The sequence below is a fragment of the Chitinophaga rhizophila genome (assembly GCF_019492185.1).
Taxonomy (GTDB): domain Bacteria; phylum Bacteroidota; class Bacteroidia; order Chitinophagales; family Chitinophagaceae; genus Chitinophaga; species Chitinophaga rhizophila.
The window spans coordinates 346,030-807,402 of sequence record NZ_JAICCF010000003.1; the positions used below are offsets into that span (position 1 = coordinate 346,030).

Genomic DNA, 461,373 nt, shown 5'->3' on the forward strand with positions numbered 1-461,373 from the left:
CAGCGGACTAGCACTGGATAACAACGGTAATCTCTGGGTCGCAGTTTATGGGGCAATCAATAACCTGCTGATGAAAAAGCCAGACGATTCCTGGGTACCATTCCGCAGCCCTATTGCCATGGGTGGAAATGCTATTGCACAATTACTGGTTGATGACGAAGGATTGGTATATATGGTTTCTCCGAAAGGGAATGGCTTGTATGTACTCAACCCTAATCATACGCCTGATAATAAAGCAGATGATCAGTGGCGGCAATACCGTTTGGGGGCCGCACAGGGCAATCTGCCTTCAAATGATGTGTACTGCCTCGCTAAAGACAGAAATGGCAGTGTATGGGTAGGTACAGCCAGGGGAATAGCCATTATTAACTGCCCCGGACAGGCGGCCGCTGAAGGTTGCAATGCTATACTACCTATCATCCGGCAGGACAACTTCTCAGGTTATCTTTTCCAGGATGAACAGGTGATGACCATTGCCACAGATGGCGCTAACCGCAAATGGGTAGGTACGTACAACGGTGCATGGCTGGTTAGTGAAGATGGAGAAAACATACTGGAACACTTCAATACCAGCAACAGCGCACTTCCTGATAATCATATCCATCGGATTACAATCGACCCTGAGACCGGGGAAATCTATTTCGCTACTGCCAAAGGCCTGGTATCATGGCACGGTACGGCTACAGCGCCCACCCCTGACATGCAACGGAACGCTGTACTGGTATTCCCTAACCCGGTAAAACCTGACTATATAGGTCCTATTGCTATCCGGGGCCTGGTGGAAAATACCCGGGTAAAGATTACTGATATCAGCGGAAGGATGGTATTCCAGACAAGAGCTTTCGGCGGACAAGCAATATGGAACGGCCTCGATTATACCGGCCATCGTCCACAATCAGGGGTATACCTTGTATTCGCAACAAGCGAAACAGGAGGGGAGCATGTAGTTACCAGGATTGTATTCATTAATTAACGCGGGCTAATCGTACATTTGATGGAAGCAGCTGCTGTAGTTTATGTTACATAAAACCCGAGGGATAGTACTAAAAACGGTCAAATACGGCGATACCAGCGCCGTAGTCAATATATTAACTGAACTCTTCGGCGTACAGGCCTATATGGTGAATGGGGTTCGCTCTTCCAAACCGAAGGCAAAAGGCAACCTTTTCCAGCCCGGCAATATACTTGACCTGGTGGTGTATCACTATGAACAGAAGAGTATACAACGTATCTCTGAGTTCAAGCTCGGGTACATCTATACCTCCCTGCATTTCAATATTGTGAAGAATACTGTAGCGCTCTATATGATAGAGCTGTTGCAGAAAAGCCTGCGTGAACCGGAGCAACAACACAATCTGTATTATTTTTCCGAACAGGCATTGCAGGCGCTGGATGCGGCCCCCCTGATAGTGGCTGCTAATATCCCTCTGTACTTTACCCTTAAGCTGGCAGAACACCTGGGTTTCCGCCTCAATGGCCGTTACTCAGAATATGCCCACTACCTTGACCTGCAGGAAGGGTCATTTACCGATCTGCCACCCCACCATACGCATTACCTTGATGCTGCCAATAGTGAAATCACCGACCGGCTGTTCCAGTGCAAAAGCTGGGAGGAATTAGGTGAGATCAATATGAATAAAGATAAGCGCAGGAAGCTGCTGTACGCATATCTGGATTTCTTCAGATTGCATATGCCCGATTTCCAGGAGCTAAATTCTCCACCTATCCTGCACGAAATACTGGATTAGTTATTTACCGTCGTAAACAAGTGTTGTTTTAGTACCGTCATATACGGCATAAGTGAAGTAGTGCAGCCAATCTCCCAGGTTAATATACCGGCTGTCAGGGCCAACCTGGAGGTCTAAAGGAAGATGCCGGTGTCCATATATAAAATAGTCGAAATGCGCCTGCTGCAATATTTCTTTACTATATATTGCCAGCCATTCATTCTCTTCGCCTAAGAATTTTTCCAGTTCCCCGCCGGTAGCTGCACGGCTTTTACGGCTGAAATAGTTGGCTAGTCCGATGCCCCAGGATGGATGAATCAGGGAGAACAGCCAACGGCAAACAGGGTTCCGGAATACCTTTTTCAACATCTTATATCCATGATCGCCTGGTCCGAGCCCATCTCCGTGACCGATATAGAATCTTTTTCCCCCTATTTCATAGGTCTTGGGCTCATAATGCACAGGGATATCCAGTTCATCCTCAAAATACCCGTCCATCCACATGTCATGGTTCCCGATAAAGGCAGTTATGCCAATGCCCCTGTCCCGCAACTCTGCCAGTTTGCCAAGCAGGCGGGTATAACCTTTTGGAATAACCTCCCGGTATTCAAACCAGAAGTCGAAAATATCACCTACCAGGAAGATGTGTCCAGCATCCTGTGCACAGGCATCCAGCCATTTCACAATACGTTTCTCTCTTTCCCGGCTTGCAGCAGGATTAGGAGTGCCCAGGTGAAAGTCTGATGCGAAATATACACGTTTGCCTTCCGGAAGAGGAATGGAATAGTCCACTGTGGACAGTCCATGCGTCATAGATAATGATATTTTCGGGCCTGTGCCTTACAGACAACAGACCGCTGATGAAGAAGCGGTTTGCACCGCGAAGTAATAGATAAGTCTTTAACAAAACAACCCTGCGGGAAAAGAGTCGCGTTACTTTTGTATACCGGCCTCTGTATAAGCGGCCTCTATATCGGTCAGGTCTGCCTTTACAGGGTCAGAGAACCCATTGTACAAAAAGATTTCCCAGGCATATTTGTGATGGTTCAGACTGATATAAAGCACCTCTCCGTTAGGCCGTACAAATTGCAGCTGTGTGGCGTTGGTTGAGATAATTTTAACACCCTTACCTGCCAGAAAGGTACTGTCTTCTTTCAGGATGTTATTGTTAATAGCCAGGAGGGAAGGAAAGTTCTTTTCCCCAAGTTCCGATTTCAGATAGCGCAGCTTATCACCAGCCGGCCGGAATATAATAGCAGCAGGCTCTTTTACTATCAAGGTATTGATGGTATCGACAGCAGCCTTACCCTGGTCTGAAGATTGTGCACATGACGTCAGCAGCACAGCGGAAAACAATAAAAGGAATAACCTGGTCATAGCGGGCCCGTATAACATGATCATTTAAAAGAACAGCGCATGATGGGATCACGCGCTGTTCAAATATGCTTTAGTATTTACAAATCTATTCGTCCAACAGGAACACATATACCTCTCGCGGGCCATGTATTCCGACTACCAATGTCTTTTCGATATCGGCCGTACGACTGGGACCGGATGCAAAGGAGATAGAAGATGGCAGGTCGCCATGATACTTTTCCTTCAGCCGGGCAATTGCATCTTTCAGATCGAATACCAGCTGATGCGTGTATGCGATGACAATATGCACCGGAGTATAAACCGGTAATGCCCTTCCGGAGGGTTGAGCCGCACTCAGCACCATAGTACCGGTACGTGCTACCAGCATCTCGCAATCTGTAATTGCAGCATCTGCGGTATGCATGTCTCCTCTGTTCATAAAAGGAAACTGCTTCAACTGGAACTCCGTCATCAGGGAAGGAGTCTGGCAATGTACATCAGTCCACTCTTTGGATTGAATCAAAGCCGCCAGGTTATCCAGCAGTTCAGTTTTACTGGTGCAGAATATGAACTTCCCCTGTAACCGGGCAAATTCTTCTGCAAACTTCATTTCCAGTCCGTCGTGCTCCTTTACAAAAACGGAACTGTTGCCCTCCGAATTAGGGAAGGGCAACTGTACCGATTGACTTAATGCATTTCGTACTCTTTTGAGAATATTTTCCTTGGCAGGAGATATCTTCATATCAGCTTACGCATTAGCAGGTGTAGGCGAAGGATTGATGATATCGGTAGGATGTACGCCATCAGTGGTCATACCTTCCTTGTTAGCGATATGCTCGCGGTGAACATCCCATGGACGTTTACCGATCAGCCTTTCCAGATCTGCCTGGTATAATACTTCTTTCTTTAATAATTCTTCTGCCAACACTTTCACATTGTCCAATCTCTCTGTCAGCAGGTTTTTGGTACGCTGATAAGCCTTTTCGATCAGCAGACGAACTTCTTCGTCGATCATTTTGGCCGTTTCTTCAGAGTAAGGTTTGGTGAATGACTGATCACTGTTAGGATCGTAGAATGATACATTACCGACCTTATCATTCATACCGTATACCGTTACCATTGCATATGCCATACGGGTGATAACCTGCAGGTCATTTTGTGCGCCGGTAGATACTTTACCAAACACGATGTCTTCTACCGCACGGCCGCCGAGGGTCATACAGATATCGTCCAGCAGCTGTTCAGTATTATAGAGGTACTGTTCTTTTGGCAGATACTGCGCATAGCCTAAAGCTGCCACTCCACGGGGAACAATGGTTACTTTCACCAGCGGATTAGCGTGCTCAAGGTACCAGCCACAAATAGCGTGGCCAGCCTCGTGGTATGCGATCACTTCTTTCTCTTCAGGAGAAATGATCTTATTTTTCTTTTCCAGACCACCAATTACTCTATCCACTGCATCATTGAAATCTTCCATCTCTACCTGCGTCTTCCCTTTACGGGCAGCGATCAGAGCCGCTTCGTTACATACGTTAGCGATGTCGGCACCGGCAAAGCCAGGTGTCATAGATGCCAGTTTCTTGATATCAAGGTTTGGAGAAGTTTTAATTGGCTTCAGATGAACATCGAAGATATGCTCACGACCATTCAGGTCTGGCTTATCGATAGAAATCTGACGGTCAAAACGTCCCGGACGCAGCAGCGCACTGTCCAACACATCCGGACGGTTAGTTGCTGCAAGGATAATGATACCGCTATCAGTGCCGAAACCATCCATTTCTACCAGTAACTGGTTCAGGGTGTTTTCACGCTCGTCATTGCTCATCATTACGTTTTTACCTCTTGCACGGCCAATAGCGTCGATCTCATCGATGAAGATGATACAAGGCGCTTTCTCACGAGCCTGTTTGAACAGGTCACGCACACGGCTTGCACCCACACCAACGAACAGTTCAACGAAATCAGAACCGGACATGGAGAAGAATGGTACTTGTGCTTCGCCTGCCATTGCTTTCGCCAGCAGGGTTTTACCAGTACCCGGAGGGCCTACCAGTAGGGCTCCTTTAGGAATCTTACCTCCTAATGAGGTATATTTTTTCGGATTCTTCAGGAAATCAACGATTTCCATCACTTCCACTTTCGCTTCGTCCAAACCAGCTACATCACTGAAAGTAATGTTTACGCGGGTACCTTTGTCAAAGAGGGTTGCTTTAGATTTACCGATGTTGAAGATGCCTCCGGGACCACCACTACCACCGGCAGGGCCACCCATTTTACGCATCAGCAATACCCACAGTCCAATCAGCAGCACCAATGGCAGGAGTAACTGAATAAATGGTTCAAACCAGCTCTGCCTGTCCTCATAGGTCACTTTCACCTGGTCTTCAAGAGGAATATTAGCCTGCGCCTTGTCAAGGTCGGCTTTAAAACTCTCTTCACTACCAATTGTGAAACGGAAATGAGGGCCATTATTCTGAGCGCCCAGACGGTTCTTGGATACTTTATCGAATTTAGACTCATTCAGCCTGTCCTTCTTAATGTAAACCTCTACCGATTTCTTATTCACCACAACCAGCCTGTCTACATCACCTGGTTTCAGGTAATTGAGCTGGAACTCCTGGAAACTTAGCTCTTTGGGCCCGGCGCCGAAGTTAGCAAAGTTCATTGCCAGCAAGGCTACCCCGATAAACGCATACACCCAGTATATGTTGAACTTTGGTCCTTTCTTTGGCGATTTGTCTCCCTTGTTGAAGTTGTTGCCTCTTTCCATAATCTTACGATCCTTTTTAAGGATGTCGGTAATAGTTAAAAGTTATTAGTTAGTTTCATTATGCTCCATTCGTCCTGCATCACTCCACATGTCCTCCAGGCTATAGAACTGCCTGGTTTCAGGTTGGAATACATGCACCACAACATTCACATAATCCACCAGTATCCATTGTTGCGCGGTAAATCCCTCGTGCTTATAAGGCTCTTCGCCGATATGTTTCGACACCTGGTCTTCCACGAAATCAGCTATAGCCCTAACCTGTGTAGTGGAGTTAGCTTCACATATAACAAAGAAATCAGCCACAGCTTCAGGAATCTGGCGCAGATCCAGAGAAACAATATTTTCTCCCTTTTTCTCCTGGATGGCCTTGATGATGGTGGAAAAAATCTCGCTTTCTCTACTCAAGCGCGTCAACGCTTTCTTTCTCGTACTCAGAACGGTTAAGGGTGCCAATAAAATCTCTTTTGGTTAAAAATAAACTTTAATTGTCAAAATTACTAAAGAAGGAGCAAATAAACGCCGGAATATGATATTGTTACAAACTGTAATAATCCATGATGTACAGGACTTTAAAGCCTAGAAATCATACACTTGTCTAATACCCTTGCTCTGTTGCCGGCCACTGCCCGATTGTTAAGAAAATGGTAAAATGAGTTACTTTGCTTTTTCAAAATAAATCACCAAAGAATTTTTAAGTGATCGGACAGCCTTTGTACATTTTAGATACAGTAGACAGCACCAATAACTATGCCATGGAGCAGGTAAATATAGGCCATGTGACACATGGTACAGCCTGGTTTGCAATGGATCAAACTGCCGGAAAAGGGCAACGTGGTAAACAATGGTTATCGCCTCCAGGAGAAAATATTATCCTTACCATCGCCCTGCAACCCGGCATGCTGCCCCTTTCCAGACAATTCATGCTCAGTGCAGCCATTGCCCTGAGCACTGCTGACTGGTTTAGTCGCTATGCCGGTGATGAAACTGCTATCAAGTGGAGTAATGATCTTTACTGGCGTGACAGAAAGGCAGGTGGCATACTCATCGAAAATGTACTTCGTGGCAATACATGGCAATATGCCATCATCGGCATAGGCGTCAACCTCAACCAAACCACCTTCTCCCCTCATCTGCCTAATCCGGTATCTCTAAAACAAATAACCGGCAAAACCTGGGATCCTATTGAACTTACCCGCTCATTGTTCACTTGTATCGAAGAACGGTTAAAACAGCTGCATCCCGCCCAGTATGATGCTCTTATGGACGATTACAAGCGCAAGCTCTTCCGCTTTGGACAACCGGCCACTTACCGGATAAATGGTGAATACTTTGAGGGCATTATACAGGATGTACTACCTGACGGCAAATTATGCCTCGAAAAGGATGGAGAGATCTTACAACTGAATTTCGGAGAAGTAGAGTTTGTTCTGGTCAAATAACTACTTCCAGGCCCGGAACGCTTGCTGCTTTTCCAGTTGCCACTGCCTCAACTTATCAGCAAAAACCGGCGAAATACCTGTCAGCAGATAAACACCGGTACGGTATTCCCGCGCCAGCACATCCGTAACCTGACCGGTTTTGATATGCCCGGACGCATATTGCCGGACATATTCCTGCAGTTCATCGCCTACAACGATGACATAACGCAGACTGTCAGTAGCCGGAAACCAGTTCATATAATCCGCATTGAAGGTAACCGCCGGAGTTACCTCCTTCTTTGCATAGAAGTTAATGGCGCCAGCCTGGCCGTAGTTCTCACAAAGAATCAATAAATGCCTCCGCTCATCTAAGGGCGCCTGCCGGAAAGTATTGGCTACAAGTCCTGCCAGTTCCCGCCATCCACGCATGTCAGCAAAATCCTGTGGCAGATCGTGCAATTGGCCGTCTTCCCACCGACATAACAATTCCCGCATGCCTGGCTTAATCATGCTATGCAATTGCTCAGGAGGTAACACAGGAAAAACAAAACGGTATAACATCACCATAGGCAAAGCTATCAGTACAAGCCATACCGGACGGGTATACCTGAGCCAGCCATTGGAAAAGAGCCGTTCCCAATATACGCTTCCATATGCCAGCATCACCGGGTAGAGACCCAGGGCATAATAGCCTTTTGCCTTCAGGTAAATGAACAGGGCCATGACCAGCAAGAAGCTCCATCCAAAAAACCTGTAAGCACAGAAAGGCTTATACCAGAACAAGCTAATCAGGCCGGTGACCCAGATACATGTTCCGAACATAAAGAACAGCAGCTGCTCTACCACAAAGCCCATTCTGTCTACATTGACCAGCTGAGTATCTGCCAGCTCTTTCATATGATGTAGTACCGGCATGCCCTGCCGGAGCTGCCAGATAATATTGGGGGCTGCGACAATCAGAGCAATCATAATGCCCACATACAGGTACTTCTCCGCAAATATCCTCCATTGCCTGGCCAGCAGTAAGGCGGGCACAACTCCGGCAATCACGAACAATACATTATACTTATTAAGAAATGCCAGTCCGGCCACCAGCCCCAGCCAAAGGAGTAATGGTGACTTGCGGTTGTTAACGTATGCAATCAGCAGATATAACAGCAGTGTCCAGGCTAATATATCGGCGCTGTTAGGCTGGTAAAGAATATTGACCCTGGACACTGCCGAAAAGAGAAATGCTGTAGCAGCCACAGTCTGTGCATACCATCCGCCTTTCAATAAGGAAATAGTTTTCCAGATAAGCAGCATTGTCAGCGTGCCAAACAGGGCAGGGAAGAAGCGTACCCAAAATACCCCTCCGCCAAGCACATGAATCACAAAAGAAACAAAAGCGGTAAACGGCGGTACAGACAAATAACCTGCAGCAAGATGATTGCCCTGGTCCAAGTGCAGGTATTCATCGCGATGAAGATCGTAAGCGTCGTTAACAATAAAGAGGTGAAGTAGTAGCTTGGCAGCAACAAATAAGAGTAAGAGTATTTTAGAGCGATGGCCCATTAGAATAAATCCTGGGTTTAGAAAGGGCTACATGTCATCATTACTACAGCTCATAGGTAAGGAAGTGATAACATGTAGCCCGATATAAATATCTTGTCATACTGCAACAGATAGTCGGTTCAAATAGGCAGTTCATCAAAAAGACCAGTTGATGAAAACAAGATTTTGGTTGATAAAGGTTGATCCGAAGTTGTGAAATATTTGTTAATTTATCAAAAGAAAATTTGCAACAATGATACAAAGGAGAAATCTTTATCATGTCCGGTGACCATCCACCCGGCTATTCCCCCGTACATCCCGTCGGGCTCCGGCACTAATTTATTCGGGTACCAGAGAGAATTTGCTTTTAACTAACTTTACGATATGTCCTCCGTAAATAGTAAGAATCGTAGAACAGTGCATCGCAAAGAGCTGCAACTTAGCGACGACTTTTCGAGTGTAAGCCTTGACAAGGAATGCTTACCGCAGGTGCCGGCAAAGAGTAATTTCACCATTCACTCACGTTCGACCAATCCCTGCCGGGAATACATTTCCGCCAGCAGACGAGACTATTACAAAATAACATTGATGACAAAGGGCGGCGGTATCATGACACTGGGCCAGCGCAGTTATGTGATCAAAGCACCGGCTATTGTGTTTATCAATCAGCTGGAGCCGAAAACCTGGCAACCGGAAGGGGAGCAGGATGGTTATTACTGCCGGTTTACGGAAAATCTGTTTGAGATGCACCGGCATTCCCGGGAAGAATTGTTGCACCACCCGCTTTTCCAAACAGGTGCTAATCCGGTATTAAGCCTGACAGAGCAGCAACGCGATTATATGCTGCAGCTCTTTGGACACCTGCTCAAGGAAAATAAGGATTGTAACCCTTATCGCCAGGAAGCCATACTGATCTACCTGCAGTTATTACTGTTAGAAGCAAAGAGGATTGGTGCTCCGGAGGTCATACCGCATCGGTCTCTTACGACAGCCCAGCTGCTGGCAGAGCGGTTTACTGATACCCTGGAGAAGCAATTTCCTATTACATCAGAACTGGAGCAGATTCAGCTTAAAACTGCCGGCGATTTCGCACAGGTATTAAATGTTCATCCCAATCACCTCAATGCCACGGTCAAGCGCGTAACAGGCCGTACTACCAGCGAGCATATCCGCCAGCGCATGCTGCTGGAAGCCCGTCTGCTTCTGCTGCATACAGACTGGCCCATTGCCGCTATCGCCCACAGCCTCGGATTCGAGGAACCAGCTAATTTCTCTCACTTCTTCAAAAGTCAGACGGGTCATACACCGCATACTTTCAGAATGCTCTGATGCTATAACACATCAGGCAATAGCAGTCATTTACGCAGCGCTCCTACATCTGCTTCCAGGAAGCAGTAAAAGGAACTAATTACGATCATGGGAATGATGCACGTTTGATATTTATACAAAACCAGGAGGCAAAGAATTAAACCAGGCATTAAGCCTCATACGCGGATCTGAAAATTATATAGTACAGATATGGTGGCAAACGGCGGAGACGAAGAAGGAATGAATAAGCGACGGACTTGAATACTACTAGCGACGAACAAGCGACGAACAAGGGACGAACAAGGGACGAACAAGAGGTGGACTTGAATACTATTAGCGGTGACCTGACCGCACAAAAGTATTAGACTACGATAATTATCTCCACATGCGATGAACTATCTTATTTAACCTCCTAATTATCCGCAAAATAAGTATGCTCACTGCGAACAGCAGTAAGTATTCTTCAATCTGATAATTACCACCTGCATTATCAGTAGTAACATTCCGTCAAATCCACCCAACGGTTTTATCCACACACCATAGCCTAATACGCCAAATCAAGCCTCATAACAAGGAACGTCAAAGAAGTGCAGTCAGCGAGGCTATACTGGCGTTGCCGGCAGAAAACTAACATCCCGCTTGGGTAAAAAGATATTCACCGGATGTACGATCAATGGATTTTGCTATTAAGAAGATTAACCGAGCCTTCTCAGTGAGAGTATTCCGCAGTAACGTAGAGCCGCCCTGACAGGCAGGGAACAAACACCAGCAATAAAAAAAGGCCGTCCAATAAATGAACAGCCTTTAAAAAATTTACTTGGCTTTATACCCCCAATCCTGCAACCATTTCAACACTTTATCTTTATAGTCGCCCTGTATAAGGATCTGACCGTCTTTCGCACTTCCGCCCGTGCCACATTTGGTCTTCAATTCCTTTCCGAGTTTCTCCAGGTCTTCGTCTTTCCCTACGAAGCCATTGACTAATGTCACGACTTTCCCTGCGCGTTGTTTTGTATCCAGTTTTACACGCAACTGTTGCTGTGCCGGCGCAAGCGTTTCTACCTGTTCCGGTTCATCATTCTCCGGCCTGAAATCAGGATTGGTTGAATAGACTATCCCACCTGTATTAAGCTTCTTCTTTGACATAACAATTAGTTTAAGATCGGTTAACTATTACCTGCAGCGCACCGGGGTGTACGCGGAATGCTACTTTACCGTTTTCTTTCAACGGCACAGCATCGCCATCCACCTGCAGATGCGCCAGCTCATTACTTGTAACAACGATAGTTTCCCCTGTATAGTGTTGCATATAACGGGTCTTGTCAATATTTCCCATGAGTGAATGATAACCTACCGGTATCAATCCATAGAGTTTGATGGGAGGTACGACACATAGGTCTAGTTTCCCGTCAAATACATTGGCTCCGGGTGCGAGTTTAAATTCGTAGCCAAACTGGTTGCCGTTTGCGACGGTCAGCAGAAAAGCGCGTTGCTGCAAGGTCTTTCCGTCAACACTGATCTGATAGGAGGGGCCTTTATAGCTGCTGAAGCTCTGGAATACGAGTTTAGCATACCCCCATAGACCACGTTTTGTTTTATGCCTGAACTGATCAGCGACAAGTGCGTCAAAGCCGACGCCGGCGTTACTGAGAAACAGGTGTTCGTTGGCATATCCTACATCGATGGCTTTACGTTTACCGTCTGCAATAACTTCCAGTGCGCGTGCAACCTTGAGGGGTATTTTTAATGCTCTGGCGAGGCCGTTACCGCTACCTAGCGGGATAATGGCTAGTGCAGTGGTGGTACCAACCAGGCCCTGGGCTATTTCATTGATGGAACCATCACCACCTACAGCGACTACTGTATCTGTTCCATTTGCAACCGCAGCTCTGGCCAGGTCAGTGCCGTGACCGAGATATTCCAGGTGAGTTATTTCGACTGAGAAGGCTTTCGGCGTTAAATATTTCCTGATAATGCCTTCCAGGCGTTTCTCCCTGTCAGTACCGGCTTTGCGGTTTATGATGAATAAAATCTTTCTCAACGTTAGGGATATTATATTGCTTTTAAACTAAGATCAAGGCTGACTGCGTGATGGATGACAGCACCAGCTGACACATAATCAACGCCTGTCTTTGCATAGGCTTCGAGTGTATTGAGGTTGATGCCTCCTGAGGCTTCAGTTTCATAGCGGCCGTTGATCAGGGCCAGGGCTTCTGTGATCTGAGCGGGAGAGAAGTTATCCAGCATGATACGATGGATCTGGCCTACTGACAGCACTTCTTTTACATCTTCCAGGTTGCGTGTTTCCACCTCTATTTTCAGGGGTAGATTGTGCTGTTGGAGGTAAGCAACTGTTTTAGTAACAGCCGCTGTGATGCCACCTGCAAAATCAATATGATTATCTTTCAGCATTACCATGTCATACAGGCCCATACGGTGATTCACACCGCCACCGATACGTACAGCTTCTTTTTCCAGTAAGCGGAAGTTAGGCGTTGTTTTACGGGTATCCAGCAGCTGGGTATGATATCCTTTCAGTACATCTACATAACTGCGTGTGAGGGTGGCAATACCGCTCATTCGCTGCATACAGTTCAGCACAAGGCGTTCTCCCATCAGCAGGGTATGTGTGGATGCCTCGACTTCAAAAGCTATTTCGCCGGCTTTCATGGTATCGCCATCCTTTTTGAATGGCTTAAAAATGGAATCTTTATCCAGGATCCGGAAAATAACGGCTGCTACTTCCATCCCTGCTAATATGCCATCTTCTTTTATTTTCAGCCTTGCGCCGCCTCTGGCGTCAGCCGGTATACATGCCAAGGTAGAGTGGTCTCCATCCCCAATATCTTCAGCCAGTGCGCTGCGAATAAGCTCTGTTAATGCTGGTTCCTGTAACATACTATCGGTTTGAAAGAACGAAAGTAAGCCAAATTAAGAAAGGAGCTGAGTTGTTATACTGCTGGAATGTAAAAAAGTCCGGACGGAGCCGGACTTTTCAATATCAATCTTAACAATTCTATACTTATTTGCTTTCAAAGCGCAGTTCATTCAGTACCATGGATCCGCCTTTCATCTGGAGAAAGAAGGATGTCCGGAAAGTACCACCTGAAGTACCAACATTAGCGATACCTACGCGGGAGCCGCCTTTGCTTTCTACCTGGTGTATTAATTCAAATGATTTAACCTGATTTTTTCCGAAGAAATCTTTGAGAATGATTTCTGCCTGTGCTTTGCTGTAAGAGTTAGATTTACCAGCCATGCTGATTTCTACAGTGTTATCAAGGTAGCGGGATAGAGCGCTTGCGTCGCCTTGTTTAATCGCAGACACTACGTCTTCAAAAGGGCCTGCTGCAGTAGATTTCAAGTTAGCGGCTGACAAGGTAAATGCAGTGATAATGACGCCAAACAACACAACTCCAAGCACATACATTAACTTTTTCATCGTCAGTATTTTATTAAGTAGTAAAGTTTTCATCATTAGGTTGAAAAGGGCTAAAACTATGCCAATTTGCAGGATGCCTTTTAAAATACAATCATCGTTGTATTGTACAATGATTAATTAATGCGAAGATATTAATATATATTTTTAGAATAAAACCAAAGTATAGCAAACTTCAGGGCCACCTGTATGAATTTTGAAGGCATTTCAATAAGTTTGATGCCGTTTCGAGGATGCTTCATAACTTTAGCCTCCTTAACTGAACAAGAAAAATACAACCGGAAATATGGAAAAGAAAAGAGCCATTCTCGTTATTATGGATGGATGGGGGCAAGGACAGGTTCCTGCCGCAGATGCTATCGCGCATTCAAATACGCCATTTGTAAGCAGCCTGTATACAAAGTACCCGCATAGTACATTGATTACCTGCGGAGAGGATGTTGGCCTGCCTGAAGGACAGATGGGAAACTCCGAAGTAGGACACCTTAACCTCGGAGCCGGACGTGTTGTATACCAGGAATTACAGCGTATCAATGTTGCTATCCGTACCGGTGAATTAGCCGGCAACCAGGTGCTTCAGGATACGTTTAACTACGCCAAGAATAACGATAAAGCACTTCACCTGATCGGTCTTGTAAGTGATGGTGGCGTACACTCGCACATCAATCACCTCAAAGCACTGACCCAGATTGCGAAAGATAGAGGACTGACCAAAGTATATATCCACGCCTTCACCGACGGCCGTGATACAGATCCTAAGGGTGGTCTTGAATACATGGAAGACCTGGTAGCTCACCTGAAGACAACTGTAGGTCAGGTAGCCAGCATCACAGGCCGCTACTATGCGATGGACCGCGATAAGCGCTGGGAACGCGTGAAACTGGCATATGACGCACTGGTACATGGTACCGGTACGCCTACGCAGGATGTGGTGAATGCAATCAGAACTTCCTACGCAGAAGGTGTAACAGATGAATTTATCAAGCCAATCATCACTACAGATGCGCAGCTGAATCCGATTGCTACCATCCAGCCAGGCGATGCAGTACTCTGCTTCAACTTCCGTACTGACCGTTGCCGTGAAATTACGCAGGTACTTACCCAGCAGCCATTCCCTGACTTTGGTATGCAACCGTTACCGCTGCATTATACTACCATGACCGAGTATGACAAAACCTATAAAGGAGTGCATGTTATATTCGATAATGATAATCTGCAGAATACTATCGGCGAAGTGCTGGAAGCCAATAACCGCAGCCAGATACGTATTGCAGAAACAGAGAAGTATCCGCACGTATCCTTCTTCTTCTCTGGCGGACGAGAAAGAGAGTTTCAGGGAGAACGCCGTCTGATAGTAGCTTCTCCGAAAGTTGCTACTTATGACATGAAACCTGAGATGAGCGCTTATGAAGTAACAGATACTATCGTTCCGGAGATAGAAGGTAAAACTGCTGATTTTATTTGCCTCAACTTCGCTAATGCTGATATGGTAGGCCATACCGGTATATGGCCAGCTGCTATCAAAGCAGTTGAAACCGTTGATGCCTGTGTGGAAAGAGTAGTAACCGCAGCACTGAAGAACGATTATACAGTATTCCTTACGGCAGACCACGGTAATGCTGATTACATGATCAATAGCGATGGTACTCCGAATACGGCTCATACGACTAACCTGGTACCTTATTTCATCATCAGCAATGATTTTAAAGGTGAGGTGAAACCAGGCAAACTCGGTGACGTAGCACCTACCATCCTTACCCTGATGGATCTTCCGATTCCGGTTGAAATGACTGGTAACATACTGGTATAAGTATTATAAACGTAGATATACAAAGCTGTCCCGTCTAAGATGGGACAGCTTTTTTTTTATATTATTTCTATCCTGTAACTATTCGTCGAGATGATACGTTTTACGTTTTTTAGTGCTCTCGACAGATTTGCTCATGCATCAGATGCGCCGTCTTTACGGCGCATTAACTTTTTTATATCATTTGCAGTCAGACAGATGCGCGGTGCATTAAAGCATCTTCCCTACATTTGCACCATGGATCATCGTTTTTCATGGATACTGGTGATTGTTGCCGTTTGCCTGGCATCCTGCAGCAATACTAACGGAGAACAGCAAGACAAAACATTGGCTTACAGGGATCTTAAAGGATACTTTCAGGAAGAACTGCATACTATGTCCGGCATTAAACCCGCCCTGCAGAAGACTATCGTTATGAACGGACAACGGGATAGCCTGACCATTACATCCCCCGACTCTGTCCAGCTAAGACACCTGCTTGCACCGTTTCTCGACGTAGACCTGAATAAACCGTCCCTTAGAGGCGCGTACGATACCATATTGCTGGCTGACCAGTTCTCCGGTAAACATTCCCTCATGTACAAAGCCAGAAACCCGGCTACCGTACCACAGGAAGTGATTATGGATATTGATAACCAGCAGCATATCACCAATGTGCAGATGAATAAGCATGTAGAAAACCTGGTATACGAATACCAGCAAAACCTGGTGTATCAGCAAAACAAACATATCCGCATCGTGACCTGGCAGAAGATCGCCTTCCTGCCTGCACGGGAACTGGATGTGAAAGTGCTGCTCAGACACCCCTAACAGATTTTCTCAGAACATGACAGCAGCGGAGTTTCAACAGATATCACATACCATACCCCTTCAGCCCGGTATTTATAAGTATTACAGCGAGGCAGGTGAACTGCTTTATGTAGGAAAAGCTAAAAGCCTGCGTAAAAGGGTCAGTTCTTATTTTGTTAAATACCACGATAACTACAAGACCCGTAAACTTGTAGAGACCATCCATCATATTGAATTTACCATCGTAGGCTCCGAACAGGATGCTTTCCTGCTGGAAAACTCACTTATTAAACAGTTCCAGCCTAAATTCAATATCAATCTGAAGGATGACAAAACATACCCTTACCTCGTGATTAAACATGAGGCGTTTCCCCGTGTGTTCCTCACCCGCAATGTCATCAAAGACGGCTCGGAATACCTGGGTCCGTTCACATCTGTAGGCCGCGTACGCGAACTGCTTGAAGTGGTACGGTACAATATACCCCTACGTACCTGTAATCTTAACCTTTCCCCGCAGAACGTGGCTAAAGGCAAGTATAAAGTTTGTCTGGAATATCATCTAGGCAACTGCAAGGGGCCGTGTGAAGGACTCCAGACAGAAGAAGACTACCGCGAAGGATTGCAGCAGGTGAAAAACATCATGAAAGGCAATCTTAGTCCGGTGTTACAGATGTTCCGCACACAGATGCAGGAACACGCGATGAACATGGAGTTTGAAAAAGCGGAGATCATCAGGAAGAAGATAGAGAGTTTGCAGGCCTATCAGTCCAAATCAACGATTGTCAATACGAGAGTCGGTAATGTGGACGTATTCTCGATTATCAGCGAGGGTAATTATGCCTATGTTAACTATCTGCGCGTACTCAATGGCACTATTGCAGATACCAAAACAGTTACCTTAGAAAAGAAGCTGGAAGAGGATGATACAGAGGTGCTGACGTATGCAGTAGGCTATCTGCGCGATGCATTTCAGAGCCTTGCCCGGGAAATCATCGTACCTATTGAGATCGAGTATCCGGAAGAGCATATCACTATATCAGTACCTAAAGGCGGAGATAAAAAGAAGCTGCTGGAACTATCAGAGAAGAACGTCAATTACTTCAAGGAAGAGCTTTACCGGAAGAAAATTCTGCACCTGGAAGGCAAAAGCGATATGGAAAAGAAGAAAGTGCTATATCAGCTGCAGGCCGATCTGGAGCTACAGGAGCTTCCGTTGCATATCGAGTGTTTCGATAACTCCAATTTCCAGGGCGCCTACCCAGTATCGGCTTGTGTGGTATTCAAAGACGGTGTAGCTTCTAAAAAAGATTATCGTCACTTCAATATTAAAACCGTTCAGGGTATTAATGACTTTGCCTCAATGAAGGAGGTAGTATATCGTCGTTACAGTCGCTTGCTGGCGGAAGAGCAACCTTTGCCCCAGCTGGTAATCATAGATGGTGGTAAAGGACAGTTGGGTTCAGCCATGGAAAGCATCCGCGAGCTGGACCTGATAGGTAGTATGACCGTAGTGGGCCTCGCTAAAAATGAGGAGGAAATTTTCTTTCCAGGGGATAAAGACAGTATCAAGCTGCCTTATGACAGCGAGAGCCTGAAACTTATCAGAAGAGTACGTGACGAGGTACACAGATTCGGTATCACCTTTCACCGGCAGAAGCGCAGTAAAGGTACTTTTAAGAACGAATTAGAAGGTATCAAGGGTATTGGCGAGAATACAGCTACCCAGCTACTGAAAACCTTCCGTTCAGTCGCTAAAATCAAATTGTTATCAGAGCAAGACCTGATAAATGAAATTGGTGTAGCAAAAGCCCGGCTGGTATATAACTATTTCCATCCTGCTACAGGAGAGGCAGGTACCGCCAGTACGCCCGGCAGCGAAAGCTGATATTAGGGACGCTTAACCTTTAGCTCTTAAGGCCTGTGCAATATGGCGCTGTTCATGTGCAATCACGAACCGGAAGGTGTCCCCCAGTGAAAATCTCAGCCACGCACCCAGCGTAGTTGAAATCTTTATCTTTTGCAGATTTACCAGTTTGGCCCTGTCAAGCAATGCTTTGGTTTGCTGTTGCCATTCCAGGAACTCCTGTACGGTATGCTTTGCGTTCAGATCTGCCATGGGGCGGTAAGCCTTTGGTGCCTGCATTTTCATACCGGGAAGTCCGTCAGCCTTCGGCTTCATCATATTTGTGAAATAGTTGCCCAGCCAGCCGCTCTTGAAGGTGGCAGATGGAGTAGGGGGCAGACTACCCGATAATTTGCCTTGTATAGCTTTCTCCATAGCCGGCACGTAGAACCTGGAGTAAGCATTCAGGTGATCCAGGCATTGGGCTACGCTCCATTTTCCTGGAGAGGGCTGCAGTAAAAGAAACTGTTCCGGTACGCCAACGAAGTTATTGTTGACAGTCTGTACCAGGTCGTCCACCTGGCGTTGCAGTGAGTTAAGTAGTTCGGGGGTATCAAATGTCAGGGACATAATCGTGGAGATTAGTATGCTACAAAGCTAGAATAAGGTGTTGAGGGAACAAATGAGATTAGTCATGTAATGAGTGTCAGGTAGTACTTTTTCACGCAAGACAAGACTATATTATATAAACAAAAAGGGAGTCTTTTTACAGACTCCCTTTTCAGTTCTTTTATCTGCGAGCAGATTAATACTGCCACATATCCTGTTCTTTATTAAAGATTTTATCCTTGATCGCCTGACCTTCCAGGAGACGCATGGTGCCATCTTTAATGTACTCTTTAATCTCGCGGTTGTAAGTATTGTTTTCCTTGATAATGAAGCTGGAGAAGAAACGCATTTCAAAAAGGTCTTCCCAACTCATGGTAGCCGCATCGTTATTCTGGTTGTAAACATCAAATTTAGCCAGGATAGGACGCAGATCAGGATAATATACCCAGAACAGCGGGATAGCTGCGCGGAATGAACCGTCTTCGTTCATACGGGACACCATTGGAGCGATACCCAGGATACGAACTTTCAGAGCAGATGCTTCTTTATCGAACACCCAGATTTCTTTGATCTTGTACTGAACTACAGTACGAGGGTCAAATTCGTCACGGGTAGTTACCATTTTCTCCTCACCGGTTACCGGGTCAATGCTACGCACTGTCTTTTCTTCGCCACTCAGTTTGTTCTGAATTTCGGAGTAAGGAATAATGGTAGTGAACCTGTCATCGATAGGGCTGAAAGCTTCCACTTCTCCGGCTTTTACCGCGTTAAGCAGAATGTTTATGAACAGCTGGTTAGTACCGGATTCATCCTCAACATTGTATTGGAAAGGAAGGTTCATCTTTTCACGCGTGTCGATTACCTGCCATATCTTCTTTTCCCAGAACTCATCATCTGAGCGGATATGGTCATATGGAATAGGCACACGGTCTTTGATAAAGTTCTTTTCAGAAATGCCATCCGTACGCAGGGATTTGCGTGGAGTATCTACAACAGGTACTCCGACACCGTCCTGACGAAGAGATGCTGGTTCAGCAGCTTGAGTCGGTGCAGGTGCTGTTACACTGTTACCGGTAGCGGGATTGACAACAGAACCATCGGCTGGCGTATTCTGCTCAGCTGGAGTTGACTCCGTACGACGTGTCGTACGGCGGCGTCCTCCGCCCTGGGCGTTTGCCTCTGCTGCCACGAATACCAGCAGGAGTGCACACAAACCAATTCTGTTAAGGATGACTGCTCGCATAGAAAAATAATATTAGTTAATCTTGAAATTGACGTTACTCATATCTCTTACCCTTCCATCCGGACCTTTTACGCGGATGTTATCGAAGTATACGATATCGCCAGCTCTCAGGGAGCGGATAACCGGCATCACACTGTTAGGGAAGTAAGCAGAGTTAGCTTCGCCTTCTGCATAGTCCTTACCTTTTGCATCGATACCGATACGATAGCTAACAACTTCGTATTTAACACCCTCGAACAGGAAGTCTTCCAGGTCAGCACGCAGACCGCCCTGTACTTTGAACTCAGCAGCCTTCATGAAAGGGCCTTTGCTCATACCTACCTTCAGCACTGGATCAGGGATGTATTTGATACGGAATTCTTTACCAGCCATGCTCTTACCGTTAGCAACTACGCCAATGGTAGCAGTACCTGGTTTTGTAACTGTTACTGAGAATTTACCTGCACCAGTTTTGGTAATAGAACCATTGTTGATGGATGCAGATACCTGCTCAGCAGGAACACCAGCAGCAGAAATTGAAATTGGGTTCTGCAGACCGATGTACAGTACGTTCATTTTATCAGCAGAGATAGATGTGGTAGAAGCACCTACAGTATAAGCTTCACTGAAAGGGAATGCTTCAACTTCACCATTTGGTCTTCTGAGTGTTACAGTACCTGTTAAGGTTTTCTCTCCAAGACCGCTGACATTCATTTTATAACTACCTAAACCGTCAGTTGCAGTAACTGTAGCACCGTTTACAACGATTTCAGGATTTACAGTGCTGCTATAAGCACCAACTGCTACCTGGGCTACCAGTTCCTGACCTTCCATCAGGTTTTTAGAGTTCAGTGATACGAATGGTTTAATTCTGTCGAATTTAAATTCATTCGCTCCGATTTGACTAAACAGGTAATCTACCAGTCTAGCTTCAGAGTTTTTTACGTCATTCTGGAATTTACTCAGAATGGTTACAGCTGCGATAGTCGGAACCATGTTGAAGTGGTAAGAAGTCCAGGTCGCGTTTTTAGGACCGTGGCTACCACCATGTGATTTACCGATTTCTATGCGAAGTGGAAGACTCTGTTCAAATTCTGCTTTCACTTTCGGATCAACGAATCCGATCAGTTTACTGCGTAATTCGTTAAGTTTCTGTTCCAGTTCAGGACCTTTTTTATAGTTCTCCATTACACGTGTAGGAGCATCCTGGTCGCTTTTACCTTTTATTTCGCCGTGCTCGTCCAGACCACCAGATTCTCTGATGATGGTAGCTTTCAGGGTATCCAGGTAAACATACATCTCAGCAGACAGTGCCTTTACTTTTTCAGCTTTTTCTTTGAAAGGAGCAGCCTTTGCAGGATCTCCGGTCTTGTCAAACTGACTATAAGTAAGCGTATTCTTAGCTGTGATGGAAGTATTCGAAGTTTCTATTGAATCGTTAACTATATTAAATGCGTTCAATATCTCAGCAGAGACGTTCAATGCCAGCATGGCCGTCAAGACCAGGTACATGATATTGACCATCTTCTGCCTGGGATCTTTAGGTAGTGCCATAGTTTGTTCTCAGGTTTGAATGATTGTCTGTTGTTAAATCAAAAACTATAAGCGTTACCTTATCTCGCATTCTGCATAGCGCTGAGCATATTGCCATAAACATTGTTCAGGCTAGTCAGGTTATGTGCCAGTTTAGAGATCTGATCCTGTGTTTTGCGCGCATCGTCTACGCTGCTGGTCATTGCCTGAGAAACATTCAGCAGATTGCTATAGAAGTTATTCATAGCTTTCAGGTGATTGTTAGTATCCTGCAGTTCCAGTTCATAGATAGCATTCAGGGAAGCCAGGTTTTTGGTCATACCCTGCATCTGCTCGTGGAAGCTTCTTGTAGATTCAGAAGCACTGTTGAAAGAAGATACAGCTGAAGCAGCAGTGGTATAAGCGTGAGCTACGTTACCAATAGCGCTGGCAGCTTCTCTTGTTTTTTGTGTGTAATCGCCTGTAGCGGCAACTACATCACTGATATCCCGCATCTTATCTACTGTGGAACCTAATTTCTGGAAGTTTTCGCTCAGACGCTGTAAGCTTACCGGAGTAATATCAGCTTCTTCAAGCATTTTATCCAGACCAGCCAGTGCAGGACTGCCACCAGCAACAACTGCTACCTGAGCAGGAGCTGCATCGTGACCACCACTATCTGGTACGAATGCATAAACGAAGAAGATCAGCGCTTCAGTAGTCAAACCAACGATCAGGGCGATATCCGCACCTGGCCAGTGTTGAATTTTAAAGAGCGCTCCGATAATTACTACAGACGCCGCGACACAAACAAAGAAATTAAGCCATTTCGATGTAGTAGGATTCATAGCCATAGGTCAAAATTTACTGGTTAAAGTGTTAAAGGTTAAATTGTTATGGAATAGTTGTTGCTCAACGATGATTTGCGGTTTCCCATTGTACGTCATACGGTCTCTCATATCAACATGTTTTAGTTTGATTTTCACACACATGCCCGTCCCAAAGGCACACAGGATCTTTCCTGCCTCTTCGATACTGCCTGTTCTCATGCTCATCTATCCGTAATGGCTATTACTATAATTGTTACCTGTGACCAAAATCGTTTTTAGAACGGCTCAGGAATGCAATCGTACATCTGAATCCAATGTAAGATTTAGCACTATCCTGATACTCGTAAGAACGTGTACCTGTCTGGAGGAAGTATCCGATATCTTTCCAGGAACCGCCTCTTACAGCTTTACGTTTCATTTTCGGAACTGCATTATCTGGAACATCCATACGCAGATATGGGTTCATATCAGACGTGAAGGAATATGCATTCTCATAATAAATGTCCTGTGTCCATTCTGCAACGTTACCGGACATGTTATACAAACCATAATCGTTCGGCCAGTAAGCATCTGCTCTTACAGTGTAGAAACCACCATCTTCTGGATAGTTACCACGGCCTGGTTTAAAGTTAGCCAGCAAACAACCTTTCTTGTTACGGATGTAGTATCCACCCCAAGGGTATGGCGTTTGTTCTCTACCACCTCTTGCAGCATACTCCCATTGTGCTTCGGAAGGCAGCTGGAATTTATCCTCAGTAAATAATTTCTTAGAAATACGATAGTCCTCCCAGAACTTACTACGCCATTCAGCGAATGCGTTAGCCTGATGCCAGGTTACGCCAACAACAGGATAGTTGTCAAACGCAGGGTGCCAGAAGTACATCCTCGTCATTGGCTCATTGTAAGCGTAAGAGAAGTCACGGATCCAGCACAGTGTGTCAGGATAGATCGCAACATCCTTCTTTACAATGAACTTAGAACGGGATACATTAGCGTTCTCACGCTTCTTAGCCTGTTCCCAGTTGAAAGTCTCCGCATGATATACCAGCTTACGTACGTCGAACTCTCTGCGACCATAAAGACGGTCTTCAGGAGCATACATCATACCGTCCAGCTGATCAATAGTAGACTTATCACGGTAATTGATTTTCTTCTTCCAGTCGATGTAATCCTCGCCGCCGTCATTTTTCACATAACCCATCATCACGTGCGCGATAGAGTCAGTCACCCACTGTACGAACTGCCTGTATTCGTTGTTGGTAATCTCCGTAGCATCCATGTAGAAGCCGGAAATTGAAATAGACTTGTTACGTGCTGTATAAGCATAGTTCAAGTCCTCATCGCTCGGACCCATGTGAAAGGTTCCTGATGGTACATATACCATTCCATAGGGTACAGGCGGGAAATACTTAGGTCTAGGACTTACGCCGATCAGCTGTCCTTGCGCGTTTTTGGGGGTCTTACTACCACCGCAGCTGGCGAGCAGGCTTACCAGCAATACTGCTAACAGACCACTAGAAAAATTAAGCTTCATAAGGGTAGCTTTCATTGAAAATCATTTATTTCGTAGGCGACGCAGTGCAAATTGGCCAAAATGCTACTGAGGATGTCGCTAAGTTCTGAAACATGGCCTTGGATCATGCCGGTCTCTCCGGACAGATCGTTTACCAACGAGCCCCTCACACTTAATGACCCTAAAGTTGTTAAGGGCAACTTCAGAAATTTCGCGGTTGTTATACTTGTTGGTTTCACTTTTTTGAATTCATTCCCGTTGGAAACATATTATCTCTTCAAAGTCAGCACTTACCCTTCTGATAGTCTATACCACACTCTTAAGCAAGATAACAAATGTAACGATTAATTTTAATCCGTAGTTAGTTTTCACCCAACTTTTTCATACCTATTCAGGGAAGCGTGACAATTAAAATAAACGTACTTTTTAACATTTTATTATATCTTATCAAAATCATTTTTCCGTGTGCTTTTTACACAGATATGGTCATGCAAGATACATAAATATTATTTTAAATTAATTATTTCCTCTATATAATTAACTGGCTTAATACAATGATAATGCTCACAGACGTATATAAGTGTCTCCCCTGGCCGTTCCCGCTGTTCAAGCAGTGGAATACCTGGTTGATCGGTTACTGCTCCTAACAATACTTTAAACGGAATATAATGCCTGTTAGTATCCTGCATCCTTGATTTATATTCACTACCCACCACAGCAATCTCCCTCACACCCTTTACTGACTGCAATAAGATGCCTGCCCATACCCCAAACGAAGTGGAATACCTGACCGCTGTCTGCGCCTGTCCCGCCAGCATAGCTATACCACGGTCAGACCAATCCTTCCTGTCATATACAACTGATAAATAAAGCAGGTTAGCCGCCATTACAGCATTACCACTCGGCGTGGCACCATCATATACTTCCTTCTTACGTACGATAACATCCGTTTGACCGGCTTGCGTATAATAAAAATAAATATCCCCTTCGTCTGAAAAATTTGCTACTACATACGACGTCAAAGCTTTAGCATGATCCAGCCATTCAGCATCCCCGGTTACTTCCTGTAATGCGATCAAAGCACGTACCAGCCATGCATAGTCGTCAAGAAATGCAGGATATTTCGCAATTCCCCCTTTAAATGTATGAAAAAAAGACTGTTTATCAACGTTTTGTAGATTCCTTAGGCAAAATTTCATGGCATTTATTCCCATATCTCTATAGCGTTCTACACCCAATGCCGCGTACGCCCTACAGCAAGCGTGTACCATCAGCGCATTCCATCCCAGAATGATCTTGTCATCCAGCCCAGGACGTATACGCTTAGACCTCACAGCCATCAGCTTCTCCCTACTTGTTACTAACATTTGCTCCAGCGCTTCTGGGGGTAAGCCATGGGCTTCTGCCACCACTGCCAAAGGTTTCGTAACCCATAGTATATTCGTTTCCTCCCAATTGCCCTCCTCTGACACATCATAATATGCACAGAATAATGCTGCGTCTTCTCCGAGAATCTCCTCAATCTCCTCTTTACTCCAGGTATAGAACTTCCCTTCCACACCCTCGGAATCTGCATCAAGCGCACTATAAAAACCGCCGCCCGCATCTGTCATCTCTCTCTCCACAAATCCCAGGGTATCTGCAATGGTCTTCGCATACAGCTCATTTCCTGTCAGCTGATAAGCTTCGCTCATTACATCTACCAGCAACGCATTATCATACAACATCTTCTCAAAGTGTGGGGCCAGCCACTTCGCGTCTGTACTATATCTGGCAAAACCGCCACCCAGCTGATCATAAATACCCCCCTGGATCATCTTGTCAAGTGATAGTAAAGCCTGGTTTAATGCCTTCGGTTCGTTGAAACTATGATGATATCTTAACAGGTATTGAATGTTGAAGGTTCCAGGGAACTTTGGCGCACTGCCAAAACCACCCCATATCTTGTCACTCTGTTGCATTATATTATTGTAGATCGTATCGCACTGAGCCCGGGTAAATAACTCTTCCCGCGGCACAAGATCCAGATCAACTGCCTGCGTCCCAAAACCAGATGCCTGCACCAGGTGATCCCGCATATTCTGCGCCTGTGTCTCCAAATCTTCCCGGCGCTCTTGAAACGCCTGAGCCAATGCAAGTAAAACATCCGTCCATGACGCACGGTTAAATGCCTTAACAGGGGGGAAGTAGGTCCCACCATAAAAAGGCAGTTTATCAGGTGTCAGGAAAACGTTCAACGGCCATCCGCCAGAACCTGTCATGGCCTGTACCGCATCCATATAGATGTGGTCAAGATCCGGACGTTCCTCTCTGTCTATCTTGATATTAATGAAATGCTCATTCATAATACGGGCGGTCGCTTCGTTCTCGAAACTCTCCCGCTCCATAACATGACACCAGTGGCAGGCGGCGTATCCAATGCTGACTAATATAGGTTTGTCTTCGGCTTTAGCCTTCTGCAATGCCTCTTCCCCCCAGGGGTACCAATCTACCGGATTGTGAGCATGCTGCAGCAGGTAAGGACTGGTTTCTTTAGCTAATCTGTTCACAGTTATGGTTATTCTGTTAATTACCTACACTTTTTTGGTCCACTCTAATGCTAACGGTAATTCTTCGCTACCCCAAATATAAGAAGGGACAGCTTTCGCCGTCCCTTTCTTTGGAATTATTTACCGTAATTTTCGTGTTATTTTTTGTTGGTAGCCGCAAGATACTGTTCCAGCGCCGCCACCATCGAAGGGGCCTGTGGCGCAGGAGCCTTTACATCAAGGCGTAAACCCGCTTCTTCTACTGCTGCTGAGGTAGTTGGACCGAAAGCTCCTATACGTGTACCGTTCTGCTCGAACTTAGGTACATTCTCAAACAGCGACTTCACTCCGTAAGGGCTGAAGAAAACAATCATGTCATAATCAGTCCCGGTCAGCAGCTCCTTTACATCATTGGATACTGTCTTGTACAGGGTAGCTGTTGCATATTCACACTTATTCGCCTTCAACCATTCCTCGATATCTTTACGCTGGCTATCAGAACTCGGGAACAGGAATTTCTCATTATCCCTGTGCTTGTTCATCACTTCCAACAGACTCTTAGTAGAACCATCAGCACCATAGAACACTTTGCGCTTCCTGTAAAGGATAAATTTCTGCAGGTACAAGGCAATCGCTTCCGTTATACAGAAGTACTTACAGTCCTGAGAGACTTTAATTTTCATTTCCTCACAGATCCTGAAAAAGTGATCCACAGCGTTACGACTTGTAAAAATCACAGCCGTAAAATTCTGAATGTCAATTTTCTGCTTCCTGAAGTCTTTCGCGGACAGTCCCTCCACCCTTATAAACGGATAAAAATCCAATTTGACGTTGAATTTTTTAGCTAGTTCAAAGTAAGGTGATTTTTCTGTTTCAGGCTTAGGTTGGGAAATTAGAATTGTCTGAATGTGCTTAGCTTGCAAATCTTTTTTTGGCCCGCCTTTAATCATACGTTTTTTTGCTCTTGTGTTAACAATAGGCAGTTATAATAATCACAGACCACCAGTTAACGCGACCAGCAACACCTTAGTTATTATTAGAACCGGCGCTACTTCGAATGCGCAAAGGTAAAGAAAAAAATGCAATCTGCTGAAAGATAAATATTGTTTTACCACTGAGTATGACCGGATATACCGATACGCCACAAGCAAAACAATAAAAGCGATCGACATATACATAAAGGCTTTTGCCAATGCGGGTGTACTGAATGCTAAAATGACCAGAAACGGTACCAGTAAAATACCCAGTACCTTGTTGATCAGATACAACACGAATATATAAGCATCCGCCAGTTCCGCACTACCAAATAACCAACCACAGAAACGCAACATCACATACTTCACACCATACACCAATGCCACAAGTAATATCAGCCCCGGGATAGCCATCCACGCCGTATTACCTGGTATATACTGCTGACGGTACATCAACAGATAAAGGTATAACGCCAGACTAATCACAAAAAAACTGTTCAACAGAAAGTTAGGGAACGGTGATTGTGACAACTGGTCCTTTAACTGCCGCTGACTCAATGTCGGATTCATAAACGCCCGAAAGAGGTCAGAAAAATACTTCAGATAACTGAGCCTGATAATACCCAGCAACAATACAACTCCTGCCATCACATACACCAGCCAGTCGAGATCTTCATACGCCCTTAGAATATTCACGTCTGGCCGGGTAGGCTTATCATTCTTCAGAAATATATTAGTCGCCTGCAGCTTTTTCAGGTACAGATCATACGTCGTTTCCTGATGTAAAGGTACGACACGCCGCTGCAATGTCGTATCAGTTGGTAAGGCTGTAATCACAGCAGATGCAGTAGTACCGGCTGCTGGTGTGGTAGCAGTTGGTGCAGGTGTAACTGCCGTTGCCGGAGGGGTATTACCTGCTGCTGGTGAGGTGGCAACTGGTGAAGACGTTACCGGCTTAGCTGCCGGTGCAGGAGTCGTGGCCGGAGCTGCCGGCTTTACAACTGGCACCTGAATGACCCGCCCTGCACTATCCCGCCTGATAACCGGCGTCTTTTTCTTCACAGGCTTTGCAGCCGTATCTCCCGGAGCACCCTGCGGCCTGGCAGGAGTAGTTTGCACAGCAGGAGCCGGTCTTACAGAAGTATCCGTCTGAGCCGCCAAACGTAAACAGGGTATAATGAATAGAAACAATAACCAACGTCGCACCAGGAATATTTTTTAATGCAGTAATTTTGTCGTTTGCAAAGATATAAAAATAGTCCATGGCCAATAGTTGATATACTATAGTTACCATATACTTATTTAAGCTAGACTCAATTTATTCTTACACCCTACCGGTCTGTACCAGGGGTATTACTATTTCAATGGCAGGTATTTATCTACATATTCCGTTTTGTAAGCAGGCTTGTTACTACTGCAACTTTCATTTCTCAACGTCTCTCGCACAGCAACCGGCAATGGTGCAGCAGATACTAAGGGAAATAACATTACAGCGTGACTACCTCTCGGGCGCTCCCGTATCCAGCATTTACTTTGGTGGGGGTACCCCCAGCATGCTACCGCAAACCGATATCGAAATACTGCTGCAAACACTCCGGGATACATTCCCTGTTCAACCAGATGCGGAAATCACCCTGGAAGCTAATCCGGATGACCTGTCTCCCGAAAAACTCCAGGCACTCTTTGCGGCAGGCATTAATCGCCTGAGTATTGGTATACAATCCTTCTATGAAGCCGACCTCCGCTGGATGAACCGTGCCCATAACAGCCAGCAGGCATTACAATGTATCATCAATGCAAAGGCCGCCGGTTTCAATAACCTGACCATCGACCTTATATACGGCGGACCAACGCTCACCGATGAGGCCTGGGCTTCTAACGTCCAGCAGGCAATTGACCTGGGGGTACAACACCTGTCATGCTATGCACTTACTGTAGAACCAGGTACGGCTCTGGACCAGTTTATCCGGAAAAAGAAAGTGGCTGCTGTTGATACCGACAAAGCCGCCCGTCACTTTGAGCAACTAATGCAATGGACGGCAAAAGCCGGATACGAACATTACGAGATCTCTAACTTTGCACTCCCGGGCTGGCACTCCAGGCACAATAGCAGCTACTGGCAAGGGCAACCTTACCTGGGTTTAGGCCCCTCTGCTCATTCTTTCAACGGCCACTCCCGCCAATGGAACATTGCCAATAACAGCCTCTATATCAAAAGTATGCAGCAAGACAAAGTCCCCTTCGAGCTGGAAGAACTTACGCCTGTTATGATGATAAATGAGTATATCATGACTACTCTCCGTACTTCTCAGGGTTGTATACTGCCTGTTGTGGAAGAACGTTTCGGCCGGCAAAAACGGGAAACGCTGGAACAGCTATCCCGCCAATTCATCAGTAAAGGCTGGATGATACGGCACAATGATACCCTGATACTTACGCCAGAAGGCCGACTGTTTGCCGATGGTATCGCATCAGATCTATTCTTCTGATATCCTGACGGGTATTTCGGCAATTATCTCACTTAAACCCCGCTGCTATTGGTAGAACATATACCGGTAGGTACTTTCCGGATGGCGGATAGTAGAAAGCCAGTTGTGGCAAAAAACTGGCAACTAACGCGTCATCCTGATCGGGGAGGGGCACAAAAAAGGGCGTGCCCACAAGAACACGCCCCAAACAAATATGGTATCAATACTACTTACTGCTTCACTCCAAATTTATACACACAGGTTGAAGTGTATGTATCTCCCGGTTTCAGCACCACTGAAGGGAATGACGGCTGATTAGGTGAATCTGGGAAATGCTGCGTTTCCAGACAGAATGCACCACGATGTACGTAGGTTTTACCCTCTTTACCCTTGTCAGTGCCATCCAGGAAGTTACCGCCGTAAAACTGTACACCCGGTTCAGTAGTCCATACTTCCAGCGTACGACCGCTTGTAGGTTCCAGTACGGTGGCTGCCAGAGACAGTTCTTTACCTTTTTTATTCAGCACATAGTTATGGTCATAACCCTTACCATAAGCCAGCTGCTCAAAGTCTGCATCTACTCTTTCACCAATCTTCGTAGGTGTAGTGAAATCCATAGGTGTACCCTTTACTGATTCGAGCTTTCCTTTTGGAATCAAAGTACTGTCTACAGGAGTATATTTATCTGCATTGATGTACATGATATGATCATTGATATCACCATTGCCGGCACCATGCAGGTTAAAGAATGAGTGGTTGGTAAGGTTTACTACAGTTGCCTTATCCGTTGTAGCGCTGTAATCAATCTTTACCTCGTTGCTGTCTGTCAGCTCGTAAGTAAGGGTGATGTCCAGGTTACCAGGATAGCCTTCTTCCCCGTCTTTTGACAGGTAATGCAGTTTCAGGGTATGGTCATTAGGCTGTTCAGCATCCCATACCACATCATTGAAGCCTTTTTTACCACCATGCAGGTGATTCTGACCATTATTTACAGCCAGGGTATACTCCTTTCCGTCTACTTTGAACTTCCCTTTTGCAATACGGTTGCCGTAACGACCAACAATACCGCCGTAATATCTTTCCTTGGTGTCAACATAACGGTCAATGTTATCATAGCCAAGTTCTACATCTGCCAGCTGACCTTGTTTATCCGGTGCCAGCAGGCTTACGATCTTTGCGCCATAGTTGGTGATGGCTACCTGAATATTTCCTTTTCCTTTCAGATGGTACAGCTTCACCTGTTTGCCATCAATAGTTTTATCAAATGCGGCATCTGATAACTGTCCCTGAGAAAGACTGTCTTGCGTGGTACTCATACTATCTGTTGAATTATTTTCGGTTTTTGTACCAGACTGGCAGGCACTTAAGCTAACTGCGGCTGCCACTGTTAGTAGTGGAAAAATGTTTTTCATAATTGGAAGTTATAAGGGTACAATATACGCTTTTCATCTTAAAAGTCATACGTCCTTTTAAAACGTAAAACGCTGATCACCACAAAAAAATGCAGTGATCAGCGTTAGCCTTTACGTCAGCCCTCCAGGGCCTCAGTGCTTACCAGCCCAGCAGGTAAGCAAATATCAACGGAGCTACGATAGTAGCGTCAGATTCAACGATGAATTTAGGGGTGTTGATATCCAGTTTACCCCACGTAATCTTCTCATTAGGTACTGCACCTGAGTAAGAACCATAAGAGGTAGTTGAATCAGAGATCTGGCAGAAATAGCCCCAGAAAGGTACATCATGCCACTCCAGATCCTGGTACATCATAGGTACTACGCAGATCGGGAAGTCACCGGCAATACCACCACCTATCTGGAAGAAGCCAACGCCCTTACCACCAGAGTTATTACGGTACCAGTCAGCCAGCCACACCATATACTCGATACCGCTCTTCATAGTGGAAGCTTTCAGTTCGCCTTTGATGATGTAAGAAGCGAAGATATTACCCATGGTGCTATCTTCCCATCCTGGTACTACGATAGGAATATTACGCTCAGCTGCAGCAATCATCCAGCTGTTCTTTGGGTCGATCTCGTAATGTTCTTTCATTACGCCGCTCAGCAGCAACTTGTACATGTACTCATGCGGGAAGTAACGCTCACCTTTATCATCAGCGTCTTTCCAGATTTTATGAATATGTTCCTGAATACGACGGAAGGCTTCTTCCTCCGGAATACAGGTATCAGTCACCCTGTTGAAACCATCCTGCAGGAGGTCCCATTCTTCCTGAGGACTCAGGTCACGGTAATGAGGAACCCTTTTGTAGTGAGTGTGAGCTACCAGGTTCATGATATCTTCCTCCAGGTTAGCCCCGGTACAGGAAATGATATCCACCTTACCCTGGCGGATCATTTCCGCGAAGGAGATGCCCAACTCGGCAGTACTCATAGCACCGGCGAGGGATACCAGCATTTTACCGCCTTCCAGCAAATGTGTTTCATATCCCTTAGCAGCATCCACCAATGCAGCCGCGTTAAAGTGACGGTAGTGGTGCTGGATAAATTGAGAAATAGGCCCTTTATTCATGTCCGTTTAAATAATTTAAAATGCAAAAGAGAACGGCAAAGGTAAGGAATAAAAAAAAATAGCCCACAATAGCTGTCGCTACCGTGGACTATACTGACTATGGACTATCAACTGATGAACTGACGTCTAAACTTTCTTCAGATGCTGGTGTACACTCATGTCACCACCTGCACTTGTTTTAATCACTTTCCAGGTCTTTTCTCCTTCCAGGGTTACATAATACACAGTGGTACCTTCTGTTTCAAATTCTACTACCCAACGCACCTTCTCAGTCGGATAACGTTTTGCCAGCTTGTTAGTAATATTCATCGGCAGATGCTCTTCTGCGATGTAACGACGTGTTGCCAGCAAATTTCCATCCTCATCAAAATACGCTGTAACATTGAGTGCTTTCATGGTAAATCTGGCCATAAAAGTTTTATTGTCTTCGCTGTACCATTTTACGTCTGCCGCTCCGGCAAACTCTTTACTCAGTGCATCTTTTAACTTAGTGGATGCCTCGGTTTCCTTGGCACCCGCAAATGCGAATTGTGTTGTAAAAAGAAGTGCGGCAACAAATAAAAGCAGCATTCTTCTAATACGGCCTGCAAACAGGCGGGTAGTACCATTAGGTACATTGAGGTTAATTGATTTGATCGGTTTCATGGCGGAAACTTTTTAGTGGTTTGGTTTGATGATGTAAAGGTACTCGCAGAAAGGGCAGGAGGTCAAATGCTTTGTTACAAATGGATACGCTAGATTACTTGGTAATGCACATTTACAGCGGACTTTGCCCCAACTTGCCATGTCATGTCATATAGTTCCTTTCCTATACACATGTTGCGCTGAAACGCCGAATGTTGCAAGCTGTTACGTTAAGCTTTTGTTAAACTGGCTTTTAGCAGATGAGCGGTAAGTATCACTGATGCAATTCAGCTTACACCCCTGTAAACGGTGGTAGCTGCAAAGTTTATTCTACCTTCATTGCATGAATTATCTGGCCCACGCATATCTCTCTTTCAATGATCAGTCCCTGACAGTGGGCAATATGATAGCCGATTATGTGAAAGGCAAACACTGGCAGGAATATGCCCCTGGCATACAACAGGGTATACAACTGCATAGAGCAATTGATTCATTCACTGATACTCACCCTGTTACACTCGCTGCAAGAGACTACTTCCAGCCTTCCTGCGGCAGGTACAGTGCCGTGTTTATCGACATTGTATATGATCATTTCCTGGCTACTGATACCACTATCTTCACTGATCAGACACTGGCAACATTTTCTCAACAGACCTATGCAACCATTGCCAGGCATCATGGCATATTACCTCCTGTATTTCAACAGGTATTCCATTATATGCGTCAGCACGACTGGCTGTATAACTACCGGCTGATGGATGGTATATATAAGAGCTTCAGTGGCATCGTACACCGGGCTAAATACCTGGAAGCCCAGACTGATGCCCCTTTTGGTGTACTCGAAAAGCATTACGAACAACTCGCTGCACACTACAGAACATTCTTTCCTGAATTGGTTGCATACGTTAAAACATACCCACATTAATCGTAGGTTTGCAAATATTTTGTAACAATCAGAATTGATAGCCAACAATGAAAAATGTACTTCGCTTATTGCTGCTTACCATTATAGCAGGTCTTACCAGTCTTACAGGTTATGCCCAGGACAAAAAAATGCCCCCGCTTGATTCCAGCCCTATGGACATGGCCTATTATCCGGTAATGTATCCCTATGTAGTAAAAGTAAAAGGCGAACCAGGCAACCTCGTTGCCCGCGTTATATATAGCCGCCCCCAGAAAAAAGGAAGAAAGATCTTCGGTGAACTCGAAGCTTATGGCGAAATCTATCGGCTGGGTGCTAACGAAGCCACTGAAATAGAGTTTTTCCGCCCCGTTATCATTGGTGGTAAAACCGTTCCAAAAGGACGCTATACTTTATATGCAATCCTTTCAGAACAGAAATGGACTTTCATTGTAAACCGTGAGACAGATATCTGGGGTGCATTTAAATATGACCAGAAAAAAGACGTGGCTAGAACAGATGTACCCGTAGTAAAACTGACTACCCCGGTAGAACCATTCTCTATGATGTTTGAAAAAGCTGATAATGGCGCTAACCTGGTTGTTGCCTGGGATACTACCAGTGTAAGCCTGCCTATTAAATGGTCTGACAAACCACCTGTTGCCAGTAAAAAGAAATAGTTAACGTTACCAGCATTATATAAAAAGAGCGGAAGTATCACTACTTCCGCTCTTTTACTTTTTAGAAAAAAGATAGGCGGTAAGATTACCGCCCACGAATTTTAACCATATCCTATGAAAAACCTTTTCAAATGTAGTCCGAATAACTGCGCGGAAACTACGTTTTCGGCTGAATGAGTCATTTTTGTTCGTGAATGTGGCGATTTCATCCGTAAAGGCATTCCGGATAGCCAGATCGGACAAAACCCGCCACCACAGGGCGTATTTCTACTTTTTGACAGTGCTGCGTAAAAGTACTTATTTGTTATTTTGATTATCTGAACTGATAAAGAAGAGGTTGTCTGCCAATGGTAACTGATACGGAAATAAGACTGTCTGAAACAATACCCGATCCCTGTAGTAATACGGAACAGTAGCCAGCTTCATATTCAGCCCCAACAGCAACTAAACCCACCACCTGTTCCTGATGTTGCTGCCCTCATGTCAATCATCTGCTGCTGAAATGCCGGAATTAGTACCTTTGGAACTTTCAGATGAACAAAATCGTATCATACTAAAATATTTCAGGCATGAAGCTGGGAACTAAACTCATACACGCAGGCGTTACCCCTGATCCTTCTACAGGGGCTATTATGACGCCTATTTTTCAGACATCCACGTATGTGCAAAATGCACCGGGCGACCATAAAGGATACGAATATGCCCGCACCCAAAACCCGACCCGCGACGCCCTACAGGCTGCGCTGGCTGCAATTGAAAATGGTACTCACGGCATCTCATTCGGTAGTGGCCTGGCTGCTACTGACGCCGTAATGAAACTACTCAATCCTGGTGATGAAGTGATTGCATCTAATGACTTGTATGGTGGCACTTATCGCATCTTTACCAAGATATTTGAGCGTTATGGCATCAAGTTCCATTTTATCGGGATGCAGGATGCTGAAAACATCCGCCAGCATATTAACGCAAACACTAAGCTGATCTGGATAGAAACACCTACCAATCCGCTGCTTAATATCATCGACATCGCTGCCAGCGCAAAGATCGCTAAGGAACATAACCTGCTGCTGTGCGTTGATAATACCTTTGCTTCTCCCTATCTCCAGAATCCGCTGGACCTGGGCGCACATATCGTTGTACACAGCGCCACCAAATACCTGGGCGGTCACAGCGACGTGGTACATGGGGCTATCATAGTAAAAGACGAAGCACTGGCCAAACAGCTCTATTTCATACAGAATAGCTGTGGTGCAGTGCCCGGTCCGCAGGATTGCTTCCTGGTACTCCGCGGACTAAAAACGCTGCATGTACGTATGCAACGTCATTGTGAAAACGGCGCTGCTGTAGCCAACTTCCTCCGCCAGCACCCGAAAGTGGCAAAAGTATACTGGTGTGGTTTTGAAGATCATCCTAACCACCATATTGCCAAACAGCAGATGAGAGACTTTGGTGGTATGATATCTTTCACACTGAAAGATGACAGCCAGGAAGCTGCTTTCAAAGTATTAAGCGGTACACACCTCTTCTCCCTGGCAGAATCGCTGGGCGGCGTAGAATCCCTGATAGGACATCCGGCCAGCATGACCCATGCCTCCATCCCACGGGAAGACAGGGTCGCCAACGGACTTGTCGATTCACTTATCCGCCTCAGCGTAGGTATTGAAGATGCAGAAGACCTGATCGCCGATCTCCAGAAGGCAATCGGATAACTACAACAGGTCATCTATCATAAATGAATGCAGGAATTGCCCATAGCATTAGCTATCCCGGCAATTCCTGCATTCATTTTAACAGCCAGCTATACCAGTCACTGCTCTGTAAACAGTTGTATATTAGTTGTACTTTTCAACACAATACCCCCCGGCAGTGTATAATTAACATGCACATACTACAAAAAACCAATGGCTCCGGAATCCCAAAGTACCGGCACTCTATCATCCTAATACTCACAATTATTCATTTTCAATTGACTATAATAGGTAATATATTATCTATATAATTTGTTATAGTATGAACATCTTTCAGTATTTTTCGGCTTCCCGAGTAATGCATTCCCGACAACAGACTAAACCGAGTAGAACTATATGAAATTTGACCAACTGAAGACCTTTCTGGACACAAAAGCGGTACAGTATAATACGCCTGACTTTATTCCGGGCGATCCTATCTCTATACCGCACCGGTTTACACAACTACAGGACATCGAAATCTCTGGCCTGTTTGCCGCTATACTGGCCTGGGGCAATCGTACCACCATTATCAACAAGTGCACAGAACTGCTGCAGCTGATGGATAATGCACCTTATGACTTTATCAAAAACCATAAGCCAAAGGAGAGGATGAAACTACTCCAGTTCTGCCACCGTACCTTCAATGGTGTAGACCTGATGTACTTTGTGGAGTTCCTGCAAGGCTACTACAATGACCTGACCTCACTCGAATTTGCCTTCAGCGGCCATATTACCGCCGAAGACGATACGGTAGAGAAGGCCTTGAAGGGCTTCCACCATATGTTCTTCCTGCCAGAACATCCTGAACGTACCCGAAAACATATTTCAACTCCGGCGAGAAATTCCGCCTGTAAAAGATTGAATATGTACCTTCGCTGGATGGTCAGGAAAGATGAAAATGGCGTGGATTTTGGACTATGGGACCACATTCAGCCTTCTCAGCTGGTTTGCCCTGTGGATGTACATGTAGGCAGAGTGGCCACCAGACTAGGTTTAATACCTGCTGCCAAATCAGATTGGAAAACAGCAATTGCCCTTACCGAGCAGCTCAGACAGCTGGACCCATTAGACCCGGCTAAATACGACTTTGCATTGTTCGGGCTGGGAGTAATTGAAAAGTATGTTTAATAAATATAGCGCAATGATGAAGCGATTTTTGGTGACAATGGCAATGGGCGCCGTGCTGGCATTACCGGCAACAGCCCAGTATCAGGAAGAAAAAAGAGACTACGTAGACCTAAGCTACAATTTTCAGAAAGGACAACAGTTTGAACTGAAACAGGAGAGTCGCAGCGAAACATATACTACCGTAAATGATATCATGCAACGCGTGACCCGCGATTTCAATAACACCATCGCTATTGAAGTCGAAGACGCCGCCGCCAATCATTTCTATCTGACATTCCGGTATAAAGAACTCAAATTCAACTTTAACGCCCGGAATCAGAACATCCTTGTTGATGCTGCCGTACCTAATGATAAAGAACCTTTCCAGGCTGCCCTGAAAAGCATTCTCGACCATCCCTTCACTGTTGATATCACCGGTTCCGGCTTTATCAATAAGATTACCGGACTAGATGAACTACTGGATAAAGCAAGTGCCACTTTTTCCAAACTGAAGGAAGACGAACAGGAAGCATATAAGAAACTCATGAAAGACCAGTTTGGCACTGCTGCCTTCCGCTCCTGGCTGGAACAACTCCTGGTTATCTACCCGGTGCGTAGCATCAAAACCGGTACCCGCTGGGAAGAAACGGTGCCTATCCGTACAGGACTCGTAGGCGATATAGACCTGTACTGGAACCTGCAAACCTGGGATGCCAGAACAGCAAAAATAGCCGGTACCGGAAAGGTGCATACCAATAAAGTCGAAACCTTTACTATCGAAGACGGTATCACTGCTACCGCAGAAATTGACGGCGATATTATGGCTAACTACCTCATAGACCGCAATACAGGCTTACCAAGCATCTGCGCACAGAATACCGAAATGAATGGTACCTACACCTACAAAGCCAATAAGGCCAAACGTATCAAGAAAGATATTAAGGTGCCGGTGAAGATAGTGACCAACTCCTCTTACAAGATCAAACAAATGAAATAACATACAAAAGGTCTCGTCTTAGACGAGACCTTTCTATTCTGAGTAATATGATACAATTACTTCCGGAAACCACATTGCAATTATCAACAGATGCCGGATTACCATTAACTACCGGCGTTACCTATGACCAGTTCGAGGCTGCCCTCGCAGAAAAACTGGAACAACTTATCAGTAACGACTTCCAGCAGTTTGTACTATTGCTGTATAAAGTAGACGTCTCTGAACATGCCATCCGGCAAGTACTGGAAGCCGACCTCTCACCCGAAATATACCGGAAAATTGCCGCCCTGCTGATTGAAAGACAACAGGAAAAGATCCTTTCCCGTAAGCAATACAGCCAACCCCCGCCTGACGACGGAGAAGAGAAATGGTAGCCGCTTACGGCTTGTTGAACATCAGCTCTCTCACTTTCTCTTTGTCCTCTTTCTCTTTTTCCAGATCAAAACTTGTTCTGAAAATATAATCCCACATACTGGAACTTACACCAAAACCCTTTTCATCTCCCTTGTAATGATGCAAATGGTGATTACGCCATAAAGGCTTCAGGAATTTTGCCGGTGGATTCCATGCGTGAATCGCATAGTGCATGCTTCCATAGATCAGATAACCCAGAATAAAGCCCGGGAAGAACATGAAAGTATACTCTCTCAGGAATATATATTGTACACTGAAAATAATAGAAGCTAAAATGAGACTGGGCACCGGTGGCATGAATAAACGCTGCTTGTCACGAGGATACTCATGATGGTTGCCGTGCATAACGTAAATGAATCTTCTGACCTTGGGGTTCTCGCTGCTAAAATGGAAAAGATAGCGATGCATCAAGTACTCAAATAACGTCCAGATAAACATTGCTCCGAAAAAAACAGTTGTAACACGTGTAATGCTAAAACCTAATGTAGTATTGCTGTAATACAACATGTAACTGATGATGGGGACATATAACGCCCAGATGACCAGGGGGTGTGTCTTGGTGAGCATCTCCAAATACCTGCTTTCAAATAATCTCGCCTGTCCCTTGTTCTTAATCTTATCAAACTTCATAACTCCTGTGTTTAATGCGAATGAGTGCTTGTACGAATGATACGTTGGTTTCCTCTTTACAACCTTGATTTAGCCAAAAAACTGGTCCCGCCAATATTATGCCGATCTTAAGCATATGGGGGCGATGTGAATATCTATTTTCAGTTACCGCACTGGCAACCAAATAACTATATTATTAACTATCAACTAATTGGGATGAGCCAAATGCGGCTATTCTATTGATTATTACTTGATAAAATATTATCACTTTACCACGATATATGCTATAAAACACCCGAAAATAGGCTAACTACCCGTAAATGCGTCGTCCTCACCTCGCTATTTGCAAAACACCTGGTCTGTCATTATGTTCAGTCAGACACCGCTGCAAATGACACCTACCATACTAACACGCAGCACATTACACGCCGCCAGCTATTTCTTTTATCTGACGGTGAAACCACCGCCTACCCCTAACAAGTCACATGACAATCGGGGAGAATTTATCCCATCCCTAACCGGAACGCTGATATACCTCCCCGGAGATTAGCGCTACACTGTTTCTTAATAACGCATTTCCCTATATTTACAGGATCATACAACCAGAACCAACTACTTTATGAAACTTGTAAGTTATCTACGGGATGAAGCTGACCACCTGGCTATATTAATAGGCGACCAATTGTACAACACACAGGATCTGCACCCCAACCTGCCAGGCAATATGCAGATGTTCCTGCTCTCCTGGGAAGAAGTGATCGACCTGGCCCTGGAAATAGACGCACAGCTGAAAGCCGGAAAACATATCGGCGCAGCCAAACCGATCCCTTACCACTCAGTAGAGGTAATTGCACCGGTGCCATCTCCTACATCCTGCCGTGACGGTTATGCTTTCAGACAACACGTGGCCGCTGCAAGACGTAACCGCCGCGTAGACATGATCCCAGAGTTTGACGAGTATCCAATCTTCTACTTCACCAATCACAATGCAATACAAGGCCCCGGCGATGTATTGTGCATGCCCGACCATTTCGACAAACTGGACTTCGAATTGGAAGCTGCTATTGTGATCTGTAAATTCGGACGTAACATTCCCGCTGCTGAAGCAGATAAGTATATCGGCGGCTTTATGATCATGAATGATATGAGCGCCCGCACTCTCCAGATGGAAGAAATGAAGCTTAACCTCGGACCTGCAAAAGGAAAAGACTTCAGCACCGTGATCGGGCCTATGCTCGTTACCCCTGATGAACTGGAACATTTGCTTATACCTGCCAAACCAGGGCATACCGGCAAGAACTATAATCTGAAAATGACCTGCCGTGTCAATGGCATACAGGTAAGCGAAGGTAACATGGGCGATATGGACTGGACATTTGCAGAGATCATTGAACGCTGTGCTTACGGTGCCAATATATATCCCGGAGATGTAATAGGCAGCGGTACGGTAGGTACCGGATGTTTCCTCGAACTGAACGGAACCGGCAAACGCGAAAACCCGGATTACCAGGAACAATGGCTGCAACCCGGCGATGTAGTGGAAATGGAAATAGACGGCCTGGGTACGCTTACAAATACCATCGTAGCAGAAGAATCTGACTTCTCCATCCTGCGATTGAAAAAATAGTATACAACATGCAGATTATACCAGGACAGATAAAAACAGCTGCATTGCAAGGATATCTACAGGGCGCGGTAGCTCCCAGACCTATCTGCTTTGCCAGCACGGTTGATAAAGACGGTACGCCTAATCTGTCTCCCTTCAGCTTTTTCAACATATTCGGCAGCAACCCGGTAACACTGATATTCTCGCCTGCCCGCAGGGTACGTGATAATACTACCAAACACACACTCGAAAACATCCTCGAAACAAAAGAGGTAGTGATCAATGTGGTAAATTATGCCATGGTGCAACAGGCATCATTGTCCAGTTGCGAGTATCCTAAAGGTGTGAACGAATTTGAAAAATCCGGATTTACGCCGGTGGCAGCCGAAAAGGTAAAGCCCTTCCGCGTAAAAGAAAGTCCGGTACAGTTTGAATGTGTAGTAAAAGAAGTACTCGAGCAGGGAACAGAAGGAGGCGCAGGAAACCTCATCATCTGTGAAGCTGTCATGATCCACATTAATGATAACATCCTTAACGAAGCAGGCAACATCGATCCACATAAGATCGACCTGGTAGCCCGTATGGGAGGCGATTACTACTGCCGGGCATCCGGTGGTGCCGTATTTGAGGTGGCAAAGCCCAATACATCCCTGGGGATAGGAATAGACGCATTACCATCATCCATCAGGCAAAGCCGCATCCTCACAGGCAATAACCTGGGTCAGCTGGCTAATGTACACGAACAACCTGTCATTGATCCTGCTTTTGAAGATGAACACCTGAAAAACATCTTCCAGTACTATAGTATTACGCCCGACGAAATGGAAAAAGAACTGCACCTTCATGCGCAGCAGTTACTGGAAAACGGGAAAGTACAGGAAGCATGGCAGGTATTGCTTGCCGGTGCGCAATAACAAATCATACCTTCTTACATAAGAAAAGCCTCGTATCAGTGATACGAGGCTTTTTATAATCAGTTCATCAGCGACTATTTGCTGCTGCCAGCAGTGCTGCTGCCAAATACTTTCTTCAGCAGGTCAGTAGTTCTTGCAGCAGGATTAGCACGGATGTTAGCTTCTTCTTTTGCAATCTGGTCAAACAGTGCATTCACCGCCATTCCCGTTACATAGTCCTGCAAGTCAGGATTAGCCTTGTTGAATGTAGTAGGCAGTTTGTTATACGCTGTTACAATATCACCATAATATTTAGTAGCGCTGGTGCTATCCAGTGATCCCTTAATTACCGGAGAAAACGCAGTTTTCAACTTGTCTGTCGTCTTTCCTTTGAAATACTCAGTAGCAGAATTATTACCGCCGGAGAGCAGCTTCAGGGCGTCAGTAATACTCATTTCCTTAATCGCATCTACAAAGATAGGAGCCGCAGAACCTACCGCTTTTTCCGCAGCACGGTTGATAGAAAGAATGGCTTTGTCCACCTGGCTGCCCAGTCCTACTGAACGCAGAGTGTTGCCTATTTTTACCGCATCTGGAGGTAATAACAGTTTATAGAGATCATTTCCAAAGAAACCATCAGTTTTGTTCAGGTTAGCAATACCATTCGCTACGCCTTTTGCCAGCGCTTCTTTGATGCCGTTACCAGCTTCAGATTGGGTTACATTGGAAGTACCACCTTTAGAGGCTACAGTATTGGCAGCTTCGCCTAATTTCTTTAGCAATTGCGCCTGAGTAGCGGGCACAAACGCTATTCCGGATAATAACAGCAGACATAGTTTCTTGTACATAGACTGGATTGTTGTGGTTTTATATGCAAAATAGCAACAATATTTAATAAGCGCTACTATAAAGTTAGAACAAAAACCTACCCGGAAGTTTAAAGACGGACAAAAGCTTTTTTATTCATGTATCGCCAGCAGCGGAATATGTGTATGGAATGCCAGCTGAGCCGTACGACTACGTTTGAAGATGCTTTCAAATAAACCATGCTTACGGGGAATAGTCAGTATCAGATCAGCCTTTTCCCTATCGGCAAACTCCATAATACCTTCTACTACGTTGGAATGATCGATGAAATGATATTTCGGATGATATCCTTCCAGCAATGTATCCAGCAACAGGCTGGCCTCTGGCGTCTCTGTACTCAGCCCTTTTCCGTCTTTGTCAATGTTCAGCACATGCAGTTCCGCCTGGAATACGCTTAGCAGGCGCTTCAGTGGGTACACCGGCGTGCTGGTACCTACCTTTTTGAAGTCACAGGCAAATACGATCTTCCTGACCGGCCGGAAGGTAACTTCTGCTGGTATAATCAGCACAGGGCAGGAGGTGTGCTTTACTACATCAATAGTATTTGAACCTATCAGGATCTCCTCCAGCTGACTACCACCAGTAGTTCCCATGATGATCACATCAGCATGTTCCTCCTTACTGAGCGTGTCAATATTGGCAGCCAGCAGATTGTTATCTGCCCGGTACTCCAATACTACTCCCGGCGGCAAAGCCGGCAACAAATCCTGTTTCATACGTTCCAGCCCTTCCAGGCTGGCCGCTTTTAACTCGTTAGGATCAACCATGGGTATGGAAGATGGCACATCCGGAACCGGCACTATCAGCTCATAGGCATGATAAAGCAGTATACGGGTGGTGCCCATCTGTTCAGCCAGTCCCAGCGCATAGCGGGCGGCATTATAAGCAGTAGCAGAAAAGTCTGTAGGTACTATGATGGTTTTCATCGTGTTAGTTTTTTAAAAGCTGATGAATCCCGGTTGAGGGGGCTCATATGTAATGAAAATTTGGTGCCAAACCCACGTTTCGCTCATTTCCCCCTTAAATCAATTATTTTTGCACTCCATTATTGTAATCAGTAAGTCATGACAACATTATCCGAGCAAGAGATTATACGCAGAAATAAACTGCAGGAACTGGAAAAACTGGGCATCAACCCTTATCCGGCAGAGAAATATCCGGTAAGCATTACAGCTGCCAAACTGAGGACCCTGTATTCAGAGGAATCCAAAGACCAGTTCCAGGATATCTGTCTGGCTGGCCGTATCATGCATGTGCGTGATATGGGTAAGGCTTGTTTTGTAGAAATGCACGACCATACGGGCAAAATGCAGCTGTACATCCGTCGTGATGATATCTGCACCGGCGAAGACAAGACCTTATATGACGTTGTGTTCAAGAAACTCATGGATCATGGGGATATCATTGGTGTAAAAGGTTATGCCTTCATTACCAAAACCGGCGAACTGTCTGTCCATGTCAAAACCCTGGACCTGCTTGCTAAATCCATCCGCCCGTTACCAGTAGTGCGTGAGAAGGAAGGAGAGATCTTCGACGAAGTAACCGATCCTGAGTTCAAATATCGTCAGCGTTACGTAGACCTGATTGTGAATCCGCAGGTAAAGGACGTTTTCATCAAACGTACCCGCATCATGCAGACCATCCGCGACTTCTATAATGACCTGGGCTACCTGGAAGTTGAAACGCCGATCCTGCAGCCTATCCCTGGCGGTGCAGCAGCGCGTCCGTTCAAAACGCATCACAATGCACTGGACATGCCTTTGTATCTGCGCATTGCTAACGAATTATACCTGAAGCGCCTCATCGTGGGTGGCTTTGAAGGTGTATACGAATTTGCGAAAGACTTCCGTAATGAGGGTATGGACCGTACCCACAACCCGGAATTTACCGTAATGGAAATGTACGCTGCTTACAAAGACTACGAGTGGATGATGGATACTACTGAAACACTGCTGGAAAAGATCGCAATAGCCCTTCATGGTACTACCGAAGTAACAGTAGGAGACAGGGTGATCAACTTCAAAGCACCTTTCCGCAGAGTAAGCATGTATGAAGCGATCCTGGAACATACCGGTATCGACGTTACACATATGGATGAAGAGCAGCTGCGTGCTACCTGTAACCAGCTGGGCATCTACGTGAAGCCAAGTATGGGTAAAGGAAAACTGATAGATGAGATCTTCGGAGAGAAGTGCGAACATCACTATGTGCAGCCAACCTTCATCATCGACTATCCGGTGGAAATGAGTCCGCTGACCAAAAAGCACCGTAGCAAAGAAGGTCTGGTAGAACGTTTTGAGCTGATGGTAAATGGTAAAGAGCTGGCCAATGCCTACAGTGAGTTGAACGATCCTATCGATCAGCGTGCACGCTTTGAAGATCAGGTAAAACTGATGGAGCGTGGTGATGATGAAGCGATGTACATTGACTATGACTTCCTGCGTGCACTGGAATACGGTATGCCGCCTACCTCTGGTATCGGTATTGGTATTGACCGTCTGACCATGATCATGACCAACCAGCCATCTATCCAGGATGTATTGTTCTTCCCTCAGATGAAAGCTGAAAGAACAGTGTAGTCTTTCCCATGATTTTTAATGACCGCTATCCGGTCTGCAAACAATATACAGGAGGCAGTTTCCCATCCGGGAGGCTGCCTCTTTTTCATTCAACCCGCTACTGCCATCGCAATGGCTGGTACCGGAAAATTGAACTTTACTCCGCCCATCCGTAAATAGCGCCGGATCATTTCCTTAATTAACTATTTTAGCTGCACTTATAACAACAGCTAAACTATGCATACAACACGTTACAGGTCAGTCTGTTTTACAGCACTAAGCCTGCTCGGTCTCAGTCTGCAGGCTCAGGAAAAGAAAGACCTCACTTTCCGGCAGATATTTAAGGGAGAAGCAACCGGCCTTTATCAACCACTGCCCAACATCAGGGGATGGGCAGATGCTACCCACTACATCCAGTACCGTACAGAAGGAGGAGCATCCAAAGCATACAAAGTAGATGCAGCCACCGGCAAGTCAGAACCTTATGTTACCCCTCCGGAAGGAGCTACCGTAACAGTGCGTAACAATGACATCGTCTATACATCTCCGACCGGTACAACTACACAGTTAACCAGCGACACTGCCCAGGAGCGTAACCCGACATTATCCCCCGATGGCAGATATGTTGCTTTCACGCGTAACAATGACCTGTATGCAGTGGAAGTAGCCACTAAAAAAGAGATTCGTTATACTACGGATGGTTCTGACGTCATCTATAATGGTTGGGCATCCTGGGTGTATTATGAGGAGATCCTCGGTAGGGCATCCAAATATCGCGCTTTCTGGTGGAGTCCTGATAGCCGTTATATTGCCTACATGCGTTTTGATGATGCAAAGGTACCTGTATTCCCTATCTATAGTGAGAAAGGACAACATGGTTATCTTGAAAACACCCGGTATCCTAAAGCCGGCGATACCAACCCTGCTGTAAAAATAGGTACCGTACCTGTTGGGGGAGGAGCTACACTATGGGCTGACTTCAATGAAAACGAAGACCAGTATTTCGGTGCGCCATTCTTCACACCTGAAGGACATCTATGGGTACAATGGATGCCACGCGGACAAGACAATCTGAAAATTTATGAGATTAATCCGGATAATGGCAGAAAAAAGGAGATTTACAGTGAGCAGCAAAAGACCTGGGTTGACTGGTATGAGGACATTCCATTCCTGGCAAACAATAAGGGCTTTATCATCAGAAGTGATAAATCTGGCTGGGCACACCTGTACTGGCACAATATGGACGGCTCTCTTAACAAGCAGCTAACCAGTGGCAGCTGGACGGTAAAAGATATCCGCGCTATTGACAACAAGCAGCAAGTGATCTATTTCACTGCGCGTAAAGAGGCTGCTCCGCGTACAGACCTGTACCAGGTAAGCCTGAAAACCGGCGCAATTACCCGCCTTACCTTCGGAGACTACCTGCACAATGTAGATGTAAGTCCAAACGGCAACTACTTTGTTACCACCTACTCCAACCTGTCTACACCGCCACGTATGGCATTACTGAACAGTAAAGGAAAGGTAGTACGTGAACTGGGAGATGCGAAGGGCAGTCAGTTTGACCAATATAACCTTGCAACCACCAAAATGCAGTATTATAAGACCCGTGACGGCCTGGAATTGCCTATGACCATTACAATGCCATTGCATATGCAGCCAGGCAAAAAATACCCTGTTCTGATCAGTATATATGGCGGTCCTGATGCAGGATCAGTATATGACTCCTGGAAAATGCCGCTGACATCGCAATGGTGGGCAAAAGAAGGGGTAATACAGGTAGCGATAGACAATCGGAGTTCCGGTCAGCTGGGCAAAATGGGCATGAATTACATCCACCGGCAGTTGGGCAAATATGAGACAGAAGATTACATGGATGCGGCTATCTGGCTGAGATCACAGCCATGGACAGATTCTTCAAAAATATGTATTACAGGCGGCAGCTTTGGCGGATATATGACCTGTATGGCCCTGACATATGGAGCTGACGTATTTACACATGGCATGGCAAACTTTGCAGTAACTGACTGGCGGTTGTATGACAGCCATTATTCAGAACGCTATATGGACACGCCGCAGGAGAATGAAGAGGGGTATCGTATTACGTCGCCAATGACCTATGCAGACCGTTATAAGGGGCTGATCCGTATAGTTCATGGTACTATGGATGACAACGTACATATGCAAAACAGTATTCAGTTGGTAGATAAGCTGGAGAACCTGAATAAACACTTCGAGTTTATGGTATACCCTGGTGAGCGCCATGGCTGGAGAAGTATCAAGTCATTGCATAGTGATAATGAGACGTACCGTTTCATCTACCTCAATTTGCTGGATCGACCTTTTCCGAAGGAATTTGGTCAATAGGCACTTACACTTTGAATAATTAAGACAGCTGGTTGGGCAATACCTAACCAGCTGTTTTTTATTGTACAGTCTGGTATAGAGCATGACGCGTTGGTCTGTTGGATCGGGATGTATTGTTTTCGGCAAATAAGTGGCTTTATTTTTCATTGAACGCCGCTTTAGTATTCAAACCATATAGGCTCCAAGCGGGCACTAAGAGGGTACCAAAAGGGCACTTCAATATCCCCGGGATATTCAGGTGACCTTGAGATGAGCTTAAGGTGAAGGAATAGTATGAAACATAAAGCGAAACCAAACGCTTATGCATGATCACACTTACAGCTGGTGAATGGTGGTGGTTAGAGGTATTTGCTGGCAGATGTGGGCACTATAGCCGCCGGCAGAAGGGCCGGAACTGGCAGAATGGTCGAACGTGGATTATTTTCCGGTGAACGTATCGATTTTCCGGGTGAACGTTTTAGGAAAATCCAAGGGAAATCCGGCTAAGCAGTTCAAGGTAGCGTTACTGTGGTACAGTCAGGGTGAATAAGGTAGATGTGAGAAAGGGGGTGAAAAGTGGTATAAGGCGGGGGTTTCAGGATTTCGGGAAAAAGAAACGGGGCTGCAAGACTACAGCCCCGAAAAATTTTAACCATATCTTTATTGAAAAACCTGAACCAAAGGTGCGCGTATTTTCCATACAGGCAATCTCCATTCTAGTGAATGCTATATTTTAGTTGGGGAACGTAACGAAAGAGAAGGTGAACGTATAGTGATAACTATGGAAAAAATTACCCAGTTTTGGGAGGTGCCAGAAGGGCTTTATCTGATTATCATGTAGTTAGTGAAAATGGGGCCAAAATGAGGCTGGAAGGGCTTTAAAAAATAGAAGGGCGGTAAGAATACCGCCCTTGTAATAATTTTAACCATATCCTATGAAAAACCTGAACCAAAGATATAGCAGGCTCACATGCACTGATCTCCTATTTCCGTGAACGTTATATTCTAGTTCGTAAAATGGTCATTTTGGATAGGTCAGCCAACATATACCAAATATTATCATATTAAATTAAAAACGAATTGTAGTATACCTACATATAATAGACAATATACTATCAAGGAGTTAGCGTTTTAGCCTATTTTCAGGCCATTTGCTACTGGTTTGTCTGGCTGCAGTAGAATAATGTCTTTCCCGGTTCCGTAGATACCCAAAACCAGGCATTCGGAGAAAAAGTTTGCAATCTGCTTTACGGGGAAATTAACAACGGCAATAACTTGTTTGCCTACCAGCTCCTCCTGTTGGTATAGTGTGGTAATTTGCGCGGAGGAGTTTTTAATACCTAATGCTGGTCCGAAATCGATTTTCAGCTGGTAAGAGGGATTCCTTGCTTTGGGAAAATCGGCAACCGAAATAATGGTACCTACCCTGATATCTATCTTTTCAAAATCTGGCCAATTGATCATCTCCATATTTAAAACTATGAAGATTAAGGGAATAAAAAAAGGGCAGGTAAGACTACCGCCCAATAATTTAAACCATATCCTATGAAAAACCTGCACGAATATAGTTTGCTACCAGATACCACGAAAGTATCATTTCGTGAATGCACCTATTTTGGCGTGTGAATGCTATAAATGGCAGCATTTGTACAACAAATAGAATTATGTTATTATATCATAAAAAAAGTTTCTATTTAGACATACTTAGTGGCATGGTTCTTGCGTTTTTATAGAGACAAAATTTTAGGTTAAAAATAGGTTAAAGCGAAACGGCCCGACATTGTATCATACAATGTCGGGCCGTTGTCGTAAAGGCTTTTCAAAGCCTTCAGTATCATGTTATTGTTGTGTCATTGTGCTATCCTGAATAACGAAAGGACCACTTGGATGCAGGATGGTATAGTCACTGAAATCCTGGTTTGACTCCAGCCCTGTACCATACAGGGTGTCTGTCACGGTACTGATACGCACTGGTTTGCTGGAGAGGAACTTTTGTACTTTAGAGTCCCAGTTTAATTCCTCACAATCCAGGCGTTCTCCCTTTTTATTGATTACCACTACATGATCTCTCAGGAAGACATTGGCATCATTTTCAAAATATTTACCGTAGCGGGCGGTCAGTGTACTTTCCACGCCCAGTGAGTCGTTGTAAAAAAGCACCTTCAGTCCGGTATTAAATTCAACATATACCGGAGGTTTCAGATGCCTGATCATGGTAGGTGCAGTCAGCTTGGCTTTTACGCGGCCTGTCTGACTGTACATGGATTCTATATCTTTTCCCTCCTCAACGGCAGTAACCTTTTTGTCGAGGTTCATAATAGCGTTGATATCATTTTCGCAGGATACCATTGCCAGCAGGGAAAGAAACAACGCGATATGCGCTATAGTCTTGTTCATAATACTGATTGATAAAAGCCCCTATGAGCATTTCTGGCCCCAAATGTAGACAATCCCAGGCAAAACAGGAACGTCGCCGGAGTTACCGGTTTATGCCTCGCCTGTTGTCAGATTTCTGAAATGCCCATTGAGTTTTACCCTGTCTTTCAGCCGTTCCATTTCTGCCATCAGCGGAATTACCTTCAGCAGGTGTCGCTTCAGGTATTCCAGGCGCTGCAATTCCTGGAACAGGTACAGTAGCTCATACTCCTCGGCAAGGGATAGCCCTACGTGATGCGCTATATCGTAAGACTGCAGGTCTTCATCCGTCTTTGTGAATTGTTTACTGATCTGTAGTATATGATGTAATTCCCGCATTGCATGCAATACCTGAGCATGCACGCGGCTGTTGCCGGTGGTAGTATTACCCGGATAGGTAACGATAGCGCCGGCAAACAACTTATCCGGGATACTCTTAATTACTTCCAATACTCTGAAAACCTTAATACCTCGGGTCACTACGTCCAGTTCGCCATTGTCATACGTCTTTTCTACACGCACTATTTCTACCAGTGTACCGTACTCCGCCACCCGCTTATCAATGACTGTTGGAATGCCGAATGGTTTGTTTTCAGCAATACATTCTTTTATAAGCTGTTTATACCTTGGCTCGAAGATGTGCAGGTTCAGCTGCTCATCGGGGTACACTACGATGCCAAGGGGGAATATGGGAATGAAATTGGTCATAACCTAAATTATAGAATTAGTTGTTACCAATGAAATATATAAGGATGTTATCTATATTTGCCCGATTGCTGAAAAACCGGGTATCAACCGGTGTCTAAAGTGTTCAGCGTCCAACTAAATATCTTCCATGCATCACATCTTGTTTGATTGCGAGACAATGAAATATGCCAATACAGGACTTTACGAGTACTGTAAACAATTTGGGCATGCGCTTCTTCGCCAGAAAGCAGCGGACGAGAAAGTTACTTACTATGTTCCTCCGGGACTGAAAGGCTTTTTTGGAGACGAACATCAGTATGTTACTATCAGCAAGCTGCACCGGCTTATTATGCCATCATTCTCTTACCTGGATGTGTGGCATACTTCTTTTCAGTCAACGCATTTCAGACCATCCAACAAGGATATCGGTCACGTGCTGACGATACATGATCTGAACTTCATTCATGAGAAGAAGAACCCTAAGAAGGTAGCCTCTTTTCTCAAAAAGGTACAGCGTAATATTGACCGTGCAGATCACGTTGTAACTATTTCCAAATTTGTGCTGGAAGATGTCAAACATCATCTTGATCTGCGCAACAAACCTGCCAGTGTAATATACAATGGCGGTGTGCTGGAAACCTTCCCTGAGTTTGACTCGCCGGAGTATCGCCCGCAACGTCCGTTTATTTTTAATATTGGTAGTATAGATGCGAAAAAGAATGCGCATGTATTGCCGGCATTGCTGCAGAACAATGACTACGAACTGGTCATTGCAGGGCCTGTATTTGATGAGGAATATAAAAACAAGATCCTGACCACCGCCCAGCAGTATGGTGTGTCTGATCGTGTAAAGATACTTGGTAGCATTTCCAATAAAAGCAGATACTGGTATTACCATCACTGCACCGCATTTGCTTTCCCATCACTGGCAGAAGGTTTCGGACTACCTGTTGTGGAAGCGCTGAGTGAAGGGAAACCCTGCTTCCTTTCTGACAAGACCAGTTTACCAGAAGTAGGCGGACCATTATGTTACTACTTCCATGAGTTTACAGATACAGTGATGCAAAAGGTTTTTGCAGAAGGAATGGCACATTTCAATGCAACCAAACCTATTGAAGCAATGAAAGCACATGCTGCTACACTGAATCTGGACAATACCGCTAAACATTACCTGCAGATATACCGTAGTCTGTATTAACATATTGCATATGCATCGCATTGGCTTAGACTTAGAAAAACTTAAATATCCTCATAACGGTCTGTACACTTTTTGTGTACAGTTAGGACAACGGTTGCTGCAGTTAAAGCAAGAAGATGAGCAACTGCTGTACTATCTGCCACCTGCATTTAATGGTTACCAGGGAAGCTATCAGCAGATACCTTACAAGTGGTATGACCGATATGCTTTTAATCCGCCACAAATGGACATCTGGCATGCTGTACACCAGTCAGGTAATGTATGGCCAAGGAAGAAAGCTAAAAAGACCATCCTCACTATTCACGATCTGAACTTTTTGTTTGAACCGAATAAGAGTGAACGTGAGAAGAAGCGCTCACTGGACGTAATACAAAAGCAGGTGGATGAAACAGATCGTATCGTTGCTATTTCTGAATTTACTTTAAAGACGATAAATGCGCATCTGCGCATTCCTGAAAACAAGTGCAGCATTATTTATCAGGGTTCCGAAATAAAGGAGTATCCTGGATTTGATGCACCTCAATACCGGCCTGCAGTTCCGTTCCTGTTCTCTATCGGGATGATATTACCGAAGAAGAATTTCCATGTTCTACCACGATTGCTGGAGCATAATAATTTTGAACTGCTGATAGCAGGTAAAACACAGGGCGAGTATTACAAAAAGATTGAAGAAGAAGCTGCCAAACTGGGAGTAAGTGCGCGTGTAAAAATGCTGGGAAGTATTACTGATGAAGAGAAGTACTGGTATTATAAAAACTGTGCTGCGTTTATGTTTCCCTCAGTAGCTGAAGGCTTTGGTGCACCTGTGGTTGAGGCGATGCATTTTGGTAAGCCGGTTTTTCTTTCTGACAAGACGAGTTTGCCTGAAATAGGAGGAGCGGCTGCTTACTACTTTAAATCTTTTGAGAACGATCATATGCGTGATGTATTTGAAAAAGGGATGCATCATTATGAAACAAATCAACCAGCAGATAAGATCAGGCAACATGCAGTAAAATTCAGCTGGGATACTAACGCTCAAAAATATATGGACCTGTATAGAAGTCTGTATTGATATAAACAATCAACCGGCAACATCAGTGAGTTGACTACTGCTGTTGCCGGTTGGAACTTAGATTATTTTGTAGTTTCTATAGTCGAATAAACGCTTCCCTGTTCTCTTCTCTATCCAATACAGGAGGCTGTCCTTAAAAGAAAATTTCTTCCTGCTGATATCGTGTGAGAACTGCCAGTTCCTTTGCTGAATGCGTTCGTGCATCACTTGTGGATGTGTACCTTTGAAGATAGCCAGCGAATCTACTTCACCGTAATCAAATGCAGCAATAGGAACCCTGTTGTTAATATGTTCTTCATTAGCGCCATGATAAAGTTCAAAGGAGCTATTCAGTTTCTGCGCCTGGGTTTGGGGATCTTTCACCCAGCCATAATGATACATTCTTGCATCGACCGGTTTGACATGCAGTTTACGTCCTTCTTTTCTGAAACCCTGGGCGTCGCGATAAGAAGATATGCGTTTATCATTACGGATAACACGGATTTCATGCTGATACCAGGTTCTTGAATCGCCGATGTAATCATAACTGCCAAAGAAGTGGGTATATCTGAATAGTAGTCCTTCTACTTTGGCATCGTCACGATACTTTGTCATTGCCGCACGGATAGCGTTGTAGTCTTGTTCATGCACTACTTCGTCTGCCTGTATATAGAAAGCCCAATCAGCGTCAGGGCTTACATGAGCGTATGCTTTATCCGTTTCAACAGCGAGAATACGTCCGCCTTCCTTGAGAGAGTCATCCCATACAGAATGAAAGATCTTTATCTTTGGAGAGCCTATTGACCTGATGAGTTCCAGCGTACCGTCTTCACAGTCTCCGACACTGACAATTACCTCGTCACACAGTGGCAGAATTGACTGAATAGATGCCACTACGGGGTAATCATATTTAACGGCATTGCGCACAAAAGTGAACCCGGATACTTTCATATTGACAGATATATATTGTTTGCGAAGATATATAATCATTGCGAATTGTTTAATTTCGGCACATGCATCAGCAACTGCTTACAGCTTTACAGAAAGGGGATATTAAATCTCTTGCAAGAAGCATTTCGCTTATCGAAAACGAAGCCACCGGCTATGAGCGGTTGCTGGAAGATATTCCTGCCGGCAGTCCCACCCGTGTGATAGGTATTACTGGTCCGCCGGGAGCAGGCAAAAGTACACTTGTCAATTCGCTGATAACGTTCTTACTGCAACAGGGTAAGCGTATTGCGATCATTGCAGTTGACCCATCATCTCCTTTTAACTATGGAGCGTTGCTCGGTGATCGTATCAGGATGGCGCAGCACTTTGGTAATAACGATGTGTATATACGCTCAATGGCGAGCAGGGGAGCGCTTGGCGGATTGAGCCCGAAGATTGTTGAAGTTGCTGATATTATCAAAGCAGCCCGTTTTGACTACCTGTTTATAGAGACAGTAGGTGTAGGGCAGAGCGAAGTAGAGATTGCCGGTATCGCTGATACTACAGTGGTAGTAGTAGTGCCTGAAGCCGGCGACGAGATACAGACCATGAAAGCCGGGCTGATGGAAATAGCAGATGTATTTGTGGTTAACAAAGCTGACAGGGACAATGCAGCTGAGTTTGTAAAGAATCTTCGTTTGCTGGCACATACCAGGCAAAAGGAAAACTGGGAGATACCAGTATTAAAAACCGTTGCAACGAAAGACGAGGGATTAGCGGAATTGGTAACTGCGATTGACGCACATCAACAGCAGGTGACCGGTAATAATGCACATCATGCGCTATTACTGGCAGAGAAAGCCTATCAGTTATTACAGCACCGCAGGATGCGGGATGTTAGCCGGCGAGACTTACAACAACAGATTACCACCGCACTGGCCAGTGGTCAATTTAACCTTTATAGGTTTATTAATACGCTATAGTCAGTTAAGAAAACATCATTGGATATGTCAGGATACATTTTCTACGAATGTTGATTGTACAGCAGTCTTCCTTTTTGTTAATAAATACACGACAGTGTATGCTGCTGTGCATGCACATATGACCGGTAGTAGTGCATTTAGAGCATGTGTGGTTTCTATGGCAAAGAGGATGGCTGATAGTAATACCCTGTTTCCAGCAGAAAACATTGCAGACATGCCTACCAACGCTGCTACAGCAACATGCAGATGTACACCGGGAAAGGCAAATTGAAGGAGGAATGTAATAAAGATACCAGCTGCCCCACCAGCTACAATTAAAGGTGCCATCGTTCCCCCCGGGATGCCACTGGCTATAACGATTGCCATCAGCACTAGCTTACCTATCATCATGATCACAAGGAACTGTAAAGTAATCTGGCCGTTGAGCATTGCTTCAATATGGTCGTAGCCTGCGCCAAAGGTTTCAGGCAAATAGTAACCAGTTATTCCGACAATGCCTGCAGCAAGTACCGGCCACCACAGTTTATTTAGTGGTAGTCGCTGAAAGAGTGCGTTTGTAAGGCTCATCAGCTTGCCTGTTGGCAGTACCAGCAAGCCTGCCAGTACGCCTGCTACTATGTATCCTAATAACATGTGAATATTTGCAGATGGCACGTCAGGCATAGACCAGATGGCGGTTTCTCCGATTAACATATAGCGAAGTAAGAACCCTGTTCCACCACCGGCAATTGCAGCAATAATACCTAACCAGGTTAGCTCCACTATGAGCAGTTCAATACTAAGAGCAACAGCCATTAATGGTGCTCCGAATAAAAAGGCTAGTCCGGCAGTCATACATGCCACTGACAATATATGTATGCGTCTGGAATTACTTGTAGAGATAGAGAAAGGCATATCTGTGAGGGGGCCTTCCAGTCCTAAAGGAATGCCTGAACAGATCATGAGAATACTTTGAATCGGCCTTATTTTTTTGGCAGAGAGGTTACCTGTATAGTGCAATAAGCAACTTATAATCAGTGCGGTGATGACTGGTACTATAAGTATTAGTATATCCTGTTCCTGCAGGTAACGGGATTCACCGGGCAATCCGCTATATACGGGTATGGCATTCATCAGGGTAAGGAGTCCGTACAGCAGGAGAGAGGTAGCGGCGGCGAGTGCTACACTACAGACTAGCATTAACAATGCGCGCATACCGCTAATACGTTGATCGGGAGTAGGTATTTCTTTTCCAGCTACTTCCGAAAAAGGGATACGATTCTTCATTAGTGCCAGGAAATTGGCTTTCATGCAGCTGAGTTTTAAAAGTTCAATATACGTAGAACAATGGATTACTGCATGCTATGTTTAGTATGGCAGTGTTTTAGGACTGTATTGTAAATAGCTGCGTCCTTCAGCAGCGATTATAATTTGTGTATAAAGCATGTTAATAGGATGTTAACATATCCTGGATCTCAAAACATTTGGACGATAAGATTAATCTGTTATCCGATGATAAGAATTGATTTAATATAATACCTACTCATATTAGTTATCCATTTTAGTGGTGGTAAATAAGATGTTAAATATTTGACCAGTTTTTAACCGTTTCTATATTTGTGGCCTACCGTTGATCCAACATCTTGTTACTATATTCTATGACCTTAAAAGTGTAGACATTCATGGACGTTGCTATCTTTGACACCTACGTAAAGCGCCGGGAAGGCGGCTATATGCACTTCGACATAATCGTATCTGCTGATACAAACTATGAGAATGTGCTAACCTTCGGAAACGCATATCTCAAATCAAAATCAATTGAAAAACAATCTGTCTCCTCCAGGGACTGTCGGTTCTGTCATGTACAGGAGATGATCCCGACCTGGGAGCAGGACATTCGTAAGCATGGCTATCATATTTACGAAATGGAGGGTTGCAGATAGGACATATTCTTATACTAAACCGTATCCTAACAAAGCGAAAAAAGGAGGTCTGGCTCACTGCCGGACCTCCTTCATTTTATAAAGAGTTTATTTACCTATGCTCCGCGGTGATTCCTCCAGTACCTGAATCCCATTATCCCGATAATTACTAGTGGCGTCGCTGCCAGCATCAGGATACCGTTATTCAACCCTTTCGCCGGACCTTCACCCAGCTGTTGAGCTGTTTTTGTACAAAGAGAGCACTGCGCCATTACCTGGGCACTGAAGCATAAAATGATCGCTAAAATCTGCGCTGTCTTTTTCATACAGTAAAATTAAGCATTATTACCATTATGGCTTTACCATTTGTCAATAGTATGGAGATATCATCACGTATACTATTACACCGGTTACAGCTACATAGAACCAGATTGGCCAGGTGATTCGGGCAATCTTCTTGTGTTTAACGAAGTCTGACTGGAAACCACGCAGTAATGTAAACAATACCAAAGGTACTATGATAGCAGCCAGTACAATATGTGTCAGCAATATGAAATAATATATAGCGGCAGTACTACTGATAGCCGCCTTTTCAGTTGCATCTACTATATGGTCGTGGTTAAGATCACCATACTTGGTACTTTCAGTGAAGAAGTGGTAAGTCACATATGATACCAGGAAGACCAGCGACAAAGCAACTGCAATCAGGTTAGTAATCTTATGTGCTTTGATCTGCCCGTTTCTGATGAAGAACAAACTACCTAACAATAACACTGCCGTTGCCGAGTTCAGCACAGCATGAAACAGTGGTAATATGCTCACATTAAATCCAGCTTCAACATTTGGTCTTGGCAGATAGAAGAGGATGGCTACAACTACCGGTATAACGATTGAGATAATCGCGATCGGCAGGTTTAGATTTTTACTTTTGAGATCCATTGCAGTGTCTGATTTTACTTAAATGTAAAAAGTGAAATGTGAGCGCGTATCAGGGCGTATCACATTTCACTTTTCACATTTACATTTCATCTTTATGTATTTGGAATATACTTACGTATGTCCTGGTCATTCCGTTGTGGAAAACAGTCTTTTTAACAATCCTGGTCTGTGTTTGTCCTTTTCAAGATGTAATACAGCGATGTCATTTGCACATTTGCGTACTGCATTTGAATCCAGCCCATCATAGTAACCTCGGATATTATGATTTTTATCCAGTAGCACCAGCTTCTCTGTATGGATGAAATCGTCTGGTCCACCGTCGCCCTGTACTACACTGACAAACACTTCATTTCTTGCCCAGTCATAGATATCCTTCTTTGCACCGGTCAGCAACCACCAGTTATCCGGGTTGATATGGTGTTTTACTCCGTACATGCGCAATACTTCAGATGAATCTCTTTCCGGATCTACGGTCAGTGATACCATCTGTAAGAGCGTATCATTTTTGATATATGCCTGCTGGATCTTTTCGAGATTTGCCATCATGCGTGGGCATATGCTTGGGCAGGAGGTAAAGAAGAAGTTGACCAGTATTACTTTGTTAGGAAGGTCTTTGAGACTTACCTGGCGTCCCATCTGGTTAGTGAGTGTAATATCATTCACCACATGGAATGTGGTATCATATATTGTCTCTCCGCCTTTTACTACTGTATCTACTTTTTCAGGAATGTAGTAGCGGGGGATAGGCACTACATTTTTACTGTAATGATCTACAATCAGGTATCCCGTCAATGGCACCAGTACTGCCAGCATCAATCCTATAAGTCCTCTCTTGGTAATGGCCTGAAGTTTTAAATTGTCAGATAAAAGTTACGCTTTACAAATCCTGACGTAAAGATACGTCAGGACCTGTAAAGCGTAGTATACTAAGTTCGATTAGTGATGTGCCGGCTCGTTGGTAATGTGTGTAGCTGGAGCTACAGGAGTACCAGGAGCAAGGTCTTTACGCATGTTCTTCCAGGATTCGCCGTCAGCCAGGAAAGCGATGATGAACCAAACGAACAGCAGTAAAGGAATCAGGATAGTCATCACCAGGTTTCTGATCTCATGACGTAAGTGCATAAATTCAGCAACGATGAAGAATGCTTTCACCAGCGTCAGACAGATGAAAATACCATTAAGCATCCATCTTGCCATGAAGTCAAATTCCAGATAAAGGAATGCCAGACCCACTTCAAAAACAGTGATTGCTAACAATATCCAGAACGTTTTCCAGATACCTTTGGTAGATGAATCATGTGTATGACCTTCGTGCGCCACTCCTGTATGTGTATGTTCCATTAGTTATTTCTTTTAAAATTCCAGATTACAAATACTTACCGACTGACTATTAGAGCAGGTAGAAACAGGTGAATACGAATACCCAAACCAGATCTACAAAGTGCCAGTACAGACCTACTTTTTCAACCATTTCATAATGACCTCTCTGCTCGTAAGTACCTTTCAGCGTGTTAGCCAGGATTACGATGTTCAGAACCACACCGGAAGTTACGTGCAAACCGTGGAAACCAGTGATAGTGAAGAAGAAGTTAGTAAAGTTGGTAGACGCAAGTGTTCCGTCAACGTTCAGGAAAGGGTTACGACCCCACCATGCACCGGATTCATACAGGTGTGTCCATTCCCATGCCTGACAGCCCAGGAAAGCAGCACCACCGATAATAGTCCAGGTCATCCATTTAATAACTGCCTTGCGGTCTCTCATGTGACCTGCATGTACAGCCAATACCATTGTTACAGAACTCATGATCAGGATGAATGTCATCACACTCACAAATACCAGCGGGAGATCAGCATGTCCCATACCTGGGAATGAGTGAAACACCACGTTAGGATCAGGCCAGGATGGGCTCATGAAGCGGATCGTACCATATGCTATCAGCAATGCTCCAAAAGTAAAGGCATCTGACATCAGGAAGTACCACATCATCAACTTTCCGTAGCTAACATTAAAAGGAGAATGTCCCCCGGACCACCATTTTTTCTTCGCTGTAACTGCTGTATCCATTGTTTGTTTTGTAATTAATTTTTAGAAAGTTTATCTGGCAATACTCAGAAATATCAACAGGTAAATCCATAACGCGTCCACAAAATGCCAATATGTGGCGGCTACTTCTATAGGTACTGAACTGTAAGTACGTACTCTGGTACGGAATGCTCTGCCAAACATGATCAGCAGTGCAACTACGCCACCCAGCACGTGCAAAAGGTGTACACTTACGATTACATAAATGAATGATACGGAAGCGGGACCGTTAAGTCTCAGCCCGGTATCGTTCATCTGTTTGAAACCTATCCATTGGCACACTGCAAAAGCTACACCTAATACGGCGGTCAGCGTAATCAGCTGTTTATACCGCTGCATGTTCCTGTTACGGAACTCCTTTACCGCCATCTGGATGGTTGCGCTGCTAGTAAGTATAACAAACGTCGAGATCCAGAATATAACCGGTAAATCAAAGGTGAACCAGTTTGCCTGCGCGCGCTTCACTACATATGCACTTGTAAACCCGATGAACATCATGGTAATGCTACCCATGGCTATCCATAGTGAATATTTATGCGGATGTATTTTCTTTCGTTGTAAGCTCATTGCGTCCATCACTCCTTGATTTCAAAAATTAGATTATCCGATCTTATCAAAAAGCAGTGCAAACTGCATGATCATCAGATAAATATATGAACCAAACATCAACTTGCGTGCTGCGGGTACATCTGCCTTTCTGTAGAGGTTTACCGCTCTATACAGGAAGAACAATGTAACCAGCAATATTACAATAGCAGAAGTCGGGCCACTGATATGCAGGTAATATGGGAATAATCCTGCGGGGATCAGCAGCAACGTATACAATACTGCCTGTAATGCGATCAGCTTGTTAGGTTCCCCTCCGGCAGGTAATAGTTTGAATCCTGCTCTTGTGTAGTCCTTGTGTCCAATCCAGGCGATAGCCCAGAAATGGGGGAACTGCCACAGGAACTGAATAGCAAACAAAGCCCATCCGCCTTCACCAATTGCATTAGCACCACCAGCCCATCCGATGAGCAGCGGCATTGCTCCTGGAACAGCGCCCACCAGCACAGCCAGTGAGTTCCACTTTTTCCATGGTGTATACACAAAACCGTACAGCACCAGTGAAATCAGACTCAGTCCAGCACAAAGCAGGTTGAAACCGAGCCCCAGGATAACCAGACCAGACACTCCTGTAACGATAGCCAGTATAGTAGCTTCTGTTTCAGACATCCGGCCGGATGGTAAAGGGCGTACTGCTGTACGCGCCATTAGTTTATCCGTTTCCTTTTCCAGTAACTGATTGATCGTGTTGGCGGAGCCAGACACCAGCAATCCACCGGCAAATAAAGTAAGAACTTTTACGAGATTGAACTCAATACCCGGCACCAGCAGATACCCAACCGCACTTGAAAACACCACCATGATGGTCAGATTAAACTTCATTAACTGAGAATAATCCCTCACCTTACTGGCTACTGCATACGATGTCGACAATTTTATCGAGTTTTCTCTTATCATTTTCTTCAGCCCATACTAACGGACGTTACTCCGTAGTTTGCCCAAAAATTCAAATAATTAGTGACCTTCTTTTTCTTCCTCTGGAGACAATGGTACAGTCTGCGGAACGAAATCTTTACCGTTCTTGCTGTAATCATATGGCCAGCGATATACTTCAGGAATCTCACCAGGCCAGTTACCGTGACCAGGATTGATAGGAGTAGTCCACTCAAGTGTAGTTGCACTCCATGGGTTAGTGGACTGTACTTTTCTACCTTTAAAGATGCTGTAGAAGAAGTTGAACACGAACAGGAGCTGAGCAGCAAATACTGCGATTACTACAATACTGATGAAGAAGTTCAGATCATTGAACTGTTTGAAAGACTCCCAGCTTGAGTAGTCGTAATACCTTCTTGGCATACCTGCAATACCTTCATAGTGCATAGGCCAGAAGATCAGGTAAGCACCGATCAGCGTAGCCCAGAAGTGAATGTAAGACAGTGTATTGTTCATATAACGACCGAACATCTTAGGGAACCAATGGTATACACCAGCGAACGTACCAAAGAATGCAGACACACCCATTACAATGTGGAAGTGCGCAATTACGAAGTATGTATCGTGCAGGTGAATATCAATAGAAGAGTTACCTAACCAGATACCTGTCAGACCACCGGAGATGAATGTGCTCACAAAACCGATAGAGAACAGCATACCAGTCGTAAAGCGCAGGTTACCTCTCCAGATAGTTGTGATCCAGTTAAACACCTTGATAGCTGATGGTACGGCGATCAACAATGTTAACAGTACGAAGAATGCACCCAGGAATGGATTCAAACCAGTAACGAACATATGGTGCGCCCATACCAGGAACGCCAGGATAACGATAGCAAACATAGAACCCACCATCGCAAGGTAACCGAAGATTGGCTTGCGGGAGTTAACCGCCAGGATCTCAGATACCATGCCCATCGCAGGGAGGATGATGATATATACCTCAGGGTGACCGAGGAACCAGAACAAGTGTTGGTACAGGATAGCACTACCACCTTCGTTAGAGAGTGCTTTACCGGCAACGAACAGATCGCTCAGGTAGAAGCTGGTACCTGCGTGACGATCAAACAGCAGCAGGATGAAACCAGACAATAATACAGGGAAGGAGAGTACACCCAGGATAGCTGTGAAGAAGAAGCTCCAGATAGTCAGCGGCATCTTGGTCATAGTCATACCTTTAGTACGCATATTCAGGATAGTGGAGATGTAGTTCAGACCACCCAGCAGCTGCGAAACAACGAACAGCGCCATAGAGATCAACCACAGGTCCATACCTATTTTAGAACCGATTGAAGCGTCTCCCAGAGCACTCAGTGGAGGATAAGCAGTCCAACCACCAGATGCAGGACCAGTCTGTACGAACAAGGAAGACATCATGACAACACTTGCCAGGAAGAATGCCCAATAGCTCATACAGTTCATCAGCGGAGAAGCCATATCGCGGGCACCCACCTGCAGAGGAATCAGCAGGTTAGAGAATGTACCGCTCAAACCGGCTGTTAATACGAAGAATACAAGGATAGTACCGTGCATGGTTACCAGTGCGTAGTACGCTTCAGGCGTAATACGGCCACCTTTCGCCCAGTGACCCAGGATGCTTTCCAACCAAGGGAAAGTAGCATCAGGGAAACCCAGCTGTAAACGGAACAGTACAGAGAAAAAAGCACCTATGATAGCCCAGATAATACCGGTAATCAGAAACTGCTTGGCAATAGTTTTGTGGTCCAGACTGAAAACGTACTTCGATATGAAGCCGCCTTCGTGATGCTCATGATCATCATGCCCGTGGCCGTGGTCGTGCGCATGCGCTGCGCCATGAATTACCTCCTGACTGTGCAATGTTGCTTCGTTACTCATAATCGGTTCTATTTATATAAAACTGTCATCGGGGAGTACCGCTACCAGTTTATCTTATAATTTTAAAAATTCCTGCGTCAATTAATTATATCTCTTCTGCTAAGGCAAAATTACTATTTCGCCAAATTAGATGCCACTACTTTCGTAGAATCAGCTGCAGGAGACGCGGCCGGCGCTTCTGCAGGATGAGCAACTGTGTACTGTGCTACCTGTTTAGCAGACCATTCGTCATATTCTGCCTGTGTTTCTACAACGATATTCGCCTTCATAGAATAGTGACCTGAACCACACATCTGATCACAGGAAATCTCATACACGAAATCTGGATTACCGGTTTTTTCCTTCATCTCAGCTGTAGTGTACTTAGGAGTAAACCACAGTGTTGTAGGAATACCAGGCACAGCATCCATCTTCAGACGGAAATGAGCAAGACCTACGTCATGGATAACGTCACGGGCATTGATAATCAGTTTTACAGGTTTACCAACTACCAGGTGCATTTCTGTAGCCATGTAGTCGTCCTTGTTCAGCTGATCATCCCAATCCTGACCAACAGGATTGTTTGCATCGTTGATGTTTTTGAAGAATTTACGGCCCAGCTGACCATCTTTACCAGGGTAGCGGATCAGCCAGTTAAACTGCTTACCGGTGATTTCAACAACTGCTGCGTCTTTAGGCGCTTCAGAAGTGAGACGGAACCAGTGTCTTAAACCGATAGCCACCAGGATAGTGAGCGCAATAGCTGGAATAACGGTCCATATTAACTCCAGTTTATTGTTATGAGGGAAATAAAAGGCTTGTTGACCTTCTTTCTCCTGATACTTAAATGAAAACCAGAATAATAAGATCTGGGTTACGATGAATACTATACCTGTGATAGCGAGGGTCCACACGATCATGTTATCGATCCCTTCACCCTGAACAGAGGCAGATTCAAAAAAGATCTTTCCCTTCAGCGCATTGTGGCAGTAGTACACACCTATCAGGCCCAGTACCAGGAAGATGATCAACAGGAAACCGTTCACACGGTTGGATTGCTGACGTGCTTTCTTTTCTCCCTTCAATATGGACACATACTCGCTGGCCTTCGCAATCTGGAAGATGACTACGAATATGAGCACAACAACTAAGACTGCTAAATATCCTGACATTGCTATTTGAAATAATTAAGTTATCTAATGCTTTTCGTTATTACCTATCACTTCCGGCTCTGCACCGGAATCTCCGTTACTTGCTCGATGATCAGGTATGGTGTATAATACTTTCTTTCAGATAAGGATGATTCTTTGGAACCAGCGCAGCCTTGCTCAGCTGACCTGATACTATAAAGATAATCAGACCTACGAAACCAGCACCCAGACCTGCTTCAAACCATGGGAATACCAGGTGTTTATAAGTACCAGGACCTACCATCTGCCAGAAATCTATCCAGTGACCAACCAGAATCACCACAGAGATGAACACCATGGAAGAGTAGTTACGTTTTGTATCACGTTTCATCAGGTACAATAACGGAGCGATGAAGTTGATCAGCAGGTTAAGGAAGAAGATTGGTCTCCACTCACCCCAAACACGTGGTTTGAAGTAAACGATCTCTTCAGGGATGTTTGCATACCAGATCAGCATGTACTGGGAGAACCACAGGTACGTCCAGAAAATACTGAAACCGAAAGCAAATTTACCCAGGTCATGCAGGTGCTCTTCATTCACCATTGGCAGATAACCATTACGTTTCAGGTAAACCAGGAACAGAATGATCAGTGCGATACCAGATACCCAGCTGCTAACGAATGTATACCAGCTATACATGGTAGAATACCAGTGTGCATCGATACTCATCAACCAGATCCATGGGGTGGTAGAACCCACAGTCAGGGCATATACAACGATAAATCCACCACACCATACTGTATTTCTCCAGATGATACGACGACCGGTAGCTGCAGTCAGATCCCAGCCATCTTCTTCGATGGACATGTTACGTAATTTCATTACAAAGAAGATCCACGCGCCAATAGTAATAACTGTGAACGCTGTGAACATTCCTTTATTCAGGAAAGCTGATTTCCAGCTTAAAATATGATCATGTTCAACATGCTCTGCATTTACCCAGTGATAAATGTGTTCCTGACCGGTAAATACAATTAACAATACTATTGCCAGCAGGATAACTCCCAGGGCAGGTACTGCCATTGAAATAGCTTCCGGTACGCGACGGAATGCAATCTGCCATCCGCCATGTGCCAGGGTAGTAGCACCAATAAAGAAGGCGCTGGCTAATGTTACCAACAAAAAGAATGAACTGTTCTGGAGGAGGCCAGCCCAGAAACGTGTAGAGCCATGCTCGCCATGAAATGCAAAAAATCCGATCAACAAAGTCAACACGCCAATCCCCATTAACACGAAGCTGGTCGTTTTTAATCTTGCCGGTACTACAAATTTGTCCTTCATTACTGTATATTAAAATACTTGATTGAATGCTAGTTTATCTTAGTGAGATGCTGCTGTTGAATCATTAGCCGGAGCTGCCGCTGCTGATGCCGCCGGAGCCGATTGTGTTGAATCACTAGCAACAGCTGACGCGTTTGCACCGTCGTTCTGTACGCTGCGGATATATGCAGCAACTTTCCAACGCTGTTCTTTATCCAGCTGACTGGCGTAACTACCCATCGCATTATAACCGAAGGTCATTACGTGGAACAGGCGTCCTTCTGTGTAACCGGCCTTAGGACCGCTCACCAGATTAGCCGGAGCAGCTACATAAGGACCATTACCACCATTGTACAGCGGACCATTACCGTCCAGCTTGGAACCATGGCAGATACCACAGTAGATATTGAATAAACGTTTTCCTTCCTCCAGATCCGCTTTTGTGAGAGTCAGCGGATTTTTTACTGCATTAGACTGAGCGGTATCTACCGCTTTCAGATGGTAAGGCAGCAGCTCTCCTCTTTTAACTGTTCCATCTACTGGCTTCAGTGTAGAAAGACGCTCACTGTAGAACTCATACGCACGGGATTCACCCATGTCCGGCATATAATGCTTGCCGGGTTTCCTGTTGTCTTTTCCGCATGCCGATAACATAGCTCCACTTACCACAGCAGCCGCGATCAATATGTTGGAAGTCCTTTTCATCTGTTTATTATAATTCAAGCTTATGTTCTGTGTGCACCCCCGATGATTCTTCACCGAAAGTTTTAAATTCTGTGTTTATGCATTAACAGCTTCTACACCTTTGTTTTCAAACAGGCGGTCTTCGCGGTCAAAACGACCAAACCACCAACCTGCTTCAACACGCTGTTCATTGATCTGCTGTCCACCGATGCTGGCCAGGAATGTTTTCAGTTCCTCCGCATTGGTCTTCGCAGTTACTTCAATCGCCATTACAAACAAATCGTCTGTCTGACGAGGATTGAAGATATGTTTCTTTACGAAAGGAGCCAGCTGACACAGGTAGCAGAATGTGAGCACCATACCTACTGCAGAGAACAATACCGTCAACTCAAAAGTGATAGGTATGAACGCTGGCAATGGGAAGTGTGGCTTACCACCTATATTCATAGGCCAGTCAGAGTTAAATATCCAGCTCATGCAGGATAATGCCGTAGTAGTACCGGTGATACCATATATAAAGCCGGCAGTGTGCAGGCTGGTTTCGCGCAGACCCATTGCATGATCCAAACCATGCACTGGAAAAGGTGTGTACACATCGTGAATCTTGTAACCCGCAGTTCTTACTTTTTTCACTGCCGGAAACAATACCGCCTCATCACTAAAACTTGCTACAACAAAATTTTTAACCGCCATATGTTTAAAAAATTCTTAGTCTAAAAAACGAAATCCGATTCTTTACTAGCCGGTATGACCCGGTCATAGATTAGTTATGATGAGCGTGAGCTACTGCACCGTGTGCATCGTGATGATGATCATCATGGTGTAAACCAGCTTCAAACTCTTCAGCAGACTGCTGCTCATACTGCTCCATGTCTTTCTTATAGTTTTCGCCTGAAGTTTTCAGTACGCTCTTGATCTCAGCAACCGCAATTACCGGGAAATACTTAGCGAACAGGAAGAAGCAGGTAAAGAACAGACCGAATGTACCCATATAGAAACCAACTTCTGGCCAGGATGGACGATAGTAGCTCCAGCTGGATGGCAGATAGTCACGATACAGGGAAGTACAGATGATCACGAAACGCTCGAACCACATACCGATGTTTACGATGATAGACATCACAAAGGTTACGGCTACGTTTCTTCTCATTTTGCTGAACCAGAATACCTGCGGAGAAATTACGTTACAGGTCATCATGATCCAGTAAGACCAACCCAGAGGACCCGCTGCGCGGTATTTATAGAAAGTATCAAATTCATAAGGAACTGCTGCGTACCATGCCATGAATAACTCAGTCAGGTAAGCACAACCTACTACAGAACCAGTCAGTACAATCACCTTGTTCATAGCCTCCATGTGGCCAACAGTGATGTAATCTTCCAGGCTCAGTATCTTACGTACAATGATCAGCAGGGTCTGTACCATCGCAAATCCGGAGAAGATCGCACCCGCCACAAAGTATGGAGGGAAGATGGTAGTATGCCAACCAGGTATTACGGAAGTAGCAAAGTCAAAGGATACAATGGTGTGTACTGACAGTACCAGTGGGGTAGACAGACCAGCCAGTACCAGCGACAGTGCCTCGTGACGCTGCCAGTGCTTGGTAGAACCTGTCCAGCCGAAAGAAGCTACACCATATAATAACTTACGCAGTTTGGTTTTAGCTCTGTCACGTACTGTTGCAAAGTCAGGAATCAGACCAGAATACCAGAACAGGAGAGATACTGTGAAGTAAGTAGAGATCGCGAACACGTCCCATAAGAGGGGAGAGTTGAAGTTCACCCACAGCGGACCACGGGTATTTGGATAAGGCAATACAAAGAAGGCCATCCATACACGACCCATGTGGAAGATCGGGAACTGACCGGCGCACATTACCGCGAAGATAGTCATCGCTTCTGCCGCACGGTTCACCCCTGTACGCCATCCCTGGCGGAACAACAGGAGGATCGCAGAGATCAGTGTACCGGCGTGACCGATACCTACCCACCATACGAAGTTGGTAATATCCCATCCCCAACCGATTGTTTTATTCAGGTTCCACACACCCGTACCGTAGTAAACTTCCCAGGTTACGGAGAAGGCACCAAATGCCAGCAGCATTAGGGAAATGAAAAAGCCCACATACCACAATTTACCAGGCTTTGCCTCAATCGGGCTGATGATATCTTCTGTTACCTGGTGGTAATCTTTCACCCCATCAACTAATGGTTCTCTTAGTGTGGATTCGTACTTTAAATGCATAATTCTTTAAGCTTTAACCCCTAACCTACACCTGGATGCAGAATAAGGAGCTTTAATTGTTCTAAACTTAAAACTTTATCTCTCTGTTAATCTTTCAATCTAATCAGCTCAACCGGCTTACGCTTAGTGTTTTGCTGCTGCTTCATGATGAGCTGCCTCTTCATGATGTCCCTTCGCCTTTGGCTCAGCATCTTTGTTTCTGATCTTAGCCAGGTAGTTGATGGAAGGTAATGTATGGATCTGCTCCAGTACATAATACATCCTGTTAGTCTGCTCTTCATTACGCAGTTTAGCAATGCGGCTTTCTTTGTCGTTTACGTTACCGAAAACGATCGCATCAGCAGCACATGCTACCTGACATGCAGTCTTAGCTTCACCATCTTTCATCGGACGGCCAGCTTTTTTAGCTGTCAGTTTAGCATCCTGTAAACGCTGTACGCAGAAAGAACATTTCTCCATTACACCACGGCTACGAACCACTACATCCGGGTTCAATACCATACGTGTCAGATCATCATTCATACCTGCTACGTCATACAGGTTATTTTCAAAGCTGTCAGCACCATTCCAGTCTCTCCAGTTGAAGCGACGAACTTTATACGGACAGTTGTTAGCGCAGTAACGGGTACCAATACAACGGTTGTAAGCCATCTGGTTGATACCTTCAGAGCTGTGGTTGGTTGCAGCTACCGGACAAACGTTCTCACACGGAGCGTTATCACAGTGTTGACACAGCATAGGCTGGAACACTACCTCAGGGTTGTTTTCATCACCTGCGAAGTAGCGGTCAATACGCAGCCAGTGCATTTCATGTGCCTTGATTACCTGCTCTTTACCAACAACAGATACGTTGTTTTCAGCCTGACATGCAATAGTACAAGCTCCACAACCGAAACAGGTGTTCAGGTCAATTGACATACCCCATTTGATACCCTGGTACTGATGAACATCAGGATACAGTGTACCATCTTTACGGAAGTCAGGACCAAACTGCTCCAGTTCTTTGCGGTCTTCATTCACCTCATGAGGGTTCTTCAGGAACTCTTCAAGAGTAGTTTCTTTTACAATCGGACGACCTTCATAGCTGTTATGCGTCTGAGTCACCCCTATCTGTGCTGTTTCGCCTGTCTTCTCAACAGTTGCGTCAGCAGCGAAATAATCGAAAGTCTGACCGTTAAAGGTTACAAAAGGATAGGCGTTTTTACCTACTCCTGCTGCTGCTTTACCAGCGTTGTTGTTACGACCGTAACCTACTGCGATAGCCACAACTTCAGGATGTATACCAGGCAGGATCAACAGTGGCAGAGAGATTTCCTTGCCATTAGCTTTGATCTTCAGTACAGTTCTGTCATTGTTGATTTCGTAGTCATCACCCAGCTCAGTGTTGAAGGTTTTAGCAAGGGTGTTAGAGATTACAGCGTAGTTGTCCCATGTAGAACGGGTGATCGGGTCAGGCATCTCCTGTAACCATGGGTTGTTGGCTTCTTTACCATTACCGATAGCTACTTTCTGATACAGTACCAGTTCCAGCTTACCGCCTTTCTTAGCACTATTGATTTTGGATGCTGCACCAGCAACGTCGCCACTGAATGAAGCACCACCTAAAGCAGCTGGCTGTGCAGGCTCAATAATACCTTCCTGCAGCGCTTTATCCCATGCTTCCTGGCTACCCAGTTTTGTGATCCACTCGTTTTTCAGGAAATCTTCCCAGGATGTAGCGTTTCCGCTCCATGCCAGCAGGGTAGATTCAAATGCACGTGTCTTGAACAGTGGTGCAATTGTTGGCTGTATGAAACTGAAGTATCCGGTACGGCCTTCTGCATCTCCCCAGCTTTCCAGGAAGTGATGAGCAGGAGCTGCGTATTTGAATATTTCAGAAGTTTCGTCTTTACGATCGTTAAATGTAACGGTCAGTTTAGTCTGCTTAACACCGGAAACGAATTTCGCAGCATCATAATAGTCATAAGCAGGATTCACACCGTATACGAATAAAGCACCAATGCTACCAGCGTTCAGCTCACTTACCAGGCTGGTCATGTCGCTGTCAATACCCTGACGGTAGCTAACAGTTGATGCCCAGTCAATAGTGTTACCATTCGCGCCGATCTGGTTGTTGATAGCGTTAACGATGATCTGTACGTTCACATCGTTAGAACCGCTCACTACCAGTGCTTTACCCTGGCTTGCCACCAGTGCTTTAGCAGCTTTTTCGATACCTTCTGCCAGACGCTTGTCAGCGATAGCCGGTTTGCTAACCGCACCACCTACTGCACTCAGCAGCGCCAGTGCAACTGCACCAGCTTCAGAAGGTTTATGAGTATATCTTTCATCAGCATTTGCACCAGTAACACTCATCATGCTCTCAAAGTGGAAATGTTTGCTCATTTCCGGCTTGCGCTGATCAATCTTACGGTTTGCACCATAACCTCTTGAATATTCTACAGGATTCAGCCAGGTACCCAGGAAATCTGCATCCAGACTTACAATAGTCTTTGCATTTTCAAAATGGTAAACAGGCAGGGCTCTCTTTCCGTAAGAAGCTTCGTTAGCCTGCAGCATACCGGAGTAGGATACTGCATCATATGTTACATGACGGAACCCAGGATATTTAGCCTGGAAACCAGCAATAACTTTTTTAGTAGACGGACTGATAATAGTGGAGGTCAGTAACACGATAGGAGCACCACCCAGGCCTGCCAGTGCGGCTCCAACCTGTTTGTCCAGCTCTGCCCATGTAGTTTCCGCACCATTGATAGTAGGGAAACGCAGACGTGCTGCATCATACAGGCTCAGTACTGAACCCTGTACTCTTGCAGAAGAAGCTGTACCTGTGATGGAAGATAAATCGTTACCATCAACTTTTATCGGACGGCCTTCACGGGTTTTAACAACGATAGGCAGGTATTCACCATCTACCGCGTATGTGGAAGCGTAATAGTTAGGTACACCAGGAGTAATGTCTTCTGGCTTATTTACGTATGGTATTGCTTTTTTAACAGGCGTTTCGCAACTAGCCGCAATTGTAGCAGCTGCGGTAGTGAACCCCAGGTATTTCAGGAAATCCCTGCGGGGTGTAGTAGCATTCAACAGGCTTTCACTCTCCTCAAAAGGCAGATCCTCTCTAAATTCGTTATTCACAATCTCCTGATGTTCCTTGGTATTGTGCAACTCCTCCAAGCCTTTCCAATACTTTTTTTGCTCCATGTTATTTATACTAACGAGTTACGGATATATGTTTTAGAAAACTATGAAGTCAGACGTTGAAGTATGGCATGCCGGCATAACGGTTTAACACTCGCTAATTCCCCCCAGCTTCCTCCATCCGATTTACTTCATCTATATATTAATAGTGACATTTCTGACATTCAGTACCACCGACCATCTCAACTGTTACGCTGTCGATCTTACCATCTTTCACCTGCTGGTGGAACTGTTCAAAAATGCTGTAGTATTTGTTATCTGCGAACTGTACTTTGGTTGTACGGTGACAGTTTACACACCAGCCCATTGACAGCTCAGCAAACTGATGAACTTCATCCATCTCAGTAATCGCACCATGACAGGTCTGACACTGCTGCTTCCCAGCTACTATGTGTTGAGAGTGGTTGAAGTAAACGTGATCCGGCAGGTTATGGATCTTAGTCCACTGGATAGGTTTGCCAGGTTTAGTGTAAGCCTGTGCTGTCTTATCCCAACCTACGTGATCATATAATTTCTGAATCTCCGCAGTACCATTCACTTTCTTACCCTCTGCAGTGTACAGGTCAGCACCACTATACTCGCTAATGGTCTTGTGACAGTTCATACAGATATTCTCGGAAGGAATCATGGCATGCTTGCTCTTCTCAGCACCAGCGTGGCAATACAGACAGTTGATCTGGTTAACACCCGCGTGAACTTTGTGAGAATAGAAGATCGGTTGCTCAGGCATGTAGTCTTTCTGACGACCCAGACCAATCGCACCATTGATTGTATAGTAACCACCTACAATGAACAGCAGCAGAATCGCCAGAGCGATGTAAGCCTTATTCTTGTAGAAAGGAACCGGTTCACCAGTAGGTACACCATCTTTGTCAGCAGCAAGCTTGTTCAGGTTACTGTTGATCTGCATCAGAATCAGCGCAACAACCGCCAGAATCAAAGTGATGATACCAAACAGCAGACTGTTGTTACCGCTATCTTGACTTGCAGCACTAGCACCTGCAGGACCAGCTGTTTTCCCAGCATTCGGATCTTTAACTTCCTCCTGTGCAATAAACGCCAGGATGTCATCAATATCCGCATCAGAGAAAGAAGGGAAACCAGGCATCACCTGCTTGTTAAAATCATTGAAGATCTTAACAGCATAGGGGTCGCCAGAGGCCACCACTGAAGATGAATTTTTAATCCATTGGTGCAATAATTTCTTATCAGACCAACGTCCCTCTACACCCTTCAGTGCAGGACCAGTAACTTGTTTGTGAACATTATGGCAGCTGGCGCAATTCTGCTGAAACAATGTTTTACCCTTGCCTGGATCTGCAGCCCTTACAGATAAGGAGGCGATCATTGCAACGCATAGGACAAGAACACTCACAAAATGCTTGCGCATAAGAATGGAAACACGACGATACACAGCCTATTTAGTTTAGATTTGACCTTAAGTTTCTTTAAAAGTGCTCACAAAAATAAGACACAATGTTGACAATTTATCAACAATTATAAAAAAATCTTACTTGCTTCACTGATTCCTTTTCCCTATATACAATGCGGCGAACCGCATATCGGTCAATGCTTTTCGCATGAGAAAAAACATGATAAAAGTCATGATTTACGACGGACTCTTGCAACTCTTATGGTTCTCCTTATATATAATATGGTATGCCTTTGAGATGGTATTATTTTTGTCCAGAGTTGTTGTTTTCTTAACTTCCTTTGCCCCTTCAGGTTTCCTTTATAACCCCGCCCATACCCCTAATGTTCAAACCCGCATATAAATAACCGCAATTAATTACTTTTGCGCCGTCTTATAATTTAACACACACACTTTGAAAAATATAGCCATCTTCGCCTCAGGAACAGGTAGTAATGCACAAAAAATTATCGATCACTTCCGGAACTCGTCCGTCGCCAAAGTATCCATGATACTTTGTAATAAGCCTGAAGCCGGTGTGCTGAAGATTGCCGAAACGGAAGGCATCCCCTCCGTGCTGATCGAAAAAGAACTCTTCTTCCGCACAGATCATTATATTAAATTACTGCAGAACGCCGCTACCGACCTGGTCGTATTAGCCGGTTTCCTTTGGAAAGTACCTGCCAACCTCGTCCAGGCTTTTCCAGACCGTATTATTAATATACATCCTGCACTGTTGCCCAAATATGGTGGTAAAGGAATGTACGGCCACTTTGTACACGAAGCTGTCATCCTGGCTAAAGAACCGGAAAGCGGTATCACCATCCACTATGTCAACGAGAAATACGATGATGGCGCTACTATCCTCCAGGAACGTTGCACCATCACCCCCGACGATACCCCCGATACACTGGCAGCCAAAATTCACCTGCTGGAACATCAATGGTATCCGGTAATTGTGGAACGATTATTGACCTCATAATCACGGGCTTTCAGCTCAGCTGTAGGCTCCCTTTCTGAACCTACAATTGCTGACGGCCAACGTCAAATGCAGACTAATATATGAAACAACCACTGCTTGTTATTTGCCTGTTATGCCTGATAGGGATGCCCCTGGCTGCCCAGGACAAAACTCCCTTTCGCCGGTCTACCTATTTCAAGGTCAATCCCGGACGCCTGATTAATCAACTAGAGTTTTCCATCGAACAGGAACTATCTGAAAAAATCAGTATCGAACTCGGTGTGTCCGGTATTTATACTGATTACCCTGATTATATATTAGCCAGAAAAATAGACATCGGGCAGAAGAAGCCAAATATTAGTACCGAACAATTTGTTGATGGGAGAGGACTTGGCTTCAGTGCCAGCCTCCGCTGGTACCTTATTACCCGTAAAGACGACCTGGCCCGGGCACAAGGCACCTACTTCCAGCCTGTCATATTATATAAGAAAGTATTCTACCCCAACGAAAAGACTACTATCGCCGGCCGTGAATATGAAAACTCCGCCGATAAAGACGTCTATGCACTCCAATTCCTCCTCGGCCGCCAGATCAACAAAGACAGATTCGTCATTGATCCCTACATCGGCTTAGGGGTGCGCGCCAAAGTTTACGACTATAATAACTATTTCGATAATAACGGTGTAGCCGACTCAAGAGACGGACGCCTTATCAGCGTACTGCCCAGCCTGCACCTAGGTATCAAGATAGGTCTGCGCATATAACCCGCTACTAGCCATATTTAACAGTCTCCTCCCCGCGCTTCTCCGCCATCCGCCTGCCGGCAGGATGCTTAGGCATATTTAGCTAATTGTGTGCTACCTTTGTAGTGTAAAACGACTGGCTTTATGTCTAAAAAGAATGTGTTCTATGTGATATTTTTTGTCCTGCTATCTATTGCCTTCCTCGGCTACTCAGGCTATGTGATCAAAGGCGAAAAGGGCAGCTTCTTCGGAGAAGAGAAATTACCAATACTAGGTACTAATGGCCATACTGTAGGCGGCTTCTCTTTTATTAACCAGGAAGGAAAGACTATCACCAGCAAAGACGTAGAAGGGAAAGTATACGTTGCAGAATTTTTCTTTACCACCTGCACCAACATCTGTCCAAAGATGAACGCCAACATGACCAAGGTGTACGCGGTATATAAAGAGGATCCACGCTTCCGCATATTATCCCATACCGTAGATCCTGAAACCGATAGTATACCGGTACTGAAAAAGTACGCGGAAGAACATGGAGCCGATCCATCAAACTGGTGGTTCCTCACCGGTTCCAAAAGAGAATTATATAAACTGGCCAGAACCGGCTATCAGGTAGATAACGGTACGTTCACAGGAGATGAAGACTTTGTACATACACAGTGGTTCGCGCTGGTTGATGGTGAAGGCCGCCTCAGAGGTCTCTATGAAGGAACAAAAAGTACTGACATTGACAAATTAATTACGGACACAGACCGTCTGCTAAAGGAAAAATAATAACTCATCATAATCATGAGCAACAAGAACAAAGTAAGTATTACGGAACTGCTCCGGGCCAGTAAGCTCAGCATAACTGATACCCGTGTGAAGATACTGGAACTGTTCATGAACAGTAATGGCGCACTTGAACATAGCAGTTTTGAGAAACTGGCCGGGCAAAGTTTTGACCGCGTAACAGTCTACCGCACCCTGCAAACCTTTCTTGACAAAGGTATTATTCACAGTATTCCCACTACAGATACCTCCATCCGCTATGCACTATGCAAGTCTGAGTGCTCGGAACATGATCACCATGACCATCATGTGCACTTCAAATGCGAAGAATGTGGTACTACTACCTGCCTGGACACAGACGTGCCGGCTATCCATCTACCAAAAGGATATGCTGCCCATAATGTGGACGTTGTAGTTAGCGGTGTGTGCAAAGAATGCAAGTAAAAAAATACTGCCCTGAATATTCGGTATAAAGAGAGAGGCGCTTCACTGGTGAAGCGCCTCTCTCTTTATTTATTATGTACCAGTACCTGCAAAGGATGTCAGGCACATCGTTTAATGATTACCCCGGATGGCCTCAATTTCTGACTGAACAAATGCCGCCAGCTCCTTCACATAAGCAGGAGAGAAATCAAACTTAATGCCGGCTGCCTTATATAACTCTGGCAACGTACGCGTGCTGCCGAGGCTCAATGCCTTCACATAGTTATTAAGCGCCTGCTCTTTGTTTTCCTTAAATTGTTTCCACATAGCAATAGCGCCCAACTGTGCGATACCATATTCTATATAATAGAATGGCACTTCAAACAGGTGCAGCTGTCTTTGCCAGCCTATTTCCCGGTAAGCTTCCCAACCACTCCAGTCGGCAACGCCGGTAGAGAACTCGTCCTGAATACGCGTCCATGCAGCGGTACGCTCTTCAACAGTGTGCTGCGGATGTTCATATACCCAATGCTGGAACTTGTCTATAATAGCGATCCATGGGAAGATCACAATAGCTCTTTCCAGCTGCTGTAATTTGGCTCGGCGCAACTCTTCAGGATCGCTGAAGAAGATATTCCAGTAGTCCATAGTAAATAATTCCATACTCATACTGGCTACTTCGGCAATTTCCATCGGATATTCCTTGAAAGCACTTAGGGACAAATTATGACTCAGGAACGAATGGACAGCATGTCCGCCCTCGTGTACCATGGTGGTCAGGTCTTTCATCTGTCCGGCTGCATTCATGAATATGAATGGAACACCCGTTTCGGCCAGCGGACAGTTATACCCACCCGGTGCTTTGCCCTTACGACTTTCCAGATCCAGGCGGTTCATCTTACGCATCACCCGCAGGCAGTTCCCAAAGAATGGCCCCAGCTGATCAAAACATTCAATCGTTTTATCCACCAGTTCTTCGCCTGTATGGAATGGTTCCAGCGGTTTAATACCAGCAGGCTCTGCTTCCGTATCCCATGGTTTCAGCACATCCAACCCTAATTTGGTACGCTGCTGCTCCTGCAAACCTTTTACCAGCGGCAGAATATGTTCTTTTACAGCGGCGTGAAACTGGAAACAGTCCTCTTTGGTATAATCGAATCGGCCTAGTTCCTCAAATTTGTAGTCGCGGTAATTCTCAAATCCTGCATTTTTTGCCACCTGGTCACGTTTTACAACAAGATTGGTGTATAACTGATCAAAAGTGTCTTTGTCTTCCAGGCGACGGTTAGCTGTTTTGGAGAAAACCTCTTCTCTCAAATTACGGTCGCTGCCTTCCAGGAAGCGGGCCGCCTGTTGCAAGGTATATTCCTGGCCATTAACGGTGATCGTCATTTTACCAGCGATAGCGCCATACTGCTGAGACTGTACACTGAGTTCTGCCTGGAGTGGTACATTCTCCTCGCGGAATAGCTTAACTTGTTTGCGCACATTGCGCAGGTAGGTAGCATATAAATCCTGATCCAGCTCTTTCACTAACTCACTGGCAAGCAGCTTCTTATTCAATGCATCTGCATATGGCTGTAGTTTGGGCTGTATTTCCATACAGAAGTAGGCAAAAGCCTCTTCCAACGACTTGTCGGTAGTATCGCATGTCATGCGGATCTGACGCCAGCAGGCGTCTTCACTTATAACAGCCTCTAATTCACTGATGTCTTCCAGCCATTGCTCCAATGCAGCTACGCTATCCAGCGGACGCTGCTGCAACTCCTCAAAATATGGCTGTAGTGCCTCCCACGTAGTTACCGTGAAGTTTTCTGGTAACAGTTTACGTGGCTGTTTCTCAATATTTGCGTCTAAAGTCTTCATTTTACTAAAATAAGAAATTCTGCGCCACCGACCTTCATCGTACACCTGTTCCGATCTGATAGTTTTTGCCTTCATATGTACAGGTTCATGGTTAATATTTTGTTGGTCAGACGCCGTTTGATGTTTCATATTATAATGCTACCATAAGGTCATCAAAAGGGCACTTCAATATCCCCCGATATTGAAGTGCCCTTTTGATGACGTAAATAGGACTGGTTGGTATGAAGATTAAAGCGGAAACCGGCCATATTTTAAAGGAGTGCCGTGGAAAGGCTGAAATAAATGAGATAGCTGGCGGCGGACAAGGGGAGGCGGCCACCAAAGGCGGTGTTCTTTTTTATCGATATCTTCTCAGAGGGGGGGTATAATGTCAGAAACAGTAAGGCGTCAGGCTATGCGATCGGGGAGTACCAGGAGAGGTAATGAGGGGTAAATACATAAAAAGCCAGACGCTGCGTGTTACGCACACACAGCGTCTGGCATTAGAATTAATCAGTTATCTGAGACTACTCTTCAGCTTTCTTTTTCTTTGGAGCAGCTTTCTTTTTAGGTGCTTCTTCACCTTCAGCAGCAGGAGCATCTTCTTTCTTAGCTCTTGCTTTTTTAGGTTTTTCAGCCGGTGCTTCTTCACCTGCTACCTCTTCAGCGCCGTCTTTAGCAGCAGCTTTTTTAGGTTTAGCAGCTTTTTTAGCTGGCTTTTCAGCGGCTTCTGTTTCACCAGCAGCAGCTTCTACAGCGGCAGTTTCATCGGCAGCTTCTTCAGCAACTTCCTCGAATCTCAGCAGGTCGTTGCTCTTGAGGATGGCATACCATTTAACCATCTTCTTCATATCGCTAACGTACACCCTTTCTTCATCGAAAGTAGGAAACACGCTTTTGAAATAAGACTTGATAGCATTGTTGTCAGCTTTAGCACCAACTGGCGCTGTTTTAGCTTCCTGATCAAGCATTGCTTTGAATACTTCAGCCAGGTTCACATTTTCTCCTGTTGTAAACACCTCGATGCTTTCCAGTGGAGTAAAATTGTGGATGCGGGAGCTCACAAATTTTGTGCTCTTGTCTTCCAGAGATCTTACGATAGCGCCATCCTGTTTGCTGGCAATTAATTGAAACAGACCACTCAAACCGGTTACTGCAACTATTTCTCTATACTGCATGTTCAAATTTTTAAGAAGCGCAAATATAAAAAATCGTTTCTATCCGACAAATTGGAGAGGCTGTTCATTTAATTATTCTCTATAATTGACCGAATCAACCTTTCTTATTGACGACATCAACCATTTAACTTTTTTCCTAATACTACAGGCAATTTCCACTGCCGGACATCCCCTGTAGGGCTCACCGCCTCGGCAAAGATGATATAAATACCTGTAGTCAGTTCGCGTTGCTGATCTCCCCGGCCGTCCCAGATCAGATGTCCGGACTGGGGAAGGGCTATATTTTTCTCCAACGTCCTGATTAGCCGCCCTTCAGCATCAAAAACCATGACATTCATGACACAACCTGGTAGCGGAAATCGGTAGGAGAGTACTGCTACGTCAGACTGCCCGTCATTATCAGGAGAAAAAATGCCTGGATGTACGGTAAGCGCTCCGTCGAGCCGGGAAACAGGTAGTTGCTGGGAATTGGTCCTTCCAGGGGTACCATATTTCACTGTAACGGCAGCAGAATGCCAGTTGTGCCGGTCACGGGTAGGACTATCAGGGTGCAGCCGCTCCAGCGATACTCCCCGGGTATTGCCGGCAAGTGCCTGATGCATCTTATCTGAGTAATACAACTCATCAACAATATTCCCGGAAGCATTAAGTAACACCACACCACCTTCTGCATTGATCAGTGCAGGAAGGTTAAACTGCTGGACGGTGGATGAGGTGGGGCAATCATATTGCCGGCATAATGCTTCAGGCGCTGTTGTGAAGGCCATGTATGCCCCGGGAGCAAGTAACCTGGGTGTTGATGTCAATGGTACAGCATCTTCTGGTTCGCCGCCGGCCTTTATCCTGGCAAAGAACAGGCGCGAAAGGTCTATTGCCCTGGTACCGCGGTTATATAGTTCTATAAACTCAGGCGTACCTGGCGCAGGATCATACAATATTTCATTAAAGATCACCTCTGCACTATCTGCGCCGGTCATGCGGGCAATGGTAAGTCCTTCAGCAACAGTTACAGGCTGCCCGGAACAGTCATTTACGCCAGCTATACGGATACTATGCAACTGATCAGGAGCAAGCGGCGTAGTAAGTTGTACCGAAACCTGATGATAGAGGGGAGGTTTTGCAGTTATGCTGGATATAGGGATGGCAGGGTCGAATATATAGTGAGTGGCAGTACTCACCGCCAGACTATCCATCATAGCTGAAAAGAAAAGATGTATAGTCATACTGTCCTGTACATATGCATGCACAAGCGTTGCCGATGGAGGTGGTTGTCCGGGGCCGGCAGCAGTATTAGGCATACCGGGTGTACCGCCGGCTGTGGCATTGGAAGGCCGCCAGTTTGAGCTACCTGCGCAGGGCCATTGAGGGGAAATCATTTCAAGACTCCAGCCACCTTTGGCTTTTACCGGATTATTGTACCATTGACGATCATAGGCAATAGCATGTACAAGCAGGCCGCTATCATTTCGAAGCGTGATGTAGTCGCTATCACCAGGTGCGGGAAAACTGCTTAGACCCAATAGGGGCAAACCGGCAGGGAATGATTCTACTGCCTGTTTATCGCAAAGCACGACATAATCTCCTGGTAGCAGCAGCCAGGAAGGCAGCGTTATTTCCCTGCTGCTGTTTCCTATACGCCAGCCTTTCAGCTGAAGGGCGAACGGGCTGTTGTTAAGTAACTCTATGAACCGGGCGGGTAACAGGCCGGCGGACGGGAGTGCTTTGGGAAGAAATTCATGGATCAGTACATCATAACCGCTACTTAGATAATACAGGAAAGTGGCCGTCAGCACCGGGGCAGCATTACCATTCGTGTCATTTACACCTTTAATATATATACTGCAGCTATCGCCATTGGGAAAGGGATTTCTGAATACAATGTTGATACAGGCCGGTGTATGGCTATCCTGCCAGATACGCACCGGGGCGTTTGCAGTATCAGACAGGGAGATATGGTGAAAGTTACTGATAATAGCGCTGTCGGGTATTTCGCTGAAGCAACAGCTGAGCGTACGGTCGTTCATCAGTTGTACCCCTAGCAGAGAGGGCGGCGTAGTATCTGCAGTAAAGGGATGGACGGAGATATTGTCAAAGTAGTGCTTACGGAAGAAAGAAGCAGTGGACTGGCGAATAGTTATACCCATGAACTTTGACGTGTTATACCGGTTGTCTCTGGCTATGCCTTCCCTGGTATAGGCAGTACCATTGGCCTTTTCATCGGTCCATAGTTCCCAGCTATCTTCTTTTCTGATCACTTTTATTTTCAGCGTGGAGGAAGTGTGATCGGTAATACCATCCCGGCCGTCGATAAGCAGAACCGGCGTGCTTGCGCCATCTTTGCGGTACAGGCAGATATCATCTTTTGTATTACCGATACGTACAAAATATCCTTTAAGAGCGGGAGCTAACAGGTTAGCGCTATCAGCAGTGAGAAAGACGTCGGTATAATTGAGAGACGAGGTATTGAAGTCCAGCTGCAGCCACCATTCCCATATTACATCTTGAGCGAGCAGTGATGGCGTTGAGATATAGAAAGCGGTGCTGGCTTGTTGCAGATGGCTTTTCAGGCGTCCCTGCTGGATGGACCATGCCGTATCAGAGCCTTTCCAGGCGACAAGGTCTCTAATAGACTGATAATCAAAAGACTCATTGACCTGAGCAAATGAGAAGGATACCTGCAGGAGCAGGTATGCACAAACAATGGACATACGCATATTTAAATAAATTGGGTTGGTTTGGGCAGAAAATTAGTGAATTTCAATGATTCCGGATCCGACATTGAAAACCGCAATGCTTGTGTTAAATTTGCATTTCCAAAAATTTAAAATGTAAAAACAATGAAAGTTGCCGTAGTAGGAGCTACCGGACTGGTAGGCTCAAAAATGTTACAAGTATTGACCGAGAGAAATTTTCCGGTTACAGAACTGATTCCCGTGGCTTCAGAGAAGTCAGTTGGTAAGGAAGTAACATTTAAGGGCAAGCCTTATAAGGTGGTCAATGCGGATACGGCAATTTCCATGAAGCCGGATGTGGCATTGTTTTCAGCGGGTGGCAGTACCTCTCTGGAATGGGCACCTAAGTTTGCAGCAGCAGGTATTACTGTGATTGACAACTCTTCTGCATGGAGAATGGATCCTACCAAAAAGCTGGTAGTACCGGAGATCAATGGTAAGACCTTAACACCTGAAGATAAGATCATTGCTAATCCGAATTGTTCTACTATTCAGATGGTATTGGTGTTAAACCCATTACATGAGAAGTACAAAATTAACCGTGTGGTAGTATCGACTTATCAGTCAGTGACTGGTACGGGGGTAAAAGCGGTTGATCAGCTGATGAACGAGCGTAATGGCGTTGAAGGTGAGAAGGCTTATGCGCATCGTATTGACCTGAATGTGATTCCACAGATCGATGTATTCCTGGATAATGGTTACACGAAGGAGGAGATGAAGATGGTGAAAGAAACGGTGAAGATCATGGGAGATGATAACATTCGTGTAACGGCTACTACGGTACGTATACCGGTAATAGGCGGTCATAGTGAGTCTGTGAATATTGCTTTTGACAACGAATATGAGCTGGCAGAGGTACGCAGTATACTGGAGAATACACCGGGCGTTATAGTGGTAGATGAGCCTACAAAGGGCCTTTATCCGATGCCGAAGGATGCACATGAGAAAGATGAGGTGTTTGTAGGTCGTATTCGTCGTGATGAGACGCAGGAAAAAACATTGAATATGTGGATTGTGGCAGACAACCTGCGTAAAGGAGCAGCGACAAATGCTGTTCAGATAGCAGAATATTTACATGCACAGAAATGGATTTAGTCGATTTCGGGAAGCGGAATTTATACTTAACCGTGAGAATTTCGCCAACGTATAAACGTTTTATTTAAAGTGATGAGGGCAAGTGTGTTAGCACTTGCCCTTTTAGTATCGATTTGATGTGAATTAACTATCAGTTTAACAAAAATTACACAGAAGTAGTATTGCTTTGTGGAAGATAAAATCCAATTTTGGTATCATAATCCTATGCCGACTGAGTTATTTCAAAAAAGTAACTTTGTAAAAAAGTAAGGAGTCGAAGAACTAAACATTCTCAAATCCGTAAATACCCTTAAGTCCTATGAAAACCAACGCCAATCGTGAGCTTTTACTGATGCACAAATTTACTGAAGAGTGGAGTACTAATTTTTCTTCACAGGTTTCCCGCATCATGAACATTGTGGATCAACATGATACACTGGACGGCATTATCCCGATTATTGAGGTTGCCAACGTGTATAATCAACGTTTTGCGCATACGAAGACTGACAAGGAGAACCTGTTAAAAAATCGTAAGGCAAGACCTTTTGAATTTTTGATCCACAAGAACTAACCCGTTGAAAATTATTGTGCTGTAGTCATCTGCCGGCCGGTATATGTGCATACGGTCGAATATTATATCCGGCAGATGGACATGCGGCTTCACGTTAGAAACGGAGTTGTTCCCTAAGAAAAATCATGGTGCATTGTGGCCTACCCATCTGTGGCAACAGACAGTGACCAATGATATTATTTTCACCCCGGGATCCTAACTGAATTATTCCTGATCGAGAGCCCTGTCCATAAATTTGACGAAGGGTTGCATAACGGAAAATATTTTAAGAATTTCCCTCACCAATGCAGGCTGCAATGCGGCTTCGTCGGATATGTGGTGCCATACAGTAAAACTTTTCAGTTTGAGATATGCGATGGCAGGATTATCCGGGAAGTAGCCCTGTGGAGCTGTTTTGAGTGATTCGCCTTCAATTTTACCGAAGTAGCGGATAAATTCTTTATTGGATATGATCTGTTGGAACTCTTCAAAGTTGTAGTCTATTTCCTGTCTTACTTTTTTAAGTACAGCAGCTTCCGGCATCCATAATCCGCCGCCGGCAAAGCTGTTACCGCCGGGTTCCAGATGGAAGTAATAGCCAGGACGGGGCGTTTTGCGGCCACCCGGAGCAAACGAAGCGCCCATATTGGTTTTATAGGGCGTTTTATCTTTGGAGAAACGCACATCTTTGTAAATACGGAAGGTACAATCCTTTACCTGGAGACCGACGAGTGCCGGTTCCAGTTTATACAGCCCATCGAGGATCTGCTGCACTACACTTTCGTAATCTGCCTTTGCATGCTGATAATCTGATTTATGTTCATCAAACCAGACCTTGTTATTATTTTTATTTAATGACTTGAGAAATTTCAACGTGGGGGGCTGTAACATGTAATCAGTTTTGTACACAAAATATAAAATTTATTTTCCTCTATATAGTAATCTGCATATGCACTAAGCCCTTCATCCCTGGCCGGAAAGCCAGAGACGAAGAGCGCAGGCAAAAGACTTTATATACTAGAAGTGGTATGTAGCTGCCAGGAGGGCACTGGGAGAGGTGCCTATAGGAGCACCTGACTTCTTATTAAAGATATCAACGGAAGATTTGTCCAGTCTAAATTCCGGAACAATGGTAAGATTACCTACCTTGTAAATGACAGACAGCGTACCAGCAAGGATGTTGCCGCCATTTGTACCAGCAAGGGTTTTCAGACCATCCTGGTCATCAAAGTATTCACCACGTAAGGTCAGACCCAGCTTGTCAGAGAAATCAACATTGATATACACAGCCGATCCCCACCACTGTCTGGCAGTTTCGCCGGGTTCCTTTTTACGGGTATTGTTATAGGTGCTGACAGTACCATTATATCCCAATCCGAATACAGTATTTATCTGATAGGTAGCGACGAAATCGATCTGATGATTTTGTACACCCAGCGTATCTTTTCCTTCCAGGTAGTTAAGATAGAGTTTGAGTGGCACAGCGGTAGAGGAATAGCCTAATTGCGCGCCTACATACTTGTTGTTGGTCCAGGAGGCAGATTTAAAGTCGGTAGGATTGAAGATACCGATCATGGCTGTCCAGGCGCGGCTGATAGTAATGTCAGCCTTTACACCGGTACTGAAAAACGGTCCGTTACTGAACATGTAGCTCATACTGTAGTTCCTGTTCAGATAAGCATCGAGCAACTCGTAACCTACGTGCGTACCGAAGCTACCCATGCTGACTTTTAATCTGTCCATCACCTGGTATCCTACATATAACTGTTTGATAACCACTTCAGCATTTCTGGTCTTATCAGTCGTTTCGTTATAGGAAAATTCAGCTGCTCTTTTACCAAAGCCGACATCTGCCACAATACTGCCTTTCTTAAATTCATGTTCGGCTTTCAGAGAGATCATACCAAGTTCAAAACTGTTGTGGGAGTTAGTGAAACTGGTTTTGTTGTCAGTGTTATTGCCATTGAAATCATACCGATAGTATACATCCGCAGAACCGGAGATCTTCACGAGTGGAGATTGAGTAGTATCAGCAGCAGTCTGGGAATGGGCAATAAATCCCTGGCAGGCAGCATATGCTACCAATAGAACTTTTTTCATGCAATGAAATTTGGTTGATAAATGGAGTGCGTGTGTTGTTTAGTCGTAGTTTCTTTGCTCGCTCTGTCCTATAGCCGGAAATGAAGGGAAAAGAATAGCTAATAATTATCCTGGAGGAAAATTTTTACAGGGAATATTAGAAATTGGTTGATAAAAAATACTGGTTGATAAAATGCTATACAGTCTACGATATCAAATCCAGGTATAATTATTAGCTATTCGATCTTTGGGGTATCAAACTATGTAAATCTCTTTTAGTGTGGCTTATTAGTGTATCATCTGTTCTTCTTTCAGTGTACCATTAGTATGTACACTTAGCATAGCAGGGTGATACTGTTCGTTATGCTGAGTAGCATCCAGCCCCAGTTCTTCTTCTACATCGCTTACACGCAACGGATGGATCAGATCAATCAGTTTGAAGATACCGTATGATACGGAGAAGCTATATACTACAACGATCACCAGACCAATTACCTGATTTTTGAACAGTTCAAAACCACCGTAGAACAGACCATCGCTGATTGCGCCATTTACATTTTTGCTGGCAAATACACCGGTCAGCAACATACCTACCATACCACCTATACCATGGCAAGGGAATACATCCAGGGTATCGTCAATAGCGGTTTTGGATTTATAATGTGCTACAAGGTTAGATACGATTGCAGACAGGAAGCCGATCATAATACTCTGCGGAATACCTACGAAACCTGCGGCCGGAGTGATAGCAACGAGGCCAACCACAGCACCGATACAGAAACCGAGAGCAGAAGGTTTACGTCCGCGGATTACATCAAAGAAGATCCAGGACAAACCAGCGGCAGCAGCGGCGGTATTAGTAGTAGCGAAAGCAGAAGCAGCAAGGCCATTCGCGCCCAGGGCAGAACCAGCATTAAAGCCGAACCAGCCGAACCATAAGAGGCCTGTACCTAATAATACGAAAGGAATATTTGCAGGCTGCAGTTCTTTCTTATCTATATGATCTTTACGGCGTTTCAGTACCAGTACACCAGCAAGCGCAGCGCAACCGGCAGAGATGTGTACAACAGTACCACCTGCAAAGTCGAGTACACCAAGTTTGAACAGGATACCTTCAGGATGCCAGGTCCAGTGTGCAATTGGCGCATACACCAGCAGACTGAATAACACCATGAATAATACGTAGGAAGTAAAACGGATTCTTTCTGCTACAGCACCTACTACCAGTGCCGGAGTAATTACAGCAAACTTCATTTGGAAGAGTGCGAATAACAGGATAGGAATTGAACCTGCAAGAGACCATGGTTCACCGGAAGGCACACCTTTAAAAAACAGGAAAGTTGAAGGATCACCGATCAGACCATTTATTGATTTGCCGAAGGATAAGCTAAATCCGACAGCAACCCACATGATGCTTACTACACCGGTAGCAATGAAGCTCTGTACCAGTGTTGAAATCACATTTTTACGATTCACCATACCACCGTAAAAGAATGACAAACCAGGAGTCATTAGAAATACGAGGCATGATGCCACCAGAATCCAGGCAATGTCGCCGTAATTATACTTACCCTCAGGATCAGCAAAAGGTAGCTCCCCTGGAATAAAAAGTGCAATTACCGCGACTACAGCCAGCACAATGAAGGGCAAATAGTCTTGAAATGATGTTTTCTTCATAGCAATTGATTTTTAAATTTCTTTAATAAATGTATAAAGGATATTCAATTCATCAAATAGAAAAGGCAAAAAATAGAAATGATTGAAGAAAAATATGGTATAGAGGGGTAAATATTAACTATATTACATTTAAATATAATATAAATATTAGTTTTTGTAATTTGAAGGCATAAAAACAGAGGCTATTAATGCTCTTATATCATTTATAATCAGCACTTTATTAGGAACAAACTGAGGCGTTTAACAATTTTCTAACATGGAGAAGTCAGTTGCTACTGCAAATATGTCTTAAGACATATAATAAAAAGAAAATCAGCCTATTAAATATTAGGCTGATTTTACTGAATGACTTTAAAAAGCCAAAAAGGAATATTATATTACAAATAAAACAATGTGAGTTTTATGATCCAGGACATATTTTTAGCACCTTAGCGGATCCTATTGCTTCATACTTTCTAATTCACGTTGCATTGCAAACATCTGGTCACGTAGACGGGCAGCTTCCATAAAGTCTAAGTCTTTAGCTGCTTTCTCCATATCCTTCTTCACTTTACCTATTGCTTTTTCCATCTGAGGAATGGTTTTGGCTGATACGGCTTCCTGTTTCGCATATCCCATAGCGTCTTCTGCTACTAATGTTACTTCATCATGTACAGCATATGGCGAGTGTTCGTCGAACTGCTTGATTTCCAATACGGCTGTTTGTCCCATGATCTGTTCCTTACTTTTCAGCACCGTTCTTGGAGTGATATTATGCAGTTTATTATAGGCAACCTGCTTTTCGCGGCGTCGGTCAGTTTCATCAATTGTACGCTGCATACTATCTGTGATCTTATCTGCGTAAAATATAACCAGCCCCTCAGCGTTTCTAGCCGCACGGCCTGCAGTCTGAGTAAGGGAACGCTCATCACGGAGAAAACCCTCCTTATCGGCATCCAGGATGGCTACTAATGTCACCTCTGGCAGATCAAGACCTTCACGTAACAGGTTCACCCCTACAAGTACATCAATATTACCAAGTCTTAGGTCTCTGAGTATCTCGATCCTTTCCAATGTATCCACTTCCGAGTGGATATAGCGTGACTTTACATTAATACGATGCAGGTATTTGTCCATTTCTTCTGCCATCCTCTTGGTCAGCGTTGTTACCAGCACACGGCCACCATTCAGTACCCGTTTATCTATCTCATCCAGCAGGTCGTCTACCTGGTTAACGCTCGGCCTTATCTCTATAGGAGGTTCTAGTAAGCCCGTTGGCCTTACCACCTGCTCTACAACAACACCTTCTGTTTGCCTCAATTCATATTCTCCTGGCGTTGCACTCACAAAAATCACTTGATTTACAAGGTTTTCAAATTCATAGAAGTTAAGCGGCCGGTTGTCCATGGCAGATGGTAAACGGAAGCCAAAGTCTACAAGTGTGAGCTTCCTGGATCTGTCACCTCCATACATACCACCAATCTGAGGAATAGTTACGTGACTTTCGTCTATAACCAGTAGATAGTCTTTAGGGAAGTAGTCCAGCAGACAGAATGGCCTGGTACCCGGCGCGCGTCTGTCAAGAAAGCGTGAATAGTTTTCGATACCGCTGCAATAGCCAAGTTCACGAATCATTTCCAGATCATAGTTCACCCTCTCTGAGAGGCGCTGTGCTTCCAGATGTTTACCGATGGAACGGAAGTATTCTACCTGTGCCATCAGCTCATCCTGGATCTCAAAAGTTATCTGTGCCATCATATCCTTTGGAGCCATATACAGGTTAGCCGGGAAGATAGCTGCATTATCCATAGTACCGATGCGCTTGCCGTTCTGCACATCAAAGCTTTCTATTTCTTCTACCTCATCGCCAAAGAAGGTGATACGGTAGCCATAGTCCACATATGGCAGGTTGATGTCTACAGTATCTCCCTGTACCCGGAAGTTACCACGGTTGAAGTCGCCGGTTGTACGGCTATATAAGGAGTTAACCAATCCGTGTAATACAGTATTACGGGCAATGGTTTGTCCTTTATGCAGGCGGATGATCCCATTCTCATAATCCGTTGGATTACCCATACCATATATACAAGAGACGCTGGCTACAACAATGATATCGCGGCGGCCGGATAACAAACTGGTTGTAGCGCGGAGGCGTAATTTATCCAGCTCCTCATTGATAGAGAGGTCTTTTTCAATATAGGTATCACTTACCGGCATATAAGCTTCCGGTTGGTAGTAATCGTAGTAGGATACGAAGTACTCAACTGCATTGTCTGGAAAGAATTGTCTGAACTCTCCGTACAGCTGAGCTACCAGGGTTTTATTATGTGTCAATACCAGCGTTGGGCGCTGTACCTGCTGAATAACATTGGCTACAGTGAAAGTTTTACCGGAGCCTGTTACTCCCAGTAAGGTCTGGGCAGGGGATCCATCCTGTAGTCCTTCCACCAGCTGACGAATAGCTGTTGGCTGATCACCTGCAGGAGCGTATGGTGCGTTTATTTTAAAGGGCATATTGTAAATTATGGCGTTATCAAATGTACAAATTATAGAGAGTGCTTTTTCAATTCAAAAAACTGGCTCACCTTTATACACTTGTAAGACTTAATCTTTCGTGTTCTATGCTAAAAAAATTGTACCATGTTTTACTAGGTGTCATATTGCCATTGATACCTATGTCTGGTTTTGCCTGGGGTGTAACGGGCCATCGTGTAGTGGCTGAGATTGCCAGCAATCATCTTACGCCGAAAGCTCGCAAAGCAATTGCGGCACTGCTTGGTCCGCAGAGTATGGCGTTGGTTGCTAACTGGCCTGATTTTATCAAATCAGATACTACCCATAAATATGATCATACATCAAAGTGGCATTACCTGGACTTTCCTGCTAATAGTACCCGTGTACAATTTGACGAAGTGATAAAATCACACGCCACAGGAGACAATCTGTATGCACAGACCGAAGCGCTGATCAAACAGTTAAAAGATCCTGCAGTATCTAAAGAGGACAAAGTATTCGCATTAACATTCCTTATTCACCTGGTGGGAGATATGCATCAGCCCTTACATATAGGCCGCGACGAGGATCAGGGCGGTAATAAAATACAGGTAATGTGGTTTGACAAACAGAGTAACCTGCACAGGGTATGGGACGAGCAGCTGATTGAATTTCAGCAGTTAAGCTATACGGAATATACCAGGGCACTGGATACGGCAAATGCCGCAGAAATCCGTAAATTACAGCGTGGCAGTATTGCTGACTGGATGTTTGAATCCAATCAGTTATCGAATAAAGTATATGCATTAACACACAACAATGACAAGTTGAGTTATCGCTATAATTATTGGTTTATTGCTGACCTGAATAGTCAGCTGTTAAAAGGAGGCTTGCGACTAGCGGCGATCCTGAATCAGATCTACAAGTAATGGGTTACAAGTATAAAAGAGAAAAAGCATTCCTGATGGGAATGCTTTTTCTCTTTTATAAGTTTGCTGATACTAGATCAGGTCAATATCAAAGTTTACGAGTTGTACGAATTGGTCAAGGCGTGCACTGATATCATCCTGAGAGATTTCACGCAGGCGGCCTACACCGAAGCGTTCAACGCAGAAGGAAGCCATAGCTGAACCTACAATGATTGCCGTTTTCATATTCTCAAAAGAGATGTCTTTGGTTTTAGCCAGGTGGCCGATAAAGCCGCCAGCGAAAGTATCTCCGGCACCGGTTGGATCAAAAACTTCTTCGAGCGGCAGTGCAGGAGCAAAGAATACATGATTTTCGTGGAACAGCAAAGCGCCGTGCTCACCTTTCTTAATAATCAGGTATTTTGGTCCCATAGTGGTGAGGATAGTGCGGGCAGCTTTTACCAGGGATACTTCACCAGTCAGCTGACGAGCTTCTCCATCGTTCACCAGGAGTACGTCTACTTCTTTCAGTACCTTCTTCAGATCGTCCATTGCAACTTCCATCCAGAAGTTCATGGTATCCATGACGATCAGCTTAGGCCTTGTTTTCATCTGCTTGATTACACTTAACTGTACCTGAGGGGTCAGATTACCCAGGATCAGAAATTCGCTACCCTGATAGCTGTCAGGTATTACTGGCTGAAATTCGCCCAGTACATTCAGCTCAGTGGCTAAAGTATCGCGGGTATTCATATCCATATGATATCTTCCGGCCCAGTAGAAAGATTTTTCATCTTTCTTTACCTGTACTCCATCCAACGCAACACCTTTGGCACTCAACGCATTCAGTTCATCCTGGGGGAAATCTCCTCCGATTACCGATACCTGATTAATTGGCTTAACAAAATTTGAAGCAGCCCAGGCGATATAAGTGGCGGAACCACCAATAATTCGTCCGGATTTACCAAAGGGCGTCTCAATATCATCAAACGCCATCGTACCTACAACAGTTAGCGACATGCTTAATCTTTTTTATTTGGTTTAGTTAGTGTAAAAATAAACAGCGCAAATGTAACTAAACTTTTACCCGCTTCCACCATCCTTTCCTGAATATAAATATAGCTGCTACCGCCACGCAGGACTCCGCAATAGCAATAGCCCAGAAGACACCGGCCGGCCCCATATGATAGTTCACTGCCAGCATCCAGGCCATTGGTACCTGCAACATCCAGAAGCCGACGAGGTTAATCAGCGTAGGCGTACGTGTATCACCGGCACCATTGAAGGACTGTGTCAGTACCATTCCATAAGCATAAAAGATATATCCCACACTGACCAGCTGCAGGCATTGCGCCGCATAGAAGATGATTCCGCTGTCCTGAGTGAAAAGCATGACAATGGGTCTGGCGGCCAATAGGAAGGACACGGATACCAGTCCCAGGAACAGCATATTAAAAAATGCAGCTCGCCAGACGGATGTCTCGGCTCTTTCCGGCTGTCCTGCACCAAGGTTCTGGCCGACAAGCGCAGCCGCAGCATTGGCCATACCCGAGGCAGGCAGCAGGGTAAAGATGATCACCCTTATGGCTATAGTATAACCAGCTACAGCGTCTTCGCCAAAGCGGGCAATGAGCCTGACCAGGAAAATCCAGCTGGCAGTATTGATTAATAGCTGGGCAGTACCTCCCGCAGCTATTTTAAACAAACGTAGTATGACGTCTTTGTCGGGCAAAAGATGACGACGGGCAATTTTAATCAGTCCCCTACCGCCAAATAAGTGGTAAAGCTGATAACAGACGCCGGTTCCCCGGCCTATAGTGGTAGCCCAAGCAGCACCTTTAAGCCCTAAGGCAGGTATAGGACCAAATCCATTGATCAATAAAGGGCAAAGGATTATGTTCAGCATATTCGCGATCCATAGGGAGCGCATTGCAACAGCAGCATCACCCGCACCGCGGAATATACCATTGATCAGGAAGATCAGGATGACAATAAGATTGCTGCCCAGCATAATGCGCGTATATATATAGCCGTGTGCAATCACTTCCTGGGAAGCGCCCATCAGCGACAATATTTCACGGGCGAAGACAACGCCTGTAACAGCAATCAGTATAGATAGCGCCAGCGCCACATACAAGGATTGTACGGCAGTATGAGCAGCTGCATCACTATCCTTCTCACCTGTACGGCGGGCTACTACGGCGGTAGCCGCCATACTCAGACCGAATGCCGCAGTATACACCAACGTCATCATGGATTCTGTTAGTCCGACGGTGGTAATAGCATGTTTACCCAGTTTACTGACAAAAAATATATCTACAACCGCAAACAGTGATTCCATCACCATCTCCAGTATCATTGGAACAGATAATAAAAAGATTGCACGGTTAATATTGCCACTGGTAAACTCTTTTTCCTTACCTGACACGGCAATAACAAACAGCCGCAATATGCTGCCCGGCCGGGAACTGGCCTTTGTATTTTGCATAGTTAAAAAATTATTAAAGCAATTAAAAGGGGATAGGCAGGCACTGTATAAAGTGCGTGCATAAGAAATTGGCGTGGGGTATCCTGGTTAAACCAGGAGTTACATGATGATTTCCATGGTGCTTAAATTGTAGGCTACAAAGCTAAAAATGTTTTTTTAAAACGGCCAGCTTTTTTCATATGATGTGACAACATGCATCACTTTCTAAACATTTTTTTATTGGCCCAAATTCAGCACAGGTAAGCAATTCATTGCATGAAGAAAACACATTAAATAATTTTTTTACAGTGGTTGTAACTTTTCTTTAACGTCCTCGTTTAACTATAGCATCAGCGCTGAGAAACCATTATTGTACTTAAAATAAGGAAACCTAAGTTCTAATAAATTTAAATTAAACGGAAACCATGCTTACGATTAAAAAACATGCTCTTAAAATGGGAGCAATAGCCCTTGCTATGGGTTTTACTTTTGCAGCTTGCAGCGATGATGATGATAATCCTACACCTGCCACACGTACAAAGGAATACAAATTGTCTAAAAGTGCAACTGATGCAACTCAGGTAGGTTCTATCATCTTAACTGAAAATGCTGATAGCAGCGTGAACCTGGCTATCACACTGAAAGCATCTGCTAAAGATATCAAACATCCGTTCTTCCTGATCAGCGGTAACGTTGCTTCACCGAAAACAGATACTCTGGTTAGAGATAGTATTGCTGGTAATGGTGCAGCAGCTACTAAAGTTATCTGGAACAAAGTTGATTCAGTTATGGTAAATGGCAGCAAACGCAAATTCACTTTTGACAGCGCTGTACAGATCAATGCATTCTCTAAAGTTTACTACAAAGCTGGTAAAGACAGCGTAATTGCTATCGGTAACATTCTGAAAAGCGTTGCGCAGTAATTACTGACAGTCTTAAATATTTGATGTAAGAAATTCAGAGACTCACTGGTTCAACTAAAAGTAATAATGGCCGGAATTATCCGGCCATTATTATGATGGTCTTCACTCGTAATTAGGATATGGCTCCAATCCTGAGATCGGAAAAACCGACTTTATAAAGAGGTTGCTGCTACTGCGATAACTGCGTTACGCGCAACACTTTAAATTCAGTTCTACGGTTCAATTGTCTGCCTTCCGGATTGTCCTTTCCATCACTCATTGTATTAGGCGCAATTGGTCTCGTTTCTCCATAACCCTTGGCAATCATGCGATCGCTGGAGATGCCTTTGCTAATGAGGTAATCTACGCAGGATTGTGCCCGTTTCTGAGACAATTTCATGTTATAATCATCTTTTCCTTTACTATCTGTATGTGCACTCATTTCAATGATGATATTCGGATTATCCTGCATTATGGATACAACAGTATCCAGTACAATCAATGACTGAGAACGTAGCGTAGCCTTGTCAAAGTCATAATAAATATCTTTCAGAATAATAGGCTTCCCTATTTCATAACGTTTCAGACATATAGTTGGACTACCCAAAGAGTCAATACTTGTAAGATTGTCTGTATTTACATAAATGGCTTTAGAGAAATAATTTTCCTTCTCAGCAAGAATCTTATAGTGTTTCAATGGCTCCACATCAAACCGATAACGCCCTGTCTCATCAAGCGTCACCTGCTTCAATACACGATGTAATACGGTATCCAGCAAAGTAATCTTTGCACCAGTAAGGGGCAGGTTGCCATCACAATCCAGTACAAGGCCATTAACCGTTTTAGATATCTTCTTAATTGTAAAGACTTCAAGACAACATACAGATTCCCTGTCAGAACTGATATAACCGCCAAGCATTGGATGTGCATTATCCACCGGAGAAAAGTAAATATCATCCTTAGGCGAGTTCAGTGGCAGTCCCATGTTCTTAGGAGTTCCCCAATTACTGAAATCACCATCGCTCATAAAGAAATCCAGTCCACCAAGACCTACTCGGCCATCAGTACTGAAAACAAGCGCACGCTTTTCTCCGTCATAATAAGGAGCTTGTTCTTCATCACGGGTATTAATATTGATTCCCATATTCTTGGCCGGACCAGTAGCGCCATTCTCAATCGAGCAATACCAAAGGTCGTTTTTACCCATACCACCAGGCCTGTTGGAAGCGAACAACATATATTTACCGTCGGCAGTTACAAATGGCTGCATCGAGCTATAACCATCTACATTCACATTTGGTCCCAGGACTTTTGGTTCATCCCAACTGTTGCCATTACGTGCACTGCTATAGATAGCGGCAGCTTTTACACCATTTTTGGTAGTCCACCGGGTCAGATAGATAGTATTACCGTCAGGACTTACAGTAGCGACGCCTTGGTCTATACCCTTTGCTTCGGGGATTTTAACCGGCTGACTGTTACTAAAGTCGCTACCATCTCCAGTTGCTACGAAAAGATTATTAACGTATGGGTTTACTTTCTTTGATTTTTTCTCTTTCTCAAGATCACTGCTATCAGGACGGGAAGATGTATACAGCAACAGGTTTTTGCCGAGTACAGCAGGAGCATAGTTAGCGCCGCCTGCATTGACATCTCCTGATAGTTTGCTGATGGTATAGCCAGGAAGACGGTTAGTTTCAGATATTGCAAATTCACAGCTGGCTATTTCCAACGTAGCTCTTGCACTAATATCGTCTACCTTTGTATATTCCTGTTTAAACTTTGTGAATTGCTCCAGTGCAGGAGTATATTTACCATTAGCACGAAGGCAAACGCCATACCAGAAGCGGGCCAGAGGGAATAGTGTATTATTATTAAATCCTACCGCCTGTTCATAATATTTTTCAGCATTGCCAAAGTCATTGTAATTCCTGTAAGACTCTGCCAGCCTATATATGACTGTTTCATAATCCTTCAGTTTTCCAGACTCCTTGCCGCGCAGGTCTACTGTATATGGTAATATCTGTTCAGGCTTGATCTTAAAAGTTCCAAGAGCTCTGTTGTAATATTGAGCAGCGGAGTAGTAATCTTTTGCTTCAAAATAGATATCAGCGGTCCGTTTATAATCGTATACATACTGCGCTTTTCCGATACTAACAATCCCTAATAGTGCGATAACCAGCCAATAGCGTACATGTTTTTTCATCCGTGTATTTTTTGTTTTTACAAGCGCGGGCAAAAGAAATTCTCTTCAGAATAAACTCTTTTTTTCCGGCTTATGAAGGATAAGGATAGCTCAAAGCTGTTACTACCATTTACCAGTCTTTTTAGATTAGAGGTATTGACATCATAACTCAGCCCGAGCACAAAACTCTTAAAGTGGAAGCCTGCAAAAGGGATAGCCGAATCATTGATGCGGTAGTTTGCACCCAGCAGGAAGTCAAATTCGTCATTTAGGAAGGCCTGTCCGTAGAGACCTACCACTGCTTCATGTGAATTACCTTGTCTCATATACAAACCATGGGGTGTGATGCTGAAAATATTGTTCAATTTGATTCGCGTACCACCATGCGCCAGGTACCTTACCGGCAAACGTTTGTTACTGCCTGACACAAACGGATCCTGCGGTTGAGTCAGATGACCTGCAGAAAACCCTGCAAATGGATTGAACTGATGATTAGGATTTCCATCAAAAAACATCACACCAGCCGCTGCATCAAACACATTAGAGGAGGTAGTATTAATGTTCTCTCCGCTAGGTTTGGAAGGATCAAATCCCATTACAGGGTCATATTGACTACCCAATTGCCATTTAGCAGGGTCGATCTTACGATTGATCATACCTGCCTGTATACCAAAAACCAACTGACTTGTTCCCGTTTCGCCAAAGCGTACACCCCGGTAGGATACACTTGCCATGGCATTGAGATAGTTGTACCCGGCATCACCTGCGGACATGTTTGTTACATTAATCCCCACACCAATGTTATTAGGAGCGGCAGCATCAAATGAAACGCCTGTAGTTGAAAAGGGTTTCCCAATGTTCACCCATTGGTTACGATAATTTGCACTGACACGGTAATCGCCATCAACAATACCGGTCAGCGCAGGATTCAACCACATCGGATAAGCATAATACTGGGAGAAGTGAGGATCTACCTGGGCTTTTACCCAACCTGGCAGCAATGCCATCAACACTATCCCGACAACTAAGTGTATATTCTTATTCTTCATAGGAAGATGTTTAACGTTTTGAGAAATACCGGGATAGTTTCCTATCCCGGCTTATGTATTTTCAAATCTTTAGCGAACAATAGTCACAGTGCCCTTCATGTTAACAACAGAGCCATCCTGGAGCGTAGCACGCAGTACCCAGATATAAACACCTACCGGTTGCTGACGGCCACTCATTGTACCATCCCATCCGGCACGCTGGTCTTTAGACTCAAAGATCTGTTGACCGAACTGGTTATAATATCTGATAACTACATTGGCGATCGTAGTACCAAATACATAGTGCACATCATTGAAACCATCTCCGTTTGGCGTGAAGACATTCGGTACGAATATCCTGTTGCCCTGCGGATTCTCTGCTGTAGCAGTTACTGCGGCAGACAAAGCGCTGGTTTCACAATCAGCATCACCTAGTGCTCTTACACGTATGGTCACTGCCTGACCAGGAGTAAGACTATATATAGAATGCGTCAATCCTCCGGCACCGGAGCTAGGCAGGATGTAAGTCGTACCGTTATCCAGAGTTACCTCATATGATGATGCACCCGGAACAGCAGCCCATTGGAACGTTACCTGAGTAGGTTGGGTTTCTCCGACAGTTACAACCGGAGCAGCCAGCGCTTGCAGAATATTTACTTCAACAGCTACTCGGCTGGTGCTGGTACAACCACCGGCACTTACTACCTCTACATAATAGGTAGTATTGTCATTCAGTGCCGGAGTAGTAAACGCAGCTGTATTCGCTACCGGCGTACCGCCTGTTTCTGTAGTGTACCAGCGGAAACCTGCACCTGTAGTTGTAGAAGTAGCAGTAAGTGTTGCCGTCTCACCAGGACAGATACCTGATTCATTACCAGTTACAGTAGCGTTATTCGCTGAAGCACCCACATTTACATTTACTGTAGTACGTGTAGCACTTGCACAGCCTGAAGCATTGAGTGCTTCTACATAGTAGGTAGTATTTGCTGTTATAGCAGGAGTAGTAAAGCTATTTCCAGTACCAGCCGGCGTACCACCAGTAGGAGAAGTGTACCAACGATAGGTAAACGCAGGATTCGGATTCAGTATACTCAGGCTTGCCGTCTCACCCTGACAAGCAGTTACCGTTGCATTGGCCACTACTGGCGATGCAGGCGTAGTGTTCACAGTTACCTGTACTATTGTACGGCTCTGACTTACACAGCCACCGGAAGAAGCTTCTACATAATAGGTCATATTAGTATTCAGCTGCGGCGTAGTAAATTCTGCGCCTGTAAAGCCGGCAGTTCCGCCTGTTGCAGTTGAGTACCATCTATAAGTAATGCCGGCCTGTGGATTAGTTATAGCAAGCAATGCGGAGGTACCTGCGCAGATAGTAGCGCCATTAGCCAACGGAGCACTGATAGTATTAACCACTGTCACAGTTACTCCTTTTCTGGCCTGACTGATACAACCCGAGCCATTCAATGCTTCCACATAGTAGGTAGTATTGCTGTTCAGCGCAGCCGTAGTATACTCCGGACCTGTCGCCAGCAGTGTACCATTAGCAGGAGCATCATACCAGCGATAGGTTAGTGCCGCATCCGGATTCAGTACATTGAATGTTGCAGTACCACCTGTACAGGTTACTACATTAGTTGCAGTCACATCAGGAGTTGGAGCAGCTGCATCAACTACTATATTCGCCGTAGCACGGGAGGTGCTTACACAGGTGGTTCCAGTAGCAGCCTGCACATAGTAGGTTGTATTTGCAGTAACAGCTGTCGCTGTGAATGACGGACCTGTAAAGACAAGCATACCTCCATTGGCAGCGTCAAACCACTGATAGTCTATACCAGACTGTGGATTCTGCACGGTAAATGTTGCATCCTCACCAGCACAGATCCTTACACTACCAGCAGCAAGTACAGGTACATCAGGAGACTGTCCTACCGTTACAGTAGCAGCCACCCTTGTACTGGTGCCGGCGCATTGACTATTGTTACTTACAGCTTCCACGTAGTAAGTAGTGCTTGCATTAAGATTTGGCGTTACAAACTCAGGGCCGGTAAATACTGAAGTACCGCCTGTTGCAGTTGTATACCAGTTATAGATCACACCAGTTGTAGTAGAGATAACACGCAGTCTTGCAGTACCTCCTGTACAGGTGGTTACATTATTGGATTCAAGCGTCGGAACTGGTGCAGCTGTCGATAATGTTATACTTACCGCAGCCCTTGTTGCGCTAGTACAGTTATCATTTGTAGCTTCGACATAGTAAGTAGTTGCTGCATTGACTACCGGAGTGGTAAATGTACTGCCGGTACCTGCAAGCGTACCACCAGTAGCTGTAGTATACCAGTTATATGTCAGCGCAGGATTCGGATTCTGTACAGAAAGATTAACCGTTGTGCCAGGACAGGCCGTAACATTCGCAGCAGTAACAGGTACAGCCGGAGCAGTAGTAACATTTACAGTCACCCCAACCCTTGCACCTGCATTAGCACAGCCATTTGAATTAACTGCCTGCACATAGTATGTAACATTGCTTGTAACACCATTGACAACAAACGCAGGTCCTGTGAATACCAGCGTACCGCCAGTAGGAGCATCATACCACTGGTAGGAAATATCATCCTGCGGATTCTGAATGAACAGAACTGTATTCTGACCTGCACATACTTCTACACTATTGCTAACTAACACTGGAGCACCTGGTCTTGGTACCACGGTTACAGTAGCTGCTACTCTTGTACCGCTGCCGCCACAACCGGAAGCTGCATTGACTGCTTCTACATAGTAAACAGCGGTAGCCGTCAGCTGCGGAGTTGTATACTCAGAGCCTGTAAATACCGGCGTACCACCAGTTGCCGCAGTATACCAGTTATAGGTAATTCCCGTATTCTGAGATGTTACCCGGAGTACGGCAGCAGCACCTGTACATACATTAACATTGGCTGCTTCAAGTGTTGGCGTTGGAGCCGGATCACTTACCAGTACGCTGACCCTTGCTCTTACTGCACTGCTGCAGTTGCCGCCGGTAGCTTCGACATAGAAATCTGTATTTACAGTAAGCTCAGGTGTGGTAAAGCTTGGACCTGTACCGACTGCTGTTCCGCCTGTTGGCGTAGTATACCAGCGATAAGTAAAGTTGCCGCTTGTCTGTACCGCCAGCACAGCTGTATTACCACGACACACATTTACTACGTTTGATACAACCGCAGGAGTACCAGGAGCAGGTGTAACTACAACACTTGCTCTTGTACGAACGCCCGTACTGATACAGCCATTACTATTTACTGCCTGCACGTAGTAATCTGCACTTGCATTAGCTGCCCTTATTACGAATGTGGGACCTGATTGTACCAGTGTGCCACCAGTAGCCGCATCATACCACTGATAAGTTAAGCCTGCCTGTGGGTTAAGTACTGCAAGAGTTGCATCCTGACCGGCACATACAGATATACTTGCACTCTGTACTGCTGGTGCACCTGGATTAAGCGCAACGCTGGCTGTCGCTGCTACTCTTGTACCAGCACTACCACATTGGGACGCGTCATTTATTGCTTCTACATAGTAAACAGTGGTTGTGGAAATAGCCGGCGTAGTAAAGGTTGGTCCAGTAGCAACCTGTGTACCACCCGTCAGGGCCGTGAACCATCTATAGGTAACGCCTGCTGCCGGAGTTGTTACTCTGAAAGAAGCAGTTCCTCCTGCGCAGATATCCACATTGGGCGTTTCCAGTACCGGTACAGGAGCTCCTGCGCCAACACTTACCGTTGCCCTGACTCTTGAAGCAAGGGTACATGATCCATTACCGGTTTCTATATAAAATGCAGTATCTGCATTCAATGCATTCGTAACATAAGTAGTACCTGTAAAGAGGAGAGTACCACCCGTAGGAGCATTGTACCAGCGGGTCTGGATATTCTGTCCGGTCACGTTAGCTGTCAGTGTAGCCTGCTGACCTGCACAAATAGTTGCATTAGTTACAGCTGGCGCGACGAGTGCCGGCACTACACTTACTGTTACTGATACCCTGTTCGGATTAGCGCAATTATTGGCAGTACGTTTACTCTGTACATAATATGTTGTAGTAGCTGTCAGCTGAGGGGTGGTAAAGCTAGTACCTTCACCAAGCTTCTGACCTCCTACTGGCGCACTATACCATTCCAGTGTGGATACAGCGCTACCGGTTGCCGACAGCGTAGCTGTATTACCGCTACAAATAGTTAGATTTCTTACCGCCACTGATGGTGCCGACACCTGTCTCGTAGCGTAGTAAACATTTGCTCTTACCAGCGCTGAGACAATACCGCCTCTTAAACGTATCTGTACTCTGTCATAAATAGCACCCGGAGCAAAAGCTACGGTAAATTTGCTGGTACCAGTTAGTAAGCGTACGCTTACTGTATTACTATTGAGCAATACTGCATCGCTATTTGCGGTAGCGCCATTGAAGCTGGATATCTCCAGTGAACTGAGCAAACTAGCGTCTACTACCTGCGCTGGCAGTTCCATCACAATGCGAACGCTATCCCCGGCAGCTGCTGCATCAGGGAAGATCAGACTTTGCTGTACGCTACCACTTCCTGCCGCAAGCGGTACTGACAGTATAGAGAAGTTATTAATATCTGCATCTGTTGTATTAGCAGCATCCTGTACTGAGCAAAGTACACATACAGCAGTTGTACTATTGGTCTGTGCATTTGCAAAGTCGCACACCGTATTTGGCGCTACAGTGACTGTCAGCGGTACTGCTGTACGCTGACTTGGACAGCTGCCGGCTCCTGCAACTGCTTCAACGTAGTAGGTAATATTGCTTGTCAGTGCCGGAGTAATGAATGTTACACCTGTGGCAACAGAACTACCGCCTGTAGCTACCGTATACCAAGCGTAGTTCACACCTGGTGTTACAGAGTTGGCAGTTAATGTAGCTGTCTGACCGGATATTACCTGGCCATTTGCAGGTACTGTAGTAACAGTAGGGGCGGCTGGTACTGTATTAACTGTTACAGTAGCTGCTGTTCTGCCAGCACTTGCACATGTGCCTGTCACAGCCTCTACATAATAAGTAGTTGTTGCTGTCAGTACCGGCGTTTGGAAAGAAGCGCCTTCAAATACCGGCGTACCACCTGTAGCGGCTGCATACCAGCGGAAGGTTACGCCAGGTGTGGTAGATGTTGCTACCAGCTGGGTACTGTTATTAGCACAAATAGTTGCACTGGTTGGTGTTACCACCGGCACTACCGGCTGAGTGATTACATTAGCTGTAACTCTTGTACGTGTTGTATTCGCACATCCGGTTGCATTGGCTGCTTCTATGTAGTAAACAGTTGTTGCGTTTAATGCCGGACTTGTATATGAAGTACCCGTAAAGAATGCAGTACCTCCTGTCAGCGAGGTATACCAGCGGTAGGTAATACCTGCAACCGGAGTTACATTGAAGGTAGCTGTACTGCCACTGCAGATGGTCAGTGCAGTTGTATCCAGTACAGGAACATCTGGTACTGGATCAACGATGGCAGTAACAGGTACACGCTGCAGGTTCGGACAGTTCAGACTTGTCTTCACTGCTTCCACATAATAAGTAGTGTTGGCCGTCAGCGCAGGCGTCTGATAGCTTGTACCTGTGAATATGGACGATCCGCCCGTGGCAGTTGTATACCAGCGGAAAGAGACATTGGCCGGTCCGGCAGCAGTAAGCGATGCACGGTTGCCTGCGCAGATAGTATCTCCCTTAACCACAGGCAGACCTACCACACGGCTGGCAAAATGTATATTGACTGCGCTCAGGGCTGTTGCAACACCAGAATTGAGACGTACTACAATCCTGTCGAAGAGGGCTTTAGGTTTGAAGCCTACAAGCGCCTGTTGATTACCGCTCAGCAGAGATACTTTCACCAGCGGATTATTAAGAGCAACAAAGTCATTATTAGAAGCTGCACCGTTAAATGAGCCTATTTCAATTGTAGATAATAGTCCTACATCTGCCAGCGAACCATCAAAAGACAGCGCAATAACAGTACTGTCATTAAGTTCACTGATCTGTGGAAACACAAGCGACTGTTGTACATATCCGTTCAGCAGACCCAATGCTACACGTAATGTGGACCTGGTTGAGGTACTATTATCTACTGCAAGAGCTGGATTTTCCACATAACATCCAACGCAGATACCATTAGCAGTGTTTTGCTGACTGTTAGCAGCGTCACAAGGAATGTCATTATTACCGGGAACTACGGTAGCGGTTACAATAACACGCGGGCCGTTTTTACAACCGCCTGCTGTTACTGCCTCAGCGGAGAAGCTGGTAGTAGCTGTAAGCGGACCTGTATTAAATACAGCGCCTGTGAATATAGAATCACCAGCGGCATTGTACCACTTGTAGGTTATGTTGGTACCAGATGCATATGCAGTAAAGATAGCGCCCTGACCACTGCTTACAGTAGTTGTCAGTGGCGTTACTGTCAGTGTGCCTGGCGCAGGACTAACCGTAACAGGAACCCGGGTTCTTGTTGTACTTCTGCAACCGTTATTATCTGACTCTACATAGAATGCGGTATCTGCTGTCAGTGCATTGGTTGTATAGCTGGCAGTTGAAGCCAGTAAGGTACCACCTGTAGGAGCGGTATACCAGCGGAAGGTAGCGCCAGCCGGTGCTGTAGCCAGCAGAGTAGCAGGGCTACCTGTACATATTGCTCTTCCGGCAGCTACAGGAACTGCAGGCGTAGCGCCTACATTAACCCTTACAGGTATCCTGGTTGGATTCGCACAACCAAACCGGCCTGCTTCCACATAATAAGTGGCTGAAGCTGTAAGCGGACCGGTAGTATAGCTTGCACCAATCTGTACCGGCGTACCACCAACAGCCACGGTATACCATGCCAGATCAGCTCCATTAGCGGTGGAGGCATTGAGAGTAGCCGTATTGCCACTGCAGACGTCTACATTAGCAACAGTTGCCTGCGGACGAGGAGTCACAACTGCTGCAAAGTACACCTTAACACTTGTCAGCGCTGCCAGCACGCCGTTAATGCTGACCATTACACCATTGAAGGCCTTGGATACAGGTATTGTTACCCGGAACTTATTACCCGTATTCAGTAAGGTAAGATGTACAAGGGTATTATTCAGGAAAACGGCATCTGCGTTTGGCGTACTTCCATTGTATGTCTCCAGTCTGATACCTCCCAACAGGGCAGCATCTGCCAGCTGGCCAGGTATTTCCAGATCCAGCGTAACACTATCGCCGGCAGGGTATGTATTTTCAAAACGCAATAGCTGGCCAACATAGCCCAGCGCATTTACTGTGGCCGTAATTGTAGATGCTGAATTAGAGTTTTCGTCCACTGCCAGTCCCGGATCAGACACTGCACACAAGAGACATACACCAGATATTACAGGACTTACCTGCTGCTTGGCGTAGCTACATGGTGTCGGTTCTGTCGGTAGATTTATGTCTACCTGTACTCTTGTACGGACAGGGCTGGTACAATTATTTGCAGGATCACGTACCTCGACATAGTATACCGCCGCCGCAGAAAGCGCAGGAGTAGTGAAAGTAGGAGCGTTACTCTGCACCACATTGCCACCGGCAGGGGCATCATACCAGTTGTACTGATAAGCAGGATTAGGACTGGCTACAGCAAAAGTAACTGTCTGACCTGCATTGATAGTCCTAACTGCTGGTGTAACAACAGGTTGTGGTAAGCCCACAATGACATATACCGGCTTTCTAGCTGGATTCACACAGCCGGAGGAAGAAACAGACTCAACATAGTAAATAGCATTCGTAACGTCGCTTACCTGGAATGTTGCACCGGTACCCAAAACAGTACCACCAGCAGGCTGATTGTACCAGCGGAAGGTAGCTCCTGGTCCGGTAGCGCGTAATGTACCCGTGGCCCCCTGACAAATATAGACTGTATCTCGTTCCACTGTCGGAGTACCCGCAAAGATCTGCGCAGAATATACCTTGAGAGCAGTAAGTGCAGTGGCCAGGCCATTTAGTTTAATATTTACCCGGTCAAATGCAGCACCTGGTGCAAATGAATATATCAGATCTCTGTTACCGTTTAATAACTGCAGATTTAATATGCCAGGAGTCAGGGTTACTTCATCGTTATTCAATGTACCCGCATTGGAAGACGAAATCTGTATACCTGATAATACGCTCAGATCAGCCAGGCCGGTTGTAAAACCAAGTTTGATGCGAACACTGTCTCCTCTCACACCTGGTGCCGGGAAGATCAGTGATTGCTGTATGTTGGCACCAACACCCAGTATTGTATGGATAACAGAGGCTGTTCTTGAACTATTGTCTACAGCGGAGTCAGGTTTCTCAACATAACATCCTACACAGATGCCGCTTGTTGCAGTTTGCTGACTGGTTGCTCCTCCGCAATCTATATCCCCTGGATCAGCCGGACCACCATCACCATTCAATGTAACAGATACCGGAGTACGCAGACTACGACAACCAGTATTCCCCTGGAGTACAGCTTCCGCATAATACGTTACATTACCGGTAACTGGAGGAGCAGTAAACTGTGTACCTACAAATACAGGCGTACCACCTGTTGGTCCACTATACCAATTATACTGGTATCCTGCATTTGGAGATACGACATTAAATGTTGGTGTAGTACCTTCTTCTACAGAAGCTGATGACGGTGTGACAGTCACACCTGGCAGGCCTGTTTTTACCTGAACAGGTGTACGTCTTTCACTGCCACAGCTATCAGCGCCGGCAGCTTCCACGAAATAGGTAGTGTCTTTGGTGATAGCAGGCGAGATAAAGGTAGCGCCATATCCGACAGGCGTGCCTCCTGTATAAGAGGTGTACCAGCGATAGGTATAACCGGCTGGTGCAATAGCACTGAGTGTAGCCGGACTACCTGTACAAACATAAGCTGTAGCTACAGCCGGTTGCACCACAGGCGTAACCACCTGGGCATAATACACATTAAGTGAAGAAAGTGCACCGACAACCGCATTCAGCCTTATTTCTATTCTGTCAAATTCTTTATTGGCGACAAAGGTATAAGCCGTCTGCTGAACACCATTAAGTAAACGCAGTGTTAGCAGGGAACTGTTAATACCTGCCATTTCAGCATCAGCTGGACGTGCACCGTTACCAAGACCAATACCGATACCGCTGATCAACCCCAGATCCAGCAAGCCAGTAGTAGTACCCAGCCCCAGACGTATAGAGTCTCCAGCTTTGCCTTTTGCAGCAAATACCAGATCCTGATAAGCATAACCCAGCGCTCCCACGCCTAAACGTATAGTGGAAGCTGTAAGCGGATCATCATCTGTTGCAAAGGTCGGGTCAGTTGTACCGCACAGCAAACAGGCCAGACCACCTGTTCCGCTGTTCTGCGTCTTAGCTCCACTACAGCTTAAAGGTCCATTGCCGGTAGCACCATTTACATCTACTTCTACAGCCGTCCTACGAATACTGATCAATCCATCAGTTGGAGAAACTGCTTCAACATAATAAGTCTTATCCTGAAACAATGGAGGCGTTGTTAGACTATTACCAGTATGAACGGGAGACCCTCCTTCCAGCGTCTCATACCAGTTAAAGATAACACCTGGTACTGAAGGCAGCGTGGCGTTGAGCGTAGCAGTTTGTCCGACGGTAATGGTAGCCGGAGCCGGTGTTACTACTACAGGCGTCATGGCAATTGCCTCGTATATATATAAGGTGTTATCTAATGCCAGCAGACTACTAATATCAACTTGCGCAGCGTCAAAATTACGAGACACCGGTATGGCGACACGGAACTTATTAATTTCTGCCTGAGTCTGTAATAAATTCACCCTTAATAGTGGGTTATTTAATGTCTGCGGATCATTATTGCTGACATTATTTAAAGAAGTTGTCACTCTTATACTACCCAGTACTGATGCATCTGCAAGGAAATCAGCTTTGCTTCCCAGTATCAGAATAATGCTATCTCCACTACGGTAATTACCAGGGAAGTTGATTTTTTGCCCGAGGGTTGATGCTACCCCTAATGGAAGCACAAGCCTGGAAGCGGTAGTAGAATCCCCATCGGCAGCAAATGCAGGATCTGTAATCGTGCACAATGCGCAGGCTATACCACCCGTAATAGGACCATTCTGACTGGTTCCATATGTCCATAGCGGGCCTGTACCACCACCAATGGTAACAGGTACCGCAGTTCTTACCAGACTATTAGTACCGGCAGGATCCTTAGCCTCAACATAGTAGGTCGTATTACGGATCAATGCAGGCGTTGTAAATGCTCCTGAACCTGTAAATACCGGTGAGCCGCCTGTTGGAGCAGTATACCAGGTAAAAACTGGATTATTGGTACGGATAGAAGGAGTTAGCGTGACTCCGGTATTATATGGTGTTCTGGCAGGACTGGGCAAAACTGCTACAGGAATCATGGCAGCTACCTCGTATAGTTTCAGTGCACCGGATACGCCTACAAGTCCACCGAAATCTACCCGTACACCGTCAAAGGTTTTAGTTGCGGGAATAGTTACGCGGAACTTCCTGGCATTATTCAGTCCTATTCCCAACACCTGCAACTTTACAGTAGCGGCATCCAGCCGGATCTGGTCATTATTTGATACGGCCGGACCAGCAATGCTGTTGTTGAAAGTAGTTACGTTTACTCTGGGTAGTACAACTGCAGCAAGATTTTCGGTAGGCGCTTCCAGGAACAGTACAATGCTGTCTCCAGCCTGGTATACACCCGGCAATTTCACCAGTTGTCCTACACTGGCTGCAATACCTAAGGGCACAGTGAGGGTAGAGGCTGTGGCTGTATCGCCATCCGCAGCTGCTGCCGGTGTACCTACAGTACATGCCGCGCAGGCAACACCCGTCGTAAACGGACTTTCCTGCTCCTGGCCATAACTCCAGATAGTACCAGGACCACCCGCTACTTTTACTGTCACAGGTGTACGTACATAGCTGCTTAGGTTATCTGCAGCGCTAAATGCTTCAACATAATATGTCGTAGTACGATTTAGCAGGGGGGTAGGGAAGCTATTTCCTGTTGCAACAGGTGTACCGTCTGTAGGACTTGTATACCATCTGTATACGGGAGCCGATACCCGTGCATCCGTAGTTGCCGCAAGTGTCACACTACTACCGGCAGTAATCAGCGGAGCAGCAGGTGTAATATTTACTGGAATAACAGCAGCTGCCTCATAAATACGAAGGGACCCGAAGGCGGTAAATGCAGTAGTAAGACTTACCTGGGCCGCATCAAAATCTTTAGTGACAGGGATTGTTACGCGGAATTTTGGTGTACTACCTAGCCCAAGGCCAAGCGCATCAACACGTATAGTTCCTATGCCGAGATTAACCGCGTCATTATTTGCAACGTTATTATTGAACGTTTGAAATTGAATAGCTGATAGTGCACCGGCAGACAATAACTGACCTGGAATTTCAAGATCCAGGACAATTCTGTCACCAGCTTTATAGTCACCTGGAAATCTGAGAAGTTGTCCGACAGACGTTATTGCACCTACCGGCAGTTGTAACATAGAAGCCGTAGTCGTATCTGCATCAACAGCGGCCGCCGGATTATCCACATAACACAAGGCACATGCGATACCGCCGGTAACAGGACTTACCTGCTGGTCTGCATAGGACCAGATCGGCCCGGTACCACCATTTACACGTACAGTCACAGGCGTACGCACTGGACTTACCAGTCCATCTAAAGGATTGGTAGCTGATACATAATAAGTTGTAGTACGTTTTAAGGCAGGAGTGGTAAAACCGGCACCGCTAAAAACAGGTGTGCCTCCTTCAGGAGTAGTATACCATTGATAGGTAGCCCCCGGAATCCTGATAGAAGGAGAGAAGGTAACAGTTCCACCAATGGGGATAGCGGGTGTGGCCGGGCTGATAGTAACTGGTATAAACGCTGCAGCCTCGTACACGCGTAATGTAGAGAATGTAGTAACAAGCGCTGAGAAACTGATCTGCACTTCGTCAAAAGCGCGAGCAATAGTTGCAGTTACGCGGAATTTTGGTGTTGAACCCAGACCCAACCCTAATAGATCGAGACGGATCTGCGAGCTATTAAGGGGTGTTGCGTCGTTATTAGAGATACCACCGTTAAAAGAGGATACGGACAGCGCGGCCAGTAATTGCTGAGAATAGATCTGATCAGGGATTTCCAGATCTAAAGCTACCTGATCTCCTGCTTGATAAGTTCCTGAAAATTTCAACTTTAGTCCGACGCCACCAAGTGCACCTGCAGGCAGTACTAATGTGGCCGCTGTGTTAGGATTGGCATCAATAGCATTAGCGCCGTTATCGACACGGCATAATGCACAGGCTACACCAAATGTAACAAACGACTGACTGGCAGCGTAGCTCCATAAGGGGCCATCGGCAGCGGCGCTGACAGCACGCCAGGCGTTCGGACGTAGAGGTGCATAGGGATGGTAATACAGGTAATTGTCCAGCCAGGCAGTAGATGTGTTTGTCACAATTGACTTGGTTACAGGGAGCTTCCTGAAGGAAGCCTTGCCCACCGGTAACCCAACCAGCCAGACCAGACAAAAGAAAATAAGAATAAAAGCTCTTAACGGGCCTTTAGGAGTAGCTTTCAGATACATAGCAATCAATTGGTTCGGGTTATAAAGCGTGTATGTTTTTCACAGTTTGTAATACAGTAATTGAACCCAGGATACTGGTTTGTACTCTTATAGGCAGGCTATGAAGCTTAGGATAAGGATAAGGGGGATCTACAAGGCTGATCTTCAGGATGCACTGAACGCGTAGGTCGTCCTTACGCAATTGTTTGTTAAAAAAATGTTGAGACAACGTAGCGAATGTATGGTGGGCAGGTGATTTCTAAGGAGTTCTTTTTATTCACTATTGGATCATCCGTTCATTTCATTCATTCGACGAATTAGCCCTGGTCATTTTGTTCAACTCGCTGTTTTGAACGTAGAATTACTTATTATTTAGGTAGCCATCTGAACCACAGTAATAGCTATAATTGGTGGATTATGAGTAGCGGGCATGACTACTCATAATTTTTATACCGGTAGTCCTACCTATTCAAACGCACTTTACCGTAAGCACTGCTAATTATATAGAGGAAGATGCCCATTCGATATATACACCTTAATCGAGCAGCAAACTGTGCCAAAAATACCTAATATTCAATTAGTTGTTTGTAAATCAGCAAATCGTACATGTTGTTCATTCTAATTTATTCTGTTCATTTCATCCATTTTTTATTCAAATAAAACTGAACTGAAAATGGATACGTATGTTTACTTTTGAGAACCGAAATCCATTTACTCAAAATCCATTTTTCTTGTCCCCATATGATAGATCTCTCCTATGACTTTATCATAACATTGCAGAATGAAGTATCCAGAAAGTTCGGCGCTGAGACAATCACACCAAGTGATTGCAAGCGGCTTTCAGATCTTATCAGGGATGAAACTACTAAAGCCGTTAGTGAGACAACCCTTAAAAGGGTATTTGGCTTCGCGACGACCAAGCACAGCTTTTCACGTTACACACTGAATACCTTAGCTCAATATTGTAATTATAAGGACTGGGATGACTTCCAGGCCCAACACTATATACAGACAGATGGTAATGAACTCAATGACAGCAAATGGCTCGATCTGAAAAATAAAGCGGTCACCGTGTCTCATTATACCATCCTCACACTTAAAAACAGATCAGGCGTTCCCTTTGCGCTGACCGTTCCCAGACCTTCCTGCTTTGCTCATATTGAACGCTTCTTGGAGAGCGATTATGCAGCTACAGCGCTGATTGCTCCATCAGGTTGGGGTAAATCAGTGACGCTGGTACATATGGCAGAGCATTTCTGGTTTAGTAAAGACGCAAAGTATAAAAAAGATATATGCTGGTTCATTCATGCACATGCTGCAGGCAGTCTCTTACTAAGGGGCTTCTCTCTGGCTACATGGCTGGATAATCAACTAAACCTGGGTGCAGGAGAAAACTTCCGTGAATACTTCGCCAACCACTTCGATAAGATCAGAGGCAGACTTATCCTGATCATCGACGGATTTGATGAGATCACCGTTGCAGGTGATAAGCTGAAACTGCTTTATACTAAACTAGAAGAGTTTGTTTATTCCAACGATCTCTTCCCATGGGTGAAAGTTATCTTGTCCATCCGCAGCAGTACCTGGTCCGACATATTCCAACATTCCCTACAATACCCGGCCTTCCGGAGATACTGGTACCTGGGGCCTGAAATGGATGAAGAAACCAGTATCAATCTTCCTTACCTAACCGAACAGGAGGTAAAGTCGGTATTATATAATCACCGTATCGATCCTGCAACAGTACGGACGTTCAGCGAAAGCTTCCTTCAGAAGCTACGCTACCCTTATTACCTGCAGCTATTCTGCCAGCTGAATACCGGTCCCGGACAAACATTCATCAATGAGCATCTTAGTCTATTTGAGATGATTTCCAAGTTTGTCCAGATTAAGGTATTTAACTCGCCAACCAATACTTTTAAGGTGAGAATAATCGAGAAGCTATTATGGCTGCTCGACCTCGGTAAGTCAGGACAATACACCGATAAAAACCTGCTGCTTAATAAAAACGCTGATCTGTTTCCGGCCTATAAAGAACTATTGGCGGATAATATATTGGTAGAAGAAAACCTTAGTCAGGAGGTAATGTTCCTGGTTAAAGTACGGTTCGCTCATCAGTTTCTCCTAGAGTATTTTGCGGCCATGCACTATATCAAACATGCTAATGATACTATTTCAGACAGTATGCTTGAAAAGATCACGCTTCAGTTGCCCGCCTCGTCATACAGAGTAGGCGTATTTAAATGGCTGGTCAGATATGCCATCAATAATGAACAACTGGAAGGTATACATAAGATTTTCTACCTGCCGCTGAGCACCATGGAAAAGTCCTACCTGCTTGAATACCTGGCCGTTCATTACCAGCACGAAGGCGAAAAGCAGATGCAGCTAAGTGCTGTATTCCCACAAGGATATTTCCGCAAAAATCCGCTCAGCCGTATTATCAATGATAACTTCCTCCATTTCGGAAAGAAAAGGGTATTGAGCGCCTTGCTTGACCTGTCAGAGGTACCAGAAGACAAGATGAAGATCCGTAGTATACTCTTTACCATGTCTCTGCTGCAGCTCGATGCGGAACACTGCGAGATTGAACTGAACAGTATTAAGAAACTGATTCCACGCGATACAATTGATGAGGAAGTATGGGTATCTCCTTATGACCTATACCTGTTCCTATATGAATACCTCAAGTTTGGGATCATCAATGAAAGTATAAAAGACAAAATATACAATTATCCGCGCTACCTGACCGGAAGTACCCGTCATGCACCCTCGGTTGCACAGGAAATGGTATTCCGGCTAAGCGGCCTTGCTTTTGCCATGCTGGCAGATTATACTCACATGCTTAACTATACTAAACGAATATTTGAATGTTATCCGTCGCTGATTCATCAGCGCACAAATCCGTTAAGATTGTCATTATTATGCTGGCAGGCCTTTGGGCATTTAGGTCTTAACAACCTAACACTGGCAGGCAAAATCTGCCGGCATACAGATAAGCTAATACGTACCTACTCTTTTAATTTCACCAATGGCCGTCATATAGAAGTACTGCAAAAACTGATTACCTCAGAAATCTATTATCATGAGAATGAGTTGAACAGGGCTATCCGCACAGCAGAAACCGCCATCGAAGTATCCCAGAAAATGGACTTCAAACTATTGATGCTTATCGGGTATAAATTGCTTAGTAAAATGTATCCACAGGCACGTTTTGAGAAACAGTTCAATCTGGCGCAACAACAAATATCGCTTATTAATAAAAGTACCTCCTTCCGGCACTTTGACAGACTACTATCAAGTGCCCTGAAAGCAAATTAGCTGCAAATCAACCACTTGATACAACAATTGTTAGTAAAAAATGGCTGGAAATGCCTGTGTCTGTAACTTTTTGTTACTCATCTGGCATAATTTTGCGTTATTGCATATCATAATGGCTATTGATGAAAGCAAATACACTACATTCCAGCGATTTTTGCTCAATGTACTGAGCCTCCTGACTATTATACCATTAGCGCCGTATCTGAACCGCTATATCCCTCATTTAGTCCTGAATGGCTGGCATATGGACATGGTTGTAGCTGTATTGGCTACTTTCCTGTTTACACGCTTACTGTTATGGATATTCAGACCGCTGATTGTCCCGGCATTTATCCTTATTTGCACCATATTTGGCATTAATTACTTTAATGACAATTACTCCTTCATTAATGTACTGAACGACTACAAGGGTATGGTACAGGGAAACTGGGGAGCGAAAAACAATAAACAATTCGACATCCTCAGTCTTTATCCCAGAAAGGTTGAAACCTACCGGGATAAAACTGTACGAGGTATCCGTGATAAGGTAAACTACAAAGACTCGCTTGTAAGAAACTTCTCTGTTGCACACTCACTCAAGGAATTTGACGAATATTTCCCTAAATATGGGAAGATCTCCCGGTACCTGGCCTTGTTCCACTACCTGAACAGGAACTTCAAATATGTTCCTGATACACATCGTGACGAATACTTCGCAACTCCCATGGAAACCATTCAGAATGGGCTTGGTGGAGACTGTGATGACCATTCTATCCTGATGGCTTCCTGCATGCAATCTATAGGAGCACGCTGCCGTATTGTTCTGATACAGGGTCATGCCTACCCAGAACTCTATTGCGGCAGTAAAGAAGACTTCGAGATCATGAAGCAAGCCATTGTAACGCTGTTTCCCAATCCACCGGTTAAAGAGATCCACTACCACGAAATGAAAGGCGAATACTGGATAAACCTTGACTATACGGCTCGTCATCCTGGTGGCAAGTACATGAACGACAAGGTGTATGCACTGATTGAATTATGATACAAAGAAAGCATTTGCCATGAGCCAATTCAAGACGATCAAACAATATCACTCATTTTTCAAGTTTAAACGGGATTTTGAGCGTTACAGCTTACGCAAAGTAAGAAGCTATGAAATTATTATACACTGGCTGCACAAAGTATTAAGCAGAAGCCAATTCCTTATACTCTCTGGTATTATTGTAGGTCTGGTAGCCGGTATGGCTGGTGTAGTACTGAAAGTGCTGGTACACTATATTCATTACTTTATTACTCATAAGGTACATTTCAGTACACAGCTTATATTCTACGCGCTATTCCCCTTCCTGGGTATTGTGCTTACTGCAATACTGGTGATATGGTTTTTCAAAGGACAGTCAAGAAAAGGGATAGGGCTCATTCTACATGAAATTGCCCAAAATTCCAGCCTGATCCCCCCGGTAAAAATGTACTCTCAGATTATGCAGAGTGCTATTACGGTAGGCTTAGGCGGTTCTGCTGGTCTTGAAAGCCCTATTGCTGTAACCGGAGCGGCCATTGGCAGCAACTATGCGCACAATTACCACCTGGGATACAAGGAAAGAACACTTTTGCTAGCTGCCGGCGCTACTGCTGGTATTGCTGCTGCATTCAATGCACCAATAGCAGGTGTTATGTTTGCTTTTGAAATACTACTTACCGGAGTTGTATTTTCAGACTTCATGCCCCTTATTCTGGCGGCAGTATGTGGTAGCCTGCTTTCCAAGATAATTTTACAGGAAGAGGTACTGTTTCACTTTGAAACCAGACAGGCCTTTAACTACTACAACGTTCCTTTCTATATAGGCCTGGGATTACTCAGCGCACTTTACGCCCGCTACTTTATCGTGGTGTCGCAGCGCATTGAACATTTTATGGCCAGTTTGAAATGGTCGGCTTTGCAGAAGGCCATTATGGGCGGACTGGTAGTATCCTGCCTTTGCGTATTAATGCCGCCACTATTTGGCGAGGGGTATACCAGTGTCAAACAGCTGGCCGGCGGCTTTTCTGAGGAAATTATCAAAAACAGCTTTTTTCGATACTTCCCTTCCCAGAGCTGGATGCTGCTTGTATTTACAGGATTTACCTGCCTGCTGAAAGTATTTGCTACTGCCTTCACTATTCATAGCGGTGGTAATGGCGGTAACTTTGCTCCTTCTCTGTTTGCGGGTGGATTTCTGGGATACTTTTTTGCCCTGTTATGCACACACCTCGGCTTTGAGGATGTTCCATTTACCAACCTGGTTATTGTCGGTATGGCAGGGGTGATGAGTGGTGTGATGTACGCCCCGCTGACTGCTATATTTCTCATCGCAGAGTCCAGCTCAGGATATGATCTGTTCATACCGCTGATGATCGTATCCACCACTTCATTCCTGCTGGCAAAATGGTTTTCGCCCATATCTCCCGAGCTCAAACACCTTGCTGACAAGGGCAAGATATTTACCAAAGCTCATGACAAAAATATCCTGTCACTATTAAAACTGGATACCCTGGTAGAAAAAGATGTACAGACTATTTCTCCTGAAAAAACACTGAGGGAGCTGATCGAATTAGTAAAACAAGGGCACCGGAATATGATAGGCGTACTGAATGCCGAAGGCCGGCTGGAAGGGGTGATCACCCTTGACGATATCCGGCCGATCATGTTCAATGCAGCCCGGTATGACACCACTACTGTAAGGCAATTAATGAAACCTCCGTTAGCGATCATTGACCTTCAGGAGAATGTCGCTGATGTAATCAGCAAGTTCGATGAGGTAAATGCCTGGAACCTGCCAGTTGTAAACGACAATAAACTCGTCGGCTTTGTTTCAAAATCAGGCATTCTGAACCAGTACAGACTACTATTACAGGAGTATTCCTGATCCCTGACTATCAATCTAATCCGGTCTATGGCCAAAATTCTAATATTATTCGCGCATCCTGCCTTGGAAAAGTCGAGGGTGCATGCTCAATTAATTGCTGCTATACGCGGTATGCAAGGCATTACACTACATGATCTTTATGAAGTATATCCAGACTTTAATATTGATGTAAGGCAGGAACAATCACTGCTATTACAACATGATATTATTTTGTTTCAGCATCCGTTTTACTGGTACAGCGCTCCAGCTATTATTAAGCAATGGATGGACCTTGTACTGGAACATGGCTGGGCTTATGGCCATACCGGCACTGCCCTGAGAGGTAAATTTGCCGGAAATATAGTCACTGCCGGTGCCCAGGAAGCTGCTTATCAGAAAGACGGATGGCATCACCATACTATCAGGGATTTCCTGCTTCCATTTCAACAGACTGCGGCCCTGTGCAACATGCAGTACCTGGATCCGTATGTTATCTACGGTACCCACAGACTTACTCACGACAGCATCGTCGAGCAGGCTATTTCTTATAAACATATGCTGGAGCAACTCCGGGATGGACAACTAAAAATTCAATGACATGGAGCACTCTTATTTCTTTATAGCAATGATCTATCTGGCAGCAGCAGTGATATTTATTCCTATTGCCAGAAAACTCGGATTAGGCTCCGTGCTCGGTTACCTGCTTGCTGGTGTGGTGATTGGCCCTTCCCTGATGGGCTTTATCGGGCAGGAAGGCCAGGATATTATGCACTTTGCCGAATTTGGTGTAGTCATGATGCTCTTCCTGATCGGTATTGAACTGGAGCCTGCCTTGCTTTGGAATATGCGGGCTCCTATACTCGGACTAGGCGGCCTACAAGTGCTGATTACCACTGCACTGGCTACAGGACTGGCCCTGCTGCTGGGACAACCACTAAACGTATCACTGGCGCTGGGCATGATCCTTTCACTGTCTTCTACGGCTATTGTGCTCCAAAGTCTCAAGGAAAAAGGACAGTTGTCATCATCCGCTGGCCAAAGCGCCTTTTCTGTACTCTTATTCCAGGATATCGCTGTTATCCCAATGCTGGCAATCTTTCCATTACTGGCAGGAACAGCGTCTGGCGATACGGCATCGCACGAACATACCTTACGCGACGATCTTCCGGCGTGGGCGCAGACATTGGTAGTATTAGGCGCTGTAACCGTTATTATTGTTGCCGGCAGATACCTGGTACGCCCCTTACTGCGGGTGGTTGCCAGGGCACGGGTAAGAGAACTGTTTACCGCCTTTGCACTATTGCTGGTAGTGTCAATATCAGTACTTATGAGCCTTGTAGGCTTAAGCCCGGCACTGGGCGCTTTTCTGGGAGGTGTAGTACTAGCCAACAGTGAATACCGCCATGAGCTGGAGAGCGACATTGAACCATTTAAAGGACTGCTCCTGGGCCTGTTTTTCATGGCGGTAGGCGCGTCGATAGACTTCAAACTGGTATTGTCTATGCCCTGGGTGATCCTCGGACTAGTAATATCTATCATGGTTATTAAGGCCGTTACCCTGATTATATTAGGAAAGACATTCCGGATAAGTATAGAACAAAATCTGCTGTTTGGAATGGCCCTTTCCCAGGTTGGTGAATTTGCCTTCGTATTACTTTCATTTACTCAGCAAAACAATATCCTTTCCACTGATACGGTCAGTATAATGACTGCAGTGGTGGCATTGAGCATGGCTTTCACGCCCTTGCTATTGCTGCTCCACGAGCGTCTGATACAACCACGGTTTAACAGGAAAGAAACAACTGATACCCGCGAAGCAGACGAGATCCATGAAAAGCACCCGGTGATCATTGCCGGATTCGGCCGCTTTGGCAATATCGTAGGCCGTTTCCTGCGTGTAAACGGGGTACAGGCTACCATACTCGATCTTGATTCAGACAGGGTAGATGCGCTGCATAATCTCGGTGTAAAGGTATATTACGGAGATGCATCCCGGCAGGACCTGCTGGCCGCTGCGGGAGCCGCAGAAGCCAAAGTGATCATCATTGCTATGGATACTGTAGAACAGACGCTGGAGGTCGTAAAAATCGTCAGAAAACACTTCCCTCACCTGCAGATGCTGGTAAAAGCAGAGAATATTCCGGATACATATGAACTGATGGACCTTGGTGTGTTACATATCTATAGGGAAACATTGGATACATCCTTGAGAATGGGGGCGGATGCCTTGCAAATGCTGGGTATAAGGGCCTATCATGCCCAAAGAAGCGCAAACACCTTCAGGAAACAGGATGACAAAGCACTGAAAGGATTGTCAGCTATTCGTAATGATAAAAAGCTCTATATCAATACAGTAAAAGAAAGGATTGAGGAACTGGAAAAGCTGATGTCCAGTGACAGAGTAACCAGGTGGAACCCGACTGCACAAGGCTGGGATGAACAATCGATGATAGATGAAGCCAACCAGGACTAAACGTCCAGGGCTTCTTCTATCTTATGTGCGATTTCCTGTAGCAACTGCGGATCAATCTTACCACCTGCCTGCGCATTCGCATCGGCGATGGCTCTGTATTGTCCTTCATCGTCTTTTTCAAAGGTAATTTCATGCTGCTCTACCGTTACCTTAAAGGCAACTTTATACTGCTGTACCCACGGGCGTACCTCCAGGATATGCGGCTTTCCTTTATATTCAAACTTTAGTATAAACGGGTCATCAAATCCTTCCATAATTCGTCTGTTATCAGGTAAAGATATATATAATACTTTTAGAAGCTTTTATTGCGGATACGTATTTTCTCTTCTCTTGACAGCTGGTGAATAAACAGCAAGGAGAAATAAGCAGCAGCACTGATGATCAGTATATAACCAACAAACCCTAGTGTATGGAATAACCAGAAGAGTGTCCAGTCATTCATCAGGGAGTACTGACCTAATACTGCCAGTATAGTTCCAATTAGCGCGAAGGCGAAAGCAATTCTTCTCATAAAGGGTACTTTTTTGGGATCCGTTTAATTTCCTCGAATTAATTAATCATTACTATTGTCCGTCGTTCTTTTGGTAATTGTCCATATGTCTCGGGGCAAACAAAATGCCATGGCGGCAATACAGCAAAGTTACTATCAGCATAGGTTTTCACGTAGATATTTTTCCACATTTGCGGGAAACTTGGAAATGTGCATAACTCACGTCCCACATACCCACATTTTCAGAGAATTGAAAGGAAGTGTATCATACTGATAATTTTTACATAACCGTATCTTTTGTAATCATTTTTGCTATATTTTTATTGCACTTAATGATTATACCACTGTTTAAATCCTCCACAGGTATTGAAATTATAGCAAGTGTGATGTGAATAAATATCCAACATCATAATGCGATGATCTTGTCCCGGCAATTCGGGCAAGCCTGCCGGTACGATCTGCGACTAGTGACTACCGGTACGGGATTAATTTGAGGGAAAGTAGTACCCGGGGGGCTTGTCCAGGCCTTGGGTTTTTATATCCAACATATAACGCTGCGTTACTCTCACGCTGCAACCACATGCATTTCCATCCATAAAAGTGTAATAATAAAAAAAGCCGGAATAAGATTATTCCGGCTCATTACCTAAACCTACAACTGTTACACTGTTAGTAACATATCTTAAATATCTTTAGTGCATTGCACTTGCGTCTACTTTACCACCTTTCTTACTTCCTTTCACCATCAGCACAAACGGCACACACACCAGGAACAGTAAGCCTAAATAGAGGAATACATCCATATAAGACAGTACAGTCGCCTGCCTCATCACACTCAACTCCAGGGATTGATAAGCACTTCCCGCCGCTTTTTTCAGGTCCATGCCTTTTTGGACAAAGCTGGCCATTGTTGCATTCACCCTGTTTATGACAGCAGGGTTGTTGCTATCCAATTTACTTACCAAATCCATTCTGTGCAGCTCGTTACGGCGGGATACAAATGTAGTAATCAATGCTACGCCAAAAGATCCGCCTAACTGCCTCATCATACCCGTAAATGCTGCACCTTCACCAATCTGTTTACCTTGCAGCGTAGAAAGAGACAGGGTCGTAATTGGAATAAACAACATACCCATACCAATACCACGTACAATCAGCATCCAGAAGAAAGCTTCAGAACCCGTATCCGGTGTAATGATTTTATATCCCCACAGACAGAATACGAAGAACAGGAACATACCTGCTGCTACAAGATACTGCTGCGGTACACCTTTTTCCAGCAGCTTACCGATGATAGGCATCATGAACGCAGTGGTCAGTGCCGCCGGTATCATCAACATACCAGATTGTGTAGCTGTCCATCCAAGCAGGCTCTGTGTATACAGCGGAATGATAAAGGTTGAACCATACAATCCGAAGCCCATCAGAAAGGATAATAATGTACCTACCCGCAGGTTCCCATTCGATAATACCCTGATATTCACTATCGGATTCTTATATACCAGTTCCCGCCATATAAAGAAGAAGAAGCCCAGTACCGCCGCTATTCCCAAAATCAGTATTGTCGTATCATTAAACCAGTCATCTTCCTGTCCGCGCTCTAACACATACTGGAGTGAACCAACTGCCAGTGCCAGGAAACCAATTCCCAGCCAGTCAATTTCACTGGCCGCTTTCTTCTCACCATACTGCGGACTTCTCACGAATTGCAGTGTAAGCAGGGTTGCAACTACACCGATAGGAATGTTGATATAAAATATATAAGGCCATGTAAAGTTATCTACTATATAACCACCCAGTGGCGGACCTAACGTTGGTCCGATAATCACACCCAGACCGTAGATGGCCTGCGCCATCCCTCTTTTTTCAGGAGGATAACTTTCAGTAATGATGGTCTGTGAGGTTACCAGCAATGCGCCACCACCTAAACCCTGGATAAAGCGGAATAGCACCAGCTCCCACATGGTTTCTGCGTTACCGCAAAGGAAAGAGGATATAGTAAATATAATGATGGAAACAGCAAAATAGTTACGGCGTCCAAACTGTTGTGACAACCAACTTGTCATCGGTACGATAATTACGTTACCGATCGCATAAGCTGTGATCACCCAGCCAATCTCACTTAGTGTAGCACCCATGTTACCACGCATCTCATTCAATGCCACGTTCACAATGGTGGTATCTACGATCTCCAGCAAGGCACAAAGTATGGCAGTAATTGTAATGATCACCCTACGGGCACCATACTCTACCAATGATTCCTGTTGTATCACGTTATTAATTTTTTATATGATGATCAGTTCCCGAATGTTCCCGCCAGGTGATACGAAATATGCAGTAGTGTATATGCCTGTCCGTAAATAATACCTGTTTAGTTCTCCGCCGTACCACACCAGCGGGATCATTCGTTACTGACATTAGTCAAGATGTACGTCCACCTCTGCGTTCATACCAGGACGCAGCTGTTTCACTTCTGCCTGATTCAGATCATTAAATTCGATCTTTACGGGAAGACGCTGTACCACCTTTACAAAGTTACCGGAAGCGTTGTCTGGAGGCAGCAATGCAAAACGGGCACCGGTAGCAGGGGAGAAGGAGGTTACTTTACCTTCAATAGATTTTCCAGGGAATGCATCAATATGCACACTTACTTTCTGTCCCAGTTTCATTTTGTTAAGCTGGGTTTCTTTAAAGTTGGCCACAACCCACACATCATTGGAAAGTACTACGCTGAACAGCGACTGACCTGCCTGTACCAGCTGTCCTGGCTGCACAAATATCTTTGACACTTCACCATCTGCCTGCGCTGTAATTACTGAGTAGCTCAGTACCAGGTTGGCATTATCCAGTTCTGCCTGACGCTCTTTAATGATTGCTTTCGCTGCATTAATCTGTTCAGCAGTCGCATCACTTTGTGTAGATACTGCGTTCGATTGGCGGGAAGCTACTTTCTTCTGTTCCTGTAGCACGTTCAGCTGACGTTCAGCAGTTTGCTTTGCAGCCAGTGCCTGCTCATATTGCTGCTGTGTGATAGAGTGATCTTTAATCAGGTTGGCATAACGATCGTAGTCCTGACTAGCACGCCATACGTTTACTTTCGCTGCTTCGATCTGTGCATCTACGGCAGAGATATTAGCCTGCGAAGAAGATATATTAGAACGGGCCGCATTGGTACTGGCCACTGCCACCTGAACATTTACTTCAGCAGCAGCCAGCCCTGCCTGGGCCTGCGCCACTTTGATCTGCAGATCTCTGTCATCCAGTATCACCAGGGTATCGCCTTTCTTTACCCGCTGGTTATCTTTTACCCTCACTTCCTTTACATATCCTGTGATACGGGGTATTACAGGACTCACGTTTGCTTCTACCTGCGCGTTATCTGTTTCTTCATGGTGAAGGGAGTGTATATATTTAGTGACACCAAATGCACCACCACCGATCACCAGCACAGCCAAGACGATGATGAAACGGTAGTTTCTCTTCTTGGGAGCCTCCTGCATATTGTTGGCGCCTTTATTAGTAGTTGTAGCTGATTGCGTTTCCATATAGCGTATATATGATTATTACTTTTTAAAATTCTTTAATGAGATAGAAAATTACCTGATAGCTTCTGCGCCTGTTTCTGTAAGCACTCCCGCCGTCTCCAGCAGTTTGGTATATGATACCACTGCATCAGCTTTTGCGAAAGCGTAGTTCAGTTTTGCCTGGATATTGGCAACGTCTGCTTCCAGCAGGTCTGTTGTTGTTGCGAGATTGTTTTCCTGCTTATTCTTCACTATCTTATAATTCTCACTCGCCTGATCAATTGCTTTCTGATAAGCCTCGATTTTCTTCTGGTTGACCAGGTAATTCTGGTAAGCCCTGTTAATAGTCAGATGTATGTTATCGGCCAGCAGCTCTTCATTTACCTGTACTTCCTGTAATCTTACCTTTGCTTCATTCACCTTTGAACCTGATTTCCAGAATGAAGACGGAGAATATTTCACACCGACACCCAGGTTAAGCGCGTTGGTTACAGTCAATGCATTAGGCACATGAATAGCGGCATAACCACCAGTCAGGCCTATAGAAGGATAATATTCACCTTTGGCAGCCTTGATACCCGCATTAGCAGCCTTCTCCCGGATAGTCAGGGCAGCAGCATCTTTACGATTTTGCAAAGCAATCTGTTCCCACTCGGTAACCGCCTTTGAAGCAGCAGGAGCCGATTGTTCAAAAGTGTTCACATCAGCTACCAGTTCCGTCGTATCAGGTAAACCTATCAGCAGGTTCATAGCGATACTTGCCAGCTTCAGGTTACTTTCAGCTTCCATTAGTGAAACTTCCACATTAGATTGTTGTAGCTGTACTTTTAATAAGTCGTTTCGGGCTATAATACCGTTCTTTTCCAGGTTGGTAAAGTCGGTTACGCGCTGCTGCTGCTGCTTCAGATTTTCACGCACCAGTTCCACTGCCTGCTGAGATTTGTACAGATTGCTGTAAGCGTTGATTGTATTCTGTATCACCGCCTCACGATCTTTATCCGCGTCCAGCTTTGCAGCTTCTGCCAAGTACCGCGCTGATTCTTTCTGGCTTTGGATAATAAAACCGGAAAAAACAGGCACTGATACAGTTGCCATGGCATAAGCCAGGGAATTTACTTTAGGAGAAGAGCCCCCGCCTGAACCTGTACTATCGCCACCTAGTTTGAGTTTCAGATCGACATTTGGTTCGTTTATTCTGAGATAGGAGCCTGACACACTTACATCAGGTAATTGCGCATTGTTAGCTGTCTTAACGGTGGCCAGCGCAGCGTCGATCTTCGTTTTGCTGAGTTTAAGTTCTTTACTGTTCTGTATACTAAGCGATATGGCTTCTTTCAAAGACAGGCTCTTCTTGTCCTGCGCAAAACTGGTATAAGGTATAGCCAGTATAGCGCAAACTGCCAGAGACCATAGCCGCCTGTATGTCGTATTAAGCTTCATGGAGGAGAATGGCTTTAAACAAATTTTTCAAATGATTGCTTGTATGAATAATTAAATATTCCTGTAGTTCACTATCTGTGAGGTGTTCCAGATTACTCATGCGCTGAAAGTGATGCCTTGTTGACATGATATGATTCGTTGTACCCGTCAGGGTCGTTACCATCATCAAAACGTCTACATTCTTCTTGAAATGCCCTTTTTCCTGTCCTTCGGAAATGAATGCGCGGATAACCTCGTACGCTTCTTTCTTATTCTCGTGAATTAGTTCGTTGACGGCAATATCTGCCTGGATCTGTGCACGCATCATCATCAGGTTAAAGCACGGATTGCTCATTATCCTTCTTACAAACCTTTCTACCAGTGATTCCAGTCTTTCAACATAGCTTTTTGAAGTATCAGCTAAGGTTTCAGTTAATGTTGCTTTCCAGGTGATGATCCTTTTCAGGAAAATAGACTCAATCAATTTCTCTTTTGAGCCGAAATAATAAGAGATCATTGCGATGTTCACACCAGCCTCATGAGCAATATCCCTCACTGATGTTGCATGAAAACCATGCAACGCGAATAGCTTTTCTGCTGATTCCAGGATAGATAATTGCTTTTGATTGTATTCCATGTGTTAAATCCAATTGTTGACACAAAATTAAACAAACATTTAATTAAATCAAACGACCGTTTAAATTTCACCCTGTTATAATATATTTTTAAGCAGATTTTAAGGTACTTGTAAAGTTTAAGGAGAAATTACTAACAGCAGGCGGAGCGGTATTCACAAAATCTTCATCCGATGGCTGGGCTTTTAAGGCTGATAATTACAGAATGAACAGTCAGATTCTGATAAGGGGCAAATGAACATAATGACCTCAGCAATTACTATTTTTTCATTCTACTTTTGATCCGTTGATTTGAAAATCGAACACAACAAATACAGATTGATCGCAAGGAAACTGTATCATATTGAAGAGAAGCAGAACGACCTGCTGTTAACCAAACCATTCATCTTTATTATGCTAAAAACTACTTTTTAAATGAAACACGTCAGTAACAACTGTTTGTCCATATCCATTATCTGAAAAACCAGTATCGGATAAAAACGTAGTCAATCCGGCTTTCTATTCACCATTATTAAACCTGTCTGACCGCATTGGATTTCAATGCGAGAGGACACATCCATTGCTTGTATCTAAGGCATTATAAGTTATCTGTAATGCCCTGAGGCTACGTTTTACGGTCTTCCGATTACATCCAAGGTTGATAACGAGGTACCCCGGGGCGCTTTCCAGCGCACCGGTCCTTTATAGCTGTCATCATCCATTATTTAAGCGCAAATACATTGACAATGACTGCCTTCCTGAAATTTCGATGCCTCAATTTGAGCAGGAAAGACTATTATTATATCATCAACATCTTATTACTGAGCACAAACACATCAATTATGACACAATATCAAGTAGCCTGTTTTGGAGAAGTGCTCTGGGATATTTTGCCTGATAAGGCCTTACCCGGAGGAGCTCCAATGAATGTGGCCTATCACCTTCAGAAATTGTCTGTTCCTGTAGCAATGATATCCAGTGTAGGAAATGACGAACAAGGACAATCCCTGCTGGAGATAATGAAAAAGTATCAGCTTACGACAGACTTTATACAAAAAGACCCGGCTCACGAAACCGGGAAGGTATATGCCCAGGCATCTCCGGATAATCCGCTGGAGATGAAGTATGATATCGTCAGGCCCGTTGCCTGGGACTATATCGACTTCACCCCGGCATTGAAAGAACTGGCCCAGCAACCCAACGATACCTACCTCGTATTCGGTAGCCTTGCGGCCCGCAATACTACAAGCAGGCAAACATTGCAATCATTGCTGGAAGGGAATCGCACCTTTATCCTCGATATCAATCTGCGCCCCCCGCATTTTGAGAAAGAATTACTTGTCTGGTTACTCCACCAATGCCATGTTCTTAAACTGAACGAATCTGAACTGGCAATGATCGGTGGCTGGCATCAATGGCCTGATACAATAGAAGGACAGGTAAAAGCACTAAGCTCTCAATATAGTATCCAGACTATAATCGTAACACTGGGCGAAAACGGTGCTGCCCTGTTTTCAGATGGAAAATTCTACCGGCATCCGGGCTACAAAGTAAAAGTGGCTGATACCATTGGCAGCGGCGACGCTTTCCTGGCAGGCTTCATATATAGCACCATCAAAGGATATACACCTGCAGATACGCTCTCATTTGCCTGCGCAATCGGAGCGCTTGTCGCCTCCTATTCCGGTGGCTGTCCCGATTATAAACGAGAAGAAATTACAACATTAATGGCCGCCCATTAATTGCTGGCAACAACACCTATAAGAGCATAGTCTAAGATTGTGCTCTTTTTTTACATTTTAATCATCCGATAAGACCATTCATTGAAAAAAATATAAAAATAGCAGGCAGCTTTCCTATATTTAACTCATGTCTCAACTTATTCGTCATGTGATCACAGGAATGGGAATGGTATGCCTGTACCTACCATCCTTCGCACAACAAAAACAGGCCTATGTGCCACCCAGGCAATACAATACCTATCAAACCACTGCTCCCATTAACATCGACGGCCTGGCCAATGAAGAAGCCTGGTCAAAAGCTGTCTGGAGTGATGACTTCACCGATATCGAGGGTGATAAACAACCTGCTCCTGCCATGCGCACCCGCATGAAAATGCTGTGGGACCAGCAATACCTGTACATATTCGCAGAAATGGAAGACCCACATGTATGGGCAACACTGCACCAGCATGATACTATCATCTTCCAGGACAACGATTTTGAAGTATTTGTAGATCCTGATGGAGACGGAGAAAGATACTTTGAGATTGAAATCAATGCCCATAACACCATCATGGACCTGTTCATGTCAAAAGCCTACCGCGTAGGCGGCGATGCCTTAATGACCTGGGATACCAGAGGACTTAAAACGGCAGTTCAGATTGATGGCACCTTAAACAACCCGACAGACAAAGACAGAAAATGGACGGTTGAAATGGCCATTCCCTTTTCTGCCTTCGCATTTTTTAACGAAGGACTCACCCCTAAAGACGGTGCCAGCTGGAGAATCAACTTTTCAAGGGTAGAGTGGGATACGGACATCGTAAACGGACAATACGTGAAACGTAAAAATCCGCAAACCGGCAAACCACTGCCTGAACATAACTGGGTGTGGTCACCGCAGGGTATTATCAACATGCACGCACCTGAAAAATGGGGATACCTGCACTTTATCAGCAAACCGGCAGGCAGTACTCCGGTTACTGTCAAGCTACCTGCCATTGAAGCCGCCAAGGAACATCTTTGGGAGGTATATGCCAAACAACAGCAATATCGTAGAAAAAACGGCCGCTATGCAGCTACCTTGCAAACGCTGGGTATTACCAATACAAACATTAAAGAACAAGGTGTAACTTATACCTTACAAATGGAAGGCATTACAAACCAGTTCACGGCAACACTACTCGACAAAAACTCCAGACAACGCTGTTCTATTAACCAGGAAGGTAAAATATCTCAAAACGCATCACATGAATAAACGCAATTTCCTGAAATCCGTAGGTCTTGGCAGCCTCGCTATAATACAGCCGGGCATCCCATCTTTGTCTGCCACGGCAGCTAAGACACCGTCTCAACCGGCTAAAAAGGTAAGACACCGCGTCTGGATTAATCCGGATGAGAACGACACGGCAGCTGATCTGCAAAAGCGCTATGCTGCTTACAAAAAAGCTGGCATTGGCGACATCTTTTTCGAGGCAGACAGTGAAAAACACTTCAGAGCAGCGAAACAGCATGGCATCATGGCCCACAGATGGATCTGGACGATGAACCGCGGTGAGAAAGAACTACTGGCCAGTCATCCGGAATGGTATGCCAAGAACAGGAAAGGCGAATCCTGTGCAACAAATCCTCCCTATGTAGATTACTACCGCTGGTTATGCCCAAGCAAACCGGAAGTTATTAACTACCTGAAAGAACAGGCAAAAGCGGTACTGTCTAAAGACTATGTAGACGGTCTGCATCTTGACTACGTACGCTATTGTGATGTGGTATTACCTGTCAACCTCTGGAGCAACTATGGCATTGATCAGTCCAAAGAACTACCTGAATACGATTTCTGTTACTGCGAAACCTGTAGAGAAAAATATAAAGAAGAGAAAGGAGTAGACCCACTTGAAATGGAACATCCTGACCAGATTCCATCATGGAGAAGATTCAGGTACAACCGCATTACTAATGTGGTAAACAATCTTGCAGCCGTTGCTAAACAATACAAAAAGCCAATTACCGCTGCCGTATTCCCGACACCGGATATTGCTAAACGTATTGTACGCCAGGACTGGGTTAACTGGCCGCTCGATTCTGTCAATCCTATGATCTACCATGGCTTCTACAAAGAAGATGTCAGCTGGATAGGAGAAGCTGTAACAGAAGGTGTCAGCGCGCTACATGGTAAGTTCCCGCTGTATGCAGGTTTATATCTTCCTGACTTCAATGGTAACATGGCCGATCTTGAAAAAGGTATACGACTGGCTATCCAGCACGGCGCTGCCGGTGTATCATTATTTGGCGGTGTCACGGATGAAGTACTGCAGACTTTACAAAAAGCAAGTGTCTAAGCAAACCATGTCAGCTATAAATGACCGGCTATCTTGAAGAGCTATGCTGCAAAGACCCGACGGTCTTACCTCGCGCAACAAAAGATACCGTCTCAGCAAAGATTGAAAACTATCCGGGGATCAGGAATGATCCCCGGTTTCAGCTTTGACTTAACCCTGTGTTTCTAAAATGACTTATACCTTGAAAAACCTGCTCGTTACACTCAACCAATAGTCCCTATAAAAACCCAGCTCAGTTGCTGTGATATTCTTATTTTATCCCTCTTCTGTGCCTGATCCATACCTGATCCACACCTGATCTCTGCCTGATCCATACCTGATCTGTACCTCTTCTCTGCCTCTTCTGTGCCTGACCTACACCTCGCTGATGCTTTATCTATAGCTCTTCTATAACTTCTTCATACCTGATCTCTGCCTGATCCATACCTCTTCTCTGCCTCTTCTGCGCCTGACCTACACCTCGCTGATGCTTTATCTATACCTCTTCTATAACTTCTTCATACCTGATCTCTGCCTGATCCATACCTCTTCTCTGCCTCTTCTGCCTCCTACCTGTTCTGCATCCATTTCATCCCTGTTTCCTGTTATAAAATTTACCTATCTGCGCAACACAAAATATTTCCAGACACCAGGAATAGTATCCGGGATTAACGTGATAACCTACTATCATGCGGATTGAGTAAATCTTTACTGATTATCTTGACATCGAATTATACTATGAGAATATCCGGGTGCCAGAAATAGCACCCGGGTGCTTCAATGGATTCTCTAACTATAATTGCGACTCCCAAAAGTGTCTAAATGATTACAGCCATTCCCACTACATGCTACGCCACTTACACCTGCTACGCTAAATACCATTCTCCCGCACTTACACAACAGTATGTACCGGCTACACATGTATGCCTGAATTACGCCGCACAAAATTTTTGGAATTGGTGCCTGACCTGTAATTGTTGCTCATTTGCAACCGTTGACCTCATCCCAATAACATTTCTTATCTGTCAGAATGACAAAAAAGCACCCTCTATAGCAGGGACGAAGCCGGGTAGAACAAGCTTCGAACTAGCGACGAATTAGCGACGAACAAGCGACGGTATCTTCCCTGCAAACACACCGCCTTCAACCTGCCAAACAGGCATATAACACCTACCACATTACCTACCACCTCTCCATCACACCACAATTCCGCATTTGAACTTCAGCCTGCCTTACAGCAATTTCCCACACAAGAAATAATAAACCAGGTACCAGGATTAGTGCCCGGGAATGATCTTGTGTTTGTTGTGTTAAACCCTCATTAACATCAAACATTCTTCTCTGATTGAAATGCTATACCCGTTATTTAGCTAACAATTCTTTATTAGAAACAAAGGTTTTAGAATCCAGGTATCAGGACTGACACCCGGGTACACATCGTTTGTTTAACCCCTAAATAAATAACCATGTAAACAAAGCAACATAGCTACCCCAATAGCCCTATGTCAATTTCCGGATTCCCCAGTGTATGAAGAAACAGTGTCTTTATCATTGTATATGAAGTGTAAGTTTGCATCTCTTTCATCAGATAAATATGCTGCTGCATTAGCATGCAGATATGGTTAACTAAAAAGCTGTTATTATTCTGCCATTCACAGTAACATGATAGAACAAATGTAAACCGGTGTTTTTAATTAACCTTACATCATTACATTCATTCAAATAACAGCATTCATTTCATTCAGTTGGCGTGTGCATAGAGAGTTTGAAGTGAAAAATGTGTAGTAGTTGGAAGTGAAGCGGTAGCAGCTAAAAATAGCCATTCGTCATGATAATGTGAGGTTTCATCGGTATTTTGAGGGATATTTTTCGTTCAGTATTGAGATGTGCCCTGAACAACTATTAATCAACTACACCCGTTTACGTTATAAAACATCAAATGCCTATTCCCGGTGGAGGTAACCAATCTCTACCCCCAACCGGGTAATAAGCTGCATCAAAATTCCACCACATTTCCACGCTGCACTATCTTTATGCCCGCTCAGGCTTCATCCCGCCCGCAGCAACATTCCCCCCGCCACCATCTATCCCACTCCTCACAAATGCTTAGAACATACAGTATCCGTGTGTGATGAAAGTTTTAATGCATATAACTATACTATTAAGAATACAACTATTCTACGCTATCCTGTATACGCGCAGCATCGGCCCTGAATAACTATACGATATAGCCATTATCATAACCTGACCTGTACCAAAAATCAGGAGAGACTGCACTATACAGCCTCTCCTGATAAATTATTAATAACCTTCATTCTGTTGCAGATTCCTGTTAACGGCCAGATCCCTGGTAGGAATAGGGAACAACAGGTTCTTAGGATCGTCATTCGGTTTCAGCTGCCATGGCTGCAGAAACTTACCAAAACGGATCAGGTCCTGCCTGCGCCATCCTTCCCAATACAACTCACGGCCTCTTTCATCTATCAGCTTATCCAGGTCAACAGCTGCCCAGCTACTGGCTTTCCTGTGCGTACGAATAGTGTTCACTATCGTAAGTGCATCGCCAGCCCTATTAGTACGCAATAACGCTTCTGCCTTCATCAACAACACATCAGCATAACGCAGAAACACATAGTCATTATTGGCATTATTACTACTCTTGGTCTCGTTGTTCGTCATATCCGGCGGATATTTCACCACCCTTATACCGGTCACTTCCAATGTATTCGGATCTGTTTCCTGCAATTTCAACTCTCTGGTGAAGATCAACGGATTACCTTTTCTGTCTTTCAACGCTGTACCACTTGCATTTACCTGCTGACCAACAAGGAAACCTACTTTAAGTCCGCTTCTGTCTGTCACGCCCGGATAATCACCTCCGCGACGTACATCTGTCGCCTCAAATTTGTCATAAAAGTCAGAGATCGTTGCGTAACCGTTCCATCCACTTGGATCCTGATTATAGTGCAGGGTAGGAGCCCAATGGCAGAAAGCAGCATTACCACTGCGCACAGTACTATAACCTGGTCCGTTACGCTGAGTGAAAATGTTCTCCTTCGAGATAGCATCGTTGTTAAAGGCAAAATTGTCGAAATAGTTAGTCAGGCTATACCTGCCACTGGCCGTAATATCATCCGCCAGCTCTATCACTTTCTGCATATCTGCCGGGTCGAATGTCGGAGCCTGTCTGTTGGCAAATGCACCTTTATTCAGGTAACATTTCATCAGCAGGGCACGGGCTGCATTTTTATTTGCGGTGAAAGCAGGCACGTTCTCGTCCAATGCATCAATGATTTCGGTAAGTTCCCCGATTATATAAGTAGTCGCCTCTGTGCTCGTCATTACTCTGGGTGCATTCAGCAGGGTATCTCCCGGATTGCGGAAAGGTACCTGTCCCCAGCCATCCAGAACGGTAAACATAGCAAACGCACGAAGGAAACGGGCTTCTGCTGCCTGACGTGCAGAAGGCTTAAAGCTCAATACATTCGTAGCAAGGAACTGTAATTGCAGAATGTTAGTGAACGTATTGCTGATATACGTATGATCTGGCGTCCAGTTATGCAGCTTCAACGCTCTCCATACACCGTTATCATCCCAGTCGCCACCACGGGTAGGCGCTACCGCTTCATCTGCGGTCATCTCCTGCAGTGCCCAGAAGTTGGATTGATCCTGATAGGGTAACTGTAAACCATTATAAGCAGCCTCTAGCAAAGCCGGAACCTTGATAACTGAATCTGCCTGTGCACGCGTTACGGTAGAACCAAGTTCCTCATCAAGTGAACAAGAGGCCAATCCGAATCCTGATGCAGTAATTAATATGATGAATAATTTACTAAGTCGCATATTAAAATGTTTTAAATCAGTGAATTACAACGAGAAGTTAATACCTGCGAGGAAGTTCCTGGCAGTAGGATAAGGTGAATACTCAATACCAAAAGACGTTACGCCATTGATACTTTTATCTGTGTTCACTTCTGGGTCAAAACCGGAGTACTTCGTGATAATGAAGAGGTTTTGTCCGGTGATATACACAGACGCATTTTTGATCACCTTACCTATATTCCCGATACTATAACTGATAGTGGCATTATCCATTTTCATGAAATCGCCCTTTTCCAGGTAGCGGCTGGATACTGAAATGGGGTTAGAAAGACTTTCCTTCGTGCCTACCAGATCAGCTGCTATGTTTCTGGATCCGAGGTTGTTGATTGGCAATACGGTATTAGCAGTGTTATTATAAACATCAAACCCGTAAGCGCCATGCATACTGATATTCAACGCCCACTTCTTATAGTTTACAGCACTGATGATACCAAGCATAGTCTTAGGGTTTGGATCTCCTCTGTAAAACAATGTGTTACCGCCATCTGTATATACACCCTGGCCATTGTCGTCAAAACCTTCAAATCTTCTGAGATAGAAAGTATTTAACGGCTCATTATTTACCAGGCGTTGTGCATAAGCATCAGATACGCCCTGACCACTGATAGAACCGGTCAGTACCGGCGGACCATCATAATTCTGCAGTTTGTTTGTCAGGAAAGTTGCATTTACACCAAGGTTCCAGTTGAAGTTTTTGTTGGATATAATGTCTCCGCGTAATGCCAGTTCTATACCCTTGTTGATAACATTTGCCGGCAGATTGATCCAGTAGTTGGATGCAGGCGCTGGCTGAATGGCCGGAAAGTTGAACAGCAGATCTGATGTATTCTTATAGAAGTAATCAACGCTACCATACAACCTGTTACCGAAGAATGCATAATCGATACCCGCATTCAACTGTTTGGAACTTTCCCACTTCAGGTTAGGGTTGGCCACGTTACTTAAATTAGCAGTACCGTTTGAATTAAGGACATATTGCTCCTGTGAAGCACCCGCAGGGAACTCCTGGTTACCGGTAATACCCCAGCCAACACGTAAGGCCAGCTGATTGATCGTCTTGTTGTCTTTCAGGAATGCCTCATTGCTGATGTTCCATTTTGCAGCGAATGAAGGGAAATAACCATACCTTTTATTTTCACCAAACTTGCTGGAACCATCAGAACGAAGGGTAGCGGTTAAGAGGTATTTGTCCAGGAAGTTGAGGTTCACCCTGCCAAAGTACGACTGCAGCTGTGACTTTGGATTGCGGAATGACCTGATGAAAGTATTGGTCTGAGAAGGGTTCTGCAGAATATCAGTGTACTTCAGCTCATCAGTGGTAAAGCCTAGTCCGCCGAGATTCCTTCCTTTATAATCAAATTTCTGGCGTTCATAACCTACTACTGCACTCAGGAACAGGGCAGTAGACAGTTGCTTGTTGAAGCTCAGGGTATGTGTCATTAACTGCGAAGTCAGGGTAGTGGTACCATAATATGCCTGGCCGTTGCTGAATATCTGCGGCAGGTTGATAAAGGATGCTAACTGCGTTTCGCGTTCACCTACCTGGTGATTGATACTATACACAAAACGATATTCGAGTTCATCAGTCAGTTTGATATTAGGAGAAATGTTAGCCAGGATACTGTTGATGTTTACCTTATCATCATAAGCAGCCGACATGGCCTCCGGGTTAATGGCAGAACCTACCCCCAGTGTGTTGAAAGACCCGTCAGGCTTCTTCAGTGCGAGCGTAGGGTTCCATTGCAATGCCTGTCCGATAAGACTACCTGTAAATCCGGCATTGTTGGTAATCGGAGCAATCTGCTCGGTGGTATGTGCAGCCTGGATGAAGTAGTCAACACCTAACTTTTTACTTTCCAGCAGTTTATATTGTCCGTTCAGATTGGCAGTATATTTCTTCAAACCGGTTTTATTAACAATACCCTGTTGGTCCAGCATACCGAAAGAGGCTCTGTATACACCAGATTCACTGCCGCCACTTATACCAACGTTAACATTGTGCGTGGTACCGGTACGCAGTATACTTTCCATTGGGTCAACACTGGCACCTTCATCACCGCCGGTCAGGCCATATTGTTTTAATGCACTGCGGTAACCCGCAGCATCCAGCACATCCAGCTTTTTGAGGATCTGGCTCATACCGGCTGAGTAGTTAATATCCAGCTTCGGCTCGCCTGGAATACCTTTTTTGGTGGTGATAATCACAACGCCGTTAGCGCCTCTTGCACCGTAGATGGCGGTAGCAGATGCGTCTTTCAGAACGTCCATGGATTGGATGTCGAAGGAGTTGATGAAGTTCAGCGGGTTAGCGTCTGGCGTCTGGCCAAGACCACTTGCATCTACAGATGGTTTGGCGGTACGGCCATCCAGGGGCATCCCGTCAATTACGTACAGCGGCTGGTTACCGGTTCTGACAGAAGAGTTACCCCTGATCCTTACCGTGGTAGCTCCACCCGGAGCGCCACTGTTGGCAATCACCATGAGACCAGCTACTTTACCCTGGATCAGTTGATCAGGAGCGGTGACGATACCGCGGTTAAAGTCGGCTGATTTAATAGAGACTACCGAACCAGTGAGGTCTTTCTTACGGGTGGTACCGTAACCTACTACTACAACGTCTGTGAGGGTAGTACTGGTAGGCGCTAATGAAATGGAGAATTGAGACTGGCCACCGATAGTTACTTCCTGTTGTACATACCCGACAAATGAGACAACAAGCGTGGTTGCAGTTGCAGGTACATTGAGTTTAAAAGTACCATCTGCACTGGTAGCCGTACCTGTGGAGGTGCCTTTCACCTGCACCGTAGCTCCGGGAACGGCATTACCATTTTCATCCGTGATCTTGCCGGTCACGGGTTTGGTCTGAGCGCTGGCTACACCTGCAATCAGCAGTAATAACGAGCATAACAGACGCACCTTGCGAAATAGAAGATTGGTCATTAGATCAGTTTTTATTGGTTTGTGGAATAATGATGCCTGCATGAATGAGTCCGGTAGGCCTGGCGGCCTGCCAAACGTGGAATGAATCTCTGCGCAGATGGCAAATCATCAACGTGGATAATGTCACGCGAAGGCCCTGACTAAATCGAATTAGGGCTTGGCAGTAATTGTTTCATAACGGATATTGCTGACATTGATCTAACGTGGTCTCACTGGTTGCTACATCACCGATTGATTCTGGCTGCGGTTGATTGGGTCAAAGTAAGCCTGCATGAAACAGGTTAACAATTTATATGATCAATATATAGAAAATATTGGCTGAAAAGATGGATACATAAGTTTTAATTTACTGATTAACAATTCATTGTATTCACATTATCATTATACATATATAACGATAATACCCGGGTTTTCTTATCATTTTCACCCCCGTTTCAGAGGGCTTTGATGTCCATTAGTCGTTCCTCAAACTCTTCTTTTGGAATGATGGCCTTGTTCTTAATCTTCGTTTTATATGTGTAAATAGTGTTAACTGAGTATTCAAGGATCTGTGCAATTTTCACATTATCGCTGATGCCTATTCTGATCAAAGCAAAGATCCGGAGGTCTGTATTAAGTAATTCGTTGTCTTTTAACCGGATCCTGTCTTCCTCTTTAAAGAAGGAATTGAAGACAGTTACAAAGTTGGGAAATATTTTCAGGAAGATGCGGTCGAAGTTTCTGAATAACTCATCTCTTTCTTCTTTCAGGTCAATATTATTGACCAGGTATCTGACTTCCGCATATTTATTATCCGTTAGTTTCTGATCAGCCAGCTTTTTGAACTTCTTAATCTTGTCCAGGTAGGAGGAATTGATCTGAAAACAGTAACCGATATATTCTTCCTTGATCTTATTGGCTTCCATCAACTTATCATTGATTTCCTGCTGCAATGCGTGTGCCGAAGTAATAACCTGCTGAGCCGCCTGCAGCTTTTTATACTGCCGGGATATAATGATAGCAAGCCATATAAGGGCCAGGAGCAGGAGGGTAGCAATGGCAGAATACACGAATAAAAGCTTCTTCTGGGCTTCAACAGTGTTGATTTTTTCCACCTCAATAATGGGCAGAATGGCGCTGACCTGCACCTTTCTGAGCCGGGCACCATAAAACGAGGCATCCGCTACCGCATATTCGATGTACCTGGATGCATGTTTAACATCACGTTCCTTAAACAGCAGCTCTGCCAGGATGAACATGGCAGTAGTTTCCTTGGTGCTGGACATGATATCAGCCATCGCTGCCCGGGTCATCATCATAATAGCGCTGTCCTGGTTACCCGTACGGATATAGATGTTACCTAATGAAGATGTGGCAATAGCCTGTTGATGCATGGTCAGGTCCGGGTGTGCGACCGTCAGCGTATAATAGTGCTTGGCACTATCCAGCATCTGCTTTTTCTGATACATTAATCCATAGCTATAGTCATAATAGAAAGAATGTGGTTTATATAACATCAGCGCGGAGTCTATGTAGATATTCCCCTGGCGGGTATAAGCCGGGGCGAAATAGGTATCACTGCTATAGTCAGACATGTCGTAGTAGTACCTTCCCATCAGGGAATAGTATTCTGCCCGGGCAGTATCCGGCAGGGAATGCACGTTCACATTGAGCAGATAGTCGCCGGCTTCTCTGAACATGCCTGAAGACAACAATACAAAGCCCAGTTTTACTACCGCATAGTTTACCCGCTGTGAATCGTTCATTTGCCTGGCTAGTTCATGCAGCTTTCGGGCATAGGCGAAGGCAGAGTCATATTTAAAAACTTTAAATTGTTCATATAACTGCTGGCATATCTTGAACTGCTGCTCTTCCGGCAGGTGTTTGCCGGAAGACAACGTCTGTCTTAGTATATTGATTTGTTTGATCTTTTCTTCATCATAAACGCGGGCATTTTCAATTGTCTGATTTAGCCTGTTTAATAAACTATCCCGGGGCGGTCCGGCAAGTGATACTTTACATGCAAACAGTAATAACAAACAAATTAGCTTAGATTTCATTTTTCAGATTTGTGGAACTATTCCGGGTTGTCGTAATTCTGTACTCCCCGCTTTAATTTCTTTTGGATTCTGTCTCTGAGAGAATGAGGTGAGAGCACGATCATACCCTCCGCATACCCCAGGATTTCCCTTTCGAGTTCAAAATTCTGTTGGACCTTCAGATTAATAATAATACCATCTTCCCGGGTCTCGAGGAGCTCCTGGGAATGGTGCATAGGTTTCGTAAGAATGTATGGTGCGTGTTCATGTGTAACAAGTATCCTGACATTCTGGACACGCAGATTACTGGAAACGGTCACGCCGACTACATGTTTGTAATAATCAGCCGGTTCTACATCCTCATTCTCAATATACAAAGGGCCGTCCAAAAGTTCTAATTCTGCTATTCTGTCTAGTGCCAGGTGCATCAGTACGTGTCCTTTTCCTTTTACGCCGACTGCAAACCAGCGGTTTTTAAACTCCTTTAACCACCATACATGATACTCAAATGAGTTACCGGTTTTTGCCTTAAAAGACTGGTAGGCAATCCGTACTACCTTTTTCTGTACTACGGATTGATAAAGTATGTCCAGGTATTCCAACCCTTTCAGGCGTTCATTCTTTTCAAATTCTATTACCGAGCGGGTATTATTTGATGCAGCATAGACATGATCTTCCAGTTTTTGTACTACCTCATTGAGGCTGTTGAAATGAGAAAATCCTTTGAATTGCTTCAGTACTTCTACCGCTTCGTTCATCCGGCTGAGATCTACTTCACTCAGTGGAATGTTGGTGATGCTATACTCCGGATCTTCGTAGGTATAGTACTTTTTTTCTATGACGATAATAGGGGCGCTGTACCCAAGTTTATCACTGCGCATAGCCTGTATATCCATTTGTATGGCGCGCCTGCTGATGCCTTTATGGATGCCTTCATATTCGTACAGTGCGTCGCTGACAGCATCTATCAGGTCGTGCAAAGTCCATCTTCGCCTGCGGTTACGGAGGCAGGAATCAATTGTTCGATAGCGTATAAGGGCATTTTTATTAACAGGCATTCAGCTAATTTTTCAAAAAGTAGAAAAAATATTCTAATGCGCAAAAAAAGTGCGCACATGCGTTTCATCTTTGTATTGTCGTCGTTGATGACACAATTTTTTGAGCTGTGGCGGACCGGATGAAGGCTTCTGAGAGCATTCATAGTATTGCGGCCGATGGCTGGTAATATGCTTCCAAGACAGCAGGACAATTGTTTGCTTAGGGTTCTATGGGTCGCAGGTTCGATTCCTGCTCCTGAATGATCAGGATAGCTCAGTTGGTAGAGCAATAGATTAGCACCGAACCTGAAGGGGTTCATTTATACACTGGACTGATAATCCAGGCTTTTAGCCAGGCAGATGACGGATCTGCCTTAATTAATCCGTCTCACATACAAACAACAGGATCAGCAGCCTGGATAGATGGCAAAAGGTCATTATATCCGATTGCTACCGCCTTGAAAAAGGCAGATACCGTTGTTGAACGTATAACTGATAGTAGGCTGGTAACCGGTTCATCCCTATACCTTTGATGCCCTTGTTCTATTTAGCACACCGGTTATCATCACCCGCGTCATGTTATACTGCCAGCAACTCAAGCCCGCTTCCGCAGGTACCAGTTACCCCGGTTCTGATCCTGGATGTTTATAACAACGAATAAAATCATCCTATACACTATACACAATACCCTTAAAACTAACTAATTATGATATCTCGAATAAAAGTAGCCGCATATAATAAAGCATTGGTTTTCAGAGACAACCGATATGTAAAGCTGTTAAATGAAGGTACTCACTGGACCAAATCAGGAGACGTAGTTGTTAACTACGACATGTTCAAGCCCTTCACCCCAACTATTGACCTGAATATCTTACTACAGAATAAAGATCTGGCAGAAGCGCTGGACGTAATTACCGTTAACCAGCAGGAAGTGGCACTGGTATATGAAAACGGCCTGCTGCATTCCGTACTGACTGTAGGTAAATACGGCTTCTGGAAAGGATTGGTAGAGCGTAAGCACGTGATATACGATATGTATAAACCTTTCCTGCCGGAAGATGACCTTAACGTCTTACTGCAGAACGGAAGACTGGCAAGTATGTTGGATGTTATAAATGTAAAGCAGCATGAAGTGGGCGTGGTATTTGAAAATAACCTGTTGCATTCAGTGCTGACAGTAGGTAAATATGCATACTGGAAAGGTGCGGCAGACCGTAGCTATAAGGTCTATGATATGTCAGCTCCGCTGGTAGCTACCATTGATATAACTACATTTCTGCAGCAGGAGAAACTGGCAGGCAAGCTGGAAATGGTCAATGTACTACAGCATGAACTGGCCATTGTGTATGAAAACGGATTGCTGAAAGGCGCTTATGGTCCGGGAGAATATGCTTTCTGGAAAGGTCCGCTGAAGCGGAAGATAGTTATGGCTGATCTGTCTAAGTATGAGATCACCGAACCTATTGAACGGGCTATATTGCTAAAACAGGAATTGCAGGCCTATGTGAGAGTGTTTAATGTAGAATCTTACGAGAAAGGACTACTATATGTAGATGGTAATTTCAAAGCAGAACTGGCTGCTGGGATCCATTATTTCTGGAAGAACCCTATAGCACTGACTGTATATAAGACAGATATGCGCCAGTCGCAGATGGAGATCAATGGTCAGGAAATCCTGACGAAGGATAAGGCTAACATCCGTATCAACTTCACCCTGCGATACAGCAATGCTGATATCTATAAACTGGTAGAGAACAAAGAATACGAGAAACAATTGTATGTATTGCTGCAACTGGCACTGCGGGAACAGATATCTACCTATACACTTGATGAGTTGCTGGATAAACGGGACGATATTTCACCAATGGTGATGAACCTGGTGAAAGATAAGGCAGCCAGACTGGGAGTAGAACTGGTGGATTGCGGTATCCGCGACATCATACTACCTGGAGATGTAAAAGAGATCATGAACCAGGTACTGATTGCGGAAAAGAAAGCCCAGGCCAACACAATCATGAGAAGAGAAGAAACAGCCAGCACCCGTAGCCTGTTGAATACAGCACGGTTGATGGAAGAAAATGAGATGCTCTTCAAGCTGAAAGAAATGGAATACGTGGAAAAGATTGCTGATAAGATCAGCAGCATTTCAGTGAGCGGGGGAGGAGACCTGGTAGGTCAGCTTAAACAGATATTCGTACCAGCAGGTAAGGGGTGACGCTGTCGTCCCTTACTTTTTCAACATAAAACCCCTGTTTTCAGGGATTTCCATTCCCGGTAATCGGTGATATTTTTAACTCATGCTCAAGTATGGCATTACCATCTTTATTGTGACCGCCACAGCGATCTGTGGTTACTTCCTGTTTTCCTATAAATTGGATACGATAGTGCTATACGATCGTACCAGTGCCTACACGACAATTGCACCTTATTTTTCAGCAGTACCCGAGATTCTTATCAATAAAGACAAAGAGTTGAGTGTAGTGCTTACCTTCGAGGACATCCGGGAGGCAGTCTATCTGAACAATCTGGAGGTGAATGTAGCACCCGTTAATTCACTGCCTGTATTACCAGTAGCGGTAAGAGAAAATGCCAATAATTGTGAGGCCACATCCTATAATGCCCTTCCTCGTCCGTCAAAAGTGCTGCAACCACTGAAACAGGACCAGCATTTTACGTTCACCTTCAATACCAGCAAGTTCCACACAAAACACTACCTGGTAACCATAACAGGAGACATTGTAAATGGCGGCTTCCGCTCTTCTTTCCGGAAACAGATCCCGATACAGGAAAAAGCTGTATTCCTCGAGCGCAATTAATCACTATTTTTAACAGGTACCATCAACCTGTTCACTTGCATCAGTCAGTATCAACCGGTCTTTCACCCCGGCAACTCACCATCGCTATTTTCTCGGCAGTTGTGCCCTTTGCCGCATATACCTGCATCTTTGCTTTCCGTAAAGCATTCAATGTAGCGCCTTACGAAGGGTACACTATCCTTGGTATAGACTATAAAATTGTACTTGTCATTACCCAGGTAGCGGGATATATGGCCAGCAAATTTTACGGTATACGCTTTATATCTGAGATGAAAAGGGTGGGAAGAGGAAGGCTGATACTGCTACTTGTAGCCATTTCCTGGCTGGCCTGGCTGCTGTTTGCCCTGATACCACCTCCTTATAATGCCTGGAGCCTGTTCTTTAATGGGTTTCCCCTTGGCATGTTGTGGGGAGTTGTCTTTTCCTTTGTAGAAGGCAGAAAGACGACAGACCTGATCAGTGCCGCCCTGGCAGTGAGCTTTATATTCGCCTCCGGCTTGGCAAAGTCAACAGCACAATGGGTAATGCAGTCGCTGTCAGTAAGCCAATACTGGATGCCATTTACAGTAGGAGCTATATTTATACTGCCACTCATCCTCTTCATCTACCTGCTGGAAAAGATCCCTCCGCCGGATAAGGAAGATGAGGCCTTGCGAATGCACAGGTTACCGATGCCGGCGCAGGAAAGGAAGCAGCTTATAGCCAGGTTCCTACCCGGACTGGTCACACTGATAATCATCTATATACTTGTTACCATTCTCAGAGAAGTAAGAGATAGTTTTATGGCGGATATGTGGCGCGCCTCGGGGGAAGAATATAATGCCGCCACCTTTACCGCTACCGAGACTACCATATCACTGGTCATTCTGGTAATGATTGCTTCCATGATATTCCTGCAGAACAACTACCGTGCTTTTGTGCTCACACAGATCATCATGTTGCTCGGCTTCATCATTTCACTGGCAGCTACCATCGGCTATTTACAACAGCTGTTATCCTTGTATAGCTGGATGGTGCTGGTAGGCCTGGGGCTTTTCATGGTATATATCCCGTTTAACAGTATACTGTTTGACAGGTTCATAGCCACCTTTCGGTTTTCCGGGAATGTAGGCTTCCTCATTTACCTGGCGGACTCCTTTGGATATCTGGGTAGTGTAGGAGTATTACTAACCAGATCCATCTTCCGGGTTCAGACTAACTGGCTGCAGTTTTACACACAGCTGGTACTTATTTCCGGATGCATTGGCATTGTAGCTACTACTATCAGCATATGGTATTTCATACGTAAATACCGGCAAGCCTCAGCGCATCAGCTCTGACCATTCCAGTGGCGCTGGTAGTACTTCCTTACTGAACTCAATGTGGATAACCCTTCTTTTGTGGTTATTGGTTGTTCTGCTGGAAGCATGTAACAGCAAAGGACGCATAATCATTATACCGCCTTTTGGTACAGGGCAGCTTACTTCCGTTTCAATGGACCAATCAATCGTCTCCGGCCTATAGATGCCTTTATTATGTGAACCGGGGATGACCCTAAGCGCACCATTATGCTCATCCGTATCATCCAGGTGTATACGTACTGTAAAGTTGCTTTCAAGTACAGGCAAGGGAGGCTGTACTGCATATTGCTGCTGTTTGACCGTCCAGGGGCCAAAGCCCGGAACATCCGCCTTCTCCTTTACCGAGACAGTCAGGTCCTGATGATAAGCAACAAACCAGTTGGACGCTCCCGGCTTATCAAAGTAGATAGACTTTACTGGTTTATACCCATCTCCGAACAAACGATAGATAGTATCTTTCAGCATATCGTTAAATACAAAGGGAACGACATCCGGTACTTCCTTCAGAAACTGCCGGATAGCAAACAAATCCTTGGTTTTGCGAAAGGTGTCATTTGAACTATCAGCCCTTTGTATAATAGCTATAAGAGATGCTACTTCGGCATTGGTAAAGATATCGTCTATAACAGTGAAGCCTTGCGCTTGCAACAGCTGTTGGTGAGTGACTACATTCATAGATAGTGTTTGTAAAACTTCGCTCTGATATTAACCAGCACCTGTTCTGCCATCTGGATGTCAGGAGTATCAGGTAAGCCTGATTTAGCGTAGAGATCGTCCATTTTTTCCATTTTCTCATTGACCATTTTCAGCAGGTCTTCGTACTCAAATTCGCCTCGCTTTATCTGTAATAACAGATCACGGTCCTTCCGTTGTACATGTACCTGGTGTTCCGTTGCAATTTCAGCAGCCATACTTAATAGCCGGAAGGTATGCATCATGTTCTTGGCATCGTAGTTTTTACCGTGACTCATTGTGTTCTGGTAACGGGTATCATTTCTCTTTTCAACCCATTCCCAGTATTCGAGGTATTCCCGGCAGTAGACGGAGTAGCCGTCTTTATTAAAGTTCATTACAGCGAGGTGCGGTACAGCTACAGGTATAGAACTCAGTTGTACATCATTGGCAGTATCGCCGGAAGCAATACCTTTAAGGAAGCTGCCGTCTTTGATCTGATGCTGATGAAACAGCAGGTATACATCCCTGAAGTGATCTAGCTGGGTCAGTCCGCAGTCTTCCTGTTGATAATTGTTACTGTCAAGCCATTTCCTGAGCGGCATACTTCCATTCCCTTGGATAACATAGCAGAAATCAAGAATAGACTTCCGTTTGCTTTCTACAGGGCGGTGTATCTTCTTATTCAGGCCCTTCGCCTTTTTTATCTGAGAGGCTGCGTAGCCGGCAAAGGTATCCTTGCATAGCTTTGACAGAAAGTGCTCCGGATTAATCTCATCCATCAGTGGGTGACGGAACAGGATACAGTCATCGGGTGTACTGACCAGTTCAATAATGTTGGGATTATTCTTTGTGAGCAGGTCTATAAAGCGGCCAATTTCATAATACACTTCGTCATTTGTAGCATTGGCTATCTGTGGAATGTAGGTCAACCCATACAGTTCTCTGGCCGGCAATACAAAGATGCCTTTTATATCTGTATCCGAAGTAGGGGAGTGCAATTGCTGTGCCCTGCTGCCACTGATACATTTAAATAGCAGGTCTTTTGTGTCTGTTTGTAGCTGTTCGAGTGTCATAGGGCTATATACTTTCTGAATAGTTGGTTTAGTTCATCAGCATTGTTTTGCAGCGGTGCTATATAAGCTGCCTGCTCTTTACAGAGGGCAATTGTTTCAGCTATCCATTGTTGCAACACAGGCAAAGGAGCAATCAGCGTCTTTTCGTCTGATACTTTCTTTTGTTCTAACAGTTCATCGACAATAGTATGCCATGTATGGTCAGTTATTATAGTTCGCAGTTCATCGAAAGTAATAGGCGGCATTGTTTTCCGTTGGATAATCCATTGTGCAGCCAGGGCAGGGCGCAAAGCATAGAAGTACTTTTTGATCCTTACCTGTTCTCCCTGGAGCTCATGTTCAAAAGTATTCCAGGCCATGGAGATGTAGTGGTGGCATCCTGCGCGGCCGGAGAAGTATTTACTCGAAAATTGCAGTAGTTCAGCTCTTAGTCCACTTTGTTCTTTATATACGATGGATGATTGTAGCCACTCATATAACGGTGGATTGGATTTAAGGTATAACTGTAATACCTTTCTGATATCCCATCCGCTGATATCCAGCACCTCATTAACGGGCAATTCTATTACATCTTTTCTGTCATTTATACTAAGGTATTCGCTAACGGGTTGTGCATATATAAAACGTACGTCGTAATCACTATCGGGAGAGGCGAATCCCCAGGCACGACTGCCCGACTCGCATGCATATAGAATGTTGACATTTTTATCTTGCTCAAGCGTCTGTAATCTGGCTTCTATCACGTCATTCATTGGTATTCAGCTTATATATAACAAGGTATATTTTTTTTAAAAAATATCTTTAGAGAAATTGCTAATATTTAAAAAATAGTCTGATCTTTGCATCGTTAAAATTAAATCAAACAATAACGATGTTACGCATACAGCTACATATTGAACGCAAAGGCACATTCGGTCCGGTGATGGACTGTGCTGAAGCCAGGGCTGTTATTGCTATGATATAGTTTAAAAAACTAACTCGATATAACTCAAGCCCTGCAAGCAATTGCGGGGCTTATTTATTTCACCCCATATTCAGTCTCTTATGTATACACGATTATCATCGATACGATTTACCGGGATTAGAACAGCACAGCCTCTGAGCATGCCGGATCTCTGCGCGTGGCTACATGTGGGCTATAAACATGATCTATTTCTCCAACGACCAGATATTATATAGTCTGATTCAGCAGTAGCTATTTTCAGTACAGATATAAGAACCCGGTCGTTACAACGGCCGGGTTTTTTAATATCTGCCACCTGCACTGGACCTGGTGTCCTGTGATGGAGAAAGTATGCCCTGTACGCAACAAAACACTGTAATAACAGGCGTTGCAGCCAGGTATAATAATACAGATTGATCTGTAGCTCAATGGTGAGAGCAACTGCCTTATACGCAGCAGGTTACCGGTTCAAATCCGGTCAGATCAACGAATACTTCCGGATAGTGTAACGGTTAACATATCACACTTTGACTGTGATGTTCTTAGTTCGAATCTGAGTCTGGAATCAATAAATGGTGTCAGTAGTTTAATGGCAAAACACCCGAATGTGAATCGGGAGCTGAGGGTTCGATCCCCCCTGACACCCTGATAAAATTTACTAGCAATAAATATGACTTGACAATGCAACACATTAACAAATGGAGACGGTTCAACGGTGATGAAATTCAACGGGCAATAGCAGATGAAATCAGTGATATGCTGATAGTGGAAAGAGAAGCCGGCAACGAGTTAAAAGTCTGTATCGGTACAGATAGCCAGGTGAAGGGCCGGATCACTGAATTTGCAACCGTAATCGTGTTCCTGAGAAAAGGGAAAGGTGGTTTTATGTATATCCACAACTTCAGTACACAGCGCAAGATGAGCATTAAAGAACGGATGCTGGAAGAAGTAGGCAGAAGTATTGAAGTAGCATACTCACTATGTCACATTTTTACTGAGTACAATGTTGACATGGAAGTACATGCGGATATCAACACTAATCCGAATTTCAAAAGTAATGATGCATTGAAAGAAGCAATGGGGTATATCATGGGAATGGGTTTCACCTTTCGGGCTAAGCCTTATGCCTTTGCAAGTACCTCCTGCGCAAACAAAATAGTACATTAAAACTAAGCTATATGGTTTATGTAAACACCCTGATGGGTATTGCAGTAACAATACAGGAAGATATTATCAACACAGTAACCATCCCCGGGTTTGAAACAGCTGTGATGATCGCAACAAGAATGCACCGGGGTGCAGGTCTTGTTGATAGTGTAAATGAAAAGATTACAAGAGGAGGTATGGTATTACCAGCAATACTGCGGGATGATTAGTCATTGCATGCAATGAACTTTTCTTCACTGGATTAATTAATCATCATGATATTCGTAGGGGATCTCCATGGAGGATATCCTTCATTATTATACCACATCGTTAAAAGGGCAGTAACCAATGAGCACATTATTCAGGTTGGTGATTGGGGATTGGGCTTTGCACCTTTAACAGATGATATACAGGCGCTCCAACGTATCAATGCGTTCCTTAAGGAACGTGATATCAAACTATATATTATTCGTGGCAATCACGATAATAAATGGTATTGGACAAATGGCAGGAAATTGGGCCTGACACATGTACTTCTTGTTGAAGATTATGAAGTACTGACTATAGAAGGGCAACGCATATTGTTCATAGGCGGAGGAATTTCTATTGACAGGAGCAGCCGGACTATTAGAAAAGACTATTGGCCAGATGAAGTCTTCGTATACCGTAAGAAGGCATTGATACATGCCTGCAGGGAATCTGTAGATATAGTCGTCTCTCATATAGCTCCTGCTTCATGCTGGCCGTATGTGCTTACACCGGTGGTTGAACATTACATCAATAGGGAGCAAATCGCAGGAAAAGACCTAAAAACAGCACTTCTCTCAGAACGGGAGCAGATGGACGCTGTTTTGGCCTACGTAGCTAAAAAGGGCTTAAAAGAGTGGTATTATGGTCACTACCACCAATCTGTTACAACACATATTCAGAACATCTCCCTCAGGTGCCTGGATGAGGGGGAACTATACTACCGCCGGTAGTTAACTGGCCATACCGACAATGCCATTGGTCCTGCTACCTCTTTCCCTAGGAAAGGTCTGCGAGCAATGGAGGCATTAGCTTATCTTGCTCCTCAAATCCTGCATACCTACTTGCTTGTTCGTTTTACGTTAACCAATTAAAAGGCATATCCTGTATTAATGGCTTGAATTGTCTAACTGCCAGATGATTTTGTCCACCTAAACAGAAAGCGCTCCTTAACCTGCTGGCTTTACAACAATTTTGTATCAACAAATAACATAAAACCAGCAAGATCATGAACATAAAAACAACAAAAGCAATTTACTGGGCAGGCGCTGTCTTCATTTCATTATGGTTCGGAGCAAGTGGCTTTTTTGAAGTAACTAAAAATCCGATTGTATGGGACATCACGGTGCAACTTGGATATCCTTCTCATTTCATCTATATACTAGGTGTCGCTAAACTAACCGGTGTTATTGTACTACTGACGCCCGACAGACTACTAAGGCTAAAGGAATGGGTATTCGCAGGCATCTTCTTTGATATCATTTTCGCATTCTGCTCAAAACTAGCAGTACTTACGTTTGCAGCCAGCATAGACGCTATCGTAGCATTCACCGCCATCAGCATTACTTATATAATGTATAGAAAGTTGTATCCCGCATACTACAGTATAGCAAACAGCCGATAAGTATTTTCAAAGTATTAACCAACCTACTAATAGACAGAAGTCGTCCCGATATGATTGTTAGGCGATGTCTGTCTGTTAGTAAGTTTACAGATACTATTTTATAAAACTGTTATTTATAGCTGTACCTTCCAATTTAATTTCATACGGCCACTGCTCATCATTGCTATCATTATTATCATTTAAATGTTCCCAATGTTCGGTAGGAGCTCCACTTACCACGAACCATAAGAACGCAGTATTTGCAGGTATAGTAAACCTGGCTTCACCATTGGAACTTCGATTGACATCTCCATATACTCTTGAGCCATCCGTTTTAACTGCAAGAAATCCGTACCTCCAGCCTGCTTTATCTACCTTTATACTCCTGTAACCAGATTGTCCGGCAATCCCCTTGAATTGCAGCCTAATATTAGTACCTGCCGCCGGCACATCCAGTTTAATAGCATTGTAGCCATAATTCTGTGGGCATACCTCCGGCCGGATCCTATACCAACCGTTGCCAGCAGCACTGAGAGATGAAAGGTGCTGATTGGCATATTGGCTGGCTACTGACTGTATACGGGACATGTCCCAGGTAATAAATCGCCTATTAGCGTCAAATATTTCATCATTAAATGCCTGCTGGCTCAACTGAGTCATTCGTTTATATGTAGCCACCGGATCTTCTCCTCGGCGGGCCCCTTTCCAGAGCTTACCTATAAAGTTTTTCCCTCTCTTATCAGACCAGTATTCCAGTACAAAAGGGGAGTGGTATTGATTAATTTCATGCAGAAATGCGTAGTGCGTATTCTTCATAAACGCCTGAAGATGATAATTTTCAAATGCCAGCCAGGTAGGGTATACCTGCCAAAGCATATATTGAGCTGTCATTTCAAATATAGTCTGACCATTACTGCCGGTTGGAGAACTGGAATACCCCCAGTTACCGTCTGACTGTACAAAATATTGAAATACATGCCCTAATTCATGCGCAACAGCTCCAAATGGCTGTGTGTTTATACGTGGAGGAGTAACCCAAAGTATACCTACCTTATTCTCTGCTCCACCACCGTAAGCGGTACCGTCGGTGGAGTTGGTAATATAGATAAGCGTTTTGAAGCTATCCGCAATAGATCGTCCTCTTTCGACAAATTGCAGAGTATCTGTATAATACTGATAGAACCTTTCACATTCTGGAAGGATTAGGGTTAGGTCAAACCGCTTATTAGGATCTATATTACTAGAAGGTGTAGTCCCGAAGTCCTTCGCCCAGAATGCTGCGAAATTTGCTGTTTCTCCCTTGCGATTATGGCTATAGAGACTAGCATCATTATTATAATCATTATTTGTTGGGACGTTCCAGATCACTTTTGGAATATAAATAGGTTTGTCAGCCGCGACCAGTTTTTTTAATGAATCAACAGCAGTTTTCTTATCGCAGGAATAGAAAATTGCGCTTACAGCAGCAGTCAGACAGAGGATAAGTTTTGTCATCTTTGTTGGGTTAATAGATGTAACAATTTTGGCTGCTCCTAAGGTAGCTTTGATTTAATGCAAGCGTTTCATGGTATTTAACAGAGCATATCCAGATTTTGACTTCTTGGCTTACTGACAAGCCAAATCAGCTGATAAATGAGAATAAAGAACGTCTGAATAGTCAGCATCGGGGTTAGTATGTAGTATAGTATATCTCACTAATCGACCTGCAAACAGATTTTCATGGGGATCAGGACCCTAACAGCTACATTCTTTCCATTCAGCTGGCCTGGTATCCATTTAGGCATCCGGTTCAGCAGCATGATGCCTTCCTTATCCAGCAAAGTGTAATCTGCTGCCTTTTTGTTATGAATGCATTTATCAAGTACATTGCCTTCAGCATCGACAATAAATGAAAGATGCAATTTCCCGTGGTAGTCCAACTGCTCTTTCGGATATCTAATCTTGCTGAGGAATTTTGCAAGTGCCATGTCACCTCCCGGGAAAAGAGGCATTTTATCCACATGTTCATAAACAAGCATATTGAAGCGGGAATCAAATAGCGGGAGAGATAGCTGGGCTTGGCAACGGTTAGCCAGAAAGAGAATGGTGACTAATAAGAATATCCGTTTTAATAACATCATGAACTAACTAAAAGACATAAATGCAGCAAAAGCTAAAATAAAAAAGGCCTGCATTACTGCAAGCCTTTCCTTTTCGCTCCCCCTGTTGGACTTGAACCAACGACCCTCTGATTAACAGTCAGATGCTCTAACCAACTGAGCTAAGGAGGAATTTCTTTTCCCGTTTGAGAAATTTGTTTTCCCGTTTCGGGATTGCAAAGATAGATATTTTCTTATTCCCGCCAAATCCTTTTTAGATTTTTTTTCAAAAAGGATCAACCAAAATTAAGAAACGCTTATCCAGAGAGGATTCCCGAGAGAAAAAATTTACAAACTTCAGATCCAGACGAGTCACCGGGAACTGAGAGAAGGTCTTTAACTCCTTAATACGCCGTCCTCCAGCCACCAACGAATCCCTATGCTCTGCTGACGTAAAGACAATAGATGGCCCGGCCGGAACGGTATCATATCTAAGCAGCGGAGCATCCAGATAATATTCCATCGCGTATGAGTTCACTCCATAAAAGCCGACCGCTGCACCTTTCAGTTCCTTATTTGCATAAAAAGCTGCTGTACTTCCACTTTGATATCTCAGCACGTCCGGATAGAATAGTCCATTTAAAAATATATTCAGAATAACTCCGGCCATGCAGGTACGGAAAAATACACGTGCCGTTCCTTGCAAAGGAAGCCATATAAATGCCGCAATCCCTATCATAATAAGTATAACTGCCCATAAATGGATTTCAGGCCTGTAAAGCGCCCATAAACCGACAATAGCGATACCCATGATACCCATCAGGATATGCTGAGTTATACGAAAGGCTCTTTCGGGCACATCGTCTACTATATACTTCGCTGTTAGAATAGCAAAAAAGGGAAAGATGATATTCAGATAATGCGGTAGCTGAAACTTTGACAAGGAAAATAACAGGAACGTCGATAACGCAGCGCTAATACAATAATACTCCACGGCAGACTTCCCACGGCGACGAAAGAACTGTACAATTGCTACATACAGGAAGATCGACCAAGGCAGAAATGCCCATAGTACTGTATGGAGGAAAAAGGAAGGATCGCCATGGCCTTTGATAGGCCCGCTATTCATAAACCTGCCAAACTGACTATCCCAGAAAAAGAAACGGATACCTGATACACCTGTCTGCCCAAATACCACCTTCTCCGGATGCGCATCGAACTGTTGATACAAAGCATATAATTCAGGGCTGATAAATACTAAAATCAAAAGAGCTGTTACCAGCCAATGCCAGTGAAACAGTTGCTTCCATCTGCCTGTAAATACATGATCGCCTATAATTGCAAAGCCAATAGGCACTAATGCAAAAGGCCCCTTCGTCATTACCGCACAGGCGGCAAATAATGCGCCCGGCAACAACTGCCGCTTATACAGATGGTATACACTGGCTATAATCAGGCCCGTAAGATAAGGCTCCGCCCGTACGTCCGTACTCGATATCACCAGGTGCTCTGCCGACAGGAATATACATACTGACCATCGTGCTACTCTTTCGTTATATACATTGAGCGCTTTCGCAAACCTGTAAGTATATACAGCTCCCATCATCAGAAACAGAAATGCCGGCAGCTTATAGGCAAAACTGGTAAACCCGAACAGCAGATAGGAGAGTGCTGCCATCCAGAAAGGGAAATGCGGTTTGTCCAGCCAGTCACGGCCATCTGCTACCAGATTCAGGTAATCATGATGCTGCACCATATGCTTGGCTATACCTGCATACAGTGCCCCATCAGGCTCCATTATGGTTACAGGTAGACCCGTCATGTGCACAAACACCAGCAAACCAACCATCACCCGCCAAACTTGTTTCTCGGAAATAGAATTAACTGCCATGGGGAAAAATTACGGCTCTGACTGCATATCCGCAAAACAGAAGGGGCTTTTAATAGAAAATTAACAGGGTTACCAGCCAAACAGGCTCGATTTCTCTAATCCAATATAGAGACCGTCTGAACGCTGCTCTAATGGATAAGTCTTGAGGTAAAAGCCTTCTCCGCTGCTATTATACCCGTTCTTGATACTAAAACGATACCTGTGCAGCGGACAAACAACATTACCGGCATCATCCATAAACCCATCCGCCATAATGCCGCTTGCATGCGGACACTTATAGGCAAAGGCATAAAACTGCTCCTGATACTTTGTGTAACAGATCTTTTTGCCCTGCACCTCCAGGACCCCAATCTCGCCCTCCCTTGCATACAGGTCTGATAAACGATGCCAGTTGTATTGTTTAGCCATGCTACTGATTAATAGAAATATTCGCTCTTGTATGGGTAACGCACTCTATATAGCTCTATTACCTTGCTCAGAATAGTCTGACGCAGTTCATCAATATTCTTACGCTCCAGGGCAGAAATAAAGACACAATTACCATGAGTTCTTGTCTGCCAGTTCTCCTTCAGCTGATTCAGAATATCCTGCTTCACATCCTCGGCCAACCACTTGTCGAATGTCTGCTGCTCATACAAGTCCATCTTATTGAAAATCATGATACTTGGCTTATCAAAAGCTTTCAGCTCCTGCAGCGTGCGATTCACGACCTCTACCTGATCTTCATACTGCGGATGTGAAATATCCACTACATGAAGCAGAATATCGCTTTCCCGCACCTCGTCAAGGGTAGACTTAAAGCTCTCTACCAGGTGATGCGGCAGTTTCCTGATAAACCCTACGGTGTCACTCAACAGAAAAGCTGTTTGGTCAAATACTACCTTACGAGTAGTAGTATCCAAGGTGGCAAACAGTTTATTCTCTGCAAACACCTCACTTTTACTCAGCAGATTCATGATCGTACTCTTACCCACGTTGGTATAACCGACCAGGGCCACACGAATGTACTCACCACGATCTTTACGCTGCGTAAGTGATTGTTTATCAATCTCAGCCAACCGCTTTCTCAATAAAGCAATCTTATCCTTAATAATACGACGGTCAGTCTCAATCTCCGTTTCACCAGGACCACGGCTACCGATACCACCTCCCTGCCGTTCCAGGTGACTCCACATACCTCTCAGACGGGGCAGGATATACTGGTATTGTGCCAGTTCTACCTGCACCTTCGCCTGGGCTGTACGGGCGCGACGGGCAAAGATGTCCAGAATAAGGTCACTACGGTCAATCACCTTCACATTCAGTACCTTTTCTATGTTTGCTATCTGCGAACCGGTCAGCTCATCATCGAATATGACCAGATTAATATTTCTACCTGTAATGAAATCCTTGATTTCTTCAAGCTTACCCTTCCCGACAAAAGTCGCTCTGTCAGGGTGGGAGAGTTTTTGGGTAAACCTTTTTACAGTTATTGCGCCGGCTGTCTCAGCAAGGAACACCAGCTCGTCCAGATACTCCTGTACCTGACGCTCCGTCTGCTCCTTATGTATCAGTCCCACAATTACAGCCCGCTCTTCCTGTTGTACTACTTGTTTCTTTTCAATCAAAGTATATAAAAATTTACTGCAAAGGTATGGAATTAGTCCATAGCACTATTTTCCCTACATTTAGCTTCCAAACAGAATCTGAACATGCACAAATCACTTTTGTTAACAACACTTTTTATATCATCTATGGCAGCGGCCCAGCAGAAAATGACGCCTGAGCTGCTCTGGCAATTGGGCAGAGTTAGCGGCGAGGCGATCACGGCAGACGGAAAGACAGTTATCTACAGCGTAGCAAGGTACAATATCGCAGAAAACAAAAGCGACAGAGACCTCTTTGCAATCCCCCTGGCAGGTGGAACTGCCCTCCAGATTACCAAAGAACCTGGAGCAGAAGGCGAAGTAAGCCCTCTCGGCGGACAAAAAATCGCTTATGTCTACAAAGGACAAAGATGGGAGATCAATGCTGACGGTACCGGCGCTACCCAGATCACCAATGTAGAAGGTGGCCTGCAAAATATGCGTATATCCCCCGACGGAAAGCATATTCTCTTCTCCAAAGAAGTGAAACTGAAGAAGATAAGTGGTAGCGACATCTATCCTGACCTCCCTAAATCTAATGTGCAGATCTATGACAACCTCAACTATCGGCACTGGGATACCTGGGAAGATGGCAACTTCCAGCATATCTTCTTTGCTACATACGATAATGGCAAAGTAGGCACACCCATCGACATTATGGAGGGCGAACTGCATGATAGCCCACAGATGCCTTTCGGGGGTGCGGAAGACGTTATCTGGAGCCCGGATGGCAAAAGCATCCTCTATGTTACAAAAAAGAAGTTTGGTAAAGATTACGCGGTAAGCACCAATACCAATATCTACGAATACAACCTTGAAAGCCGCACTACCAAAAACCTGTCCGAAGGGCTGGCTGGCTACAATACCAGTCCATCCTTCAGCCCTGATGGTAAATACCTGGCATGGCTGGGTATGGCAAAAGACGGCTTTGAGGCTGATAAAAACGATATCATTGTTCTAAACCGTACAACCGGTACCCGTACTAACCTTACCAAGGACTGGGATGGTACTGTTGCATCCATTTCCTGGAGCAAGGATAATAAACAGCTGTTCTTCCTGGCAGTAGTAAAAGGTACCGAACACCTGCATGAAGTTACCCTGCAGAAGGATATGGCTACTACCAATGCTAAACACATCCGCCAGATAACCACAGGCGACTTCGATATTAATGGTATTGTAGGACAGGCAGGCAATACGCTCGTAGTAAGCCGTACCGATATGAACCACGCGGCAGAGTTATATACCGTTCAATTGCCTAAAGGTACACTCCAGCCACTCACTACCGTCAATAAGGAGACCTACGATAAAACCGGTATGTGTAAAGTGGAAAAACGCTGGATAAAGACTACCGATAATAAAGAAATGCTGGCATGGGTAATATTCCCTCCTGATTTCGACCCGGCCAAGAAATATCCTACCCTGCTATACTGCCAGGGAGGACCACAGTCTGCATTGTCCCAATTCTATTCCTACCGCTGGAACTTCCAGCTGATGGCCTCACAGGGGTATATAGTAGTAGCTCCTAACCGTCGCGGTATGCCAGGCCATGGTGTAGAATGGAACGCCGCTATTAGTAAAGACTGGGGCGGACAACCCATCCGGGATTACCTGAGTGCTATCGATGCGGTAAGCCAGGAACCCTATGTTGATAAAAGCCGCCTGGGAGCTGTTGGTGCCAGCTATGGTGGATACTCGGTGTTTATGCTTGCAGGTATTCATAACAACCGCTTCAAAAGCTTTATAGCTCATGACGGCCTGTTTGACCTGAAAAGCTGGTATGGCACCACTGAAGAACTCTGGTTCGCCAACTGGGATATAGGCCCTTACTGGGATCCGGCTAATGCAAAGATCTATAAGGAGTATAATCCAAGTGAATATGCCAATAAATGGAATACTCCGATTATGATTGTTCAGGGTGGCACCGACTTCCGTGTAGGCATCGAACAAGGGCTACAGGCCTTCCAGCTGGCACAGCTGAAAGGTATCAAAAGCAAACTGCTTTACTTCCCTGAAGAAAACCACTGGGTACTGAAGGCACAAAATGCCCTGGTATGGCAACGGGAGTTCTTCCAATGGCTGAAAGAAACGCTGTAAGTATATAATATCAGCAGTCAGGCCTTTAGTGGCCTGACTGCTCTTTATCATTATTTATAAATTCCCCGAAACGTTATGTTTACCTCTCTCTTGCTCGACATCCAGGAAGGTATTGCTACCATCACCCTCAATCGCCCGGATGTATACAATGCATTTAATGATCCGCTGAGTTATGAATTACAGGATGCCCTCCGGCAGGTAGAAAAAGACGCGGCCGTCAGGGCTGTCATACTTACCGGAGCTGGTAAAGCCTTCTGCAGCGGCCAGGACCTCAAGGCTGCAATGAATGGCGAAAAACGTAACTTAAGTGAATCACTGCATAAGCGGTATAATCCTATTATCAGGGCTATACGCAATATGCCCAAGCCTGTAATCTGCCAGCTGAATGGTATTGCCGCTGGTGCGGGATGCTCACTGGCGCTGGCCTGTGATGTAATTATTGCCAGCGAGACGGCCGCAATGGTAGAGATATTTATTAATATCGCGCTGGTGCTGGACTCAGGATCGTCTTACTTCCTTCCCCGTACTGTTGGATATCATAAGGCATTTGAACTGGCTACTAAAGCAACAAAACTGTCGGCGCAGGAAGCTATGCAGTTGGGGTTTGTTAATAAGGTGGTACCACCAGCGGAACTGGAAAGTACTGTCAGGGCTGAAGCGGCTTTCTATGCCGGCGCACCCACCAAAGCTATCGCCCTGCTAAAGAAAATGCTGACAAAAGGTATGACTGAAAACCTGGACGCTGTACTGGACTATGAGGCTTATTGCCAGGAAATAGCAGGAAATACTGCTGATAATAAAGAAGGAATCCAGGCCTTCCTGGAAAAACGTAAACCTGTGTTCAAAGGCGCTTAAACGGCCAATGGCTATACATCAAAAAGGGCTGTATCATTGATGATACAGCCCTTTCAAATATTATTAAGATCTGCCTATAAACCGCTGATCATGAATCCAAATGAGTAAGGATTTACATCATAGGTACCGTTCTCCTTAAATATACCATTCAGGGCATAAGTACCATATACTGCAAAGTTGCCATAGCCTACTCTTGCAGTACCCGAGAAGCGCCAGGTATTGAAAAGACGTTTGCTTGCCTCTTTTTCTATCAGTTTGGAACCTCCCAGGTTTTCTACAGAACGGGTATGTGCGTTGATCAGGTTACCTACCTTCAGACCAAAACCCACTTTAAACCCTTTGTTCGCATTATCCGGTACCTGGCGGTAGCGCAGCTCCAGTGGTATTTCCACATAGGTCGCAGCCAGTTTGAATTTGCTATAGGTATCAGTTTCCTGGAAGTTAGGTACTGAAGATGTATTCCTCAGATCCAGGCTCATATCATTCAGCTGATAGTGATCAGACCCTATTCCCAAACCTGCTGCAAGACTGAAATTCGTTTTCTGCATAGGAATGTCATACATAAGGGCAATATTAAGCTGACGGTTAAAACCTGTCTTAATGTTACCGGCTCCTGTGCCTGACAATCCAACATATCCTAACTGAATCACTAAGAAATCCTTGGAATGTGAGGCTGCTCCCATGGCAGTATTAGCAACTGCATTCTTGGCATCCTGTGCAAAACCACCCAGTGAAGCCGCCATCAGTCCCAGCGAAATGAATAATTTCTTCATGTTTAAGTATAAAGTCTTGAAAAAGAATATTAGGCAAATTTAATGGAATAGGAATAAAACCAAGGGTTAAAATATTTATAAAATATCTGTCTTCTTCTATTACCGCTTTTTATCATCTCATCATAAAGACATATCCTTTTCTAATATATTCTGCCCTATATCGGCTTCCATCCCACGCTTACAGGAAAAAGCAGGCTGCCAGTAACTGACAGCCTGCTTTTTTATATAGCATCCCCTTATTAACTAAAGAGATATAACACATCTTCTTTGGTCAGCTTCTTCACAAATCCCGAATCATCTGCTATGATCTCTTTCACCAGCGACTTCTTACGCTCCTGAAGCTGGAGTATCTTTTCCTCTACAGAATCTTTACAGATCATTCTATAGGCAAAGATATTCTTCGTCTGCCCGATACGGTGCGTACGGTCAATCGCCTGTTGCTCTACTGCCGGGTTCCACCACGGATCTACGATATATACATAGTCTGCCGCTGTCAGGTTAAGACCCACACCTCCCGCTTTCAGCGAGATCAGGAACACCCTGCAGTCGTCATTGGTCTGGAAGTTCTGAATAGCACGCTCACGCTCTGTGGCGGATGTACTACCGTCGAAATACTCAAAAGCCACCTTCATATGCTGCAGCTTCTCACGGATCAGCCCCAGCATACCCAGGAACTGTGAGAAAATCAACACCTTGTGGTTGCTGATATTTTCTGACATCTCACGGGTAAGCTCATGCAGCTTTACTGAGTGATTCGGATACTGTTCCGCTTCATTCAGAATAGCCGGAGAGTCACAGATCTGACGCAGTTTCATCAGACCCTGGAGGATGGTCAGCTGAGAACGTTCCATACCTTGATCCTCAATAACACCCAATATCTTGGACCTGTAAGAGTTCCGGTATGCATCGTATATATGTCGCTGTTCTGCATCCATTTCACAGAAGATGACTGTCTCAATTTTCTCCGGCAGGTCTTTGGCCACCTGCTCCTTCGTACGGCGCAGGATGAAAGGATAGATCAGCTTACGCAGATGGTCCTTACGCTCTTCATCCTGGAACTTGTCAATAGGCGTGGCAAATTCATTCCGGAAGAAGTCTACGCTACCCAGCATGCCGGGATTCAGGAAGTTCATCTGTGCATAGATATCAAAAGTATTATTCTGCATCGGCGTACCGCTCAATGCCAGTTTGTTCCTGGTATTCAGCAGTTGCGCAGCCTTGGTTACCTTACTCTGCGGATTCTTAATAGCCTGGGATTCATCCAGTACCACATAGTCCAGATCCAGTTTCATCAGCGTCTGTACATCGCTGCGGAGGGTGCCATAAGTGGTGATCAGGATATCAAACTTCATCAATTCCTCTGCCGTCTTCAGGCGGGTAGGGCCGTGATGAATATGATATGTCATGGTAGGCGTAAACTTCCGGATCTCATTCTCCCAGTTATAGATCAGGGTAGTAGGACATACCACGAGTGCCAGACACTTATCATCATTCTTGTTCTTATAATGCTGGATAAACGTCAGTGCCTGGATAGTCTTACCAAGACCCATATCATCGGCCAGGATACCGCCCCACTTCACCTCATCCAGGTAGTTCAGCCATTGGAAACCACTTTCCTGGTATGGACGCAGGGTGGCCTGCAGGTTATGAGGCAGCTGTATATTACGGATCTCGTCAAACTGCAACAGCTTGCGGCGCTTTTGCTCTAACTCCTGCAATACGGTTTCATCGTCGATGAACTCATATAGTTCATCAATAACGCTGAAGTTATACTTACTCAGTTTCAGCGCACCTTTGTCTTTTTCTTCCCCGATCTTGAACAACAGGGAATACTTTTTCAGCCACTCTTCCGGCAACAGTCCCAATGAACCATCTGCCAGCTGCACGTAATTCTGTTTACCTGTTAGGGCTTGTTTTATCTCCCGTATGCTTACCTTCTGATCACCATAGACTACTTCAATCTGTGCGTCAAACCAGTCAATACCTGAGCTGATCTGAAGGTTAGTAACAGGTTTATGTGCGCTGAATTTGAAATTTTTAAGGTTCTCAAATCCAAATACACGTACATTCATTTCCTTCAGGGTATCAAAGAAGAGGAAAAACCAGTTGTTTTTCAGCGCTTCTTTCGCCTTCAGATAGAAGTAATTATTTGAATTAGGCTGTGTAAAATTGGTATGCAGGGCACTCAGCTTCTCAACAAATTGTTGCTCTGCCTCTTTGTTCCTGTGGATAATAAGTACCTTGTTACCTTCCTGCACAGTGATTTTTCCGTCATCATTCCATTCCACTTCCTGACCATGATAAGCAAAGCCTGGCTGAATAATGAATGTCTCACCCACTTCACGTAGAAATACCCTGCATTCAGGCAGAATATCATCTACCTCTGCCAGCAGCGAACTGTCAAATTGTATCTGATATTGCTTGCTCAGTGGTAGAAGGTAGTCCTGGAGATAGGTACTCCATTGATCGGCAGGTATACGGATCTTACCGCTTTCGCGGAATAATTCCACATGTAATGCATCCTGCGGATTTTCAAAGAGATACAATACTTTGTTCTTCAGGAACAATATAGGGCTATCCCATTCATTGGCCGATACATTTACCAGTTCTCCCTCTATTTCCACATGACAGGTCACTTCCACAACGTCAGGCGCTGTATGCGTTTTAAATACCGGCTGCAACCTGTCTCCGGCAAGGTGTATTGGCTGAAGATTCTTCGTTTTGAACTGTTGCCGGTTGGGCAACAGGAATAACAATCCGTGGGCTGCCATCTGGGGAAACAGCTTGGCAAATTTAGGATGCAGGTATTCCAGCATCAGCTCCTTTGTCTCTGTCGGCAGATCTGACTCATTATCATTATGGGTAATGTTTTCCCAGATGCCGGCAAAAGGAGAATTTTTGCTCAGGAACTTGCTGACTTCTATACCCTGTACCTTACGTACAGGCGTGATCAGGTCACGGTCAGCCTCTTTATATAAATAGAAGTCAACATACTTGGACAGGTCCAGTTTATTGACAAGTGATACAAATTCGCTTTGTTCATCATTCACCTCTCCGCTCACAAGGTCTACCCGGAAGAAGGGATATAATGGTTCGTTGGCGTTAAATACAACTCCGATACGCTGTGTAATGGTATTAGCCTCTTCCGCAGCAGGAGGGGGGGCGGCCGGCTGTCTGGTAGCAACGGCGGCATCCACACGTTTGATACTGGGATCGAGTACACGCAGATAGGGCTTGCCCTCCATATAGCTGAAGGTAAACTTCCCTTCCAGGTCGTCTTCGAGTGAATAGCCATACAGGGCCAGAAGTTTATTCTTTTCCTTGTCCCAGTTACGCAGGGTATCAAAATAATATGGACCGTGGTTATTCAGAAGGCTGAGAAACAGCGCCGTTTTATGCTTACAAATGGCATGCTCTGTCTCATCGCAGGTACAGGCAGTATCAAAGAACCGCTCTTCATTACGCTGGATGATCAAGGGGTATTCCTGCCCTTCATATTTCAGCGTAGCTTCTACCTTTTCATCCTTTGCAGAAGTGATTTTAAATGCCTTTGCAGGTTTAGCTATTTTTTCAGCTTCCTGGAATATTTCAGTGGAGGTAAGGAGCTTCAGCGATTTCATATCGATGAACTTCATTTTCACCAGCGTATGCTGCTGGTTATACTGAGTATCGAAGCTCTCGAAGTGATTCTTATCAAGCATTTCCTGCAACTGGAACATGGCTGCGGCTTCATGCCGGCAGATATCTCCCAGGTTGTAGGGACACTGGCAACGAACAGACATAATGCCCGTTTCGTGATACTTGTTAATAGATACGCGATAATAATTCGCATGGGTATCGCTCTTTACCCGGAAAGTGGCTGATTTCAATACAGGATCAGCTTCTAACAACTCCACACCACCAGTCGCAAAGATGCGCTTCCCCCTACGGATTACCTCATCGGTTCCGTTATTATAGACATATTTCAGCAACTGGGGCAGCGACATAGTTTCAAATTGCCCGGTTTATTTACCAGCCTGGGTTAAACGCTAAAATCTTTAGCAGCTGGTGAAAAGGCAATTCACAAAAGTACGCAGAAAAATTCTAAAAAGCTACAGCATGAGTAGCGTGTACGCTACATTGCATCACTTCCAGAAACAAACACTTTAAGAAAAGAAATTATCTTGCAGCTATTCCGCAGCAACAAGCTCTCCATTCCGGTAAACGGGCAGCACATTTGCACCGTCTGGAGTCAGACAATACTGTATATCTTTCTCCAATCCGAATTTAGCCAGCCGCTTGTAGTGGGATGCCTGCTTCATTACCTCGTACATGTTGTCTTTTGAGGTAGTATATAATGCTTCAGCAGCGATTGCAGAATCGCAATCTATGTTGAAGTGTTCCCTGATACGATTCACTACTGCACCGGCGAAAAGGGTATCTTCCATATTGACCCTGTCTTTCCAGGCGGCACAACCAAGTATCACGGGTTTGCCCTGTGCAATGAGGTAGTCACAGACAGCAGATATATTAGGGAATGAACCTGTAATGATTTCAATGGCATCTTTGGCCATATGCAACAGTTTGGTACCGTTTGTGGTTGTCAGTACCAATGTCTTATCCTGTATAAACTCCCGTGGGTATTCAAAAGGCGAGTTTCCATGTAGTAATCCTTCCGCAATCCGTCCGTCTCTCTCGCCCGCAGTAATGGCATTGTCTCCCAGCTGTTCTCCAATACTCACACACTCCGGCACTGACGCTACCGGTATAACACGGCTGGCCCCATTATATAATACTGTACAGATGGTTGATGTAGCTCTCAATACATCAATAATCACCACTATACTGTTCTTTACGTCGTACAAATGTAACAGTGCCGGTGACAGACAAACTTCCAGTCTCGGTTTCAACTCTTCCATATTAGTCTATTAGAAATTAAGAATTAATAACTAAGCATGATGGTGCTTGCCTGTCATTCCTGGTTATTAATTCTTAACTATACATTCAATCCAGAATCACTCTCCACTTCTCCGTCTCTGCATATTCTTTTATAACGCTGTTCCGTAACCTTAGCAGCTCGGTCATATATCTATGCAGGTAAAACCGCTCAAACATTTTCCCGAACCAGCCGTAAGGTGTGCCAAATTCCATAATATCTATTGCAACGGTACCGTTACCTATTTCTTTAAAATGGTGCTCATGCTTCATGAAGGTAAAATCTCCTGAAACCATTTCGTCACAGAAATACTCTTTCTTGCGCATTTCCGTGATGCGGGTAGTCAGCTGTCGTAGCTTCCCCAGGTGTTTCGCCTGCCAGGTAACCGTTTCATTCTGTTCAATGAGCCCGTTTGTACGGCCATAAATTGCGTCCTCCTGCATATGAGACATGCTCTTTTTATGCAGAGTGATACTCCGGCTCAGGTCAAAGACCCGCTCGAGCGGAGCGTGAATTACGGTTGTAATATGAATTTTGGGCATAGAAATAGATATGGTTTTTGCAATATAAGTTATCTTAACTTAAGAATGGCACCTTTACAACTCTGGCTTTCAATAATTTATCCCTTACAGCAATAAAAATATCTGAATCCTGCGTGGCATGCTCCGTTTTCACATATCCCAGACCAATTGCTTTCTGCATGGACGGAGACTGTGTTCCTGAGGTTACCTTACCAATTACTTCCCCGGCTGCATTCTTGATTTCGTAGTCGTGGCGGGGAATACCCTTATCGACCATCTCAAATCCTACCAGCTTACGGGTAATACCGGCAGCTTTCTGTTGCTCGAATGTAGCCCGGGAGGTAAAGTCTTTGGTGAATTTGGTAATCCAGCCCAGACCTGCTTCCATTGGCGATGTAGTATCATCAATGTCATTCCCGTAAAGACAGAAGCCCATTTCCAGACGCAGTGTGTCACGTGCGCCTAAACCTATAGGTTTCAGTCCTTTAGGACCACCCACTTCAAAAATAGCGTCCCAGATCTTCTCGGCAGCGCCATCCTTATCTTCAAAGTAGATTTCAATTCCACCTGCTCCGGTATAACCGGTAGCGCTGATCACTACATTCGGTACGCCTGCAAATTCCCCCTTGGCAAAAGTGTAATACTTGAGGTTGACCAATTCTACATCCGTCAGCGGTTGCAAAATGCTTGCCGCATTTGGTCCCTGGATAGCCAGCAGACAAGTTTTGTCAGAAATGTCGTGCATTTCCACATTCTTTGTATTGAATTTGCTGATCCAGTTCCAATCCTTTTCAATGTTGCTTGCATTCACCACCAGCATATACACTTTGTTCTCCTCAATGCAATATACCAGCAAATCATCCACAATACCCCCTTCTTCATTAGGCAAACAGCTATACTGGGCCTTGCCCGCAGTCAGCTTGGAAGCATCATTGCTTGTTACCCGCTGGATCAGGTCCAGCGCATGCTCTCCCTTCAGGATGAACTCACCCATATGACTTACATCAAACACCCCCGCATTATTCCTGACCGCCAGGTGTTCATCGTTAATACCGGTGTAGGAAATAGGCATATTATATCCCGCAAAAGGAGCCATCTTAGCGCCCAGCGCTATGTGTTTGTTTGTAAATGGTGTGTTCTTCATAAATAAACTAATGATCGGTTCTGTTTTGGGTATGCTTTTAGGTTTAAGTTTTGTTTAAGCCCGGCAAAAATAGGCTGATTTTCCAAATTAGCTGGTTAAATAGTGATTTTGGTGCAATAATTGCCTCCCCGTAAGCAGTGCATTGCCGGTAAACCAAACCACCCGGAATCGTGAATAAACAACTTCCAGCCAGCAACTGTTATTAGCCAGTCGATATATTCATTGCTAACCAGCTTCCTGGATACGTATCTTTGCAAACGAAACCTGGTTTGCCGGCTTTATCCGTAGACTTTAAAATTCAACAACTGTGCAGCACCTCACATGCCTCCTGGCACTGTCATTAACCTTAACTACGCAGCTTTACGCCCAGAAGAAAGCCGACCGCAAAGCGCTGGGTAATATCCAGACCCATATTAATTTCCTCGCCAGCGATAAACTGGAAGGACGCCGTACCGGTACCCAAGGTGAACGACTCGCAGCTGAATATATAGCCAGCCAGATGCAACTGGCCGGATTAACCCCCGCAGGTGATAGTGGCTTCCTCCAGACATTCCCGGTAAGTGAAGGCAAACTGATCGCCAACACCTCGCACCTGACAGTGAATAAGTCTACCCTGACTGCCGGCGAACAGTTCGTACCCCTTCCTTTCAGCGCTCAAAAAGACGCTAAAGGCGATGTACTCCCAGATGTTAATGAACCCGATAATATATGGCTCTTCAATGTCAATGACTTTGAAATGTCTCCCCATGCTGACCCCCTGGAAATATACAGGCAAAATGCAAGGGAAGCTGCCAAAGCAGGCGCTACGGGCGTAATATTCTATAACGGTACCGAGAAAACAGCTGATGTCCAGAAATGGCTCAAGGTTGCCGTAGACCCGCTCACTATTCCTGTCATGTGGGTCAATGAGGCAACCAGCAAGATGCTGGATGATGCGGAAGACCTGCGTATTGATATGAAAGTGGATTTTGCCTCCGGCAGACGTACAGGCACCAATGTAATAGGCAAAATTGATAATAAAGCCGCCAGCACGATCGTTATCGGCGCTCATTTTGACCATCTTGGCTATGGTGAAGATCATAACTCACTCGCTCCCAATGACAAAACCATACATCATGGAGCTGACGACAATGCCAGTGGTACGGCTGCATTGCTGGAACTGGCCCGGCAACTGAAAGCTTCCAACCTGCAGAAGTATAACTACCTGTTCGTGGCTTTCTCCGGCGAAGAACTAGGCCTGTTTGGCTCCAAATACTTTACAGAGCACAGCGCCATACCAACTACCTCTTTTAACTACATGATCAATATGGATATGATCGGCAGACTCGATCCGGCCAAAGGACTTCAGGTAGGAGGGATAGGTACCTCTCCGGCATGGCCTGCATTACTGCAACAAGCCATGCCTGCAGATATCCGCGCTAACTACGACTCATCCGGCACCGGCCCGTCAGATCATACCTCATTCTACCTGAAAAATATTCCCGTATTATTCTTCTTCACCGGTACCCACAGCGATTACCATAAACCATCAGACCTGGCAGCTAAGATCAACTATGAAGGCGAACTGGCAGTGATCAGAGTCGTATATACCCTCATAGAAAAGACCAACGAGATGGATAAACTGGTCTTTACCAAAACACGTGACAAACAAACCGGTACCGGAGCCCGCTTTTCCGTAACATTAGGTATCATGCCTGACTATACCTGGCAGAAACCAGGCGTTAAAGTAGATGGGGTGTCAGATAATAAAGCTGCCAGCAAAGCCGGTATACTTACCAATGATGTAATCGTCGAACTTGGTACACATGTCATCGTTAATCTGGAAGATTATATGCAGGCACTGGCCACCTTTAAAAAAGGGGATAAAACAACCGTGAAAGTCAGAAGGGAAGACACTGAAAAAGTATTTGATATCCAATTCTGAGTGTTTTATAATATCTTGCAGCCCTTAATATCGTTGTATGAAGCGTGTTTTATTCATATTGGGTCTGGCTGTATTTGGCTTTTCGTGTAATCAGACACGTACAAGTGGTGAGGATACTTCTAACTACGATATCATCACGGAAAAAAGCTATGTCATCCGCGAAGTGAAACCCGCTGGCGGAGATCCGGAGACAGACTCAATACTGATACGCAAGCAGGAAATGACCAGCTACCTGGAACGGCAGGGCTTTACGCGTCATGTCGCTGCCAAGGAAGTACTGATGTTCCGCAGGAGTAACAGACAGGAAGTAGTAATAGATCTTCCGGCACCGGCAACTGCTGCCGCAGCCAATATGATCATTGTATTTGATCCGATGAAAAATCCCCTGTTCATCAATCTGAAAAAAGACACAACACAGGTGGAACACTATATAAATATGTAAAGAGATGCCGGCATACACGCACCGGCTATAACTTTAAAACTCGATTTGGAACCTACGCAAAACATAAGACTGTGTGTGGATGCGGTAGTCTTTGGCTACACGGCCAAAGAAAGTATTTCCGTACTGCTCATCAAACGCACCATTCCTCCCTTTATGCACCGCTGGGCATTGCCCGGAGGCTTTGTAATTGACGGCGAAACACTTGAAGAAGCAGTTACCCGTGAATTACTGACCGAAGCCGGTGTACACATCAACTATCTCGAACAACTGTATACATTCGGCCAGCCGGAACGAGATCCCAGGGGCAGAATAGTCTCTGTAGCCTATTTCGGACTTGTCAACCCTACCAACTTTAAACTGGCCGCTAGCTCTGATGCGGAAGATGCCAACTGGTTTGATATCAAAAATCTGCCTGACCTTGCCTTTGACCACTCCGTCATTGTAGACGCAGCCATCCAGAGACTACGTGCAAAGATCCGGTATGAGCCTATCGGCTTTGAACTGCTGGACAACAAATTCCCGGTGTCTGACCTGGAGAAACTGTACGAAACAGTATTAGATCGCCCGATTGACCGCCGGAATTTCCAGAAGAAAATCAATCACCTGGGCATCCTCAAAGGACATAATGAAAAGCAGAAACATCCTTCTGCCGGCAGGCCTGCCAAACTATACAGCTTCAATGAAGAACGCTATTTCCAGCTGAAAAAAGAAGGGATCACATTCGAGATATAAGAAAAATCATTGCTGCGAATCTGACGCTATGAGCATAACGTTGCCACCTCCTGGCAACAGCGCTGACATATAACTCACCCTTGTCTTAATATGCTGTTATTGAGATACTTAACACTGTCAACATATCTACTCTGTGAATATAGGATCTGAAATCGCGTGGTTATCCGGGCCACCTTCCAGACATCCTTTGCCCCGGCGGACGGCCTCAATATGCTATCTCGGGGGCAACAATAATGTTTCCACATGCTGTTACTGAAACAGGGTTTATCTTTCATACCAACCAAGGGCTAATTCGTCACTAAGAGGTCACCTCAATATCCCCGGGATATTGAAGTGACCTCTTAGTGACCTTTTGGTGATGGGATGGCACAAAACATAAAAGCCACATTAACCGATAAAAGACTATTAATATATTGTAAGGCCTATCATGCTGAAGCCGGTGCTCCTATAACCGAAACAGCTTATTCAGGGTTCCGGCAAACCAGCCTGAAGTAGTGGGGACCGAGGGATTTTCGTTGCCGGCAAATCGGCAATCAACGAATCTGGCATGAGGCAGTACCGGGAGCTTCTACTGCCAGATAGGCTAAATTGATCAGCCGGAAATTTTTTCATCGTATCATAACATTATCATTTACAATACATTGACACTATAAACACGCTATATCGACGAGTATTTGTGTAAAAAGTACAGAAAATATTTTGTCTATATGTCGGATCTTCTATACATTTGTGTAGAAGTTACACAAAACAATATTCTATGACAACGCTTAAGCCTACAGGAGTAATAATAGCACGGTTTCAGACACCTACCTTGCACGAGGGGCATCTGCAACTGATCAAAGAAGTAAAGTCCAAACATAACAGGCTGATTATCATACTGGGCGTAAGTCCGATAAAGGGCGGCCGCAAGAACCCGCTGGATTATTACACCAGGGAGCGGATGATCAAAAAGTTATTTCCGGAGGTGATCGTATTACCGCTCAGCGACCAGGCGTCTGACAAGGTATGGTCCCGGAAGATGGATGAGTTGTTAAGTAACAATTTCAATAACGAAAGCTTCATCCTGTATGGCAGCCGTGACAGTTTCATTCCTTACTACTCCGGCCGTTTTCCTACAGCGGCATTACCGCCGGTACAGGACTTTAACTCTACTGCCCAGCGAGAGGCAATATCTGACAAAGTATTTGATACAGAGGAGTTTAGGGCAGGAGTGATCTATGGTACATACAATCTTTATCCGAAGGTATATCCAACTGTTGATATAGCATTATTCCGTAACAACCGTACCGAGTTGCTGCTTGGTCGTAAGTCAGCAGAAAGTGGCTGGCGGCTGCCGGGTGGATTTGCAGACCCTTCAGACATGAGTTTTGATATTGCTGCGAAGAGGGAATTGCAGGAAGAATGCGGCCCGGTAGAGACCAGTGCGATGCAATATGAGCTGTCACTTCAGATGGATGACTGGCGTTACCGCTCTGAAGTAGACAAAATCATCACAACCTTATTCAGCACAGACCTGCTGTTTGGAGAACCTGCTGCTGATGACGACCTGGCTGACATGAAATGGGTGAAAGTCAACGATATTACCAACATGATTGCACAGGGCACTATCGTGAGCACACACATACCACTATTAAACAAATTAGCTGAAAAATATTCTACTAACGATTAAATAGAAGAATCATGACAAAGGAAAACCTCATCTTGTTAGCTGATGCTTACAAATACTCCCACCACAAACTCTACATCCCCGGCACTGAATATATCTATTCTTACTTTGAAAGCAGAGGTGGTAAATTCCAGGATACTGTTTTCTATGGTCTGCAATATTTCCTGATGGAATACCTGCAGGGCACTGTTATCACCAAAGAAAAACTTGACGAAGCAGAAACTACTTTGCTGGAAGTCTTCGGCCGTAACGATGTATTTGACCGCAGCCGTTTTGAGTACATCATTGAAAAGCATGGTGGACGCCTGCCGGTACGTATCAAGGCAATACCTGAAGGAACCGTCACTGGTGTGAAGAATGTACTGATGACTATTGAGAACACCGATCCCAATTGTTACTGGTTAACCAACTTCCTGGAAACCCTGCTGATGCAGATCTGGTACCCTTGTACAGTGGCTACATTATCCAGAGAGATAAAAAAGACAGTTAAAAAATATTACATTGAGACAGCCAGCGAGGCGGCTTTCGGAGGAATTGACTTCGTACTCAATGACTTCGGTTTCCGTGGTGCAAGTTCTGTAGAGAGTGCCGGTATTGGAGGCAGCGCTCACCTGATCAATTTCTCTGGTAGCGATACCCTGATGGCCTCTACTTTTGCTAAAAAGTACTATCAGGCACCAACGGCACCTGGTCTTTCTATACCGGCTACAGAACACTCGATTGTAACGATGCTGGGTGAAGAAGGGGAGCTGGAGATCTTCCGTCACATACTGAATGCATTCCCTACGGGAACAATTGCCTGTGTATCTGACTCTTACAATATCCTTCGTGCCTGCAAAGAGTACTGGGGTACCGAATTAAAAGAGCAGATCCTGTCCAGACAAGGTACACTCGTGATCCGTCCTGACAGTGGAGATGCTATTCAGACGTTATTGCGGGTATTTGAAATATTGATGGAAACGTTCGGGTATACTGTCAATGAAAAGGGATACAAAGTATTGCCACCGCAGGTAAGAGTGATACAAGGGGATGGTATCAGTTATTCTTCTATACCTCCGATTTACGAGGCCCTGAAAAAGGCGGGTATCAGTGCAGAAAACCTGGTATTGGGAATGGGCGGCGCACTGCTGCAACGAGTGAACAGAGATACACAGGAATATGCATTAAAATGCTCTTATGCTGTAGTGAATGGTAAGCCTATCAATGTGCAGAAAAATCCGATGGAGCTGGATGCAGACGGAAACCCTCGTGTATCCTTTAAGAAGTCCAAATCCGGTAAGCAGAAACTGGTTCTGCAGAACGGGGCATATGTGTCTCTTCCTGAGCATGAAGCGCCTGAACTGGCCGATCAGCTGGTAACAGTGTTTGAAGATGGCGATATTAAAACAGCGTACACCTTTGAACAGATCAGGAAGAACGCAACAATCTAACTTGTCGCCATCATTTGTCCCCCAATGCAGCGCCGTCCACAGGACGGCTTTTTTTATATAAGAAAGGCCGGAGTAGGAATACTCCGGCCATTGTTTAAACCTACAACTGTTACACTATTAGTAACTAAAATCTTTATCATTAATTCAATGAAGCTTCTTCTATTTCTGCCGCATACGGAGCTACCAGGCGCTGACGGATCAGTCTTTTGGCAGATGGCTTATTCCAGCCAAAGCGGTTCATGATGCTATCCACGATCTTGTACACAACAGGCACTACAATCAGCGTCAGGAACATGGAACTGATCAGACCACCGATGATAACCCAGGCCAGACCATTCTTGGTTGCAGCCACACCACCTGTTGCCAGTGCGATAGGCAACATACCTATTACCATCGCGATAGTTGTCATCAGGATCGGACGTAAACGTGCGTTGTTTGCATGGATCAGGGCCTCTGTAGTACTTTGACCTTGTTCTTTCATCTGGTTGGTGAAGTCCACAAGAATGATCGCATTCTTCGCCACCAGACCAATCAACATGATCATACCCAGGATTGTAAAGATGTTCAGGGTATTGTTAGTCAATGCCAGCGCGAGCAATGCTCCGATAATCGCCAGCGGGATAGAGAACAATACCACAAACGGATAGATATAGTTGTCATACAGTGCCACCATGATCAGGTATACCATGACGATAGAGATTAGGAGCGCAGCACCCAGCGTACCGAAGGAATCTCCCTGGTTTTCTGCATCACCGGCCCACAGGTAACTGATACCTACCGGCTTACGCAGAGACTCCAGTTTTGTAGCAAATTCCTGCTGTACAGTACCGGAAGGACGGCCTACGACCAGCGATTTTACAGAGACAGATGTATTTTTATCTCTTCTTTCCAGGCGGCTAGGTCCGGAACCTTCTGTTACAGTAGCAAACTGAGATAATCTTACCAGTTGCCCCTGGTTATTGATAAATTCAATATTGGAAACATCCTGCAGATTCTTACGATCGAAGTCATCAAAGCGGATGTTGATATCATATTCATAGTCACCCTGGCGGAACTTCACTTTAGAGTCATCGGCAGTACCGCTGAATGCAGTCTGCATGGTTCCACCTACACTTTCCAGTGTAAGACCCAGCGCAGACATTTTATCTCTGTCTACCTGTACATTGATCTCGGGGTTACCTTCTTCTACTGACAGTTTCACGTCGCTCGTACCATCAATGGTAGCCAGTACACCCATCGCCTGCTTCGCATAGCTCATTACACTATCCATCTCAGTACCCATTACAACCAGTTCAACCGGAGAGGCTTCTGCTGTACCCAGGATACTTACGTCCATGGTCTTGAGTTTAACACCAGGCAGCAGTTTCCTTAGCTCCACTTTAGTTTTGGCGGCATAGATATCTGAACCGTCAGTACGGTGCTCAGCCTCTACCAGCATTACTGTAATTTCTGATTTATAGGCAGTGGACTGAGAGGCCCCGAAACCATCTTCACTGGTCTGACCTACAGTTGTGATCAGACGGGTAATTTCTTTCTTCTTTGACAGGTATTCTTCCGCTTTACGGGTGGCCTGGTTAGTCTGTTCTACAGAGGCATCTTTAGGCATTTCCAGTACGACGATGAACTGTCCGCGGTCACCTTTTGGAATGAACTCACCACCGATATATCCTTTACCGATCAGCATGAAAGAGAGGAACAGCAAACCGATGGCTACTACCAGTGTGATAGCTTTATGGTTAAGGGACCACTTCAGGATGCTGGTCATCCAGTCAGTGAACTTCTGCAGTTGTCTTTCAAACCAGAGGATGAATTTCTCGAAGAAGTTCTTACCAGTGATATGTTCCAGTTTACCGAAACGGGAGGACAGCAGCGGTACAATCATAAAGGAAGACAACAAACTGAGCATTGTCGAGATCATCACTACCACACAGAACTCACGCAGGATCTTTGATACCAGTTCATTTGTCAGGGAAATCGGAAGGAATACCACCACAATTACGAGGGTAATGGATGTTACGGTAAAGCCGATCTCCTTCACACCATCAAATGCAGCCCGTACCCTGTTTTTACCCATTTCCATATGGCGGTAGATATTTTCAAGTACCACGATGGCATCATCCACGAGGATACCTACTACCAGTGACAGGCCAAGTAATGACATCAGGTTCAGAGAGAAGCCGAACATCTTCATACCAATGAAGGTAGCTACCAGTGAAGCCGGGATAGAGATCATTACGAAGATCGCACTACGGATACTATGCAGGAACAGCAGCATTACAGCAGCTACCAGCACAATTGCGATGATCAGGTCATGTATTACGGAATCAGCTGATTCGAGGGTAAAGTCAGAAGAGTCGTTCGCAATGAATATTTTCAGGTTAGCAGCAGCATAATCTTTTTCGATAGAGGCAATTGCCTTCTTCATTCCCTCACTCACAGTTACGGCGTTCGCGTCATTCTGCTTCTGTACTTGTAATGCGATAGAGCTCACACCGTCCACACGGGCCAGACGATCTACGTCTTTCTGGGAGTCCTGTACATCAGCCACATCTTTCAGGCGGATCTGAGTTCCGGTGGCGGTTGTAGAGAGTACCAGGTTACGCAGCTGATCAACATCTTTATATTTACCTGCCAGACGTACCAGGATCTGCTGTTCCTGGGTTTTTACCTTACCGGTAGGGAAGTCCAGGTTAGCGTTGGTAATGGTTTGTCTTACCTGCAGGATAGACATTTTATATGCTTCCAGTTTCCTTGGATCGATATTCACCTGGATCTCACGTTCCTGACCACCGATGAGGGTAATCTGAGCTACACCTGGTAAGCGGGAGAGGAGAGGTTGCAGTTTTTTATCGATCAGATCATAGAATTGTTTGCTGTCCATATTGGCAGTAGCAGACAATGTCATGATTGGTAAGTCATCCAGGGAGAATTTGTTAAGAGACGGTGCTTTAGCATCAGTAGGCAGGTCTGACAGGATAGCGTTCACTTTACGTTGTGCATCCTGCAGGGCGATGTCTACGTTAGCATCGTTGTTCAACTCAACCGTAACGGTAGATAAGCTCTCTGAAGATTTGGATATGATCTTTTTGATCTTCTCCATTGACGCTACCGCATCCTCTATCTTTTTGGTGATGGTGCTTTCCACTTCATTAGGAGAGGCACCGGGATATACGGTAGCAATGGTTACTACCGGCGAACTAAACTTCGGCAGCAGCTCATAGTTGAGCGATTTATAGCTCATCACACCCAGCAGCGTCAGGATGGTAAAGATTACCACCACTATTGTGGGTCGCTTTATGGATATTTCTGTGATCTTCATAGTTGATTATTTTTGTACGGATACTTTAGATCCGTCTACCAGGTTGATTTGTCCGCTGGTGATTACGGTTTCGCCTTCATTCAGTCCTTCTCTGATTTCCACTCTGTCGCCATAGATACGACCGGCAATCACCTTACGTACTTTAGCAGTATTATTTTCCAGTACGTATACCTGGTTGCTGTTTACGCCGCCAATGAAAGCACTACGGGCTACGAGGATAGCAGGAACTGCATTTTTCATTTCAAAATGGGCAGTACCGTACATACCGGCTCTCAGTTGTTTATCGCCGCTATTGGTCACTTCCATTTCAACAGGGTAGTTGAGGGTATTGTCGCCTTTCGCAGCGATGAAAGACACGCGGCCTTCGTAGTTAACTTCAGGGAATACGGAGGAGGTCACCCTTACTTTATCGCCTTCTTTCAGGTTTACCACCTGGATTTCCGGAACGGATACAGCCAGTTTCAGGCGGGATACGTCTACGATATCGAACATTTTGTTACCGGGGGAGAGGTAGGCACCCTGTTCTACATATTTCTTGTTGATCACACCACTGATTGGTGCTTTGATATAAGTATCACCTACACGACGGCTGGCAGCAGCATATTTTGTTTTTGCCAGTTCGTACTGAAGTGTTGCATCGTCTACTTGTTTCTTTGTTACGCCGCCTGTTTTGAAAGCAGCTTCGTATCTTTCTTTGTCTACTCTCAGTTGCTCAAGGTTGGTTTTAGCGGCCTGGAGGTCAGTGCTGAGTATTTCACCATCTACATGGGCGAGGGCCTGGCCTTGTTTTACAACAGTACCTTCGTCTACCATCAGTTTGGTGATACGGCCGGATGTCTCGGCGAGGTAGCTCAGTTCGCGGAATGGAGTGAAGTTACCATTGGCGAGGAAGCCTTCAGAGAAATCAGATTTTGCCACTTTTTCCACCAGAACAGGCACATCGCCGGCATTGCTTTTCTTAACAAATTCTGTTTTGGTTTCGTTGGCTTTTTTATTGGCGCCCAGCTTCCACATGATCAATACAACAGCTGCGATTGTCACTGCGCTCCAGATAAGAATCTTTTTCATATAGTTCGGTATGCGGTTTTTAGCGGTTTTAGTTAGTTGAGCAGGCTTTTGAGGTTACCATTAGATTTGATGATATCCAGTTCTGCCAGCTTGTATTGCAATAAAGCTTCGTTGTAGTTATTCTGAGCCGAGATAAGGGATGTTTCAGCATCCAGCAGATCGGTCAGATTTGCCAGTCCCAGGTTATAGTTATTCTGGGTAGAGTTATACACTTCATTGGCCAGGTCTACGTTTTCTTTCTGTGCTTTTATCGTGCTCAGGTTATTCTGAACCTGCAGTTTTGCATTTTCATACTGCGTATTCAGTGAGAGGTTAGTGGCTTCCATGTCCTTTCTGATCTGTTTCAGTGCAACAGTAGCCTGGCTAACGCGGGAGCGGCGTGCCCAACCATCGAAAATGGGTATTTTCAGGGTGAGGCTTACAGCAGCCATATCGTACCAGCTGGCAGTAGATCCGCCGGATTTTGACTTCAGCAGGTCAAACTTGTTACTGATACCGTTGTATGAGTAGTTACCATTGAGCGCCAGCGACGGGTAAAATTCTGCGAGGTAAGCTTTCTTCTGGAAGTTTTGTAGTTCTTCCTGTTTTTTCAGGAGGCGGTATTCGATACGGTTATCGAGGTTCAGTCCACCGAAATCAGCCGCAGTAGCTTTATTTTCAATTTCTTTAAACGAAGTAGAGGGCAGGTTGATGATATTGGCAACGGGCATACCCATCATCATTTTCAGCTGGTTGGTTTGCAGCTGGAACTGGTTTTTTGCCTGCGTACGTTGTGTTTTATAGTTGGTGAGGTTTACACGCATACGATCCAGATCGATTTTGCGGGCAAGGCCGTTATCTACCTGAGAGGAAGTTGTTTCCACCAGTTTAGTCATAGTTTCGATATTGGCATCGAGAACGGTCATTTTCTCACGGGATACCAGGGCGCTGTAGTAGAGTTGAGTAACGTTATAGATGACAGTTTCTTCGCTTTGCGCAGTCTGCATGCTATAAAATTCTTCGCCGGCTTTAGCGGCTTTAAGGCCGGTGAATACAGATTGGTTGTATACTTCCTGCGAGAGTGTACCGGTTGCAGCTACGTTATGAGTTACACCGGCTTCGAGCAGGAGGGTGGTACCGGGAGCGCCTCCGGCAAATTCGCCTGGCACTGGTATTACCTGTTTCTTGATATTATTGGTATAGGATCCTTGTGCATTTACCTGTGGTAATGCTCTGGCTCTTACTTCACTTGTTTTGAAACGACCCATATCTTCTTCCAGGCGGGTACGTGCCAGTTGCTGGTTGTTGGAGAGTGCATATTTCAGGCACTCCTGCAACGACAGTTCCGATTGCGCATAGGAGGTATATCCCCCTATTCCCGTTAAGAGAATAAGCGTTAACATTATCCTTTTCATCCGTATGTATTTCTTTGATTTTTTAGTTGGCGGATATCGTGTTTAGTGGTGGTTAGTCTTGTTCTATCCGGATATATCCGGCAGCTACTTTTCGACCTTTTGTTGTGGTAATGCCCAGTAGGAAATGAGCGGTGATCTCTCTGATCACTTCGTGCATATTGAACTGTGTTGCAGGAAATAGGGCTGGTTGAAACACCGTTTCCAGTTGCAGCAGTCTCATATGCGCCATTATATCCAGTTTGAGATCATTGCGGTATATTCCTTCCTGTATACCCCGTTCCAGGTTGGTTGTGATGGCGCGCACCAGGTGTTCTTTTTTGAACACCTCCACTTCCTGCCAGATTGCGGGGTGATACTTTTGCATTTCGTAGAGCATTACAGGATTGATGGTGTTACCCATGTCTTCCATAAATTTCACTTCTTTAAGTAGCTCCTCAATAGCGTTAGCAGATTGCTGGCGAAAATCTTCGAGATGTTGTTCATGTCCATTCAGCATAAATCTCATTCCTTCCTGAACCAGTTCTTCTTTGTCTTTAAAATGTTCGTATACAGTCTTCTTCGACACCCCGCTTTCCCTCGATATATCGAACATTGTTACACTCTTAATGCCGTACATTCTGAACATCCTAAGCGCTGTTTCTAATATCCGCTCTTTGACTGGCATGATTCCTTTTATTGTTTCTTAATTCCCCGTACGAATATTTCCGTCAGCAACTTCTGCTGTGCTACTATCTTTTCGAATCCTTCTTTATCTAAGTCTACTACTACTTCCGGCATACAGCTCATACCAGCGAAACGGAGGCCTTCCATTGCATCCTGGTACAACATGCCTATTTCCTCCGGATTGGTTACATCAAATTCACCGGTTGTTACACCCCGTTTCACTATTTTGATATGCATTGCATATTCTCTGCTCTGTACAGAATTGATGATTTCCTGTATTTCCGGTGTTTTATCGTTCAGCACTTTGAAAAGTTCCAGTCGGCTGAAACGCTCAATGAACTGTATTTTGCTCTGAATCATGTTGAAGAAGATCTGTTCGGCTGAAATATCAGTTCTATCCGCTTCTGATTCCAGTTCCTGAAAGAAAGCTTCTCCGATCTTCATTAATACGGCATTATGCAATGCCTTTTTATCAGAAAAGTAGTAATACAATGATGCTTTTGAACAACGCAGGTCATCTGCGATCTCATTCATAGTGGTTTTACTTGCACCGTAGTGCATAAACCTCTTCAAAGCTGCTTCCAGGATTTTCTCCCGCATTTCATCTTTGTTCTCAGCGAGCATTAACTTTTTGACTTTTTTAGTTTCGGAGTCAAAAGTAGGAACTTTTATGAACTTTTAAAACGTTAAAATCCATTTAACAATTGATTAACTTTTTGACTTTAAGAGTCAGAAGGTTGAAAAGTCAGAAAATGAGAAACGTATATAATTGGTAAATAGCAACTTACATTGACATTTTTTCATAATCTGTCTAAAAACAGAGCAGAGGAAATTTTTTAGACTGAACCAAGGCAAATGGACAAGCGGACTTATTTAGACATCACCAGACGGTGAAATTTTGCCAGAACAGGGTTAATATTCGCCCTTCGGGTGACGGGAGTCAGGATGCAGGACCTCCAAATATCTGGTTGCGGATAGTGCAATAGGGGTACGGATAAATGGACAAAAGACTATAAAGTAAGTTCCTTTCGATTTAGTCATCGGCAGTTACTTGATCGGCTATTTCCGAAAAGAGGGCTTGGAGAGGGAGGAAAACGACCTTTAGGCAGGAGAAAGGAGGATACTGCATGAACATTCTTTTATTAGCGGGGTTAATTAAAAAGCGGCCTGTCTCAATTTTCCTGCTTTTAGCAGACACATTTTGCAGCTACATCTCGGAAAAGCTTTAGAGGTATACAAGGGGCATTGGTTTTGCCTTACATGAACAAAATCAAACGCTATGAAAAAGATAATGCTGCTGCTGATTGCCGTAACAGGTTTTACAGCTACCTCAATGGCCCAGATCAATGTTAGTATCAATATAGGAAGGCAACCGGTATGGGGGCCTGTGGGATATGACCATGTAGACTACTACTACTTGCCAGATGTAGAGTGTTATTACAGTGTACCTGAGCGGGTATATATATACAGGAATGGCAATAGCTGGGCAAGGTCAAGGGCATTACCTCGCAGATATGCAAACTTTGATGTGTATCATGCGCACAAAGTAGTGATAAATGGAGTAGACAGGCCTTATCTGATGCACGACAGGTATCGTAAGGAGTACTATGGCTATCGTAACAAGCATGACCAGATGGCTATCCGTGATAGCCGGGAAGCAAAGTATTATGTAAACAGATACCATCCGAAACACGACGAATGGAAGAAGTACCATAAAGGAAAAGAGAACCGTGGTAGAGCGGACAGGGGCAATGGGAATGGTAGAGGTAATGGTCGTGACCGGGACAGATATTAAGCAGGACTCCCTTCTTTCAGCACCACACCTATCATGAAGAAGGCCGCTCCGTTTGTGACGGGGCGGCCTTTCCTGTTTTATGTCGCTTGCCATTAAACAATCTTATTGCAGCTTTTCCAGCGCAGCTTTCAGCTGAGCGATCATAGCCGGAATCTCTTCTTTTACGCAGGTACCTACGCTGAGGCGATACCACGGAGAGTTTTTAGCTGCACCAAATGCATAGAACGGAACCAGTCCCAGTTTGGCTTCATTCAGGATATAGGAAGTAACTGCCGCCTGATCTTCCAGTACTGTACCGTCAGCAGTCTTTTTACCAGCCAGATCGATCTTAAGAGTCAGGTAGATAGCAGCCTGTGGCGCGATAGCTTCTACTGGGTGACCAGCTTTCTTCAGGCTATCAAATCCTTCATAGATCTTCTGTAGGCGCTCTTCTACTTCACCTTTAAACTTCTTCAGGTAAGCATTAACCTCGTCTTTGCGACGCAGGTAACGGGCAGCAGCATGTTGTTCTGCCATAGGGCTCCAGGCACCTACGTGAGACAGGATAGACTTCATTTTTGCTATCACGTGGGCAGGACCTAAAGCCCACCCAACTCTTACACCCGTAGCAGCGAAAGCCTTACTCATACCATCTATGAAGATGGTATAGTCTCTCAGCTCAGGACGCAGGGATACCGGAGTATAGTGCTGCGTCTGACCGAAGGTCAGCACCCAGTACATCTGGTCAAACATGATGTACAGAGGCTTTTCATCAGCACCACGGCTTTTGTTTTCAGCAATCACCAGGTCGCAGATTTCTTCCAGCTGTTGCTTACCGAAAGCAGTACCGGTCGGGTTCTGCGGAGAACACAGCGCCAGAAGGGTAGCTCCCTTCAGGAGAGGTTTCAGTTCGGCAGCAGTAGGCATAAAGTCGTTTTCTGGTTTAGTTTCCAGTACGACATGTTCTGCTTCAAGGAAGTGAGTATAGTGGTTATTGTTCCAGGAAGGGGTAGCATAAACCACCTTTTCTCCTCTGTCAACAATTGTTCTGAAAGTTGCATAGATAATTGGACGTCCGCCGCAGGAGATAACAATTTCTTTAGCAGGATCGTAGTTCAGGTTTTCGTGTTCGGCGATGAACTCACCAACAGATTTTCTGAGTTCAGGAATACCATCAGCGGGGGGGTAGTTGGTAAATCCTTCCTTGTAAGCCGTTATGATCTCTTCCTCAAATTCAGCCGGAATCGGGAATACCTTGGGATCAAAATCGCCAATGGTGAAATTGTAGATCTTTTCGCCCTTGGCCTGCTTCTCCTTAATCTCACCGGCCAGCTTAATAATTTCAGACCCGATCAAGGTTTCGGCTAAATGAGATAGTTTCATAACCCAAAAGAATTTTAGTTTTAAAAATATTTTTTTGCGCCCGCAAAGCTAAAGGATATGAACATCATTTAAAAGAAAAGGTAGATTTTTTCAAAGCATATTAATAAATCGGCCTTTTATTAAAAACAATCTAACAGAAGCCTTACTAATCATCATTTTATCTAACATTGCATTTTCCGATAATATCTGTAAATAGCACGATACTTGACAATTCTTTCTATCTTTGTCCGCATTCTTAAAAAGCCTTATTTTAGATGGGTTAACAGGATGCAGATTGCTGTCAATCGCCTCACTGCCCGTTGCGAGGGCTATTTTTTGAATCATAGCAAATAAGTAAATACAATATATCACATGAAGTTTATCGTTTCTTCCTCTACTTTGTTAAAACAATTGCAGCAGATCAGCGGGGTGATCAACTCGAACACGGTGTTGCCTATATTGGAAGATTTCCTGTTCCTGATAGATAAGAACGAACTGACTGTAGTCGCTACAGATCTTGAGACTGTGATGAAGGTAAAGCTGGAGGTAGAAGCCAAAGAGAGTGGCCGTATCTGTATACCGGCAAAGATCCTGATGGATTCACTCAAAAACCTGCCTGACCAGCCGCTGACGTTTCAAATAGATCTTAACTCATACGCGGTTGAAATCACTTCCGACAATGGTAAGTACAAGGTGATGGGAGAAAACCCTGAGAATTTCCCAAAAGAACCTGCTGCTGATGATACTACATCATTCAACGTAACGTCTACCGCACTGGTAACGGCGATCAACAAAACACTGTTTGCAGTAAGCAACGACGATCTTCGTCCAGCTATGACAGGTGTATTTTTTGAACTGACTCCTACCAGTCTGACATTTGTAGCAACAGATGCGCACCGTCTGGTAAAATATGTAAGAACCGGAGTAGAATGCCCTAAAGCAGAAACATTCATCGTACCTAAAAAGCCGTTGAACCTGCTGAAGTCTGCATTACCTGACAATGACACAGAGATTAAAATTGCCTATAGCCAGAATCACTTCTTTGTAACACATGATGGCGCACAGATGATCTGTCGTCTGATCGATGCAAGATTCCCTGATTATAAGGTAGTTATTCCAAAAGACAATCCTTATCGCCTGACAGTGGCAAAAAGCGATTTCCAGAACGCTTTGAAACGTGTGAGCGTATTTGCCAATAAGAGCACCAACCAGGTTGCATTGAGCATCACAGGCAGCGAATTGCAGCTCTCAGCGCAGGATGTTGACTTCTCTTTTGAAGGTAATGAGCGTATGAGTTGCCAGTACACTGGTGATGATATGCAGATTGCATTCAATGCCAAGTTCCTGATCGAAATGCTGAATGCAGCAGAAGGAGATGAGATCTCTATTGAATTATCTACACCAACTAAAGCAGGTATCCTGAAACCTTCTGAAAAAGAAGAAAATGAAGATCTGCTGATGCTGGTAATGCCGCTTATGTTGAATAACTAGACCGGTAAGGCAACAACTAATAACTAATGTTTATCTATAAAGCAATCTCTCACAAGGGGATTGCTTTTTTCTTTGCCCCTAGCCACTTTCAAAAGAATTATTATTTGAAAAAGTCGTAAATTAATAGCTGTAAATAAGGACAGTAAGCGATTGATTTGCCCCCGTTTGATGACCACTATTTCACGTTAACTGATCACCGCATGGAACCCATCATGCAATAAACGCATTCCCGTATGGAAGAATTTTTTAATAATATTCCTCCGTTGTATCGTGCCGCTTTTCTTGTAGGCGGACTTGCACTGCTTTGGATGATAGAAGGTGTTATTCCCCGCCTGTCATTTAAAGGAGACCGGTACAGGCATGCCGGCACTAATCTTTTTTTTACGTTAACAACCGCTGTTGTTAATCTAGGCTTTGCGTTTCTGATTGTTACAGCCTCAGAATGGACGGCCAGAACGCAATTTGGCTTGTTATACACCATTGAACTTCCGGGCTGGCTGCATTGCCTGCTTGCCATTATGATGATGGACTTTATTGGCGCTTACCTGGTACATGTTATTCAGCATAAAATTGCCTGGATGTGGCATTTTCATAAGATACACCATATTGACACTGCAGTAGATACTACTACAGCTTTGAGACATCATCCGGTAGAGAGCATTTTCAGGGTAGTAGCACTGCTGCTGGCTATTGTTGCAATGGGCATACCTATCTGGATGGTGATGCTGTACCAAAGTGTTTCAGCATTCATGTCACAGTTTAATCACGCAAATATCCGGTTACCCAAATGGCTAGATAACATCCTTAGCATGATCATTGTATCGCCTGACATGCACAAGGTACATCATAGTCATTACCAGCCGGAGACAGACTCTAACTACGCAAATATCTTTTCATTCTGGGACCGTCTGTTCGGCACATTCGTGAAAGTAAAAGACGTAACACGATTGCGCTACGGACTGGATGAGTATCAGGACGATCATTATCAGCAGATCGGGACACTACTGAAAGTGCCCTGGGAGCAAGCAAAACAGGAAAAAGTTATAAACTAATTGTTATCACGTTTAATTCATCTTCATATGCAACAGCACACTACGTCCACACCAACAAAAATCGCCTGTTTCGTATCAATGTTTGCAGGCATATTCGCTGCAGTATATGCGTTTGTAGCAAGGAACCCGAATACAGCTCTTGTATTGGGTATAGCAGCTATAGTAATTGGGGGGCTCTCCGTTTTAAAAGCGCACAGAAATATTGACGACACACAAGTTGCCACTGCCGGTGTATTTATGGCAGTAGTAGCCTGCGCAGTAGCTTTGTGGCAAATGTATAACTAGTAAAGTTCATGACTACAATAGTCCGGAAACAGGTGACAGGCAGTATACGCCATACTGCTTGTTACCTGTCGGCTATTTAAGCACTGGCTATTTCTTTTTAGCAGCTTTTTTATATTCCTCAATATACCCCTCTGCAGCTTTGATAGGGAATAGCACTAACGAAGTATCTGTCAGCGACCTGATAAGTATAGTATCAATAACTACCGCAGAATCTTTCTGAGGGCGACCCTCTATGTGACTCCAAAAAAGTAAAGTGTCGTGAGAAACACTCCACTTATCATACACCATTGAATAAGTATTAATCGATGTAATGCCCCCGTTCTTCTTTAATTGAAAACCCTGTGTTGCTTTGTCTACACCAGGCACAGGCTGTAACCACTTGCCTAATAACTGTGCTTCGCTATACGAAATGGTGTCTGCCTTGATCGTAGTAATAGAATCTATAATAGTCTCAGGAGTGACTGTATCAGGCACATCTATCAGGCTGCTGTCTTCTACCAGAACAGTCTGGGGTGGAGGTGCAGGCTGTTGGCAAGCTGCAACTATAACAGTTGAGATTACTGACAAAAGCAGACTTTTTTTCATAGCATCAAAGATAGGAATAGTAGTTTAACAATTTTAACTACCTTTAAGGCACTTTAGGGGTGTTTCCCGGAACAATATATAACCGGGAAGCTGAGATGAGACCCTCAGACCTGATGCAGTTCATACTGCCGTAGGAAAAAGTACCTGACACAGTGCTCACTGTACTTCAGGGAAACAAGCTGAATGCTCCATCATTTCCATCCTTAAAGTTTATTGTTTAACTAAATTCCTTGCAAACATGGAAGTGCTTGTAAACAATAAACTTTATGCGGTGCAGCCAGGAACAACTGTTGCTGCCCTCTTACAGTTTATTCAACTCCCATCAGAAAAAGGCGTTGCAATCGCCATTAACAGCCAGGTCATACCCAAAACCTCATGGCATGATCAGACCCTGCAGACTTCAGATAAGGTCACCATCATCCATGCGACTCAGGGAGGATAATTCCAGCTGACATATTGAATACAGAACGCTTTACAAATGGATATTACAGCCATAAGGGCCATTCTATGTCCATAAGTAACCACTATGTTCATTTGCCTGCTGTCTTAAGGATACTTCAATACTATTACTCACTGTAAATCATTGTCTGATTATGCATTCCATTTCCCGTACGCCATTTCCTGGCTCCAGAAAAATTTATGTAGATGGCGTTGCCATGAGAGAGATCACGCTGACTCCTACACGCCTGCACGGTACAAAAGGAGAAGAAGTGCCCAACGCACCTGTTGTAATATATGATACCAGTGGCCCGTACACTGACCCTAATGTAGATATAGACGTACGCAAAGGCCTGCCGAGACTTAGGGAGTCCTGGATATTGGATCGCAATGACGTGGAAAAACTTCCTGGTATCACCTCTGCATATGGCAGACAGAGACTGGACGACAACCGGCTGGACGATTTACGCTTTTCCTATCAGCACTCGCCGTTAAGAGCTAAAACAGGGCATAATGTATCACAAATGCATTATGCAAAAAAAGGGATCATTACCCGGGAAATGGAATATATCGCCACCCGTGAAAACCAATGCGTAGAAAAGCTGTTTCAGGAAAATAATGCCCTATGGCAACAACACAAAGGACAGTCCTTTGGCGCAAATACACCTGTAAAGTTTATAACACCGGAATTTGTAAGGCAGGAGGTAGCTGCCGGACGTGCAATCATTCCCAATAACATTAATCACCCGGAAAGCGAGCCCATGATCATCGGTCGTAACTTCCTGGTTAAGATAAACGCTAATATTGGCAATTCCGCCGTTACGTCAAGTATAGAAGAAGAAGTAGAAAAAGCGGTATGGGCATGTCGCTGGGGAGCAGATACAATTATGGATCTCAGCACCGGTAAAAATATCCATGAAACAAGGGAATGGATTATTCGTAACTCTCCTGTACCCATTGGTACTGTACCTATCTACCAGGCGCTGGAAAAGGTGAATGGAAAGGCAGAGGAACTAACCTGGGATATTTTCCGGGATACGCTTATAGAACAGGCAGAACAAGGCGTAGACTACTTCACCATCCATGCGGGTGTATTGCTGCGCTATGTACCATTAACCGCTAAACGTACGACCGGTATTGTGTCACGCGGAGGCTCGATTATGGCTAAATGGTGCCTGGCACATCATAAGGAAAACTTCCTGTATACCAACTTTGAAGAGATTTGTGACATTATGAAAGCCTATGATGTAGCTTTTTCACTTGGTGATGGACTACGGCCTGGAAGCATCGCTGATGCGAATGACGCCGCACAATTTGCAGAGCTGGAAACACTCGGGGAACTCACCCATCATGCTTGGAAACATGATATTCAAACAATGATCGAAGGACCAGGCCATGTGCCGATGCACCTTATAAAGGCCAATATGGATAAGCAACTGGAGCATTGTAAAGAAGCACCTTTTTATACGCTTGGTCCGTTAACTACAGATATTGCTCCTGGCTACGACCACATTACATCTGCTATCGGAGCAGCTATGATCGGCTGGTTCGGTACCGCTATGCTGTGTTATGTTACGCCCAAAGAGCACCTCGGACTGCCTGATAAAGAGGACGTTAGACAGGGAGTGATTACTTATAAGATTGCTGCGCATGCTGCTGATCTGGCAAAAGGACATCCTGGTGCACAACATCGTGACAACGCATTAAGTAAGGCACGTTTTGAGTTCAGGTGGGAGGATCAATTCAACTTGTCGCTCGATCCAGAGACTGCCCGTTCCTATCATGATGAGACCCTGCCTGCAGAAGGAGCAAAGATTGCTCACTTTTGCTCTATGTGCGGACCACATTTCTGCTCTATGAAGATTACGCAGGAAGTACGGGATTATGCCGCTACGCAACAGATAGATGAGACACTGGCACTGGAAACTGGTATGGCAGAACAAGCAAATGCCTTCAAAGAACAGGGAGGGGCTATTTACTTCTAATGATACAGATTATCACACACAGCAGTTATCTGCCGAAAGAAACCATCTATTGGCAACAGCTACTGGATGAAGGAGCCGACTGCATACTGCTGCGCAAACCCGGATGGACAATTGCGGAGTATGAACAGCTGCTGCTGGAAGCGGATGCCACCTGTTATAATCAGCTTATTATAGCAGAACACGTTGAGCTCTGTGAGACGTATGGTTTGCAGGGAGTGCATTTCAGTGAAACCAGCAGTAGTCTTCTTCCTGTTGATAAGCTAGTGGAATACCGGCAACGGGATTGGAGACTCAGCACCAGCGTACATACAACTGCGGCGTTACAGACCGCAAGCGCTTACTGGGATCAGTTGCTGCTGGCACCAATATTTGACAGCATATCCAAACCAGCGCATTACAGTGCTTTTAGTGAAGATTTCCAACTGTCGAAAGGCAATTACACTGGTAACGTGCTGGCGTTAGGTGGAGTCGATCATACTACAGCACGCAAAGCCCGCAATATGCAGTTTGACGGGATTGCCCTTTTGGGCGCTATCTGGCAGGAACCAGCAGCCGCGGTAAGCAGGTTCCGTCAAATTAAAGATATATGGCACAACATCGGCCCTTCGTGATAAGCCTTGCAGGAATGGACCCTTCTGCGGGTGCAGGCCTGCTGGCTGATATAAAAACATTTGAAGCACTCGGCACCTATGGACTGGGTGTCTGTACTGCCCTTACCGTGCAGACAGATACCCGGTTCATTTCTGCCGAATGGCAATCTGCCGCTCAGATCATTGCCCAATTGAAGCCTTTGCTAGAGACATTCCCAGTGCAATACTGTAAGATTGGTATCATGAAAGATGCAGACACAATGCTGGAAGTGATAAGCACTATCACCTCCCTCAGACCAGGTATCAGGATCGTACTGGACCCGGTGCTGAAAGCCAGCGCAGGCTACACCTTTCATGACGATACCAGATTAAGCACCTGGAAAGCTGTTTTAGAACAAGTCTACCTGCTGACACCCAATTACCAGGAGGCCATGTTGCTGACCGGAGCAGTAGATGGCGAGGCCGCAGCAAAGAAACTAGCCTCGTATTGTGCAATACTGCTGAAAGGCGGGCACCGTTCGGACAAGCAAGGAATAGATACACTATATCTACCGGAGGGGGAAAGCGGCAAAAAACACCTGACAATTCTGGACATTCCTGCGGGTAAACAATCAGTCTTCCCTAAACACGGTTCCGGATGTGTACTCAGTGCTGCCATCACCGCCCAACTGGCAGCAGGGATGCCCTTACAAACAGCCTGTATTACGGCCAAGCTTTACACAGAAAAGTTTCTGGCCAGTCATTCATCATTATTAGGATATCATAACACATGATCAGCTCATTACATTACATATCGCAGCAAACGACGGCTGCCTCTCACCTGGAGAATATACAGTCAGCATGTGAAGCTGGCTGCAGGTGGATACAGCTCCGTATTAAGAATGAACCAGAGGAGACCGTGCTTCGCAGCGCGCTGGCAGCAAAAGCTATCTGCGCTGCCTATAATGCTACGCTTATCATCAATGATCATCCGCGCATTGCGGTGAAGGTAGGTGCGCATGGTGTACATGTAGGCAAGCAGGATATGACAGTGGCTGCAGCAAGAGCCATAACAGGCAGTAACTTCATTATTGGAGGAACAGCTAACACACTGGAAGACATCCTGACCCATGTAAAAGAAGGAGCCGACTACGTAGGAGTGGGCCCTTATCGTTTTACGAAGACGAAGGAGAAGCTTAGTCCGATACTCGGTCTGGAGGGTATTGCTGATATGATGCAAGCACTAAAGCAACGGAATATTCAGATTCCGGTTATTGCTATCGGGGGGATACTGGCAGCAGATGTACCTGCACTGATGCAGACCGGCATTCATGGTATTGCCGTAAGCGGACTTATTACCCATGGGGAAAACAAATCTCAAACAATATTATCAATTACAATATGAAACCTCTGGTAATAGCAGGACACACTTTTTCTTCCCGCCTGTTCACCGGCACAGGTAAATTCTCTTCTATGACAGTCATGGAAGAAGCGTTGTTGGAATCAGGCTCAGAACTGGTAACAGTCGCATTAAAACGGGTAGATGTGCACAATCACTCGGATGATATGCTACAGCATGTGCAACATCCACAATTAAAATTACTGCCGAATACGTCTGGGGTAAGGACGGCCAAAGAAGCCGTATACGCCGCACAACTGGCAAGGGAAGCACTGGAAACGAACTGGCTGAAGCTGGAGATCCATCCGGATCCGAGGTATTTGCTGCCAGACCCCATAGAGACATTAAAAGCAGCAGAAGAGCTGGTAAAGCTTGGCTTTGTGGTACTGCCTTATGTGCATGCAGATCCGGTATTGTGTAAAAGACTGGAAGAAGCAGGTACAGCAGCTGTGATGCCGCTGGGTGCACCAATTGGCAGCAATAAAGGGCTAAAGACACTCGACTTCCTTGAAATCATTATCGAACAAAGTAATATTCCGGTAATTGTGGATGCAGGTATTGGCAGTCCTTCGGATGCAGCCAAAGCGATGGAAATAGGCGCGGATGCAGTACTGGTCAATACAGCCATTGCTGTGGCCAAAGATCCGGTATTGATGGCAAGAGCTTTCAGATTGGGTGTGATAGCAGGCAGACAGGCCTACGAAGCAGGACTTGCACCGGTACTTCAGGAAGCAGCAGCATCCAGTCCATTAATCGGTTTCCTTGACGAAGTTTAAAAGAAGCGTAAGATGTCAGGTTTCAGAAACATATTTGACCAGCATGACTGGGACGCGGTAAAAGCGTCTATTTATGCTAAAACGTCCCGTGATGTGGAGGCCGCTCTTGCAGCAGGCAGGCGTACATTGGAAGATTTCAAAGCGCTGATATCACCGGCAGCGGCTCCGTATCTGGAGCAGATGGCGCAACTGAGCAGGAAACTCACCCAGCAGCGTTTTGGTAATACTATGCAGTTGTATATACCGCTTTATTTAAGCAATGAATGTCAAAATATCTGTACCTATTGCGGTTTCAGCCTGGACAATAAAATTGCCAGAAAGACACTTAGCAGGGATGAGATACTCAGGGAGGTGGCAGTAATTAAAGCTATGGGGTATGAACACGTTTTACTGGTGACAGGAGAGGCCAATCAGACGGTAGGCTTGGATTATTTCCGTGAGGCGATGCAGGTGATACGGCCACACTTTGCCAACATCTCTATGGAGGTGCAACCTATGGATGAAGCAGAGTATGCAACACTTAAGCAGGATGGTCTGCATGGGGTATTGGTATACCAGGAAACGTATCACCATGCTGACTATAAGCTTCATCATCCGAAAGGCAAGAAATCCAACTTCTACTACCGGCTGGATACCCCGGACAGACTAGGCAGGGCAGGAGTGCATAAGATTGGGCTTGGCGTACTGATCGGGCTGGAAGACTGGCGCACTGACAGCTTTTTTACGGCATTACATCTGCAATATCTGGAAAGAACATACTGGCAGACAAAGTATAGCATCTCATTTCCGAGGCTACGGCCATGTTCAGGAGGCTTACCACCCAAGGTGGAGATGAATGACCGGGAGCTGGTACAACTGATCTGTGCTTACCGGATATTGGACCAGGAAGTCGAATTAAGCCTTTCTACGCGTGAAACACCCTGCTTCCGGGACAATGTTATCAAACTGGGTATTACAGCGCTTAGTGCGGGTTCTAAAACGAATCCTGGAGGGTATGCCACCGACCTGTCGTCACTGGAGCAATTTGAAATATCAGACGAGCGTAGTCCGGAGCATATCAGTGGCATGTTAAGATCACAAGGGTATGAGCCTGTGTGGAAGGACTGGGATGAAGGATATTAACAGCATAATATAACCAAGTCAGCCCCGCATTTCCGCGGGGCTGCGAATTTTACCTAAATCCATTACTGAAATTTGTTACTTATGGAGATAAGTAGCCGCTTAATCTTACATTTCAAATGTAAGCCGCTCATAATGAACAACCTAGGTGATGTCTATTTTGAACAAAAAGAACAAGGTTGTGCAAAATGAACAAACCCACTAATGAGCAACTTTCTCCAATTCCCTATAAGTTCTCACTGTATCATGTGAACTTCTGAGTGCACCTTTTTGATTGGCGATCAGTTCACGCACACTGTAAGGCATCGGGATACTGGAACGTAGTATTTCCTCGTAGGTCCGCTGGGCGGCGCCTTCTCCATACTCACAAGAGGAGAGGATGGAATGACGATCCGGGCCGGAAAAGGTAGCCTTGACATCCATCCAGGTTCTATAGATTCTTCCATAGATAGAGGATTGCATAGTTGCACCTTCTCCATTTGTCAGTAATAGCATGTTCAGTTGATCTATATATGAATTACTTTCATCTGCCATTCTTTGAAACAATGCTTTGAGGTCTGCATCATCGGTCTGATCAATTGCTTTTCTATATCCTTCCACACGGTCGCGGTTAATTCTAACCAGGTCATTCAGGGCTTCCAACAATTTTTCATTGAGTTGCATGATAGTAAATTTTAAATTAATGCGATGTTGACTAATATATATGTAAAGTAAGAAGTTCAAAAATATGACCAGATCTGCGGTTTCAGACGGGGCTTGACTCGTAGCCGGATCTCATGTATTGTTTGACGTAGAATCTACCCTGGCTGGGGAATACGTTCCACATAGAAAATCACTCTTTTTAGAATGGTACACATTGCTTATATAAGGGGCCTCTCCTCGCAAACACTTGTAAATAGAAGGATTTCATTCCTCATCGTGTTGTTAACATGATCTGGCATAAATTTTCTACTTACAATTTTAACCAAATCTTTTTGATATGAACGGCTTACTTTATTTAATCGCAGTTATTCTAATTATCGGATGGGTTCTGGGTGCGTTTGTTTACTCCGCTGGTGGTCTTATACATGCACTGCTAGTATTGGCGATCATTGCTATTCTTGTAAATATCATACGCGGCCGGGCTGTTTAAGTCAGGCAAACCGAACTCCATTGTGTGAAAGGTAATCAATCGTACTGAAGAGAAACTTACACTCTGACAGCACGATTGGTTACCTTATTTTTTTAGTAAAAAGCTCTACTGGTCATAATTTCAGGAGAATAAATAATTAGTAAAAATCAAAAACCAGAACGGATTATCCCCCGTATATCAAATCAGAAGCACTTGCGATTAATCCGGAAAAATATCCACGTGTTTCAGCTATCGCGTAGCTTTCTTTTCTTTTCTATTTGTTAGTAGGTGTAAATTTTCGTTCACTTTAAATCTCATCTTATGTTAATACGGAAAACCCGCTCCGTAACCAGTGATGGTAAGGAGGAAGGTATTGCCATGCCTAATGTACATCGCCGTGCTTTCCTTAAATACGCTGGTATGGGCGCGGCCATTCTTACCGCAGGATCTATCGCAAGCTGTAGCAGCGATGAGGATGGCGGTATGGTTGACGAAGGCGTAAGCCTGGGCACCGGTGACGTATCTGTGTTGAACTATGCCTATGCATTGGAACAACTGGAAGCAGCCTTCTATACGCAGGTAGTAGCCACTCCTTACTCCGGCATTTCAGATGTTGAACTGACATTGCTCACAGACATACGTAATCATGAAATAGCTCATCGTGAATTTTTCAAGAAAGCTCTTGCAAGCGGAGCTATCCCCAATCTTACAGTAGACTTTTCCTCAATCAATTTCTCAAGCAGAGACGCAGTATTAGGCGCTGCCAAGACTTTTGAAGATCTTGGCGTAGCTGCTTACAATGGTGCGGGAAAATTTATCAAAACGGCCGAATACCTGGTACTTGCCGGTAAGATAGTATCTGTGGAGGCACGCCATGCAGCACTCATCAGAGACCTTATCAGCAATGGTTCATTTGCTTCAGATGCAGATGCCCAGGGCCTCGATTTTGTTAAAACGCCACAGGAAGTCTTTGCGGCAGCAGGCGCGTATATCAAAACTAAAGTTAATACCAATACGCTTCCTAAGTAACACGCGCATTCCTCATTGTAAAAACTGATCACTATGAATCTGCAAAACATCTTTAACGAGATAGAGAAAATAGACCCCGAAATAAACGAGCGTCTTGACACCCGCAGAGATGCGATGAAACAATTCAGGAATATTGGCCGTGTGCTTGCTCTTTCTGCCCTTCCCATTGCATTGGGTAGTATGCTGAAGAAAGCCTATGGTCGTACTCCCGCAGATGTGCTGGGCGTATTAAACTATGCGCTTACGCTGGAATATCTGGAAGCTGAATATTATTCAACTGCAATTACCAGAACTTCCCTCTTTCCCAATGCTGCATCCTTAGGCGCATTTACAACCATCGCTAATCACGAGAATGCCCACGTAACATTACTGAAAAGCGCAATCACCGGCGCTGGCGGTACTCCTGTTACTAAGCCAACCTTCGACTTCACTGGCGGAAGCTTAAACCTCAAACCTTTTCAGGATTACCCAACACTCCTGATCTTAGCTCAGGCGTTTGAAGATACCGGTGTAAGGGCATATAAAGGTAAAGCAACTGTATTGATGGAGAATCCGGCGGTATTAACTGTCGCCCTGCAGATCCACTCTATAGAAGCACGCCACGCAGCACACATCCGTTATATGCGCAGAAATCTGACATCTGCTCCACAGCCTGCACTGAAGCCGTGGATCACTAATGCAGAAAATAACGTTCCTGCTATTCAGCCTGTATACGCCGGCGAAGACAACCAGGTACAGGCAGGGGTAACCATCACCGGTATTGCCAGTCAGGTAGATAAAGCAGCGGCTACCGAAGCCTTTGACGAGTTCCTGACAGAAGACCAGGTACTGGATATCGCAAGCTTATTCATTAAGTAATAAAGTATCTTAACCGTTCAATATCAAAGAGAAAAGTAATCACACAAATGGTGTTACTGAGGAATCCTCCTGCTCAAGCTGGAGGGTTCCTTGTTTTCATTCGCTACTTTTGCACATAGGCAAAAACATGCGTATATGAGAAGATTACTGCTGATGGCGGTTTTACTAAGTGGTTGCACCACTGCCAGGAAAACGACCGGCAATGAAACAACACCTGCCGTTTCATCACTGCGGCTACTGCATAAATATGTTGTACCACACGACCAACCTTTTGACGGAACTACTATCGGAGGACTATCCGGTATTGACTACGATACTGCCCGCAAGATATACTACCTTATATGTGATGACAGATCTGAGAAACAGCCTGCCAGGTTTTATACTGCACGAATACCTGTACCCGGAAATGCAACAGACAGTGTACAATTTACCAGTGTCACCTATTTAAAGGCCCGTGATGGAAACGTATTCCCTCCCGACAAACATTTTGCGCCTGATCCCGAGGCGATGAGGTACAACCCACATACAGGAAAACTTATATGGAGCAGTGAAGGTGAGCGGATTATTTCTAACAAAGGCAATATCCTAAATGATCCGGGTATATTTGAGATTGACAGCTCCGGACGTCTCCTGGATAGCTTTCCTATACCTGAGCAGTTTCATATGCGCGTTACAGATAACGGCCCCAGACGTAACGGCGTATTCGAGGGACTGGGATTTACTGCCAACGGGCGTTACATGTTTGTTAGCCTGGAGGAACCCCGCTATGAAGACGGTCCCAAAGCCGGACTAGCTGATACAACCGCTTATATCAGGCTGATCAAATATGACTTGACTACCAGAAAGCCAGTTGCACAATATGCCTATAAGCTCGATCCGGTTGCATACAAGCCCGTACCAGACACTGCCTTTCGTGTAAATGGTATTTCGGATATACTGGTACTGTCTGAACAGAAGTTGTTGGTTATGGAGCGGTCTTTCTCCACCGGTGTAAAGAACAACACCATCAAAGTCTTTATAGCCGAACTCCAACATGCAACCAATGTTGACAACACTGTATCCCTGCAAACAACACAAAACTTTATACCTGTAAAGAAATCATTACTACTAAACTTCGAGCGCCTCAATACTTATGTTGACAATGTAGAAGGTATGACTTTCGGACCTGTACTACCTAACGGAAATAGAAGTATGGTATTCGTAGCTGATAACAACTTTGACAGTAAAGAAGAAACACAGTTTTTTATCTTTGAGGTAGAGTAGAAGGATACTATTTTATCAAACATTTATAACTAAACAGGAAAGTACGCCAAAATGCTACTTTCCTGTTTTCTTTTTTACAGATCTGTGATCTTTTATTGATGTTAGTAATAGAAAAATCCGCCGCCAATGCAGTACCAGTATAGCTCCGGATAAGAAAAAGTTTTTTGCAAAAACGTTTTACTTTACTTAAAAAATATTCTACTTTTAACAGGAAGTTACCATACTTTAGGAGCCGTAATCATATTTTAAACTAACTATTGACGTAAACCAAAATTCCGAACGCGTTAAAAGAGTCATCAATTTATTTACTGTTAGCTTTTCTTTTATCCACGGATATCGATCAGCATTAATTTTATCATTACTGAGCCACGTAAAATAATGATGTAATGTCAATACACTGATCCAGGTCGCATATGCAGGAAGTTCCTGTATGTGCATGCTAATCTATTCTCTAAAACCTCCAAAATATGAAATCCAAATTCACACGTTTCATGAGAATCGCTGTGCAGGGAACATTGGCATTGCTAATGACTTTGCAGGCATTCTCCCAAAGCCGGAAAGTAACCGGTAGAGTTCTGGATAACCGGGATAACTCTCCTCTCCCCGGGGTATCTGTTCAAGTTAAAGGCACAGCTAACGGTACTCAGACAAAAGCAGATGGTACGTATAGCATAGACGCTGCACAGGGTAGCACATTGGTGTTCTCTTTCATTGGCTACCTGAGCCAGGAAAAACCTGTCGCCGATGCAAATAATATTAACGTCAGTTTGTCTTCCGATGTAAAGTCCCTACAGGACGTTGTCGTGGTGGGTTACGGTACACAGCGCCGTTCCGACCTTACCGGCGCGGTAGCATCTGTAAAAACAGCGCAACTGGAAGAAAGACCTGCCGCTTCTGTCAATCAGGCACTGGCAGGCAGGATTCCAGGGGTACAGGTAAATACTAACTCCGGCCGGCCAGGAGGGCAGACGAACGTACGCATCCGCGGTTTCAGCTCTATCAATACTACTAATAACCCGCTATATGTAATAGACGGAGTGGTTATCCCTGTAGGTGTTCAGACGCAGAACAGTAACGCAATTGATTTCCTCAACCCTAATGAGATCGCTTCTGTGGAAGTACTGAAAGATGCTTCTTCCACTGCCATCTATGGAGCCAGAGGTGCTAACGGTGTTATTCTTGTAACAACCAAAAGAGGTAACGCCAGCGGCAGCCGCGTCACCTACGATGCTGGCCTGGCCTATAACATTGTCGGCCCTCGCAGAGTAGAAATGCTGAATGCACGGGAATACATGCAGGTAGAAGACCTGGCCTGGAAAAACGCAGAAATCTACGATCCGGAAGGTTGGGCGAAAGGCGACTATATCTCCAGAGATCCTAAGCTAAAAAGAACCAATCCACTCTTGTTCGACAGCAATGGCAACCCGCTATACGATACTGACTGGTTCAAAGAATCTGTGCAAAAAAAGGTATCCCATAGCCATCAGCTAGGCTTTACCGGTGGGGATGAAAACAGCCAGTTCGGACTCTTCCTGGGCTATAGAGATGATCAGGGCCTGCTGCTCAATTCTTACCTCAAACGTTACTCTGCCCGTTTCACCTTTGACAGCCAAATGAAGTCATGGCTAAAGGTAGGAGGCTCACTGGGCTATACCAACCAGGACGAAAACCTGGTAGATATCGGTACCGGTGGACTGAACGCTGTGCGTATGATTACCGAAGGATTACCATTCCTGCCTGTTAAAATGCCGGACGGTACCTACAGTAATAACAAAATGTATCCGGGCGCGGAAGGCGGTTCTAACCCTGTACATATTCTCACTGACCGTAAATACATGCTCCAGACACAAAACGTACTGGGTAACGCTTATGCTACTATCACACTTGCCAAAGGACTCGAGTTCCGCAGTGTTGTAGGCGCTAATATCGTAACCCGTGGCAGAAATGAATGGAACGGACGTTCACTGCTGGATATCTCTGCTACCCAGAAGGGTATAGCAATCACAGCCAATGACAGAGAAACATACTGGTCATTTGAAAACTACCTCACTTATAATAAGCGCTTTAACGACCTGCACTCCATCAATGCAATAGCAGGGGTGGGCTGGCAAAAGGATAACCTCTTCGGCTTCAACCTGCGCGCAGAGAACTTCTCCACCGACTACTTCCAGAACAACAATATGGGTGCAGGTGGACTGATCCCATCTTCAGGTGCAGGCTCCCGTAAACTTGGCTTTGCCTTCAACTCTTACTTCGGTAGGGTCAACTATGGCTTCAAAGATAAGTACTACGTAACCTTCACAGGCCGCGCAGATGGTTCCTCCAAATTTGGTCCCAATAACAAGTATGCGTTCTTCCCATCAGGAGCTTTGGCATGGCGCGTATCTGAAGAGCCATTCCTGAAGAACAATACAACTATCTCCACTCTGAAACTGCGTACCAGCTATGGTCTGACTGGTAACTCAGAGATTGATCCGTACAACTACCTGCCGTCGCTTGCTGCAAGTAACGATTTCGCATTCCCACTGAACGGGCAGAAAGTACAGGGTGTTGGTACCAACAGGTTAGGTAATGATGACCTGAAATGGGAAAAAACGGCTCAGTATGACTTTGGTCTCGAACTGGGGCTGTTTAAAAACAGGATCTCCCTGGAAGCGGATATCTACTACAGGAAGACTACCGACATGCTGCTGGAAGCGCCTGTACCAGGAAGCAGTGGCTATCCTAACATCCGGAAGAACATTGGTTCCATGGAGAACAAAGGTTTGGAACTTGGCATTAACAGCGTGAATATTGAAAATAAAGACTTCTCCTGGACTACCACCTTCAACGTCTCTTTCAACAAGAATAAAGTACTGTCTCTGGCGTCTCCTGCCGACATCTTTGGTGTGGGTGGACCCAACTTCACCAACCAGACTAACATCATCCGTGTGGGTGAACCGGTTGGTTCCTTCTGGGGACTGGTACGTGAAGGTACCTGGAGCACAAAAGAAGCAGCCCAGGCTGCCCTGTTCAAAGACTACCGTGGTGGTAAGCCTATCCTGCCCGGTGATATCAAGTACCGCGACGTAAATGGCGACAACGCTATTAACGATGCTGACCGTATGATCATCGGTAATGGTAACCCTGACTTCTGGGGAGGCTTCTTCAACACCTTCAAATACAGAAATCTGGACCTGACTATCGAATTGCAGTTTGTATATGGCAATGATGTACTGAATATGACTCACCACTCCGGTGAAGACCGTACAGGCCTGGCAAACAGCTTCAAATCAGTACTGAACTACTGGACAGAAGATCACCAGAATACGGATATCGCTGCACCACGTAACCCGGCAGCAGGCTATGTTACCAACGTAGATACCCGTTGGGTAGAAGATGGTTCTTTCCTCCGTGGCCGTAACCTGGCCCTGGGGTATAACTTCTCTCCTGAAAAACTGAAACGCCTGCATCTCTCCAAACTGAGACTATATGCATCTGTTCAGAACTTCTTCCTGGCTACCAAGTTCAGTGGAAATGATCCGGAAGTAAGTACCTACTCCCAGCCATTTGCCCAGGGTCAGACCTTCTTTGATTATCCGAAACCTACTACGTTCCAGCTGGGCGCAAACGTAGCATTCTAGTCAACATTCATCCAGAAAAAAGAGATGCTCATGAAGAACTACATTAAAAAAACCGCATTCAGTATATTACTCGGAGGTAGCCTGTTTATGACCGGCTGTTCCAACTTCCTGGAAGACCAGGATCCATCCAACCTGTCTCCTGACAACTTCTATACGCTCCCTGAACATGCTGATGCTGCTGTATTCGCAGCCTATGCACGCGCCCGTTTTATCGCTGCCGGAGCCGGTATATTCTCTAACAACTTCCAGATGCTGGATGCTCCTACCGGCACTGCTACTACTGCCACTCCTCAAAACTCTGACCTTAACAACCTGTTAGGTCTGGTATATGACGGGGATAACCTGCATGTAAGACAATGGTGGAACGGAGCCTACAGGGTGATTGCCCAGGCCAACCTCGCCCTGGAGAAAATACCCGGTATCAACCCAATGGATGAAGCTCAGAAAAAGAGAACCCTGGGTGAAGCCAGCTTTATGCGGGCCTGGGCGTACTTTTATATCGTAAGATTATGGGGTGATGCGCCGCTGATACTTACTCCACAAACTGCCAATTCTCCGGACTTTTATCCAAACCGTACCAAGGTAGAAGATATTTATACCCAGATAGTTACGGATCTGAAGGCGGCGGAAGCCTCCGGACTGCCATGGATGGATGCTTCAGGCAGGGTAGGACAAGCCGCTATCAAAACAGAGCTGGCAAAGGTATACTTGACCATGGCCGGCGCACCATTGAATAAAGGCACTGAGTATTATAAGCTGGCTGCTGATAAGGCTAAGGAAGTAATAGACTATTCTGCTGCCAATCCGACGATGGTAAACCTCTTTACCAACTACAACGACCTGCATTCGGTAACGCAGAATAACCGGGTGGAACACCTCTTTGAGGTACAGTACCTGGCTGATATTGAAGGTAATCCGCTGCAGACCATTATGCTTCCTAACAACTCACTTGCCAAGAACGTATCTGCTTTTGGCAGCGGTGTTGGTAGCTCTGTGCCTACGGCGTCTTTCTATAACTCATACAAAAAGTATGAACCAACCGATAAGCGTACGGATGAACAACAGTTCTTCTTTACCTCTTATTACGAAAACGGTAATGGTGCGCCTTTCCCACTAGGCGGACCCTACATCTTTAAACATTTTGATGCGGAAGGCCATGGTAGTGTTGGCAAAGCCGGTACCGGCAGAAGTAACCTGAACCTAATGCAGATCCGTTTTGCAGAAACCCTGCTGATTTATGCAGAAGCACAGAACAAAGCAGACGGTGCACCTAATGCGCTTGCCTATGAGTCCCTGAACCGTGTACGCGGCAGAGCCAATCTGACTGCTTTACAGGGACTTACGCCTGCTGCTTTCGAGCTGGCTGTATGGCGCGAACGCTGGCATGAATTTGCCTATGAAGGCATTATCTGGTTTGATATGGTGAGACTGAGAAAGGTATATAACGAAGATACCAATGGCTTCGACAACTTTACCGGTCACGTCAACAAAAACTCTGGTGCTACACTGGCAGAAAAACACCTGCTGTTTCCATTACCGATCCAGGAAATGAGAAATAACCCTAATCTGAGGCCTCAGAATCCAGGTTACGGCTCATAAGCCTGTAAGTAGATATTAAAAGGGAAAGGGAGGCTCAAATGAGCCTCCCTTTCCCTTTTAACGGCATCTATCTTATCAAAGCACCACAGCCTCACTAACTACCTGCATCCAGGATAAGTGAGAGGTGGATGTAATTGACAGATGTTCCCTTATTTACTGATATTATGGATGATCGCTGCGTGGATATCTTCAACAGTACGCATGTTGCTATCCTGATCACAACAAACAATCTTTGTAATAGTAGGATCTGTATCTGCCAGTATATCATACTCCTGCTTCACTGCCAGCTGAAGAGAAAAGTCCTTTTCATGTATATCCTCTTTTCCCTTCAGATACTGCCTGTCATTAGCCGCACGCCGCTGGGTCAGCGCCTTTTTTGTAAACGAAAATGGCACATCCAGGTATACTGAAAGATCCGGCCTTGGAATACCATTGTACTCATATTCAAACATATTGATCCATTCCCGCAGCGCCTGTTTTTCTTCTTCAGTTTTCAGCTTTGCACACTGGTAGGCTATATTAGACAAAACATACCGGTCTACCAGTACTACGTATCCATTAGCCAGCCATTCATTGATAGTATGTGAAAATGCCTTTCTGTCTTCTGCAAATAACAAAGCGACAAGTTGCGGATGCACATCTTTCACCTCTCCAAATTCCCCCCGCAGGAATTTTGCAATCAATTCTCCAAACACCCCTTCCTGTACAATTGGGAAGTGTACAAACCTTGTTTCTATTCCCTGGTTACTATAAAACTGTCTGAGTAGATCAATCTGCGTAGACTTACCTGCGCCGTCCAGTCCTTCGATGGCTATAAACCTGCTGTTGTTTTGCATTAAAATCAGTTGAAGCTATCCGGCAAAGATACCACTTATTCAACGAACGAGGTTTCCCCTGAGCTGGTATCCGCTACATCAATATAAAAGTGCGCTTCATCCACTTCAAAATCATCAGCATGCATATTCTTCAATGTCATCGTCTTCCAGGTGGTAGCCGGACGAATAAAGGCCATCCTGCCAGCAGCCGTTGTTACTCTGACCGGCATATTAAAAGCAGGAACATCTGCCTTCCAGCGGTAACGTACTATCAGATCTTTACCCTGCTGCTGTAATGCGTACTCCAACCGGGGAAGATGGACATGCTTCAGATACTGGTTGAAGAAAGGCGTGTAGTCCTGCTTTGTAAACCGGCATATATAGCTGACAAGACTATCTGAAGACAACGTTTGATAACGGTAATGCTGCTGGATGCCCCTTAGCAGGTCAAACCATAAAACATCGTTTTGTAATACCTGTCTGAAGGTATGCAGCATCAAGCTTCCCTTCCCATACATATCCCCGATCTCATAATAGATATGATTCACATCGTACTCGCCTATTACCGGCTCTTTGTTGAAAACACCGCTTCTCTGGTCATTCAGGAATATTGTTGCCGTCTCTTTACCCAACATCTGCTCAATGACCAAAGCCTCTGCATAAGTTGCAAATGCCTCATGTATCCACATATCCGCTATATCCCGGCAACTGATCGCATTGCCCCACCACTCATGCGCAGACTCATGCCAGACCAGGGCGGGATACTGCATATTAATATCCTTTCTCAGCTTACCGATACACACGCCACTCTGATGCTCCATCGGGTAGGGGCTCTCTACCAGCGTAAATCCATCTCTGCGAAAAGCATAAGGTCCGAAGTTCTTCTCAAAACAAGCCAGCATTGTCTTTACCTGGGCTTTGAGCTGCTGGAATAGCGGCTTATTATACGGCATGATATAGTAGTCAATAGTCAGGCTGTCTGCACCCACATATAAATCCGTCTCATGCAGGTACTTTCCGAAACAGAAACTTACATTATAGTTATTGATCGGGTAACTAACCTGCCACTCAAACCGGTTCTGGCCATTACCAACAGATACCTTGCGCAGCAAACGCCCGTTTGATACCTCTGTAAAGCCTTCCGGCAAAGTCACGCAGATACGCATACTGTCCGGCTCGTCAGATAGGTGATCTTTACATGGCCACCACAAGCTGGCACCAGATCCCTGGCAGACCATCTGCACCCAAGGGTTTCCTGCTTCGTCTTTGTCCCATATCAGGCCACCGTTCATCGGTATACTTTTATCGGGGACCTGTGGAATGCCTTCGTAATAAATTGTCATCTCTCCGGTACTACCAGCAGCCTGCATTGCCGGAAAAGAAACATATACAGCATCGTACTCTCTTGTATATGACAAGGGCTTACCATTATACAGGATACGTTCTATCCGCATATTGGCATACAGGTCTATCTGCATCCTGTCAAAGGGTTCCAATACCTTATACCTGATCAGATTGCTGCCGGATAACCGGCGCTGGCTGGTATCTATGGTTACATCGAGGTAGTAAAACTTCACGTCATAGCAGGAGCGAAGCGGGGAGAGCTGCCCTCTGAGTGTATCGGCCCGCGTAAAACCATGCTGGCGGTTAGACACGCGCTTCAGCGGAGCAACTGCTACCTGCGGCACGGTCTTCAGCGTATCGGGCAGGTCCGGCTGAATGATGTTATAATGCTCCCAGAAAGCAGGATCGTAACTATTGCTAACCTGATAGTTCATAGAAGAGCGAGCATCAGCCACGCCTGTCTGGAATTGCCGTACACTGTCTTTGCTTACATCCGTAACCAGCAAGCTAAAATCGCCGGACCAGGGTACTTCCCGGAGATTTCTCTTCCTGCTGTCAATAGCCACCTCCCAATGCCGTTGTACGGTATGCAGATAATACTTGCCCTTATATGCCTTATAAGAAAGTACTGTTCTTATTGCAGTAAACTTCAGGGTAGCGCCAACTACTTTTGACATAATAATATATGCTATCCCACCCTTGCCATGCCTGTTAATGTACTCATTACCCCGGGAACTGGTTTCCATATCTAACCTGACGATAGCATAGGTAGCTTCATCTATATAAATGCGGCCTTGTAAAATAGCCTTCCTGTGATTTCCCCTGGGTAATACCTGGATAACCAACAACTTACGGCCACCTTCTGTGATAGTCTCCAAGAGGGAATATTGATAGTAACGATAGTTCTGAGGCCGGAGAAGACTGTTCTTTACGTCGTGGTATTTAATGATATCTTCTGACAATGAACTGTAAGCCGTGTTCAGAATATTACCTATCCAGTTGTAGAACTGCGGATCATTATTCGGGGGAGAGGGCCTTCTTCTTCCTTTTAAGATGCGTACCTGGTCTCTATACGTTTTGTCCCTGCGGAAAGTCTTAAAGATATCCAATACCGACTCATTATAGTTCAGGGTATCATGATTGAAGTGAATGTTCTCCCTGTAAAAGGCAGTCATCCTGGTATCTGTTGTATCATAATTCTGCGGAATGAGGGCAACTGCTTTCCTGATAATATCCAGTCCGTCGGGTATATACACAGCTACCTCCGGCAAGGCAATAATGGCAGGTTCGAGACCGATATTAACAAACTCACTATTTCCCGAAAAAGACCTGACCACAGTCCGATACCCTATACAGGATATCAGGATACTGTCTGCAACTAAGTGGGTAGGTATTTTAAAGGTAAAGTTCCCCAGGGTATTTGTCATAGTGCCGGAATGCCCGTTCTTCAGTTGAATGTTGGCGGCGGGGATAGGACGATGGCTGGTAGCGTCTGTGATAGTCCCGGAAAACACAATGAACGGGTCCTGGCAAAACACGGGTTTAGTGAACAGGAGTAAACAGACAACAAATAAAATTCGTGGGTACATGGCTTCTTTTTTACCAGCAAAAGAAGCGGTTAATCTGGCTGCTGTCCACTCAAATCCGGATTTGATCAGTATTTAATCCATTCATTTTCAGCTTTTAATCACTTTGCCGGGGTTGTTCATATATTCCCGGGGAGACATCCCGGTATTATTCCGGAAGGCACGTTGAAAAGTAGGAAGGGAGTTAAAGCCCGACTCCAGCGCCAGGCTCAGAATGGTGAACTGTTCCTGCCGGGACTCGGCAATTTTCTGTTTAAAGGCCGCTATTCTATATTCATTCACGAACTCATTAAAGCTCTTCTGCAGATGTTGATTCAACACTGCAGAGATAGTTTTCTGGGGAAGTCCGGTATACCGGGCCACGATAGACAGGTTCAATTCGGGGTTCAGGTAAAGCTGGTCCTGTTCCATAGCATTTACCAGTAGAAATACTGCCTCGCTAACAACTGATGCAGCAATAGGTTGGGTAACTGCAGGACTTTTAACAACCGGCATTTCTCCGGCGGCTGTCAGCATATATCCTTTGATGCCCAGATAATAGGTCAATATCACCATCGGAATATACACCGGGTACCAGTCAACCTTATCCAGCAGCCAATCAGTATAACGAGGTATTACATATGGTACGAGGTATACCAGCCATATGAGCTGGAACACCAGAAATACCTTCAGAAATTGCCGGATCCACTGCAAATGTTGCTGGTTGCTGATAGGGGTGGCAACCATGTACCGATAAGAAAAGTAGACATACAAGGTCATTGATAACCAACGTAGTATATCTGAATATACATTGTAGGTATCAATAAAAGTCACCCAGGGCTGCGGCCGCCTGTCCAGCACTCCAGTCACAATGCCGGCTACGTAGATGACTGCCGCCAGCTGGGGCACCATATCAATAATGATTGGACAGAAATGCAGGCGGTGTTGGCGGGTCACTACAAATGCCGGATCCAGGGTACTTCTTACATAAAAATATATCAGCGGACCAATAGGCATTATTATTATCAGAGGTACAAAATTCAACAGAAATCCGACGAGGGGTACCGACCCCACCCAGCTGGCATAGTTTAGGTACAGGTTAAGGCAAGCCGTTGCTATGAGCAGGATCACCAGCGCCAACAGTCGATCTCTTGCCGGCCGTTTTCGGGCAAAGAACAGCAGTCCGCTCATGATGAAGCCTTGCAGCGCGCCAAGTGATAACATGGTACTGAATATTCCGGAGAAGTTCATCGGGTTAATTTGAACACCCTGAAGTTACATCACACCCTATGATCCCGCAATATATTTTTCTGTTGATAAAGGGATGAATTGCTGATGTGCGTCGGTGTATATTCCCGATCCTTTGGCATGCGTCTTATGATGGGCGGCATCGCTACATATGCTGCAGGAGATGATTACACAAAAGGATATAACCAAGCTGGTGTATTTGCGCAATAGCGAACCGTACAATTAAGCAATGATGCGTTCAGATATCCTGGACTATGCTTGGAGGTCGCTTGGAGGTCGCTTGGACTACCCTTGGACTACCCTTGTTCGTAGCTTGTTCAAAGACGCTGCTTTGCGACAGCGATCACACTGTAATACAATAAATTTCATTTACCTATTCTGTCGATTTTTGTAACTTCGATTATGGGACAACTTAATTGCTGCAGGTTTGAATACTTGTGACAGCGATGATGCATAAAATATTACTATACACCGATTTATCTGAAGGCAACCAAGTACCCACCTTGTAAATATCCTTAAGACTTTTTTCACCTATGAGATTTTTTTTACTGTTGCTGTCACTATTGGTGGTGCACAACGTATACCCACAATGTGCTAATACCTTCCGGTACACCTTACAGGGATCTGGTACCGATGCAGCCTATGATATACAGGAATTATCCGGGGGCGACCTCGTCATAGGCGGACAGACCAACAGTTTCGGTGCAGGCGGATATGACTTCTTTCTAATTAGGATTACAAAAACAGGTAACATTGTTTGGAGCAAGACATTTGGTGGACCGGCTGATGAGACAATCAGAAAAATGCGGTTGGCCAGGGATGGTAATATCCTGATCACCGGCCAGACAAGATCTTTCGGTCATTTCCCGGGCCATGCATTGGCCATGAAAGTGGACGTTAATGGTAATGTGATCTGGTCTGTGGCCGTTGCAGAGGGCAATGAAACTACGCTGGGGGTGGATATCTATAGTGCAGCCGACAACAGTGTTATATTAAGCGGCTCCAGTTACCAGTCATCCAGTACATCTGACTGGCTCGTAGCAAAAATTGATGGTAATGGTAATCTTGCCTGGTTTAAACGCCTGGATGGTTCATTTACAGAAGATGTATTCTCTGTTATACAGAAGGGCGATACGCTTATTGTGAACGGAGACTCCAGTCCGCTTGCTGAATATTCGCTGGTGATGGCCAAACTGTCCTTTGCTGACGGTACGCTGTATGAAACACGCGCGTTCCAGATGGGCAACAAGGGAGCGTTCAGCAGTAATTTGCAGTATTCTTCCGGACAATACCGTATCAATTCGCACCTGATCAATGCCAGTTCCTATGCGCAAAAGGAAGATGCTTTCATTATCCTGGATACTGCGTCATTGACGCCATTGAATAGTTTTAAGATCCACACTTCGCCCAATTATAATAACTATTATTTCACCGGGTTCTATCAGACCGCAGACGGTGGTTTTATTGCTGCAACAAGTCCGTCGGCCTCCAATGAGGGATATCTTTACCGGTTCAATCAGCAATCCAACCTGGTATCCACACACAGGTATACTTCTTCCCAGAACCTGATACTATCCGGCGCGGTAGAAGACAGTGATGGGGCCATATGGCTGGTAGGTACTGAGGGGAATGATGCCGTGGTGATGAGATTAACTGCTAATGGTGAATTTGAGTACTGTACCAATGAGCCAGTACAGGGAGTTACTACGCCTATCTCTATCAGTGATCATACGTTCAGCTGGATCAGTCAGTCGCTGTATAATGCTCAAATGACTACCCATACGCCGGTTGTGACTGACTTTACCTTCCAGATAGATCAGTTATGTAACATTCCGGTGTGTGGCAATGTACAGATTACTGGTCCGGCAACCAGCTGTAGCCTGACCGATTCGCTCACTTACTTTGCTTCCACAGGAGCCGTTTGTGCTACTAACTGGCGGTGGATATTGCCGGCAGGTATTTCTTCGCGGATGGAGAATGATTCAATGATCAGGTTACTTCCTTCCGGTGCGGGGACCTATGAGATTATTGTAGAGAATCTGGCGGGTTGTAGCATACAGAGAGACACATTAACCCTAACGGTAACCGTCTCATCTGCGCCACGCAGTATTCATCTGGGTAGTGATACGACGCTGTGTACAGCCGCAACACTATTACTGGATGCTGGCGCTGGTTTTGACCGCTACCTGTGGCAGAACAATAGCACGGGTCGGACGCTGGTTGCCAGTGCAGCAGGGACTTATTTTGTGAGAGCCTGGAACAGTTGTAACGAAGAGTTTTCAGATACTATACAGGTGAGGTACCGGCAGCCGTCGGATTTTATTGCTACCCCGCAGGATACTACTTACTGTAATCCGCTGTCTCCGGTGCAGCTTTCGGCAACCGGTGGCCAGGTATATCAATGGAGCCCGGCTACTTATCTTGACAATGCACAGATAGCTAATCCGGTAGCACGTCCTGCTGCCACTATCACCTATACGGTGACTATTACGGACACGGTGTGCAATGTTTCTCAGACAAGGGATGTAAATATCCGTATAACACCTTCTCCGCGCAGCATTAACCTCGGTAATGACACGTCATTGTGTAACGCAACCATACTGTTACTGGATGCAGGTGCTGGTTTTGCCCGTTATCAATGGCAGAACAACAGTACGGCTCAGACGTTAACGGTAAGCAGTCCGGGAACCTACTTTGTAAGGGCCTGGAATGATTGTAACGAAGTATTTACAGACACGGTACAGGTACGTTACCGCTCACTGTCTGATTTTACAGCTACACCGCAGGATACGGCTTATTGTATACCATCAGCGGCCATACAGCTCTCAGCAACAGGTGGCCAGGTATATCAGTGGAGCCCTGCCAGCTTTCTCGATAATGCGCAGATAGCTAATCCTGTAGCCCGTCCTGATGCATCTATTACATATACGGTGACTATTACAGACAATGTTTGTAATGTGACGCAGACGCGCGACGTAGAGATCAACATCACACCATCTCCGCGTAGCATTAGCCTGGGTAATGATACTGTTTTATGTCGTGCTGCTACGCTGGCATTGGATGCAGGAGTGGGATTTGCCCGCTACCAGTGGCAGGATAACAGTACGGGTCAGCGCTTTACAGTAAGCGGTCCGGGAACATACTTTGTAACAGCATGGAACAGTTGTAATGAAGCCTTTACGGATACAATCAGGGTACGCTCACAGGCAGAGAATTTTGTAGTAACCCCACAGGATACCATGGTTTGTACGTCATTTGCGCCTGTTCAGCTGGCAGCTAGCGGTGGCCATTTATATCAATGGAGTCCGGTCGAATTTCTGGATGATCCGCAGGTAAGCAACCCAGTTAGCCGGCCTGGCGCAGCCATCACTTACAGCGTAACTATTACAGATACAGTTTGTAATGTATCAAGGACGTTAGATGTGCATGTGAACGTAGTAGTGTCTCCAAGAAGTATTAATCTGGGTAATGATACTACACTTTGTAATGCCGCCACGATCACCCTGGATGCCGGCGCAGGCTTTGCGCGCTATCAATGGCAGGATAACAGTACCAATCAGACATATAATACAGGCAGGGCAGGTATATACACTGTGCGGGCCTGGAATAGCTGTAATGAAATGTTTACAGATAATATCCGGATCAGTCAGCGTTCAGCAGATAACATCAGTGTAACACCGGGAGATACTGCTTTCTGTACCGCAACCAGTCCGATTCAGTTCAATGCGAGTGGGGGAGACCTGTATCAATGGATGCCGGCGACTTACCTGGATGATCCACTGATAAGCAATCCTACTGGCCGCCCGGATGCCTCTATTACCTATACCGTAACTATCAGTGATACGGTATGTAATTATTCGAGAGATCTGCAGGTGAATGTGACAGTCAATGCATCACCGGATATACAATTGTCAAAAACCAATGATGTCAACTGTGCAGTAGGAGCCGCACAGCTATCCGTAACAGGCGCAGACCGCTATGAATGGATGCCGGATGCATCTTTGAGTGCCGTGGATATTGCTAATCCGGTGGTACGGCCTAGGCAGACAACTACTTACCGGGTTAAAGCCTATAGCACCGGGGGATGTATGACAGAAGATTCTATTACTGTCAACTTTGAAAATACCGGCGTAGCCAATATTTACCTGCCTACAGCGTTTACACCTAATGGGGATGGCCGTAACGATATTTTCCGCGTAGTAACAACAGGCGCTGTGGAGATGAAAGAGTTGTCGGTGTTTAATCGGTGGGGAGAACTGGTATTCAGTAGTAATAATATTTCACGCGGCTGGGACGGCACATGCAAGGGCGTAATTTCGGAACCTGGTGCATATTACTGGTTTGTGAAAGCAACCACGCCTTGTGCAGGTGAGATATTTAAGCGGGGGCACGTAATACTGATTAAATAATCTCGATATTGTGTAATATTGCGATAATTTTTAAAATCATGAAAGACAGTATATTCGGAAGTTTCTTATCGAAACTCCCATATTTACGTTACGCTCACTTATATAGAAAGAATGTTGCCCACAGACCCGGACATTTTTATTCGCCTGTTGTAGACTTACATGATCTTGAAAGCCGTCAGGAGCAGATATGGTCCTCAAAATCGCTGAAAGGCATCAATATGAATGATACCCAGCAGCTTGCGCTGATGGATGACATGGCTGAAGCTGCTAAAGTGATTCCATTCACTTCACAGCCTTCGCAACAAAACCTGAGATATTATTTCGATAATAAGACCTACGCACATGCGGATGGTATGTCGTTATTCAATATTCTGCTGAAGTTCAGACCTAAGAGAGTCATCGAAATAGGCTCCGGGTTTTCTTCTGCACTGATGCTGGATACAAATGACAGGATACTGAATAACAGCATTCATTTTACTTTCATTGAGCCTAATCCGGATATCAATCTTAAACGCCTGTTACGTCAGGAAGATTATAAAAATACAGATGTAAAGCAGCAGCTGGTACAGCAGGTAGACCCGCAGATCTTTACTACTCTTCAGGAGAATGATGTATTGATGATTGATAACTCACACGTATCAAAGACCGGTAGTGATGTAAATTACCTTATGTCAGAGGTGCTGCCGATACTTAACAAGGGTGTGATCATCCATATTCATGATATATTCTATCCATTTGAATATCCGAAAGAGTGGTTGTTTGAACATAAACTGAATTGGAACGAGATTTACACGGTGCATAACTTCCTGCTGTTTAACAATACGTTTGAGATCCTGTTTTTCTCTGACTATATGCATCAGCAGGCAAAAGCAAAATATGGAGACAAGGCCCCGCTGTTCTTCAAAGACAGGCCAAGTAGCCTTTGGATAAGGAAGGTACAATAACAGGCAGTTTCAATACTTAGATATATTCCCGCACGATGGCTAGTCACTGTGCGGGATTTTTTTATACTACCAGCAGCCGATAGGAAATACTGCACCTGCCAACTATCAATACAACACATAAAACATATCAGATCAGTCCGTCAATTTTGATTTCGTATATGCTAATAAGATAGTCTTTGGAAATCGTGAATGTCAACCTGGATAACACTATACATTGTATGATTTATTTTACTAATCTACGTTCATAATTATTTAACATTGCGTTGCTTTGACGTCCAAACTATTTTGCCTAGTTTGGATGTTGAAGGTATTCATTACAATGTCGTCGTTGACATCATCGAGTAAGATGCAACTTTAGTAACGGGAACCATTAAAACAACCCACTTACCTTTCATAACTCATTCATTTACAAGTAAAATATTCTTTTACTGTAGCGATAGCCTTTCCCTATTCGCATATTTCAAATCACTGTTAATCTGTTTGAAAATGACCCGGTTCGCAACTGGTTGGTATGTGATGTATACCAAGTCTCGCCATGAACAAAAAGTAGCCAGGCAATTGTCAGAAAACAATATTCACAACTTCCTGCCAACTATTAAAGAAACAGGTACCGGTAAAAACGTGATACTGATCAGAGAGAAGCCCTTGTACCCTTCTTACATTTTTGTTTACATCGATACGCAATTGACATACTATAATAGTATGAACGTAGATGGCTATGCCTGGTACGTGAGGTTTGGCAATGAGATAGCCACGCTTTCAAGTGATATTATTGAGAAGATAAAATTGATTACAGAACGGGGGAGACATATTGAAATCAGCCATTCGCCCTTACCTGAAGGACAAAAACTACTCATCACCAAAGGGCCACTATGTGGCTTTGGTTGTGAGGTAAAAAAACATAAACAGAAGAATGTAATTGTTACTGTTGATCTGCTGGGAAAAGTTGTGACAGCAGTCATTGCCAGGCAGCACCTGGAAGTAGTGTAATATTCATTTACATACCCACGCATTGTACTCATAAAATCCCACTGGTCTATGATAATAAACCTTTCCGGTATCTTATCTCCATATTCCAAAACATCATTCCTGCAGGATTATTTTGAGCAATCAGTACTTGTTGTAAACAGGCAGGATGCTCATTTCTTCCAGGCATTCCCTCTTTTTGATGATATAGCTTCATTGATTGAGAAGGCGGTATCGCCGGCTGCATATGCCGTTGTACTGGAAGACAGTGCAGGCGCACTAGCTGCTGAGCAGTATATGCATATCAGGTCTTTGCCTGGTAATATAAAGTTCAAATACGGTGTTGATATAAACAAAGTATTTCAACTTTATTCGAGTGGGGCTGCGATTGTAGTTGTCAACAACCTGCATGAACAATTTGCAGCCGTTGACCAGCTGAAGTACAGCCTGGAAGCAGAATTAGGTTGTACGTGCGATAGCCATATCCTGTTGCAGGCAGCCGGCGCTGTACCATCCCGTGCAGCTTATGAAACAACAGAGATGTTCATATTACAGCTTTCAGGCCGTACTCAATGGAAGATCTGTGAAGGGCCTATACAGCAGCCGCTATCGTCCCAGACTGACATCCCTTTTGATGCAGATCAGCTGCCTGTTGTCAGCGAATGTACTACCGCTGCCGGCGATACTTTATATATACCCAGAGGATATGTATACACAGCTTACGCTACAGATGAAAATGCGGTATTGCTTAAAGTGAAATGCACCTTTATTCCCTATCTGCGCCTGCTGCTCGATCAGTTGAAAGATATCGGATTATCCAGTGATCTACTGCGCAGATCAGGCTTTCTTCATCCTACGGACAATACCACCGGACCAGCGGAAGCGACCGATATGCTAACTGCTCAACTGAATAGGCAGCTGACCGTCGAAGCACTGGAAAGTCTCTATATGCGCCGCCGACCTGTAAAATGATATAAACCTCTTGAAGATGAGTATTCCATTCGACTTTCAGCAACTGATAGCTCCGTTTGACAAGCAGGAGTTTATCAGTAACTATTATGAAAAGAAACCACTTGTTATCAGAAGAGGTGATCCACAATATTATGAGCGCCTGCTCTCAGTAAAAGATATTGATACCATCATCAAAACCGGTATTGAACAGGGCAATCTGCAACTTACCATGAGTCATGCAGCAAAGAAGATACTACCTGCTGACTATATGAGTGGCTGGAGCAATGACAGAGTAATTGTGCAGACAGGGATCAATCAAAACAAGGTATTTGAGCGGTTTGTGCAGGACAAAGCAACCATGATTATCCACAACACATTACGCTATAATGCAGCTCTACAAGACCTCGTGTCAAGTGTGGATGCGTCTTTTGGCTGTAACTCAGGAGTCAATGTATTCATCACCCCAAGTAATGCACAATGCTTTCAGGTACACTACGATGAGCATGATCTGTTCATTATACAGATCTCTGGCAGTAAACGCTGGAAGCTGTTTGAGAGCGCTGTTTACCTACCGCTTGAACCACAGAATAAGAGGGCGGTAGACTTCTCCGGCTTAGCTTTACTGGAGGATATATGCCTGGAGCAGGGAGACCTGCTGTATCTTCCAAGGGGGTTTGTACATGAAGTGACTACTACAGACCAGCTTTCGTGTCATATTACACTGGGCCTTATGAATATGAGCTGGATTAAACGTTTTGCAGATCATCTGACGCAGGTAGCGCTGGAAGACGAACCCATATTCAGAAAAGCTTATCTCGGCAGCGCCAACAGATCCGTTGAGGAATTACAGCATATAGTATTGCAGCTCAGGAAGACATTAGCGCAACACCTGTCGGTTGATGCTATACAGGCATACCTGGATCAGCAGGCTATAAAGACACAAAAGCAAGATGCTATATCAGTACCATCCCTGGCAGCTATTGCAGCAGCCGAAGTTCACCCTATCAATGTAAAATGATGACCATTACCCATGATATGACGTTTGAGCACCTGATTGCCCCCCTGGACAGGAAGACCTTCTTCAATGAATACTTCGAGAAGAAGCCTTTTGTTATCAAAAGGGAGAACAGCCAGTTTTTTGCATCGCTTTTACAGCTGAAAGATATTGAGGCAGCACTATTGGCAGACGATATCCTTAGCAAGGTGAACATGCGTATGGTAAAGCTGGGCGACCCGATTCCGGCACAGGACTATATACAGATTGAAAAGGTAAGGAATGTGGAAATCAGAAACAAATTACTCCTGGATGAGGTAAGCCGTTTGTTTAATGAGGAGAAAGCCACCTTTGTACTAGAACAGACAAAAAGCTTGTGGCCTACCGTATCGCATATGCTATCCTCGATAAATGAGGCATTCTGCTGCAGTTCTAATACAAACATATACATATCTCCTCCGGGTGCCTGTGGGTTTGCTATACACTATGACTCTCATGACGTATTTGTTATGCAGATAGCGGGAGCCAAGCACTGGAAGATATACAACAATCCCTTTTACCTGCCACTCGGCATCCACAACTCGCTACCATTTAAGACAGAAGACCTGGAATTACTGTATGATCTTGAGGTAGAGGCAGGTGATACTATTTATCTGCCAAGAGGGTTCGTACACGAAGCCAGTACTTCTCATGACCTGTCGGCGCATATCACGGCAGGCATTTACAATACCACGCTTGCAAAGGTATTATCCGATTATGTTATCAGCCTGGCTGGCCGTGAAGGTATTCTTCGGGAAAGTGTACTGGCACTTGTCAGCCAATATGAAGGATCAGAAGCTGACCTGCTGGCAAAGATCGGAGACGTACTGACAAGCAGTCTGGATATGAGTGTTCTAAGGAAGAGTATTCAACAGGCAGTACGGAAGGACGCTAAGTCACCAGTACGGGAAATCTTTAAAACCGAGGCGCTCATTCAATAACCACCTTCTTTCTATGAAAGCGAAAACGGCCATCTTCATTGTAGAAGAGCATCACGAAGCGTATCTTATCTGGAAATACGCCCTGGCAAAAAAGCTGATCAAACCTTCAAATAATACGCTGGTCCATATTGATGAACATTCAGATATGGGGATTCCTTTTCTGAATGTACCTGTGCCTCCGCTAAACAGCGATCTGCGCCAGGTGAAAGATTTCACATACAATGAGTTAGGAATAGCCACTTTCATCCTGCCGGCTATTTATGAGGGCCTGTTCAACGATATATACTGGATCAAACAGCATCATGGCAAAACAAACCGGCTGGCATACAAGATGTACATCCGCTCGCAGAATAATAACGGAACCTATCTGGCAGGCGGGCAGGAGGCGGTATTAAACCGCTATGACGATCAGTCTAAAACCAAGAGCCAGGATGCTAAAAGATACCGGTTCTACAAGCAACATATGAAGGATGTGAAGAAATTCGGGCCTGTTGTATTGGATATAGACCTGGACTACTTCTCCTGCATTCAGAATCCGCTGCAGAAGGAACTACGCATAGCTATTACGGAAGAGGAGTATCTCGCCTTCCGGGAGTCACCTTACCACCGGATCAGGTTCTTTGATTTTGGCAGGGTTGACGCTGTATATGAAGATGGCGGTTATTACTACTACTTCAACCGTATTACCGACCCCCGGGTGTCGCCATTGAAAGTAAGCTTTGAAAAGATCCAGGAACGGATTGACCAGGCAGCCGACTTATTAAAGGACCGGGTCAGCCAACCCCGGATTATCACCATCTGCAGGTCCCGCATTAGCGGCTACACCCCGGATGACCAGTGGGCGTTCATAGAAGAACAACTGCTGAAAGCCCTGAACAGTATCTATGAAGTTGAATCCTGTATACATGTGCGAGACATCATTCACCAGCATATCCCTTTGTACGGTATCCATGAACAGGCTGTTCACCTTGAAGCAGACGCTGCCAGGTAACATCGAATGTTGCAGGAAGTACCCTAATGCGCAGGTAGTACTGCTGGACTATAACTCAACTGATGGCCTGGAGCATTGGATAAAAGACAATTTTTATCAGTATATAGAGCAGGGACTATTGGTATTCTACAAGTTAATAGATCCGCAACCACGCTTCTTCTCCCATTCTCATTCAAGAAATATCGCTTTCAGACTGGCTACAGGAAACATTCTCTGTAATGTGAATGCTGATTACCATGTCGGGGATAATATTCTTACCTATATCAATGAGGCGATGCAGGTTACCGAGCAACTTGCCCTGATTGCCCACCTGGATGATTCAGACAGGGATAACCTGGGCCGCATATGCCTGAGAAATAAAGACTTTAACCTGGTTGGTGGCTTTGACGAAACATTTAAAGGCTATGGCTATGAGGATATTGACCTGAATATGCGGCTGAAAATGGCCGGCGTGCGGTTGCAATACCTGCCGGGAGCCTTCTATAATGCATACGTGGAACATGAAGACGTTAGCCGGTTGGAGAACAGTTATGACTACCATCACCTGAAAAGAGCCTTCGTACGCAAGATTGAACGAGGTAAAAGCAGTGTACTGTTTCTATATGAAGATCATCAGCTGGAAACCGGTACCCTGATCAAATCCAGTCATAACTTCCCGGATATACAGGAAGAGGGATGGCTTAAAGGATACTGGCAGCAAGCAGCAGATGAAATTTCACTGGACGGTTTACCTGGCGGGACTGTCAGGTACAGGGAGGACCTATCGGCAGATGTACCCCGGTTGCTACGCGGAAATGAAGTATACAAGGAAGTAACCGGTGAGCAGAACCGCAGGAAGCTGCTGCTCAACAAATCCATCATACAGAACTATCAGATGATGAAGAACAGGCGTAAAAGCGGCCAATTCCGGGCAAATACAGCCGGTTTTGGCAATGGGGTGGTGATCAGGAACTTCAGCGATACAATTGAACTCAGGTAGTTTCCCCCGACTTAAGCATCCCAACACAATGAAGAAAGTATTTCAACTCATAATACTGACAAACCTCCTCTGTATTACTGCAAAGGCACAATGGAGAGCAGTATCTTATCCTATTACTACGGTTAATAAATGGAACGCAGCGAGCCAACCAGGTATTTTCACTAGTAGTCCTATTCCATTTCCGGATCAGCGGGAAGATAAGGCATTCATTATCAGCAATAATGAACAACCTGCGGCCAGGGACTTACGTACCCTGCTGGCAGATGCCGGTCTGGATACTAATGCCTTTTGCTTCAGGCGGATATCCCTGCCGGACAGCTTTACCCTGAACTATGACGCCGGAAAGGTGAATTTCACCTATTTTACCCGTAATGTAAAGGAATTGCTACTGGCAGGCCTGGACAAGGATGGCCACTGGCATTACCGGATGCTGCCTGTCAGTCACGACGGATTCCAGCTTCCTGTATCTACCTTTCTAAGTACCTGGGAGTATAGCAAGAGAGTGCCTTATGAAGAGGAAAAGATTGTCCTGACAGATCTTATACTGGGATACACCCCGGCAAAGGCGTCAGAACGTGCAGAAATGGCCGTAGGCGATCTTACGGTAGATGAGGTAAGTGTAACCCCGGGACGGAACGTTTTTGCCTGGATTGACAGTCTTACTGGCCAGCCACAGGAAACATACACCCGGATGTTCAATGACTACTCATCTTACTTTTATACAAGGCCCCCTGCCGTCAATAAATACGAACACCCGGCCACCTTTGAAGAGTTTGGATTGAATAAGGGCTACCTGACAGGGTATGTGAACTTCATTCCGGACAATGACAAGGCAGATGAGGCTAAACTAGTTGCGGCGCTGATGAAGAGGTTCATCGCCCTTTACCCCTTCTACGAGCAGAGGGGAATCAGTCAAACAACAGCGCGGGCAGACATTGACAAAGTGTTTAGTAAAAAAGGGAAGTCCTATACTGAAGTACTGACTGACCTGAAATCTACCTTCAGAAAACTGTATCCAGACCCTCACCTGGATATGACCCTACCGGTCCTGAGCGCTAATAAGATGCCTGCCAGGTTGAAAAATGGCCCTTTAAGGTTACGAACAATAGGAGAGGATGTGGTAGTAGCCGCCGTACTGAATGATCAGTACCGGGATTCTATACCGCTGGGGGCTAAAGTGATGGCGCTGGATGGCAAACCAGTCTATGCTGCCGGCGATCCGAACCTGCTGCTGTACAAAAAGGAGAATGACACGCTCAACATCCGTCTTCAGACTAATAGCATTCCGGCCGTAAGAACGTTTCATATACCCTATTCCCTTCCTGTACGTGTTAGCCGGAATTTCGTACCTCTTCCCGGCATGGAAAGACTACCTGGCGATGTGCTGCTGGTCAGGATAGGTAACTGGAAAGGAGAGGAGTATTACCGCTTTCTGAATGCCTTTTATGCACACCCGGAAATGAAAGGTATCATCATTGATCTGAGAGGCAATGGTGGTGGATATAGTGCAGACGTACTCAAGACCCTGTCACTCTTCACTGACCAGGCGTATAGTATTGGCAGCAGGCATTACCCTTGGTTTGACGAATCAATGCTGATAACTCCTGCCAGGAAAGAACTGAGATGTAACCCGGCCACTAAAGTGATCATTCTTGCTGATAAAAGTACTGCCTGCGCTTCGGAGATATTCATATTGGGCATGAAGAAAAGGAAGCACACCTTTGTAGTCGGAGACGCACCCACCATGGGCGCTATTGCCAGCCCTACGATCTTCCGTTTTCCTTCAGGACTCACTATACAGTTACATACCGGCTTCAGGCAATTCCTGTTTGATCCCGCAGTCTATACTGAAGGTAAAGGCATAGCGCCGGATATCTGGGTGGCGCGTACACATGCCCGGGATTTGGCCCCTTATGAAGACAAGCTGTTGCAATACGCCAAACAGCTGATCAGTTTATAACTGTCCCACTCACCCATTCACACAGGTAAAAAAGATTATGCAATGATAAAGTTCAGCTATTACAATGAGTTGATCCCTGTTCGCAGCACCGGCGAGTTTCTGTTATACAACATTATTACCGGCGGCTTACAGGTACTGGACAATCAACTGGGACAAACAGTAGCCCAACTTGTTCCGCAATCCGGCTTTTTCCCCGCCGCATATCCCTCTTTTGAAGAAGAACTGATCCGGTTGTCAAACCTAGGCTTCTTTGTGGATAGCTCCCTGGATGAAATAGCAACTTATCAGCAGAACTATCACGAAAGCCAGTTGCGGAAATTTACCGACAATTCCCACATCGGACTTACCATCGGAACTACCATTACCTGCAACATGGGATGCCCGTACTGTTTCGAGGTAATTAAGCCTAATAAGAGCCTGCGTGACCAGAAAGTAGTGGAAGGTATTGCCAACTACATTGAAAGCATGATCCAGAAAGCGCCCGTGAAGAAGTGGTCCTCCCTTTCAATTATCTGGTATGGTGGAGAACCATTGATTAATAAAGAAGCCATCCGTCAACTGTCGGCACATTTTATACCGCTCTGTGAGAAATATAATATTCCATACGACGCATCCATTATCACGAATGGCATACTGCTGAGTAAGGAGAACTGGTTCTTCCTGAAGGAAAATAAAGTAAAGGACGTTCAGATCACTATTGATGGCTCCAAAGAAGTACATGACGTGTACAGGCCATTGAAAAGTGCCAACGGCAAGAACTATGAGAAGATCATGGAGAACCTCTCTATGATGCCTTTAGGTATCAACGCCAATATCCGTATCAATACAGATAAACGGGTAGCCGCCACCCTTCCTCAGTTACTAAGCGACCTGCAGTCTTATGGTATATGGCCGCAAAGGTTCAGGGAAGTCTCTGTAAAGCTGGCCTGGTTACGCGCCTATAAGGATGCAGATATAGCAGATATGCGCTTCATGACACAGGAAGAGTTCTTTAATACAGAACATGAGTTCAGCAGGATGATGATCGATAAGTTCACCAACTGGCCTGGCAATGCAAACAGGAAAGCGCCCAAGTTGAAATGGAAGTTTCCTGAGAAGCAGACTGACTGCGCTACCTATGTATCTCCATACTCTTTTACATTTGATACGGAAGGTACTATTCATAAATGCTGGGAAACTATCCACGATACCAATATTTCATCGGGCAAAAAAGTGTTCGGTACCTGGGATCAGGAGGACTTCAGAAAGTACCTTGATTACTCCAGAACCACTATTCACCCTACCTGCTATAAGTGCAAATTCAACCCGGTATGTGAAGGTCTTTCCTGCGCATACGACACGATAAATATGCTGGATGAAGGTCGTTTTCCTTGTACAGCCTGGAAATCTCAGCTGCCGTCCTATTTTGAAAAGATGTATAACCTGATGCTGGAAGAGGGTGACAAAGTAGCTATTGAAGCGCCTAAGGCGGCCGCCCATCAGACCCATGCTAACAAATAAAGACAATTCCTATGGACATAGCCGCTCTTCTCAAAGATGTGCCGGATTATACCAGGGTATATCATGAATCAGTTATACCCCAGCATCTTCAGTACTACTTCCTTAACAGGCAGCACGATCTGATGGCCTCCATAAAAAAAGATGGAAACGCCTATGGCGGGTTAAATGCGGCAAGTAGCACCCTGGCAGCGTTCCTCCAGAACAAACTTGATAGCATATCCCCAGGGGCCGGTACGGATAGTACGTTTGTCAATGAAGTTAATCAGTACATTGCCGATTGGCAAGGCACCTTTGACTCAGGAAAGGTATACGCTTCCCTGCAGTATGCAGAAAGGATCTGTGAACTTTTCGAGCAACAAGGACATCCGATAAAGGAAGAGATCAGGCAACATGGGGAGATCGAAGCGCGCTTTATACAAATTTCATATTGGGTAAAAGCAGCCTTCCAGGTAGAAATATGGGTAGAGGAATCTAATCTTTCGCAGTTCATTGCCAACAGCGTCAGCTTCCTTGCGGAAAAGCCGCATTTAGCCTATTACATCAAAGAGATGACAATACGTGCAAAGCCACAGCAACAGCTGATAAATGGCATTGCTATACCATACAACAACGTAAAGATCCGGCTGATGCCGGAGGTAGTGAATACCTACCGCAATCCGCTGGTCATGGAGATCTGTGAAGCCGCGCTGGAATGGAATAAAGACTTTTCCTGTAACGATATAGCACAACGCCCATTTACGGTTAAAGCGGGCAATAACGTGTCCATATCCCAGGGTAACTTTAACTATAAGCAGTTCCTGCAATTGCTCGGTGCTTTGGAGAAGGTATATGATAGCAACTATGACCATGCCTACCTGTTAAATCAATAATGATGGCTTATCCGGTTGTGGCTATTATAGATGAGGGCTTAATACTATCAAAATTTCAGGATAGCAAGGTTCGGGAAATAGACATTTATGAATCAGATGACGCAGTACCTGTTGACCTGACCAGCGCTGATGACAAGCGGCTGCACGGTACCAATATCGCCTCCCTGATCTTCCAGGTATGCCCTGCTGCAGATGTCCTGTCAATACGGATGATCCCTGTAGGGCAGATCAATATTTCTCTGCTTTGTAAAGCGCTTCGGTTCTGTGCCACACAGGATCATATCCGGATCATTAATATCAGCCTGGGTATTCTTGCCAATGAGAACCCATCCCAGGAGTTACTGGAAAGCTGTGAGGCATGCTTCAGGAAAGGGCAGCTACTCTTAGCCGCCGCCCATTTCAATAGTGAAAAGCCATGTTACCCTGCGGCTTACCCATTCGTATACGGTGTAGGTGTAGGGATGCTGAAGGATGTACGCAGGTATGCTTATGTAGGAGAGGGTTATATTAACATCCTGGCCAAAGGCATCCACCAGCGCCTGCTGCATGAAGCAGGCCGCCACATCCTCAGAGGGGGGACCAGTTACGCAACAGCAGCCTTTTCAGGTATACTCTGTGAGCGATTACTCCAGGAACCCGCCGCTACAAACGCAGAGCTCCATCAGAAAATCCAGCTGGGAAGTACTGACGCCTTCAGCCTGCATTATAACTGCCTGTCCCAACCGGATGCATATACAGATGATGATAAGGCGTTTAGTATTGACAATACATGGAAAATAATGACCTATGCTATAGATCCTGCTACTGTACCAGAAAGGAGTATTCCCAAAGAACAGTTGCTTTATAACATGAGCTACTTTATGCCCGGCAATAAGCAGGCTACCACATACCCTGGAGTACCAATCATAAGACCAATACTGTCTCCGGGGATATTCGGGCGGGTAAATACCTTATTACTAGGTAACTTCTTGAGTGATCCAATGTTACTAAATGTTTATTTCGGGCATTCACTCATCCATTACTTTATTAAACATAATGGGAATTTTGTAGTTTTCGATGCATACATCGCCAGTGTAATCAGAAAATCAGTACGTTTAACTGACGCCTCTTTTACCGGGCAAATCGTGTTTCTGGAAACCTCTTATAATTGTTGAAGATGAATACCTCAATCCTGCAAAAGACCATCAGGCTATTTAAAAGCAACAAACTGCTTTTTAGCATCAATATACTGGGCCTGTCTATAGGCATCGCATCATTCATCATACTCATACTCTGGGTCACGAAGGAAAAAGGATATAACACCTTCCTGAAAGACAAAGATGTATACCAGGTAGTAACTACCTATACGGTCAACGGTGGTATCCGGTCTGCCAGAACCACTTCCTTACCCCTGGTCCGCGCGATGAGCCAGGACATACCAGGTATTACAACTGTTGCTTATACCAAGCCGGCAGACGGGCTAAACCTGAAAACAACACAAAAACAGACACGATCCAACGGCAGATACGCCAGTAGCAGCATCTTCAAGATATTTCCCCAGCCTTTCCTGATGGGCAGTCCTGACAGGGCCCTCGATGATCCTGCGGCTATTGTAATATCCGCTGATGTGGCAGAGCGCCTGTATGGGAAGGACTGGCGTACGCAGATGGATAACAATATCATATCGCTGGAGAATAAAGAATGGCTGGTAAAAGGTGTATTTGAGTCTTTCCCTGGCAATTCGACCTTCCGGAGTGACTTCTTTCTACCAATGCCCAAAGATACCAATGAGCATATCGGCAGCTATAATTACGAGACTTATCTGAAACTGGAAAGTCAGATCAACCCGCAAACTGTAGCCGCCGGCATTAATCAGAAGATAGCCGGTATCACAAAGTCAGCGGTTACACTACAGGCTTTCCAGGATATCCATCTGTACTCTAATTTCAGCAATGGCATTGTCGATGGCGGAAGAATATTATACGTGCGCCTATTTACCATAGCAGCCTTTTTCCTGCTGGGCATGGCTTGCATCAACTTTATGAACCTCTATATCGCCAGCTCCTTTAAACGAACGAAAGAGTTAAGCGTCAAACGGATTATAGGTGCAGATAGAACATCTCTTGTGATGCAGCTGGTTGGCGAGGCTTACATCACCGTTTTTATAGCAATTGTACTGGCGCTGGTAATGGTATTCCTGCTGCTGCCTTCTATCAATGTATACCTGGCAGAAAACCTGCATTTCCCTTTACAGTCCTGGAGATTCTGGTTATTTATAGTCGGTGTCTTTGCCGTAACAGGGGTATTGGCCAGTATTTATCCTGCGCTACGCCTGACTTCCTTTAACCCCTTAAGTGTACTTAAAAGCAGTCAGGGTGCTAAGATCGGCGGCATAGGCATTACTAAAATTCTGTTTACACTACAGTTCTTCATCTCAGTATTCCTGATATATATCGCCTTTACCACCAATAGACAAGTACAATACCTGCTGCATAAAGATCTTGGATATAGTAAAGAGAATATTGTAGGTAAAAAACTAAGCAGGGAAGAGATTGAAAAGATACCCGTGCTGAAAGCAGAACTGGCCGCTAAAAGCTTTGTGACCAGTCAGACCTTTTCCAGCTCTAACCTGATCAGCGGTACCCCTATGACAGGAGATGTTACCTGGACGGGCAAACTGCCTGCCGATAGTGTACGGTTTGCGGTGCTGTATACTGACAAAGACTTTTCCGCTACCTTTAAGCTAAAGATGCTGACAGGGGGATTTGGCGCTGAATACGGGGCCGACCTGCCTGTCGTTATCAATAAGAAAGCCGCCCGTATAATGGGAGGCGAAGCTGCTATACTCAATAAAACAATCAATGTATTTGGTAACAACTGCCGGGTAACAGGTATAGTAGACGACTTTAACTTTACGTCTCTGTACAACCCGATCGATCCGTTGATCATTGCAGACTATCCTGCTGAATCTGAATATATCTTCGCCCGACCGGTACCAGGACGCGAGGCTGATGTAGTTGCCTATATGGAAACGTTAGGCAGAAAAGACAACTCCGGTAAGGCAGAAAACTACTTCTGGGTAGAAGACACCCTCCATACCCTGTACAAAGATGAAGCTAATCTGGGTAAACGGTCATTCCTGTTCAGCATTGTATGTATCCTGATCGCCCTGTCAGGCTTCTTCGGACTGGTCAACTTCTCAATCATAAAGAGGACCAGGGAAATGGGTATCCGGAAGATATTCGGCAGTGCACAGCATCAGATAGTCTTCCTGATATTCAGAGATTTCCTGAAATGGATTGCTGTAGCAGCCCTGATAGCCATCCCTGTTTCATACATGTTCCTGAATAACTGGCTGGAAAAGTTTCCATACCGTATCTATCTCAACCCCGCGTCATTCGTTATACCACTGCTGGGAATGGGGGCAATTATCTTCCTGATCGTGGTATTCTATGCGCTAAGATTGGGAAGAATTAATCCGATACGCGTATTGAGAGACGAATAAACCCACTAATATAAATAAGATGACCTCACCGGAAACGCTGGAAAGCTACCTGCTCTCCGAGCTGAAAGGCCGCATAGATATACCTCCGGCCTTTACGGATGAATTAATCCACCTGAATCTGCTATATCTCTTTTCACAGGATGACCATTCAGCCCTGCAATGGGTAGCCTTTCTGGAAGCGCATTTCCAGATATCTATACCCGATAATGAAGTGGATTACTACTTCTTCAGCAGCCTGGAACATATGGCCGCCGTCATTTTCAGACATATGGCCTGGAATAAATAAACTTACTTATGGATATGCTTCCAATCTTCCGCCAGCAGCGGGACATACTCCGTGCGTCTACTCCTGACCAGTTCATAGACAAGAACTTGCCGGTACTGTATGAAGGCATCATGCATCAATGGGCATCTTATCCTAAATGGAACATTCAGTACCTGGCGGATACATTCGGCAATTATAAAATATCGGCCGACCGCAACATAAACGGCCAGATCAGTTATATACAGGCACCGATGAAGGATTATGCAGGCTATATCCGTGATACAGCTGATCCGATTCCTTACTACGGTAAGTCAACGATGCACCTCAAAACGCATATGAACCTGGAGTACCAGACGCCTGATGCATTTAACTGCTGGTACAAGGCCTATTATACTGCGCAATCTGCCACCAGGAAGATTGACCTCTCAAGTCTTTATTTCGGTCCTCGTGGGGCCAGAAGCACTATCCACCAGGATATCTGGGGTACCAGTTTCTGGAATGCTTTATACGAAGGACGAAAGCTCTGGCTCTTCTTTCCACAGGAACAGGAGCATTTATTATACAACGGTGAATTTGACCCGTTGACGGCAGATATTGCCAGCTACCCTTTGTTAGGCGAAGCCGAGCCTATCATCTGCATACAGGAGCCAGGTGAATTGATATACTGTCCGGCCAATATATGGCATTGGGCCTATGTGCTGGAACCCGGACTGGCCCTATCAGAGAACTTTATCAACGAAGACAACTATCTGCATGTATTACAGTATTTCCAGCGCATGGGATACACTAATGCCGAACAGAAAATGAAAGATATAGCCAACACCTTTTTAAACAAGCAGTAGCAGCAATACGCAGATGGATTCCCGGAAATTGATCTGGAAGCGTTTTTTCGTCTTCCTCAGACCTTACATGAAATATGAAGCGTTACTGTTGCTCCTGATGATCCTTGGGAACGCAGCAGCGCTGGCATCGCCCTACTTCCTTAAGATCATCATAGACCATGTACTGGTAGAAAAGCAGCTGCAATTGCTATTGGGCATCCTCGCTGTGATTCTGGCCACTTATATACTGCGTGTGCTACTGGGTGTTGCTGCTGAATACCTGTATAGCTGGATCAGCAACCAGGTACTTAACACATTATCTCTCAAGCTGTTTAATCATGTAATCAGGCTTCCTATGTCCTTTTTTAAAGAAAGAAGCCTGGGCGACCTGATACATCGTATGAACAATGAAGTAAATAATGTGCGCAACGCCCTTACCGGTACACTTATCAATTTCATCAATAACGGAATTACCATTATCGGCCTGATCGTCATCATGTGTGTGCTGGAAATCAGGTTATTCCTGGCCATCTGCCTGATATACCCGCTGCTGTTCATTACCATCAGGCGCTTCCATCCGCAGATAAAAGCCATTACTAGTAAAATCAGAACAAAAGAGTCTGAAATACTGGGGCATCTGACGGAACGTGTATCAAACATCAGGTTCATTAAACTATTCAATACATACCTGTACGAGGGTGGTGTACTCAAAGACCAGTTCAGCTTTCTCGTAAAGCTGAATATGAATGGTGCACTCGTACGCTCTACGTCGAAGGGTATCAGCATCTTTTTGCTGGCAATGGTACCACTGGTCACCCTCGGACTAGGAGGGTGGCAGGTCATTAAAGGCGCTATGACTATTGGTACGCTCATCGCTTTTCTGCAGTATGCCAATAAGTTGTATGAGCCCTTCCAGAACATTGTCTCCTTGTATGCAGAGCTGATCAATACTTCCGTTTCGCTGTCCAGGATCTTTGAACTACTTGACCACCCGCTGCAATTCAGTGATGGATCTTATGTCAGGCTGGAGGAGAAGATTAACAGTATTACACTTAACAATGTCTCCTTCTCCCATCAGGATAAGGCTGTGATCAGTAACCTTGACTTTACTTTTGAAGCTGGCAGACATTACGCAATAGTAGGTGCCAGTGGTAGTGGAAAGTCAACTATTGTTGACCTCCTATGCAAGTTCAATGTGCCGGCAACCGGCAATATACTGGTAAACGGCAGGGACCTGCAGAGTATTGATATGGAAAGCTGGATGCAGAAATTGACTGTCAACAGTCAGGGGTACTTCCTGTTCAACGACACTATCATAGAAAACATCCGGTATGGCCAGCCAGCCTCCACACCACAGGAAGCTGTTGAAGCAGCAAAAGCAGTCAGGCTATTCAGCGATAATGCTGACTACAGTACCAGAACCCAGAGTATGATAGGAGATAATGGAGTGAAGCTCTCGGGCGGACAAAAACAGAAGCTTTCCCTTGGCAGAACCCTGCTGAGGAAAACTGAACTGCTGATCATAGATGAAGCTACTTCAGAGACTGATTCCAAAAGCGAAGATGCTATTTACGGTCATCTTTTTGACAGCGGCGCATTTCATACCATTATCATTATTTCTCACAGATTAAGCGCATTGAAACATGTGCAGGAGATTATTGTCATTGATGCAGGTAACATTGTGGAGCATGGCACTATGTCTGACCTCATCAGTAGAAGAGGGCACTTCTTGCGTCTGTTTGAAAGCCAGCTGCAACTTGCTGGGACGGCAGCCTTTTAAGTGACAGGTAGCCATATAATACATCACGGTCCATTTAACTAAACGGATAATCTTTTTCTTTTTTTCACCCTTAAACACAAAGTTGTATGACAAACAACGAAAATCCACAAAGCAAACAGCTGGTTGAACCAAAAAACCTTGGTAAAGCTGTTGAAGAAGTTTCATTGGAAGTATTGGAGTCTCTCTGCTCCGGATTCGCAAGACGCCCTCGCGGTTGCGGTTCCTACGATTCAGTAGGAAACAATGACGATATCCTGTTCTAGTAGCAGCGACGTCTGATCGTCACTTTTTCATTATGGAGGGCCTGTGAATACAGGCTCTCCTTTATTTGTCCAAACACCTGGCTGTATGTTACTTCGCGTGTTCATCCTGCTTTCCGGTATGTGCCTGCCGGCACGCAATAACCCTTCCTCTTTCCAGGGCTACGATTTCTCCGGCACCTATAAGTATGAAGTAAAAGATACTCCTTATGGCAATTTCGCTGGCAGCATTAAACTGGCAAAAGGCAAGGAAGGATACAAAGTAGAGATCGTTAATAATAAAGGTGAACAGTTCAGCGCACGTATCGTTCACCTACGGGATACGCGAATTATTCTCGCTACCAATTTTGAACATTCAGACGCCATGTTATACGGTTACTTTAAAGGAGACTCTCTGTCGGCAAGAATTGAAGCGAAAGGCGATCCTTTCCTGTATAAGCTTGTCGCACACAAATAGGTAAAAGTTATCACCCCTAAAATGATTTGATATGCGCCCTAATGAAACGCTGCTATATGCTGCTACCTCTGCCAATTTATACAATTTCACAGGTGACTCAGATTTTACCTCACATCTTGAATTGTTCCGCACCATACTGGGTAATTCATCACAGGCCTTCAGAGACCTCTTTAACTTTACCATTGACGAGGTAAGTGTGCTGGATGAGGAGCGCATACTTGAAAATTTGCATAGCAGTTCGCGGATATTTATCAGCTTCCATACCGGCTCTTACTATGCTTTACCGGCATGGCTGATGAAACACGGGCATGATGTGATTGTTATGTCTGATACCCAGTCCGTCAACAGTGGTGAATTTGCCGATGTTGCCGAGATCTACAGAAAACGATATAACAATAACTGCAACCTGGAACTGATCAATGTAGAACAGCAGGGCGCTATATTCAAGCTGATAAAAAGAATTAAAGCCGGCGCGATTGTGATCGGCTATATAGACGGCAACAAAGGTGTAGGCGGACAAACCATGCACAACGAGAATATGCTTACGCTCGACTTCCTCAGAGGGAAAGTGAAAGTAAGAAAAGGCGTTGTTTATCTTTCCAGCATAACCGGCGTACCTATACAACTTGCCCTGAGCCACCAGGAAGGAGAGCAGATATACCTGCAATGCTGCGGAGCGTCATTCCATCCCGGAAAAGAGGACAGAGAAGTATTTGCAAACAGCGTACTGCAACAGATCCTGACTCAGTTTGGTGACCATGTACTAAAGTATAGTTCACAGTGGGCCAACTGGCCATATGTGCATAACTGGTCGCTGATTGATGCTTTTACCGCATCAACCGTCAATACATCACATTCGGTCAATATCAATGAGCGATGGAAACTGGACCTTTCCAGGTGTTGCCCGCTCAAACTGGAAGGGCGGCATTTTGTATTTGACAGATCCCGCTATTCCCTCTTTCCATTGGAAGATAAATATCTCAGTTTGTTTTCCTATAAAACCAGCCCTGAAGAAAAAATACAGGTAGCAGCACAGATCATAAATGAAGACCAGGATATGGCAGCAGAGCTGGTGTCCAGACAGGTCCTTGCTCCACTTTAGCTCATATTGAACATACTTAGCCAATACGATGATAGTATACAATATCCCTCTTGTAAATGAACAGAAAATACACGGCGACATCCTCCCATCCCTGAAGCTGGAAGGCGATGCACCGGCAATCATCCATCTATCACTCCAGGAAAACCTGCCTTCTCTGGAAGTCAATCCTACCTGGCATACCACCAGGTATGGCTTCGGACTTCCTCAATCAGATATCACCAACTATCTGCTGCATTACCGTGCATGGCAGTCTTTTGCCGAAAGAGAGGAGGAATGGTGTATGATAGTCGAGGAATCTGTGTACCTGGAAACCAGTTATCAGCAGATACAGGAACAGATCAGCGCTTTGTCAGCCGGCTGGGATGTATATTTCCCCTTTGACAGACTACGCATCCGCAACCAGGAAAAAGAGTTTACCACTAATCATAACAATTCCCTGCGGAACCCTAACAGAAAGGAAATTTACGATTTCATGCCGTTCCTTTTAGGGTTCTACTGGGGCAGCAGCATATATTTTTTAAGTAAATCCGGCGTAGCCAAACTGTTACAGGTTCGCGAAATCAGGCAACGTGCAGATGATGAAATTATCAGCTTGTCGGCCAGGAAGCAATTGAATGCCTTCTTTGACGACGTACCCTGGTTCAGGTATGAGGCACAGCCAAAAGTAAAGTCGATTGACAGGGAAAGGGATATACTGCATACTATCCTGAATACCAGCCGATGGTCTGCCGAAACTAAAAGCCAGATCAGGACTATTCTGGCATTAATCAGTGAAACCGCAGCCAAACTGGATATCGACCTTATTCTGCAGGGAGGTACCCATCTGGGATATATCCGGCATGGCGGGATCATGCCATGGGATGACGATGTGGATATAGGAATAGAGGAAAAACACCTTGACACCTTCCTGCAGGCTATTGCAGACCATACCCCGCTCAGGTATAATTACCAGATTGAAGAAGCTTCAGATACGCCGTTTTATAAGATCTGGCTGGATGGAGGTGTTCCTATAGACGAGCATGGACATACCTTCCCCTTTGTAGACCTGTGGATGTATAATAGGGTGGGGGATGATCTTGTCTTTAAAAATAATATCGTATGCCCTAATTCCGGTAAGTATCCCTTCCAGGAGGTATGTTTTGAAGGGGCTACGCTTAAGATGACTGCCAACTCGCTGGAAGTACTTGATTCCAGGTACAGAACCTGGAGGAGCGGCATCCGGGTATATAACTATTACCACAGCCTGGAGCGGAACCTGGGCTTTTCATTGAGAGTGCCGGTATCTGTTGACGAAAACGGCCGGATCATATTACCAGCATAAATCAACCGGTGTATACATGAATGTCACAATCATTGGTAGAAATAACAGCGGCGGCCTCGAAAAAGATAAGCTTATCCTGACAGATCTGCTGTTACAAAATGGGATGAGTGTAGATTTCTGGGATCTGGATAACACGTTTATACCTGTCAGTGAAGATACAGATCTGTGTATACACCTGGAAATTGTGAATGAGCAATACTTTGGACGAAGGAACATACTGATTCCCAACCAGGAATGGTTTTACAGGGAATGGTTGCAACACCTAGACAGATTTGACGCTGTTTTCTGTAAATCGGTATATGCCGCTAATCTGTTCCGTCAACATCATAACAATGTGAAATACACAGGGTTTACCTCCCTGGATTGTTATCAGGAAGGGGATAAACTACTCGAATGCTTTCATTCCTCGGGTAGCTCAAAAGCCAAGGGGACCAGCGTTTTAGTAGAGGCGCTGCGGGAATACAGCTATTCCAGGTTTCACATTGTGAGCAGTCTTATAACAGCAGCGCCGTTTGATAATGATCATCTCATTTTCCATGGTACACTTCCTGAGAAAGCATATAATGATTGCAGAAACAGGTGCCTGGTGCATATATATCCCTCTATGATAGAAGGCTTTGGGCATGCCATTAATGAAGCAAAAGCCTGTGGCGCGGTGGTGCTTACGACAGATTATCCGCCGATGAATGAACTGACATCCGATTTTCTGATCCCATTTGCCAAAGAATATGTTATTCCGGGCAGGCTGGGGGGAATTGTTGAATTACATCCCCTGGCCATTCAGGCATCTCTGCAGGCGGTATTGCATCGCGAAGACCTGCAGGAACTGGGCCGGAGTAACCGGCTGTCCTTCCTGCAAAATGACCAGCTTTTCAGAGAACAGTTTATGCATGCATTACTGACATTGTAGTCATCTGGCGGGGCCATCTGGAAGTAACTTTTAAAAAGAAACAAGTATCATTGTGAATAGACATCTGAGTATATGAAAAAATTTGTTGATCCATCAGGTAATCCATGCTATATATTATTATTAATAGTACTGATGTTGCCCTGTACAGGCCTCTTTGCACAAACCCTTCAGGGAACACTGTATGACGCAAAAACAGGCGAGCCTATTCCATACGCCAGTGTTGGTATTAAATATAAGAGCAAAGGTGGTATTGCTGACAGGAATGGCGCGTATGCCATTGACATCTCAGGTATAGCTTCTTCAGATTCTGTCATCTTCAGTCATATTGGTTACACAACACTTGCCTTCAGGCTGTCTGATATTAATGTGGCCGGTAAAATGGATGTGAAGTTAGTACCCCGTGAGCAGTCACTGGCTACGGTAACAGTAAGTGCGCAACGCGAGATGCTGACGTTGGGCAGTGAAAGAGCTACCAGCAGATTTACAGGCTGGGGCGATTACCAGAGCTCGCGTGGCAGGACCAGGGGTTTGCAGCTGGATGTATCCGGCGCACCATTTAAGGTACTTGCATTTGCCTGCAGGATCAAAGAGATGTCATTTGACAGTGTGAAAGTCAGGTTGAACATCCTGGGTAAGGTGAAGGGAGAAGATCAGCTGCAGCAGTTATTACAAAGGCCGGTCTATTTTAATATCTATAAAGGGGCGAAGTGGGTCAATGTAGATCTGACTCCATATAATATTATTCTTTCAGACACAGTAGTATTGGCTGTGGAATGGGTAGACTCCTGGGCTCCGCCTAAGAAGCCCAGGGAGGAAAGTAATCAGTTCACTATTGCGCTGAGTAAAGACCATGGCTACTTCTACGAACGTAATACACCTAATGAACGCCCTGTTCTACGGCAATCCATGGAGTTACCTGTGATGTACCTGAAGGGTTACAAGGTAGGTAATGAAGGTAAATAGGCCATTAGCATAGCAGCAGTAATGGCGTGTACTTCACCGGCGATATTCTGAAAGGTGTCTGTATCTGCCGGACTTTCTTCCAGCGGAACCAGCAAAAGCTGGTCATCCTGCCTGATGATCACTGCACAGTTAACAAATGAATTATTCCACCAGTTTCGGGGAAGGTATCCTTCGTCATGTGCCTGTTTACCAGTATATACCAGCATATAAGGAATCTGGGAACGGTCTCTCAGCCCATTATTCACCAGGTAAGTGACCGCTCCATTTGCCAGATGAAAAATCCCGGTACAGGGGCCTATAGCCAGCCGGGTATAAGGGCTTGCTATCAGGCACATATCCATTGTGAGTCCTAAGCCTGCGGCGAATAATACGCGCTCTTTCTGTGCAACCGTCAACAGCGGTTGTATATTGTTTTCCTGCTTATGTTCCGCCCCGTCGAATATCAACACTTTTACCCGAGGGTTTAATAAAAGCCCCTGTAGTACAGCAATGAACTCACTGAATAACAGCACTTTTTTATCTTCTGTGGATCCATTTTGTAAAATAACCAGGTAGTCTTCCGATGTTATCCCATGTTTTTCCAGCCATTGATCAGCCGTAGTAAGTGCTGCATCAGTTATATATATTTCCTTGTCTTCATTTAAGCTACGGGGGGCAGTAGCAGGATGTTGGGTGAGAAAATCCCATCCATAACTATCTTCAAAATCGTCTTCCTTTAAAGGTGTGAGTGTGTATATAGCTGTTTGTAGCAAAGCGGCATCATATAGTGGAGAGATATGCAGGAGGAAGGGCAGCATCAGGTCACCTTCTACCAGTATCAGGTCATAATCTGAAAAATTTAGTTGCTCCCATGGCAGGCAGCTGATTGTAACGTTTTCTCCGAACGTGTTGCCATATAATTCTCGCAGCCGGGGTGCTATTCCGTAATTGTAACAATTGATTTTCACTTCTTCGTAGGCCCCACAATTTCTCAGTACCCGCTTCATGAATCTCACCCAGACAGTTGAGTCTCCGATAAAAAAGCTTCGTTTATAGTCGTCCAGGACCAGGATTTTTCTATATCCGGGAGGTGTGTAACGTTTATTTGCAGCGATAATTTTCAGCAGCAAAGCATGGAAGGATTGCTCCTGCTCTTTCCGGGTATGCCCCTTCCACGCGGTGGTTAATGATTGTTTAAAGGAGTGGAGAGTACTGTTTTTCAAAGTATCAGGTACTTCCCATTTCCCTTTCGGATGAAAGAGGGTGATTATGCTTTTATAGATCGGTGCTGCTGGTTTATAGGCCGGGTTGACCAGAGAATAGATTTTATCCTGCGGATACTGGCCCTGGTATCTGTTGTTCAGGTAGCGTTGTAGAATCTGTTCGTAATCAAAATGACAGATAATCAGCGAGTAAGCTGAAAAATCAATGTCGTCCCAGGGTAGGTGGGAGAGGAAGCGGTTGATGAATGTTGACGGCGGGGATTGAGGGTTCCACAGTTGCCGGTAGTCCATTTTTGACCGGTCGTTGAGTTGGATCACTGCGGGCTGGCCGGCAGTAAAATGATCCAGCAGAAAGAGGGTAGTATATAGTTGTCTGACCAGGGGAGCGTGTATTTTCTGGTGTTTTATGAGGTCGGGATAGTCGGCGAGTATGAGTATGTTTTCGAGAAGCATGGTGTTGGCTGGATTAACCATGGTTAAGATAGGAAAAAAGATGAGGAGGAGGAAAATGTGCCGGTGTAATTGGCTGATGGGTGGCATAATTAACCAATTGATAACGCTTGGTGTCTTATATCATCCGGGTACCAAAAGGGCACTAAGAGGGCATCTCTATATCCCGGGGATATTGAGGTGACGTATTGGTGAGCGGAAGATGAGTATGTGGAGTAAAAGGCAGACCGGGTATAAGAAAAGAATAGTGATCGGGGGAATCTAGGCGGTAGAACTGATTTTTAAGGAGTTAGGGAAGGATAGGAGACAGCGGTAGTAGCGAGGGCTGTCAGTTTTACCTGGGCCAAAAGAAAATAGCCTTACCAATGATAACATTAGTAAGGCTTTAATTTTCGTGGTCCCACCAGGGCATGATCCTGGGACCCCCTGATTATGAGTCAGGTGCTCTAACCAACTGAGCTATAGGACCTGTTCTTTTCAGAACGAATATTTTGAAACTTTCTCGAGGGTTCCCCTCAAAGGGGAGGGCAAAATTAATTATTTTTTATTCAATTATCCAATCATTTTAAAATTTTTTATTTCCTCCATATAAATTTGCATTTTCTCACCCAGCACTCAATACGATGAAAGGCATTAAACACATTATTTTCGATCTAGGGGGCGTTATTATAAATCTTGACTACCAGGCTACTTACAAGGCATTTGAAGCGTTGGGAGTGAAGGAGTTTACTAGTTTATACAATCAGTTTTCGCTGAACACATTGTTTGACGATCTGGAGACGGGCAAGGTTGGGCCGGAGGTATTTCTGAATGAGATGCAGCAGCATACTGCGCCGGGCACAACGCATCAGCAGATTATTGATGCATGGAATGCGATGTTACTGGATTTTCCTTTACGCCGGTTGCAGATATTGCAGCAATTGCGGCAGCATTATGGGTTATATTTGCTGAGTAATACGAATGCGATTCATCTGGAGCGGTTTAACAGGATATTACAGGAGAGCAGGGGCATACCATCTCTGGCCGCGTTTTTTGACAGGGCGTATTATTCGCATGAGATAGGGCTACGTAAGCCTACCCCTGAATCCTTTGAGTATGTGTTGGAGGAAAATGGTCTGAATCCTGCGGAGACCTTATTTATAGACGACACCCTTCCTAACATAGAGGGGGCGAAGGCAGTTGGTCTGCAAACAATCCATCTGGAGCCACCGAAGACGATGGCAGACATATTCAGATGATATGAGGATTATTTAACTTCTTCAAAATCCAGGTAATCACCTTTATCCGCCTTTTTAGAGGCAGCGTATTGTTGTTGCTGTTGCTGTGCCTGTGCAGCCTGTCTTTGGGCCTGTTCCTGTTGCTGGTATTGGCGGCGAAGATGTTCCTGAATATCGCCCATCTGTCTGCGTACTTGTTTAGTTGACTGATAGACAGGTACGATGAAGCCGAACACGATTTTGTACAGTAGCCAGAACACGAAGGCTAAAATTGCATATTTCAGTATCATATTTACAAATTTAGCGGTTAATCTGTTTTCGGGGCAGAAAAAAGGGGTCCTTTAAGTTTTCTTTAACAGCCCCGGAAACAGATTAACAGGCTATAAACCAAGCAGCACGGCGCATTCCAGGGCGGCCTTTTTGTTATACTCCCAGGTTAGCTTACGATAGTTGATAGCGTCTACGATGGTACCGACCCAGCATAATCCTACAGTAAAGATGTATAGTACACCCATTCCGATGTGATTGATCAGGAAGCGGTGGATACCTGCGGGGCCGATAAGGCCTACGAGGCAGCATACGAGAATGGTGGTGGGGTCTTTGCGGCGGCCTTGATAAATGGCAAGGAACCGTTGGCGGCTGTCCGTGGAATAATTCCTGGTAAGTTCCTGCAGCCACAGGAGTTCTTCCTGTTCTATACCAGGTAATGAGGCAAACGAATAGTCGATCATGTATAGTGGTTTTTAAGTTCCGCGAAAGATTGCCATTGTGCTCTGCCTAGTTGAAAGATGCGGTAGGTGAGCAGGGGCAGGGCGAAGGGGCCGAGAAAGTGAGCCTGCAGGGATGCTTTCCATTGACCATGGAGCAGGAAACTGATGGAGTGACCCATTCCACAGCCGGGGCACCAGGTGATGCCGATACGTTTGAGCATACAGAATCCGGGGCCGTTATCTGAGTACGGATCCATGAGGAACAGGAGTATCAGCGCAGTTGGCCAGATGATTAACTCATAGTTAATACGTTGTATGTATGCTTTAACAGACATATAAGAAGGCAGGGGCTACAGGCATTAAATATTTTTGAAATCTATGCGGACAGTGACTTTTATCTGGTTAATTTATTTACTACAAGTTAAAGAAAATGTTCTTGGATCAAAATAAAATCCTAATTTTGCATAGGAAAATGATAATAACGAAGGGGACTGAGCGGTCCCCTTCTCGTTTTTTTATGGCAAATGAACAAGTGATAACAACAATCAGGGACATGGCCACAGAGATGCTGTCGCCTTATCCTGAATACTTCGTAGTAGAAGTGCGGATCAAACCCACGAATAACATAAAACTCTTTGTGGACGGAGACAATGGCGTACCGGTAGACAAGCTGGTAGCATTCAACCGGAACCTGTATAGCAGGCTGGAAGAAGCTAATTTGTTTCCTGACAATGATTTTTCCCTGGAAGTATCTTCCCCTGGTCTGGACGAACCGTTAAAACTTCACCGTCAATACGTTAAGAATATTGGTCGTAAGATAGCTGTGACTTTATTGGATAATTCCGAAAAAGAGGGTACGCTGTTATCTGTGACGGAGGAAGTGGTGACGATTGAGGAAGTGGTGGGTAAGAAGAAGGAGAAAAAAACAACTGAGATAAATTTAAATGAAATCAAGCACACAAAGGTGTGCATCGTGTTTTAAAATATAATAATATAACCGAAACATGGCTAGTATTAACCTGATTGAGTCATTCACGGAGTTTAAAGAGGCGGAAAACATTGACCGCCCGACGTTGATGAAAGTGTTGGAAGATGTGTTCAAAACTCTTCTCCGTAAAAAGTATGGCTCTGATGAGAACTTTGACGTGATTGTAAATACTGAGAAGGGTGACCTGGAAATTTTACGCCGCCGTACCATTGTTGCAGATGGAGACGTAGAGGATGATAATGCCCAGATCGCTTATTCCGAAGCCATTTTAGTTGAACCGGACTATCAGGTAGGTGAAGATCTGTACGAAGAAGTGGAGATACTGGATTTTGGCCGCAGGGCTATCCTGGCTGCTAAGCAGACGTTATCTGCCCGTATCGGAGACCTTAAAAAGAACATACTTGTCAAGAAATATGCTGATCGTGTAGGTGAAATTGTAACGGGTGAAGTGTATCAGGTATGGAAAAAAGAAGTTTTATTGCTTGATGATGAAAGGAATGAGTTAATTTTACCTAAATCTGAACAAATTCCTACCGATTATTTCAAGAAAGGTGAAAATGTAAGGGCTGTAGTTAAGAAAGTGGAGATGAAGAACAACGCTCCGCTGATCATACTGTCCCGTACCCATCCTACCTTCCTGGCTAAATTGCTGGAAATTGAGGTTCCTGAGATCTTTGACGGCCTTATAGTAATCAAGAAAATCGTACGCGAGCCGGGAGAAAGGGCTAAAGTAGCGGTGGAGTCTTATGATGACCGCATTGACCCGGTAGGTGCCTGCGTGGGTATGAAAGGTAGCCGTATTCACGGTATAGTGCGCGAGTTGCGTAATGAAAACATAGATATCATTAACTACACTGCCAATATTCAGCTATTGATCCAGCGTGCGCTCACACCGGCAAGGATCAGCCGTATGGAGGTAGATAATGAGAATAAATATGCTTCGGTTTTCCTCAAGGCTGATCAGGTATCCCTGGCTATCGGTAAGAAAGGGGTCAATATAAAACTGGCCTGTGAATTGACAGGTTATGAGATAGATGTCTTCCGTGACGAAGAGCAGGAGCAGGCAGAGTATGACATTGACCTGGGAGAATTTTCCGATGAAATCGAAGAATGGATACTGGATGAACTCAAACGTATTGGTTGTGACACTGCCCGTAGTGTACTTGACCTGACGGTAGAGGAACTGGTACGCCGCTCTGACCTGGAAGAGGAAACTGTAAAAGATATAAGAAGAATACTACAGGAAGAATTTGATAAAGAGTAGGTTCACACCACTAACTTCCCCGGGATGTGGGCTTGCTCGACAGAAAGTATTTTTTAGTTATTGTTAATTGTTAAAAAGGAGTCCCGTTAGCCAACGGGAAAAATGGGGAGGCCCGAGATTACAATATGCCTGAAGTAACAAACAACACGCCACGATTGCTGGCTGCAGCCAAGGAGTTCAATATTGGTAAGGAGACGTTGATCGATTTCCTTGCTAATAAGGGCTATGATATGGGGGGCTTCGGCTCACCCAACGCACGCCTGACCTCTCAGATGTATGCAGCTTTGCAGTCCGAATTCCAACAGGACAAGGCTAACAAACGCAAAAGCGATCAGATAGCCCTGCCCAAAGGAAGCGTGTTAGATGCAATGAAGAAGAAAGAGAAGGAAGAAGCAGAGGCAGCAGCCAAGAAGAAAGAAGCAGCTCCTAAAGAGGAACCCACTCCCGCGGTTGCAGTTGAAGCACCCAAACCCGAGCCAAAACCAGAACCTAAGCCGGAACCAAAGGCAGAGCCTAAGCCCGAACCTAAACCGGAGCCTAAGCCTGAACCTAAACCCGAGCCGGTACCGGTTGCGGAAGTTAAACCACCTGTTACCAAAACAGAAGAGGGTCCGAAAGAGCCTGTCGCTGTGCCTCAGCAACCTGTTGCCGAGAAAGCACCGCCTGTACAGACGCCTCCGGAAGCTCAGGAAGTTATAAAAACAGATGCGCCAAGGATCAATGGCCCGAAAGTCGTAGCAACCATCGACCTGGATGCACTGAATAGACCTAAAAAGCCACCTGTTCCCCCGGTTACTAAAAAACCAGAACAGGAGGAAAAACCGGCTGTCGTAAGACAACCGGAACCACCAGCCAGTGAGAAAGCGCAGGTAAAAGAACCAGCGCCACAGCCACAGGCACAACCGCAACAACCCGTTGCACAGCAACAACCTCCGGTAGAACCAGTAAAACCTGCTGTTCAACCTGAAGTGAAACCAGTGCAACCCGTTCAGCCCGTACAAAACGTACAACAAACAGTACAACAAGAAAAAACAACTGCACCCGCTGCTGATAAACCTGCTGTCCCCGCTGTAGAAGAGAAACAAGCGCCGGCAGCCGAAAAACCGGCAGCTGCTCAGGAAAAAACAAAAGACCCGGCAGAAGTGAAAGAACCAGTCACACAGAAACCTGCCGCTAAGCATATGGACGAAGTTGCAGCAGCAGACATTGCATCAGCACCAGCATCAGAGCAGGACGATAACGGAAGCACTGCCGTTATTGAAAACATACAGGCAGAAAAACTGACCGGCCCGAAAGTGATCGGTAAAATAGAACTGCCCGTACATTCAGAAAGACGTGACAATAAAGGGAATAACAATTTCAACCGCGGCGGCAATAATAATAATGCCGACAACAACCGCAAGCGGAAACGCATTATCGTTGAAAAGAAACCCGAACCTGTTCAGCCAAACGATCTTTCTAAAGGTGGAAACACGGATAACCGTAACAGCGGCAACCGCGATTTCAACCGTGATAACCGTAACACCGGTAACCGCGACAACCGTGGCGGTGATAACAACAGACCAGGTGGCGGTCAAAGCAGACCACATGCTGCACCTAACCGCGATGGCCGTCCAGGTGGACCAGGCCAGCACGGTGGTAACAGACCAGGTGGCGGCGGCCAACACGGTGGTAACCGTCCCGGTGGACCAGGTGGCAACAGACAAGGCGGACCAGGCCAGCACGGTAACAGACCGGGTGGCAACTTTGGTAACCGTCCCGGTGGCCAACATGGTGGCTATGGCGGAAACCGCGATAACAGAAGACCAGAAGACAAGGAAATCGATAAAAACGAAATCCAGAATAAAATCAAGGAAACCATGGCCAAAATGGGCGGTGGTAACCGAGGTAAGAACGTCAAAGCAAAACAGCGTCGTGAAAAACGCCATGAACTGGCAGAACAAATGGCCAACCAGGGGGCTGAAAACAACAAACTCCAGGTTACTGAATTTGTATCTGTAAGCGAACTGGCTAACCTGATGGATGTAAGCTTCGCCGAAGTAATCTCAAAATGTATGGGATTAGGTATCATGGTGTCTATCAACCAGCGTCTTGACGCAGAGGTAATAGAACTGGTTGCCGGAGAATTTGGCTATGAAGTAGAATTTATCGGTGTGGATGACGCTGACGAAATGGAAGAAGAAGTAGTAACCGATAATGAGGAAGACCTGGTACCAAGAGCGCCTATCGTGACTATCATGGGTCACGTAGACCATGGTAAAACCTCCCTGCTTGACTACATCCGTAACGCCAATGTGGTATCCGGTGAAGCAGGTGGTATCACACAGCACATCGGTGCTTACCAGGTAGTAACCGCCTCCGGTAAGAAACTGACCTTCCTGGATACACCTGGTCACGAAGCGTTTACCGCGATGCGTGCCCGTGGTGCGAAAGTAGCTGACATTGCCATTATCGTAATTGCTGCGGATGACGCCATCATGCCACAGACACGTGAAGCGATCTCCCACTCACAGGCTGCAGGTCTGCCAATGGTATTCGCTATCAATAAAGTGGATAAAGACGGCGCTAATCCTGAAAAAATTAAAGAACAACTGGCAGGTATGAACCTGTTGGTGGAAGACTGGGGTGGTAAATACCAAAGCCAGGAAATTTCTGCCAAGAGCGGTATGAATATCGACGTCCTGCTGGAAAAAATACTCCTCGAAGCAGAATTACTCGAACTGAAAGCTAATCCGAACAGAGAAGCTTCAGGTAGTGTAATCGAAGCATCCCTCGACAAAGGTCGTGGTTATGTGGCTACGCTGCTTGTACAAAGCGGTACCCTCCGCCAGGGTGATACTATCGCCTCCGGATCTAACTTCGGTAAGATCAAAGCGATGTTCAATGAACGCGGACAACGCGTTGATATCGCCGGACCATCATCTCCTGTACAGGTACTTGGTCTAAACGGTGCACCTCAGGCTGGTGAGAAGTTCCGTATGTATGAAAGTGAATCAGAAGCAAAAGAAGTGGCTAACCGCCGTGCTCAGATCATCCGTGAACAAGGTATCCGTACCAAGAAACACATCACGCTGGATGAGATCGGACGCCGTCTTGCACTGGGTAACTTCAAACAGCTTAACCTCATTATCAAGGGTGACTTTGACGGTTCCGTAGAAGCATTGAGCGACTCCCTGCAGAAACTGTCTACCGAAGAAATCGTAGTAAGCGTTGTACACAAAGCAGTAGGTCAGATCACAGAATCCGACGTATTGCTGGCAACAGCTTCCGATGCGATCATCGTAGGTTTCCAGGTACGTCCTTCTTCTCAGGCTTCCAGACTGGCAGAGAAAGAAAACATCGAGATCCGTACTTACTCTATTATCTACGACGCAATCGACGAACTGAAGAGCGCGATGGAAGGTATGCTGGAGCCGAAGATCGAGAAGAAAGTGGTGGCAAACGTGGAAATCCGCGAAACTTACCGCTTCGACAAGGTAACTGTAGCAGGTTGTTTTGTACTGGACGGAAAGATCACCCGCAATACCCGTGTCAACCTGGTACGCGATGGTATCGTAATCTATACAGGCGAACTGCAGTCACTGAAACGCTACAAAGACGACGTGAAGGAAGTTGCTTCCAACATGGAGTGTGGTCTGAGTATCAAGAACTACAGCGATCTGAAAGTGGGCGATATCGTAGAAGGCTTCGAAGAAGTAGAAGTAAAGAGAACTTTATAATATCAGTATAAACTTTTGTTAAAAAGATAAGCCGCTATCATGCGGCTTATTTTTTATTGGCTATTTTTGAAATTCACTGCACTCGTTAACATGAACAGATTTTTTGCACTTTCTGCTGGCACACTACTACTTTGTCAGGTAGCTGCTGCCCAACAGAAAATGGTAGCTGATAAGATTGCCGCCATAGTGGGGGATAAGATCATTCTGCGGTCTGACATTGAAGGAGAAATGGTAAATCTACAGCGTAACTCTGTGGATAACAGCCTCCCTCATGATGCACCGTGCATGATTATGGAACAGATCATTTCTCAGAAAGTAATGGTCATGCAGGCAGAAAGAGACAGCTTGCCGGTAAGTGAAGCAGATGTAGACGGACAAATCGAAAACCGTATCCGTTATTTCCAGGACCTGTATGGTAGCCCGGAAAAAATGAAAGAGGTTACCGGTTATTCTATCTACCAGCTGAAAGAACGCTTCCGTCAGCCTATCAGAGAAGGGCTGCTGGCTAAAGCGATGCAGGACAAGATCACCAGTTCCGTAAAAGTTACTCCTTCCGAAGTAAAAAGATATTTCGATGGTATTCCGAAAGACAGCCTTCAGTTCTATGAATCTGAACTGGAGATAGGTCAGATCGTAATACAACCGAAAGCAACCAAAGAAATGGACCAGTATGCAATTGACCGCCTGCTGGAATTTAAGAAACAGGTACAGGAAAAGAGCAGCGACTTTGGCCGCCTCGCCATCCTGTATTCGGAAGATCCGGGTGCTAAAGAAAATAAAGGTGTATACATCCTGAACCGTAACGACAAACAGTGGGACGCAGACTTCCTGGCGGCGTCTTTCCGTTTGAAAGAGAATGAAATATCTTCTCCGATAAAGTCACAGTTCGGATACCACCTGATTCAGTGTATTAAACGTCAGGGCGATAACATTACTGTACAGCATATCCTGCTGAGACCTAATGTAACCCGCGGAGACCTTGCAGAAGCTACTAAACTGCTTGACAGTGTTCGTACAGTTATTCTGAATGGCAAAATGACCTTCTCTGAAGCAGTTGTTAAATACAGTACTCTGCCGACAGCTAAGTTTGATGGTGGTATGCTTCAGAACAGAATGAATGGTAGTACCTACATTACTATTGACCAGCTGGATGAACCTTCAGAAAGAGAAATCGTATTACTGCTGGATACCCTGAAAGCAGGCGGCATTTCCAAACCAATGCCTTTTGTAGATGATCAGCCGAATGGCCGTAACGGTGTTCGTATTGTTTATCTGAAAACACGTACCCAGCCTCACCGTGAGAATATGAATGATGACTATTCCCGCATACAGCAGCGTACCCTTCAGATTAAACAGCAGGATGCACGCGATAAGTGGCTGAGAGAGAAGATTCCGACGTATTATATCCATGTTGACGATGAGTTCAGACAATGTAACCACATCAGTCAGTGGATGGGAGGTATAGCAAAACAATAACACATATAATTGAGTAACAATCCCCGGTATATATCAATACCGGGGATTGTTATTTTAGGGAGTCTCTGCATTTATCATTGGGCGTTGGGGGTTCGGCTTTTTACTCGTAACTTTGCGCCTTCAATTCTAATAGGGATGAGTGATGCCATAAAACATGAATGCGGGTTAGCATTTATTAGACTCAGAAAACCGTTTTCTTATTATCAACAACAATACGGATCGGTTTTCTACGGGCTAAACAAGTTGTACCTCCTAATGGAGAAGCAACATAACCGCGGACAGGACGGAGCAGGTATAGCCACAGTGAAGTTAAACACGGAACCAGGAGTACCTTTCATGCATCGCCTGCGAAGCAGTGCCCCGCAAGCAATCGGAGATATCTTTGCCAAGGTAAGAGAAGAGATAGACGAAATCGAGAAGTACCAGCCAGAAATCACCAAATACCCCGGCCTTATGAAAGGCCACATACGTTTCCTGGGAGAACTCTTAATGGGCCACCTCCGCTACGCCACCCAGGGTAAAAACAATGTAGAACTCTGCCATCCTTTTGTACGTCACAATACCATTCCCGCACGCAACCTTGCCCTTGCAGGTAACTTTAACCTGGTAAACGTAGATGAACTATTCAAGTTTGTTAACGTAACTCCGGGCGAAACTCACCGTAATAGCGACCTTGCTGCAATGCTGGAGGTAATTCATCACTTCCTGAGCCAGGAAGATGAGGAAAAACGTAACGGACTGGATATCAAGAACATTCTGCAGAAAGCATTTTCGATGTTTGACGGAGGTTACCACGTCTGCGGTCTGATGGGTAGTGGAGATGCATTTGTAATGCGTGATGCACACGGTATTCGTCCTTCATACTACTACATTAACGATGAAGTAATTGTTGCAGCTTCCGAGCGGGCAGCTATACGCACTGCCTTTAATGTAGGCGAGAATGAAGTACTGGAACTGATGCCGGGTAATGCCCTCATTGTAAAAGAGAATGGCGAATACAGCATCGAACAGATCCTGCAACCGAAAGAACGCAGAGCTTGTAGCTTTGAACGTATCTATTTCTCCCGTGGTAATGACGAAAAGATCTATAAAGAACGTACGGCTTTAGGTTACAACTTGTCTGAAACAGTGCTGAAAAGCATTGATAATGATCTGCGCAATACCATCTTCTCTTTCATCCCCAATACAGCAGAAATTGCCTTCTATGGTATGCTGAAAGGACTCGAGGACTACCTGAATAAAATCAAGGTAGAACGTATCGTTTCATGGGGTAAGGACTTCGACGAAGAGAAACTGACCGAAATGGTTAACCGTCGTATCCGTATTGACAAGATCGCTATTAAAGATGTTAAGATGCGTACTTTCATTACTGCTGATACCGGCCGTAATGAAATGGTACAGCACGTATATGATATAACATACGGTACAGTACGTCCTGGTGTTGATACCCTGGTGGTAATTGATGACTCGATCGTACGTGGTACAACACTGCGTGAAAGCATTATCCGGATGCTGGATCGTCTGGGACCCAAACGTATTATTGTCGTATCTTCTGCTCCGCAGATACGTTATCCTGACTGTTATGGTATTGACATGAGTAAGATTGGCGATTTCGTCGCATTTAAAGCGGCTATAGAGCTATTAAAAGATCATGGCAAGGAACATATCCTGCAGGAGGCTTATGGCCTTTGCATGGAACTGCAACGTACCAATACATTGCATGCACAGAACGTAGTAAGAAACATCTATAAGCCATTCACAACAGAAGAGATCTCTGCAAAAATTGCCGAGATCATCACACCGTCTAATATAGGCGCGAAAGTAGATGTCATCTACCAGTCTATTGATGGTCTGCACCAGGCTTGTCCTAATAACCTGGGCGACTGGTACTTCACAGGTAACTTCCCAACGCCGGGAGGTAACCGCGTAGTGAACAAAGCCTTCATGAACTACATGGAAGGTAAGAACGAAAGAGGTTACTAAACATAGCAAACGGCCTGTTTTAAACAGGCCGTTTTTATTTATCCCATTATTAAATTTACTTTAAATCCGCCCTCCACGGGCTGGATAAGCTTTCCGTGCCGCATCTACTTTCAGTAAAATCCGTAAATTAGGAAGTACTTACTGTTAATACTAACTCTAATCTCTCACAGCGGATCCTCTGCTGCATGGTAACATTGTTGTTATGAAGACGTTATTACTAATCCGTCATGCCAAATCAAGCTGGAATGACCCCGACGTAGATGATTTTGACAGACCGCTTAATAAACGCGGCAAACAAAATGCCCCGGAAATGGCGCTCCGGCTGGCAAACAGAGGTATCACACCTGAACTCCTGATAGCAAGTCCTGCCAAACGCACCAGGACCACTGCCAGAATGATGGCAAAGGAGTGGCATTATGATAAAGATGCCATTATGCTGGAAGAGGAACTATATCTGTGTTACGCATCTACCTTTCTGAAAGTGATCACGAAAGTGGACGACGATATTGACACAGTTGCAATATTTGCACACAACCCAGGTATCACAGACTTCGCGAATTATTTAACTCAGGAGATCAGGATTGACAACATCCCCACCTCAGGCGTATTTGCGGTAAAAGCGAATATAGATTCCTGGAAAGACTTTGATGGTGCCAAAAAAGCCTTCCTCTTCTTTGACTATCCAAAACAGGAAGTAGTCTGAACTTAGTCTTTTGCTATCCGGTTGTAGGATACAGTAATTCCTTTTATAAGTGAAGAGCTGAAGCCCTGATGTTCCATTTCATTGAGTCCTGCAATGGTGCAACCCTTTGGAGTAGTCACTTTGTCTATTTCCTCTTCCGGATGGCGGTTCTCCTTGATCAGCAGCTGCGCAGCTCCTTTTACTGTTTGTGCAGCTATCAGGTTGGCTGTACGTGCGTCAAATCCGATTTCAATACCTCCCTGGATGCTGGCCCTGATAAAGCGCAGGGCATAGGCAATACCACAGGCTCCCAGCACTGTTGCAGCGTCCATCAGTTTCTCATCAATCAGTACGGCAACGCCCAGCTGATCAAACATTTCCTTCACATAGGCTGCTTGCTCCGCAGATATATTTTTGTGGCAGATACAGGTCATAGATTCCTGTATAGCGATGGCAGTATTCGGCATTGCTCTGACTACAGGCATGCCCGCCCCGGCAATCTGTTCCAGATCATCAATAGAAATACCTGTAATAACGCTGATCAATATCTGCCTGGAAGGATCAAAAGCATGTTTGACCTGTGCCAGCACTTCTCTGACATTATAGGGTTTCAACGCTACGACGATTATCTCGGCATTGCGGATTGCAGCTTCATTATCTGAAATAGTTTGCACTCCTAAAGATTGCAACTCACCTAGTGATGCAAGATTCCGTCTTGTTACGGTCAGGTCCGCAGGCATTGAAAACCCGCTTTTTAACAATCCCTGAGCGATCGCGCTACCCAGATTGCCACCACCAATGATGGCTATTTTCTTGTTGGACATGTTCACTTATTACTTTAAATCCTTCGGAAGGTAGAACAAAAATTTGTTACTTCGCATCCCTAAATACAGCGTGTAATGCCGAAAGTTTTTTATTGTGTGGTGTCATGCCTTATCCTATGCCTATCTACTCAACTATCGATTGCTGCCGACCCGCCAAAAAAAGTGAAAGGTAAAGTAGTGCGTATTATGGATGGCGATACCTTTGAACTACTCGTAAATAAAATCACCTACAAGATACGTCTCAGTGCTATTGACGCTCCTGAAAAAGGGCAGGACTTCTATCAGAAAAGCAAACAGGCCTTGTCAAATCTTTGTTTCAACAAAACCGTTACAGTAGAATTGTTACGTAAGGACAAATATCAGCGCTGGATAGGAGACGTATATAGTGCTGACGGACAATACATCAATGGAAGAATGATTTCTGACGGATATGCCTGGCACTATACAGAATATTCAAAGAGTGCCCCATTGGCAGCAGCACAGGCAACAGCCAAGCGGCAAAAACTGGGTCTATGGTCACAAAGCAAACCTGTAGCGCCGTGGTTATTCAGGGCAGAACATCGGAATACCAAGCCGCGCAAGGCCGCCTAAGTTGTTTTTACTTATATTGCCGTTTGCATCGTCATTAACAAGTGTTAATGATCGATGACTGCCCATTAATATGTCAGTGAATAAGACCAATGCTTCCTTGCATCAGCTTACAGGACAGGCCTGTTATATGCGCCTGCTGGAAATTTCAGACAGACAGTCACCTGTAGAGATCATACGGCAACTTCGACAATTGCTGGAACAGCTGTTCCGGCATCTTACCAGGGAAGAATCCCGCAGCTTCGGCAATCTGTTTGCCCGGATGCAGTTCTTTTTTGATAAATACACAGTGCCAGCCGCTGTGCAGGAACAATTGACCGTTCTTCGCATCCTGACACATAAAGCTATTATTGGTACACTGAAGGCGGATGAGGAACTGGCGCTCATCTGCGTCCGTACCATGGCAGACGCGATACAGCATTTTTACCAGGAGATTATTCCCGCTACGCTGGAGACCCGGTGTAGCCCGGTAGAAGGCAAGATCCTCTCTTACGCCCCACAGCACGCCGCCACACTGATAGCCCAGGTAAAATGCCTGATCACACAGGTAGGAGTGCTGCAAAAGAAACCAGGCCATGCTCCCTACTTTATGCTGGATTGCCGCAATGACGACCTCGGCGCCTTCCAGCTGATCATCTCCGAAAGTGTTTATACCCATGCTACGCTACTGCATCAGCAGCTAAGGCCCTACGATACCATTCATGTGCTAGAATGCAGCAAAAGCGAAGCGCCGGGAATCTATGAAGCAGTCAGTATGACGCGCATCATTCTTGAACCTGATTTGCTGATTGATATCAGCGACCTGGCTGAATGTTTCGGCAGACAAGGTGCTCACAGGCTACTTTATCTTGTAAGGAAGCTGGTACCACAAACGCCTGGTATCGCCGCTTTCAAAGGAAATGTGGTTAACTCCCTCCTGGATAATGTGTTACGTAATCCCAGGATGGAACTACGTCAATCGTTTGTAGAAGCTGTTGCAGATCACGTATTGCAGGCCGCCGCCTACGGCAAGGAGGAACTCAATAAAATGTTTACCGATATCCGCGGACTTCACTGGCCTAACCTGCTCCAATCATCAGCAGAAATGCACGACAGGCCGGTAAGGATAGAGCCTACGTTCTTTTCCGCTCTGTATGGATTACAGGGTCGGCTTGATATCCTTGCTGAGGATGAAAAGGACCCTTTGAGAAAGGAGATATTCGAGTTAAAGAGTGGGCGTAGTCCGGAATATGGAGCCTGGAAAAATCATGAAATGCAGGTAGTTGGATACAACCTCCTACTACAGTCAGCTTTTGGGAATGAGCGACGGGGCAGCTCGGCCATTCTATATTCTGCTGCCACTGATACACCGCTACGCAACGTAAGCACCACCCGCCAGGGAGAAAATGAGCTGCTGGCTCTCAGGAATGAAATCGTATCGCAACTGTTGCGACTTGCGGCCGGTGAATATGATATCCTGGATCAGATTACGGAGGAGGCAGCTGAAGGATTACCCCCTTTCAACATCGTTCACTTTACTGCCTTTCAGGAAGTATATTCAAAAGCGAGTCCGCTGCTACGTACCTACTACCAGCAATTCCTGTCATTCCTGCTGCGGGAATACCTTTTGGCCAAATGTGGCATGTATGCTGCGCCTGATAGAGAAGAAGACGCAGAAGGCTTTGCTGCTCTGTGGCTATTGCATGAACAGGAAAAGCTGGATCGGTTCAATATAATGCCCGGACTACAGTTCCGGCATTTCGACACTGATAGCAGTACGGTGGTATTTAACATGCATATACCTGTCAATCACAACTTCCGGCCGGGAGATACTGCTATTATCTATCCACGATCTCCGGATGGATTATTCCCATTACAGCATCAGGTACTGAAGGGAAGGATAGATGATATGTCAAAAGACCGGCTAATATTTTCACTGAATAACCGGCAGATTGGCCATGACTTCTTTGCACAGCAGGAATTATGGGCAATCGAACATGACATTTATGAATCCAACTACTGGATAGCTGCTACTGCACTTTTCCATGTACTGGAGCCTCGCTTCGGCCGCAAAATGGAGGTACTGATGGGGCAACAGGCACCTCAGACAGCACCTTCGGCCATTCCTGTCCCACAGATGTTCAACAACAACCAGCAGGCAATTTTGCAGGCTGCACTGGATGCACAGGATTACTATCTGATACAGGGCCCTCCTGGTACCGGAAAAACTTCTGCATTGCTGACAGCCTTGGTAAGTGTGTTAGCCGCAACCGATACTCAAACGATCATAGTGGCATTCACCAATAGGGCAGTAGAGGAGATATGCCGCAAACTTGATAATAGGGGAATTGCCCACCTGCGTATGGGCAGTCGCCGATCTGCCGCAGAAAACCGCTTACGTCAGTACTGCCTGGATGGAGACATAGCCGGGGCGGCGCAGTTTATCCTCCAGCAAAAGGTATTTGTAGGCACTGTAGCAACCATGGCAACGCGTCTTCACTTGCTACAGATGCTGGGGGTAAAAACAGATATTCTAATCGCAGATGAAGCCTCTCAGTTGACAGAACCTCAGTTACTGGGCTTACTAATGCCTTTCAGGAAGTTTATTCTGATCGGGGATCAGAACCAGCTGCCTCCAGTGGTAGCCCAAGACGATCTGTTCTGTCATACTCAGAATAACTTACTAAACAGAGCCGGCATTACCGATCTGAGATGTACACTGTTTGAGCGGTTAATCAGGCGTTGTAAGGAGCAGCAATGGCATTATGCCTGGGGTATGCTCAATACCCACTTCCGTATGCATACAGATATTGCTTCACTGATTAATCATTACTATGCGGGCCAGCTTTCAGCCGGCAGTGCTGACCAGTCTTACCCTTATGATACCAATGCCCACACAGGTACAGAAGACTGGGCCCGGATTCTCGCCAGGGGACGTACGTTATTTATACCAAGCCCACTTGAACCTACTTCCAAAATGAATCGGACGGAAGCTCACCGGGTAGTTTCCCTGCTACACTACTTGCGTAACCAGTACGGACAAGGTTTTACCAGGGAAACAGTGGGTGTGGTCACACCCTGGCGCACCCAGATCAGTTTAATCAAAGAGCTGATAGGAGATGATGAGCAATTACAGGCAGTAAATATCGATACGGCAGAACGGTTTCAGGGAGCAGAAAATGATATCATCATTGTCTCGCTGGCGGTATATCATCCGGTACAACTAGGCTTATTGGAAAACCTGGGCGTATTTCACTGGGAGGATGACAGGGTAGAGGTAGACAGAAAACTGTTAGTAACCCTTTCGCGGGCACGGCATCAGGTGATTATTATGGGGTATGAACCAGTATTGCGTGCAAGCGATCATTATAAAGGACTGCTGGATAGCATCATTGTTTGTGGGTAAAGAAAAGCCACCTGTCACAAAACAGATGGCCGTATGTCAGACAACATCATATGATCATTCCTGGTAAACCAGGCTTTAATCCAATGTTACATGGCTCCAGTTTTCTCCGCTTTTGATACGGTAGAGCTGCATTTCACTGATATCAAACTGTTCAGCAATCTGCTTCATAGTTTTCCTACCAGGTTTTGCCAGCAGGCGTTTAATACTTTTTACTTTAGTAATGTTCAGCTTTAGCCCTTTTACCCTGTTACGCTGTTTTTCCTTATAGGCCAGCTTGGCGGGGCTAAACTGCTGGTGCGCTTCCATTTCTTCTTTGGTTGCCCATTGCAGGTTAGTGGCTTTATTGTTCTTTTTGTCGTAATCCATGTGGATCACAAATTTGTAATTACGTCCCGGCTTCTTATTAAATAACTTTGCTACTTCCCGGTGCAGGTAAAGGGACTGATAACTGTCCGCTGGCTTCACGTTTAATACCGTATAGCCTTCTACCGTCGAACCGGACAACAACTTCCCGTCTGAAATGTCCTCATAATAGCTGATCACTCTTCCCATGTTAGATACTGCGTACTTTTTACGCAGGGCAGACTTATTTTTAATCTGCAAGTCTTTCCAGACTTCATTTTTCAGATTTTTAATCGTGGCCATGTGAAAGAAATTTAATAGTTGAACCTGGGGTTTATCCGCAAACGTTACAATCTGCTACTTCATTCTTTGCTGGCAGTAGGTTTTGGTCAGTAAGGGGGGATGTCCTTTCAATTATGTGATCTTTGTAATGCAATGCTATCGCGTCTAACACATCTTCTACCGCTGACAATGTACTGCAAGTTACTAATTGCTGTCTAAACTCTTTTATATGAGGTAAACCCTTCAGGTAATTGGTATAGTGCCTTCTCATCTCCAGTATTCCCACAATGTCTCCCTTCCACTGCACAGAATGCCGCAGGTGTTTTTTACAGACTTCCACCCGTTCAAAAACAGATGGCGGCGGCAAATGTTCACCTGTTTTCATAAAATGCTTTATTTCATTAAATATCCACGGATACCCGATAGCAGCGCGTCCTATCATGATGCCATCCACTCCATACTTATTGCGGGCAGCTATTGCTTGTTCCGGGGTGCATATGTCTCCGTTACCGAATATAGGAATCTGGATACGTGGATTATTCTTCACTTTTCCTATCAGCGTCCAGTCAGCATTTCCTTTATACATCTGGGTACGGGTACGACCATGAATCGTAAGGGCCTGTATACCTACGTCCTGCAGACGTTCAGCTACTTCCTCAATATTCTTGGTATCATCGTCCCAGCCAAGGCGGGTTTTAACGGTTACCGGCAGCTTAGTGGCCTTTACCACGGCAGCTGTCAGTCTCACCATTTTAGGAATATCTTTCAGAATACCAGAACCGGCACCTTTGCAGACCACCTTTTTTACCGGACAACCGTAGTTGATGTCCAGCAGGTCAGGATTGGTAGCCTCCACAATCTGGGCAGCCATGGCCATTGGCTCTTCGTCCCCTCCGAAAATCTGAATACCTACAGGGCGTTCATAATCAAAGATATCGAGCTTCTTCCGGCTCTTTATTGCGTCACGTATAAGTCCCTCCGAAGAGATAAACTCTGTATACATCAGGTCCGCACCGTTCTCTTTACACACCGCACGAAATGGCGGGTCACTAACATCCTCCATAGGAGCAAGCAATAGCGGAAAATTGCCCAATGTTATATTTCCAATCTTTACCATTTTATCTATTGTGGCTGATCTGTGGCCTCCGGTAAATCCGGAAAGCAATTGTCAACTCGATTTCACAATGTAAATTTACGCAAATTTAAACTATGACAGGCCGACTGAAGCAATATCCGCCCTCTTTACAGTTTGCAGCATTTATGGCGCTATTCCTGATATGCGGGATGCTGTATTTTATTTTCCTGGTGGCTATATTCCCGCTGATAAGCGGCTACTCCCTTCTTTCTCTCCAGCAAGCGTTGACAGATGCACAGGCTTCGTCCCAGTCTATATCCCCTAAAGTTCTCGGCTATCTGAAATTAACGCAATTTCTATATACTTTGATAGTTTATTTATTGCCTCCTGTAATTTTTGCCTGGCTAAGTTTCGATCGGCCAGCAAGCTGGCTGCGTATAGACCGTAAACTGCATTTCCTGCCCGTCATATTATCACTATTGATCATGTTGCTGGCACTTCCGCTAGTTAGCTACATAGCAGAATGGAACCACTCCTGGCCATTCTCTCCGGCGCTCAGGGAAGCCGAAAAACAGACAGAAGCGCTTACCCGTGTGCTGCTTATCATGCCCGACGTTTCGAGTCTGCTGATAAATCTTATCATGATAGCTGTAATACCGGCCATAGCAGAAGAGTTCTTCTTCCGTGGTGTAGTACAGCAACTGTTTATCCGGATGATGCCGAAAGTTCCCTGGCTGGCAATAGTCATAACAGCTATCTGCTTCAGCGCCATCCATATGCAATGGATGGACTTTGTGCCCCGTGTGCTCCTGGGCTTTCTGCTTGGTACCATCTATTACCTGAGTGGTAATTTATGGCTATCTATCGTTGGCCACTTCCTTAATAACGGTCTACAGGTACTGTTGGTTTACCTTTACCAGATAAAAGTCATCAAAACCGATCCGATGGAAGCAGAGGCAACTCAATGGTACCTCGCATTGGGTAGCCTGGTATTAACCATTACCGCCGCCTGGCTGCTATACAAAAAGACTCCCCCCGCCGAACGCTCCCTTACTTCTTCACATAACTTTGAAGACAATATTGACTCAATCGGGAAGTAATTTGTACTTTAGTCCTAACAAACAGATTATTATGGAAAAAGACTGGGTGAAAATTTATTATACTAACCAGGCATTCCGGGCAGAAATTGTAAAAGGGATGCTGGAGGAACATGGTATCAACGTAGTTCTTGTTAATAAGCAGGACTCAGCCTACCTCATCGCATTGCCTGGTATGGCTGAATTGTTCGTACACAATTCTCAGGAAGCGGAAGCTCGCCAGCTGCTTGCAGATAACCCGGAAAATCTGTCCTGACACAACTGCCGGCATACCGTCTTATATCTCTAAAACAATTGTCCTTTCTGCATGAAAACATTTTTCACCCGTACAGCCACTGCACTCGTTTTTGTAGCAGTTATGCTAGGCGGGATACTATATGGTCCTTTCACCTTCTTCCTGCTGTTCTTTCTGATCAACTTCTTTGCCTTACAGGAGTATTTTAAGCTGATCCGTCATATAGACCCGGATTACAACAACATTTCCGGCTGGCACAAAACAGGGCTGCTGGTAGCTAGCTGCTCCCTCATGCTGGCATTTACAGGAGAACACTTCTCCTCCACATCCAACCTCTCTCTGGGCTTTCTGGGCTGGTGGCTGACCGTCATTTTCCTGCTAATTATGCCAATTGGAGAGATTCTCCTAAGCAAAGACTTCCAGCTGAAGAATATGGGCTATTCTGCCCTCGGACTGGCCTATATTACACTGTCCTTTGGCTTGCTGGTTCACCTGTGCCTGAATTACAGAACGATCCAATTCACAGAAACAGCAACTGGTACCGGCCCCGGCTGGTTAATCCCTTTATTGCTGATTGCTTTCATCTGGATTAATGATACCATGGCTTATATTGTCGGTTCGCTCATTGGCAGAACACCTTTTGCGCCTGCCATTTCTCCGAAAAAAACAATCGAAGGAACTGTAGGAGGTATGATCCTGGCAGTAGCAGCCGCAGGTATATATGGCCATTTCTGGGGTGAACAATATCTGGCGCTGCAACATTGGCTCGCATTGGCAGGTATAGCTGCCATATTCGGTACCGCCGGCGATCTCATCGAATCCAAACTCAAACGTATGGCTGGCGTCAAAGATTCCGGCAGTATTATGCCTGGACATGGCGGCTTTATGGATCGCTTCGATTCTTTGCTGCTGGCGGCTCCATTCGCCTGGTTATATGTACATTTCTTCGCAATGATTTAACTTCGCATAAAATAACACAACAACAATGAAGATCCATCGAGAAGGATTAGCTTCCATTTTACTGACTTTTGCTGTCCTTGCACTGATCAACGGCGCAGTTTTCTACTTCCTGGGACATATGCCGCTGCTTTGTAGAATAGTGGCAGGTTTTTCCCTCGTATTATTCCTCTTTATCATTTCTTTCTTCCGTATTCCGAAAAGAGACATGAAACTGGACGAATCGCTGGTCATTGCACCTTGTGACGGTAAAGTTGTGGTAATTGAAGAGACCTATGAGCCTGAGTATTTCAAAGACAAACGTCTGCAGGTATCAATCTTTATGAGCCCGGCGAATGTGCATGTGAACAGAAATCCTATTAGCGGACAGGTAAAATTATCCCAGTACCATGCAGGTAAATACCTGGTAGCATGGCACCCTAAATCTTCTACTGAAAATGAACGCCACACAGTAGTGATCGGGAACGGTAAAACTGACATCCTGGTAAGACAGATTGCAGGTGCACTTGCCCGCCGTATTGTAAACTATCTGAAACCAGGTATGCAGGTAACGCAGAATGAGGAACTGGGCTTTATTAAATTTGGCTCCAGGGTTGATATCTACCTGCCAGTAGGTACTCCTGTATCAGTTGAACTGGAACAGGTAGTACGTGGGGGTCAGACTGTGATTGCTACCATATAATTGACTATATTTAGTAGTATAAACCCAGTCATGAAGAAATTCATAATAAGCACCACAACTGTACTATTCCTTGCTGCCGCTGTATATGCTCAGGATAAGTCAAAAGAACAATCCTGCTGCAAGAAGCCTTCTAAAGAAGTTGCTGAAGCTTGTTGTAAGAAGAAAGCCGGCGCAGATAAGAAAGCGAGCGCATGCTGTAAACAGCCTTCAAAAACGGCAGCAATACGTACTGCTACCGCTAAACCGGCAACACCAGCACAGGCTGTTCCAGCAGCCAAACCAGCAGGAAAATAACCATCTTACTTTTCAGCTAAAAGTCCCGTCTCTTTCGCCATTGGCGGCAGAGACGGGACTTTCTTATTCAGCAGCTATTTTAGAGAATAGCTTTCAGCTCGTGCAGGCTATTAATAACGTAAGTTGGCTTAAGATTGCCGGTTACTGGTATCAGGTTGTTAAAATATACCTGGTCAATCCCTGCATTATGTGCGCCCAGAATATCTATCTCCAGGGCATCCCCGATCATTATACTAGAATCAGCGGTCGCACCGGCTTTTGTTACAGCATAATCGAATATTTCTCTGTAAGGCTTAAGACTACCGGCTGATTCCGAGGTAATCACATGCGTAAAGAAGTGATCAATGCCCGAACTTTTCATCTTCCGGAACTGAACTTCTTCAAACCCGTTGGTAATCATATGGATAGGATAGCCCTTAGCAGCCAGGTACTCCAGTACTTCTTTTGCGTGTGGGAAGAGGGCCGTCTGAGCAGGCAGTTCTTCCAGGAACTGTGTTCCCAATGCTTCACACAACTTTTCATCCCCTATTTTGAAGTCCAGCAGCGTCAGCCTGAATCGTTTGGTACGCAGGTCATTTCTGGTGATGTACCCCTTACGGAAGCGATCCCACAGCTTATCATTGTGTACCATATAGGTAGTCTGGAAATCTTTAAACGTAGGAACACCGCGTCCTTCCAGTTTATGTGTGAGATACAGTTGTTCCAGCACCAGGCCTGCGTTTGTCTCAAAGTCCCATAATGTGTGGTCCAGGTCGAAAAATATATGCTTGTATTTCATTTGCTAACACTCCTTGACAGTTGCAAAGATACTCAATACGTAGGGAAGCGCATTTTTTACTATTTTCCGTGTTCTTTAATCACCAACAGATATGAACGCAGTTATTACCGGCGCAAGTAAAGGAATAGGCAAGGCTATAGCAATAAAGCTGGCCAAAGAAGGATTTAATGTAGCTATCTGCGCCAGAAACCCAATCACCCTGGAGAAAGCTCAAGCTGATATTCAGGCAGTTAACCCTGATATTCAGGTTCTGGCCATACCTGTAGATATGGGCAAAAAAGACGAAGTGATAGCATTTGCAGACCGGATCAAGTCCACCTTTTCTCCGGTGCATATACTGGTTAACAATGCCGGTCTCTTCATACCAGGCTCTTTGCATGAGCAGGAGGATGGTTTGCTCGAAAATTTGATGGCTACCAATGTATATAGTGCATATCACCTTACCAGACAATTGTTAGCTAACATGAAAGCAAACAAAAAAGGGCACATTTTTAACATGTGTTCAACTGCCAGCTACACGTCTTACCCTAATGGCGGTGCATACAGCATCACTAAGTTTGCCCTGCTTGGTTTCTCCAGAAATCTAAGAGAAGAATTAAAAGGCCACAATGTAAAAGTTACCTCACTCAGCCCTGGTCCAACCCTTACTGCTTCATGGGAAGGCTTTGAAGCTCCCCCCGGCAGATTGATGGAGCCCGAAGATGTGGCCAACCTGTTATGGAGCGCTTATACCCTGTCAGAGCAAGCAGTAGTGGAAGAGGTAATCATGCGGCCAATGCTGGGGGACATATCATAAATCCTTCACCAGCAAGCACTTCCGGGCTTATATAAATAATTTTTTTAACTAACTTTTAACTGGCTGTTCAGCGCCAACAGGGCTGGCTTTGGTTAAATTTGTTTTGCATTATGAACGTCGCAACTGTTAGTATAAGGAAGTTTGTATTATCCCTGTTCTTCTGTCTGGGCGCTATCACGTGCCTGCAGGCGCAGGAATTTAGGTTCACTACCACTGTCAGCAGTAATAAGGTAGCACTGGATGAACCGTTTCAGATACAGTTCATGCTGGAAAATGCTCCTAATGTTTCCAGTTTTACGCCTCCGGCTTTTAATGATTTTGAAATATTACAGGGTCCCTCTCAGATGCAGGGTCAGTCTATTATGAATGGACGACGCTCAGAGTATATTGCCCTGATCTATGTTATCCAGGCAAGGAGGGTAGGTAATTTTACCCTACCAGGAGCCACCGCCCGTTCCAATGGTAACGTAGTACGTTCCAACCCCGTAACTATTGAGGTTGTGAAGTCCGGTGCAGCCCGGGGTAATCAAAATCAGCAGCAGGCAGTACCACAGGGAGGTAACGGCTACCCCCCATCCCGCTCGCCGCGTTCCCAATCACAACAAGATGAGATGGAAGGCGTTTTGAAAAACGGGGAAGATGTAAATGCTAAACTCAAGAAGAATATTTTCGTTAAAGTAGACGTAGACAAAACCACTCTGTACGAGGGGGAACAGCTCACTGCTACTTATAAGCTATATACCCGGCTCCCTACCAACTCCAGTGTAACAAAGGTGCCGGCATTCAAAGGATTCTCCGCTAAAGACATTGAATTGCCTAATCCTCCACAGGCCTCTGACGAAATGGTGAATGGGGTACGTTACCGGGTATTTACTATCCGCAAGACGCTATTATTTCCATTACAGTCAGGCACCCTGGAGCTTGATCCGGTAGAGGTAGACAACCATGTCAGATTAGTGAAAATGGTCAAGAACAACAATAAACGCGCAAGAGATCCTTTTGCCGACCTGTTCAACGACCCCTCTCTTAAAGATCCTTTTGACGATCCGTTCTTTGACGACTTCTTTAACCGTCCGGAGGTAACCTACGAAGACGTTCCCTATAAAATCCAGACAGCGCCCGTAAAAGTAACGGTCAAGCCATTGCCGGTAGATAATCGACCTGTAAGTTTTACCGGAGCAGTAGGAAAGTTTAATCTGACAGCTACGCTAGACAAAAAGGAGCTGACCACAGATGATGCGCTTACACTAAAAGTAGTGGTTTCCGGACAGGGTAACGTCAACCTGCTGAATGGCCCGAAAGTCGAAGTGCCTGCAGGCTTTGAAAAATATGATCCAAAGGTTACCGACAATATTGAGAAGAATAGCAATCCTTTATCTGGTTCCCGCCAGTTTGAATACGTGCTGATGCCGCAGGAAGCAGGCGATCAGACTATCCCACCGGTGGAGTTCTCTTATTTTGATGTAGCTTCCAATAGTTATAAGACCGTTCGTTCTGAAGCATTTACAGTTCACGTAAAACCTGGTAAACAGACCAAACGTGAAAAGGAAGACTTCAGTGTTAATAAAAATACTATCACCTCCAATTATACCGGCGTACTTAATTGGGTGAAGCAAGGTGGCTACCTGCTGGTCAGTCCGCTGTTCTGTATATTACTGCTGCTACCGGTATTGGCAGTGATTGTAGCCATTATATACCGCCGCAAAAAGAACTATCAGCAAAATAATGCCGCGTTCCTCAAACACCGGTATGCTAACAAGGTAGCATTGAAACGTCTTGAACTGGCAGCACGCTACCTGAAAGAAGGAAAAGACAAAGCTTTTTACGAAGAAACGTCCAGGGCTGTCTGGGGGTATCTTAGCAATAAGCTGCATGTTCCTTTTGCAGATCTGAGTAAACAGCTAATCCAGGACCGACTTGCCCAGCAGCAGGTTAGCGAGCAATATACAGTTAAGCTGTTCGATCTGCTGGACAATTGCGAGATGGCGCTGTACACGCCTATGCACAATAATGATAAAATGCAGGTTACCTACCAGCAGGCCGTAGAGGTAATCAGCCAGCTGGAAGATGAACTGCAGCGTGCAAAAAGTGTTGTATAAACCTGCTAACTATTAACGATGAAAAAGATATTCTCTGCTATATGTTCCCTTCTATTGTTATCTCATCTTGCAGGAGCTGCATCAGCACCTCAGCAGGAGTTTGAGAAGGGCAACCAACTGTTTAATCAGAAACAGTACTCAGAAGCTGCTACGGTATATCAAGGTCTGATTGACCAGGGGTATGAACAGCCGGAACTATTTCTTAATGCTGGTAATGCCTGGTATAAGGCTAATAAAACCGGAATGGCCATTTTCAACTATGAAATGGCGCTTGCCAGGGATCCTTTTAATAAATCAGCAACACACAATCTATCAGTGGCAAACCAGCGGGTAGAAGGATATGTAAATGATCTGCCTTTGTTGTTCTTTCAGCGTTGGTGGTTACACACACTGCATTTCCATAGTCCCGATGGTTGGGCAACCGGCGCAGTTATCCTATTATGGCTGGCCGTTGCAGCCTTTGTTACACTACTGATAGCTCCTTCATTCAGGCCTGTACTGGTAAAGTGGGTAAGCGGTGCTGCATTGGTGCTATTCCTGTTTTACCTGAGTATGGGAATTAGCGCATATGTCTCAGCCAATGCTCACGATGAAGGTATTATTATGGGCAGTGTGGTAAAAGTGAAAGCTGCACCGGATGATGAAAGTAAAGATATGTTTGAATTGCATGAGGGTGTTAAGGTACAGGTTACTGATGCTACCCAGGAATACTGTAAAATATCGCTGCCGGATGGCAAGACCGGCTGGCTGGCTTGTGCAGAGATCAAGAGGTTGTAGAAAGCCGCAAACTACGGGCATCCGGTTAGGGGAGTGAGCTCTCCAGAAGCCTGTAGTTTGCGGCTTAAAGCTTTTCTATCCTATCCATAAACTCTTGCTTACGATGGCGGGACACTGGAATACAGCTACCATCTTTCATAATAATATCCCCACCATCTCCTTTTATATACCGGTCCATATGATTCAGATTGACCACATAGCTATGATGGACCCGGAAAAAGCCTTTATTTTTCAGTTGACTTTCTACTTCCTTCAGTGAACGGAATACAAGACATGGTTCAGGCGTGCTGACAAGATGCACCAGAGTAGTGTCTCCATCAGCCGCACAGTATAGTATGTCTTTTACCAGCAGCATACGTAGTCCTTCGTGACTTGGCAAGGCCAGCCGTTCACCAGGATACAGGTGCTGATGCAATACTTCCAGCAGGGAAGTATCAGGTTTAGTATCTGCAGATCCATTTGGATGGTAGCGGGCTATTGCTTTATCCACCGCATCTATGAGATCTTCCCTTATAATGGGTTTCAGCAGGTAGTCCAGCGCATTGTGCCGTATAGCATCCAGGGCATACTGATCATGTGAAGTAGTTACAATAATGGAAAAGCTTGCGTCTTTACAGGCTTTCAATACTTCAAATCCATTCAGTCCCGGCATTTCCACATCCAGGAAAAGCAGATCAGGTTGATATTTTTCTATTGCCTCCAATGCAGAGATCCCGTCAGCGCAAACCGCCACTATATTGACTGCAGGGCAATGCTTTTCCAGCAAAAGCTTTAGAACACTTCTGCTGAGCTTCTCATCATCCACGATAATAGTGCGCATGTTGTATTAGTTCTTGTCCCCAGAACCCTCTGTCATCAAAAGAAAAGCATAGGTGAGGGTCTACAAAATATACAATATCTACTGTAAAGATGTGAAAGTTTATTTAACGCGGGTACTACTTTTATATGTTACATGGCGCTTTCCCTGGTGGCTGCTTGCTGCATTTTAATGATAACAACATGACCACTAGGCTGTTTCAAATCATTATATAACTCCTGCTGGGTGATACCTGTACTCATATTATAACGCTCATTGATAGCGCTGAGCCGGGCAGCTGCTATGTTTATACCCCGGGCCAGGTGGCTTTCCGGAGACAGGGGTTCCTGGCTGATGCCGTTATCTTCGATACGGATATGCAACATTTCATGCTGCCTGCTGATTCTGATATGAAGGCAACCACCACTTTTCGCGGGCCGTAGTAGTAACCGTCGCCAGATAGCTTCCTGTATATACGGCTGAATAATAAGCGGGGGTATGAAGGTGACCTGTTGAAAAACCTCGGGGGCAATATCCACTTTGTAATCAAACTGAGAGCCGAACCTAAGCTGTTCCAATTGTAAATAGAGTTCCAGGGCTTCTATATCTTCTTCCAGGTTAACCCACTGTTTGTTGCAGTTGCGGATAAGCAAGCGCATCAACCGGGCAAACCGGGTGAGGTAGAGGGAAGCAAGATCAGTACTGGTGGTTAGGATGTAGTGGTGTATAGCATTCAGGCTGTTAAATATGAAATGCGGGTCCATTTGCGCCTGAAATGCATGCATCTCCAGGTGTATCAGCTGCTGTTGCCTGCTTATCTCTTTTGTTGAAGCCTGTCTGATTCGCCTCTCCCGGAGATAGAACACGCTGCAGATCACTATCAAACTCAACAGAAAAAACACCCAGTACGGCCAACCTACTGCATTGAGTATGTTAGAGCAAAAAGCCAAAATTTTATAGGTTTGCGAAAGGATATAATATTAAGCACCTCAAAAAGTCATACAACTCCATCAGGCACAATGTTGCAATGTAGTTAAGACCGATGTTAAATATCCGTCAATTCCGGTTGCCGGGAAAGGGGCATTTATTACAAGGCAGCATTTGGAGAACAACCGGACGAAAAATAAGGGTAACTGGTAACAATGGCTATTCAGTAAATTTATAACCTACGCCTCTTACGGAGTGGAAATACCTGGAGTTACGGCTATCTTCCTCAAAGTATTTGCGGAAATTGAGTATAAAGTTGTCAATAGTACGGGTAGTAGGGTAGACGTTGTACCCCCAAACCACCTGCAGGATCTTTTCGCGGGTTACGACTTCGCCTTTATTCTCAATCAGCAGTTTCAGGAGCATCGTCTCTTTCTTGCTCAGCTCATAGTGTTTACCATCTTTACCGATGCACTCCTGTGCGGCAAAGTCGATCTCATTATTACCAAATTGATAGACGGTGGATACGCTATCCTTATCTTGTATGCGTTTATTTTTTACAATCAGCTTTTCTACTCTGAGCAGCAGTTCTTCCAGGTTGAAAGGCTTGGTCATATAGTCATCACCACCTTTTTTCAGCCCCAGCACGCGGTCAGCGCTACTGTTTTTGGCACTGAGAAACAGGATGGGCACTTCGTTATTCTGAATACGGATATTTTCACAAACCGCGATGCCGTCCATTTCCGGCAGCATGATATCCAGGATGATCAGGTCAAAATATTCGTTCTTTACCGCCTTTAAAGCAGCGGTGCCATTATCTACAGCTGTTACTTCATATCCCTCCAGTTCCAGGTTGAGTTTCAGCGCTTCCTGGAGGTTTTCTTCGTCCTCTACCAGTAGTATGGATGCTTTAGTAGCTTCCTTCATAGTTAATAATTGCAATCACTAATTTACACTCTTTGACTGGAATATGCCGGCCAGGATATCTCAAAACTTGCACCGGTAGGTACATTGTCTTTCACCACAATTGTACCTCCATGCTGCTGAACAATCTTTCTGCACAAAAACAATCCGAGGCCCGATCCCTTCGCCTTACGCGTATTTTCATTACCTATACGATAAAACTTAAGGAATATCCTATCCCGTTCGTCTGCCGGTATGCCTGGTCCTTCGTCAGTCACTTTCAGCTTTAACTGGTTATTGTTTCCTCTTTCCAGTCTTACATTAATGACGGTATTCTTAGGCGCATATTTTACAGCATTCTCCACAAGGTTACTCAATAAGATCTGCAGCATGAACTTATCCCCATTGACCCACACATCAGGCAAAATATGTGCCTGTATGGTATGTGTCGATATGCGTGCCTGCATTTCCTTGACCCCGTTTTCCAGCAGTTCAGAGTAATCTATGTCTTCCCGGAATAGCTGGTAACGTTGAGATTCCATCTGGGAAGCAAGGAGTATATTGTTACATAACTGGTCCAGGCGGTTAGTCTCCCGGATAGTATTATCCAGCAGCTTTAACCGCTTATCCTCGTCCAGCTTGTGTTTCCGGAGTGTTTCAAGATTAAGTTTGGCAGCAGCAATAGGCGATTTCAATTCATGTGTTACCGCCATCAGAAAATTCTGCTGTTGCTGTGACAGGCGCATTTGCTTCCAGATAGCCCGGTAAACGAAGAATCCTCCCAGGAAAATAATCGCCAGAAAAATCAGCCCTTCGCCAAAAAACATGACAGAACGTCTCTCTTCTTTGAGCTCTATACGCTGTAATTCTTCATGATATTCCTTAGGATGTGCAATACTGTCAGTACGTAAAACGAGGTTTTGTATCTCAAACCCGGTGATCTGTTCACTTTGATTGAACAACAGCACCCCCCACCACACCAGTGCGAGGATGGTATATGCCAGTACAAAGAGATAGATAAAGGAGATGGCTCTCCCTTCCTGCATATTACGGAATAGCTTTTTCATTTTTTCGCAACCCGGCTTTCTCAATCCGCAGACCTACATTCATAATATCGGGCAACGGATTTTGCCGCATATTTTGTTCAAAAGTAAACTTGTAGGTCCCTGGCTTATTCAGTATAGCATGCTGCTGAATGGGGATTCTGTGCTCATAGACATACATACCATCCAGTCCGCTACCGAGCCATTTACCCGACATATCAGCCAGGGGAAGTTCCACCCTTTGTGCCACCGGTTTTTCTCCAGGGAACTGCGTGTGAACCAACAACCAGATATTGCTATAAGGGTAGGAGTCCTTATGCCTTACATTCACATAAATGTTATAAAGGTATGCCGTATCCTGAGGCTGCACGGTAACCTCAAAAACGGGCTTGTCAGCATAAGCCCACTCATGTCCCGGAATATCCAGGTTCTTTTCATAGGTGTCCATTGTCAGGGGCTGACAGGAGGCTGCTGCTAACAACATTCCTGCGACCACCATCATCCGGCAGCGTTTATTCATACTTTATTGAAAATACTTTTTATACATGAAGACTGAAAGATCCGCTTACAGGACATTCAGTACCTGCTCTTTTGCTTTCTCCAATTCATCCTTCATCAGTACCACCCATTGCTGGATGCTGGCATCATTTGCTTTGGAACCGGTAGTATTGATCTCTCTGCCCACTTCCTGCAATACGAAACCTAACTTTTTACCTTTAGCCGGATCAGCATCCGCCAGTATTTCTTTGAAATAACGGCAATGGTTCTCCAGTCGTACCAGCTCTTCCGAAATATCGAGCTTTTCCAGATAGAAAATCAGTTCCTGCTCCAGGCGGTTCTCATCTACATTCTCTTTACCCACATGTTCTGCCAGCAGACTTTCCAGGCGCTGACGTACTTTATCTTTACGCAATGGGTCCAGTTCACGCACTTTTGCACAATAGGTTCCGATATTCTCTATACGCAGCAGCAGGTCGGCAGCCAGCATCTGTCCCTCATCCACACGGTGTGCGTCCAGGTCAGATACAGCCTGTCTGATTGCTGTCTCAACTTCCAGCCATTCTTCTTCGGAAATCTGCTCGGTTGCCGGAGAAACCACCTCTGGTAATTTCATCAGTACATTCAGCATATCTTCCTGCGGCAGCTTCAGTTCTGTAGCCAGCGCAGTTATAGAATGATAGTAATACTTTGCCAGGTCAGTATTTATTACCACCGGACGAGTAGCTCCATTCTGCCTGATATTTACTGTTGCATCCAGCGTACCACGTAACAGAGACTGCTGCATTAAGTTACGGATATCAAACTCATATGGCTTTAACAGTGGAGAAATTTTCAGGTTTACCTCAAACTGCTTACCATTGAGCGATTTAACTTCCGCTACAATCGTAGTTTCACCTTTGGTAATTTCCGCCCTTCCAAAGCCGGTCATTGATTTCAGCATAATAGAGATTTGTTGGCAACAAACCTACCTAAATTAGCCCAAAGCACAAAGAATACGTACAGGCAAACCCTATCCGGCTTCAGCCTGCCCCGTTTCTATGTCCGTCACGTCCTGCCCGTACAGCTATCTCAGAACAGCAGCCCGTATATCTCCTTCCGGTCCATCTCCCTCATCTGCCCTGGCTCCAGACCATCTACTGTGATACGGGCTATACGGTAACGGATAAGTCTCAACGTAGGGAATCCCACAGCAGCCGTCATTTTCCTGACCTGCCTGTTTTTCCCTTCCCCCAGCGTCAATCTGACCCACGGGGCTGGAATCAACTTACGGAAACGAATAGGCGGATGCCGCTCCGGTACCTCCGGATCAGTCTCGAATATCTCTGCCTGACAACGGCGGGTCTGATAGGGCTTTCCATCTATAGATATCTGAACCCCCTGCCTCAATTGCTGAACTGCTTCCCCCGTAACTGCACCATCCACCTGTACCCAATACTCCCGTTCATGCGAAAATTTAGGGTCCAGCAAACGGTGATTCAGGGATTTATCGTTCGTCAGGATTAATAATCCCTCACTGTCGTAATCCAGTCTGCCGACAGGATAAACATCGGACGGAACATTGAAATGATCCGCCAGACTGGCCTTTCCCTCTTCTTTCCCGAAACGCGTGAGCACCTGGAAAGGCTTATATATAATATAATATTTAAGTGACATACCCAAAGTAGTAAGGTCGTACGTTTATTTTGGCTGTAAATTAGTAATTTTGCCAACTGAAACTTATGTGTACGCCTTACCATAATGCCTCATGTGCGAATTGCCAGGACCGCTTTGGATCTATTTTATTCAAGGCAGAGAAGTGTAATCTGGAAGAAATTGAGTCTGCGAAAGTTTGTACCACCTACAAAAAAGGACAGATCGTTTTTCAGGAAGGCGCTTATCCGTTCGGCATTTATTGCGTTAATTCAGGCAAGATTAAGCTCTCCCACTGTGGAGACGACGGCCGCGAACAAATCGTTCGTCTGGCTAAACCCGGCGACATTATAGGTTACAAAGCACTGCTCAGCGCCGAGCGCTACACCGCTTCCGCTATAGCCCTGGACGATTCCTCCGTCTGCTTTATTCCTAAAGACCTTTTCATGAGCATATTGCAGAAAGATGCCAGCCTTTCCCTGGAAATGATGCGCATTCTCGCCAGCGAACTCAGAAAAGCAGAACTTAAAATCACACACCTGGCGCAAAAGCCTGTGCGTGAACGCCTTGCAGAAACACTCCTGTTTATAAAAGAAACTTATGGGGTAGAACAGGATGGCAGCACCCTCAACGTCCGCCTTTCCCGCGAAGAGATTGCCAACCTCGTCGGAACAGCTACAGAATCTGCTATCCGTCTACTATCTGAATTTAAAAAAGACGGACTTATAGAACTCCAGGGTAAAAAAATCCGCCTGCTTAATCCGGAAGAACTGACCCGGACCGCCAACCTGCAGGATTAGTTTCTTCCACAAAGATACCACCACGCCTCACAGATCTCCACTGATACAGATCAGCCCTCACTTTGATACCCATCATTGCCACCTTTTCATGATGCCGGTAATTTTGCAGCAAACCGTTTATCATGGCAACAACCACTGTTATCCCGGATACCAGATTGCAATGTACCCACTGTGGAGAAGATTGTCCGGACGACAAAATCGTCCTGGAAACCAATCACTTCTGCTGTGAAGGATGTAAACTGGTATACGAAATACTGAATGAAAACGGACTTTGCGATTACTACACCCTGAATAATAATCCCGGCCAGTCACAACGTATCCCTGTACGTAAAGACAAATTTGCTTTTCTCGACGACCGGAAAATACAGCAACAACTGATTCAATTCCAGGATGATAATCAGACACATATCACCTTTTATATTCCTCATATTCATTGCAGCTCCTGCCTGTGGTTACTAGAAAACCTCCATCGGCTGGATGCGGGCGTGCAACGGGTAACAGTTAATTTCTCCCGGAAAGAGACATTTATTGTATTCCGTCAGCAGGAAACGACCCTTCGCCGTATCGCTGAAATACTTACCAGCATCGGCTATGAACCTTATATCAGTCTGCAGGACCTGGGGCAGAAAAAGCCTCGTATCCAACGCGATCTGGTATACCGGCTGGGTGTAGCAGGCTTTTGTTTCGGCAATATCATGCTGCTCAGCTTCCCTGAATATTTTTCCAGTTATGGCTATTCTGATGAGAAGATGAACCACCTCTTCCGTTGGATGAACCTGACACTTTCACTGCCCGTCTTTTTTTACAGCGCCCAGGTATTCTTCAGGTCTGCCTGGGGAGGCATAAAAACAGGATTCCTGAATATTGACGTTCCAATTGTACTGGCTATTATTGTCACGTTTATCCGCAGTTTGACAGATGTGTTCAGCGGAGCGGGAGCCGGCTACTTTGATTCTATGACTGGTATTGTCTTTTTTATGCTGATTGGCAGAATATTGCAAGACAAGACGTACCAGGGTCTATCTTTCGACCGTGATTACACCGCCTATTTCCCTATTGCCGTCTCTGTGCTGAAAAGCGGAGAGGAAATCCCTACAGCGCTGCCTGATATCCGTACCAATGATACGCTCCTTATACACAACCAGGAACTGATCCCTGCGGATGGCATCCTGGTAAAAGGAAATGCCGTAATAGATTATAGCTTTGTAACCGGAGAAGCTGTTCCTGTACATAAAAATACCGGCGAAATTGTATATGCCGGTGGCAAACAACTTGAAGGCAATATTGAAATACTGACTATTAAAGAGGTGGCCCAAAGCTATCTCACCAGCCTGTGGAACAGAGACGAATTACGCAGTCCGGAGGAAAAAGCGCCTTCCTTCATACATATGCTTAGCCGCTATTTCACCTGGGTCGTATTATCTGTTGCGGTAATCGCTGCTACCTACTGGTGGGCTAATGATCCCTCTCGCATATGGCCGGCAGTAACGGCTGTGCTGATCATTGCCTGCCCCTGTGCGCTACTGTTGGCGGCGTCTTTTACCAACGGACATATTCTGCGTATCCTCAGCCGGCAGCACTTATACCTGCGTAACGCGGATGCGATAGAGCGGCTAGCAGCTATTGACCATATTGTATTCGATAAAACCGGTACGCTTACAGGTAAAGCAAAAGCAACTATTTCATACGAGGGCGATACTCTTTCGCCCGAAAAACTGATCGCTATTGGTACCCTGGCGGCACAGTCCAGCCATCCGCTCAGTAAGATGGTTGCCGCCTTCTGCGGAAAAGACGAACGCCTTCCTGTCAGGAACTTCCGTAGTATTGAGGCAAATGGCATCAGCGGATGGGTGGAATATAACTTTATACAGCTGGGCAACGCTACTTTTACAGGAGCCGTAAATAAGCCCCATACGGATGGTAGTACTGTATATGTAACTATTGATGGTCAACCGGCAGGGCGTTTTATTATCCGTCATCAATATAGGGAAGGGATACAGGAGTTGCTGCAACAGCTGCAGCAACGGTATAAACTATCCCTGCTATCCGGCGACAATGATGCTGAGGGTAATTATCTGCAGCAGATCATGGGTCCTGGGGCAAGTCTTCACTTTGCACAACAGCCGGCTGACAAACTCAATTATGTCATTACTTTACAGCGGCAAGGCCATCATGTATTAATGATCGGCGACGGATTAAATGACGCCGGCGCACTAAAACAAAGTGACGTAGGTATTTCTCTGACAGAAAGCAGTAACAATTTTACTCCTGCAAGTGATGGCATACTTGAAGCCGCACAACTGGTACAATTACCCCGGCTGATCCGGACATGTACCAATAACCGGCGTATTATCATCATTACGTTTATCATCTCCCTTCTTTACAACTTCATCGGACTATTCTTTGCCGTACAGGGTATTCTTTCTCCGCTGACGGCCGCGATACTCATGCCTGCCAGCTCTATCAGTATCGTGTTGCTGACATATGCACTGAGCGAGTGGATGAACAGATCATGATATGAATCAGTATACCGGTTGAGCAGCATCATCGTACCCGCAACAGCAACAGGCTAGCTTTGTTCATGGAAATTAAAACCAATTACTATGAGCGTGATCATCATCCTTCTCGGAGCCAGCCTGCTGGTGGCAATCTTCTTCCTGGCGGCTTTTATATGGTCAGTAAGGAACGGGCAATTTGAAGATAATTTCTCTCCTGCGCACCGTGTGCTGTTCGAAACAAAACCTGCTGAAACTTCTACCTGCAAGTCAGGGAATGCATGTACGAATATTAACTGCAAATCACGCATCTGCAAAAACTAATACACCTCATATCTACTAGCAACGCATCTCTTATAATTCGTAATTGAACAAACATGTCTCTCGAAAAATTTTCGTACGATAACCGTACCGTGAAATGGTTTGCATACGCCTGTATCGGCTGGGGGCTGGTCGGCATGCTGGCCGGACTGTGGGCTGCGCTGGCGCTTGTGCTGCCTGACCTTAATCTCGCCTATGCACCAACAACATTCGGCCGTCTCAGGCCAGTACACACCAATGCTGTCATCTTCGCCTTTGTCGGTAATGGCATCTTCATGGGGGTGTATTATTCACTACAGCGGTTATGTAAAGCCCGCATGTTCAGCGATCTGCTGAGCAAAATACACTTCTGGGGATGGCAGGCTATCATTGCCGGTGGCGCACTGACCTTACTGATGGGGTATACTACCGGTAAAGAATACGCAGAACTGGAGTGGCCTTTCGACATTGCTATTACCCTGATATGGGTGGTGTTTGGCGCTAACATGCTGGGTACCATCCTGCGTCGTCGTGAAACACACCTTTATGTGGCCATCTGGTTCTACATCGGTACATGGGTAGCAATCGCAATGCTACACATTGTTAACTCCTTTGAGATGCCGATATCCTTCCTGAAAAGTTACTCCTGGTATGCAGGCGTACAGGATGCACTGGTACAATGGTGGTATGGACACAATGCAGTAGCATTCTTCCTCACCACACCTTACCTGGGTCTGATGTACTACTTTGTACCTAAAGCAGCCAACAGACCGGTGTACTCATACCGCTGGTCTATTATCCACTTCTGGGCACTGATCTTTATCTATATCTGGGCAGGACCACACCATCTGTTATACACCGCATTACCTGAATGGGCACAATCTCTGGGTACCGTTTTCTCTATTATGCTGATTGCGCCATCCTGGGGCGGTATGCTGAACGGGTTGCTGACACTGAGAGGTGCATGGGATCGTGTTAGAGAAGACGCTATTCTGAAATTCTTTGTAGTAGCGCTTACCTGTTATGGTATGGCCACTTTTGAAGGACCGATGCTTTCCTTAAAAAATGTGAATGCTATCAGTCACTACACCGACTGGACTATTGCACACGTACACGTAGGCGCTTTGGGATGGAACGGCTTCCTAACCTTCGGTATCCTTTACTGGTTACTGCCACGTATGTTCAACACTGAACTGTATTCCCGCAAATGGGCAAATACACACTTCTGGCTGGGTACACTGGGTATTATATTCTATGTGGTACCACTGTACTGGGCTGCCTTTACACAAAGCATGATGTGGAAACAGTTTACACCGGAAGGACAGCTGAAATTCCAGTTCCTGGAAACAGTGAATACGGTAGTTCCAATGTACGCATTACGTGGATTAGGTGGTCTGTTATACATATCCGGCGTTATACTGATGATCGTAAACGTTGCTAAAACCGTACGCCGCGGAACATTTGTTGCCGATGAACCTGCAGAAGCTGCACCATTACCCAAAGAAGTTCATACCCATGGTAAGTCTCACTGGCACAACTGGATAGAACGCAGACCTATACAGCTTGCTGTATTCAGCCTGATCGTTGTGGGCATAGGTGGTATCCTGGAAATGATCCCAACCTTCCTGGTAAGAAGCAATATACCTACCATTACCAGTGTAAAACCATATACTCCGCTTGAACTGCATGGCCGTGATGTATATATCCGCGAAGGATGTTATACCTGTCACTCCCAGATGATCCGTCCGTTTAGAGACGAGGTAGCCCGTTACGGAGAATATTCCAAGGCTGGTGAGTTTGTATATGACCACCCGTTTCAGTGGGGTTCTAAAAGGACAGGCCCCGACCTGGCCAGATTAGGGGGTAAATATCCTGACTCATGGCACTACAACCACATGCTGGATCCAACATCTATGTCTCCGGGATCCATCATGCCACAGTATCCATGGTTGTTTGATGACAAGATCGATAAGGCGAAAACACCTGCAATGATCAATGCCATGAGAAAACTGGGCGTTCCTTATCCGGCAGGTTTTGAAACGCAGGCAAATACCGATATGCTGAAACAGGCAACTGAAATTTCAGAAAGGCTGAAGAAAGATAAGCTGGAAGTAGGACCTGATAAAGAGATCGTAGCGCTTATCGCTTACCTGCAACGTCTGGGTGCTGATATTAAAAACAATACCACCGCGGAGAAACAATAATCTGAACAATTGTAAATCAAGCAAGACATGAAGTTTATCAATTATCTGGAATCTATCACAGGCGTGAGTATTTATCCGCTTAGTTCACTGTGCATCTTTACAGTATTCTTCATATTCGCTGCATTCTGGGCATTCAAGGCAGATAAAGGCATGATAGATCATATCCGCAATATCCCGCTGGATGATCACTAATGACGCGCTGCTCGTTTACTATTCTCCAATTGCAACATTATGAACAAGAAATCAATCACTATAACAGGCCTTTCTCTTTTTTCCCTGTGCCTCCTGAGCACTCTTCCGGCAGCAGCCCAATATAAACCTGCGCCTCCTTCAGAAGTGTGGCACCCTGTCGCTCTTGTATTACTGACGGTTATCATTGGATTGCTTATCGCAATTGTGGTGCTGGGCAGCGCAGTGATCAGTGCCATGGACATCTACAGGGACCGCATCAAAAGTGAAAAAAGCAAAGCAGTTGCTACTATCGTGTTACTGCTGGCCGGTCTCTTTTCGGCCGATAGCGTATTTGCACAGGAAACAACTGAAGCGGCAAAAGCCGTATCTACTACTGTGGTATCCGGACTGTCAGATACTTCTTTTTACCTGCTGATCTCTGTGATCACGCTACAGATACTGATCATCATCAGTATGTTATACACCCTGCGCGTGCTGGTCGGTATAAAAAGTAAAAAGAAGAAGAAAAAAGAAGAGATCCCCGGTAAACCGAAAGTTAACTGGTTTGAACGCCTCAATGATACCAAGTCACTGGATGCCGCTTCTGAAGAAGAACAGGATATGGGCCACGACTATGATGGTATCCGTGAGCTGAACAACCCTACACCTCCCTGGTGGAGATGGAGCTTCTACTTCAGCATTGTGTTTGCCGTAGTCTATTTCTGGCGCTTCCAGATAACACACTCTGCACCTTCCCAGCTGGAAGAACTGGCTATTGCGGAAGCCGCAGCCGCAGAAGCAAAAGAAGAATACCTTAAAAATGCCGCTAACAATATCGACGAAAACAATGTCACCCTCCTCACAGGAGCCGATGATATTGCCGGCGGACAGAAACTCTTTGCTGCCAACTGTGCTGCCTGTCATGGCGCTGAGGGACAGGGTGTTGTAGGTCCCAACCTTACAGATGATTACTGGTTGCATGGCGGACAACTAAAAGAAGTCTTCTCGACCATTAAATACGGTGTACCTGAAAAAGGAATGAAGTCATGGAAAGATGACTTCTCACCCAAACAACTGGCTCAATTGGCCAGCTATATCAAGAGTATACACGGTTCCAATCCTCCTAATCCTAAAGAACAGCAGGGTACATTGGAGAAAGAATAAATAAAAGCATTTGTGATGGAAGAAACGTTCAGAGATAGTCTTGCTACTGTTGATAAACAGGGGAAAAGAAGCTGGATTTACAGCCAGCGACCGAAAGGAAAATTGTATAACGCGAGGAGTGTGCTGAGCTTCCTTTATTTCCTTGCGTTTTTCGCCGGCCCGTTCATTAAATTGAACGGCCGGCCCCTGTTTTTGTTCAACGTAGTAGAAGGCCGCTTTATCCTGTTTGGAGCCATATTCTGGCCACAGGATTTTTTCATTTTCGGACTGGCAATGGTTGCCTTTATTCTCTTCATCGTCTTGTTTACCATGGCCTTTGGCCGACTCTTTTGCGGATGGGCATGTCCACAAACCATCTTTATGGAAATGCTCTTCCGCAAAATTGAATACTGGATTGAAGGAGATGCTGCTGCACAAAAACTACTCAGTCAGGCACCCTGGCATACAGATAAAATCATCAAGAAAACCAGTAAACATATCCTCTTCTACCTCTTGTCCTTCCTGATCGCTAATACCTTCCTGGCATATGTAATTGGTATAGACAGCCTGATTGAAATTATAACTGGACCAGTTGCGGAACATACCGGCGGACTCGCAGCCATGACCATCTTTGCTGCCGTGTTCTACGGCGTATTCGCTTTCTTCAGAGAACAGGTGTGTACCGTTGTATGCCCTTACGGACGCTTACAAGGGGTACTGCTGGACAGAGACTCTGTGGTGGTTGCTTATGATTACACCAGGGGAGAACCAAGAGGCCGTTTTAAAAAAAATGCGGATAAGAACCTGGGCGATTGTATTGATTGCTATCAATGTGTCAAGGTTTGCCCTACCGGTATCGACATCCGTAATGGTACCCAGCTGGAATGTGTCAACTGTACCGCCTGTATTGACGCCTGTAACTTCATGATGGAGAAAACCGGCCGGCCACTGAACCTGATCCGTTACGCTTCAGAGAATGGTATTGCCAATAAACAGCCTTTGCGTTTTACACCAAGGTTCAGAGTATACAGCTCCATCCTGGTAATATTACTGACCGCCATCACCTGGATGCTGGCAAGCAGAAAACCAGTAAGCGGCACCATCATCCGTACAGCAGGTATGTTATACCAGGAGAGGGGACAAGACAGCATTTCAAACCTCTACAGGATTAAACTGGTCAATAAAACAACAGCTGATATTCCGCTTACCCTGAAACTGGAAGATACACCCGGGCATATTGAACTGCTCGGTCATCAACAAATTCTGGTAAAGGAAGAACAACAGGGAGAAGGCATATTCTTCATCGTTCTTCCCCGTGATGCGATCAGCAAACGTAAAACCGCATTGCGCATTTCCCTTTACGAAGGAGAAAAAAAGACCGGTACGCTACAAACTACCTTTCTGGGACCGGCAAGATAATTTTCATCATCCTATAAAATAACAGATCATGCACTGGGGTCATAAAATCATTATTGTATTTATAGTTTTTGCAGCAGGCATACTTACCCTGGTCACCAAAAGCATGCGTACACGCATTGATATGGTTACACCAGACTACTATGCAGAGGAACTTAAGTACCAGCAGGTAATAGACGGAAGGAGAGAGGCAAAGTCCCTGTCTGCACCAGTCAGTATCAACCAGTCGCCACAGTCTATTGGCGTGCTGTTTCCGTCAGAAATGCATGGTATCACTATGAAAGGCAATGTCTTATTCTACCGGGCGTCAGATTCCCGCCAGGATGTGTCACTTCCCCTCCAGCTGGATGAAAATGGCCTGATGCTGGTTAGCAAACAGCGGTTCCATAAAGGCAACTACCGCGTAAAATTGCAATGGGAAGCCGGCGGTAAATCTTACTACCAGGAAAACTTCGTCACCGTTAACTGATTCATCATGTTTCTGACATTGCTATACGCTTTATCAATGGGTTTCATCGGCAGTTTTCACTGCATAGGTATGTGTGGTCCTATCGCACTTACCCTACCGGTGCAACATCTTGATGGGGTGCGGAGGCAGGCAGGCATCCTGCTGTACAATGCTGGCAGGGTCACAGCATATGCTATTCCCGGTACAATAGCCGGATGGCTGGGACAACAGTTTTTCCTGGGTGGCTTACAGCAATGGCTGTCTGTTACACTAGGTTGTGGTATGCTGCTGTTTATCCTGCTCAGATATGTGCTGAATAAAGGCCATCTCCGGATGAAGACCAGCTTTTATGACCGTTATATTAAGAAAGCCCTGGGAGTCCTGCTTCGCAAACAGCAGTTGTCTACACTCTATGCAATCGGATTCCTGAATGGTCTGCTACCCTGTGGCCTGGTATGGTTTGCCGTAACAGGCGCTATTGCCACCGGCAGCTATATACAGGGAGGCCTGTTTATGATGGCTTTCGGACTAGGCACATTACCTGCAATGGTAGCCATCAGCTGGTGCAACGATCTTATCAGTATTGATCTTCGCAACCGTCTGCGCCGATGTATACCTTATGCTATGACAGTCATGGCCCTTTTACTCATCATGCGCGGGCTGAATTTAAATATTCCTTACGTAAGTCCTGCATTGCCTGCCCCCAACGAACGGGTGATGCAACACTGTTATAAACCATCCTGATATGCAACTCATCAGAAAGTACAATACCGCCGCTCCCCGTTACACCAGTTATCCTACGGTGCCTTATTGGGATGAATCGACTTTCAATATTGATACCTGGAAGCAGACTTTACTGCAATCATTCCGTGTCTCCAATGAAAAAGAAGGCATCAGTATTTACATTCACCTGCCATATTGTGAACAGTTGTGTACATATTGTGGCTGCAACAAGCACATAACTGTTAATCATGCTGTAGAAGCGCCCTATATACAATCACTGCTGAACGAGTGGGAGCTGTATGTACGGTTGTTTAAAGACAGGCCACGTATCAGGGAAATACATCTCGGCGGAGGTACGCCTACTTTTTTCAGTCCCGAAAGCCTGCATCAGTTGTTGTCACGTCTTTACCTGGATGCTGACCTGTTACCAGATGCTACACTGAGTTTTGAAGGGCATCCGAATAATACGACCACAGCACATATGCTGACGCTCTATAACCTGGGCTTCCGGCGTATGAGTTTGGGCATCCAGGATTTTGACATCAGGGTGCAGGATATTATCAATCGCATACAGCCTTACGAGACGGTAGAGCGGGTAACAGCTGCCGCAAGGGAGATTGGTTATACTTCCATCAATTATGATCTGGTATACGGATTGCCATTACAGACCATCCAAAGTGTCAGAGACACTATCAGCAAAGTCATGCAGCTGAAGCCAGACAGGATATCTTTCTACAGTTATGCGCATGTGCCCTGGGTAAAAGGTGTCGGACAAAGGCGATATTCAGAAGAAGATCTGCCTAAGGACGAAGAGAAACGGGCGCTGTATGAGCTGGGTAAAACGATGTTTGCAGAAAATGGCTATACAGAAATTGGTATGGACCATTTTGCATTACCACATGACAGTCTGTTTCATTCCTTCCGGGAAGGATCGCTGCACAGAAACTTTATGGGTTATACCGATCATCATACCTCCGTGATGATAGGACTTGGAGCGTCTTCTATAGGAGACAGCTGGTATGCTTATGCACAGAATGAAAAACGTATTGCAGTATGGCAGCAACTGGTAAACAATGGCGAGTTTCCTGTAGTACGCGGGCATATTCTTGACAGGGAAGACCTACAATTACGCCGTCATATCCATCAGCTGATGTGTGGTTTTAGTACCAGCTGGAATGATGAAACTGATAAGGACAACGTCATTGCTGATTGTCTTGAAAGGCTTGGAGAGCTTGAAAAAGACGGACTGGTAGATATACAGTCCGGTAGCGTATCAGTTACTGAAAGAGGACGGCCTTTCATCCGTAATATCTGTATGGCTTTTGACGCCCGCTTGTGGAAAAAGCTGCCGCAATCTCAACTGTTCAGTAGTGCGATATGATACTTCTTCCTCTTATTCACTTCATTTTTATCACTTTATAAGCAACCGATTACTGTTGCCGAAATACGGTTGCTTTTTTCCAAAAAATGGAAATTCCAAAGACAGCAGTTATACAGTATTTGAAGCAGGCTGTCTTTGCTTGTGTAACAACAGAAAGCTGTATACATTCAATCGGCGGAAATACTTGTGGAGAGCGGCTTTTAGTGGGCATTAAAAAAGTCTGACCGTGTTTACAATCAGACTTTCTTGTTATGTGAATGGGTTAGTAAGTACAGGGAACAAAAATTCCCTACACAATATTAAAAAGAATTTCATCACAAAAGAAAAAAAATACAAACTTTTTTATTCACACCACTAAAAAAAGTGTGGATAACAACAGTTACAAAGAAGCGTTAAAACTTAGCTTATCATACTTGTCTAAGCAGAACGTGTGAACAATAATATCGGATTCTCTACTACCTTTGCCTCACTAAACAACAGAAAACATGAAGTTTAACGAACCGATCGCGGTAACGGAAATAGCAGCATTCATAGGCGCTACGCTGGAAGGCGATGAGAAACTGATGGCAACCGGTATCAATGAGATCCATAAGGTTGAACCAGGTGATATCTCATTCGTGGATTTCGAGAAATACTATGATGCCTGTCTGCGTTCTGCGGCGACGATTATCATCATCAATAAAAAAGTTACCTGCCCTCCAGGGAAAGTGTTACTGATATCAGATGACCCATTCAGCGCTTATGTAAAACTGGTTAAACGTTTCCGTCCATTCCAACCCGCCACCAGTCCCATCAGCGATTCCGCTGTAATAGGCGAGGGTACTATCATACAGCCGAATGTATTCATCGGCAACAACGTCACAATCGGTACTAACTGCATCATTCATCCGAACGTAACTATTTATGACAACTCCATTATTGGCAACAATGTGATCATACATGCAGGTACTGTGATCGGTGCTGATGCATTTTACTTCAAGAAGAGAGCAAACAGGGAAGTGATGTATGATAAAATGGAAAGCTGCGGAAGGGTGATCATTGAAGACGATGTAGAGATAGGCGCTGGTTGTGCTATCGACAAAGGGGTAAGTGGCGATACCATCATCGGCCGTGGCACAAAATTCGATAACATGATCCACATAGGACATGGTACTGTCATAGGACGTAACTGTCTCTTCGCAGGTCAGGTCGGTGTAGGCGGTAAAGCACGCATCGAAGACAATGTAATACTCTGGGGCCAGGTTGGCGTATCCAAAGACCTTACTATAGGAAAAGGAGCAGTTGTACTGGCCCAAAGTGGTGTGCCTTCTTCCCTGGAAGGTGGCAAAACATACTTCGGTTCTCCTGTAGAAGATGCCCGCACTAAAATGAAAGAAATAAACTGGATTAAACGTATTCCGGAGATCTGGCAGAAGATCACTGCCGGCAATTGATATTTTCCATCACAAAGGCTTCATGCACCCACATGCATGAAGCCTTTCCGTATAAGCAATTCATATGTTCCGTTATCTCCCAGCTTTACTGCTTGTTATTGCCTGCCATACTATGGCTTTCTCCCAAAAGGCCTTGTATACCTCCGCTCAGGAGCTACCTGTGAAGATCGATGATGGCTGGTTTACTGCAAGAACCATTTCTTTCGGTCCTTACCAGACTTCCTCCCGTAAAAACGGTATAGATGCCGGTACAGACCTTTCTTTCATTAAGTCGCCCCAGCATCCTTTTAACTTCCGGGTAACTGGCAATAACGCCGACATACTGATACAAGTTATACAGGTCGCTCATATTGGCCTATCCGGGCTTTCTCTGCCTTCATTTCTTGATAAAATGCCCCCGCCTGCACTATTTACCTATGCTGGTATCAATGCCGGTAAAAACGAGCCGCAGCAGCAATGGCAAATGATCCTGAAGGATATGACCTATCTGGAGCTCAATGATAATAAACCGGCAGGTATATTACAGTCTCCGGAAACGGACATCCGTATCACGGCCAATAACCGGTTCGGGGCCAAAAATTCCTACGAGAATATCTGCTATGAGTTTCATTACCGTAAGGAAGTAGTAGCGGCTGTGGTTACCGGCCAGCAACCACGAGTATGGATGAGTACGAAAACAGATCATACTCCGCTGCAAGCTATGCTTGCTGCGGCAATAGGTACATTACTGGTAAGATAGCGGTAGTTATGACTGTTGTTGCTGTTCCTGCAGAAAAACCCTGCACATATCAGCAATGGTCTGCTTTAATGGTGTATAGGTAAAATCGGGTAATGTTCTGGTTAGCTTGTCACTGTTATAAAAAACCTGCATTTGTGCTGTCCTTGCAGTTTCTTTGGTCAGAATACTCTTTTTGCCGGTGAACTTACTCTTCAGTGCTTCCATGCGCCATACAATCTCTGCCATCCAGGGCTTTACTGCTATATGGGGTGGCTTTTTGCCCAGCTGCCCGGCCATTTCTGTAAACAGGTCGTAGTATTTCCAGTTGTCTGTTGATACCACAAACCGTTCTCCCTCTATCTCACTTTCCATCAGGCGGTACATCACCTCTGCTACATCCCGCACGTCTGTAAAACCGTTGATACCTTGTGTATAATAGGGAAACTCTTTCCAGGCATTTTTGATCAGCATCCCTGATCCGTCGTTCCAGTACCCTGCACCAAGGATGATACTCGGATTGACAATAGCAACTTCAAGTCCTTCTGCACGTCCTCTCCATACTTCCATTTCCGAAAAGTATTTGCTGACTGCATACTTCGAGTTATTCTTACTATCCTGCCACTCACAGGATTCATCGAGTTTCCCGGTTTTGGACCGTCCCAGGGCTGCAACCGAGCTTACATGCACAAATTTTCTTACGCCCGCATCTATGGCAAGGTTTACCACGTTGGCAGTTCCCTCCACATTTACCTTCATCATCGTAGCATGTTCTCCGGGGCGAAAGGATACAACAGCTGCACAGTGATAGACCTTTTCTATCCCTTCCATTGCTTCTTCCAGTGCGACTACATCCAGTACATCGCCCTGTATCCATTCAATTTTGTGCTGAATATCTTTTACCTGCTGAGGAATTTCCTTACGGTACAAGGCCCGTACCGGTTGCCCGACATTCACCAGTTTCCGTAATAAATGACTGCCTAAAAAGCCTGTTCCTCCCGTTACTAAAATCATGAAGTAAGTCCCGTTTGCATCAAAGATAGTTATAAAATCCCTTCCCGCTTTTCTTTCCAAGTGCCCCTTCTTCTACCTTCGCTATTTGTAAGGGACTGGGCGCAAATCTTGGCGCTCCATTATACGCTTCATACAATGAACGTGTCACGGCAAGGTTCACATCATTTCCAATCAGATCCATCAAGGCAAATGGTCCCATGCGGAAGCCTGCACTTTCCAGCAGCCTATCTATCGTTTTATAATCTGCCACTCCATCTGCTGCTACCTGCATCGCTTCAAGATAATAGTGCCTGGCTACTCTGTTCACAATGAAGCCTGGCGTATCTTTTACCATCACAGGCGTTTTGCCCATCCGCTGCGAAAGGGTATAAAGCAACGCTGCTACAGCAGGGTCGGTCTCATTCCCACTCACGATCTCCACCAGCTTCATCAAAGGTGCAGGATTGAAAAAATGCATCCCTGCTACCCGTTCCGGATGTTGGATGCCGTGTGCAATAAGAGATATGGAAAGAGAAGATGTGTTAGTGGCAAAGATTGTTTCCTGACCATTCAATTCAGCCAGTTGACTGAATAATGCTGTCTTGACAGCTGGTTTTTCAATAATGGCTTCAATAATGACTGACGCCTGGCAGTCTTCTATTTTCTGGGTAAAAGTAATACGCTGCAGTATTGCCTCTTTCTCTGCCGCCGTAAGGCGCTCTTTTTTAACTGCACTTTCCAGTTGCCCGGAGATCTGTTGCTGCGCTTTTTCCAGCACCGGGGCCTGCAGGTCATACAGTACTGTTTTATAACCCGCTGTTGCCGCTACCTGTGCAATACCTGCACCCATAGTACCTGCGCCACATACTGCGATTATGCTTATCTGGTCGATAGTTATCATAATTGGAATTTGTAGGGGTAAACAACGAAGGAGAAAACGGCGCATCGTTTCAACGCACGTTTTCTCCTTCGGAAAAAGTATTTATTATCTGCGTCAAAGGGCACCTTCAAACTGCTCCAGGAACCTTGTATCGTTCTCAGAAAACAGTCGGAGGTCTTTGATCTGATAGTTCAGCATGGTAATACGCTCGATACCCATACCGAAGGCAAAACCGGTATATTTCTCAGGATCAATACCACAGTTCTCAAGTACCTTAGGATGTACCATTCCACATCCAAGGATCTCTACCCAGCCGGTATGCTTACACACGTTACATCCTGAACCGCCACATATCTGGCAGGAAATGTCCATTTCGGCGCTTGGCTCAGTGAACGGGAAATAAGAAGGGCGGAAGCGGATACGTGTATTCTCACCAAACAGTTCTTTTACGAAATGGTAAAGGGTCTGTTTCAGATCGGCAAATGACACGTTCTCGTCAATGTACAGTCCTTCTACCTGGTGGAAGAAGCAGTGCGCCCTGGCAGAGATAGTTTCATTGCGGTATACACGTCCCGGACAGATAATACGGATCGGCAGTTTGCCGGACTCCATCGCTCTTACCTGTACGGAAGAAGTATGGGTACGCAGCAACCAGTCCGGATGCTTGCTGATATAGAAAGTATCCTGCATGTCGCGGGCAGGATGGTTTTCCGGAAGGTTCAACGCTGTAAAGTTATGCCAGTCGTCTTCTATTTCCGGTCCCTCTGCAATCGCAAAACCCAGGCGTTCAAATATGCTGATGATTTTATTTCTTACTACGCTGATCGGGTGGCGGGTACCCAGTCTGTGCGGTTCTGCGGGCAGGGTAAGATCGGCATCGGTGCTGGCAGCAGCGCCGCTGTCTTTGAGATGCTCAAATTGTGCATATCTGTCCTCTGCCAGCTGCTTGAAACCATTCAGTACCTGACCAAATTCCTTTTTCCGGTCATTAGGCACCTGCTTCATTTCGCCAAACATGGCCTTTACAATTCCCTTAGTTCCGAGAAATTTAATGCGGTATTGTTCAAGATCCGCAGCTGTGGCTGGTTCAAAAGCCAGAATTTCCTGTTTGTAGGCAGCTATTTGCTGTTCTATCTGCTCCATAGGTCGCAAATATAATTCAAAAGATCAGTTTATAACCAACCCCTCTTATATTCACAATCTGTACCCGCGGATCATCTTTCAGGTACCGCCGCAGCTTCGTAATAAAGACGTCCATACTCCTTGCGTTAAAGAAGCTGTCATCCCCCCAGAGGTCCAGCAGGACCGTCTTTCTTTCCATCACCTGATTAAGGTTTTCAGACAATCGCCGCAGTATTTCAGCCTCCCGGTGGGAGAGGAACTCAGTCGTATTATTACGGGTCAATGTCTGCTTGGTATAGTTGAATACGTACTGCCCTATATGTATCTCATCCTGACTGCCCATGGTTCCTCCACCTGACGCCTCCTTGAAGCGTTGTAGCAAAGCCTTTATCCGCACAATCAGCTCATCCATGCTGAACGGCTTCTTCAGGTAGTCATTTCCTCCCAGCTCAAAGCCTTTTACCACGTCTGTCGTTTGCGATTTTGCTGTCAGAAAGATGATAGGAGTAGTTTTATCCTGCTTCCTGATCTCCGTCGTTACTGTAAAACCGTCCATGTTTGGCATCATAATATCCAGCACCACTACGTCTGGCTTATGCTCCTGGTATAAACGAAGTCCCTCTTTGCCATCTGCCGCATATAACATTTCAAAACCTCTCATTTCCAGGCTGTCCTTCACGATCTGCCCAAGCTGCCATTCGTCTTCAATCAGTAATACTTTCGACATATTTGTACGTATTAAACCAGTATTTGTATAGTAAATTCACTTCCTTTTTCAGGTTCACTATTTAAAGTAATGGTCCCGCCATGTAGCTCCACCACCTTTTTCACATAGCTAAGTCCCAGTCCGAACCCTTTTACATTATGCAGGTTACCCGTAGGCACCCTGAAAAAGGTATCGAAGATGTTCTGCTGATAAACCCTGGGAATACCTATCCCGTTATCTTTCACCCTGATCACCAACCGGCTTCCCTCCAGTGCTGTCCGGATATACACATTTGGCTGCTCCCCGGAATATTTAATCGCATTATCCACCAGGTTACTCACTGCATTGCTCAGGTGTGTTCTGTCCACATTCACCTGTTGATCTCCTACCAGGTTATCAAACCTGAACTGTACCGGACGTCCTGACTTCAGCTGGTGATTAGTGATAATACTATCCATCATCTCGCTCAGATCTGTCGGTTCTCTGAACAGCTCTATTTCCTCTTTCTCTTCCGCTGCAATATGCAGCACTTTTTCGACCAGATCAGATAAACGCTGCAGTTCCTGCTTGGAAATATCAAGGTAAGTCTGCGTTTTACGCTGATCATTCAGTGCATTAAAATTCTGCATAGCTTCCACGGCAGCATATACTGTAGCAATAGGCGTTTTCAGCTCATGCGTCATGTTATTGATGAAATCATTCTTCACTTCTGACAAACGCTTCTGCTTCAGAATAGTACGCAACATGTACATAAAGCAGACGGTTGTCAGTACCAGCAATACCAGAGACCCCATCAATGTCCACATCATTCTGGTCAGAATATACTGCAGGGGCGACTGAAATTTTGCCTGTACAAAGAGGCTGCTCGCCGGATTGAAAGGTATTTTGGATGTTTGCAACGGCGGCCTTTTCCTGAGACTATCCCTGAATCCTTCCCTTGAATATCCATTGAAGTCCATGTGGAACGTATCCAGTACATAGTCCGTCATAATCTGGCGGGAATGCAGTTCTGCATTGAACAACGAATCCAGCTTCACGAGCTTAAGACTATCGTCAGTCAGGTTGTTCATCAGTATCAGATCCGATATCTGCCGGGCCAATGTATCAGCATATTCCCTTCTGGAAGAGTCATTCCCCTGCCGAAATTCCCGCCGGCGTTTACCCATTTCTGTTGTCGTATCGCGGCGGCCATTATATATCCTGATCAGGGCTTCGCCGCGGGGCGGCAGGTCACGTGGCGTCATCCTGAATGAATCCCGATCCCGGCCATAGTTTCTGAAATAGCGGCGTGCATCAGCAAACTGCTTGTTGAAGACTGCTGTACGCAGTGATTCATTGATGTCTTTATTAAACTGATCCAGTTGTATATGATAGGAATTGTAGAGCCAGTATCCCTGAAAAAGGAAGATGCCCACTATGCATACACACATTAGTATCAAAATGTTACGGATCCGCTGACGCATAACTACCAATTTTCACTTTTAAGATGAGTCCCCCGCAAGGGCGTATGGTGCAAAACTATTGGTTCCTGCGCTACCTGCTTTATGTCCTTAACAATAATTAACAGTAAATAAAGCTATTTAACCAATAAATGAAAACCGAATAATGACTTTTGTACCAGCAAAATCAGCGCATATGAAATACTTACCAAAGACACTACTCAGCGCCGCACTCATTGCCTTTACTGGTATGACGGCTTCCGCACAGGATAAAAACTCCGGTGTGATCGACTACGAAGTAAATGCAAAAATGCCCCAGCGCGGCGGTGCAGAAGGAGACGGAGAGGAACAGGTGATCACTTTTAACCAACACTTCTACTTTTCCGGTGGTAAGGGCAAACTGGAAACAGAACGTCCTGATTTTGGCGGACGTGGCTTTGGGGGTGGACGTCCGGGTGGCGCTAACCGTGAAGGCGGTAATAGCGGTGCACGTGGCGGACGCTTTGGTATGCGCGGCCCTGGCGGTAATGCTTTTGTAGATCTGAACGGCAAAAAATACCTGCAGGTATTCTCTAAACCAGATGATACTACTAAAGTCTACTTCGCAGAAGAAGCTTATACAGCCGCAACAGCGCCCAAACTGAGCGAAAAAACAAAAAAAATAGCTGGATTGCTCTGTAAAAAAGCAACTGTAACGATACGTAACGAAGAATACACCGTGTGGTACACCCAGGAATTACCTTTCAGCTATAGTCCGATTAACGGTCTTTTACCCGATGGTAATGGCGTAGTACTCTCTGCCGAAGGCAGCCGCCGTTCTTTTAATGCACTCAAAGTAGACTTCAAGCCAGTAACCACCGAACTTTCTTTACCCGCTAATGCAGAGAAGGTTACCGAAGATCAGCTGCGCGATATGCGCCGCGAAGCGATGCAGAAATTCCGTGAACGGCAAAACGGAACTAATTAAGAACCGTAAGTTTGCATCGTTTCCTCCTTTACCAATTACCCTTTCATGAAAACATTTACCCTTATAGCTATAACGCTGTTCCTGTTTGCGCTGTCCACACAAGCGCAGCAGGGACAGATTAAAGGTTTACTGACTGACTCTTCTGCTACCCATCCACTAACGGATGCCACGGTAGCATTGCTACATGGACGAGACTCTTCGCTGGCTGCCACATCCTTTACTGATAAAAAAGGCGCTTTCTCCTTTACTGGTGTTGCCGTAGGTGACTATAGGATCTATATCACTTTTCTTGGTTACCAGCCTGTTTTTAAAAGTATCAGGTTAACTGCTGAACAGCCGGTGCTGGATATGGGAACAGTACGTCTTAAAGGTAAAGGCCTGCTGCTGAACGAAGTAGAAATCGTACAGGAAGTACCTCCCATCACGGTAAAAAAAGATACGCTTGAATTTAATGCCGGCTCTTTTAAAACCCGGGAGAATGCTGTAGTAGAAGACCTTTTGAAAAAACTGCCCGGCGTAACTGTTGATAAAGATGGTGCCGTAACTGCACAAGGGGAAACTGTTAAAAGGATATTGGTAGATGGTAAACCTTTCTTTGGCGATGATCCCAAACTGGCTACTAAAAACCTACCGGCAGATATCATCGACAAAATTCAGCTGATAGACCGTAAGTCAGATCAGGCACAGTTCACCGGTATTGATGATAACAACACTGAAAAAACGATCAACATTACGCTGAAGAAAGATAAAAAACAAGGTTTCTTCGGACGTAGCTCTGCGGGCTATGGCGATAATGATCGTTTCGCTGTAAATGCAAGCCTGAACAGCTTCCGGGACAATATTCAACTGTCTTTCCTGGGTAGTGGCAATAATGTTAATAACCTGGGTTACACCTTTAATGACGTTTTCAGCTTCAGCGGCGGTGGCGGCGGTGGAGGAGGAGGTGGTGGTGGCCGTGCTGGTGGTGGCGGCCGTGGCGCTGCACAATCTACATTAAGTAATCTTGGCGGCAACAATTCCAATGGCATTACGCGTAACTGGAATGCCGGCTTCAACTACAACCAGGATATTAATTCCAAGCTGAAAATAAATGGAAGCTATTTTATCAGCGATACCCGTACGGAAACAAGTAGAAATAGTGACAGGCAGACGTTCCTGGCGGATAGTACTTTTTACTATAATCAACAGTCTGGCGCTGTCAGCAATAACAATAATCACCGGCTGAATATGCGCGTTGAATACCAGATTGACTCTATGCACTCATTGATTGTAACGCCTACATTCAGCTACTCAGATGGAAGCAGTTCTTCACAGAATACTTATCAGTCGCTGGATAAAAACAGGGTGCAGACAATAGACGGTGAATCAGATAACCGTAGTCATGCTACTTCTCCTAACTTTTCCACCAATGCGTTATTCCGGAAAAAATTCAATAAAATAGGCCGTACGCTCAGCGCAAATCTGACTTTCGGCTACAATACCACAGACCGGCAAAATTACTTCAAGATCAGAGATACGCATCTGGGTACAGATACAACAGACGCCTATTTCACCGGTTATGACAGGATGACTAACGCCGATAATGTAGGACGCAATATGGGCGTAAGATTGACATATACGGAGCCAGTAATGAAAGATCGATTCCTTGAAATAAATTACTCCTGGAATAACAATTACAGCGACTCAAAAAACCTCACTTATGATGTGAACGGAGATAACGGGAAATACGATCTGTTGAACGACAGCTTAAGTAACCTGTTTGAAAATACTTTCACAACACAACAGGCAGGCATCAACCTACGTACGCAGAAACTGAAATACGACTATACTTTTGGTATGAACGTACAATTTGCCAGTCTTTTAAATGATAACATCAGTCGCAAGACGCACATTGACCAGCGTACAGTCAACTTCTACCCATCAGCGTCTTTCAACTATAACTTTCAGCGAGGTAAAAGACTGCGTTTCCGTTATAATGGTAGCACCACACAGCCAACAGTATCCCAGTTGCAGCCATTGCCAGATCTGACCAGTTCATTGTATGTACCGCAAGGTAATCCGGACCTGAAGCCATCATTTCAGCACAGCATTAATATGGGCTACAACGTGTTCAACAGCAGCACTTTCCGGGGCTTTATCACCGGAGTTAACGCTAGCCTGACCAGCAACAAAATTGTGAATGCCAACAGGGTTGATACATCCGGTAAACAATACACGAAACCCATGAACGCGAATGGAGCTTACAACCTGAATGCATTTGTGGTGAACATCATCCCGATTAAAAAGCTGAATAGTTCTATTAATCTGAATACGAATTTCAATTACAACAGGGATGTAAGTTTTGTTAGCAGCAACGCAGACTTTTCCAGACTAGGCAAAAACTATAATCAGAATTTCGGGTTAACCCAGGGTGTAAGTTTTAACTATGCCTACAAGGAATTGTTTGACTTTTCTACCAATGCCAGCGTGAATTATCAGGGTGCACGTTATGATATACAGCCCAACAACAATACTAACTATTTCAACTATGCTTTCTCTTTTGACTATAATGTCAATTTACCACTGGGCTTTATTATTGGCAGTGATATCACTTACACATTAAATGCAGGCCGGGCAGAAGGTTATAATGTTGACGTTACTATGCTGAATGCTTTCATATCCAAAAGTGTATTTAAAAATAAAAGAGGCCTGATTAAATTATCGGGGTATGACCTGTTACATCAAAACGTAAGCATTGCGCGTAATATCGGGGAAAACTATATTGAGGATGTGAACAACATGGTATTACAACGTTATTTTATGCTGAGCTTTACTTATTTCATTAACAAGTTTGCCGGTGGTGGCAACAGCGGTGGAAGGGAACAACGCAGAATGGGTCCTCCGGGAATGAGAATGCAAATGAGAAACTGACATTGATACCTCTGCAATCACCAATTTTGTTATAGTAAAGAGGAGAGTGGGGCTTTGAGGGATAAAATGTTTGATTAAACAGAAGGGCTGACCAGTTAACTGATCAGCCCTTTCTTATTCAAAGATGATGTAAAATGACTCCGATGTTGAAGAATTTTTGAAAGGTTGAAAGGATAACAAAGGTGGGGGCGTACTTCCTCATTCATACCTCCAGCTTTGAAACCTTACAACCTTAATATTTTTTGCTGGTGCTTATGGTACTATACTCCGGCTGTTCTGTATCTGTGTACTTTTTGAGCCGTCTTGCGTTCCTTGATACTTTGTGACACTTTTCTTACTACCCAGCTCAGTGTAAATGTTGGAATGAAATCCAGACCAGGGAATAGTTCTTCAATAAAATTGAAAACACTTCCAAAAGCACCCAGGTTACTGCCAAACATTCTGTAAAAAATAATAGCAGAAATTGGGGCCCAGATCACGTCACTTACTTCTCCTAAAACCGGCACAGTATAACTGGCACATCCAATCAGGTCCATTAAAATGCAAGTCCATAATGCAGGGGTAAATCGTCTTTCCATAGACCTCCGCTTTAATAAGTTAACTATATATAATCAAATAGCTTACCAAAAACAATTACGTTTGAACGGTATAGGAGTTACGATGCGGCGTTGCGGCGTTTTTTGGGAGTAATTAACTGTAAAACAAACTCTTAAAAAAATGCTGATTTATTAGGCTGTGTATTCGTAATCCATCTTCATCATAATTGTCGGTTAATTAGTATAACGTATCGGCACTATATAAAGTTACGAAGTATTTAAATCAACAGATCTACGCAATTTTAAATTGCGTAGTTTCACGTAAACTGTAATCCGACATGCTTAACGAAAATTCCCGCCGCGATATGATTAAGAAGGCCGCCGCTATGGCATTTGCTTCGACTTCCCTCGCTTCCCTTACAACCCGTGTCATGGCCCACGAGACTAAGGTAGAAGAAAAACTAAAAGGTCAGATCAATCATTCTGTTTGCGCCTGGTGCTATGATGGTATTCCACTGGAAGATCTCTGCAAGGCAGCCAGCAAAATTGGTATTCAATCCATTGATCTGCTGGATCCGAAAGATTTCGCTACTGCAAAAAAATATGACCTTACCTGTGCCATGGTAGCGTCTATTAACAAAGACTGGCACATTGGCCGGGGATGGAACCGTGTTGAACATCACGATCAGCTTGTTACCTATTATGAACACTTAATAGATGAGACAGCTAAAGCAGGTTTTCCGAACCTCATCTGCTTCTCCGGCAATCGCGAAGGGCTTGATGATCAGACTGGTATCGAGAACTGTGCAAAAGGTCTGAAGCGTATTATGAACTATGCAGAAAAGAAGAAAGTTACCATTGTAATGGAGCTGCTCAATAGTAAAGTGAACCATCCTGATTACCAGTGCGATCATAGCAACTGGGGCGTAGAACTATGTAAAGCTATTGGCTCAGAACGCTTTAAACTGCTGTACGATATATACCACATGCAGATTATGGAGGGCGACGTGATCCGGACTATTCAAAACAGTCACCAGTATTTTGCGCATTATCATACAGGCGGTGTACCTGGCAGAAATGAGATTGACGAGACGCAGGAATTATATTACCCTGCTATTATGAAAGCGATACATGATACTGGTTTTAAAGGCTTTGTGGCGCAGGAGTTTGTACCTAAACGTGCTGATAAACTGGCATCTCTGAAGCAGAGCATCCAGATCTGTGATATTTAATGTTTCCAGTCCTGCTTCAGTATCCCCATCACGACGGTATCCACATAGCGGCCATGCAATTTGGCACTGTGGCGAAGGATCCCCTCTTTGGAAAAACCGAGCCTGATGGGGATCTGGGCGCTCTGGTTGTTCTGGAGTGCAAAACGGATCTCTAATTTATTCAGCTTCAGTGACTCAAAGGCAAATGAAATAAGCACTTTACAAGCCGCCACAGCAATTCCCTTTCCGCGGAAATTATCCCCCAACCAATATCCAATTTCTGCTTTTTCCAGCAGATGATCCCATCCATGCAGGTCGATAACGCCGCACAACTGCTCCTGGTACCATACGCCAAAGGCAATAGCATCCTGTTCTTCCGCTTTGCGTAACATCATTTCAATAAATCGCAGGGTGTGCTCAGGGGCTGTATTGTAATCAACCCAGGGTAGAAAACGGCGCAGGCTTTTGCGCGACGTATCCAATTGCTGATAAAGTGCCGGGGCATGTTCAGGCTGCAACTGCCTCAAAACAACGGATTCATTAACAGGTAATTCCAGCATAAACAAAAGAGGTTTGGCGTTGTGCCAAACCTCAAATTTAATAAAATACTACTTCATTGCTATGAGCTGCTGCTTTTGCATATCCTTCACGATCTGCCTTGCAAACAGGTAGGCCTGCCGGTATGCAGTAGGGGGATCTACTGAAGCTGTCTGCGCATTGTAGAGCAATTTCTTTTCCTTCAGATCATACAGATTGGTTTCCCACTCGTACTTGGTATTCTCTGAGTAATACCCCGGATCGTACATACGCCCGTACCATCCTCTGTAATAAGGCCAGAAGCCACCGTAATACGGATAGCCATAAGGGCCGAAGCGATTAAAACCAGGTACATAGTTTTTCTCGCGGGACTTATCAACCATTGCAATGGTCATCACCTGATCCACATCGCTGCTGCGAAACTTTTTTAACGCGGCTTTTTCATCTCCTTTACCGAGATTGTCTTCCGGGCCGTAGGTAGCATATGCAGAAACTGCATTGTAGCCCTCTTTTTTCAATTCTGTAACCAGGTTATTTTCCATTAGAATACGCAGATTGCGTTCCTTCTCAGGTACCAGCGCGATCACCATAATTTTATTTTCCTGCTGTAACCGGGCATCCGGCGTCTTCCAGGATGAAGTCAGTTTGGTGCTGGTACAGGCTGTCATTGACAACAAACCGATAGCCATTAAAAACAATCCTAACCTTTTCATATATCCTCCTTTTAACTACTTGTTAGACGCATATCAAAGGCCAGAGTTACATAAGGGCAGGAAATTAACATTTCTTTGATAACCAGGTCATTGCTGAGCTAAAATCTAACATTCCGGTTATCAGAACGGCTGTTGAAGTGCAGGATGTTGTACCAGGCGGGCATACACGGGCATACCTGTCTGGTACATACATCATACACTGATATATATGCAGTATATCAAGGATTATAATAAACCTGATCTGCTGAAAGGCTGATCAGATCAGGTTACATGCAATATGTCAAAGAGCTGCTTCCGCCTTCATCACCAGTGTGGCTCTTAAGGCGTTTTGCAATATTAACGAGAATATTCACCCGGATGCGGGCAATGTCCATAGGACGCCATATCATGTCCACAGGACGCCGATACATTTTATAAAATACTCTATATCAATACATTAAGATGAATTGTAAATAACATAGGCAGGGGATAATTCCGGTATTCGGCGGTCTGTGACGATATAGGGCAACTTACGTTAATCTTACGTTTTCGAACGTAGGATTAACGTAGGTTGATGAAGAGGAAAGCAGCGATCAGTAAAAAAGGAAGGCGCTTCACTTATTGAAGCGCCTTCCTCGAACAAATAAAGAATTATTGTCCAAATAATTTTATCATAATGTATTTTCCTGCAACCTAATTTTTATATAAAACTATAATTTTTTATAGTTTTTCTATTACCTTTGTACAGTCCTTAATTAGCTTAGTAACCTCAACGGAATTGGACTGTTGTTTACCAAGCCAGTTAAGGATTTTTTCTTTGTTGCAGTATTCCATTAATTTATCTTCTGCAATCCAACGTAAAACATCTAAGATATTATCCTTTGGATAAACACTTCTAACGTCATTTATTTCTTGCTTACCCTGTATTCTTCGTAATTCAATTGCGACCACAAAATTAATTCCCTTTTCTTCCATATCGGTGAGCACTACTTTAACATCGCTACGCGTTTTACTTTGAAAAATTGCAATTGGGTCATCTAAATATTCTGGCATGTGTACTACCGAGACTAATGAAAATGGATGATTAGCTTGCAATTTTTTATCTACTAAACGTCTAACAGATATTTGTATAGGCAAATCTGGTGTTCCACAGCTTATTAAGTGTTTGCATGGACGCCCTAGTTCTAATGGAGTATAATCAGTATTGGTACCGTTTAATATTATTCTAAGCCTTTCGTTATAGATATTACATATGTCTTTTATGCTAGGTTTTAAAACAGATTCTTCTTTTTTGGGTGTGGTTGGTGTGGTTGGTCTTATTGGCTTATGCATCAGTTATTTTTATTAAAGCCTTCGTAGTTCAATTTTCATCATGGAACCATCTAACAAATAACGGTTTATTGCTCGAAATATCGAAATAAAGTTCAGTACAAGATTTGTAACTACTATCATTCGCGCATATAAAGAAAAGGGCAAATCTTTAAAGATTTGCCCTTTTCTTTATATGTTGTAAACCTAACTAATTATTAATTGTCTTCTATAGATCACTACCTTCTAGTAGTTGATAATTTGTTCCTGGATGCCTGCTGGTATTTCTCTGAACTCGTACAACTGTGTTCTGAGCTGTGGTTCAAAACCCGCCTCTTTGATAGCTTCCTGCATAGACCGGTAGGTGAAGCGGTGCGGAGCGCCCGCGGCACTTACCACGTTTTCTTCGATCATAATAGAGCCGAAGTCATTTGCGCCGGCATGAAGACATATCTGCGCTACCTGTTTACCAACTGTCAGCCAGGAAGCCTGGATATTTTTGATATTGGGCAGCATGATGCGGCTTAACGCGATCATACGAATATATTCTTCGGAAGTGGTCATGTTATGCACACCACGGATGCGCGACAGCAGGGTGTCTACATCCTGGAACGTCCAAGGAATGAATGCGGTAAAGCCGTAATGGCCTTCCGGCTTTTCACTCTGCACCTGCCGGATGTCGGCAAAATGCTGGAAGCGTTCCATCAGTGTTTCCACGTGACCAAACATCATGGTTGCGGAAGATGGTATGTTCAGTTTATGAGCAGCTCTCATTACATCCAACCATTCCTGCGCGCCGCATTTTCCTTTGGAGATCAGCCGGCGTACGCGGTCATTCAGGATTTCAGCGCCTGCACCAGGTAAACTGGCCAGACCGGCTTCCTGCAGTGCAGCCAGTACTTCTATATGGGTGCTCTTTTCCAGTTTGGTGATATGTGCTACTTCGGGGGGACCGAGTGCATGCAGCTTCACAGCAGGGTACAACTGTTTCAGCTGTTTGAAAGTATCTACATAAAATTTCAGCCCCAGTTCCGGGTGGTGACCACCCTGCAGCAGCAGCTGGTCTCCGCCGTACTTCAGCGTCTCTTCTATTTTTGTCTTGTATTCGTCAATGCTGGTGATGTAAGCTTCCGCGTGACCGGGAATCCTGTAGAAGTTACAGAACTTACAGTTGGCCGTGCACACGTTGGTTGTATTCACATTGCGGTCAATCTGCCAGGTCACCTTCCCATGCGGCACCTGCTGCTTACGCAGTTCGTTTGCAATATCCATCAGTTCCGCAAGTGGCGCCTTCTCAAATAGGTAAATCCCTTCTTCCGGAGTAAGCCACTCGAAGTTTAATGCTTTCCTGTATAGATCTTTCAGTTCCATGATGGACAAAGGTAGGAATAATGTTAAATTTATAGCACCGTTATTCTGTCACCATACACGTATCCTAAATTCTACGCTGTTGAAGCACTGTTGGTTCATACTGATTGCCATTAATTGTCTATTCCACGTTGCCCATGCGCAAACGACACCGACATCTGCCACTTCTTTAAAAGAGGGTGAGCTGATAACTACTTTCCCCTTCCGCCAATACTATGGAGGTGTTGTTGTGATCCAGGCATGCCTGGCCGGTATACCTGATACGCTCCAGTTCATACTGGATACTGGCAGCGCAGGAATCTCACTGGATACCACTACCTGCCTGCAATTGGGCATTCCACTAACGCCGACAGACAGGGTAGTACGGGGAGTAGGAGGGTCTAAGACGGTTGCATTTGCCATGGACCGAACACTGTTATTACCTGGTTTACAAGTGGATAGCCTTGATTTTCATATCAATGACTATGAGCTGATCAGCCAGGTATACGGCTTGCAGATAGATGGCATTGTAGGATATAGCCTGTTAAGTAAATTCATTGTGAAAGTGGATTACGACACAGAAACCATCTCTATTTACAACAAAGGCAAATTTAATTATCCAAGAGGTGGCCAGCTGCTACGCCCATCCCTGACACTGATCCCGATAGTGAATGCTTTTCTGAAAAATGGTAAAGCGCAACACAATAACCGCTATTATTTCGATACCGGCGCTGGTATGTGTTTACTCTTGTCTCACCAATTTGTAAAAGACAGCGCCATTTTATCTTCCCGGAAAAGACAACGGAAGGTCATACAAACGGAAGCCCAGGGCCTCGGCGGCAAAATGAATATGGACATTACTACACTGCAGGAGTTTAAGATAGGCAATTATGCTTTCCGTAATGTGCCGGTATACCTGTTTGACGATGTAACGAATGTAACTGCCTATCCTTTCCTTGGCGGCATGGTCGGCAATGACCTGCTGCGCAGGTTTAACCTGATACTGAACTATGGCAAAAAAGAGATCTATCTCATACCTAATTCGCACTTCAGAGATCCGTTTGATTATTCCTATACAGGGTTGATCATCTACCTGATTGATGGCAGAATTGAAGTGACAGACATCATCAAAGGATCGCCGGCAGAAAAGGCAGGCATTGAAAAAGGGGATATCATCGTAGCTATTAACAATACTTTCTCCTCCAATCTGCAGTTATATCGTGATCTGTTGAAAAATGTAGGTACAAAGCCTACTCTCCTGATAATGCGCAACAAAGAATTGCTGATAAAAAAAATCCAGATCAAAAGCATATTATAACCGCCTGATATAATACATTGCACATTCTGCCGTTAGAAAACGGGTGTGGGGCCAATCCCACTAAAAAGGAGATAATGTTCATCGTGAGAAAGTACCTTTTTGCTATACTCGTATGCCTGCCGGTATTCGTTTTCGCTCAGGAACCGGCTAATCAGAAGCCTACAGCAACGGTTCCTTTCAGGCTATTTGACCGTTACATGGTGATAAGTTGTGCCCTGTCAGGCATTACACCATCCGGCGTACCCGACAGTCTTCACTTTATCTTTGATACAGGGGCAGAAGTGACAACCCTCCGGCAACAAACGGCCGACAGACTGCAACTGAAAACGAAGAACATTGGCGGCTTGAGTGGTACAGATGCAGTGGTGGTCAGGGTGCCGACAGCAGAACTCAGCGTGCTGTATTTTGAGAAAACCAGGCTGCCATTTGTAAAAGTCTATATTGAACCCCTCAACGAATTTCAGGATATACCAGTCACGATTGACGGTATTATAGGTGTTGACCTGCTCAAGGCGTTCGTTGTCAGAATAGACTATGAAAAAGAAGTGCTGCTGTTATACCGCTCTAATAAGACGCCTCCCGGTACGCCTGGACAGCGGTTGCCGCTAAGCCTTAATTTTAACACACCGGTAGTCAACGGCGTTATCAATCTGCCTGATGGTCAGTCTATTGACAGCAGGTTTCACCTGATATCCGGTGGTGAATACGGTATTCTCTTCAACTATCCGTTTGTGGAAAAACACAGGCTGAATAGCCGGCTTACCACCCTCAGCACAGATAAGGTACGCGACCTGTATAAAGAACTGACTTATACCAATACCAGCCTGCCTGCTATGGAACTGGGCGCGGTAAAGCTGACACAGGTAGCCGCGAGTTACTGCAAAGACGTCAATGATGCAGGTTCCATTTACGAGATGGCCGGCTCCATTGGTTATATGGTATGGAGACAATTCAGAACCATCACGATCAATTATAGCGGACGCGAGTTATTTCTCGATAAATAAGCCCCGTCTATTCTCCCATTCTTTTAATTAACTTGCAACTCTCATAAACAGGGAAATATGATTCATTTCAATAAATTCACTTTAGCCAACGGACTGCGCGTGATTGTGCATGAAGACCATACCACTCCTATGGCTGTGGTAAATGTGATGTACGACGTTGGTGCGCGCGATGAAGATCCCAATAAGACCGGATTTGCTCACCTGTTCGAACACCTGATGTTTGGCGGTTCCATCAATATTCCGGAATACGATGAACCACTGCAAATGGCAGGAGGTGAGAACAATGCTTATACTACCAGTGATCTGACCAACTATTACATACAGCTGCCAGCCGAGAATATTGAAACAGCATTCTGGCTGGAAAGCGATCGCATGTTGTCTCTCGCCTTCAGCGAAAAGAGCCTGGATGTGCAGCGCAAGGTTGTATGTGAAGAGTTTAAAGAGCACTATATCAACAAACCATATGGCGATGTATGGCATAAGATGCGCGACCTGGCATATGCTGTACATCCTTATAAATGGATGACCATCGGTAAAGAGCTGTCACACATCGAAGATGCAAAACTTCAGGATGTAAAAGATTTCTTCTTTAAGTATTACCGGCCGGCGAATGCGATACTCGTAGTGGGCGGTCATGTAACCACGGCACAGGTAAAAGCACTGGCAGAAAAATGGTTTGGTGATATTCCGTCGGGAGAACGTATACAGCGCAATATCCTGGCAGAACCGCCTCAGACAGCTGCACACAAGCTGGAAGTAAAATCCAATGTGCCACTGGACGCACTGTACAAATGTTACCATATGCCTGCCCGTACCGGAAAAGGCTATTATGCTACAGACCTGATCTCTGACATTCTGGGCGGCGGCGCATCTTCGCGTTTGAACCAGGTGCTGGTAAAAGAGAAAAAGCTGTTCAGCAATATTGATTGTTATCATTTCGGTACCCTCGACGCCGGCCTGCTGACTATCGAAGGCAAACTGGTAAAAGGTGTGAAAATGAAAGATGCTGAAAAAGCCGTGCAGGAAGAAATTGATAAAGTACAGCAAACAGTGATCCCGGAAAGAGAACTGCAGAAAGTGAAAAACAGGGTGGAAAGTATGCTGGCTTTTGAAGATATGGGACTGCTTAACCGTGCAAATAACCTCGCATTCTATGAACTGATCGGCGATGCTTCTCTCATGAACAATGAGTTTACTCACTACGATGCAGTTACGACTACAGAAATGCATGAGGAGGCACAACATCTTTTCGACGAGAAAAATTCCAATACGATTTACTATTACGCTGGATAATATGCAACATGCGTTGATATAATCATCCTTTGTAAATAAATATGCATTTAGATTAATGATAAACCGGAAAATTGCCCCTGAAATAAAAGATGCCACGGCGTTTGATATTAAGCTGAGACCTTACGAAAAAGTGACGCTTGATAACGGCATCCCAGTATATATCATCAAATCAGAGGAACAGGACACATTACAGCTGGAACTGGTATTTACCGGTGGCAGCTGGTATGAGACTGAAAACCTGGTAGCATCTGCTACCAATTTCCTCATGAAAAACGGGACGAGTAAACGTACTGCCCACGAGATCAACGAAAGCACGGACTATTTTGGCGCTTACCTGAACCGTAACAGCCATCACGAATACGCGACTTATACTTTACACTGCCTGACCAAACATTTCGGCGATCTCATACCTGTACTGCAGGATGTGATTCTCGATCCGGCTTTTCCTGAAGAAGAACTGTCCATCTTCAGGCAGAATATGAAACAGCGACTGGCAGTAAACTTGCAGAAATGCGATTTTGTGGCCAATAGACATATCGATAAATACCTGTTCGGCGAGTTTCACCCTTATGGCCGGGTAAGCAGCATGGATGCATACGATGCATTACAGGTTGAAACGATGAAGGCGTTCTACAAGCAACATTACACGTATAATAACTGTAAGATCTTTGTAGCTGGTAATCTTCCTGCTAATATGATTCACTTGCTGAACGAGCACTTCGGTAAAGAAAAATGGAATGGCGAAGCCTCTCTTATCCGCCCGGAAATTTCGATCATGCCTGCAGAAGAAAAGAAATTCCGCATCTTCAATGATGAGAACGGGGTACAGGGTGCTGTGCGTATAGCCAGACCATTCCCTAACCGTTATCATCCTGACTTCTCCAAGATGCTGGTACTGAATACTATCCTGGGTGGTTATTTTGGTTCCCGTCTCATGAGCAACATCCGTGAAGAGAAGGGATATACCTATGGCATTCACTCACAGTTATACAACTTCCGTCAATCCAGCGCTATCAACATACAGACAGAAGCAGGACGCGACGTTTGTGAAGCAACAATTGAGGAAGTTTACAAGGAACTCCGTACGCTGCAGCAGGAGATAGTACCTGAAGAAGAGTTACACCTGGTGCGTAACTTTATGATCGGCTCAATACTGGGCGACCTCGATGGCGCTTTTGAAGTGATACAGCGTTGGAAAAATCTGATTCTGAACGGACTGGATGAAAATTACTTCTACAATAACATTAATACCATCAAGACTATTACAGCTGAAGAGCTGCAGGAACTGGCACAGGAATACTTTACACCAGAAGATTTCTATGAGCTGGTTGTGATATGATCTTGCTTAAAATTGCTATTATTTTATAAGTGCTATTATAAAAAAAAGGGCTTCCATGCAGCATGGAAGCCCTTTTTCATTGCTTGTTTCTAATAATTATCCCTGAAACCCGGGATAATCACATATGTATGATTTGTTATATTTGCATCCCTAATTGCTCGATAGTATGAAACGTTTAATCCTATGTTTACCATTGTGCATATGCATGAATGTTTTCGCACAAACCAACAAAGTAGCTATAGAGGCTATTGAAAGAAACTATCAGGATTGTTTGTCTGAAGGCTCAGATCATTACAATTGCGCCGTGCAGTATTATGCCCAGATGGACAGTTTGTTGAACACCGTATATCATCAGTTGTACGAGAACCTGGATACCATTCGCCGTCACTCATTGGAACTGTCACAGCAACAATGGAAAGAGAAGCGGGAGAACTATTTCAAGGAAATAGATGTGCGTGTAGAAAAGAAGCGGCCAATGACGCTGGCAGGTCTGGACGATGATATGATTGTAACTGATAATAAAGCTGCGTTTTTGAGAAGACGCGTGATGGAATTAATCAGCAAACAATCATAACAGGTAAAAAATCAGGAATCAGGAATTGGATGCAGTAAAGACGGCAGTATTCCTGATTCCTGTTTACTTTAGTGGTGTGTTGCACGGCGTTTGATCATACCACCTTTGGTATCGTTAATGTTGTGTTGTACAATGAATGCTTTCTCGTCAATTTTCTCTATCTCGTCAATAATCTTGTGTACTTCCAGTCGAGTCACTACTGTGTAGATGATATCGATATCTCTGTCAACGGAGCCCCGTTTACCAAAGCCACTCTGGCCTTTGAAGACAGTTACGCCTTTTCGCAGGGAAAGTGTTAACGTTTTGCGTATCAGTTCACTTTCGTTGGAGATAATGGTAAGTGCAATGTATTCTTCAAAACCCTGGATAATAAAATCAACGGTTTTAGAGGCGGAGAGGTAGGTCAGCATTGCGTACAGGGCTGTTTCGATATTAATGAGTACCGCGGCAATACTGAATATGACGATGTTGAAGTACATAATCACTTCCCCCATAGAGAGTACCGTTTTGCGGTTGATGTACAGGGCAAGTACTTCCGTACCATCCAGTACAGCGCCACCTCTGACGGACATACCTATACCTGCGCCCAGGAAGAACCCACCGAAAATAGCGATCAGCAATTTATCATTGGTGATGATTGGTACATTTATAAAAACCAGTGCAGCTGCCAGGCCGAGAATGGCGGCCAGCGCCCTGATAGTGAAGGCGACAGATAACTGTTTGTAGGCCAGCAGAATAAAGGGCATATTTATCACAATCAGCAGGACGGAGATAGACCATCCGGTAAGCCGGCTTATTAACAGGGAGATACCTGTCACACCTCCATCGAGAAATCCGTTTGGTAATAAGAAGCCTTTCAGCCCTACGGCTGCCAATAATACCCCGATAGCAATCAGGGCGATGTCCTGTGCATTCTGAATATAGCTAAGACGGGCGCGCGTCTTCCTGGTCTGTGACATATCTATAAACTTACAATCTTTCCTGATGTCTGAGCCATCTTTCCGGAATTTCGTTATTGCTGGCAGTTACATAATCGCTGTAGGTGCAGGGGAGGAACTCGTTTTCTTTTCCTTTACCAGGCAGTTTCATCCACCAGCGACCTGTTTTTTTACTTTTCAGGAATACAGTGTCCAGATCTGCGCATACGATGTTAAACTCGTAGAAGGCATCTCTGTCATGCAGTAATGCTTCTTTATTCTTGACAGCACAGCCATCCACAAAGTACCAGAGCATCTGAGCGATTTGTTTGGCCGTAAGTGATTCCCTGTCTTTCTCGGGGCGGTAACCATAGATTCCGAAAGTACTGAGTCTTCCGCTCATGCCGGCATATCGTGTCAGTGCGCAGGCCTCATCTCCTGCTAATCCGTTAGGAGAGAGAGTATTAGCCGGAGCATCATGATGTTTGACGATATTGATATCAATACTTAACAGGTCGGTATTACGAAGTACCGGCTCAATATCTTCCAGGTTTTCTCTCACTTTACCCAGCCGGAAACAGTCAAAACGGAGTTTGTCCAGTGTTTCGAGCATATGTGGGTGGATAAAGTAGCTCTGGAAAGCGAGGTGATTATAGTGGCGGATGTAGTTAGGCTGTTCCGTAAGCATTTCCATGAGGAAGTTATCTGCCGGGATGGAAGAGCCTTCTTTGAGGTCAATGATGGCATCGGCCACAGTTACTTCAATGACGTATTTCTGGGCAGCGTATGCTTTGTATTGGGAGTAGGTCAGGTCATGTGAACCCCCGAGGATGATAACAGTTTTACTGGCGTTGATCAGTTCTCCCAATACTGTTTTGAGAGCCGCGTAGGTATCTTCCAGGGTTATTCCTTTACGCAGGTTACCCAGGTCAGCGATTTTCACGGCGCGATGCCAGTAGTACAGATTATAAAACTCCCTTCTTACAATATCAGGTGCTTCGGGCCCTCGTCTGCCGGGGCCATATCCACGGTCTTCACTGACACCCAGGAGTATAACATCGGCAGTTTCCAGATCGGGGATGTGACCTACTTCGTAGGCATCTGTAACGCCTCCTATCTGGAAGTCATCATATTCCTGATCGTCATTGAGGCTTACTTTAGAAATTGGTAGCAGGTAGTCATGCAGAATCGAGAAGTCTGACATCACAACAGTATTTGTTTGGCGGCAAACCTACGAATCAAAAACGAAATATATTCTTTTGGGAAAGAAGGAATTGCGGATAATTTCTGTTGGGTGCATCAGTTATCACATGATCAGTAATTGGTCATGATGTAATCCGCGAAGCTGTGGGTGATTAGTTCTTGTGAACGATAAATTCGAATGCTTTATGCTCCCTTCTGGCAAATGCTTTCTGCAATACTGAGCGTTTGCTGGTGATACGGTTTTTGTTGCAATCAGCTACTTCCATTACATTACACAGGTAATCCATGGTTTCTACCATTGTAAGCATGTCGCTAATCTGTTTGACTGCATATTGGATCTGTTGTTCGCTGTACCGATCTTCATGCAGTAAGATCAATAAGTCCCTCTCAACCTGTTTCATTTGAATAATTTGACTGTTCCCTTAAATTAGTTAAAGGTGTTTCCATATAGGTGTAAGCGGCTTGGCGTGTTCAACAACTGGATGTCACAAGTTTTCCTTCAAGATCGGGAACTCAACGGCAAAAACAAAATACTAATTACTAGTGCATACGCTTTTTATTCATGGTAGGGCATCCGCAGTCGTTCTTCTTCAATATCTTACAACCCTGACTCATTACGCTTAGACTACCGCACACTAAAAAGATAGTCAGCCATTTTCTTGTTATCATACTCTTAAGTTAGTTCACTTTTTAGAGAGCCTGTCCATACGAGACTTTACCGTTTCTTAACAGTGCGCTTTTCTAAATTAAGCTAATTTCGTAAAAATTTCAAATATTTGTCCACAATTTCTACGCGCAAAACGATTCTCATAGTCCCGCTCGACTGGGGATTGGGACATGCTACACGCGACATCCCGCTCATCCATGAACTACTAAACGCTGGTTGCAATGTTGTTATTGCAGCAGAGGGCAAACACGCCTCTCTATTACAGCAGGAGTTCCCGAACCTGACTATCCTTCCCTTGCCTGGTTACCGTATTGAATATGCACAGAAAGGCTGGTTTTTTGGCTGGAAAATTATCCAGCAGATTCCTAAGATCCTGCATGCCATCCGGTATGAACAGGAGTGGTTGCAGCGGGTGGTAGAAGAGCACAAAATTGATGCTGTTATATCCGATAACCGGTTCGGCCTTTACCATGATAAAATCCCTACCGTTTTCATATCACATCAGCTACTTATCAAGACTCCTTTCGGAGGTGTGATTGAAAAAAGTCTGCAGGCCCTGAACTATCGCTACATCCGTCGCTATAGTGCCTGCTGGATACCTGACTATGCAGATGCTCACAACCTGTCAGGCATACTGGCTCACCCTGCCAAACTTCCTGACAATACTACATACCTGGGTTGTCTTAGTCGCTTTGAAGACCGTCCGGACGTACCACAACAATATGACCTGCTGGTATTAATATCCGGTCCTGAGCCACAGCGTTCTAACCTGGAAAAAATGATACTCGATCAGATCAAAGCATTGCCTATCAGCGCGCTGATAGTAAGTGGTAAACCAGGTACCCCGGAAAAGAAACAGATCGCTCCGCGTGTACAACAGGTAAATCATATGAATGCGAAAGAGTTGAACGAGGCCATGCTTGCCTCTAAAATGGTATTGAGCCGCTCAGGCTATACCACCCTGATGGACCTCGTGAAACTGAATAAAAAAGCGATCCTTATTCCAACACCGGGTCAGTCCGAACAGGAATACCTGGGTAAGTTCCTCATGAAGAAAGGCTATTTCTATAACATCCCTCAACATGCATTTAACCTGAAAGATGCATTGGCCGCTGCTGATAAATTCCAGTTCAAATCTTTTGAACATGAACAGGATATGCTGCAGTACAAAGGGGTAGTAAGAAAATTTGTGGAAGACCTGCATAAGGCATAAACTGCTTCAACATAATGAAAAGGGTATGTACGATAAGTACATGCCCTTTTTATTTCCGTCAGCCTCAATTATACCCAATTGGGTACAATTATAACAGATTCGAGGAATTTATACCTAATTGGGTATAAATTCCGCAGATTCATTAAATTTATACCTTAAAAGGTATAAAATGACGCTGTTATCTAAAGTCATTAAAGCGAAAAGAAAAGAAACAGGTCTGACACAGGAAGACCTGTCTTACAAGTCAGGCATCGGGTTACGACTAATCCGTGAGATTGAACAAGGGAAGACAACCATGCGGGTAGATAAGGTCAATCAGATTTTGTCATTGTTCGGCATGGAACTGGTGCCCGGCCCTAAACCAAGGAATCATGAGTAAAGCAGGAAGGGTGTTTTATGGCAAGTTATTAGCCGGGATTCTCAAAGAGTCTGATATGGGCTACACTTTTTTGTATGATGCTGAATACTTAGCAAGTGAATTGGCAAAACCAGTTAGCCTAACTATGCCCTTAAGAAAAGAAGCCTATTTTAGTACCACACTGTTTGCTTTTTTTGACGGACTTATTCCTGAAGGGTGGCTATTAGATATAGCTAAAGATCATTGGAAAGTACGGGGAAATGATCGTTTCGAATTATTATTACTTACTTGCAGAGATGCCATCGGCGCGGTAAGTGTCGTGCCCGAAAATGAAACTGAACAAGATGTCTAATTGTTTATTCTGTTATACGGATGCTGGTGATCAGGAATATCACAGTAAGTGTGCAAAGCAATTCTTTAATACTGAAGTGATGCCCGAGTTGGAAATGAATGATCAACTACTGAAAGAGTTGGCAGCAAAAACAATTAATAAACATGTTGCGGTTACAGGCGTGCAACCTAAACTATCTGTTACGCTCGATAAGAACCAGGGTAACAACAGGCTGACCATAGTAGGACTCTGGGGGGAATATATTTTGAAACCACAACATCCAGGCTTCATGCAAATGCCTGAGACAGAAGATCTTACCCTGCATTTGGCAGAGATATTCGATATTTCTGTTTGCGAACATACCTTACTAAAAGCGACAGACGGAACATTGGTTTTTATTGCCAGACGTTTTGATAGGGTCAAAGGTCGCAAAATTCACATGGAGGATTTTTGCCAACTTTCCGGTTTCCCAACTGAGAATAAATACAAAGGGTCCTATGAGAGGTGTGGTAAATTGATACAGGAACACTGTACAAACTCCGGTCTGGACCTTATTCGCTATTTTGAGTTGCTTGTATTTTGTTACCTGACCGGTAACAATGACATGCACCTTAAGAACTTTTCCTTATTACACCTTGATAATGATATTGTATTAAGTCCTGCGTACGACTTACTCAATGTGAATCTTGTCCATCCAAAAGACAAAGAAGAAACCGCATTATTACTTTGCGGGAAAAAGAAAAATATCAAAAAAGCTGATTTTGAGGCACTTGGTACTTTATTACGTATTCCTGAAAAAGTTCGGGATAATATTTACAAAAAATTCACCACCAACAACACAGCAGTTCAGCAAATGATTAACGCTTCATTTTTGAATGCTGTGTCTAAAGCAACTTATTGGAATATCTGGAATAAGAAACTGGAAATATTCACATGACTCAATTATCCCTTACCAAAAGCGGGCGTACATATTCCATATACCCCCGCTTTTGACACAAAAGATTTACTTCGACTATGCGTTAATCCCTAACGCCGCTTTTAACCCTTCAACTGCTTTCTTATCACTACCTACAAAAATCTGCTTATCCACAATCGCTACCGGGCGTTTCAGAAAAGAGTATTCCTCCAGGATCAGATCATGATAGTCTTGCTCTGTCAGTTCTTTCTCATGTAAGCCCATGGGCCTGTATTTCATTGATCTGCGGCTGAACAGCGATTCGTAACTACCCGCCAGGGCGTGCATCTCCTTCAGCTGTTCTGCTGTGATCTTTTCTGTTTTAATATCTTGCAGTACAAATCCGTTCTCCTTCGCTTTTACCTCTTCCAAAATACGCTTACAGGTACTACAGGTAGATAAATGATATATTTTCTTCATATTCTTGCGCTTTGTACCGCAAATATCCATTATTACCTGTAATGTCTGGCCATCTCGCCGGCAGACAGTTTTGCCCTGGCAGATGAAAACAGCGACCTGTCCGGCTACTGACAGCCAATCATCTGCGCAGGATTTTTACTTTAATTCTTAAATCTTAATCCTTAATTTTTAATTCCCAATTGAATCTTACTTTTGGCAGATGCAAAAGAAATTATTTTTACTGGATGCAATGGCGCTGATCTACCGTGCCTACTATGCATTGATTAGAAATCCACGCCTCACCAGCACCGGCAGGAATACCAACGCTCAGTTCGGTTTTACCTCTACTTTGCTGGACCTCATCAATAAAGAGAAGCCGACACATATGGCTGTCGCCTTTGACACGCATGCTCCTACTGAACGACATACCACTTTCGTTGATTATAAAGCAAACCGTATGGATGCGCCGGAAGATATCCTGGATTCACTGGATGATATCAAGCGCATCATCACCGGCTTTAACATCCCGGTTGTAGAATTAGATGGTTATGAAGCAGATGATGTGATTGGCACATTGGCCTGGCAGGCCGCTGATGCGGGCTATGATGTATTTATGGTCACGCCAGATAAAGACTATGGTCAGCTGGTAAGAGAAAATGTATTTATCTATAAGCCACCCTACATGGGTAATAAGGAAGAAATTCTTGGGCCTAAGGAGGTATGTGAAAAATGGCAGATCAGTAATGTACACCAGGTGATTGACATCCTCGGATTGATGGGGGATGCTGTAGATAATATACCAGGTATACCTGGCGTAGGAGAGAAGACGGCGATGAAACTGCTTTCACAGTTTGGCTCTGTAGAGGAAGTGATTGCCAATGCAGATAAGATCGGCGGCAAGATGGCCGAGAAGATCAAAGCCGGCGCTGAAAGCGCTATCCTGTCTAAACAGCTGGCTACTATCATCACCAATGTACCGGTTACTTTCCATGAGGAAGATTTCTGTATTAAGGAACCCAACAAGGAACAACTAATTGAAGTCTTTACTGAACTGGAGTTTAAAACCATGGGCAGACGTATCCTCGGAGACGCCTTCGCAACTCCCGCATCCGTTGAACCAGCATCTCCCCCAAAAGCACAGCTGGACCTCTTCGGTAATGAGATACAAGGTGCAGTGCCACCGGCATCTGAAGAACAGCCGGAAACAACTGCCAGTATAATGACGGCAGACAAGAACATTAATAATACACCGCACAACTACCTGCTGGCAGATACGCCAGAGAAAAGAGCGGAACTGCTGGCATTATTATTACAACAGCAGGAAATTTCTTTTGATACTGAAACTACCGGCACCGATGCCAATGCCGTTGACCTGGTAGGTATGAGCTTCTCCATCAAAGCAGGAGAAGGCTGGTATGTTCCCGTACCCGCTGATAAAACACAGGCCCAGGCTATTGTAGATAGCTTCCGTCCGCTGTTTGATACTACACATATCCTGTTCATCGGACAAAATATCAAGTATGATATGATCGTGATGAAATGGTACGGCGTTGATTTCAAAGGTCCTGTGTTCGACACCATGCTGGCACACTACCTCATCGAACCGGAAGGCCGCCGCAGCATGGATCTGCTGAGTGCCCAGTACCTTCAGTATGAGCCTGTCTCCATAGAAAGCCTGATCGGTAAAAAAGGGAAAGGCCAGGGCAATATGCGGGATGTGGAAATTGATAAGATCAAGGAGTATGCGGTGGAAGATGCCGACATCACCCTGCAGCTGAAAGAAAAGTTTGCACCTTTACTGCCATTAAAGGCTGTTGAAAAGGTATTCTACGAAGTAGAAAATCCATTGGTGCAGGTACTCACTGATATGGAATATGAGGGCATCGCACTGGATATCCAGGCGTTAAGCGACTATTCCCGTGAACTTGAAACGGAGATAAAACGTGCAGAAGAAAGTGTATACTCCCAGGCAGGGGTGCGTTTCAATCTTGCTTCTCCTAAACAATTGGGTGAAGTACTGTTTGAAAAATTGATGCTGGATCCTAAAGCTAAGAAAACCAGAACCGGACAGTATGCAACAGGTGAAGATGTGCTGGCAAAGCTGTCTACCAAACACCAGATTGTTGAAGACATCCTGGTATTTCGAGAACTCAGCAAACTGAAGTCTACCTATGTAGATGCATTGCCGCTGATGCTGAACAAGCGTACTAACCGGGTACATACCTCTTACAATCAAGCGGTTGCTGTAACCGGCCGTCTCAGCTCTAACAATCCGAATCTTCAGAACATCCCGATCCGTACAGACAGGGGGCGTGAAGTGCGTAAAGCATTTGTAGCAAGAAATGAAGATTTTGTACTCATGTCTGCCGACTACTCACAGATTGAACTACGCATTATTGCAGCGATCAGTGAAGATGTACACATGATTGACGCCTTCCGCCAGGGACTGGATATTCATGCCGCCACTGCTGCAAAAGTATATGGTGTTGAGCTATCGGAAGTGACCCCGGAAATGCGCCGTAATGCCAAAAGCGTAAACTTCGGTATTATATATGGCGTTAGCGCCTTCGGTTTATCTGAAAACCTGGGTATTGCCAGGGGAGAAGCTAAAACACTGATCGATAACTATTTCACACAATATCCGTCCATTAAAAAATATATGGACAAACAAATTACATCTGCGCAACTGAATGGATATGTGGAAACACTACTGGGACGTAAACGCTGGCTGAAAGATATCAATTCATCCAATGCTGTTGTAAGAGGCTATGCTGAGCGAAACGCTATCAACATGCCAATACAAGGTACCGCCGCAGATATGATCAAGCTGGCTATGATCGCTATTCATAAAAAGCTGAAAGCGGAGAACCTGCGCTCCCGTATGATATTGCAGGTACATGATGAGTTGGTGTTTGATGTGCATAAAGATGAAATTGAGCAGATCAAACCATTGATACTGGAAGGTATGCGTAATGCATTACCACTGACGGTGCCTGTGGATGTTGAGATAGGTACTGGCGTTAACTGGTTACAGGCGCATTAATAACTACCCTGTCACTATCAGAATAATATAACCGCGGAATCACTTTTACGGATACGGCATACAGGTTGAACAGCCTGTTTGCCATCAGTAACAGTGACTTTCGCGGTTATTTGTTTAAAGGCTTAATAAAAGTCCCTCGCAATAGCATTGCAGCTACTGTCTTTATTGCTGATAATTAATATTTTTTAACCCGGTTTGCCTATTGTGTTTTCCAAAATCGTTTACTAGCTTTCGCCCATGATCCTGACCTCCCGTCTCCAATTATTATCTTGTACCCTGCAGTATTTTGAGGCGCTGTTGCAGGGAGAGGAGGTATTGAGTGAATTATTGCACATCCGTATCCCCGAAGGCTGGACTGAATATCCGGAAATAATCCTCATTGCTTACGACAAACTGCGTAATGACCCTTCCATGCTTGGTTGGTTTTTTTACCTGGTGATTCATAAAGAAGATAAATCGCTGATCGGGGCCGGCGGCTTTAAAGGACGTCCCGATAAAGATGGCATGGTTGAAATAGGCTATGAGATCTCTGCTCCTTATCGTGAACAGGGATATGGTACAGAACTGACACAGGCGCTTGTTCGCTTTGCATTCGGCCATTCGTATGTTAATAAAGTGGTCGCTCACACAGAAGAAGAATATAATGCAGCGGTAAAAGTGCTTCAGAAATCAGGGATGCATTTTGCCGGAGAAGATCCTGAACAACTCTGGAAATGGGAGATTACCCGCGACCAGTATCAATGGCCACAGGACTAACTCCTTCCCACCTGCAATCTATTGCATCGCCCATTCATCAATCTTTCCCCCTTATAAATGACTGTTTTAGCTTAGATTAGACCTCTTTTTATTTACAACAAGCAAAAACACCATTACAAAATGAAGAAATGGGCGCTCTGCCTTGCCGCTTTCTGCTCTACAGCGGCGATAGCACAAACAACCAACAAGGAAGGAAGTAACTACAAATTTACTGTTGTTAAAAATCTGGATGCAGGCGATGTTGAAAACCAGGGTAATACTGGTACCTGCTGGTCATTTTCCGGTCTCTCATTTTTCCAGGCAGAAGCACTGCGCAATAGCAAAGGGAAAGATGTTAACCTGAGCGAAATGTTCGTGGTTAGAAAGATGTATCCATTGAAAGCAGCTAACTATGTGCGCATGCATGGCAAAGCTAATTTCGCTGAAGGTGGTGGTTTCCCGGATGACCTGCTGTGCCTTCGTGAATATGGTCTGGTACCTCAGAGCATATATGATGGTAATCGCGTTAAAACATACAACCATGCCGAAATGACAGCGTTGATGGAAGGCGTTGTGAAAAAGATCGGCGCTACTGAAACTACCATCAATCCTAACTGGAATAAAGCAGTAGATGGTATCCTGAATGCTTACATGGGCGATGCTCCTGAGCAGTTTGAATACAACGGTAAAAAATATACTCCGAAAACTTTTGCGAAAGAACTGGGTCTGGATGCTGATGATTATGTGATGATCACTTCATTCACACATCATCCTTTCTATGAGCAGTTTGTACTGGAAGTTCCTGACAACTGGAACTGGGACAGAATGTACAATGTACCGCTGAACGACCTGACTGCGATTGCTGAAAATGCGATTCAGTCTGGCTACACCATTGCATGGGCTGCTGATGTAAGTGAAAAAGGTTTCAATTTCTCACAGGGCCTGGCTATCGTTCCCGATGTTGCTAATTTGACTCCAGAACAGCTGCAGAAAGCATTCACTGAACCGGTGAAAGAACTGACCATCACACCGGAATTGCGTCAGCAGGCTTTTGATAACTACGAAACACAGGATGATCATGGTATGCACATCGTGGGCATGTCCAAAGATCAGAATGGAAAAGTATTTTACCGTGTGAAGAACTCCTGGGGTGTTAACAACCCAGGTAGTGGTTTCTTTTATGTATCTGAACCATACTTTGCTTACAAAACCACCAGTATTATGGTGAATAAAAAGGCAGTTCCCCGTGAAATTGCCAAGAAACTGGGTATCAAATAGTCCGGTTTAAAAACTGAAGCCGAAAAACGGCATAGGTTATTATATATAAAAGCGAGGCGGCTATAGTAACCGCCTCGCTTTATTTTAATAGGTAGATACCTGAGAAGAACTTGGTACTTCCCACAGCTTACTCACATTAGAAGTGCTCATGTTTCTGTAACGTACCCGCAGGTTTTTACTTTCCGTACGTACAATGTTAGTACCTCCATTAAAGGTACCACCATTAATAGTTACAGTAACGTTATACTGTCCGCTACCATTTGTACGTAATACCTTGCCGAAAGTGGTTACCCTGAAGTTGTTAATATTAATTGTACCATCCGCATTTATCTGCAGTACTTTATCTGCAGCTTTCTGCGCAATACAGTTATTCAGTGTTACTGTTCCTTTTGATTTCAGGGTCATTGCATCTTCTCCTACATCCAGCCATTCTACATTGTCCAGTGTAGCGTTACCATATACGTGCACACCATCGCAACCAGGTGCCCCAATCTTCACATTTTTCAGAGTAGCGCCGTTTTCCAGTCTGAAGATAGGCTTCTGACCTTCTGACTGACTACCATCGCCCAATCCCTGTGCAATGATAGTATTGCCTTTACCGTCGTAAGTCTGGCCGGCTTTTACAATAATAGTTGCGGTGATAGGCACATTTGCCGCGGCGGTTACATCTGTTGCAGCAATTGCGTCAGCAGTGGGTCTTGATACATCTGCGCTGTTATCTTTAGAACAGCCAATAGTTAGGGAGCCAGCCAATAGGGCCGACATCAGCATGTAGTTTGTTTTCATGTCAGTAGAATTTATAAGTAATCAATAAATCATAATGTGGAACAGGAGGGCATGGCGTGGCACATACCAATTTGGCTTACTTAAGAGATAACATTGTTTTTAAAGTGGAAAAACGGGACTATTACGTTGGGCTTTCACTTGTTTCACTATCGGGCTAATTGTTCGCTTCTCTGTCTAATCCGGCTTCGATAAGGTTACTTAAGGTTGATGTCCGAAATTATCTAAAAACAACACACAACGGCTGAAAAGACCAGTATATTTTTACGCAATCGTTCTCGGCAACGATTCCGTAAATAAATTATTTGCTTTAGTCAAATGAAAGGCTGTTTTAAACACTTTTGGCATACATTTTTATGGGCAAAATCTGCCTTTTTATTGCGTTTATTCGTTAACTACAATAAAGCCTGATTACAAAGTGTATTGCAGACACTATATTACATGACGATGGCAACCAGTTTGGTTGCCATCGTCATGTATATTTATTTAAAATAAGCACTGTCCTGAATTTGACAAGATACTCCAATAAAGTCATTACTTACCTTCCAGCCGCTGCGCTTCCTGGTAACTCCCTAATCTGACCTTCACAGGAAGCTGCGTTTGCTTCTCAAAATACCATTCCTGCTTGCAGAAAAATCCAAAATGCCGGGCGTAATATTCATTAGGCCTCAATGGCGATTTCACCACCCGGTTTTCTACCTTATCAGCAGGTCTGAATGCAGACAAATATACCGGAGAATAAAACTCCTTCTTATCACCTATCCACCATTTGCTTGACTTTGTCAAGGGATATAACGGCGCAACCGTTAATCTGGTCTGTGCAGATATTTGCGTCAGGCAAATAATCAGCAATAAAGCCACTATGGATGTCACTCTTCTCATGTCTGATTTGTTTTAATACTCTTACAGCATCCATTATACCAGGGCTTCCCAGCTACCGGCCCCCTCTCTGATCAATTCAGGTACATCACCTGTACAATCTACCACAGTAGAGAAGGTCATGCCGCCTGGTCCACCATCTACCACAATGTCTACAATATTGCCAAACTTCTCATGAATGATTTCCGGATCAGTATACTCTTCTACATACGCATCGATAGGAAGAGAGGTACTCATCACCGGATTACCTAACTGGTTCACGATAGCCCGGCTGATGTTATTATCAGGTATACGTATACCAACGGTATCCTTTTTCTGCTTCAGCAACCGGGGTACTGCTTTGCTGGCAGACAAGATAAATGTATACGGTCCGGGCAGCGCTTTCTTCAGCATTCTGAAAGTAGGCGTATCCACACTCTTCGCATAGTCAGACAAATGGCTGAGGTCATAACAGATGAAAGAGAACTGCGCCTTTGCCGGATTGATATGCTTGATGCGGCAGATTCTTTCAACCGCCTTGTGCTGAGAGATATCACACCCCATACCATATACGGTATCAGTAGGGTAGATGATCACTCCGCCGTCTTTCAGACATTCAACGATCGTCTTCAAATGACGGGGATTGGGATTGTCTGGATGTACTGTTAAAAGCATAATACAAATTTACGAAACTACTCCAGGAAGGCGTCCCAATTTCCAGGCCAACACGCCTTGCACATTAAATAATCTTACTATCTTTCGGTCCAATTTGAAAAACCAATCCGGATGAACTTAAAAGGGATTGTTCCGAGAACATGGCGAAGGCTGAAAAAGATTGCACTTATTCTGTTTATAGCACAATTTGTCTACATTATTATATTAAAGTGGATTAATCCACCAATCACACTCACCATGATCGCTAACTGGTTTAGCCTGATCGGTACGGATAAACACTTTCACAAAACCTGGGTTAACTACGATGAAATATCCCAGCATGCCAAACTGGCGGTATTAGCGAGTGAGGACCAACTATTCCCCGATCATAACGGCTTCGACTTTAAGTCTATCGAAAAGGCGATGAAGCACAACCAGAAAAGTAAAAAGATCCGCGGTGCAAGTACGATCAGTCAGCAAGTTGCTAAAAACGTTTTCCTCTGGCAGGGACGTAGCTGGGTACGTAAAGGACTGGAAGTGTATTTTACTTTTATGATTGAAAAGATCTGGGGAAAAGAGCGCATACTTGAAATGTACCTTAATGTAGCCCAGATGGGAGAGGGCATCTTCGGAATAGAGGCTGCCGCACAGCAGTACTACCGCAAAGGCGCAGCCAGTCTGAACCGCGAGCAGTCCGCGATGATTGCTGCCTGCCTGCCTAACCCGGTGAAATACACTGTTGTACCACCAGCACGGGTTACTTCTTACCGCCAACGCAAGATATTACAGCAAATGCGCTTCATAGCACCGGATCCGGATATCTCAGAACTGGTAAGAAGCAAGTAAACATACCGACATAAAAAAAGCGTTCGCCGTAGACGAACGCTTTTTTTATGTCGGTACTGCTATACTAATAATAGTTGATCCACAGCTGCTATTGCTACCTCTTTCCGCTCTTCAAACCCTCCTTTGATCTCTGCCCACGGTACGCCGGTTGCTATCACCAGGTCGCGGTATACATTGTAAAAATGCTCCCGCATAGCCGGATCAGGATGTTCCCGTTGAGGGTCTTCTTCCCAGGGGATGTCTACATATGTCAGCAGGTAAAGGTCATACTGCCGCCGGGCAATCTGCGTGAGGATGGCGGGGTCACAATTTCCATACTTGTGTTCACTCCATACCTTAATGACATGCAGGTCAGTATCGCAAATCAGCAAGCGATTAGCCTGTGACGCCAATTCATCTTCCAGTGCCAGCTGCCCCTCGGCTATCTTTAGCAGATCATGTTGTTCATACGGCCGTTTTAACTCCTCAAGGTACTGCCGGGCATACTCGGGCGTCCACAATGTATCATAGTGGGCAGCCAGCTGCTTACTCAACGTACTCTTACCGGTAGATTCCGGGCCTATTACAACAACTCTCAACATAAGATCATATTACTTTGCCAGCCCGGGCGTCTGCTGGGACACCCAGATCTTCTTCCAGCTAAAATACCCCATTACTGCAACGACAAACAGGAAAATAGTCAGCAACGCAGTGGGTAACAGGTGTTTATGAAATAACAGCGGGATAGCTACCAGGTTAGATACATTCAACAGGATCCAGTTTTCCAGTTTACGTTTAGCCAGGAGCCACATCCCCGCACAGGCGGTTGCAGATACAAACGCATCTATCAACGGTACATCCGAATTTGAGAAGGTACGCAACAGGTAACTGAATAATGCCCAGCCAATGGCTGTAATCAGGAATGTGATCAGCCAGTCTGCGCGGTTAGCTTTTGTAATAGGCGTACCCGGTTGGCCGGCACCTTTCTTTGCCCAATGATACCACCCGTATACGCTCATGATGAAATAATATACATTCAGCGTGGCTTCTGCATATAGGCGAAACTGCTCCTTGGACAACAGATACGCATAAATACCGGTGCTGACCAGGCCAGTAGGGTAGAGCCAGATGCTGTTAGCCTTACTGCATAAAACACTGATTGCACCAAACAGCGCAGCCAGTACTTCCAGCCAGGTCATCGCCTGCAAACCCTCCTGTAATCCCTGATATAGTGCATCAAAATTCATCCTGCTAAGTTATAATGCGTTATTTCTCACCTAATAAACATCCTGCCACATTCCAGGCACTAAAGCTGGTTCCTTCTCTTTCTCCCAGTGGTATAGCTATTTTAAAGGTATGTACCCCCGGCTTCAGATCCGGCAAAGGTATAGTAACTGGTTCAGTTACACCACCCGGGCACCAGTTTGACCGGCTCAGGTCAGAAGAGGACAATCCATTGCTGAAGTTACCGGAAGATGGATTGGATAAACGGAAATTGCCACAATCTGTTCTCCATGGATAAAAGTGATATACCCGCTGACCATCTACGAAGATCTCGTTCAGTTTAGGATTGAACTCGTCTCCGCCGCCCCAGCCACCATGACCGGTACTGGTATACCGTAAGCGGAGATTTTTTAATCCCTCCGGGATATTAACAGTTACCATCAACGAGTCCTTTCCGAACATAGTACCATATTCCTGTCCGGCCATCTCCATCAGGTTGGTGGAGTTAAAAATTGGCATAATCCAGTTTTCTTTCTTCTCCTTTTCCTCTCCACGATCAGCTGGATAATATTTTAACCGCACGCTCACTTTATGTCCGCCTTTGTCATAATTACCTACAAATACGCCTATCCATACTTTCCCTTTCAGGCGAGGCTGCAGTTCTGTAATGTCCTGACGGTATACTGCAGAATCAGCCCACTGGTATCCCTTGATCCTGGTTTTCTGGTTGTACTCCTTCACGCCGAAAGGAGTAAAAAAGCGCATCAGCTCTATTGTTGGCAGATAGTCATTTGTTGCTACCACCCCACGGTATTTCTCATGATACACCGGCAAAGCCGCTACACCCTTTTTTAATCCGTCCAGGAAAGAGCTCTTTTTATCCGTCGGTACTATGAATAATGAACCCGTACGGTCATAGGCATCGCCATTGGACACTTCGGTTACTTCTGCAAACAGGGTACCGGCTGACAAGTCAGGCAGGTCCACCTTCTTCATGATAACAGTACCGCCGGCGTAGTGATAGGTTACATTTTCCACATCTCCGTCTGGGTCAGCATGCTCATTTCCCCAGCTGATCTGTTCCTGGTTGAAGATATTGATAGTAGTAAATCTGTTTTCTATTACCTGACGCAGGTAAGTGGCGTCATCTACAAGCTGGCCCATGGTTGCCGGCCAGTTAAGTTCCTCGTTCCTGATGTTCCGCAGATCTATTTTGGAAGCTACGTATTCGGAGTTGCCGTTACGTACTGCTTTCAATACCAGTCCGAGGCCAGGAGCATAGCCCAGTACAGGAGTACCTTTAACAGGCAAAGCATCAGTATACCATACTTCGATGCTGTTGGAACGTACCCTCATCTTCGCTTTCTTGCAGGGGTAGCCCATGATGGTGTCTATTCCGGGAATAAGCTCTGCCTGCTCATATGCCTGGAAGGGCTTTTTGAATGTCAGCAGATTGCCTTCTTTGTCTTTGATCTGCTGGAAAGTTGCTTTGCTTTTGTTATCCAGCAACTGCAGCTCTTTCTGTGCATTGGCATCTACCGGTTGGAAGCGTACTTTATCTCCTTTGATAATCAGTTTGATATTCCCTTCAGGTACTGGTTTCCCGTTGTACTTAAAGCTGTAAGTAATTTCAGCACCGGGTTGAGTGCCTTTTGACTGTGCCAGTGCAGAGCCTGCGACCAACAGCGTCATCCACATGAATGATAATCTCCTCATAAGTATAAGTGTATCCTATTTATGGCTAAAGATACACGTATAAATAAAAAAGCACAGTCAAAAGACTGTGCTCTTTTTTAACACTATCATTCTCTCAACTATGGCTTATTCTGCTTCTGCCACTACTTCTTTCACTTCCGGGATCATCCGCTTCATCATGCCTTCAATGCCGGCCTTGAGCGTAATCATAGAAGATGGGCAGCCTGAACAGGAACCCTGCAGCATCAACGTCACAGTACCGTCGTCGTAATCTTTAAACTGAATCGCACCGCCATCCATTTCTACCGCTGGTTTAACGTAGTTCTCAAGTAATTCCTTGATACGTTTAACCACATCGGTATCATCTGCACTTACTTCGTTAGTGGCAGCTGCTTTTGTAACCACTATTTCCTCTTCGTTAATAACAGGACGGTTATCTTCCAGGTATTCTTTCAGGAAAGCTTTTATGGTAGGTATAATATCGTTCCAATCTGTGTCAGGCGTCTTAGTCAGGGTAATAAAATTAGCCATAATAAAAACGCCCCTAATGAACGGGAAGCTGAACAACTCAACAGCCAGTGGTGACGGCTTAGCGCTCGCTTCATCAGGGAAATCGATGTGCTTGCCTGGATACAGCAGTTTGTTTGCTACAAACTTCATTGTCTCCGGGTTCGGCGTCATTTCCGTATATATGCTGATTATGGGATTGCCTGTTTTGATCATGGTACTCTAAACTTTTTGATGAAACAAAGGTAGCAACTTTCGATCACATACCGAGGGTAAACAGCGTTAATACCTATCGAATTTTACAATGCGCATATAGATAAAATTTGAACTATAAGTAGTTTTTACCTGTTTTATCCTCATTCCGGCACCGTTTGTGCTGCAATATGCACTTCGTTATAACCATTCCCTACCCCGGATTGGTTAAATGATCCGATTCGTTATTTTCGCAGTTTTCAGGTCTTAACCTACATACCAGAATGCTCAAGTATTTATTGGGAGTTGCGCTGTTGCTGACGGGCATCTTCGTTCCGGCAAAAGCTCAACTGCCGCCTAAACGGGAATTTCGTGCTGTTTGGATTGCTACCGTAGAAAACATCGACTGGCCCTCAAGAAGGGGGCTGCCGGTAGAAACGCAGAAGCAGGAATTTATCAACCTACTGGATAAACAGCAACGCAACGGTATGAATGCCGTTATTGTTCAGATACGTCCTGTTGCTGACGCCTTCTACGATTCACTTTTCGAGCCCTGGTCAGAATACCTCAGCGGTACACAGGGACAGGCTCCCAATCCATATTATGATCCACTCCGCTTCATGCTGGAAGAAACACACAAGCGTGGAATGGAATTTCATGCGTGGTTCAATCCTTACCGCGCCGCTATCCGCAATACTACCCCCAATCACATCACCCGCATGCGTCCGCAATGGTTCGTAACCTTTGACGGTAAAAAATACTTCGATCCCGGCATTCCGGAGGTACGCGAATACGTCACCCAGATCATCCGTGATGTGGTACGCCGCTATGACATTGACGCAGTACACTTTGATGATTACTTCTACCCTTACCCGGTAGCAGGTAAAGAATTTGGCGACAATAACTCATATCGTCAGTATGGCCGCAATATGATGAAGGATGACTGGCGCCGCTGGAATGTGGATACCATTATCCAGATGGTAGGCAAAATGATCAAAGAAGAAAAGCCCTGGGTAAAATTTGGTATCAGCCCCTTCGGCATCTGGCGTAACAAAAATAAAGATCCGGAAGGCTCCTATACTACCGGTCTCGCCAACTACGATGACCTGTACGCAGATGTGCTGAAATGGCTCAAAAATGGCTGGATTGACTATGTTGCTCCGCAGCTCTACTGGGAGCGCGGGCACCGGGTAGCCAACTACGAACTATTGCTCAACTGGTGGGCACAACATGGCTACGGCCGCAATGTCTATATCGGGCACGGCGTATACCGCCTTCGCAGTAATGCCGCCTGGAGCATGCCTAATGAATTGCCCGTTCAGATTACAGAAGTCCGCACTTTGAATACCATCCAGGGCAGCGCCTTTTACAGCGCCAAGTCCTTCAACGGTAATCCCCTGGGAATAGAAGACAGCCTGCGTAATCACTTCTACCGCTATCCGGCCCTACGGCCTGCTATGCCGTGGATCAAGCTGCCAACACCATTCCCCCCTTACTTTACAGATGCATTTGAACGTGCGGATGGTCTGCATATCCATTGGGCTGATGACGATACTTCCCATCGTACGCAGCAATATGTACTGTACCGGTTCAATGCCGACGAGTCTATTAACCTGAACGACCCGTCCAAAATACTGGCTATCGTACAGCAAATGCCCGATCCGCAATTTATAGATTTGTCCTATGTCAAAGGAAACCTCTATACATATGTGGTTACCGCTATGAACAGATTGCAGATGGAAAGTTGGGCCAGTGACCCGCTTTATATGCGGATGTACGGCAGAAAACCGAAGTTCATCTTTGAGAATGAATGACATATTTAAATAAAAGAGAGCGGGCTGTTCATAATGAACGGCCCGCTCTCTTTTATCTGAATGCCTTATTGCCTCCTTCCAGCTTATTCTACCCGCTTTTGCCAGTCTTCTCCTTCACGTGACTGATTGGTTCAATCCCGCGGCGTTTAGCATGCTGCTCTTGTTCGAAGTTCAGACACCTGAATATTATTGCTTCATCACCGCCTGCACCGGCTTCCCAACAGCGCCATTCGGCATCTGTATATGCAGCATCGCAGCAATAGTCGGCGCAATATCTGCCATACTCACTACCTCGTTCGTTGCGCCATGCTTTATATGCCAGCCCATGAACACCAGCGGCAGATGAGTATCATACGGATTCCAGTTACCATGGGTCGTACCTTTTGCTGATCCGGAATACCACCCTGGCTCGGGAATAACAATCACTGATCCGCAACGCTTCGGGTTGTAGCCATTGGAGGCCATTTCCCGGATAGGTGCCGGCAGCGAACTGTTACCAAGGTTATCCATGTCTGCGGCAAACTGTACTCCTGGTAGTCTTTGCAGGTATTGTACTGTCAGCTTTTTAATGGCTTCAAAGTCTAATTGCTTCGCTGCTATGGTTTTATGATCGAAACCGATATGATAGTTCTCAGATGTCAATGCCAGCTTTTCTGCGCCAAAGCGCTCTTGCAGTAAGCTGTTCAGCCCAGAAAGCATTTTTCCATCCGGCAGACCGGCAGGCATCGCATTTTCTTTCATGAATCCCACCGAATGGGCAGCACCATGATCGGCAGAGAGGAACACCAGGTAATTACCTTTACCTACACGCTGATCCAGGTAGCGTAAGAACGCTGACAGATCTTTGTCCAGACGCAGATAAGTGTCTTCTACCTCTATAGAATTTGGCCCATACTTATGTCCTACATAATCTGTTGACGCACAATTGATAGTCAGAAAATCTGTCACAGCGCCTGCACCTAGCTGATAGCCATCAATAGCTGCCTTTGCAAATTCCAGTGTCAGGGTGTTGCCTGACGGTGTAGAGCGCAGACTACCTTTATCTGTCTTATAAATGTCGGGCATGTTATGCGGGAATGTTGCCGCTGTCTCCCCTTTGAATGTTCCTTCCCACGGCATATCATCTGCTGTACTTTGTACATATGTGTTAATCGGATAAAGCGGACTCCATGGTTTCGACATCAATGTTGCTGGCAGCTGACGTGCGTTAAAAGTCTTTACCCATTCCGGCAACTCTTTCATATAGAAAGAGCTGGTCACAAAGCTGCCGTTGCTGTCATCCAGCCAGAATGCCCCATTGGCCATATGGCCTGCCGGCAGGATAGATGCCCTGTCTTTTAACGATACGCCTACCACTTTAGAGCGGAAGTTGGTAGCCAGCTTTAATTCATCTGTAATAGTAGTGGCCAGCAGATTACGGGGTGACATTTTACCTGCATCTGTGGTAGTGCCTACCGGCTGTACAGTTGTATCTTCTGTACAATACCAGTGACGCCCGGTTACCTGGTCTGTCCAGTCATTGCCGGTAATACCATGTATTGCAGGAACAGAGCCGGTATAAATGGTACTGTGGCCAACGGCAGTAAAGGAGGGGAGATGTGTAATGAAAGTATTTTCGCAGGAGAAACCTTCTCCCAGCATTCTTTTGAACCCGCCGCCTTCGTAGCGGTCATAGTAACGGTATAGATAGTCCCAGCGCATCTGGTCAACAACAATTCCGACTACCAGCTTCGGACGATCCAGCGTCTTCTGCGCACGTATAACGCCTGCCTGCAGCATGGCGCCGGTAAGCGCCAGCGCAGACAAAGTTTTAAATAATTTACTCATGATAGATAATTTCAACAGTAATAAGACCTGATTATTAACGTCTTCCGTCAATTAAGGTTGTTAAATTATCTATCCTTTGAAGATTTAAGCCGTATAAATAGTATCAACGGGAATATACAGGGATAAGCCCTTGCGCATAACGCTTAGAAGCCTGCTTCTGCAAATCGCACCGGATAGTCAGAAATAATACCATCTACTCCCATCTCTTTCAGCTTCTTCATCTCAGCTACTTCCTGCACAGTCCAGGGCACTACCTGAATATTACGGCTGTGGCACAGCGATAATAATTCCGGCGTGGTAAACTGATAAAACGGGTTATAGAACTGTGGTGTGAATCCAAGTTGCTCCAGTTGCTGCGCCGGCTTTACTTCTTTGTCATAGGTCAGAAACCCTAGCGCTATCTTCGGATACCTGCGATGCAATACCTGCAGCGGGCGGGCATCAAATGACTGTATGATCAGACGATTGCCCAGGGGCTGTAACTGCTTCACAGCCATCAGTTTGTCTATATACTCTTCCGGGGCTGGCTGTTCAGTACCATCTGTTTTAGCAGAAGACTTTATTTCCAGTAGATAGATAACACCTGGCAGGTGATGCGTTTTTGTATAAGCTTCCACAGCATCAATCATTTCTGACAGGAGAGGAGCATATGATTTTACAGGCTGCTGCTGCGGAAACTCAGGATAAGCCTTTTGGCCGATGACAAATTCGCGGATGCGACTATAATCCATTTTGTAGAAGGTATAATCTGCCCTGGATGCAGGTGGTATTTCTGATCCGTCGGGCATCGTTGTATATGCCGGATTAAAAGACGCATCATGGTAAACTACTACCTGTCCATCCTTTGTGATATGTACATCAAATTCAATAGTATTTGCGCCTGTCTCTATTGCTTTGATCATAGACGGAATTGTGTTCTCCGCCATCAATCCACGGGTGCCTCTGTGTCCTACTTTGTAGAATGCGGGCAACTGCTGCTGTGCTGTCATCTGTTTTGCTGATTTACAGGCATTCATACCTGTTGCGGCCAGCAGTATCCCTGCGGCCAGCATGGCTTTTTGTAATGGTTTCATCGTTTAACGTTTTCCAGCTGTTAAAGTAATACCGCCTGTCTTTTTTATAAAACTATGTGTATTAACTGATTATTATTTTGACTGTACGTTATATGCACAAATATAAGGCTGCTGCGATAGCTGAGCCTACAAGCGGACCGATAACCGGTATCCAGGCATAGTCCCAGCCTGTATCACCCTTTCCTTTTACAGGTAAGATAGCATGCATCAGGCGTGGACCAAAGTCTCTTACCGGGTTGATGGCATACCCTGTTGTACCACCCAGGGAAAGCCCGATGGCCAGTACCAGTAGTGAAACCGGTACAGCACCCAGAGAGCCCATACCTATAGGCGTCTTTTCCTGCCCAAATTCTGCATTGTTGGTGATATAGAAAATAGTGAATAACAATACAAAAGTGCCTACGATCTCGCTGACCAGGTTACGGCTGGTATTGCGGATAGCCGGCGCTGTACAATAACATGCCTGGATCAATCCGGGATCTGCTGTATCATCCAGGTGGTCTTTATAGTGTATCCATACCAGGAACGCGCCAGTCATTGCTCCAAGTAATTGTGCTAGTATAAACAAAGGCAGATCTGCCCATGGAAATTTACCGGCTATGCTTAGTGCCAGCGATACTGCGGGATTCAGATGAGCGCCGCTATGTGGTCCTGCTACTACTACGCCGACAAAGACTGCCAGCGCCCAGCCAGTAGTTATTACGATCCAGCCACCACCGTGGCCTTTTGTCTTGTTGAGAATCACGTTAGCCACTACACCATTACCCAGCAATATCATCAACATGGTTCCCAGAAATTCGGCTAATAAGGGATGCATTGAAGAAGGTGTTTTATTGTTACGTGAATATTATTTAGTCGTCATATCCTCGTCCTCGTCCTGTTCAGTAAGTTTTGACCAGGCTTTCACCGCCTTAACAGCACGGCTCCATCCGCGTACCCATTTATGCACTTCTTCCGCATTACCTTCGGGTGTAAAAGATTGATCTACCTGCCACTGGTTGGCTATCTCCTCTTTATCTTTCCAGAAGCCTGTGGCCAGTCCGGCAAGATATGCCGCGCCCATGGCTGTTGTCTCTGTAATCTTCGGACGAACAACCTGCGTATTCAGGATGTCTGCCTGGAACTGCATCAGCAGATTATTATTGGTAGCGCCGCCATCCACACGTAACTCCTTAATACTGATATCTGCATCTGCCTCCATAGCTCTCAATACCTCCATCGTCTGATAGGCAATACTTTCCAACGCAGCCCTGGCAATGTGCGCTGCACCTGTACCCCTGGTCATACCAACCAGTGTACCTCTTGCATGCTGATCCCAGTGTGGCGCTCCTAATCCTGCAAAAGCGGGTACCAGGTATACACCATCATTCTGTTTTATTTTCAGAGCCAGTCCTTCTACTTCCGAAGAAGAGCGGATAATGCCCAATCCATCCCGTAACCATTGTACAACCGCACCGGCAATGAAGATGCTGCCTTCCAGCGCATATTCCACCTTCCCGTTTATCTTCCAGGCAATGGTTGTAACAAGATTGTTTTTAGAAAGAATAGGTTGCTCACCAATATTCATCAGCATAAAACAGCCCGTGCCATAAGTGTTCTTCACCATGCCTGGCGCTGTACACATTTGTCCGAATAAAGCCGCATGCTGATCCCCCGCAATACCTGCAATCGGAATGGTGGAGGAGAAGATAGCAGATGTGGTGTGCGCAATCAGTTCACTTGACTGCTTCACTTCCGGCAACATCGCTGCCGGTATGTCAAAAAGGGCCAACAGCTCCTCATCCCATTGCTGGGTATGTATGTTGAATAACATAGTGCGGGAAGCATTCGTAATATCTGTTGCATGCGTCTTACCTTCCGTGAGGTTCCATACCAGCCAGGCATCAATTGTTCCGAAAGCCAGTAACCCTTTAGCAGCTCTCTCTTTTGCACCGGCCACATTCTCCAGTATCCATTTCACTTTCGTTGCCGAAAAGTATGCATCTATGACCAGCCCGGTCTTCTCTCTGATCATCTGCTCATGACCGGCGGCTTTTAGTTCATCGCAATAGTCTGCCGTACGGCGATCCTGCCACACGATAGCATTATAGACAGGTTTTCCCGTATGCCGGTCCCATACAACGGTCGTTTCCCGTTGATTGGTAATACCAATTGCAGCAATGTCAGTACCTCTGAGCCCAGCTTTGGCCACAGCTTCTGCCGCAACACCCAGCTGGCTAGACCAGATCTCGCCGGCATCATGTTCTACCCATCCGGGAGAGGGGAATAACTGACGAAATTCTTTCTGCGCGATGGCAACGATACCGCCTGATTTATCAAATATGATGGCTCTTGAGCTGGTAGTACCTTGGTCCAGTGCCAGGATATACCGGGTTGTTTCCTTTTCCTTCATATGTACGAGCGTGAAATTTATATGTTAGTTATGGACAGGTGTTGATTCCGGTAACAGGTAATGGGCTGCAATAGCGGTAAACTCTCTTACCTGCTTCATCTCCCAGGACTTGTCTTTTCCCAGTTCAGCCGCCATCATTGCAGCTACGGCAGGTGCCATGTCAATAGCAGCGTGTGCATCCAGCAGCAGGGCGCGCAATCTTCTGGACAGCACATCTTCTACCGTAAGCGCCATCTCCTGACGTACAGCCCAGATGACCTGTGCTTTGATATAAGGCAATCTGGGATGCAGTGGTTCCTGCAGGCCTGGTTGTGTATCAATCAGTATGGCTATCTGAGCGGCGTCACTGCCATATACGTCCAATGGATCAGCAGCTGGTTTATCAGTCGTATAACCGTGTATGTGCAAACTTTCAGTACCGCAGGGAGCCGGTGCAAGTCCGCCGGTAGTAATGGCCATATCCACAGTTTCTTCTGCCATCTTTCGGAAGGTGGTCCATTTGCCACCGGTGATAGTGACCAGTCCTGAGCCGGCGACAATAATTTTATGACTGCGGGAAATCTCTTTGGTATTATCAGTGTCTTTCTGCGGAGCAGCCAATGGCCGCAGACCTGCGAATACGCTCAGTACATCAGCGCGGGTGGGTGCTTTTACGAGATATCCCGCAGCCGTTTGCAGAATGAAGCTGATCTCAGTTTCCAGCGCCTGTGGCTCCAGGCTGTGTGCATTCAATGGCGTATCTGTAGTGCCCACCAGCACTTTGCCATGCCAGGGAAGCGCAAAGAGCACTCTGCCATCAGCAGTTTTAGGAATCATTAATGCACTGGTACTGTTCAGAAAGGAGGCATCCAGTACGAGGTGTATACCCTGACTGGGCCGGATGGTGGGTCTTGCACCGGGTTCGTCCATCTGAAGCACTTCGTCAGCAAAGACACCAGTGGCATTAACGACCGTTTTTGCCTGAAGGTGATAAGTTTCCTCTGTTTCCAGATCAGTAGCAGTGACCCCGGCGATCTTACCGGCAGCATTTTTCAGTAATCCGTTGACTTTAAAATAATTCAGTACTACTGCACCTTGCTCTGCCGCCGTTTGTGCAAGATTGATAGCGAGGCGGGCATCGTCAAACTGTCCGTCCTGATATACAATACCACCTTTCAGTTTCTCTTTGCGTATAGCCGGCAGCGCGTTGATAACAGCGTTTCTGCCGATCACTTTTGATGGTCCGAGGCTAAGGCGGCCTGACAGCAGGTCGTACAATTTCAGACCGATGCCATAGAAGGGGCCTTGCCACCATTTATAATAAGGTATAATAAATTGCTGATTGTGTGCGATATGCGGAGCATTGGCCAGCAACAGACCTCTTTCATGAAGCGCTTCTTTTACAAGGCCCACGTCGCCTTGTGCCAGATAGCGTACACCACCATGTACCAGTTTTGTACTACGGCTGGAAGTCCCTTTTGCAAAATCCGACTGCTCGAGCAGCAGGGTGCGGTATCCTCTCTGAGCAGCGTCCATGGCAACACCCAGGCCGGTTGCACCGCCACCGATGACAATAATATCCCAAACGACTGATGCCGTATTGCCTATCTGTTGTTTAAAGGTTAACCTGTTCATAGTGAGGAAAATACTTTATTTTTCTTTTAATTACTTTCAGTTTATTTCATCCACATGAGGAAAAAACATGCCGGGTGATGGCGATCCCGTTAATCGAAAATAGATATTTTGTTCCTTCCTTTTCAGGAAGTTAATGTATAAACGAGCATTTATACATGATATTCTCCACTTTTGGCTAAATATTTTTTCTGATGCAATGTGTTTAATTCAACAACATGAAAGTACTTTTGTAACGAATTGGAAGAAGGCATAAGCGTATTTATTCCAAATCAGTTTAATTCATCTTTTGCTTTTTTCTACAACTGCTAATTTTTTTACGCATATGTCAATGATCAATATTGCAGAAAGACACAAATACATTCTGGACCGGTTAGCTGAGAAGGGGTATGTGAATGTGGTGGACCTCTGCAAAGAACTGGATGTTTCCGGTGTTACCATCCGTAAAGACCTCAAACTGCTCGAAGACAAATCCCTCTTATTCCGTTCGCATGGGGGTGCTACAGTCAACAATCCGTACATTAATGATAAACCAGTTAATGAGAAGGAAAAGCTGCGCCGGGAAGAGAAGAACAACATTGCCCTGGCTGCGGCAGCGATGATTGCACCGAACGATGCGATTATTATATCATCAGGTACAACTGCGCTGGCCCTGGCGAGAAATGTACATCCGAAAGGCCATCTGACCGTTATTACACCTGCCCTGAACGTTGCACAGGAATTGCTGCGGCATCCAGAGATTGAAGTATTGCAATTAGGCGGTATCGTGAGAAACAGTTCTTCTTCAGTAACAGGCACTTATGCGGAGCGTATCCTTGCAGATTTTTCCTGCTCGAAGTTATTTTTAGGATTAGAAGGGATTGATATAGAATTTGGCCTGACCACGACCAATCTGATGGAAGCACAGCTGAATGCGCGTATGGTTACGGCTGCGCAGAAGACGATTGTGCTGGCAGATTCTTCTAAGTTTGGCAGGCGCGGATTCGGAAAGATCTGTGAACTGGAGGATGTGGATGAAATAATTACTGATAGCGGCATATCGGGACATGTAGTAAAAGCGCTCGAAGAAATGGGCATCAATGTCACGATTGTTTAAATAATACGAAGAGGGAAGGCGGCCAGCCTTCCTTTTTTTATGCATTATGGTGGCCGTATTTCCACGATCAGCGCAGAACCGGCACCTTATTATGTAAGAGCTGTAAGTACTGCTTTTGGCCCCTGCAAATAGCAGCCAAGGGTATTCTATGTCCTGAATGACCCTCATTTAATCCTTTTCCTGTTTTGGACGAACAAGGGACGAACTAGCGACGAACAAACCCCGTAACTTTCACGAATACTCATACAAATATCCTGGTGCTGGGATATTGCTGTAATATTTATTAAATTAGTATTGGTGAGCATTGCTTGTACAAGATAATTTGTAAGCCAGGCTGATTGTTATAACACCTTTCTGGTACTTTACCCTCAACACATTAAACATTTTTACCAGTCAACAGGTTACCAGGATACCTTAAAAAGGCCACTTCCATCATCGCGCATTATTTAATTCTAACAAACACCTATACTTTTTTAATCTTTTCTAAATTTTTGGTGTTATACAAAAACTTTCCTAAAAAATACCGGCTTCCTTTAGTATCTTTATACCGTTCCCGAAACAATTACGGTACCTCAACCGCCACGAGAGAAGCGGGGAAGGTGTGCCAAGGTCAAAAAATCTAAACGAATGCAAGAAGTGAAGCAATTGCAAGGACTGTATCACCCGGATTTTGAGCATGATGCATGCGGAACAGGCTTTACTGCCCACATCAAGGGCCGTAAATCGCATCAGATCGTCCGGGATGCGCTGACCATGTTGGAAAACATGGAACACCGTGGTGCATGTGGTTATGAACAGAACACCGGTGATGGAGCAGGTATCCTGATTCAGTTACCACATGAGTTCCTGTACGATGAATGCCTGAAAATAGGCTTTAGCCTCCCGGAATTTGGAAAGTACGGTGTAGGTATGATTTTCTTTCCGAAGGAACCTCGCTGGCGTGAAGAATGCCGTGAGATACTGAACCGTGCGGCCGAGAAACTGGGACTGGATATTCTGGGTTACCGTAAGGTGCCAGTACGTCCTGATGGCATTGGTGAAGGTGCCCTTTCGGTAGAACCGGAAATTGAGCAGGTTTTTATTGCCTGTCCATACCATATTACAGATAATGACACTTTTGAACGCAAACTCTTTGTACTGCGTAACTACGTTTCCAAAACAGTTCGTAACACAGTACCAAAAGAGAAGGCGCTCTTCTATATTCCTTCCCTGTCTACAAAAACGATCGTTTACAAAGGTCAGCTGACAACCTACCAGGTACGTCACTATTATGCCGACCTGAGTGATGAGAAGATGGTATCTGCATTTGCGCTGATACACTCCCGTTTTGCAACCAACACGTTCCCGAGCTGGCGTCTGGCTCACCCTTACCGCTACATTGCGCATAATGGTGAGATCAATACCCTGAAAGGTAACCTGAACTGGTTAAGAGCAGGTGAGAAAGACTTTGTATCTAAATACTTCTCACAGGAAGAAATGGATATGCTGTTGCCACTGGTAGAAGAAGGTCAGTCTGACTCTGCCAGCCTTGACAACGTCGTTGAACTGCTGATGCTCACAGGCCGTTCCCTGCCACATGTAATGATGATGCTGATCCCGGAAGCATGGGACGGTAACGATGACATGGACCCGGTGAAAAAAGCATTCTACGAATACCATGCATCCCTCATGGAACCATGGGACGGTCCTGCATGTATCTCCTTCACTGACGGTAAGATCATAGGTGGCACCCTTGACCGTAACGGTCTTCGCCCTGCCCGCTTTGTCATCACCAAAGATGACCGTGTGATCATGGCATCTGAAGCAGGTGTACTGCCGGTAGATCCTAAAAATGTAAAAGAGAAAGGCCGCCTGCAGCCTGGTAAAATGTTCATCGTAGACATGGAACAGGGCCGTATTATCGGCGATGAGGAGCTGAAGCAGAGCATCTGTTCACAGCAACCTTACGGCGAGTGGCTGAATAAATATAAGATCCGCCTGGAAGAGCTGTCTGAACCAAGAGTAACCTTTACTCACCTGGAGCATGAACAAATCTTCAAATACCAGCGCGCTTTTGGGTATTCTATTGAAGACCTGAATACCATCATCGCCCCAATGGCGCTGGATGGTAAAGAGCCTATAGGATCCATGGGTACAGATGCGCCACTGGCTATCCTCAGCGATCAGCCACAGCACCTGACCAGCTACTTCAAACAGCTGTTTGCACAGGTAACCAACCCACCGATCGATCCGATCCGCGAAAGACTGGTTATGTCCCTGGCTACCTACGTAGGTAACAATGGTAACCTGCTCGACGAAGACCCGCTGCACTGTCATGGTCTGGCCCTTCGCCACCCGATACTGACCAACTTTGAACTGGAAAAGATCCGTAGTATAGATACAGGACTGTTCCAGGCAAAAACCCTGCATACTTACTTCAGAGCTGACGGTAAACCCGGTTCTATGGAGAAAGGCCTCCAACGCCTGTGCCGTTACGCAGTAGATGCAGTAGAAGATGGTTTTGAAGTGATCATCCTTTCTGACAGGGCGATCGACTCTGAGCACGCGGCTATTCCTTCCATCCTGGCAGCATCTGCAGTACACCACCACCTCATCCGTAAAGGATATCGTGGTCAGGTAGGACTGATAGTAGAAGCCGGAGATGTTTGGGAAGTGCATCACTTTGCCTGTCTGCTGGGCTTTGGCGTAACAGCTATCAACCCGTATCTGGCACTGAGCACTATCCGCGACATGAAACTGACAGATAAACTGGAAACAGACCTGGATGTAGATAAACTGAAAAAGAACTATATCAAGGCCGTATGTGATGGTTTGCTGAAAGTGTTCTCTAAAATGGGTATCTCTACCCTCCAGTCTTATCAGGGAGCACAGATATTTGAAATATTAGGTATCAACCGCCAGGTGGTAGACAAATACTTCACCGGAGCCGTATCCCGTATACAGGGGATGGGCCTCGACGAAATTGCCCGCGAGACACTGGCTAAGCACTGGATGGGATATGGCCGTAAGGAAACTCCGGTTCAGCGCCTGACTACCGGCGGTCTGTATCAGTGGAAGAGAAAAGGAGAGTTCCACCTCTTCAATCCTACCACTATCCACCTGTTGCAGTACGCTACCCGTATGGGAGACTATAATACCTTCAAAAAGTATTCTAAAGCGGTGAACGACCAGAGTGAAAAAGCAGCTACCCTGCGTAGTCTTTTCACTTTCAAACGTACCCGTCCTTCCGTACCATTAGAAGAAGTAGAATCTGCTGAAAGCATCCTGAAGCGTTTTGCTACCGGTGCGATGAGCTTTGGTTCTATCTCTCACGAAGCACACTCCACACTGGCCATCGCTATGAACCGTATCGGTGCAAAAAGCAATACCGGTGAAGGTGGAGAAGATGAACTGCGTTATGAGCAATTACCTAATGGTGATAGCATGCGCTCTTCCATCAAACAGGTAGCGAGCGCCCGTTTTGGTGTGACAAGCAACTACTTAACTAATGCGGACGAGCTCCAGATCAAGATGGCCCAGGGTGCGAAACCCGGTGAAGGCGGACAGCTGCCTGGCCATAAAGTTGATGAATGGATTGCAAAAGTGCGTCACTCCACACCAGGTGTGGGTCTGATTTCACCTCCTCCGCACCACGATATTTATTCCATCGAAGACCTGGCACAGCTGATCTTTGACCTGAAGAACGCTAACCGTGCAGCACGTATCAGTGTGAAGCTGGTATCCAAAGCAGGCGTAGGTACAATCGCTGCGGGCGTTGCTAAAGCGAAAGCAGATGTAGTACTGATTGCTGGTCATGACGGTGGTACAGGTGCTTCTCCGATCAGCTCTATCAAACATGCAGGTTTGCCATGGGAACTGGGTCTGGCTGAAACACATCAGACACTGGTGAAGAATAAACTGCGTAGCCGCGTAGTCGTTCAGACTGACGGTCAGCTGAAAACAGGCCGCGACATTGCTATCGCTACCTTACTGGGTGCGGAAGAATGGGGTGTAGCTACAGCTGCCCTGGTGGTAGAAGGCTGTATCATGATGCGTAAGTGTCACCTGAATACCTGCCCTGTTGGCGTAGCCACCCAGGATGCAGAACTGCGTAAGCGCTTCAATGGTAATGCTGATCACGTAGTGAATCTCTTTAAATTCCTGGTAGAAGAACTGCGTGAAATTATGGCAGATCTTGGTTTCCGCAAGATCACTGAAATGGTGGGCCAGGTAGATAGCCTCCAGTTACGTGAGAACATTACACACTGGAAGTATAAATCCCTGGATCTGTCTCCGATATTATATAAAGAACCAGCTGCTGAAGTAACAGGGCTGTTCAAACAGGAAGAACAGGATCACGGCATCAGCGAAGTGATTGACTGGAGACTGCTCAAAGCAGCACAGCCGGCACTTGAGAAGAAAGCACGTGTGTTCCAGCAGTTCCCTGTGAGAAATACAGACAGGGCAATCGGTACCATCCTTAGTAACGAAATATCTAAACGTTATGGTGGACCAGGCCTTCCGGAAGATACGATCCACTATAAGTTCGTAGGTTCTGCCGGCCAGAGCTTCGGTGCTTTTAATACCAAAGGTGTGACGCTGGAACTGGAAGGTGAAGCAAACGACTACTTTGGTAAAGGGCTCTCCGGCGCTAAACTGATACTGTATCCATCTCCTGAAGCTGGTTTTAAGGCAGAAGAGAATATTATCGCAGGAAACGTTGCCTTATATGGCGCTACTTCCGGCGAGGCCTATATCCGTGGCAAAGCAGGTGAACGTTTCTGCGTTCGTAACTCCGGCGCAACCATTGTAACAGAAGGCGTAGGCGATCACGGTTGTGAATACATGACTGGTGGTAAGGCAGTTATTCTGGGCGAGACAGGCCGCAACTTCGGTGCAGGTATGAGTGGTGGTATTGCTTATGTGTATGATGTTAAAGGTGTGTTTGCAGGACGTTGTAACAAGGACATGATTGATCTTGATCCGCTGGATCAGGATGATGCAGCCGACTTACAGGATCTGATCACCAAGCATCATGCTTACACAAACAGTACTGTGGCCAAATTCATACTGAAAGACTGGGAAAATCAGCTGCGTCATTTCGTGAAAGTATTCCCTAAGGAGTACAAAGCTGTGGTGACAGCCAGCAAAGCCGGCGCACAGAAAGTAGAGAAGTAGTAACATTCTAACACCACCTAACGAAGAAGACAAATGGGCAAACCAACAGGATTCCTGGAATTTACCCGGGAGCTGCCGGGCAAATCTCCCGCTAAGGAAAGAGTCCAGCACTATAATGAATTTGTAGAGAAATATTCAGACTCAAAGCTGAATGAACAGTCTGCACGTTGCATGAACTGCGGCGTACCATTCTGCCACAGCGGTTGTCCGCTGGGTAACGTGATCCCTGAGTTCAACGATGCGGTGTATCACAAAGACTGGAAAGAAGCCTACGAAATCCTGACAAGTACCAATAACTTCCCGGAATTTACAGGTCGTATCTGTCCTGCACCTTGCGAGAGTGCCTGCGTACTTGGTATCAATCAGCCTCCAGTGGCTATTGAGGAAATAGAACGTCACATCATTGAAATAGCTTTCGATAAAGGACTCGTACAGGCTAAAACGCCAAGAGTACGTACCGGTAAGAAAGTTGCCGTAATAGGCTCAGGTCCTGCAGGACTGGCGGCCGCTGCACAGCTGAACTATGCCGGTCATAACGTAACGGTATTTGAAAGAGATGATGCACCGGGTGGACTGCTGCGCTATGGTATTCCCGACTTCAAACTGGAGAAATGGGTGATCGACCGTCGTGTTAAACTGATGGAAGAAGAAGGTATTGTATTCCAGTGTAACGCTAACGTAGGAGTGAATGTAAGTGTGAATGACCTGCTGCGTGAATACAATGCAATCGTACTGGCAGGTGGTTCTACAGTACCCCGCGACTTGGGTATCCCTGGCCGTCAGCTGAAAGGTGTTCATTTTGCAATGGACTTCCTCAAGCAGCAAAATAAACGTGTAGGGCAGCGGGAAGTACAGGCAGAAGATATCCTGGCTACCGGCAAGAACGTTATTGTAATAGGTGGTGGCGATACAGGCTCTGACTGCGTAGGTACCTCCAACCGCCATGGCGCAATTGGCGTTACCCAACTGGAGCTGTTGCCAAAACCGCCAGGTGAACGTACTACGTATATGCCGTGGCCAACTTATCCTATGGTATTGAAAACTTCTTCCTCTCATGAAGAAGGTGCTACCCGCGAATGGGCTATCGGCACGAAAGAGTTTGTAGGCGATGCAGATGGTAATCTGAAAGGATTAAAGATAGTAAGGCTTGAATGGGCATTAGGTCCTGATGGCAGACCAGGCAGCTTTAAGGAAGTTCCCGGTACTGAACAGGAGATCCCTTGTGAACTGGCATTCCTGGCTATGGGCTTCCTGCATCCACAGCATGTTGGCTTACTGGATGAACTAGGTGTAGACAGAGATGAGCGTGGTAATGTGAAAGCTACAGAAAAAGCCTACCAGACATCTATCTCTAAAGTGTTTACCGCAGGAGATATGCGCCGTGGCCAGTCACTGGTGGTATGGGCCATCAGTGAAGGACGTGAGTGTGCAAGAAAAGTAGACGAGTTCCTGATGGGCGCATCTCAACTTGAAAGTAAAGATCATTCTCTTCAGGCAATGGCTGTATAACCCATCTGCCGCGGAAGAGCTCAAATTATAATCTAAGAGTCTCATAAGCAGGTTTAGATTTTGTTGTAACCTTCAGCCGGGCCGGGTCTTTACCCGGCCTTTTGTATACCGGAAGTTGTCGCCTGGGAATTTCCATATCTTTGATGCAGCAACTATACATGCTGTACACCTATGAGAGCACTATTATTGTCCCTGATTGCCGGATTATTCCTCCTGCCGGCCTATTCCCAGCCAAGAACAAAACTCAGACTCAATGTTAACGAAGACAAGCTGGATTCCGTTAAACACTATCATAAACTGCTGATTGTAGGCGAAGGAAATATGCAGGCACGTATGTACGTGCAAAGCCTGTCAGAACAACTGAGCAAAGCCTTGAAAAAGCAGGAGATCGAATGTAAATATGAATACCTGGGCGATAGCGATAAAAATAATATAGCCGCAGCACTGGAGAAAGCCAAATCATGGTCTCCCGATGCTATACTGCGCTTTATACCAGCGCAAAGCAGCGAGCAAACAAAGCAACATATCATCGCCACAGAAAATGATCCGAATAACCGGATGTACCGGTATGTGGACCGCTCTAACTCATTATATCTCACCAACGCCTTCGATATCATCCTGAATGACCAGGCAGATCCTCGTGTATGGTCTGCCAGGCTATCCACAGTGATAGAGGCTGGGCAGCCCACTATATACAAACGGATCAGTAAGATGATCATAACAGGCATGATCAAACAGAACATTTTTCCAAAATCATAACAGCAAGAAGCTGGTTATTCGTCAATTATCATTGTATATCTTTGTTTATCAGATTTTTATTCTCCCTTACCTTTTATGAAAGTAGTAGTATTATTATTGTTAGTCTGCCTGTTTACCACAAGAGTACAGGCACAATTAACAGAAATTCAGTTGAACCCTATTGAGCAGTTGCAGGACAGTTTAAAGCACTATCATAGGATATTAATTGTAGGTGATGGAAACTACATGAACCGCACGCTTGTCAATAACCTGGGCAATGAATTGGTAAAAGCCCTCCAACAAAAGAAGATTGAATGCCAGTATCAATACCTTGGAGACAAGAGCAAGACAGATATTAAGGCAGCACTGAAACAGGCAGAGCGCTGGGAGCATGACGCGGTGTTACAGATCAGTCCCATTTCGAGTGAGGTGAATGGATCAACAATAGGCGTAAGTGCTGACGCCATTGTAGGGACACTTTTATTTCCGGGAACTATACCTTTGTTAGGTAATGGCGGCGCTTATGTAAGAGACGACCTGGATATCTCTCTGCGGGAAAATACTACAGACGTCTGGTTTGGCCGTCTCACCGTACAGGCAAAGATGGGTAAGAAGTCAATATTCAAAAAGATCCGGAAAGCTATATTCGCCGACATGGAAAGGCAAAACGTGCTTGATTTATAACTACTGACATGCTAAAAGCAGTACATTTGTTATCTATGAGGCAGTTGGTATTTCTATTTATGTTCTGCACAACAATAGTGCATTACAGCTCCGCACAGGTAGGCAATACAGTTTACGATACGCGTCAGTATAAGAAAGGCGTGTATAAGACTTTCAAAGAGTTCAGATCAAATAATCCCTCCATCACGGGATCCCTGGTAGTAAAGAACAAAACGGCAGCAGCACAGGTATACCTGTTGGCATCTCCTAATGAGCTGAGAATCATTGACTCAACAGGGCAGGAGCAGAAAGTGAAAAAGTATTGGGGCTATTCTGATGGTACAGCCATCTATATTAAAGATAATGGCCTGAATAAATTAGAGGAGATTGGGTACTATTGCATCTATAAAGTGAACGCTATCACCTCAGTTCCGGTAAACAGGGCTACAGGTGGGATGGTATTTGAGAATACACCGCCTCCAGCAGCAGATAAGCGGGTGCTTAACCTGGCAACCGGCGATGTATATGATCTTACAATGTTTAATTTGCGCCGGTATATCCTTCCCCAGGATACGACCTTGTTGCGTGAGTTTATGGAAGATAAACAGAATAAGACCAGACTGGTGTATTATATACAGAAATTCAACAAGCGTAACACACCAAATTGGTGATATTCCGTCAATAATATTGATATACAGCTTCTTAAAATCAAAGCGTCTTGTGAGTAACAGGACGCTTTTTTTTATGTGTAGACGCCTCAGCAGGTATAGTATTTGTTTGTTTAACACCGTACAACAGAAGTGCCCTAAAGCGTTTTATTTCAGTAATTTACTGTAAGTAACCTTTTTCATAGTGACAGATCAATCTACAAACGAAGAAAAACATCATGGTCGTCCCTGGTGGCGATGGTTATTGTGGGCGCTTGTCGTCCTATTGATACTCCCTGTTATGGCGGTATTGCTTTTACAATTGCATCCTGTGCAGGACTTTATACGCCGGCAGGGGGAACAATACCTGAAAAAGAAACTCCATACCCAGGTCAAGATCGGCTATTTACGTATGCGTGGCTGGCAGTATCTGGAGCTCCGCGATGTATATGTTGCAGACACCTCCTCAAAAGCCTTGCTATATTCCGAATCCCTTAAAGTACGCTACAACTTGTTGGCATTTCTCAACAATGAGTTACAGGTGAACGGTCTCGATTGGGATTCTGTACTTGTTAACGTATACCGTAATCAGGGCGACAGCACATTTAACTACCAGTTTATTCAGGACGCATTTGTATCAAAAGATACGATCCCTGATACATTATCTGCAGAGACAGGTACTACCTTACAATTTAATATTAAGGATGTCAACCTCAGTAAACTGCGCCTGCGCTTTGCTGATGCAGAAGGAGGGATGAATGCTGTATTATATCTGCAATCCTTACATATAGACCCGGATGATTTGCTGCTGGACGAAGGCTTGTACGCCTTCAGAGGTATTGAGGTGAACGGACTTAAAGGGCTGTATACCCAGGCTTATCGTCCGAAGGCAGTAACAGCAGCACCGCCGCCGCCCGTGCCTGCTGATACCGCAGGAACACCGTTCCACCTGCTGCTTAAAAAACTTCAGATCAAAAACAGTTCATTCCTTTATGCAGACGAGGCTAGCGGTCTCTCTACAGTGTGGAGGATTGGTAATCTGCAGTTGTTAAATTCAAGCATAGACATGGATTCTACGCTGGTACAACTGGATGGTTTACAGCTTGGTAACACCGCAGGGGTATTTACATTATCCGCAGCAAAAGATACCTCCGCGCCACTTCCAACTGATAGTACAGCCCCCAATACCTGGAAGGTACTGGCTACCAAGGCGGAGATGGAGCATGTAGACTTCAAATTTGACAATAACACTGCTCCGGCTCCAAGAGGTGCTGGCAGCGACCCTGACTATAATCACCTCTTCCTCTATAACTTCAACACCGCAGTTTCTAATATTATCTATCAGCCAGACACTATAAAGGCTGTGTTGAAGAAACTGGAAGTAAGAGAAAAATCAGGCTTTGCGGTGAAACAGGGCCGTTTTGACGTATTGTTCACCCCACAGTCTCTGGCTCTGCAGAACCTTTTGCTGCAAACCAATAAAACTGTACTACGCAAAGAGATAGCTGTAACGGTTCCTTCATGGGCTACCATGGCAGACAATCTCGACTTGCTGCAGTTAAAAGCCAACATCGACTCTTCTCATATCTCTCTGGGAGAGTGGTTACCGTTTGTACCAGATTCCCGCAAGAATCCTTCAATGAAACCATTGTGGGACAAAGAAATAGATATCACGACTGTCCTAAAGGGTAGTCTTGGTAAACTGATCATTGAAACACTGCGTGTAGCAGACAACAAAGGCAACCGCATACGCACAAATGGTGAAATTGCTCATGCTGCCGATCCGGAGAAAGTTGCTGCTAACTTACCGGATATTTATATTGAATCCGGTAACAAACCATTACGCTCCTGGTTACCTCCGGGTACTATGCCGGATACACCACGCCTCCCTGAACATCTTGTTATTACCGGCAACTTGCTAGGCGGCATGCAGGATCTTAAAACACAGCTTCAACTAACAAGCAGTTCTGCCAACGCCAAGCTCGCTGCACACCTGGTTAATATTACAGACAGTATCCGTGCCCGCTACGATGTGAATCTGTCATCCTTCAAAGTACACCCTGGTGTACTGATGTACGATACCTCTATGGGTTGGATAAGCGGAAGGGCATCAGCTGCCGGCCAGGGATATACCTTCCCAGGCATGATCGCCAGGGCTGCTGTATACCTTGATGCTGCCACCTACAACGGATATACTTACCGTGGTGTAAAAGTGAATGGTGATATTGACAAACAACAGTTACACGCAGAAGGCGAAAGCACAGATACCAGTGTAACTATGGCTTTTGATGTGAACGCTGTACTCAATGATACCAGTATCAGTTCTTTACAGGCTAATCTGAAAATGGATAAAGCCGATCTGTATACAACCAATTGGTATAGTCAGCCAATGATGCTGAAAGGTAACCTTGCCGCAGACTTCGCCAGTCTTGATCCGAAGAGGCTGGAAGGTAAGGCCTTCCTCGACGGATGGCAGGTAGCCACAAACGGACAGGTGTTCCCAATTGATACTGTGGCGCTTACTGCCAGCTATCAGGACCAGCAATATCTATCACTGACAGGGCCGTTTGGCTATATCAATGCCAACGGACAAATAGATTATACCAAAGTTGGTGGTGCTTTTGGCCAGTTGATTAACAAGCCGTTACAACCATATGACAGTGCCAAACTGGTAAAGCTTCCTGCTGGACAGATACTTCAATGGAATGCCGCTATATCCTGGCCACGCAGCCTGAAAAATATGCTTCCTTACCTGCGTATGGAACAACCATTGATTATTACCGGCCGTCTAAACTCAGACAGTAGCCTGGTTGCCTTAAACGCATCCCTGCTTAAACTGACCTACGACTCTATCAGAGTAGATAGCGTGAATATCACCGCCCAGATACAAGATACCTCGCTGGAAGCGATGGTGGATATAGCCAAACTATATCATCCAGTCGCACCATTGAACCATACACAGATAAAGGCAGGCGCAGAAGCAGGAAAGGTAGAATGGGACCTGCTGCTGGACGATATCAAGCGAAATCCTAAATACAAACTTGGTGGCTATGTGACATTCCTGCCAGCTAACGCAATGGATCTTGCGCTGAAGACAGACCTGTTACTTAACAAACAGCAATGGAAAGTGAATGAAGGTAACCATATCCATATCATTGATGGTGGTCCGGATACTGCTCAGATGAAATTGTCTTACCAGGATCAATCTATTGAAATACAGACACTGAGAGATAGTACCAAAGGTAAATTGCCTCCGCTGAAAGCTACTATAAAAGACTTTAAATTATCAACAATCACAGCACTGCTTTCTGCAGATACATTACTAGCGAACGGTACCTTGAATGCAGAAGCACTGGCACGTAATCTTGATCAGTCTCCGCTGATTAACAGCCAGGTAAAAATAGATTCGCTTGTATTCCGTGGTACCTCTGTTGGTACACTGGATGCAAATGTAGAAACACCTCAGCCAGGACAGTATAAGCTGGCCGCTAACCTGACCGGTAACCAGAATGATGTGAAGGTGGACGGTACCTACGATTCTACTATCAACGCTACTGTCAATATCAATAACCTGAACATGGCTTCTATTGAGGCCTTTACCTTCGGGAATGTAGACCGGATGCACGGTAGTGCAGATGGTAGGTTTACAATAACCGGTACTGCCGCTAACCCTAAAATATTGGGTAACCTTCACTTTAACAATGCAGGTGGTACAATTACTTACGTTGGTACGCCATTAACGCTGCCTGATGAGACAATCTCTCTGGACGAAAGAGGCCTTGGCTTCAACCAGTTTGTTATCGCAGATAGTCTCGGTAATGAGATGGTTGTGAATGGACGTGTAAATACCCGTGACTTCACTAATTACAACTTCAACCTCACTGTTAACTCTGACAATTTCATGGTGCTGGGTGAGCAACAGAATCCTGACCAGTTATATTATGGTCCTGCATTCATTGACACCCGTATCTCGGTAAGAGGCAACATGGACCTGCCAAGAGTAGATGCCAATGTTAAACTGAGAGATAAATCCAAAGTAACAATTACCCTTCCATCTGAAGAACCAGGTGTGGCAAACAGGGAAGGGGTGATGGTATTTGTGGATAAGTCTAATCCTATAGACTCCTCAATGATCAAGGTGGCAGATAGCCTGCGTTTTCAGAATCCACGCCTGAAAGGCATCAACCTTTCCGGTAATGCTGAAATCACTCCGGAATCTATTATTAGGATTATTATTGACCCTGTGAATGGTGATTTTGTGGAAGCGCAGGGTACTGCAAATGTGAACGCAACCCTGGATGCCAGTAGCAAAATGAGCCTGACCGGCCGCTACGAAATATCTGAAGGTAAGTATGAAATGTCGCTGAACCAGCTCATCAAACGCTCTTTCAGCATTGAGAAAGGTAGTACAATTACTTTCAGCGGTGATGCTATGGACGCAGACCTGGATATTACTGCCCGCTATACAGTTAATGCAACAGCAGCTGACCTGGTACAAGACCAGTTGTCCAACCCCAATATGTCTGAAACTGATAGGAACAGGTATCGCCAGAAACTGCCCTTCTATGTATATCTGCGTATCAAAGGACAGATGCTGAAACCGGAAATATCCTTTGAACTGGATATGCCGGAAGCTGAACAAAATGCCTTTAACGGAAGTGTGTATAACCGCCTGAAACAGATCAATCAGATACCGTCAGAGTTAAATAAGCAGGTAATGGGCTTGCTGGTACTTAACCAGTTCATTCCTGAAGATCCTTTGGCAGGCGATGGCGGTGGTAGCGGAGACTTTGGTGTGAGCAATATGGCCCGCCAGAGTGTGAGCAAGATCCTTTCACAACAGTTAAATAACCTGGCTGGAAACCTCATTAAGGGTGTAGATCTGAACTTTGATGTTGAGTCAAGAGAAGACTATTCAACAGGCGCTGCCCGGGAAACGACTAATCTTAAAGTTGGTGCTTCTAAAAAACTGTTCAATGAAAGACTGTCAGTGTCCGTAGGCTCAAATGTCATGTTGGAAGGTGAGAATCGCGCAAATCCATCTTCACTCGTAGGCGATATTTCCATAGAATATAAACTAACAAAAGACGGCAGATATCGTGTAAGGGTATATCAACGCAACGATAACAGCACAGTAATCGAAGGCCAGATTATCGAAACAGGCGTTGCCTTTGCACTGATTATGGATTATGATGAGTTTAGGGAAATATTCCAAAGGGCTAAAAGCCAGCAGAAATCTGAAAAACTCCGCAATAAGAAAACCGTGACTAAAAAATAAGATGACCAAAGGATACAGGTATATATCATCCACTGTTAGTGCAGCGTTGTTTGTCCTGTGCATCAGCGCATGCAGTACCACCAAAACAGTTCCCGACAATGACCGCCTGTACACAGGCGCCGACGTCAAATGGGAAGGAAGAAAGCCCCGTGACTATAGCACGCTTTCGGCAGAAATGAGCAGTCAGACCAGGCCAAAACCTAACAGAAAGTTTGCCGGTATGCCATTCAGGCTCTGGCTATATAATCTGGGTAAAGAACCTAAAGGAAAAGGACTGAATCATCTGCTTAGAAATAAGTGGGGGGAACCACCTGTGTTGCTCAGCAGTGCTAAACCGGATTATACCGCCAATGTGCTGGAGCAATATCTGGTAGACAACGGCTTCTTTCAGGCAACCGTTACTTCTGAAATTAAAAACAGTGGTAAGAAAAAGGCGTCCATCAACTATAATGTAACGCCTAATACCCGTTACCGCATCAAAAGCGTTACCTATGAAACTGATAGCAGCGATCTGGGTAAAGCTGTAGCTGCCGCCAAGGAGGGAAGCTCTCTGAAATTAAGGCGTCCCTACCGCCTGGATAGCGTGGTGGCAGAACGTAATCGTGTGCATAATATATTAAAGGAACAGGGCTATTATTACTTTACTCCAGACCATTTGCTGGTAGAAGTTGATAGTACCAATGGGGGAATGGTAGATCTTTATCTGAAAGTTAAAGATGAAACACCTGCGGCTGCACGCCACCCCTACAGGATGAAGAATATTACTTTATACCCTAATTATTCACTGGACAACGATTCTGCCAGCCGTCGGGGCAAACCGGTACAATACAATCATATCAGGATCGTCGATTCAACTGAGAAATTCAGACCAAGCGTCTTTGACAGGTCTGTCTTCTTAAAACCCGATAGTCTTTACAGGCTTAGTAATCACAATATTACATTAAGACGTCTTACAGATATGGGTACCTTTAAGTTCGTTAAGGGGCAGTTCCGTACTGTAAGAGGTGATAGTTCCAGGTTGAATGCCAGTTTCTTCCTGACCCCTTATCCTCGAAGAAGTTTATCAGCCGAACTTAGAGGCACATCAAAATCAAACAACTTCGTAGGTTCAGAGATCAGAATTACCTCCAAGAACCGTAACTGGCTACATGCAGCCAATTTGTTGGAAATCATTCTCTCCGGTGGTATGGAATGGCAGGTAGGTGGACGAAAAACTGCTAATAACACAACCCTGATCGGTGGTAATTCATATAATGTAAAAGCAGAAGCTGCGGTTACTATCCCCCGCTTCTGGCAACCATTATTCAATTTCAATGTACGCACACCTTATGTGCCACGCACCCGTATCAGCCTGAGTTATGAATTGTTCAGCCGTAGTCAGTTGTATAACCTGAATGCATACTCATTCCAATTCCAGTATATCTGGAGACAAACTCAATATCTGGAACACAGGTGGTCTCCTATAGCAATTACATACGTATTGCCTACCAGTACAACTCCTGGCTATGATAGCATATTATTTAACGATCCTAGTCAGCGAGCGGCAATAGAAAAGCAATTTATACTGGGTGGAAATTACAGTGTGACTTACAACAATCAGTCGGACAATAGAATACACAGTTTCTATCTGAACGGAGACCTGGATTACTCTGGTAATCTGGCAGGACTGGTAGTACCAAAGAAAGATAGTGGCAGAACCATTATCGGTGCTCCTTTCGCTCAATATGTCCGGCTTACCGCTGATCTGAGACATTACTGGAAACTGAACAGAAAGCTGACCTGGGTAAACAGACTGTATGCCGGTTTTGGTATCCCTTATGGCAACTCTACGACATTACCATTTGTAAAACAATACTTTATAGGTGGTAGTAGTAGTCTCCGCGGGTTCCGAGCCAGAACCCTGGGACCTGGTTCCTATAAAGATACCGCCAGTCAATACCTTGCTAACGAGGCAGGGGATATCAGGCTGGAGTTTAACTCAGAGTTACGCGCCAAGCTGACTGGCATCTTTAATGCCGCTGTGTTTGTAGATGCTGGTAACATCTGGCTGAAGCAGAATGTTCCTACTAAACCCGGCAGTAAGTTCAGCGCCAGTTCTTTTGGTAACCAGATAGCCGTAGATGCTGGTGTGGGTCTACGTGTAGATGCTTCTATTATTGTCGTACGACTCGATCTGGCCTTCCCGTTGCGTAAACCATGGCTACCATCTGATGAGAGATGGGTCGTAAAAGACATCAAGTTTGGTGATCCCGACTGGCGTAAAGAAAACCTGATTCTAAATATTGCAATTGGATATCCTTTCTGATTTTTCTACCTTGGGCGGGATACTCCCGCCCATTTTATTAAAATTGCCTATGATAACAATGAAATATATACGTAATGCCATTTTCCTGCTCGGTACTATCATGTGTTTTACCGCCTGCAGCAGGAAAGTTACAGAAACAGGAAAAGCATCTTATTATGCAGATAAGTTTGAAGGTCGTAAAACTGCCAGCGGAGAAGTATTCAGACAACGACAAATGACAGCGGCTCATCGCACACTCCCTTTTGGTACCAAAGTTACCGTTGTGAATGTTTCCAATGGCCGATCAGTGAAAGTGCGTATTAATGACCGGGGTCCCTTTGCAGAAGGCAGGGTTATTGACCTATCTAAAAAAGCTGCACGTAAGCTGGGTATGGTCACCATGGGCGTTGCGCCGGTAGAAATTAAATACAAGAAGAAAAAGAAATAATCTGATTCTCATCTAAATAAGAAAAGGCGATACAGTAATACTGTATCGCCTTTTTTATATTGGAAACCTTAAGATCAGGCGTGTACTCCTTCGCCTATCTCCTCAACCATCTTTCTACAGAATGCCGGCAGGTCATTCGGATTACGGCTGGTAACCAATCCATTATCCACCACTACTTCCTGATCAACCCAGTTAGCGCCTGCATTGGTCAGATCTGTTTTCAACGAAGGGTAAGATGTAACCGTTCTGCCTTTCAGCTCACCTGTTTCTATCAACGTCCACGGACCATGACAAATGGCGGCAATCGGTTTACTATCATCAAAAAAGCCGGATACAAAGTTCACTGCCTCCTGATTTTCACGGAGGTGATCTGGGTTCATTACACCGCCTGGTAGCACAAGTGCATCATAATCTTTGGCATTGGCATCGCTCACTGTTTTATCCACAGGATATGCTTTACCCCAGTCTTTCTCTGCCCAAGCCTTTACTTCGCCATCATGCAATGAAATCACTTCTACCTGTGCACCTGCTTCCTGCAAAGCTTCCATTGGCTGCGTAAATTCACTTTCTTCAAAACCATCGGCCACCAGAATGGCCACTTTCTTATTACTGAGTTTGTTTTCCATAATCATCTGTTTTATGGGTGTTGGTAAATCAGTTCGGACTACTATCTGTTTACACAAAAACGGTTCCTAAAGGGGAAAGGCCTGTAGATCTGTGACCTATACTCATATATAAATGATGCTCAACAGTTCGGCTGTGCATTTATTTACTCAGAGTAATGTTAACAATACTCATTTAACTCACATTTATTGGGTAACTGCACTATTTTTTTTGGAATTATTCAATGGCTACTGTTACTTGCACGGCAATCAGTTTTGCTATCTCAATGAGAACAAGAGATTTGCCATAACGCATCTGAGAATGCATATTAAGATCAGATCAGAATTTTGCTGTAATTGGTTTTGTGAAATGAAAGTAATGTGAGAGAAAGCTGAGTATTTGTTATTTGTCCAATCTCTATTAATTCCCTTTTCTGTAAAGCATATCATGCTTCGTAAACACTTACGGAGTTATATGTCTGCGGCCTGTTTGTAACAACCACAATATTATTTTACATCGTCTTCCATATCCTAGTCTTAAATAGCCAATCTACTGCCGGTGAGTCCTTTACCGGCAGTTAACTTTTTTTAATTATCCGCAGCTACGGCATTCAATGCCCCATTCTGCTGCAGTAAATTGTACATATAACTTGCCCGGAACTGTTGCCCGTTTATCTCGTACGTCGGATCATTACTACCTGATGAATCGTTCATTGCATCTGTAGAAAAATACAATGGATGCACAGCATTCTTTGCGAAAATATTGGAAGCCGCAGGGTCTAAAACATAAGAGTCATTATTATAAGGAATCGATAAAGCTTCTCTGGATAGTTTGAGATTAACAGATAAACGATTCATATAATCAGTGACAAATTGTTGTTTGTCAAAATACTCCTGATTACCCGTATCAAGTCGTTGCGCAGCGGCGCTGATCAATTCTTCCGTATATCTTACAAGATCAGGGTTATAAATATTCACACGATCTGCATACAGATCCCAGACATTCTTAACACCCTTCAGCGCAGCTGAAGCTTCTTTCAGACTCTGACTGTTCTCAGGACAATCAAATCCACTGATACCCAGTGATATAATTCTAACCAGCTCCAGTCTCATTGCATCAAACAATTGGGCATCAGTAGGAGCAGGACAATTGTTTTCATGACACAATGTATTTACAGCAGTAGCCAGCTTCCGTGCTTCTACATATGCCATCTGGGTATCTGCGACGTGCAATGAAGGATATAACAAAGATTCCAGTCGCTGAAACGCTTTTCCCTCAGCATAAGCAGCTGTATCATGACCATTCCCGTTGATCAGTTGTACCGTATACGGGTGAAAATATTCAGCAAGTACCTCTACCTCTTTATAGGCAAGCCTGGATTGGCAGAATGCATCGTGCACTTCCTTCTGTGACTGGTGAGTAGCAAGAGCGGTACAAAGCTTGTCAACTTTGCCTTTCAGCTTCTGAATACCAGGCACATACCAGGATAAGACATGTTGCGAGGGAGCTGCTGGTTGTTGCCTGTGCTCATAGATGCTAAATGCACAGATAATTAACAGTAAAGTGGCTACGACAAAAATTAGAACACGCATAGACCTATTTATTTCACCAGTTAGTTAAAAGCATTTTATTTTTATCTATACAAAACTGATGTCAACATAATAGTAATGCATACCGGTGGAGGGGCTAACAAGTGAAGCAGTTATCCCGTATAATCATTATTATGTGAACAGTTGCAGGTAATTCTATATCACAAGATATAGACAAGTTGTTAAATAAGCGTTACGCCTATTTTAAGTTAACTTTAAAATAGCGCAGCATAAATCAGTCCATAAATGTCGAGATCGAACCGCATATTGCCTATACAGGATGTATTAGAAACGCTGAACCCGTTCAAGGTTAAGAAACAGCGTCTAATGAATTATAATCCTGCCACCGGTCCGCTGACCCGGAAACCTGCTCCTTGTGAAAAAATCACCATTTTCAACTACAGCACTACCCATTTTGAGGAAGTGTCTCTCAATGGGGGCGAAGTGGAGGCCATATTTAAACATATCAATAGTGAGAATGTTGTTTGGATCAATGTAGATGGGATTAACCGGCAAACCGTTCACAGAATTTGTGGCGAACTTGGTGTACATATCCTGCTCGAGGATGACATCATGAGTATAGGGCAGCGGGCAAAGATGGACGAGATCGGGGAACATTTATTTTGCCTGCTTCCAATGATGTATTTTAATGCAGAAAGCTGTACGGTAGATCAGGAGCAGGTAAGTGTTGTGCTGGGAAAGAATTTTGTCATCTCTTTCCAGGATGATGCAGAGCGAGACGTTTTCAACCATGTAAGGGACAAACTGCGTATTAACAATTCCCGCATCCGCTCTGTAGGAGCAGATTACCTCTGTTATTCACTGATAGACACCATTGTGGATAGCTATTATCAGATAATAGAAAAACTTGGTGAGCGTATAGAACTGATGGAAGATGCGGTACAGCATCAGCCGAATACCCGCGCACAGGCGCGTATTAATTTCCTTCGTAAGGAGTTATTACTGTTCAAGCGGGCCATTGCGCCGGTACGCGAACTGGTAAATGGCTTTCTGAAAAGTGATAGCGAGTTGCTGGAAGAGCGTACAACGAAGTATTTCAAAGATGTATATGACCATATCGTGCAGGCAAATGATCTCGCTGAGAATTATCGGGATATGATTCTGAACATACAGGATCTCTATCATACCCAGATCAATCTTAAAATGAATGAGATCATGAAGGTACTGGCAGTTGTCACCACACTGATGGCTCCGCTGACTTTTATAGCAGGCATTTACGGGATGAATTTTGAGAACATGCCGGAGCTGCGTACAAGGAATGGTTACTACTACACCCTGGGCTTCATGTTGTTGATGCTGATAGGGATGATATTATTTTTCCGGAAGAAGCGGTGGTTTTAGGTCACTTCTTTTTATAGATAGGAACTGTGGAGCACGGTTCACCATACATCAGGCTTTTTACAACTGGTCTGAGCAGGCGGGTTATTTCCACATAGGCAGCTTCTCCGGCTCCTTTGTCTCCGCAACCTTTGATTACTACGCGTTTGTCTGAGTACTCATTCACATCAATATTGGCGAGGCGCTTCATAAACTGCACCTGGTGAACGTGTTTTTTGTCACCAAAAGCAGCGAAGTTGGCAACAGGTTCCAGATAAGTCATTACCAACATATAAGCCCAGAAAGGTATAACGGCATCGGCACTGCAGATGATACCCACATTTTTATTACGGTATTGTTCCCAATCAAGGCCTTGTAAGGCAGCACGGAAATCCTTCTCTTTTAGGATCATCTCCATAAAGAGATACTGCTTAAGATCAAACTCTACAATTTCCTCTGCTGGGTAGTAGTCTTCGAGGTCAAGGGTGATGATTCCACTTTGCGCTACCTTATTTACAATCTCTTCCATAAAGATTACTTTTTACAAATTTACTGAAATTTGGCGCGTAGGCAGCTAATTATATTGATCACTTTCGATAGATTGTGCTAGTCAGGTAGACTTGCGTAACAATCGCTTCCCTGTCAATAACATGTGAACAATCCGGGGATAACAGTAATTAGACATCCTTTCTAACAGAGTATATCATTATGATAAAGCCAATTACATATATAATTTGCAGTCAGCCGTAGGTCAAATAGGTGTGAATAACTACGGGTCTAACCAAAAGACTTAAAAAAATCACTACATAACTTCACTGATTAAGATGTTGACATCAATAAATCTACCCTTGCAGCAACTTATGGATCTCGTTATAAGACAGACTATTTATACCAGGAAGCGTTTTCTAAAATCCATGACTATTTACACAATTAGCCCCCGATTAATAATAACCTGGTTAGAAATGATCCGGACACCTGTGCCTTACATTTCTGAGAGTTTGCGACAATCATCAGCCACTGGCATCACCACCTTTTTACTTTTTCTCATTGACCGGCGATTGTTTTCTTATTTGCCGCCGTATTATCTTTCAATCTTTCTCATCACCTTAAGGGCACCAAAAGGGCACCTCAATATCGAAGGGATATTGAAGTGCCCTTTTGGTGTTGGAATGATGATAGGATGGATTGAAGAATAGAGCGAATACTGACCAATGACAATAAGCGGACTAACTATAAAATATGGAGAAGCGTTATCCACAGAAAAGCGAATTTTTTACATAATGGTAATTCCGCGTAGAGGGAGGACTATGAAAGTTGATAACGAGGCCTTATGCAGTATGGGGTGAGGCATACGATGCAATTCAAGAAAGTACACTATTGATAATCAAATAATTATCTACAGAGGTTATAAATCAATTTTTTATCGGCTTACATGAAGCGATCTGATCGGTACATTCTAATAGGACTTATAAAAACCAAAAGCCCCAGGCATATGCCCGGGGCTTTTGGTTATGATCAGTTATTTGAAGAATCCTTAAAAGAATTTGCTACGGTTGTCTTCGATCTTGCTCAGTTTTTTCAGGACTGTGAACAATTGACCGTCGAGGGCAGAGAGCATGCTTTGTTCATAAGCACGGCTAACACTTGCCGGATCCTGACCACCAGGGCCTGGCTGATAAGCATCAACTTTCAGTACATATACACCTGCGTTACCTTCGATTGGAGCAGAAACTTTAGCTGTACCCCAGCTTTTGTTAAATGCAGCGCCTACAACACGAGGCTCAAAACCGAGGCTTGCTACGAAAGGAGTACCGAAGCCAATACCTTCTGCCTTTTGTTCTGGTTGGTTAGTTGCTTTTGCTACGTCAGCCAGAGAAGCTGGAGATTTAATTTTCTCCATGATCTGAGCTGCTTTCTTTTCTTTTCTCACTTCAGCTTCAACAGCAGGTCTAACATCTTCCAGTGGAGCAGTACCTTCTGCGCGAACAGCAGTCAGCACAGCTACAACATAAGTATTGTCGAAAGTGAACACGTTACTTACAGCACCTTTCTTGGAATCATATGCCCAACGTACCAGCTCACGAGCCTGACCGATACCTGGAATTGTGAAATCCATAGGGCGGAGGTTATCAGCGATACGTTTGTTTAAGCCTTGCTCCTGAATATTTTTCTCAAAAGTTTTCTGGTCACGGTTTTTAGAGGCAAATTCATTTGCTTCAGCATATGCTTTGCTATCTGTTTCGCGGCTAGGAGCTACTGGTTTAGCGAGGTAAGCCAGTTTAACAGCGGTACCGATATTCTTTTGTTCCAGTACTTCGATCAGGTGGTAACCAGCCTGTGTTTTCACAACACCGATAGAACCTTTACCTTTTTCCAGGGCGAAGTCTTTAAATTCTTTCAGGAAGTCTGTAGACGGAGTAACGTCGTACTCACCACCGGTAGGTTTGCTTCTTACGTCATCAGTATACTGATCAACAAGAGCTTTAAAGTCAGCACCGCCTCTTACAGCTCTTTCGATACTGTCTATACGTACTTTAGCCAGGGAGTCAGGAAGACCAGCGCCTTGCTGATTTTGAGTGGCAACTAATATATGACGTACTTTAACACTATCCGGTAAAGTTTTACGATCGATCATTTTAGCGTAAACGATCAGGTTATTATCATAATAAGGACCGAATACTGCGCCAACCGGGAGGGTAACCAGTGTATCTTTCTGAGGCACCATCAGTGCACTTTTAGATACATAGCTATCATAGTAAGGCAGGTCAGAGTTACGGTTGATAAAACCAGCGATATCGCTATTGCTGATAGTATCCAGTTCCTGCTTAGCGTCCATCAGCACTTTCAGTGCATTGGCAGTATCAGCAGCAGAAGGTACAACGTTGAAGGCGATATAATCAACCTTACGGGATTCTTCTGTTTTGAACAGTTCTTTATGTTTTGTAATGAAGTTATTCAGGTCGCTGTCTGTTAATTTAATGGTAGAATCAGCGATAGAGGCATATGGAACAGATACATAAGATATAGATGCTGTCTGTCCGTTATCCTGGATTTGCTTTTCAGCTAACCATTTAGGATAATAAACTGCCTGTTTGATCAGGGAGAGATATTTCTCAGAAATCCTTGACTGAGCAATGTAGTCTTCCAGCTGGAGGAGGCCTGCACGCATCTGACCGGTTTTATCCTGGCTGATGCTAGCGAGTACCTGTTGCATACGTGCGCGGTCGAACTGACCTGTTTTCTCATCAGTGAACTGTTGAGTGATAACAGGGCTTGGGTTTTTACCGGTGAATTGATCTTTGATCTCTTCTTCGGTAACAGCCAGACCCAGTTTTTCGTACTGAGCGCTCAGGATGTTGTCGCTCAGGAACTGGTTCCAGGCAGATTCACGTGCCTGCTGAGTGATTTGCTCATTCAGTGCGCCGTTAGACATACGCATTCTGTCTTCAGCAGTTTTAATCATCTGCTGATAGTCGGAGAATTCGAGCTCCTTGCCATTTACTTTACCAACTGTGGTAGAACGGCGAATTAGAGAGTTTTTGCCGAAAAAGGCATCCTGTAACAGGAAACTAACAATAGCCAGGCAGATCACAACTACGATCACCACGGCATATTTATCCCTGATCTTCTGAATAACTGACATATATTATATAGTCTAAATTTTTTAAGGAAAGCAAAAATAGAATAAAATAACTGTAACTGCAAAAAGGTTTTTATTGGCCGAAACCCAATACAGTAAAGGGTTTGCGGCATTTTAACCGGAAAAGTTAGTCAAGGTTCATTCACAGGTTATCCACATTTGTCATGATTTTTGTACCAGGTTGTTTGAAGTACCCAGGGATTTTTTAATACGGCTACAGACCATTATTTCAGGAAATATGCCACCCTAAAAACATGTGTTTGGTTATTCACATTTCACAGGCAGGCAAAATCTTCATTCACATAAAATTGTGCAAAAAGATTCATGTAAAGCTAAAAAAGCAATTTCATCCTGAGATAACTTTTTAGTTGTAGTTTATCCACATTGACTGTTAAAAAACTGGCAATTGTTGTCCAATATCTTCTGAAAAACTCCACTTCGGGTACCTGAAAACTAATTTTGTTATTTCGGAAGAAATTGGTCCGGATCAAAAAAGTGGATTTCGCGGCATAGTTTTACCCGTCTATTAACATTTTCTTAATACTGCACCGTCAAACAAATTATTCACGGAAAACGATATCCACCTATGTGGATTAAATTAGGGTTTTCTAGTACTATGGCCAATCTCGACTGTTAATTTATTGTGGATAGCAGTGAAAAAAAGAATAACAACTACATTTGTACACGACGGTCAAAATTTGTTTTCACATATTCACAGCCCTAATAGTAGTGGGTTTTTCTTTTTAAAAAATAAACTAGATATATAATTATGATGAGGGAGCTGGAAATTGCTAAAAGCGAACTTCAAAAAAAAGGGTACCTGGATTTACCGGTTGATGTGCGTCTCGATCTTTTTGCGGAAATCGAAAGATTGAAAAAAGAAAAAAATGCGATTGTCCTTGCGCACTATTACCAGGAGCCAGATATTCAGGATGTGGCAGATTACATCGGGGATAGTTTGGGACTAAGTCAGCAGGCAGCAAAAACTGATGCTGATATCATTGTTTTCGCCGGAGTTCACTTTATGGCTGAAACCGCAAAAATTTTGAGTCCGCAGAAGAAAGTGCTGTTACCTGACCTGAAAGCTGGTTGTTCACTGGCCGATAGCGCTCCGCCGGAACTTTTCCGGAAGTTTAAGGAAAAGCACCCCGATCACCTGGTTATATCCTACATAAACTGTTCGGCAGGTATCAAGGCGCTCAGCGATATCATTTGTACCTCTTCTAATGCCGAAAAGATCATCGAGAGCGTTCCGAAGGACCAGCCGATCATTTTTGCCCCCGACAGGAATTTAGGCGCTTATTTGGCCAAAAAAACTGGAAGGGACATGTTGCTCTGGAATGGTGCATGTATGGTTCACGAGATTTTTTCGTTGGAAAAGATCACAAAACTGAAGATTCGTCATCCCAAAGCCAAGGTGATAGCGCATCCGGAATGTGAAGCGGCGGTTTTGGATATTGCAGATTACATCGGTTCGACTACGGCTTTGTTGAATTTTTCTAAAAAGGATGAAGCGAAGGAATATATCGTGGTTACCGAAACTGGAATTTTACACCAGATGCAAATGGAGAATCCTTCTAAAACTTTTATACCTGCTCCACCCAATAATGCATGTGCCTGTAATGATTGTCCACATATGAAACTTAACACATTGGAAAAGTTGTATTTGTGCATGGAATATGAGGAACCTGAGATAACAATGAACGAGCAATTGCGTATTGCAGCAAAAAAGCCAATTGAGCGTATGTTGGAGATCAGTGCACAGCACGGATTGTAGTTAAATATCTGAAAAACAGTAGTTTACAACTTTAATTTCGCATAATTTATTTTTTACAGGCCTGATTAGCGTGCTAATCGGGCCTTTTTTATGTCTTTAAAAGCCTTATCCCACGGCTGATCCAGGTCATTTCAGGGGCTTCCCGGGGCTATTTCAGCCTAAAGCACTCGTTTTTCCAACCGCTTATAGATTCAATATTTGAAAAAATCCTGTAGGGGGGTACAGCATTTTCTTGTCTAATTGATTCTAAAGCCACTCTTTCGGGAAGCCCTTATACGTGGGATGGATCGTTTCATCCGGGCACAGATGCTATTTGGGTAAGTCTCACAACGTTTTGCGAAGGGCTCCTGGTTGTGATGAACTTTAAAATGCTGTAGGGTGGTACGAGTTTTTTAGTTTCAATAAAAATATGGGGGTTTCATTTTTGAAGCGCTTATAGCTGCGACGAAATTCACATTATGTGAATTGGTATAAATGATTAAAATCTAAGGGCTTTATTTTTAAGGCTTTGAGGTTTCGATGGATGTGGATATCGTGTGGGTACCTACAGAAAGTTGCTTTTCGTTAAAAATATAGCGCCTTCATTTTTGAAAGCCTTATAGCTGCGATGAAATTATGAATCTGCACTTGTACATAACTGATTGAATCCTGAGCGCTTTATTTTGAGTGCGTTGTGGTTGAATTGAAAATAATTTTCCTGTGGGTACCTACATAAAATCAGCCTTCAGGTAAAATATGGGCGTTTAAAATCTGAGCGGCTTATGGTTAAAATGAAATTTTGCATGCGGAGAGCTGTAGGCGTCATCCAATTCTCAGGGCATTCATGAATAGCTGATAGTTGCGAAATAGTAAAATACCTGTGGGTGACCACAGGTGTTTTATTTTGGCACAAACTATAGGCGTTTCAAAAATGAAGGGCTTATAGTTTTAATGAATTTTTGAAGAATGGAGGATAATGGGCCTCAATGAAAGCTGGAGGGCATCACGAAGCGGCTGAGAATCGAATTGGATTTGAGCAGTGTAGGTATCCACAGGAGAATTTTTTGGAGAGAAACAGGGAGCGTTAAATTTTGAAGGCTTTATAGCTATGACGGGAAGATGATGTGAAGGAATTTAGATTGATGAAGTTATTGTAGACGTATTCAGAGAGCTTTTACAGTTACATCTCAAAAATTTGCTGTAGGATCCCACAGCCATTTTTACAATATGATAAGTATAAGCGGTTCGTAAATGAACGGCTCAGGCCTGCGATGAAAATTTAAGTTTCAGATCATAGAAAGGACATTCAAACCTGAAGCGCTTCATAAAAATTCATTTTGATTTGCATTCAAACATGGGATATCAGCCTATTTCTGTGGATAACTATCTGTTTTTTGAGGAATTTTTAAAATTTTCTATTTTTTAAAGGAGCATATTTCTCAATTCTGACGTAAAATGTGTGTTACTAGTCTGACTAATGTTGAAAACGCAAATTTTTTTCTGTTTTTAGAATATTTACAATAGTGTTTTGTGAGTTATTCACAATTTCTTCGTTAAATGGGCTAAAATTTTTCTGAATTTTTTGATTTTGTGTATAAAGCGGGAAGCTTTGGGTAAGGGGATCAATGAACCCTGTTAAGAACGAGAACTTATTCACAAATTGCCTATCAAAAAGCTAATTTTTTTATTTTTTATAAATATTTCCTGTGTAAAATTGAAAAAGTAAAAATTATTGCCGCTTTTTGTTGATAACTTGATCATTTTATTGATGGTGCATGCAGCTATTCACACAATTGCCTGAAGTGAGGGGTAAATTCGTTAAATTGATCCATTCCACATAGGCAGATTTCAGCTTAAATATCTATAGGATGTGGAAAACTCTTTTTTTTCTACGTTTCACGATTAAAAGTTTCGAATAATTAACAATTCAATCAGGGCTTATAATAATAAGTTTCAGCTTTTCATATTATTTGAATATCAGAATGTATTTTTTGGTGATAACTCTGGTTTTAATCAAGTTATAGTTCAGGATTACCTGCCTTGAAAGGAGTGGCAAATGTGTAAATTCAGTCAACTGTTACTGGTGATATGATGCCTACATTTGTGCTGAGTGCATTTCATAAATTGGTTGGAATTATATCAGATATAGGGGCAGAAATTTAAAGAAGGATGGCAGATTTATTTATTTAGTAGGGGCGTAGTTTTAGAATAGTGTGATTGTTCCAGGAATTGATCAGTAAAGAGGCCGGTATTAAAATACAGATGGCCAATTGTAGGTATTACAATTGGCCATTTATATTTATGATTAGACCAGTTCTTCTACCCAGATGTAATCGGCTTCTGTCTTACGGAGGGAGAGATTATAGCCAGCCACCATAATTGAGATTGGATCTCCAAGCGGGGCGATCTTTTCGACTTTTACAGTTTCACCAGGTACACATCCCATTTCCATTAATTTAAGGTGCAGATCATCTTTCTCGAAAGATGTGATAATCGCACTTTTTCCTATAGCAAGGGAAGACAATTTAATCACTCCTTTTTTCATCCGTTATAATTTAATCTTTAATGCCTGAAGTGTTGTTTAATCTTAGCAGGTGATAATTGTACCGCTTACTAAGTGATTGCGGCAAAGGTACTGGCTCACAATCAATCCAACAAAGACAGGAGAGAAGTAATCAGAAATTTCACCATATTTTTACATTCTGAATCACTTACAAAATTTTGTATCAGGTATGGCTATCAATTTTACTGCACATGAGGTAAAGCTGAAATTAAAAAACAGAAATAAGCTGAAAACATTTATAAGAGAATTATTTGCCAGAGAAGGGCAGGGACTGAAGAATCTTCATTATGTATTTTGTAGCGACGAATATCTTTTACAAATTAATCAGGAGTTTCTTCGGCATGATACCTTAACTGATATTGTTACGTTTGAACTAGGAGAAGATCCTGAAGTTATTGAAGGTGAAATATACATCAGCATAGATCGGGTTGAAGAAAACGCAAAGAAATTCCAGGTAACAGAGGAGCAGGAATTACATCGGGTAATTTTTCATGGGGCTTTGCATTTATGTGGATATAAGGATAAGTCAAAAGAACAATCTGCTAAGATGAGGGCCAAGGAAAATGAGGCGATTGAAATGTACTTTGATATAAAAATATAGGTTATGTTCCACGTGGAACATGATAGAAGAACCAGACTCATAAGTCTGGTTTTTGTGTTTAGGGCTATAGTTATATCAGATGCCAGAACGCATAAGTAAGGCAATTCCAGAACACACCTCATTGCCCCCCTAAAGTATTGTACATCTGAGATTCATTACTCACTAAAAGGAACAAGACGCCTCGTTATTGCATAGTTGTAATGCTAGTGTTATACCAGTCTCTCGTGAATATTAAGCAGTACATAGCCAACCTCATAGCGCGGCTATCTGATCTATGACAATCTAATTAACGAATGCATATTTGACAACAGTTGATGTTCCAGGGTTATAATGACTAATTAAGTATTGAAATGTAAGAGGATTATTCACAGAAGTTTTGACTCAAATCATAGTGCATCGTTCATAAAAGTAACAGAGTATCTACTCTGCATGTAGCGTCGAAGCCTGTTTGATTAGAAGATTGGCATAGAAAGCAGGATGTTCCCAGCTTTCGTGTAAAGTCAAAGGTATTCGAGCTGAATAGTTAAGTAGTATCTCTCGCTATGATTCAATGCTCTAACAGGAAGCTATCTAACGATTAAATTTCAATGCCATCATTTAGCTACACATTCAATTATCTACAACGGTTCTATTGATTGAAGCAAACTATGAGGGACAGTGTTCTTACTAAGTAACGCTATCAACCTATAACGTTAAGATACTTTCCTGTACGAACACTTTAAAGTTCCTGGACAGAATATTGGTATATCCTGAATGTGCCAGTACTAATGTCCTTGAGTCAAAGTGAATTCGAGACACTACATACATAGATAAGCGTGAATTTCACTTGATCGACACTATGATATGAACAATTGGTATCATAGTTAGCCCTGCTCCAATAATATATCTCACTTTAGCAGCGAGTTAATTATACTATTAACGGATTCCCTCTTATTTGTAGATAGACAATTGGATGAACTGAGCTCGAACAAAAAATTGCTCTTCAAAATATCTGATCGGTTTCATTATATCTTATCCGTATCATTATAATTATCAACGTATCCGATACAATGATTGCTTTAAGTAATCAATTGGACGTTGCGATAGTTACTATGATTGATTACATAAACTATCTGCAATTTCAAACCTATGTCAGGAGAGGATATCTAGTTTAATAAGATAGGTGGCAAGGTGTAGTATTAATATATTCTTTACAGGCGCTTAATATTTCTGTTATCAATGCTAAGCGATATTATCCCTTACAAAGTCGAACTTGCTATAATTGTTACCTTCTGTTACTTTAGGGATATTCCCAAAATGAAACCTACCATACATTCATACCTCACCGTAGTATGATATGGGGCGACTATCTCAAGTAAGCTTCTGCAAAGCAAATATATCTTAATGCACAACTATGTCTAAAGGCGATATGTAGTATTAGCGTTATTGCTGGGGCTAATGAGACACTTAATTGCGGTTTGAGAGCTTTAACACCTTTCCTATTGATATGTCTTGAGTTTAAGGTAATGCTACCAAGTTTGGGAAAATGCTTTGCTTGGTTATGTTAATAACTATGGTAGGGGCTACCGTTAAGATTCCCAATCACAACTTACTACTCTCGAGAAAAGAAATCGGCTTGGTAATATTCAGAATAACGAGTCTAAAATACGTCCTGGTTGAATTTAGTAATGTAATTTGTGGAACCATAAGAAAGCAGTACTATCCCTGGATCAACTTTGGATATCCTACGTCATGTAGTTGGTACTTCATTTATTTAAGTCGCTTGTCAGTTTTTTATTGCGGCTCATGACAGGTCCAACAATATCGAGCCTTTAGTTGGGAACATCGAAACATTAGTAGTTCGTATGGGCAACTCCTGATTGATCATGTGTTATTGAGTATCTACTTGCTGGTCTATTAAGATAGCTGAACGCATCTGTTAGAAGGAGCTTATCAACAGTCGTAAGAAATCCGGATATCTACGGAAGTGATTATTTATTTAGGGATCTTGATCATACTCCATATTATAAGCAAGATATAAAAACAAGACTTCTATCCTTCATTTTGACATTATCAATCTTGAGGGTGAATATTTTTATGCAGTCTATATGTCTTTAGCTCAGTTGGGAAACCAATCCTCTATCTCACCTTATAGTAACTAAGCCCAGGCATTTGCATTTACTGCTTCACTTTGTATACATTTTTAGAAGTGACCTTGCATGTTCCACGTGGAACATCACATGTCCTACCTTCTATGTACCTTTGCATTTCTATTTAAATAAAATTATGTTTCCATCATACGATGTAATTGTAGTAGGCGCCGGACATGCCGGTTGCGAGGCGGCGGCAGCTGCTGCAAACATGGGATCAAAGGTTCTTTTGATTACTATGAACATGCAGACTATCGCCCAAATGAGTTGTAACCCAGCTATGGGTGGTATTGCTAAAGGGCAAATAGTGAGAGAGATTGATGCACTCGGTGGATATTCTGGAATCGTAACAGATCAGTCGATGATCCAATTCCGGATGCTAAACCGTTCTAAGGGACCTGCTATGTGGAGTCCACGTACACAGAACGATAGAATGTTGTTTGCTACTAAGTGGAGAGAAGCTTTAGAATTTACTCCAAATGTGGACTTCTACCAAGATATGGTAAAAGGCCTTTTAGTAAAAGACGGACATTGTTATGGAGTAGTTACCGGACTTGGTCACGAGATAAAAGCTAAATCTGTTGTTCTAACCAATGGTACATTCTTAAATGGTGTAATGCATATAGGGGACAAACAGTTTGGTGGTGGTCGCGTAGCGGAGAAAGCAGCAACTGGTATTACTGAACAATTGGTATCTCTTGGCTTTGAAAGTGATAGATTAAAGACAGGTACGCCACCCAGAATAGATGCCAGGAGTCTTGATTATTCTAAAATGGAAGAACAACCAGGTGATGATGTGATCACTGGTTTCTCTTACATGGATGTCGAAAAAATAAAACCAGAGCAGCAAAGAAGTTGTCATATCACTTACACAAGTGATAAAGTACACAACATGCTGAAGACAGGCTTTGATAGATCACCCATGTTCCAGGGTAGGATACAAGGCGTCGGTCCAAGATATTGCCCCAGTATAGAAGATAAGATAAACCGTTTTGCAGAAAGAGACAGACATCAATTGTTCGTAGAACCGGAAGGTTGGAATACTGTTGAAATCTATGTAAACGGATTTTCTACTTCTCTGCCAGAAGATGTACAATATAAGGCGTTACAATTAGTACCTGGATTTGAGAACGTAAAAATGTTCCGTCCAGGATACGCTATTGAATATGATTACTTCCCACCAACACAGCTGCAATTTTCTCTGGAAACCAAACATATTCAGAATCTATTCTTCGCAGGACAAATTAATGGAACTACAGGTTATGAGGAAGCTGCCTGTCAGGGTCTTATGGCAGGTATTAATGCACACCTGAAAGCAACAGGTCAGGCACCATTTGTTTTGAAAAGGAGCGAGGCATATATTGGAGTATTGATCGATGACCTAATTAACAAAGGCACAGATGAGCCCTATAGAATGTTCACTTCAAGAGCAGAATTTAGAACATTGTTGCGGCAGGATAATGCAGATCTGCGTTTGACAGAAAAGAGCTTTGAGATGGGACTAGCTAGACAAACCAGATTAGATAAGGTGATTGTTAAGAAGGAAGGTGTAGAAAAGATTAAGACTATCCTCAAAGAATTACCAATCGATCCTGAGGAGATTAATCATCTGCTGGCTGAGAAAAATACTTCGCCTTTACCTCAACGTATGCGTGCTTACCAGATATTGTTACGTCCAACGATGGATATATTCTCAATGAAGAATGGCGTAAATAAAATAGGAAAGGCACTAGCTGAATTTGCAGATGAAGTACTTGAACAGGCAGAAATACAAATCAAGTACGAAGTATACATAGAAAAGGAGAATGATCTTGTAAAAAGAATGAGCCAGATGGAGGACTTGCTAATTCCGGATGGATTCGACTATACTAAACTGGTTTCTTTAAGTGCAGAAGCCAGACAGAAATTTAATAAGATCCGTCCCCGTACCCTCGGACAAGCCAGTAGAATTAGTGGCGTTAATCCAAGTGATGTACAGATCCTGATGGTATACATGGGAAGATAGTAACTACTACATTGGATAAAAATAAAAATACATGCTTATTACGGGCATGTATTTTTTTTGTCTATATTCGTTAACGACCGGAATATCCTTGACCCTGATTAACAGATGTGATAAAGATTGAACCTATGACTCAACCGGAACTGATTTCATCCAAAAGAAATTTCTAAAGAAGCAGGCAGAAATTTGTTCATTCCACTGATACATTTAATTAGTGCATCTATGAATTTATTCACCACCCGATTTCCTGGAAACTTTATCTAACTAATACTAATACGGAACATCATGTTGACTGTTATATTAATGACAGCGCATGTGCCATTATAATATTTTGATGAATCAAAATTCATCTCACGATAAAAGTTAAGGTTAAATTAGAAGTAAATAGCTCCCGGACCGTGTCTTCGGACTGGGCTTTTTCATCATTTCTAATAAGCAATTGATTTTCAATCAATTATTATTTTCAACGCTTATTTACCATTGACTTTATTAGAGGCTTAAATTTCAACGATCTATTGATAGGCATAGGTATTGGTCCAAACTACAGGTATTCGCCTAAATAAGTACTTAAAACGCGTTTTATACTTAATTGCTTATTTAGTAACTTGTTTTTACACAAAAGGCACAGTATATGTTAAATACCTTACTTACTTGCACCGCTTTATCAATTACGACTATGTTATCAGCACAAACAGATACGACAAAAGAGAAATTTTTATTGGTGGGAACTTACACCAAAAATGCAGAGGAAGGTATCAATGTATATGCATTTAACACAACTACAGGTACCTTACGTTACGTAAGCACGGCTAAAGATGTGAATAATCCATCTTACCTGGTAATTGCTCCTGATCATCAGCATGTATATGCTGTAAACGAGAATGATGAAGGAGGTGTTAGTGCCTTTGAATGGGATACAACAACAGGCAATCTCACTTTTCTCAATAAACAACCATCAGGAGGAGCAGCACCTTGCTACATCTCAACTGATGAAGAAGGAAAGTATGTTATTGTTGGTAACTATGGTGGAGGCAGTTTATCAGTTTTACCAATAAAAAAAGATGGTAAGGTAGAAGCCCCTGTACAAACAATTGAGCATACTGGCACCGGTCCAAATAAAGAGCGACAAGAGAAACCACATGTACATTGTGTGGTATTTGGGCCCGATAAGAAAAACTTGTATGTCTCTGACCTGGGAATAGACCAGGTGGTTATCTACAATTATAAACAAGGTGATGTATTACCGCTTGTTCCTGCAGATACTGGCCACGCCGCCTTAGCGCCTGGAGCAGGCCCTCGGCATATTACTTTTCACCCGAATGGTAAGTGGGCATATGTTATTCATGAACTGGACGGTAAGGTAACCGCTTTCAACTATGTCAGAGGACGCCTTGTTCCATTTCAGACGATAACTACATTATCTGCAAAATATAAGGGTCCGATCTCAGGCGCTGATATTCACATTTCCCCGGATGGTAAATTTTTATATGCCTCCAATAGGGACAAGTTGAATAATATTGCTATCTACAGCATTGATCGTAAAACAGGTAGACTAGAGAAAAAAGGAGAACAACCTTCAGGTGGAAAATCACCGCGCAACTTTATGATAGACCCCGAAGGCAACTATTTATTAGTGGCTAATCAGAACACAGATAATGTAGTAGTGTTCAAAAGGAATAAACTGACAGGACTACTGAAACCAACTGGTCAGGAGATCAAAGTACCTAAACCAGTTTGCCTGAAAATGATTGGAACGAATTAACATTTACTGTGGAATAACTGGTATCTGATTGGCATAACTTTTTCAGAAAAATTTAAAACGAAAGATTATGAAAAAGAAAGCAGAACAACCAACAGATAAGAAATCAGAATTGAATGAAGATGAGAAGTTTCCTGGCTACCCTGTGTATCCAGCAACTGAAGATATCACATATAGGAGTGAACAGGAAGATCTCGACATCGAGAAAGTAACACGATCAGCAAGAATCAATAATGAATTGGCGAAAGAGTCTTCTGTTGACTCATCAACGCTGGATGAAGGTCTTGATGTACCGGGCGCAGAGCTTGATGATAACAATGAAGTGATTGGCGAAGAAGATGAAGAGAACAACTATTATAGTCTTGGCGGAGACAGGCATGAAAGTTTGGATGAAGATAATGATCAGTCATAATCTTACAGCGCCGATATTATAATAGTGGAGTCAGTAATCTGCACACTGCATCTATAAACTTTTGCCAAACGGAACGATTCTTCCAGGAACGACGGTCTATATGAACTGAATCCTGTAAGTCTTGCTCAAATGCAGCATTAAGTTTGCTTACCAGTGGCTTGTCGTATACAACTACAGCAATTTCGCTATTCAGATAAAAGCTGCGGTAGTCAAGGTTTACAGAACCTACAATCGCGAGGTTATCATCAATAGAAATTGACTTTGCGTGAATAAAACCTTTCTGATAGAAATATACTTTCACACCTGCATCCAACATGGATTTGATATAAGATTGCGCAGCGTGTTGTACAAAGAATGAATCACCTCTATATGGTAAAATAAGCTGCACCGTCTTTCCGGATAGTGCAGCCATTTGCAGTGCTGTTAATATCTGTTCATTTGGAATAAAATATGGATTGCTGATGCGGATAGAACGTCTTGCATTATTAATAGCCATCAGTATTGTCTGCATAGCCATAGGGAACTCTGAATCAGGACCGCTCGCAACAACGTCAACAAAACAATTTTCCTGTAACGCCGAACGGTGAAAGTAAGGTGGACCAAATGTAAATGTCTGTTTACTGCAATACCTGTAACTCATCATAAACTGCAGCTGTAACATATTCACCACATCTCCCTCCAGTTTCAGATGTGTATCTCTCCAAAAAACTTCATGCTTTGCGTTGTTAAGATAACGGTCATCCATATTGATACCACCAGTAAATCCAACCTCCCCATCTATTACTATTATCTTTCTGTGATTGCGGTAATTTGCATTCAGATAGAAGTTAATAAGCACGGGAGAAAATGAAAATACTTCTGCACCATTCTCCTCAAGCATATCAGGTATATCACCAATATTATCGCTGCCCAGATCATCATAAATAAACCTGACTTCGATTCCTTCCTTTAGCTTCTCAACTAGTATCTCAGCAATAGCATTACCAACGTCGTCAGCAGCGAAAATGTAATATTCAATATGTATGTGATGACGGGCTGCTTTAAGCGCCTCCATTACAGCAGGAAACTTCTCCTCACCATTTAATAAAAGCTCAACACGATTGTCACTGGACAGTACAGAATGCCTAGTATTTAACAGCATGGCCGAGATCTCCTGCTTACTGGCAACTAGTTTCCTTAGTTGTAATTGTGTCTGTTCTATCTCCTGACGTTGCGATTCAAAATACCGTAACATCAGTGTTTCATCTTTACTACCTTTCAGCGTGAACCGTCGCTTCTTTCGTAGATCCCTGCCCAGATAATAATAGACGACTAATCCCAGTATGGGAACAAAGACCAGCAACATGATATATGCCATTGCCTTAACCGGATTCCGGTTTTCCAGCAAAATTGTTCCTACCACCCCAATGAATGATAAAGAGATCAGCACATAGCCAATAATTTTCAGTGCGATGTGCCAGTTTGTACCCCAGAGAAAATATAAAGCCTGATACACGGAAATGTTAAATAGTTATGTCAATAAAGGTAATAGTAATATTATTAGAATAAATTATAGTCAATAATCGTTCTTAACATAAATTATCGTTTTTTTTGTTTCTACAACGAACTGTACATGAAGGAATCAATCCTTATTAAGCTGGAAGCCTCCCGCCGGGAATTACTGGATCTGGGATTACGTAACCCCTTGTTGAATTACCGTTTGCCCGTTAGTCGTGGAGTACACATTGAACAAGAGAATACCACCAATATTTATGAAGTATTGGTGAAGCAGGGTAAAGCAATGACTTTTCTGCCTAAAACAGATGTAAAAGAGAAAAAGGAACTATTAGAAAGTGAGACAGCTGTTTCTGAACCAGAAGAGGTCACACATAGCACCCGCTTGCAAACAACTGAAACGGCAACTGCCTTACAAGACAGATTGTTGAATACGTATTATGCTGCAAGAACCAGCCTGGAAGAGCAAGGTGTAAACATTCTTTTTCTGACATTGGGGATGTTGAAATGGTATGAGAAGGATAATGGAAAGGAAGCGCGTTATGCACCGTTGATATTGATACCTGTTTCACTCGAACGTTCCAGTGCAAGAGAAAAATTTCGTTTGCGCTATACGGGTAGTGATACCGAGATGAATCTAAGTTTGCAGACCAAGATCAAAGCTGAATACGGAATTATGCTGCCTGATATGCCGGAAGGTGATGAATTGCCTGTAATTGATTACATGCAGGACGTAGCAGAATCTATACATGGTATGGATGGATGGGAAGTGATTACTGATGCTGTTGAACTGGGATTCTTCTCTTTTGGTAAATTAATGCTGTATCATGATCTTGATAGTGACGGATGGCCTGTAGATGAACAACCGGTAGATCATCCTGTATTGCAAAGCTTATTTGGAGATGGCTTTAAAGATGGTGCGCCAGATATTGCGGAAGATGCATTCATTGATACAGAAACAAATGCACATGAATTACACCAGGTAGTCGATGCAGATGGCTCCCAATTATTGGCAATGCTTGCTGTACAGGAAGGACGCAATCTTGTAATACAAGGTCCGCCAGGTACAGGTAAATCGCAGACGATTACCAACCTCATTGCAAACGCAATAGGTGAGGGGAAGAAAGTACTGTTTGTTGCAGAGAAAATGGCTGCGCTTGAAGTAGTTAAGCGTAGACTCGACAGTATACAACTAGGTGATGCATGCCTCGAGTTACATAGCCACAAAGCCAATAAAAAGGAATTACATCAGGAATTAAGGAAAACACTTGAACTACGTAAGCCTGCGATATTACAATTGCAACAGGAAGTTACGCTATTGAATGATTATCGTCTGGAGTTAAACAACTATAGTATTGCGGTTAACACACCGGTTGGTGAAAGTGGTATTACGCCTCAGCAACTGATGGGTTACCTGTTGCAACTGAAAGAACAATTTCCGGATATTACTTTGCCACGGATCGCTATTGCAGATATCGACAGATGGAATGCATTACAAATGCAACGTGCAGAAGCGATGGCAATAAGGATTGAACATCGTCTGAAGGAGACAGGTATTCCCTCCACTTTATTGTTCTGGGGTATAGGACTAACCATACTAGTTCCTGCAGAACAGGAACGACTGATTCCTTTATTGCAAAAAGCGCTGGATACTACAACATCTCTTCAACATGAAAGTGCAATAATAGCAGGACATGTAGGATTGCCAATGCCATTGAACAGAAAGGCCAGTATGAATCTATCTTTCTTTATGCAGCTGGCATCGGTACGTCCTGATATCACTGGTGTACAACTTAGACATCCTGCATGGTTACAACAACAGGAAGATATTAAAGAACTGTTGCAGACGGGAAAGCGTTTACGTCAGATCCGTCAGGCATATGATGCTATCTTGATCCCGGAAGCATGGGATCAGCAGGTGCTGGAAATAAGACAAAACTTACTTGCCTATGGTGATAAGTGGTATAAATTCCTGAAAGGTGATTATAACAAAACTAACCGTCAACTGGCCGCTTTATGTAAGACCGGCGCACCAGATGATCTTGCGGGAAAGCTAGCCTGTGTAGATGCCATACTTGAGGCAAGAAGACTTGAGAAACAGCTTCAGGAACAGGAAGCACTGGCAAAGGAATTATTCCCTCAACGCTGGCAGAAAGGCTTTTCCAATTGGGAAGTACTTGAAACAATTACCAACTATATTACCGAGGTACATAAACAGATTAGCTATGGCACATGTTCGGTTGTCATATTTGATTACCTCGAAAAAAATGAGCCTGTTGATGTTGCAAAGAAATACTACGATGTGCTCATCAGAAATCTTCAGCAGCAAGGTACTGCCATTGATGCAGTAGTCAGTGTATTTGCGTTAAATGAGCAGCGCAGATTTAAAGATGTTACGCCGCTGTTGCATCGTGCATATGAAGAGCAATTGGTAATGATGCAGTCCTGGATAGATGGACTACCTGATATACATCATGCTATCTCGTGGAATAACCTGGAAGACACTGCTAAGTCAGAAGGTTTACAAACGCTTACAGATGCTGTTGCCTACTGGCCTGACGCAGTAACTGCTTTGAAAGCCGCATTACAAAAAACATGGTATGAATATCTGTGGGAGCAGGCTTTGCTAACACATGCTTCAATCAGAAAGTTTGAACGTGCAAGCCATGAAGCTGCTGTTAAACAGTTCGTAAAATTAGATACACTCAATCTCCAATATAACAGAGCGCGGGCTGCATTAAAACATTATGAGGGTATTCCTCCTTTGGAGGCTGGTGGCCAGGTGAATGTATTACGAACTGAGTTTAACAAAAAGGCAAGGCATATGCCTATACGCAAACTCATGCAGGCTGCTGGATTAGCAATACAAGCTATCAAGCCTGTCTTCATGATGAGCCCTCTTTCTATTGCAAACTTTCTGCCTCCCGGATCATTACAATTTGACTTGGTAATATTTGATGAGGCTAGTCAGGTCAGACCAGTAGATGCAATCGGCGCATTGCTTCGAGGAAAGCAGTTAGTCGTTGTTGGTGACAGTAAACAATTACCTCCCAGTAGTTTCTTTGATTCATTATTAAAGGAAGTTGATGATGATGAGAATGTAACAGCAGACATGCCCAGTATTCTGGGTATGTGCGACGCTCAGGGTGCGCCGCAAAGAATGTTACGTTGGCATTACCGTAGCCGTCATGAGTCATTGATTACAATGTCCAATCATGAGTTCTATGAAAATAAGCTGGTAATCTTTCCGAGTCCTGGAGCTACCCATCAAATGGGACTGGTATATCATCATCTGAAAGACGCGACTTACGATCGTGGCAAAACGAGAACAAATCTACAGGAAGCGGATGCCATTACTACTGCTGTTATTAACCATGCCCGTAATCATCCGGATATGAGTCTTGGTGTGGTTGCTTTTAGTACTGCTCAGATGCAGGCTATACAGCAATCACTTGAAACCGTAAGAAAAAAGATGCCAGATGTAGAAGCGTTTTTTAAAGCGCATCCGCATGAACCATTTTTCGTTAAAAATCTTGAGAATGTACAGGGTGATGAGCGGGACGTGATCTTCATAAGTATAGGATATGGTCGCACTCCTGAAGGAACTGTTAGCCTTTCTTTTGGACCGTTAAATAATGAGGGTGGCGAGAAACGTCTGAATGTATTGATCACAAGAGCGAAACAAAGATGTGAAGTCTTCACTAATCTTACAGCAGATGATATTGATTTGAATAAAACAGGTAGCGAGGGCGTACGTGCATTGCGTAACTTCCTTTACTTCGCACAACATGGTTCTATGCAACAGGCGTATACTGATGGTCTGCCGGTGAGTATTCCTTTTGAAACACTTGTAGCAGATCAACTGACAGCGGCCGGTTATAATGTAAAAAAACAGATAGGTAGCAAAGGCTTTTATATTGATCTGGCAGTAACTGATCCTATGCATCCTGCTAAGTATATCATAGGAATTATGTGTGATGGCGCTGCTTACCATTCTGCAAGATCTGCCAAAGACAGGGATCGCTTACGCCAGCAGGTATTAGAGAACATGGGATGGAATATCTACACGGTATGGAGTACAGACTGGTTCCGTCATCCGGTGCGGGAATTGAAAAGACTGATTGCTGCTATAGAAGCCGCAAAGGAAAAACCGGAAGATATGCAGGAGGAAATTTTACCTGTACAGGATTATACTATGATCAGGGAAGAAGATGAAGAAGGAACGGATATACCATTATATGAGATGGCTGTGTTACCTGAAGAAATTGCATTAAAAGATCTGCATCAGCATCCGGCAGATAAGTTAAGATCATGGCTGGAAATGATAGTAAAAGTAGAGAGTCCGGTGCATGTAGAAGAAGCTACGCGTAGAATGTTGGATGCTGCAGAGGTATCACGTGTAGGTAACAGAATAAGAGAAGTATTGAAGCAGGCAATAACAGATGCTGTTGGTAACGATACAATTGTTGTGAAAGATGAGTTTCTGTGGGATGCTGAGATGCAGCAACCCATTGTGCGCAGCAGGGCCAACTTGCCTTCTGCTTCACGAAAGATGACTTATATAGCGCCTGAGGAACTGACTGTTGTAATTGAGAAAGTAGTACGTGATGCGGTAGCTATCACAACCGTCGCTGCTATTCCAGTAATTGCTAAGACTTTGGGTTTTGCACGTGTAACTGAAGATCTGCGTACTGATTTGCAGGAAGCGGTCAAAAGCGCCCTGGCAGATGGTATCATCTACCAGGACGATGAGTGGTTAAAAGTGAAATAATTATTTTTTAAGTACAAAATCTTCTCTGGCTGCCCAGCTGTTAATATCCTGTTTACTTAACGCAGCTGCCATCATATCAGGGAACTTATCGGGCGTACAGGCAAATACCGGAATACCTAAGTTGGACAAAAATTGTGCATTGCCATGATCATATGCAGGTGCACCATCATCGTTCAATGCGAGTAATACGATCACCTGTACGCCTGCTGCTGTCAGCTCAGTTGCACGCTTACGCATTTTATCATCATTACCTCCTTCAAACAGATCTGTGATTAGTACCAGCACTGTATCAGCAGGACGTGTAATAATCTGCTGGCAATAAGACAGCGCCGCCTGTATATCTGTTCCTCCACCTAATTGTACGCCAAATAGCAGATCCACAGGATCATCCAGTTCTTCTGTAAGATCAGCAACTGCAGTATCAAATACGATCATGCGGGTCTTTATCGCTGGTATCGATGCCATTACAGAACCAAATATCCCTGAATACACTACCGACGATCCCATAGAACCACTCTGATCAAGACATAGTACCACATCTTTTAATGAGGTAGTCCTACGGCCGTAGCCGATACGTGTTTCAGGAATAATAGTTTTGTATTCAGGCTGATAATGCTGAAGGTTTTTCAGAATGGTAGCATGCCAGTTGATTTCATTATGCCTGGGCCTGCGGTTTCTGATACTTCTGTGCAGACTACCTGTTATAGCCTGTAAAGTAGGTTGCGTTAGCTTCTTTAATAGATCATCCACGACGCGTTTAACTACCTGCCTTGCGGTATCACGTGTTTTATCAGGAATTGCATGTTTCAATGTTAATAAAGTGGCTACTAGATGCACATCCGGTTCAACATTTTCCAGCATTTCTTTTTCAAAAAGCATCTGTGTAATATTCAGGCGCTGCAAAGCATCGCGTTGCATGATCTGTACTACGGAGGCAGGAAAGAATGTACGGATATCTCCAAGCCAACGGCTGACATTAGGAGAGGAGGGACCTAGTCCTCCTTTCTTTTCACTGTCATAAAGAGCTTCCAGTGTCTTATCCATCTGTAGTTCCTGTCCACCAAGTGAAAAGCCGGTACCGTCGGCATCATTGCCACCCAGCACCAGTCGCCATTTATTCAAATCGTCCATCAGAATATTATTTAACGCCCAACATTTGCAGCACGACAGGAATACCTTTCAATGCTCTTTCTGTATCAATATTTTCCATCATCTGGTGATGGTTTCCTGGAGCGCCACTCACACCGCCTTTCGCTTTCTCTCCCAGTTTTCTTCTCTCTGCTTTGGTAAAGCCTGAAAAGGTTCTGCGTAACAATGGGAGCAATTGTTTGAAGATATTCTCTTCCAATTGATGCATCCAGTTATATACTACTGTCCACAGGTCATTGTCTACCAGCAATAGCGTACCGCTACCTTTGAGGAAGCCTTCCAGCCATGCTGCTGCAATAGGAGGTGGAGTAGCTGAAGACATTGCATAGCTGAATGCCCTTACCAGCTCATTGCCGGATAGCTGTCTGTGATCTGCAAGCAGACGGGTAGCATAGCCAGAGAGCATTGCTGCGGCACTATCATTACGGGCAATGTTATATAACGTTTGTTGCCATTGCTTAGTCAGTTCATCATCCTGCAGTATGAGTATAGCATCGTTCATATTGTAGATCAGATCCAGCAACTCGGATGCAGCATCTTCTGCTATACCTATACAGGCTGCCGGCAAACTGATACATATACGGGTAATCATCCCGGCAACAATATTTTCTACTAATGCGGCATCTGTTTTTCTGACGTTCCCATAGCGGCTGATTTGTACCAGTCCTGGTATTACTGTCATTAGCTGCATTACATCACCGGTGGCTGCTGCCAGGTTATTCACCTGTTGTACCAGTACCGCTACTGCTGCCGGCAGCTCTGCGGGAATAGCAGTTTCGAGTAATGTACATACCTCTTTTAGCGAAGTAGCTGTTCGGGCCTGGTGTTGTACATATTTAGAGGTGGCTTCTTCCACAGTATTACCCCAGTTACCTTTTTCTATGATATCAATAGAAAAGCCGGGATCCCATTGTAACCGCCATTGTTCCTTAAATGTACCCTTACCGGATGGACCGTACCGATGTCCCCATTTGATATCCAGCATTTCCAGCCGATGCAGCAGTATACTGCGTTCAAGATCAGTATCCTTACGCAGATCCAGCACATAATCTTTATAGTCTGCTGTCTGTGGCAGCCGCAATTTCTTCTGCTGTTTTTCAATATCTGTCTGTAACGGCGGACGGGGAATATCTGTTGGAACTTCACCTATTTTATCGCTGACAATCAGTTCATCCCGGATCAGTTGTAACAGTATGTCTTCTCCGTTGCATAGTACACTTAGCGTGGCTTCGTTCAGCTCTTCGAGTCCTGCTTTTGGTAACCCTCTCAGTGAGGTTAGCGCAGTTGATAAGCGTACTGCCTCCATTACATGTGCAACTGAGATATCTTTCTGCTGATCACGGAATAGTCTTGCTACTCTCGACATCCAACGTGTACCATCATCCGTTGGATATCGCCAGTTATGTTCATACCATCCCGGTGAATTGATACCTGCTCCATATCCGCTGCTGTAGCTGAGACGGTTATATGTCCAGGGTATCCAGGTGGTAGCCACTTTTACCTTTGGTAATCCTTTCAGCAGTTCATTGTCATCTTTCGCCTTACCCATGTTTAACAGGGCGGGGGTATGCCATGCGCCACAAATAACAGCTATCTCAGTGTACATCTCTCGTTCTGCCTGCCGAATGGTCTTGCGCATGTGTGCTTCACGCAATTGTTCCTCACGATCATAAGGTAGCTGCAGATCCTGTCTAAGCGCCTGCATACCTTCTGCTACGGCATTGAACACATCAACCGGATCCTGCCTGTATTCAAACATGTGTTCCCACCACTTTTCTTCGTCGGCATAACCTGCTGCTCCTGCCAGATAAGCGACAGGGTTACGCCTTACAATAGATGCTCCGGGTATATAGGGAGCCATACTATTATTCACGGAAGGCGCTGCATCAGGATCTGCTGCGGGTGTTCGCTGTACTTTCAGTTCAAACTGATGCGCCATGGGCAGGTCCATGAAACGTACAGGTATATTATTGTTACGTGCATACAGTATTGCCTGCCATTCCGGTGAAAATTCAGCAAATGGGTAAAACACAGCTTTCTGTGGGGCATCAGGTTGATAAGCCAGTATGGCTACAGGTGGTCTGAGCTGCTCTTTTCCTACCCATTCCAATATATTGTCTGCTTCGGGCGGCCCCTCTACCAGTACGATGTCAGGTTTAACCTTTTCAAGATATTCCTTCACATGTCTGGCTGAGCCGGGCCCATGATGCCGAATGCCCAGGATATGTATTGACATATGAGATGTTTAAAGGTCGCGGCATGCGCGGTAAATGTCTTTCCATTCTTCTCTCGTCTTCACGACGGTTTCCAGGTATTCCTGCCATACAATTTTGTCCTGCACAGGATCTTTAAGTACTGCTCCAATAATGCCTGCCGCAAGATCAGCGGCCTTCAACTGGCCATCTCCGAAGTAAGCGGCCATTGCAAGACCGTTATTCACTACCGAAATAGCCTCTGCAGTACTCAATGTTCCTGAAGGTATCTTTATCTTCGTTTTGCCATCTGCTGTTACTCCACTTCGCAGCTCCCGGAAGATGGTCACAATACGACGTATCTCTTCCAGTGCCGGCTTCTCTGCCGGCAGATCCATTACCTTCTCATAACTTTCTACCCGACGACGCACGATATCTATTTCCTCTTCCATAGAATCAGGTACTGGTAAGATAACAGTATTAAAACGGCGTTTTAAGGCGCTGGAAAGATCGTTGACTCCCTTGTCCCTGTTATTGGCTGTGGCAATGATATTGAAGCCTTTCTGGGCCATTACGGCACTATTCAGTTCAGGTACAGGTAACGTCTTTTCAGACAATATGGTAATCAGCGTATCCTGTACGTCTGCACCAATACGGGTAAGTTCTTCTATTCTCGCTATCTTGCCTGCCTGCATGGCCCGCATTACAGGCGTTTCAACCAGGGCTTTCTCTGATGGCCCTTCTGCCAGCAAACGGGCATAGTTCCAGCCATAACGGATCGCTTCTTCGCCCGTTCCTGCTGTACCTTGTACTATTAAGGTAGAATCTCCGCTGATGGCAGCTGCCAGGTGCTCGCTTACCCAGCTTTTTGCTGTACCTGGCAAACCGTATAAAAGTAATGCTCTATCGGTAGTCAGTGTAGCAACAGCTATTTCTATCAGTCTACGGTTGCCGATATATTTAGGTTGTATCTCAAATCCATTCTTTAATGTACCTCCCAATAAATAAGTAACGACTGATTGTGGTGACAGCACCCAGTTAAACGGACGCTTATCATTATCCTGTTTTTTCAGCTCTTCGAGTTCTTCCAGGAACAGTTGTTCGGCATGTTGACGTAATACGTTTGACATCTTTTATATGCTTGAAAAGGTGATCGTTTTTGTGTTGATTTTATTTAAATGCATTAGTAATCTGCACTTTGCAGGATACTAGTTTACGTATATGCTCACTCGTATTTCTCCATGTAGCCTGATAAGCTGGTTCTTCCGGAGTTAGTTTATCCAGTTCATCTGCAATAGCTGGCGGTAGCTGCAATACATGTTTATCAAAGAAGTTCCGTGTATACTGATATGGATTACGGGCCATCCATTTCAATACTTCTCCGGTGATTGTTAATCCCCATTCATCTGTACGATTGCTGAGATAATTAATCACATCCTGTGGATAACTACTAAAAATGCTAAGTGCATATGTTTCCTGTTCTGCTGCAGTTAACAGCGGCATGCCTTCCGGATAAAAAGTAGTGGTATCCTGTAGCAGTAATCGTAACCAGGCAACAGCTTTGAATCTGTTCGCCGCTATTATTAATGCTGGTATAAATTGCTTACCTAGGTCGTCTTGCCTGAATAGTTCAATGACTTCTTCCTTACCAGCATTAAAATGCGATTCCCATAAAGAGGGAGGAACATTACCAATTAATTGAAACAGGATATGCGCTTCTTCACTAACATTCTTCTGGTTACTGATAGTAGAGATACCTGAATCAACTATTGTTTTATCCAGAGGTAATTGCAGCGAAATATGCAGTGCCTTTCCTGCTCCACGTGAAACACTGCGTTGCAGCAATTGCCAGTAAGCCTGTACAATAAACGACTCCGGTATTAGTCGGAGAAGCGTCCATACCTCATCTTTCACTTTCTGGTTTCTTTCCTGTAAAGATTCCAGCCAGGAAAGGTCTTCTTCACCGGCATTTGTACGCAGTATTCTGAGAAATTCTGTCCTAGCAGAAGTATTCTCCTGCGACCATGTCTGGGCTAACCATTCTCTGGCCATACCCGGATACGCCTGCCTGATCTCCAGCAATACCTGCCGGCGGTCTTCCGCACTGCCTGTCTGCCAGCGTTCTTCATTGCTAAGTGCAAAGGGAAATTGCCATTCAGCGTTCATTGCACTTAACCATTGTCCGCGCTTGCCACATACTGCCATCGCCAGGTGCCGGATGCGTTTCTGTGACACAGCCGTATCCAGTAATACCGGGATATACTCCGGTACCACAATCTGCTCTTTATGATAACATGCCTCCAGCCAGTAGGTTACTAACGGCAGCAGGTCCATGTCCAGTGCATCCTGTAAAGCATATATCGCAGCTGTATTACAAAAGGGTTTTTCCTCAGGCGGTGCAGGCGATAAGGGTACGCCACCATGCTGCACAGCATTCACGCCACTCTGCCGGTAGTTCAAGGCAACTGCTGCCAGGTGAAGGAACTGTGTCTCTGAATCCAGTGATCTGTCTCCCAACACGCTTTCTGCCACTGGTATCAGGTCAGCAGGCAGATCTGCGGGTGACAATGTTTTTTTACCAATGCCCAGTAAAGCCGTATTCACAATATTATTCCACATGGTACTTATAATAGTTTATAGACGCCGTTATGCCAGACGCCAAGTGGCTCATACTCCTGTTCCTTTCCCAGTACAGCCATATCCAGTGGATGGCCGCCACTAAGTGCCAGCAGTTTCCAGATGTTACGGAAGCTGTCTTTGACTGGCATAATCTGATCGTTACTATCTTTCAGCCACCACTTCAGATCATGCTGAACAGGGGTCAACTGTTGTACAATATAAGGCCGTTCACTGCGTACGGGCATCTGTGCTGCCAGTGAAGTCTCTGCTGTTACCACTTCCTGCCAGCCGGTCATGCCATAAGTATCCTGAAGCTTATTATTAGTTACAGGCTCTTTAATCAGGGCTCTGAGTGGAATGACAGATGGGAAAAAAACAAGTGCTGCTTCAATGGACATGCCGGGTGTAAGCAATAGCTGTGGCCTCGACATCCCTCTTGCATAAAACTGTAATACCAGTGCCGGCTGGTATGAATGCAGGCCGAATAACCAGTACTTCTCTGTAGTAAGGGCGTCTTCTTCTGTAATCTGTTTATTGAGAATCAGCCAGGTATCTTTTAGGCCGGCTTCCTGCCGCAGGGCTTCCTGGCTGTGCGTAAAGCCAACGAGTGACCGTAGTTCCTGTTGGAGCAGGGGAGACAGGTTTTCTCCCTGACTAAACCCTTGTATAACAAGATAGATACGAAGGAACTGTTCCATGAACTGATGTTGCCATCCCTCTCCGTAAAAGTTGATCTCTGATAATGCTCTGATCATTCCTGCCAGTCCGGGGGCCTGTGCATCCACCATACGGCGGGCCATATTCTCCCAATAGGAACTACCTTTTTCCGGTAGCTGTAACAGACCATTCCGCACAATGTCTTTCATCCACAACAGCAGTTCGTAAATACCGTCTTCTACTTTCTGCTGACGGGCCTGTTGTCTCTTATCGCGCGCAATATCATCTGCAGGCTTATCTTCCTTTTCCTGTTTCTTCGTTTCTTTGACAGTTCTTTTATCCAGCCATTCGGTTACCCATGATGGCGGCGTATTATCCGTAAATATTGCCGGTTCCCGTGCATATAACAGCATCAGGCCTATACCATGTTTACATGGAAATTTGCGGCTGGGACAACTGCATTTAAACGCAGTACTGGTCAGGTCTATCTGGGTTTGATATGGTTTACTGCCACTGCCCTGGCATTCTCCCCATAAGGCTTGTTCACTCGCCCCTTTACTTACCCATTTTGACACACCTGCCAGTGCCTTACCGGCTTTTCTGGACGGTTCATCCGGTGCTAATGTAAGCACTTGTTCTTCTGATAGGAGCAATGGATATAAGATTTAAAAGTATTGTACTACAAACAATGTTACGCCAGCAATACTTTGTATATCCTGGAATACAACATTACCAGGTATGTAATAAGTATCACTGAATTTAATACAAGCAACCAGTTCACGTCTGTCTGCTGGTATTTATTTTTCTTACAGAGGATAGCCAGCCATAGGAAACCAATGAAAAGAATAGCAGGAAATACCAGTGTCCATTTATTAGCGATTACCAGGTGTGCATTGGCAATACGCTCATTCCATCCTTGCTCATTTCCGGCTACCAGCGGCAAAATTCCCATGAAAAGAATAATAACAAATATTCTTACAGCCGTTTTCGCTGCTGTCTTGCTGATTTTCTGACTCTTATTTTCCTGTTGCATTGTTTCTTCAAGTTTTGAATAGCGACTTAGTTGCTAAGTTCGGGATTAAAGTATTACAATCCTATTGCTGGTTTTTGATGCATATCAGGTGATGTAACACTTTGTCGGTCAATATATCCGGGGGATATGAAATTGATATCTACCGGCATAATTATCTACCTCGATTGTTCTTTATCCATATAGGAAGTATGTTTTGTATCTCTCACAATCGCATAGACAATCAGAGAGATAAAAATACAACCGGTAATGTACCAGTAATATAGTGATTCATGTCCTGCATTCTTAAAATACAAGGCAATGTATTCTGCTGTACCACCAAACAAGGCTACTGTTAATGCGTACGGCAAACCAACACCTAATGCGCGGATCTCTGCAGGGAATAACTCGGCCTTTACTACTGCGTTAATAGAGGTGTAACCACTCACAATAATCAGTGCGCCGAGTATCAGGAAGAATGCGCTCCATTCAGATGTGGCATGACTGATGGCCGTGAGTATCGGAACTGTCAGCAAAGTACCCAGTATACCAAAACCCAGCAATAATGGCTTACGGCCTATTTTATCGCTCAACAGTCCGAATAAGGGCTGCATACATGCATATATCAGCATCAGGCAAAAGGTTAACAGTGTAGACCGTTCTTTGGTAAGATGTACCGTGTTAACCAGGAACTTCTGCATATAAGTTGTATAAGTATAGAATGCCAGCGTACCACCCATTGTAAGTCCAATGACTGTCAGTACCGCTCTGGGATGTTCCCTGAGCAGGATAAGTACAGAGCCGCGCTTTTTATCTTCCTTTCCGGTAGTAACTGTTTCCTGCATATGCTGGCGTATTACCAGTGCAAACAAAGACAATGCAGCGCCAATGACAAATGGTATACGCCATCCCCATTCATGCAGCTGCTCAGCTGTAAGAAATACCTTTTGCAACAGCAGTTGAATACCCAGCGCCGTTAACTGTCCACCGATAAGTGTCACATACTGAAAGCTAGAATAAAACCCTCTTTTGTCCCGGGTAGATATCTCACTCAGATAGGTAGCAGAGGTGCCATATTCTCCTCCTACGCTCAGGCCCTGCAGCAGTCTTGCCAGCAATAGTATTATCGGAGAAAAGATACCCGCCGTAGCATAGGTAGGTGCCAGTGCGATCATCATACTACCCAATGACATAAGTAGTACGGATAATGTCATGGATACCTTCCTGCCTTTGCGATCGGCAATACTTCCAAACAGCCATCCACCAATCGGCCGCATTAGGAAACCGACGGCAAAAATGGCTGCAGTGTCCAGTAGCTGTGCTGTAGGATTGCTCTTAGGAAAGAAAACAGGCGCAAAGTAAAGGGCAAAGGCTGCATAGGCATACCAATCATACCATTCAACCAGATTACCGATAGAGCCTGTAAAAATAGCTTTGACACGATGAGCCGTGTCGTTTTTTTGATATGTATTCATTATTAACGGGGGGTAGCCTCCAAAAATAATACAATCGGGGCAATAGTCTTATATTGCTAAACATTTAACAGGATAATCATGGACACGATCACAAAAGCAAAGAAAGCAGCTGGTGAAAAAGCTGCATCGTTGGTACAGTCCGGCATGTTGGTAGGATTGGGCACCGGATCAACCGCATACTGGGCGATAGAGAAGATTGGCCAGATGGTAAAGGAAGGTTTAAATATCCGTGCTGTAGCAACTTCTGTTGCCTCCGAACAACAGGCAATAGCATTAGGTATTCCTATCACCTCTTTCAGCGAAGTACAGCAACTGGACATTGATATTGACGGTGCAGACGAAATCAGTGAAGATCTGCAGATCATTAAAGGTGGTGGTGGTGCTTTGCTACGTGAAAAGATTGTTGCACATGCCAGCAGAAAAAAGGTAATCGTTGCCGACGAAAGGAAATACGTCAGAACATTAGGGAAATTCCCGCTGCCGGTAGAAATTATTCCCTTTGGCTGGGAGCTGGTCTTCAAATCCGTACAGGCGTTAAAGGGATCTCCTACGCTTCGTACAAGAGAAGACAAACCGTATATCACTGACAACGGTAACTATATCATCGATTGTCTGTTTGGATCTATAGAAAATCCCGAACAACTGCATCATCAGCTAAAAGCAATGACCGGCGTTGTAGAAACAGGATTATTCATCAATCTTAAGCCAACTGTGATTATTGCCTTTGAAAACGGCGAAGTGAAAACTATCTAACATCTAATCAATAGATCCTATGTACCTATATCTCCGCATTTTTGTTATTGTCGCCTGGATATTGTCAGAAATTCTGCTGAGCCGGTTGTTAAAATCTTCTCAGACTGATAAAACCCGTGCTGATAAGCAATCACTGCGGATAATATGGATCACTATCATGATTGCTCTGCCCGTTGCACATGTAGTGTCAGGTTTTATACACCTGCCCATCTGCAACACGCCTGCCGGAATGCAGGCCGGATTATTGTTGATCGTTTTAGGTATGATATACCGTTTCACAGCTGTATATATTTTAGGAAGGTACTTTACAGTTGACGTGGCTATCCGCGAAGACCATAAGATTGTCAGAAAAGGATTGTACAGATATACCAGGCACCCTTCTTATCTCGGGTCGCTTATCTCTTTCTTCGGAAATGGATTTGTACTGAACAGCTGGATAGGATTAGCCATTAGTTTCATTCCTGTACTGGTGGCTTTCTTATACAGAATGAAGATAGAAGAAGCGCTACTTATGTCGAACTTCGGACAGGAATATGCCGACTACAAAAAGAAAACCTGGAGATTAATACCATTCGTTTACTGATGTACGCTAAATAAAGCGTGTATCATATAAAGGACACAGTATGAGCTATACAAACTTTGTAAAAACAGCAGAAGCACAGGCGCTGATCAATACACCCGGTGTAATTTTCATTGATTGCAGCTTCGCTCTAAATGACAAGGAGTGGGGTAGGAAAGAATACGAAAAAGCACATATTCCCGGAGCTTTATATGCCGATCTTGATAAAGATCTTTCCAGTCCGGTTATTCCCGGCAAATCAGGCCGGCATCCTTTGCCGGATAAGAAGGCTTTTGAAGCTACAATTGCTTCCTGGGGCATTACGCCAACAACACAGGTGATCACCTATGATGCCGGTGCAGGTTTTATGGCTGCTGCCAGACTATGGTGGCTGCTTAAATGGGCTGGACATGACCAGGTGGCCGTGCTCGATGGCGGTAAAAAAGTATGGGCTGAAAAGGGTTTTCCGCTGGAACAAGGAACAGTTACGCCGGTTGCTGCCACTTTTACCGCGCATTATGAGGATGATCTCCTTGCCGATGCCAATACAGTGCTCGAAGCAACCCGCCTGCACACCTGCTGTGTGATCGATTCAAGAACAGCAGACAGATATGCCGGTCAGAACGAAACCATTGACCCTATTGCAGGACATATTCCTGAAGCTATTTCCAGACCATTTAACGCTAACATCACACCCGAAGGTGTTGTGGCCGGGCAAGAGGTAGTAAGAGGATATTTCGCGGCTGATTTTGCTAAAGATAACGTCATTTTTTACTGCGGATCAGGTGTAACAGCAGCATTCAATGTATTACTCGCAAATTATGCGGGATATGCAATGCCTAAACTATATGCAGGCTCCTGGAGTGAATGGATCACAGATCCTGCACGGCCAGTGGCTACCGGAGCCTGATAATCAGGTAACGGAAATTATAAAGGCGTCAACAGTTATACACCGTTGACGCCTTCGTTTTTATAGTTTACTGTTGATTAGCCAGGAAGATAATTACTATGATCACTGCAAGAATTGCCAATACCAGCAAAGCGATTTTTGTACCGCTATATGGTCTTTCTCCTACCACTTCGCCTGTAGAAGCGTTCACTGTAAAATGGTAAACCTTGTTGTTGTATCTGTAGGCGCTGATCCATACGGGCAGCAACAAGTACTTCAATCCAAGGTTGTAGTAATCAGCATGATATTCACTGATTCTTTGTTCATCACCGCCGATGTCATCACAGATGGTCCGCTCAATAACAGGTCTCATTACCAGTTTAGCCTGTTCCAGTCCATCTTCAGGAGGTACCTGGTATAATTCTGAACGGAAGCCGCTTACATACTGTTCATTGTAATGTTCCAATGCCTGCATATGCCAGGGCTCAAGCCTGGCCGCTACCTTCGGAGGGAGGGAGTGACTGGCAGAGATCAGTACATCTACGAATGAGTTATGCACAGTACCACTTACATAATGCCAGGAAGTACGTCGCACCTGCCTCGTACGATGCTCTGTACGGCCATTAACTGTCTCCGTATAATGCTGCGTTTCGTAGTAGTAATCTCCCCGCTGGCCATCATAGCCAGTAGTAGTATCAGCATCGTAACTCCAGTGCGGGAGGTACATTCCTTTCAGCTGATTAGCATGTCCTGACACAAGTTGTAGGAGGTCGGACGGTGCAAACCACAGTTGCTTCATCCAGTTCTGGAAGTTTGTGCCGGCCTGCTGTTTTGTAATAGCAAAGGGGAGTATATAATGTGGCTGTGATACGGTCCGGTTCTGTGCCTCGCTGATGACCAGCGGACTGGTACAGAATACGCAGTTTTCCGAGTTGACTTCAGCAGGCAGGGTAGTGGAGGCTCCGCAGTTTTTGCAGGATACTACCTTCGCCGTACGTTGTACGTCCCTATTGGTTTTATGAATGAAACCGTCGTAATCCACAGAGACGATCGGGCCGTGAAACTCCCTCACAATCTCGTTAGACGCGCCGCAGTAATTACACTTCAGGTGATTGGTACCAGGTGCAAAGTGCAGGGTAGCGCCACAGCTTGTGCATTGTAGTGTTGTATTAAGAGAGGCAGATTGTTCTGCCTGGGAAATTGGGTCCATGTATAATTATGGAATAGGTAAAGGTGGTGGTGTGTTATTAAAAATACCTGCCAGTTCAGGCAGCGTATTAGCAATGGCCCATGCGGCCATTCCTTTTTTCCACATATGGCTTTGCTGGGTAATGGTACCTGCCGTAGCCAGTTGCGTCAGCTGATCTATCGTATAAGGGCCTGCCTGTTGACCGTTCACCACTGCATAATATTGAACAACAGCAGGTAATGGCGGCGGACCATCATTTCCCTGAACACTGTTAGGTTGAAATATATTACTCATCTGGCTACCCATTGCCATACCGAATCCGGCACCCATACCTGCCCCAGCCAAACCGCCTCCGTTAGGATTTTGTGCTGCCTGTTCCATAGCGTTAGCCGCCTGGAATTGTGCATAGGCACCCAGGTTACCCACAATACCCATACTGGTACGTTTGTCTAATGCAGCTTCCACTTCCGGTGGTAACGAGATATTTTCTATCAGGAACTTGGTGAGTTCCAGCCCCATGGCATTAAACTCTGGTTGGATCTTGGTGGTGATAAGCGCAGATACTTCATCATAGTTGGCTGCCAGATCCAGTACCGGTATTCTTGCCTGTGCAATCGCATCCATTCCACGGGTAATGGCCAGATTACGCAGCTGCTCATTGACCCCCTCAACGGTAAATTCAGGATTGGTAGCAGCCACTTCTTTGATAAATAGCCCTGCATCCTGTACACGGAAGGCGAAGCTGCCGAAAGCCCGGAGACGTACCGGACCAAATTCTGCATCGCGCAGCATAACAGGGTTACGTGTGCCCCATTTCTGGTTGATAAACTGACGGGTGCTGACAAAGAACACGTCTGCTTTGAACGGACTGTTAAAGCCATGTACCCACCCTTTCAGTGTTGTCAATATCGGCATATTCTGCGTAGTCAGCGTGTACATGCCTGGCTTGTAAATGTCAGCAATAACGCCTTCATTCATAAAAACAGCTAGCTGCGATTCCCTTACAGTCAGCTTAGCATTCATCTTTATTTCATTCTGATAGCGGGGAAATTTCCATACTATGATTTCATTGGAGGTATCGACCCAATCAATGATGTCGATAAATTCGTTGCGGAGTTTGTCAAATAGTCCCATATAAGACGGATTTACGGTAGTATGAAAATAGAATAAAGGTGTAATATATTGTACAGCAGGAGGCTAAAAAAACAGCGGTCCTTATAATTTTTGCCAAAATCCATTCAATATTCCTCTGTTTTGTATAGGTCTGATATTCATGTCATCCAGGCATCAAAAGCGCACGTTAAGGGCATCTGTATATCCCGGGGATATTGAGGTGCCCTTGAGATGACGAATTGGTACCTGGAAGATATGAAACATTAAGCCTGTTTTAATGCAGGAAAATACTATTGTAAGCGTGAGATGGCAGATTGATTTTTCCAGCCGCATGGATGGCTGTACATGTATCGGGAGGGGAGATGGTAGGGGTATTGCTGGTGGATGGATATGGTGTATGTGCTCTCAGCGCAGGGTATGGACAATATGTATGTAAATAGGTAGTTGCTGTTGATTGTATAAGATAATCCTGAACTGATAAGAAGTTGCCTTGCGTTGGCTGGGAAGGTATGGAGCTGAGGGAAGTTGTATAAATGAAAAAAGCCTCAGAGCTTATCTCCAAGGCTTTTTATTTCGTGGTGTGAGGCGGGATCGAACCGCCGACACAAGGATTTTCAGTCCTTTGCTCTACCAACTGAGCTACCGCACCATCGTTGTTTTGTTGTCCTTCTCTCGTGAAGGGATTGCAAAGATAAGAAAATTAAAAAACAACTTCCAAATTTTATTCAATAAAAATTTTTATTTCCTCTAAAACGCCGTTCCACAGAGCGTTTCGTTGCTCCAGGGCAGTTCTGGAAGCTTGCGCTGCCTCTTCCCATTTCGCAGGATCATTGCCACAAAGTTCCTGAACCATTTCCATACCGAGGTGGCTGTGATGATCTCCATCTACTTCAATATGTCTTTCCAGGTAGTATTTAAACAGGCTGATTTGTCCTGGAAATTGTTTATCCAGATCATTCACGAGTGCCAGGAACATATCCGGGATCAGATCTTCTCTGCCAAATGTGAATACTGCTGCCTGTACATGCACAGGTTCATTAGCTATCAGATCGAATGTATATTTTACGAAAGAGCGGACCGCTGCCGGCAGACCATTAATTACTGCTGTCAGTGATTTACCTCGCTGCAATTGTGTCAGACAATCTTTAATACCGGAAGTATCAGCGCCTACCTGGTCCATCGCCTGCAGGTATAACTCGAAATGGCTTAAACGGTTACCCTCAGGATCTACATCGCTTTCTTCGCCGGTTACGATCTCATTAATGAGGTAACGGGTAGCCGGACTGCCTTTCGGTACCCAGGGAGTATCGGTACAAGTCAGGTGCTTTTGCAGGGATTTTAGGAGTGACATGAAATCCCATACTGCAAATACATGATACTGCATAAAGGTACGGATGTCCTCTATGCGTTGCATCTCAGGATAAAGAGGGTGTTGTATAATACGCTCTCTGACAGGAGCAATAGTTGTCTTAATGTGTGGTATACCAGTCATGTACGTGTTAAATATTGTCCATTAGTTGCCGTATTCCACCAGGAACTTGATGCGCATCAGCTTCAGCTGCTCCAGGGTGTAGTCGCTTTCAATCAGTTCTTCTCTTGCCAGTGCCAGGCTGGATGTTTCACATCCTTTGAAATATTCCATGATCTCGTCCTGGGCATAATCGTCCAGTTCTTCATCCAGGCAGTAATCCAGATTCAGCTTTGTACCGCTTGCCACGATTGTTTCCATTGCGTCCAGCAGCTGTGGAATGGTTAATTCCTTATTACGGGCGATAGTTTCCAGCGGCATTTTCTTATCAATATTCTGGATAATGAAAACCTTCAGACCGCTTTTGTTAACAACGCTCTTCATTACAAAATCGTCCGGTTTCACGATGTCATTCTGCTCTACATATTTAGAGATGACATCTACGAATTGTTTACCGTACCGGATTGCTTTACCCTTGCTTACGCCCTGGATCTTTTCCAGTTCCTCGATGGTAGTAGGATATTGCGTAGCCATGTCTTCCAGGGATGTTTCCAGGAAGATCACAAATGGCGGCAGATTCTTTTCTTTGGCGACCTTTTTACGGAGGTCTTTCAGCATTTCAAACAGGACAGTGTCAGCAGAAGCCTGTGCTTCGGCGGCCACTTCCTCATCTTCTCCGCCATCTTCTTCAAACTGGTGATTGAGAGACACCATGATGGAATAAGGTTCCTTCAGGAAACTATGGCCCTTCTCTGTCAATTTCAGCAGGCCATACTCTTCAATGTCTTTCTCTATCAGGTCTTCCAGCATCATCTGACGGATGAGGGAGTTCCAGAAGTGAGCGTCAAATTCTTTTCCCTGGCCAAACACTTCCAGCTGGTTGTGCTGGTAGGTGGTGATCTGTGGATTTACCTTGCCGGTAATGATATTTACAACGTATTCAGTACCAAATCGTTCTTCCAGTGACTGGATAGCTTTCAGTACAACGACTACGCGGTTTTTAACTTCAATTTTCTCTTTCGGATTACGGCAGTTATCGCAGGCGTTGTTACACTGTGATTCTTCATATTTCTCTCCGAAATAGTGAAGGATTACTTTCCTGCGGCAGGCAGAACTTTCAGCATACGCCACCGTTTCATTAATGAGCTGTGCCCCCATTTCTCTTTCACTCAGTGGCTTGTCCCGCATGAGGTGCTCCAGTTTCTGTACGTCTTTGTAGGAGTAGAAGCATACACAAATACCTTCCAGTCCGTCACGTCCAGCCCTTCCTGTTTCCTGGTAATAGTTTTCCAGGCTCTTCGGAATGTTATAATGTATAACAAAGCGTACATCCGGCTTATCGATACCCATACCAAAAGCGATCGTGGCAACAATCACATCTACATCTTCATGCAGGAACATATCCTGGCGCTGTGCACGGGTACCAGCATCCAGTCCGGCATGGTAGGCAACCGCCTTGATGTTGTTTGCTACCAGCATATCTGCCAGTTCTTCCGTTGTTTTACGGTTCAGGGTATAGATAATACCGCTTTTACCTTTATGCAGATGGATGAACTTGACAATTTCACGGATAGTCTGTTCCTTTTTCCGTTTAGGGCGGATTTCATAATACAGATTGGATCTGTTAAATGAAGAAAGGTATATTTCCGGATCCCGGAGGCCGAGGTTTTTAACGATATCGCTCTGTACTTTAGGAGTAGCGGTCGCTGTCAGGGCGATGATAGGCAACTGATCATTGATCTGTTCTATCATTTCCTTAAGACGGCGGTATTCGGGACGAAAATCATGTCCCCATTCGGAAATACAGTGAGCTTCGTCTACAGCTATAAAGGAGATCTCAAGTTCGCGGAAGAAATCAAGGTTTTCCTGTTTTGTCAGGGTCTCAGGTGCTACGTATAACATCTTCGTTTTACCTGACAGTAGGTCAGTCCTTACTTTTTTTATCTGTGCTTTAGACAGGGTAGAATTTAAGAAGTGTGCGACATTGTCTTTACTGCTATATGAACGTACCAGATCTACCTGGTTTTTCATCAAAGCGATCAGTGGCGAGACGATCAGCGCACAACCCGGACTCATCAGAGCCGGCAATTGATAACATAATGATTTGCCTCCGCCGGTTGGCATAATTACAAAAGTATCCTTACCGGCAAGAATGCTTTTGATGATGATCTCCTGGTTCCCTTTAAAGGAATCAAACCCAAAGTGTTCCCGTAATGCATCTATCAAACTTTCCTTTACAACAGCCATTGCATTCAAAATTTAAAACAAATAAACTCTAAAGAAAGTAACAAATTATGGATATTGTTTATGTGTTTTTTAGGGGACACGAAGTTAACGAAAAATGAGGTGACCGGCAATTAATTTATGTGTTATAGGAAGTTACAACTCATCCGAATCCCCCATCAGCCTGCTTTTCAGTCCGCCGCCATGCACGCTTGCCCTTTCGGGCAATATTTTACTCAAATAAGGGAAGGAAGGCAATCCTTATGATAAAATAAGCAAATATCATCCGGTTAATCTGCTGAATCCTAATTAACTTTGTGGCTGCCCATGAAAAATAGAACGGTTATTAATATTGCTGAAGTGGCAAAAAAGACGCTCTCCCTTGAGGCAGCAGCCGTCTCTGACCTGAAGCAATACATCAATGGTGATTTTGAACAGGCGGTAGAACTGATCGCTCATTGTACTGGCCGCCTGGTGGTGACTGGTATCGGTAAAAGCGCCATAATTGGTCAGAAAATTGTTGCTACATTAAATTCCACGGGTACTCCCGCAATTTTTATGCATGCTGCTGATGCCATCCACGGAGACCTTGGGATGATACAGCAGGATGACGCTATATTATGTATTTCTAAGAGTGGCAATTCCCCTGAAATAAAAGTGCTGGTTCCGCTGGTGAAGAATTTCGGAAACAAACTAATCGCCATGGTGGGAAATATGGAATCTTTCCTTGCCAGAGAAGCACACTTTGTATTGAATACGACGGTAGCACAGGAAGCATGTCCTAACAATTTGGCACCTACTACCAGTACGACTGCCCAATTGGCAATGGGAGATGCACTTGCGGTCTGTTTGATAGAATGGCATGGTTTTACTGCAGCTGATTTTGCAAAGTTTCATCCCGGAGGCACACTAGGTAAGAAATTGTACCTCAAGGTAGGAGACCTCAGCCGGCTGCATCAGGCACCGAAAGTTGCGAAGGGCAGCTCGCTGAAAGAAGTGATCGTTGCCATATCATCCGGTATGCTTGGTGTAACTGCTGTACTGGAAGCTGACGGGCAACTAGGAGGCATTATTACCGATGGTGACCTGCGTCGTATGCTGGAGAAAGGCATCCCGGGCGAGCACATTATAGCAGAACATATCATGTCCACTCATCCCAAAACAATACAGGAAGATGAACTGGCTATCAACGCGCTCGAAATGATGAGGCAATATGATATCACACAATTATTGGTTTTGAGAGATAAACAATATATAGGCATTATTCATTTACATGACTTAATCAGGGAAGGAATTATATAAGATGACAGCTGTGAACAGGCATTTTTACGTGGCCATTATGGCCGGGGGAATAGGTAGCCGTTTCTGGCCCTATAGCCGGACTGATTACCCCAAGCAATTCCTGGATATCCTGAATACCGGGAAAACGTTACTACAATGGACCTTTGAACGGTTCGCACAGTTTATTCCACAGGAAAACATATTTGTTGTAACACACCATCACTATGGATCGAAAGTAAAGGAACAGCTTCCGGAACTGCCTACTGAGAATATCGTCAGTGAACCGTCCCGTAAGAATACGGCTCCCTGCGTCGCTTACATTTCCCATAAGATCTATAAACAGGACCCGAAGGCTAACATTATCTGTGCCCCTGCCGATCACCTGATTATGGATTCAATCGCTTTCGCCAGCACCTGCCTGAACGCACTCATGTTTGTGCAGAAACATAGCGCCCTTGTCACGCTGGGTATCAAACCTACCCGCCCTGACACTGGCTATGGCTATATTCAGTTTGAAACACAACAGGTGTCAGATAACGTTTACCCGGTAAAAACATTTACCGAAAAGCCTAATCTGGAACTGGCCAAAACCTTCCTGCAAAGCGGAGACTTTCTCTGGAATGCCGGCATATTTGTATGGAATGTAAAGACCATCCTGGCCGCATTCAATAAATACCTGCCGGAAATTGACGAACTGTTCATCCAGAGCAGAGAATTGCTCAATACGCCGGAAGAAAAGAAGGCAGTTGAGACAATCTACCCTCAATGCACCAATATCTCCATCGACTATGCTGTTATGGAGAAAGCAGATAACGTATATGTGATTCCTTCCAACTTTGGCTGGAGCGATCTGGGTACCTGGGCTTCTGCCTACGAAAACCTGGAAAGAGATGAATCCGGCAATGCCGTTCAGGGCAAAAACATCATGCTGGTAGACGCTAAAAACTGTATGGTCAAAGCACCACAGGAAAAGCTGCTGGTCATTCAGGGCCTGGACGAGTTTATAGTAGTGGATACCTCGGATGTACTCCTCATCTGCAAAAAAGAAAATGAACAGCAAATCAAGGAATACGTAGCAGAAGTAAAAAGAAACAAGGGCGAAAAGTTCCTTTGATAATAAAAGCACCAGCCAGATGATCAATTACGGATTACATGTTTTAATTTCAGACATCTAACCGTAATTGATCATTTGCATTTTATGTCTAAACTACCCAATGTAGGCACCACCATTTTCTCGGTAATGTCCGCACTAGCGGCACAACATAAAGCCATTAATCTCTCTCAGGGATTCCCGGATTTTGATTGCGATGAACAGTTGAAGCGCATGGTGACCGAAGCCATGGAAGAAGGATACAATCAATATGCCCCCATGCCCGGTATCATGCCGCTGAGAGAAGTGATAGCCTCCAAAATATACAGCCTCTACCAGCAGCAGGTAAACCCTGATACAGAAATCACAATTACACCCGGAGGTACTTACGCGATCTTTACAGCCATCGCTACCTGCATCAATCCCGGAGATGAAGTAATTATCTTTGAACCGGCATATGACAGTTACATACCCAACGTATTGGTAAATGGTGGGGTACCTGTACTTATCCCACTATCCTTCCCTGATTATACCATAGACTGGTCGCTTGTACGCAGTAAGATTACTGACCGTACAAAAATGATCATGATTAATACTCCGCATAATCCGACTGCCAGTATTCTGACAGCCGCCGATATTGAAGCGTTACAGGACATTGTAACAGCGCACAACCTGTTGGTGTTATCTGACGAAGTATATGAACACCTCATTTTTGATGGGGCCCAGCACCTCAGCATCCTCAGATATCCTGAATTGCTGCAGCGTAGTTTTGTGACTTTCTCTTTCGGAAAGGTCTTTCACAACACCGGCTGGAAAATGGGCTATTGCGTAGCGCCTGCCCACCTCATGGCTGAATACCGGAAAGTACATCAGTATCTCTGCTTCTCTGTAAGCACACCTATGCAGTATGGCCTTTCCCGGTATTTACAAACGCCTGAACATTACCTGTCCCTGCCGGCATTCTATCAGCAGAAAAGAGATTATTTCCTGGAACTGATGCGCGATACCCGTTTCACTCCGCTGTCATCAAAAGGAAGTTACTTCCAGCTGATGCAGTATGACCGTATCTCGGATGAAGGCGACAAAGACTTTGCGACACGTATTACGAAGGAATTTGGCGTGGCCTGTATTCCGGTATCTGCATTTTATGAAAGCGCGAAAGACGATCACGTGGTAAGGTTCTGCTTCGCGAAGAAGAGAGAAACACTGGAACAGGCGGCAGAAAGACTGCGGAAGATGTAGGGTAAACTCGTTAACCGGATAGAAGTTTTCAGCTTATAACAAAGAAGCCGCTCCTGAACAGGAGCGGCTTTTCCTTTGTATATGACTACAAGCATGGCTTGTCGGACATTGATACTCTTTAGACGGTAACCGCCTCAAGAGTTTTGCTGAACTTCTCACTACCGATTACCAAGGTGTCTTCATTGAAGGTTACCACCCCGGTTTGTACATCGTACATTGCACCGATAATACCAACTTCTCCATTCAGGATCATCTCCCGCAGAATATTGCTCTGCTCAAGAATGGCCTGAACCGAACGTTCAGTGTGAAGATGTGTTACTGCATCAACAAATGCAGGATTAGATGAATCTCTATTTTCAGTGATTGTTTTTTCAGCAAATACCGCTGGCGTTATTTTATTGAGCAAGCCGGTCAGGTTACCCATCTGTACCATATCACAGGCACCTTTTATAGCTCCGCATTTAGTATGGCCAAGTACAACAATGAACTTAGAGCCTGCTACTTTACAGGCATATTCCAGACTACCCAGTACATTATCAGAAATGACAGCTCCTGCCAGGCGGATACTGAATATATCGCCAAGCCCCTGATCAAAGATCAGCTCTGCAGAAGTACGGGAATCCATACAGCTGACAATCGCAGCCATCGGCCACTGACCATCGCGTGTATCATTCACCTGTTCCAGCAGGTTACGGTGAAGTCTCAGGTTATCAACAAAACGGGCATTACCATTTTTCAGTAATTCATATGTCTGTTCAGGGGTAAGACTTGACTGTGAAGCTTTATCTAATGTTTTCATTTTCTTCAATTTTTTTGCTGTTTTAGAATTAATGCTTGGAGGTGCAGCGATTAGTTTAGCTGAAGCTCTTTTAATAGTTGTTCGTGGTTGCCTGTAATAGTATGAACGTGGCCACTGGCTATTTTTTCCTGGTGCTCAGGAGAGAGAATTTCAGTATTGGGCAACTTATACTGCTCTTTAAAGCCAGTGAGGATAACAGTAATGTTTTTTTGCACAGCTTTCACATCTTTAAATTCACGTATCGTTTCCAACACGTCGAAATCTATATATGTTGTTTTGCTGGCGTCAATTACTACGGTGGAATTTTCCGGCATATGATCCAGCGTCAGCAGGATGCTGGCTTTATTCAGGAATGATACTTCCTGTGCCAGTTCCAGGATGATGCTGTCTCCTGCTTTGTACTTTTCTTTGCGGAAAAAGTAGGAGCTGCGGATGTTACCGCGCAGGATGGCAATAACACTCACCGCCATACCCAATGAAATACCGATCAACAGGTCGGTGAATACAATCGCTACGACTGTTACCAGGAACGGTACCCACTGATATTTACCATTTCTGAACATCTCTTTGAATATAGAGATCTTACACAGTTTATAACCGGTTACCAGCAGTACCGCTGCGAGGGTAGCCAGCGGTATTTTGTTCAGCAGGGTAGGGATCATGGCAGTACAAACCAGCAGTAGCGCACCATGTGAGATAGCTGACAGTTTAGTACGCGCGCCGGAGTTGATATTGGCAGAGGAACGCACAATAACAGACGTTACCGGCAATCCACCCAGCATACCGCTGATGATGTTACCGATGCCCTGTGCCTGAAGTTCACGGTTAGGTGGTGAATGGCGCTTCATTGGGTCAAGTTTATCAGTAGCTTCCAGGTTCAGCAATGTTTCAATGGATGCGACTATCGCAATAGTAGCGCCCACTATCCACACATCTTTATTGGTAATAGCACTGAAATCGGGTAAGGTAAACTGACCGACAAAGGAATTGAAATCGTTGGCAACGGGTAGGTTAACCAGGTGACTTGATGAAACAGCCAGTACGCTATCTGTTGCAATGAACAGGGTATTGAGGCCAATGCCTGTCAGCACAGCTACCAGCGGAGCGGGGATCGCGTTCACTTTCGGGATCTTGTTCCAGTACAGGATGATCGCAATGGAAACAAGGGTGATCAGCGTCGCGCCCAGGTGAATGTGATTTAAGGTAGAGAACAATGCTGTAAAGCTATTATTACCGTCTACCTGTACAAAAGCAAAGTCTCCTTCTGCATCTGCATCATAACCAAATGCATGTGGCAACTGTTTCAGTATAATAATAATACCTATTGCCGTCAGCATACCTTTGATGACGTTGGACGGGAAGTAGTTAGCAACGATACCGGCCTTCAGCAGACCCAGTGCCAGCTGCATCACCCCGCCGACTACCACAGCCAGTAAGAAAACTTCAAATACGCCAAATTTGGTAATAGCAGTCAGTACAACAGCAGTCAGGCCGGCCGCGGGACCGCTTACGCTTAGTTGTGATCCGCTCAGCGATCCGACGATCAAACCGCCCACAATACCGGCAATCATGCCGGAGAATAAAGGTGCACCTGAAGCCAGGGCAATACCCAGGCAAAGAGGTACCGCTATCAGAAATACAACGAGACCCGCGGAGAGGTCGCCTTTCAAATTGGAGAAAATAGATTGCCTGCTCATAGTCAAAAGGATTTAAACAACGCAATTATGGCATAACAGGAGATAGGAATGCCTAAACTCACTGGCATAGCTACTCCGGTTGCGTGAATGATAAATGGATATTAGTAAGTGCTGCGCAGATAAATAGCGCAATAATGGAGGAAGTTTACATCAGTATAATGCCAACATTGCCCTTCATGGCACGTGGATATACTGAGAAAATAGCTAAGACTGATTAGCAATTGGGTGGTGGACAGTGTATTTCGCGGGCAGGCCCCTGTGGGATCTCTGCAAAGAAGTTATAATGGATACTTTTCACCAGTAATGATGGCTCAAACTGAATACTTGAATTATTATGAAGGAACTTCAGCTCCTTTGCCAGCTTAACAAGGTCGCAATGGCAATTATCCTCAACAGGATGTTCTTCCACGATTTGATTATTGAACAATACCTTCCCGACCTCCTTGATGGGGAGGAGTTGTGTGCACATCAGCGCCAGGAGGAATATGCCGATAATCTTTTTCATGGTTCAATACAAAAATAGGTTAGTCAGCACCTACTTTGTAAATATACTCTATAAAATAATGTTAAATCCCATTTCTTTATAGGTGGTTTTCAAAATAAACCCCTATGCACACCATATACTCCGGACGAACAAGCGACGAACAAGCGACGAACAAGCGACGAACAAGAGATTTCTAATAATCGCTCCTTCTCAGTATACTTTCATCCCACTCTTTAAACCGTTCATCACAAAGCAAAAGTTTTTTTTCGGTGAAAAATATTTGCGTAAGTAATTGACTATTAATGTATATGCCTACTGATATAGGTAATATCCTAAGCAAGTTATTTTGCTTTGTCTGGTATTGTGTATTGCATAGTAGTATAAATGTCCTATCTTTACATCGTAATTATCAGAAACCACCATTCAAAACATGCATACGTATCGTTTTATTCATAAAGCTCACTTGCCATGAATATAGATAACACACAATCACAGATGAGGAAAGGGGTGCTGGAATTTTGCATCCTGTCCATCATCAAGCAAGGAGAGGCTTATCCTTCAGACATTATCGAAAAAATGAAAGAGGCAAAGCTGGACATCCTGGAGGGCACCCTTTACCCACTTCTTACCCGGTTAAAGAATGCTGAATTGCTTACCTACCGATGGGTAGAAAGCAACTCCGGCCCTCCTCGTAAATATTTTTCCATGACCGACAAAGGAGAACTCTTTTACAAGGAACTGGAAGCTACCTGGAACGAGCTGGCCAATGCAGTAAATCAGCTCACAAACAATTAACAAAAGACGCCATCCAATAACCAAAACCTAAAATAGAGCAACGAAATGAAAAAGATCATTAACATAAACCTGGCTGGCCGCCTGATCGCTATCGAAGATAGTGCATATGAAATCCTGCGCCAGTACCTGGAAAGCTTGTCGCGGTACTTTGCCCGCGAAGAGGGTGGGGATGAGATTGTGAGTGATATTGAGAGCCGCATTGCAGAGCTTTTCCTGAATAAGTTGAAAACAACTCATTGTATAACCGACGAGGACGTTCACACTGTAAAAGCATCCATGGGTACGCCTGAGCAGTTTGATCAGGCTGAAGAAGGTGGCAAACAGCATGTTCCTCCTAATGACCCGGTAGCTGACTATGTACGTCCGCGTAAAAGGCTGTACCGCGACCCGGATAGCAAAGTACTCGGCGGTGTATGTGGTGGTCTCGGTGCCTACCTGAATGTAGACCCGGTAGTTTTCCGCATCATATTTGCCCTGCTCGCTATCGGTGGCTTCGGTTCCGGTATACTGGTGTATTTCATCCTCTGGGTAGTAACTCCTGAAGCCAACACTGCAGCTGAAAAGCTGCAGATGCGCGGCGAAAGGGTAGATGTTAATAACATCCGCGCTGCTGTACAGGACGAGATTAACTCAGCCAAAGGCCAGTTCAAGAATATTGGTAATGATTTTAAAAATTTTTCGCAGGGCCGCGGAAGGCAAGTTGGTAACGATATAGAGAGAGCATTTCGCAATATATTTCAAGCGTTGGGAAAAGTGCTCCTGTTACTGACTAAGGGATTCTTCTATTTTCTTGCGGTTGTGATCCTCCTCGCCCTGATCGGTGTTGGTATTGGTATCACCGCATCTTCTGCGGCCCTTTTCCCTCTTAAAAATCTGGTACTGTCAGGCACTTTACAAAACCTGCTGTTCTGGGGTTCTATCCTGTTCCTGATAGGTATTCCTATCGTAGCACTGATCACCTTCTTCGTACGCAAAGCTACCGGCATCAAAGAAGCTAACCGCTACGTAGGCTATACGCTCAGTCTGCTCTGGTTCACTGGCCTGATCTGCGCTTTTGCCCTGGTGGCATCCCTGATTAAGGACTTCAGAGCAGGTGAAAAAATAAAAGAAAATTATGCGCTCGTGCAACCTTCTACCGGAAAGTTAGTCATTAAACAGGCTGACGATTATATCGGTATCGATGATATCGACTTCTTCGGGGATGCATTACGCCTTACAGAAGATACCGTTATCATTAACTCAGCAAGAATAAGACTGGAAAAAAGCGATTCTAATGAGTTTGAAGTGATTGTAGAACGCTACTCCCGCGGCCGCACAATGTCTAAAGCCAGAATGCTTGCCAGCGAAATCCAGTACAAACTGGTACAACAGGACTCTATCCTTTATGTACCAAGTGGTATATCCATCCCGGTTAATTCCAAATTCAGAGGGCAGCACATCCGCGTGGTAGTGAAGGTGCCTGCTAATAAAAGAGTGATGATGGACAAAAACCTGGAATACAACAATTCATGGGACTATAATGATGAGGATCAATGGGATAACTGGGGTCGTAATCATGATAGAGGACATGTAGAGATCAAAATGAATGAAGATGGTTCAGCAGAAGATATGAACCGTCGGCAAGAAACCAACCAGGATAACGAAAACAGGAATTATGAAAACAAAACTGATTCCCTGGAAAGAAATTACCGCTATAAAGGCGGAAAACAAGAAAATAAGACACCTGTAGAAGATAGCGGCTCCGGCAGTACCCCTGTTGGTAGAACCAGCGAAGCAGCACTTGATGCTGTAAGTATGATCAGCTACAGTTTATATAAACTCGTTAAGTGATGAGATGGTGTAGTGGAGATTAAACTTTGTCATCACAATAAGTTCAATAGTTAAAGAAACACTAACCACGGTTTTTACCGTGGTTTTTTCATTATCTCATCTTTTTTCCCGATCCGATTGGCCCCCTCGCGTATTAAATCATAATTTTGCGTTTTTAAACCGTTCATAAGGAAAGGCTAAGGAATGCAGGCAACAAAAAAAGCTACGATCAATATCGCGTTGGTAGGTAATCCGAATAGTGGGAAAAGTTCGCTCTTTAATGCGCTGACAGGTCTGAACCAGAAAGTGAGCAACTTTCCGGGGGTGACTGTAGATAAGAAAACAGGCGCTTCGACCATTTCTCCGAATCTCCAGGCGAATATTATTGACCTGCCAGGCACCTATAGCCTGTATCCTAAAAGTGCGGATGAATTTGTCACCTATGACGTGCTGGTAAATCCTGCCGGCGATGAACACCCGGATATGATCCTCATCATAGCCGATGCCTCCAACCTGAAACGTAACCTGCTCTTCTGTTCCCAGATCATGGATCTGAAAATACCGGTGATTATCGGACTGACCATGATGGACATTGCCCGTAAAAAAGGTGTTGAAATAGATGAAGCCGGCCTCGAAAGAGAACTGGGGGTACCAGTGGTAACCATCAATCCACGGAAAAACAAGGGTATTACTGAACTGAAAAAGATGATTGACCTGGTGGCAAAGGAGAAACAGTCCGTAACCCCAAGAGATTTCATTGATAGTCAGTCGCTTGCGCCAGAAGTTGTCCAGGAAATCAAGAAATATGTACAGGTGAAAAGCGATTATGCAGCTTTGCATATCGCGGTTAACCATCATGAACTGCCGTTTCTCAACGGCGGTCAGCAGCTTGCCATCAGTAACTCGCTCCAACTGCACCAGTTCAACAAAACGAAGGTACAGGCAGAAGAGATCATGCAGCGTTACGGAAGGATTAAGCATATCATGAAGAATACTGTGGTAGAAGCAGATCCTTTACAGAAACAGTTGCAGACAGAAAAGCTTGATAATCTGTTGTTACACCGCTTCTGGGGATATGTGATTCTGCTTGGAATCATGTTTTTCATGTTCCAGAGCCTTTTCTGGCTGGCGTCCTTCCCAATGGACTGGATAGAAGCCGGATTTGGAGCCTTAAGTGGTTGGTTAACAGATGTGTTGCCTGCTAACCAGCTCACAGACATCCTGGTGAATGGGGTAATTGCCGGTCTGGGAGGTATAGCCGTATTTGTGCCGCAGATCATGATCCTGTTTGCATTTATCACCCTACTGGAAGATACGGGTTATATGGCCAGGATCAGTTTCCTGACAGACAGGCTGATGCGTCAGGTAGGTCTGAACGGGAAGTCGGTAATGCCACTGATTAGCGGAGTAGCTTGCGCCGTACCCGCTATTATGGCTACCAGGAATATTGAGAACAGGAAAGAACGCCTTATCACGATCCTGATTACCCCACTTATGAGCTGTTCTGCCCGCCTGCCGATATATACAGTAATGATTGCGCTGGTAATTCCTAATAAACCGGTGCTGGGCTTCCTTAACCTGCAGGGGCTTGTCATGATGGGACTGTATCTGTTAGGCTTTGTAATGGCCCTGTTGATTGCAGCAATACTGAAGTTATTCATCTCAATAAAGGAAAAGAGCTATTTTATCATGGAACTGCCGGTGTACCGTGCTCCCCGCTGGGCTAATGTCGGTACTACCATGGCACAGAAAGCCAAGATCTTCATCACGGATGCCGGTAAGGTGATTATGGTGATATCTATTGCGCTGTGGTTCCTGGCATCTTTTGGTCCTAAAGAAAGGATGGCAAAAGTGACCGCTCAGTATGAGCAGATGAAGGCCGCCAACCCGGATCAGGCAGAAGAGCTGGACGCACAATATCAGTCAGACAAACTCTCTAATTCCTATGCCGGTGTGCTGGGACATGCCATTGAACCAGTGATCCGCCCCCTGGGTTATGACTGGAAGATTGGTATTGCATTAATCACCTCATTTGCTGCCCGTGAGGTATTCGTTGGTACGATGGCTACACTATATAGTGTAGGAGAAGCGGCAGGAGAGGAAGATGCTACTTTGAGAGAAAAAATGCATAGCGCTACCTGGAAAGATGGTAGCCCGGTGTATACCCTTGCATCCGGCGTATCGCTTATGTTATTCTATGCGTTTGCTATGCAATGTATGAGTACCCTTGCTATTGTAAAAAGAGAGACAAAATCCTGGAAAATGCCCGCTATACAGTTCGCTTATATGACAGTACTGGCTTATGTTTCAGGGCTGATTGCATTTCAGTTGCTGAATTAGTCTCACCGCTGCTCCATGCGCAGCGAAATACCGTATATTGCATTATAACAAGGTTACGGTATGAAAATATTCATCCATATTTTGCTGTTACTGGTGGCAGTAGCTACCAGGGCGCAATCCACATTGGATTCTTCGCAGTTAATTAAAGATATTCAAACCCTTTCTTCTGATAAATATGAAGGGAGGATGGCCGGCAGCCGTGGCAGCCGGCAGGCACAGTTTTACCTTATATCCCGGTTCCGGGAGATTGGGTTACAACCGTACCATAATACCTTTGAATATCCCTTCTATTTCCAGCATGGTGCCAAGCAGATTATGGGTACCAACCTTTTTGGTTTCATTAAGGGGAAGTCTGACGCAGTGATTGTAATTACAGCACACTATGACCACCTGGGTATTGCCGCAAATACTGGGGGAAAAGATAGTATTTACAATGGGGCAGATGATAACGCTTCCGGTGTTGGTGGCCTGCTGGCACTGATGGCTTATTATAAGCAACATCAACCCCAGCACACGCTGATTTTTGCTGCGCTGGATGGCGAAGAAGAAGGGCTTCAGGGCGCTAAGGCATTATTGAAGCAGCCACCGGTACCTGTTGAGAAAATAAGGTTGAATATCAATATGGATATGATAGGCCGCAATGCAAAGAATGAATTGTATGTATGCGGACTGGCACAGTTCCCCGAATTGAAGCCTTATGTAGATGCAGCAGTGGCTACCGGCGGACAGGTAAAGCTGTTATCAGGGCACGACAGAAAGGAAGAAGGTGCAGGTAACTGGCTGAATCAGAGCGACCATTATGAGTTTTATAAACTAAAGATTCCCTTCCTGTACTTCGGAGTGGAAGACCACCCGGACTATCATCAGCTATCAGATGAGTTTTCCCGTATAGAACCTGCGTTTTATCACCAGGCCGTATTGAAGGTCCTACGCGTGGTGGAATCTGCGGATAAGGGTATTAAGTAGCGGGTAAGCGCGTCTTCGAGCGTCAGTGTTGCAAGCGCTTCACCAACAGAGCGTTTCCAGTTTTTCTGAGCTGCGGGGTCTAGTCCATGATTTGTTTCCCTGTCATAAGCTTCCTGTAATTTATTCATTTCCCTGAATGACTCAATGTATTGATACTGAATGATGCTGTCAAAATCTTCAGCAGTCAGTTCCATTGCTCTGATCCTTTGCTGAAAGCGGAGTGCTACCAGCCATGTGATATCAAAATGGATCTGCTCATGTTCCAGTGCATAGCTGTCTCTGGCGAATGATTTTACCCAGGAAGCGCTTTTTATGAAGAACACCTGTAAGGTCAGGTTAATCTGTAAAGTGTCTTTTTTTAGCAGGCTGCTGCCTTCGTAGGCGAAGCTGGTATAAGATACGGCAGCACTCGGACCGCGTAGGGGAGGCGTAGCTTTGAAATCAGTCCATTGCAGTTTCCGGTGGGGTTGGTAGAAAAGGCTGTCAGAAGCAGGATCTTCGGGACGGCGGTCTGGCTTGAAGACAACTTTAATGACGGTAACAGGGCGTTTATCCGCCGGTTGATCCGCGGGGAAGAATAAGCTACACCATATGAAATGCAGGAATAAAAACATAGCGCCCGTTCAGCTTTAAAGGTACATTTTTTCGTAACTTACAATCTACCAAAACAATCGCACTATGTACGGTGGCGGATATATTTATGAAGATTCCGGCAGGTCGCGTCAGCAGGAAGAACAACTGCAGGACGACCCTGTTAAGCTGGCAGCTTTTGAAGCGCGTATTGCCAGAGGGGAGAAAATTGAGCCCGGCGACTGGATGCCGGTAGAATATCGCAGACAGCTGATCCGGTTGATAGAACAGCATGCACATTCCGAGATTATAGGCGCTTTGCCTGAAGGTACCTGGATAACCCGGGCACCGGGGTTTAAGCGTAAGCTGGCGTTGATTGCCAAGGTACAGGATGAGATAGGTCATGGCCAGCTGCTATACAATGCAGCAGAAACACTGGGCAAGTCCAGGGAAGCCATGATCAATGACCTGTTAAGTGGTAAATCCAAGTACTCCAATGTATTTAACTATCCGGCAGAGACCTGGGCGGATGTTACAGTCATTGGTTTCCTGATCGATGCTGCCGCGATCGTTAACCAGGTGGCTAATGCGAAGGGGTCTTATGGTCCTTATTGCAGAGCATTGGAAAGAATCTGTTACGAAGAGAGCTTCCACCTGAAGCAGGGGCATGATGCATTTATCGAACTGGCTACCGGGACAGCTGCACAAAAAGCTATGCTGCAGGATGCATTGAATCGCTGGTGGCAGCCAATTATGCATTTCTTTGGTCCGCCGGACAAAGTATCCAGCCATAGCGAAAAGCTGATGCAATGGAAGGTGAAAATGGCCAGCAATGATGACATGCGCAACCAGTTCCTGGAAGCATATGTTCCTAAGATATGGGAGTTGGGCCTGACACTACCGGATACTTTGCTGAAGAAAAATCAGGAAACCGGTAAATGGGAGTATTCAGATCCGGACTGGGACCTGTTTTTTGAAGTGATCAAAGGCAATGGACCTTGTAATAAGGAGAGGCTGAATGTGCGTAAATGGGCAGAAGAGCATGGTAGCTGGATCAGGAAGGCGCTGATGCGCGAGGAAGAAAGGGAGCGTACAGCATTGCCGGTAGCCTAGAAAAGTAATTAGTAATCAGATTGTTTCCCCGGAGATATTAGAAAGTAAGTACCACGTTTTATGAATGAATCACTGGATCCACGTGTTAACCGGCTACGGTTAAATAATAGTGACGGCTCCTTCTCAGTAGAGGAAGGGGAAAACTGGAATGTATTTGAAGTCTTTCACCAGGAAAAAAGAGGCGCTCATCATGAGCATGTAGGTTGTGTACATGCACCTGACGCTAATCTTGCATTGATTTTTGCCAAAGAACAATTTGGCCGCAGGAAGAAATGTGTAAATCTATGGGTTGTGCGTAGTGCAGATATACTTGCATTCGACCTGGAAGATGAAGACATGTTTGCCAACAACCCGGACAAAACATACCGGGATGCCAGCGGATTTAAAGTAATGGACAAGATCAACAAATTTAAAGCACAGTCAAAATAGCGCCACCATATCCCAATGCAAATACAACAAGCATTACCCGAATTACTTATCAAGATAGCAGATGATGAGTTAATAATAGGACATCGTAACTCAGAATGGACTGGTTTAGGCCCGGTGATGGAAGAAGATATTGCTTTCTCTTCCATGGCACAGGACAAGATTGGACATGCCTGGGCTATTTACCGCATCCTGCAGGAGCATTTTGAAGGCCAGGATCCTGATCAGTTTGCATTTATGCGAGATGCAGCTGCCTATAAGTGTTGCCATCTGGTTGAAATGCCTATAGGGGCATATGAGTTCAGCCTGATGCGTCATTTTCTGTTTGATCATGCAGAGACGGCGCGATACCAGTCATTTTCACAAAGTAGCTTTACCCCGTTGCAGCAGCTGGCCGGTAAGATTAAAGGTGAACTGAAATATCATACGCTGCATGCTGATGCATGGATACTACAGCTGTGTAAGGCCGGAGAGGAAAGCCGGCAACGAATGCAGGGAGCGCTTGATGATTGTTTCCAGCTCGCTGGCGGAATTTTTGAACCTGGAAAAGAGGAAGCGTTGCTGATCAGCGAGAATATATATCCGGGCGAGCAGGCATTATATCAGCAGTGGCTGAGTACAATATCACCCGTTATAGAGAAAGCGGGTCTTATTATGCCCCAGATGACCGCCCCGGTTTATGGCGGCCGCCAAGGACAGCATACCCAATATCTGCAACAATTGTTAAACGAAATGGGAGAAGTTTTCCGGTTAGATCCGGAAGCTACCTGGTAGAAAAACAAGATTATGCAAACAATCACAACACTACAGGCAGTCTATAATGCCCTCGACCATGTTAAGGATCCTGAAATCCCTGTATTAAGTGTTCTTGAACTGGGGATGATTACAGATGTGAGAATAGATCTGGAAGGGGTACATATCAAGATGATTCCTACCTTTTCTGCTTGTCCGGCCATCAACGTTATTAAGGAAAATATTACCAATGCAGTGGAAAGAGAGCTGCAAATGCCGGCATTTGTCACAGTTGATAAAGAGGTAAACTGGAATAGTAACAGGTTGACAGAGAGTGCAAAAGAGAAATTACGTAACTACGGTATTGCTCCTCCGGCAAGGCATGAAGGGGAAGTAAATCTGGATATGCTGATAAAAGCTGATTGTCCGCATTGTGGCAGTGAGAACACTTATTTACGATCGCCTTTTGGCTCTGCACTATGCAGAGCATTGCATGTTTGCAGGCAATGTGGGATGATGTTTGAGCAGTTCAAGCCGCTCTCATAAGGACATATATATATATGTCCTTATTATTCACTACTTTCACGCTCAAAAAACAGGGCATGAAGATAGGCTTGTATTTTGGGTCATTTAATCCCATACATACCGGACATCTGATTATTGCGAATTATGTGGCATACAATTCGGATCTTGACAAAGTTTGGTTAGTAGTTTCTCCGCAAAACCCGCTGAAACCTGCAGGATCATTATTGAACGAACATACACGCTTCCATCTGGTGGAACTGGCTATTAAGGACGAACCCAAACTACGAGCGAGCAATATTGAATTTTCTCTGCCCAGGCCGTCTTTTACCATAGATACATTGACCTATCTGGAGGAAAAGTTTCCTACACAGGAGTTCACAATTATTATGGGGAGCGACAGCTTCCAGAACATTACGCGCTGGAAAAACTACCAGCAGATTATTGCGCATTATCCAATTTGTGTATATCTGCGTCCCGGACATGAAGTAACGGAGACACATGGAGCAAAGGTAGAAATACTAAAGGCTCCTATGCTGGACATTTCGTCTACCGATATCCGTAGGTATGTGCAGGAAGGGAAACCTATCCGGTACATGGTACCGGATAGTGTGGCTGCTTATATAGCGGAGAACAATTATTATAAATAACTCACTGCTTGATACGTACCTCACGCTTCTTCGTAAAGAACTCATTAGAGTAAATATCCAGTAAAAGAATAAACATTGATATCAGCAAAGGACCGAATATCAATCCTATAAAGCCAAAGAGATTCACACCTATCAGTACGCCAAATACCGTAATCAGTGGATGCACATCTCCGATCCGCTTAGCAAGTACAAAACGAAAGATATTATCTGAAGTACCAACCACGGCAAAGCCATAGACCAGTACGCCGATGCCTTGCCATGTCATACCTGTACCCATCAGGTAAAGGCCCATTGGAACATATACAGCGGCTGCACCAACAACAGGTAGCATAGAGGTGAAACATGTAACCGCAAACCAGAAAATTGGCTGTGGTACCTGGAAGATAAAGTACCCTATGAGGGATACAATACCCTGAATCACCGCAATAAGGGGAATACCCACCGCATTGGCAATCACTAGCTTCTGAAACTCGGAACCCAGTCGAAGTACATTTTCATCTTTCAGGGGAATATATTCATACAACCATGCCTCCATTTCTCTTCCATTCACCAGCATGAAGTATAATATGAAATAAAGTATAGCGATGGCAGTTAGCGTGTTGAAGGTTGCACCCAGCAGGGTAGGAAGTACTGATGTAAGGTAACCCTGCAGTTGTTCCAGCTTTACCTGAGAGAGTACGTCAAAGTTTGTAGACTGTTTAATCCGGTCGTTTAGTTTTTCAATACCAGCTACGAGTTCCTGTGAGTGAGACACAGCATATCCGATTTTATCAGTCAGCATATTGATCAGCATACCGAAGGGCAGGAGTATCACAATGAATGACATAAACATCATCAGTGCAGCGGCAAAGCTCTTTCTCCAGCCGCGTTCTTCTACCAGTCGGAACATATACTTCCGGCTTAGTATATACATGGTAACAGCGCCGAGAAATCCGGGGAGAAATGTATACAACTCTTTGAAAAGAACGTATGCCAGTAGCAGGATGATAAGCAAAAAGCTGACTTGTTTTATACGCTCGTTGTCTATTACACTCATGAGGTTAAAGGTTATTCTGTCAATAGATATAACTATTATGCAAAAAGAGTACCGTTCGCAGCAATATTGCCTGCCTGTATAAATCTAAACTATTAGAGGGGCTAAAGTGTTTAGACAGTGCAGCTTATTGATGATGTTCCAGTAACAAATAAATATTCTTTGACAGTTATTATCAATGGCCTGGAATTATTGGAATAATGTTTGTTCCCTGTACAGTACGATTGTAAAATCATTGTTCACTTTAAAAACTTCATTTTATGGCAAGCAACAGTTCAAAAGCAGTTGTATCATTCATTGTAGGAGCAGCAGTAGGTGTAGCAGTTGGTTACTTCCTAAATTCCGACAAAAAAGATGAACTGGTAGACAAGTTGAAATACCAGGCAGATAAGCTGAAAGACAAGTTCAAGAAGCAGAAAGAACAATATGAGGATGCATTGGAAAATGAGTTAGCATAACCCTTGCTTGTTGCACAAAAAAATTTTGCATGGAAGATAATTTCAGCAATTACTTCAATCAGACCGGGAAGGTTGCCAAAGAATATCTGGAAACCCGATTGGACCTGATTAAGCTACAGGCAGCAGGAAAGCTATCAAAAGCCTTAGGGCTTTTCTTCACATTGATACTAGCTTTCCTGCTGTTCTTTTTCGTCATCGTATTCCTGGGCATGGTGCTGGGATTCTGGATAGGTGAAATGACTAACAGTTTTACATTAGGCTTTTCCTGCTCTGCGGGATTGTTTGTATTGCTGCTGGGCATTATCCTTATTTTCAGAAAACCGCTTGTACAGGTGCCTTTATCCAACATGTTGATCAAGGAGCTCTTGAACGAGATGGATATGGATGAATCAAATGAAGAAGACGGAAAGCAAGCTGAATCAGTGAAAAAGTCTGAGCCTGAAGAAGAAGAATTGTACGAACAACTATAATTAAGTTGATAGCATTAATGATAAACTTTTACACATGCCCAAGGTGAAAGTAACGAGCGCCGATCTGTTACAGAAAGAAATTGTCCGCCTGAAGAAGAAGTCCCGTGCTTTAGAAAATGAGCTGGGACACCGGGTGGATCATTTAAAAGGCAACTACGGTAAGATGGCATTGAACTCTGTGATTCCTGGAAGCGCAAAAAGTGCGGGGGTTATGGGTATTGCTGGACGTATCGCAAAGGTTGCCTGGCAGAGCACCAAGGTCAAATCATTCACTACCAGTGCGTTAATGACGGCACTGGAGTTTGCAGGAGTCCGTTTGGGCATTAACCTGTTTGACAAGTTCCGAAAAAGCCGCAGCAAGAAGAAGAAAGAAAAAGCTGCGGCTTCTCGGGGAGAAGAAGATTAAGAGGTTTGTTACCCCCAAACCTTCGTTCCCTCACTACAATTGGCGCAGATATCAATATTTGCCCTTCCCTTCTGAATCTGAGTTCTGAACTGGATATATTTATCGTTGTGCCATAGTTCCTTCAGGGATTCCTGTTTCAGGTCTCCGAGTTTATGCTGTGCATCTTTATCAAAGCAGCAAGGCACTACCAGCCCATCCCAGGTAATAACCGGAGAGTGCCACAAGCGCCAGCAGTTGTTACCCATCTTATTCTTAATGGTATAGGTACCATCATCATTTTTACGGTAGCGGCTGTATTTATCGATTGTAGGAATCAGTCGGTTACCTTCCTCATAATCATATACCTGTGCTGTTTTAAAACGCACTTCATCCACACCAATCTCCTTAGCGAGCTTTTTAATGTCCTCTATCTGGTGTTCGTTTGGTTTCACAACCAGGAACTGGAAGAACACAAATGGTGTTTTAGAGTTTAATTCCTTTTTCCACTTTACTATGTTCTTAGCTCCCTGGATAACTTTATCCAGATTACCTCCTACACGATATTGTGTATACACGTCCTGCGTAGTACCATCTATAGAGATGATTAACCGGTCAAGACCGCTTTCTACAGTCTTACGTGCATTTTCTTCTGTCAGGTAATGCGCATTGGTGGAGGTAGCAGTATAGATACCCTTCGCATGAGCATATTTCACCATTTCCAGGAAACCCGGATTGAGGAATGGTTCTCCCTGAAAGTAGAATATCAGGTATAGCAACTCTTTGTAAATCTCATCAATGGTTTTCCTGAAGAAGTCTTGCTGCAACATCCCCGTCGGACGGGTAAATGCACGCAGGCCGCTTGGACATTCGGGACATCTCAGGTTGCATGATGTTGTAGGTTCAAAAGATATGGAAATAGGATAACCCCATTGTACAGGTTTACCGGTCCATTTGCTAACAAAATAACTACTCAGTACCTTTCCTGCGTTCCACATACGCCTTGGCGTGAACTTGGAAAGCAGGTTGAGGCTATCATTCAAATTAAATTCAGGCATAACAACATCACTTATTATTGTAAAAATAAGATAACTACGCCGGTTATGTATAATAATAATTATACTTGCTGTGAAATTTGAAAAACCTTCATATTTAATGCGAAAGCTGAATAAATAAAAAGTGTCAATACTCCGAATTAAGAAATCCAGGCGCCTGGTTTTCATCCTGTTATTCCTCCTATGTGTGGCATTTGGTGGCTGGCTATGGTGGCTGGAGAAAGAAGATGCCATCAATTTTGTACGGTACGAAGAATTTGGTATTGATATGCCGGTGAACTATTCCGTTCATGGGATTGATGTATCTAAGTTTCAGAAGAATATCAACTGGTCTGCAGTAGAGCAGATGCAGGTAGACAGAATACATATATCATTTGCCTTCATAAAGGCGACCGAGGGGATTACCCGTCAGGATGCATCTTTTAAGCAAAACTGGCAAAAAGCAAAGAAAGTGGGTATTATACGGGGAGCTTATCATTTCTTTTATTCCACAAGAGATCCCCTAAAGCAGGTCATCAATTTCCAGAACGTTGTTCAGCTCGAATCAGGTGATCTGCCACCGGTATTGGATATCGAAGTACATAACAATCAGCCGCCGGCAGTAATCAGGTCTACCGCCAGAATCTGGCTGGAGGAAATGGAAAAGGCGTACGGTGTGAAGCCGATCATCTATACAAATATGTACTTTTATGAGAAATACCTGGGGGAGGAGTTTGATAAGTACCCACTTTGGGTGGCGCACTACTATCAGAAAGAACGTCCTTCAACCAAAAGGCACTGGCTGTTTTGGCAGCATAGTGATATTGGACGTGTGAATGGTATAAGAACGACAGTAGACTTCAACGTATTCAGAGGAGACAGTCTGGCACTGCGAAAATTATGTCTTCCTTAAACAAAAATTACTAATATGGAATCACGGGAGCCACAGGAAGAAAGAAAAGAACCTATTGATATGAGAATTGTGCATTACTTCGTGAGAATAATGAGGACAGTTTTCATCGGTTTTTTCTGGATGTTCATCAATGTGTTTCTTGGATTGTACCTGGGTTTTGCCATACCGGAGGAATCTACTCCCGGAAGATTGATCTTTTTCTATACGTGGCTGGTACTGTCGCTGGGGGGATATTTATTCCTGCTGCTAAAAATGTGGAGAAAGAATGGCAAAGTGCAGGATAACTATAAATAAAAAAGAAGTGACCAATCATGTGTCTGGCTTTGGGAAGTATCAGTTCCTACGGGCAAACTCATAATTGGTCACTTACAGACCTTACAGCAATGTTGTCTGCTGCAAATATGCTTGTTGCATACCTTTGATTATGCGGGCAACATCTTCTTCAGACTTTCCTGTTTTACGTTCGAGTCTGACATACAGCTCCCTTTCTTTACCTCTTTCAAACACTAGATCTTCGTCTGAAAGTTCAGTGAAACGCTGTTTTAGCAGTTTCTTCAGTACCGACCACTGGTATCCCCGGATGTTCATAGTAGCGTTTTTAATAAGTGTTTTAGAAAAATTTATGATAGATATCCAAGTTGCCAATTTTCGATCTCTATCCGTGTCTAAACTGTAGGGTAACTGTTCAATTGCTGAGGTTTAACTATCGTATTCAGAACACGGTTGTACCAGTAAATATTCAATATCTGTGCCATCTGGCCGGACATAATGGTTAAAACAATTATAAAATATCTCCCCGCTATCGCTTAGCAGCACGCCGTTTTCTCCAAAATAATATTTCAGGGTATCCGCTTTTCCTGCTAAAAATGTGGCTAAAACTTATGAACCAGCAAATATGCAATCTATTGCACCAACCCCGACTTAAGGGTGAATGTGGAGTATGCTGCCCATTGTAAACAACGGTTTGGGGCGCGTTTTGTGGAATGCATTACTCATTAGCATAACAGAACCCCTAATTATTAAGGATTTGGCAGCTGGAACAGACTTTGCAAAGTATATATTGAATTTGACACGCAAACATTCTAAAACGAAGATATGCTAAGTGAAAAAGAGAATAGTTTAGAAAAGGAACCGTCGGAAGAATATCATCAACCCGAAAAGGAACCTGCAGAAGTGTTAAAGACAACTAAACAAGATAATTCAAGCAATCCGCTGCACAAAGACCTATCCGAAAGTCCGGAAGACGAAAATGCAGTGGTGCGCGATCAGGATACTAAAGATACTAAAGACTAAATCGTTACCATTTATTTATTGATTAACCTTTTAATGGTATTCCCAACAGAGGAAAAAACGATTAGTTAAAACTTCTTCTTTAATGTTGTGGTGTATAGCAGGCCGTCCCATTCATGGGATGGTTTTCTTTTTTTAGCTACTATGGTCAGCAATAATCTTCCATTCTCCCTTCATCCTTCTAATTAATAAGGAAAAGTGTCCTTCCAGATCCCCAATTGTTCTGGTAAGGTGCCATTTCCCCACAATAAACCACACCTCCGAAGATAATGATTTCATTTCCAGTATATTGAAGTGCAGTTTACCCATCGCGGCTGTATCAGGGTATGAGCGCTTATAATTATCCAGTGTTGCCTGCCAGCCATAGGTTGGTCCCCTTTTTCCAATAAAGATAAGAGAGTCTGACCGCCAATAAGTGCTCATGAATGATTCCAGGTCGCCTTTGTTCCAGGAATCAGTCTGTTTCTGAAGCAGCGCCTTGATGGCAGACTGCGGCTGCTGGGCACGCAAGCTTGTGAACGAAGCGGTCAACAGGATAAGGAACAGTATGAAACGCATGGTGATTTTTAGTAAAAGATAAACACTTTTTGCGAGGAAGGGCAATATGATTATACTACCTTTGCAAAAATCAACAACTTATGCCCGGATATGAATTTTTTGGCCCGGAAGAACGCAAGGAAGTAAACGATGTACTGGAAACAGGCATTTTTATGCGTTATGGCTTTGATGGTCCCCGTAAAGGCATCTGGAAAGCTAAGGAACTTGAACAGGCCATCTCTGAAAAACTCAATGTAAACCATACCCATCTGGTATCCAGCGGTACCGCCGCCCTCACTACAGTTATGGCTGCCCTGGGCATCGGCGCAGGAGATGAAGTGATCATGCCTACCTTTACCTTTGTTGCCAGCTTTGAATGTATCTTCTCTGTTGGTGCAACGCCGGTACTGGTAGATGTAGATGATACCCTCACGCTTGAGCCTAAAGCAGTAGAAGCAGCAATCACCCCAAGAACCAAAGCAATAATGCCGGTACATATGTGCGGTGCAATGGCTGATCTTGACGCGCTGAAAGCAATCTGCGATAAACATAACCTGATATTACTCGAAGACGCCTGCCAGTCCTTTGGCGGTACCTATAAAGGAAAAGCCCTCGGAACCATCGGTCACGCTGGCGCATTTTCTTTCGACTTTGTTAAAACAATTACCTGTGCTGAAGGTGGCGCTGTTGTAACCAATGACAAAGACGTATACCTCAAGTGCGACGCCTACGCAGACCATGGTCATGACCATCTCGGTGTAGACCGCGGTGCTGACCTTCACCCATATGTAGGTTATAACTACCGTATCTCCGAACTGCACGCTGCTGTAGGTCTTGCCCAGGTACGTAAACTGGATACCTTCCTGAGTATCCAACGTAAAACAAAGAAAATATTTAAAGACGCTCTGGCTACGGTACCTGGTGTTACTTTCCGCCGCCTGCCGGATGCAGAAGGTGACAGTGCTACTTTCCTGGCCTTCTTCCTGCCGGAGGAAAATCAGGCGAGAGCAGCAGCTGCTGCCATGAAGGCTGCCGGCCTCGCCGCTTTCTACTGGTTTGATAATAACTGGCACTACATCCGTAACTGGGAGCACTTCAAACAAAGTACAGTGCTGTCCCGTTTCGCTCCAGGCCTGCAACAGGCAATGGAACTGTATAAAGTAAAAGATTTCCCGGCTTCTGACGCTATCATGAGTCGTTGTATCTGCACGCCTATCAACCTGGGATGGAGTGAGGAAGAAATACAACAACGTGCAGAGAAATTAGTGAATGCGGTAAAGAGCGCTTTATAATCATATAAGTATGAAGAAAGTAGCCTTAATCCCTGCCAGATATGGCGCAACCCGTTTCCCGGGCAAGCTGATGGCAAAACTGGGAGGGAAATCAGTCATTCTGCGCACTTACGAGAGTACTGTCAATACCGGCGTGTTTGACGAAGTGATGGTAGTATGTGACAGTGATATCATTTATAATGAGATTGTTAGTAACGGTGGAAAAGCTGTTATGAGCAAAAAAGAACACGAATGCGGTACTGATCGTATTGCTGAAGCAATCGCTGACCGTACAGACGTAGACATCGTTGTGAATGTACAGGGAGATGAACCCTTCACCCAGAAAGAACCTCTGGAAAAACTCCTGAAAGTATTTGAAGGAGAAGAAGGTAAGCACGTACAGGTAGCTTCCCTCATGCAGGTACTCAAGGACTGGAAAGCAATAGAAGATCCTAACTACGTAAAAGTAGCGGTAGACAAAAAATTCAATGCGCTTTTCTTTTCCCGGTCTGTCATTCCTTATCCCCGGGATAAGAATGTCGCTACCACCTATTACGAACACATCGGCATCTACGCATTCCGCCGTCAGACGCTGATGGACTTTACCCAAATGCCTGTTAGTCCGCTGGAAGCTGCTGAAAAAGTAGAATGCCTTCGGTACCTGGAAAATGGTATCCCCATGAAAATGGTCGTAACTGAGTACATGGGAGTGGAAATCGACACACCGGAAGATTTGGTAAAAGCTGAAAAGTTATTATAACAATTAAAACATTAAACCACCGAGATGAAATTCAGGAACTTTAAAATGGTTGACTATGTGGTGTTTGGCCGTGGTGCGTTTGACCAGCTTGATGAAATACTCGCGCCCCGCCGTCAGGGCGATGCGCCAATGATATTCTTTATAGATCACTTCTTCCAGGGAAATGAAGCGTTTGCAAAACGTATTCCCCTGAGAGGTAAAGATAAGATTGTATATATCGACGTTACCGACGAACCCAAAACCAAGTATGTAGATAAGGTTAGAGATGACCTGAAAGCAGAATTTGGTGAAGTAAGCGGTATCATTGGTATCGGTGGTGGCTCTGTCATGGACATGGCAAAAGCTGTGGCGCTGATGATGAAAAACCCGGGATCTTCAGCTGACTATCAAGGCTGGGACCTCGTGAAAGTAGCGGGTGTATATAAAGTAGGTATCCCTACAATATCTGGTACCGGCGCAGAAGTTAGCCGTACCTGCGTACTTACTGGTCCTACCCGTAAACTGGGTATGAACTCTGACTTTACGCCTTTTGACCAGATTGTACTGGATCCGGAGCTGATTAAAGGAGTGCCTGTAAATCAGCAGTTCTATACTGCTATGGATTGCTACATTCACTGTATCGAATCTTTACAGGGTACTTATCTCAATGCATTCAGCCGCTCTTACGGAGAAGAAGCTCTCCGACTTTGCCAGGAAATCTTCCTGCACAAAGAACAGTGGGACGACGATGCGGATGAAAAGCTCATGATGGCATCTTACGCTGGTGGTATGAGTATCGCTTATTCCCAGGTGGGCGTTGCCCACGCGGTAAGCTACGGCCTGGCATACCTGCTCGGTACAAAACATGGTATTGGTAACTGTATCGTGTTTGATAAACTGGAAGAGTTCTATCCAGAAGGAGTGAAGGAGTTTAAAGAAATGGTGAAAAAGCATAACATCGACATTCCTCAGGGTATCACCAAAGGACTGACCGACGAGCAGTTTAACATCATGATCGACGTGTCCCTCGGTATGGCCCCATTATGGGAAAATGCACTGGGTAAAGACTGGAAAGAGCAGATGACCCGTGAGCGTTTACGCGCTTTATATGAGCAACTGTAAATCGGGCTGATAATATTGAAAGGGCTGACTTTGAAGTAGAAATGCTTTGAAGTCAGCCCTTTACCATTGGTGTTATTCCTTCTTCAGATAACTTTCTATAGCAATATTCCCAACCCCAATAACACGCTGTTTAACATCGGCAGTCTCCGTTGTATTTCCCACCTGAACATTCGGTTTCAACCGTCAGTTATGCACCAATCAGGCTTCCCCGCATCATTACTCATCCACCGAAAACTCCAGTTTACATCTCCATAGGCAAACTGACTGATCTGATGCCAGCAGATCCGCCCGCCCGCTTCCTGCATTTGTCAACATTTCCTGCAGTTAATGCGCTATCCCCACCTTATCCCTGTTTGCTGGTCGGGTTAAGATCACTGTATTGCCAGAATAACTGCTGCATCATTGTGGCTAAAAGAATGCTGGTAGTATATGCTGAATAAGGGCTTGTGTCTTACACTATCATATCATCAATAGGACACCAAAAGGGCACTTCAATATCCCCGGGATATCCAAGTGCCCTTTTAGTGTGCTAGACTTACTAAGTTGGTATGAAAGATAAATGAACTGCTTACCTGATTCTCCTCATCTGTACAAAACGCCACATCACCTGCAGCTTCCTATTATGATAAATGAATACCAGATATACAGACGCCAGCAGGGTCATTACTGCTGTAGAATAGAAGGTGACAGCAAAGAAACGTGCATCATTATGGTAGATGAACGCAGATAAATATGCGCCGAGGCCAATACCCACCTCCATGGCAATATACATAGTCGCCAGCGCGCGCCCTTTAAACTGTGGATGTCCCAGGTCAATCGTCCAGGCTGTGATAGCCGGAGAATTTAGTCCTACAGATACGCCATATATAATAGCAGCTGTCAGCATCATTGCCGGCGTATGAGATACTGCAAGCAGGAACACCGCTATAGCCATTGTAAAAGAGGAAATCTTCAGAATAGGCACTCTGCCGTACTTGTCTGAAACTTTACCCGCCACCAGCCGGATGCCTATAGAAGCGGCTGTGAAAAAGGTGAAGAATAATCCTTTATTCTCGATACCCAGATGACTACTAAAATCTGGTATGATGGTAAATAATGCACCATAACTCAGATAGGTGAGGAAGGTAATAATTACCGGTGCGATGACAAGTGGCTCGAAGATCTCACTTTTGGAAATACTAAGTGTTGATAACCGGAAACCTTGTTTATTCTCCAATGTCTCCCGCATACCTCCAACCAGAATAACGACAGATAACAAAGCGAACGCGGCTGATACCTGGAACATCACCTCTATATTCCAGATCGCAGAGATGTAACCGCCAATGGCCGGGCCTAATGCAAGGCCTATTGTGCTGAACAAGCCAACCATGCCCATCGCTTCCGCTCTACGGGTAGCTGGTACAATATCAGAGACGTATGCGGCCGTACCTGTGGGCTTAAAGCCAGTGGAGAAACCATGAAAGAATCGAAGCAAAAGAAACGCTCCTACAGAACTGACCAACGGATATAGCAAACTACAAACTACACATACCAGCGCTCCGAAGATCATTACCGGTACCCGGCCGATCGTGTCTGTCAGTTTACCGCTGAAAGGGCGGGAGAGCCCTGCCATAAGAGTGAAAAGTGCAAGTATGTATCCTTTATAATCCTCACCACCCATCCGGGTCAGATAAGCGGGTAATTCCGGAAGCAACATGTTAAAGCTGGCGGAAAACAGTGCATTGCTGAGGCATAGCATAATGAAGTGGAAGGTATAGACCTTTCCGGGCGACTGATCCATGATACAAAGTTACAGATAAAGGACACATTCACAGGGGCTTACTGCAAAAATTACAACTAATGTTATTTTATCAGCTGACTGGTGTTAAATTTGTTTATCCACCCCAATAAAACATGTATGGAAAACAAAGAACTCAGATTGGCAGTACTCATTGATGCAGATAACATACCCCACACCAGTGTAAAAGAAATAATGGAAGAAGTAGCCAAATATGGTATACCTACTTTCAAACGTATCTATGGCGACTGGACCAAGCCTACTTTAGCAGGTTGGAAAATAGTCTTACTGGATAATGCCATTACCCCGATACAGCAATATGCTTACACTACAGGAAAAAACGCTACCGATTCGGCTATGATCATCGATGCCATGGATATCCTGTATACCGGCAGAGTAGATGGATTTTGCCTGATCACCAGTGACAGCGACTTTACCCGCCTGGCTACCAGGTTGCGGGAAGCAGGTATGCGCGTATTCGGGCTGGGAGAGAAGAAAACACCCAGTGCATTCAGAGCTGCATGTGATAAGTTTATTTACCTGGAAATTCTTGTGAATGACCGTAAGGATACCTCAGTAAAGCAGAAGACTGTCAAGGAAAAAACGAAAGCTATCAGCAAGGCCGACAAGGACCTGGTTAATATGCTGACCTCCAGTATCAATGATATTGCAGATGAAGACGGATGGGCCTACTTGGGCGAACTGGGCAACCTGTTGTTGAAGAAACAACCCGATTTCGATGCCCGTAACTATGGGTATGGCAAACTGCTCCAGCTGATCAAAAGCTTTGACGATTTCGAGATAGATATCAGGGAAAGCAGCCGGAAAATGGGAAAACTGGTGTACGTAAGGGCCAAATAAGACATAAAAAAAGCCATTTTACTGGGGAGTAAAACAGCTTTTAAATATCTTAAGTTGTTGAATACTATTTCTTAGCGTATTTCAGCGCTGCGTAGAGGAACATAGCAGCAAACACGATGATGACAACATAGGTCAGGATGTGAGCAATGTTATCTCCAGCTCTGTAAAAATCAGTAGTCTCTACGTTATTGATTACTTCAAGCAACATAATAAAAATGTTTATTGGTCCGGGCTGCAAGTTAGCGCATTCTCTTTAAAAATCCCAACACCCATACCGTTCTAATAATTTGCTAACTGCTGTATACATTGATGCATACGCGTTTTCGCCAGGAAATTTTTCTCCAGCTCAGCCGCAAAAGGTACCGGTGTATCAAGGCCGGCACAACGCATTACCGGGGCATCCAGCAGGGCAAAGCAATGCTCGGCAATCCAGGCGGCAATCTCTCCTCCTAGTCCGCCGGTAAGGGTATCTTCATGCAGGATCAGCACCTTGCCGGTAGCCTCAACAGCAGTTTTAATGGCAGTATAGTCCAGCGGCTGTAAGGTGCGCAGGTCGAGTATGTATAATGAGCGTTCCGGATGCTGCTGTGCATACTCCATAGCCCAAAGTACCCCGCTGCCATAGGTAATAATGCTGATATCATCCCCGCTCTGAACTTGCCTGGCTTTCCCGATCTCAATGGTATACCAGTCTTCGGGTACTGGTCCGCTGATACTGCGGTACAACGCTTTATGCTCAAAATATAACACCGGGTTTGGATCTGCGAATGCGGCAAGCAGCAAGCCTTTAGCATCGGCCGGAGTAGAGGGGTAAACTACCTTTAACCCTGGTACATGGGTGAACCAGGCTTCATTGCTCTGGGAATGGAACGGGCCTGCACCTACACCGGCACCGGCGGGAAGCCGGAGTACCACATCTGCATTTTGTCCCCAGCGGTAGTGAATCTTGGCTAGGTTATTCACAATCTGATTAAATCCACAGGTCACAAAGTCACCAAACTGCATCTCCACCATACTTTTATATCCCATGATGGACAGTCCGAGTGCTGCGCCGATAATAGCACTTTCACAAAGCGGAGTATTCCTGACCCTATCTTTTCCGAATTTAGCGGAAAGGCCTTCTGTTATCTTGAAAGCGCCTCCGTATTCCGCAATATCCTGTCCCATGAGGACAAGATTGGGATAACGTTCCATTGCCTGATGAAGCGCTTCGGAAATAGCATTAATGAAGCGCTTCTCGTGCACAGTGGTAGCAGCCGGAGGTGGTTCTACCGGTATAGCAGGTGCATATATATCCAGTAATTCGTCTCCGATGGTGACGGCAGGAGCAGGGGCAATCAGCGCCTCATGGATATCGTGTTCTATATCCTGGCGGATCGTTTCCCGGATTTGACGGGTAGTTTGTTCATCCAGCAGGTGAAGATATTGAAGGAAACCTTCAAAGTGCCGGACAGGATCCTGTTGAGCCCATTCTTCCAGCAGAGCGGCAGGTACGTATTTGGTCCCGCTGGCTTCTTCATGTCCCCGCATACGGAAGGTCATTGCCTCAATAAGCACAGGTTGTTGCTCATGCAAGGCATGCTGTTTTGCTTCTTTAACTGCATGATAGACTTCGAGTAGGTTATTACCATTGATACGCATACCACGCATGCCATATCCGGTAGCGCGTTGTACCAGTTGCTCGCAACGGTATTGCTCTTCAACCGGAGTACTAAGGCCGTAGCCGTTGTTTTCTATGAGGAATATGACAGGCAGGCCCCATACTGCAGCTACATTGAGGGCTTCATGAAACTCTCCTTCACTGGTACCTCCCTCGCCGGTAAATGCCAGGGAGACCTTATTTTCTTGTCTGAGTTGATGTGCGAGTGCTATGCCATCAGCAATAGAAAGCTGAGGCCCCAGGTGGGATATCATGCCACATATATGATGCTGCCGGCTACCAAAGTGGAAAGAGCGTTCACGCCCTTTGCTGAAGCCCAGCGGACTACCCTGCCATTGGTGAAACAGCTGTTGCAGGGACATCTGCCGGGTAGTGAATACACCCAGGTTGCGGTGCAAAGGAAGTATCCATTCATCAGCATCCAAAGCTAAGGTAGCTCCAACAGCAATAGCCTCCTGACCGATACCGGAAAACCATTTAGTCACTTTTCCCTGGCGTAGCAGTAACAGCATTTTCTCCTCTACCAGCCGGGGGTACAGTAGCTTCCTGTAAAAGGTCAGCAGCTCTTCATCACTGATATGTGCACGTTCAAAGTACATGGTGTAAAAACTCAATCGTTATCACTTCCCGCGATGCTATGCATAATACCACTAACGATGGTCAGCACTATACTGAATATAAGCGCCCAGAAGAATCCATCCACCGCAAATCCTTTCACCAGTTTCGCCGCCAGCAGGATAATAATCGCGTTGATGACAAACAGGAATAGACCGAGCGTAAGTATGGTAGCCGGCAGTGTCAGTATTATCAGAATAGGCTTAACCAGCAAATTCAAGATAGCTAATACTAATGCGAGTATAAGCGCAGTAACAAAACTATTGATCTTTACGCCGGGTAGTACGTAGGAAGAAACCATTGCTGCCAGGGCAGTTACCAGTAAACGAATCAGAAAGTTCATAGGGATGAAATTTCCGGGAAGGTAACAAAAATTGGCTTTACCCCAGATTACAGGAAGTTATCACTTTCTCTGTAGGCTTTGATGAGCGCCTGTTCTCCTTCCTTACCTGGAAATGCATTACCATGTTCCATACCCAGAATGCCTTTGAATCCTTTTTTGTGGAGATGTTTGAAGATATTTTTGTAGTTGATCTCACCGGAAGTAGGTTCTTTACGTCCGGGGTTATCTCCGATCTGTATATAGGCAATTTCATCCCAGCACATGTCCATGATTGGAATCAGGTTGCCGGTATTGCGTTGCATATGGTAGATGTCGTAGAGTATTTTACAGCTGGGACTGTTAACAGCTTTACAGATGCTATAGCTTTGTTCTGCTGTACGAAGAAACAGGTCAGGATTATCGCTTAACGGCTCCATAACCATGATGAGGCCTTCTTTCTCCAGCACATCTGCACCCATCCGGAATGCTTCAATGACATGAGCAGTCTGTACCCCGATAGGCAGGTTACGTTCAAAGTAGCCGGGAACAACGGTCGCCCATTTGGCATTCACACGTTTGGCTGTTTCCAGGGCCTTCTTACATTCCTTTACGAAGGTGTCTTTAAATTCCTGTTTGCCGCTGGTAAGGGAAACCTTCCAGTTATCTCCGGCATCAATTACAAATACACCCATCTGCATACCCAGTTTACTGAGCAGTTTGCCTACCTTTTCCTGTTCTGCCGTGTCGCGTTTCATCAGACCATTATCTTCTATAGACCGGAAGCCCTGGTCATACATGAACTGTATCTGATCAAGGAAGTTGGCTCCTGCGCTGTTTTTGAACATACCATCGTGCGGAGCGTAATTCAGGTTAAAGGTTTTGCCTGCCTGATCTTTTTCTGTAGGAGAATGATTGATAGCTGCAGCTGCGCCGCCTACTGCCAGTGTGGAGAGACCTGCCAATGTGCCTTGCTGTAGGAATTTTCTTCTTTCCATAACGTTAAAGGGTTGATTGCATGAATGCTAAATGTAATCGCTTTTTGATTCTGTTGCAAGGCCGTTGAGCGGAAAGTGTATTTATTACACTCGTTCGTGGAAAAAACGTTGCATCCCAGCAGATGATTTAATAAATTCACAGGTATTATCTCTTAAGAAATGTTATGAAAAATAGATTACTGGCATTGTCGCTGGGAAGTATGCTGACTGGTACTGCATTCGCTCAGGAAACTTCTCCCCGGACATTTGCTGCTTACGAAGAAAAACTGCCTGGAACAGCTTTCACTTTTAAGATGGTACCTATCCCTGCCGGAGAGGTAACACTCGGTAGTCCCTCCGGAGAAAAAGGCCGGAATCAGGATGAAGGGCCGCAGAAGAAGGTAAAAATCAATGCTTTCTGGATGGGGGCGCATGAGGTTACCTTCGAGCAATATGATGTCTATTCCGATCCGGAGAAAGACAAGACACCCGTTCCGGATGGTATGACAAGACCCAGCCCTCCCTACATTGACCTTACACTTGGTATGGGAAAGGTAGGTGGGTATCCTGCGAATAGTATGAGTCAGTATGGAGCCCTCATGTATTGTAAATGGCTGTATGCCAAAACAGGGGTTTTCTATCGCCTGCCAACAGAAGCAGAATGGGAATATGCCTGCCGCGCCGGAGCGTCTACCGCTTATCCTTTTGGCAATGACGCCGGTCAGCTGAAAGAGTATGCCTGGTATGCCGCCAACAGTGATAACAAGTATCATAAGGTAGGCGAACTGAAGCCTAATGCCTGGGGCTTGTATGATATGCTGGGCAATGTGGCCGAATGGACACTTGATCAATATGACGAAAAGTACCTGGAGAATGCCGCAACAGACAATCCGTGGACAAAGCCAACCGCTAAAACTCCGAGGACCATCAAAGGTGGCAATTATCATGATGAAGCCACGGCTTTGCGTAGCGCCGGCAGACTCAAATCTGATCCGAACTGGAACCGGAGGGATCCTCAGATACCGAAGAGCTACTGGTGGAATGCGGACGCACCTTTTGTAGGGTTCCGTGTGGTACGCCCGCTAGAACAGCCCAGCAAAGAAGAAGCAGAACGTTTTTTTGAAGAAGTAGTAGATCAGTATAAAGGTGCCAGATAAGTATGGATTTCACAGGTAAATAATAACAGGTCAATAACATATTAGTACATCCCCGATTAACACATAAAAAAACCACTATCATGCAACAGGAAGAACTGCATCAATTCCACGGCAAGTCCCGCAGGGACTTCGTAAAAGAGTCCTCTTTACTGGCTGGCGGCATGCTCGCTATGCCCATGTTCTCTCAGGCCAATTTCTTTTCGGGCGCAGACAATGTAATTAAAGTAGCCCTGATCGGGTGTGGCGGACGAGGTACCGGAGCAGCTGTACAAGCGCTCAGTACTAAACAGAATGTACAGCTGGTAGCAATGGCAGATGCTTTTGCAGACAGACTGAATAATAGCTTCAATGATATCAAAGGAGAAATAGGCGATCAGCCGGGAAAGCTAAATGTAAAAGAAGAGCACAAGTTTGTAGGATTTGATGCTTATCTGAAAGCTATTCCGCTGGCAGATGTAGTTATTCTGGCCACTCCTCCCGGCTTCAGGCCTGTTCACTTTGAAGAGGCAGTAAAGCAAGGCAAACATATTTTCATGGAAAAACCGGTAGCAACCGATCCTGCCGGAGTGAAAAAAGTGCTGGAGGCTGCCGAAATAGCAAAGTCCAAGAAGCTGAATGTGGTAGTAGGCTTACAGCGCCGCTATCAGACGTCTTACAGGGAGCTATACAAGCGCTTCCAGGATGGTATTATCGGAGACGTTCTTTCCATGCAGGTATGGTGGAATCAGGGAGCATTGTGGGTAAAACCGCGTAAACAGGAATATACCGAGATGGAATACCAGATGCGTAACTGGTATTATTTCAACTGGTTATGTGGAGATCATATCGTAGAGCAGCATATTCACAATATAGATGTGGGTAACTGGTTCATGAATGACTATCCGGTAACTGCAGTTGGTATGGGAGGACGATCAGTACGTACCGGCAAAGAGTTTGGGGAGATCTATGACCACCACTATGTAGAATATCGCTATGGCAATGGAGTTGTGATGAACAGCCAGTGCCGCCACTGGAAAGATGCTGACAGCAGGGTAGATGAAGAAATTGTGGGCGTAAAAGGCCGGATGCTGATGGATAAGGCTGTGATTAAAGATCACAAAGGTAAAGTGCTATACCAGTTTGATAAAAAGAACGAGAATCAGCCCTATCAGGCAGAGCATGATGAGCTGTTTGCAGCTATCTCCAAAGGGGAGTATAAGTTCCATGATGCGGAGAGAGCAGCCAAGACTACGTTGACGGCAATTATTGGTAGACTGGCTACATATTCCGGACAGACAATTGCTTTTGACAAGGCGCTTAATTCCGGTCTGAACCTGCAGCCTGCAAAGTATGCTTTTGATGCAGCACCGCCTATCACACCAGATGCACAGGGCAATTATGCCTATGCAAAGCCGGGTATCACTAGATATTTCAGCTAAGGCACTGTATATTAGACATCATTTGTAACAATCAGATATTGAAGGCTCCTTATAGGAGCCTTCTTTTTAGAATAAAATGTATGAGATTATTCCCTGTTGTATTATCATGTCTGTTATTTACAGCCTCTCAGAAAACCTTCGCTCAGTATGCGCCTATTAAAAAGTGGGCAGAAGAAGACTTACTCAGAAGTGCGCCATTAAAACAGGCCCATGCCGGTATCAGTATTTATGAACCCGCTACCGGCAAATACTGGTATAACTATCAGGAAGATCACTACTTCACCCCTGCATCCAATACCAAGATATTTTCTTTATACGCCGGTCTTCGCTTACTGGGAGATTCACTGCCTGCATTACGGTATCTGTCTACAGATTCTGTGTTGTATGTAAAGGGTACTGCGGATCCTTCTTTCCTGCATCCGGACTACAAGGTACAGCCAGCCTGGGACCTGTTGCAGCAAACAGGTAAGCCGATTGTTGTTGTGCCGGCAGCGATGGAAACAAGACGTTACGGGAATGGGTGGGCATGGAGTGATTATGCAGATGATTATCAGCCGGAATTAAATGAATGGCCGGTATATGGCAATGTTGCACGCGTACGTCACCATGGCGATACTTTAATGATCACCCCACGCATATTTAACGATACAGCACATATATCTTTTCGCCGTGATAATACGCTTGATGAACTGCTGATTGAAAGAGATGAACGTACCAACCGCTTTTCAGTAGCCTATAATGCAAACGACAAGCGACTGCAGCAAGAGGAGGTTCCGTTCATTACCGGCGGTATCCAGGATCTGATCTACCGGTTGCAGGATACATTACATAAACCACTTAGGGCAGCAATGACAGGAGGGCCTGGTACATTTAACCTGTTGAAGGGTATTCCTGCAGATTCCCTGTATTTGCCCATGATGCACCGTAGTGATAACTTTTTCGCAGAACAGATATTGCTGATGTGTTCATCCTTGCTGTGGGATACGATCAGTACTAAGCGGACCATCGATTTTATACAGAAAAGTTATTTATCCAATCTGCCGGATACTCCTAAATGGGTGGATGGATCAGGGCTTTCCCGCTATAACCTGTTTACGCCAAGAGACTTTGTAAGTGTATTATCCGATATGTATAAGACATACCCCACAGAAAGGTTATATACTTTGTTTCCTACCGGAGGAAAAGGGACTATGAAGAACTATTACCGTCAGCAGTTTGTACATGCCAAAACCGGTACACTTACAGGAGTAGTCACGTTGAGTGGTTACCTGGTGACTAAAAAGAATAAGACACTCATTTTCAGTGTATTGGTAAATAACCATAACAACAGCGCTACAGCAGTGAGGCGCTCTGTAGAAAGCTTTCTTACCCGGATATGGGAGATGTATTAGTGTATACTATGGTTGACCAGCCGGATGGTATCTGTTGCAGATACCGTTTCAATGTAGCCTACACCAGGAGAATAGTAGTAAGTAGCGACGGTTCCGACAGGGTAGGTCGTTCCTGCCATTAGAACGGCAGCATCCTGTCGTACAGCGATCACATTCTGATAGGTTTTGCCCATTACCGTCTTTTCAACATCCCTTTCAAGGATATGATATTGTAATAAACCTGTTTGCGCTACACCGCTCATACTTCCCATGACGGTATCTGTCCAGGTAGCACCTGCGGGATATCCATCCTGCAGAAATAGCCGGTCTCCTGGTATCAGTTTATAGTCTTCCAGGGACACCGGCGGTTCGTACAGGAAGTATTTACCATTGTCACAACGTACAAACTGGCTGTTATAACCATCATGCAGGATGGCATAGCTTTTACCATTGATGGAGGTATCCGCTCTTACGGTTAAAGTATACAGGGAAGCCTCGCCTTTACTATTGATATATTGGTAAATAAATGAAGAACCTACGGTATAAGGTGCATAGGTGCATGGCGTAGTAGTGATGAGTGCTTCAAGGCTTTTCTCTTTCCGACAGGCATAGATCGCAATAATACTTACAGCTCCTAACAGAGACAGCAATTTCTTTGGCATAGATTGGCACTATAGTTAGCAATTCATAGGTAGTATAGGATAGAATCCCGTAAATGTAGTAAAAAACTTTACGGGATTCCAGTATAAAATGTTGAATATCACAATTAGTTAATCACATATAACGATGTTAGGGGTGATTGTGCCGTTATTTGCATTTGTGGTCATGGTGGAGGTTCTGTCTGTACGGTCATCAGTGCCGGTCAGGGTGATATTAACTGCGGAGTTTTCACATCTGACGATGGTGGTACTAAACTTACCCAATGAAATGCTGGCTGCATAATTCTGTCCGTCTACATTGATGAGGACTTTGCCTGTTACGACGTTGAAGTTATCACAGTCTTTAGCAGTGCCATTGATAACCAGTGAATTAGATGCAGGAAGCGTTACGCTGACGTTATCTATCTGGGCAGATGTAGTAAATGGACCTATTTCCTGCTGACGAAGTACATTGTCACAGTTGTCTGTAACTGTCAGTATGAGTGCTGTATTGGCGGGCACCTTACCAAAATAGACACCATCTTCACTAGTGAAGGCATATGCTGGAATAAAGTCTGTTTTAGTTAGTACCGTCACGCGAAGGTTCGGGATAGCGTTTCCATGCTGGTCTTTTATTCCCGCTGTAAGTACAACAGGTGGGAGCGTAGTGGCGCATAACCAGTAGCCGGCTTTGGTAGCAGTACCAATATAGTCATTGCCTTCTCTTCTGGCAGTTCCTTTTTGTATCCAGAAGCCTGAGCCAGCATCAAAGTTCCATAATGGGATTTCTTGTGGGGCGCTGCTGGTTAAAGCAGGCGGTATCATAATCCGGAAGGTAGCTGGCCTGGTGGAATCTACATAAAGCGGTGCGCCTGCATTATCTTCCAGGGTGAACACGATCATACTGAATGCGCGTAGTAAGACTTGTCTGTTCTCACTATTGATACCCCGAAGGTCGCCTGGCATCTGATCAGCAGCTGTACTTCCTTCTGGATTGATGTAGATAGAGCGGGAGGTTACTGATCCACCATAAGGCTGATTCCCGCCGGTTACAACACCATTGGCAGGGAAGGTCAGCGTTCCCTCCGGGAAGGCAATAACATCACCGGTACTTCCTGTAAATAGATTTTGACCTTGTAAAAGAAGTTCCAGTTGTACATATTGTAGTTTCTCTTCCCGCACCATCAGTGTACGGTAACCAGTGAAGTACCCGTTCCTGCGTGCACTTATTAAAGTAGCATCATCCAGAACTGCAATTTTTTCAAGCAGAAAGTATCCATTTACATCAGTAGTGACAGTTACTCCGCCGCCGGATACAGTTGCTCCCTGGACTGGCTGTCTTTGTTCATTCAGTACACGGCCTTGTACACTGGTGGTTACAGTTTTGGCTGGAGGCTCTTCTGGCTCAGGAGGAGTACCTTCATAAGAGAGCTCTTTTCTACAGGCACTTATTGTCAGTAACAAGAGGCAAAGCAGCAGCACCGGGGACAATCTTAACAAATGCATATGGACAGTAGATGGGGATTAAATGTTTGCAGTAGTAAATATAAAGCTTAAATGGCTGATTAACAAAGAAAAGAAGGCAGTCGGAGTGACTGCCTTCTGTATAAATCTCAGTATAATATGATTGCTATACACCCAAACTCCAACCCTGACGATAAGTTCTTTTAACGAACTGGTTAGCGTCATCGAAGTTGGTGATTTTCATCTGTTTACTATCCCAAAGCAGTTTGATATAACGGCCAGGGAAGGAAGTTTTACCGCCACTTTCTTTTTTAATGTCAAAGCTTCTGATAGCAAGGTTGGCCATCAGCAGTGTTTCTGTCAGCGGACCGGCAATAGAGAAAGGAGAGCTGATTGCCTTATCTTTTGGACTATTGAAACCAGCAATAGCGGCATTCACCCACTGTACATAGTGTCCTTCCGGAACACGGGCAATAGTCTGCGGAGTATTAGTAGTCTTCGTCTTGCTGGTTGGCAGTAGCTGAGGATCTCTACCATAGGTGCCGCACATCATTTTACCTTTATCACCGATCAGGATAGCGCCGTTACCACCGTCGCCCATTACTTCATTAGGTCCCAGTTCTTCAGGGCGTTCGGGCTGGATACCGCCGTCCATCCAGTGGAGCGTGATCTCTTTACCATTTTTACCATCAAACTTGAGGATAACGTGAGAAGATGGAGGACAGCTTTCGGGGAAGTAACCACGTTTAAATTCATCCACATATACACTACCTACGCTGCATTCTACTGACTTAGGATAGCCGAGTCCCAGAATACGGAATGGAGGTTCAATGATATGGCATCCCATGTCACCAAGGGCACCGGTACCATAATCCCACCAGCCGCGCCAGTTGAAAGGTACCAGTTTATCAATATAATCTTTGTAGGGAGCAGTACCCAACCAAAGATCCCAGTCCAGTTCTTTAGGCACATCTGCCTTCATATTGGACCATGGAATACCTTGAGGCCACACCGGACGGTCAGTCCAGCAGTAAACGGTATGTACATCACCTACCAGGCCGGCGTTGTACCATTCCATCATCTGGCGTACGCCATCTCCGGAAGCGCCCTGGTTACCCATCTGGGTAACTACTTTATATTTCTGAGCAGCGGCCGTCAATGCACGTGCTTCAAAAATATCGTGTGTGAGCGGCTTTTGTACATACACGTGTTTTCCTAACTGCATAGCCGCCATGGCTGCTACTGCGTGCTGGTGGTCTGGTGTGGATACAGTAACTGCATCAATGTGTTTGTGTTCTTTGTCGAGCATTTCCCTGAAGTCCTTATAGAACTTAGCCTTGGGGAAACGAGCCACAGAAGCAGCAGCTCTGCGGGTATCAACATCGCAGAGGTATGTAATATCAGCCGGACCTTTTGCGATTTCAGAAAGATCGCTTTCACCCTTTCCACCTACACCGATACCTGCTATACGCAAACGATCGCTGGGTGCAATAAAACCTTTACCTCCTAATACGTGACGTGGAACGATCATAAAGCCGGCGGCAGCAAGCGCCCCGTTCTTTAAAAATGATCTACGGGATTCATGACTTCCCTTGTTGTTTTTTTCCTGGACCATATGTAACAATTTACCGATCAATATAAAAGAAATTGAATGAAAACGCTTGTAATTAATGATGTGCGGATCAATCCCAGGTCATAATCTTACCCCTGTCTTCCATTTTCACATAGAGCGGCAGCAGTTTTTCATCATAAGCCAAGTCATACTGTTTCAGTACATCGGCGGGTACGCCATCCCATTCATTAGGTACATTGCCTTTGTATCCCAGGTCTTTAATACCTGCCTGGGTAGTAAAGAAACCATTGGCAGTCAGATCTCTCATCAGGCTAAAGAATGCAACACCCTGACTCATCTCAGGCTTTGCCTCTTCAGGATAGGCTATCTGGTCAATGAGTTCGATCTGTTGTTGTGGCGTACAGTCGGTAAAAGCGTTGTTATAGTGTTTCATACAATGAACATCCAGCCATCGTAGTCCACCGCGTAAGGGCAGTTTAAACTGTGGCTGGTCTTTCGCCATGAACTCTATAAACGCAGGCACTTTAAGTTCGGAAGCACTGCCAGAATGTTCGTCAGCTGGTATAATGATATCCACCAGTACGGTGATTGTCTTCATCTCGGTAGCTGTGAAGAACGTTTCAGCCATCAGTACCTGATCTCTGGCTTCTTCCGGAGCAGTACGGCCGTAGCCGGATAGCTTCCCTGTTTTATCCTTTTCTTTTAATGCAGGCTTCTTGTCATCGCAGCCGGTCAGTATGGCCCCTACTGATAAAGATCCGATGGTGAGTGCTTTGAGCGATTCCCTTCTGTCCATAAAGTATGAATTGAAGTATGACTTAAATGTTTTGTTTTTTCAGTTCTCCCATGATGTACTCTGATGCGCGTAGAGACAAAGCCAGGATGGTCCAGGTAGGGTTTTTATCTGCCTGAGATACAAACGGGCCACCATCTACGACAAACAGGTTTTTAACATCATGTGCCTGGTTGTACTTATTGAGTACCGACTTTTTCGGATCATCGCCCATACGGGTAGTACCTACTTCGTGAATGATCCTGCCGGGAGTTTCCAGGCCGTAGTTAGTCTCTGCACCCGGTTTAGTTCCCAGGGCAGTACCACCCATTTCATGGATCAGTTGCTCAAAGGTGTCCTGCATGTGTTTAGCCTGTTTTACTTCATGGTCACTCCAGGTATAGTTGAAGCGAAGTACCGGAATACCCCATTTATCAACAACTCTTGGATCTATTTCACAATAGTTGTCTTCCCTGGCAATACATTCACCGCGACCAGCAAAGCCGACGGTTGCGCCGTACAACCTGCGGTAGTCTTCTTTAAGTGATTTACCATATCCGCCGGAACGGCCCTGTTTACCTTCTTCGCCAGGAAATCTGCCATTGAGCCGTTCTATACCACTGAGAGATCCGTAGGAGGGCATGCGCATCCCACCACCAAATTCTATATGATAGCCCCGGGCAAAGTCCAGCTTCTTATTATCCTCCCACCAGGGAATGTACATGTGCATACCACCTACGCCATCTTCATTATACCGTTTACGGGACATCAGATGGGGCAGGAAGGCGGCACGCGAAGAACCGGTAGAATCGTGCAGATACTTACCTACTACGCCGCTGGAATTAGCCAATCCGTTGGGATATCTTGCTGATTTTGAGTTTAGTAGCAGCCTTGCTGATTCACATGCACTGGCGGCCAATACAATGACCCGTGCATTGACTACATATTCCTGGAGGTCTGTTTTATCCACATAAGCTACTCCGGTAGCCTTACCTTCCTTATCCGTCAGTACTTCCCTGGCCATTGCATTATCATATAGATCGACATGACCGCTTTTAACAGCAGGTTTTACCAGTACAGAAGAAGAGGAGAAATCAGCGTATACCTGGCAGCCACGATTACATTGTCCGCAGAAGAAACAGGCGCTTCTATCCTTGTTAACCGGGCGTGTAAGCATGGACATACGCGATGTAATAACCGGGATATTAAGTTTATCTCCGGCTTTTTTAAGCATCAGTTCATGCAGTCTTGGCTTGGGTGGTGGCAGGAAGAAGCCGTCTGGTTCGTTAGGAAGACCCTCCTTAGTCCCAAATACACCTATCATTTTATCTACACGGTCATAGAAGGGGGCCACATCTTCATAGCTGATAGGCCAGTCATCTCCCAGGCCGTCGTAACTTTTATGTTTGAAGTCTCTGGGGCCGAAGCGTAAGGAGATACGTCCCCAGTGGTTGGTACGGCCACCTACCATTCTTGAGCGGAACCAGTCGAATTTGGTACCATCTTTGGCTGTGTAGGGTTCGCCTTCTATTTCCCAGCCACCATAAGCGGCGTCAAAGTCGCCAAAAGGGCGGGTGGTAGAGGCGCCCCTGCGTGGTGAGGCGTCCGGCCATTTCAATTGTGTAATCTGTTGTGGATCTGCCGGGTCATATTTGGGTCCTGCTTCGAGCAGGGCTATTTTAAGTCCGGCCTCTGAGAGTATTTTGGCAGCCATACCGCCGCCAGCACCAGAGCCAACAATGCAGATATCATAGACAGGCCCTTTCTGTTTTATCTGAAATGCCATAATCGTGGATAATTTATTTGACCTAAAGTGATTTTAAATCTATAAATTATTTTCTAAGGTTAATAGCAAAAAAAGTATAAAAGGAAATTTCTAAAAATATAGCAATGGAATATATAATAGGAGTGGACATGGGTACAAGTAGTGCCAAGGTAATTGCGGTAAGACAGGATGGAAAGGTGATGGCAAATTCCCAGCAGGAATATTCAATATCCCAACCGGAACCTGGTCATAGTGAGCAGGATCCGGAGGTAATACTAATGGCCGTTAAAAGCGGTATCCGGAGTGTGGCTACTATTATGAAAGACCCGCCGGCGGCCGTATCATTCAGCACAGCTATGCATAGCATACTGGCTATGGATCAGGAGGGCAAGGCCCTGACTCCGCTGATTATCTGGGCAGATAACCGTAGTCAGCCGGTGGTTGACAGATTACGGAATAGTCCACTATCTGCCAGCCTCCACCAGCAGAGTGGGACACCGGTACATGCCATGTCTCCGCTTTGTAAGATCATCTGGTGGAAGGAACAATCACCGGAAATATATAATAACACTGCCTGTTTTATAGGTATTAAGGAATATGTGTTCTACCACTTTTTCGGCAGATATATCACTGATCATTCTACCGCCTCAGCGACAGGACTGTTCAATATTCATGACCTGACCTGGAACGGACCATCACTCGAAGCTGCTGGAATTACAGCAGCGCAATTGCCTGAACTGGTAAGCAGTAACAGTATTATAGAGGGGCTGCTGGAGAGTGTAGCACAGGAACTAGGTATACCGGCAACTACAAAGTTTGTTGCAGGAGCCAGCGATGGTTGCCTGGCACAGCTGGGTAGCCGGGCACTGGAAAAGGGGCATGCTACTCTAACAATAGGTACGAGTGGCGCAGTACGTATGACGATAGATCAGCCGCTGACAGACCCGCAGGGAAGGTTATTTACCTATGTACTTACGCCTGGGTACTTTGTAACCGGAGGAGCTATTAACAATGGTGGTGTAGTATTACAGTGGTACCTGGACTCATTCCTGCAGTCAGCAACCGAGAAGCCTCTTAATGTAGATGCCGGGTTGCAGCAGGCTTTGAGCACAGCCCCCGGAGCAGAAGGGCTGTTATGCCTCCCTTATCTGAACGGAGAGCGGGCTCCGGTATGGGACGGGCATGCCAAAGGCGCTTTTATTGGCGTACAGCCACAGCATACCACCTGGCATTTTATGCGGGCCTTGCTGGAAGGGATGGCTTTTGGACTGTTTAGTATCACTGAGGCCCTGGAAGAGACTGCCGGTAAAGTAGACAAGATCTTCGTTAGTGGAGGCTTCACCAATTCGGCTGAATGGGTACAATTGATGGCTGATGTGTTTCAGCGACCAATGTATCTCCGTAATGAGAGTGATGCTTCAGCAATGGGGGCGGTATTATTAGGATTTCAGACATTACAGCTGGAAACAGCGTTCACCATCGGAAGGGAGAAGGTCTTTACACCGCAGACCGAGCATGCGGAGGTTTATAAGAGGGCATATACTGTACACAGGAAGTTATACAGTGCATTAAAAGACGTGTTTCCGTTGTTCTGACCAGCACATTAAGCTATAAAAAGGGAGCCCTGATCATTATTGATCAGGGCTCCCTTTTTATAATTGAATAGGCTTGTTATCAATTGATTATCCGAACATCTTGGCCAGATCGGTCAGTTTGAAGGAGATGTAAGTATACTTACCTCCCGGAGCTGAATTAGGCATAGCGCAGGCGAACAGTTCGTCAATGATATTCTGCATCTCGCGGGTAGACAACGATTTCCCTAATGGGATGGCGTTGTTACGCGCCATGGAGCGGATCAGCTGTTCCCTGCGAGGCACTTTTAATTCATGACTATAGTTTTTAAACTGTTCCAGTAGGCCTTCGATACTAGCCTGTTCGTTGCCGCTTTGGATATCGGCGGGCGTACCACGTACTACGAAGGTACCTTTGCCGAATGGCTCCAGGTCATAGCCTAATATCTGCAGGTCAGGAAGCATTTCCATAATCAGGGCGGCATCGGCAGGAAGCAGTTGCAGCGTCTGAGGGAATAGGCTTTGCTGGGTAGCCATAGGCGTCTCCTGCACAGCGCGCTGGTAGCGTTCATAGAGGATGCGTTCATGGGCTGCCTGCTGGTCTATCAGGATAAAGCCGGATTTGATCTGCGAGAGGATATATTGCTGATGTACCTGTACCGGCACTTTCTGATCAATAGAAGTATCCTGCCAGCCCTCATCTATCATGGAGGTAGCTGTAGAACGGCTTTCTATTGTTGTAGCCGAGGTAGTATAGGTCTCCTGGCCTGGACTATCCATTGTATCGGTTTCGGTACCGGAGTAATCAGCATTTGATTTACCGATGTCATACAGATCTTTCCAGTGTTTGAGGTTGCTGGAGGCATCTATTGCATGGGCCTGATTGGCCTGGGTAAATGTTTTGTAGAGTGAAGTATTGACAGATTGCGCCTGTTGCTGTTCAGTAAATGGTTTACTTACAGCGTCGAGGTGCTGGATGCCGGGGTCCAGACCAAAGTCCAGGGTAGGCGTAATGTTGAACTGAGCCAGGGCGTGTTTTACCGCCGATTGTACGAAGGCGTACATGACTTTCTCATCATCAAACTTAATCTCCTGTTTGGTCGGGTGAACGTTGATATCAACGTGTCCTGGGTCCAGGTCTATGAACAGTACATACAGTGGGTAGCTATCCGCCGGGATCATTTCCGCGAAAGCGTTCATGATTGCATGGTGGAGGTAGGGGCTCTTGATGAAGCGGTTATTCACAAAAAAGAACTGGTCTCCTCTGGTTTTTTTAGCCGTTTCCGGTTTACCAACGAATCCATAGACATTCATGTAGTCAGTCGTTTCCTTTACAGAGACGATCCTTGCGTTATAATGCTGGCCAAGGATGGCTATGATACGTTGTTTGAGAGAGCCTTTTTCCAGGTAGAAAAGCTGCTGTGTATTATTGGTGAGGGTGAACTGTATCTGTGGGAATGACATGGCAACGCGGATAAACTCATCCACGATATGTCTCATCTCGGCAGCATTGCTTTTCAGGAAGTTGCGACGGGCAGGCACGTTAAAGAAAAGATTCTTCATAGCAATGCTGGTACCTTCTGCCGTCTGGCACATCTCCTGTTTTTTGACAGCGCTGTTGTCAATTTCAATATATGTACCTATCTCTGAACCGCGCAGGCGGGTTTTCAGTTCAACCTGAGAAACGGCGGCAATAGATGCCAGCGCTTCACCCCGGAAGCCCATGGTACGGATAGAGAACAGGTCATCTATGGTCTGAATTTTAGACGTAGCATGCCTTTCAAAGCACATGCGTGCATCTGTCTCGGTCATGCCTTTCCCATTATCGATCACCTGCACCAGTTCTTTACCGGCATCCCGGATAATCAGCTGAATCTCTGTCGCCCCTGCGTCCACAGCGTTTTCCAGCAGTTCTTTAACTGCTGAAGCCGGCCTCTGAATCACTTCTCCTGCAGCAATCTGATTGGCTATGTTGTCTGGTAATAGATTAATAATATCCGCCACTTATTATGTGCCTTTTGCCGTAAAGTTAGCAAAGTTTAGTCTTTGATTGGGGGAGTGGGGGTAAAGAAGTATACATTCCAATGTGTATATGTGAAGTAGTTGATATAGAACTCTTAAAGGAATGTCAATACAGGCGGGCATCTGAACCCTATATACCCCCTGTTTGTAACTTTATTCACACTGTGGGAATATAATTTATTCACATTAGGATGTTGTTAATAAGACGTTAATCAGTACTAATTAAAGGTATGAAGTGGAGGAATCTGATAAATTTGGGCCTTTCCGTATTAGTTAGCAACTGCACCTACTCTCAGGCGCCCAAAAAATAAGTCATGGAAGACCAGAAAAAGAGTGACGTATACTCAAAAACGGATACCAATAAAGTGAACCTTACCAATGAAGAATGGAAAGCGCGCTTATCTCCGGAAGTTTATAACATTGCCCGTGAAAAAGGAACTGAATGGGCTTTTACAGGTAAATACTGGAACAGCAAGGAAGACGGTACCTACCACTGTGCCGCTTGCGGTAACCCGCTGTTTGTATCAGACGCTAAGTTTGAAAGCAGTTGCGGCTGGCCCAGCTTCTTTGAACCAATCACAAAAGGCAGTATAATCTACGCCCCCGACAATACACATGGCATGCATCGTACAGAAGTAATGTGTGGACGTTGTAAAGCCCATCTCGGACATGTCTTTGACGACGGCCCGCCGCCTACAGGACTACGCTACTGTATCAATTCCGTAATACTGGACTTTGACAAAACGCAGGAGGCAGACAACAACTTGGAAGGAAAACAATAGCTTCTTTAATGCCTGATTGCGGACATGTACCATCTACAGTGCGTAATCAGGCATACATTCTACTATGACAAATAGGATTGCAACTCGTTGACGTAAGACGTTGGCTCGAACTCAATAATCTCATATAATGCCAGCTGGTACTTGTCCAGCGGATCTTCACTGATAATTTGCTCTACTTCTCTACGGCTTGAAGCTTTACAAATAATCAACCCTCCGGATTTCGGCTTACGGCGCCCTGCCAGTATAAATTGCCCGCTTTTATAGAACTTATCCAGAAATGCTCTATGCTGCTCCATATAATGCTCTACGGCAGCTACCGGACGGATGTATTGTAAAAGAATTAAGAACATAACAGCGCTTCAATAATAGGATTTAAAATCATGATAGAGACCTCTTTATCGTGCAAAGGTATAAAACTATTGCAGCTTTTATTTTTATAATAATAACGTAGAAATGAATGTTTTATCTACATTTTCCCCGTTCCCGCCGTTTGGATGCCCAAATGCTAATATATAAAAAAAATGATTAATTTATAGCAAGCCCCTATAACCAAGTAACGAAAAAGAGAGTATTTTAGCGTCCAATTCACTCATTATTAATTTTGATCCCCTGATTATGACTAAAATGTTTTCCAAAGCTTTGTTGGCCGTATCGGCAATTGCCGTCGTGCTATCCTCCTGTTCCAAAGCGCCGGAACAGAGTAAATATATCCCGAAAACAGCAAGCATCGTTGTAAGCGTAAATAGTAAAGAAATCAGCAAGAAATTGATTACCAATGGTATTACCATGGATAAACTCTTCGCTGCCGTTCAGGAAAAAGACACGCTCAGCGAAGCCCGGAAATTCTGGAAGGATATCGAAAACTCAGGATTAGACCTGCAGGCCAACTCATTTGTCTCTGTAGTATACGGTAAAGCACAGTCCTACATTACCCTGACAGGCGGACTAAAAGACGCTGATAAATTTGAAGCATACCTGAAAAAGAATGTAAGCAACTTCTCTCTCCAGGAAAAACCTGACTTCAAATACATCCTGGAAGATAAACAGGAAGCGGTTATTGCATGGAACAAAAACACCGTTATCTATCTGAAAGGAATAGAAGGAGATGCAATGCAGAAAGCATTACCGCCTGCTGCAATGCCAGTACCAGGTATGGATGAAGAAGAAGCTGTAGACAGCAACATCGCTCAGCCGGCAGCTCTCGTATCTACTGACGCTGCACAGACATGGGTAGCTGAAGCCGATCGCCTGTTTCACCTGAAGAAGGAAGAAACTGCTGGTTCTATCGAAGCATTTAACGACCTGCTGAAAAATAATGCAGACGTTAGCCTGTATGTAAACCCAGAGCCGATCTACAGCGCTCAGGCGTCTATGATGCCGGCTAACCTGAAATCATTGCTGGCAGGCTGCTTCTACACCGGTGCTGTTAACTTTGATAAAGGTAAGGTAGTTGTAGAAGGTACTTCCTATGTAGGTAAAGACCTGGCTGCTATCTACAAAAAATATGGTAACATGGAAGCTGACCTCGATATGCTGGAGAAATATCCTTCCCAGAATATCACCGGCTTTATGGTATATGGCTTTGACTTCCGCATGATCGGTGACATTGTAAAAAGCACCGGACTGGATGGTATTGCCAATATGGGATTACAAAGCTCTGGCCTGACGCTGGATGATATCCTGAATGCCTTCAAAGGTCAGCTGGTATTTGTAGCTTCTGACTTTGAAATGAAGAAGAAAGCAAGCCTGTATGATGGCGATACTACTACCGTTCCTGAATCAAAATGGGTATTTGCTATGAAAGTTGGCGACAAGGCTGCATTTGATAAAGTAATGGGTTCTCCTATGCTGAAAGGCTTCTTTACCAAACAAGGTTCCGGCTATGTAATGACCAACAATTTCCCAGGTATGCCAGCACTGTCTATCACTGATAAACTGGTAACCAGCGCTTCTGACTCTGCATTGCTGCAGGAATACCTGGGCGGTAAAGGTAAAGCTGGTGGTCTTGACAACAGCTTCGTAAGCAAAATCAAAGGCAACCCAATGGGCGCTTATGTAAACTTTGAAAAGATCGTAAACGTAATCCCTGACAGTGAAATCCCTGAAGATGGTAAACCGCTGGCTGGTAAGTTTAAAAACCTGCTGAAAGATATGACTGCTATCAGCAATTCTTTCGATGGTAAAACCCAGCATTCAGAGATAGTACTCAACTTCAAGAATACTGACGAGAACAGCCTGGTACAATTGGTAAATCTGGGTACAGAAACAGCCAAATACCTGGAAGACAAGAAAAAAGCAGCAGCTGTTACAGATAGTGTGCAGCCTGTAATAGATACTGTACCGGCAGAAACAAATTAATAAGTTATACCAGCCGGTAAATAAAATGTCCATGGTGGGTAATACCATCATGGACATTTTTCATTTGGAAAAAGCTCTATATTGAGCCATCATTTCAAGAATACCAGTTACATGCAGATACAGTTAGAAAACCTGGTGCCTGTTCCACTAAAGGACAAGATACTACAGCGCTCTTCAGATGTCTGGAACAGGCAGATCTCATTCACCCCGAGTAAGTTCATCAAAATAAAAGCCCCCTCCGGTACCGGTAAGACAACACTGGTGCATTATCTCTATCACGTCAGAACCGATTATACCGGTCAGGTGCTGGTCAACGGTAAGGCCTGGACGGCTTATTCAAAAGCAGCCATAGCCGACATGCGGCAGACGCAGGTCAGCGTCGTATTCCAGGATCTGCGCATATTTGAGCAGCTTACCGCACTGGAAAATATTGAGCTGAAAAGAGTAATGGGTGGCCAGCCTTATTGCACGGCAGAGAAAGTAACCGAGATGGCGTCCAGACTAAACATCACGCATGTACTTAATCAAAGTGGTAAAACATTGTCTTACGGTGAACGTCAGCGGGTGGCTATTCTCAGAGCCCTTGTTCAGCCCTTTCAGTGGTTACTGATGGACGAGCCTTTTAGCCATCTCGATGACGAGAATGCACACCGCGCTGCGCAACTGATTACCGAAGAATGTAAAGCCCGCCATGCAGGATTTATTTTAACTGATCTGGATGATGATACCAGATTTGCATATGACATACACTATAACTTATGATGCCATCCTTCTACCAGTTACTCAGAAAAATTATTCAGACGGGTATTGGCAGATCCCGTCTGATCATGGCTGCCGGCGGTTTAGGCATTGCTATGATCCTGCTGCTGATTGCTATACAGGCGCATTCTGATTTCGACCAGCTGCTGCATAGTCAGCAGAATGCCAATGAAAGTGCCGACTTCCTGGTGATCAATAAAAACATTACGAATGCAATGATGGGGCGACGTACACAAAGCGTTTTCTCGGCAGAGGAAGTTGCAGATATCAGAAAACAGCCTTTTGTGAACGCCTTCGGATTCATCACCTCCAATCAGTATAAAGTTACTGCCGCTGCTCCCGGAGATCTGCACTTCTACACTGATATGTTTTTCGAGTCTGTGCCGGATTCATTTATTGATGTGAAGCATGAAGCATGGAACTGGACTCCTGCTGATAATATCATCCCTATTATCCTGCCTAACGATTTTCTTAATCTGTATAACTTCGGCTTTGCGCTCAGTCAGGATCTGCCACAGATCTCACAAGAGACAGTAAAAGCAATACCTATAAAGATTACTATCTCCAAAGGACTGATGACCCAGGAGTTCACAGGGCGCATTGTCGGCTTCTCTGATCGGATATCCAGCTTTCTGGTGCCAGGTAGCTTTATGGAATGGGCTAATGGTAAATTTGGCAGTGGAGAAGCAGCTGCCCCCTCCCGCGTGATTATAAAAACAAAAGATCCTTCTGATCCGGCATTGGTACAATATCTCGAAGATAAAGGGTATACTACTAACCAGGATAAAATCAAATATAGCAAGACGAAAATGATTGTGCAGACAATCGTTTCAGTAATAGGTTTCTTTGGATTGATTCTGTTACTGTTTGCATTGCTGGTATTCAGTATGTTCATTCAACTGGTCATTGCAAGCTGTAAAAAGGAAATTCAGCTGCTGGTTACATTAGGTGCGGCTCCGGGGCAGTTACAAAGGTACCTCATGCGACAGTTCGTTCCGCTGTATATGCTGATAGGAATTATTTCGCTCTTGCTGGTTGCCGGTATTCAATGGTGGGCATCTCATCAGCTGGCGGCGCATGAAATGACTGTATCTCCGCTGATTGCAACGGGTACTGCTGTAGCTGCCGTTGCAGTGATATTACTGGTATATCTGGTTAACCGGGTTACCGTCCGGAAGTATATTAATGCCATCAGTTAATAATTCCTTGTTCGTCGCTTGGCCGTCGCTACAAGGTCGCTAGTAGCTTCACTGTTCGTCCAGAAGATATCGGGATCGCCAGAGGGCACTATTAATAAAAAGGACTGCAACTATTTTACACACTTAAAAATAAACAGAAGATGTTTGTACACGTCGTAAATTTCTGGCTGAAGCCAGGACTTTCAGAAGCAGATATAAAGCAATTTGAAGAAGGCGTACAATCGCTGAAAGCAATTGAATCACTGGTAATGTTCAACGTTGGAAAACCGGCAGCTACTGACCGTCCTGTAATTGATAAAAGTTATAGCTATTGTGAACTGACTGTATTCAATGACGAAGCAGGGCATGATATATATCAGCAACATCCTATACATCTTGCATTTGTAGAGAATTGCAAGCATCTGTGGGAAAAGGTACTGATCTATGATTCTGAAACAATATAAGGGTCAACCATCCATCAGCATAAAGAAACGGATCAATACAATGTCGCAGTACTCTTTCAGAAGATGAAGTCAGATAACATTCATCAGCGACCATCCTGTTTCATGTTGGTGTCAGGCTACTTATCTTACAGCAATCTTGTAATAAATGAATAAGATTATTGTAAGATAAGTAGTCATTCGTTAATACATCCATTGCTATCTTACCTTAATGTTCAAAGGTAATTTCCTGGTTGCTGATCACCTTTCCATAAGGCCTGATGAATGTCAGTTTGACTCTCTTTGCTATCAGCATATATGGTATCAGTATTACTGCACTGGCGGCTGATTGAATGAATATACTGAGCGATGCAGGTGCCCATTGATTACGTCCATATACAAAGTTAAAAGTGAGTACATCGGCCAGATTAAAGATGGCGCAGAAACTTACAAAAGTGATCAGTGCTTTAGGAAAAGTATCTCTCCTTTTAATCAGCAGGAATACCAGTAACACACTGAATACAAACAGGCAGATTGTACAGGCAAGTTCTATTAACAGCAGCAGCTGCAGCAGCGATGTACTATGTGTTGCATTAGGTAATTTATCAAGGTGTTCCCAGATATTATTGTTGAAGATATCCATCCCTATCAGGATAAAAAATAATCTTACCGGGATAATGAATACGACAATTGCTACCAGCACCAGGAAGCCGCTGATGGCCCTGGGTGCAGGATGTATAGCCTCATGTGGCAAGGAGGTCTTATAGAAACGTATAGCACGATTTACAAACACGATTGTAAGGAAAACGGTTAAGCCAACAATCATCCAGTTAATCTTTTCCGGCGGTACTTCTGCCTGAACTTTCTCTTCTACATCCCAGGAAAATTTGAATCCAAGAAAGTCATCAATCTTCTTTCTGTCTTTGATGTACGTCGCAATGAAACTGGCAGGGATATGATCCTGGTGAGTTTCAAAAGTATAATGCAGCGTAATGAGGCTGTCTTTTACAGAAGGGACAAAATGCAGAGCATAATATTCATTATCGATATGCAGTTCTTCTTCATCAATCTTCCATGGAGAGGGCATTTCTATAGTAATGGTGTAATCCTGTGAGAAGGGATAACGCATTTCCAACGGTGCCTTTTTCCTGTCTTCTTCTTCGGCGTAAGGAGGCAGCACATCTCTGAGCAGGTTAGCTCTTACGTTGAAGTCAATACCATGAACTTTGGTACTATCCGTTTTCCAGGGGGCGTGTAATGTATAGCTTTCCCGTATTTCCAGTCGATCATTTTCTTCATCATCGATTATCTGTAATGATGAATCAATACTGACACTGCCATAGATGTTTTTATAGTAGTCGAGGAAGGTACTTTCATTATCCTTCCGGCTGCTATTAGCCAACAGATCCCGTTGATCATCTGCATATTGCGTGGTAAATACTGAGGAGACAGTCAGGATGCCTTTCCCATTGTGATCGGAAGGGAGTTGAAAGTGCTCGTGTATAATTGTTTTTCCATTACCTGAATTACGCACAGGCGTAAAGTCGCCCGTACCTGCAGTGTCTATCACAAGGCCTTGCTGGAAGTCTCCGACTGTTAGCATAGACAGGTTACCACGCTGAAAGCTGGTGGTTGCATCTATCCAGTATTCTTTGTCTTTGAGTTTCGCGTATACGATAGCATGGTCAAAAAGATCTGGCGCGGGCAGGTAATCAACAACATGACCTTTCATGTATGAATCGACATAAGCCATGCTTGCGTAGATGCCATTTGCTTTGAGGATGGTGACAAGCAGGAGTGATTTGTCTTTACAATCACCGAACCGCTGCATCAGTATCTTATCGGGTGTATTAGGACGATGTGAATATTCTCCCATTTCGATACCCATATACCGGATATCATCCTGAACAAAGCGGATGGCTTTGAGCATATAAGCTTCCTTATTGCCTCTGGCGTCCCTTTTCAGTTCTGCTATTTTGGCTTTAAGTGGCGCGCCCGGAGGTGGCACTTTATTGATGCGGGCACCCCATTTAATCACCTCCATCCAGTTGTTATATTCAGTTACCTGTACGGTGGGGTAGTTATCATACCATCCGGGTGCATCTTCTTCCGTTTCAGGTGCCTGTACGTTGGTCATTTCCCATTTGTACACCTGCATGCCGTTCACCATTTGCCGGTCGGGCATAGGTGCTTCATTGAAAGTTTTGAAGGAGAGTTCCCGGGAGGGGGATGCAATGATACTCCTATGAAAATTAACTATCGGGTTGGGAGAGGCCAGATAAAAGAGGCTGGTGAATTTGTGTTCAAATATCGGGTTATTCCCTTCCACGGTATAGGAAAACTCTATCTGATCGCCTTTGCGTACATCTTCCAGGATAAAGTAGGCCGTGTATACTCCACTGTAAATAAAGCGGGACAGGTCGTCTTCCTGTTGCAGTATTTTAAACCTTGAAGCCTGTAGCTGTTGATTGATAATTTTTCCCTGGCGGCGGATCAGTATTTTATGGAAGTGCAGCTTTTCATATACAGGGTCGTAGTTGACTGTTATTTCAGCTGCATTCTGGATGCCGGCTTCTGAGATGATCTGTTTGATCTCGTGATGGTACAGTGCGGCCTGTTCAACATGGTGTTGTTCTTCAAACAGCAGCATGTAATAGCCATTACTGACATCTCTGGCATTAGGGGCCTGTTTGAGATCTGGTTTATAGGGCACCAGCCATGTGGGGGCTGGTGCGATAGAAAAGTTTTTTTGCTGCGCACTGGACCTGGCAGAAAAATAAAACATCAATAGGATAAGGATAGGAAGTATCCGGTGCATAGCAGTAAGATAGGCATTAATTGTTCTCTGTGGTCAGCGCGTATACCGCGAAGGAGGCGAGCCAGTGTTCTCCTGCGTAGTCGCCACTGGCAACATGCGGGATAGCGGCTTCCAGATGCTGGTTGGCCAGCTGGAGTATCGCTTCACGATTTTCTGTAGTATGGCGCGCAATGCCGTATAGGCACCATGCTCTGCTAAGGTTCAGTCCGTAGAGATGTACAAGTTTACCGTCAGTAATATCTTTTACCTGTGCCACTTTGAAGGCGGTAATATCTTTTTTAAACAGGTCAGGTACAAAGGCTTTGATCCATTGCTGGTATTCTTTTGCAGGCAGTACGCGTCTCATCAGATCTGCTTCTTCCAGGCAGGGGGAAAGGAAGTCATAACCTCCGGGTTCCCATGCCACGGGGCAGTTTTTGTCAGCTTTGTAGAAGCGGAGCGCTGCTTCGCGGATGGCGTTTTGCAGGGCTGTATCATTCGCAGTGACTGCATAATCCCACGCGAGGGAGAGGCCGAAAGCCAGGTTGGTATGTTCTCCTACGCGGATCGGGTATACCAGTTTGCCGAGGAAATCGATATAAGCTTTTGAGAACTGGGTAGCCAGTGGCTGTACGTTTGCCGCCAGTTGTTTGCCTAGAGGGTCGTTCCATGTCAGCAATTCTCTTTGCAGTTGCAATAGCCAGCTCCAGCCATAGATACGCTCGAAGCTCTTATTTTCTTTGTTTTTGAAAAGCTGTTGTTCCTGTGCAATATTGTTTGCCGTCAGGTTTTGTGACAGTTTACTAATTACTTCTTTTTCTTTGGCCATACCCGGGAATGACTTCAGCAGGCGTACCAGCATCCAGTGACCGTGTACGCTGCTATGCCAGTCGAAGCAGCCATAGAAAGCGGGATGGTAGTTTTTGGGATGGGTGACCAGCGAACTATCCGAGAATACAACCCCTGTTTTGTAGGGGAACTCTTGCTGCATACAACGAAGTGGCAGTTCTGCCAGATGAGCGGCTCCCTGGGCGGTAAGGTCCAGGAGGCCATTGCTTTTACGGGTATAATATGCCTGTTGTGCAAAAGATGCGGGCATCAGAAAACCGGTTATAATAGAAAGGAGAATCAGTTTTTTCTTCACAGCTTATCGATTAAGTAACAATTTTACGTAGAAGGATGGTTTAGCCAGCTTTTTACGGAGGTCTACTTCATAGAACATGCAGGAAAGCAGTTCCTGCAGTTGCTTGTTACGGCTGCTTATTTTCATCAGCGTATTGAAGAGCCATGGATATTTAATGAGTTTCTGGAGTCTGTGACTCAGTTTTAGTTCGGGTCCGAGGATGCGGTATATTTCAGTATCGTATTTGGCCAGTTGTGCTGCGCTGTAGTTATTGGCTTTGATGGCTTCAGCAGCCTGCAGGGCCGCAATTCTGCCGGAGTACAATCCGTTTCCGATGCCTTCGCCTGTGAATGGATCGATGAGATATGCGGCATCTCCTGTAAGCATATAACGTTCTCCGGAGAGAACACGTTGTTTGCTGCCGAGGGGAAGGCCGTATCCTTCGATGTTGCTGACAAGTTCCGCGTCTTTAAAGCGTTCTTTAAACACGGGGTCATTGGCTATAATATCCAGCATGGACTTTTTCAGGTTCATTTTCTTTTTGCGTACCGCTTCGCTTAGTACGCCTACACCTACATTTGCTTCTCCGTTGGGCAGCGGGAATATCCAGAAGTAACCTGGCAGGAGGCTTTTTAGGAAGTGCAGCTCAATGAAGTTGTCAGGGTTGTTGCCACTGACATTTTTATAGTACGCACGGATGCCGGCAACGTAGTGTTTGGGTTCCATGGTAATATTGGCGACATCTTTTGTGAAGGAAGAATGTGCGCCGTTGGCAATAATCAGCAGGTCTGCTTTGACTTTGAAGTCTTTATTGCCGGTAACGTAGTATCCGTCGGCTTTAAGTTCGTATTTATCAACAGTAACACCTTCCAGCAGTGTAATTTCCGGTCTGCGTTTTATTTCATCGACCAGGAAGTTATCGAAGTCGATACGCTTACATACGTAACCGATTGGCGTTTCCTTGTGTGCATTGTTCTCGCTATTGTAATCGGGGCGGTATCCTACATCAAGGCTGTATCTGGCGGGAGATACGAAGGTAACGCCCCAGCTATTGACTTTGAAATTGGCTTCCTTAAGACGTCTGGCAATTTCAGGATCTATCCTGTTCAGTGCAGTGATTACTTTTCCGCTAAGGCCATCACCACATACCTTATCACGGGGAAAAACGGCTTTGTCTACTACGACGCACTGAATGCCGAGTTGTGCCAGCTGAAGGGCGGCAGCTGCTCCTGCGGGTCCAGCACCTACAATACATACTTTAGTTTCCAGCATCCTAAACATTTAAACTGTTAAGATAAAGAAAAGAGGGATATCTTCGCGGCCTAAAATCAACTGACCATGTTCGGAGACTTATTTGGTAAACTGCAGGAAGCGCAGTCTAAAATGAAAGAAAGTAAAGAGCGTCTGTCTCACATCACTGTAGATGGAGAAGCCGGAGACGGTGCTGTGAAGGTAGTTGTAACCGGTAACCGTGAAGTAAAAAGTATTGATGTAGCAGAGCATCTGCTGGAAAAGGATAATAAAGAAGAATTGGAAGACCTGCTGATCACGGCTTTAAATCGTGCGCTTAAAAATGCGGAGAATGCGTGGGAATCGGAAATGAAAGGTATTGCAGGCGGTATGCTGGGTCCATTGGGCGGATTATTGTAAGCTGTTCGGCAATGCTGTCTGCTTTCAGGTCATCAGCCTTAATTTGCATGAACTGTCTGCCAATCTAGCTCAGCAGGTAGAGCAACAGTTTCGTAAATTGTAGGTCGTGGGTTCGACTCCCATGATTGGCTCTGTAGCAAAAGAACGTAGCCACCGGTGATTCACCGGTGGTTTTTTATGTCCTTAATCCTACTATAACCGGGAATTGGCAGGTCCGGGTTGAATACATTTAAGGGAGGGCGGCAGGGTAGAGGTAGATGGACGTAGCACCCGGTCTTTGGCGCAGGCGGTATTGCCAGGATATACGGGCGGATGGGGATTAAGAGTAGCTGTAACGCGTGTATGGTGTTTTATGTAGCCTTTTTCAGCGCAATAATTTCAGGATAATAAGATATTTAAAACTCAATGTTTGTTTTGTATATTTAGTACGAAATTGTTACGGCAACAGAAAGTCACCTGCGAACTGTATTGAATGCATTGCCTGTACCCCTTCACCTTAAACAATATCTAATAATCCAATTTCGATAACAACCAAATTACAATTGCATGAAACGAATGTCTTTCAACATTATCGGCTGCCTGATGCTGGCATTAACGTTACTCACAGTATCCTGTGGTAAAGATGGCGATACTGGTCCGCAGGGAGAGCAAGGTCCTGCTGGTCCACAAGGTCCCGGAGGCCCCGCTGGTCCTGCTGGTCCGCAAGGTCCTGAAGGTAGTGCCAATGTGATCTATTCTGAGTGGCTGGATGTAGTTTATGAGGCGGATACTAATCACCTGAGTGGTGGCGGCATTGATACCGTTGGTTATTTCGCTGTCATCGAGGTTCCAAAACTGGATCTGAACATGCTGACTAATGGCGAAATCAAGGTTTATTTAAATGGATTCAGTGCAGCTGATCCTACTGTGATACCTTTGCCATATTTCAATGTATACACTGGTCTTAGCATCAATCCTTCTTTCTATCTGAATACGATTGAGATGTATTCTAATGGCGATATCAGTACTGTTGTGGATAATGCCGGTACTAAATACCAGCAATACCGTTATGTATTGATTCCTGGTGGTGAAGAGGCGCGTAAAGCGAAGATTGACTGGAATAACTACGAGCAGGTGAAAACATACCTGGGTTTGAAAGACTAGAGGCTTTATCAGTTAGATATATAAAAGAGAAAGGCGTTTGGACATCCCAAACGCCTTTCTCTTTTATATAGCTAACACCTTATTGGGTTAAGCTTCTTCTTCCGCTTCATCGTCTTCGTCATCGTCCTCTTCTTCCTGCTGCGGTCCACGCACCTGTTGCGTATCGCTGTTCAGCGCCTGCCACAACATGTCTTTGAGTTCTGACAGTCCTTGCTGGGTAACGGAGGAGATGAACACATGTGGCACATCTTCAGGCAGTTCTTCTGCGATGGCTTCTTTCAGTTCATCGTCCAGCATGTCGCTTTTACTGATAGCGAGGAGGAACTGTTTATCCAGCAGTTCGGGATTATATTGCTCCAGTTCATTAACCAGGACGTCAAAATCTTTGCGGTGGTCATCGCTATCTGCAGGAATGAGGAATAGCAGAACGGAGTTCCTTTCAATGTGACGCAGGAAACGGTGTCCGAGACCTTTACCTTCGTGAGCGCCCTCGATGATACCTGGCAGATCGGCAATAGCAAAAGAGCGATCGTTACGGTAAGGTACCATACCCAGGTTAGGAGTGAGGGTGGTAAAGGCGTAATCGGCAATTTTTGGTCTGGCAGCGGTAATGGTAGAGAGCAGGGTAGATTTACCTGCATTTGGGAAGCCTACTAATCCTACGTCGGCTAATATCTTCAGTTCCAGTACTTTCCAGCCTTCGATGCTAGGCATACCTGGTTGGGCGTATTCCGGGGCCTGATTAGTGGCTGATTTAAAATAACTGTTACCGCGGCCACCTTGTCCGCCGGGGATCCATATGACTTCTTCCCCATGATGGAGGATTTCTGCCTCAAGGTCTCCCGTTTCTTCATCGAAAGCCTGGGTACCCAGGGGTACTTCGATAATAACGTCTTCACCGTTTTTACCGGTACTGTTATTGTCGCGACCGTTGCCGCCATCTTCTGCCACTACGTTTTTGTACCAGCGTAAGTGCAGTAGGGTCCATAGCTGGGAGTTACCTCTCAGGATGATATGACCGCCACGGCCGCCGTCTCCACCATCGGGTCCGGCTTCCGGGTTATATTTAGTACGCATGAAGTGTGAACTACCTGCGCCTCCCTTACCGGATTTGGCGAAGATCCTTATGTAATCAACAAAGTTGCCTCTTTCCAAAGTATATAATTTATGCTTAATGTAACGCAGTTCCAGGAGGACGGCGTTAAATACAAAAACGCAAAGATCGTTAAGTTCAGCCACTTTAACACGTATAACGCGTTAAAATGCTTACTTACAATCTTTGCGTTTGAGAATATGTAGACCGGGAGGGTTAAACTTTTTCCTCTACCAGGCTTTCTATTTCTTTGCTGAGGCGCTCAAAAATCTCATCTACAGAGCCTTCACCCTTGATCTTTTTGAACTTACCGTATTTGGCATAATGATCAGCTACAGGGGCTGTCTTATTGTGGTATTCTACAATACGGGCTCTGATTACCTCTTCGTTGGCATCATCGCTACGACCAGAGGTGATACCTCTGTTCAACAGACGTGCAATTAACTCATCTTCAGGAACTTCCAGAGCCAGCACATTAGAAATAGCTGTCTTTTTCAGAGCCAGCAGTTTGTCCAGTGCCTCTGCCTGTGCGGTAGTACGAGGAAATCCGTCGAAAATAAAACCTCTTGCTTCTGGATTGGCATCCAGTTTGGAGCTGATCATGCCAATTACAACCTCGTCCGGAACCAGTATACCCTGGTCCATCACTTTCTTGGCTTCCAGGCCTAGTGGTGTTTTCGCTTCAATCTCGCTACGCAGCAGATCGCCGGTGGACAGGTGAAGAAGCCCGAATTTTTTAATCAGGTTAGCACTCTGAGTGCCCTTACCGCTACCGGGAGGGCCAAATAAAATGATATTGACCATGTTTTAAAGAATACTTTAGCAAGACTGCAAATATAGCAAACAATTGAATGTATTGGTAACTAAAATTGCAATTGCTTGAATAATGTAAAATATTTAAGAAATTTCCTAGATATGTTTTAATGATTTGCTGTAAATAATGGATTATTTTTAAGAAGTTCATGCCTGATGCAAAGTAGTCAAGGATGTGCTTTACAAGCTTTCATATCATATCACAGGATAACTCAAATATAAACATTTCTACTGCCGGAAGATTGCCGGGATGTGAAATTATCGAGTAAAAAATTAAAAGCTGTTCAAACATTAAATGTTTAATCCGTAGTGGAAGAAGTCATGCGCTATGGAGTAATAATTCGTAAGTTTAGTTGATGATGATGAAGCAATTAACGATTTTAGGTCTCTCTTTTTTGTGTCTGGGTGGGAGTGTGCTAATGGCTATTCCGGATAAAGGCCCTGGACCCCGGCCACCAAAACAGCAAGCGCCGCAGGAAGTAAAGGAACACCTCAGTGCAGGTAAAAAGGTTAAGTTCAGACAGCAGGATACTGCGTCACATTGGGTGGACAGTGTCTTTGAATCGCTGGATGACAATGAAAGAATTGCCCAGCTGATTATGATCAGGGCACACTCTAACCTGGGTGCCGATCATATTAGAAAAGTTGTTAAAGATATCAGGGATAATAAAGTCGGAGGACTGATCTTCTTCCAGGGAGGACCTGTACGTCAGGCAAATCTGACCAATTACTATCAATCTATCTCCAAGACACCCCTTATGATCGCCATAGATGGTGAATGGGGGCTGGGTATGCGATTGGATAGTATCACCTCGCTGCCCCGTAACCTGATGCTGGGCGCTGTACAGGATAGCAGCCTGGCCTACGAGTACGGCAAACATCTCGCTATGCAATGCCGTCGGTTAGGTATACATGTTGACTATGCACCCGATATGGATGTGAACAACAATCCGAATAACCCGGTTATCAATGACCGCTCCTTTGGTCAGGATAAATACCAAGTAGCACGGTTGGGCGTTCAGGTCATCAAAGGTATGCAGGATCAGAATGTGATGGCAGTAGCTAAACACTTCCCTGGCCATGGCGACACTGATGTCGATTCTCACTACGATATGCCGGTAATCCGTAAGACCAGGGCACAGCTGGACTCGCTGGAGCTATATCCCTTCCGGAAGGCAATTGAAGCAGGTGTACAGAGTATTATGATGGCCCATCTGTACATTCCGGCCCTGGATAGTACTCCTAATACGCCCACATCTATTTCCCGCAAGGCAATCACAGATTTTCTGAAAGGGGAGCTGGGCTATAAAGGCATTGTTATTACAGATGCATTGGAAATGAAAGGAATTGCCAAGTTCTATACCGGAGGCGAGGAGGCTGCCCGGTCCCTGCTGGCAGGTAATGATATGATGATGCTGCCTTCTACAGCTTCAGGTAGTATTGAAGCCATAAAGCGTGCTATCAAAAGAGGCGATATCACATGGGATGAGGTTAACGCCCGGGTAAAGAAAGTATTACTGGCCAAGTACAAACTGGGACTGAATAAGCCACAGTTCATAGATGTGAATAACCTGACTGCCGATCTGAATGCAGGAACGGACTCACTGACCAGACGTATTGCACAGCAGGCTATAACCCTCATAAAAAACGATAATAATCTTATTCCTTTCACGCGATATACCCCTGGAAAAGTAGCGGTAATTGCAGTAGGTGCAGATGTGAACAATGCATTTGTACAGACAGTAAAATCGCTGCGTCCTGATGTTAACAGCTTCATCTTCACTGCTCGACAGGCAGAAACACAGGTGCCGCAGGTAGTAGAGCGTTTGAAGAAAGACTATCAGGCAGTGATCATCAGTTTGCACAACTACAGTAGGCGCCCTGCCAGAAACTTTAATATCAGCTCGGCTGAGCGCCTGCTGATCCAGCAGCTGCAACAGGAGATGCCTTCTGCCACGGTAGTATTCGGTAACCCGTATGCAATCCAGTATTTCTGCGATGGCCCGACTATTCTTGCTGCTTACGAAGACGATGAAATCACACAGCGTACTGCTGCCTCCATACTATTTGGCCAGATGCCGGCTAAGGGTAAACTGCCAGTTACAGTATGTACAAGTTTCCCATATGGAACAGGCATTGTATCCACTCCGCCGCCGCCGGTTGAGGTAGTAAAGGAAGCGCTTCAGCATGTAAAACCGGAGTCTGTAGGAATGAACAGTCAGACGTTGCGGAAGATAGACGTACTTGCTAACGAGATGATCAGGAAAGGTGCTGCTCCGGGCTGTCAGATATTAGCCATGAAAGATGGTAAGATTGTTTATGATAAGACATTCGGGTATTTCGATTACAGCAAACGTGAGCCGGTTACATCCAGTGCGGTATATGACCTGGCTTCAGTAACGAAGATATGTGCTACTACAGTTGCCATCATGCGCCTGTATGATGAAGGGAAACTAAGCCTCGACGCTAAACTGGGGGATTATCTTCCCTGGGTAAAAGGTACAAACAAAGAAGGATTAAAGATCCGCGACATTCTGCTGCATCAGGCAGGGCTGGTGGCCTTCATACCCTTCTACAGGGATGTGGTTGATGCAAAGGGATTTGCTGACACAGCGCTCTTCCATGCTTATGCAGACTCCGTTTATTCTGTGAGAGTAGCAGAGCACCTCTATATGAAATCCTGCTATGTGGACACGATGTATATGCGTATACTGGAAAGTACGCTGAAGCCTCAGCAGGGGTATGTATATAGTGATAATGACTTTATCTTCCTGGGTAAAATTGTGGAGCAGCTTAGTGGTAAGAAACTGAACCGCTATGTAAGAGAAACATTCTATGAACCATTGGGGATGACCACTACCAGGTTTCGCCCAAGAGAGCATTTCCAGCTATCGCAGCTGGCTCCGACAGAGCATGAACCCATCTTCCGCCGTCAGTGGATAAGAGGGGATGTACACGACCCCGGAGCAGCGATGTTTGGCGGCGTGGCCGGTCATGCTGGATTATTCTCCAATGCAGAGGATCTGGCTATCCTGATGCAGATGTTACTGAATGGCGGGACATTTGGCGGCAAAGAGTATATCAAAGCAGAAACCTTACGGTTATTCACCGCTAATAACAGTAATATCAGCCGTCGCGGACTTGGATTTGATAAGCCAGAAAAGACCAATAGCAAAAGAGGAGAAGGATATCCGGCGAAAAGTGCTTCACAGGCCACCTATGGTCATACTGGCTTTACGGGTACCTGTGCATGGGTAGATCCACAATCGCAGCTTGTATATATCTTTCTGAGCAACAGGGTATGTCCTGCAGGAGGAGAGAATAAGAAGCTGATTACACAGCACGTAAGGGAAAATATTATGGAAGTGCTGTATGAAGCGATGGGAGATAGGAAATAGGTATAGGAAAACAGGATAATTAGGCAATAGTGCCAGATGAAGTATGCCTTAGTGGCCATTCATCCGGCACTATTTTTTTTATAATAAGTCCAATATCTATTGCACGGATACTGTTCTGTTGATGCTTGTTTCTGTTTTGATGTTAACTACCTTCTCTGCCAGTCTGTTACGGCCTTTTCTGATCTCGAAAGTATATGCCCCGTCCTGTAGTTCCTGCATGTTGAACTTAGCAACATAGAGCATGGTTACAGGCAGAGATTCCTGGTGCAGGGTATAATTGTTTGCATCTTTTATGCAAAGCGTTACTTTTTCAGTGCCTGGGTTTTCAACGGTGATCTTGAAGATCAGCGCTTCTGTTTCAACCTGAGCTACTTTAAGTCTGAAGGCAGTTACCGGGGTTGTGTTTTCGTCGTTACTTACAATGCTGATCTTGTTGTCATTGAATGCATAGGCATTTGCCTGGGCTTTCGCAAAGGATAAGTTCAGGAGGATAGTTGCTAATAAAAACGCTGTACGTTTCATACAAAACTTAGTTTGTTTGTTGTTAGATGATGTTGTCTGTAAGTATTAGCTAATACATAGTTCCTTAATTCGCCGCAAAGATCGCGGGGTTAGGTTAACTAAAAGTTACGGGTAGGTTAACATAGGATTATGAATCGTTCTCGCCGGTAGGATGACGAATGTCATTCTTAATTGTCATTTGATACCTAACTTTGCTGGCGTCTATGGAAAAATCGAGATTAAAACAGCAGCGGCCGGTGGCTATCTGGCTATATATAGGGGTGGGAATGCTTATTGTGCAGGTATTGCTTGGCGGAATTACCCGTCTTACTGGTTCCGGATTGTCCATTACGGAGTGGCAGCCTATCCTTGGCGCTCTGCCTCCGATGAATGAAGCTGCCTGGCAGGCGGCTTTTGACAAATACAAAGAAATAGCACAGTTTCAATACATTAATAACCATTTTACCCTCTCTGATTTTAAGGCAATCTATTTCTGGGAATGGTTCCACAGGGACTGGGCCCGCCTGATGGGGGTGGTGTTCATCATACCATTCATTTACTTTGTTGTAAAGAAGAAGATCGATCGGTCGATGATACAGCCGATGATCATCCTTTTCATACTGGGAGGGCTTCAGGGCGCTATTGGCTGGATTATGGTAAAGAGTGGCCTTAATCAGGAAGATCTGTATGTAAGTCATATCCGGTTATCCATACACTTCATTTCTGCGCTGGTATTGCTGGGTTATGTATTCTGGTTTGCGCTGAAATTAAGTACTCCTAATCGGGAATTGCTGGCAGTTCCCCGTCTGCGCCGGTTCAATATATGGTTACTGGTCATATTGACCTTGCAGCTGATATATGGCGCTTTTATGGCCGGATTGCACGCGGCGCTCTCTGCCAACACCTGGCCGGATATCAATGGTATGTGGTGGCCTGTTGGTATGTTCACACAAGGAGGGATATTGACTGACATTACACATAATCCTATCACTATTCAGTTTATTCACCGTGGGCTGGCATACATTATCACCATATTGGTTGTGATGTGGTGGTGGAAAGCGGCCGAAGCACGTCCAAACAGCCTGTTGCGTGCGTTACGTTATCTGCCGTTGGTATTGGTGTTCTTACAGGTTGTATTGGGTGTACTAACACTACTGGGCAGCCGTGTAAAGATTCCTATCATGCAGGCAATACTGCACCAGGGAGTTGGCATGTTGTTATTACTATCCCTTATATGGACATTGTTCCTTAGCAGAAATAAGGCAGTTAGAGAATAAGCTCAAATCTGACCAATAACATGTTAAAGTTTTTCGTAAGTTTAGCTGCAATAAGCTTAATGGATGAAAGTGAAATCATTGTTGGTCAGGTTGTTTTATTCTTTTCCTATACAACTGTTCTTGCTTCATTTCCGCAAGTACCAGGTGTTGTTGTTGTTTTGGGCTATTCTTTTCAGTACGATCAACGGTGAATTTGCCAAAGTCTTTGGTGGTGATGCCTTGTATCTGGCTCCTGAATATTTAGGTAAAGTAAATTTTTACAGCACTTCTATTCTGGGGGTTGCTACTGGTTTGTTTGTGATGAGTTGGAACATCACCACCTTTATCCTGCATACAGGCAGGTTTAAGTTCCTTGCTACTACTTCCCAGCCCTTTTTCAAATATTGTCTTAATAATTCCATATTTCCCATTGCTTTTCTGCTCAACCTGCTATTACGCAGCTGGGAATATCAGCGTTATCAGCAGCTAAGCTCTGTGCCGGAAATATTATTGCTGACGGAAGGATTTATCTGTGGATATCTGCTGATCGTGTTTTTCTGTTTCTTCTACTTCTTTAATGCAGATAAAAATATTGGCCGCCGGCTGGAAAGGAAGTTTGGCAATCCACGCAACTTCTTGCGACTAGTATTAAAACCGACGCAGGAAAAAGACGAAAATGCCTTGCCTGTTCATAACTACTTTACTTCCTTCACCAGGATCCGGAGGGCCAGGAATGTGGATCACTATAACAAGCACTATCTGGATAGCATACTCAAGCAGCACCACTTTGCTGCGATGATTACAGTAGGTTGTGCGCTGATCTTCCTTGTTATATTGGCCTTTCTGATGGACTACCCCGTCTTCAGGATTCCTGCCGGAGCAAGTGTGATGATCTTCTTTGCTTTCCTTATCGGTGTGGCCGGTGCATATGCCTACCTGCTACAAAGCTGGGCTATTCCCATGTTACTGGTAATCATCTTTGCGCTGAACTGGATGGTGGAGCATGATTTACTAGACAACAGAAATAAGGCTTACGGACTTAACTATAAAAAGCGGGAGAAAAGACCTGAATATAGTGTAACTGCCTTACAGCAGTTTTTCACCCAGGAAAGGGCTGACAATGATAAAAAGCAAACGCTGCAAATACTGGAAAACTGGAGAGCCAAACATACCGGCCCTGGTAAGCCTAAACTGATAGTCATGAACTTCAGCGGTGGTGGCTTGCGTTCTGCTACCTGGAGCATGAATGTATTACAACGTCTTGATACCTTGATGAAGGGCCAGCTGATGAACAATACCGTTCTGATGACCGGCGCTTCCGGTGGTATGATGGGAGCCTCTTACTTCCGGGCATTGTACAAAGAGAAACAGCTTGGTAAACAGATAGATATGCAGGACAGCAGCTATACGGAACGCATCTCCCGGGACCTGCTAAACTGCGTGTTTACCTCTATGACTGTGAATGACTTTATAACGCCATTCCGGTCTTTTAAAATTAATAACAAGCGTTATGCGAAAGACAGAGGTTACGCTTTTGAGCTGGAGCTAACCAGTAATACCGGTACCGCATTCACCGGCACCATCCGCGACTACCAGGAACCAGAACGGCAGGCAAAAGTGCCTATGCTGATATGGAGTGCTACTATCAATGCGGACGGGCGCAGGTTGATCATTTCTCCTCAGCCGGTAAGCTATTTATGTGCGCCAGAGTATTCGCCCAAAGTAAGAACCGTACGTGATATAGACGGTGTGGATTTCACACAGTATTTCGCTGCTCAGGAGGCAATGGATCTGCAGGTAACCAGCGCTATCAGGATGTGTGCAACATTCCCTTATGTATTGCCAAATGTGTTCCTGCCAAGCGTACCGATCGTGGATGTGATGGATGCAGGTATCAGAGATAATTTCGGACAGGAACCATCTATGCGCTTTCTATATACCTTCCGTGAATGGATCAATGAGCATACAGATGGGGTAGTGTTTATACAAGTCAGAGATACCCGTAAGAATGATATCAAGTCTATCAAACAATCCATGAAGCTGAATGATATGATGTTTGATCCACTGTTCACGATGCAACAGCACTGGAGCGCTATGCAGGACTTTGTACAGGATAATGAACTGAGTTATCTGGAAGGGTATTTTCCGGGGAAGTTCCACCGTATTATTTTCCAGTATGTGCCGCAGAAAGAGGATAAAGCGGCGGCGCTGAGCTGGCATCTGACGTCGAGAGAGAAGATAGATATTGCAGGTGCGCTGGACAATCCGACTAACCAGGCGTCATTTGACAGTGTGATGAAGATGGTCCGCAAGCCAATGCTCACGGACCAGCAACACTAACTTTATTTAAGAAATTCCATTAACGGTTTGATGAAGTAAGGATACGCTTCTATGTGCGGAAGGTGTCCTACACCTTCAATGGGAGCCAGTTTTGCATTCGGGATGCGCTTACTGATATTTTGTCCCAGTTCAGGGTATTTTCCCATTGTCTGCTTTACGTCGTCCGGTACATTAGCTTTACCTAAGGCGGTGCGGTCTCTTTGACCAATAATCAGCAGGGTAGGAGCTTTAATGTTTTCAAACTCATAAAACACGGGCTGCGTAAAGATCATGTCATACGTCAGGGCGGCGTTCCATGCAATGCGGGCATAATCTGATCCTTTCGTCCAACCGGCCTGTAATACAGCCCATTTCTCATATGCTGGCTTCCATTCACCGGCATAGTAATTATCCAGCTGGTATTGTTTTATCTTTTCATAGTTCTGTTTCAGTTCGCTTTCATACCATTTATCCACAGTCTGATAAGGCACTTTCAGTTTCCAGTCTTCCAGTCCAATGGGGTTTTCCAGGATCAGCTTTTCGACTACATCCGGATACATCAGTGTAAAGCGGGTAGCGAGCATACCTCCCATAGAGTGACCTACAACGGCTGTTTCGCATATTTTCAGGCTATCCAGTAAGGCTTTTGTATTCTGAGCGAGCAGTTGAAAGGTATATTGCAGTTGCTGTGGTTTAGATGATTTACCAAAGCCTATCTGGTCAGGAATGATCACCCTGTATCCGTTCCTGCTCAGATCAGCCGCAGTGCTGTCCCAGTAAGCGCCGCAGAAGTTCTTGCCATGCAGCAGCATCACCACTTTTCCATTAGGTTTTAATGGTTGTATATCCATGTATGACATGCGCAGGTTCTGGCCCTGAAGCTTCAGTGTGATGTTGTGCACAGGGTATGGATACTCATAGCCTGCCAGGTCGGCATCATAGGGCGTAATGGTCTGTGCATTGGTACGGTTGAGCAATAGTGAGAAAGCCAGAAAACAGGTTACGAAAATTAATCTTCTTGTCATTATCCACAAATTGGTGAGTAAATACGGGTTGCAGGGCAAAAGTAGTGCCTGCCTGCCGGGGAGGCTAAAAGATTGTGATGTGCGGAAAGTAGGGCTTCACAGATATAGAAAAGTTACATCTGTCGTCCTTTCGTTGTATTTTTGTCATAAGAATGGAATACAGTGGCAACGTCTGCTGTAGGTGTAAACGCTTATCACACAGGGAGTTGTTGCTCATATATTCAAATTTTTAACGAAATCTTTGGATAAATGATCACAATTATTTAAAAGCCTATCCCCACTTTTTCCACATTTTATTATAACTTTGCGCCTTCTTTTGGCCCGACCTCTGTCAACCAGCCAGAAATAATTGAACAAGATTTATGAATATCCGTAACATAGCAATCATTGCGCACGTAGACCACGGTAAAACTACCCTGGTTGATAAAATCCTGCATCACACCAATGTTTTCCGGGCTAACCAGGAAACAGGTGAACTGATCATGGACAACAACGACCTGGAAAAGGAACGTGGTATCACCATCCTGAGTAAGAACGTCTCTGTTGAGTACAAAGGGGTGAAAATCAACGTAATTGATACTCCGGGCCACGCCGACTTCGGTGGTGAAGTTGAAAGGGTATTGAAAATGGCAGACGGTGTAATCCTCTTGGTGGATGCCTTCGAGGGACCAATGCCTCAGACCCGTTTCGTACTGCAGAAAGCACTGCAGCTGAAACTGAAGCCGATCGTGGTAATCAATAAAGTAGACAAGGCGAACTGCCGTCCTGACGAAGTGCATGACTCAGTATTCGAACTGTTCTTTAACCTGGATGCTACGGAAGAGCAGCTGGATTTCCCAACCTACTACGGTTCTGGTAAGAACGGCTGGTTTAATGATTCATTGACTCAGTGTGAAGACATCACTCCATTGTTGGATGGTATCCTGAAGCACGTACCTGAGCCACAGATTCCTGAAGGTAACCTGCAATTGCAGATCACTTCTCTGGATTACTCTACCTTCCTGGGCCGTATCGCCGTAGGACGCGTAGCTCGTGGTACTATCAAAGAAAACCAGCCAATTTCCCTGGTACAGACAGACGGTTCTATCAAAAAGTCCCGTGTACGTGAGCTGTATACCTTTGAAGCACTGGGTAAAAAGAAAGTAACTGAAGTAGAACCTGGAGATATCTGTGCGGTTGTAGGTCTGGAAGACTTCAATATCGGTGATACTATCGCTGACTTCGATGCTCCTGAAGCATTACCAGTTATCAGCGTGGATGAGCCGACTATGAACATGCTGTTCAGCATCAACAACTCACCTTTCTTTGGTAAAGATGGTAAGTTCGTAACTTCCCGTCACCTGCGTGACCGTCTGATCAAAGAAACTGAAAAGAACCTGGCACTGCGCGTAGTGGATACTGACAGTGCGGATAGCTTCCTGGTATATGGTCGTGGTATCCTGCACTTAGGTGTACTGATCGAGACCATGCGCCGTGAAGGATTTGAGTTGACCGTAGGTCAGCCTCAGGTAATCCTGAAACAGGTAGATGGTAAGAAATGTGAGCCATATGAGACTTTAGTGGTAGATGTTCCTCAGGAATTTGCCAGTAAAGTAATTGATCTGGTAACCCGCCGTAAAGGTGAGATGCTGATCATGGAGACGAAAGGCGACATGCAGCACCTGGAATTTGAAATCCCTTCCCGTGGTCTGATAGGTCTGCGTACACAAATGCTGACTGCTACCGCTGGTGAAGCTGTAATGGCACACCGCTTTAACGACTATAAACCATGGAAAGGACCCATCCCAGGTCGTAACAATGGTGTATTGATCGCTAAAGAAGCTGGTACTACTACAGGCTACTCACTGGATAAACTGCAGGACAGAGGCTTCTTCTTTGTAGATCCAGGAGAAGAAGTATATAAAGGCATGATCATCGGTGAGAACAACAAACCTGGTGACCTGGTAGTTAACCCGAACGAGGGTAAAAAACTGACCAATATGCGTGCAAGTGGTAGTGACGCTGCAACCAGCATCGCTCCTAAAACCCTGATGACACTGGAAGAGTGTATGGAGTACATCCAGCACGATGAGTGTATCGAGGTTACACCTAACCACATCCGTATGCGTAAAACACACCTGGATGAGGAAGAAAGAAAGAGAATGCAGAAAGTAATGAAAGCTGACGGTATCTAATCGCTGCTTATCTGCTCAAATTATAAGAAGCCGCCTTGTATAACACAAGGCGGCTTCCCTTTTTATACATATCCTGAGCTTTCTATATCCATTGCGTAGCGGCAACGTATCTTTGCATTGAGAATGGAGCCGCAAATACCATTATTTAACGACCCGGATAGTCAGCATATTTCCCTGAAAGATGGAGAACTGGTCTATTGCCCGCAGTTTTTTAAGCTGCCGGAAGCCAATCATTATATGCATCAGTTACTGCATACCATCAACTGGCAGCAGGAAGGAATGATGATGTACGGCAAACAGGTCCTTTTTCCACGATTAATGGCCTGGTACGGCGATGCAGGCAGCAGTTACTCATTTTCAGGAAGTACCTATGCACCATTACCCTGGACAGATGAATTATTACAGATAAGAGCGCAGATCATACCTCTTGCCGGCGTTGACTTTAACAGTGTACTACTGAACCGCTACCGTAATGGCAAAGACTCAATGGGATGGCATGCGGATGATGAGCCCGAACTAGGCGTTAATCCAGTAATAGCCTCTGTCAATCTAGGAGCACCCCGGCGTTTTATGCTACGTCATGTGAAGGAAGGTGATAAATTTGAACTATCACTGGAACATGGGTCACTGCTGATAATGAAAGGCGCTCTCCAACATCACTGGCAACATCAGGTGCCGAAAACAACCAAAGTGTCCGCTGAACGGATCAATCTTACATTCCGCGTAATACACCACTGCGTTACATAACCTAAAAAGACAACGTCATGAAAAACCCCACCCTACTCATTGGCAATGATATCAACAACATATCCAAAGGCCAGAGCTGGAGAGACCTGCTTACAGATATCGTTGGTTTCTGTTTGCCGGATGGCTGCATCCAGCTGGATGAAAGAAAGCCATTTCCGCTATTGTACGAGGAGATATTTCTGACCGCCATTCGCCGGCAACACATCCGGGAGGCAGAACTAAAAGCCTACATCGCAGAGAAAACACTGAAGATAGAGCAGAACGAGATTCATGCAGCTATCCGCGAACTGTCGCCCGCACATATCATGACAACCAACTACGAATTTACATTGGAAGGAACACTGCCCTCCCGCAATGACAGCCTGGTACTGGAACGTGCCTTCAGCATCTTCCGTAAATATACTATTGGCAATACTCACTACTGGCATGTACATGGCGACTGCCTGAATCCACTCAGCATCAACCTGGGATTTGAACACTACGGCGGCCAGCTGCAGCAAATGCGTAACTATGTAGTATCTGGTACTACCTACACCAGCCGGCAGGCTCCGAAACTGTCGTTAGTACAGCGTATACAACAACACCTGTCGGTTAATAACGACTCCTGGCTGGACCTGTTTTTTACTAAAGACATTCATATTTTCGGACTATCCCTCGACTTTGTAGAGACTGACCTGTGGTGGCTGCTGACTTACCGGGCCAGACAGAAATTTCAGAAGAATACTATTCCGGTACGGAATGCATTGTATTATTACATCCCAACTGAATTTGTGCAGGGTGCTAAGTTTAAGCTGGAAATGCTGGCAGCTAATGATGTGAAGGTAATAGACATTGCTGCACCAGATAAACGAACGTATTACGAAGAGGTGCTGAAGCAGATCAGGCGCTTGTGAACCATATGGATTGATTTTTGTTCTTCTGCGGATATAAGACCTTACTAAACTCAAGCATATGTTTATAAGATTAACCGCGTTGGCAATGGTACTCCTTGCCAATACATGTAACCAGAAGGCGGTGAAACAAGAGATTGGCACTATCCAGAGTAAGAGATGGAGCCTGAACAGCATGAATGGCATCGGTCAGGAGAAGTCTCCTATCTGGCTGGAATTTGACACGACAGAGCACCGCTTCAGTGGTAATGCCGGATGTAACAAAGTAGCAGGCCAGTATGAACTGGAAGGGAATGAAATCTCTTTCGGAAAAGTGATCAGTACACGGATGGCATGTATGGATCAGAAAGCCAATGAAAGGGAAAGCGCATTTCTACGTATGCTGAGTGACCGTACTTACACGGTGAAGTTTGAAGAGCAGCAATTGCAATTCCGCGATAGCGGGAGAGTCGCGATGTCTTTCACAGGATTTAAGAAAGCCGCACACTAATACGCGCGTCATAAATTAAAGCAGCGCACACACAGACAAAGTAAGTCTATGTGTACGCTGCTTTTTTTGTTATCTGCCGGCCAGCATTACGATCTGATTGTCAATCAGGACGGTATCAGATACTTCACTGCCTACCTTTACGGTAACAGCTATTTTAGCTGTTTTTCTGGCAGGAATACGTACTACAAGCTCATTATCAGTTGCACTGATGATCTGCGCTTCCACATCATCAACCATCACCTTATTATCGGTGGTTACATGACTGAATCCTTTTCCCTGGATAGTCAGTAAAATATCGGTTGTTCCTGCAGGAAGTGTATCCTGGATGTGAAGGTCGGTGTTACCGGTTGAAGGGTTAATCTGACAACTGTAAAGACAACACATTACCATGGCTATAATAGCCAGACTCATTTTCTTAATAAACATATACTTTTTCTTTTTTTGGGGTTCGGGTTCAAACAGTGCTAGTAGTGCATGGAGTCAACAGCTACTGTTGGTATTCAATTAATTCGGACGCAAAGGTAAGGAGTTTTTACAATTCGGCAATGCGTATTATTACCTGAAACCAGGAATTGAGTATTAATACTTGCTTCTGGCAAGTAACCAGACGGGACCATTTCTTCAGGATAAAAAAAGGGCTGACCAGCTATTGTTGGTCAGCCCCGGCAAGGATAATTGCCTGATGGTATTTTATTATCTTTCCGCTGCTACTTCGTCCCGTCTTCGTCGCTAGTTCGTCGCTAGTTCGTCCCTTGTTCGAATGCTGGTTTTTGGTAGTGGAAAGTGTAATATTTTGCTTATCAGTATGTTAGTGATTAATCAGCCCCCATATTATAGCAATGTACCATGTTAAGATATCATCACTAACAACTTTCCGCGTCTGCGATCAACTACTTGATCAGTTTCAGCTCGTTGATGATATTGGTAGCTCCGCCCAGTTTATCGATACACCATAATACATAGCGTACATCCACACAGATTGTACGGTTGTATACAGCGTCAAACTGAATCTTGTGACTCAGCGCTTCATAGTTACCGTCGAATGCAAGACCGATCAGTTCACCATTGGCGTTCAGCACAGGAGAACCTGAGTTACCACCGGTGATGTCATTAGTAGTGATAAAGCAGGTAACGATATCATTTTTTCTTGCGTCTTTGTACTGACCAAAGTCTTTCTTGTTGTAGAGAGACACATAATTTTCAGGCAGGTCAAATTCGTAATCGCCTGGTTTATATTTCTCCAATACGCCTTTCATTGTACAAACATAGTCGTAGGAAACTGCATCGCGCGGAGCGTATGCTTTTACCTGACCGTAGGTTAAACGCATAGAGAAGTTAGCGTCCGGGTACCATTTTTTGTTAGGTTCCATTTCCAGTTTGCCTTTCATATAGGCGCGTCCAAGGTCATTGTTTTTAGTAACGAACTGGTTGTACAATGGCTGGTACTTGGTAGTGAAGTTTTTAACGAATGCGCTGGAATAAGCGAAAGCAGGATCTGTTTGCAGGGTGACTGCATCCGGATTAGCGATAAAAGCTTTCCACCGGGCATCGTTCATGATCATAGAGCCAGACATGATAGCCGCAGACCAGAGGCGGTAGGTATTATTATCATCCAGGCTACCAAATTTAGCTTTGATGGCGTCATAGAAGCCGATAGGATGTTGGGCTACCGGAATATCAGTGTAGAACAGGTGGCAAGTCGCCGCCAGTATCTTCTGATCGCTGGTTTTGTCTTCCTCTTCCAGGAAGGCAGTGCGTGCTTTGTCAGCCGCCTGGATGCTTTGTTTAATAGCATCTGAAGAGCCGCCTGACTGTACCAGTGCTCTTTCCACAGCCTGCAGACTGGCAGCAAAAGCGGCCAGAGGGGAGCCCATGATGCCTTCATTGATATAAATACGGTGTTTGGCGTATGGAGTCCAGGCTTTATAATTGGCAGCATAATCCTGGAAGATGCCGTTGTATTCATTCTTGCCTTGTGCCCATTTGGTGAAGGCTGCTTCTTCTTTTTGTTTTTGGTCTACAACATGGTATTTCACCAGTTGCTTCGCTTCACCGTCAAAGAATTTCCAGTAGTTAGCGATACCTGCATAAGAGGAAGCCAGTTTCAGCTTGATAGCAGGATCTTTCTTCATCTGCTCAAACATATAGGAAAGGCGAACGGCGCGCAGGGATACAACCGACGGATTTTCAACCTCGATTTTCAGTTTCACGCCTTCAGAGCTTTCGTAACGGTTAGTACCGCCCGGGTAGCCGAAGATCATAGCGTAATCATTTTCCTTGATACCTTTAATAGATACAGGGAGGAAATGTTTTGGTTTCAGTGGAACGTTGCCGGCGGCATATTCCGCAGGTTTGCCATCTTTGTCGGCATACACGCGGAAAACGGAGAAGTCGCCGGTATGGCGTGGCCATTCCCAGTTGTCGGTATCGCCGCCGAACTTACCGATGCTTTCCGGAGGGGTACCTACAAGGCGGATATCTTTGTAGCGCTCATAGACGAAGAGCAGGTATTGGTTGCCTTTAAAGATAGGCAGTACCCTTGCTTCGTAGTTAGTGCCATTAATTGCCTGGGAGACAACTTCGGCTACTACTTTCTGCTGTTGCAGCATTCTTTCCTGGCCGGTGAGGTCTTTTAAACCTTCCATAACCTGTTTGGTAACGTCGTCTACTCTTACCAGAAATTGTACAGAAAGTCCTTTAGCCGGGATTTCCTGGGTTTTATCCAGGGCGTAGAAACCATTTTTCAGGTAGTTGTGTTCAACAGAGCTGGCCGTTGCAATAGCATCGTATCCGCAGTGGTGATTGGTGAAAATGAGACCCTGATTGCTCACTATTTCCCCGGTGCAGCCACCGCCGAAAATAACAATGGCATCTTTTACTGATGCTTTGTTGATGCTGTACAGTTGTTCTTTGGTGAGTTTAAGTCCTTTTTTCACCATGTCATTGTAGACTTGCTGTCCTAATAAATAGGGCAGCCACATCCCTTCATCTGCTTTGGCAAATTGTGTGGCCAGCAGGAGGAGAAGGATCATCAGATTCTTCTTCATAATTGATATCGTTTTTAAAAAAGCAGGCTCAAACCTAGGTAATTTTTCAATATGCGCCATGTAGTGTGTGGTAAACGGTCGGAGCGGCCCCAATAATTCTGGAATGGCATTTGCAAATGGACCTAGTTGACGCGTACTTAACACAAAAAGCTCACTCTAAAAGCCTACTTATGAAAAAGATGCTGTTCCTGTTAACTGTGGCGGCTTTCATGGCCTGTGAACAGACAACAACACAGGAAGAAAAGAAAGAGGAACTGAAAGAAGGTGTAGAAAAAATTAGACAGGATGTCAGGGAAACCGCCGCAGATACCAGAGAATATATGGATGCCCAGCGCGACGAACTGCGTAAAGACCTGGAAGAACGTAAACGGGAAATTGATGAAAAAATGGAGGAGCTGAAGAAAGACGGCTCTGAAAAAAGCCAGAAAGCCCGGGTAAAACTGGCCGGTTTAAGAGACCGGATTGACGTAAAACTATCTGACCTGAAAAATACCAGTGCTGATGCCTGGGACAGTACCCGGAAAGATATTGATACACTCAGGAAAAAGTCGGATGAGGAGTGGAGGGAGTTTAAAGCGGACTTCAAAGAATTATTCCGATAGGGATAAGAATTGAAATTCCCTACCTTTACCACAATAATCATACTAAAAAGCCTTGTTACGTTCATATCACCAAAAAGATATCGCATTTGAGGCCGGCTGCGACGAAGCCGGAAGAGGTTGCCTTGCGGGGCCTGTATTTGCAGCAGCGGTGATATTACCGCCCAGATTCAGGCACAAACTGTTAAACGATTCCAAGCAGCTGAAGGCTGTAGACAGGGATAAGTTACGGGAGGTAGTGGAGAAGGAAGCGATTGCCTATGCGGTGGCCAGTGTTGATAACGTGGAGATTGACAAAATCAACATTCTGAAAGCGTCTTTCAAAGCGATGCATCTGGCATTGGAACAACTAAGGCAGCAACCTGGTTATATATTGGTAGATGGAAACCGCTTTGTGCCCTATGGAACAGTCCCTCATGCCTGCATTGTCAAAGGGGACGGCATTTATGCCTCTATAGCAGCAGCTTCCATTCTGGCTAAGACATACCGAGACGAGTATATGCATAAACTGCATGAGGAATATCCACATTTCGGCTGGCTGGAAAATAAAGGCTATCCTACACAGTACCATCGTGATGCGATACGTGCCCATGGAGATACGCCCTATCACCGGAAATCATTCAGATTGCTGCCCGATCAGCTGGAACTGGACTTTAATGCCCCTGTAGCGGAATATACGGTTGTGAAGGTAGTTTCCCCACAGGAAACGCGAGATTAGATAAAAACTATTGTTTATTATTTTTGCCCTTGGATAGGATCAGACTATGTTAAAGCAGACACAACAGCAGAAGCTATTACAGAAATTGTCGCCGCAGCAGATTCAGCTGATGAAACTGCTCCAGGTGCCCACGGCTGTTCTTGAAGAGAGAATCAAGGAAGAGCTGGAGGAAAACCCTGCCCTGGAATATGGGGAAGATGCGCACGAAGACGAATTTAAGGACCCACAGGAAGAATACAGCGGCGATGACGACGGTGATGATGAGTTTGAGCCTGATGGAAGTGAGAATGAATATGATAATATTGACATTTCCGAATACGTAAGTGAAG

Annotated in this window: 378 protein-coding genes, 6 tRNA genes and 1 riboswitch (2 of these 385 cut by a window edge); of the genes, 204 read left to right on the forward strand and 180 right to left on the reverse strand. The window is 44.9% G+C overall.

Features of this window, described 5'->3' with window-relative positions; genetic code table 11:
- Nucleotides 1-973 carry the final stretch of a type IX secretion system anionic LPS delivery protein PorZ gene (gene porZ / locus K1Y79_RS15915; protein WP_220251158.1) on the forward strand. 1,325 nt of this gene lie to the left of the window's left edge, so only the last 973 of its 2,298 coding nucleotides appear in the window; its start codon lies beyond the left edge, outside the window; its stop codon occupies nucleotides 971-973.
- Between the two features lie 43 nt (nucleotides 974-1,016).
- Entirely contained in the window at nucleotides 1,017-1,748 is a 732-nt protein-coding gene (gene recO, locus K1Y79_RS15920) for a DNA repair protein RecO (protein WP_220251159.1), read from the forward strand.
- Here the strand turns inward: recO and K1Y79_RS15925 are convergent, their stop codons facing one another.
- The 5 genes from K1Y79_RS15925 to rsfS form a co-directional block, all read right to left on the reverse strand.
- On the reverse strand, nucleotides 1,749-2,540 hold the full coding sequence (locus K1Y79_RS15925; protein ID WP_220251160.1) for a UDP-2,3-diacylglucosamine diphosphatase: 792 nt from the start codon (nucleotides 2,538-2,540) through the stop codon (nucleotides 1,749-1,751).
- A gap of 120 nt (nucleotides 2,541-2,660) precedes the next feature.
- Nucleotides 2,661-3,104 carry a hypothetical protein gene (locus K1Y79_RS15930; RefSeq protein WP_220251161.1) on the reverse strand — a complete coding sequence of 148 codons (444 nt, stop codon included), beginning with the start codon at nucleotides 3,102-3,104 and terminating at the stop codon, nucleotides 2,661-2,663.
- An 85-nt stretch (nucleotides 3,105-3,189) separates the two neighbouring features.
- Nucleotides 3,190-3,825, reverse strand: a complete 636-nt coding sequence (locus K1Y79_RS15935) for a LutC/YkgG family protein (RefSeq protein WP_220251162.1) — start codon at nucleotides 3,823-3,825, stop codon at nucleotides 3,190-3,192.
- A 6-nt stretch (nucleotides 3,826-3,831) separates the two neighbouring features.
- Nucleotides 3,832-5,853: an ATP-dependent zinc metalloprotease FtsH gene (ftsH, locus tag K1Y79_RS15940; protein WP_220251163.1), complete on the reverse strand. Its 2,022-nt coding sequence runs from the start codon at nucleotides 5,851-5,853 to the stop codon at nucleotides 3,832-3,834.
- Between the two features lie 45 nt (nucleotides 5,854-5,898).
- Nucleotides 5,899-6,258 carry a ribosome silencing factor gene (gene rsfS, locus K1Y79_RS15945; RefSeq protein WP_236059661.1) on the reverse strand — a complete coding sequence of 120 codons (360 nt, stop codon included), beginning with the start codon at nucleotides 6,256-6,258 and terminating at the stop codon, nucleotides 5,899-5,901.
- A gap of 305 nt (nucleotides 6,259-6,563) precedes the next feature.
- On the opposite strand from rsfS, the gene K1Y79_RS15950 reads away from it, so the two are divergent.
- Complete coding sequence (locus tag K1Y79_RS15950) at nucleotides 6,564-7,292, forward strand: biotin--[acetyl-CoA-carboxylase] ligase (protein ID WP_236059662.1); 729 nt, start codon at nucleotides 6,564-6,566, stop codon at nucleotides 7,290-7,292.
- Here K1Y79_RS15950 and K1Y79_RS15955 read toward each other — a convergent pair whose 3' ends face one another.
- Nucleotides 7,293-8,825: an ArnT family glycosyltransferase gene (locus tag K1Y79_RS15955; RefSeq protein ID WP_220251166.1), complete on the reverse strand. Its 1,533-nt coding sequence runs from the start codon at nucleotides 8,823-8,825 to the stop codon at nucleotides 7,293-7,295.
- A gap of 363 nt (nucleotides 8,826-9,188) precedes the next feature.
- Here K1Y79_RS15955 and K1Y79_RS15960 point away from each other — a divergent pair, with 363 nt between their 5' ends.
- Nucleotides 9,189-10,133: a helix-turn-helix domain-containing protein gene (locus K1Y79_RS15960; protein WP_220251167.1), complete on the forward strand. Its 945-nt coding sequence runs from the start codon at nucleotides 9,189-9,191 to the stop codon at nucleotides 10,131-10,133.
- A 792-nt stretch (nucleotides 10,134-10,925) separates the two neighbouring features.
- Here the strand turns inward: K1Y79_RS15960 and K1Y79_RS15965 are convergent.
- The 4 genes from K1Y79_RS15965 to K1Y79_RS15980 all read right to left on the reverse strand — a co-directional run bounded on the left by K1Y79_RS15965 (nucleotide 10,926) and on the right by K1Y79_RS15980 (nucleotide 13,554).
- Complete coding sequence (locus K1Y79_RS15965) at nucleotides 10,926-11,258, reverse strand: translation initiation factor (protein WP_220251168.1); 333 nt, start codon at nucleotides 11,256-11,258, stop codon at nucleotides 10,926-10,928.
- A gap of 10 nt (nucleotides 11,259-11,268) precedes the next feature.
- Nucleotides 11,269-12,153, reverse strand: coding sequence for a diacylglycerol/lipid kinase family protein (locus tag K1Y79_RS15970; protein ID WP_220251169.1), 885 nt, complete (start codon nucleotides 12,151-12,153; stop codon nucleotides 11,269-11,271).
- Nucleotides 12,154-12,164: 11 nt separating this feature from the next.
- On the reverse strand, nucleotides 12,165-13,010 hold the full coding sequence (nadC, locus tag K1Y79_RS15975; protein WP_220251170.1) for a carboxylating nicotinate-nucleotide diphosphorylase: 846 nt from the start codon (nucleotides 13,008-13,010) through the stop codon (nucleotides 12,165-12,167).
- A gap of 124 nt (nucleotides 13,011-13,134) precedes the next feature.
- Entirely contained in the window at nucleotides 13,135-13,554 is a 420-nt protein-coding gene (locus tag K1Y79_RS15980; RefSeq protein WP_220251171.1) for a DUF4783 domain-containing protein, read from the reverse strand.
- 283 nt (nucleotides 13,555-13,837) lie between these two features.
- Here K1Y79_RS15980 and gpmI point away from each other — a divergent pair, with 283 nt between their 5' ends.
- The 3 genes from gpmI to uvrC all read left to right on the forward strand — a co-directional run bounded on the left by gpmI (nucleotide 13,838) and on the right by uvrC (nucleotide 18,032).
- Nucleotides 13,838-15,361 (forward strand): 2,3-bisphosphoglycerate-independent phosphoglycerate mutase, encoded by a 1,524-nt coding sequence (gpmI, locus tag K1Y79_RS15985; RefSeq protein WP_220251172.1) that lies wholly within the window; start codon nucleotides 13,838-13,840, stop codon nucleotides 15,359-15,361.
- Between the two features lie 234 nt (nucleotides 15,362-15,595).
- Nucleotides 15,596-16,168, forward strand: a complete 573-nt coding sequence (locus tag K1Y79_RS15990) for a hypothetical protein (protein ID WP_220251173.1) — start codon at nucleotides 15,596-15,598, stop codon at nucleotides 16,166-16,168.
- Nucleotides 16,169-16,184: 16 nt separating this feature from the next.
- Nucleotides 16,185-18,032, forward strand: a complete 1,848-nt coding sequence (gene uvrC, locus K1Y79_RS15995; protein WP_220251174.1) for an excinuclease ABC subunit UvrC — start codon at nucleotides 16,185-16,187, stop codon at nucleotides 18,030-18,032.
- 12 nt (nucleotides 18,033-18,044) lie between these two features.
- Here uvrC and K1Y79_RS16000 read toward each other — a convergent pair whose 3' ends face one another.
- From K1Y79_RS16000 to K1Y79_RS16035, 8 genes are all read right to left on the reverse strand, one after another.
- On the reverse strand, nucleotides 18,045-18,620 hold the full coding sequence (locus tag K1Y79_RS16000; protein WP_220251175.1) for a DinB family protein: 576 nt from the start codon (nucleotides 18,618-18,620) through the stop codon (nucleotides 18,045-18,047).
- Nucleotides 18,621-18,795: 175 nt separating this feature from the next.
- Nucleotides 18,796-19,842 carry a type IX secretion system ring subunit PorN/GldN gene (gene porN, locus K1Y79_RS16005; RefSeq protein ID WP_220251176.1) on the reverse strand — a complete coding sequence of 349 codons (1,047 nt, stop codon included), beginning with the start codon at nucleotides 19,840-19,842 and terminating at the stop codon, nucleotides 18,796-18,798.
- 12 nt (nucleotides 19,843-19,854) lie between these two features.
- Nucleotides 19,855-21,375, reverse strand: a complete 1,521-nt coding sequence (gene porM, locus K1Y79_RS16010) for a type IX secretion system motor protein PorM/GldM (RefSeq protein ID WP_220251177.1) — start codon at nucleotides 21,373-21,375, stop codon at nucleotides 19,855-19,857.
- A 59-nt stretch (nucleotides 21,376-21,434) separates the two neighbouring features.
- Nucleotides 21,435-22,187, reverse strand: a complete 753-nt coding sequence (gene porL, locus K1Y79_RS16015; protein ID WP_220251178.1) for a type IX secretion system motor protein PorL/GldL — start codon at nucleotides 22,185-22,187, stop codon at nucleotides 21,435-21,437.
- A 229-nt stretch (nucleotides 22,188-22,416) separates the two neighbouring features.
- On the reverse strand, nucleotides 22,417-23,697 hold the full coding sequence (gene porK, locus K1Y79_RS16020) for a T9SS ring complex lipoprotein PorK/GldK (RefSeq protein WP_220251179.1): 1,281 nt from the start codon (nucleotides 23,695-23,697) through the stop codon (nucleotides 22,417-22,419).
- 485 nt (nucleotides 23,698-24,182) lie between these two features.
- A complete protein-coding gene (locus K1Y79_RS16025; RefSeq protein WP_220251180.1) occupies nucleotides 24,183-26,225 on the reverse strand; it encodes a thioredoxin domain-containing protein in 2,043 nt (680 codons plus the stop codon).
- Nucleotides 26,226-26,362: 137 nt separating this feature from the next.
- The gene (locus K1Y79_RS16030) at nucleotides 26,363-27,154 is read right to left on the reverse strand and encodes a uroporphyrinogen-III synthase (protein ID WP_220251181.1); all 792 of its coding nucleotides are present in this window, start codon (nucleotides 27,152-27,154) and stop codon (nucleotides 26,363-26,365) included.
- Nucleotides 27,155-27,196: 42 nt separating this feature from the next.
- Nucleotides 27,197-28,339 carry a DUF4271 domain-containing protein gene (locus K1Y79_RS16035; RefSeq protein WP_220251182.1) on the reverse strand — a complete coding sequence of 381 codons (1,143 nt, stop codon included), beginning with the start codon at nucleotides 28,337-28,339 and terminating at the stop codon, nucleotides 27,197-27,199.
- 203 nt (nucleotides 28,340-28,542) lie between these two features.
- On the opposite strand from K1Y79_RS16035, the gene hemW reads away from it, so the two are divergent.
- A complete protein-coding gene (hemW, locus tag K1Y79_RS16040) occupies nucleotides 28,543-29,667 on the forward strand; it encodes a radical SAM family heme chaperone HemW (protein WP_220251183.1) in 1,125 nt (374 codons plus the stop codon).
- A gap of 209 nt (nucleotides 29,668-29,876) precedes the next feature.
- Here hemW and K1Y79_RS16045 read toward each other — a convergent pair whose 3' ends face one another.
- The 3 genes from K1Y79_RS16045 to K1Y79_RS16055 all read right to left on the reverse strand — a co-directional run bounded on the left by K1Y79_RS16045 (nucleotide 29,877) and on the right by K1Y79_RS16055 (nucleotide 32,817).
- Nucleotides 29,877-31,058: an aldose epimerase family protein gene (locus K1Y79_RS16045; protein ID WP_220251184.1), complete on the reverse strand. Its 1,182-nt coding sequence runs from the start codon at nucleotides 31,056-31,058 to the stop codon at nucleotides 29,877-29,879.
- Nucleotides 31,059-31,197: 139 nt separating this feature from the next.
- Nucleotides 31,198-32,172, reverse strand: a complete 975-nt coding sequence (locus K1Y79_RS16050; RefSeq protein WP_220251185.1) for a deoxyhypusine synthase family protein — start codon at nucleotides 32,170-32,172, stop codon at nucleotides 31,198-31,200.
- 126 nt (nucleotides 32,173-32,298) lie between these two features.
- The gene (locus K1Y79_RS16055; protein WP_220251186.1) at nucleotides 32,299-32,817 is read right to left on the reverse strand and encodes a hypothetical protein; all 519 of its coding nucleotides are present in this window, start codon (nucleotides 32,815-32,817) and stop codon (nucleotides 32,299-32,301) included.
- Nucleotides 32,818-33,139: 322 nt separating this feature from the next.
- Here K1Y79_RS16055 and K1Y79_RS16060 point away from each other — a divergent pair, with 322 nt between their 5' ends.
- The 6 genes from K1Y79_RS16060 to K1Y79_RS16085 all read left to right on the forward strand — a co-directional run bounded on the left by K1Y79_RS16060 (nucleotide 33,140) and on the right by K1Y79_RS16085 (nucleotide 38,585).
- A complete protein-coding gene (locus K1Y79_RS16060) occupies nucleotides 33,140-33,721 on the forward strand; it encodes an acyl carrier protein phosphodiesterase (RefSeq protein ID WP_220251187.1) in 582 nt (193 codons plus the stop codon).
- A gap of 47 nt (nucleotides 33,722-33,768) precedes the next feature.
- Nucleotides 33,769-34,377, forward strand: a complete 609-nt coding sequence (locus K1Y79_RS16065; protein ID WP_236059663.1) for a DUF2911 domain-containing protein — start codon at nucleotides 33,769-33,771, stop codon at nucleotides 34,375-34,377.
- 569 nt (nucleotides 34,378-34,946) lie between these two features.
- Nucleotides 34,947-36,086, forward strand: a complete 1,140-nt coding sequence (locus K1Y79_RS16070; protein WP_220251188.1) for a cystathionine gamma-synthase — start codon at nucleotides 34,947-34,949, stop codon at nucleotides 36,084-36,086.
- Between the two features lie 375 nt (nucleotides 36,087-36,461).
- The gene (locus tag K1Y79_RS16075) at nucleotides 36,462-37,235 is read left to right on the forward strand and encodes a TIGR02757 family protein (protein ID WP_220251189.1); all 774 of its coding nucleotides are present in this window, start codon (nucleotides 36,462-36,464) and stop codon (nucleotides 37,233-37,235) included.
- A 13-nt stretch (nucleotides 37,236-37,248) separates the two neighbouring features.
- A complete protein-coding gene (locus K1Y79_RS16080) occupies nucleotides 37,249-38,211 on the forward strand; it encodes a DUF6263 family protein (protein WP_220251190.1) in 963 nt (320 codons plus the stop codon).
- 47 nt (nucleotides 38,212-38,258) lie between these two features.
- Nucleotides 38,259-38,585 (forward strand): hypothetical protein, encoded by a 327-nt coding sequence (locus tag K1Y79_RS16085; RefSeq protein WP_220251191.1) that lies wholly within the window; start codon nucleotides 38,259-38,261, stop codon nucleotides 38,583-38,585.
- Between the two features lie 4 nt (nucleotides 38,586-38,589).
- Here the strand turns inward: K1Y79_RS16085 and K1Y79_RS16090 are convergent, their stop codons facing one another.
- Nucleotides 38,590-39,255 (reverse strand): sterol desaturase family protein, encoded by a 666-nt coding sequence (locus tag K1Y79_RS16090; protein WP_220251192.1) that lies wholly within the window; start codon nucleotides 39,253-39,255, stop codon nucleotides 38,590-38,592.
- A 346-nt stretch (nucleotides 39,256-39,601) separates the two neighbouring features.
- Here K1Y79_RS16090 and K1Y79_RS16095 point away from each other — a divergent pair, with 346 nt between their 5' ends.
- The 3 genes from K1Y79_RS16095 (at nucleotide 39,602) to K1Y79_RS16105 (ending at nucleotide 41,754) form a co-directional block, all read left to right on the forward strand.
- Entirely contained in the window at nucleotides 39,602-39,784 is a 183-nt protein-coding gene (locus tag K1Y79_RS16095; protein WP_220251193.1) for a hypothetical protein, read from the forward strand.
- A 69-nt stretch (nucleotides 39,785-39,853) separates the two neighbouring features.
- On the forward strand, nucleotides 39,854-40,861 hold the full coding sequence (locus tag K1Y79_RS16100; RefSeq protein ID WP_220251194.1) for a fumarylacetoacetate hydrolase family protein: 1,008 nt from the start codon (nucleotides 39,854-39,856) through the stop codon (nucleotides 40,859-40,861).
- 8 nt (nucleotides 40,862-40,869) lie between these two features.
- A complete protein-coding gene (locus tag K1Y79_RS16105; protein WP_220251195.1) occupies nucleotides 40,870-41,754 on the forward strand; it encodes a flavin reductase family protein in 885 nt (294 codons plus the stop codon).
- 74 nt (nucleotides 41,755-41,828) lie between these two features.
- On the opposite strand, the gene K1Y79_RS16110 is transcribed toward K1Y79_RS16105, so the two are convergent.
- Together K1Y79_RS16110 and K1Y79_RS16115 are read right to left on the reverse strand one after the other, a co-directional pair.
- Nucleotides 41,829-42,581, reverse strand: coding sequence for a DUF4197 domain-containing protein (locus K1Y79_RS16110; protein ID WP_220251196.1), 753 nt, complete (start codon nucleotides 42,579-42,581; stop codon nucleotides 41,829-41,831).
- Nucleotides 42,582-42,692: 111 nt separating this feature from the next.
- On the reverse strand, nucleotides 42,693-43,526 hold the full coding sequence (locus tag K1Y79_RS16115; RefSeq protein ID WP_220251197.1) for a universal stress protein: 834 nt from the start codon (nucleotides 43,524-43,526) through the stop codon (nucleotides 42,693-42,695).
- Between the two features lie 138 nt (nucleotides 43,527-43,664).
- Here K1Y79_RS16115 and lysS point away from each other — a divergent pair, with 138 nt between their 5' ends.
- Both lysS and K1Y79_RS16125 read left to right on the forward strand, forming a co-directional pair.
- A complete protein-coding gene (lysS, locus tag K1Y79_RS16120; RefSeq protein WP_220251198.1) occupies nucleotides 43,665-45,179 on the forward strand; it encodes a lysine--tRNA ligase in 1,515 nt (504 codons plus the stop codon).
- 216 nt (nucleotides 45,180-45,395) lie between these two features.
- Nucleotides 45,396-47,525: a S9 family peptidase gene (locus K1Y79_RS16125; RefSeq protein WP_220251199.1), complete on the forward strand. Its 2,130-nt coding sequence runs from the start codon at nucleotides 45,396-45,398 to the stop codon at nucleotides 47,523-47,525.
- 1,110 nt (nucleotides 47,526-48,635) lie between these two features.
- On the opposite strand, the gene K1Y79_RS16130 is transcribed toward K1Y79_RS16125, so the two are convergent.
- The 3 genes from K1Y79_RS16130 to K1Y79_RS16140 form a co-directional block, all read right to left on the reverse strand.
- Entirely contained in the window at nucleotides 48,636-48,974 is a 339-nt protein-coding gene (locus K1Y79_RS16130) for a tRNA-binding protein (protein WP_220251200.1), read from the reverse strand.
- Nucleotides 48,975-49,343: 369 nt separating this feature from the next.
- Nucleotides 49,344-49,901, reverse strand: coding sequence for an LPS export ABC transporter periplasmic protein LptC (lptC, locus tag K1Y79_RS16135; RefSeq protein WP_220251201.1), 558 nt, complete (start codon nucleotides 49,899-49,901; stop codon nucleotides 49,344-49,346).
- A 90-nt stretch (nucleotides 49,902-49,991) separates the two neighbouring features.
- Nucleotides 49,992-50,627, reverse strand: coding sequence for an LON peptidase substrate-binding domain-containing protein (locus K1Y79_RS16140; protein WP_220251202.1), 636 nt, complete (start codon nucleotides 50,625-50,627; stop codon nucleotides 49,992-49,994).
- 127 nt (nucleotides 50,628-50,754) lie between these two features.
- Here K1Y79_RS16140 and K1Y79_RS16145 point away from each other — a divergent pair, with 127 nt between their 5' ends.
- On the forward strand, nucleotides 50,755-51,804 hold the full coding sequence (locus tag K1Y79_RS16145; protein WP_220251203.1) for a glycosyltransferase family 4 protein: 1,050 nt from the start codon (nucleotides 50,755-50,757) through the stop codon (nucleotides 51,802-51,804).
- A 10-nt stretch (nucleotides 51,805-51,814) separates the two neighbouring features.
- A complete protein-coding gene (locus K1Y79_RS16150) occupies nucleotides 51,815-52,858 on the forward strand; it encodes a glycosyltransferase family 4 protein (protein ID WP_220251204.1) in 1,044 nt (347 codons plus the stop codon).
- Nucleotides 52,859-52,915: 57 nt separating this feature from the next.
- Here the strand turns inward: K1Y79_RS16150 and K1Y79_RS16155 are convergent, their stop codons facing one another.
- Nucleotides 52,916-53,827, reverse strand: coding sequence for a glycosyltransferase family protein (locus K1Y79_RS16155; RefSeq protein ID WP_236059665.1), 912 nt, complete (start codon nucleotides 53,825-53,827; stop codon nucleotides 52,916-52,918).
- 23 nt (nucleotides 53,828-53,850) lie between these two features.
- Between K1Y79_RS16155 and meaB the strand changes: the two genes are divergently transcribed.
- A complete protein-coding gene (meaB, locus tag K1Y79_RS16160) occupies nucleotides 53,851-54,750 on the forward strand; it encodes a methylmalonyl Co-A mutase-associated GTPase MeaB (RefSeq protein ID WP_220251205.1) in 900 nt (299 codons plus the stop codon).
- Nucleotides 54,751-54,777: 27 nt separating this feature from the next.
- Here meaB and K1Y79_RS16165 read toward each other — a convergent pair whose 3' ends face one another.
- Nucleotides 54,778-56,040, reverse strand: coding sequence for a chloride channel protein (locus K1Y79_RS16165; RefSeq protein WP_220251206.1), 1,263 nt, complete (start codon nucleotides 56,038-56,040; stop codon nucleotides 54,778-54,780).
- Nucleotides 56,041-56,411: 371 nt separating this feature from the next.
- Between K1Y79_RS16165 and K1Y79_RS16170 the strand changes: the two genes are divergently transcribed.
- Entirely contained in the window at nucleotides 56,412-56,672 is a 261-nt protein-coding gene (locus K1Y79_RS16170; RefSeq protein ID WP_220251207.1) for a DUF2024 family protein, read from the forward strand.
- A gap of 95 nt (nucleotides 56,673-56,767) precedes the next feature.
- Here the strand turns inward: K1Y79_RS16170 and K1Y79_RS16175 are convergent, their stop codons facing one another.
- The 15 genes from K1Y79_RS16175 to K1Y79_RS16245 form a co-directional block, all read right to left on the reverse strand.
- Nucleotides 56,768-56,977, reverse strand: a complete 210-nt coding sequence (locus K1Y79_RS16175) for a hypothetical protein (protein ID WP_220251208.1) — start codon at nucleotides 56,975-56,977, stop codon at nucleotides 56,768-56,770.
- Nucleotides 56,978-57,020: 43 nt separating this feature from the next.
- A complete protein-coding gene (locus tag K1Y79_RS16180) occupies nucleotides 57,021-57,590 on the reverse strand; it encodes a DUF420 domain-containing protein (RefSeq protein ID WP_220251209.1) in 570 nt (189 codons plus the stop codon).
- Between the two features lie 126 nt (nucleotides 57,591-57,716).
- Nucleotides 57,717-58,403 (reverse strand): SCO family protein, encoded by a 687-nt coding sequence (locus K1Y79_RS16185; RefSeq protein ID WP_220251210.1) that lies wholly within the window; start codon nucleotides 58,401-58,403, stop codon nucleotides 57,717-57,719.
- Nucleotides 58,404-58,526: 123 nt separating this feature from the next.
- Nucleotides 58,527-58,931: a cytochrome C oxidase subunit IV family protein gene (locus tag K1Y79_RS16190; protein WP_220251211.1), complete on the reverse strand. Its 405-nt coding sequence runs from the start codon at nucleotides 58,929-58,931 to the stop codon at nucleotides 58,527-58,529.
- A gap of 49 nt (nucleotides 58,932-58,980) precedes the next feature.
- The gene (locus K1Y79_RS16195; RefSeq protein WP_220251212.1) at nucleotides 58,981-59,655 is read right to left on the reverse strand and encodes a cytochrome c oxidase subunit 3; all 675 of its coding nucleotides are present in this window, start codon (nucleotides 59,653-59,655) and stop codon (nucleotides 58,981-58,983) included.
- Nucleotides 59,656-59,685: 30 nt separating this feature from the next.
- Nucleotides 59,686-60,249, reverse strand: a complete 564-nt coding sequence (locus K1Y79_RS16200; RefSeq protein ID WP_220251213.1) for a cytochrome c oxidase subunit 3 — start codon at nucleotides 60,247-60,249, stop codon at nucleotides 59,686-59,688.
- Nucleotides 60,250-60,273: 24 nt separating this feature from the next.
- Nucleotides 60,274-61,176 (reverse strand): heme o synthase, encoded by a 903-nt coding sequence (gene cyoE, locus K1Y79_RS16205; RefSeq protein WP_220251214.1) that lies wholly within the window; start codon nucleotides 61,174-61,176, stop codon nucleotides 60,274-60,276.
- Nucleotides 61,177-61,233: 57 nt separating this feature from the next.
- Nucleotides 61,234-63,066, reverse strand: a complete 1,833-nt coding sequence (locus tag K1Y79_RS16210) for a cytochrome c oxidase subunit I (RefSeq protein ID WP_220251215.1) — start codon at nucleotides 63,064-63,066, stop codon at nucleotides 61,234-61,236.
- A 113-nt stretch (nucleotides 63,067-63,179) separates the two neighbouring features.
- Complete coding sequence (locus tag K1Y79_RS16215; protein ID WP_220251216.1) at nucleotides 63,180-64,217, reverse strand: cytochrome c oxidase subunit II; 1,038 nt, start codon at nucleotides 64,215-64,217, stop codon at nucleotides 63,180-63,182.
- Between the two features lie 91 nt (nucleotides 64,218-64,308).
- Entirely contained in the window at nucleotides 64,309-65,517 is a 1,209-nt protein-coding gene (locus tag K1Y79_RS16220; protein WP_220251217.1) for a quinol:cytochrome C oxidoreductase, read from the reverse strand.
- Nucleotides 65,518-65,556: 39 nt separating this feature from the next.
- Nucleotides 65,557-66,201 (reverse strand): c-type cytochrome, encoded by a 645-nt coding sequence (locus K1Y79_RS16225; protein WP_220251218.1) that lies wholly within the window; start codon nucleotides 66,199-66,201, stop codon nucleotides 65,557-65,559.
- Between the two features lie 75 nt (nucleotides 66,202-66,276).
- Nucleotides 66,277-66,873 carry a DUF3341 domain-containing protein gene (locus K1Y79_RS16230; protein WP_220251219.1) on the reverse strand — a complete coding sequence of 199 codons (597 nt, stop codon included), beginning with the start codon at nucleotides 66,871-66,873 and terminating at the stop codon, nucleotides 66,277-66,279.
- Between the two features lie 70 nt (nucleotides 66,874-66,943).
- Nucleotides 66,944-68,425 (reverse strand): NrfD/PsrC family molybdoenzyme membrane anchor subunit, encoded by a 1,482-nt coding sequence (gene nrfD / locus K1Y79_RS16235; RefSeq protein WP_220251220.1) that lies wholly within the window; start codon nucleotides 68,423-68,425, stop codon nucleotides 66,944-66,946.
- A 123-nt stretch (nucleotides 68,426-68,548) separates the two neighbouring features.
- Entirely contained in the window at nucleotides 68,549-71,629 is a 3,081-nt protein-coding gene (locus K1Y79_RS16240; protein WP_220251221.1) for a TAT-variant-translocated molybdopterin oxidoreductase, read from the reverse strand.
- Between the two features lie 139 nt (nucleotides 71,630-71,768).
- Nucleotides 71,769-72,974, reverse strand: a complete 1,206-nt coding sequence (locus tag K1Y79_RS16245; protein ID WP_220251222.1) for a c-type cytochrome — start codon at nucleotides 72,972-72,974, stop codon at nucleotides 71,769-71,771.
- A 478-nt stretch (nucleotides 72,975-73,452) separates the two neighbouring features.
- Here K1Y79_RS16245 and purN point away from each other — a divergent pair, with 478 nt between their 5' ends.
- From purN to K1Y79_RS16265, 4 genes are all read left to right on the forward strand, one after another.
- The gene (gene purN / locus K1Y79_RS16250; protein ID WP_220251223.1) at nucleotides 73,453-74,019 is read left to right on the forward strand and encodes a phosphoribosylglycinamide formyltransferase; all 567 of its coding nucleotides are present in this window, start codon (nucleotides 73,453-73,455) and stop codon (nucleotides 74,017-74,019) included.
- Nucleotides 74,020-74,099: 80 nt separating this feature from the next.
- The gene (locus tag K1Y79_RS16255) at nucleotides 74,100-74,762 is read left to right on the forward strand and encodes a hypothetical protein (protein ID WP_220251224.1); all 663 of its coding nucleotides are present in this window, start codon (nucleotides 74,100-74,102) and stop codon (nucleotides 74,760-74,762) included.
- A 123-nt stretch (nucleotides 74,763-74,885) separates the two neighbouring features.
- On the forward strand, nucleotides 74,886-75,515 hold the full coding sequence (locus tag K1Y79_RS16260) for an SCO family protein (protein WP_220251225.1): 630 nt from the start codon (nucleotides 74,886-74,888) through the stop codon (nucleotides 75,513-75,515).
- 15 nt (nucleotides 75,516-75,530) lie between these two features.
- Nucleotides 75,531-75,956: a Fur family transcriptional regulator gene (locus K1Y79_RS16265; protein WP_220251226.1), complete on the forward strand. Its 426-nt coding sequence runs from the start codon at nucleotides 75,531-75,533 to the stop codon at nucleotides 75,954-75,956.
- A gap of 111 nt (nucleotides 75,957-76,067) precedes the next feature.
- On the opposite strand, the gene K1Y79_RS16270 is transcribed toward K1Y79_RS16265, so the two are convergent.
- Nucleotides 76,068-77,801, reverse strand: coding sequence for a M3 family oligoendopeptidase (locus K1Y79_RS16270; RefSeq protein WP_220251227.1), 1,734 nt, complete (start codon nucleotides 77,799-77,801; stop codon nucleotides 76,068-76,070).
- Between the two features lie 221 nt (nucleotides 77,802-78,022).
- On the opposite strand from K1Y79_RS16270, the gene K1Y79_RS16275 reads away from it, so the two are divergent.
- Nucleotides 78,023-78,169 carry a hypothetical protein gene (locus K1Y79_RS16275; protein ID WP_220251228.1) on the forward strand — a complete coding sequence of 49 codons (147 nt, stop codon included), beginning with the start codon at nucleotides 78,023-78,025 and terminating at the stop codon, nucleotides 78,167-78,169.
- Nucleotides 78,170-78,307: 138 nt separating this feature from the next.
- Here K1Y79_RS16275 and K1Y79_RS16280 read toward each other — a convergent pair whose 3' ends face one another.
- Nucleotides 78,308-78,958, reverse strand: a complete 651-nt coding sequence (locus K1Y79_RS16280; RefSeq protein WP_220251229.1) for a DUF5606 family protein — start codon at nucleotides 78,956-78,958, stop codon at nucleotides 78,308-78,310.
- Nucleotides 78,959-79,074: 116 nt separating this feature from the next.
- Nucleotides 79,075-81,666: a lamin tail domain-containing protein gene (locus tag K1Y79_RS16285; protein ID WP_220251230.1), complete on the reverse strand. Its 2,592-nt coding sequence runs from the start codon at nucleotides 81,664-81,666 to the stop codon at nucleotides 79,075-79,077.
- 129 nt (nucleotides 81,667-81,795) lie between these two features.
- Here K1Y79_RS16285 and K1Y79_RS16290 point away from each other — a divergent pair, with 129 nt between their 5' ends.
- Both K1Y79_RS16290 and K1Y79_RS16295 read left to right on the forward strand, forming a co-directional pair.
- A complete protein-coding gene (locus K1Y79_RS16290; protein WP_220251231.1) occupies nucleotides 81,796-82,785 on the forward strand; it encodes an aspartate-semialdehyde dehydrogenase in 990 nt (329 codons plus the stop codon).
- A gap of 298 nt (nucleotides 82,786-83,083) precedes the next feature.
- Nucleotides 83,084-83,335, forward strand: coding sequence for a hypothetical protein (locus tag K1Y79_RS16295; protein ID WP_012788212.1), 252 nt, complete (start codon nucleotides 83,084-83,086; stop codon nucleotides 83,333-83,335).
- 204 nt (nucleotides 83,336-83,539) lie between these two features.
- On the opposite strand, the gene K1Y79_RS16300 is transcribed toward K1Y79_RS16295, so the two are convergent.
- The 4 genes from K1Y79_RS16300 to uvrB form a co-directional block, all read right to left on the reverse strand.
- Entirely contained in the window at nucleotides 83,540-84,205 is a 666-nt protein-coding gene (locus tag K1Y79_RS16300; RefSeq protein WP_220251232.1) for a DUF2461 domain-containing protein, read from the reverse strand.
- A 126-nt stretch (nucleotides 84,206-84,331) separates the two neighbouring features.
- Nucleotides 84,332-85,414: a porin gene (locus K1Y79_RS16305; protein ID WP_220251233.1), complete on the reverse strand. Its 1,083-nt coding sequence runs from the start codon at nucleotides 85,412-85,414 to the stop codon at nucleotides 84,332-84,334.
- A 267-nt stretch (nucleotides 85,415-85,681) separates the two neighbouring features.
- Nucleotides 85,682-87,070 carry an ammonium transporter gene (locus K1Y79_RS16310; RefSeq protein WP_220251234.1) on the reverse strand — a complete coding sequence of 463 codons (1,389 nt, stop codon included), beginning with the start codon at nucleotides 87,068-87,070 and terminating at the stop codon, nucleotides 85,682-85,684.
- A gap of 438 nt (nucleotides 87,071-87,508) precedes the next feature.
- Entirely contained in the window at nucleotides 87,509-89,563 is a 2,055-nt protein-coding gene (uvrB, locus tag K1Y79_RS16315; RefSeq protein ID WP_220251235.1) for an excinuclease ABC subunit UvrB, read from the reverse strand.
- A 107-nt stretch (nucleotides 89,564-89,670) separates the two neighbouring features.
- Between uvrB and K1Y79_RS16320 the strand changes: the two genes are divergently transcribed.
- The gene (locus tag K1Y79_RS16320; protein WP_236059670.1) at nucleotides 89,671-90,471 is read left to right on the forward strand and encodes a S1/P1 nuclease; all 801 of its coding nucleotides are present in this window, start codon (nucleotides 89,671-89,673) and stop codon (nucleotides 90,469-90,471) included.
- Nucleotides 90,472-90,543: 72 nt separating this feature from the next.
- On the opposite strand, the gene K1Y79_RS16325 is transcribed toward K1Y79_RS16320, so the two are convergent.
- Nucleotides 90,544-91,470 carry a PfkB family carbohydrate kinase gene (locus K1Y79_RS16325; protein ID WP_220251236.1) on the reverse strand — a complete coding sequence of 309 codons (927 nt, stop codon included), beginning with the start codon at nucleotides 91,468-91,470 and terminating at the stop codon, nucleotides 90,544-90,546.
- Nucleotides 91,471-91,525: 55 nt separating this feature from the next.
- Nucleotides 91,526-92,938, reverse strand: coding sequence for an MATE family efflux transporter (locus K1Y79_RS16330; protein ID WP_220251237.1), 1,413 nt, complete (start codon nucleotides 92,936-92,938; stop codon nucleotides 91,526-91,528).
- Nucleotides 92,939-93,342: 404 nt separating this feature from the next.
- Here K1Y79_RS16330 and K1Y79_RS16335 point away from each other — a divergent pair, with 404 nt between their 5' ends.
- A complete protein-coding gene (locus K1Y79_RS16335; protein ID WP_220251238.1) occupies nucleotides 93,343-93,840 on the forward strand; it encodes a hypothetical protein in 498 nt (165 codons plus the stop codon).
- A 169-nt stretch (nucleotides 93,841-94,009) separates the two neighbouring features.
- Here the strand turns inward: K1Y79_RS16335 and K1Y79_RS16340 are convergent, their stop codons facing one another.
- The 3 genes from K1Y79_RS16340 to K1Y79_RS16350 all read right to left on the reverse strand — a co-directional run bounded on the left by K1Y79_RS16340 (nucleotide 94,010) and on the right by K1Y79_RS16350 (nucleotide 109,635).
- Nucleotides 94,010-96,025, reverse strand: coding sequence for an OmpA family protein (locus tag K1Y79_RS16340; RefSeq protein WP_220251239.1), 2,016 nt, complete (start codon nucleotides 96,023-96,025; stop codon nucleotides 94,010-94,012).
- Between the two features lie 17 nt (nucleotides 96,026-96,042).
- Nucleotides 96,043-97,053: a PorP/SprF family type IX secretion system membrane protein gene (locus K1Y79_RS16345; RefSeq protein WP_220251240.1), complete on the reverse strand. Its 1,011-nt coding sequence runs from the start codon at nucleotides 97,051-97,053 to the stop codon at nucleotides 96,043-96,045.
- A gap of 69 nt (nucleotides 97,054-97,122) precedes the next feature.
- Nucleotides 97,123-109,635 carry a gliding motility-associated C-terminal domain-containing protein gene (locus tag K1Y79_RS16350; RefSeq protein ID WP_220251241.1) on the reverse strand — a complete coding sequence of 4,171 codons (12,513 nt, stop codon included), beginning with the start codon at nucleotides 109,633-109,635 and terminating at the stop codon, nucleotides 97,123-97,125.
- 720 nt (nucleotides 109,636-110,355) lie between these two features.
- Here K1Y79_RS16350 and K1Y79_RS16355 point away from each other — a divergent pair.
- The 5 genes from K1Y79_RS16355 to K1Y79_RS16375 all read left to right on the forward strand — a co-directional run bounded on the left by K1Y79_RS16355 (nucleotide 110,356) and on the right by K1Y79_RS16375 (nucleotide 118,272).
- Complete coding sequence (locus tag K1Y79_RS16355; RefSeq protein ID WP_220251242.1) at nucleotides 110,356-112,935, forward strand: NACHT domain-containing protein; 2,580 nt, start codon at nucleotides 110,356-110,358, stop codon at nucleotides 112,933-112,935.
- A 112-nt stretch (nucleotides 112,936-113,047) separates the two neighbouring features.
- Nucleotides 113,048-113,956: a transglutaminase-like domain-containing protein gene (locus K1Y79_RS16360; RefSeq protein ID WP_220251243.1), complete on the forward strand. Its 909-nt coding sequence runs from the start codon at nucleotides 113,048-113,050 to the stop codon at nucleotides 113,954-113,956.
- A 19-nt stretch (nucleotides 113,957-113,975) separates the two neighbouring features.
- The gene (locus K1Y79_RS16365) at nucleotides 113,976-115,820 is read left to right on the forward strand and encodes a chloride channel protein (RefSeq protein ID WP_220251244.1); all 1,845 of its coding nucleotides are present in this window, start codon (nucleotides 113,976-113,978) and stop codon (nucleotides 115,818-115,820) included.
- Nucleotides 115,821-115,847: 27 nt separating this feature from the next.
- Nucleotides 115,848-116,396, forward strand: coding sequence for a glutathione-regulated potassium-efflux system oxidoreductase KefF (gene kefF / locus K1Y79_RS16370; RefSeq protein WP_220251245.1), 549 nt, complete (start codon nucleotides 115,848-115,850; stop codon nucleotides 116,394-116,396).
- A gap of 1 nt (nucleotide 116,397) precedes the next feature.
- The gene (locus K1Y79_RS16375) at nucleotides 116,398-118,272 is read left to right on the forward strand and encodes a monovalent cation:proton antiporter-2 (CPA2) family protein (RefSeq protein ID WP_220251246.1); all 1,875 of its coding nucleotides are present in this window, start codon (nucleotides 116,398-116,400) and stop codon (nucleotides 118,270-118,272) included.
- On the opposite strand, the gene K1Y79_RS16380 is transcribed toward K1Y79_RS16375, so the two are convergent.
- The 6 genes from K1Y79_RS16380 to K1Y79_RS16405 all read right to left on the reverse strand — a co-directional run bounded on the left by K1Y79_RS16380 (nucleotide 118,269) and on the right by K1Y79_RS16405 (nucleotide 124,342).
- Nucleotides 118,269-118,526 (reverse strand): hypothetical protein, encoded by a 258-nt coding sequence (locus K1Y79_RS16380; protein ID WP_220251247.1) that lies wholly within the window; start codon nucleotides 118,524-118,526, stop codon nucleotides 118,269-118,271. The genes K1Y79_RS16375 and K1Y79_RS16380 overlap by 4 nt on opposite strands.
- 38 nt (nucleotides 118,527-118,564) lie before the next feature.
- Nucleotides 118,565-118,783, reverse strand: coding sequence for a hypothetical protein (locus K1Y79_RS16385; protein WP_220251248.1), 219 nt, complete (start codon nucleotides 118,781-118,783; stop codon nucleotides 118,565-118,567).
- Between the two features lie 671 nt (nucleotides 118,784-119,454).
- Nucleotides 119,455-121,035 carry a DHA2 family efflux MFS transporter permease subunit gene (locus tag K1Y79_RS16390; RefSeq protein ID WP_220251249.1) on the reverse strand — a complete coding sequence of 527 codons (1,581 nt, stop codon included), beginning with the start codon at nucleotides 121,033-121,035 and terminating at the stop codon, nucleotides 119,455-119,457.
- Between the two features lie 144 nt (nucleotides 121,036-121,179).
- Complete coding sequence (locus K1Y79_RS16395; protein ID WP_220251250.1) at nucleotides 121,180-122,307, reverse strand: HlyD family secretion protein; 1,128 nt, start codon at nucleotides 122,305-122,307, stop codon at nucleotides 121,180-121,182.
- 51 nt (nucleotides 122,308-122,358) lie between these two features.
- Entirely contained in the window at nucleotides 122,359-123,726 is a 1,368-nt protein-coding gene (locus K1Y79_RS16400) for a TolC family protein (RefSeq protein ID WP_220251251.1), read from the reverse strand.
- A complete protein-coding gene (locus K1Y79_RS16405; RefSeq protein ID WP_220251252.1) occupies nucleotides 123,716-124,342 on the reverse strand; it encodes a TetR/AcrR family transcriptional regulator in 627 nt (208 codons plus the stop codon). Before K1Y79_RS16405 ends, K1Y79_RS16400 begins: the two co-directional genes overlap by 11 nt.
- Nucleotides 124,343-125,161: 819 nt before the next feature.
- Between K1Y79_RS16405 and K1Y79_RS16410 the strand changes: the two genes are divergently transcribed.
- The 3 genes from K1Y79_RS16410 (at nucleotide 125,162) to K1Y79_RS16420 (ending at nucleotide 128,379) form a co-directional block, all read left to right on the forward strand.
- Nucleotides 125,162-126,061, forward strand: a complete 900-nt coding sequence (locus K1Y79_RS16410) for a carbohydrate kinase family protein (RefSeq protein ID WP_220251253.1) — start codon at nucleotides 125,162-125,164, stop codon at nucleotides 126,059-126,061.
- A 127-nt stretch (nucleotides 126,062-126,188) separates the two neighbouring features.
- A complete protein-coding gene (locus tag K1Y79_RS16415) occupies nucleotides 126,189-127,298 on the forward strand; it encodes a carbohydrate-binding family 9-like protein (RefSeq protein ID WP_220251254.1) in 1,110 nt (369 codons plus the stop codon).
- Nucleotides 127,291-128,379, forward strand: a complete 1,089-nt coding sequence (locus tag K1Y79_RS16420; protein ID WP_220251255.1) for a family 10 glycosylhydrolase — start codon at nucleotides 127,291-127,293, stop codon at nucleotides 128,377-128,379. The genes K1Y79_RS16415 and K1Y79_RS16420 overlap by 8 nt, the downstream gene beginning before the upstream one ends.
- Before the next feature lie 2,280 nt (nucleotides 128,380-130,659).
- On the opposite strand, the gene K1Y79_RS16425 is transcribed toward K1Y79_RS16420, so the two are convergent.
- The 4 genes from K1Y79_RS16425 to K1Y79_RS16440 all read right to left on the reverse strand — a co-directional run bounded on the left by K1Y79_RS16425 (nucleotide 130,660) and on the right by K1Y79_RS16440 (nucleotide 138,256).
- Nucleotides 130,660-132,201 carry a RagB/SusD family nutrient uptake outer membrane protein gene (locus tag K1Y79_RS16425; protein WP_220251256.1) on the reverse strand — a complete coding sequence of 514 codons (1,542 nt, stop codon included), beginning with the start codon at nucleotides 132,199-132,201 and terminating at the stop codon, nucleotides 130,660-130,662.
- Between the two features lie 24 nt (nucleotides 132,202-132,225).
- Complete coding sequence (locus K1Y79_RS16430; protein ID WP_220251257.1) at nucleotides 132,226-135,180, reverse strand: SusC/RagA family TonB-linked outer membrane protein; 2,955 nt, start codon at nucleotides 135,178-135,180, stop codon at nucleotides 132,226-132,228.
- A 434-nt stretch (nucleotides 135,181-135,614) separates the two neighbouring features.
- Nucleotides 135,615-137,219: a DUF6377 domain-containing protein gene (locus K1Y79_RS16435; RefSeq protein ID WP_220251258.1), complete on the reverse strand. Its 1,605-nt coding sequence runs from the start codon at nucleotides 137,217-137,219 to the stop codon at nucleotides 135,615-135,617.
- A 17-nt stretch (nucleotides 137,220-137,236) separates the two neighbouring features.
- Nucleotides 137,237-138,256, reverse strand: coding sequence for a helix-turn-helix transcriptional regulator (locus K1Y79_RS16440; RefSeq protein WP_220251259.1), 1,020 nt, complete (start codon nucleotides 138,254-138,256; stop codon nucleotides 137,237-137,239).
- Between the two features lie 685 nt (nucleotides 138,257-138,941).
- Here K1Y79_RS16440 and K1Y79_RS16445 point away from each other — a divergent pair.
- The 3 genes from K1Y79_RS16445 (at nucleotide 138,942) to K1Y79_RS16455 (ending at nucleotide 142,370) form a co-directional block, all read left to right on the forward strand.
- Nucleotides 138,942-140,450 (forward strand): slipin family protein, encoded by a 1,509-nt coding sequence (locus tag K1Y79_RS16445; protein WP_236059671.1) that lies wholly within the window; start codon nucleotides 138,942-138,944, stop codon nucleotides 140,448-140,450.
- An 82-nt stretch (nucleotides 140,451-140,532) separates the two neighbouring features.
- On the forward strand, nucleotides 140,533-141,051 hold the full coding sequence (locus K1Y79_RS16450; RefSeq protein WP_220251260.1) for a hypothetical protein: 519 nt from the start codon (nucleotides 140,533-140,535) through the stop codon (nucleotides 141,049-141,051).
- Between the two features lie 35 nt (nucleotides 141,052-141,086).
- Entirely contained in the window at nucleotides 141,087-142,370 is a 1,284-nt protein-coding gene (locus K1Y79_RS16455; protein WP_220251261.1) for a DUF5690 family protein, read from the forward strand.
- Here the strand turns inward: K1Y79_RS16455 and K1Y79_RS16460 are convergent.
- The 3 genes from K1Y79_RS16460 to K1Y79_RS16470 are packed head-to-tail and all read right to left on the reverse strand — an operon-like array spanning nucleotide 142,353 to nucleotide 144,891.
- Complete coding sequence (locus tag K1Y79_RS16460; RefSeq protein ID WP_220251262.1) at nucleotides 142,353-143,066, reverse strand: phytanoyl-CoA dioxygenase family protein; 714 nt, start codon at nucleotides 143,064-143,066, stop codon at nucleotides 142,353-142,355. The genes K1Y79_RS16455 and K1Y79_RS16460 overlap by 18 nt on opposite strands.
- On the reverse strand, nucleotides 143,063-144,139 hold the full coding sequence (locus K1Y79_RS16465; protein ID WP_220251263.1) for a DNA polymerase beta superfamily protein: 1,077 nt from the start codon (nucleotides 144,137-144,139) through the stop codon (nucleotides 143,063-143,065). The genes K1Y79_RS16460 and K1Y79_RS16465 overlap by 4 nt, the downstream gene beginning before the upstream one ends.
- Complete coding sequence (locus K1Y79_RS16470) at nucleotides 144,136-144,891, reverse strand: nucleotidyltransferase domain-containing protein (protein WP_220251264.1); 756 nt, start codon at nucleotides 144,889-144,891, stop codon at nucleotides 144,136-144,138. The genes K1Y79_RS16465 and K1Y79_RS16470 overlap by 4 nt, the downstream gene beginning before the upstream one ends.
- Nucleotides 144,892-145,496: 605 nt before the next feature.
- Here K1Y79_RS16470 and K1Y79_RS16475 point away from each other — a divergent pair.
- The 6 genes from K1Y79_RS16475 (at nucleotide 145,497) to K1Y79_RS16500 (ending at nucleotide 147,879) form a co-directional block, all read left to right on the forward strand.
- Nucleotides 145,497-145,569, forward strand: a tRNA-Ile gene (locus tag K1Y79_RS16475).
- Between the two features lie 88 nt (nucleotides 145,570-145,657).
- Nucleotides 145,658-145,727: transfer RNA gene (locus K1Y79_RS16480), tRNA-His, on the forward strand.
- A gap of 36 nt (nucleotides 145,728-145,763) precedes the next feature.
- Entirely contained in the window at nucleotides 145,764-146,249 is a 486-nt protein-coding gene (locus K1Y79_RS16485) for a ribonuclease H-like YkuK family protein (protein ID WP_220251265.1), read from the forward strand.
- An 11-nt stretch (nucleotides 146,250-146,260) separates the two neighbouring features.
- Nucleotides 146,261-146,458, forward strand: a complete 198-nt coding sequence (locus K1Y79_RS16490; RefSeq protein ID WP_220251266.1) for a hypothetical protein — start codon at nucleotides 146,261-146,263, stop codon at nucleotides 146,456-146,458.
- 45 nt (nucleotides 146,459-146,503) lie between these two features.
- Complete coding sequence (locus K1Y79_RS16495) at nucleotides 146,504-147,208, forward strand: metallophosphoesterase (protein WP_220251267.1); 705 nt, start codon at nucleotides 146,504-146,506, stop codon at nucleotides 147,206-147,208.
- 275 nt (nucleotides 147,209-147,483) lie between these two features.
- Nucleotides 147,484-147,879, forward strand: coding sequence for a DoxX family protein (locus K1Y79_RS16500; protein ID WP_220251268.1), 396 nt, complete (start codon nucleotides 147,484-147,486; stop codon nucleotides 147,877-147,879).
- Nucleotides 147,880-147,972: 93 nt separating this feature from the next.
- Here the strand turns inward: K1Y79_RS16500 and K1Y79_RS16505 are convergent, their stop codons facing one another.
- The 6 genes from K1Y79_RS16505 to hflX all read right to left on the reverse strand — a co-directional run bounded on the left by K1Y79_RS16505 (nucleotide 147,973) and on the right by hflX (nucleotide 153,434).
- On the reverse strand, nucleotides 147,973-149,352 hold the full coding sequence (locus K1Y79_RS16505) for a DUF6055 domain-containing protein (protein ID WP_220251269.1): 1,380 nt from the start codon (nucleotides 149,350-149,352) through the stop codon (nucleotides 147,973-147,975).
- Between the two features lie 200 nt (nucleotides 149,353-149,552).
- Nucleotides 149,553-149,978, reverse strand: coding sequence for an energy transducer TonB (locus K1Y79_RS16510; protein WP_220251270.1), 426 nt, complete (start codon nucleotides 149,976-149,978; stop codon nucleotides 149,553-149,555).
- A 76-nt stretch (nucleotides 149,979-150,054) separates the two neighbouring features.
- Nucleotides 150,055-150,128: transfer RNA gene (locus K1Y79_RS16515), tRNA-Asn, on the reverse strand.
- A 94-nt stretch (nucleotides 150,129-150,222) separates the two neighbouring features.
- Nucleotides 150,223-151,827, reverse strand: a complete 1,605-nt coding sequence (locus K1Y79_RS16520) for an ArnT family glycosyltransferase (RefSeq protein ID WP_236059673.1) — start codon at nucleotides 151,825-151,827, stop codon at nucleotides 150,223-150,225.
- A 69-nt stretch (nucleotides 151,828-151,896) separates the two neighbouring features.
- Complete coding sequence (locus K1Y79_RS16525) at nucleotides 151,897-152,235, reverse strand: Rieske (2Fe-2S) protein (protein WP_220251271.1); 339 nt, start codon at nucleotides 152,233-152,235, stop codon at nucleotides 151,897-151,899.
- A gap of 8 nt (nucleotides 152,236-152,243) precedes the next feature.
- Nucleotides 152,244-153,434, reverse strand: a complete 1,191-nt coding sequence (gene hflX / locus K1Y79_RS16530; RefSeq protein WP_220251272.1) for a GTPase HflX — start codon at nucleotides 153,432-153,434, stop codon at nucleotides 152,244-152,246.
- A gap of 84 nt (nucleotides 153,435-153,518) precedes the next feature.
- On the opposite strand from hflX, the gene K1Y79_RS16535 reads away from it, so the two are divergent.
- Complete coding sequence (locus K1Y79_RS16535) at nucleotides 153,519-155,546, forward strand: S9 family peptidase (RefSeq protein WP_220251273.1); 2,028 nt, start codon at nucleotides 153,519-153,521, stop codon at nucleotides 155,544-155,546.
- A gap of 75 nt (nucleotides 155,547-155,621) precedes the next feature.
- Nucleotides 155,622-156,401, forward strand: a complete 780-nt coding sequence (locus K1Y79_RS16540) for an enoyl-CoA hydratase-related protein (protein ID WP_220251274.1) — start codon at nucleotides 155,622-155,624, stop codon at nucleotides 156,399-156,401.
- 74 nt (nucleotides 156,402-156,475) lie between these two features.
- Here the strand turns inward: K1Y79_RS16540 and K1Y79_RS16545 are convergent, their stop codons facing one another.
- From K1Y79_RS16545 to gcvT, 5 genes are all read right to left on the reverse strand, one after another.
- Nucleotides 156,476-157,174 carry an outer membrane beta-barrel protein gene (locus tag K1Y79_RS16545; protein ID WP_220251275.1) on the reverse strand — a complete coding sequence of 233 codons (699 nt, stop codon included), beginning with the start codon at nucleotides 157,172-157,174 and terminating at the stop codon, nucleotides 156,476-156,478.
- Nucleotides 157,175-157,413: 239 nt separating this feature from the next.
- Entirely contained in the window at nucleotides 157,414-161,160 is a 3,747-nt protein-coding gene (locus tag K1Y79_RS16550; protein ID WP_220251276.1) for a DEAD/DEAH box helicase, read from the reverse strand.
- A gap of 183 nt (nucleotides 161,161-161,343) precedes the next feature.
- The gene (locus K1Y79_RS16555) at nucleotides 161,344-162,072 is read right to left on the reverse strand and encodes a 2-phosphosulfolactate phosphatase (RefSeq protein WP_220251277.1); all 729 of its coding nucleotides are present in this window, start codon (nucleotides 162,070-162,072) and stop codon (nucleotides 161,344-161,346) included.
- Between the two features lie 85 nt (nucleotides 162,073-162,157).
- Nucleotides 162,158-162,631 carry an SRPBCC family protein gene (locus K1Y79_RS16560; protein ID WP_220251278.1) on the reverse strand — a complete coding sequence of 158 codons (474 nt, stop codon included), beginning with the start codon at nucleotides 162,629-162,631 and terminating at the stop codon, nucleotides 162,158-162,160.
- A 34-nt stretch (nucleotides 162,632-162,665) separates the two neighbouring features.
- Nucleotides 162,666-163,754, reverse strand: a complete 1,089-nt coding sequence (gene gcvT, locus K1Y79_RS16565) for a glycine cleavage system aminomethyltransferase GcvT (RefSeq protein ID WP_220251279.1) — start codon at nucleotides 163,752-163,754, stop codon at nucleotides 162,666-162,668.
- Between the two features lie 307 nt (nucleotides 163,755-164,061).
- Here gcvT and K1Y79_RS29415 point away from each other — a divergent pair, with 307 nt between their 5' ends.
- The 5 genes from K1Y79_RS29415 (at nucleotide 164,062) to K1Y79_RS16590 (ending at nucleotide 169,948) form a co-directional block, all read left to right on the forward strand.
- Nucleotides 164,062-165,678, forward strand: coding sequence for a M20/M25/M40 family metallo-hydrolase (locus K1Y79_RS29415; RefSeq protein WP_220251280.1), 1,617 nt, complete (start codon nucleotides 164,062-164,064; stop codon nucleotides 165,676-165,678).
- A gap of 37 nt (nucleotides 165,679-165,715) precedes the next feature.
- The gene (locus K1Y79_RS16575) at nucleotides 165,716-166,120 is read left to right on the forward strand and encodes a hypothetical protein (protein WP_220251281.1); all 405 of its coding nucleotides are present in this window, start codon (nucleotides 165,716-165,718) and stop codon (nucleotides 166,118-166,120) included.
- 45 nt (nucleotides 166,121-166,165) lie between these two features.
- Nucleotides 166,166-166,852 (forward strand): NUDIX hydrolase, encoded by a 687-nt coding sequence (locus K1Y79_RS16580; protein WP_220251282.1) that lies wholly within the window; start codon nucleotides 166,166-166,168, stop codon nucleotides 166,850-166,852.
- 757 nt (nucleotides 166,853-167,609) lie between these two features.
- Nucleotides 167,610-168,521 carry an NUDIX domain-containing protein gene (locus K1Y79_RS16585; protein ID WP_220251283.1) on the forward strand — a complete coding sequence of 304 codons (912 nt, stop codon included), beginning with the start codon at nucleotides 167,610-167,612 and terminating at the stop codon, nucleotides 168,519-168,521.
- Nucleotides 168,522-168,532: 11 nt separating this feature from the next.
- A complete protein-coding gene (locus tag K1Y79_RS16590; RefSeq protein WP_220251284.1) occupies nucleotides 168,533-169,948 on the forward strand; it encodes a nicotinate phosphoribosyltransferase in 1,416 nt (471 codons plus the stop codon).
- 139 nt (nucleotides 169,949-170,087) lie between these two features.
- On the opposite strand, the gene K1Y79_RS16595 is transcribed toward K1Y79_RS16590, so the two are convergent.
- The 5 genes from K1Y79_RS16595 to K1Y79_RS16615 are packed head-to-tail and all read right to left on the reverse strand — an operon-like array spanning nucleotide 170,088 to nucleotide 177,016.
- Nucleotides 170,088-173,267, reverse strand: a complete 3,180-nt coding sequence (locus K1Y79_RS16595; protein WP_220251285.1) for an efflux RND transporter permease subunit — start codon at nucleotides 173,265-173,267, stop codon at nucleotides 170,088-170,090.
- 6 nt (nucleotides 173,268-173,273) lie between these two features.
- On the reverse strand, nucleotides 173,274-174,335 hold the full coding sequence (locus tag K1Y79_RS16600; RefSeq protein WP_220251286.1) for an efflux RND transporter periplasmic adaptor subunit: 1,062 nt from the start codon (nucleotides 174,333-174,335) through the stop codon (nucleotides 173,274-173,276).
- Between the two features lie 32 nt (nucleotides 174,336-174,367).
- Nucleotides 174,368-175,729 (reverse strand): TolC family protein, encoded by a 1,362-nt coding sequence (locus K1Y79_RS16605; RefSeq protein WP_220251287.1) that lies wholly within the window; start codon nucleotides 175,727-175,729, stop codon nucleotides 174,368-174,370.
- Nucleotides 175,730-175,781: 52 nt separating this feature from the next.
- The gene (locus tag K1Y79_RS16610; protein ID WP_262903171.1) at nucleotides 175,782-176,393 is read right to left on the reverse strand and encodes a TetR/AcrR family transcriptional regulator; all 612 of its coding nucleotides are present in this window, start codon (nucleotides 176,391-176,393) and stop codon (nucleotides 175,782-175,784) included.
- A gap of 8 nt (nucleotides 176,394-176,401) precedes the next feature.
- Complete coding sequence (locus K1Y79_RS16615; protein ID WP_220251289.1) at nucleotides 176,402-177,016, reverse strand: TetR/AcrR family transcriptional regulator; 615 nt, start codon at nucleotides 177,014-177,016, stop codon at nucleotides 176,402-176,404.
- 655 nt (nucleotides 177,017-177,671) lie between these two features.
- On the opposite strand from K1Y79_RS16615, the gene K1Y79_RS16620 reads away from it, so the two are divergent.
- Nucleotides 177,672-178,187, forward strand: a complete 516-nt coding sequence (locus K1Y79_RS16620) for a hypothetical protein (RefSeq protein WP_220251290.1) — start codon at nucleotides 177,672-177,674, stop codon at nucleotides 178,185-178,187.
- Nucleotides 178,188-178,289: 102 nt separating this feature from the next.
- Here the strand turns inward: K1Y79_RS16620 and K1Y79_RS16625 are convergent, their stop codons facing one another.
- Nucleotides 178,290-179,549 carry a pyridoxal phosphate-dependent aminotransferase gene (locus K1Y79_RS16625; protein ID WP_220251291.1) on the reverse strand — a complete coding sequence of 420 codons (1,260 nt, stop codon included), beginning with the start codon at nucleotides 179,547-179,549 and terminating at the stop codon, nucleotides 178,290-178,292.
- Between the two features lie 351 nt (nucleotides 179,550-179,900).
- Here K1Y79_RS16625 and dnaN point away from each other — a divergent pair, with 351 nt between their 5' ends.
- From dnaN to K1Y79_RS16640, 3 genes are all read left to right on the forward strand, one after another.
- Nucleotides 179,901-181,019 carry a DNA polymerase III subunit beta gene (dnaN, locus tag K1Y79_RS16630; RefSeq protein ID WP_220251292.1) on the forward strand — a complete coding sequence of 373 codons (1,119 nt, stop codon included), beginning with the start codon at nucleotides 179,901-179,903 and terminating at the stop codon, nucleotides 181,017-181,019.
- Nucleotides 181,020-181,252: 233 nt separating this feature from the next.
- On the forward strand, nucleotides 181,253-182,071 hold the full coding sequence (locus K1Y79_RS16635; RefSeq protein ID WP_220251293.1) for a sterol desaturase family protein: 819 nt from the start codon (nucleotides 181,253-181,255) through the stop codon (nucleotides 182,069-182,071).
- Between the two features lie 27 nt (nucleotides 182,072-182,098).
- A complete protein-coding gene (locus tag K1Y79_RS16640; RefSeq protein WP_220251294.1) occupies nucleotides 182,099-182,356 on the forward strand; it encodes a hypothetical protein in 258 nt (85 codons plus the stop codon).
- A gap of 87 nt (nucleotides 182,357-182,443) precedes the next feature.
- On the opposite strand, the gene K1Y79_RS16645 is transcribed toward K1Y79_RS16640, so the two are convergent.
- The gene (locus tag K1Y79_RS16645; protein WP_220251295.1) at nucleotides 182,444-182,941 is read right to left on the reverse strand and encodes a lipocalin-like domain-containing protein; all 498 of its coding nucleotides are present in this window, start codon (nucleotides 182,939-182,941) and stop codon (nucleotides 182,444-182,446) included.
- Nucleotides 182,942-182,986: 45 nt separating this feature from the next.
- A riboswitch (TPP riboswitch) is annotated at nucleotides 182,987-183,095 on the forward strand.
- A gap of 84 nt (nucleotides 183,096-183,179) precedes the next feature.
- Here K1Y79_RS16645 and thiS point away from each other — a divergent pair.
- The 7 genes from thiS (at nucleotide 183,180) to thiH (ending at nucleotide 189,230) form a co-directional block, all read left to right on the forward strand.
- Entirely contained in the window at nucleotides 183,180-183,383 is a 204-nt protein-coding gene (gene thiS / locus K1Y79_RS16650) for a sulfur carrier protein ThiS (RefSeq protein ID WP_220251296.1), read from the forward strand.
- Nucleotides 183,384-183,534: 151 nt separating this feature from the next.
- Nucleotides 183,535-185,364: a phosphomethylpyrimidine synthase ThiC gene (gene thiC / locus K1Y79_RS16655; protein WP_220251297.1), complete on the forward strand. Its 1,830-nt coding sequence runs from the start codon at nucleotides 183,535-183,537 to the stop codon at nucleotides 185,362-185,364.
- On the forward strand, nucleotides 185,364-185,975 hold the full coding sequence (locus K1Y79_RS16660; RefSeq protein WP_220251298.1) for a thiamine phosphate synthase: 612 nt from the start codon (nucleotides 185,364-185,366) through the stop codon (nucleotides 185,973-185,975). Before thiC ends, K1Y79_RS16660 begins: the two co-directional genes overlap by 1 nt.
- Nucleotides 185,951-186,727: a hydroxymethylpyrimidine/phosphomethylpyrimidine kinase gene (locus K1Y79_RS16665; RefSeq protein ID WP_220251299.1), complete on the forward strand. Its 777-nt coding sequence runs from the start codon at nucleotides 185,951-185,953 to the stop codon at nucleotides 186,725-186,727. Before K1Y79_RS16660 ends, K1Y79_RS16665 begins: the two co-directional genes overlap by 25 nt.
- A complete protein-coding gene (locus tag K1Y79_RS16670) occupies nucleotides 186,724-187,338 on the forward strand; it encodes a thiamine phosphate synthase (RefSeq protein WP_220251300.1) in 615 nt (204 codons plus the stop codon). The genes K1Y79_RS16665 and K1Y79_RS16670 overlap by 4 nt, the downstream gene beginning before the upstream one ends.
- Complete coding sequence (locus K1Y79_RS16675; RefSeq protein ID WP_220251301.1) at nucleotides 187,335-188,108, forward strand: thiazole synthase; 774 nt, start codon at nucleotides 187,335-187,337, stop codon at nucleotides 188,106-188,108. The genes K1Y79_RS16670 and K1Y79_RS16675 overlap by 4 nt, the downstream gene beginning before the upstream one ends.
- Before the next feature lie 12 nt (nucleotides 188,109-188,120).
- A complete protein-coding gene (thiH, locus tag K1Y79_RS16680; protein ID WP_220251302.1) occupies nucleotides 188,121-189,230 on the forward strand; it encodes a 2-iminoacetate synthase ThiH in 1,110 nt (369 codons plus the stop codon).
- Nucleotides 189,231-189,428: 198 nt separating this feature from the next.
- On the opposite strand, the gene K1Y79_RS16685 is transcribed toward thiH, so the two are convergent.
- A complete protein-coding gene (locus K1Y79_RS16685; protein ID WP_220251303.1) occupies nucleotides 189,429-189,890 on the reverse strand; it encodes a PA2169 family four-helix-bundle protein in 462 nt (153 codons plus the stop codon).
- 316 nt (nucleotides 189,891-190,206) lie between these two features.
- Here K1Y79_RS16685 and K1Y79_RS16690 point away from each other — a divergent pair, with 316 nt between their 5' ends.
- The 6 genes from K1Y79_RS16690 (at nucleotide 190,207) to K1Y79_RS16715 (ending at nucleotide 198,710) form a co-directional block, all read left to right on the forward strand.
- On the forward strand, nucleotides 190,207-190,359 hold the full coding sequence (locus tag K1Y79_RS16690; protein ID WP_012788302.1) for a lmo0937 family membrane protein: 153 nt from the start codon (nucleotides 190,207-190,209) through the stop codon (nucleotides 190,357-190,359).
- Between the two features lie 300 nt (nucleotides 190,360-190,659).
- Complete coding sequence (locus K1Y79_RS16695) at nucleotides 190,660-191,367, forward strand: ferritin-like domain-containing protein (RefSeq protein ID WP_220251304.1); 708 nt, start codon at nucleotides 190,660-190,662, stop codon at nucleotides 191,365-191,367.
- A gap of 33 nt (nucleotides 191,368-191,400) precedes the next feature.
- Nucleotides 191,401-192,225: a ferritin-like domain-containing protein gene (locus K1Y79_RS16700; RefSeq protein WP_220251305.1), complete on the forward strand. Its 825-nt coding sequence runs from the start codon at nucleotides 191,401-191,403 to the stop codon at nucleotides 192,223-192,225.
- A 135-nt stretch (nucleotides 192,226-192,360) separates the two neighbouring features.
- Nucleotides 192,361-193,488, forward strand: coding sequence for an esterase-like activity of phytase family protein (locus tag K1Y79_RS16705; RefSeq protein ID WP_236059675.1), 1,128 nt, complete (start codon nucleotides 192,361-192,363; stop codon nucleotides 193,486-193,488).
- A 467-nt stretch (nucleotides 193,489-193,955) separates the two neighbouring features.
- Nucleotides 193,956-197,111 carry a SusC/RagA family TonB-linked outer membrane protein gene (locus tag K1Y79_RS16710; protein WP_220251306.1) on the forward strand — a complete coding sequence of 1,052 codons (3,156 nt, stop codon included), beginning with the start codon at nucleotides 193,956-193,958 and terminating at the stop codon, nucleotides 197,109-197,111.
- Between the two features lie 30 nt (nucleotides 197,112-197,141).
- A complete protein-coding gene (locus K1Y79_RS16715; protein WP_220251307.1) occupies nucleotides 197,142-198,710 on the forward strand; it encodes a RagB/SusD family nutrient uptake outer membrane protein in 1,569 nt (522 codons plus the stop codon).
- A gap of 149 nt (nucleotides 198,711-198,859) precedes the next feature.
- On the opposite strand, the gene tmk is transcribed toward K1Y79_RS16715, so the two are convergent.
- The 3 genes from tmk to K1Y79_RS16730 all read right to left on the reverse strand — a co-directional run bounded on the left by tmk (nucleotide 198,860) and on the right by K1Y79_RS16730 (nucleotide 203,685).
- Nucleotides 198,860-199,546 (reverse strand): dTMP kinase, encoded by a 687-nt coding sequence (gene tmk / locus K1Y79_RS16720; RefSeq protein ID WP_220251308.1) that lies wholly within the window; start codon nucleotides 199,544-199,546, stop codon nucleotides 198,860-198,862.
- Nucleotides 199,547-199,581: 35 nt separating this feature from the next.
- A complete protein-coding gene (locus K1Y79_RS16725) occupies nucleotides 199,582-202,458 on the reverse strand; it encodes a carboxypeptidase-like regulatory domain-containing protein (protein ID WP_220251309.1) in 2,877 nt (958 codons plus the stop codon).
- Between the two features lie 87 nt (nucleotides 202,459-202,545).
- The gene (locus tag K1Y79_RS16730) at nucleotides 202,546-203,685 is read right to left on the reverse strand and encodes a helix-turn-helix domain-containing protein (RefSeq protein ID WP_220251310.1); all 1,140 of its coding nucleotides are present in this window, start codon (nucleotides 203,683-203,685) and stop codon (nucleotides 202,546-202,548) included.
- Nucleotides 203,686-204,215: 530 nt separating this feature from the next.
- On the opposite strand from K1Y79_RS16730, the gene K1Y79_RS16735 reads away from it, so the two are divergent.
- From K1Y79_RS16735 to K1Y79_RS16840, 22 genes are all read left to right on the forward strand, one after another.
- Nucleotides 204,216-208,091, forward strand: a complete 3,876-nt coding sequence (locus K1Y79_RS16735) for a gliding motility-associated C-terminal domain-containing protein (protein WP_220251311.1) — start codon at nucleotides 204,216-204,218, stop codon at nucleotides 208,089-208,091.
- A 38-nt stretch (nucleotides 208,092-208,129) separates the two neighbouring features.
- Nucleotides 208,130-209,035 carry a class I SAM-dependent methyltransferase gene (locus K1Y79_RS16740; protein ID WP_220251312.1) on the forward strand — a complete coding sequence of 302 codons (906 nt, stop codon included), beginning with the start codon at nucleotides 208,130-208,132 and terminating at the stop codon, nucleotides 209,033-209,035.
- Between the two features lie 486 nt (nucleotides 209,036-209,521).
- Nucleotides 209,522-210,025: a transcription termination/antitermination protein NusG gene (gene nusG / locus K1Y79_RS16745; protein WP_220251313.1), complete on the forward strand. Its 504-nt coding sequence runs from the start codon at nucleotides 209,522-209,524 to the stop codon at nucleotides 210,023-210,025.
- A 48-nt stretch (nucleotides 210,026-210,073) separates the two neighbouring features.
- Nucleotides 210,074-210,973: a cupin domain-containing protein gene (locus tag K1Y79_RS16750; RefSeq protein WP_220251314.1), complete on the forward strand. Its 900-nt coding sequence runs from the start codon at nucleotides 210,074-210,076 to the stop codon at nucleotides 210,971-210,973.
- Between the two features lie 16 nt (nucleotides 210,974-210,989).
- Nucleotides 210,990-211,970, forward strand: a complete 981-nt coding sequence (locus K1Y79_RS16755; protein WP_220251315.1) for a JmjC domain-containing protein — start codon at nucleotides 210,990-210,992, stop codon at nucleotides 211,968-211,970.
- Complete coding sequence (locus tag K1Y79_RS16760; RefSeq protein ID WP_220251316.1) at nucleotides 211,967-212,926, forward strand: cupin domain-containing protein; 960 nt, start codon at nucleotides 211,967-211,969, stop codon at nucleotides 212,924-212,926. The genes K1Y79_RS16755 and K1Y79_RS16760 overlap by 4 nt, the downstream gene beginning before the upstream one ends.
- Before the next feature lie 13 nt (nucleotides 212,927-212,939).
- Nucleotides 212,940-213,917, forward strand: coding sequence for a peptide arginase, FlmR/OhkR family (locus K1Y79_RS16765; RefSeq protein WP_220251317.1), 978 nt, complete (start codon nucleotides 212,940-212,942; stop codon nucleotides 213,915-213,917).
- The gene (locus tag K1Y79_RS16770) at nucleotides 213,877-214,896 is read left to right on the forward strand and encodes a glycosyltransferase family 2 protein (protein WP_220251318.1); all 1,020 of its coding nucleotides are present in this window, start codon (nucleotides 213,877-213,879) and stop codon (nucleotides 214,894-214,896) included. Before K1Y79_RS16765 ends, K1Y79_RS16770 begins: the two co-directional genes overlap by 41 nt.
- A gap of 28 nt (nucleotides 214,897-214,924) precedes the next feature.
- A complete protein-coding gene (locus K1Y79_RS16775; protein ID WP_220251319.1) occupies nucleotides 214,925-216,856 on the forward strand; it encodes a S41 family peptidase in 1,932 nt (643 codons plus the stop codon).
- Nucleotides 216,857-216,898: 42 nt separating this feature from the next.
- The gene (locus K1Y79_RS16780; RefSeq protein WP_220251320.1) at nucleotides 216,899-218,356 is read left to right on the forward strand and encodes a radical SAM/SPASM domain-containing protein; all 1,458 of its coding nucleotides are present in this window, start codon (nucleotides 216,899-216,901) and stop codon (nucleotides 218,354-218,356) included.
- A gap of 11 nt (nucleotides 218,357-218,367) precedes the next feature.
- Entirely contained in the window at nucleotides 218,368-219,225 is an 858-nt protein-coding gene (locus K1Y79_RS16785; RefSeq protein WP_220251321.1) for a hypothetical protein, read from the forward strand.
- A 2-nt stretch (nucleotides 219,226-219,227) separates the two neighbouring features.
- On the forward strand, nucleotides 219,228-220,379 hold the full coding sequence (locus K1Y79_RS16790) for a S8 family serine peptidase (protein ID WP_220251322.1): 1,152 nt from the start codon (nucleotides 219,228-219,230) through the stop codon (nucleotides 220,377-220,379).
- A gap of 2 nt (nucleotides 220,380-220,381) precedes the next feature.
- Nucleotides 220,382-222,709, forward strand: coding sequence for an ABC transporter permease (locus tag K1Y79_RS16795; RefSeq protein ID WP_220251323.1), 2,328 nt, complete (start codon nucleotides 220,382-220,384; stop codon nucleotides 222,707-222,709).
- Nucleotides 222,710-222,728: 19 nt separating this feature from the next.
- Entirely contained in the window at nucleotides 222,729-222,995 is a 267-nt protein-coding gene (locus tag K1Y79_RS16800; RefSeq protein ID WP_220251324.1) for a hypothetical protein, read from the forward strand.
- A gap of 8 nt (nucleotides 222,996-223,003) precedes the next feature.
- A complete protein-coding gene (locus tag K1Y79_RS16805) occupies nucleotides 223,004-223,816 on the forward strand; it encodes a cupin-like domain-containing protein (protein ID WP_220251325.1) in 813 nt (270 codons plus the stop codon).
- A 13-nt stretch (nucleotides 223,817-223,829) separates the two neighbouring features.
- Nucleotides 223,830-225,575 carry an ABC transporter ATP-binding protein gene (locus K1Y79_RS16810; RefSeq protein ID WP_220251326.1) on the forward strand — a complete coding sequence of 582 codons (1,746 nt, stop codon included), beginning with the start codon at nucleotides 223,830-223,832 and terminating at the stop codon, nucleotides 225,573-225,575.
- A gap of 86 nt (nucleotides 225,576-225,661) precedes the next feature.
- Nucleotides 225,662-225,838, forward strand: a complete 177-nt coding sequence (locus K1Y79_RS16815; protein WP_220251327.1) for a FlmA family RiPP peptide — start codon at nucleotides 225,662-225,664, stop codon at nucleotides 225,836-225,838.
- 85 nt (nucleotides 225,839-225,923) lie between these two features.
- A complete protein-coding gene (locus tag K1Y79_RS16820; protein WP_220251328.1) occupies nucleotides 225,924-226,292 on the forward strand; it encodes a hypothetical protein in 369 nt (122 codons plus the stop codon).
- Nucleotides 226,293-226,323: 31 nt separating this feature from the next.
- Nucleotides 226,324-227,394 carry a lysophospholipid acyltransferase family protein gene (locus tag K1Y79_RS16825; protein ID WP_220251329.1) on the forward strand — a complete coding sequence of 357 codons (1,071 nt, stop codon included), beginning with the start codon at nucleotides 226,324-226,326 and terminating at the stop codon, nucleotides 227,392-227,394.
- A 28-nt stretch (nucleotides 227,395-227,422) separates the two neighbouring features.
- A complete protein-coding gene (locus tag K1Y79_RS16830) occupies nucleotides 227,423-228,715 on the forward strand; it encodes a LicD family protein (RefSeq protein ID WP_220251330.1) in 1,293 nt (430 codons plus the stop codon).
- A gap of 16 nt (nucleotides 228,716-228,731) precedes the next feature.
- Nucleotides 228,732-229,625, forward strand: coding sequence for a glycosyltransferase (locus K1Y79_RS16835; protein WP_220251331.1), 894 nt, complete (start codon nucleotides 228,732-228,734; stop codon nucleotides 229,623-229,625).
- A gap of 72 nt (nucleotides 229,626-229,697) precedes the next feature.
- On the forward strand, nucleotides 229,698-230,588 hold the full coding sequence (locus K1Y79_RS16840) for a carboxypeptidase-like regulatory domain-containing protein (RefSeq protein ID WP_220251332.1): 891 nt from the start codon (nucleotides 229,698-229,700) through the stop codon (nucleotides 230,586-230,588).
- Here K1Y79_RS16840 and K1Y79_RS16845 read toward each other — a convergent pair.
- Both K1Y79_RS16845 and K1Y79_RS16850 read right to left on the reverse strand, forming a co-directional pair.
- A complete protein-coding gene (locus tag K1Y79_RS16845) occupies nucleotides 230,561-232,243 on the reverse strand; it encodes a glycosyltransferase family 9 protein (protein ID WP_220251333.1) in 1,683 nt (560 codons plus the stop codon). The genes K1Y79_RS16840 and K1Y79_RS16845 overlap by 28 nt on opposite strands.
- Nucleotides 232,244-232,635: 392 nt before the next feature.
- A tRNA-Ile gene (locus tag K1Y79_RS16850) sits at nucleotides 232,636-232,709 on the reverse strand.
- A gap of 154 nt (nucleotides 232,710-232,863) precedes the next feature.
- Here K1Y79_RS16850 and K1Y79_RS16855 point away from each other — a divergent pair.
- On the forward strand, nucleotides 232,864-233,478 hold the full coding sequence (locus tag K1Y79_RS16855) for an HAD family hydrolase (protein WP_220251334.1): 615 nt from the start codon (nucleotides 232,864-232,866) through the stop codon (nucleotides 233,476-233,478).
- 8 nt (nucleotides 233,479-233,486) lie between these two features.
- Here K1Y79_RS16855 and K1Y79_RS16860 read toward each other — a convergent pair whose 3' ends face one another.
- From K1Y79_RS16860 to K1Y79_RS16870, 3 genes are all read right to left on the reverse strand, one after another.
- The gene (locus K1Y79_RS16860; RefSeq protein WP_220251335.1) at nucleotides 233,487-233,747 is read right to left on the reverse strand and encodes a DUF4834 family protein; all 261 of its coding nucleotides are present in this window, start codon (nucleotides 233,745-233,747) and stop codon (nucleotides 233,487-233,489) included.
- Nucleotides 233,748-233,837: 90 nt separating this feature from the next.
- Nucleotides 233,838-234,188 carry a TM2 domain-containing protein gene (locus K1Y79_RS16865; RefSeq protein ID WP_220251336.1) on the reverse strand — a complete coding sequence of 117 codons (351 nt, stop codon included), beginning with the start codon at nucleotides 234,186-234,188 and terminating at the stop codon, nucleotides 233,838-233,840.
- A complete protein-coding gene (locus K1Y79_RS16870) occupies nucleotides 234,185-234,502 on the reverse strand; it encodes a DUF2752 domain-containing protein (protein ID WP_220251337.1) in 318 nt (105 codons plus the stop codon). The genes K1Y79_RS16865 and K1Y79_RS16870 overlap by 4 nt, the downstream gene beginning before the upstream one ends.
- 182 nt (nucleotides 234,503-234,684) lie before the next feature.
- On the opposite strand from K1Y79_RS16870, the gene K1Y79_RS16875 reads away from it, so the two are divergent.
- The 6 genes from K1Y79_RS16875 (at nucleotide 234,685) to K1Y79_RS16900 (ending at nucleotide 244,300) form a co-directional block, all read left to right on the forward strand.
- Entirely contained in the window at nucleotides 234,685-235,149 is a 465-nt protein-coding gene (locus K1Y79_RS16875; protein ID WP_236059676.1) for an LSm family protein, read from the forward strand.
- Between the two features lie 22 nt (nucleotides 235,150-235,171).
- Nucleotides 235,172-236,419, forward strand: coding sequence for a transcription termination factor NusA (gene nusA, locus K1Y79_RS16880; protein WP_220251339.1), 1,248 nt, complete (start codon nucleotides 235,172-235,174; stop codon nucleotides 236,417-236,419).
- 125 nt (nucleotides 236,420-236,544) lie between these two features.
- Entirely contained in the window at nucleotides 236,545-240,138 is a 3,594-nt protein-coding gene (infB, locus tag K1Y79_RS16885; protein ID WP_220251340.1) for a translation initiation factor IF-2, read from the forward strand.
- A 90-nt stretch (nucleotides 240,139-240,228) separates the two neighbouring features.
- Nucleotides 240,229-241,614, forward strand: a complete 1,386-nt coding sequence (locus K1Y79_RS16890) for a peptidylprolyl isomerase (protein WP_220251341.1) — start codon at nucleotides 240,229-240,231, stop codon at nucleotides 241,612-241,614.
- Between the two features lie 255 nt (nucleotides 241,615-241,869).
- Nucleotides 241,870-243,597, forward strand: a complete 1,728-nt coding sequence (locus K1Y79_RS16895) for an amidophosphoribosyltransferase (RefSeq protein WP_236059677.1) — start codon at nucleotides 241,870-241,872, stop codon at nucleotides 243,595-243,597.
- Nucleotides 243,598-243,799: 202 nt separating this feature from the next.
- The gene (locus K1Y79_RS16900; protein WP_220251343.1) at nucleotides 243,800-244,300 is read left to right on the forward strand and encodes a SixA phosphatase family protein; all 501 of its coding nucleotides are present in this window, start codon (nucleotides 243,800-243,802) and stop codon (nucleotides 244,298-244,300) included.
- A 2-nt stretch (nucleotides 244,301-244,302) separates the two neighbouring features.
- Here K1Y79_RS16900 and proC read toward each other — a convergent pair whose 3' ends face one another.
- Entirely contained in the window at nucleotides 244,303-245,103 is an 801-nt protein-coding gene (gene proC / locus K1Y79_RS16905) for a pyrroline-5-carboxylate reductase (protein ID WP_220251344.1), read from the reverse strand.
- Nucleotides 245,104-245,178: 75 nt separating this feature from the next.
- On the opposite strand from proC, the gene K1Y79_RS16910 reads away from it, so the two are divergent.
- Both K1Y79_RS16910 and K1Y79_RS16915 read left to right on the forward strand, forming a co-directional pair.
- Complete coding sequence (locus K1Y79_RS16910) at nucleotides 245,179-245,694, forward strand: thermonuclease family protein (protein ID WP_220251345.1); 516 nt, start codon at nucleotides 245,179-245,181, stop codon at nucleotides 245,692-245,694.
- 70 nt (nucleotides 245,695-245,764) lie between these two features.
- Nucleotides 245,765-249,076 (forward strand): DEAD/DEAH box helicase, encoded by a 3,312-nt coding sequence (locus K1Y79_RS16915; RefSeq protein WP_220251346.1) that lies wholly within the window; start codon nucleotides 245,765-245,767, stop codon nucleotides 249,074-249,076.
- A gap of 75 nt (nucleotides 249,077-249,151) precedes the next feature.
- On the opposite strand, the gene K1Y79_RS16920 is transcribed toward K1Y79_RS16915, so the two are convergent.
- Nucleotides 249,152-249,721 (reverse strand): helix-turn-helix domain-containing protein, encoded by a 570-nt coding sequence (locus K1Y79_RS16920; RefSeq protein ID WP_220251347.1) that lies wholly within the window; start codon nucleotides 249,719-249,721, stop codon nucleotides 249,152-249,154.
- A 31-nt stretch (nucleotides 249,722-249,752) separates the two neighbouring features.
- Nucleotides 249,753-250,817 (reverse strand): tRNA dihydrouridine synthase DusB, encoded by a 1,065-nt coding sequence (dusB, locus tag K1Y79_RS16925; RefSeq protein ID WP_220251348.1) that lies wholly within the window; start codon nucleotides 250,815-250,817, stop codon nucleotides 249,753-249,755.
- A gap of 92 nt (nucleotides 250,818-250,909) precedes the next feature.
- Here dusB and K1Y79_RS16930 point away from each other — a divergent pair, with 92 nt between their 5' ends.
- The 5 genes from K1Y79_RS16930 to K1Y79_RS16950 are packed head-to-tail and all read left to right on the forward strand — an operon-like array spanning nucleotide 250,910 to nucleotide 254,040.
- A complete protein-coding gene (locus K1Y79_RS16930) occupies nucleotides 250,910-251,875 on the forward strand; it encodes a CPBP family intramembrane glutamic endopeptidase (RefSeq protein ID WP_220251349.1) in 966 nt (321 codons plus the stop codon).
- A gap of 31 nt (nucleotides 251,876-251,906) precedes the next feature.
- Nucleotides 251,907-252,128, forward strand: coding sequence for a putative signal transducing protein (locus K1Y79_RS16935; protein WP_220251350.1), 222 nt, complete (start codon nucleotides 251,907-251,909; stop codon nucleotides 252,126-252,128).
- A gap of 51 nt (nucleotides 252,129-252,179) precedes the next feature.
- The gene (locus tag K1Y79_RS16940) at nucleotides 252,180-253,067 is read left to right on the forward strand and encodes a phosphatidate cytidylyltransferase (RefSeq protein WP_220251351.1); all 888 of its coding nucleotides are present in this window, start codon (nucleotides 252,180-252,182) and stop codon (nucleotides 253,065-253,067) included.
- 25 nt (nucleotides 253,068-253,092) lie between these two features.
- Nucleotides 253,093-253,746, forward strand: a complete 654-nt coding sequence (locus K1Y79_RS16945; RefSeq protein WP_220251352.1) for a phosphatidylserine decarboxylase family protein — start codon at nucleotides 253,093-253,095, stop codon at nucleotides 253,744-253,746.
- 30 nt (nucleotides 253,747-253,776) lie between these two features.
- Nucleotides 253,777-254,040 carry a hypothetical protein gene (locus K1Y79_RS16950; protein ID WP_220251353.1) on the forward strand — a complete coding sequence of 88 codons (264 nt, stop codon included), beginning with the start codon at nucleotides 253,777-253,779 and terminating at the stop codon, nucleotides 254,038-254,040.
- Between the two features lie 79 nt (nucleotides 254,041-254,119).
- Here the strand turns inward: K1Y79_RS16950 and K1Y79_RS16955 are convergent, their stop codons facing one another.
- Nucleotides 254,120-254,818 (reverse strand): YjjG family noncanonical pyrimidine nucleotidase, encoded by a 699-nt coding sequence (locus K1Y79_RS16955; protein WP_220251354.1) that lies wholly within the window; start codon nucleotides 254,816-254,818, stop codon nucleotides 254,120-254,122.
- A 91-nt stretch (nucleotides 254,819-254,909) separates the two neighbouring features.
- Between K1Y79_RS16955 and K1Y79_RS16960 the strand changes: the two genes are divergently transcribed.
- From K1Y79_RS16960 to K1Y79_RS16970, 3 genes are all read left to right on the forward strand, one after another.
- Nucleotides 254,910-255,614, forward strand: coding sequence for an SDR family oxidoreductase (locus K1Y79_RS16960; protein WP_220251355.1), 705 nt, complete (start codon nucleotides 254,910-254,912; stop codon nucleotides 255,612-255,614).
- Nucleotides 255,615-255,724: 110 nt separating this feature from the next.
- Nucleotides 255,725-257,713, forward strand: a complete 1,989-nt coding sequence (locus tag K1Y79_RS16965) for a BatD family protein (RefSeq protein ID WP_220251356.1) — start codon at nucleotides 255,725-255,727, stop codon at nucleotides 257,711-257,713.
- A gap of 18 nt (nucleotides 257,714-257,731) precedes the next feature.
- Complete coding sequence (locus tag K1Y79_RS16970; protein ID WP_220251357.1) at nucleotides 257,732-258,490, forward strand: SH3 domain-containing protein; 759 nt, start codon at nucleotides 257,732-257,734, stop codon at nucleotides 258,488-258,490.
- Between the two features lie 64 nt (nucleotides 258,491-258,554).
- Here K1Y79_RS16970 and K1Y79_RS16975 read toward each other — a convergent pair whose 3' ends face one another.
- The 7 genes from K1Y79_RS16975 to K1Y79_RS17005 form a co-directional block, all read right to left on the reverse strand.
- Nucleotides 258,555-259,310, reverse strand: coding sequence for a LytR/AlgR family response regulator transcription factor (locus K1Y79_RS16975; RefSeq protein ID WP_220251358.1), 756 nt, complete (start codon nucleotides 259,308-259,310; stop codon nucleotides 258,555-258,557).
- A gap of 128 nt (nucleotides 259,311-259,438) precedes the next feature.
- Entirely contained in the window at nucleotides 259,439-260,236 is a 798-nt protein-coding gene (locus tag K1Y79_RS16980) for a sensor histidine kinase (RefSeq protein WP_220251359.1), read from the reverse strand.
- Between the two features lie 196 nt (nucleotides 260,237-260,432).
- Entirely contained in the window at nucleotides 260,433-261,140 is a 708-nt protein-coding gene (locus K1Y79_RS16985; protein WP_220251360.1) for a response regulator transcription factor, read from the reverse strand.
- 23 nt (nucleotides 261,141-261,163) lie between these two features.
- On the reverse strand, nucleotides 261,164-262,183 hold the full coding sequence (locus K1Y79_RS16990) for a sensor histidine kinase (protein WP_220251361.1): 1,020 nt from the start codon (nucleotides 262,181-262,183) through the stop codon (nucleotides 261,164-261,166).
- A complete protein-coding gene (locus K1Y79_RS16995) occupies nucleotides 262,164-262,679 on the reverse strand; it encodes a gliding motility lipoprotein GldH (RefSeq protein ID WP_220251362.1) in 516 nt (171 codons plus the stop codon). The genes K1Y79_RS16990 and K1Y79_RS16995 overlap by 20 nt, the downstream gene beginning before the upstream one ends.
- Nucleotides 262,680-262,724: 45 nt before the next feature.
- Nucleotides 262,725-263,600, reverse strand: coding sequence for a YicC/YloC family endoribonuclease (locus K1Y79_RS17000; RefSeq protein WP_220251363.1), 876 nt, complete (start codon nucleotides 263,598-263,600; stop codon nucleotides 262,725-262,727).
- 128 nt (nucleotides 263,601-263,728) lie between these two features.
- Nucleotides 263,729-264,313, reverse strand: coding sequence for a pseudouridine synthase (locus K1Y79_RS17005; RefSeq protein ID WP_220251364.1), 585 nt, complete (start codon nucleotides 264,311-264,313; stop codon nucleotides 263,729-263,731).
- Between the two features lie 65 nt (nucleotides 264,314-264,378).
- Between K1Y79_RS17005 and K1Y79_RS17010 the strand changes: the two genes are divergently transcribed.
- The 12 genes from K1Y79_RS17010 to K1Y79_RS17065 all read left to right on the forward strand — a co-directional run bounded on the left by K1Y79_RS17010 (nucleotide 264,379) and on the right by K1Y79_RS17065 (nucleotide 277,542).
- Nucleotides 264,379-265,089 carry a Crp/Fnr family transcriptional regulator gene (locus tag K1Y79_RS17010; protein WP_220251365.1) on the forward strand — a complete coding sequence of 237 codons (711 nt, stop codon included), beginning with the start codon at nucleotides 264,379-264,381 and terminating at the stop codon, nucleotides 265,087-265,089.
- 122 nt (nucleotides 265,090-265,211) lie between these two features.
- A complete protein-coding gene (locus K1Y79_RS17015) occupies nucleotides 265,212-267,605 on the forward strand; it encodes a heavy metal translocating P-type ATPase (RefSeq protein ID WP_220251366.1) in 2,394 nt (797 codons plus the stop codon).
- A gap of 87 nt (nucleotides 267,606-267,692) precedes the next feature.
- Nucleotides 267,693-267,908, forward strand: a complete 216-nt coding sequence (gene ccoS / locus K1Y79_RS17020; RefSeq protein ID WP_220251367.1) for a cbb3-type cytochrome oxidase assembly protein CcoS — start codon at nucleotides 267,693-267,695, stop codon at nucleotides 267,906-267,908.
- Nucleotides 267,909-267,961: 53 nt separating this feature from the next.
- Nucleotides 267,962-270,088 (forward strand): cytochrome-c oxidase, cbb3-type subunit I, encoded by a 2,127-nt coding sequence (gene ccoN / locus K1Y79_RS17025; RefSeq protein ID WP_220251368.1) that lies wholly within the window; start codon nucleotides 267,962-267,964, stop codon nucleotides 270,086-270,088.
- Nucleotides 270,089-270,115: 27 nt separating this feature from the next.
- A complete protein-coding gene (locus tag K1Y79_RS17030; RefSeq protein WP_220251369.1) occupies nucleotides 270,116-270,280 on the forward strand; it encodes a CcoQ/FixQ family Cbb3-type cytochrome c oxidase assembly chaperone in 165 nt (54 codons plus the stop codon).
- Between the two features lie 39 nt (nucleotides 270,281-270,319).
- Nucleotides 270,320-271,423, forward strand: a complete 1,104-nt coding sequence (locus K1Y79_RS17035; RefSeq protein WP_220251370.1) for a cbb3-type cytochrome c oxidase N-terminal domain-containing protein — start codon at nucleotides 270,320-270,322, stop codon at nucleotides 271,421-271,423.
- Between the two features lie 15 nt (nucleotides 271,424-271,438).
- Nucleotides 271,439-272,821: a cytochrome c oxidase accessory protein CcoG gene (gene ccoG / locus K1Y79_RS17040; RefSeq protein WP_220251371.1), complete on the forward strand. Its 1,383-nt coding sequence runs from the start codon at nucleotides 271,439-271,441 to the stop codon at nucleotides 272,819-272,821.
- A 28-nt stretch (nucleotides 272,822-272,849) separates the two neighbouring features.
- Complete coding sequence (locus K1Y79_RS17045; RefSeq protein ID WP_220251372.1) at nucleotides 272,850-273,287, forward strand: FixH family protein; 438 nt, start codon at nucleotides 272,850-272,852, stop codon at nucleotides 273,285-273,287.
- Nucleotides 273,288-273,293: 6 nt separating this feature from the next.
- On the forward strand, nucleotides 273,294-274,010 hold the full coding sequence (locus tag K1Y79_RS17050) for a sulfite exporter TauE/SafE family protein (protein WP_220251373.1): 717 nt from the start codon (nucleotides 273,294-273,296) through the stop codon (nucleotides 274,008-274,010).
- 1 nt (nucleotide 274,011) lies between these two features.
- Nucleotides 274,012-275,370 (forward strand): oxygen-independent coproporphyrinogen III oxidase, encoded by a 1,359-nt coding sequence (gene hemN / locus K1Y79_RS17055; protein ID WP_220251374.1) that lies wholly within the window; start codon nucleotides 274,012-274,014, stop codon nucleotides 275,368-275,370.
- Between the two features lie 485 nt (nucleotides 275,371-275,855).
- Entirely contained in the window at nucleotides 275,856-276,803 is a 948-nt protein-coding gene (locus K1Y79_RS17060; protein WP_220251375.1) for a UDP-3-O-(3-hydroxymyristoyl)glucosamine N-acyltransferase, read from the forward strand.
- Nucleotides 276,804-276,867: 64 nt separating this feature from the next.
- Nucleotides 276,868-277,542 carry a hypothetical protein gene (locus tag K1Y79_RS17065; RefSeq protein WP_220251376.1) on the forward strand — a complete coding sequence of 225 codons (675 nt, stop codon included), beginning with the start codon at nucleotides 276,868-276,870 and terminating at the stop codon, nucleotides 277,540-277,542.
- 6 nt (nucleotides 277,543-277,548) lie between these two features.
- On the opposite strand, the gene K1Y79_RS17070 is transcribed toward K1Y79_RS17065, so the two are convergent.
- The 5 genes from K1Y79_RS17070 to K1Y79_RS17090 all read right to left on the reverse strand — a co-directional run bounded on the left by K1Y79_RS17070 (nucleotide 277,549) and on the right by K1Y79_RS17090 (nucleotide 282,682).
- Nucleotides 277,549-278,532, reverse strand: a complete 984-nt coding sequence (locus K1Y79_RS17070) for an NAD-dependent epimerase/dehydratase family protein (protein WP_220251377.1) — start codon at nucleotides 278,530-278,532, stop codon at nucleotides 277,549-277,551.
- Between the two features lie 19 nt (nucleotides 278,533-278,551).
- Nucleotides 278,552-279,412, reverse strand: a complete 861-nt coding sequence (locus K1Y79_RS17075) for a 3-hydroxyacyl-CoA dehydrogenase NAD-binding domain-containing protein (RefSeq protein WP_220251378.1) — start codon at nucleotides 279,410-279,412, stop codon at nucleotides 278,552-278,554.
- Nucleotides 279,413-279,505: 93 nt separating this feature from the next.
- Entirely contained in the window at nucleotides 279,506-280,534 is a 1,029-nt protein-coding gene (gene pheS, locus K1Y79_RS17080; protein WP_220251379.1) for a phenylalanine--tRNA ligase subunit alpha, read from the reverse strand.
- Between the two features lie 16 nt (nucleotides 280,535-280,550).
- The gene (locus K1Y79_RS17085; protein ID WP_220251380.1) at nucleotides 280,551-281,240 is read right to left on the reverse strand and encodes a response regulator transcription factor; all 690 of its coding nucleotides are present in this window, start codon (nucleotides 281,238-281,240) and stop codon (nucleotides 280,551-280,553) included.
- Nucleotides 281,241-281,251: 11 nt separating this feature from the next.
- Nucleotides 281,252-282,682 carry a sensor histidine kinase gene (locus tag K1Y79_RS17090; protein WP_220251381.1) on the reverse strand — a complete coding sequence of 477 codons (1,431 nt, stop codon included), beginning with the start codon at nucleotides 282,680-282,682 and terminating at the stop codon, nucleotides 281,252-281,254.
- A gap of 172 nt (nucleotides 282,683-282,854) precedes the next feature.
- Between K1Y79_RS17090 and K1Y79_RS17095 the strand changes: the two genes are divergently transcribed.
- Both K1Y79_RS17095 and K1Y79_RS17100 read left to right on the forward strand, forming a co-directional pair.
- On the forward strand, nucleotides 282,855-283,625 hold the full coding sequence (locus K1Y79_RS17095; protein WP_220251382.1) for a GLPGLI family protein: 771 nt from the start codon (nucleotides 282,855-282,857) through the stop codon (nucleotides 283,623-283,625).
- Nucleotides 283,626-283,670: 45 nt separating this feature from the next.
- A complete protein-coding gene (locus K1Y79_RS17100) occupies nucleotides 283,671-286,535 on the forward strand; it encodes a TonB-dependent receptor (RefSeq protein WP_220251383.1) in 2,865 nt (954 codons plus the stop codon).
- A 260-nt stretch (nucleotides 286,536-286,795) separates the two neighbouring features.
- Here K1Y79_RS17100 and K1Y79_RS17105 read toward each other — a convergent pair whose 3' ends face one another.
- Nucleotides 286,796-287,113, reverse strand: a complete 318-nt coding sequence (locus K1Y79_RS17105) for a hypothetical protein (RefSeq protein ID WP_220251384.1) — start codon at nucleotides 287,111-287,113, stop codon at nucleotides 286,796-286,798.
- Nucleotides 287,114-287,409: 296 nt separating this feature from the next.
- Between K1Y79_RS17105 and K1Y79_RS17110 the strand changes: the two genes are divergently transcribed.
- Nucleotides 287,410-288,303: a hydroxypyruvate isomerase family protein gene (locus tag K1Y79_RS17110; protein WP_220251385.1), complete on the forward strand. Its 894-nt coding sequence runs from the start codon at nucleotides 287,410-287,412 to the stop codon at nucleotides 288,301-288,303.
- Here the strand turns inward: K1Y79_RS17110 and K1Y79_RS17115 are convergent.
- From K1Y79_RS17115 to mqnC, 4 genes are all read right to left on the reverse strand, one after another.
- Nucleotides 288,300-288,842 carry a GNAT family N-acetyltransferase gene (locus K1Y79_RS17115; RefSeq protein ID WP_220251386.1) on the reverse strand — a complete coding sequence of 181 codons (543 nt, stop codon included), beginning with the start codon at nucleotides 288,840-288,842 and terminating at the stop codon, nucleotides 288,300-288,302. The genes K1Y79_RS17110 and K1Y79_RS17115 overlap by 4 nt on opposite strands.
- A gap of 48 nt (nucleotides 288,843-288,890) precedes the next feature.
- Nucleotides 288,891-289,532, reverse strand: a complete 642-nt coding sequence (locus K1Y79_RS17120; RefSeq protein WP_220251387.1) for a hypothetical protein — start codon at nucleotides 289,530-289,532, stop codon at nucleotides 288,891-288,893.
- 699 nt (nucleotides 289,533-290,231) lie between these two features.
- Nucleotides 290,232-290,843: a MuF-C-terminal domain-containing protein gene (locus tag K1Y79_RS17125; protein WP_220251388.1), complete on the reverse strand. Its 612-nt coding sequence runs from the start codon at nucleotides 290,841-290,843 to the stop codon at nucleotides 290,232-290,234.
- A 222-nt stretch (nucleotides 290,844-291,065) separates the two neighbouring features.
- Entirely contained in the window at nucleotides 291,066-292,190 is a 1,125-nt protein-coding gene (gene mqnC / locus K1Y79_RS17130) for a cyclic dehypoxanthinyl futalosine synthase (RefSeq protein ID WP_220251389.1), read from the reverse strand.
- A 79-nt stretch (nucleotides 292,191-292,269) separates the two neighbouring features.
- On the opposite strand from mqnC, the gene K1Y79_RS17135 reads away from it, so the two are divergent.
- The 5 genes from K1Y79_RS17135 to K1Y79_RS17155 all read left to right on the forward strand — a co-directional run bounded on the left by K1Y79_RS17135 (nucleotide 292,270) and on the right by K1Y79_RS17155 (nucleotide 297,694).
- Nucleotides 292,270-293,484, forward strand: a complete 1,215-nt coding sequence (locus tag K1Y79_RS17135; protein WP_236059678.1) for an aspartyl protease family protein — start codon at nucleotides 292,270-292,272, stop codon at nucleotides 293,482-293,484.
- A gap of 74 nt (nucleotides 293,485-293,558) precedes the next feature.
- Complete coding sequence (locus tag K1Y79_RS17140) at nucleotides 293,559-294,488, forward strand: retropepsin-like aspartic protease (protein WP_220251390.1); 930 nt, start codon at nucleotides 293,559-293,561, stop codon at nucleotides 294,486-294,488.
- Nucleotides 294,489-294,545: 57 nt separating this feature from the next.
- Nucleotides 294,546-295,781, forward strand: a complete 1,236-nt coding sequence (locus K1Y79_RS17145) for a M16 family metallopeptidase (RefSeq protein ID WP_220251391.1) — start codon at nucleotides 294,546-294,548, stop codon at nucleotides 295,779-295,781.
- Between the two features lie 55 nt (nucleotides 295,782-295,836).
- Nucleotides 295,837-297,120 carry a M16 family metallopeptidase gene (locus K1Y79_RS17150; RefSeq protein ID WP_220251392.1) on the forward strand — a complete coding sequence of 428 codons (1,284 nt, stop codon included), beginning with the start codon at nucleotides 295,837-295,839 and terminating at the stop codon, nucleotides 297,118-297,120.
- 205 nt (nucleotides 297,121-297,325) lie between these two features.
- Nucleotides 297,326-297,694, forward strand: coding sequence for a lysozyme inhibitor LprI family protein (locus K1Y79_RS17155; RefSeq protein WP_220251393.1), 369 nt, complete (start codon nucleotides 297,326-297,328; stop codon nucleotides 297,692-297,694).
- Between the two features lie 68 nt (nucleotides 297,695-297,762).
- Here K1Y79_RS17155 and K1Y79_RS17160 read toward each other — a convergent pair whose 3' ends face one another.
- The 3 genes from K1Y79_RS17160 to K1Y79_RS17170 all read right to left on the reverse strand — a co-directional run bounded on the left by K1Y79_RS17160 (nucleotide 297,763) and on the right by K1Y79_RS17170 (nucleotide 300,215).
- Entirely contained in the window at nucleotides 297,763-298,653 is an 891-nt protein-coding gene (locus K1Y79_RS17160) for a YitT family protein (RefSeq protein ID WP_220251394.1), read from the reverse strand.
- A gap of 10 nt (nucleotides 298,654-298,663) precedes the next feature.
- Nucleotides 298,664-299,815 (reverse strand): formimidoylglutamase, encoded by a 1,152-nt coding sequence (locus K1Y79_RS17165; RefSeq protein WP_220251395.1) that lies wholly within the window; start codon nucleotides 299,813-299,815, stop codon nucleotides 298,664-298,666.
- Between the two features lie 151 nt (nucleotides 299,816-299,966).
- Nucleotides 299,967-300,215: a hypothetical protein gene (locus K1Y79_RS17170; protein ID WP_220251396.1), complete on the reverse strand. Its 249-nt coding sequence runs from the start codon at nucleotides 300,213-300,215 to the stop codon at nucleotides 299,967-299,969.
- A gap of 375 nt (nucleotides 300,216-300,590) precedes the next feature.
- On the opposite strand from K1Y79_RS17170, the gene K1Y79_RS17175 reads away from it, so the two are divergent.
- The 4 genes from K1Y79_RS17175 (at nucleotide 300,591) to K1Y79_RS17190 (ending at nucleotide 303,320) form a co-directional block, all read left to right on the forward strand.
- The gene (locus K1Y79_RS17175; RefSeq protein ID WP_220251397.1) at nucleotides 300,591-301,694 is read left to right on the forward strand and encodes a glycosyltransferase; all 1,104 of its coding nucleotides are present in this window, start codon (nucleotides 300,591-300,593) and stop codon (nucleotides 301,692-301,694) included.
- A 169-nt stretch (nucleotides 301,695-301,863) separates the two neighbouring features.
- On the forward strand, nucleotides 301,864-302,073 hold the full coding sequence (locus K1Y79_RS17180) for a helix-turn-helix transcriptional regulator (RefSeq protein ID WP_220251398.1): 210 nt from the start codon (nucleotides 301,864-301,866) through the stop codon (nucleotides 302,071-302,073).
- The gene (locus tag K1Y79_RS17185) at nucleotides 302,066-302,404 is read left to right on the forward strand and encodes a HipA N-terminal domain-containing protein (RefSeq protein WP_220251399.1); all 339 of its coding nucleotides are present in this window, start codon (nucleotides 302,066-302,068) and stop codon (nucleotides 302,402-302,404) included. Before K1Y79_RS17180 ends, K1Y79_RS17185 begins: the two co-directional genes overlap by 8 nt.
- On the forward strand, nucleotides 302,397-303,320 hold the full coding sequence (locus tag K1Y79_RS17190; protein ID WP_220251400.1) for a HipA domain-containing protein: 924 nt from the start codon (nucleotides 302,397-302,399) through the stop codon (nucleotides 303,318-303,320). The genes K1Y79_RS17185 and K1Y79_RS17190 overlap by 8 nt, the downstream gene beginning before the upstream one ends.
- 75 nt (nucleotides 303,321-303,395) lie before the next feature.
- On the opposite strand, the gene K1Y79_RS17195 is transcribed toward K1Y79_RS17190, so the two are convergent.
- Nucleotides 303,396-303,758 (reverse strand): arsenate reductase family protein, encoded by a 363-nt coding sequence (locus K1Y79_RS17195; RefSeq protein ID WP_220251401.1) that lies wholly within the window; start codon nucleotides 303,756-303,758, stop codon nucleotides 303,396-303,398.
- A 199-nt stretch (nucleotides 303,759-303,957) separates the two neighbouring features.
- Between K1Y79_RS17195 and polA the strand changes: the two genes are divergently transcribed.
- From polA to K1Y79_RS17210, 3 genes are all read left to right on the forward strand, one after another.
- Nucleotides 303,958-306,780, forward strand: coding sequence for a DNA polymerase I (gene polA, locus K1Y79_RS17200; RefSeq protein WP_220251402.1), 2,823 nt, complete (start codon nucleotides 303,958-303,960; stop codon nucleotides 306,778-306,780).
- 237 nt (nucleotides 306,781-307,017) lie between these two features.
- A complete protein-coding gene (locus tag K1Y79_RS17205) occupies nucleotides 307,018-307,536 on the forward strand; it encodes a GNAT family N-acetyltransferase (RefSeq protein WP_220251403.1) in 519 nt (172 codons plus the stop codon).
- A 120-nt stretch (nucleotides 307,537-307,656) separates the two neighbouring features.
- Nucleotides 307,657-308,793 carry a C1 family peptidase gene (locus K1Y79_RS17210; RefSeq protein ID WP_220251404.1) on the forward strand — a complete coding sequence of 379 codons (1,137 nt, stop codon included), beginning with the start codon at nucleotides 307,657-307,659 and terminating at the stop codon, nucleotides 308,791-308,793.
- An 84-nt stretch (nucleotides 308,794-308,877) separates the two neighbouring features.
- On the opposite strand, the gene K1Y79_RS17215 is transcribed toward K1Y79_RS17210, so the two are convergent.
- The 3 genes from K1Y79_RS17215 to K1Y79_RS17225 all read right to left on the reverse strand — a co-directional run bounded on the left by K1Y79_RS17215 (nucleotide 308,878) and on the right by K1Y79_RS17225 (nucleotide 311,109).
- A complete protein-coding gene (locus K1Y79_RS17215; protein WP_220251405.1) occupies nucleotides 308,878-309,579 on the reverse strand; it encodes a pectate lyase in 702 nt (233 codons plus the stop codon).
- Between the two features lie 531 nt (nucleotides 309,580-310,110).
- Complete coding sequence (locus K1Y79_RS17220; RefSeq protein WP_220251406.1) at nucleotides 310,111-310,458, reverse strand: hypothetical protein; 348 nt, start codon at nucleotides 310,456-310,458, stop codon at nucleotides 310,111-310,113.
- 33 nt (nucleotides 310,459-310,491) lie between these two features.
- On the reverse strand, nucleotides 310,492-311,109 hold the full coding sequence (locus K1Y79_RS17225; RefSeq protein WP_220251407.1) for an L-threonylcarbamoyladenylate synthase: 618 nt from the start codon (nucleotides 311,107-311,109) through the stop codon (nucleotides 310,492-310,494).
- Nucleotides 311,110-311,220: 111 nt separating this feature from the next.
- Between K1Y79_RS17225 and mtgA the strand changes: the two genes are divergently transcribed.
- Nucleotides 311,221-311,934 (forward strand): monofunctional biosynthetic peptidoglycan transglycosylase, encoded by a 714-nt coding sequence (mtgA, locus tag K1Y79_RS17230; protein WP_220251408.1) that lies wholly within the window; start codon nucleotides 311,221-311,223, stop codon nucleotides 311,932-311,934.
- Nucleotides 311,935-311,993: 59 nt separating this feature from the next.
- Here the strand turns inward: mtgA and K1Y79_RS17235 are convergent, their stop codons facing one another.
- From K1Y79_RS17235 to K1Y79_RS17250, 4 genes are all read right to left on the reverse strand, one after another.
- A complete protein-coding gene (locus K1Y79_RS17235) occupies nucleotides 311,994-312,515 on the reverse strand; it encodes an AAA family ATPase (protein ID WP_220251409.1) in 522 nt (173 codons plus the stop codon).
- A 9-nt stretch (nucleotides 312,516-312,524) separates the two neighbouring features.
- The gene (pnuC, locus tag K1Y79_RS17240) at nucleotides 312,525-313,160 is read right to left on the reverse strand and encodes a nicotinamide riboside transporter PnuC (RefSeq protein ID WP_220251410.1); all 636 of its coding nucleotides are present in this window, start codon (nucleotides 313,158-313,160) and stop codon (nucleotides 312,525-312,527) included.
- 19 nt (nucleotides 313,161-313,179) lie between these two features.
- On the reverse strand, nucleotides 313,180-314,853 hold the full coding sequence (locus tag K1Y79_RS17245; protein WP_236059679.1) for a PNGase F N-terminal domain-containing protein: 1,674 nt from the start codon (nucleotides 314,851-314,853) through the stop codon (nucleotides 313,180-313,182).
- A gap of 105 nt (nucleotides 314,854-314,958) precedes the next feature.
- Nucleotides 314,959-315,555, reverse strand: coding sequence for a NifU family protein (locus K1Y79_RS17250; RefSeq protein WP_012788396.1), 597 nt, complete (start codon nucleotides 315,553-315,555; stop codon nucleotides 314,959-314,961).
- Between the two features lie 260 nt (nucleotides 315,556-315,815).
- Between K1Y79_RS17250 and K1Y79_RS17255 the strand changes: the two genes are divergently transcribed.
- On the forward strand, nucleotides 315,816-317,345 hold the full coding sequence (locus K1Y79_RS17255) for a glycoside hydrolase family 10 protein (RefSeq protein ID WP_220251411.1): 1,530 nt from the start codon (nucleotides 315,816-315,818) through the stop codon (nucleotides 317,343-317,345).
- A gap of 186 nt (nucleotides 317,346-317,531) precedes the next feature.
- Here the strand turns inward: K1Y79_RS17255 and pafA are convergent, their stop codons facing one another.
- The 5 genes from pafA to K1Y79_RS17280 form a co-directional block, all read right to left on the reverse strand.
- Nucleotides 317,532-319,172 (reverse strand): alkaline phosphatase PafA, encoded by a 1,641-nt coding sequence (pafA, locus tag K1Y79_RS17260; protein WP_220251412.1) that lies wholly within the window; start codon nucleotides 319,170-319,172, stop codon nucleotides 317,532-317,534.
- A gap of 143 nt (nucleotides 319,173-319,315) precedes the next feature.
- Nucleotides 319,316-320,245, reverse strand: coding sequence for a glycerophosphodiester phosphodiesterase family protein (locus K1Y79_RS17265; RefSeq protein ID WP_220251413.1), 930 nt, complete (start codon nucleotides 320,243-320,245; stop codon nucleotides 319,316-319,318).
- A gap of 88 nt (nucleotides 320,246-320,333) precedes the next feature.
- Entirely contained in the window at nucleotides 320,334-321,062 is a 729-nt protein-coding gene (locus tag K1Y79_RS17270) for an MIP/aquaporin family protein (protein WP_220251414.1), read from the reverse strand.
- A gap of 30 nt (nucleotides 321,063-321,092) precedes the next feature.
- Nucleotides 321,093-322,637 carry a glycerol kinase GlpK gene (glpK, locus tag K1Y79_RS17275; RefSeq protein WP_220251415.1) on the reverse strand — a complete coding sequence of 515 codons (1,545 nt, stop codon included), beginning with the start codon at nucleotides 322,635-322,637 and terminating at the stop codon, nucleotides 321,093-321,095.
- 24 nt (nucleotides 322,638-322,661) lie between these two features.
- Nucleotides 322,662-324,251 carry a glycerol-3-phosphate dehydrogenase/oxidase gene (locus K1Y79_RS17280; protein WP_220251416.1) on the reverse strand — a complete coding sequence of 530 codons (1,590 nt, stop codon included), beginning with the start codon at nucleotides 324,249-324,251 and terminating at the stop codon, nucleotides 322,662-322,664.
- A gap of 322 nt (nucleotides 324,252-324,573) precedes the next feature.
- Between K1Y79_RS17280 and K1Y79_RS17285 the strand changes: the two genes are divergently transcribed.
- From K1Y79_RS17285 to K1Y79_RS17325, 9 genes are all read left to right on the forward strand, one after another.
- A complete protein-coding gene (locus tag K1Y79_RS17285; RefSeq protein ID WP_220251417.1) occupies nucleotides 324,574-325,344 on the forward strand; it encodes a DeoR/GlpR family DNA-binding transcription regulator in 771 nt (256 codons plus the stop codon).
- A 627-nt stretch (nucleotides 325,345-325,971) separates the two neighbouring features.
- A complete protein-coding gene (gltB, locus tag K1Y79_RS17290; protein WP_220251418.1) occupies nucleotides 325,972-330,501 on the forward strand; it encodes a glutamate synthase large subunit in 4,530 nt (1,509 codons plus the stop codon).
- A 33-nt stretch (nucleotides 330,502-330,534) separates the two neighbouring features.
- Nucleotides 330,535-332,010 (forward strand): glutamate synthase subunit beta, encoded by a 1,476-nt coding sequence (locus K1Y79_RS17295; RefSeq protein WP_220251419.1) that lies wholly within the window; start codon nucleotides 330,535-330,537, stop codon nucleotides 332,008-332,010.
- A 171-nt stretch (nucleotides 332,011-332,181) separates the two neighbouring features.
- The gene (locus K1Y79_RS17300) at nucleotides 332,182-332,769 is read left to right on the forward strand and encodes a hypothetical protein (RefSeq protein WP_220251420.1); all 588 of its coding nucleotides are present in this window, start codon (nucleotides 332,182-332,184) and stop codon (nucleotides 332,767-332,769) included.
- Nucleotides 332,770-332,844: 75 nt separating this feature from the next.
- Nucleotides 332,845-333,432 carry a hypothetical protein gene (locus K1Y79_RS17305; RefSeq protein WP_220251421.1) on the forward strand — a complete coding sequence of 196 codons (588 nt, stop codon included), beginning with the start codon at nucleotides 332,845-332,847 and terminating at the stop codon, nucleotides 333,430-333,432.
- An 8-nt stretch (nucleotides 333,433-333,440) separates the two neighbouring features.
- Entirely contained in the window at nucleotides 333,441-334,082 is a 642-nt protein-coding gene (locus K1Y79_RS17310; RefSeq protein ID WP_220251422.1) for a hypothetical protein, read from the forward strand.
- 181 nt (nucleotides 334,083-334,263) lie between these two features.
- Entirely contained in the window at nucleotides 334,264-339,336 is a 5,073-nt protein-coding gene (locus tag K1Y79_RS29420; protein ID WP_220251423.1) for a translocation/assembly module TamB domain-containing protein, read from the forward strand.
- Between the two features lies 1 nt (nucleotide 339,337).
- Complete coding sequence (gene tamL, locus K1Y79_RS17320) at nucleotides 339,338-341,641, forward strand: translocation and assembly module lipoprotein TamL (protein ID WP_220251424.1); 2,304 nt, start codon at nucleotides 339,338-339,340, stop codon at nucleotides 341,639-341,641.
- Nucleotides 341,642-341,699: 58 nt separating this feature from the next.
- Nucleotides 341,700-342,068 (forward strand): septal ring lytic transglycosylase RlpA family protein, encoded by a 369-nt coding sequence (locus K1Y79_RS17325; protein ID WP_236059682.1) that lies wholly within the window; start codon nucleotides 341,700-341,702, stop codon nucleotides 342,066-342,068.
- Between the two features lie 74 nt (nucleotides 342,069-342,142).
- Here the strand turns inward: K1Y79_RS17325 and K1Y79_RS17330 are convergent, their stop codons facing one another.
- Together K1Y79_RS17330 and K1Y79_RS17335 are read right to left on the reverse strand one after the other, a co-directional pair.
- Nucleotides 342,143-342,694: a type 1 glutamine amidotransferase domain-containing protein gene (locus tag K1Y79_RS17330; protein ID WP_220251426.1), complete on the reverse strand. Its 552-nt coding sequence runs from the start codon at nucleotides 342,692-342,694 to the stop codon at nucleotides 342,143-342,145.
- 564 nt (nucleotides 342,695-343,258) lie between these two features.
- Complete coding sequence (locus K1Y79_RS17335) at nucleotides 343,259-344,263, reverse strand: hypothetical protein (RefSeq protein WP_220251427.1); 1,005 nt, start codon at nucleotides 344,261-344,263, stop codon at nucleotides 343,259-343,261.
- 243 nt (nucleotides 344,264-344,506) lie between these two features.
- Between K1Y79_RS17335 and corA the strand changes: the two genes are divergently transcribed.
- On the forward strand, nucleotides 344,507-345,622 hold the full coding sequence (gene corA / locus K1Y79_RS17340; RefSeq protein ID WP_220251428.1) for a magnesium/cobalt transporter CorA: 1,116 nt from the start codon (nucleotides 344,507-344,509) through the stop codon (nucleotides 345,620-345,622).
- A 1-nt stretch (nucleotide 345,623) separates the two neighbouring features.
- Here the strand turns inward: corA and K1Y79_RS17345 are convergent, their stop codons facing one another.
- A complete protein-coding gene (locus K1Y79_RS17345) occupies nucleotides 345,624-346,127 on the reverse strand; it encodes a DUF2480 family protein (RefSeq protein WP_220251429.1) in 504 nt (167 codons plus the stop codon).
- 1,005 nt (nucleotides 346,128-347,132) lie between these two features.
- Nucleotides 347,133-349,241 (reverse strand): peptidylprolyl isomerase, encoded by a 2,109-nt coding sequence (locus K1Y79_RS17350; protein ID WP_220251430.1) that lies wholly within the window; start codon nucleotides 349,239-349,241, stop codon nucleotides 347,133-347,135.
- 766 nt (nucleotides 349,242-350,007) lie between these two features.
- On the opposite strand from K1Y79_RS17350, the gene nadA reads away from it, so the two are divergent.
- Entirely contained in the window at nucleotides 350,008-351,015 is a 1,008-nt protein-coding gene (gene nadA / locus K1Y79_RS17355) for a quinolinate synthase NadA (RefSeq protein WP_236059684.1), read from the forward strand.
- A 2,284-nt stretch (nucleotides 351,016-353,299) separates the two neighbouring features.
- Here the strand turns inward: nadA and K1Y79_RS17360 are convergent.
- On the reverse strand, nucleotides 353,300-353,539 hold the full coding sequence (locus K1Y79_RS17360) for a FeoA family protein (protein WP_220251431.1): 240 nt from the start codon (nucleotides 353,537-353,539) through the stop codon (nucleotides 353,300-353,302).
- A gap of 187 nt (nucleotides 353,540-353,726) precedes the next feature.
- Between K1Y79_RS17360 and ybeY the strand changes: the two genes are divergently transcribed.
- The 4 genes from ybeY to K1Y79_RS17380 all read left to right on the forward strand — a co-directional run bounded on the left by ybeY (nucleotide 353,727) and on the right by K1Y79_RS17380 (nucleotide 360,460).
- Nucleotides 353,727-354,158, forward strand: coding sequence for an rRNA maturation RNase YbeY (gene ybeY / locus K1Y79_RS17365; protein ID WP_220251432.1), 432 nt, complete (start codon nucleotides 353,727-353,729; stop codon nucleotides 354,156-354,158).
- 2,265 nt (nucleotides 354,159-356,423) lie between these two features.
- Nucleotides 356,424-358,292 carry a tRNA uridine-5-carboxymethylaminomethyl(34) synthesis enzyme MnmG gene (gene mnmG, locus K1Y79_RS17370; RefSeq protein WP_220251433.1) on the forward strand — a complete coding sequence of 623 codons (1,869 nt, stop codon included), beginning with the start codon at nucleotides 356,424-356,426 and terminating at the stop codon, nucleotides 358,290-358,292.
- 673 nt (nucleotides 358,293-358,965) lie between these two features.
- A complete protein-coding gene (locus tag K1Y79_RS17375; protein ID WP_236059685.1) occupies nucleotides 358,966-360,051 on the forward strand; it encodes a lactonase family protein in 1,086 nt (361 codons plus the stop codon).
- Between the two features lie 67 nt (nucleotides 360,052-360,118).
- Complete coding sequence (locus K1Y79_RS17380; protein WP_220251435.1) at nucleotides 360,119-360,460, forward strand: hypothetical protein; 342 nt, start codon at nucleotides 360,119-360,121, stop codon at nucleotides 360,458-360,460.
- A gap of 16 nt (nucleotides 360,461-360,476) precedes the next feature.
- Here K1Y79_RS17380 and cls read toward each other — a convergent pair whose 3' ends face one another.
- Nucleotides 360,477-361,955 carry a cardiolipin synthase gene (gene cls, locus K1Y79_RS17385; protein ID WP_220251436.1) on the reverse strand — a complete coding sequence of 493 codons (1,479 nt, stop codon included), beginning with the start codon at nucleotides 361,953-361,955 and terminating at the stop codon, nucleotides 360,477-360,479.
- A gap of 117 nt (nucleotides 361,956-362,072) precedes the next feature.
- Here cls and K1Y79_RS17390 point away from each other — a divergent pair, with 117 nt between their 5' ends.
- The gene (locus K1Y79_RS17390) at nucleotides 362,073-366,725 is read left to right on the forward strand and encodes a DUF3320 domain-containing protein (RefSeq protein ID WP_220251437.1); all 4,653 of its coding nucleotides are present in this window, start codon (nucleotides 362,073-362,075) and stop codon (nucleotides 366,723-366,725) included.
- Here the strand turns inward: K1Y79_RS17390 and K1Y79_RS17395 are convergent, their stop codons facing one another.
- The 7 genes from K1Y79_RS17395 to K1Y79_RS17425 all read right to left on the reverse strand — a co-directional run bounded on the left by K1Y79_RS17395 (nucleotide 366,726) and on the right by K1Y79_RS17425 (nucleotide 375,826).
- Entirely contained in the window at nucleotides 366,726-367,856 is a 1,131-nt protein-coding gene (locus tag K1Y79_RS17395) for a vWA domain-containing protein (RefSeq protein WP_220251438.1), read from the reverse strand.
- A 7-nt stretch (nucleotides 367,857-367,863) separates the two neighbouring features.
- Complete coding sequence (locus tag K1Y79_RS17400) at nucleotides 367,864-370,110, reverse strand: DUF5682 family protein (protein ID WP_220251439.1); 2,247 nt, start codon at nucleotides 370,108-370,110, stop codon at nucleotides 367,864-367,866.
- Between the two features lie 9 nt (nucleotides 370,111-370,119).
- Nucleotides 370,120-371,196 carry an ATP-binding protein gene (locus tag K1Y79_RS17405; protein ID WP_220251440.1) on the reverse strand — a complete coding sequence of 359 codons (1,077 nt, stop codon included), beginning with the start codon at nucleotides 371,194-371,196 and terminating at the stop codon, nucleotides 370,120-370,122.
- Nucleotides 371,197-371,236: 40 nt separating this feature from the next.
- A complete protein-coding gene (locus tag K1Y79_RS17410) occupies nucleotides 371,237-372,685 on the reverse strand; it encodes a DUF5691 domain-containing protein (protein ID WP_220251441.1) in 1,449 nt (482 codons plus the stop codon).
- A 5-nt stretch (nucleotides 372,686-372,690) separates the two neighbouring features.
- Nucleotides 372,691-373,995, reverse strand: a complete 1,305-nt coding sequence (locus K1Y79_RS17415) for an SWIM zinc finger family protein (RefSeq protein ID WP_220251442.1) — start codon at nucleotides 373,993-373,995, stop codon at nucleotides 372,691-372,693.
- 38 nt (nucleotides 373,996-374,033) lie between these two features.
- Nucleotides 374,034-374,375 (reverse strand): hypothetical protein, encoded by a 342-nt coding sequence (locus K1Y79_RS17420; RefSeq protein ID WP_220251443.1) that lies wholly within the window; start codon nucleotides 374,373-374,375, stop codon nucleotides 374,034-374,036.
- Between the two features lie 155 nt (nucleotides 374,376-374,530).
- On the reverse strand, nucleotides 374,531-375,826 hold the full coding sequence (locus K1Y79_RS17425) for an MFS transporter (RefSeq protein ID WP_220251444.1): 1,296 nt from the start codon (nucleotides 375,824-375,826) through the stop codon (nucleotides 374,531-374,533).
- A 78-nt stretch (nucleotides 375,827-375,904) separates the two neighbouring features.
- On the opposite strand from K1Y79_RS17425, the gene rpiA reads away from it, so the two are divergent.
- The 3 genes from rpiA to K1Y79_RS17440 are packed head-to-tail and all read left to right on the forward strand — an operon-like array spanning nucleotide 375,905 to nucleotide 378,048.
- Nucleotides 375,905-376,579: a ribose-5-phosphate isomerase RpiA gene (gene rpiA / locus K1Y79_RS17430; protein ID WP_220251445.1), complete on the forward strand. Its 675-nt coding sequence runs from the start codon at nucleotides 375,905-375,907 to the stop codon at nucleotides 376,577-376,579.
- Nucleotides 376,580-376,598: 19 nt separating this feature from the next.
- Nucleotides 376,599-377,162: a methyltransferase family protein gene (locus K1Y79_RS17435; RefSeq protein ID WP_220251446.1), complete on the forward strand. Its 564-nt coding sequence runs from the start codon at nucleotides 376,599-376,601 to the stop codon at nucleotides 377,160-377,162.
- Nucleotides 377,163-377,202: 40 nt separating this feature from the next.
- On the forward strand, nucleotides 377,203-378,048 hold the full coding sequence (locus K1Y79_RS17440; RefSeq protein ID WP_220251447.1) for a sulfurtransferase: 846 nt from the start codon (nucleotides 377,203-377,205) through the stop codon (nucleotides 378,046-378,048).
- A gap of 67 nt (nucleotides 378,049-378,115) precedes the next feature.
- Here the strand turns inward: K1Y79_RS17440 and K1Y79_RS17445 are convergent, their stop codons facing one another.
- The 5 genes from K1Y79_RS17445 to recQ all read right to left on the reverse strand — a co-directional run bounded on the left by K1Y79_RS17445 (nucleotide 378,116) and on the right by recQ (nucleotide 384,044).
- On the reverse strand, nucleotides 378,116-379,237 hold the full coding sequence (locus tag K1Y79_RS17445) for a zinc finger domain-containing protein (protein WP_220251448.1): 1,122 nt from the start codon (nucleotides 379,235-379,237) through the stop codon (nucleotides 378,116-378,118).
- 6 nt (nucleotides 379,238-379,243) lie between these two features.
- Nucleotides 379,244-380,350 carry an SPFH domain-containing protein gene (locus K1Y79_RS17450; protein WP_220251449.1) on the reverse strand — a complete coding sequence of 369 codons (1,107 nt, stop codon included), beginning with the start codon at nucleotides 380,348-380,350 and terminating at the stop codon, nucleotides 379,244-379,246.
- A gap of 555 nt (nucleotides 380,351-380,905) precedes the next feature.
- Nucleotides 380,906-380,978: transfer RNA gene (locus K1Y79_RS17455), tRNA-Phe, on the reverse strand.
- A 72-nt stretch (nucleotides 380,979-381,050) separates the two neighbouring features.
- Nucleotides 381,051-381,821 carry a DUF3050 domain-containing protein gene (locus K1Y79_RS17460; protein ID WP_220251450.1) on the reverse strand — a complete coding sequence of 257 codons (771 nt, stop codon included), beginning with the start codon at nucleotides 381,819-381,821 and terminating at the stop codon, nucleotides 381,051-381,053.
- 21 nt (nucleotides 381,822-381,842) lie between these two features.
- Nucleotides 381,843-384,044, reverse strand: coding sequence for a DNA helicase RecQ (gene recQ, locus K1Y79_RS17465; RefSeq protein ID WP_220251451.1), 2,202 nt, complete (start codon nucleotides 384,042-384,044; stop codon nucleotides 381,843-381,845).
- Nucleotides 384,045-384,347: 303 nt separating this feature from the next.
- Between recQ and K1Y79_RS17470 the strand changes: the two genes are divergently transcribed.
- The 3 genes from K1Y79_RS17470 to K1Y79_RS17480 all read left to right on the forward strand — a co-directional run bounded on the left by K1Y79_RS17470 (nucleotide 384,348) and on the right by K1Y79_RS17480 (nucleotide 387,633).
- Nucleotides 384,348-385,322 (forward strand): KpsF/GutQ family sugar-phosphate isomerase, encoded by a 975-nt coding sequence (locus tag K1Y79_RS17470; RefSeq protein ID WP_220251452.1) that lies wholly within the window; start codon nucleotides 384,348-384,350, stop codon nucleotides 385,320-385,322.
- Between the two features lies 1 nt (nucleotide 385,323).
- Nucleotides 385,324-386,415, forward strand: coding sequence for a mannose-1-phosphate guanylyltransferase (locus tag K1Y79_RS17475; protein ID WP_220251453.1), 1,092 nt, complete (start codon nucleotides 385,324-385,326; stop codon nucleotides 386,413-386,415).
- A gap of 84 nt (nucleotides 386,416-386,499) precedes the next feature.
- A complete protein-coding gene (locus K1Y79_RS17480; protein ID WP_236059687.1) occupies nucleotides 386,500-387,633 on the forward strand; it encodes a methionine aminotransferase in 1,134 nt (377 codons plus the stop codon).
- Between the two features lie 118 nt (nucleotides 387,634-387,751).
- Here the strand turns inward: K1Y79_RS17480 and K1Y79_RS17485 are convergent, their stop codons facing one another.
- The 3 genes from K1Y79_RS17485 to K1Y79_RS17495 all read right to left on the reverse strand — a co-directional run bounded on the left by K1Y79_RS17485 (nucleotide 387,752) and on the right by K1Y79_RS17495 (nucleotide 390,634).
- A complete protein-coding gene (locus tag K1Y79_RS17485) occupies nucleotides 387,752-388,507 on the reverse strand; it encodes a carbonic anhydrase family protein (protein WP_317197493.1) in 756 nt (251 codons plus the stop codon).
- On the reverse strand, nucleotides 388,483-390,129 hold the full coding sequence (locus K1Y79_RS17490; RefSeq protein WP_220251456.1) for a SulP family inorganic anion transporter: 1,647 nt from the start codon (nucleotides 390,127-390,129) through the stop codon (nucleotides 388,483-388,485). Before K1Y79_RS17490 ends, K1Y79_RS17485 begins: the two co-directional genes overlap by 25 nt.
- 214 nt (nucleotides 390,130-390,343) lie before the next feature.
- The gene (locus tag K1Y79_RS17495) at nucleotides 390,344-390,634 is read right to left on the reverse strand and encodes a hypothetical protein (protein WP_220251457.1); all 291 of its coding nucleotides are present in this window, start codon (nucleotides 390,632-390,634) and stop codon (nucleotides 390,344-390,346) included.
- Nucleotides 390,635-391,081: 447 nt separating this feature from the next.
- Here K1Y79_RS17495 and K1Y79_RS17500 point away from each other — a divergent pair, with 447 nt between their 5' ends.
- The 4 genes from K1Y79_RS17500 to K1Y79_RS17515 all read left to right on the forward strand — a co-directional run bounded on the left by K1Y79_RS17500 (nucleotide 391,082) and on the right by K1Y79_RS17515 (nucleotide 396,523).
- Nucleotides 391,082-391,408, forward strand: coding sequence for a PadR family transcriptional regulator (locus K1Y79_RS17500; RefSeq protein WP_220251458.1), 327 nt, complete (start codon nucleotides 391,082-391,084; stop codon nucleotides 391,406-391,408).
- 45 nt (nucleotides 391,409-391,453) lie between these two features.
- Nucleotides 391,454-393,238, forward strand: coding sequence for a PspC domain-containing protein (locus K1Y79_RS17505; protein WP_220251459.1), 1,785 nt, complete (start codon nucleotides 391,454-391,456; stop codon nucleotides 393,236-393,238).
- A 183-nt stretch (nucleotides 393,239-393,421) separates the two neighbouring features.
- The gene (feoB, locus tag K1Y79_RS17510) at nucleotides 393,422-395,557 is read left to right on the forward strand and encodes a ferrous iron transport protein B (RefSeq protein WP_220251460.1); all 2,136 of its coding nucleotides are present in this window, start codon (nucleotides 393,422-393,424) and stop codon (nucleotides 395,555-395,557) included.
- A 60-nt stretch (nucleotides 395,558-395,617) separates the two neighbouring features.
- Nucleotides 395,618-396,523, forward strand: coding sequence for a M28 family peptidase (locus K1Y79_RS17515; protein ID WP_220251461.1), 906 nt, complete (start codon nucleotides 395,618-395,620; stop codon nucleotides 396,521-396,523).
- Here the strand turns inward: K1Y79_RS17515 and K1Y79_RS17520 are convergent.
- The gene (locus tag K1Y79_RS17520; protein ID WP_220251462.1) at nucleotides 396,463-397,137 is read right to left on the reverse strand and encodes a DUF922 domain-containing protein; all 675 of its coding nucleotides are present in this window, start codon (nucleotides 397,135-397,137) and stop codon (nucleotides 396,463-396,465) included. The genes K1Y79_RS17515 and K1Y79_RS17520 overlap by 61 nt on opposite strands.
- Nucleotides 397,138-397,201: 64 nt before the next feature.
- Here K1Y79_RS17520 and paaA point away from each other — a divergent pair, with 64 nt between their 5' ends.
- Genes paaA through nadD form a run of 5 tightly spaced genes read left to right on the forward strand, consistent with a single transcriptional unit; the run spans nucleotide 397,202 to nucleotide 400,536 of the window.
- Nucleotides 397,202-398,206, forward strand: a complete 1,005-nt coding sequence (gene paaA, locus K1Y79_RS17525) for a 1,2-phenylacetyl-CoA epoxidase subunit PaaA (protein ID WP_220251463.1) — start codon at nucleotides 397,202-397,204, stop codon at nucleotides 398,204-398,206.
- 60 nt (nucleotides 398,207-398,266) lie between these two features.
- Complete coding sequence (locus K1Y79_RS17530) at nucleotides 398,267-398,635, forward strand: 1,2-phenylacetyl-CoA epoxidase subunit B (RefSeq protein ID WP_220251464.1); 369 nt, start codon at nucleotides 398,267-398,269, stop codon at nucleotides 398,633-398,635.
- 15 nt (nucleotides 398,636-398,650) lie between these two features.
- Nucleotides 398,651-399,406 carry a 1,2-phenylacetyl-CoA epoxidase subunit PaaC gene (gene paaC / locus K1Y79_RS17535; RefSeq protein WP_220251465.1) on the forward strand — a complete coding sequence of 252 codons (756 nt, stop codon included), beginning with the start codon at nucleotides 398,651-398,653 and terminating at the stop codon, nucleotides 399,404-399,406.
- A gap of 12 nt (nucleotides 399,407-399,418) precedes the next feature.
- Nucleotides 399,419-399,910, forward strand: a complete 492-nt coding sequence (paaD, locus tag K1Y79_RS17540; RefSeq protein WP_220251466.1) for a 1,2-phenylacetyl-CoA epoxidase subunit PaaD — start codon at nucleotides 399,419-399,421, stop codon at nucleotides 399,908-399,910.
- A gap of 56 nt (nucleotides 399,911-399,966) precedes the next feature.
- Nucleotides 399,967-400,536, forward strand: coding sequence for a nicotinate (nicotinamide) nucleotide adenylyltransferase (gene nadD / locus K1Y79_RS17545; RefSeq protein WP_220251467.1), 570 nt, complete (start codon nucleotides 399,967-399,969; stop codon nucleotides 400,534-400,536).
- A 1-nt stretch (nucleotide 400,537) separates the two neighbouring features.
- Here nadD and K1Y79_RS17550 read toward each other — a convergent pair whose 3' ends face one another.
- A complete protein-coding gene (locus K1Y79_RS17550; protein WP_220251468.1) occupies nucleotides 400,538-401,572 on the reverse strand; it encodes an AI-2E family transporter in 1,035 nt (344 codons plus the stop codon).
- Between the two features lie 257 nt (nucleotides 401,573-401,829).
- On the opposite strand from K1Y79_RS17550, the gene K1Y79_RS17555 reads away from it, so the two are divergent.
- The 3 genes from K1Y79_RS17555 to K1Y79_RS17565 are packed head-to-tail and all read left to right on the forward strand — an operon-like array spanning nucleotide 401,830 to nucleotide 402,903.
- Nucleotides 401,830-402,027, forward strand: coding sequence for a YtxH domain-containing protein (locus tag K1Y79_RS17555; protein WP_089810565.1), 198 nt, complete (start codon nucleotides 401,830-401,832; stop codon nucleotides 402,025-402,027).
- Between the two features lie 29 nt (nucleotides 402,028-402,056).
- Nucleotides 402,057-402,497 (forward strand): hypothetical protein, encoded by a 441-nt coding sequence (locus K1Y79_RS17560; RefSeq protein ID WP_220251469.1) that lies wholly within the window; start codon nucleotides 402,057-402,059, stop codon nucleotides 402,495-402,497.
- Nucleotides 402,498-402,531: 34 nt separating this feature from the next.
- On the forward strand, nucleotides 402,532-402,903 hold the full coding sequence (locus K1Y79_RS17565; protein WP_220251470.1) for a hypothetical protein: 372 nt from the start codon (nucleotides 402,532-402,534) through the stop codon (nucleotides 402,901-402,903).
- 8 nt (nucleotides 402,904-402,911) lie between these two features.
- On the opposite strand, the gene K1Y79_RS17570 is transcribed toward K1Y79_RS17565, so the two are convergent.
- Entirely contained in the window at nucleotides 402,912-403,937 is a 1,026-nt protein-coding gene (locus tag K1Y79_RS17570) for an SPASM domain-containing protein (protein WP_220251471.1), read from the reverse strand.
- A 121-nt stretch (nucleotides 403,938-404,058) separates the two neighbouring features.
- On the opposite strand from K1Y79_RS17570, the gene K1Y79_RS17575 reads away from it, so the two are divergent.
- Nucleotides 404,059-404,826, forward strand: coding sequence for a glycoside hydrolase family 25 protein (locus tag K1Y79_RS17575; RefSeq protein WP_220251472.1), 768 nt, complete (start codon nucleotides 404,059-404,061; stop codon nucleotides 404,824-404,826).
- 15 nt (nucleotides 404,827-404,841) lie between these two features.
- Complete coding sequence (locus K1Y79_RS17580; protein WP_220251473.1) at nucleotides 404,842-405,120, forward strand: hypothetical protein; 279 nt, start codon at nucleotides 404,842-404,844, stop codon at nucleotides 405,118-405,120.
- An 81-nt stretch (nucleotides 405,121-405,201) separates the two neighbouring features.
- On the opposite strand, the gene K1Y79_RS17585 is transcribed toward K1Y79_RS17580, so the two are convergent.
- A complete protein-coding gene (locus K1Y79_RS17585) occupies nucleotides 405,202-405,414 on the reverse strand; it encodes a hypothetical protein (RefSeq protein ID WP_012788473.1) in 213 nt (70 codons plus the stop codon).
- A gap of 507 nt (nucleotides 405,415-405,921) precedes the next feature.
- On the opposite strand from K1Y79_RS17585, the gene K1Y79_RS17590 reads away from it, so the two are divergent.
- Nucleotides 405,922-406,119, forward strand: a complete 198-nt coding sequence (locus K1Y79_RS17590; protein WP_220251474.1) for a hypothetical protein — start codon at nucleotides 405,922-405,924, stop codon at nucleotides 406,117-406,119.
- A gap of 132 nt (nucleotides 406,120-406,251) precedes the next feature.
- Here K1Y79_RS17590 and K1Y79_RS17595 read toward each other — a convergent pair whose 3' ends face one another.
- Nucleotides 406,252-406,674, reverse strand: a complete 423-nt coding sequence (locus K1Y79_RS17595; protein WP_220251475.1) for a YybH family protein — start codon at nucleotides 406,672-406,674, stop codon at nucleotides 406,252-406,254.
- 80 nt (nucleotides 406,675-406,754) lie between these two features.
- Here K1Y79_RS17595 and K1Y79_RS17600 point away from each other — a divergent pair, with 80 nt between their 5' ends.
- The 3 genes from K1Y79_RS17600 to K1Y79_RS17610 are packed head-to-tail and all read left to right on the forward strand — an operon-like array spanning nucleotide 406,755 to nucleotide 409,785.
- Nucleotides 406,755-407,945: a DegT/DnrJ/EryC1/StrS family aminotransferase gene (locus K1Y79_RS17600; protein WP_220251476.1), complete on the forward strand. Its 1,191-nt coding sequence runs from the start codon at nucleotides 406,755-406,757 to the stop codon at nucleotides 407,943-407,945.
- A gap of 10 nt (nucleotides 407,946-407,955) precedes the next feature.
- On the forward strand, nucleotides 407,956-408,684 hold the full coding sequence (kdsB, locus tag K1Y79_RS17605; RefSeq protein WP_220251477.1) for a 3-deoxy-manno-octulosonate cytidylyltransferase: 729 nt from the start codon (nucleotides 407,956-407,958) through the stop codon (nucleotides 408,682-408,684).
- A 24-nt stretch (nucleotides 408,685-408,708) separates the two neighbouring features.
- Nucleotides 408,709-409,785, forward strand: coding sequence for an iron-containing alcohol dehydrogenase family protein (locus K1Y79_RS17610; protein WP_220251478.1), 1,077 nt, complete (start codon nucleotides 408,709-408,711; stop codon nucleotides 409,783-409,785).
- Between the two features lie 568 nt (nucleotides 409,786-410,353).
- Here the strand turns inward: K1Y79_RS17610 and K1Y79_RS17615 are convergent.
- Entirely contained in the window at nucleotides 410,354-411,565 is a 1,212-nt protein-coding gene (locus tag K1Y79_RS17615; RefSeq protein ID WP_220251479.1) for an MFS transporter, read from the reverse strand.
- Between the two features lie 117 nt (nucleotides 411,566-411,682).
- On the opposite strand from K1Y79_RS17615, the gene K1Y79_RS17620 reads away from it, so the two are divergent.
- Entirely contained in the window at nucleotides 411,683-412,423 is a 741-nt protein-coding gene (locus K1Y79_RS17620; protein WP_220251480.1) for an NYN domain-containing protein, read from the forward strand.
- Nucleotides 412,424-412,487: 64 nt separating this feature from the next.
- Here the strand turns inward: K1Y79_RS17620 and K1Y79_RS17625 are convergent, their stop codons facing one another.
- The 4 genes from K1Y79_RS17625 to K1Y79_RS17640 form a co-directional block, all read right to left on the reverse strand.
- Nucleotides 412,488-412,631: a hypothetical protein gene (locus K1Y79_RS17625; protein ID WP_220251481.1), complete on the reverse strand. Its 144-nt coding sequence runs from the start codon at nucleotides 412,629-412,631 to the stop codon at nucleotides 412,488-412,490.
- A gap of 71 nt (nucleotides 412,632-412,702) precedes the next feature.
- Entirely contained in the window at nucleotides 412,703-414,682 is a 1,980-nt protein-coding gene (locus tag K1Y79_RS17630) for an alpha-ketoacid dehydrogenase subunit alpha/beta (RefSeq protein WP_220251482.1), read from the reverse strand.
- A gap of 11 nt (nucleotides 414,683-414,693) precedes the next feature.
- Nucleotides 414,694-415,041 carry a phage holin family protein gene (locus K1Y79_RS17635; RefSeq protein ID WP_220251483.1) on the reverse strand — a complete coding sequence of 116 codons (348 nt, stop codon included), beginning with the start codon at nucleotides 415,039-415,041 and terminating at the stop codon, nucleotides 414,694-414,696.
- Nucleotides 415,042-415,088: 47 nt separating this feature from the next.
- Nucleotides 415,089-416,015, reverse strand: a complete 927-nt coding sequence (locus tag K1Y79_RS17640; RefSeq protein ID WP_220251484.1) for a hydroxypyruvate isomerase family protein — start codon at nucleotides 416,013-416,015, stop codon at nucleotides 415,089-415,091.
- A 164-nt stretch (nucleotides 416,016-416,179) separates the two neighbouring features.
- Between K1Y79_RS17640 and K1Y79_RS17645 the strand changes: the two genes are divergently transcribed.
- The 3 genes from K1Y79_RS17645 (at nucleotide 416,180) to K1Y79_RS17655 (ending at nucleotide 419,960) form a co-directional block, all read left to right on the forward strand.
- Nucleotides 416,180-417,151: a formylglycine-generating enzyme family protein gene (locus K1Y79_RS17645; RefSeq protein ID WP_220251485.1), complete on the forward strand. Its 972-nt coding sequence runs from the start codon at nucleotides 416,180-416,182 to the stop codon at nucleotides 417,149-417,151.
- Nucleotides 417,152-417,231: 80 nt separating this feature from the next.
- Nucleotides 417,232-418,569, forward strand: coding sequence for a Gfo/Idh/MocA family protein (locus K1Y79_RS17650; RefSeq protein WP_220251486.1), 1,338 nt, complete (start codon nucleotides 417,232-417,234; stop codon nucleotides 418,567-418,569).
- 80 nt (nucleotides 418,570-418,649) lie between these two features.
- Nucleotides 418,650-419,960, forward strand: coding sequence for a D-alanyl-D-alanine carboxypeptidase/D-alanyl-D-alanine-endopeptidase (locus tag K1Y79_RS17655; protein WP_220251487.1), 1,311 nt, complete (start codon nucleotides 418,650-418,652; stop codon nucleotides 419,958-419,960).
- On the opposite strand, the gene K1Y79_RS17660 is transcribed toward K1Y79_RS17655, so the two are convergent.
- The 5 genes from K1Y79_RS17660 to K1Y79_RS17680 form a co-directional block, all read right to left on the reverse strand.
- On the reverse strand, nucleotides 419,957-420,601 hold the full coding sequence (locus K1Y79_RS17660) for a hypothetical protein (protein WP_220251488.1): 645 nt from the start codon (nucleotides 420,599-420,601) through the stop codon (nucleotides 419,957-419,959). The genes K1Y79_RS17655 and K1Y79_RS17660 overlap by 4 nt on opposite strands.
- A 108-nt stretch (nucleotides 420,602-420,709) precedes the next feature.
- Nucleotides 420,710-422,083, reverse strand: a complete 1,374-nt coding sequence (locus K1Y79_RS17665; RefSeq protein ID WP_220251489.1) for a carboxypeptidase-like regulatory domain-containing protein — start codon at nucleotides 422,081-422,083, stop codon at nucleotides 420,710-420,712.
- Nucleotides 422,084-422,207: 124 nt separating this feature from the next.
- Nucleotides 422,208-423,656 (reverse strand): Gfo/Idh/MocA family protein, encoded by a 1,449-nt coding sequence (locus K1Y79_RS17670; protein WP_220251490.1) that lies wholly within the window; start codon nucleotides 423,654-423,656, stop codon nucleotides 422,208-422,210.
- Nucleotides 423,657-423,723: 67 nt separating this feature from the next.
- Nucleotides 423,724-424,410, reverse strand: a complete 687-nt coding sequence (locus tag K1Y79_RS17675) for a gluconate 2-dehydrogenase subunit 3 family protein (RefSeq protein ID WP_220251491.1) — start codon at nucleotides 424,408-424,410, stop codon at nucleotides 423,724-423,726.
- Between the two features lie 22 nt (nucleotides 424,411-424,432).
- Complete coding sequence (locus tag K1Y79_RS17680) at nucleotides 424,433-426,172, reverse strand: GMC family oxidoreductase (RefSeq protein WP_220251492.1); 1,740 nt, start codon at nucleotides 426,170-426,172, stop codon at nucleotides 424,433-424,435.
- Nucleotides 426,173-426,276: 104 nt separating this feature from the next.
- Between K1Y79_RS17680 and K1Y79_RS17685 the strand changes: the two genes are divergently transcribed.
- Nucleotides 426,277-427,746: a gluconokinase gene (locus tag K1Y79_RS17685; protein ID WP_220251493.1), complete on the forward strand. Its 1,470-nt coding sequence runs from the start codon at nucleotides 426,277-426,279 to the stop codon at nucleotides 427,744-427,746.
- An 87-nt stretch (nucleotides 427,747-427,833) separates the two neighbouring features.
- On the opposite strand, the gene mutL is transcribed toward K1Y79_RS17685, so the two are convergent.
- Nucleotides 427,834-429,726: a DNA mismatch repair endonuclease MutL gene (gene mutL, locus K1Y79_RS17690; RefSeq protein ID WP_220251494.1), complete on the reverse strand. Its 1,893-nt coding sequence runs from the start codon at nucleotides 429,724-429,726 to the stop codon at nucleotides 427,834-427,836.
- A gap of 332 nt (nucleotides 429,727-430,058) precedes the next feature.
- Here mutL and msrB point away from each other — a divergent pair, with 332 nt between their 5' ends.
- Nucleotides 430,059-430,526, forward strand: a complete 468-nt coding sequence (gene msrB / locus K1Y79_RS17695) for a peptide-methionine (R)-S-oxide reductase MsrB (RefSeq protein WP_236059688.1) — start codon at nucleotides 430,059-430,061, stop codon at nucleotides 430,524-430,526.
- Nucleotides 430,527-430,588: 62 nt separating this feature from the next.
- Here msrB and K1Y79_RS17700 read toward each other — a convergent pair whose 3' ends face one another.
- Nucleotides 430,589-430,876 carry a YciI family protein gene (locus K1Y79_RS17700; protein WP_220251495.1) on the reverse strand — a complete coding sequence of 96 codons (288 nt, stop codon included), beginning with the start codon at nucleotides 430,874-430,876 and terminating at the stop codon, nucleotides 430,589-430,591.
- 265 nt (nucleotides 430,877-431,141) lie between these two features.
- Between K1Y79_RS17700 and K1Y79_RS17705 the strand changes: the two genes are divergently transcribed.
- The 4 genes from K1Y79_RS17705 (at nucleotide 431,142) to K1Y79_RS17720 (ending at nucleotide 435,285) form a co-directional block, all read left to right on the forward strand.
- A complete protein-coding gene (locus tag K1Y79_RS17705; protein ID WP_220251496.1) occupies nucleotides 431,142-432,884 on the forward strand; it encodes a DUF4836 family protein in 1,743 nt (580 codons plus the stop codon).
- A 111-nt stretch (nucleotides 432,885-432,995) separates the two neighbouring features.
- Entirely contained in the window at nucleotides 432,996-433,646 is a 651-nt protein-coding gene (locus K1Y79_RS17710) for an ATP-binding cassette domain-containing protein (RefSeq protein WP_220251497.1), read from the forward strand.
- Entirely contained in the window at nucleotides 433,643-434,842 is a 1,200-nt protein-coding gene (locus K1Y79_RS17715; RefSeq protein ID WP_220251498.1) for an FtsX-like permease family protein, read from the forward strand. Before K1Y79_RS17710 ends, K1Y79_RS17715 begins: the two co-directional genes overlap by 4 nt.
- 140 nt (nucleotides 434,843-434,982) lie before the next feature.
- On the forward strand, nucleotides 434,983-435,285 hold the full coding sequence (locus K1Y79_RS17720) for a Dabb family protein (protein ID WP_220251499.1): 303 nt from the start codon (nucleotides 434,983-434,985) through the stop codon (nucleotides 435,283-435,285).
- A gap of 205 nt (nucleotides 435,286-435,490) precedes the next feature.
- Here K1Y79_RS17720 and K1Y79_RS17725 read toward each other — a convergent pair whose 3' ends face one another.
- Genes K1Y79_RS17725 through K1Y79_RS17735 form a run of 3 tightly spaced genes read right to left on the reverse strand, consistent with a single transcriptional unit; the run spans nucleotide 435,491 to nucleotide 440,453 of the window.
- Nucleotides 435,491-438,079, reverse strand: a complete 2,589-nt coding sequence (locus K1Y79_RS17725) for a DUF3857 domain-containing protein (RefSeq protein WP_220251500.1) — start codon at nucleotides 438,077-438,079, stop codon at nucleotides 435,491-435,493.
- A 16-nt stretch (nucleotides 438,080-438,095) separates the two neighbouring features.
- A complete protein-coding gene (locus tag K1Y79_RS17730) occupies nucleotides 438,096-439,202 on the reverse strand; it encodes a DUF2891 domain-containing protein (RefSeq protein WP_317197489.1) in 1,107 nt (368 codons plus the stop codon).
- A gap of 3 nt (nucleotides 439,203-439,205) precedes the next feature.
- Nucleotides 439,206-440,453 carry an NAD(P)/FAD-dependent oxidoreductase gene (locus K1Y79_RS17735; RefSeq protein ID WP_220251501.1) on the reverse strand — a complete coding sequence of 416 codons (1,248 nt, stop codon included), beginning with the start codon at nucleotides 440,451-440,453 and terminating at the stop codon, nucleotides 439,206-439,208.
- 66 nt (nucleotides 440,454-440,519) lie between these two features.
- On the opposite strand from K1Y79_RS17735, the gene K1Y79_RS17740 reads away from it, so the two are divergent.
- The 3 genes from K1Y79_RS17740 to K1Y79_RS17750 all read left to right on the forward strand — a co-directional run bounded on the left by K1Y79_RS17740 (nucleotide 440,520) and on the right by K1Y79_RS17750 (nucleotide 441,974).
- The gene (locus K1Y79_RS17740; RefSeq protein WP_220251502.1) at nucleotides 440,520-440,831 is read left to right on the forward strand and encodes a YbaB/EbfC family nucleoid-associated protein; all 312 of its coding nucleotides are present in this window, start codon (nucleotides 440,520-440,522) and stop codon (nucleotides 440,829-440,831) included.
- A 58-nt stretch (nucleotides 440,832-440,889) separates the two neighbouring features.
- Nucleotides 440,890-440,962: transfer RNA gene (locus tag K1Y79_RS17745), tRNA-Thr, on the forward strand.
- Nucleotides 440,963-441,377: 415 nt separating this feature from the next.
- Nucleotides 441,378-441,974, forward strand: a complete 597-nt coding sequence (locus K1Y79_RS17750) for a hypothetical protein (RefSeq protein WP_220251503.1) — start codon at nucleotides 441,378-441,380, stop codon at nucleotides 441,972-441,974.
- 87 nt (nucleotides 441,975-442,061) lie between these two features.
- Here the strand turns inward: K1Y79_RS17750 and obgE are convergent, their stop codons facing one another.
- Together obgE and K1Y79_RS17760 are read right to left on the reverse strand one after the other, a co-directional pair.
- Complete coding sequence (obgE, locus tag K1Y79_RS17755; protein WP_220251504.1) at nucleotides 442,062-443,129, reverse strand: GTPase ObgE; 1,068 nt, start codon at nucleotides 443,127-443,129, stop codon at nucleotides 442,062-442,064.
- Nucleotides 443,130-443,283: 154 nt separating this feature from the next.
- Complete coding sequence (locus tag K1Y79_RS17760) at nucleotides 443,284-443,871, reverse strand: adenylate kinase (protein WP_220251505.1); 588 nt, start codon at nucleotides 443,869-443,871, stop codon at nucleotides 443,284-443,286.
- A gap of 368 nt (nucleotides 443,872-444,239) precedes the next feature.
- Here K1Y79_RS17760 and K1Y79_RS17765 point away from each other — a divergent pair, with 368 nt between their 5' ends.
- Nucleotides 444,240-447,278, forward strand: coding sequence for a glycoside hydrolase family 3 N-terminal domain-containing protein (locus K1Y79_RS17765; protein ID WP_220251506.1), 3,039 nt, complete (start codon nucleotides 444,240-444,242; stop codon nucleotides 447,276-447,278).
- Nucleotides 447,279-447,374: 96 nt separating this feature from the next.
- On the opposite strand, the gene K1Y79_RS17770 is transcribed toward K1Y79_RS17765, so the two are convergent.
- Nucleotides 447,375-447,800, reverse strand: coding sequence for a hypothetical protein (locus tag K1Y79_RS17770; RefSeq protein ID WP_220251507.1), 426 nt, complete (start codon nucleotides 447,798-447,800; stop codon nucleotides 447,375-447,377).
- Nucleotides 447,801-448,003: 203 nt separating this feature from the next.
- Between K1Y79_RS17770 and K1Y79_RS17775 the strand changes: the two genes are divergently transcribed.
- Together K1Y79_RS17775 and K1Y79_RS17780 are read left to right on the forward strand one after the other, a co-directional pair.
- Nucleotides 448,004-449,056, forward strand: a complete 1,053-nt coding sequence (locus tag K1Y79_RS17775; protein ID WP_220251508.1) for a COX15/CtaA family protein — start codon at nucleotides 448,004-448,006, stop codon at nucleotides 449,054-449,056.
- Nucleotides 449,057-449,119: 63 nt separating this feature from the next.
- Entirely contained in the window at nucleotides 449,120-451,375 is a 2,256-nt protein-coding gene (locus tag K1Y79_RS17780; protein WP_220251509.1) for a patatin-like phospholipase family protein, read from the forward strand.
- A 2-nt stretch (nucleotides 451,376-451,377) separates the two neighbouring features.
- Here K1Y79_RS17780 and K1Y79_RS17785 read toward each other — a convergent pair whose 3' ends face one another.
- The gene (locus tag K1Y79_RS17785; RefSeq protein ID WP_220251510.1) at nucleotides 451,378-452,379 is read right to left on the reverse strand and encodes an alpha/beta fold hydrolase; all 1,002 of its coding nucleotides are present in this window, start codon (nucleotides 452,377-452,379) and stop codon (nucleotides 451,378-451,380) included.
- A gap of 362 nt (nucleotides 452,380-452,741) precedes the next feature.
- On the opposite strand from K1Y79_RS17785, the gene typA reads away from it, so the two are divergent.
- The 4 genes from typA to K1Y79_RS17805 all read left to right on the forward strand — a co-directional run bounded on the left by typA (nucleotide 452,742) and on the right by K1Y79_RS17805 (nucleotide 456,680).
- A complete protein-coding gene (gene typA / locus K1Y79_RS17790; RefSeq protein WP_220251511.1) occupies nucleotides 452,742-454,553 on the forward strand; it encodes a translational GTPase TypA in 1,812 nt (603 codons plus the stop codon).
- Nucleotides 454,554-454,676: 123 nt separating this feature from the next.
- Nucleotides 454,677-455,300 (forward strand): alpha-ketoglutarate-dependent dioxygenase AlkB family protein, encoded by a 624-nt coding sequence (locus K1Y79_RS17795; RefSeq protein WP_220251512.1) that lies wholly within the window; start codon nucleotides 454,677-454,679, stop codon nucleotides 455,298-455,300.
- A 17-nt stretch (nucleotides 455,301-455,317) separates the two neighbouring features.
- Nucleotides 455,318-456,193: a hypothetical protein gene (locus K1Y79_RS17800; RefSeq protein ID WP_220251513.1), complete on the forward strand. Its 876-nt coding sequence runs from the start codon at nucleotides 455,318-455,320 to the stop codon at nucleotides 456,191-456,193.
- 58 nt (nucleotides 456,194-456,251) lie between these two features.
- Nucleotides 456,252-456,680 carry an META domain-containing protein gene (locus tag K1Y79_RS17805; protein WP_220251514.1) on the forward strand — a complete coding sequence of 143 codons (429 nt, stop codon included), beginning with the start codon at nucleotides 456,252-456,254 and terminating at the stop codon, nucleotides 456,678-456,680.
- A gap of 69 nt (nucleotides 456,681-456,749) precedes the next feature.
- Here K1Y79_RS17805 and K1Y79_RS17810 read toward each other — a convergent pair whose 3' ends face one another.
- Entirely contained in the window at nucleotides 456,750-457,106 is a 357-nt protein-coding gene (locus K1Y79_RS17810) for an IPT/TIG domain-containing protein (protein WP_220251515.1), read from the reverse strand.
- A 464-nt stretch (nucleotides 457,107-457,570) separates the two neighbouring features.
- The gene (locus K1Y79_RS17815; RefSeq protein ID WP_220251516.1) at nucleotides 457,571-459,727 is read right to left on the reverse strand and encodes a S46 family peptidase; all 2,157 of its coding nucleotides are present in this window, start codon (nucleotides 459,725-459,727) and stop codon (nucleotides 457,571-457,573) included.
- Between the two features lie 170 nt (nucleotides 459,728-459,897).
- Between K1Y79_RS17815 and K1Y79_RS17820 the strand changes: the two genes are divergently transcribed.
- The 3 genes in view from K1Y79_RS17820 to rpoN are tightly spaced (at most 52 nt apart) and all read left to right on the forward strand, a layout consistent with a single transcriptional unit that may run on beyond the window.
- Nucleotides 459,898-460,329 carry a hypothetical protein gene (locus tag K1Y79_RS17820; protein ID WP_220251517.1) on the forward strand — a complete coding sequence of 144 codons (432 nt, stop codon included), beginning with the start codon at nucleotides 459,898-459,900 and terminating at the stop codon, nucleotides 460,327-460,329.
- 52 nt (nucleotides 460,330-460,381) lie between these two features.
- A complete protein-coding gene (locus K1Y79_RS17825) occupies nucleotides 460,382-461,044 on the forward strand; it encodes a ribonuclease HII (protein WP_220251518.1) in 663 nt (220 codons plus the stop codon).
- 46 nt (nucleotides 461,045-461,090) lie between these two features.
- Nucleotides 461,091-461,373, forward strand: the beginning of a protein-coding gene (rpoN, locus tag K1Y79_RS17830) for an RNA polymerase factor sigma-54 (protein ID WP_220251519.1). Its footprint extends 1,208 nt past the window's final position; the window shows 283 of its 1,491 coding nt (coding positions 1-283); its start codon is at nucleotides 461,091-461,093; its stop codon lies beyond the right edge, outside the window.

Bases quoted from the DNA above. Each gene is read 5' to 3' on its own strand.
- K1Y79_RS16220 (WP_220251217.1), bottom strand. From the start codon at position 65,517: ATGAAGGACAAATTTGTAGTACCGGCAAGATTAAAAACGACCAGCTTC.
- K1Y79_RS17295 (WP_220251419.1), top strand. From the start codon at position 330,535: ATGGGCAAACCAACAGGATTCCTGGAATTTACCCGGGAGCTGCCGGGC.
- porM (WP_220251177.1), bottom strand. From the start codon at position 21,375: ATGGCACTACCTAAAGATCCCAGGCAGAAGATGGTCAATATCATGTAC.
- nadD (WP_220251467.1), top strand. From the start codon at position 399,967: ATGAAGATAGGCTTGTATTTTGGGTCATTTAATCCCATACATACCGGA.
- K1Y79_RS16340 (WP_220251239.1), bottom strand. From the start codon at position 96,025: ATGAAAAAACATGTACGCTATTGGCTGGTTATCGCACTATTAGGGATT.
- K1Y79_RS16865 (WP_220251336.1), bottom strand. From the start codon at position 234,188: ATGATCGACTATTCGTTTGCCTCATTACCTGGTATAGAACAGGAAGAA.
- K1Y79_RS16815 (WP_220251327.1), top strand. From the start codon at position 225,662: ATGACAAACAACGAAAATCCACAAAGCAAACAGCTGGTTGAACCAAAA.
- K1Y79_RS17360 (WP_220251431.1), bottom strand. From the start codon at position 353,539: ATGAAAAAAGGAGTGATTAAATTGTCTTCCCTTGCTATAGGAAAAAGT.
- K1Y79_RS17795 (WP_220251512.1), top strand. From the start codon at position 454,677: ATGGAGCCGCAAATACCATTATTTAACGACCCGGATAGTCAGCATATT.
- K1Y79_RS16355 (WP_220251242.1), top strand. From the start codon at position 110,356: ATGATAGATCTCTCCTATGACTTTATCATAACATTGCAGAATGAAGTA.
- K1Y79_RS17185 (WP_220251399.1), top strand. From the start codon at position 302,066: ATGAGTAAAGCAGGAAGGGTGTTTTATGGCAAGTTATTAGCCGGGATT.
- K1Y79_RS17300 (WP_220251420.1), top strand. From the start codon at position 332,182: ATGAGAGCACTATTATTGTCCCTGATTGCCGGATTATTCCTCCTGCCG.
- K1Y79_RS17505 (WP_220251459.1), top strand. From the start codon at position 391,454: ATGAAAAAGATCATTAACATAAACCTGGCTGGCCGCCTGATCGCTATC.
- K1Y79_RS16290 (WP_220251231.1), top strand. From the start codon at position 81,796: ATGAAAGTTGCCGTAGTAGGAGCTACCGGACTGGTAGGCTCAAAAATG.
- K1Y79_RS16820 (WP_220251328.1), top strand. From the start codon at position 225,924: ATGTTACTTCGCGTGTTCATCCTGCTTTCCGGTATGTGCCTGCCGGCA.
- K1Y79_RS16950 (WP_220251353.1), top strand. From the start codon at position 253,777: ATGAAGAAATTCATAATAAGCACCACAACTGTACTATTCCTTGCTGCC.
- K1Y79_RS16445 (WP_236059671.1), top strand. From the start codon at position 138,942: ATGATATCTCGAATAAAAGTAGCCGCATATAATAAAGCATTGGTTTTC.
- K1Y79_RS16260 (WP_220251225.1), top strand. From the start codon at position 74,886: ATGTCTAAAAAGAATGTGTTCTATGTGATATTTTTTGTCCTGCTATCT.
- K1Y79_RS17815 (WP_220251516.1), bottom strand. From the start codon at position 459,727: ATGAAGAAGAATCTGATGATCCTTCTCCTCCTGCTGGCCACACAATTT.
- K1Y79_RS16930 (WP_220251349.1), top strand. From the start codon at position 250,910: ATGACAGGCCGACTGAAGCAATATCCGCCCTCTTTACAGTTTGCAGCA.
- meaB (WP_220251205.1), top strand. From the start codon at position 53,851: ATGCATCAGCAACTGCTTACAGCTTTACAGAAAGGGGATATTAAATCT.
- K1Y79_RS16890 (WP_220251341.1), top strand. From the start codon at position 240,229: ATGAACAGATTTTTTGCACTTTCTGCTGGCACACTACTACTTTGTCAG.
- K1Y79_RS17030 (WP_220251369.1), top strand. From the start codon at position 270,116: ATGAAGTTTATCAATTATCTGGAATCTATCACAGGCGTGAGTATTTAT.
- K1Y79_RS16170 (WP_220251207.1), top strand. From the start codon at position 56,412: ATGGACGTTGCTATCTTTGACACCTACGTAAAGCGCCGGGAAGGCGGC.
- K1Y79_RS16645 (WP_220251295.1), bottom strand. From the start codon at position 182,941: ATGAAAAAAAGTCTGCTTTTGTCAGTAATCTCAACTGTTATAGTTGCA.
- K1Y79_RS17445 (WP_220251448.1), bottom strand. From the start codon at position 379,237: ATGGACCCAATTTCCCAGGCAGAACAATCTGCCTCTCTTAATACAACA.
- K1Y79_RS17645 (WP_220251485.1), top strand. From the start codon at position 416,180: ATGAAAAATAGATTACTGGCATTGTCGCTGGGAAGTATGCTGACTGGT.
- K1Y79_RS17075 (WP_220251378.1), bottom strand. From the start codon at position 279,412: ATGATAACTATCGACCAGATAAGCATAATCGCAGTATGTGGCGCAGGT.
- K1Y79_RS17090 (WP_220251381.1), bottom strand. From the start codon at position 282,682: ATGCGTCAGCGGATCCGTAACATTTTGATACTAATGTGTGTATGCATA.
- K1Y79_RS16050 (WP_220251185.1), bottom strand. From the start codon at position 32,172: ATGAATAAAGGGCCTATTTCTCAATTTATCCAGCACCACTACCGTCAC.
- K1Y79_RS17705 (WP_220251496.1), top strand. From the start codon at position 431,142: ATGACTAAAATGTTTTCCAAAGCTTTGTTGGCCGTATCGGCAATTGCC.
- K1Y79_RS17570 (WP_220251471.1), bottom strand. From the start codon at position 403,937: ATGCCTGAATTTAATTTGAATGATAGCCTCAACCTGCTTTCCAAGTTC.
- nadA (WP_236059684.1), top strand. From the start codon at position 350,008: ATGATGAGGGAGCTGGAAATTGCTAAAAGCGAACTTCAAAAAAAAGGG.
- K1Y79_RS17520 (WP_220251462.1), bottom strand. From the start codon at position 397,137: ATGTTTTTATTCCTGCATTTCATATGGTGTAGCTTATTCTTCCCCGCG.
- thiH (WP_220251302.1), top strand. From the start codon at position 188,121: ATGTCAGGTTTCAGAAACATATTTGACCAGCATGACTGGGACGCGGTA.
- K1Y79_RS16255 (WP_220251224.1), top strand. From the start codon at position 74,100: ATGAAACAACCACTGCTTGTTATTTGCCTGTTATGCCTGATAGGGATG.
- K1Y79_RS17125 (WP_220251388.1), bottom strand. From the start codon at position 290,843: ATGCATAAGCCAATAAGACCAACCACACCAACCACACCCAAAAAAGAA.
- mtgA (WP_220251408.1), top strand. From the start codon at position 311,221: ATGAACTTAAAAGGGATTGTTCCGAGAACATGGCGAAGGCTGAAAAAG.
- K1Y79_RS17235 (WP_220251409.1), bottom strand. From the start codon at position 312,515: ATGTTGAGAGTTGTTGTAATAGGCCCGGAATCTACCGGTAAGAGTACG.
- paaA (WP_220251463.1), top strand. From the start codon at position 397,202: ATGTACGGTGGCGGATATATTTATGAAGATTCCGGCAGGTCGCGTCAG.
- K1Y79_RS16965 (WP_220251356.1), top strand. From the start codon at position 255,725: ATGAACGTCGCAACTGTTAGTATAAGGAAGTTTGTATTATCCCTGTTC.
- K1Y79_RS16730 (WP_220251310.1), bottom strand. From the start codon at position 203,685: ATGAACTTCTCCGGAATATTCAGTACCATGTTATCACTTGGCGCGCTG.
- ccoG (WP_220251371.1), top strand. From the start codon at position 271,439: ATGGAAGAAACGTTCAGAGATAGTCTTGCTACTGTTGATAAACAGGGG.
- nusG (WP_220251313.1), top strand. From the start codon at position 209,522: ATGACCCGGTTCGCAACTGGTTGGTATGTGATGTATACCAAGTCTCGC.
- K1Y79_RS17610 (WP_220251478.1), top strand. From the start codon at position 408,709: ATGAAATTCAGGAACTTTAAAATGGTTGACTATGTGGTGTTTGGCCGT.
- K1Y79_RS17420 (WP_220251443.1), bottom strand. From the start codon at position 374,375: ATGCAACAGGAAAATAAGAGTCAGAAAATCAGCAAGACAGCAGCGAAA.
- K1Y79_RS17265 (WP_220251413.1), bottom strand. From the start codon at position 320,245: ATGAAACCATTACAAAAAGCCATGCTGGCCGCAGGGATACTGCTGGCC.
- nusA (WP_220251339.1), top strand. From the start codon at position 235,172: ATGGCTAGTATTAACCTGATTGAGTCATTCACGGAGTTTAAAGAGGCG.
- glpK (WP_220251415.1), bottom strand. From the start codon at position 322,637: ATGAAGGAAAAGGAAACAACCCGGTATATCCTGGCACTGGACCAAGGT.
- K1Y79_RS17500 (WP_220251458.1), top strand. From the start codon at position 391,082: ATGAATATAGATAACACACAATCACAGATGAGGAAAGGGGTGCTGGAA.
- K1Y79_RS17585 (WP_012788473.1), bottom strand. From the start codon at position 405,414: ATGAACATCCGGGGATACCAGTGGTCGGTACTGAAGAAACTGCTAAAA.
- K1Y79_RS17270 (WP_220251414.1), bottom strand. From the start codon at position 321,062: ATGCATCCCTTATTAGCCGAATTTCTGGGAACCATGTTGATGATATTG.
- dusB (WP_220251348.1), bottom strand. From the start codon at position 250,817: ATGGTAAAGATTGGAAATATAACATTGGGCAATTTTCCGCTATTGCTT.
- K1Y79_RS16320 (WP_236059670.1), top strand. From the start codon at position 89,671: ATGCTAAAAAAATTGTACCATGTTTTACTAGGTGTCATATTGCCATTG.
- K1Y79_RS16640 (WP_220251294.1), top strand. From the start codon at position 182,099: ATGCAACAGCACACTACGTCCACACCAACAAAAATCGCCTGTTTCGTA.
- K1Y79_RS17120 (WP_220251387.1), bottom strand. From the start codon at position 289,532: ATGAAAAGGTTAGGATTGTTTTTAATGGCTATCGGTTTGTTGTCAATG.
- K1Y79_RS16000 (WP_220251175.1), bottom strand. From the start codon at position 18,620: ATGTCCCTGACATTTGATACCCCCGAACTACTTAACTCACTGCAACGC.
- K1Y79_RS16350 (WP_220251241.1), bottom strand. From the start codon at position 109,635: ATGTATCTGAAAGCTACTCCTAAAGGCCCGTTAAGAGCTTTTATTCTT.
- K1Y79_RS16675 (WP_220251301.1), top strand. From the start codon at position 187,335: ATGAAACCTCTGGTAATAGCAGGACACACTTTTTCTTCCCGCCTGTTC.
- K1Y79_RS16055 (WP_220251186.1), bottom strand. From the start codon at position 32,817: ATGAAACCGATCAAATCAATTAACCTCAATGTACCTAATGGTACTACC.
- K1Y79_RS17655 (WP_220251487.1), top strand. From the start codon at position 418,650: ATGAGATTATTCCCTGTTGTATTATCATGTCTGTTATTTACAGCCTCT.
- K1Y79_RS17425 (WP_220251444.1), bottom strand. From the start codon at position 375,826: ATGAATACATATCAAAAAAACGACACGGCTCATCGTGTCAAAGCTATT.
- K1Y79_RS17675 (WP_220251491.1), bottom strand. From the start codon at position 424,410: ATGGACAGAAGGGAATCGCTCAAAGCACTCACCATCGGATCTTTATCA.
- uvrB (WP_220251235.1), bottom strand. From the start codon at position 89,563: ATGCCCTTTAAAATAAACGCACCATACGCTCCTGCAGGTGATCAGCCA.
- lptC (WP_220251201.1), bottom strand. From the start codon at position 49,901: ATGAACAAGACTATAGCGCATATCGCGTTGTTTCTTTCCCTGCTGGCA.
- K1Y79_RS17480 (WP_236059687.1), top strand. From the start codon at position 386,500: ATGTCTAAACTACCCAATGTAGGCACCACCATTTTCTCGGTAATGTCC.
- K1Y79_RS16495 (WP_220251267.1), top strand. From the start codon at position 146,504: ATGATATTCGTAGGGGATCTCCATGGAGGATATCCTTCATTATTATAC.
- K1Y79_RS17140 (WP_220251390.1), top strand. From the start codon at position 293,559: ATGTTCATCGTGAGAAAGTACCTTTTTGCTATACTCGTATGCCTGCCG.
- nrfD (WP_220251220.1), bottom strand. From the start codon at position 68,425: ATGCATTTAAAGTACGAATCCACACTAAGAGAACCATTAGTTGATGGG.
- porK (WP_220251179.1), bottom strand. From the start codon at position 23,697: ATGAAGCTTAATTTTTCTAGTGGTCTGTTAGCAGTATTGCTGGTAAGC.
- K1Y79_RS17800 (WP_220251513.1), top strand. From the start codon at position 455,318: ATGAAAAACCCCACCCTACTCATTGGCAATGATATCAACAACATATCC.
- porN (WP_220251176.1), bottom strand. From the start codon at position 19,842: ATGCGAGCAGTCATCCTTAACAGAATTGGTTTGTGTGCACTCCTGCTG.
- K1Y79_RS17450 (WP_220251449.1), bottom strand. From the start codon at position 380,350: ATGGGACTATTTGACAAACTCCGCAACGAATTTATCGACATCATTGAT.
- K1Y79_RS17110 (WP_220251385.1), top strand. From the start codon at position 287,410: ATGCTTAACGAAAATTCCCGCCGCGATATGATTAAGAAGGCCGCCGCT.
- K1Y79_RS16755 (WP_220251315.1), top strand. From the start codon at position 210,990: ATGAGTATTCCATTCGACTTTCAGCAACTGATAGCTCCGTTTGACAAG.
- K1Y79_RS16940 (WP_220251351.1), top strand. From the start codon at position 252,180: ATGAAAACATTTTTCACCCGTACAGCCACTGCACTCGTTTTTGTAGCA.
- K1Y79_RS16175 (WP_220251208.1), bottom strand. From the start codon at position 56,977: ATGAAAAAGACAGCGCAGATTTTAGCGATCATTTTATGCTTCAGTGCC.
- K1Y79_RS16810 (WP_220251326.1), top strand. From the start codon at position 223,830: ATGGATTCCCGGAAATTGATCTGGAAGCGTTTTTTCGTCTTCCTCAGA.
- K1Y79_RS16080 (WP_220251190.1), top strand. From the start codon at position 37,249: ATGATGAAGCGATTTTTGGTGACAATGGCAATGGGCGCCGTGCTGGCA.
- K1Y79_RS17595 (WP_220251475.1), bottom strand. From the start codon at position 406,674: ATGCGTTTCATACTGTTCCTTATCCTGTTGACCGCTTCGTTCACAAGC.
- K1Y79_RS17060 (WP_220251375.1), top strand. From the start codon at position 275,856: ATGAAGTTTAACGAACCGATCGCGGTAACGGAAATAGCAGCATTCATA.
- pafA (WP_220251412.1), bottom strand. From the start codon at position 319,172: ATGAGTAAATTATTTAAAACTTTGTCTGCGCTGGCGCTTACCGGCGCC.
- K1Y79_RS17620 (WP_220251480.1), top strand. From the start codon at position 411,683: ATGGAAAACAAAGAACTCAGATTGGCAGTACTCATTGATGCAGATAAC.
- uvrC (WP_220251174.1), top strand. From the start codon at position 16,185: ATGACAGCAGCGGAGTTTCAACAGATATCACATACCATACCCCTTCAG.
- K1Y79_RS17475 (WP_220251453.1), top strand. From the start codon at position 385,324: ATGACAGCTGTGAACAGGCATTTTTACGTGGCCATTATGGCCGGGGGA.
- K1Y79_RS17685 (WP_220251493.1), top strand. From the start codon at position 426,277: ATGGAATATATAATAGGAGTGGACATGGGTACAAGTAGTGCCAAGGTA.
- K1Y79_RS16785 (WP_220251321.1), top strand. From the start codon at position 218,368: ATGGACATAGCCGCTCTTCTCAAAGATGTGCCGGATTATACCAGGGTA.
- K1Y79_RS17280 (WP_220251416.1), bottom strand. From the start codon at position 324,251: ATGAACAGGTTAACCTTTAAACAACAGATAGGCAATACGGCATCAGTC.
- K1Y79_RS17555 (WP_089810565.1), top strand. From the start codon at position 401,830: ATGGCAAGCAACAGTTCAAAAGCAGTTGTATCATTCATTGTAGGAGCA.
- K1Y79_RS16780 (WP_220251320.1), top strand. From the start codon at position 216,899: ATGATAAAGTTCAGCTATTACAATGAGTTGATCCCTGTTCGCAGCACC.
- K1Y79_RS17635 (WP_220251483.1), bottom strand. From the start codon at position 415,041: ATGAACTTTCTGATTCGTTTACTGGTAACTGCCCTGGCAGCAATGGTT.
- K1Y79_RS17395 (WP_220251438.1), bottom strand. From the start codon at position 367,856: ATGGACGATTTGAATAAATGGCGACTGGTGCTGGGTGGCAATGATGCC.
- K1Y79_RS16835 (WP_220251331.1), top strand. From the start codon at position 228,732: ATGAATGTCACAATCATTGGTAGAAATAACAGCGGCGGCCTCGAAAAA.
- K1Y79_RS17215 (WP_220251405.1), bottom strand. From the start codon at position 309,579: ATGAAAACAAACTACATGCTGATGTCGGCCCTATTGGCTGGCTCCCTA.
- paaC (WP_220251465.1), top strand. From the start codon at position 398,651: ATGCAAATACAACAAGCATTACCCGAATTACTTATCAAGATAGCAGAT.
- K1Y79_RS17530 (WP_220251464.1), top strand. From the start codon at position 398,267: ATGAATGAATCACTGGATCCACGTGTTAACCGGCTACGGTTAAATAAT.
- K1Y79_RS17680 (WP_220251492.1), bottom strand. From the start codon at position 426,172: ATGGCATTTCAGATAAAACAGAAAGGGCCTGTCTATGATATCTGCATT.
- K1Y79_RS16450 (WP_220251260.1), top strand. From the start codon at position 140,533: ATGCTCAAGTATGGCATTACCATCTTTATTGTGACCGCCACAGCGATC.
- K1Y79_RS16790 (WP_220251322.1), top strand. From the start codon at position 219,228: ATGGCTTATCCGGTTGTGGCTATTATAGATGAGGGCTTAATACTATCA.
- K1Y79_RS16210 (WP_220251215.1), bottom strand. From the start codon at position 63,066: ATGAGTAACGAAGCAACATTGCACAGTCAGGAGGTAATTCATGGCGCA.
- K1Y79_RS17410 (WP_220251441.1), bottom strand. From the start codon at position 372,685: ATGTGGAATAATATTGTGAATACGGCTTTACTGGGCATTGGTAAAAAA.
- K1Y79_RS17255 (WP_220251411.1), top strand. From the start codon at position 315,816: ATGCTCAAGTATTTATTGGGAGTTGCGCTGTTGCTGACGGGCATCTTC.
- K1Y79_RS16990 (WP_220251361.1), bottom strand. From the start codon at position 262,183: ATGAAAAAGCTATTCCGTAATATGCAGGAAGGGAGAGCCATCTCCTTT.
- K1Y79_RS17760 (WP_220251505.1), bottom strand. From the start codon at position 443,871: ATGGTCAATATCATTTTATTTGGCCCTCCCGGTAGCGGTAAGGGCACT.
- K1Y79_RS16060 (WP_220251187.1), top strand. From the start codon at position 33,140: ATGAATTATCTGGCCCACGCATATCTCTCTTTCAATGATCAGTCCCTG.
- K1Y79_RS17010 (WP_220251365.1), top strand. From the start codon at position 264,379: ATGTGTACGCCTTACCATAATGCCTCATGTGCGAATTGCCAGGACCGC.
- K1Y79_RS17490 (WP_220251456.1), bottom strand. From the start codon at position 390,129: ATGAGCAGGCAATCTATTTTCTCCAATTTGAAAGGCGACCTCTCCGCG.
- tamL (WP_220251424.1), top strand. From the start codon at position 339,338: ATGACCAAAGGATACAGGTATATATCATCCACTGTTAGTGCAGCGTTG.
- K1Y79_RS16305 (WP_220251233.1), bottom strand. From the start codon at position 85,414: ATGAAAAAAGTTCTATTGGTAGCATATGCTGCCTGCCAGGGATTTATT.
- K1Y79_RS17205 (WP_220251403.1), top strand. From the start codon at position 307,018: ATGATCCTGACCTCCCGTCTCCAATTATTATCTTGTACCCTGCAGTAT.
- K1Y79_RS17625 (WP_220251481.1), bottom strand. From the start codon at position 412,631: ATGTTGCTTGAAGTAATCAATAACGTAGAGACTACTGATTTTTACAGA.
- K1Y79_RS17050 (WP_220251373.1), top strand. From the start codon at position 273,294: ATGTTTCTGACATTGCTATACGCTTTATCAATGGGTTTCATCGGCAGT.
- K1Y79_RS16560 (WP_220251278.1), bottom strand. From the start codon at position 162,631: ATGCCCAAAATTCATATTACAACCGTAATTCACGCTCCGCTCGAGCGG.
- kdsB (WP_220251477.1), top strand. From the start codon at position 407,956: ATGAAGAAAGTAGCCTTAATCCCTGCCAGATATGGCGCAACCCGTTTC.
- K1Y79_RS17245 (WP_236059679.1), bottom strand. From the start codon at position 314,853: ATGAGGAGATTATCATTCATGTGGATGACGCTGTTGGTCGCAGGCTCT.
- K1Y79_RS16610 (WP_262903171.1), bottom strand. From the start codon at position 176,393: ATGCCAGTCAAAGAGCGGATATTAGAAACAGCGCTTAGGATGTTCAGA.
- K1Y79_RS17670 (WP_220251490.1), bottom strand. From the start codon at position 423,656: ATGGTCCAGGAAAAAAACAACAAGGGAAGTCATGAATCCCGTAGATCA.
- paaD (WP_220251466.1), top strand. From the start codon at position 399,419: ATGCAAACAATCACAACACTACAGGCAGTCTATAATGCCCTCGACCAT.
- nadC (WP_220251170.1), bottom strand. From the start codon at position 13,010: ATGTTACAGGAACCAGCATTAACAGAGCTTATTCGCAGCGCACTGGCT.
- K1Y79_RS16615 (WP_220251289.1), bottom strand. From the start codon at position 177,016: ATGCTCGCTGAGAACAAAGATGAAATGCGGGAGAAAATCCTGGAAGCA.
- K1Y79_RS16075 (WP_220251189.1), top strand. From the start codon at position 36,462: ATGAAATTTGACCAACTGAAGACCTTTCTGGACACAAAAGCGGTACAG.
- K1Y79_RS16775 (WP_220251319.1), top strand. From the start codon at position 214,925: ATGAAGAAAGTATTTCAACTCATAATACTGACAAACCTCCTCTGTATT.
- K1Y79_RS17210 (WP_220251404.1), top strand. From the start codon at position 307,657: ATGAAGAAATGGGCGCTCTGCCTTGCCGCTTTCTGCTCTACAGCGGCG.
- thiC (WP_220251297.1), top strand. From the start codon at position 183,535: ATGCATTCCATTTCCCGTACGCCATTTCCTGGCTCCAGAAAAATTTAT.
- K1Y79_RS16860 (WP_220251335.1), bottom strand. From the start codon at position 233,747: ATGATACTGAAATATGCAATTTTAGCCTTCGTGTTCTGGCTACTGTAC.
- ccoN (WP_220251368.1), top strand. From the start codon at position 267,962: ATGTCTCTCGAAAAATTTTCGTACGATAACCGTACCGTGAAATGGTTT.
- K1Y79_RS17720 (WP_220251499.1), top strand. From the start codon at position 434,983: ATGTTTGTACACGTCGTAAATTTCTGGCTGAAGCCAGGACTTTCAGAA.
- K1Y79_RS17155 (WP_220251393.1), top strand. From the start codon at position 297,326: ATGAATGTTTTCGCACAAACCAACAAAGTAGCTATAGAGGCTATTGAA.
- K1Y79_RS17005 (WP_220251364.1), bottom strand. From the start codon at position 264,313: ATGTCACTTAAATATTATATTATATATAAGCCTTTCCAGGTGCTCACG.
- K1Y79_RS17780 (WP_220251509.1), top strand. From the start codon at position 449,120: ATGAAAGTGAAATCATTGTTGGTCAGGTTGTTTTATTCTTTTCCTATA.
- K1Y79_RS16420 (WP_220251255.1), top strand. From the start codon at position 127,291: ATGAATAAACGCAATTTCCTGAAATCCGTAGGTCTTGGCAGCCTCGCT.
- K1Y79_RS16125 (WP_220251199.1), top strand. From the start codon at position 45,396: ATGCATACAACACGTTACAGGTCAGTCTGTTTTACAGCACTAAGCCTG.
- ccoS (WP_220251367.1), top strand. From the start codon at position 267,693: ATGAGCGTGATCATCATCCTTCTCGGAGCCAGCCTGCTGGTGGCAATC.
- K1Y79_RS16910 (WP_220251345.1), top strand. From the start codon at position 245,179: ATGCCGAAAGTTTTTTATTGTGTGGTGTCATGCCTTATCCTATGCCTA.
- K1Y79_RS17285 (WP_220251417.1), top strand. From the start codon at position 324,574: ATGTCAATGATCAATATTGCAGAAAGACACAAATACATTCTGGACCGG.
- K1Y79_RS16620 (WP_220251290.1), top strand. From the start codon at position 177,672: ATGAAAAAGATAATGCTGCTGCTGATTGCCGTAACAGGTTTTACAGCT.
- K1Y79_RS16710 (WP_220251306.1), top strand. From the start codon at position 193,956: ATGAAATCCAAATTCACACGTTTCATGAGAATCGCTGTGCAGGGAACA.
- K1Y79_RS16490 (WP_220251266.1), top strand. From the start codon at position 146,261: ATGGTTTATGTAAACACCCTGATGGGTATTGCAGTAACAATACAGGAA.
- K1Y79_RS16150 (WP_220251204.1), top strand. From the start codon at position 51,815: ATGCATCGCATTGGCTTAGACTTAGAAAAACTTAAATATCCTCATAAC.
- K1Y79_RS17345 (WP_220251429.1), bottom strand. From the start codon at position 346,127: ATGGAAGAGATTGTAAATAAGGTAGCGCAAAGTGGAATCATCACCCTT.
- K1Y79_RS16545 (WP_220251275.1), bottom strand. From the start codon at position 157,174: ATGAAGAAATTATTCATTTCGCTGGGACTGATGGCGGCTTCACTGGGT.
- K1Y79_RS16830 (WP_220251330.1), top strand. From the start codon at position 227,423: ATGATAGTATACAATATCCCTCTTGTAAATGAACAGAAAATACACGGC.
- K1Y79_RS16345 (WP_220251240.1), bottom strand. From the start codon at position 97,053: ATGAAGAATAAGAATATACACTTAGTTGTCGGGATAGTGTTGATGGCA.
- infB (WP_220251340.1), top strand. From the start codon at position 236,545: ATGCCTGAAGTAACAAACAACACGCCACGATTGCTGGCTGCAGCCAAG.
- K1Y79_RS17660 (WP_220251488.1), bottom strand. From the start codon at position 420,601: ATGCCAAAGAAATTGCTGTCTCTGTTAGGAGCTGTAAGTATTATTGCG.
- K1Y79_RS16185 (WP_220251210.1), bottom strand. From the start codon at position 58,403: ATGCTGGCAGTACTGGTGCCATTGACGGGATACCTGATTGTAGATCAT.
- K1Y79_RS16275 (WP_220251228.1), top strand. From the start codon at position 78,023: ATGAAGATTAAAGCGGAAACCGGCCATATTTTAAAGGAGTGCCGTGGA.
- K1Y79_RS16215 (WP_220251216.1), bottom strand. From the start codon at position 64,217: ATGTCAGGATATTTAGCAGTCTTAGTTGTTGTGCTCATATTCGTAGTC.
- K1Y79_RS17735 (WP_220251501.1), bottom strand. From the start codon at position 440,453: ATGCTGGAAACTAAAGTATGTATTGTAGGTGCTGGACCCGCAGGAGCA.
- K1Y79_RS16425 (WP_220251256.1), bottom strand. From the start codon at position 132,201: ATGCGACTTAGTAAATTATTCATCATATTAATTACTGCATCAGGATTC.
- K1Y79_RS16740 (WP_220251312.1), top strand. From the start codon at position 208,130: ATGAAAGACAGTATATTCGGAAGTTTCTTATCGAAACTCCCATATTTA.
- K1Y79_RS17160 (WP_220251394.1), bottom strand. From the start codon at position 298,653: ATGTCACAGACCAGGAAGACGCGCGCCCGTCTTAGCTATATTCAGAAT.
- K1Y79_RS16715 (WP_220251307.1), top strand. From the start codon at position 197,142: ATGAAGAACTACATTAAAAAAACCGCATTCAGTATATTACTCGGAGGT.
- K1Y79_RS16805 (WP_220251325.1), top strand. From the start codon at position 223,004: ATGGATATGCTTCCAATCTTCCGCCAGCAGCGGGACATACTCCGTGCG.
- K1Y79_RS16180 (WP_220251209.1), bottom strand. From the start codon at position 57,590: ATGGATCTCAAAAGTAAAAATCTAAACCTGCCGATCGCGATTATCTCA.
- gpmI (WP_220251172.1), top strand. From the start codon at position 13,838: ATGGAAAAGAAAAGAGCCATTCTCGTTATTATGGATGGATGGGGGCAA.
- K1Y79_RS16415 (WP_220251254.1), top strand. From the start codon at position 126,189: ATGTCTCAACTTATTCGTCATGTGATCACAGGAATGGGAATGGTATGC.
- K1Y79_RS16115 (WP_220251197.1), bottom strand. From the start codon at position 43,526: ATGAAAACCATCATAGTACCTACAGACTTTTCTGCTACTGCTTATAAT.
- K1Y79_RS17070 (WP_220251377.1), bottom strand. From the start codon at position 278,532: ATGATTTTAGTAACGGGAGGAACAGGCTTTTTAGGCAGTCATTTATTA.
- K1Y79_RS17810 (WP_220251515.1), bottom strand. From the start codon at position 457,106: ATGTTTATTAAGAAAATGAGTCTGGCTATTATAGCCATGGTAATGTGT.
- K1Y79_RS16330 (WP_220251237.1), bottom strand. From the start codon at position 92,938: ATGCAAAATACAAAGGCCAGTTCCCGGCCGGGCAGCATATTGCGGCTG.
- K1Y79_RS16030 (WP_220251181.1), bottom strand. From the start codon at position 27,154: ATGATTAAAGGCGGGCCAAAAAAAGATTTGCAAGCTAAGCACATTCAG.
- K1Y79_RS16975 (WP_220251358.1), bottom strand. From the start codon at position 259,310: ATGCGCACTATTATCGTGGATGATGAGAAGCTCAGCAGAAGTGTTCTA.
- K1Y79_RS17740 (WP_220251502.1), top strand. From the start codon at position 440,520: ATGTTCGGAGACTTATTTGGTAAACTGCAGGAAGCGCAGTCTAAAATG.
- K1Y79_RS17550 (WP_220251468.1), bottom strand. From the start codon at position 401,572: ATGAGTGTAATAGACAACGAGCGTATAAAACAAGTCAGCTTTTTGCTT.
- K1Y79_RS16535 (WP_220251273.1), top strand. From the start codon at position 153,519: ATGCACAAATCACTTTTGTTAACAACACTTTTTATATCATCTATGGCA.
- K1Y79_RS17785 (WP_220251510.1), bottom strand. From the start codon at position 452,379: ATGACAAGAAGATTAATTTTCGTAACCTGTTTTCTGGCTTTCTCACTA.
- K1Y79_RS16725 (WP_220251309.1), bottom strand. From the start codon at position 202,458: ATGTACCCACGAATTTTATTTGTTGTCTGTTTACTCCTGTTCACTAAA.
- corA (WP_220251428.1), top strand. From the start codon at position 344,507: ATGTCGAGATCGAACCGCATATTGCCTATACAGGATGTATTAGAAACG.
- cyoE (WP_220251214.1), bottom strand. From the start codon at position 61,176: ATGATAAGAGAAAACTCGATAAAATTGTCGACATCGTATGCAGTAGCC.
- K1Y79_RS17165 (WP_220251395.1), bottom strand. From the start codon at position 299,815: ATGTCAGACTTCTCGATTCTGCATGACTACCTGCTACCAATTTCTAAA.
- K1Y79_RS16585 (WP_220251283.1), top strand. From the start codon at position 167,610: ATGACAACGCTTAAGCCTACAGGAGTAATAATAGCACGGTTTCAGACA.
- K1Y79_RS16985 (WP_220251360.1), bottom strand. From the start codon at position 261,140: ATGAAGGAAGCTACTAAAGCATCCATACTACTGGTAGAGGACGAAGAA.
- msrB (WP_236059688.1), top strand. From the start codon at position 430,059: ATGGAAGACCAGAAAAAGAGTGACGTATACTCAAAAACGGATACCAAT.
- K1Y79_RS15930 (WP_220251161.1), bottom strand. From the start codon at position 3,104: ATGACCAGGTTATTCCTTTTATTGTTTTCCGCTGTGCTGCTGACGTCA.
- mqnC (WP_220251389.1), bottom strand. From the start codon at position 292,190: ATGGAACTGAAAGATCTATACAGGAAAGCATTAAACTTCGAGTGGCTT.
- K1Y79_RS17170 (WP_220251396.1), bottom strand. From the start codon at position 300,215: ATGAAACAGGTTGAGAGGGACTTATTGATCTTACTGCATGAAGATCGG.
- K1Y79_RS16660 (WP_220251298.1), top strand. From the start codon at position 185,364: ATGATACAGATTATCACACACAGCAGTTATCTGCCGAAAGAAACCATC.
- K1Y79_RS17640 (WP_220251484.1), bottom strand. From the start codon at position 416,015: ATGGAAAGAAGAAAATTCCTACAGCAAGGCACATTGGCAGGTCTCTCC.
- K1Y79_RS16540 (WP_220251274.1), top strand. From the start codon at position 155,622: ATGTTTACCTCTCTCTTGCTCGACATCCAGGAAGGTATTGCTACCATC.
- K1Y79_RS16240 (WP_220251221.1), bottom strand. From the start codon at position 71,629: ATGGAGCAAAAAAAGTATTGGAAAGGCTTGGAGGAGTTGCACAATACC.
- K1Y79_RS17180 (WP_220251398.1), top strand. From the start codon at position 301,864: ATGACGCTGTTATCTAAAGTCATTAAAGCGAAAAGAAAAGAAACAGGT.
- K1Y79_RS16385 (WP_220251248.1), bottom strand. From the start codon at position 118,783: ATGAGAAGAATTGCTTTCGCCTTCGCGCTAATTGGAACTATACTGGCA.
- proC (WP_220251344.1), bottom strand. From the start codon at position 245,103: ATGTCCAACAAGAAAATAGCCATCATTGGTGGTGGCAATCTGGGTAGC.
- K1Y79_RS17515 (WP_220251461.1), top strand. From the start codon at position 395,618: ATGAAAATATTCATCCATATTTTGCTGTTACTGGTGGCAGTAGCTACC.
- K1Y79_RS17105 (WP_220251384.1), bottom strand. From the start codon at position 287,113: ATGGAAAGACGATTTACCCCTGCATTATGGACTTGCATTTTAATGGAC.
- K1Y79_RS16375 (WP_220251246.1), top strand. From the start codon at position 116,398: ATGGAGCACTCTTATTTCTTTATAGCAATGATCTATCTGGCAGCAGCA.
- K1Y79_RS16520 (WP_236059673.1), bottom strand. From the start codon at position 151,827: ATGGCAGTTAATTCTATTTCCGAGAAACAAGTTTGGCGGGTGATGGTT.
- K1Y79_RS17150 (WP_220251392.1), top strand. From the start codon at position 295,837: ATGATAAACCGGAAAATTGCCCCTGAAATAAAAGATGCCACGGCGTTT.
- K1Y79_RS16550 (WP_220251276.1), bottom strand. From the start codon at position 161,160: ATGTCGCTGCCCCAGTTGCTGAAATATGTCTATAATAACGGAACCGAT.
- K1Y79_RS15965 (WP_220251168.1), bottom strand. From the start codon at position 11,258: ATGTCAAAGAAGAAGCTTAATACAGGTGGGATAGTCTATTCAACCAAT.
- K1Y79_RS17045 (WP_220251372.1), top strand. From the start codon at position 272,850: ATGCACTGGGGTCATAAAATCATTATTGTATTTATAGTTTTTGCAGCA.
- hemN (WP_220251374.1), top strand. From the start codon at position 274,012: ATGCAACTCATCAGAAAGTACAATACCGCCGCTCCCCGTTACACCAGT.
- K1Y79_RS17470 (WP_220251452.1), top strand. From the start codon at position 384,348: ATGAAAAATAGAACGGTTATTAATATTGCTGAAGTGGCAAAAAAGACG.
- K1Y79_RS17710 (WP_220251497.1), top strand. From the start codon at position 432,996: ATGCAGATACAGTTAGAAAACCTGGTGCCTGTTCCACTAAAGGACAAG.
- K1Y79_RS17615 (WP_220251479.1), bottom strand. From the start codon at position 411,565: ATGGATCAGTCGCCCGGAAAGGTCTATACCTTCCACTTCATTATGCTA.
- K1Y79_RS16365 (WP_220251244.1), top strand. From the start codon at position 113,976: ATGAGCCAATTCAAGACGATCAAACAATATCACTCATTTTTCAAGTTT.
- K1Y79_RS16825 (WP_220251329.1), top strand. From the start codon at position 226,324: ATGCGCCCTAATGAAACGCTGCTATATGCTGCTACCTCTGCCAATTTA.
- K1Y79_RS16510 (WP_220251270.1), bottom strand. From the start codon at position 149,978: ATGATGTTATTAAAACGGATATTCTTATTAGTCACCATTCTCTTTCTG.
- K1Y79_RS17700 (WP_220251495.1), bottom strand. From the start codon at position 430,876: ATGTTCTTAATTCTTTTACAATACATCCGTCCGGTAGCTGCCGTAGAG.
- K1Y79_RS17765 (WP_220251506.1), top strand. From the start codon at position 444,240: ATGATGAAGCAATTAACGATTTTAGGTCTCTCTTTTTTGTGTCTGGGT.
- K1Y79_RS16595 (WP_220251285.1), bottom strand. From the start codon at position 173,267: ATGAAGATCACAGAAATATCCATAAAGCGACCCACAATAGTGGTGGTA.
- K1Y79_RS17560 (WP_220251469.1), top strand. From the start codon at position 402,057: ATGGAAGATAATTTCAGCAATTACTTCAATCAGACCGGGAAGGTTGCC.
- K1Y79_RS16405 (WP_220251252.1), bottom strand. From the start codon at position 124,342: ATGGAATACAATCAAAAGCAATTATCTATCCTGGAATCAGCAGAAAAG.
- K1Y79_RS16685 (WP_220251303.1), bottom strand. From the start codon at position 189,890: ATGCAACTCAATGAAAAATTGTTGGAAGCCCTGAATGACCTGGTTAGA.
- K1Y79_RS15990 (WP_220251173.1), top strand. From the start codon at position 15,596: ATGGATCATCGTTTTTCATGGATACTGGTGATTGTTGCCGTTTGCCTG.
- K1Y79_RS17145 (WP_220251391.1), top strand. From the start codon at position 294,546: ATGATTCATTTCAATAAATTCACTTTAGCCAACGGACTGCGCGTGATT.
- K1Y79_RS17095 (WP_220251382.1), top strand. From the start codon at position 282,855: ATGAAATACTTACCAAAGACACTACTCAGCGCCGCACTCATTGCCTTT.
- K1Y79_RS17630 (WP_220251482.1), bottom strand. From the start codon at position 414,682: ATGTACTTTGAACGTGCACATATCAGTGATGAAGAGCTGCTGACCTTT.
- K1Y79_RS17495 (WP_220251457.1), bottom strand. From the start codon at position 390,634: ATGAAAAAGATTATCGGCATATTCCTCCTGGCGCTGATGTGCACACAA.
- K1Y79_RS17400 (WP_220251439.1), bottom strand. From the start codon at position 370,110: ATGTCAATACATATCCTGGGCATTCGGCATCATGGGCCCGGCTCAGCC.
- K1Y79_RS16105 (WP_220251195.1), top strand. From the start codon at position 40,870: ATGCAGATTATACCAGGACAGATAAAAACAGCTGCATTGCAAGGATAT.
- lysS (WP_220251198.1), top strand. From the start codon at position 43,665: ATGACAACATTATCCGAGCAAGAGATTATACGCAGAAATAAACTGCAG.
- K1Y79_RS16285 (WP_220251230.1), bottom strand. From the start codon at position 81,666: ATGTCCATTGTTTGTGCATACCTGCTCCTGCAGGTATCCTTCTCATTT.
- ybeY (WP_220251432.1), top strand. From the start codon at position 353,727: ATGGCTATCAATTTTACTGCACATGAGGTAAAGCTGAAATTAAAAAAC.
- K1Y79_RS16525 (WP_220251271.1), bottom strand. From the start codon at position 152,235: ATGGCTAAACAATACAACTGGCATCGTTTATCAGACCTGTATGCAAGG.
- tmk (WP_220251308.1), bottom strand. From the start codon at position 199,546: ATGCAAAACAACAGCAGGTTTATAGCCATCGAAGGACTGGACGGCGCA.
- K1Y79_RS16945 (WP_220251352.1), top strand. From the start codon at position 253,093: ATGAAGATCCATCGAGAAGGATTAGCTTCCATTTTACTGACTTTTGCT.
- K1Y79_RS17820 (WP_220251517.1), top strand. From the start codon at position 459,898: ATGAAAAAGATGCTGTTCCTGTTAACTGTGGCGGCTTTCATGGCCTGT.
- K1Y79_RS17775 (WP_220251508.1), top strand. From the start codon at position 448,004: ATGGAAAAATCGAGATTAAAACAGCAGCGGCCGGTGGCTATCTGGCTA.
- K1Y79_RS16100 (WP_220251194.1), top strand. From the start codon at position 39,854: ATGAAACTTGTAAGTTATCTACGGGATGAAGCTGACCACCTGGCTATA.
- K1Y79_RS17100 (WP_220251383.1), top strand. From the start codon at position 283,671: ATGAAAACATTTACCCTTATAGCTATAACGCTGTTCCTGTTTGCGCTG.
- K1Y79_RS16430 (WP_220251257.1), bottom strand. From the start codon at position 135,180: ATGACCAATCTTCTATTTCGCAAGGTGCGTCTGTTATGCTCGTTATTA.
- K1Y79_RS15925 (WP_220251160.1), bottom strand. From the start codon at position 2,540: ATGACGCATGGACTGTCCACAGTGGACTATTCCATTCCTCTTCCGGAA.
- K1Y79_RS17770 (WP_220251507.1), bottom strand. From the start codon at position 447,800: ATGAAACGTACAGCGTTTTTATTAGCAACTATCCTCCTGAACTTATCC.
- K1Y79_RS16380 (WP_220251247.1), bottom strand. From the start codon at position 118,526: ATGGAAGGATTTGATGACCCGTTTATACTAAAGTTTGAATATAAAGGA.
- K1Y79_RS15935 (WP_220251162.1), bottom strand. From the start codon at position 3,825: ATGAAGATATCTCCTGCCAAGGAAAATATTCTCAAAAGAGTACGAAAT.
- feoB (WP_220251460.1), top strand. From the start codon at position 393,422: ATGCAGGCAACAAAAAAAGCTACGATCAATATCGCGTTGGTAGGTAAT.
- K1Y79_RS17600 (WP_220251476.1), top strand. From the start codon at position 406,755: ATGCCCGGATATGAATTTTTTGGCCCGGAAGAACGCAAGGAAGTAAAC.
- K1Y79_RS16155 (WP_236059665.1), bottom strand. From the start codon at position 53,827: ATGATTATATATCTTCGCAAACAATATATATCTGTCAATATGAAAGTA.
- K1Y79_RS16670 (WP_220251300.1), top strand. From the start codon at position 186,724: ATGATCAGCTCATTACATTACATATCGCAGCAAACGACGGCTGCCTCT.
- K1Y79_RS16270 (WP_220251227.1), bottom strand. From the start codon at position 77,801: ATGAAGACTTTAGACGCAAATATTGAGAAACAGCCACGTAAACTGTTA.
- K1Y79_RS16225 (WP_220251218.1), bottom strand. From the start codon at position 66,201: ATGAAAAGGACTTCCAACATATTGATCGCGGCTGCTGTGGTAAGTGGA.
- K1Y79_RS17335 (WP_220251427.1), bottom strand. From the start codon at position 344,263: ATGCGTGTTCTAATTTTTGTCGTAGCCACTTTACTGTTAATTATCTGT.
- K1Y79_RS17035 (WP_220251370.1), top strand. From the start codon at position 270,320: ATGAACAAGAAATCAATCACTATAACAGGCCTTTCTCTTTTTTCCCTG.
- K1Y79_RS16800 (WP_220251324.1), top strand. From the start codon at position 222,729: ATGACCTCACCGGAAACGCTGGAAAGCTACCTGCTCTCCGAGCTGAAA.
- gltB (WP_220251418.1), top strand. From the start codon at position 325,972: ATGCAAGAAGTGAAGCAATTGCAAGGACTGTATCACCCGGATTTTGAG.
- K1Y79_RS16470 (WP_220251264.1), bottom strand. From the start codon at position 144,891: ATGAATGACGTGATAGAAGCCAGATTACAGACGCTTGAGCAAGATAAA.
- K1Y79_RS16555 (WP_220251277.1), bottom strand. From the start codon at position 162,072: ATGGAAGAGTTGAAACCGAGACTGGAAGTTTGTCTGTCACCGGCACTG.
- K1Y79_RS16440 (WP_220251259.1), bottom strand. From the start codon at position 138,256: ATGCCTGTTAATAAAAATGCCCTTATACGCTATCGAACAATTGATTCC.
- K1Y79_RS16145 (WP_220251203.1), top strand. From the start codon at position 50,755: ATGCATCACATCTTGTTTGATTGCGAGACAATGAAATATGCCAATACA.
- K1Y79_RS17000 (WP_220251363.1), bottom strand. From the start codon at position 263,600: ATGCTGAAATCAATGACCGGCTTTGGAAGGGCGGAAATTACCAAAGGT.
- K1Y79_RS17590 (WP_220251474.1), top strand. From the start codon at position 405,922: ATGCTAAGTGAAAAAGAGAATAGTTTAGAAAAGGAACCGTCGGAAGAA.
- K1Y79_RS16900 (WP_220251343.1), top strand. From the start codon at position 243,800: ATGAAGACGTTATTACTAATCCGTCATGCCAAATCAAGCTGGAATGAC.
- K1Y79_RS16505 (WP_220251269.1), bottom strand. From the start codon at position 149,352: ATGACAAAACTTATCCTCTGTCTGACTGCTGCTGTAAGCGCAATTTTC.
- K1Y79_RS16395 (WP_220251250.1), bottom strand. From the start codon at position 122,307: ATGGAAACGCAATCAGCTACAACTACTAATAAAGGCGCCAACAATATG.
- K1Y79_RS16195 (WP_220251212.1), bottom strand. From the start codon at position 59,655: ATGGATACAGCAGTTACAGCGAAGAAAAAATGGTGGTCCGGGGGACAT.
- K1Y79_RS16770 (WP_220251318.1), top strand. From the start codon at position 213,877: ATGAACAGGCTGTTCACCTTGAAGCAGACGCTGCCAGGTAACATCGAA.
- K1Y79_RS17190 (WP_220251400.1), top strand. From the start codon at position 302,397: ATGTCTAATTGTTTATTCTGTTATACGGATGCTGGTGATCAGGAATAT.
- K1Y79_RS16200 (WP_220251213.1), bottom strand. From the start codon at position 60,249: ATGGACGCAATGAGCTTACAACGAAAGAAAATACATCCGCATAAATAT.
- K1Y79_RS16700 (WP_220251305.1), top strand. From the start codon at position 191,401: ATGAATCTGCAAAACATCTTTAACGAGATAGAGAAAATAGACCCCGAA.
- K1Y79_RS16110 (WP_220251196.1), bottom strand. From the start codon at position 42,581: ATGTACAAGAAACTATGTCTGCTGTTATTATCCGGAATAGCGTTTGTG.
- K1Y79_RS17250 (WP_012788396.1), bottom strand. From the start codon at position 315,555: ATGATCAAAACAGGCAATCCCATAATCAGCATATATACGGAAATGACG.
- K1Y79_RS16045 (WP_220251184.1), bottom strand. From the start codon at position 31,058: ATGAAAAACATTTTTCCACTACTAACAGTGGCAGCCGCAGTTAGCTTA.
- K1Y79_RS16245 (WP_220251222.1), bottom strand. From the start codon at position 72,974: ATGATCGCCTCCTTATCTGTAAGGGCTGCAGATCCAGGCAAGGGTAAA.
- K1Y79_RS16230 (WP_220251219.1), bottom strand. From the start codon at position 66,873: ATGGCGGTTAAAAATTTTGTTGTAGCAAGTTTTAGTGATGAGGCGGTA.
- K1Y79_RS16705 (WP_236059675.1), top strand. From the start codon at position 192,361: ATGAGAAGATTACTGCTGATGGCGGTTTTACTAAGTGGTTGCACCACT.
- K1Y79_RS16065 (WP_236059663.1), top strand. From the start codon at position 33,769: ATGAAAAATGTACTTCGCTTATTGCTGCTTACCATTATAGCAGGTCTT.
- K1Y79_RS17330 (WP_220251426.1), bottom strand. From the start codon at position 342,694: ATGGAAAACAAACTCAGTAATAAGAAAGTGGCCATTCTGGTGGCCGAT.
- K1Y79_RS16955 (WP_220251354.1), bottom strand. From the start codon at position 254,818: ATGAAATACAAGCATATATTTTTCGACCTGGACCACACATTATGGGAC.
- K1Y79_RS17065 (WP_220251376.1), top strand. From the start codon at position 276,868: ATGTTCCGTTATCTCCCAGCTTTACTGCTTGTTATTGCCTGCCATACT.
- K1Y79_RS16085 (WP_220251191.1), top strand. From the start codon at position 38,259: ATGATACAATTACTTCCGGAAACCACATTGCAATTATCAACAGATGCC.
- K1Y79_RS17435 (WP_220251446.1), top strand. From the start codon at position 376,599: ATGTACCTATATCTCCGCATTTTTGTTATTGTCGCCTGGATATTGTCA.
- K1Y79_RS16335 (WP_220251238.1), top strand. From the start codon at position 93,343: ATGCTTACGATTAAAAAACATGCTCTTAAAATGGGAGCAATAGCCCTT.
- K1Y79_RS17085 (WP_220251380.1), bottom strand. From the start codon at position 281,240: ATGTCGAAAGTATTACTGATTGAAGACGAATGGCAGCTTGGGCAGATC.
- gcvT (WP_220251279.1), bottom strand. From the start codon at position 163,754: ATGAAGAACACACCATTTACAAACAAACACATAGCGCTGGGCGCTAAG.
- K1Y79_RS16090 (WP_220251192.1), bottom strand. From the start codon at position 39,255: ATGAAGTTTGATAAGATTAAGAACAAGGGACAGGCGAGATTATTTGAA.
- recO (WP_220251159.1), top strand. From the start codon at position 1,017: ATGTTACATAAAACCCGAGGGATAGTACTAAAAACGGTCAAATACGGC.
- kefF (WP_220251245.1), top strand. From the start codon at position 115,848: ATGGCCAAAATTCTAATATTATTCGCGCATCCTGCCTTGGAAAAGTCG.
- K1Y79_RS17380 (WP_220251435.1), top strand. From the start codon at position 360,119: ATGAAAAAGAAAGCAGAACAACCAACAGATAAGAAATCAGAATTGAAT.
- K1Y79_RS16300 (WP_220251232.1), bottom strand. From the start codon at position 84,205: ATGTTACAGCCCCCCACGTTGAAATTTCTCAAGTCATTAAATAAAAAT.
- K1Y79_RS16605 (WP_220251287.1), bottom strand. From the start codon at position 175,729: ATGAAAAGGATAATGTTAACGCTTATTCTCTTAACGGGAATAGGGGGA.
- K1Y79_RS16895 (WP_236059677.1), top strand. From the start codon at position 241,870: ATGGAGAAGCAACATAACCGCGGACAGGACGGAGCAGGTATAGCCACA.
- K1Y79_RS16190 (WP_220251211.1), bottom strand. From the start codon at position 58,931: ATGGAACATACACATACAGGAGTGGCGCACGAAGGTCATACACATGAT.
- K1Y79_RS17750 (WP_220251503.1), top strand. From the start codon at position 441,378: ATGAAACGAATGTCTTTCAACATTATCGGCTGCCTGATGCTGGCATTA.
- K1Y79_RS16360 (WP_220251243.1), top strand. From the start codon at position 113,048: ATGGCTATTGATGAAAGCAAATACACTACATTCCAGCGATTTTTGCTC.
- K1Y79_RS16310 (WP_220251234.1), bottom strand. From the start codon at position 87,070: ATGAAGAAAACATCATTTCAAGACTATTTGCCCTTCATTGTGCTGGCT.
- K1Y79_RS16295 (WP_012788212.1), top strand. From the start codon at position 83,084: ATGAAAACCAACGCCAATCGTGAGCTTTTACTGATGCACAAATTTACT.
- K1Y79_RS17015 (WP_220251366.1), top strand. From the start codon at position 265,212: ATGGCAACAACCACTGTTATCCCGGATACCAGATTGCAATGTACCCAC.
- K1Y79_RS16915 (WP_220251346.1), top strand. From the start codon at position 245,765: ATGTCAGTGAATAAGACCAATGCTTCCTTGCATCAGCTTACAGGACAG.
- K1Y79_RS16735 (WP_220251311.1), top strand. From the start codon at position 204,216: ATGAGATTTTTTTTACTGTTGCTGTCACTATTGGTGGTGCACAACGTA.
- K1Y79_RS16690 (WP_012788302.1), top strand. From the start codon at position 190,207: ATGAACGGCTTACTTTATTTAATCGCAGTTATTCTAATTATCGGATGG.
- K1Y79_RS16325 (WP_220251236.1), bottom strand. From the start codon at position 91,470: ATGTCGCTAACTGTTGTAGGTACGATGGCGTTTGATGATATTGAGACG.
- K1Y79_RS15980 (WP_220251171.1), bottom strand. From the start codon at position 13,554: ATGAAAAAGTTAATGTATGTGCTTGGAGTTGTGTTGTTTGGCGTCATT.
- K1Y79_RS17225 (WP_220251407.1), bottom strand. From the start codon at position 311,109: ATGCTTTTAACAGTACATCCAGACAATCCCAATCCCCGTCATTTGAAG.
- K1Y79_RS16935 (WP_220251350.1), top strand. From the start codon at position 251,907: ATGGAAAAAGACTGGGTGAAAATTTATTATACTAACCAGGCATTCCGG.
- K1Y79_RS16130 (WP_220251200.1), bottom strand. From the start codon at position 48,974: ATGGAGATGATCAATTGGCCAGATTTTGAAAAGATAGATATCAGGGTA.
- K1Y79_RS16265 (WP_220251226.1), top strand. From the start codon at position 75,531: ATGAGCAACAAGAACAAAGTAAGTATTACGGAACTGCTCCGGGCCAGT.
- K1Y79_RS16995 (WP_220251362.1), bottom strand. From the start codon at position 262,679: ATGAATAAACGCTGCCGGATGATGGTGGTCGCAGGAATGTTGTTAGCA.
- K1Y79_RS16760 (WP_220251316.1), top strand. From the start codon at position 211,967: ATGATGACCATTACCCATGATATGACGTTTGAGCACCTGATTGCCCCC.
- K1Y79_RS16410 (WP_220251253.1), top strand. From the start codon at position 125,162: ATGACACAATATCAAGTAGCCTGTTTTGGAGAAGTGCTCTGGGATATT.
- K1Y79_RS17310 (WP_220251422.1), top strand. From the start codon at position 333,441: ATGCTAAAAGCAGTACATTTGTTATCTATGAGGCAGTTGGTATTTCTA.
- K1Y79_RS17350 (WP_220251430.1), bottom strand. From the start codon at position 349,241: ATGTCAGTTATTCAGAAGATCAGGGATAAATATGCCGTGGTGATCGTA.
- K1Y79_RS16460 (WP_220251262.1), bottom strand. From the start codon at position 143,066: ATGAATGTAGTCACTCACCAACAGCTGTTGCAAGCGCAAGGCTTCACT.
- K1Y79_RS16095 (WP_220251193.1), top strand. From the start codon at position 39,602: ATGTTCAGTCAGACACCGCTGCAAATGACACCTACCATACTAACACGC.
- K1Y79_RS16970 (WP_220251357.1), top strand. From the start codon at position 257,732: ATGAAAAAGATATTCTCTGCTATATGTTCCCTTCTATTGTTATCTCAT.
- K1Y79_RS17440 (WP_220251447.1), top strand. From the start codon at position 377,203: ATGAGCTATACAAACTTTGTAAAAACAGCAGAAGCACAGGCGCTGATC.
- K1Y79_RS17725 (WP_220251500.1), bottom strand. From the start codon at position 438,079: ATGCACCGGATACTTCCTATCCTTATCCTATTGATGTTTTATTTTTCT.
- K1Y79_RS17650 (WP_220251486.1), top strand. From the start codon at position 417,232: ATGCAACAGGAAGAACTGCATCAATTCCACGGCAAGTCCCGCAGGGAC.
- typA (WP_220251511.1), top strand. From the start codon at position 452,742: ATGAATATCCGTAACATAGCAATCATTGCGCACGTAGACCACGGTAAA.
- dnaN (WP_220251292.1), top strand. From the start codon at position 179,901: ATGAAGTTTATCGTTTCTTCCTCTACTTTGTTAAAACAATTGCAGCAG.
- K1Y79_RS16870 (WP_220251337.1), bottom strand. From the start codon at position 234,502: ATGTCTGTTAAAGCATACATACAACGTATTAACTATGAGTTAATCATC.
- K1Y79_RS16165 (WP_220251206.1), bottom strand. From the start codon at position 56,040: ATGAAAGCCAATTTCCTGGCACTAATGAAGAATCGTATCCCTTTTTCG.
- pnuC (WP_220251410.1), bottom strand. From the start codon at position 313,160: ATGAATTTTGATGCACTATATCAGGGATTACAGGAGGGTTTGCAGGCG.
- K1Y79_RS16855 (WP_220251334.1), top strand. From the start codon at position 232,864: ATGAAAGGCATTAAACACATTATTTTCGATCTAGGGGGCGTTATTATA.
- K1Y79_RS16875 (WP_236059676.1), top strand. From the start codon at position 234,685: ATGGCAAATGAACAAGTGATAACAACAATCAGGGACATGGCCACAGAG.
- K1Y79_RS16625 (WP_220251291.1), bottom strand. From the start codon at position 179,549: ATGAAACTATCTCATTTAGCCGAAACCTTGATCGGGTCTGAAATTATT.
- K1Y79_RS16400 (WP_220251251.1), bottom strand. From the start codon at position 123,726: ATGAAGCTTAATACGACATACAGGCGGCTATGGTCTCTGGCAGTTTGC.
- K1Y79_RS17220 (WP_220251406.1), bottom strand. From the start codon at position 310,458: ATGAGAAGAGTGACATCCATAGTGGCTTTATTGCTGATTATTTGCCTG.
- K1Y79_RS17375 (WP_236059685.1), top strand. From the start codon at position 358,966: ATGTTATCAGCACAAACAGATACGACAAAAGAGAAATTTTTATTGGTG.
- K1Y79_RS16485 (WP_220251265.1), top strand. From the start codon at position 145,764: ATGCAACACATTAACAAATGGAGACGGTTCAACGGTGATGAAATTCAA.
- K1Y79_RS16280 (WP_220251229.1), bottom strand. From the start codon at position 78,958: ATGCAGTATAGAGAAATAGTTGCAGTAACCGGTTTGAGTGGTCTGTTT.
- K1Y79_RS16635 (WP_220251293.1), top strand. From the start codon at position 181,253: ATGGAAGAATTTTTTAATAATATTCCTCCGTTGTATCGTGCCGCTTTT.
- K1Y79_RS17580 (WP_220251473.1), top strand. From the start codon at position 404,842: ATGGAATCACGGGAGCCACAGGAAGAAAGAAAAGAACCTATTGATATG.
- thiS (WP_220251296.1), top strand. From the start codon at position 183,180: ATGGAAGTGCTTGTAAACAATAAACTTTATGCGGTGCAGCCAGGAACA.
- K1Y79_RS16845 (WP_220251333.1), bottom strand. From the start codon at position 232,243: ATGCTTCTCGAAAACATACTCATACTCGCCGACTATCCCGACCTCATA.
- K1Y79_RS17405 (WP_220251440.1), bottom strand. From the start codon at position 371,196: ATGTCAAACGTATTACGTCAACATGCCGAACAACTGTTCCTGGAAGAA.
- K1Y79_RS16140 (WP_220251202.1), bottom strand. From the start codon at position 50,627: ATGACCAATTTCATTCCCATATTCCCCCTTGGCATCGTAGTGTACCCC.
- K1Y79_RS17195 (WP_220251401.1), bottom strand. From the start codon at position 303,758: ATGAAGAAAATATATCATTTATCTACCTGTAGTACCTGTAAGCGTATT.
- K1Y79_RS16665 (WP_220251299.1), top strand. From the start codon at position 185,951: ATGGCACAACATCGGCCCTTCGTGATAAGCCTTGCAGGAATGGACCCT.
- K1Y79_RS16435 (WP_220251258.1), bottom strand. From the start codon at position 137,219: ATGAAATCTAAGCTAATTTGTTTGTTATTACTGTTTGCATGTAAAGTA.
- K1Y79_RS16695 (WP_220251304.1), top strand. From the start codon at position 190,660: ATGTTAATACGGAAAACCCGCTCCGTAACCAGTGATGGTAAGGAGGAA.
- polA (WP_220251402.1), top strand. From the start codon at position 303,958: ATGCAAAAGAAATTATTTTTACTGGATGCAATGGCGCTGATCTACCGT.
- K1Y79_RS17390 (WP_220251437.1), top strand. From the start codon at position 362,073: ATGAAGGAATCAATCCTTATTAAGCTGGAAGCCTCCCGCCGGGAATTA.
- K1Y79_RS16960 (WP_220251355.1), top strand. From the start codon at position 254,910: ATGAACGCAGTTATTACCGGCGCAAGTAAAGGAATAGGCAAGGCTATA.
- K1Y79_RS16500 (WP_220251268.1), top strand. From the start codon at position 147,484: ATGAACATAAAAACAACAAAAGCAATTTACTGGGCAGGCGCTGTCTTC.
- K1Y79_RS16465 (WP_220251263.1), bottom strand. From the start codon at position 144,139: ATGACACTCGAACAGCTACAAACAGACACAAAAGACCTGCTATTTAAA.
- hemW (WP_220251183.1), top strand. From the start codon at position 28,543: ATGGCAGGTATTTATCTACATATTCCGTTTTGTAAGCAGGCTTGTTAC.
- K1Y79_RS16575 (WP_220251281.1), top strand. From the start codon at position 165,716: ATGAAGCGTGTTTTATTCATATTGGGTCTGGCTGTATTTGGCTTTTCG.
- K1Y79_RS17665 (WP_220251489.1), bottom strand. From the start codon at position 422,083: ATGCATTTGTTAAGATTGTCCCCGGTGCTGCTGCTTTGCCTCTTGTTA.
- K1Y79_RS17565 (WP_220251470.1), top strand. From the start codon at position 402,532: ATGCCCAAGGTGAAAGTAACGAGCGCCGATCTGTTACAGAAAGAAATT.
- mnmG (WP_220251433.1), top strand. From the start codon at position 356,424: ATGTTTCCATCATACGATGTAATTGTAGTAGGCGCCGGACATGCCGGT.
- K1Y79_RS16590 (WP_220251284.1), top strand. From the start codon at position 168,533: ATGACAAAGGAAAACCTCATCTTGTTAGCTGATGCTTACAAATACTCC.
- K1Y79_RS17805 (WP_220251514.1), top strand. From the start codon at position 456,252: ATGTTTATAAGATTAACCGCGTTGGCAATGGTACTCCTTGCCAATACA.
- pheS (WP_220251379.1), bottom strand. From the start codon at position 280,534: ATGGAGCAGATAGAACAGCAAATAGCTGCCTACAAACAGGAAATTCTG.
- K1Y79_RS16600 (WP_220251286.1), bottom strand. From the start codon at position 174,335: ATGAAAAAGATTCTTATCTGGAGCGCAGTGACAATCGCAGCTGTTGTA.
- K1Y79_RS17715 (WP_220251498.1), top strand. From the start codon at position 433,643: ATGATGCCATCCTTCTACCAGTTACTCAGAAAAATTATTCAGACGGGT.
- ftsH (WP_220251163.1), bottom strand. From the start codon at position 5,853: ATGGAAAGAGGCAACAACTTCAACAAGGGAGACAAATCGCCAAAGAAA.
- rpiA (WP_220251445.1), top strand. From the start codon at position 375,905: ATGGACACGATCACAAAAGCAAAGAAAGCAGCTGGTGAAAAAGCTGCA.
- K1Y79_RS17115 (WP_220251386.1), bottom strand. From the start codon at position 288,842: ATGCTGGAATTACCTGTTAATGAATCCGTTGTTTTGAGGCAGTTGCAG.
- K1Y79_RS17460 (WP_220251450.1), bottom strand. From the start codon at position 381,821: ATGACTGGTATACCACACATTAAGACAACTATTGCTCCTGTCAGAGAG.
- porL (WP_220251178.1), bottom strand. From the start codon at position 22,187: ATGGCTATGAATCCTACTACATCGAAATGGCTTAATTTCTTTGTTTGT.
- K1Y79_RS16795 (WP_220251323.1), top strand. From the start codon at position 220,382: ATGAATACCTCAATCCTGCAAAAGACCATCAGGCTATTTAAAAGCAAC.
- K1Y79_RS16840 (WP_220251332.1), top strand. From the start codon at position 229,698: ATGAAAAAATTTGTTGATCCATCAGGTAATCCATGCTATATATTATTA.
- K1Y79_RS15960 (WP_220251167.1), top strand. From the start codon at position 9,189: ATGTCCTCCGTAAATAGTAAGAATCGTAGAACAGTGCATCGCAAAGAG.
- K1Y79_RS15955 (WP_220251166.1), bottom strand. From the start codon at position 8,825: ATGGGCCATCGCTCTAAAATACTCTTACTCTTATTTGTTGCTGCCAAG.
- K1Y79_RS17305 (WP_220251421.1), top strand. From the start codon at position 332,845: ATGAAAGTAGTAGTATTATTATTGTTAGTCTGCCTGTTTACCACAAGA.
- recQ (WP_220251451.1), bottom strand. From the start codon at position 384,044: ATGGCTGTTGTAAAGGAAAGTTTGATAGATGCATTACGGGAACACTTT.
- K1Y79_RS17325 (WP_236059682.1), top strand. From the start codon at position 341,700: ATGAAATATATACGTAATGCCATTTTCCTGCTCGGTACTATCATGTGT.
- K1Y79_RS16070 (WP_220251188.1), top strand. From the start codon at position 34,947: ATGAAGCTGGGAACTAAACTCATACACGCAGGCGTTACCCCTGATCCT.
- K1Y79_RS16765 (WP_220251317.1), top strand. From the start codon at position 212,940: ATGAAAGCGAAAACGGCCATCTTCATTGTAGAAGAGCATCACGAAGCG.
- K1Y79_RS16750 (WP_220251314.1), top strand. From the start codon at position 210,074: ATGATAATAAACCTTTCCGGTATCTTATCTCCATATTCCAAAACATCA.
- K1Y79_RS16920 (WP_220251347.1), bottom strand. From the start codon at position 249,721: ATGGCCACGATTAAAAATCTGAAAAATGAAGTCTGGAAAGACTTGCAG.